A 461373-nucleotide genomic window follows, 5' to 3' on the forward strand; every position below is an offset into this window, starting at 1 on the left:
GCATGCACTCGGCCTCCGACTGGTTGTGCTTCGCGGTGTGGGAGAACGGCGCGCTCGTCCGTTCGCTGAGCATCTCGCCGGTCGCCGGCATCGGGGAGAACATCGGCGAGCCCTACGACTTCGAGCTGCCGTACTGGGCGGGCGAACATCCCGTCGAGCCCGTGTTCTGCGAGGAGCCGTACCCTCTTGCCTTCCACCCGTTGGACCTGGGCGAGCAGGCCCTACGCGCGTTCTTCGGCTTCGTCCTCGAGGGCCGTCCCGACCCCGACGACATCGATCCGTTCGATGTTCCCCTGCACGGCTTCCACGTCGCCGACCCCACCGGCCGGGAACAGGCGGAACGCGACGACCTGATGGAACGAATCCTGCAGAGCATGCAACCGCCACGCCGCCACCGCATGATGCCGGACGGCACGGTGCGCCAACTCGACGACGGCGAGATCTGACCCCGAAGACCGACCTGCGAGCGCTGTCAACGCGCACGTCCCGACACCGGATCGTTCGACACCAGCCAGCCCTCCCCAGCCCACGATGATCGGACATCCGCTTCTGCCGCTGACGGGTCGGTCGAGTCATGCAGTTGCAGGCTCACCCCAGTCGGTGTCGGCGGTACTGCAGGGAGGGATCGCCCTCCTGAATTCCGTTCTCGTCCAGCGCGTTGTAGATCGTCAGCCAGCCGCTCGCGAATCGCAGGCCCAACGCCACGGTACCGTCCGTTAGGTCACCCCCGGCCCACTCCAGAAGCTCTACCGCCTCAAGCCGCTGCCCGTGCCGAGCAGCCAACAGTGCGGGAGCATCGTTGCGCCAGCGGAGCCGAAACGCGTCTGAGGTCGGCCACACCGGCTTCCGCGTCACGTCGATCGACCCATACGTGATCGACAGATCATCAAACTTCTGATGATTGACCTCAAGGCGCTCGTCGTCGAAGTCGAACACCAGCGGGCAGTCGGCGAACCAGGTGTCGTCATCGTCATCCCACACCACCCAGCTGGACGTCAGCCGCCGGCCGGCGAGGCCCCGCAGCCTTTGCGCGTGACGACCGGCGACCTCAGCAGCTCCGTTCAGCCAGGCAGGCCGGTAGCCGGTAATACCGAAGTCGAAGGTCATCACGGGACGGTAATCCCGAGCCGACCTGACTCGCACTCGGGTATCCGGATCTACCGCTGAGCGCGGACGGTCGTATCGGTGTTTCGGGTCGCTGTGATGGGCAGAACCCGTGCCGATCAGATGGTCCGCGTGCTCCACCAGCGCGGCGGATCGGTGTCGGGTGCCTCCGGGCTGATGAAATGGAACGGCACGCAGAAATGTTGGGCGACGGCCTGGCCCTTCTCGATCGCCTGCTGTGCCTCGGGCCATGGTGGCACCTGTCCGTTGATCAGGCGGATGTCGCCACTGCGTCTCAGCACCGTCAGTGGTACTTCGTCAAAGCGATCGTGGTGCCGGCTCGGTCTGCGCACAATCGCGATCAGGTAGACGTACCAACCCTGCGTGTCGCCGTCCCACAGCGCTTCGATGGCGGCGACCGGCGCAGTGACGACCTCCGCCTTTCCGATCAGTTCCTCGGTCGTCGGTGGCGGTGGCTCCAGCTCGACGAGACCCCGCCGACGCAGCTCCCCGCGTCGCTCGATCAGCAGATCCTGTGCCTGGTAGAGGCCGGGCGGGGACTGCAGTCCACCTTCCCGGCGTAGGAGCACGACAGCCGCGATCAGCCGTCCGGTACGCAGCAGTTTGTCGATCTGCTCCTGTAACTGTGGGTCTAGCGCGTTCCACCAGGCGTCGTCGGCGTACATACCGCCATTGTTGTCGGTCACGTCGGGTGATAGTCCGTGTCTACGGACGGGGCTCCGACTCGACATCCGCATCTGCCGCGATCCGCGTGGCTGCTGCTGCGGAAGCTTGTCACCGCGCGGCTCGGTCGCTGAGGGCGGGTGAGTGCCTGTGCCGATGACGTGTCGTCCAGGCCCTTTGAGTCCACTCGACGGGAGTTGGCCTCGGTAGCTCGGAGCAGGCACTTCTTGGTCGTGGACACTGGTCAGATCAGTCCATAGCCCCTTCGCGAGAGTCGTCTGGCTCGATAGCGGTCCGACGATGGCTCAGCAACACCGCGCGTTCGTCGTCCGGGATCATCATCGCTTCGGCGAGCACGGCGGCCAGCGCGGCCACCTGGGCGTTGTCGATGTCGGCGGGGAAGATCCACCGAATATTCTCGTCGCGCGTGATGAGATCGACAGCCGACCGGCCGATGCCGTCTTGGATGGTCGCCGTCCGGACATACCGCACCTGGTCGAGCGGGATTGCCTGGCGGATATCGCCCTGTTCGAGGAAGGCACCGGCCTTGGCGATGACAATGCGGCGATTGGTTACGGCGATCAGGATCCTCGCCGACCCTGCCAGTCGTTCTTTCGCGCCGCCGACGATCGCCGAAAGGGTGTCAAGGGTCTCGGGCTGGTCGGGAAGACCGAGGGCCCGTAGGGTCTCGTCATCGGTAAGGAACCACCGCAAGATCCGCAGGTACGGTTCCAGGCTCAGCGATGTGGGCGCGCAGATGATGTCGGGTTTTTCGATCTCGGCAACCGGTGGATGGAGGGCGTCCGCCAGCGGCTGGATCGCCTCGAGAAGCCGGGCTGAGGTCTCGCGACCCGCCTTTGGGTCTCGCAGCCACCCCGTCAGCGACTGTGCCAGGCCGCTGGGGCCCGGGAGTTCGGCGATGATGCGTAGCTCTCGGGTCAGCGAGTCGACGAGCTCGGTGGCCTCGGCTATGGCAGCGTCGAGCTCCTTACCCGTGTCGCGCGCGATGACCTCGACGAGACGTGCCTCGTCGGGGTCATCGCGGCCGGCGGTTCGGGCCTTTCCTGCACGGAGCGCCTGATACCCGGTCCAAGCCTTCAAAGAGGACAGAAGAGCGTTGGCGTCGAAGGCGATCGCCTCGGCGTTCGTCTGGATGTACTCCCGGCGGTGGGACGAGCCGGACCGCTCGATTTGCCCGATGTGGCCCTGGACGTTCTGGCGGTACAGATTGAGCTGCTTGCGCAGCACCGCCTCGCTGCCCGCGACGTTGTCCCACAGCGAGTTCGGGACCGCTTCGATCTCCCGGGCCTGGTCGACCGCGCTGTTGACGCTGGCGACGAGCCCCATCAGTTCGGCCCACTGCTCGTTGCGGACGGAGCGAAGCACGTGGCCAGTCAGCGCGACGTTGGTCCGGACGATGCCGCTGACCTCACTCAGCTGCAACTGCAGGGCGATCATGGCCAGCGCCGGGCCGATCGCTGCCGCCTTCTGCGCCATGCTCACCGCGTCCACGCGAATTAGGCGAGCCTGCTTGAAGCTGCCGTTGACCAGCGCCGTCCCGAGGTTCGCACCGTCCTTTGCCGCGAGCCTTCCGCCAGCGTCGAGCAAGGCCCGGGTCGATTCGCTGAGCCGGTAGAGCCCCTGCGCGGAGGCGACCGCGTTCCCGACGTTGCCGACCAGAGTCGAGGTGTTCCCGATCGAGGCGAGGAACGTGGCTATCTGCCGACGGTCGGCGGCCGGCACGATCCCGAAGTCGAGCAGATCGAACTTGAGCTCCGCTGGGTTCGCGCCGAAGACGACCGCGATGCCGGGAAGCACCTCCGCCACGACCGTCGAGGCCGCCGACGGGGCGAGGTCCGCATTGGTCATGACAGGTGAGTCCGAGGGGTCCTGCATGCGTCCTCCAACAGCGGGGCACCGATGGCTATACATCGGCGTTGACAGGCGGATTCTACGGCTCGATAACGCCTGCCATAAACCTGTCGGCCGATAGGTCGGGACCTTCGCCCGAACGACGTCCCTCTTCGGCCCGAACGCGCGGGCTGAACTAAATCGCGCCAGCCCGTTGTCTCGGAGAGACCGCTCGCATCGGTGCACTCATCTGCCGCTGCAAGCGTGTCTCTATCGTTGCGTTCAGCAGGTCGAGTGGAACAGCCCTGCGACTGCGGTGCCACTGGTGGCGAGGTCGTTGTAGATCTGGACTGCCTCGGTGGTCTCGGCCACGTGGACGGTCACCCCGCGCTCCTCCAACAGGCTGAGGGTGCGCGGGTCGACCTGCAGCTGCAGTCGCATGCCACGCGACAGTACGACGGTCGTGGCGCCGTGGGCCAGAAGCTCTAGGACATCATCGGGCTGAACACCGGGGCTGTGGCGGGTACCGGTTTCGGACCAGTCCCACGGGCGGCCACCGCTGGGGTAGAGCTTGAAGTCCTTGCCAACTCCAAGGTCCTCGACGTCCATGTGGCCCCATGAGATCGCCAGTACGAGTGGCGAACGAGTTGTTTCGCTGGACACGGCGGCCCCTCGTTGGACGGAGCCGCGTCGGCCGCGGCTGAACGTTCTGTGCAGGCTGCCAGACCTTATGCTCACGCCGCGATCCGCATGCTTTGCCGGGATCATCGTGCGTCGAGCCTGCCCGGGCGTACGGAGCTGGACAGGAGGACGAAGTTCAGCCGATGATGGCGGCGAGAGTGGGGTTCGCAGCTCGCGTCGTGGTCGACGGCTGCGGCGAGCAGTCTGGCGGTTGCTGAAGGAACTGGGACTGCGGTTTCACCTGCCAGTTCGTCGGGATCCGGGTCGCCGACCGCTACCCGCAGACCTGGAACTGCGGGGGCGGGTCGGCTGATCAGCCGGTCCGTCGACGGCGCCAGGGCTGGAGAACGACACCAAAGGCGCTGCAGGACGGGAAGACTCCGGTGGAGGCCATGGCGACGCCGCGATCTGGGCCCCGGTGACCGGCAGGGTGGGCGAGATCTGGTCGAGCAAGCGCTGCGCCAGGGTGGCGTCGATCTCGACGTCTGCGCTGATGCGAACATCGGCCGCGGTCGCCAGGTCCACGATGTCGTCGCTGGTGAACGCATCAGCTCCGAGAGTACTCAGCCGTCGCGCGAACTCCTGGACATTGATCATTTGCAGCCTCATCGTCGGATTGTTAATCATCCACCGTAACCCCCGCTTCGGTCGGCGGATCCTGCGCTCGCCGTGCGGGCTACTGGGGCCGACAGTCGGCTCCGACAACTGCGACCGCTGCGCGGACGTCCGCAACTCTTCGGTGAGCTAATCGCGCGCCTGCAGGGCGGTCACGCTCTGTGTTACCCATGCTGTACCTCCCGCGACGCCCGGAAATGCCGCTTACCGGGTGCTGTGCAGCTTCGTTCGAGCGGTTGGGCAGTGGTCAGGCGGTCGGCTTGTTGTGTTTGCGGATGAGGTCGGGTAGTTCGGTGAGTGAGTCGAGGTGGAACAGGCAGCGGTCGCTGATCGCTGTGTCGTTGAGGATGTGTCCCCAGGGGCCTCGGCGGATGAGTGCGGTGGGGATACCTGCTTCTTGTGCCGGTCGGATGTCGTTGTCGAGGCGGTCTCCGACGTAGAGCACCTGGTCGGCTGGGCAACCGGCTTCGGTGACTACGCGGTTGAAGAAGGCGGGGGAGGGTTTCTCGACGCCCCAGCCGTCCGAGGTGCCGATCACGTCCACCGGTAGGTTCAGGGCTCGCAGGATGGTTTCTGCGCGTGCTGTCTGGTTGCCGGCGAGGCCGACGTGGAGCCCTGCCGCGCGTAGCGCGGCCAGGCAGGGGCGGGCGTCCGGGTACAGGTCGTCTTCGGTGAATGATTCGGGTTGTCCTGCTGCGGTACGGCGTTGCCGTTCCTGGGTCAGGTCGAATCCTGGTCGGAAGACCTGGAAGGTTTCCCGGTAGTCGAGGCCGCGGGAGATGACTGCTCCGAAGACGGCGGAGAACGTGTGGCGTGGCACGCCGAGCCAGTCTGCCCAGGTGCCGTACTCGCGGGACTCGTCAACGATGGTCTCGCCCACATCGAAGAACACGCTGGTGATCACCTGGCGATTGTGCCGTGCGCCCTTCGGCCGATCAACGCGCGCCCCCGAGCCGGGTCGCTTGGCGCTGCGGTGGGTGAGGGTCTCGCTCTGCGGCGCTTGGGTGAGCGTCTTCGACCTTGCTGGCCGGTTGGCATGAGGTGGCGGGACCGGGGCGGGATTCTCGTCTCATAGAGTGAGACATGAGCGGGGTGTTGGTCAAGATTTTTCTGCCTGTGTCGGCCGAAATTTCGTGCTACTGGGTGCCAGTGCGGGTTAACGGGTGCCATTGCGTCCGGCTGGGTCCGGGAGCGTGGCGTTTGGCTGCTGGTGATGCTGGTTGACAGGGTGTTGCTGGCGGAGGCGTACTGGTATGCACGTGACCGCGTGGTGGTCTGTCCGTCGGGTTCGAACGGCCGGTCTGGTGACGCTTCTTTGAGAGCGCTGCCGGTCGTTCGGGGCTTGGGGTGGGCGGGCCGTCGATAGTTCTCGGTGACAGGGGGTTCGCGATGAAGGATCTTTCTCCGGCTGGTTGAGCCGACGCTCCATTGGGCCGTTGCGATGCTGCGGCCGCCAGAGCATCTGCGTCAGGCCGAGACGAGCCCGTTGTCGGTGTGGCTGCTTGCCGCCCTGCTCCGCCGCTACCTGCTACCGCTGTTCCCACTGCCGCGACCGCCCTTCTGGTGGTCGTGTCGGTGGTTGCCGTCCTCATCCGCCCCTGGGCCCGCTGGTGCGCCGGTCGGCTTGTTCGTTGACAACTCAACAGCGCGCCTTTCCGTAGCCCACCGCGCTCGCCTGTGGCTGCGTACCCCTGCGGCGTCGTGACTGTCGTCGCCCATCTTCATTGTTCTCGATCAAGGAGTTGTTGTGTTCGTCGCCCATCTTGTCGTCGCGCGCTCCGGCTTGGTGCCGGTGGCGGTGACAGATTCCGTTTCGGTGCCCGTTGCGGGGTCCGGGTTGGTGTCGGTGTTGAGGTCAGTCTTCAACCGGACCCCGGAACGGACCCCTTGTTCCGTCTCGCACTGCAGGTCAGGTCGGCTGTCGGTGCTGTCGGCTTGTCCTGCGACAGACCCTGCGTGGTCTCGGGTCTCTCCCCCTGGGGCTGGCATTCCCTACAGGAGGGGAGGTGGTGGCTGGTGGATGATCCGGTCCTTCGGGTCCAGTCCCAACTGACCGCCCGTGACCGTGTGCTGCTGGGCTGGCTCTACGACCACGGAGTGTTGACCTCGTTCCAGATCGCGCACGCCCTGTTCCCCTCCCTGGATTTCTGTCAGCGGCGGTTGCGGACGTTGTACCGGTTGCGATTGGTGGCGAGGTTCCGCCCCCAGCGCGCTGACGGTGGCTCGTACCCGTATCACTACGTCATCGACCAGCTCGGCGCGGAGGTCGTCGCCGCCGGCCGCGACGAGCGTCCGCCCCGGCGTGATCACGCCCGCGTCGAGCGGCGCCGTTGGACGTCCAGCCGCACCCTGGAGCACCGCCTCGGGGTGAACGGCTTTCTCACCGATCTCGCCGGCTACGCCCGTACCCATCCTGATGTCCGGTTGGGGGAGTGGTTGTCGGAGGCGGCGTGCCGTCGGTCGGGGGTGTTCACCCGGCCGGGGGATCCAGCTCTGGTACGCGCCTACCAGCCTCGTGTGCGTCCGGACGGCTATGGCCTGTGGGTGGTGCGGGGTGGCCGCGTGCCGTTCTTTCTGGAGTACGACACCGGTGGTGAGCCGCTGTCAGTGTTGACCGGAAAGCTGGCCGGCTACCGGGAGTGGTTCGCCGCGCTGGGGCGGGCGTGGCCGGTGTTGTTCTGGCTGCACTCCGCCGCCCGGGAACGCAACCTACGCCGAATGTGGGCCGAGACGCCACCGCTGGTGCCGGTGGCTACCGGTGCCCGCGACCACGCCACGACGGCGGGCCTGTGCCCCGCTGACGCGGTGTGGGCGGTCGCTGGCGACGGCGGGCAGCGGTCCACGCTGGCTGACCTGTCGGCCTGGGTCCTCGACGACCGTGACCCGACCGAGGAGGCGGCATGACCGACAACGCTTCACCGGACCCCTTCATCGTGCGGCCGGCGGGTAAGACGGTGACAGTCCCGGGGTCGTTCTGTCACCGGTCTGTCAGCGTCTCGCTAGAGGCTGCTGACCGACCGGTGACAGAACCGGACAGTCCTGACAGCGAGCGGGTGGAGGTATCGTCCCGGCGCCCGCGTGGCCGGTCCGCGGACCGGCCACGGACCGAGCTCTCCACGCTCCTGGTCCGCACGCCGGGACCGTCCGTCCCTTGGTCCGGTCCGCAGGCGCGGGCGGACGGGGCGTGGTGGTGGTCCGGCCGGGGGAGGTGGGCGGCCACGACCGCACCCGGTGACCCGGACGCCGGTCCGGGACGGAGCCCGGCAGAGGGTTTCGTTCAGGTCGTGATCATGTTGGCGATCGGTGGGGCGGCGGGTGCGGCCAGCTTCACCCATGTCCACAACGTCGCCGCCGCTCATGGTCAGCCGGGGTGGTTGGCGTGGGCGGACGCGATCGTGCTGGAGCTGATGTCCATCGCGTCCGGTCTGGAACTGCGCCGCCGCAAACGAGCCCAGGTCTCAACAGTGTTCCCGGGGACGGTGCTGGCCTGCGCGGTGACGCTGTCGCTCGCGGCGCAGGTCGTGGAGGCCGAGCCGTCACCGATCGGCTGGACCGCCGCGGCCGTGCCCGCGCTCGGCTTCCTGGTCATGGTCAAGATCGCCCTCGGCTACACCAACACCCCACCCCAACCCACACCAGCCGGAACGCACCCGTCCACCGCCCGACCAGCAGACCAGCCCATCGCCACCACAAGCCAGCGCGCGGCGGACCGCACCGACGCCCAGCCCACCCTGCCGACCGGGGACCGGCGTCTGCCCGCGCGGACCGTCCACGACACCAGCAACGACCACCCGCACACCGGACCGGACCACCCCCGGACCGGGGGACCGGTCCGCCGGCAACAGCCGCCCCGGCGCGGACCGTCCACCCACCCCACCGACACCGACGTCCTGCTGCTGGTCGCCAGGCGCGCCCAGGAGGACCTCGCCGCCGAGGGCCGGCCGCTCACCCGTGCCGCCCTGGCCACCGTCCTTCGCGCCACCGGTCACACCGTGTCCAACACCCGCGCATCCCAGCTACTGAAGATCCTCAAAGCCGACCAGGCCCCACCAGCCCCCACCACCGACCGGCAGACTCCCGAACTCGCCGGCCGCAGCACCCCGCCGACAGCACCAGAACCCGCCACACCTACCACCTCGCGTACCTCTGCACCGCTTCCACCGCAGTCAGGAGACCCCACCCCATGAACGCCCACACCACTCCAGACCCCCACACCCAACCGGCCGGCCACCACACGCCTACCAACATGCCGTGGACCGTCGAGCGGATCCGCGCGCTCGGTGCCGCCACCACCTTGCCCACCGCTGCGGCGGTACTCGGGATCAGCCGGTCCCAGGCCTACCGGCTCGCCGCCACCGATACCTTCCCCGCACCACTGATCCGCGCCGGGACCCGCATCATCGTCCCCGTCACCGGCCTCCTCCGACTCCTTCTCCTCGACCAGCCTGCCCCGGATCCCGACGGCGGTCGGCGACTTGATTCCGCCGTGGTGTCGAGCGTGGATGCAACGACCCCGCCACCAGCGGACTACACCCGCCACCGCTGGCGGCACCACGTCGAGCACCCCGGAGACGACCAGTGAAAGGCTCCACGTTCAAACGCTGCGGCTGCCGCGACACCACGGGCCGGCGGCTGGGACGCTCCTGCCCTGATCTGCGCCGGCCCGGCGGCGGCTGGTCCCGCAACCACGGCCAATGGCACTGGCAGATCGACCTACCCGCCCGCGCCAACGGCACCCGCCGCACACTGCGCCACGGCCCCTACCCCACCCAAACCGACGCCGACACCATCCTCGACCGTATCCGCGCCGCCCTCGCCGTACCCGACCCCACCGACCCTCACGCCACAACCAAAACCGGCGACCTCATCGAAACCGCCGTCAAGACCGGCGCACCCGTCCCCACCCCCGACCAGGTCCGCCGGACCCTGCACCTCGACATCACCCCCACCGAACTGCCCACCATGGCCGTATATCTCACCGACTGGCTCGCCGGCCGCCAGAGCATCAAGAAAGGCACCGTCCGCTCCTACGAAGGCCACATCCGCCTACACCTCATCCCGCACCTCGGGCACCTGCGCATCGACCGGCTCCGGCCCGGTCACATCGACGCCATGTACGAGGCCATCGCCGAACGCAACACCACCATCGCCACCATGCGCGCCAGCCGCGACCAAGCGAAACGCGACCAGGTCAAGAACCAGCGGGTCGTCGGACCGAGGACCATGCACCTCATCCACGCCACCCTCCGCAAGGCCCTCAACGACGCCATGCGCCGCCACCGCTACCTCGACATCAACCCCGCCCTGCTGGTCGAGCTACCCGCCGCCCGAGCACCCAAGCCCACCGTCTGGACCGACCAACGCGTCAAAACTTGGCGTGACACCGGCAAGACCCCCAGCCCGGTCATGATCTGGACCCCCGAACACACCGGCCGATTCCTCGACCACACCCACGACGCAGGCGACCGCCTCTACGCCCTCTACCACCTCATCACCTTCACCGGCCTCCGCCGAGGCGAAGCCTGCGGCCTGCACTGGGACGACCTCGACCTCGACGCCAAAACCCTCACCGTCCGCTGGCAACTCGTCCAACACGGCTGGGCCACCACCATCGACACCCCCAAAACCACCGACAGCGAAGCCACCATCGCCCTCGACACCGAAACCATCACCGTCCTACGTGCCCACCGTGCCCGGCAACACCGCGAACGCCTCGCCGCCGGAGCAGCCTGGACCAAGACCGGACTGGTCTTCACCACCCCCACCGGAGGACGGCTCCACCCCGCCGACGTCACCGACCACTTCCACCACCTCGCCACCCAAGCCGGCCTACCACCCATCCGACTCCACGACCTCCGCCACGGCGCCGCCACCATGGGCCTCGCCGCCGGCATCCAGATGAAAGTCATCTCCAACCGACTCCGCCACTCCAACCCACACTTCACCGCCACCTTCTACGGCGACGTCCTCCCCGAACTCTCACACGCCGCCGCAGAAGCAACAGCCGCCATCGTCCCCCGACGCGGAGGCACCGCAAGGCCGGCCTAGTTCGCCGGCTGACCACCTGATACTGCGTGGGGCCAGCTGACGATGTTCCCGGCTGGCTCCACGCGGTATCAGCGCCTTGACCGTGATGAGAGGAGGCCGTAGATCACCCAAACCCGTCACCGATGGCTGCGCGGACCCCCTGTGGCCGGGAGGTCGGCCGCTTTGCTTGTGCAGAGGCGGATGCTGCTTCACGTTGGCATTAGGAGCCGGCTCAGGCTGCGCGACTGGTCAAGCCACTCGGTGGCCAGTTGACGCGCTTCTGCGCGTGGCATCCGCTTCTGGCGGCGTATCACCTTGGTCAGGCGCTGGATTACGACGCCTTCCCATCGGTCCCGGAAATCGTCGTCGGGCGTCTCGATGAGGATCTTCGGTCGGTGTAGGTCGTGCTTTAGACGGTCGCCCGGCCGACCAGGCTGTAGGTAGAGGGCCCGGCTATTGAGAGCGGCGTCAACGATGATTCCCTCGTGCTCGATGCTGAACAACAGGGTCGCGCGGACCTCGATCGGCCGGATGAACTGTAGCGAGAGGGCTACCTGATCGTCGTCGCGGTCTACCTGGCCCCACCTGTATGTGAAATCACCAGGTGATAGATGGTCATGTAGCCGGACCAGTTCATCGAGGTCAGGACGGGTGGTGGTATCAATAATGACCAAGGGCACCATCCGGCCGTCAGCGACCGGGCCAGCAATCGATCCGTCCGCGGCGACGGGCACGATGTCGGCAGGATCAAGTATCCGTCTCGCCGGCCGTTTCTTGGTCGTCCGCCCTCTGATCATGAACCGCCTCTCGTAGAACAGACGCACTGACCGTCGCGGCGATACCCCGACTGTCCTGCAGAACAGCGTCATAACGATGAATCCCCGCACCCGCAGGGAACAAGTCGGCAGGTAGCCGGAACGTCAGCCAACCGGCGACCGCGCCGTTGGCCTGCAGCCGCGCAGGTAGGTCCAGAGCCTCCACCTCAGTCGGGAACGCATCGCCGGTGGTCTCGTGGCGAACCTTGACCGTCATCGCATGACCGGACTGCAGGGTGTAGGCAATGTGCAGATCAGCGCTGACGACGGCGGCATCACGGTCAGTGGGGTTGACCGCGAGGATCTTCATGCCGACCCACCGTGGCGCGTCCTGACGACGCCATGATGCGGAGTCATCAAGGGTGACGGTCAGGCGGGCCGCTCGCCGATCTTCCTGCTGCAAGGAAAGGGCCAACGCGCGCCGTGAAGTGTTGCGGTTTGACAGCGCAACCAGCAGCGCGAACACTGCGACGACGGCTGACGCCACGGGCATCCACCGGAACCAGCCAGAGTCCGAGGGCCCCGATAGCGGGGTCACAACCACGAGCATGAGCACAGAATGCCCGAACGCCGGGGCTCACGCGATACCGGAACCCTCACGGCCCGCACGTCGTAGCCCGCCAGGCACCCACCCGTCAGGCTCAGGCAAGGCACGTGGCGCAGGCGCCGAGGAGGTGTCGCCGTGGCGCTGGGCCTGGCCGAACGGCGGCACGCCTTCGTTGACGCTGGCGCGGTGGGCGTTCGGGCCTCCAGCATGACGGACTGGGTGGCTCGGTCTGCCCTGCTGATGCTGGACAGTCGCATCAGCAGCGGCGGCTGTCATAGACGCAGCGTACTCTCAGTCCCTGACGTCCTGTCGTCGTGTCTTTTTCACGCTTGGTGGAAGCTGATGGTCGCGAGCATCGACATCTTCTGGGGAGACGAGCCCCTCGAACGGTCCGAGATGCAGTTTCTGGCAGCGCTGCAGGCAGATCTTGACCGGGAAGGTGTTTCTGCGCTCGTGCTGGCGAACTTCTATACCGGGCGTGGGGCGCGGCAGGTGGACTTTCTCATCGTGACGGATGCTCGTGTCTGCCACGTTGAGTTGAAGGGCTACCGGGGGATCCTCGTTGGTGGCACGAACGGGCCATGGAGTACTCAGGACGAGGATGGCTCGCTGCGTGTGATCGAGCGGCAGAATCCCTACATGCAGGCTGCTGCTTGCACGTTTGCCATCAGTGACGATATGCATGAACTCGTGGCGGCAGGCCTTCCCGGACCAGTACGAGGCAAGTTCTACAAGCACATCGATACTGTCGTGGTTGTCTTCCCGACGCTCGACCCGAAATCGCAGGTGCCATCCGACTACAGGGTCACCACGCTGGGCTACCCGGCCTTCTTGCAGCTGCTGCTGTCCGCTGGCGACCCAGCGCCGTGGACGCGGCGACACTGGGACGAGTTCGTAAAAGCGAGGTCGTTGACGAACGCCAAATCGTCGATCGTCGACGCCGGCCTCTCATCCGAGGATCGAGCGTCGGAGGTCCAGGGCTATCTCCGCCGATACCGCGACTTCTATAGCGCCGGCCTGCCGCCGCTAGTTCCGTTGTCGCTCCTCGCTGATGGCAACGACATCCTGCACGATGAGGTTGTGAGGCTCGCTCGCGACGCGGGCATGGTGCTGCTCGTCGGGCAGTCTGGCAGCGGGAAGAGCCACCTCGCCCGGCATTCCACGTTGGCTATGTCCGACGAACTGGTACCTGTTTGGGTGGCCGTCAGAAGCTACGACGGTCGACTGTCGACCTTGCTGAACAGGAGCGTAGCCCGATTCAGCACGAAGACGTTCACGCAGCTAGAGGAGGCCATCAGACGTACTGGGCGCCGACTTCTGATCGTCTTGGATGGACTGAACGAATGCCCAGAAGCAATGCGTGAACAGTTCGCTGGAGACGTTAGGGCGTTAGACCTTCGCCTCGATCCCCTTGTGTTGGTAACCAGCCAGTCTGTGCCGTCACCTCCGCTTAGAGCTGGGGCAACCACGGTGCAAACGACAGTCTTGTCATCAGACCAGCGTGTCGCCCTGCTCACCTCATACGGCGCGCCGACCATCGAAGATAAATGTGAGCCGTTTTCAACCGCGTACGAACTGGCTATCGCCGCAGAATGTGCCCTCGAAATAGATGGCGCGCCGACTCGGGCGAAACTATTCGCCGCATTCTTGCGGCGCCGCCTGCAGGAAGGTTCCGCACCTGCCATTTGCCGCCAGGCACTTCGGCGCATCGCCAGCACGATGGGGCATCGCCTTGTGGTTTCACTGCCCGTCAACGATGCCGTACGAGTTATCGAGCGCTATTTGAATGACATTGGGGCGCCGATCGGCATCCTAGACGATGTGATGCGGTGTTCCGTTTTGGAACTCAGTGGCGGCCGCGTCGCATTTAGCCATGAACTACTTGGCCGGTACCTCGTGGCCGAGGAATTGTCAATCGCGTCCGCAGCGGCAACCGAGCTTGCCGCGCAGCTCAGCTTGCCACGGAATCACGACCTAGCGGCGCTTGCGATCGAATTGGAAGACGATCTGCCCCGACTGACCCAGCTGCTGGACGCGATGCATGACCGGCGCCTCTACGCAACTGCGCTCATAGGCACCGCAGGCGAGCTGGCATCAAGGGCTAGCGCAGCAGCGGCGCGACGCGTTACTCGGACGGTCGTCAACGACCTAGACCGAACTGAATACAGATTCTTCGGCGAGGACCTCCAACTGGAGGTAGTCAACGGCACAGAACTGTCGCCAGCTGACATTGCCGTGCTCGGAGCGCTTGGCGCACTCGCTCCGCGCGGTCTTTCGCTGGGCCTCGTCGTTGAAATCATCGACGCGACCGACCGCGCATGTCGGCGGTCTGTCGCCGTCCAGCAGCAACGTGAAGGAACTCGACCACCGCCGAGTATAGTCGTGAGCTGTACCCTGCGGGGATTCGGAAATCACACCAAAGTGCCAGCGGCAGTGGTACTCGACGCCGTCAACCAAGCTGGCATGGATAACTGGTACCGGCATAGTGGCGGCGAGGACCAAGTTGCGGTCGAGAGCCTAGCGGAGATCCTCGCCGCGACTACGAATCAGACCTACGGACGTCTACTCCTTTTGTGTCATCTCCTGCGGTCAACGAACGACCCAGCAGCCGGTGCCCTCCTGCCAGGGTTCCTCCGACTTTGCCTAACGAGTGAGGCCTACCACATTCAACTTGACGGCCTAGACACTGTCCGACGGTACTCGCAGACGGTCGAGGGTGGTCCGATACGCGATGACATCATCGGTCAGCTTTTGGAGTTCGAACCCAAGCACATCTTCATCTCCAGTCAGCTCGTGGAAACGATGTACTCCTTTGGGCTTATCGAGGACCAAAGTGATCACGGCTTCGTAAGTGACGCCATCCAGGCCATCATTCAATCGCCGAGAACGAAAGCAAGCAGCAATGCGGCTTACGGGATTTACAGCAGCCAGTTCGAGGATCCAATCGCCGCCCCGTATTGGGCGGCGATTGAGGAACTGGAAAGCTCTGCCAAAGCGCAACTGCTAACGATTGCTGCATTCGCCGACGAGACTTCGACGTTCTTCATGGACACTCTGCTGAGAGATCTAATCCAACTTGAAGACCCCTCGACGTTGCCGGCGTTCGAGCGTTGGGCGACACGCTTGATAGTAGGGCCGGGGGTGCAAGAGACCGCCGCGAACTACCGAGTTGGCATCAAAGGCTGGGCTCAGTACGTAGCGGAGCCGCCGCAACTTGCTGAACCCAAGAATGACGCCTCTCGCGCATGGGAGATCCTCGGCGAGATCCTGTTCTGGACCTACCGCGCTGAGACCCACCGAGTCGACCCGACCAAAAGCTACGCGGCGAGCTGGGCGAAGCTCCGCACGGAAGCTCTACCCGCAGCCGCAGATGCGCTCTTCTGGATCACTGGATCGGACCACTATCGCGAGCCAGAAGAGCTGCCACTCATCAAGAGGATGATCGAGACAGGCCGCACCGATGTTCGGCTCATCTGCGAGTGGAGTCTCCGTCATGAAGACCAGCTCATCTCGCTGTTCCCCCACCCCCACGCCTTCTTTGGCCGGACAGACTTCATCATTCAAGTCCTAGGCGAGGTCGGCACGGCAGCATCCGCTGAACTGCTACATCCGCTTGTCGACGACCGCCAGCACGGTCGCGCAGCCATCGCCGCTATCAGGCGGCTTGCGACATGAGCAACGACAGCCCGGTGCAGATGCTGGAGGCTCAACTCGGCCGCCGACGCATACCCTCGACATCAGCCGCGATGCGGCCTACTCGACGACATCGAGATCCGAAGCGAACGCCGCGAATTCATCATTGACGACGAGCCACCGAACCGATCCCTGACTTTCCTGGCTCCCGAAACGCCGTCGACAAGCCTGGTATATTACTAGATCAACGAAGTTCAAGTGGCATAGGTAGCTAGACACGATGGTGGTGCTACGGCAGGCTAGGAGTAGCGGCAGCTTTGCACCGGGTTGGCCTTTCGGTTCGAGATGGTGGAGATATCGCGTGGCCCTTCGAATAGTTCTGGGACTTCCGACCCACACGCCAAAGGTGCATGCACCCTTTGCTCCTGAGCAAGTCGCACTACTTCGTCGCTGGCAAGCGGTTCCATCGGTCGCACACATGCGGTGCCCACGGCATGGCGACGTACAGCGCGGGAGTTCGGAGTTGGTTCCCTGCGCTAATGGTTGGCGCTGCCACTTTCGAACGCCAGATTATCCCGACCTTGCTTGTTCGTACGCCGTTGACTGGGTTTATGCCGGGATGCTGGAAGAGGACAGCATCCGAGCCCTCGAGGAGATGTCGGTTGAAGTTGTGGAGGTGTCGTTCGACGACGGCTCGAACGAACCCTTGAACGTCTTCTCCGACTACGACCTGCTCCTATCATTCCAGGATGCGGCCGACCTTGACTGGGAAGAGGTTGCTGAACGCAGCGCACTTGATGAACGGCGAGGTCTCGTTATAACTCAGAGCACTGTCTTAGAAGATCTTCTCGGAGACGTTATCCTCCAGCTAGAAAGGCTAAGCGATCCCGAAAGGCGTCAACGTGAGATAGGCCAGTGGATGATCGGAAAACGACTAAGTCGTGTAGAGACGCTTCTGTCGAGTGGTGGCTACTTGGAAGCAAGCAGCAACTTTCCGCGCGAGGCGCTGTACGGTGCTGTGAGGCGTCGAAACGAGTTGGCACACGGAAGCATAATACGTGTCATTGGTGATGCTTATCCGCGCACTGACGGACCAGGCAAGACCCGACGAGTTGAGTGGCAACTAGTGGACCGCCGAACTCGTGAATCTCGACTAATTACCATGGCCGGATTGCGCGAGGATCTGTATGCCGCCATCGCGGCGTACACGGATCTTCTACTTTGGACCCGCAATCATCTGGTGTAACGGTTCGAAAGCGCTACTCCCCTAGCGGAGCCTTGCGCCGAACTGGCTCCCGACCGTGATGAGGCAGGATTGATTGTTCCTACCACTGAGCCCTTTTCATTCTGAGTAGCGGTCGTTCTCGACGGCATGTGGGACGAGCATGGCCTGAACGATCGCGGTGGCGCGTCGTGGGCAGCAGCGCAGCTTGGTCAGGATCTTCCAGCCCTTGAGGGTGGCGACGGCACGCTCGCCGACCGCTCGGATACGGGCGTGGCCTCGTTGACGGCCTTCTGCCGCCGCGACAAGCGGGGCCGGTGTCGGTGGCGCTTGAACGGGGTTCGGATCGTGCCGCCGGCGCCTTGGTATCCCTTGTCCGCGAACGTCATCACGTCGCTGCTGGTCAAGGCGTCGACGAGGCCGACGGTCCGCGCGGCGGTCAGGTCGTGGACCGCGCCGGGTAGAGCGGACGAGGCCCAGACCAGTCCTCCGGCGGGGTCGGTGACGACCGCCTGTCGGACATGATCCGCGTCCGCCGCGGAAGCAGATGGCGACGTCTGAACCCCGGACGGCAGGCGCTGCTGGTCCTGGCGCACCTGCGCAACGGCGACACCTACTTCCGCCTCGCCGCCGGCTTCGCCATCGGCACCACCACCGCCTGGCGGTACGTCCGCGAGGCGATCAACCTGCTCGCCGCCCTCGCCGACGACCTCAACGCCTGCGCCACAAGGCCAGCACGACTGGCCTACGCCATCCTCGACGGCACCCTCATCCCCATCGACAGAGTCGCCGACCAGCCCTACTACTCGGGAAAGCACAAACGACATGGCGTGACCGTGCAGGCGGTTGAGGGTGCGGTTGGACAGGGGAATCGCGGCAGGGTAAGACAACACAGCGAGGCTTCCGGTTGGAGCATCGGGTTTTGGTCGAATGCTGTCTTACCGGGAGCCTCGTCCTACGTGGATCCCCGCCCTGCCCCACCGTCCGTGACCAGCCCCGTCACGATGAAAAGGGCTCGAATATGGAGAGGTCAGAGCCGTCAATCGCTGCCTTTTGGTGGGCCGGGTGATGGGGCGTTCTCGGAATGGCTTACGCTCACACCGAGGGAATGTCGATCCTTACCGACGGTGTCTACGAGGGTTTCGTAAAGGTCGGGGCGGAGGATTAGGTCGGCTCCGTGGATGGCTGGTTCGAGTGGGCTATAGCTGCCATCGTGGATGAGAAAGCCGCGCCATTGCCGGCCGACAATTGCTGTGCCGTTGTCGTCGACGAGGACGTGACGTAGTGCTGGTGTTTCGGGGCGGAGCCCGAGGAGAGCGATGACTTCGATCCGGGGGACGAGTGTGAAGCGTTGGAGTCCAACTCCACGGTCATGCGCCGGGGCGCCCGGTTGTCCCTCGTAGTCGATGAGTGCTGCGAGGGGTCCTCGGGTGGAACTGAGGGCGATGCGGGCTCGTTCGGCGTCGAGATTGGGCGCGAGGTGTTTGTAGCCGACGGCCCACCGGTACGGTGTGGCGCGGGAGAGCGGCATGCTGTCGACGGGCGGCCGTCCACCGCACGCCTCGATTCCGGTTGCGATGAGTATTTGCCGGGCTGCGATGTCGGGGGAGCGGGTGGCGAGTGTTGCTTGCCGCTCGAACAAGGCAAGTTGAACCCATCCTTTGTACGGCTCCTCGCTGACGCGTATCGGCTCGCCGTCTGCACCGGCGAGTTGCCGGATACCCGCGAGAGCGATTGCGCCGGCGGGGGGCCACTCAGCGTTGTCTTCGACCCACGGAATGGGTGTCAGCGACCAGTTGAGCACGCTGGCTCGGGTTGGGGGCCGGGGGACCCTTGATGCTTCGCCGCGTAGCGCCCATCGCGCGTTCGGTGCCAGGCGTTGCGCAAGAGTCTGTTCGAATCGTCGGGGGTCTGATAGGACTCCTGCTAGCGCTCGCGCCGTCCGGATGCCGGCAGCAATAGCCTGCAGTTCGTTTTCGACGACTTCTTCGTCCGCGAGGTACGCGTCCGGCATCCGTTTAGCCCACGATGATCGTAGATGGTCGATCTGCTCGCCGAAACGCTTTCCGATGTCGTCGACCTGCCCGACAAGCCGCTCGACGATTGCTTCACGTAGTCCCGGGGGCTCGTTCGCATCCTTGAGGCGGTCATCGAGAAACAGGGTCATGAGACCGTCAGCCCGCTCCTCCGGTGTCGCCGACGTCATTCGCGCTCCCTCATTAGGTCGTGAAAGGCGGCACGCACCTTCGGGGCCGGTTCGGTCGTCGGTGGGTGCGGAACCGGACGTCCGTGTGCATCGAGGATCTGGTCCGCGAGCGCGCGCACCGATAGCCAATCCGTCCCTGCCAGTCGCGTTAACTCTGCCGCCATCTCATCAGTCAGCTCGCCAATCGGTAGGCAGGCGCGTACGACGTCCAACAGCCATGTAGTTCGGCCTGCATCCAACCCTGCCCGCAGTACGTGGACGAGTGCCGCCTGCCCGATCCTCGGCCGGCACGTCACAAGCAGGGTGGTGGCGATGAGCGTCTGTCGCAGGTCCGCGCGCAGCGGCTGCGAGATCGTCGCCAACGCAAGCGTCGCCATGGCAACTTCCAACGCCTCCTGTGAGTCAGGGGCCGCAGTCGGCCGGTACGTGTGACCGGCCCGTTCCGCGATCCCCGGAAGCCGATGCTGAATGACCGGGAACGCAGCCTCCCAACACTCGACCGCCGTACCACCAGGCGCGCCGGTCGGCGCCGAAGCGAACGCTGCGACCACAGCCTGCGTCACCCCGTACGTACGCTGCGCATCTGAATCAACCGTCTCGGCGACCGCCGTCGCCAGCGTCCTCTCCGCAGTAACCGAATCCAGTTCTTGTGCTGTGGTCCACAGGTTTGCACGTTCCCGTCCGGCGAACGAGCGCCACCCGCCTCCGCCGCGGATGCGGATGTAAGCGAGCGTGAGACAGTAGCTCGCGACCGTCCTCAACGCGTCGCTGGTGCCGTTGCAGCGGGCGGCGAGGCCCTCGCCAAGACCAGCGAACACCTCGTTATCGGAAAACCGGGACACCTCACGGGCGACGTCGTCAACTAGCCCGATACCCGCCTCTGCACCAGAGGTCAGGGTCGCTTCAATGATGCGCCATCCGATGGCGTTCGTAACCGCGTCGAGGTTCCACCTGGGAACCGCATTGTCCCGATACCGCTGGTTGTCGAATTCGCGTGCCGCGAGTATCGCACCCGCCCGGCCATCGAGGACGACGGGACGCTGGTCACTCACGAGCCGCTTCTGCAACTCCAGCGGGTCAGGCTTCGGGCTGGAGTCCCATGCGCTGTTCCGCTTCTGCTCCGGGCGCGGCGTCCGGGCCAGGAAAGCTGGGCCACCCAATCGGACGACTGCGTCGACAAGCTCCGGTGTCACCGCGGACTTGGGCTGATCGCTGGAGTACAGCATCGGCTGGTCGTCGTAGGTCGCCGCGACATTGTTCGCGACGATGGCGAGCATCACGTCCGTCTGCGGGCTCCTGCCGAGCTCATTCGCGAGCCGGGTGAGGAGCTCAAGGTCCGTGGTCGGGCGACGCCAGCCCGTCCCGACGGTGAGTCGGAGGGCCGCCAGGACGATTGGGTCCGCAGCCATGACCTGGGTTTCGAGTAGGTGCGTGTGTGCGGTGTACGCGCGTACGTCCTCGAACCCAAGCATGGCGAGGAGGGTGTCCGCGCCGTCGATGCCCACAGCAATCGGATCAATGGTTGCAGCCTCCTCCCACCATCTGGTCACGAAGCCTGAGGTGCCGCGGCCGTTGGTGTGCTGCCCCACCAGGTAGACGAGATCGGCGAGCTTCTCTAGGCATGCGCGTGCGGCGTCGATGTCGACGTCGGCGATGTCGTGGATGCTGTCGATGATTTCCAAGATGGTGGGGTCTTTATGTCCGCCGTAGCTCGCCAGGAGTAGACAGGCGCGGCGCCAGCATTCGTCGGCTTCATCCTTCGCGCCGGCGGCGACGCAGATGCGGGCGGTCGCGAGTTCGAAGCCGGCGGTGATGCTGTACTGGGTGTTGGTGTCACGGCGTCGGTCCCTGATGACCTTGATCAGGGCGTGGGTGGCGTCGACGCCGATGTGGTCGGAGACGCGAGACAGGATTTCGAGTAGGTCGTTGGTTGCGAGGGGCCCGTTCTCGGGCAGTCCGAAGTTGGTCGTGGTGGTGGTGCCGTCGCCGATGGCGACGAGGTGGGCGAGCACCGGGTCGAGATCGCTGGTTTGGACGACGATGAGGGAGCTCTCGACGATCTTGTGAACGAGCGAGTGAATGGAATACAGGTCGCACGCCCGCGGGTCACCGGTGAACGGGTGTGCTTCAGCCGCGAGGTCCGCGAGCGCGACCAGGACGGCCGTGGAGGCTGCTTCTGCCGTGGTGAGGCCGGCGGCGACGTCCTCTGCGACGCAGATGGTCGCCACCGCGTACCGCAGCCAGGCGCGATAGAACCCGACGCCCGCGAGCTGGCTGGCGTACTTGAGCGGGATGCTCCGGTCGAGGGCGTGGGCGAGCGTGAGGAGCGAAAGCCACCGCTGGATGTTGCCGTAGTTGGCGGAACAATGGCCGAGGATGGCGTCGGTGGCGGCCTGGATGTCCGCGTCAAGGTCGATGGTCCCCAGCCCTGCGAGAACGTCACCGGCTGGGATGCCGTGGTTTAGGTATCCGACGATGTCGAGTGCCGGCGCAAGCCCCCACGCCTGCCGGGCGAGGTCGGCCGGATCGGGTAGGCCGGGTGTCCCGGCTGCGGCGAGGTTGGCGAGTGCCAGGTAGACCCGAGCTGCCTTGTCGGGGTCGGTCATCGCCGCCGCAACATCCGGCATGAACCCCGCCGGGAGACCGGCGGTGAACACGTCGACCAGATCTTCAAGGGACGCGTCGTGGTCGAGTTCTAGGTTCTCGGCAACCTGTCCGGCCAGGTCCGGCGGGACGTCACCACGCTGATTGCGGAGGCGGAGCGCACCGAGCTGGATGGCCAGGTGGAGTGTGCCATCGCCGTCCGAGCTGTAGGTGGAGCGTTCGCGTTTTGATTCGGACTCCCGGGCGTCGATGTACGCCTTCCATGGGGCCGCAGCTCCGGCTCGATCAACTGACTCACAGAGGCGGAGCCCCCACCGTGACGGGAATGTGGGCCGTCCTTCGTACATGAGTCGTTCGGCTACGACGTCAGCACCGACGATGGCCACCACGACGTCCGCGTACTCGACAATCGAGTCGGTTAGCGACTCGGTCTCGTAAGTGTCGATTGACTTGCGGGTCTCGACGCAGGTGATCAGCGTCGGCCAGTCGAGCCGTGCTTCGCTTTCACGGGCAACGATCCCGACGACCCGCTGCAGCGCCTCCGGCGGTTGTAACGCGCGGATGCTTTCGGCGACGAACCCCGGCTGGATGAGCTCCTTCAGTTCGTCGTACCGGTCCAGGCGCGCGAGGAGCTCGGGAAGGTGCCGGAACGCTCGCGCGTCGGTGAAGAACCCGCGAGCCGCGAGCCACGCCGCCGCGCTCTCACGGATGGACGCGACCCACTCGTCGTCCTTGCCGCGCAGGATGTGCCGGCTAAGGCTTTCGTGATGGATGCGCAGGCCACCGAGGCCGGGTTGCGAGTTCAGCACGGGTGCGAGCGTCTTGAGAGCGGATGCCAACAACGTCTTCACCATTGGGGGAAGCAGTTCGCCGAGCTCGTCCGCGGACAGCGCGAAGTCGCACAGCGCGAGGATGCCGATGGCGAACAACTGGTCGTCGGTCATGGCGTCAAGCAGGTACTCGTAGTACGCCTCGATGTCAGTGGCCGTGTCGGGGACACGCGCCAGCCGGTGGATGATGTCTTTGACCGTGCCCGGCGCTGCACCGTCGTCGAGCGGTGACGTGCGGGTCGCGTACCGGCACAGGTAGGTGGCGTAGAGCGCGTTGCCGCCGGAACGGCCGTGGACTAGATCGACGATGGCGCGTTCGTCGTCATCATCGAGCGGCTCGGTCCCCCCGGGCTCGGTGAGCAGCCCATGCTTGGTCGCGAGAGTGCAGATCTCTTCCCACGACATGCGGGGCATCTGGACGAGGTCCCCGGCCGCGGGTGCTGCGTTCGCGAGGTGGGAACCTGGTTGACTCGCGATGAGCATACAAACGCCGGGCGGGAGGTCGATGGCGGCAAGCTGGTCAACCAGTAGGCGGGAGGGGTCCGTCTTCCGGCTGGTACGCCGGCCCAGAACCCGGTCAACGTGGTCGAGACCGTCGACGATAAGAAGCACGCTCTGCCCGGGGCGCGTCTCGCGGCATGCCTGCACTGCGACGGTGAGCGCTTCCAGGGTAGCGGCGAACCTGGGCCGCAGGTCTGAGGTGGCTTCGGGCACGATCTGTTCGAGCTGCCGCAGAAGGCTTCCGATGACAACGTCGGTGAGGACGCGTTCCTCTCGGTTGATGTCGGTGGCACCGAGCCAGCAGTGGTGCCGGGCAACAATCCAGCCTTCGTCGCGGTAGGTGTCTGCGAGTTGTTCGCACAGCCAGGATTTGCCGACACCGGGTTCTCCGGTAACGACGACGCGGCCGCCGGCGGGGGCGACGGCGTCGACATGCTTACGCACTTCGGCGGTAGCGCCGGCCCGGGGCACGACGATGGCCGGTTCGATGGGGTGTCCTTCGGCGACGGCACCGAAGTCGGTGGTGAGCCCGACTTGGGGTAAAACGTGTTCCCGCGCGACGTTCCCGTCGAGTGCGCGGGCGCCAGTGGCTGCATGAGCCAAGGCGAGCGCCGCATACTCGGGTCGAATGTTGGTGTTAGGGGTGCGGCCAGCGCCGAGCTCTTCGATAACGCGACGTAGGAGCGCGCGCTCAGCCAGACCGGGCGCGGAGAAGTCGAGCGTCGAAGCCGGGGCGCTGGTGTCGATCGTGAGGTGCTCGCACGCCGTGCGGATCCGATCCTCAGTGAGACCGGCAAGGCGCGTCTTCCAGGGTTCAAGTTCCTGGAGGGCCGTCGGGTTGAACTTGAACCTGCGGGTGGCGACGCCCGGCAGCGGGTGACCAGGGTCGCCTGCCGCGTCAACGGGCTTTAGCACGACGGCGAGGTCCTCATCCGGGTTGCCGTCGCGGACGATGACCCGGTACGTAGTGCCGGGGTGCTGGTCAAGGTCGGATAGGAGAGCGCCGAACAGCAAGTCGAGCCGGAGACTCCTCCCGTCCCCGGAAAAGCTGTCCTTCGACAGCTCGCGGTCCAGAGTCGTGTGCTTGATCTGGATACGGAGTCGCCGACCGGTCCTGTAGGCGATAGTCAGGTCGTCGAACCGGTCGCCAGTGAACCCTTTGGTGTCGACCGTGATGTGTTCGGCGGTGCCAAGCACCAGGTCGACAAGGGCGATGCCAGTGATGAGGTCCTGGTATGCGTAGCCGTAGTGCGTAGCCCTCAGGTTCATGTGCGTCCTCAAAATGGTCCCAATCCGGCGAGTGGGGCGCTGGAAGAGAGGCCCCGTCTCGCTCGGGTGAGTCAATCATGGTCTGTTCGACCATGTTGGACACGTGACCTTCCCCGTCCCAACTGCGCGCCGGACGGTCTGGATCCTGCACCGGAACTCGAGCCAGCATAGTGCCGGTGTCCGCGCCGTACGGTGGCCGAAATGAACCGCTGGTAGGGCTAGTTTGGCCTACCAGCGGTCGACGTCGTCGATGTAGCCGAGTAGGGTGGCGTAGCCGTCCTTCCATCCACCGGCCCGGGCGATTTGGCGGATCCGCTCCGGTCCGGTAGGTCTCGGTGGCGAATCCTCGCCGCAGAGAGTGCCCGGACCAGGCGGCTTTCGGGTCGAGGCCAGCGGCGGTGTCGGTGCGGGCCACGACCAGCGCGACGGCTTGGCCGGTGAGCCGGCCGTCGGCGCTGCCCGCCCGGTAGGTACCCGGCCGAGCCCCGCCGTGCCGATCGATGCACACGAACAGCGGACCCGAGGTCTGGCCGTAATCAGCGAGCGTGGCCAGCCACGCCTGCGCCGGCTCATTAGTGGGTGCTCACCGGGTGCTCCGCCGCCAGGGACAGGTTCGCAACGGATGGACTGAGCGGGACGCCGTCCTGGAAATGCAGGGCCATGAACATGAACAGGTGGACTCCAGCGACCGACATGGACCCGAGGGCTCGACCAAGATCAATCTCTTAATCCGCGGGTTCGGGGTTCGAGTCCCTGGCGGCGCACCAACGATCAAGGCTCTGACCTGGCATTTCTCTGCCGGTCAGGGCCTTTTTCGTGTTCGCCGGTGGTCATCCGTGGCTCGGTGGGTGCTCGGGAGCCGATGGACCGGTCCGGTTTCTGTTGGACGGGTGGTCGCCGGCTGGATTGTTCTTGCGCCGGTTGCCGTCACCCCGGGTTCGTCGGTTCGCTTCGGGTGGTGGGATGGTCGTTAGCCTTGCCGGTGTGGTGGGTGGTGTGCGGCTGCGGGTCGGTGGGGCCGGGTTGGCGGTCGCGCGGATGGACGCGATCTGTGATCTGTACGACGCGGTGTTTGCGGAGCCGCCGTTCTTCTGGCGTGACGACGAGTCGTGGCTGCATCGGGAGCGGTTGTCGCGGATCGTGGGGGATCCGAGTTTCGGGCTGGTGGTGGCTGAGGTCGGTGCGGAGGTCGTGGGGTTCGGATACGGGTTCACGTTGGGGGCGGACACGACGCGGTGGTCGCGGTTGCGTGGTCCGGTGTCGCCGGAGGTGGCGCGGGAGTGGCCGGGGCGCACCTTCGTGTTGTTCGACTACGCGGTCGCGCGGGCCCATCGGGGCGTGGGGGTGGGGCGGGGGATCCACGATGCGTTGCTTGCCTCCCGACGGGAGCAGCGGGCGACGTTGACGGTGCAGCCGACCGCGACGGCGACGAAGCAGATATATGAGCGGTGGCGGTGGCGGTGGGTGGGGCAGTTGGAGGGTGGTGCGGAGGCTGCCGCGCCGGTGTTCGACGTCTACCTGAGGGATTCGCTGGTGGATCTAGCTGGGGGTTAGGACTCCGTAGGCTCGCATCTGGTCCTGGAGTGTCCTGACCTCGGGGAGGTCGTGCCACTGCTCGATGTCGTTCCAGGCGCGGCGGAGTCGTTGGTGGAGTCGGGCCGAACGGTGGTGGGCTGAGAACCGTGCGGCGTCTGCGATCACGGCCGCTCCTCGGGTTACGTCCGGTTTGGCGGAGCGTAGGTGGCAGATGCCGACCCGGAGCGAGGTCATGGCGAGGTTCCGGACGAAGGCGTCGTCGATGCCGGCCAGGGCAAGCTCACCGAGCCGTGCGCCTTCTTCGGCGCGGCCAACGTGCAGGAGGCACGCGCTTTCGGTGCTGCCGAGTTGGCCCGGACCGTAGAAGTAGGTGTGGGTGGCCGATCCTGGTGCGACTTTGTCGAGCGCGTTTCTCGCGTTGTCGATCGCGTTTCGGGCGGCGGATTCTTGTTTGTCCATCGCGTAGGCGCGGGCGGCGACATCGTACGAGTACGCCTTGAGGCTGTTGTCGTCTGTCTGATTGGCCCAGCCGATGGCGGCTATAGCGTGGTCGATGCCCACGCGTGGTTGCTGCTTCCAGGTTGCCAGGTGACTCATGTTGCAGAGCACGAAGGCCCCGAGTTCGGTGTCCTGTGCCTCGTGCGCTGCGGCACGGGCCGTCTCGTAGTACTCGGTGGCGGATGCGTGGTTGTTCAGGTCGAATGCGAGCCAGCCGGCGAATCGCGACAGGTTCGCGTACAGCGACAGAAGTCGTGGTCTGAGGGGATCGGGGACCGAGGGAAGGATCGAGTGGACGAGTCGTCGTTGGGCGAGCACGGTGTCGAGGGCTGCCTGCGGACCGAGGATGTCGTCCTGGCGCATGCATCGCCACAGGACGCCGTCGATGTGGTCGATGACGGCAGCGTCCACCCGTGAGGGGTTCACGAACGCCCCGAGGGTCCGTTCCTGTTCGGACGAATCGAGGGTGTCGAGCACGGGTGCGGTGGCGGCCGATGCGGCGGCCCAACTGAGCCACTGGAGGATGTCGCGCCGCTTCATGCGGTACGCCCACTCAACGAGGCTCTCCACGAGGCGTTCGTAGTTGACCTCCTGTCCGAGCAGGATCGCGCCGGATGCCGCTATCAGCGAGTCTACGCGGGTGACGACGTCCGACGGTTCGGCCTGGAAGTCGGGCACGAGGTTGCCGCCGATGGCGAGGTCACCCGGAGTGCTCGACGGGGTCGACTGTCGTTCGGTGTGGTCCTCGCCGTCGACCAGGTCGGAGGCGGCGCATCGGTAGATCCGCGCCAGCCTGTTCAGGCTCTCAAGGGAGGGGCGTCGACCGCTGGCCGTCGGCCAGGCCTCCCAGTACGAGACGTTCTTGTGTGTGACGAGGGCTCCGCCGTCAGCGACGGGCCACAGCTCGTTCCAGCGGTCGGCGACCTGTTGCTGGGTCAGCCCGTGGGCGTATCGGTAGGCGATGCGCGAGTTCACGTTGAACCGGGCAGCGATCGCCATGGCGAGATGACGGATCCCCACACCCTGCGCGAGGCAGTCAGCGCGAAAGGCAGCCAGTTCTGCCCGTCGGGAGCGATATCGCCGGTCGACCACGACATTCCTCCTCGCATGACACGCCGTCCCTCGCGGGCGTTGCCGATCCTACGGCTGCATTCGGCTTCCCAGGCCCTGCGAATGTGGGTCGTGCACAAGTTCCCCACCATCCGGGAATTCCTGCGACGCAAGGTCGTCGTGAGCGTGGTGTGACTGTGCGCTGATTAGGTTCAGAGTGAATGGCAGGCCGAAGAGGCCGACGTACAGATTCTCACTTTCGGATCGCGTCGACACGCTTCTCCGACCGTCGAAACCGGTTCCTTTCCCCGCTGCAAAGGAGACGCCGCCATGTCCAAGATCAACCTCTACGAGCTGCCCGTCGAGGCCGCCCAGCGCACCTCCCTCTGCGGAGGCAACCTGACCAGCGACAACGAGAGCTGCGTCGGAATCACCGAGATCCCCGGCGGCGAGGGCTTCGTCCTCACCGACACCAAACCGGAGGGTGCCGATCGACCCGGCCTGCGTTTCACGGCCGACGAGCTGGACGCCTTCGCGGTCGGCTGGATGAGCCAGCGGCACCTGACCGCCTGACACTCCGCCTCCCGGCCGTCCTCCGGACCCGAACGGAGGGCGGCCGGCCCGCAGCGAGTAACGAGGGGGCATGGATGACGTGGAACGGCCACTGGCACGGCTTCGGTCCATGGGTCGGACCGAGCAGCGAGTACGCCCGGGAGGACCGGCGGCGCCCAGGTCGTGACCCGAACGACGACCAGACACGGATGTTCCTCACCAACACCATGACGCCCGTGCAGACCGGCCATGCCCTGCTCCGCCGGAGCCAAGCGTCGGCCGACCGGACCTGGACCGACGTGGAGGACGCGCTTCTCTGGATCGGCAGCGTCTGGAACGCCAATCCGCCAGGCGGCGACGTGTTACCGCTGAACCAACACCTCGCCTACGACCGGGGACACCTGAGCCGGGGCAGCGACTGCGCCCTGGGCTACTACAACTCCGCCTTCCACTTCGTGTCCTACTCCGTCATCTGCTGCCCGAACCACTTCTTCCCCCACCTGCCCTGCCCGCTACCCCCACGCTGACAAGGAGTCTCATGTCGCTCCATCTTCTGCTGCCCGAGGAGGGCGTCGACGACCTCCTGCACCACTGGCCGGACGAGCCACGCGTCTACCGACGAGCACCGACGGACCTCGACGAGATGTTCACCCCGGAACAGGTGTGGACCTGGATCGACCTGGGCTGCACCCCGGCAGACGAAGTCGCCGCGATCCGCGCTCCCGACCCCGCCGTCAATCCCCGGTCCTTTACCGGACCACACGGCCGAGCTGACGCCAGCAAGCTGCGCAAGCTCCACGACGACGGGCACACCATCCGGATCGGCAACCTGCAACGCATCATGCCGGCCATGGCTCAGATAGCCCGTGCCGTCCAACACGAGACGGGCTACTCCAACTACGTCCACGTCTTCGCCACCCCAGGACAACGGCAGGGCCTACGACACCACTGGGACCAGCAGATGGCTGTCATCGCGCAGGTGGCAGGAACCAAGCGGTGGGAACTGTGGCCGCCGGTCGTCGACGCCCCCATGCGGTCGCATCTGGAGTCCTGGCGGGTCTGGCGCGACGAGTACCTGCAGGCATGGCTCGCCACCGGTCCGCAGGTGACCGTCGACCTCACGGCAGGCGAGTCCCTGCTTCTACCCAGGGGATGGGTGCACAACCCCTACAACGCTGACGACGACACCAGCGTCCACCTCACCTTCGCCATCCGCGAGCGCACCCCCTACTGGATCGCGGAACACCTCATCGGCGACGCCATCGACGATCCCGCCTTTCGCAGGGTGATCCCTCCCGGCACTCTGCGCGGCACCGCACTGCCCGACGTCGTGGCCGGCACCAGAGACGCCCTCGTCACCTACCTTCAGTCCCTCGTTCCCGGCACCGTCGCCGACACCCTTCGTCAGGCCGCCTCCACCGAGCTGGAGTACACCACCTGACCACAGAGCCGCACGGTGTCGACTGCTGGTCGCGAGCGGCACCAACCAAACAACAGGCTGGAAGGCGATCCGGCGCACAAGCGCATGCTGTCGCCGCCCATGCCGGTCTCCATGGGGAAACTCCCCGTCCACGTACTGCCGGCAGGGCTGCGGGGACGGGTGACGGGCAGAGCGGTCACCACGCGGCCGCCGCCCGGCGCGGTGGGCCAGTCCCAGCAGTGACAGGCCCACCGCTTCCTGCGATCCGTCAGGACGGGAGGACGGGCGTGACTTTGTACATGTCCAGTAACGCAAGACCCACTCCTCCTGGACGGCCAGCCCCGTTGCCGCCGACGCCGGTGACGGCTGCGGATCCGCCCCTGTTCACCCACGCCTGGCGTCGGTTCTTCGCACAGCAGAGCCGCGACATCCCGCAGCAACAGCAAACAAATCAAAACCCCGAAACCGTCGTGGCCTACCGGCAACCACGCTCGACACTCAGCCAAGCTGGAAACCACCGGAACTCGTCAGACAGCGACCGAGCTGGGAACTGGAACAAGAAGAAGTGACCCGGGTATCCGAAGGGCCCGTGACGAGGGAAGGGACCCATGCGGACCACCACAGTCGGTGACGTCACGATCCTGCTCCCGGATCTCGATCCCGCCGACCTCGACCCGACCACCGACCTGGCCGACGATGTCAGTGACGCCCTGGTCGAGGATGCCGGTTGGCGGCGTGCCGTGTTCGACGACGTTCGGGTGCGGGGTAGTCGGATCGTCGGTGTGGACCTGAGTGAGAGCACCTGGGACACCGGCACCGTGTTCGGCTGCGAGATCATCCGTACGGACCTGTCCGGGGCGGTCCTGTCGGGCGTGACCATCGAACGGTGCACGATCAGCGGTTCCCGCCTTACCGGCGCCCGCCTGACCGACGTCCGCTTGAAGGACGTTCTGTTCGACTCGTGTCGTCTGGACTACGCGACCCTTGACCGGGTGGTCGCCGCCGGAGCGGTCGGGTTCGTCGACTGCATTCTCGCCGACGGCACCTGGGCCTCCTGCCGGCTGCCCCACACCACGGTCAGGTCGTGCCGGGTGGACCGGCTCGAACTTCGGTCCTGTCACCTGACCGGCACCGACCTGCGGGGCAACAACCTCCGCCAGGTCCGTACCTCCCTCGACAGCCTGCGTGGCGTCGTCCTCGACGAGCATCAACTGCCTGACCTCACCCACCTTGCTGTCACTGCCCTCGGTATCACCGGCGGTACGTGCTCCGCCAAGTTGGTCGGCCTTGCCGGTGCCTTGGTGTGTGTCCGGTCGCCGACGGGTTTCGGCACGACTGATCAGGAACGGATTCGAGATCGTGGTCTATCGGCGTAGGCCGAACAACCTGTTGCGTGCGGCGCGGTCGGCGCGTGTGTCCCCGTCGGGGTCCGGGCGGCCGATGTCCCGGCAGGAGTTGGCCGATGCGGTCAACGCGTACGCGTTCGCGCATGCGGGGTGTCGAGTCGCGGTGGGTGCCCGGTACGTCGGGAAGCTGGAGCGCGGCGAGCACCGGTGGCCGGTCGAGCCCTACCGCACCGCGTTGCGGCAGGTGCTGGGCAAGGCCAATGACGCCGACCTCGGCTTCTTCGTCATCCGCAGACACCCGGGAGATCCCGAGCCGCACCCGGTGCCACCGGCCGAGGCTGCTTCTGCCCCGGATTCCGCGGTAGGGCGGGCCATCAGTGAGCAGGACGGGGGAGTGGTCGTTCCTGGTGGTGCGGTGACGGTGCGGGTGACCCTGACCGCCGAGACGGCCCAGGTCAGGGTGACGCGTGATGACGGTCCGAACGGACGTGTGGTGATCGTCGCGGGGCCGGTCGAGGTGCTCGTCGCACCGTCCGCAGTCGTTGAGCCTGTACCCGTGGCGGCTACCGGTGAGCCGGTCGGGGCTCATCTTCCTCGCGCGGCGCGTTGTCCGGTTCAGGCGCGCCGTCTACCTGGGGATGTCGTCTTCGAGATTGGCGCGGGTCTATCCGATGTCAGCGGTGACTCGGTAGGCCGATCGGAGGGCGTTTTCCTGGTAGACGGCGTGACGGCTCGATGAGTTTGAGCGATCGAGACTTCCCGGGTGTGGTCGTCGATCGGTCACGCGATGGCCGAAGCCCTGCACGAGTACGAGAGGTTGTGGGCGTGTTCGCTGGAGAAACGGCAACTGTTGCGGACGCCTCAACGGAGCTGTTGCATGCCGACCTCGCACTGACGGAAAGTGACCGCGATCTTTGATAGGCTCTCAGGTCATGAAGCCCTGGCAGGTCAGCGTCATTGTCGTGATTCTCCTGCTGGTCGGGTTCCTCGGATGGCTCGTGGCTTCTTATCGCAAGGGCCGCGACGGACGGTGAAGTGGATTCGCCAGCACGGTCTTCCCGTGTAATTTGAGCCGACACCCACCTCTCGGGTACCGGCCGTGCTCGCGTCCTTGACAGCACGGTGCGTCAGGGGCGGGCCCATCGGCACGCCGCCGCAGTCTGACCGGCACGGCGCCGTCCGACCGACGTGCGGCGCAGCGTCGTACTCGCCGACATGGTCACCGCTCACGGCGGGCGAGATGCCTTGTTGGACGACCCCTCGCCGCTCTCACCGCCAGTCGGCGGCACTGCCGGGTGGTTAGCGTGCCGACTCGTTGTGTGCGCGGACGAGGTCAGGCAGGTCGGTCAGTGAGTCGAGGTGGAAGAGGCAGCGGTCGCTGACCGCCTTGTCGCCGAGTATGTGACCCCAGGGTCCGCGGCGGATCAGGGCGGTCGGGATTCCGGCCTGCTGGGCGGGGCGGATGTCGTTGTCCAACCGGTCCCCGACGTAGAGGACCTGATCGGCCGGGCATCCCGCTTCGGTGATCACCTGGTCGAAGAACGCGGCGGTGGGTTTCTCCACGCCCCAGCCGTCGGAGGTGCCGATCACGTCGACCGGTACGTCGAGGGCACGCAGGATGGTTTCCGCCCGTGCGGTCTGGTTGCCGGCCAGGCCGACGCGTAGGCCTAAGTCGCGCAGCGCGGCCAGGCATGGCCGGGCGTCCGGGTAGAGGTCCTCCTCGGTGAAGGACTCCGGCTGCCCCGCTGCTGTCCGGCGCTCCCGTTCCTCGGTGAGGTCGAAGCCGGGCCGGAAGACCTGGAACGTCTCCCGGTAGTCGAGACCCCGAGCGATGACCGCCCCGAAGACCGCGGAGAAGGTGTGGCGCGGTACGCCGAGCCAGTCCGCCCAGGTGCCGTACTCCCGGGACTCGTCGACGATCGTCTCGCCCACATCGAAGAACAGGCTCGCGATCACCCGGCGATTGTGCCTGCCGTGCTCCACGGATCAGCACGCGCCCCGAGCCGTGCCCCCGACGCGAGAGGTGGTCCGCAGCGCTGTCGACTGAACCTCGCTGTCACCCACCTCGGTATCACCGTCCGGCTGAAGTGACGTCGAAGGACGTCAGCAGCGCGGGTGGTACGTGGCTCCTCCACTGATCAGAAACGGCTTCGAGATCGTGGTCTATCGGCGTAGGCCGAACAATCTGTTGCGTGCGGCGCGGTTGGCGGTAGCCGGTGGTGAGCGGGTGTCGGGCGCACTCGCTACGTGCCGCGCATAGTGCCCGCCGTCTAACCGTTCGGGACTGGGATGCCGTCTTCGAGGTAGACGCCGCCGTGTCCGATGGCGGCGAGGGCGGCGGTGACGCGGCGGGCCATGCGGGGGATCAGCATCTGGTCGAGGTGGGCTGGGTCGACGAACTCGAAGTGGTCGAGTTCGTTCGGGTCCGGTCGGATGGTTGTGATCTGTTGCGCGGTAAGTGTTCCGCCGTCGAACAGGAACATGAGTCCACCGTCCCAGGGTGGGTTGGCCGGTACCCAGTCGACGCAGAGCAGCGCTCCGGTGGGTACGGACAGGTCGAGTTCTTCGCTGATCTCGCGGTTACACGCGCCAGCGGGAGACTCGTCGGGTTCCACTGTGCCGCCGGGGAGTTCCCAGAGGTCTTTGTAGGTCGGGCGGACCAGGAGGACCCGGCCGGTCTGGTCGCGGAGGATGGCGCCGGCGGCTGCGCGGACCCGTGTCACGTTGGCGATGTAGGACGGGTCGGGTTCGATCTCTGTCTCGGCCACGACGCCGACCCTACGGCTTCTGGGCGCCCTGTCCCGCTCTCCTGACGAAGAATCGTGGGCTGTCATCTGGCCCCTAGAAAATGCTGCCCGTCTCATCTTGTGAGATGAGTGGCAGATTTTGTCGCCGATTTTTCTAACCGTTCAGGCGGTCAATGCGTGTGAATGGAAGTCAGTGTGTGTTGACGGGTGCTTACCCGTCCGGGTAGGTCCGGGAGCCTCATGATCGACTGTCGGGTGTGGGTGGTTGACAGGGTGTTGGTGGCGGAGGCGTACTTGATGGACGCGACCGCTCGGCGGTCCGCTCACCGGGTTCGGTCGGCTCGTCTGGTGGTGCTCCCTGTGGGGGTGTTTCCGGTCGTTGTCGGTTTGGGGCGGGTGGGTTCGCCGATGGTCCTGGGTGACAGGGGGACTGCCATGGAGGGTGTCGTTCCTGCTGGTTGAGCCGGTGTGCTGCCGCAGCTGCCTGTGGGTGGCTCGCGGTCGGCGCTGTCCCCGGTCCACGAGTCGTGCCGTTCGTCGGGCGCCGGCTCGATCGCGTCCATTCGTCTTCCTTGTGGTGGCAGAGGTCCGTCTCGTGTCGTCGTCGGTCAGGCCGTTGACCATCGTTCTCGGATGGACGGCCTTCGTCGGGTCGTTCTCGTGCCGAGGGTGGCTCGTCGTTCGGTGACTCCACGATGAAGAACGTCTGCGCGTTTCGTCTGATTGTTTCTGCGATGGCCGCGCCGGTTGGCGTCGGTGACGATTTCGTTGAAGGAGTTTCGTTGTCGTATCCCGTCTTTTCGTCCGCTGCTGTCGTTGGTGGCGGTGACAGTTTCCGTGTTGGCCCTCGTTCGGGGGTCGGTGTTGGTGTCCGGGTTGGTGTCGGTCTTGGACCGGACCCTCGGACGGACGTGCGGTTCGTGCTCGTTCCGCTGGTCGGGTGGCCTGTCGGTGGTGGCGGGTTGTGCTGCGACAGACCCGTCCTGGTCTCGGGTCTCTCCCCTGGGGGAGGCCGTCTGCGTGGCGGTGGGGAGGTGATGGTGGATGGATGATCCGGTTCTTCGGGTTCAGTCGCAGTTGACCGGTCGTGACCGCCGCCTGTTGGGTTGGTTGTACGACCACGGGGTGTTGACGTCGTTCCAGATCGCGCACGCCTTGTTTCCGTCCCTGGATTTCTGTCAGCGGCGGTTGTTGACGTTGTACCGGTTGCGGTTGGTGGGGCGGTTCCGGCCGCAGCGCGCCGATGGCGGCTCGTACCCGTATCACTACGTCCTGGACCAGCTCGGCGCGGAGGTGGTGGCCGCGGGGCGGGACGAGCGTCCGCCGCGGCGTGATCACGCGCGGGTGCAGCGGCGGCGGTGGACGTCGAGTCGCACCTTGGAGCATCGGCTCGGGGTGAACGGGTTCTTCACCGATCTGGCCGGTCATGCCCGTACCCGTGCGGGGGTGCGGTTGGGGGAGTGGGTGCCGGAGGTGGATTGCCAGCGGGCGGGGGCGTTCACCAGGGCGGGAGATCCGGCTCTGCTGCGGGCGTATCAGCCTCGGGTCCGTCCGGACGGCTACGGCCTGTGGGTGGTCGGCGGGGTGCGGGTGCCGTTCTTTTTGGAGTACGACACCGGTGCGGAGCCGTTGTTGGTGTTGACCCGCAAGCTGGTCGGCTACCGGGAGTGGTTCATCGCGTTGGGGCGGGGGTGGCCGGTGCTGTTCTGGTTGCACTCGGCCGCCCGGGAACGCAACCTGCGCCGCCTGCTGGCTGACACGCCGCCGGTGGTGTCGGTGGCCACCGGAGCCCGCGACCAGGCCACCACGGCGGGCCTGTGCCCCGCCCAGGCGGTGTGGGCTGTGCCTGGCGGGGACGGCCACCGGCAGGCGCTCGTCGACCTGGCGCAGTGGGTCCTCGACGACCGCGACCCGGCCGACGGGGAGGTGGCATGACCGTCGCCGTTTTCACCTCGTGGCAGGGGTGGTCGTCTCTGTCCTGGTCTGTCACGGGCGCGGGGGAGGCTGTTGACAGAGCGGTGACAGATCGGGGCGGCCCTGACAGCGACCTGTCGGAGGTGTCGTCTCGGTCCCGCCACGGCCGGCTGCCGGTCCACCTCCGGTTCGGTCCGCTGACGGTCCGGACGTCGCTGGCCGGGGCCGTCTGTCGTCGGGGCTGGTCCGCACGGGTGGGTGGACCGGACGTGCGGGTGGTCCGGTCCGGGGAGGTGGTGTGCCGCGACCGCACCGGATGAAGCGGACGGTTCGGGACGGGGCCGGGTCGAGGGTTACGTCCAGGTGGTGATCATGCTGGCGATCGGCGGGGCGGCGGGCGCGGCCAGCTTCACCCACGTCCGAGATGTCGCCGCCGCGCACGGTCAGCCGGGGTGGTTGGCGTGGGCGGACGCGGTCGTGCTGGAGTTGATGTCGATCGCCTCCGGCCTGGAACTACGCCGCCGTAAGCGGGCGGGGGTGTCGGTGGTGTTCCCGGCTGCGGTGTTGGCGTGTGCGGTGACGTTGTCCCTTGCCGCGCAGGTCGTGGAGGCCGAGCCGTCCCCGATCGGCTGGATCGCCGCCGCCGTGCCCGCGCTCGGGTTCCTCGTCATGGTCAAGATCGCCCTCGGCTACACCGACACCACACCCACCGGGCCGTACCTCGGCCAGCCTGTGGCGGACCGGTCCACCGCCGCCGCGTCCACCCGGTCCGGGCCGGACCACGACGACCAGAACCTGCCGGTAGCCGACAGTCATCTCTTCGAGCGGACCGTCCACGACTCAAGTGGCCCTCGACATGAGGGCGAGCCGGACCGTCGCCGCGCCGGTGGACCGGTCCGCCGACACCGGACCCCTGCACAGCCCGGGCCGTCCGCCCCGCCGGTGGACGGTGACGAGTTGCTGGCCGTTGCCAGAGGAGCCCAGGACCAACTCGCCGCCCAAGGACAACCCCTGACCCGCGCCACCCTTGCCTCGGCGCTGCGTACCGCCGGACACACCGTGTCCAACACCCGGGCGTCACAGCTACTGAAGACCCTCAAAGCCGACCCGCCCCCGACGGACCCACCCGCCCGCCACCAGCCACCCGCTGACCGCGTGCCGACCGTGACCTCGAACCGTTCGGCCGCGACACCTCCCGGCTCGCCCCTCTCGTCGCCGTCTCGATCGTCGTCAGGAGACCCACCAGCATGAACGCCCACACCGCCCCGGACAGCGACCCCCGACCGACCACCTCGCATGCGCCGGCCGAGGTGCCGTGGACCGCCGAGCGGATCCGCGCGCTCGGCGCCGCCACGACCCTGCCCACCGCCGCCGCCGTACTCGGGATCAGCCGCTCCCAGGCCTACCGGCTCGCCGCCACCGACACGTTCCCCGCACCCCTGATCCGCGCCGGGAGTCGCATCATCGTCCCGGTCGCCGGCCTCCTGCGACTCCTCCTGCTCGACCACCCCACCCCGCCCGCTGATCGGCGACTTGATGCCGGCGGCATGTCGAGCGTGGATGCAACGACCCCGCCACCAGCGGACTACACCCGCCACCGCTGGCGGCACCACGTCGAGCACCCAGGAGACGACCAGTGAAAGGCTCCATCTTCAAACGCTGCGGCTGCCGCGACACCGCGACGGGCCGCCGGCTGGGACGCTCCTGTCCTGATCTGCGTCGGCCCGGCGGTGGCTGGTCCCGCAACCACGGCCAGTGGCACTGGCAGATCGAGATCCCCGCCCGCGCCGACGGCACCCGCCGCCCCCTACGTCACGGCCCCTACGCGACCCAAACCGACGCCGACACGGTCCTGGACCGCATCCGCGCCGCCCTGGCCGTCCCCGACGCCAGCGACCCGCACGTCATGGTCAAAACCGGCGACCTCATCGAAACCGCCATCAAGACCGGCGCACCCGTACCCACCCCCGACCAGGTCCGCCGCACCCTGCACCTCGACATCACCCCCACCGAACTCCCCACCATGGCCGACTACCTCACCGGCTGGCTCGCCGGACGCATGAACATCAAGAAAGGCACCCTGCGCTCCTACGAAGGACACATCCGCCTCTACCTGATCCCGCACCTCGGGCACCTGCGCATCGACCGGCTCCGCCCCGGCCACATCGACGCCATGTACGACGCCATCGCCGAACGCAACACCACCATCGCCACCCTGCGCGCCAGCCGGGACCCCGCCAAACGCGACCAGGTCAAGAACCAGCGGGTCGTCGGACCGAGGACGATGCACGTCATCCACGCCACCCTGCGCAAGGCCCTCAACGACGCGATGCGCCGCCACCGCTACCTCGACATCAACCCCGCCCTGCTGATCGAGCTACCCCGCGCCCGAGCGCCCAAGCCCACAGTCTGGACCGAGCAACGCGTCAAGACGTGGCGTGACACCGGTAAGACCCCGAGCGCGGTCATGATCTGGACCCCCGAACACACCGGCCGGTTCCTCGACCACACCCACGACGCGAACGACCGCCTCTACGCCCTCTACCATCTCATCACCTTCACCGGCCTACGCCGAGGCGAAGCCTGCGGCCTGCACTGGGACGACCTCGACCTCGACGCCAAAACTCTCACCGTCCGCTGGCAACTCGTCCAACAAGGCTGGGCCACCGCAATCGACACCCCTAAAACCACCGACAGCGAAGCCACCATCGCCCTCGACACCGAAACCGTCACCGTCCTGCGCTCCCACCGCGCCCGCCACCACCGCGAACGCCTCGCCGCCGGCACCACCTGGACCAGGACCGGACTGGTGTTCACCACCCCGACCGGTAGCCGGCTGCACCCCGCCGACGTCACCGACCACTTCCACCACCTCGCCACCCAAGCCGGACTGCCGCCCATCCGCCTCCACGACCTCCGCCACGGTGCCGCCACCATGGGCCTCGCCGCCGGCGTCCAGATGAAAGTCATCTCCAACCGGCTCCGCCACTCCAGCCCACACTTCACCGCCACCTTCTACGGCGCCGTCCTCCCCGAACTCTCACACGCCGCCGCCGAAGCCACCGCCGCCGTCGTCCCACGACGCGGAGGCACCGCAAGGCCGGCATAAGACGCAGGTTCATCGTCTATCAGATGGCCAGGGCCAGCCGACCTTTTCGGCTGGCCCTGCACCCAGCAACATATTGCGCTCTATGGTCAGGGCTTCCAGCCAGCCTGCTCCGTCATCGACCGACCGGAATGAACGTCCAGCCATCAAGTTGGATCTCCCCGCTCATGACCTGGTGCAACCACCTCGGCGCACCGCTCGCTCGGATGCGGCACCATCGTGAGCCGGCTCAGGTCTATGCCGTACTCCGACGTGGGCAGCGCGCATAGCTGCGGCACGCCGACGACCACGGCCCAGGTGCCCTGCGCCATCGGCGCGGCCAGCAGCGTGGGGAGCAGGTTGGTCGCGCCGGTCGCAGATAACGTGGCGCTGCGGCGGATGCCGCCCGGCCACGGCAGCAGCCGGGCGAGCTCCGGCACCACGGCCAGTACCGGGCGGCGTCGGGCGCGGTCAGCGGGATGTCGTCGGCGCGGTCGACTAACCGGTTCAGCGTCGCGGTCCGGTGGCGGCGCTGCCTGACAGCGTCCACCGCGTCGAGGGCCTGCGCGACGTCGGCGCCGCGGTGTCGATACGGCCGTGCCTGGTCCACGCCCGCGCCCAGTCCGATCGTCGTCGACCGGGCCGTCGATGCGAGCCGTCACGGACACAGTGCTCTCCCTCCTCGCTGGTGCTCGCCGCGAGGAAAGACGCAAGCTTATCGAACGTAAGTTCGATGGTTCTGAGGATGGGGTGAGGTGGCGCCCAGGCGCAAGGCCTGCGGTCCCGGGGTGGGCGTCGCGCAATATGGGAACCTCTCGAGCGAAATCCACCTCTTGAAAACCCCCTCTAGGCGACCACATAGCAGCGTTACGTAAAGGAGCTTTGTGGTCGGCAAGGGGGAGAATGATTCCAAGATCAGACCCTCCGACAGCCGCTGCGGATGCGTCACTGTGGGGTTCAGCCGAAAGACGGCGAAGGCTCGGCCACCGGGCATCCCTGACAAAAGATCCGGTGAACGAGCCTCCACTGCTGAACTCTCTGGAGCGTGACACATGTGGGGCGTCCCTGACCAGCTTTGGCTGATCCTGTCCCTGGTAGTGGCCGTGCCGCTCGCCCTGATCACCATCGCTGCGGTCGTGGTGGCGATCCTGTCGCTGGCGGCCCGCCGCCCCGCGACCCGCCGACACGCGCTGGCCGTGCTGAACGCGCTGACGGGCTTCGCCCGAGTGCTGCGGGACCCGCAGTGAGCGCCGCGACCGAGCCGGCCGCCTTGGCGACCGGTGCCCGCATCGCCCGGCTGAGGCGGCTACGCGAAGCCCTCGATGGGGAGGACCGCCGCAAGCTGCTCGCCGACGGGGTCGCCGAACGGCTGCACCACCTGTGGCGCACCGGCGGGCGAGACGGCACGACCGCGATGGGGATCCGCCCTACGCACATCAGAATCCGCGCGCCGTTCGTCTACACCCGCCGGGACGATGAGCGTGGCCCGGTGGTGCCGCTGCTGTTGCAGACCCAGGGCTTGCAATTGCGCCTGCAACTGCTGATGCTGTTCGACGCCCAGTGCCGGCACGGCCCCGAGACCCCGGTACGGAACCCGCGCAACATCGTGCGGCGCGCCGACGACCGGTACGCCGGCTGGCGCGAACTCGTGCTGTCCGACGTGCGCCCCACGAAGCCCTACGGAGGCGACAGCGCCCCACCGGGAGTCAAGGCAGCGCTACGACGCCGGCAGATCACCGAGGCGCTGGCCCGGCTCGAGCAGCAGCACCTAGTCCAGATCCCCCGGCAACCCAAGGGCGGCCGGCGATACGACGAGTTCCAACTACTGTCGGAGACCGGCAGCAGCGAGCACCCCGACTACACCGTCCCCACCCGGGGTGCGGTGACGCTGCCGCGCGAGTTCTTCACCAACATGTGGGTCTGGGTGCTCTCCGACGCTGAGATCGCCACGTACCTCATGCTGCGCTTTGTGCGGTCCCACCGGCCCCGCAAACACGAGGAGTCCGGGGTGTTCGTCACCTCCGGGTGGAGGGAGACACTCTTCCGGCTGCACCGCTCCACCTGGCGCTCCGCTGACATGCTCTACCGCCTGCGGCTCGTCGATAAGATCCCCGCTACCGGGCGCACCTTCCGCACCGGCAAGGTCGGCGACCCCAAGAAGCTGGCCAAGGATGCCCGCAAGCCGGTGGTTCGGTACAAGATCAACGACGAGGCGCTGCAGGCCAAAGCTCTGAGCACCGCCTGGCAGGTGCTCACCGAACCGACCGAGCAGGATCGGCTGCGCCGCGAGCACGGACCTGACATCGGCAACATGGACCCCCTAATAGCGTCGTCCCTCGGGCTCGACGCAAGCTGAGTTCCGCGAGTGACGCCGGCATCGGACGTTGACGCCCGGCGAAGCTGCTCGGCGAAGGCGTTGCAGGGCTGCGGCGGAGGAGCCGCGGCCCTGCCGGCAGCCGCAGCTTTCTGGCCGCCTCACCGCCGCGAAGGTCGAGGGCGGCGAAGCGAAGTCGCCGGAGGATCCGCTCAACCCGGTCGGCGTAGGTGAGCAGCCACACCGCTATCCGGGCGTGTCCGGGGCTGCTCGGACGAGCTTGGCGCCGGGGCCGCGCACGATCAGCTGGACGCCTCTGCGCCCGGCATCGCCGCCCGCTTGGTCCGAGACGAACAGGCCGACAGTGGCGTCGGCGGCCGGGACGTCGTCCACGGCCAGGCACTCCTCGTCGATGAGCAGCTCGGCTGTGGTGGCCGTACCGTCCACGGCGGCGTCCAATGAGCGGGCGGCCTCCTCTTCGACGTCGTCGGCATGGCGCCGCCATCTAATCGGCTCGCCCGCGAAATCATCGCCGCTACGACCAGTCCACAGTGAGGCGACGGCGCGGGCGAGGTCGGCACACAATGCTGGCGAAAGGACCCTTACGCCCGCAGCGTGGGGGCTTCCTGCCGTCGCGCCGACCCACCCGTGGCCGGTGACGACGCCGACGAGTTGTCCGGGCCCCTTGTCCCACAACAGCAGGCTGGCACCGCTGCCCGTGACGCGGGTCCGCAGTAACTCCCGGCCTCGGCGGGCGTCGGCACCGTAACCGATGCGGTTTGCGACGGCGGTCAGAGCGGCAGGGTCCCCATCGGTGGAGCCGACCAGCAGGTCTACGCGGACGCCCCGCGTCACGGCGTCGGCGCAGCCAGCGGCCAGGGCCTCGAACACGTCTGGCCCGTCGAGACGGGGAATGGCCAAAGCGACGCTGGTACGTGCCGACTGGAGCGCCTGGGCCAGAGCGGAGGCGTGCGCCTGCTCGCCGCGCAGTACGTCGTCGGCGGCGAGCAGCACGGTGGTGCCGCGCCGGTGTACCCGGTCTTCGTCGGTTACGGCCAGGAATCGGCGCCGCGTGGGACGGGCCGCCCCGCGCGGCGTTACAAGCGTGCGGGGGGAACCGCCGACCGCTGCGGCGGCCGTGGCCAGGGCCGGGGCTGTAAGGGCGTGGCGCCAGGGCGGCGGCAGACCGAGTACCTGCTTGGCGTCGATGTCAACGTCGAGAGGGAGCCAGTGCGCGTCGCGGCTGATTTCCTCGATTCGGCCGATTCGGCGCACCCATTCACCGGTTTCGCGGTGTAGGAGCTTCTGGACCTGCGCCTCGTCCACAGAGTCGCGCACGATCCTCGTACCGATCCTGGGGGCTGTGTCCCAGACCTCGGTCAGGTCGTCGCGGCGGTAGGACCGAGCCTCGGACTGCCGGGCGATCTGGCCGGAGTGACGCTCCATCACCACGATGCCGGGACGTGCGGTCTCGACAATCACCGACACGGGCTCGCGGTCCCCGCTGACGGCCTCGTGGCCAGCCCCGGTGAGCACGAACGACGCTTGTGGCCCTCCTTGGACGGCGACCCAGCCAGCGTTGACGAGCGTCACGACGGCCTGAACGAGAAGCCTGTCGTGCACGCGGAAGGCCTCGGCCAGCGACCGCAGGGTCGCGCCGCCGTCGGCGATGGCGTTGAGCACCATGTGCTCAAGCCGGCTGTACGGCTTGCCGCGTGCGAGGTCGTATGGAACGCGAAACCGGCTCACTGGCAATAGGACGATCATGACAGGCCACCAAGGTCGGCGCCGAGCCGAACGGCGCGGCCAGAGGCGAACCAATCGTTCAGGTCGGTGACAATCCGCTTGAGGTGCCACAGGGGGTTTGCGGTGTCGTCGAGCTCGACGGTGCGGACCTGCTCCTGGAAGAAGTCCCAGGAGCCGACGAGCACGAGCAGCCGCTCGGCACGGGACAGCAGCACATTGAGCCGGTTCGCTTCGTCCAGGAAGCCCAGGCCATGTCCCGGGTCGTGAAGGTTGTTGCGCACCAGGCTCACCGCGATGACGTCGGCCTGGTTACCTTGGAAGGAATCGACGGTGTGGACGCCGCTGGTGCCGCCGGGAGCGCCAGGGCGGGCGTTGAGGGTGGGCTTGAGTTCAATCCCCTCAGGGAGGGTGGCCTTCCTCATCCGGCGTCGCAGCAGAGATGCCTGCTGGTTGTATGGCGACAGGACGGCGAGCTCTGCGGTGCCCGGCGCCTCTCGCCGCAGCGACGCCAGGAAATTTGCCAGGGCCGTGCCCTCGGCGTCATTGGTGTAGCGCGGTCGGCCCTGGGTCGGCCCGGTCTCGGTGGTCCTGGGGTCGTCGCGGCACCACGGGACGTCGAGCCAGACGATCGCTTTCCTGCGGATATCGAGCGGCTCGGCGAAGCCGTGCAGCACGCGGGCAATGGGCCTACCTTCCTGGACAGTCCTGTTTACGAGCCGATCGCCGTAGTACGCGCGCGAGATTAGCTCGCCGATGTCGGGGTGCATGCGGTGCTGCTCGATGAGTACGCCCGCTGCGGCGCCGCCCACCGAGTCGTCGGTCAAGCGCTGCCCGGCGTCGCCTTGGCCGACGGCGACCTGGCAGTGCTCGAATGTGCGCTTGAAGGTCTTGAGCCAGTCCTTGGCGTAGCCTTGGAAGGCGATGCGTTCTTCGGTGGTCTTGTCCTTCCACGACGAGACCCACTCCCAGTCCAGGACGCCAGGCCCGGGATCGGGCAGCGCTTGCAGTGCTTCAACAACCGCATCGAGGGCGTCAACGCCGCGCAGGTAGTCCTCGTATCTGTACGGCGGGAGCTGGTTGTGGTCGCCGATCAGCAGCCACCGGTGGCCCGCCTGAAGGGGTAGCGCGAGGTCGAAGCCATGCGCCTTCCCGGCTTCCTCGACGATGGACCAGTCGAAGGACTGGTCGCCGGCAATGGCCTCAAGCTCGCCGGCGCTGGTCGTGCAGTAGGTTAGGTTCGCGCCGCGCTTGACCAGTTCGACGAAGTCGGCGGCGCCGGTCCCTCGCGACTCGTGGCTGGCGAGTTCCTCGGCCATCGCCGTGGCATGGTCGAGCCAACCCTGCTGGGCGGGTGTGCGGTCAGACAGGCCAGCGAGGGTGCTGCTGCTGTCGCGCAGGACCTGTAGGGCGACGTCCTCGACTGTGTCTTGGGCGGTGTCGTCGTCCCTGCGGGATCCGAGCCTGACCGCGAGGGGCCTGCGCTCCGATGCGACGCCTTCGAATGCCTCAGTTACCCGTGCCCGGAGGACATCGACGGCGCCATGTGCCTGGGCCGTGACCAGGACCTGCGCGACCGGGTCGTCGTGGAGGATCTCGCGCAGAAGCCAGGCGACCAGCGTGGTCTTCCCGGTACCGGGCGGGCCCTGCAGGGCGTAGATGGGCCGGACCCGCAGGATGTCCTCGATCGCGCGGCGTTTAGCTTCGTCGACGGTCTCCGGAGCGAGCCGGACAGGTAGGTCAGCCGCGCCGGTGTCGATGTACACCTGGCCGGGCGCGGCCAAGCTGCGCAGCAGGTAGCTGTGGCGATCGAGGGCGTCGATAGCCTGCTTGCGACGTCGAATGAGCTTGAGTTGACCAGGCATGCCCGCGCCGCGCAGGTATCCGCAGCCGGGCGGAGGCGGACGGTCGGGGTCAAAAGTCGAGCGCCTGAGTGTCGCCGTCCGCGCGGCGTCGTCCACGGCGTGGACGCGCCACTGGTTGTCTTTGCCACCGGCGGGTAGCGCCAGGGCGTCCCCGTGCTCGCCGGACAAGATCACGCTGCCGCTGTCAGGCTTGCCAGCCTCGAGTTCGCGCTGGAGGAAACCGGCGAGGTCGTCGTTGTGCAGGAACGCGACGACCTGCCTGTTCTCAGGGCGTAGGCGCTCACGAACGGTGATTTCCTCGAAGCCAGGGTTGTCGGCGGGGTCCGGCCCGGCGACCAGCTCGATGGGGAAGATCGTCGCGTCGAGCATGAGCAGCTCGATCTGGTGAGTAGCGCGGACGAACTGGTGGAATTGGGCGAGGTCGCGCGCCATGTCGGCGCCGCGATCGATGCGAGGCAGCACCGTCTCCCATGTCGCGGACGCCAGGGCCAGGCCGCGGTCGTTGTGGGCGGCCCTTGTCGAACGGACCGCGAGGCGGCCAGCCGGCAGTCGCACTCGGGCCGATCCTCCCTCACTCTTCGTGAGCTGGGCTGGGCCTACACAGAACGCGATCTGCCACGTTGGCGTCTCGTCGCGATCGGAGTATCTGCGGAGCCGGACCACGGTGCGTCGGCCGACCAGCAAAACGGTATCTTACTTGGGCACGGCGTATAGGGACCCGCCGTCAAGGTCGCGGCGCAGAAACACCGCCAAGCCGTCGGTATGGGCGACGTTACGCGGGTCATAGGGCTGGCCGTCGTCTAAGCCGAGGTGCTCCCGCAGCCCTCGCTCCAGCAGGTAGTCGTAGAGCCCAACCTGCTTCGGGTTGACGATGAGCGTGAAAGGCCGATCGTCCGCGCGGGCTGCCGGTGGGGCCGCAAGCAGTGCGACGATCCCACGAACGGAGAGCTGGACATCGTGCGGGCGGGTCATCCGCTCGAGCGGGTCCGGGTCGATCAGGCGGAGAAGCAGCGCCCGTTCGGGCTCGGTGAGCGTCGTCTTGGCGGCCTCAATGGCCTTGACCACACGGGCGTACCGCTCGGCCGGAGCGTTGTTCGCGTACCGCTCGAGGTTGAGCACCAGGCGTGCGCACAGCATGCCGAAGCCAAACCAGTCGTCGTCGGGGCGCCAGGCCGCGGTGTCGCCAGCGAGCCGCTCGGGCGGCGAGGACCAACTGACGGGCGGGTCGGCGTCCAGCGGGCGACCGAGCCGGACCGACCACTCAAAGCCGCCAAGCCGAATGGACTCGGTGGGCTCGTCGGGCAGGTACAGCAGGGCTGCCGCACCGACGTCACGGTGCAGGACGTCTTGGGAGTGCAGCACGGCCAGGCCGGCGGCGACGCGGCCAGCGGCTCGCCAGAGCTCCCGCCGATCCGCCGGGTCGCGGGAGGAGAGCCAGCCGTGCTCGGTCCGAGCAGCGAGGGCGTCCGCGACGCTGCCGTAGCCGGCCGCTTGCAGGACCATGACGAAGGACTTCGCGTCGCGGTCGAGACCGGCGTCCTTGAGGACGGCCAGGGTGTCGTCGGCGCCAGGGCTGCTGCCGACCTTGTAGAGAGTGCGCAACTCGGCGTCCCAGAGTGCCCGCTGAACAGGGTCGGGCTCGTCGCCGTCGTAGGCCCACGTGCGGACAAGGTACTGCAGGCCGTCCTCGTCGTAGGCGGTCCACGCCTCGGCGTACCCGGCGGCCGACCTGCGGGTTCCCAGCTCGTATCGTCCTCGCAGGAGGGTCGTACCCTCGTCCAGCGGCATGTGCCTCCCTCGTTGGCTCAGGAAGTCTAAGTAACCTAAAGAATGTCTCGCAATTCGGTGGCCGGTCCATAGTAGGTCGAGACGGGATGCAGGTGATCTCCGTAGCCCGCCCGGAGTGGATCTTCCCGTTCACTGGGTTACAGCCCGCCCAGATTCGCCGCCTGGTCAGGGTTGGTCACCGAACGTGGTGGTGACGCGATCGCCGACGGCCGGCCTGGCCGGCAGTGGTCTCTCGACCTCGCCGATCGGGTGTTGCTGGTGGCCGCGTACTGGCGCACGAACCTCACGATGCGGCAGATCGGCCCGCTGTTCGGGGTGCCGCACTCCGCCGCGCATCGGGTCATCGACACCGCCGGCTCCCTGCTCGCCCTCACCCCGGGGCGTCGGCGTCGGGTCAACCAGATCACCATCGTCGACGGCAACCTCATTCCGACCCGGAACCACCGCCTGGCCGCCCCGAGCAAGAACTACCGCTACAGCACGAACCTCCATGCCGCCATCGGCGTCCATACCCGCCTCGTCGCCGCCCTCGGCGATCCGCAACCCGGCAACCGCAACGACACCATCGTCTTCCGCACCAACGGCATCGACCAGAAGCTGGCCGGAGGGCCGGTCATGGCCGACGGCGCCTACCGCGGCAACCCCGAGGTGATCACCCCGTACCGCAAGCCCGCCGACGGCAGCGAACTGCCCGAGTGAAAGGCGGACCTGAACAAGCAACACCGCACCGTCCGCGCCCAGGTCGAACGCGCCCTGGCCCGCATGAAGTGCTTCAAGATCCTGCGCGACTACCGCCGCGCCGCCCACACACTGACCGGCACTGTATCCGGCATCGCTCACCTCCACAACGTCATCCTGGCCTGCTGATCCAGGAACCGTTGCGCGGCAACGCCTCACCGGGTTACGAGACGTCCTTTGAGAACCGGCACCCATGTGGATCATAAAGAAGTCCGGTGTGGGCCGTCAGCAGCAGGTCGAGTCACTCTCCGTAGAAGCTGATCAAACCGCTGGCGTCCCGGCAGTAAACGGATCTTTCGAGTTATGGCGAGATTCTCTGGGTCAGTCCCGAGTCGGCGGCGACTGCGGTCTTGGTGCTGCCGCCGTGTTCGGTGATCCGCGGCCGGATGTGTGCCTTGACGGCGCTGCGGCTGAAGGCTGGGTCGGTCGCCTTGCCTGACCAGATGTAGGCCTCTCCTCGTCCCAGCGCTGCCATCTTGGCCGGCGTTAGTTCGGCGAGAGCGGCGTTGGCCTTCTGCAGATGCTTTAACCAGGCTGGAGAGGTGAACCGGTGCAAGATGAGTTGGTTGGAGAGCTCGATGAGGGCTATCGGCACTGATGCTGGTTCCTGGCTCGCCACCAGGATGCTCATCCCCTTGTGTCGCATCTCTCGCACGCTCTCGATCAGCCCGGCGGCGAGATCCGGGCTGTCGATGAACTTGTGTGCCTCGTCGAAGACGACGAGTTTGTTGAACCGACGCCCGGCGGTGGTGGCTTCCGAGAACAGCTCCATGAGTACGACGAACAGGCCGAGAGCCTCGTTCTTCTCAATCAGTTCGTCTCGAAGATCCACAATGATTACCCGACCGGGGCGGACCAGGTCCTGGATGCGGGCCGTGTCGTCGATGTAGTCGGCGGCTAGGTCCAGACGCTGGTGGGCAAGCTGTTTGATGGGATCCGACAACGACGATTGGTCGACCCCGGCGCGCAGAGCGTCGATGGACAGGTTGTTGCGGTGCGCCTTCATGATCCGGCCGAGTTGGCGGATGTAGGTGGACTGGTTGCCGACAGCTCCCATGAGAAAACGCCAGTGTGCGGCCCGTAGCTCCGTCGAGCTGAACTTGAGTGCCCGCAGCTCGATGCCGGGATATTCGTTCCGGCGTTGCTCCAGTTGGTCTTCGGGGACCAGCATCAGCACATCGTCGAGCCCGGCCGGCGCTACGCCGTAGCGGTCTCGCAGACTTTGGACCTGCGTCGCGTCGGAGTTGGGGGCGACCAGGCTGGTGAACTCAGGTACGTAGCTCAGGATCGGACTGTAGTGGAAGATGATGGTGGCCAGCGGCTGCGGCAGCCGGTTGGCCGGTGGCGTGGCGAGGGAAGCAGCTTCGATGATGGTGCCCAGCGTGTAGCTCTTCCCAGCGCCCTGCACGCCGAACAGGCTGATGGTGTGGGTCTCGTTCAGGTCGAGAGCGATATGCCGCCCGCCGTACTCGCCGATGATGCCGTACTGGGGGGACGGACCGACTGCGCCGATGTAGATGTCAGGCTGAACCGATGGAGCCGGTGGGTCGGGCACCGGCTGTTCTGACCGATCTGTCGACTCCAGCAGTTCCGCTGGTTCGGTGGATTCCACCGGCTTCGGCCCAATTGGCGTTGCATCGGTGATCGCATCGTCTCGGTCGTTTGGGGTCTCGGGGTCGCGGTCGCTCGGTGGCCGACCCTGCGGCACGACATGGTCGCGGGCAGGTGCCCGGAACGCGGCCTGTGGCAGACGTGCGACGGTGGACTGACGTGTTCCGAAGGTCCCCTCGGAGTGGGTGTCGGTCGGCGAAGCCGCCGCCAGAACCGGATCGGTGGCGATGCCGCCGAGTATTTCGCTGATGACGTCGCGGCCGACGCGGTGAAACTCGACCTCGCCCTCGTCGTCTTGGTCAGTTCCGCTGCCCCGCAGGTCGAAGATGAGTCCGGTCTGGGTGAAGCTCAGCTGATATCCCCAGTCGAGGTGATCCAACATCCAGTGAGCTTCTTCCGCGATCTCACTGGCACCATCGACGATGCCGTGGCGGATCGCCCGGCCGAGATAGAAGCGCAACAACGCGGCGAGCTCTGCGTTGCGGCTCGCCCGGTCAGGACGATCGGGCTGGTAGTACGCGGGGTCGAAGCCCTCGGCGAGCACGTCTCTGCTGCGGCTGAGCTGCTCGGTGATCTCGTTTCGGACCTTCTGCAGGTCCGCGATGCTGGTCAGCGTGCTGTGACACTTCACTTCGACGAGCCGGCAGGTGATGGCGCGTCGCTGCGCGTCGAGACTGAAGAGGGCAAGGTCGGTGCGTCGAAGTCCGACGCTTTCGGCGACCTCGTCGGCTCTGCGGCGAGCGTCGCGGTATAGCTCCAAGTGGGAGTCGAGGGGGACGAGGATCTGGTTGCCCAGGACTGCCTGGTGCTCCAGGTAGAGCCGGGCGAGCGCCAAGCCCAGGACTTCGGTCCGCTGGTTCGGTGCGGTGGACGCGATCTTGAAGGCCAGCCTGCCGGACAGTAGCCGAAGCTGGTCGAAGAAGGTTCCAGCGTGTCTGCGGTCGACCTGGAATCCGTGCTGATCCAGCATTGGACGCAGCAAGGAGCGCAGCTCGTCGACAGACCTGGAGCTGACCACCAGTTGGTGGCCGAGGCCGTCTGGTCGGGTGCTGGCGAAGTCGATGATGTAGTCGGGGCGGCGGGAACTTCCCGGGCTGTCGAAGTACTCGACGCCCAAGGTCCGGTCCACGGTGATGACCCAGTCGCTGCAGCGGTGTGCCTGGTGTAGCAGGCTGGCGTCGGCGGCGGTCAGGTTCAGCGTTATCCGTGGCACCAGCCCGGTTCCTGCTTCGCCGGTGGCCACCGTCGCTGTGGCGACCGAGATCGCCTGGGGAAGTGCGGTGAGCAGGTCGGAGTATTCCTCGGACCCTGGAATGTCCCGGCCAGGGCCGTGCCGGGGCTGCTTGTGCCAGGCCACGATGCCGTCGGTGGTGTCGACGTAGTCGACGGTCAACTCCTGGACCAGCCCGTGCAGGGGTGCTGTCGAGTCGGGGCGGGCCGGACCGACACCGAGATCTTCGCCGCTGAAGGCATCGAAAAGCAGCGTGAGGTGTGCCGTGTGCCGGCTTGTCGCCGAGCGGAAGTCGTCGAGCGGCAGCACCGCGACGGCGAGCTTGGGCGCCAACCCGGCGCTTGTCGGTGTGCAGAACGTCTCCGCCTCGGCGGTGGTGCTCCACTCGCCGCTGAGCAGTTGAGCGAGCGCCACACCGGTGCCGGTCTGCTGCGGGTCTGCCGCGAACAGTCGCAGGTCGTACGAGAGATGCCGAAGGTTCTTGCGGCGTTCCAGCTCGATGAGGGTGTCCGCCAGCTGCTCCGCGCGCCCCGGGTTGACCACGCACAGGACCAGGGTGGCGACGTAGGGGTGCATCCGGACGTAGCGCTCGATCCGGTCAGCGAGTTGTCGGGCGGTGACCGTCAGGGCCGCGCTCGGACTGTCCGGCACGCCGAGCGCCGATGCCACGTCGGCCAACAGGGTCCGCGGGTCGCCCGTTTCCGCCGGCAGGTAGACCCCCCAGTGGGTGGCGAAATCGACGGTAGCGGCGCTGAGCCGGCGGTCGGTGCCGACGGCGGTCAGCGGGAAACCGGTCGGTGCCAGGGCGAACAACCGCTCGGCCGCCGCCCGTACCCGGTCCTTGTCACCCGCGTGAACGAGCGGGGCGACGGACGAGGCTTCCGCGAGCCAGTGCCGCCCAAGCCGGGCCCAGGTGACCATCCACAGCAGACGCAGTGGGTGGGTGGGGGCGACCAGGGTGAGCTGGTGCAGGTTGCCCCGGATGTCCTGGTGCTCCACCACGACGGTGTCGATCTGCAACAACGTCGTCAGTTGCCGCGTCAGCTCGGTGTCAGCGATCCGCCCGGTGCTGTGCAGCGATCCGTAGAGCAGCTCGGTGTATGCCTCCGCGTAGGCGAGTACGGCGGTGTCGATCCGGCTCAGATCACGGCCGGCAACGACCATGCCATCGTCGCCACTGATCGCGGTCAGGACGGCGGCCCGGGTGGCGAGGAACGTGTCGAGCCGTTCGGAGGCAGCCAACGGTGGGTGCTGATGCTCGACCTCGACAAGGCGCGGCGATTGCCCGGCCGCTGTGCTCAACTGACGGCCGGCGAGCCGGGTGGGCTCGGCCAGGATCTGCCGTTCCAGCTCGGCGAGGATAGGAGCGAGCGCCACCTGCGCGGTGCCATGCCCGCCGAAATCGGCCTCGACGATGGTGCGGGCCTGATCCTTCCATGACGTCTGCTGGCAGCTGACCTCCTGCCAGTCCCGCCCGTCCGCCGACGCCTCGAACGCCAGCCGGAGCAGCTCCTGGGTCACTCCGGCGGTCCGGCGGTTGTTGGGTTGGTTGGGCGGCTCGTCGAGGTCGTTTTCCGCGACCACGTAGAACCGGTCACTCTCGTTGTCAGGGTGGCTGGGCGGAAGCTCGGATTCCGGCTGGTCGCGGCGGCTTGCCGGCTGGGAGGTCTCGACCGGAAGCGGCACGCCCGTGCTGTCCATCGGCGTGACCCTGATGTAGTGCCAGCCGTGGTCGAGCCGGGCAGAGCGCAGCCGCTTCAGGACCGCCTTGTACGCCTCCCGTCGGTTGGTGCCGACCTTGACGGTGGTGTGTATCCCGGTCGGGCCGGACTCCTCGGACATCAGCTGGACGGAGAAACTGGTCAGGCCACGGACCTGTCGGGCGTCCGGGGTCACCCCGAAGACCACCGACAGCTGGTTTTGGCCGGATGCGCCGCCTGGCAGGTAAGCCTGGCCGGTGATGCTGCCCAGGACCGGGTGGTCGCGGTGCTCAGCTCGCCCGCCGGCCCGCGGCAGGGGCAGCTCGTCGATGGTGATGCGTACGGCCGATGCGACCCGGTCCTCCGGCAGCGGCCAGCGGTGGAACGACAGCCCCCAGTTGGCGCGGTCGACGACGATCCGGCGGGTCCACTCCGGGGAGGTGTCCTGGCCGACGTCGGCCAGGAATTCGGCCACCTTGGCGCGGAACGCGGCGTCGGTGAGCCGCAGGTCAACGACGCGTTGCCGGACCGAGCGGTCGGCGCGGTTCAGCGCCTGGATGGTCCGGGCGTTGCGGGTCGCCCGGGTGCGCACCTGGGCGGGGTCGGCGAACAGCTCGAAGTCGGGGATGAGCCCGAGCTCGAACAGCGCGCCCCCGACGGCCTGCCGGTCCCGGTCATTGTGTTCGACGGTGAGCAGGAACCGGGCCCGCTGTAGCGGGCCGGCGACGACCCCGTACGCCTCGGTTGCCTGCTCGTCGAGCACGCCGAATAGTTCGCTGATCGCCGTGCGCAGCCCGTCGGGTAGGGCGGTCTGCAGGCGGGTGGCGAGCTCCTGGTAAACGTCGCCGGGTTCACTTTGCTCGAAGGTGGCGACCCCGAAGGAGTCTTCGGCGCTGGCGTGTGTGCCGGGTGGAATGAACACGAGCAGCGGTGGGCGCTGGCGGTCATCGGCGTCGGGGTTGCGCAGCTCGACAAGCTTGGTGCCGCTGATCGCCACATCGTCGGGCACCTGGGGTGGCTGTCCGAGGACGTGGACCTGGGCGGCGGCACCGGCCGCGCCGCGTAGCCGGCGACACAGCTGGGCGGCCAGCGGCGCGCCGAGGTCGGTCACCCGGACACAGTGCCCCGGTCCGCGGGCGGCGAGCAGCGCGGCGAACCGGGGCACCAGGACCCGTTCGAGGGCTTCGTCGAGGTCGGTGTCGGTGACTTCGCGCAGTCCGGTGCTCATCGTGGCGCTCCGTCGGGCCCGAGGCGATAACGCGGGGTGATGGTCTGGGTGAGGTAGGCGTCGGAGAGGTCGGTGTAGAAACCGATCTCCCGCAACCGGGCGACGAACGCGGCCCGGTTCTCCCGAAGCGCCCGGTGGTCGATGATGCTGGGCTGGCCAAAGCCGTCCCCTGGCGGAAGCTCGTCGATGTATAACCCATACCGGTCGCGCAGCACCGCGAGGAATTCGTCGACTCGAATCGCAGCGGTCCGCAGCGCCCCGGCGCCGTCGGGCCGCAGCAGGGCCAACTGGAGGAGCACTTCGAGTAGTCGGCTGTCGAGCACGAAGCGGCGCTGTCCGCGACGCGGCTGGGTGAGCATCGCGCCAGGACGGTGTTTGAGCAGCAGGCTGTCGAGGCAATCGGTCAGGTAGCCACGGTGGAACTTGATCCGGTAGGCGGTGATGATCTCGATGTAGGTGGCGAACGGGTCGAGCTTCAGCTGCAGCAGGTCGGCGATCTGCGGATCGAGGCCGTTGTCCTCGCCGGATGCCGCCTCCACGACCCGGGCCAACCGGGCTTCGGCGAACCGGCCCCGGTCGGCCTTGTGCGCCGGGCCCAGCAGCGACAACAGCTGCTCGATGAGGAACATGCCATCGGCCGGCTTGCGTAGCTTGCCGATCTTCACCAGGTGCCAGCCGAAGTCGTCGAGCTTCTTCACGGTGAAGGTCGCCTGCACGAACGCCGGGATTCGGTCGTACCAGGCCTGGGCGCTCGTTTCGGCCAGCCGGGCGGCGGGTGTGCCGGGCACTCCCGCGACGTCGAGGAAGAATCCGCCGCCGAATCCGACGCGGTCGCCGGTTGTCCAGATCGGCAACGTCTTCATGATCCGGAAGTGGTACCGCGCCAGGTGGAAGGCGAACAGGATCTTCAGGTGGTCGACCAGCACCGATCGGGGTACGACTCCCCGGTGGTACAGCAGCCGGGTGACGTCTTGGGTGAGTAGCTCGGCGGCGGCGGTGTCCAGCGGTGGGTAGATCTTGCGGACCCGGCTGCGGTCCTCCCGGTCGGTGACCTTGGTCTTGGCCGCCTCGCAGAGGTTGATCAGGGTCTGGGTCTCGACGTCGACCTCGGTGGCGTCACCGACGCCACCGATCCGTTGGTCGACCCCCGCGAAGAAGAAACGTTTCAGCTGCTCCAGCACGGTGCCACGAGTTGTCGAGCCGTGATGGAGCATCCAGTAGAGCTGTTCGTCGGCACCGTATGGCCGGGATCGGCGCGCTACTCGGAAGCGGTAGGTGAAGCCGTGCAGCGGACGCAGCCCGGCGATGGCCTGGCCAGGTTTGCCCCGGTTTACCAGGTCGAGCAGGTGGGTTTCCAGCCAGCGGGCGGTGACCTCCGGGTCGAATCCGACGAAGTGATCAGGATGCTTGGTGATCTCTTCGACGAAGACGTCGACGCTCAGATCCGCCCCCGAGCCGACCAGCACGCTCGGCGAGCCCTTCCACCGCAGCCGGGGCAGCAAGGCGGTGAGCACCCGGTCCATGTCGAGCTGTTTGTAGTCGAGGTAGCTGACCGCCGGGTGGCGGAACTCCTTGTCGTCCTTGTGTAGCCCCACTACGACTCCTCCCGTGGGGCCACCGGCTCCATCCGGATCTGCCCAGTTGGCTCCCGCAGCACCCGCCACAGCTCCCGCCCGGTCGCGGTGAGCAGCAGTTCCTGGTACGGGGCGGCGGACAGCTCGTGCTTGAAGATGGTCAGGCCGAGATGCAGCCCTTGGCGTTCGGCGATGCCGGGCAGGTAGCCGTCCCGCAGCCGGTTGAGTAGCTCGAACAGGTCGAGCCGGATCCGCAGCGCGGCGTGCTGGTCGGCTGCGCTCCGGTAGCCCAGCACCAGCTCCTGGGCACCACCCTCCAGGTAGGGCGACTGCGGCGCACCGTCCGCGCGCAACGACAGCTGCCCGGCGGGGAACAGCCGGTAGCTGCGGATCCTGCCGTCGGGCACCGATCGGACCTGCAACGCCAACGCGTCGGCGATCCGGGCGGCGTCGCCGAGTCCTTCGCTGCGGTTCAGCGCGCCGATGAGCTCTGGCAGCCGAGACGGCAGGTCGTCCGGGCGGGCCAGCAGGTTCAGGAAGTCCGATGCCGAGCGGTACGGCAGCATCCGTCGTGACCGTTCGTCGTCGACGCACTCGAAGTAGAACCGGCGACGGGCGGCGGCGAGGTAGCGGCGGTGCGCCTGGCCGGTGGCTGAGCTCATTGCCGTGCCACGTGGCAGATCGCCTACCAGGCGTTGCAGCAGCTGCAGGTCGTATTCACCGCGCTGGTCGACCGTCATCAGGGCGCGGCCGGCGTCCGGGCCGACGTAGTCGAGCCGGCGGTCCAGGCCCGGATCGGCGACCGCAGCGATATCGACTTGGGTCAACAGGTTCAGTAGTCGGTCGGCGCCGTCGACCGGCCCGGCCCAACTGTTGAAGTAGAAGCCGTCGAGCACCTCGGTGAGCTGGTCGCTGGCGTACAACTCGTGGATGTCCGCGCAGTCGAGACCGGAGGTGAGCATGAAGGCCAGCGCCGACTGGACGTCGCGGACGGTGATGTGCGCGATGCCGCGCAGCTCGGTCAGGCGGTAGAGCATCCGCAGCCGTGCCGTGATCTTCGGCCCGATCGCCGGGTGCGCGAAGGTTTGGGCGTTGTGCCGGGCGTAGCACTTGTCGACGAGCACACACCCGTCGCACCCCTCCCACCGTTGGGGGTGGGTCATCCGGCTTAGCATCCGGTCGAAGACGGCACCGTTGAGCTCGTCGGAGTCGTCCAGCAGGCTGCGGCGGTTGAGGTTGATGACCACGACGCCTGACTCAGCGGCACCTGGACCAGCGGCACTCGTGTCAGCGCCGGCGGTCGGCGCTTCGGACCGGCCGTGCAGACCGGTCAGCACCTGGTCGGCCAGGGTCGGGAACGTCGACCGGTGGGTGTCGAGGAAGTCGACCAGCCGACCTTCGTTGATCGCGATCAGCCGGGTTTCTCCGGCGACCCCGGCCAGGTCGGCACCGGCGAACGGCGCGAAGAAGTCCAGCAGGACATCGTCGTTGTGCTTGTCCGACTCGTCCTGGCTGCCGTCATGGTTGGTCCGCAGGACCAGGCCGGTGGGGGTCTCGAAGTCCGCTCCGTTGGCACGCCGCACGGGGATGCGCGGCCCGTCCTTGGTGGCGACCGTCAACAGCCGTTCCAGGAACGCGGTCTTGCCGTCGCCAGCGTTGCCAGTGATGATCACCAGCCGGTAGGCGCCGGCCAACACGTCGGGGGTGAGCTTGTCGTCCAGCGCGGTGGTCACGTAGAGATCGAACGCCGGGTTGCCGCCGGCGCGGGTGCCGGCGTTGCTCCAGACGCTTTGGCTGTAGAGCGTCTGCAGGTGCCCGACGAACGGGTTGCTGCCGGCCGACGACGGCGTGGGCGGCTGGAGCACCGGGTCGGCGGGCTCCGGTCGCACCGGCTCGAACACCTGGTCGCCGAGGTCGCGCAGCGCGTCGCGCAACTGCTGGGCGCTGGTGTACCGCTCGCTGCGCAGTGGGGCGATGGCGGTCAACAGGGTGTGGACGAGTCGTTCGGAGAGGTTGCCGAGCCCTGGCACCTGGCGTGGGTCATCGGGCCGCCGACCGATGGTGGCGGCGCGATCCGAGAACGGCCACTGACCGGTCAGCACCTCGTAGAGGGTCAGCCCGAGCGCGTAGACGTCCCGGTCGATGAGGTCGGCGCGGGTGACCGGCCCGCCGACGGCGAAGTCCGGCGGGGCGTAGCGGGCGGTGCCACCGGTGCGCGACAGGCTGGAATCGTCGGATACCGCCACGTTGAAGTCGATGATCTTGCAGCCGTTGTCGGTCCTCAGCAGGTTCGCGGGCTTGATGTCACAGTGGTAGATGCCGTTGTCGTGCAGGTAGGTAAGCCCGTCGGCGACGTCGATGCCGAGCCGCACGGTGTCCGCCGGCCCCAGCGCCCGCTGACTGACCAGGTCGGCGACCTGCTGACCGTCGACGTATTCGAAGACCAGGTACGGGATCTCGCCGCCGTCGAGGAAGTCGGCGCTCTCTACCTTGACCACACTGGGATGTGCCGGCAGCCGCAGCAGCAGTTGATACTCGACCCGCAGCCGTTCGATCACTGAATCTCGGTCGCGGTGCACGATCTTCACCGCCCGGTCGAGGCCGGCAAGACGGTCGTACGCCTGGTAGGCGGTGCCGTAGGAGCCCGGCTTGCCGAGCCGGCGGCGGATGGTGAACTTGTGCGTCAGCTGGTGACCTGGCGGCAGGTCCCGGAATTCGGGCTGCGGCGGCGTCGGCGTGGAGGCAGCCTTGGCCCGCTTGGTGTTGCCCGGTCGGATCAGCCACCCCAGGTCACGCAGGGCCTCGGCGGTGGTGGGCCGCGCCGATGGCGCCAACGCGCACATCCGGCGCAGCAGCTCGGCCAGCGCCGGACTGAGTCCGGCAGCGGTCATCACCTCCGGCGGCAGTACGCTGCCCCGGCGGATCTGGTCGTCGGTGGTGGCGAATGGCAGCTCGCCGGTGAGTAGCCGGTACGCGATCACCCCGGCGGCGTACACGTCGGACGCTGGGCTCATCGCCTGGGCCCGCCGCTGGCATTCGGGGGCGACGTAGGCCGGGTCGAGCGCGTCGGCCAGCCGGTCGATCACCGAGTGGTCTCGTGGCCCCTGTGGCCGGGCGTAGTCGAACCCGGTGAGCACGCCGCGGTTGTCCCGGGTGACCAGCACCGACGCCGGGGTCAACGCCCGGTGCAGCACCCGGTGGGTGTGCGCGTGGGTGAGCCCACGCAGCAGGTCCGCGACGATCCGCAGCCGCACGTCGGCGCTGAGCGCCTGCCGTGGGTCGGTCAGGTGCACGGTCAGCGGTTGGCCGTCGACGTCGTCGAGGACGAGGACGAACTGTCCTTCGTCGTCGGTGGGGAAGAAGTCGCGTCGGCCCACGATGTGCGGGCTCGGCGGCATCTTCGTCAGGACCTCGTACGCGTTGCCGATCGCATGGCGCTGCATCGCCCGCTGATCGGCGGGCAGGAACGGGTCGGCCCGGTAGACCCGCAGCAGCACGGTCTCCGAGGCGACGATGGTGGCGTTGCGGGCCCGGTACTCGGTGACCTCCTCGTCCCCGCCGAGCCGTTCGCAGACCTGCCAGTTGCCGAAGTGTCGGGGCCCGGTGCGACGGCGGACACCGCTGCCCAGGGCGTTGAGGACGGTCGCCTGCTGGGCTCGGATGTCGCGGATCATGCCGGCCCGGATCCGGGCCGGGTCATCGAGGGCCGGTATCAGGCTGGGCAAATCGACGACGTCGATGGCGTCGGCGTCGGGGCGGTCGCTGGGGTCGACCAGCCGGGCGTCGCGACCGACCAGGACCACCAGGTGGCCCACGTAGACCTGGGAAAGCTCGGGTCGGGCCCGCTCCAATATGCCTTTCAAGGCCCTGGCGTGCCCCCGGAGTTTGCGCACCGGCGAGGCGAACGAGTCGCGGCCCTGTGGATACCACCGGACGCCAGCGACGTCGATCCGACCGGCGGTGCCCTTTACGTCGATCAGGTGTACGGCCCGGGTGGTCACCACTACCAGATCCACTTCGTACGCGGTGTCGCGCACCGGGATCTCGATGTTGTGCAGCACGAACCAGTCGCCGGGAGCGTTGTCCCGCAGGTGCGCGATGACCCGGCGTTCCCCGTCGTTGGCCGGGGTGGACCCACCAACGATCTCAGCCACGATCAGCGAGCCGCCTCTCGCACCGCCTTGTCGAGCAGAGCAAACGCCTCGTCCTCCTTGCGGTCCGCGTCGTCGCGGTCACGATACGCCTGCCGGACAACCCCAGCGATCCGCTCCCGGTCCGCCGCCGCCGCCATCGGCACTGGTAGGTCACGAAGCAAGGACGGGTGATACTCCTGTTGCTTGCCGCCAACGCTCATCGACCGAAGTATGCGGAAAGCCGCATCTGTGCGGAAGAATGCGAACAAGTAAGCACCAGGCGCATCCTCCTGGCCTGAGACGACGCGGACGAAATCCTGACTGTATGCGTTACTCAGGGCGCGTCCTGTTGCCAGGAGAGAGCGGCCGAACACCTCACGTTCGCCAAGTGTGCCGTGTGCGGCGATCAGGACAGTCTCATCAGTCATGTGAATATCGTCCGGAGCTAGCTTGGGATTGATCCAGCGCCCCGACGGGCGCAGCCAGAATGCCTGCCGTTGCCCAACGAGCCTTACCCCGTGAAGCGAATCGGAGTCGTATCGTTTGAACCGTGCTCCGGTTCGAAGCGATCCGCCGGTGCAGATGTCGCCGAGGGGGCGGTGGGGGACCGAGCGGAGGGCGTCGATGATGCGGCGGGCGCGGGGGGAGTAGTTAAGGGCCCGCAGGGACAGAGCGGTGGGCCGCTCGATGGTGAAGCCTAGGTCACGCTCCCGGTCGTGCCAGCGCAGGTCGAGCAACTCGGGGATACCGGCGCTGACGAAGAGATAGCGGGTCGCCTCCCGTACCCCGTCTTCGTAGTGCTGCCGCAGCTGCATCGCCTCGGTGATCAGGGCGTCGATCCGCTCCTCGACGCCGCCGCCGAAGCGGGGCACCGGCAGTTCGGTGACGTGGCTCGGCTCGATGTGCCTGACGCTGGTGCCGTAGATGCCGCCCTTGATCACCGGGATGCCGAATGGGCTGGCCAGGAAGGTGTAGAGATAGCCGGCTGGAATCCGGGCGAGGTCCGGCACCACCCGCATGACGTGTTCGCTACACGCCGCGCCGGCCATGCTGAGCCGGGCGTAGGTGACGCGGCCGGCGGTCATCCCGGAGCGGGTGACCAGGGTCCAGCCTGGCTCCAGCGGCAACTTCGGGTTTTCCTTGAACGACCTCTTGGTGATCATCGGCAGGTTGGATAGGTCGGCCTCGAAGATGTCGGCGCTGCCGAGGAACGGCACCCCGTGTGCCGGGTCGGTGGTCCACTCGCGCGTCACTCGGCCGGCGTGGAAGATTCGCGCGGTAATTGCGTGCAGCAAATCACTGTGCGGCATCCGGTCCAGGTACTTGCGGGCGGCGTAGGCATCGGAGACGTACGGCCCCGGGTCGAGGCGGAACCCCTGCTCGGCCAGCCAGCTTGCCTGGACGGGATTGTCTGGGCTGGCCAGCTTCACAGCTCCTCCTCGGGGAACCAGTCACGTAGCGTGTCGCGCAGTTTCAGGAACGCCGGATCGACGCAGCCCCTGACGGAGATCCCGGCCGCCAGTCGCTTGAACAGCGCCGGTGAGCGGTCCACCTTGTACCCGTCGCGGCGCAGGTCGCGGTAGCGATCGCGCAGATGTTCGAGGGCTTCCTTCGGTCGCGCCGGTTTGGCCCGGTCGTGCGGCCAGTGGCCGCTGTCGGCCAGGATCTGCCGGAAGTTGGCGGGGCAGTTGAGTGCCTGGGCGACTCGGGGGTTGTCCTGCCAGACCCACGCCTCCAGCTCGGGCTCGATCACGATCACCGCGAACTCGGCCCAGGTGTCGCGCATCCGTTGGTTGAGATCGTTGTAGATCTTTTCCGGCCCGGGGGTGCCCTGCCAGTCGTTGTCCAGCATGATCACCGCACGGTGGTGGCTGCGCCGGAATCTGCGCAGCAGCTCCGGCCCTTGCCGGTAGACCCCGGGATCCTTGGTGGGGGAGACAAACACATCGTCGCGCGGGTCGAAGGCGAACCGTTGGCAGCCCACGCTTCGGTGGAACTCGGGTCGCCCGAGGAATCCGTGCAGCAGCTGCTGCATCGAGCCGTCGGCGACCAGGAAGATCACGTCACGCATGGGTGGGGGCATCCGGGGGTGGGAGGGTCACGAGAGCACTCCTGAGGCGAAGAGGGTGCCGATGTCGACGCTGCCGCGCCAGTCCTGCATCCGAGGGTGCGCGGTGCCGGGGATGACCTCGACCGCGCCGTCGCCGTCGAGCCGGGCGAGCACGATGTTGGCGAGGTCGGTGTTGGCCAGCACGATCGGCGACTGGGTGGAGATCCACACCTGGTCGTCGGTGAGGGCGGCCAGTGACTGCACCACGGTCTCGATGGCCCGTGGGTGGATGCCGTTCTCCGGTTCCTCGGTAACCAGCAGGCGGGGCCGCGCGGAGCTGGGCAGGTAGGGCAGCAGCGACAGCGACAGGATCCGCAGGGTCCCCTCGGACAGCCCGGATGATGTGACCCGGTAGCCGCCGACGTACTCCACCGAGAGGTAGGCGTAGTGGTCGTCGGCACGCTCGATCGCCGTGACCCCGGTGATCTGCGGCAGCGCCGTCTGCAGGTGATCGATCCAGTAGGCGAACCCTTGTGGATCTTCCTGTTGCAGGTGCAGCACCAGCCAGGGCAGGTTGCGTCCGGAGGGCAGCACCCGCAGCGGGTCACCGGGCGCGGCGGCCTGGCGCAGCTGGGCCCAGTCCGGATCGAAGAAGACGGCACCTTCACGCAGCAGGTTGGCGAACCAGAGCGCTGCCGGGAACAGCTCCGGGTCCGCCGGCACGGCGGCGAGCGCAACCTGACTGGCCGGCACTCGGAAGTCCGGCACCTTTGGGCCTCGGGTGGTCGTCTCGGCGGTGAACGCGGTCGGCTCGCCTGGCCCGCGTTGGATGACCGGCTGGGCGGCTTGGCGGGCGGACCGGCCGCGCCTGGGCAGGTTGGCTCCCTGCATCGCGATGCCCGCCGCCGGGCGCCGCCGGTCGACGGCGGAGAAGAGGTAGAGGTATTCCTCGTCGACCTGCAACTCGTCGTTGAAGATCCGCAGCCGCAGCTCGTACCGCAGACGATCCGGGATCCGGTGCATCATCGCCGCGGTGCTGCGGCTGGCCATGGTGTTGACGATGTCGGCGGGCAACGCGGCCTCGATGGTGAAGGCCACGCTGTCGCCGCGCCCCTGGTGCACCAGCTCGGTGAGGGTGTGCGCCCGGGGCACGCCGCGCCACTCCGGTGCGCGGAGGAAGGCGTCGGCCACCCGCTGCTGGGCGAGCAGGTCACCGAGCAGCACCGGGATGTCCAGCAGGGTGCTCTTGCCGGCACCATTGGCACCGGCGAGCACGTGGAACTCGCCCAGGTCGATGCTGAGCTGTGCGAAGCAGCGGTAGTGGTAGGCCTCGATCCGGGTAATCATGTGCGCTCCCCTGGCTCGGGGTGCTCCGCGCGAAATCGCCGGTAGGCTTGGACGATCTCCGGCAGGTCGTTGTCGACGACCTCTTTCTTGCGGGTGACGTCTCGATAGCTGCTGCCGCCGTTGCGATAGACCGGGATCCGCTCCACAGTGTCCTGCAGGATCGGCACGCCGTCCGGCCGGCACTTGTAGATCTTGTTGCCGCGCCGGTCTACTCCGACCTTCTCCGCCACCGCCATGAAGACCGGATAGTCGGGCTGCTCGCCCAGCTCGGCTGCCAGCTTCTCCCGGTCGGTCTTCTTCTTGAGCAGCAGCACCGAGGTGAGGATGTTGACGTGGGCGTCGACGATGAAGGTCTCCACCGGCAGCTCGACGCTGGCCAGGATCCAGCAGTTGTCCAGCACCCAGCGGCGGATCCCTTCGTCCACCGGGCCGGGGTTGGACAGGATGCCATTGGGCAGCACGATGCCGATCCGCCCGCCGGGCCGGACCCATTCGACCGCCCGTTGGATGAACAACTGCTCCGGCGACATCGCCGACACCCGGCCAGGCCCGGCCTCGACCTGGCCGGTCTGCCGGTTGCGGACCCAGGACTGGGCCACCCCGTCGCGGTACGCGTCGAGAATGTCCGCGTCTTCGATCTTGATGTCCGAGCCGAACGGGGGGTTGGTCATCAGGACGTCGATGCTGCCCAGCGGGATCTTCTCGGCTGCGGCGTGCCGTTCGGTCAGGTGGCCGCCGGGAAAGGCGAGGGAGTCCAAGTGGAAGACGTTGCCCTCTTCGCCGGTGGAGAGCATGACGCTCATCTGCGAGGCACGCACCAGGAATGGGTCGAAGTCGGCCCCGAACAGATGCGTCCGCGAGTACTGGGCCAGCCGCTCCTGGTGCTCGATCAACTGTGCCTCGGTGTCGGGCAGACCCTTGGTGCCCGCCGCTGCACGCCACTGGTCGAGCAGATAGCGCAAGGGCTCCCGGAGGAAACCACCGGTGCCACAGGCCGGGTCGAGGATGGTTTCGTGCTCCTTGGGGTCGAGCATCTGCACCATCAACTCCACGGCGCCCTTCGGGGTGAAGTACTGCCCCCGGTCGCCGCGCAGGTTGATGCCGACCAACTCCTGATACGCCATGCCCTTGACGTCGATGTCGGTGCCGGCCAGGTCGTAGGAGGCGAGCTCGCCGACGATGAAGGCGAGCGCACGCGGCGAAAGGCTGATCTGGTCGCGGTCGGTGAACAGCGGGTAGTTCTTCTTCACCTCGTCGAAGAGCTCATGAATGCGTCCGGCGATGTCGGCTCGGCCTTCGTTGGTGAAAGGTTCGGCCGGTAGGGCGTAGAACCGGGGTGCGTGGTGCTGTCGGCGGCTGATCCGCTCGTCGTGCACCTTGGCGAAGATCAGGTAGAGGAACTGCCAGAAAGCGGCATCCTTGGGCAACCCTTCGTTGCCGTGCACGTAGTTGTGGCAGCGCCGGAAGGCGGTCTTGAGCATGGCTGCCTCGCCTCGGCGGAGCCGGGCTGCAGAGCCGCTCGCGGCGCCGAAGCTGCTGGCGGCGTCGATCGGCCAGTCGGCCCGCGCCGGGAATTTGACGCCGAATCGGGTATTTTCCCGCTGCAGGAAGAAGAAGTCCAGGCCGTTGGTCCACAGGCCGTACTGCGCGTTGGGGGTGGCCGGCGTGCCGAGTAGATCCTCAAGCTCCTCCAGATCCTGCCGGGCCTGCTCATGGGTCCTGATCTTGGTGACGGCCCGGCTGACCTTCGGCTCCGGTTTGCAGATCACCACCCGTTGCAGGTTCTCCAGGGTCTGCTGCGCGCCAGGGGTGAAGACCGCGATATCGGCCTTGCGGATGCGCCGGCGTCGCCCCTCGATGTCGACCGGGATCGGGAAGTCGCGCGCCATGTCGTCGACCGAGATGCCGTACTCCACGGCCAGGGCTCGGGCGATGCGCTGGCGGACCTCTTCGTTGCCGCGCAGTCGGACCGGCTTGTTGGTGATGAAGTCGATGGTCTCGTCTGTTGCCAGGGACTTCGGCCCAGCTCCGGCGACCGCTGCCGTGCTGGATTCGTCGCCCGACGCGACGTCATGGCCCCTGTCGTCAACCATCCGCTGTGCCAACCCCTCTGAGCCGATCAAGTCTCGATCATTGTCGCCTGTGCGACCGACACTCCCGCGCGCCACCCCCGACCTACCCGGGGTGGCGAGGGTAGATCCGAGGGCGCGCTGGTGTTCAGAGCAGGAGGTGGCCAGCGCAAAAGGTGGTCAGCAGTGGGTGCTGACCTGGGTAACGAGGGCCGACCAGGCGGTCGGGCCGAAGGTGAGGGTACCGCGGGTGCGGTCCTTGCTGTCGCGGACCAGCACCCGGCCCGGCAGGTTGTCGGCGACCTCGACGCAGTCGCCGACATTGCTGCCGCTACGGGTGCTCTTGTGCCAGTTTGCTGCGTCGCTCGAGTTCATGGATCACCCGAAGGATCAAGTCACGGGACAAATAACAGGGTGGGTCTGCTGCACCGATAGGTGACAGTTTCAGTCACGCGGCCTGACTGGCCGGTGGGGTCATGATCGTCTCGTACTCGATAGGGGTCAACCGGGACAGGGATCGTTGGCGTCGGCGGCGGTGGTAGGTGCGTTCGATCCAGGTCACGATCGCGGTCCTCAGTTGCTGGCGGGTGGTCCAGGTTCGGCGGTCGAGGACGTTGTTCTGGAGCAGGCCGAAGAAGGATTCCATGGCGGCGTTGTCACCGGCGGCGCCGACTCTGCCCATCGACCCGATCATGTGGTGTTGGTGGAGGGCGTGGACGAATTTCCGGCTGCGGAATTGCGACCCGCGGTCGGTGGCAGCACGCAGCCGGCCACGTCACCACGGTGGGCTACGGCGTTGTGCAGGGCGTTGACGGCCAGCCTCGACTTCATCCGTGAGTCGATGGAGTAGCCGACGATCCGGTGGGACCACACGTCCTTGATCGCGCACAGGTAGAGCTTGCCTTCGGCGGTGCGGTGCTCGGTGATGTCGGCCAGCCACAACCGGTTCGGGCCGTGGGCGGTGAAGTCGCGGCGCACCAGATCGTCGTGCACTGGCGGACCGACCTTGCCGCCCTTGCCCCGACGCTTGCGCTTGCTGAACGCGCTCCACCAGCCCATGGCGGAGCGATCTTCCAGGCGGTGCGCTCGACCATCGGGCGGCCGGCAGCGCGGGCCTCATCGGCCAGGAACCGGTAGCCGAACTCGGGATCGTCGCGGTGCGCGTCGAACAACGCGTCCGCCCGATACGCCGCCACTAGGTCAGCGTCGGTGACACGGCGGGCACGCCACCGGTAGTAGGGCTGACGAGCGATCTTCAGTACCCGGCACGTCACCGCCACGCCGATCCCGTCAGCGGCCAGCTCGCTCACGAGCGGGTAGAGCCTTTCCCGACAGATGCCCTGCGACAGGTAGGCGGCGGCACGCCGCAGGACCTCGTTCTCCTGTTCGAGGAGCCTGATCCGCTTACGGGCCTCCCGCAGCTCGGCCGACTCGCCACGGGTCACGCCCGGCTTGACACCGACCTCGACGTCGGCCTGGCGAAGCCACTTGAACAACGTCATCGGGTGGACACCGAAGTCCTTCGCGACCTGCTCGACCGTCACACCCGGGTCACGGTCACGAGCCACCCGCACGACGTCATCGCGGAACTCACGAGGGTAGGGCTTGGGCACAGCGACATCCTTCCAGCTCACCACCAGGGCAAGCCATCTCAGATGTCACCTATCGGTGCAGCAGACCCGACGGTCGTGGGCGGATCGTCGGTTGTCGCGAGTAGGCGGGGCGCCCGGTTGCCGAGAGCCGAAACCCAGGTCCGGGTTGCAGGACGTTCAGTTGCGTGCGGCCGGCCGATCGCGGTGAGCTGGAGCGGACTCCGTCTATGTGATGGCGCTGCGTCACAATGGCTCGGGGCGACCGATGGCTAGGATCATGGGGTGCGGCGTCTCGCGGGGTGCTCTGTGGGTGCTCTGGCGCGATGGGCGGGGCGAGCACGCGATGGACTGGGTCGGACGCCGTCCCGCTGAAGCTGGGGCCTGACCGCGAACAGATGGACTCACGCGACCCGTTGGACCAGATGACTCGATCAAGATCAACCTCTTAATCCGCGGGTTCGGGGTTCGAGTCCCTGGCGGCGCACTAACGAGCAAGGCCCTGACCTGGTATTTCTCTGCCGGTCAGGGCCTTTTTCGTGTTCGCCGGTGGCCGTCCGTGGCTCGGTGGGTGCTCGGGAGTCGATGGACCGGACCGGGCGTGGGTGGACGCATGTTCCTCTTCATCGCCCCGGTTGGCGAGGGCACCGAGGAGGCCGCGAAGTAGGCAGGCCCGCCGCTTGGCCTCGTGCGGGGCATCGTGAGGGCCCACGGTGGGGGTTCCGGTTGTGGCTGCCTGCGCCGACTCTGGATCGGATGCCGTCGACACGACCGCCTTGACTTGATGTGACGGCATGAATGCGCTGTGCTGACGGGGGTCGTCGTTGATCGAGGGTGATCATGGCTGTGCAGGTGGATCCGGAGTGGTGGAACTCGGGACGGTGGAACGGCCGACCGATCGGTGAGTTCCTGCGGCGGCGTGATGTCACAGCAGTCTTCCGCTTCCTCCATGCCCGGGGCGTGTCGTACGGCAGGATCGCGGCTCTTGTCGGTGTCTCGTCGAACCGTGCCGCGGAGATTGCCAAGGGCGTCCGGCAGGTCACTGCCTACGAGGTGTTGGAACGGATCGCGGCTGGCCTGGATATTCCTCGTCCGGCCATGGGACTCGGTCGCGACGATGATGCTGTCGTGCCTCGCGACCCCGGCCTGGCGGCGGTGGAGGGTGGAGTGGACCGGTCGCCGGCCGGTGTGGAGTTCGGCCATCTGGTGCGGCTCCGGCTGGGGCTGGACGAGGCGTTGGCGGCGGCGAGTGTCGCTTCTGGGCAGCTTGAGTTGATCGAGCAGGCGGTGGGCGAGCACATGCGGGTCTACCCCTCGGCGGCACCGCAGGTCATGCTGTCGTTGGTGGCCGCCGACTGTCGGGAGGTCCAGGTGTTGTCGCTGCGGCGGCAGCCGGCGGCGGTCCAGTCCCGGCTGTCCGGGGCGGCGGCGCTGTTGGCGACGATGTGCGCCGATGCGTTGATGAGGCTCGGGGAGGTGGCCGAGGCCCGACGGTGGTACGGCACGGCGGTCCACGCGGCGGACGACAGCGGTGAGGCGCGTTTCCGGGTGCTGGTGCGGGCCCAGGCGGCGATGTTGCCGTACTACTTCGGAGATCCGGCCCAGACCGTCGCGTTGGCTGATGCGGCTCTGGCGGTCACGCCGGTCGCATCGTCACCGGGTGCCCTGGCCGCTGCGGGCCGGGCGCGTGCCCTGGCGCGGATCGGTGCTGTGGAGCAGGCACGGTCGGCCATCGACCAGGCGCGTCGGTTGTTCGATCAGGCGGGCGACGAGGACACCGACGTGGCGTTCAGGTTTCCGGCGAAGCGGCTGCTGTTCTATCTCTCCGGCGCGTACACCTGGCTTGGTGCCACCGGTGAGGCTTACCGGGTCCAGGACGAGGCATTGCGGCTCTACGGAGCGGCTCCGGCCGTGCCGATCGACGCGGCGCTGATCGCCCTGGACCGGTCGATGTGCCTCGCGCGGGACCGGCGGGCGACCGAAGCGGTGGCGACCGCCCGGGACGTCGTCACGGATCTGCCCGAGACGCAGCGCACGGAGATCATCCTGACCAGGGTCACCGACGTGGCTTCGGCGATCCCCGACGGCCACTCTCGCGGTGAGGCCGTCGCCTTGACCGACTACGTGCGGGCGTGCCGCGAGCGCGCCCGTAGTCTGGGGGCCACTGCGGCACTCGGTCCCTAGGAGCTTCATGTTCGTCGAGGCGCGCACCCGGCCGGTGCTCGCCGAGGTCTGTCGTCTCCTCGGCTTCTCCGCCTCGAACGCGATCCTGTTGCGCCACCACACGAACGCCGTCTACGCCGTCGGTGACGTCGTCGTCAAGATCGCCCCCGGCCACCATGATCCGGAACGGGTGCGTTCGATGGTGGCTGTGGTCGACTGGCTGGTCGGCCAGGGGTTCCGCACGGTGGGCCTGCACCCGGGCCTGTCCCAGCCGCTGCGGGTGGGCGGGTACGCCGTCACGGTCTGGCAGCGTCTGGACCCGGCGTACGAGGACCCGATCACCGTTGCCGAGCTGGGGACGCTGCTGCGGGATCTGCACGCCCTGCCGGCTCCGCCGGTGCCGCTGCCGGTGCTGCGACCGATCCACAGCGTCGAGCGTTGCGTGAGCCGTTCGGAGATCCTGACCGACAAGGAACAGGATCTGCTGATGGGCCGACTCGAAACGCTGGCTGCCAGCTGGAAGGCGATGCGGTTTCCCCTGGGCACGAGCTTGATCCAGTCCGATCCGCAGATCCGCAACGCGCTGCGGCGCTTCGACGGCACGCCCGTGCTGGCCGACTGGGACGGGGCTGCCCGCGGGCCCCGGGAGTGGGACATCGCCACGGTCGCCGTCCACTGCCGCCGTTTCGACCCACCCGGCCCCTCGGCGTTCGTCGACTTCACCACCACCTATGGCTGGGACGCCGGTTCCTGGTCGGGGTTCGAGGAGCTGTGCCAGCTCCGTGAGTTGCAGATGATCGCCACCAACGCGGGCAAGTCCCGGCCCGGCACCGAGGCCGCCGACGAGGTTCACCACCGGATCGCGGGCCTGGTCGACGACGGGGCGGACCTCCGCCGCTGGCACATCCTCTGAGCCGAGCCGCACAGGGCTGTTTCTTCGCATCGTCCCAGGCGGGACACGGTGAGGCCCACCGTGGCCCACCACGCTGGGTCTGTCTCCGGCCGGTGCCGGCAGCGATCGTGGATGTCAGGAACACGTCGGCGAAACGGTCCAGGCGCATCGGGCCGTCACCTGTGCGTCGACGGGCCAGCGGCAATGTCACGCCAGGGAGAACCAGATGGACGTGCCAGACGGCGACAGGTCGGAACGCGACCCGACGCACCGGCAAGTGCTCGCGCCCGGCACTTCCTCGGCCGTCCGGGTGACTCCCCGCTCGCGTACCGCCGTCAGGGGCTGCGCGGGCGGGTGGCCGGCGGTCTGCTCCCAGCCGCTGGCCGACAGCGGTGGGCTTGCCGGCATGTCGGCAAGCCCACCGCACCCACCCAGCGAAGCCCGGCGGAGGCCGACCACGACGGTGTACGTCTCGCGCAACGCGACGACGGGCGATCCTCCGCGAGGCCACCCGACCTCGGTTCCGCCGACCGGGCCGGAACCGACCGATCCGCCGCTGCTGACGTACGCCTGGCAGGTCGTGTTCGAGCGGCAGGCGCGGGAGCGCGGAACCCGATGAGCAGTGACGGGAGTCGGCCTCCGGGCGTTGACCAGCCCGAGTCGGTGGAGCACTTGCCGTTGCGTCCGCTGGAGCGACCGGCCCGCGCCGAGACGTCCCGACCGCATCTGCCGATACGACCCCTCTGGCTGTGCCGGCGATGCGGCCAGCCATGGCCATGCGGCGCGGCGAAGCTCGCTCTTCTGGCGGAGTACCAGGACAGCCCGCTGAGCCTGTTTCTCTATCTGGCCGGCTGCCTGCACAACGCGATCGACGACCTGCACCAGCTCCACCCCAGCGACACCGGCAGCACCGCTGATGTCTTCGACCGCTTCCTCGGTTGGACTCGCGGCGGGCCACCAGCTTCCCGAAAGTGAGACAGAGCTGTTCGTATGTGCTTTACAGTGCCTTTCACGCTCATGCCGCGCCCCTGGGCGGGCGTCGGTGTTGGTCGGCGATCGCCGTACCGCGTCCTGCGGTATCCCTACAACTACCGCATCCGTCTGATTGCTTCGGCCAGTGCCGCCGCAACGTCAGGTCGGGAGAAATCCCAGACCATCAGCAGTCCGTCTGGGCTGGTGACGGTAAGCCTTCCATACAGCATGATCGGCAGTTGTCTGTTGTTCTTGAAACGGCGATCTGGGCCGCCGGACTTGTTGGTGTACTGCCAGGTTGTCCCCACACACTCGGCGTCGGTTGGCGGCGTATCCGACTCGATGAACCGTTGGGCCTGCGCATGGGCGTTCACTGCGGCGTACGGGAGGCCGGCGTAACGGTGACCGTGGCGGACGATCACCCGGTCCGGCAGGAAGTACATGGAGCGGTCTTTTCCATGCAGGCTCGGTACGGCGATGTTCGTCACGAGCATGGGCGGACCAGCCAGATCCATCGAGGCTGGGCTGCGGCGGTTCAGGGCTGCGGCTCCTGCGTTGACCTTCCGCTGATAGGGAGTGTTGAGAGCACCTTCGGCTTCGACGTGCCAGACGCGCTGCACACGGCTGACGAAGCTGCTGCTCGTGGTGAAGCGCTCGTAGTTGACCGCCGGTACGTCGTCAACCTGGTAGAAGACGATGACTGATCGCCGCGCAATGTCGCGCTGCCACAGCCACCACACTGCGGGTAGACCGGGCACGAGCAGGAGGAGCCCGAACGGTGCAGAGCATAGGGCCAGGACTGCGATGGCGGCAGCGGCCCATGGCCACAGCAGGTGCCGTTGGGCTGCGGTCTGGATCTGACCGATCAGGTCGGAGGGATGTGCTGCAACCAGTTGCTGTACCGGCGTACCGGACAACTCCTGCATGACGATCCCGTCGTTGTGGGTCGCTGGCAGCATCGACGGCGGCGATCCGGGTGAGGTTGGGGTGGGTGCCCGGCCGCCGAAGTACGTCGTGCCGAGACCGGCAACGCGGACGTAGTTGCCGCGAGGCCCAGTTCCGGCACGGAACCCTGGGACACCGGCGGAGACGCCGACGCCAGATGGTGACAGGTTGAATCTAAAAGGGCCCGCTTTGAGGCTGGTCCGCAGGTAAAAACCCATGAGTGCCCTCGCGTCGTCGCTGACAATGCGGGCAACGATAGGTCTGCGTACGCGGCAAGATAACCGGACTATCGGATATCAGGGAGCTCTGAACGGGCAGGCCTGTGTGGAAGACGGCACGATCACTTCAACCATCATGCCGCCGACGGGCATGGCGGGGAAGGCTTGCTGTAACGGGCGACGTGGTTCTCGTGCCGTGCAGCCTTCACCGCTCATCCGGCTGGCTCATGTGCGGTGGTCCGGGGTGAGCCACCTCGGACCACCATCAGGGGCCAAGGTCGAGGCGAGACAGGCGGACCGAAGCGCCTCACCAAGCCGGAGGCCTTTCTGTCGGTAATCAGACTGAAGTCCTCGCTCGGGTATCCGTGGTCGGCTGGATGGCTGCTCTGCTGATCTGAGTCGTCGATGTTCGGTCGGCGGCTACGGAGCTACTTTCGTCGGGCAGTCATGATGCCTGGGGAGAGCAATGGGATATCGCTTCAATGCGCCACCGAACTGGCCGACGCCGCCTGCCGGGTGGGTGCCGCCTACGGGTTGGACACCGGATCCTGCCTGGGGCCCTCCTCCGTCGGGGTGGCAGTTGTGGATTCCGGACCTGCCCGCTTCGGCACCGGCGGCACCCGTCGTTCCAGCCGCCGCGCAGGTTGCCAGCGCTCCCGCCGTCGTCCCGCCGCAGCGCAATGGAAGTCCGGACATTCCTCTGTTTGGTGCTCGGGGCAAGGCGCGTGAACTGACCGTGGAGAACGCGCAGCTCCGCAGCGAGCTGGACCAGTCGCGCGTCGAGTTGACGGGCTTGCGGGCGGAGATGGCACGGCTCGGTGTGCTGTCAGCGACGGAGTTGGAGCAGCACCGGGACCGGCTCAGCCGTGAGGTAGCCGACCTGACCGCGAAGGGCAAAGCGCGGAAGGCCGAGCTCGATCGGCATCTGCGCGAGCTCCGGCAGCAGATTGTGGTCACTGAGGAGACGGCGCTGCTGCAGGAAGCTGGGGTCTATCAGTATCGGCATCCCCTGTCGGATGCGGTGGCCTATCAGAGCCAGCTCAGCCAGCTTCAGGACCAGATCAAGGCGATGACCAAGAAGGACGGGGGTGCAGTCAAGGCCGCCACCGGATGGACGGTCAACGGCTCGGCCGCCGAGGGGCGGGTCATGATCCGGGACTTCTCCAAGCTGATGCTCCGTGCCTACAACGCTGAGGCGGACAACCTGGTACGCGGGTTGAAGCCGTACAAGCTCGACTCGGCTGTGGACCGGCTGGGGAAGGTGACGGTCACCATTGCCAAGCTTGGTAAGACGATGCAGATCCGGATTGCCGGGGAGTACCACCGGCTGCGGATCAAGGAGTTGGAACTGACCGCCGATTACCAGGAGAAGTTGGCCGAGGAGAAGGAACGGGACCGGGAGGAGAAGGCTCGGCTGCGCGAGGAGCGACGCGCGCAGCAGGAGATCGAGCGCGAACGCGCCCGGCTCGACAAGGAACGCCAGCACTACGCCAACGCTCTGGTCGCTTTGCAGGCCAAGGGTGATGCCGGCGGTGTCGCCCAGATGCAGGACCGGTTGGCCCAGATCGACACCGCGATCCAGGACGTGGACCATCGGGCTGCCAACGTCCGGGCGGGCTACGTGTACGTGATCTCCAACCTTGGCGCGTTCGGCGAGAAGATGGTCAAGGTCGGCATGACTCGTCGCTTGGACCCGCTGGACCGGGTGCGTGAACTCAGTGACGCCTCGGTGCCCTTCAACTTCGATGTGCACGCCCTGTTTTTCTCCGACGACGCTGTCGGTATCGAGGCGCAGATGCACGCACGGCTGGCTGACCGGCGGGTCAACCTGGTCAACCACCGTCGCGAGTTCTTCTATGCCACCCCGGAGGAGGCCAAGGAGCACCTGCTGGCGTTGACTGGCAGCCTGCTGCAGTACGAGGAGGTCCCAGAAGCCCTGGAGTATCGGCAGAGCCTCACCCAGATCCAGGAACAGCCGGTCATGACCACATGACATGTCTGACCCGCGTGACGACCGGCTTGGGCGCCTTGAGTGTGATCTGTCGGCTCGGATCCCGGGTGGTGCTTGCTGCCGCCGGACCGGTGGACGTGTCCCGACAGGGGCCTGCCGCACTCGGCCGATGGCTTCGGGTCAGGTCCGCCTGCGGCGCGCGATCTCGTCAGAGAGCTGCTGCACACGGGCCGGGTCCGCGTCCCGGGCAAGGGCGACGTAGTGGTCCATGACGGCGGGCCGGTAGCGCACGGGCAACCTCTGTCCTGGGGCGAGTCGGGTGAGCTCGGTGATCGTGAGGTCTTCGTCTGCGATACCGCGGAACGAGATGCCGTCGGCGGTCTCCACATCAAACATCAGGACCACGCGAGGGTTGCTGTTCACCTCCCGCCAGTCGACGAGAACACCGAGCGCAAGCGCCCCCGTACGCAGTTCCGTATTGCGCTTCCGTGCGTCACTGCTCAGGAGCGGGTTCGGGGCGACGCCCGGGAAGTCGGGCCCGACGCCGAGCGACTCCCGACTCAGGTCGGGTCTGAGCTGCGCCATCAGATCGTTGATCTTCTTCTTCGAACCGAACACCCTGTCCCCTCCCTCACGCCGGTGCCGGAATCTCGGCCTGGCGTTTCGCCCTCACCGCGACTGTACGTCGCCGGCCCTTCCCTTCCGGCTCGGCGTCCGGGCCGGGCCGACGTGGCCAGCGTCGGGGCGCGAATCATCGAGGCCAAGGCATCGATCAGCGCGGACCGGTGATCGCCGCACCCGCCACTACCCCGGCCGCCTACCCGCCCATGCTGCATGCCACCAGGGAACTCGTCTTCGCCTCTCTCGACCACGGCGGGAGCATCCGTAGAGCGGGGCCCATCCGGCTGGCGACCGGAAGCGTTGAACCGGACCGACGCCTGCGCCGTTGGGGCTTGATCGGGAGCGACCGTGCCCGGCACCGGCTGGACGGTCGCGCCTCGCAGCACAGCGGAAGGAAGATCATGCCCACAGACCCGACGGACGACTCCGGCTTCCTGGATCTTCTCGACGACCCCTCCGTCAAGTGGCACGCATCCGATGCGTTGGATCTGGGGTTTCTGGACAAAGCCCTCCGTGACGGGCTGCCGGCCTCCTACCGGCGCCCGGGGTCGCAGTGGTGGAGCCGGTGTCTCTCGGGTTCGCCGAGCACGAGTGTCAAGGACGGGCACCCGTTCACCTCCTTCCTCGGCTACACGATGGAGAACTCACGTCTGTCGGTGGCGATCCGGACCGACGAAACCCGTCGCCCAGAACCGGGCCGGCTGTGGTTCCCCGACGAATATCTCACCAACAGTCCTATCCGTCCGGACCAGATCGTGGCGGTTTCCATAAACGACCAGACACTCCACTCACCCCTGTCCACGGTGCGGCCGAGTTCGATGGCACTGGATCTCGACCGGCAACACGACTACCTGCAGGGCAGCATCGACTGGGCGGGACGCATCTGCGGAGGATCCACGGCGGCCAGGCTGCAGCAGGAGTTGCTGCCCCCGCTGGCACCGGGTGACCGCCGATTCAAGATGACGGGCGAGCAGACGGTTGCCCGGCAGATGACTGTTCTCCGCGAGGTCGCGGCCCATCTTCGGAAGGAACTCGGTCGGGAACCGACGGTGGCCGACGCCATCAGGCGCACCATCGACCTGGCCGGAAGCTCGGCCGCTGTCCGGTTCTGGAACGACCGGACCAAGCAGACCCTGGATGACATCAGCTTCCAGGTCCGGCACCCTCAGCCGAACCTGGTGTCCTTGAAGGGGCTGGTCCGGGATCGGCAACGACAGTCAGCCACAGCGACGGCGACAGCCACGGCGTCAGCAACGGCGACGGCTGCGGCCTCACGCCTGCCCACCTTCGGTAGCACCAGCCGTGCCGCTGTCCGGTCGGGTGCCGAACGGCCGGACTTCTTCTCCCGGAGCCGACTCCAGACACTTTTCAACCGAGGCCGAGGAAGCAAGGCACCGACCCCGTAAGGCCCCGCCGCGCTGACCCCGTGAGCCCCCGCCGCGCGTCCACGGCGACCAGGTCGTGTCCTCAGCGGCTGACCGAGTGCGCTGGGCAGGGGCAGCCGGTCAGCTTGGTGGCCTCCGGCCCCCCGCCACCTGACTCGTCGGCCCCGGACAGCCGTCGGAAGGCCAGCCGGAAGAGCACCGGGATGCCCGAGCGGAGCTTGAAGAGGCTGTTGTGCCGTAGCTCGCCGGTGAGCAGCGTCGGCATGATCCGCACCAGCGCCCAGGCGGCGCGTACGTAGTGTCGGCGCTTGAACCTGATCGTGAACAGGAAGCCCAGGCAGAGCAGTTCGCCCCGGCGGAACCGGATCGTCCGGCAGTGCCGCAGCGACGCGAGCCCCTGGCGTTCGGCCTCGGCGAGACAACCTGTTTGGCCGTCAGGGTGGCGTGGCCGAGTTCGACCTGGACGGCCGCCGAGCCCCGGTTCGCGCCCGTCGTCGCCAGCTTCTCGGCCCGGCGTAGGTGGTCGTACGCCAGCTCGAACAGGTGGGCGTTGGCAAGCGGTTCGGAGAGTCGTAGCTGAAGGAACGCGTTGGCCTCGATCTCCTCCGGGCAGAGCTGCTGGTACTCCTGGCCGCGCAGGTAGTGGTGCAGGCAGTCGACGTCCCGGCCGCGCGCCTCGGCGATCCGGCCGAGGTAGTGGAAGGCGGTCGCGAGCCACCGGGCGACCCGTACGTCGGTGTCGGCGGCCGGTGCGAAGGTCACGGCGCGCCGCAGGAGCCGTTCGGCCTCCGCGAGGTCCTGGAAGGAGGTGAACAGGGCCGTTCCCTCGTGGGTGAGCGCACCGCACTCGAAGCGGGGGTCGACCGCGCCGCGCTCCACCCATTCGCGCAGCTGGCGGGAGGTGCGGACCGCGGCGGCGTACCGGCTGATGTTCACCTCGTACGCGCATTTCGCGATCATCGCCGTGCCCCACTCGTCGGTGCCCGGCACGGCGTGGCTGACGGCGGCGGCGATGGCGTCGCCCCGGGCGCGGCTCTGGCGTAACCCCACAGCCGCTTCACGCGTCCATCATGCCCGTCGATGACAAGTCCATTGTCGCCGCTCGCGGAGGGCGGTTCGTTCTGCGATCATGGCTCGATGCGGGGAGTGGCATGAGCATCACGTCCGTGATCAACTACAAGGGCGGCGTCGGCAAGACCACGATCACCGCGAACCTCGGCGCCGAACTCGCCGCCCGTGGCCGCCGGGTGCTGCTGATCGACCTTGACCCGCAGGCCAGCCTCACCTTCTCGTTCTATCCGGCCGCCCAGTGGGAGGCCGAACTCGCGTACGAGAGGACCGTCCTGCAGTGGTTCGGCTCGGTACTGGCCGACGAGCCCACCGCCGCGCTGCACCCGTACGTGCTTACCCCGGAACCGGCCAACGCGCTGCTGCCCGGCGCTGGCCGGCTCGACCTGATCGCCTCCCACCTGCAGCTCGTCGACGTCGACCTGGACCTCGCCGCGGCGCTCGGCGGGTCCCGGTTCCAGCACGGCAGCCCGCACTTCCTGCCGCTGCACCGGGCGCTCGCCGACGCGCTCGCCACCGAGGCGTTCGCCGGGTACGACGACATCCTGATCGACTGCGCGCCCAACTTCACCATGGTCACCCGGACGGCCATCGTGGCCAGCGAGCACATTCTGACCCCGGCGAAGCCGGACTATCTCTCCACGCTCGGCATCGACTACCTGCGCAGCAAGGTCTCCGAGCTGGTCAGCGACTTCAACCGGGTGGCCACCCCCGGTCCGACCATCGACCCGCAGTACCTGGGCGTGGTGTTCACTATGATCCAGTACGCCGGCAGCGCGCCGATCTCCGCGTCCCGCAACTACCTGCGGCTCACCGACAACCTGGAGGTCCCGGTGTTCCGGCAGACCATCCGGGAGAACAAGACCCTGTTCGGTACGGCCGGCGAACGGCACCTGCCCGCCGTGCTCGTGCCGAACGCCAACGACAAGGTGCAGTACGAACTCCAGCAACTGGCAAGCGAGTTCCTGGCCCGTACCCGCGCCTGAGAAGGAGAGCCACCGGTGTCCGACCCCGCCGACCTCGCCCACGCCGTACTCCTGCGGGTGGCGGAGTTCGTCCGCGCGCTCCCCGCCGACCAGCTCGCCGCACTGGCCGACGGCACGGCGAAACTGGCCGTCATCGACAAGGCCCGGCCCGCCGCCCGCCCGGCCGCGGCGGCGTCGCCCGGCGTGGACACCGACCGGGTACGCGCCGACCTCGCGGCGATCGGCGACCGGGCGGCCGGCGCACGCTACCTCGCGGACCTGAAACTCACCGTGGCGAAGCTGCGGGCCCTGGCCAGGGAGCTGGGCATCACGGTGCCCAGCAAGGCCAAGAAGGCCGAGATCGAGCAGGACATCCTGCAGTGGACGGTGGGCCGCCGGCTCGACTCCGCCGCGATCAGTCGTCCGCCGGCTGCCCGGGGCTGACCGCGGCCTGCGGCTGCCCGGGGCTGACCGCGTCCGCCGGCCCGGAGCTGACCGGGTCCGTCGGCCGGAGGGTGGCCCGTACCTGGGTCAGGATGTCGTCCCAGAACGCCGGCGGCGCGGCGCCGCGCAGCTGACCGGCCAGGTGTTCGGCCAGCCGGTGCGCCTCCCGCCTGGTGAACGCCGCGTCCGGCTCGTCGTCCACCGGCGGCCGGGGGCGGGCCGGCGCGTCCAACGGCACCGGGTCGCCGGTGCAGACGATGTCGAGGTACCCGGTGGTACGGGTGAGCGCGACGTAGAGCAGCCGGTGGCCGCGTTCGTCACTGGCCACGATCTCCTCCGGCTCGACCACCACCACCGCGTCGAACTCCAGGCCCTTGGCCTCCTGTGGGCTGATCAGGTTGACCGCGCCGCCCAACTCGCCCCGGTCGGCGCTGCTCCAGGTCATCCCGTTGGCGGCCAGCGCCGCCTCGACCGGCCGCCGCTGCCGGGGCGGACAGACGACGCCGACGAACCGGCCGGCCTCGGCGTGCTCCCGCGCCACCGTGACCGCCCGGCCGGCCAGCTCGGCCAGGCCGACCCGGTGCACGCCGGTCTCCGCCGGCCCGTCCCGGACCACCTCCACCGGCGCCGTACCCGGCGCGGCCACCGACAACAGCGGCACCGCCGTCGCGTACGCCTGCCGGGGTACGCGGTAGCCGTACCGCAGCGGGGTGATCCGGGCCGGGTGCCCGGTCGGCAGGTGGGCGAGCACCTCGTCCCACGAGTCGCGGGCCCAGCTGCCGGTGGACTGGGCGAGGTCACCGACCACGGTCAGGGAGCCGGTGGCGCTGCGCCGGGCCACCGCGCGCAACTGCATCGGGGAGAGGTCCTGCGCCTCGTCCACCACCACGTGGGCGTACCGCCGGCCCGGCCCGTCGATCAGGTACGCCAACTCGTCCAGCAGCGACAGATCCGCCGCCGACCAGGTCTCCCGGGACAGCCGGTCCGCGCCCCGCCGGTGCAGCGCCGCCACCTCCGCCGAGGTGAACTCGTCAGCGGCGGCGGCACGCAGCCGGGCGGTGGAGCCCAGCAGGTCACGCAGGAAACCGGTCGGGTTCTGCTGGGGCCAGAGCCGCTCGACGAGGTTACCGACCGCGTCGGCGCCGGCCGGATCGACGCCGGTCCGGGCGGCCACCAGGGCGGCGAGCCGGTCCCGCAGCAGCTGCCGCCGACCCGCGTACGGCAGGGCGGCGGCCCGCGCCGCGGCGAGCGCCTCGGCCACCTCGACGCCGGGCAGGGTGACGAACCGGCCGCCGACCAGCAACCGCTCCGCCGGGTCCGGCGCGCCGATCCGGGCGTCCAACGCGCGGGCCAGCAGCCCGGCCATCCGGGCCGCACCCTTGATCCGGGCGACCGCATCCCGCTCGGTACGCCCCCGCGGCACGTCCGGGGCGAGCCGGCCCACGTCGCGCAGCTCCACCCCCTCGTCGCCGAGGGCCGGCAGCACCTGGCCGATGTAACGTACGAAGGTCGGGTGCGGCCCGACCACCAGCACGTCGGCGGCGGCCATGTCCGCCCGGTGCTGGAACAACAGCCACGACACCCGGTGCAGCGCCACCGCGCTCTTGCCGGTGCCGGGGCCGCCCTCGATCACCAGCACCTGGTCCCGCGGGGCACGGATCAACGCGAACTGCGCGGCCTGGATGGTGGCCACGATGTCCCGCATACTGCCGGTACGACCACGGGTCAGCTCGGCCAGCAGCTGCGCGTCCACCGCCTCGGCGATCTCGGCCATGATGGTGTCGGTGATGTCCTCGATGGTGTTGCCGGTGCAGGTGAAGGCCCGCTTGCGGCGTACTCCGGCGGGGTTGTCGGGCGTGGCCTCGAACCAGCCGGCGGCGGCCGGCGCGTGCCAGTTGACCACCAGCACCCCGCCGTCGGCGTCCCGGATCAGGTGCCGCCCGACGTACCGGGTCTCGCCCGTCTCGGCGTCGACCCGGCCGAACGCCACCGCCTCGCCCGCCGAACCCAACGCCCGCCGGGCGGTCTCGGCGTAGCGGCGCAGGTGGGCGGCGGCACCGGTGTGGGCGGCGGCGGACGGCAGCTGCCGCAGGTCGTCGCGCCGCCGGTCCCGGTGCTTCGCCGCCGCGTCGAAGTACGCCTGCTCGCTGGCGATGTCGGCTTCCCTGGACACGCAACGCCCCCCTCGTGCCGGTCCGACCGACGGGACTCGGCCGGCCCACCGTACCGGCCGGATCCGACCGCGGACGAGTCGCCGACCGGGCCGGTGAGCGGGCCTCTGCGGCAGATGTCAGGCCCCGACACGGTCCTTCCTTGGCGAACCGCGCCGCGAGGTCGGGGAGGTGCAGGGCGGTGGCCGCCGCAGTGGCGGTGAGCAAGGCGTCGATCGCGAGTTGCGTCATCGGCATGCCCAGGCTCAGGACCTTCGGATTCACGCCGCCCTGGATCTCGTCGACGAACGGTCGAAGCCCGGTGTCGTAGTTGGCCAGCGCGGCCGGCAGATTGTCGGGGTGACGGTTGACCTGACCAGCCAGCACGTAGGCGCCGACGAGTCCACCGGAGACGCCCATGTCGATGTAGGGGGAGGCACAGTGGGCGGCGTCGCCGATGACAACGACCCCCAGGTGTCGATGCGGACCTGGTGACCTCCGTCCCGGATACGACCGTCGGAGGCGATCCGGGGCACGAACCAGTACGCCATGTGGATCCCGGTGCGCCAGTACGGATCCTGACCGCACGGAAGCAGGGCGCGGCGGATGCGGGAGCCCTGCTAGCTCCGCTTGCCGAGTACGGCATCCGCATCTGCCGTTTCCGTCCGTGGCTCGGCGGGTGCTCGCTGGTGCCAGGGTGGTTGGCCGCTGTTCTTCACCTGCCTCAGATTCCACCGACCCCACCCGCACCGCTGCCCGCGCTGCCATCGCTCGGGTTCCGGTGCTCGTCGAGTCGTCTGCGGGCTTCGGTGGAGGCCTGCAAGTTACGAATCTGGCCCTCGTCGAGGGCTGCCTTGCGCTGCGAACGACGCCACAGCGAGACCGCTGCAACGACCACGACCCCGATGATCAGAACTACGAGCCAACGCATGTCGACCTCCGCCGGGTGAGCGACCGTAAGCCCGATTGACCGTCCGTGCGCCAATCGCTGCTTTCAGTATGCGCGGCTCCGGTCAGGTGGACGGCATGCCGGCCCGGTGAGCGGGGTTGGACAGGGCGGGGATCTGGTCGAGCTGGTCGGGGCGGAGGTGGGGCGCGACGATCCCGGAGAGGGCTTTGCGTCGTGGCGGGAAGCTCAGGACCTCGTGTGGGGTGACGGCGAGGTCGACCGGAAAGTCGTGGCCTGCGTGGGGTAGCGCCTCGTCGAGGAGTTGCCCCTGGTGGATGGTGGTGGCGATGACGGTGTCGGCAGTGGCGAGGCCCGCGTCGGCGAGCAGGGCGGCTTCCAGGTCCGCGTAACCTGCCCCTTTGCCGATCCGGACACCGTCGCGTCGGCTGATGGCGACGCTACCGCAGACGATCAGGTCGATGGGCTGCATCTCGTCCGGGCCCACGGTGGGAGCGACCTCCGGTGCTCCGGCGCTGGTCGCGGCGATGTCGAACGGCGCGTCCAAGGTGGCGGGGTCGAGAAGGTAGAAGGGCTTGGGCGCGGCGAGGCGTGGTACCGCCAGGTAGAGCAGTTTGCCGTCCTGGAGCGCCCGCACTCGGACGGGAAGTTGGGCGCGGTCGGGGTTGCACTTGATCACCCGTGCCGCCTTCCAGGCATCCAGGGCGGCGAGCCGGTCGGCTGCGGCGTCCTTGCCGACGAAGTCGGGGATGTGTCCGTGTACCCCGGCGGGGGCGGCGTTCTCACGTTCGAGGAGGTCCCAGACATGCTGTCGGACGGCCTGCTTGGCATGGTCGATCTCGGCGAGGCTGCTCACGCGGTGGCTCCTACGGGGTGATCAGGGTGAGGAGTCGGTCGTTGACGTCCTGGACGGCGGGTTGGTCCCGCCAGGAATGTAGTTGGCGTGCCGCGCCGCAGGCGAGATCGATGCCCCCTCCGGCCCGGATTCCTTCGATCGCCGATCGTCGATCATCGGCGGAGGCAGGCTGCGGCTTCGACCTGGCGTGGCGCGATGGTGAACCTTGCCCAGGACGACGGCGATGAGTCGTCAGGCGTCCTCCAGCACAGCGTTCACCCCATCGGCCCTGCTCAGAAACCGCCAGCGATCCGTTGAAGTGACCCGGGCAGGTGTAGATCTTGGACACTTACCGTCCAAATAGAACGGTAAGTGTCCAAGATTCACTTCAAGGCACGGTGCCGGCGGTGGTGTGGGGCCGGTTGATCGGCCTCAAGGGTGGTGGGTCGGCGGGTGCTCAAGGCCGTTGTTCGGTCCCCGGGAGACGCCCAGGCGATCCGGAAGCTCGGCGCTTCCGTGGAACCTCCGCCGTCGGCCGGCCCTCGCCTGGTGCAGCGCTATGCGCTTTCGTCGCGAGTGTCGGTGACGAAGACGCCCACACCCTGCCGGCCCTCCAGGACGCCTGCCTCAAGCAGGATGTCGATGGCCTTGCGGACCGTGACGCCCGAGGTGTCGTACTGCTCGGCGAGTTCCCGGGTGGTCGGGAGCTTGTCGCCGGGCTTAAGGACGCCTGCGGCGATCTTGGCTTGGATCTCCCGTCGGATCCTTCGCCACAGCGGCTCGTAGGGCACCATGGCCGGAGTTCACCACAGCTCTCGTCCGGTCTTGCCGCCTATGCCTTTCTTAGCTTGAAAGACTTGTTTGGTTGTAAACTGCCATCGAGCAGCGAAACGACGAGGGGAGGTGACCGTGGAGCTGACCGGGGATGGGGCGTCGAGCGTGCCCCGTCGGGCGTTGGGGCGGGCGCTGCGGGAGTTGCGGACCGAGGCGCGGATGACCCTGGAGGGAGCGGCCGGGGCGTTGGGGTGGAGTCGGCACAAGGTGTGGCGGGCCGAGAGCGGCGTCGGCCCGGCCCGTGGGGTGGACGTCCGGGTCATGTGCGAGCTGTACGAGGCGCGTACCAGGTTGACCTCGGCTTTGGTCGCACTGGCGGGGGAGACCGGGGCGAAGGGCTGGTGGCTCGCCTACGGTGGCGCGATCCCCGACTGGTTCGACCTCTACGCCGGCCTGGAGGCCGCCGCCGGCCGACTCCGCGAGTACCAGGACGTCCTGGTCCCCGCCCTGCTCCAGACCCGCGAGTACGCGACGGTTGCCTGCCGGCATCGGCCCGACGGTGAGCGGGAAGGGGTGGTCGGGGCGCGGCTGGCGCGACAGTCCCTGCTGCGGCGGCGGTCGCCCGCGCCGCCTCGGTTGGCGGTGGTGTTGTCGGAGGCGGTGCTGATGCGGGTCGTGGGTGACCCGGCGACCATGGCGGGCCAGTTGCGGCAGCTGCTGGCGGTGGGTCGGCTGCCGCACGTTTCGGTTCGGGTGTTGCCGTTGGCCGCCGGGCCACATCGGGGTGCGGTCGCGGGGGCGTTCGTGCTGCTCGACTTCCCACCGGGCAACCGGGGCGAGCCCGAGGCTCCGGTGGTCTACCAGGAGTCGTTGAGCGGTGCGCTCTATCTCGACCGCCCGAAGGAGTTGGCCGCGTACGAACGGGTCTGGGCCAGCCTCGACACCCTCGCCCTCGACCGGGACCAGTCGGCCCAACTCATCGGCAAGGCCCTTGACGAACTGGACCTTGATGAATGTTGATCGGGCGCCGCCTGACCGACGGTCTTCGATCGGCAAGCCGACAGTCGAGACTCCGACGCGTCCTTCTTCCATAGGTTGGTCAACACCGCTCTGACAGGAGGTTGGATGTCCCACGTCCGCATTCGGATCGACTTCACTTCGCTTGTCGACGACGACGAGTTCGTGCTCGGTGAGCTGACCGACGAACTGGCGGACGACCTCCGCGACATCGGCGAGGTGGAACGCGTCGAGCTCGCCACCGGCCCGGATGCCAAGGGCGTCGCCGAGTTGGCGCTCGGTGTCGTCACCGTGCTGGCGGGCGCTGATCCCGGCTACCTGCAAGCGCTGGTCGACGTGGTCCTGGCCTTCCTGCGACGGCATTCCGGCCGTCGGGTTCACCTGCGGGTCGGTGACATCGAGTTGACCATCGACCGGCCCACCCCTGGCCAGACCGATGAACTGGTCAGCACGGTGCGGGCCGCGATCGAACGGACCCGCCCCTGATGGGACGGCACGCCCTGCTGATCGGCACGGCCACCTGCCAGGTCGACCGCGAACTTGCGCCCCTTCCATCGGTACGACAGGACGTGGCGCAACTCAAGGCGCTGCTCGACGGTGCCGGTGAGTTCGACACGGTACGCGCCGAACTGGACCTGCCAGCGGCGCGGCTGCGTCAGGTCGTCGAGGAGTTCTACGGCGCGCGGCGTACGGGTGACCTGGCCCTGCTCTACTACTCCGGCCATGGGGTGCTGCACGGTGACGGTCAGTCGTTGTTCCTGGCCGCGACCGACACGGTAAGCGGGCAGTTGCACGCGACGGCGTTCGACGCCGACGGCATGCTGCGTCATCTGCTCAACGACACCAAGGCCAGCCAGAAGGTGGTTCTCCTCGACTGTTGCTTCTCCGGCGCGTTCACCGCCCGGCACCGGTTCCGGGGCGGAGTGCGGGAAGAACCGCGCCGGCTGAAGCGTCAGCGCGGCACCTTCGTGTTGACCTCGAGTACGCACCTGAAGGCGTCGAAGGCACAGGGGCCGGACCACCCGTCGGTCTTCACCGAGGTGCTGCTCAACGGTCTGCGGGGTGAGGCCGCGGGCCCGGCCGACGACGGTTGGATCACCACCAACGACCTCTCCCGGTACGCCCCGACGGAGATGGCCCGGCGTCGCCAGCACACTCCGGTCGAGTCGAGTGAGGGCGTCACCGAGCCGATCCGACTGGTGACGGTGCCCGGTTCCGCCGCTGCGGCGAAACGGGTCACGGCCGTCACCTCGAGCCCGGCGGACGAGGCACCCTTCGACGCGGACCAGTGGCGTCGGCTGGTGACCTACTACATCAACTGCATGCGACGGTCGAGCGTGCTGCAGTCCCTCGTCGATCCGCGGGCCGCCGGGACGTTCGTCGCGGCACCGCCGGGATCCGAGGCGGTCTTCACCTCCGTCACGCCCGTCAAGCTGGGCGGTTCGGCGGCCGGGCTCGCCGCCCGGGCCCGCGCCGACGGCCGGGAGTTGCAGTACGGCTACCCGGTCGCCGTCGTCCGGCCGACCCGTCACAAGCCGCTCCGGTTCGCTCCGCTGCTGGTCTGTGACGTCACCGTCGGCGCGGACGACGTGCTGCACGCCTCCTTCCCGCCCCGCCCCAGCGCCGCACTCGTCGACCTGTTCCAGCTCTCCGAAGTGGAGGGCGACGAGCTGCTGCAGCGGGTCGAGCAGGCCTTCACACCGGGTGATCCCGCCGCCCTCGCCGCCACCGTCGACGTGCTCGTGCAGACGTTCGGGTTGAGCCCGGTGACGGAGCTGGACCCGGCCGCGCTCGTCGGCACCATCCGACCGGGACAGGTGAACGGGGTGCAGAACGCCGCGATCCTGTACACCGTCGACGCCGCCGAGTCGCCCCAGCGGCAGCTCGTCGAGGATCTCCGGGGGATGGTCAGGAACCCCGGGCTCATCGAGCGTACGGCGCTGGGCGCGCTGGCTCTGCGACCGGACGAGGTAGCCCCGACGCCGGTTGTGACGGTGGCGATGAGTGCGGCGAACGAGGCGCAGGAAGAGATCATCCAGGCGGCGATGGCACAGCCGTTGACGGTGGCCCAGGGGCCGCCGGGCACCGGTAAGAGTCAACTCGTCACGGCCCTGTTGGCCACCGCCACCGCCGCCGGTCAGAGTGTGCTGATCGGCTCCACCAGCAACCAGGCCGTCGACTCGGTGCTCGACCGGGTGACCGACCTGATCGGCCCGGGCCTGTTGGTGCGCACCGGCAACAAGGACCACCGGATGCAGGAACCGAAGCACCTCGCCGACATCCTGGCGGCGTATCCACCGGCGGAGTTGCCCGGCACACCGGAGGACCGGACACCCCTGCACGAGCTGCGGCTCCTGGCGGAGGAGGCGGCCGACCTCCGGGCGACGCTTGACGAGCGGCGGTTGCTCGAACGGGACCTGGCCGACCTGGCCGTCGAGCGTGGCGGCGAGCCAGCCACCGGTGCGGCTGCGCTGCCCGCCGACGACCCGGCGCTGGCGCGTCTCGTCCGGCTGACCGACCGGGCGCTGGCCAGCAGGTGGTTCGGCTGGTGGTACCGGTGGCGGCTGCGTTCGTACCAGGTCGTCGACCGGCACGCCGTCGAGGTACTCGCCGAACGGGCGGTTCTCGAGCTGCGCTGGCGGGAACTCCGACGGCTCCTCGCGGAGCTGCCTGACGCGGAGACCTCCTGGCGGCGGTTGGTCGACATCACCGGCACCGAGCGGCCCGCCCTCAGCATCGACCTGCTGCGGGACCGGATCGCCCGACGGGTGGCTGCCGGAGCACGGCTGCTCCAGGATCGCTCCGACGAGATGTCCAAGCCGCAGTCGGACAGCTGGGCGTACTTTCCGGAGCTGCTACGGGTGCTGCCGGGCTGGGCGGTGACTGCCCTGTCCGCTCGGCGGCTGAGGAGCAGCCCCGCGATGTTCGACCTCGTGATCATCGACGAGGCGGCACAGTGCACGGTTCCCGCGATCCTGCCCATGCTCTTTCGGGCCAAGCGGGCACTGCTCATCGGCGATCCCCGTCAGCTCGCACCCGTGGTGGACCTGCCGGAGACCGAAGACGTCACCGAACGTGCCCGAGCGGCACTCAGTACCGGGTGGCTGACCGCCCGGCGGTTGACCTACACGGCCCATTCCGCGTACGACGCGTTCGCCTCCGCTGCGGGCTCCACGCATCTCCTCGACGAGCACTACCGGTGCCACCCCGACATCGTGGAAGTGCCGAATCGGGAGGTCTACCAGGGGCGGCTCACCGTGCTGACGGACCCGGCCCGGCTGGTCGCCCCGACCGATCCGGCGGTGCGCTGGCGCGACGTGCCCGGACGGTTCAGCCTCGGGCCGTCCGGATCAGGGTTCAACCAGATCGAGATCGAGGCTGTCGTCGCCGAGGTCGCCGGCCTGCGAAGTGCGCATCCGAGGGCCTCGATCGGGGTGGTAACGCCGCTCGCCGCGCATCAACGGCAGCTGGCCGCGGCCCTCCGCGACGCCGGTCTCACCGACAACCTGCTCTGCGCGACGATCCACCGGTTCCAGGGCAGCGAACGGGACGTCATGGTCGTCTCGCCGGTCGGAGCGCACGGCGTTCCGGACCGTACCCGGGGCTGGCTGGTGCACCAGACCAACTTGTGGAACGTCGCCATCACCCGGGCGCGATCCCAGCTCGTCGTGGTCGGCGACCGGTCGTGGTGGTCGGGTCAACGTGGCCTGCTGACCGCCCTGGCCCTGTTCCGTGAGGTCGCCGACGCCCGACCCGCCGCTGCGACCGGGCCGGCGGACCGACTGCACCTTGTCCTCCGGAACGCGAATGTGCGCGTGCGACGCGACGTCTCCGTGGCCGGGTGGGCAGCCGATCTCGTGGTGAGTCAAGGGGATGCCGAGCTGGGTGTCGTCGTCGACGATCCGTTGGGCGACCCGGATGGTCGGGGGCTACGCCGGGTGTTCGCCCGGCTCGACCTCAACAGTGGTGCCACGCCTGTCCGTCGGGTGCCCGCCTGGCGCTGCCTGGCCGAACCGGAGCAGGTGGCGGCAGAGTTGACCGGCGATCTGCGTCGGTCCAGGCGGCACGAAGGGTGAGGTGACCAGCGCCCACGAGCTCGCCCCGCTCACCTCACCGGGGCGGGGCCGGTGGATCCCCGCAGCAGGCCGGCCCTGCCGTTCCCGGTCGACGCTGACGGTCGACAGGGCCGGACGCGTGCAGCGGCCGATCTCGTCGTCGTCCCAGCCGAAGACGCTGATCTGTCCCGGCACGTCGATGCTCAGGCTCCCGTCTTCCTCCGAGCTCGCCTTGCTCTCTCCGTGCCCGACCGGCGTGTAGATCTTGGACACTTACCGTTCTATTTGGACGGTAGGTGTCCAAGACTCGCTGCGGGGCCCGCTTCGGGCGTGCTGGTCAGCAGGGGCGGGTGTCCGGGTCGGCGGCGTCGGCTACCTGCCGGGTGACGTGGTAGGCGACCTCACGCAGTACCTCGATCTGGTGCGGGGTGAGGCCGTCGATGACGTAGCGGCGGACGGCGGTGACGTGGCCGGGGGCGGCGGTGACCACCAGGTCCCAGCCGGCGTCGGTGAGCGCGGCGGTGGTGTAGCGGGGGTTCTCCGGGTCGGGCTGGCGGCGCAGCAGCCCGCGTAGTTCGAGGCGTTTGACGACGTTCGACAGGCGGGACAGCGAGCTGCTGACCTCGGCGGCCAGCTCGCTCAGGCGGCGGGTCCGCCCGGGTGACATGGACAGGATGCTGAGCACGAAGTAGTCGAAGAGGGTGAGGTTGTTGTCCCGCAGGAGCTGGGCATCCAGCGCGCTGGGCAGCTTGAACACCAGCTTGGCCAGGGCGATCCAGGCCTCGGTCTCCTGCTCGGTCAGCCAAGCGGGTTCGTCCGGCATGCGGCCAGTCTACGGCCGCGCTTCAATCATGAAGTGAGCCGCGTCTCAGTGGGTTCAAGCTTGAACGTCGGGGGTCTAGGCTCTGGTTCAAGGTTGAACTTCGACGTCTGGGAGTGACAGTGACCTTGTTCCGGTTGGACGCCAGCATCCGTACACACGGCTCGGCGAGCCGCGAGATCGCCGACATCGTGGAGCAGGAGTGGCGGGACAGCCACCCTGGTGACACCGTCGAGCGGCGGCACATCGGCGTGGACACCCTGCCGGCGGAGGCCTGGGCGGCGGCGGTCACCGCCGGCGCGACGCCGGCCGAGGAGCGGACCGAAGAGCAGCGCGACGCCGTCGCCCTCGCCGCGACGCTGGTGGACGAACTCGTTGCCGCCGACGCCATCCTGTTCGCCGTGCCGCTCTACAACTACGGCGTGTCCCAGCACTTCAAGACGTACGTCGACCTGATTCTCGCCGACCCGCGGGCGAACGGGGTCCCGTTCCTCGCCGGCAAGCCGGCCGTGCTCGCCATGGTGCGCGGTGGCGCGTACGGTGCCGGCACGCCCCGGGAGGGCTGGGACCACGCCACGCCCTACCTGCGCCGCATCGTCGCCGACTGCTGGGGCGCCGACCTGACCGTCATCGAACGCGAGTTCACCCTGGTCGGGGTCAACCCCGCCCTCGACGCCTTCACCGACCAGGCCGCCGACCTGCACGCCGAAGCCGTACGGGCCGCCCGGGAGGCCGGTCGCGCCCTGGGCGCGCTGCCCGTCACCGCCTGAGCCACCGGGCGGGCCGGGCGGGGCTCCGGCGCGAGGTCAGCGGGCGGGGCTCGGTCAGTGGGTGGCCGGCGGCCCGGGTCAGCGGGTGAGGTCGCGGGCCAGGTGCGCGGGGCGCAACGTCATGGTCGCCCATCGGGCGCGGTCAGTGCCGCCCGCGCCCCTATCCGACGCGCCGGCGGGACAACCACCGGATGGTGCCGGGAGGGGTCAGCGGGGCGGCGAGACGTAGAGGCCGGTGCCGCAGCCGGTCTCGCCCGGCTCCAACCAGATCCGGTCGTACCCGGGGGAGACGATGTCGCCGTCGGGCTTCCGGACCATCAGCAGGCACTCCCGCTCGACGGGCACGCCGACCGCGGCGACGAGAGCCCCCTGGTGGACGACCGTGTCGACGGTGATGTGTTCGGCGGGAAACGCCTTGCGTACCCGCTCGGCGAGGGTGTCGGGGGTGGCCCCGCGCAATGCCGCGGTGAGCCGCTTCCGGCCGTCCTCGGGCAGGCGCGGCACCGGCGCGGCGCTGGGCACCGGCGGATCGGCGACCGCCGGACAGTCGATCTCGTCGTACGTCGCGTACGCGTTGAGCCGGAGCAGGTAGCGGTAGCAGCGGGTGGCCTGGCCGGCGGAGTTGCCCCGGTCGCTGTAGACGCTCCCCGACTCGGCCACCTCGACGACGATCCGGACGTCGATGGTGGCCTGCTCGCTGCCGGACGTGCGACCGGACCAGCTCAACGGCTGCCGGCGGGTGACGATGGTGCCGGCCGGCACCTCCTCGGCGATCTCGGTCGCGGCGATGTACTCCGCGTCGCGGATCCGGTTGCGGTAACCAAGATCGTCACCGAGCTGCTCCGCCTCGCTCGCCGCCGCCTCCCGGGCCACCGCGTCACCGTCGCGGCGGGACATCGCGCACCCGCTCACCGCCAGGCCGACCACGATCGCCACGGCGGCCAGGGCGGATCGGCGTACCCGGGTCGGTCCCGGCGGCTTCCGCGTCGGGACCGACGACTCAGACATCGACATTCGTACCCCCGTTCACCGACCCACGGTAGCGCCTGGGTAGCCACTGTGGAGTCCCGGTCAGTCCTCTCATCCGTGGCGTTGAGCGCGCCAGAGCCGGGTGGCCGGGCCGAGGGCGCGGGGCCAGTTCTCGCCCCGGCGGGTCAACGAGCGCTCGTTGATCTCGAAGTCACCGACCAGCCGGCCCAGCTCGTCCAGCACGTCGGCCTCCCGGAACGGCTTGCAGGAGAAGATGTTGACGAATACCTGGCGCAGCCCGGGGTAGGTGTGGATCGCCGCGTGCGACTCGGCGAGGATCACCACCGCCGACTTGCCGGCCTGCTGTGGTGGCCCCTCCTCGGTGGCGACCAGCGGGCCGGCGATCACCGTCATGCCGATCCGGGCGACCAGATCGAGCATGAAGGTGTGCAGGGCGTCGCCGTCGTCCAACGCGCGGGTGTCGGTCACCTCCGACAGCCGGAGGGTCAACTCGTCGCCGTAGTGGTCGTCGTGACGCAGCGCGGTGCGGTGGGCGAGGTAACGCTGACGCATCGGGATCTCCTCCTCGTGGTTGCCGGTCTCAGCGGGCCAGGACGGCCAGCCGGCTCGGGGTGGCGGTCAGTTCCTGCATGATCTCGACGACCCGCGCCGCACCGCCCGTCGCCGACCCACCCGCCGTCAGACCGGCGGCCGTCGTCAGGCTGGCACCGGCCAGGCCGGCGCCGGCCGGGGTGACAGGGGCCGGGGTGGTGCGGGCCGCGCGGGCGGCGGCGGCCTGCCGGACCAGGTGCCGCAGCCGCTCCGGCCGCCAGTCGTCGGCGGCGCAGTTGGCGGCCAGCCCCTGCCGGGCCAGCATGTCGGCGAAGTACTCGCGCTCCGGGTCACCACCGGCGAAGACGATCAGCGGTACGCCGGCACGCATCCCGCTGGCCAGGGTGCCCCGGCCGCCGTGGCAGATCAGCGCGCCGGCCCGGCCGAGCAGGTCACGCAGCGGCAGCAACGGCCAGAGCTGCACGTTGCCGGCCGGCGACACCCTCGGCCCGGCCCCGTCGGAGCGGCCGGCGGCGATCAGCACGTCCACCGTCGTGCCCTCGAAGGCCGCCAGGCAGTGCCGGTGGTACCAGTCGGCGTCCATCGGTGGTCCGCTGGAGTAGGCAAGCACCCCGGTGTGTCCCGGCCGGGGCCAGTCCGGCGGGCCGGCGGCGAGACCCCGGTCCAGGGTGGTGGCGGTCAGCGGACCGAGGTACTCGCCGGTGCTGTGCAGGCCGACCAGCGGGTCCATCCGTGGGGTGAGCGGATAGACCAACCGGGTGCTCCAGTCGAAGAGGACCTCCGACAGCGACATCGCCTCCGGGTGTCGGGTGCGGCGCAGCGCGGGGCGGAACGCCGCCAGCGCCCGGGTGTCCATCGGCTGCCAGCCGTCGCTGCCGCGACCGAAGGAGAGGTGGTCGGGCCAGGTCACCGGGGAGACCACCGGGATCCCGGCCAGCGCCCCGGCCACCACGGTGGTCAGGTCGTAGTCGTGGAAGAGCACCTGGACGTCGTACTCGCGGAACTGTCGCAGTTGGGCGGCGAGTACCGTCTCCACCAGGTCACGGTCGGCGTAGGCGGACCGGGACAACAGGTCGTCCAGGCGCAGCACCGGGTCGTCCGGGTACGCCGCCCGCGTCGGCCCGGGGATCGGCACCGCCGGCACGCCCAACCGGTCGAGGATCGGCTGGAAGTGTGGCGCGGCGAACAGCACCGGGGTGTGACCCGCGTGCCGGACCGCCTCGTGCACGGCGAGCACCGTGGAGACCGAACCCAGTCCGTACGACCACACCCCGGGTACGAGACCGACCCGCATGACGGCCTCCCTTCGTCCGAAACGGCTTCCGACTTGGTGGCGAACGACTCGGTGTTGCCTGGCGAACGTATGGCCGGCCGGACGAGCCGGACAAGGTGGCGGGTCGTAGCCGTCGGCGGGAATGCACCCCAGGTCCCATTCCGCATCAGCACAAGGTCGTAGATATTCGTCCGGGGCCCGTTTTCCACAGTCGTCGTCCCTATTCTGTGGCCGACGGATCCGCCCATCCTTGGAGGACTGATGAGGCAACGTGAGCTTTCCGGTGGCCCGGGAATCCAGATCAGCCAGCTCTGCCTCGGCGCCATGTCGTTCGGCACCGAGATCGACGAGGAGACCTCGTTCGCGATCCTGGACCGGTTCGTCGAGGCCGGCGGCACCACGATCGACACCGCGAACTGCTACGCGTTCTGGGTGCCCGGTGGCTCCGGTGGGGAGAGCGAGACGGTGCTCGGCCGCTGGCTGGCCAGCCGGGGCGGCCGGGACGACCTGGTGCTGGCGTCGAAGGTCGGCTCCGGCCTGGCGGCCGACGGCGGGGCCGAGGGGCTCGGCGCGTCGGTCATCCGCGAGCAGCTCGCCGGGTCGCTGCGCCGGCTCGGCGTCGACCACCTGGACCTGTACTACGCGCACCGCGAGGACCGGCAGACCCCGGACGAGGAGACCCTGGCCACCTTCCACGAGGCGGTGACCGAGGGCAAGGTACGGGTGCTCGGGGCCAGCAACCACGCCGCCTGGCGGCTGGCCGAGACCCGGGCGTTGGCCTCGGCCCGGGGCTGGACCCCGTACACCGCCGTGCAGCAGCGCTACTCGTACCTGCTGCCCCGGCCGGCGACCGCGCTGCCCGAGGGTGGGCACGTGCACGCCAGCGACGAACTGCTGGACCTGGTACGCAGCCGCGACCTGACCATGTTCGCGTACAGCACCCTGCTCTGGGGCACCTACACCCGGGCGGACAAGCCGCTGCCGGAGCACTACGAGCACCCGGGCACCGAGCGGCGGCTGCGGGTGCTGGGCGAGGTGGCCGCCGAGCTGGCCGCCACCCCTAACCAGGTGGTGCTGAGCTGGCTGATGGGCGGTGAGCCGTCGATCGTGCCAGTCGTCGGGGTCAGCTCGGTGGCGCAGCTGGACGAGTGCCTCGCGGCGACCGACCTGAAGCTGCCGACCGAGCTGCGCCAGCGCCTCGACGAGGCGGTCTGAGCGGAGACCCGGACCGCTACGGGCAGGGGACGCGATCGCGTCCCCTGCCCGTAGTCGTGGCCGACCGACCGCACCCCGGCACCCCGCTCCGGCGAGGAGCAGGGCCGACCGACCGCACCCCGGGACCCCGCTGGCCGGCCGACCGCATGCCGGTACCCCGCTCCGGGGCGGAGCGGGGCGACCGGTCGTACCCGGGGTCAGCCGTCCTGCCCGACCGAGACGGTCAGCAGTTGGCCGCGGTGGTCGGACATGCCGTCGGCCGGGACCATCCGGTAGTCGTGGGTGCGGGCCGGGCCGTCGGTGAAGGCCCAGTCCAGCCGCCACTTCGGGGCGTCGCCGTCCGGCCAGGAGACCGGGTACGGCGTGTCGCTGGCCCGCGCCGCGTCGGTGACCTGGGCGGCCAGCTCGCGTAGCTCGCCCATCGCGCTGGTGGCGTTGAAGTCACCGGCGATCAGCCGGCCGTGCGGGTTGGCCGCCAGGTCGGCCCGCAGCGCACGGTAGTGGGCCTGCCGGCGGTCCTGCTGGGCCCGCATGAACTCGGTGAACTCGGCCGAGGTCGGGTCCATCGAGATGTCCAGCTGCACCGGCACGTGCACGTTGTAGACCGAGAGCACCCGACCGTCGACGGTCAGGTCGGTGCGGAGCACCTTGTGCCGGTAGTAGTCGTCGAAGTCGGAGTTGGCCGGTACGCCGTGGCGTGCCGGGTCGGTCAGGTACGGCCAGCCATCGAGGAGCCGGGTCGACCGGATCGGCATCCGGGACATGGTGAGCAGCTCGCCGGTGGCCACCACCTGGTAGTCGGGGAACCGTCGGCGCAGCTCGGCGAGGTGGTCGACGCGGACCGGGCGGTGTCCGGCCAGGTCCCAGCCGACGTACTCGCTGAGCAGGTAGACGTCGGCCCGCTGGGCGGCCAGGTAGTCGTAGAACCGTTGCGGGTCGTCCCCGTCGGACCAGTACTCGGTGTTCCAGGCGAAGACCCGTACCGCCCCCGGTGGGGCCGGGGTGGCACCGCCCACCCCGGGCAGTGCGGCCGGGTTCAGCCCGGCCAGGTCCAGGCCGACGACCACCAGGCAGACCGCGACGGCGGCCAGCCGGCCGCGGACCGGGCGGGCCAGCGGGGCGAGCAGCAGCAGCAACGCCGGCACGGCGGCGAAGACCAGCGGTGGGGCCAGTTCGACCGGCCGCCACCACCAGTAGCCGCCGGTCAGCAGCAGGAAGGCGGCCAGGAACCCGGCCCAGGCGGCGGCCAGGCCGACCAGCAACCGGGTCCGGCGCGGCCACCGGTTACGCCGTGTCCCTCCGCTGCCCCGCCGGCCCGGCTGCGGGTCCTGCTCGGACGCTCGGGTCGGGTCGGTCGCTCGGGTCGGTTCGGACGGGCGGGTCGGTTCGGTCGGGCGGGCCTGGTCGGTCGGGTAGGTGAGGTCGGTGGTCGGGTGGTCGGTGGGGACCCCGGGGGTCCCCGGCGCGGTGGTGACCGCGCCGGGGACGGGGTCGAGCAGGAGGCTCATGCCGCCGCTCCGACCATGGTGGTGGCCGGCGTGCCCTCGCCCGACCAGTCGGCGTCGTACAGGTTCCGGAAGTCACGCGACAGCAGCCACTGGGCGGCGCCCACCGCGATGCCGGCGGCGATCGCCACGTTGGTCAGGAACACCACGCCGGTGAAGACGGTCAGGAACGGCACGCCCCGGTTGCGCCACACGTGCCGGTACATGTCGGTGTCGGCCGAGAGCGACACCCCGAACAGCACCGCGGTCAGCAGCAGCCACGCCGGGTGCAGCACGGCCAGCGGCAGACTGGCCAGCGCCCCGAGGGCGGCCACCGTGCCGAAGGAGCGGGCCGGGCTCTCGAAACCCTTGGCGAACCTACGCCGGCGGGCGAAGAGCGGCACCCGCAGCCGGGCCCGGCGGTACAGCTTGCGCAGCAGCGGCAGCAGTTCGTGGTCGTCGTCGTGCCAGCCGCGTACCTGGTCGGTGACCATGATCTGGTAGCGGGCGGACATCCGCTCGCCGTAGTCGACCTCCTCGGTCTGGCGCAGCCGGGGGTTGAACGGGCCGACCTCGTCGAAGACCCGGCGGGGGATCGCGGTCAGCGAGGAGAACAGGAAACTCACCTCGCCCAGCGAGGTCATCCGCCAGCAGTACGCCTGCTGCACCCGGCACTCCTCGACGATGCTGTCCCGGATCAGCGGCTCCTCCTCGTAGATGCCGCAGACCGCGCCGTACTCGGGGTGGGCGGCCAACTCGGCGACGGCCTTGGCGACCGCGTCGGGGCGCAGCGCCACGTCCGAGTCGACGAAGAAGAGGATCTCGCCGTTGGCGGCGGCCGCCCCGGTGTTGCGGGCCACCGCGACCCCGCTGTTGCGGGGTGTCTGGAGCACGGTCACGTCGCGCCGGCGGGCGCGGGCCAGCGAGTCGTCGGTGCTGTGGTCGTCGACCACGATCACCTCCAACGGCTGGTACGTCTGGGCGAGGGCGGCGTCGACGCACTTGCCGATCGAGTTGGCGTAGTTGTAGTTCGGAATGATCACCGAGACCAGCGGGTTGGTGGTCGGGGTCGTCATCGCGGAGTTCTCCTCATCAACGAGCGGGTAAGGGACCGGGGTGGGGGACCGGGCCGCCGGCGGGGCGACCCGGTCCGGGCCACCGGTCAGGGAACGAGATCGAGTACGGCCGGGTACTGGCTGACCAGCAGGGTGCCGCCGAGCAGTACGCCCCAGAGCAGCGAGTTGACGAGCATGGCCCGGTCCCGCAGCAGCACCCGGGTCGGTTCGCCGCCGTCGCCGTCGACCACGACGACCTGGAGGTAGCGGGCCATCGCGAACATCGCGAACGGCATCGAGCCGACCAGCGCCAACGCCTGGTACGGGGTGGGAACGGTGGCCTGCACGTGGCCGAGGAACCCGCTGACGGTCACCGCGGCGCAGAGCACGATCAGCAGATCGAGGTACTGCACCGAGTAGCCGGCCAGCGCGGGCCGGTGGGAGCTGCCACCGACGGCCATCTCGTGTCGCCGCTTGCCCAGGATGAGCAGCAGGCAGAGGGCGAACACGGAGATCAGCAGCCAGCTGGAGACGGCCACCTGAGCGGCCAGGTACCCCTGCGTGATGCGCAGCAGGAACCCGCCGGCGACCACCAGCACGTCCAGCAGGGGCACGTGCTTCAGGCCCCGGCTGTAGGCCACGTTGAGCGCCAGGTACACCGCCAACGGCCACCACGGGAACGCCGGCCCGAAGGACACCGCCGCGACCAGCGCGACGCCGATCAGACCACCGAAGGTGTACGCCGCCGGCACGCTCACCCGGCCGGAGGCGACCGGCCGGTGCCGTTTGGTGGGGTGGGCCCGGTCGCGGTGCCGGTCGTAGACGTCGTTCCAGACGTACACCAGGGCGCTGACCATGATGAACAGCAGCACCGCCCAGGCCACCCGGCCGAGCAGGTCGAGGCCGAGCCGGGGGCTGTCGATCAGCACCAGCGGCACCACCAGCAGGTTCTTCGCCCACTGGTGCGGCCGGATCAGGGTGACCAGGTCGCGCAGCGGCGTCCGGTCGGTGGTCGCGCCGGTGACCGCGGTGCGGGCGGCGGTGGCTCCGGTGACACCGACGGCACCGGTACGGCTGACGGGGTTGGTCAGGGTGGACCCGCCGAGGGTGGGCGGATCGACGAGGACAGTCACGGTCTACCTCCGGGTGCCGGGTCAGAAGACGGCCTTGGCCAGTCCGAGAGCGCCCTGCTTCCAGGGGTCCCGGCTGGTCCGGCCGGCCGAGGTCGGTGCGGCGGTGCGGTGGCTGCTCTGCCACCAGCGGTAGGTGCGCAGGATGGCGTCCTGATTGGACAGTCGAGGCGTCCAGCCGAGCACGTCGCGGGCCTTCTCCACGCTCACGTACGAGTCGGCCAGCAGCTTGTGGATCAGCCGCCCGTACACCGGCGAGAGCTTCAGCCGTTGCAGCAGCTCCAGGGCGGCGACGGCGGGCCGGGCCGGTACGGAGACCACCCGTTTGCCGTGGCCGGCGGCGTCCAGCACCGCCTGGAAGTCCTCCCGGATGGTGCCGAACCGGTCTGCGGCGATGTTGAACGTGTCGTTGGCGACGGTGTCCGGCGCGCGCAGCACGGTGCGTACCGCGTCCACCAGGTCGTCGATGGCCAGCATCTGGATCCGGACGTCGCCCCGGCCCAGCACCGGGAAGTTGCGGCCCTCCTCGGCCCACTCGAACAGCATCGAGAAGAGCCCCATCCGGCCGGGACCGAGGAACGTCTTCGGCCGCAGCATCGGCACCAGCAGCCCACGCTCGCGGAACCGCTCGGCCACCTCCTCCGCGCCCGCCTTGGCCCGGCTGTACGGGTCGACCGGCTCGCGCGGGTACCGCTCGGTGGTCGGGACCACCTTCGGCAGCCCGTACACCGCGGTCGAGGAGACGTGCACGACCCGTTCTGCGCCGGCGCGTTCGGCGGCGGCCAGCACCGTCTCGGTGCCGCCGACGATGATCGAGCGGATCTCGTCCTCGGGGTAGCTGGGCAGGGCCGCGGCGGTGTGCACCACCGCGTCCGCGCCGGCCACGGCGGCGCCCACCCCGGCGGTGTCCCGCACGTCGGCGACCAGGTAGTCGACGCCGGGTACCGGCTCGATCGGCTGCCGCACGTCCAGGCTGCGCACCCGCCAGCCGTCGTCGGCCAGGGCCTGGACCAGGTGCCCGCCCAGCATTCCGCTGCCGCCGGTCACCACCACCGTCTTGGCACTCACGTTGTTCACCACAGCGACGACACCTTCTCCTTGACGAAACGGGAGACCAGCCGGGGCAGGCCCTGGGCGAGGGTCTGGTCGAGCCGGTCGACGAAGCGCTCCACGTCGACCGGGTCGACGACCAGTGGGGGACCCACCACCAGCGGATTCTTTCCGTTGAGCGTGTAGTACGTGTATATGTCGTGGTCCCGGTAGAGGGCGTTGACGACCGCGCAGGTGACCAGCTTCGTCCCGAACTGGGGATCGCGGGCCAGGCCGGCCGGGGCGAGCTTGGCGACGGCGTCCAGGGCGCGCGGGGCGTTGAGGAAGACCCCCCACAGCGCACCCGCGCCGCGTACCTCGGAGACCGCGTCGGGGTGCTCCTTGGCGATCCGGGCCAGCCCCGGGGCGAGAATCCGTTCGATGTCGCGCGCCCGGGCCGGGAAGTCCTCCTCCACCGCCACGTTGATCGCCTCGATCGCGGTGGCGGTCTCCTCGCCGAAGCCGTAGTAGGTGGTGCTGGTGCTCTGCAACAGGGCGTCGTTGAAGCTCTCGTACGCCTTGTGGAAGATCGGCCGACGGGCCACGTACGCCGAGATCGAGGACTTGCCGCCGCCGAAGGACTTCGAGGTGGTCACCACGTCCGGGATCAGCCCCGGGTAGCGCATGAAGTAGAACATCGAGCCGGTCTTGCCCCACCCGGTGTAGATCTCGTCGAAGATCAGGACGATCTCCTCCCGGGTGCACAGCTCCCGCACCCCGCGCAGGAACTCCTCCGAGCACCACCGCATCGTCGAGGCGCTGAACGGCTCGATCAGCAGGGCGTACACGTCGCTTCGGCCCCGCCGGTCCCGGCTGGCGTCCACCGCCGCCCGGACCGAGGCCAGGTCGTCGTAGCCGAAGCTGACCACGCCCGGGATGCCGGGGAAGGCGAAGTGGTTCTGGGCGCTGCCGGTCAGGCTGCCCGAGCCGAGCAGCTTGCCGTGGAAGCTGATGTCGCTGCGCAGGATCGTGTTGCGCCGGCCGCCGTGGTACTTGTAGGCCAGCTTGACCGCGCCCTCGACCGCCTCCGCGCCGGAGTTCGGCAGGAACGACATGTCCAGGTCGCCGGGGAGCACCTCGGCCAGGTTGTGTGAGAGCGCGGCCAGGTACGGCGAGAAGTAGGTCTTGTGGACCTCCATCCGCTGCCGGGCCTGGAAGCGCTGGCGGGCGGCGAGGATGCGCGGGTGGTTGTGGCCGTGGCTGAGCACCCCGACCCCGCCGGTGAAGTCCAGGATGGCCCGCCCGTCGCGGGTGTGGATGTAGGCGCCCTGGGCGTGGTCGGCCAGCTCCCGGCCGAAGCCGAACGAGGTCATCAGGCTGACCTGGCTCTTGTTCACGTACTTGCGGTACAGGTTCTGCACCTGGTCGATCGAGAGCTGCTCGGCCGCGTCGACCGTGTAGAGCTTCGCCATGGTGGGTCCCTTCAGGATGGGTGAGGAGGGGGATTCAGCTGGTGGTGGGGGTGGGGGTGAGTCGGGCGGTCGCGGGCCGCGTCGCCCGCTCCCGCAGGGCGACGGCGGCCAGCGCCGTGCCGGCGGTGAGGATCTCGGCGAGGGTGGTGAGCACCCGGCTGGCGATCGCCGCGGTGACCGCCGCCGGCAGCGGCAGCACCGTGGCCAGGGCGGCGACCACGATCACCTCGCGGACCCCGGCGCCGTCCGGCACGAACAGGGCGAGCGTGCCGGCGGTGGTGGCCAGGGCGAACGCGCCGACGGCCACCGGCAGGGCGGTCCCGGCCTCCGCGCCGAGCAGGACCGCGAGGACCCACAGGTGCACGCCGGAGAGCACCCAGGACAGGCTCTGGTACCCGATCGAGCGCCGGACGTCGGCCGGCCGGGTGAGCGTGGCCGGGGGCGGCCGGCGGGTCACCCGGGCGGCCAGCGCGACCAGGGTGTCGATCACCCCGGGCCGGACGACCAGCACCGCCAGCAGCGCGACCGGGACGAGCAGCCAGGCCAGCCCGGTGCCGAGCACGGCCGGCGCGACCAGCAACCCCACCGCCCCGCCGGTCAGCATCACCACGACCAGGTTCACCAGGTACGTGCCGGCCATCCGGACCCGGCTGACGCCGGCCTGCTCGCCGAGGCGCAGCTGGGCCAGCAGCCCCCAGAGCCGGCCGGGCACGAACTTGCCGAGGAAGCCGACGAAGAACATCCGGATCCCGGCCCCGGTCGGCACCGGAGCGCCGAGGGCCGCCAGGGTCAGCGTCCAGGCACGGGTGCCGCAGAGCAGCCCCACCGCCGTGACCACCAGCGCGGCGAACAACCAGCCGGCGGTCTCCGGGCGCAGCAGCCGGCCCAGGGCCGACCACTGCTGTCCGCGCAGGGCCACCGTGACCCCGCCGACCACCGCCGCCACGAAGGCCACCGTCAGCACCGGCCGCAGCACCCGCCGCCAGCGGTGCCGGCCGCCCGGTCCGCCCGGCGCGTTCGTCGCCTCCGCCGTCGGGCCGGCGTCGCGTCCGCCCGCGTTCGTCGCCGGGGCCGTGCCGGGCCCGCCCGGCGCGTTCATCGGCGGGCCTCGGCCAGGCTCAGCGGCTGCGGCGTGGCCGTGCCGCGCAACCGGGTGAGCAGACCGACCGCCGCGCCGGCCACGATGGCCAGCTGGGCGACCAGGTGCACGCCGACGAAGTACGCCAGGAAGGCCGACCCGCGCTCGCGACGGACGAAGGGCAGCAGCCCCGGGTCGGCCAGCAGGAACAGCCCGAAGCAGACCACCGGTACCGCCCAGAGCGCCGGGTGCACCAGCCCCAACGGCAGGCTGAGCAGCACCAACGGGGCGACCAGCACACCCAGGGCGGGATTGACCGCGACACTGCCGGCGCGCATCCGGTGCGACCCGGCGAACGCCGCCAGCGGCAGCGACCGGCGGTACTGCTCCCGCAGCATCGCGCGGAACCCGGCGCAGTCGTCGTGCCGGCCGACCACCGTGTCGGTGAGCCGGATCCCGGCCACCCGCACCAGCCGGTCGCTGTACTCGACGTCCTCGGCGTCGCGCAGTCCCTCGTGGAACCGGCCGGCCGCGGCGAACACCGAGCGGCGCACCGCGGCCAGCGCGAAGACGGCGGTGCTGACCCGGCCGACGCTGCGCCGCCGCCACCAGTGCGCGTGCAGGACCTTGTAGTGCTCGATCGGCCCGTCGTCGTACAGCGGCCGGGTGTCGTAGGTGCCGTGCACGCAGCCGCACTCCGGGTCGGCCGCCAGCACCGCCAGCGCGTTGGCGATCGCGTCGGGGCGCAACGCCACGTCGGAGTCGACGAAGAAGAGGATCTCGCCGGTCGCCTCCCGGGCGCCGATGTTGCGGGCCGCCGACACGCCCTTGTTGCCGCCGCCGGCGACGATCCGGCACGGGTAGCGCGCCGCGATCTCCCTCGACCGGTCGGTGGAGCCGTCGTCGACGACGATCACCTCGTACGGCCGGTGCGTCTGGGCGAACACGGCGTCCAGGCACGCGCCGAGCGTTTTCTCGTAGTTGTAGTTCGGCACGATCACCGACACCGTCTGCTCATCAGCGGCCATTCGGCCTCTCCCTTTCACGACCGACGTCGGTTGTGACGTCCAGGAACTCCGATGTCGATGACGTTAGGCAGCCGTCGATCCCCGGCCAAGGTGGCGAATCCTTTTCCGGTGCCGATCTCCTCGAAGGTGGCAAGGGCGACTACGACCAAAAGCGCATTCCTGCGGCGTACCCGGAATGGTGCGCGTGGAGCGCGCACAGAAAGGCACCCGGTACGCCAGTCGGCGTACCGGGTGCCTTCGTTCGGTGGGTTGCTCTCAGTTGCGTTGGGTGAGGCGCAGCAGCATCGGCGGGCAGTCGTCGGCGGTGCTCAGCAGGAACCGCCGGGCCCGCCGCAGGCCCGCGCGCCACCGGGTGGGCAGCGACCGGGGTGGGGTCGGTGACGTGGCCGGCTCCGGCGGGGCGAGCCCGGTCCCCGACGCCGCCACCGAAGGCCGGGCGTCGACGGGCCGGACCGGCCCGGGTGCGGTGGTAACCGCGGGTCGCAGTTGGGTAGTGGTCACGGTTGCTCCTTCCAGTTGCGTTGTCGGCATCCGGTGGCGGTCACACCTCCGCCAGCCGGCCCCGGGCAAGGTCGTCCCAGCGCAGCGCCTGCGAGGTGAGACCGAGCCGGTGGTGGCAGTCGGTAAGCACGGCGAAGGCCACCGGGTCGTAGGGGTCGACGTCGATCGCCCGACGGTTCCAGTGGATCGCCGTCCACCAGTCGCCGGTGGTCAGGGCCAGGTCGCTGAGGTACCGCAGCGCCTGCAGGGCCCGGGTCCGGCACCACTCCCGTTCCGTCACCACCCACTGGGCGTCCTGCGTGGGCAGCAGGGGGCCCTGGTAGACCGCCACCGCGCGATGGAAGTGCTCGGCGGCCGCGGCGTGGTTGCCGGCGGCGACGGCGGCCTCGGCGTTGGCGATCCACCTGCCGAACGTGGTGACGTCGATCCGCAGCTCGTCGGCGCGCAGCAGGTAGCCACCGTCGACCGAGCAGATCTGCACCGGCGTCGGTCGGCCGGCCGGGCCGCCGAGCGCCCGCCGCGCGCCGTGCACCGCGGCCTTCACCGAGGTGGTACCCGCCGACGGCGGCAGGTGCGGCCAGAGTGCCTCACGCAGCGTGTCCCGGCTGACCGGCCGCCCGACGTGCAGCAGCAGGTACTGCACCAGTGCCCGGGACCGACCGGCCCGCCAGTTCGTCACGGGATTGCCATGAATGGTGATCTGGAAGCCGCCGAACAGTTCGGCGGTCGACGATTCTGCGTGGTACGACATGAGGACTCCGCTGTGCTCCGTGGTTGGCTGGGTGGGAGCGACAGGTCGACCATAAATTGCGTGCGTCGCGGCGGGCAGGTAGCGGGTGTTGTCCGGGGTGGGGAAGTAGCGTTTGGTAGTGCCACCCCTGCGACCTAGGTCGTAGTCCGGGTTGGTGGCTCGGATGAACCGGAAAAGGTGTGGCGGCCTCACGATGTTTCACATGACCTACTCGGTGAATGGGCTCGACCGGTACTTCCGGGTCGACGGCCCGGTCCGGCCGGCGGTGCCGGCGTTGGCAGCCATCGCCCAGGGCGGTGGCCAGGTGGTGGCGAGTTGGCGGGAGGCCCGCCCGGTCGTCCAGGTCATCTTCCAGTTGCGGTTCTTCGCCGGTGCCGCGGTGGCCGCTCCGCACGCCGTGGTGACCCGCCCCGGGGCGCTGCTGCTGGGCTCGCTCGCCTGGCTCTGCGCGACCTGGTTCGTCTATCTGCTCAACGGGCTGAACGACCAGGTCGAGGACCGGCGCAACGGTTCGCACCGGCCGTTGGCCACCGGGGCGCTGCCGACCGCCGCCGCCCGTCGGATCGCGGTCGGGCTGGCCGCCGCCGCGCTGCTGCTGGGCGCGGCGGTGTCGCTGCGGCTGGCCGGCCTGGTCGCGGTGATGCTGCTGCTCGGTTGGCTGTACTCGGCCGGTCCGCGCCCGCAGAAGGGCAACATGCTCGGCTTCGTCCTGGTCGTCGCCGCCGGTGGGGTGGTCACCTACCTGGCCGGCAGCGCGGCGGCGGGCGGCCTGTTCGAGCCGGAGCTGGTGGTGCTGATGCTGGCCATGTCGATGTGGATGGCGCTGGCCGGCACCACCAAGGACCTCTCCGACGTCGCCGGTGACCGGGCGGCCGGCCGGCGTACCCTGCCGGTGCTGCTCGGCGACCACGGGGCCCGCCGGCTGATGGCCGCGCTGGTCGCACTGGCCGGCGGGGTGCTGCTGATCGGCGCGCTGCTGGTGACCCCGACGCTGGCCGCGCCGGCGGCCGTGCTCACCGTCGGCGCGACGGCGGTGGTCGGCTGCCTGCTGGCCGGCACCGGGGCGACCGATCGGCGGCGGCAGCGCCGCCCGTACCGGATCTTCATGGTCAGCCAGTACGCCGTTCACCTGACGGTGCTGAGCCAGTTCGTCAACTGACAGCCGACTATTCGTCACACTTCCGTGCCGCCTTGGAAACACGCGTATCGTCGACTGTGGCCGCTGGACCTTGTGGTGCCAGCGGCCATGATCTAATCTGCGCGGCCCACGCGCTACCTGTGGTAATCTCGGGCGTGACAGGGGGGATCCATGGGGAAACCACATGAAATGGGACCTGTGGGTGAGGTCGAGTTGTCCTCAACGGCACGGGAAATTGTCGCCGCTTTCCAGGATTCGCTCCGTCGGCAGGGCAACGAGCTGGTCACCGGCCCCGAGGTCGTGGCGCAGCTCGCGATCCAGGTCCAGTCGGTGCTCGACGACATCGAGGCCCGCCTCTCCGGTGCCGACGCGACCTCGGTGGAGCTGGTAGGTGAGTCCCGACTCTTCAACGTCGACATCGGCGCCGACCGGGCCCGCCGGGGCATCCACCCGGTGCAGTCGCTGCGCGCGGCGACCACCCTCTTCGAGGTCATGCTGCGGATCCTCACCCGCGACCTGCCTCCCACCGACAGCGCCGCCGCGCTCCGGCTCAGCCGGGCGCTGCACGAGGCCATCATGGCCCGGGTCGCGTTGGCCTCACTGTCCTATGTGGGGTTTCTGATGGAGAAGCTCCAGGCCTCCCGGCAGGAGGAACGGACCCGGATCGCCCGGGAGCTGCACGACCGGGTGCTGCACGAGATGGGCCTGACCCTGCACCGGCTGGACCTGCACCGGCACTACGCCGACCGCGATCCGGCGCAGGCCCGGGCGAAGGTCGACGCGGCCATCGAGTCGCTGGACGAGGCGCTGCGCACGGTGCGGACCCTCTCCGCCGAGCTGCGCCGCTCGGTCGGCGAGTACGGCCTGGAGCGCACCCTGCGTGCCTACCTGGAGGCCAACGCGCCGACATCGGTGCAGTTCTCGGTGACCACCACCGGCGACGTCAAGGCGCTCCCGCCCGACGTGTCGGAGGAGCTCTATCTGATCATGCGGGAGGCGGCCCGTAACGCGTTGCGGCACGCCGACCCCGGCCGGCTGGAGCTCTCCATCGACGTGGGTGACGACGCGGTCGCCGCCGCGGTGGTCGACGACGGGGCCGGGTTCGACACCGGTGACCCCGACCGGGCCCGGGGCGGCCTGCCCTCGATGTACGAACGGGCGCTGTTGTTGCACGGCGTCCTGACCCTGACCAGTGCGCCCGGCAGCGGTACCCGCGTCGAGGTGCGAATCCCGTTCTCCGAGGCAGGGCTGTGAGCATTCCCGTACGGTCGCAGATCAGGGTGTGCCTGGCCGACGACCACAACCTGTTGCGTGACGGCATCCGCGAGATGCTCTCCACCGAGCCGGAGTTCGCGGTGGTGGGCGAGGCGTCGTCCGGCCCCGAGGCGCTGGCCATGGTGGCCCGGCTGCGCCCCGAGGTGCTGCTGCTCGACGTGGAGATGCCCGGTCCGGGTGCACGGGCCGTCATCCGCCAGGCCCGGCAGGTGGCGCCGGAGACCCGGGTGATCGTGCTGACGATGCACGACGACCCGGACATGGTGCACGAGTTGCTGGAGGCCGGCGCGGTCGCGTACCTGCTCAAGACGATCCTGCGGGACGACCTGATCGCCGCGGTCCGGTCGGTGGTCCGCCGGCCCAGCCAGAGCGTCCTGCTGGCGGTCTCTCGGGAGACCGTGGAACGGCTGGACCGGCAGAAGCCGCGCACCACGGGCACCCCGCTGACCGCCCGGGAGCTGGAGGTGCTCCGGCTCATCGCGGAGGCGATGAGCAACGCGCAGATCGCCAGCCGGTTGTTCATCACCGAGGCGACCGTCAAGCGGCACCTGACCAACATCTACGCCAAGCTGCACGCCGTGTCCCGGGTGGACGCCATCCGTAAGGCCACGGCCGCCCGGCTGATCAAGCCGATGGACGACCATCCCACCGTCTTCTGAGGGCGGCCCGGCGGGTATGACCGGGGTGTGACCGGAGCTGGCTAGCTTCGGTGGGGTCGGATGTCGACGAGGTGTCGCGGGTGTTGCCGGATCCTCGCCGACCGCCGTCGTCCATGCCGTTGTCCGGGTCCGCACTTCTGGGAGCAGCACATGTTCGGGCGAGAGGAGCTCCGCTACGTCCAACTCGTGGCCACCGAGGCCAGGGAGTTCGCGGTCTGGCCGATCGGTCGACGACCTCCCCGGGGCTGGCGGGTCGTCCCCTTCGCGGGCACCCTCGCCGCCTGTGGTCGCCACGTGGCGGAGCTGCACCACGCGGCGGCGACGCGCAGCGGTGGTGGGCAGGCACCGCAGTCGGCCGGCCACGAGCTGGTCGGGCTGTTGGCCAAGGCCGCCGGGGAGCAGCCGGATGCCGTCGCGCTCTCCGCAGGAGCACTGCGGATGACCTACCGCCAGCTCTGGGAGCACGTCGAGGAGCTGGCCGCACGCCTCGGCGAGGCCGGCGTCGGCCCGGGTGGACGGGTAGCCGTCGTCGGGCGACCGCCCGCGGACCTGGTCGTCGTCGTGGTCGCGGTACTGGTCGCCGGGGCCACCTGTGTGCTGGCCGAAGGCGGGTCGCCGGAGGCCACCGGCGAGGCGGTGCGGGCCGTCCGGCCCGACCTGGTGCTGGCCCCGGCCGGTACGCCCTGCGTGCCGCCCTGGTGGCCGGAGGCCCGCTGCCACTGGTCGGGCCCGACCGGGAGCACCTGGCACGCCTGGGGCACCACGGAGCAGGCCGCCGGGACCGGTGGGAGGGTGGCCACCCCGGCGAGCGCACCGGTGACCGGCGGGGCCCCGGCGGAGGCGGCCCTGGTCGTGTCGGCCTCGCCGGACGGCACCGGGGTGGTGTGGCGCGGCCAGCAACTCGCCTGGCTCGCCGGCGGCTGCGGGCTGCCCCGGCTGGGTTGCGGCGACCGGCTCCTGCCGTTGGCGCCGCTGGATGCGACGACGACCCTGGTGGTGGCGTTGCGCGCGTTGCTCACCGGGGCGGAGCTGGCGTTGCCCGCCGACGGCGACCGGTCGTCGGCCACCGGGCCGGTCCCGGCCCGGTGGCGGTTGCGCGTCGAACGGGCCGACGGATCGGTCGACGAGATCCAGGTGTTCGGCTTCGCCGAGACCACGATGCTGGCTGCGACCGTGGACCCGGCGACCGGTGAGCTGACGCCGTTGCCGCAGACCCGGGGGTGCGTGCTGGACGGGCACCTCGCGTCGGTCCCCCGGGGACAGGTCGGTGAGCTGTACCTCGCGGGCACCCCGCTGGCCGCCGGCTACCTGGACCGGCCCGAGCTGACCATGGGCCGGTTCCTGCCCGACCCGTCCGGCGCGGCGCCGGGCAGCCTCATGTTCCGCACCGGGTTGCTGGCCCGGCAGGTGGCGGAGCAGCGGTTCAGCCTGGTCGGACCGGCCAGCACCGGGAGCTGACCGGACGGCCCATCCGACCAGCGGCGTGTCGCGGCAACAACATCATGATCGCCGGGCGCCGGCCGGTGGGGTGGGTGTCTGTTGTGTCCGGTGGGTGGATGGTGGATGCGTCCGGGATGGATTGTTTCGTTCGTCGGTGAAGTGTATTTCCGGCCAGGTTGGGGTGGCGGGTTCCACTCGCATCTGGCCGTTGGCCTGCGCTTACGTCCGACTCGGTCGCGGCTGTCCCAGGATGCGGTACCTGGCTTTTTGGCTACTTGTGCTGCGTACCGACGACGGTCATTATGAGTTCGTTCCGGGATGCGGCATTGCACATTCATCCGACGTGGTGGTGTTTTTGCAGGTCAACTGCAGTGTCGTGGCCCGGAACGGATCGACCAGCCAATCAGTCGGAGCTATTTTACGAACGTGTTTCCGGCGCATGGCCTCGATGCGTCGGGGCTGGTCGGTGCCATGGTGGTACGGCCGCAGGCGCGGTGCCGCCATTTTTGAAGACTTCTCTGGGGCCGATTCTTGACTCGGCAGTGCCGCCGGGCGAATGTCCGACGACCGCGCGGGTACGGGAGATCAACGCATGAGTGGAATTGCCGGCTGGATCGACTTCCGCCGAGATATCGGTACGCGGTCGAGCATTCTGCGGGCCATGACCGGGACGATGCGTGATCGCGGTCCGGACAGTGCCGGTGTCTGGATGTCGGCCCACGCCGGCCTCGGCTACCGGGGGTTGGACACCGGGGCGCCCGGTGGCTCCGGGAACCTGGCCCGGGTGGAGTTCGGCGACGCGGCGGTGACGCTGGTGCACGCCGGGCCGATCTACAACCTCCGTGAGCTGCGCCGGGCGGTCGAGGCGGCCGGCACCCGACGTCGGGCCGAGTCCACTCCGGAGATCCTGCTGGAGACGTACCTGCGACACGGGGAGCGCTTCGTCGAGCAGCTCGACGGCATGTTCACCGTCGCCGTCTGGGACGGCCGGCACCGCCGGCTCCTGCTGGCCCGGGACCGGCTCGGACTCAAACCCCTCTACTACCACCGGTACGCCGACGGTGTCGTGTTCGCCTCCGAGCCCACGGCGGTCCTGACCCACCCGTTGGTCACCGCGCGACTGGAGCTGGCCGCGCTGCCCATCGTGCTCCAGCCACGGCTGACCCGGGCGGGGGAGACCCCGCTGGTGGGGCTGCGTGAGCTGGCCCCGGCCGAGCTGCTCGGCTGCACCGCCGAGGGCACCACCAGTCGGCGGTACTGGGAGCTGACCAGCGCACCGCACCACGACTCGTTCGACAAGACCGCCGCGCACGTCCGGGAACTGCTGGAGGAGAGCGTCGGCCGGCAACTGGCCACCGGGGTGCCGGGCGGCGCGATGCTCTCCGGCGGGGTCGACTCGACCTCCGTCGCGGCACTGGCGGCGCAGCTGCTCGGCGGTGGTGGGCAGCGGCTCGACACGTACTGCGTCGAGTTCGCCAGCGACCCGTCGCACTTCACCCCGACCGAGCTGCGCCCGGACGTGGACGCGCCGTACGCGGCGGCGGCGGCCGAGTTCCTCGGCACCCGCCACCACACCCTGACCGCCAGCGTCGAGGACCTGCTGGCCGCGATCCCGGCTACCCGTCGGGCCCGGGGTCTGCCCGGCTGGGGCCAGTTCGACGCCTCGATGTACCTGATCTTCCAGCAGATGCGCGAGCGCAGCGTGGTGGCGCTGACCGGGGAGGCGGCCGACGAGTTCCTCGGCGGGTACCCGTACTTCTTCAAGGCCGACCGGCTGGAGCGCGACACCTTCCCCTGGATCGGCGACGGACCCCGGCTGGTCGACTACCTCGCCCCCGAGCTGCGCGACGTGGTGCGGCCGGCGGCCGACGAGCGGGACCGGTACCACGACCTGCTCGGCCAGGTGCCGAGGCTGCCCGGGGAGGACCCGGCGGACGCCCGGATGCGGGAGGTCTTCTACCTCGGCATGGCCGGGCCGCTCGCGGTGATCCTGGACCGCAAGGAACGCATGAGCATGGCCCACGGCCTGGAGGTACGGGTGCCGTTCTGCGACCACCGGCTGGTGGAGTACCTGTGGAACGTGCCGTGGTCGATGAAGTCGGCCGGCGGGGTGAAGGGGCTGCTCAAGGCGGCCATGGCCGACCTGCTCCCGCCGGGCACCGTCAACCGGCGCAAGAGCGCCTACCCGCACGTGCAGAGCCCGCGCTACGACGAGGCGCTGATCCGGGAGGCGACCTGGATCGTCAACGACCCGGCCTCGTCGCTGCGCGCGATGTTCGACACCGCCCGGCTCAACGGCCTGATCCGGCAGATCACCGCCGGCCGGATGGACTCCGAACTGCCGGGCGGGGCGAGCCCGGCGCACCTGCTCATCCAGCTCGTGGAGCTGCGGGCCTGGATCGAGGAGAACAAGGTGGCGCTGCCGTGACGACCCCGGCCACCGGGCCGGAGGGCCACCCCGACGGTGGCCACCAAGCCGGACGGCACCCACGCCCCTGACGCACCGCCAGACGAAAGGCAGGCAGTCTGATGCTCGAACTGGTCCCCCTCGCCGAGGGCGTCGGCACCGAGGTCCGTGGCATCGATGTCACCGGCGACATCTCCGACCGCGACTTCGCCCGCATCCACCGGGCCTGGATGGACACCGCCGTCCTGCTCTTCCGTGACCAGAAGCTGACCCCGGAGCAGCACATCGCCTTCACCCGGCGCTTCGGTGAGGTCTTCGCGTACACCCGTTCGCAGTTCAACGACGTCGAGCACCCCGAGATCCTGTTGCTGTCCAACCTGACCCGCGACGGCAAGCCGATCGGCTCGGCGTACAGCGGGCGGGTCTGGCACACCGACGGCCACTACCTGACCAACCCGCCGGTCGGCTCGATGCTCTACGCCATCGAGGTGCCGCCGGTCGGCGGCGACACCTGGTACGCCAACATGTACGCCGCCTACGAGGCGCTGCCCGAGCGGGTCAAGGAACGCATCGAGGACCTGCGGGTGGTGATCAGCCGGGTCCAGTCCCGGCCGTACAACTACCCGGACCGGCCGGCGCCGACCGAGCAGGAACGGGCCGAGTGGGTGGACGTGTCGCACCCGATCGTGCGTCGGCACGAGGTGAGCGGCCGCAAGGCGCTCTACGCCGGCGGCAACGTGCCGTGGCGCATCGAGGGGCTGCCGGTGCACGAGAGCGCCCCGCTGGTCACCTTCATCCAGGAGTTCGCCGTGCAGCCCCGGTTCACCTACCGCCACCAGTGGCGGCCGGGCGACATCGTGCTCTGGGACAACCGGGGCGCCATGCACCGGGCCACCTACTACAACGACGTGGCGCACCGCCGGCTGCTGCACCGGACCACCATCGCCACCGACCGCCCGATCCCGGCCTGATCATGGCGACGTACGACTACGTGGTCGTCGGTGCCGGCGCGGCGGGCTGCGTGCTGGCCGGCCGGCTCACCGAGGACCCGACGGTGAGCGTGCTGCTGCTGGAGTCCGGCCGGCAGCGGCGCAGTCCGCTGCTGTCCATCCCGGCCGCCGAGACGATCCTGATGGGCAACCCGCGCTACGACTGGTGCTTCGACACCGAGGCGGACCCGACCATCGACGGGCGGAGCCTGCGCATCCCCCGGGGCCGGCTGCTCGGTGGATCGAACGCCATCAACGGCATGATCTTCGTACGCGGCCAGCGCCAGGACTACGACGACTGGGCGGCGCTGGGCAATCCCGGGTGGTCGTGGGAGGGGGTGCTGCCGTACTTCCGGAGCATGGAACGGGTGGCCGGGATCGGCGGGGACAGCCGGGGCCGGTCCGGGCCGATCGCGGTGGGGTTGCCCCGCGAACGCGACGAGCTCTGCGACGCGTTCCTGACCGCCGCCGGCAAGGCCGGTTACCCGGAGAACCCGGACTACAACTCCGGCGACCAGGAGGGGTTCGGCTACTACCAGGTCAACCACGACGGTGGGCGGCGGTCGTCGGCGCTGGGCGGGTACCTGCGGCCGGCCCGGCAGCGGCCCAACCTCACCGTGCTGACCGGCGCGCACGTCGGCCGGCTCCGCTTCGACGGCACCCGCTGCGTGGGGGTGACCTACCGGCACGGCGGCGCGGAGCACACCGCCGACTGCGGCCGGGAGGTGATCGTCAGCGCCGGCACGGTGCAGTCCCCGCAACTGCTGGAACTCTCCGGCGTCGGCCCGGCGGAGGTGCTGCGCAACGCCGGGGTGCCGGTGGTGCACCACCTGCCCGGGGTGGGGGAGAACTTCCGGGACCACTTCGCGGCCCGGCTGCGGTGGCGGGTCCGGCAGCCGATCACCTTCAACGAACGCTCCCGGGGCGTACGCCTGGCCGGCGAGGTGCTGCGCTACCTGGGCACCCGCCGCGGCCTGCTCAGCCTCCCGATCGCCCTCGGGCACGGCTTCGTGCGCACCAGCGACACGCTGGACCGGCCGGACGTGCAGTTCCACTTCGCCCCGGCCAGCTACGGCGCGGGCTCCACCCGGCGGCTGGACACCCGGCCCGGGATGACCGTCGGGGTGTACCCGCTGCGCCCGGAGTCGAAGGGCTCCATCCACATCCGCAGCGCCGATCCGGAGCAGCCGCCGGCGATCCGGCCCCGGTTCCTCGACACCGAGCTGGACCGGGCCACCCTGCTGGCCGGCATGCGGATCGCCCGGCGGATCGTCGAGGGCGCGCCGCTGGACGCCTACCGGGAGTTCGAGACCCAGCCCGGTCCGGACGTCCGCACCGACGACGAACTGCTGGCGTACGCCCGGGAACGGGGGGACACCTCCTACCATCCGGTGGGCACCTGCCGGATGGGCGACGACCCCGGCGCGGTGGTCGACGAGCGGCTGCGGGTGCGGGGGCTGGCCGGGTTGCGGGTGATCGACGCCTCGGTGATGCCCACCATGATCTCCGGCAACACCAACGCGGCCAGCATGATGATCGGCGAGAAGGGCGCGGCGCTGGTCCGGCAGGACCACCGGGCGGGGGCCGCCCGGTGACCGGCGCCCCGGTCACCGTCGGGCCGGGTGACCCGGAAAGCGCCGGGGTCACCGTCGGGCCGGGTGACCCGGACGACGCCGAGGTCGCCGCCCTGCTGCGGCGCTCCGAGGAGTACGCCCACTCGCTGTACCCGCCGGAGAGCGTGCACCTGCTGCCGGTGGCCGAGCTGCGCGCCCCCTCGGTGGCCTTCCTGGTCGCCCGCGACGCGGCAACCGGTGCGCTGCTGGGTTGCGGCGCGGTGGTGCTGCCCGAGCCCGCCGCCGGCACCCTCGCCGACGGTGCGGATCGTGCCGAGCGGGCCGGTGCCGGGGCGTACGCCGAGGTGAAGCGGATGTTCGTCGAGCCCGGCGTGCGTCGCCGGGGGGTCGGTGCCCGGATCCTCGCCGCGCTGGAGCAGCGGGTCCGGGCCGCCGGGGTGGGCACCGTCCGGCTGGAGACCGGGCCGGACCAACCCGAGGCGATCGCGTTGTACCGGCGACTCGGCTACGTCGAGCGGGGACGCTTCGGCGACTACCCCGACGACCCGCTGAGCATCTTCATGGAGAAGGCCCTCGATCCGCCGGGGGCCGGACAGGAACAGGGGTCAGGGATGGACACGACACCGCGCCCGGTGCTGGTGGTGGTCGACGGCTACTCCTCCGGGGCACAGCTGCCGGGGTTGCTGCGCGAACGCGGCTGGGACTGCGTACACGTGCAGAGCAGCCCCGACCTGCCGCCGTACTTCCTGGCCAGCTTCGACTCCACCGCCTGGATCGACAGGTACGGCTACCTCGGTGACCTCGGCGCGCTCACCGACGTGCTGGCCCGGTACCGGCCGGCGGCGGTGCTGCCCGGCTCGGAGAGCGGCGTCGCCCTGGCCGACCTGCTCGCCGAGGCGCTCGGCCTGCCCGGCAACTCCCCACAGAGCAGCGCCGCCCGACGCCACAAGTACGAGATGCACAACCGGTTGAAGGCGGCCGGCCTGCGCAGCATGGACCACTACCTGGCAGGTGACCTGGCCGGGCTGCTCGACTGGGCCGGCGGCGGCTCGTGGCCGGTGGTGCTCAAGCCGCCGGCCAGCGCCGGCACCGACTCGGTGACGTTCTGCGCCGACGCCGGGGAGCTGACCGGGGCCTTCCAGCGCCTGCACGGCGCGGTCGACCAGCTCGGCAACCGCAACGACACCCTGGTCGCCCAACGCTTCCTGACCGGGCAGGAGTACTTCGTCAACGGGATCAGCGGCGACGGCCGGCACGTGGTCACCGAGATCTGGCGCACCGACAAGATCCGGGTGCCCGGCGGCGGCTGGATCTACGACCGCAGCGTCCTGTTCGACCCCACCCAGCCCGAGCAGAAGGAACTCGTCGACTACGTGCACGGGGTGCTCGACGCGCTCGGGGTCAGCTACGGCGCCCACCACACCGAGCTGATGGTCGGCCCGGACGGCCCGACCCTGGTGGAGTGCGCCTCCCGGATCTCCGGCGGGCTGAACCGGCCGGCCGCCGCGCACGCCGTCGGCGCGAGCATGCTCGACCTGGTCACCGAGATCGTCGTCGAGGGGCCCGGCTTCGTGCCCCGGTACGCCGACAGCCGGCCCGGCCACGCCGCCCCGCTCTGGCAGGTGCAGTTCATCTCCACCGTCGACGGCGTGGTGGTCGAGTCGCACTACGCCGAGCTGCTGGCCAGCCTGCGCAGCCGTACCTGGTTGCAGCGGGCCCCCCGACCGGGCGACCGGGTCTACCGCACCAACGACCTCTTCTCCAGCCCCGGCATCGTCTTCATGACCCACCCGGACGTCGACGTCCTGGCCGCCGACCACGCCCTCGTGCGGCAGTGGGAGCAGGAGAACCGGCTCTTCACCGTCGCCTGAGACACCGCACCAGCGGGCCGTTCCGCGCCTTGAGAAGGGACACCAGCGTGCCTGACACCGACCGCTTCGACTACGCCGACAACCTCACCCGCGCCGGCCGGTACCGCGACCACCGGGGCGCCTTCTGGCCGCCGACGGCAAGCTACCGACCGATCGGGCTGGACCTCGCCCCGGCCACCCCGCAGCTGGACGCCGACTTCCCCACCGCGCTGGCCGGGCTGCGTACCGCGATCGAGGCCGAGTGGGCCGGGGCCAAGGAGCACGGCATCGCCGTACCCCGGCGGTTGGCCGACCCGGCGGTCACCGCGGCGGCGCTGCGCCGGGTCGCCGGGCTGCTGCCGGCCGAGGCCGACCGGCGGGCCGCGTCGCTGCGCGCCGACGCGGTCGAGCACGGCTACACCGACGAGATCCTCAAGGAGCTGACCGGCCTGGTCGAGGAGGTCACCCTGGTCGCCGGGCAGGTTTCCACCTGGTACGGCAAGGACATCCGGGGTCTGCCGACGGCGTTCGCCTGCCGTCGTGACGACCAGCGGCAGGCCGACGTGGACCGGGCGCTGGAGTTCCTGCCGGACGTCCCGCCGTACCTCGGGCGGCTCCACGCCGACCTGCGCCTGGGTGACCTGCCGGCGTTCGGCGCGGCGCAGCTGTTCTTCATGGCCGGCGAGGGTGACCTGCACCCCAAGCACATCGCGTACTTCCTGCCGGAGGACGAGGGCGTCAAGTACTCGCCGTTCAAGAAGACCTACTACTTCGCCAACGTGCACCGGGCGCTGGTGCGGGGGGTCTCCGGGCCGCTCGCCGCCGACCTGCTCACCCTGGACACCCCGGTCGACCTCGACGACGAGCGGTTCGCCACCATCGGCACGCTCGGCGTGCTCAGCCACGAGTTCGGGCACTTCGTGCAGCGACCGGCGACCTCCTTCAAGGAGCTCAACGCCGCCGACCGGTGGGCCTCGGTGGTGCTCCAGGAGGTCGCCGCCGACGTCTTCGGCATCCTGATCCTCGCCGAGGTCTGGGCCGAACGTCTCGCCCTGACCCCGGCCGACGTGATCGCCTACTACCTGGCCGAGTGCCTGCGCTACGTCAGCCGGGGGCTGGGCCACTTCCCGGACAGCGACGGCATGTACCTGCAGCTGTCGTACCTGGTGCAGGTCGGTGCGCTGGAGACCGACGGGGTCCGGCTGGTCGGCGGGCACAGCGCGGTGGTGGCCGGGCTGCGGTCGCTGGCCCGGGTGCTTGCCGACTTCCTGCTCGCCGGGGACGCCGAGCTGGCCGGTCGGCTGCACCACGACTACGGGCCGGCCAACCCGGCACCGCTGCGGGCCCTCGTCGACGCGCTGCGCCGGCGACCGGCCGGCTCGGTCGAGTACGGACAGTCGCACACCACGATCGCCACGGCCGACGGGGAGAACCAGCAGTGATCAAGGTCGAGCAGCACCTGGAGCAGGTCCGCGAGTACTACCGCACGCACCGTTCGGTCGACGGGCAGGCCGAGGGCACCATCTACGCCATCTGGGAGCGGGGCCGGGCGTTCAACGACTCGGTCACCCCCTCCACCTACGTGCCCGAGTACCGGTCGCACATGACCCTCAAGCTGCTGTCGTTGACCGCACCGGGCGCGGCCGTCTTCTCCCTCGGCTGCGGCAACGGCTTCGTCGAGGGCGACCTGGTGGCCCTGGACCGGACGGTACGGGCGATCGACTTCAACGACGAGGCGGTCGCGCTCACCCGGGGCCGGGGGGTGGACGCCTTCGTGGCCGACTACTTCGACCTGACCCCGGCCGACCTGGCCGGCACCGACCTGCTCTACGCCGACGGGTTCCTCGGCCACGTCTTCACCGCCGAGGAGACGGTCACCCCGGCGCTGGCGCAGCTGACCGGGCTGGGGTTGCGCTCCGGGGCGTACGTGGTGCTCTCCAACGACGCCCCGTACGACCCGGCGGCCGACTACGCCCCGCACGAGCGGGTCGCCGGGTTCTGGTTCGTCTCCCGGGAGTACCTGGGCCAGGAGCTGGCCCGGGCCGGCCTGGTGCCGGTGGAGAGCTACTACTTCCCGTACCTGCGGCCGATCAGCGGGCTGCGCAACCGGACCATCTGCGTCGCCCGGGTGCCCTGACATGCCGATCTCGCAGGAGTTCGCCGCCCGGCTGCTGCCGGTGCTGCCGGCGGTGGTCGAGACCTACCCGACCCCCTTCCACATCTACGACGAGCGGGGCATCGTCGACACCCACCGGGAGCTGGTGGCGGCCTTCGACGGTGCGCCGTACCGGCAGTACTTCGCGGTCAAGGCGCTGCCCAACCCGACCGTGCTGCGCACCCTGCTCGCCGAGGGCAGTGGTCTGGACTGCGCCTCCCCGGTCGAGCTGGAGCTGGCCGAACGGCTCGGGGCCCGCGCCGACGACGTGGTCTTCACCTCCAACAACACCACGGTCGCCGAGTACGAGTCGGCGCTCAAGGCCGGCGCGTTGATCACCTTCGACGACCGGTCCCTGCTGGACAAGGTGGACCGGCTGCCGGAGCTGGTCGCCTTCCGGGTCGCGCCGCACGGCACCGCCGCCGGCTCGGCCCTGATGGGCAGCGCCACCCACTCCAAGTTCGGGGTGCCGCTGGCCGAGCTGGCCGACGCCTACCGGGCCGCCCACCGCCGGGGGGTACGCCGGTTCGGCATCCACGGGATGATCTGCGCCAACGAGCTCAACCTGGAGCGGGCGGTCCGGGCCGCCGTCGAGGTGGTCGAGCTGGGTGCGCGGATCGCCGCCGAGACCGGCATCGAACTGGAGTACGTCAACATCGGCGGCGGCCTCGGCATCCCGTACCGGCCGACCGAGCGGCCGATCGACATCCGGGCGTACGCCTCGGCGATCCTGGCCGCCCGGCGGCGGGCCTTCACCACCCACCGGCCCCGGATCGTCACCGAGATCGGGCGGTACCTGACCGGGCCGCACGGCGTACTGGTCAGCCAGGTGGTCAACCGGTGCCGCAAGGGGCAGGACATCGTCGGGCTGGACGCCTCGATGTCGGCGCTGATGCGGCCCGGCTACTACGGCGCGTACCACCACATCAGCCTGCCGTACGCCGCCGGCCGACCCGAGACGCTCGTCGACGTGGTGGGCTCGCTCTGCGAGAACAACGACAAGTTCGGCGTCGACCGGCTGCTGCCCGCCCCGGCCGAGGGGGACATCGCGCTGATCCACGACACCGGCGCGCACGGGCACGCGATGGGGTTCACCTACAACGGACGGCTGCGGCCGGCCGAACTGCTGCTGACGGCGGCCGGCGAGGTGGTCGAGATCCGTCGGGCGGAGACCTTCGACGACTACCTCGCCACGGCGCGCTGGACACCCACGAAGATCATGGAGAGCACCAGGTGACTGACGAACAGAGCCGGACGTACGTCGAGCAGGCCTTCGCCCGGCGGGACCGGCTCACCCCGGACGAGGTGGCCGAACTGCGGCCGTACGTCGAGGCGGGGCTGGCCGGGCTGGACCGGGGGGAGCTGCGCGCGGCCCGGCCGGAGGGCGACACGTGGATCGTCGACGCCTATACCAAGCAGGTGATCCTGCTGTCCTTCCTGACCCATCCCAACCTCATGGCGCAGTCCGGCCCGGGTCGGCCGAGGACGTACGACAAGGTGCCGTTGAAGTTCGAGACCTGGACGGCCGACGACTTCGAGAAGTCCCGGCTGCGGGTGGTCCCGGGCGCGGTCGTCCGGTACGGCAGCCACATCGCCCCCGGCGCGGTGCTGATGCCGTCCTTCGTCAACGTCGGCGCGTACGTCGGTGCGGGCACGATGGTGGACACCTGGGCCACCATCGGCTCCTGCGCCCAGATCGGCCAGCGCTGCCACATCTCCGGCGGCGCGGGCATCGGCGGCGTGCTGGAACCCCTCGGTGAGCAGCCGGTCGTCATCGAGGACGACGTCTTCGTCGGCGCCCGCTGCGAGATCGCCGAGGGGGTCCGGGTACGCGCCGGCGCGATCCTCGGGATGGGTGTCTACCTGGGCCGTTCCACCCCGATCGTGGACCGGGCCAGCGGTGCGGTGAGCTACGGCGAGGTGCCGCCGAACGCCGTCGTGGTGCCCGGCAGCCGGGCCGTCGCCCAGCAGCCGGGGCTGTCGTTGGCCGCCGCCGTCATCGTCAAGTACGCCGACGAGCGGACCCGGGGCAAGACCGCCCTGAACGACCTGGTGCGGGACTGATCCGGGTGACGCGGAGCCCGTTCGCCCGACTGCGGGACCTCCTGCGCGACGTGCCCGCCCCGGCGGGGTGGGACCCGATCCCGCTGCACCTGGGGGAGGCCCGGCTGGTCGAACCGCCGCTGGACGTCGCCGCGTTGGACGCCGTGGACGGCTGGACCCGCTATCCGGAGCTGGGTGGTTCGGCGGAGCTGCGGACGGCGTACCTCGGTTGGTTGGCGCGGCGGTTCGGCGGGTCCTTCGGTGAACCGGCGGACGCGGGGCTGATGACGGACGCGGAGCTGGCGGCGGACGCCGGGTTGGCGGTGGAGCCGACGCCGGGGAGCAAGCAGGCGCTGGCGGTGGTGATCGCCCAGGCCGTCCGGCGGGCCCGGGCACGCGGGGTGACCGACCCGGTGGTGGTGCTACCGAACCCCGGCTACCCGACCTACCTGGCCGGCACCGAGGCCGCCGGCGCCCGACCGCTCTGCTACCCCGGCACGGTGGACGACGGGCCGGCGGACGACGGGTCGGGGCTGGCCGATCCGGTGGACGCGCTGGCCGCGGCGGTCGCCGCCGGGGCGGGACGGGTGGCGGCGGTGGTGGTCTGCCATCCCGGCAACCCGGACGGCGAGACGTTGACCGCCGGGCAGCTCGCCCGCGCCGCCGAGGTGGCCCGGCGGGCCGACGCGGTGCTGGTGGTCGACGAGTGCTACGTCGACCTGTGGCTCGGCACCGCACCGGCCGGGTTCCTCTCCGACCCGGCGGCGCTCGCCGACCCGGGGCTGTCCTTCGTGGTGCTGCACACCCTCGCCAAACGCTCCGGAGCGCCCGGCCTGCGCAGCGGCTTCGTCGTGGGCGACCGGCACACCGTGGCGGCCTACGCCGAGTACAACCGCACCTGCGGGGTGTCGCTGCCCCGCCCGGTCTGTGCCGTCTCCGCCGCGCTCTGGTCCGACGACACCCACGTCGCCCGGGCCCGCGCCGCCCTGGCCCGCAACTGGGACACCGCCGACGAGCTGCTCAAGGACCTGCCCGGCTACCGGCGACCGGGTGCCGGCTTCTTCCTCTGGCTGCCGGTACCCGACGACCCCGGGACCACCCGCCGGCTCTGGCGGGACCAGGCGCTGACCGTCATGCCCGGCCGCTACCTCGCCGTCGACACCGCCGCCGGGAGCAATCCGGCTGCCGCCGGGAAAGACCCGGGCGTCGACACCGCCGCCGGGAGCAATCCGGGCGCCGGTCACCTGCGGGTGGCGCTCGTGCACGACGAGGCCCGGACCGAGGTGGCGTTGACCCGGCTACGGGCGGGCCTGACGTGACCCGCATCGAGGAGGACGACCGATGACCGTCGGTGAACAGGTGCCCGAGGCCGTCGACACCGGTGTCGATCCGGTGGCCATCGCCCAACGGCTGGTCCGCTTCGACACCACCAACCCGCCCGGCGCGGAGGCCGCCTGCGTCACCTGGATCCGTGACCTGCTCGCCGGGGCCGGCCTGGAGACCCGGCTGGTCGGCGTCGACCCGCAGCGGCCGAACCTGGTGGCGCGGCTGCCCGGCCGGGGCCTGGAGCCACCGCTGCTGCTGCACGCCCACGTCGACGTGGTGCCGGTGACCGGCCAGCCGTGGACCCGGCCGCCCTTCGCCGGTGAGATCGTCGACGGTGAACTCTGGGGCCGGGGCGCGGTCGACATGAAGGGCCAACTGGCGATGATGCTGTCCGCGCTGCTGCGGATGCGGGCGCACGGTCAGTCACCGCCGGGTGACATCATTCTCGCCGTGGTGTCCGACGAGGAGACCGGCAGCGACGTCGGCGCGCGGCTGCTGGTCCGGGAGTACGCCCACCTCTTCGCCGGGGTGCGGTACGCCGTCGGCGAGGACGGCGGCGCGGAGCTGGGGCTCGGCGGCCACGCCCGACTGCACCCGGTGGTGGTCGCCGAGAAGCGGACCTGCTGGGTGCGGGTGACCTTCCGGGGGCCGGGCGGGCACGCCTCCCGGGTCGCCGCCACGGGCTCGGCCGTCGGGCAGCTCACCCGGTTCCTGGCGGCGGTCTCCAGCGGCGGGCTCGACGTCGAGCTGACCCCGGTGACGCACCGGATGCTCGACGAGCTGGCCCGCGCCCTGCCCGCGGCCATGGGCGACCGGATCGCCGCCTTCCACGCCGCCCCGACCGACCCGGGCACCCTGGACGGGCTGCCCGAGGAGACCGCCCGCTACCTGCGGTCGGTGGTACGGCACACGGTCGCCGTCACCGGGGTCGAGGGCGGCACCGGCCCCAACGTGCACCCCGCCGAGCTGACCGTCACCGTCGACGGGCGGGTGCTGCCCGGGGCGTACCCCACTCAGTCCTTCATGGACCAGCTGCGGGCCCGGACCGGCCCCGACGCGCGGCTGGACCTCTTCGTCGAGGGCGAGATCTCGCCCGCGCCCCGGCTGGACGGCTGCTACGACCGGCTGGTGGCCGCGCTGCGGGCGCACGACCCGGCCGGGGTGCCGCTGCCGGTGCTGACCACGGCCTCCACCGACGCCCGGCTCTTCAGCCAGCTCGGCATCGCCTGCTACGGATGGCTGCCGCTGCCGGCCGGGGCCGGCTACCGCGACCGCCTGCACCAGGCCGACGAACGGATCTCACTCGCCGCCCTGGATTTCGGGGCCGACTGCTACCACAGCTTCCTGTCCGGACGGAGCCACCCGCATGCCCGCTGACCCGTACCCCCGGCTGACCGAGGTGTCGACGATCGCCGACCTCCCACCGCAGGAGTGGGCGGCGCTCTCGGCCGGGGCCTCGCTCTACCAGACCCACGGCTGGCTGCACTGGGCCGAGGAGTACTTCGACCTGCCCACCCGCTACGTGCTGGCGTACGACGCCGACGGCACGCTGGTCGGCGCGGTGGTGACCAACCTGATGACCGAGGTGCCGACCCGCTTCACCACCTGGTACGACCCGGTCAACATGTTCCTCGCCCCGCACGTCGACCCGGCCGGCGCGGCCGAACGCTGGTTCCCGGTACTGCTGGTGGGCGGCTGCAGCGGCTACCACGGCGAACTGCTGCTCGACGCCCGGCTCGACGCCGACGCGCAGGCCGAGGTACGCCGGGCGATCCTGGACCGCTGCCGGGAACTGGCCGCCAGGTGGGGGGCCCGCAGCACGGTCTTCATGTACCTGCCGAAGGAGGCCGCCGAGGAGGTCTGCCGGAGTTGGGGCGGCACCGCACCCGTCGTGGCCACCTCGGCGGAGGCGGTGATCCCGCTCGACGGCGGGGAGACCGACTTCGCCGACTACCTGGCCCGCTTCCCCAGCGCCCGCCGCAGCAAGCTGCGCAAGGAGGTCGACGGCTTCACCGCCGCCGGATCGCGCATCGGCCAGCACCTGCTCGCCGACGTGCTCACCGAGGTGGCCCCGCTGCTCGGCGCGCACCAGCGCAAGTTCGGCGCGACGATCACCGACGAGGAGACCGGGCAGTACTTCGCCCTCCAGGACAAGTACCTCGGTGCCGGCAGCGTGGTCTTCACCGACGAACGCGACGGCCGGATCAACGGCTTCACCCTCTGCTACGCCCACGGCGACACCCTCTACTCCCGGGCCGCCGGCTTCGGCCCGGACGCGGCCCCCTTCGCCTACTTCAACCTCGCCGTCTACGCCCCGATCCGGCACGCCCTGGCCACCGGCCGACGGGCGGTGGCCCTCGGCGCCGGCAGCTACCAGGGCAAGGTGCTACGCGGCGCCCAGGTGCACGGCCTCTGGTCCACGGTGCTGCCCCCGCACCCCCTGGAACCGTCCTGGCACGACGCCCTCACCCGCCCCTTCCCCCAAGCCGTAGAAGCCGGCATCTGTAAGGAAGGGCCCCCTGTTAACGCTTTCTGATGTAGAAGGGCCCCTTCCAAACCGCCCACGACCGCCGGCTCAGTCGACGGTGATCAGCTCGCGGGGGCGGCCGTGCTGGGCGTCCAGCGAGGGGTCGGCCAGCGGCAGGTCACCCGCGCGGGCGCGGGCGACAGCCGCCGGGTCCAGCGGTACGACGGCCAGCCCCGGATCGTCGAGCCCGGCGTCGGCCAGCAGGCCCCCGTCCGGGCCCCAACCACCGCTGCCCCCGCAACCGTCGTACGGGCCGCTGCGGGCACAGTGGTTGGCCACCACCACGTACCCGGCGTTGTCGAAGGCGCGGGCCGGCCCGAGCACCGCCCGCTTGCGCACCCCGGCACCCCGGTCGAACATCGCCGAGACCAGGTACGCCTGGCAGCCGTCCAGCGCGGCGGCCAGCGCGTGCCCGGGGAAGCTGGCGTCCCAGCAGATGCCGAGCCCGAGTCGCCAGCCGTCGAGGGCCAGCGTGCACCCCGCCGCCCCGGGGGTGAAGCCGGCCGCCCGTTCCGCCGCGTCCAGGTGCTGCTTGTCGTACCGGCCCAGCCGGGCACCGTCGCGGCCCAGCACGACCACCGAGATGTGCAGGGTTCCCCGCTCGGGGTCGCGAACCGGCGCGCCGACCACGACAGCGGTACGCGCCCGCGCGCAGGCGGCGGCGAGCACGTCGAGCCGGGGGTCGTCCGGACCCAACGGGTACCGCCGCGGCTCCCCGACGATCGCCGGCAGGTCGTACCCGGTCAGGAACAGTTCCGGCAGGACGAGCAGCGCAGCCCCGGCGTCCCCCGCCCGAGCCACCAGCCGCGCGGCGGTGGCCACGTTCGCCGGTACGTCCAGCGGGGCCAGGCCGGCCTGCCCGGCGGCCACCCGGACCGGAGCCACCGGCACCGCGCGCAGGCTTGCCGGGTCGGTCTGCGCCACCAGGGTCGTCGGGGTGGAATGGGCGTCGATCCGGGCCGCCGCAGGGGTACTCACACCCGGACGTTACCCAGGATGCTCCGAGGAGACCCCCGGCTTCAGCCGGTCGGGGCGATCGCCACCGGCCGTCTCAGGTGGTGGCCGGGGCCTTCACCACGGTCGGGGCGACGGCGGTGAAGCGGTTCTGCACGCCGTACCAGAGGGCGCCGAAGGCGATCACCCCGAGCACGGCGCAGACCGCCCAGGCGGCCCGCCCGAAGAACTGGAACAGGGTGGTACCGATCAGCGGACCGAAGGCGTACCCGGCGGACTGCACCGCCGAGAGCGCCCCGATGTACCGGCCGCGTAGCTGCACCGGTGCGGCCATCGCCGGGTACGCGTTCAGCGAGGGCGCGTTGACGATCTCCCCGAAGGTCCAGATGAGCGCGCCCACGACGAAGACCCAGATGCCCCCGGCGAACCCGAACACGGCCAGGCCCAGCCCGATGCAGAGCGAGCCGACGGCGATGGCGGTGCGGATCGGCAGCCGCTGCACGGTCCGGGTGAGCGGCAGTTCCAGGGCGATGATGATGGCCCCGTTGAGGGCGATGATGGTGCCGTAGAGCGACACCGGGTGCCCCTGCTCGCCCAGGTGCAACGGCAGGATGACCTGGTACTGGATCTCGGCCAGAGCGGTGGCGAACATCGCCACCAGCACCGCGAGGTACCGACGGTCGTGCAGCATCCCCCGCCCGCCGGCTTCCGGTGCGGCGTCCGAGGTGGCCGGTAGCGCCGGGTCGCCGGCGTGCGCGGCGGCCCGGACGTCGGGCAGCAGGAAGATCGTCACCAGGCCGAAGGTGAGCGCGGTGCCCGCGTTCACCAGAAACACCGCAGTGTACGAGTGGGTCGCCAGCCAGGCCCCGATCAGCGGCCCCAGGGTCGCGCCCACGTTGAGCCCGAGCCGGCTGGCGGCGGTGGTGGTGACGAGCCGGTGCAGCGGGGTCAGCTCGGCCAGCATCGCGGCGGCGGCCGGCCGGTACGCGGCGGTCAGCACCCCGGCGGCCAGACTGGTCACCATCAGCCAGGTGTAGCGCGTCTCGAAGGCGATGGCGGCCACGGCCACACTGGACAGCAGCGTGGAGCCGATGATCACCTGCCGGGGGCCGATCCGGTCGGAGAGCAGGCCGCCGGCGAAGACCCCCCCGATGGAGCCCACCCCGTAGAGGGTGAGCACCACGCCCGCCGCGGCGGGGCTGAAACCGAGGCTGGTCAGGTACAGGATCAGGAAGATGGCGAGGAACGCGCCCATCCGGTTGACCGCGATCCCGACGAGCAGCACGACCACCGGGCGGGGGAGCGTACGCAGGGTCCGCAGGGTCCCGGGCGAGCCTGCGGGGTCCGATTCGGCCATGGCGCGCGTCCTTCCGTCCACGGTGCGCCGCCCGATCCGTGAGACCGGCCCCACCGTCACCGAGCGTATCGACCAGCGTGCATTGTAGGGTTTTCCGAGGTCTCCCGGAGCCCGTCGGATCGCCGCCACCGGGCGCGGCGTCCACGCCTGTGCCGGCACCCCTGCTCCGACCTGCTGCCTTCGCGCCGGCGGCCTGCGCAACGGTCGGATGTGTGACAACAGGGGTGAGTCCTGAATCACACCCGCCGCGCATTCCGCCAGCTCACGGCCTGTTTCAGAAGTGTTTCGAGTTTGCTGGAGCGGACCACCTCTGGGGGCCTCAGGGCAGTCGTACTCGTCGCGTTCTCTGCGGGTCCTGCGCCATGCCTCCGGCGTGACGGGCACGTCGGCGCGCCTCACCTCCCGAAGACGCCCATCGCGTTGACGATCCCCATCCGTCAGGACTGCCTCCACCCCGCCATCGGGGGCAACTTCCTTGTTGTAGTGGTCTCGGGGGTGCTCGTGGGGACTGTTTCCCGGTTGTTGTGGGGCATCCGTGACGGCAGATTCCCCTGGCTGCTACTTGGCGTCACACCCGTGACGTGTCGGATCCGGAAGCTGCGCTCGTTCCCGGCCGGCCGCGCGGCAGTACGAGGTGAGCCGGCGCAGTCGTCCCTGCGGCCCGCTCCTTCCCAAGGACGAGGGACCGATTGAGGATCGTCAGGGCGAAGCGTGTGTGCCGTCGGCTACTCGTCCCCAGTAATGTGGTGAGTTCGCGGCCGGCCTTCCGGTCTTCTGCAGCCTGTCACCACGGTTGACCTAGGAGGCGATCTTGGGCAGCAAAGTGAATGAAAACGAGGAACTTGATCTTTAGCGCCCCAGGTCAGGAAGCCTCTTCCCCGCCCACGCGGGGGTGATCCCGGCTTGACGGTCGGATGCGCCACCCCGTCGACCTCTTCCCCGCCCACGCGGGGGTGATCCCGGCTTGACGGTCGGATGCGCCACCCCGTCGACCTCTTCCCCGCCCACGCGGGGGTGATCCCTGCCCGCTCCACCCTGGCCAGAACGGCCGGGTCTCTTCCCCGCCCACGCGGGGGTGATCCGGTGGCGTCGGTGGGCACCCAGCCTGCGGCTTGCTCTTCCCCGCCCACGCGGGGGTGATCCGTTCAACTCGGCCTCGGGTCTGGTGGCGAACCACTCTTCCCCGCCCACGCGGGGGTGATCCGGCCTCGGACTGGATCCGATGGCGCTCATCCTCCTCTTCCCCGCCCACGCGGGGGTGATCCCTCCACCTGGTCGAAGCCGACCGACGTCTCCGGCTCTTCCCCGCCCACGCGGGGGTGATCCCGGTCAGCGAGGCGCGGAGTCGCCGGACCCAGTCTCTTCCCCGCCCACGCGGGGGTGATCCGGCGATTACGCGCGGGTCCTTGCTGGCACTGGCCTCTTCCCCGCCCGCGCTACCTCTTCCCCGCCCCACGCGGGGGTGATCCCGGACATAGGGGGGATACCCCGCCCCCGGGCCGCTCTTCCCCGCCCACGCGGGGGTGATCCCCCGGTGGACGTCAGCTACCGGCTCTCGCCCGCCTCTTCCCCGCCCACGCGGGGATGATCCCGCCTCTGCAGGGCCGGTCGTTATGGGGTCAGGCCGATCAGCATCGCCAGGCGGGTCACGCCGGCCACCGCCGGGCCGTCCCGGGCGATCCGGGCCAGCAGGGTACGGCCCACCGGTCGGCACCGGACCTCGGTCGGCGCGGTCCGGTCCGCCTCGACCAGCATCCGCCCTGCTCCGGCGAGGTCACCCAGATCCAGGTACGCCCGTGCCATATCGAGCAGGTACGCGGCCCGGTGCTCGGGCGGCAGCCGCTGCCAGTGAGGCTCCCTGGTTACCTGCTCGTGGCCGCGTACCGCCTCGGCGGGCTCGCCCAGCTCGACGGCCGCCGCCACTCGGGCCAGCGCCACCACGGTCGGTCCGAACGCGAGCTGATGGTGGTCGTCGCCGTCGCCGAGGCGTACCGCGATCTCGGTGGCTTGCCCGACCAGCTCCGCGACGCCGCGCGGGTCACTGCGACCGGCGGCGGCGAGGGCGGCCTGGAGCAGCAGCGACCCACCGACCGCCAGGGCTTCCGGCGGTCCCTGGCCGGGCACGGCCGGCGCGATCCGGTGCGCTGCGGCGAGCGTCGTCGCCACCGCCAGCCGACCCCGCCCCGCCGCCCGCAGCACCTCACCGAGCGACACCACCGCCGTGGCCGCCAGCACCGGATCGTCGCCCGCCATCGCCACCGCCCGGTTGGCGGCCAGCCAGGCACCCTCCACGTCACCGAGCTTGACCAACGATGACGCGGCAATCCGGTACGCCTGCACCCGCAACGCCGAACGCCGCGCCGGATCGTCGGCGGGCAGCCGCCGGGTGACGTCCAGCAGGCGCGGCAGCAGCCGCAACACCTGCGGGTAGCCGGCATGTTGGTACGTCAGCCAGGCGTGCCTCACCTGCCGCCCCACCTCTGCCACCGGAGGTGCGGGCCGGTCGACTCCGTCCGGAGCGAAGACCGCGTACCGGGTGAGAGCCGCCCGCGCGTCGTCCACGTCGGCGACCAGCGGGACGGCGGCCGACCGCGCCGGGGTGTCCCCGCCGAGCAGCACCGCCGAGTCGATGCGGAGCACCCCGGCGACCTCGTGGATCACCGACATCCGGTCCAGCGCCCGGACACCCCGCTCGACCTTGTCGACCCAACTCTTCGATTTCCCGAGCCGGTCCGCGAACACCTGCTGCGACATCCGCCGCCGTACCCGCCATCGCGCCACCCGCCGCCCGATCGGCAACTCGCCCTGCGGGTTCCCATCCGACGAAAATCGCTCGTGTCCGGTCATGGTTGCCTACCCGCAATACGTTCATAGTGGTCACGCTGTCGCAGTCCCCGTTGCCGCTCATCGCAGGGATGCGGCCGACCGCAGGTGCACAGGTCCAAACCCGTCGTACGGTGATTGGTGAGGATCGAGTCGGCGTCCTCGATCTGTTGGCGGGCGTATGCGTACATCTCTTCCCGGTTGCTGATCGCACCCATGATCATGTAGTTCCGCACTCGCGGCCTGACCACATCGGCACTCCCTCTGGACTGGATATTCAACGGCCGCCTACGTGCTCGTGGGCTCCTGCTGTCAGCGAAGCCGGCGGTTGATCGCCCGACCAGATGGCGTGCCTTGCGCACCGATGCTTCGATCCGCCTCGGGTTGCGTGGCATTGCGCGGGGTCCATCCGGAACCGAAGCAGCCCGTACGCTGATCACCGTTGGTAGTCACCCGACTTCTGGGGGTGCGGGGTATGGCGCGGCCGGTCACGAACTCGGGTCTTGAGGCACTACTGCGCGAAGCCGATTACCAGAACGCTCACGCCACCTTCGCCCGTCAGGTCAACCACGCAGGTCGCGCCTACGGCTCATGGCGGTACGACGCCGCCAGCGTCTACTGGTGGTTGCGGGGGAGACGCCCCGCCAAGGACGTGCAAGCTGTCATGGTCGAGGTACTGGCTCGCAGAATCGGCCGTCCGGTGGACCGTGATCAGTTGGGTTTCACCGAAGCCGGCCCCTGCGCTGACGCCGCCTATCCGGCATCTGTCACACAGGCGATCGAAGCGGCTCAGCGGCTCTGGGCGATGCTCGCCAAGCAGCCGGGCGGCCGCGCCGGGAAGGCTTTCCAGGCCGGTGCCGCGTTGCAGTCCGCTCTTTCGTGGCGTTACGACACTCCTGACCGGACAGTGAATCGCAGCGGTCGGGATGCCGTCACCAGGGCCGACGTGCAAGCCCTGTACGTGCTGGCAGACCGCTTCACCGACCTGGACCGACGCCACGGCGGCGGTTCCCGGAGTGCTCGGCCGCTCCTGGCCGACCTCCTCGTCCGGCAGGTCACCCCGATGCTGCACGGCACGTACTGTGACGCCGTCGGCCGTGATCTCATGCGCGCTGCCGCCGTGCTCGCCGGTCAGTTGGCCTTCATGTCCTACGACGCAGGCGACCAGGGCTTTGCTCAACACCAGATCACCCTCGCCCTTCGGCTGGCCAAGGCAGCCGACGACCGGTTGTTCGGTGCTCACCTTTTGGCCAACCTGGCGACTCAGGCCATCTATCTCGGGCACGCTGACGACGCCGTACGGATGGCCCAGGCGGCGATCGACGGGGCTGGTCGCGCACCCGCCGCAGTGAAAGTCCGGCTCTACGCCACCGTCGCCAGCGCCTACGGTCGGTCCGGCGAGAAGCGCTCCTGTCGGGCGGCACTCGCCAAAGCCGAACGGGCCGTCGATCAGGCGCCAGCCGAGGATGTTCCGTCATGGGCCGGGTACTTCAGCCCGGCCCACCTCGCCGGGGCCACCGTCAGATGTCTCAGTGACCTGGGTCTGCACCGGGAGGCGCTCCGCGATGCCCCCGGTGCGCTGGCCCTCGCCACCGCCAACATCCGAACGCGAGTGCTGCACACCGCCCTCGTCGCCACCACGCACGCCCACGCCGGGGACCTTGATACTGCCTGCGAATGGGGCAACAGGCTGGTCGATCTCGCACCGAGCGTCCACTCGGTCCGGGTGACCAGCCGCATTCGTGAACTCGCCAGCAAACTCGCTGATCACCAGAACAACAATCGGGTTCACGAGCTTCTTCAGAATCTCCCCACGCAGTCCCCGAGCGCGTAACGGCATCCGCCAGATCAGGACGTGTCCGCTACCGTCACCACGTGACCTGGACGGACCCCGCCATCTGGTACGCCAACCTGCCGGCCTTCCATGCCGCCGCAGCCGCCTGGATCACCGACCCCGCCGACAAGCTGCTACTCGTCAAGCCCACCTACCGCGATCACTGGGCCTTCCCGGGGGGATACGTCGAAGAGGGTGAGTATCCGCACCGTGCCTGCGCTCGTGAGATCCACGAGGAGCTAGGTCTGGTCATCGCCGTGGGTGCCCTGCTCATCGTGGACTGGGCGTCTCCTGCCGGTGACCGGCCACGTGCTCTCGTCAGCTTTACCTTCGATTGCGGAGTGATAAAGGATCTGGACGGCGTCAACCTACCCGGCCAAGAGCTGTCGGACGCCGGCTTCTTCACGCCACAGGCTGCCGAGGAACGCCTTCCTCGGAGTGTCGCTCCGCGAGTGCGCGCGGGCATCCAGGCAAGAGATCGCCTTTCCCCGGTGTACCTCGCTGACGGCATTCCTGACGGAGCAGAGGGCTCCTCCGGTGGGGCGGCCTGAGGCTCCTCCCCGCGCACACCGGGGTGATCCGGTGCTGGTGTTCCACCCCGCCGTAGACCCGGTGATCCGGTTGATCGTCAAGTTGTTCAGGATCATGTTGCTGATCATCAGTTCCCCCGGTGCGCTGGCCATCGCTATCGCCAACATTCGAACGGGCGTACTACACACCGCCCTCATCGCCACCACGCACGCCCACGCCATCTTTCGCAAGACGGGAACACGACGTCCCGCCAGGAGAGATTGACCGGCCCGACTCGGCTCAGCCCAGCGTGTCCATCAGGGCGGTGACATATTCATCTAGCCGCTCCTTCACGGCTCGCGTCGTCAGGTCTGTCCTGCCTGCTTCCCGCCATGGCTGCGCCACCACCTGCACTTCTTCTGAGCACGCCAGCGCGTCCCGCACCTGCCAGTACAACCGCTCGCTCGCGGCGGCGGCCAGCACCCCGCCGGCCTCCTCATACGCCTGAGCGAACCGCGGACCCCACGCTGGGCCGTGCAGCAGCGCGAGATTGGTGCAGCAGTGCGCCACATCGAGATCCGCCGGGCCCCAGGAGGCCGCTGCCCAGTCGACGACGCCGGTGAGCTGGGCACCTGCCGGCCTGGTGGGCGGCAGGTCGAACAGCACGTTGCCGGGTTGAAAGTCGCGGTGCAGGAAACGCCCTTCACAGGGCGGTGCGGGCCTGCGGATCACGTCGATCGCCGCGGCCCATGCCGCCACGTCGGCGCCGTCCGGAGTCACGACGGTGTCGGCGGTCGTCAACGTCACGTACTTTTGGGGCCGCTGGGCGGGTTGCAACGCGTGGATCGCCACGAGTTGACGGGCCAGCAGGGGAACGCGTGTCTCCAGTCCCTCGTTCTCGAGGACCGTCCGGCCGGGTAGATGTGTCATCAGCAGCGATGGATGTTCACAGTGGGTGGCGGTCGGATCAACCGCGAGTAGTCCAGGAGCCGGCACGCCGGTCCCCGCGAGCAGGGACAGGGCGTCGGCCTCCCGGTTCAGCCAGTCCTCGGCGTGTCCCACGTAGGACGGGTCGGCGAAGCTCCGTAGCACCAGGTCACGGGTGCTTCGGTCGCGCGTGCCGATGGTCAGCCTCCGCATTTCGGCAGTTATGCCGCCATGCAGCACCGTGGTCCTGACGATCCGTTCGCCGACCTCCAGGTGCCGGCTCACCCACGCCAGTGTCAACGGTCGGACAGCCGCCGCCTCGTCGTGGTTGGTCACCTTGCCACCTCATCATCCGGAGGGCGGCAGACGCGACGCCCGTCAAGCCGCCCCACTCCATCCTCACCAGCAGTACGTCCGGCGGAGGGAAACCCACAGACACCGCCGAGACCGAGAACCGGACGGTAAATCCGGACACTCTCACCCGGCGCCGTCCGGACCCCGTGGGTGTCGCTGGCCGGTACCTTGATCATCCACTGCCTTGAACCGGACGTGACAACGGCCCGAGCGTCCGGCCAAGAGTCAGACTCTTGCTTCCACTTGCTCCGAAACAGGAGGGGCAGCTACCGGCCAACGTCCGCGTACATCCCGGACACAATTTGGGTGATTCGGGACGCGACGTCGGCCGGATTGATTGCCGACGGGGGTAGGGCCTCGTTGACCTCGGCCCACAACCGGGCCTCGCTGTACCCGGTCGGGAGGCGCAGGAACCACCGGTACCCAGGAGGGCGGGCCGGGGCCCCGCAGGCTTGCAGGTACTCGTTGATGGTGGCGTCGACATCGGCCTGCTCATCCGCCGTGCGCGGCCGCACCTGCCGTTCGTCGCCGGCCGGGCCGTTCGTCGTGGTGACCGTGGAGTGCGATTCCACACGGTCTGGGACGCGGGCCATCCTGGCAGTGCCGGCGGTCCAGCCGACCAGCGCGCCCCAGGTGCTCTCGGGCAGCTCGAACCATTCGTGGCCGTCTGTGGGAGCCAGCGACGCAGGTAGCAGCGGCACGTCGTGCCAGCCTCCGGCGCTGGTCTCCGAGTCGGCCATGGTTGCCACCTCTGGTGAGGGCTGGGGCCCGACGAACCCCGGCCCTCATTGTGACCGCATCGACTACCGTTACCAGGCGTTACGTGAATACCCAGTTGCCATTGTCGGTGGGGCAGTTGAAGGACTGTGAGCGAACTTCTGCTGCGATGTAGGTCGGGTATCCGCTGCGGGTGAACGTGGTGTTGCCGGCTGCGGGTAGGTCGGTCCGGTGATTCACGGCATCACCGGAAGGAACCGTCGCGGGCAAGGTCGCCTTGCCCCCGACGAGGCGGGGCGGGGCCGCTCTTACCTGTGTACCCGGGCAGGCCCCGGTCAGCAGCGGTTGATCGTCGAGTTGTTCAGGGTGATGTTGCTGATGGTCAGGTTGGTGGTGCAGGGGCTCTCCCGGATCCGGCTGTTGACCAGGGTGAAGTTGCGCAGGACGATGTCCCGGTTGCCGGGGAACTCGGTTCGCGCCGCGAGCCGGACCTCGCCGCCGCCGCTGATCGTGCCGCCGTTCGCGGCGATGTTCACCCCGTAGCAGTTCTCGATCAGGATGGCGTTGTTGCCGGTGTTGGCGATGTCGACCCGGTCGATGCTGGCGCCACCGGACTCGGAGACGCAGAAGATGCCCCGGCCGCCGCCGCGTGCCTTGACCGTGCCGACCCGGATGTTTGTCGGGTAGTTGGAGCCGATCCGGCCGTTGCGGTTGGCCATCCGGAAGGCGGCGTACCCGGTGCCGGTGCCGGCGTTCTCCGCGTCGACGGTGTTGACCGTGGCGTTGATCGTCTGGTTCAGCAGCAGGCCGGACTCGCCGACGTTGCGGGCGGTCACCGTGCCGACGGTCAGCCCGTCGACGCCGTACGTCTCGACGGCGTGCGAGCTGGCGCCGGAGACGTACACGTTGTCGATCCGGATGTTGCGGGACCACTGGCTGGTGTCGCCCCGGTTGTCGATGCGGACGCCGAGGCCGCCGGAGAGCCGCATGTCGATCTGGCCGAGGACGACGTCGGTGACGTTGCGCAGGAAGATCCCGTACAGCGGCGCGCCGGTGACGGCGAGGTTCTGCACCTCGACCTGGGTGGTGCCGCGGGAGTAGATCGGCGCTTGGTCGCCGGAGCCGGAGCCGGTGACGTTGATGGTGCCGCAGACGTCGATCGTGGTGTAGCTGGGCAGTGAGATCCGGGAGTTGGCGCTGATCGTGCCGGAGCCCCGGACGACTACCCGCTGCTTGCTGGTCCGGCCGGCGCTGAGGCTGCCGATCGCGGCCTGCACGGCGGCCCGCATGTCGCCGCCGGTGTAGACGGTGCTGCTGCCGTTGCGGGCGGTCCAGGTGCCGCCGTTGAGCACGGCCTCGGCGTTGAACGAGCCGCTGCCGCAGGCGTTGGCGACGGGGTTGGTGTTGGGGTCGACAGTCGCGGCCGCGGCGGTGCGGTTGGGGTTGACCGTCGCGGCCGTGGCGGGGGTCGGTGCGACGAGGGTGCCGACCCCGACGAGGGTCAGCGCGGTCGCGACCGCCAGGGTGAGTCGTCGGCGGTGGGCGGGTCTGCTGCGGGTCGAGAGCGCCATGGATGCTCCTCCGGGTGCTTCGCGGCAGGGTGGGAGCGCTGGCGGTGGTGGTGGCAAGCGCATTCCCCGGACGCCCGAAATGTATCGAAGCTCATCGAAGTAATCAAACGTTTCCCGCGTACGGCGACCGCCCGCCGCGCCGGGGTGCGGCACGACGGGCGGTCGGGGCTGACGGGTTGACGCGGGGTGACGCGGGTGGGGTCAGGCCGGGGTGGGGAAGCCGTACCGGCTGGCGTGCTCCGGGTCGGTCGGGTCGACCTGCCGCAGACCGGCGTCGGCGAGGCGCTTGTTGACCTCGTCGAGCTGGTCGCGGACGATCCGGGCCTCCTCCTCGGTGACCCGGCCCCGGTGCGGCTTGCCGGCGTGCTCGACGGTGCCGTAGTCGATCTTCTCGGCGCCCTTGCGGGCCCGGGGCGGCTTGACCCGCTCGGCGGTACGCAGCAACTGGGCCATCGGCGTGTCGGTAGCCATCGCGTCGAACTCACTGGCGGTGAGCACCACCCGACGCGGCTCGTCGCCGCCGTGCCGGTCGTGGACCTCGACCACCGCGACGTCCAGCGCGGCGTCGTCGATGCTCTCGATCTCGGCCGGGGTGGCGTCCAGCTGCACAGGGCCGGCGACCAGGTCAGGGTGCTCCAGGACGACGACGCGGACCACCTCGTCGTCGGCTTGCAGGACCGTGCCAGTGAAGTCGGAGACGTGGATCGTCTTCTTGCCCATGCGCGGAGCTTCTCCTGTCGTACACCGTTTCTCGGACCAGGAGAAGTTACCCGACAGGTGTGCGAAGACCGTGGGGTGCGCCGCCCGGGAGTGTCGCCGGTTCCACTTCGGCCGGATCAGCTGGCCCGGGGCAGGCCGCCCGGGGCGGACCTGCCGGCCGGCAGCTTGTTCAGCTCGTGCCAGGAGAGCGCGGCGTTCGGGCCACGCGAGGTGCGGACGCGATGGTACGGCGGCTGCGCCGGGAGCCGCCCGGTCGACTCCGGCTCCCGCCAGAGGTGCCCGGTGTCCTGCTGGTACCGCTCGTTCGGCTGATTCGGCATGCCCTTTACCGTCCCAGAGAAAGTTGTCCATGTATGAAAATGAATATGACGCTCGGTCGATGTTTCTGGTTCCCCGAAGTCGCCTTTGTCACCAACCCGCAACGTCGACGAAGCACGGTACGGCTGCACCGTTGGTGCGCGCCGGCAATCGCCTGGACCTGCCCGATCGGCCGACCTCCCCCGCCGTCACGCCGATCCGGGGGATGATCCGGGGCACGGGTCCAGTACGCCGGCCGGCGGGCCGACATGTTTCGGTGAGGTGACTGCGGGTGTTCGATCGGCGGTTGTTCCTGCACCTGGTGACCTGGCTGGGGCAGTGGCCGGCCGGTCCCGGACGGCACGTGGTCGGCTCGCCCCGGCGGGCCCGACCGGCCTGGGACGGCCGGGCCCGGCCGGCGCTCGCCGTCGCCGCCGAGGGCGTCACGGTGCTTTCCGTGCCGCCGGACCGGGTAGTCGCGGTCCGGGCGCTGGTCGGGGTGCCGGCGCGGCGGTTCCTGCCGGGGTTGCCCGAGGCGGTCGGCTACCCGGCCTGGACGGTCCACGACGGTGCCTTCCGGTGGACCCGGTCCCCGGCGCGGCTGCCCGACGCCGGCCGGTGGACCCCGCCGACGGCTCCCGGGCTGCCCCACTGGCTGCGGCTGTTCGACCGGGACGTGCTGGTGGTGCGGGATGTCGACGGCCGGTACCTGGCCGGGGTGGGCATCAAACGGCACGACGCGTACGGGCACGAGCTGGCGGTGGGCACGGTGCCCGACGCCCGGGGCCGGGGGCTGGCCCGACGGCTGGTCGCCCAGGCCGCCCGGCGGGTGCTCGACGAGGGAGCGGTGCCTACCTACCTGCACGACGTCGGCAACCTGGCCTCGGCGCGGGTGGCCGAGGCGGCGGGTTTCCCGGACCGGGGCTGGCGGGCCTACGGCGTGTACCCGGACTGAGCCGGATCAGCGCCCCCGGTCGGTGGCCAGGCCGAGCACCTCCGCCGCCGCCCGAGCGTTGGCGTGGCTGGCCCCGTACGTGGTGACGAACGCCCGGACGCCGCTCGGCCGCCAACCGCCCGGCCAGCCCAGCTCGACAACCGTCACCGGTCCGGTGGCGGCCAACGCCTCGACCAGCGCCGACCCGCCGGGAACCCGGTGCAGGTGCCGGCCGACCAGCACGATCGGCCGGTCCCCGGCGAGCTGCCGCAGCGCGGCCGGGTCGGCGTCGGCGGCGACCACCCGGACCTGCTCGGCGTCGGCCAGGTGCGGCCCCAGCCCCCAGGGGACCCGTCCCTCGGCGACGGTCGAGGCGGCGTGCACCTGCACCACCAGCGGGTCCGCCAGCCCGGCGACGGTCCCCTCCACCCGCACCGCGCGGCGTGCCGCGGCGTACCCCAGATCGGGCTCGGGTGCTGCGGCGGTGGCCGGGACGGGCGCGGCGAGGGCGGCGGTGCGGGCGGCGGCCTGCTCGACGCGGGCCCGGTCCAACCGACCGTCGGTGAGCGCGTCGACGACCTCCCCGACCACCCGTTCGACGAGCGCGGCGTCGACCCGCGCGCCGAGGCAGAGCAGGTCCGCCCCGGCGGCCAGCGCCCGGACGGCGCCCGGCCCGATCCCACCGGCGGCCAGCGCCGCGCCCCGCATCTCCAGCGCGTCGGTGACCAGCGTGCCGGTGAAGCCGTACTCGCCGCGCAGCAGGTCGACCAGGGCCGCCCGGCTGAAGGTGGCCGGGTCGTCGCCGGTGAGCCGGGGCACCCGGATGTGCGCGGTCATCACGGCCCGGCTGCCGGCCGCCACCACCGCGGCGAACGGCGGCAGGTCGCGCTCGCGCAGCACCGCCGGCGAGACGTCCACGGTGGGCAGTTCGTGGTGCGAGTCGACGACTGTCGCGCCGTGGCCGGGGAAGTGCTTGGCGCAGGCGGCCACCCCGGCGGCCTGCAGCCCGAGCACCGCCGCGGCCGAGTGCGCGGCCACCCGGGCCGGATCGGCCCCGAACGACCGGGTACCGATCACCGGGTTGTCGTCGGCGGTGTTGACGTCGACAGTCGGGGCCAGGTTCACGCCGATGCCGAGCCGGGCCAGCTCGGACCCGATCGCCTCGTGCACCCGGCGGGTGAGCGTCGGGTCGTCGACCACGCCGAGGGCGGCGTTGCCCGGGTACGGGCTGCCGGTGGCGTGCGCCAGCCGGGTGACGTCCCCACCCTCCTCGTCGATCGCGACCAGGACGTCGGCGCGGGCGGCCCGCAGCGCGGCGGTGCTCGCCGCGACCTGCTCCGGGGTGTGCACGTTGCGGCCGAACAGGACGTGCCCGGCCAGCCCGTCGGCGACCAGCCCGACCGCCCAGTCCGGCGGTACCGGCCCGGGGTACGCGGCGAGCAGCGTGCCGAGCACCAACCGGCGCAACCCTGGATCCACCCGTACCCCCTCCCCGGTCCACCTGGCGGCCCGGCCGGTCACCGGGCGGCCGTTACGCTTTGGGCACCGCCCGCCCGGCGGCGCGCGGTCATCGGATTTTACGAAAACCAGAGGACACAGCATGAGTACGACCCGGCTGCCCGGTACGCCCCGCCTGCTGCGGGCACTCAACGACCGCGCGGCGCTGGAGTTGCTACTCGAACGCGGCCCTCTCACCCGGGCCCGGATCGGTGAGCTGACCGGGCTGTCCAAGGTGACCGCCTCGCAGCTGGTCGAGCGGCTGGAGGAGCGGGGGCTGGTCGCCCGGGTCGGCGAGCAGGCCGGTGGACGCGGGCCGAACGCCCAGCTCTACGCCGTCCGCCCGGGCAGCGCGTACGTGGTCGGGGTGGACGTCGGCCCGGACCGGGTGGTGGCCGCCTGCGCCGACATCACCGGCGCGGTGGTCGGCCATGTCGAGCAGTCCACCCGGGACACCGACGACCCGGTGGGCGTGGTGCACAACGCGGTGGTCCAGGCGGTCGCCAGCGCCGGGGCGGAACTGGCCGGCGTCCGGCGGATCGTGCTGGGCACCCCCGGCCTGGTCGACCCCGGCACCGGCGACATCACCTTCGCCTTCAACCTGCCGCGCTGGCACCGGGGCCTGCTCGCCGCGCTCCGGGACGACCTGCACACCCCGGTGGTCTTCGAGAACGACGTCAACCTCGCGGCGGTCGCCGAGGCGCAGTCCGGTGCGGCGCGCGGGGTCGGCGACTTCGCCCTGATCTGGGCCGGCGCCGGTGTCGGCCTGGCGATCATGCTCGGTGGCCGGCTGCACCACGGCAGCAACGGCGCGGCCGGCGAGATCGGGTACCTTCCGGTGCCCGGGGTGCCGATCCCCCGGGACGTGTCCCGCCGGGCCAAGCCGGCGTTCCAGCAGCTCGCCGCCGCCGACGCGGTCCGGGAGGTGGCCCGCGAACACGGCCTCGACGCGCCCAGCGCCGCCGACGCGGTACGCGCCGCCACCACGGCCGGTGCGGCCGGGGAGGCGTTCCTCGACGAGTTGGCCCGCCGGCTGGCCCTCGGCGTGGCGAGCACCTGCGTGGTGCTCGACCCGCCGTTGGTGGTCCTGGCCGGTGAGATCGGCCAGGCCGGCGGGGCGGCGCTGGCCGACCGGGTGCAGCACGAGGTGGCCGCGATCACGCTGGTCACGCCCCGGGTGGTGGCCACCGGGCTGACCGAGGAGCCGATCCTGCAGGGTGCGCTGCGGACCGCGTTGGACGCGGTCCGCGACGAGGTGTTCGGCTCCACGGTCGGCTGACCCGCCGCCCGGCTCAGGTCCCGGCTCCGCCGCGCTCAGATCAGGGCCCGGCTTCCGCCGTTCAGATCAGGTCCCGGCGGCGGAAGGCGGCGAACGCGGCCAGGCAGAGCCCACCGGTCAGCCCGAGCAGCACCACCAGCGCCGTGCGGGCCGTCAGCACGAACTCGCCGGTGCAGCCGTCCGGGCCGCAGACCATCTCGCCCCAGAACGCGTACCGGCCGGTCAACCAGGCGATGAGGTGGCTGGAGAGCATCCACCTGTCGACCTGACGGACGTCCACCAGCTCCATCACCAGCCGGGCGCCCAGCTCCCACACCACCGCGTACGCCGCCACCGTGCCCAGCGCCGCCGCGGTGTGCCGCCCCAGGGTGGCCAGCGCGAAGCCCAGGACGGTGGCCAGCAGCACCAGCACCAGCCCCCGGCCGTGCCGGGTGGCCAGCGACTGCCAGAACTCCCCGTCGAGGTTGCCCGGCAGCCCGGCGGACTGACCGATCAACCAGAACGTGCCGAGATAACCGGCCGAGGCGACCAGCGACAGCAGCAGGACCGCGCCGAGCAGGGTGCCGAGCTTGGCGGTGAGCACCGTCAACCGGCGGGGCCGCCACAGCAGCAGGTTGACCACCCCACCGGAGTTCAGGTCGGCCCCGATGTACGAGGCGCCGACCAGGAAACCGAACAGCACCAGGAAGGCGACGAGGAAGTACAGCAGTCCCCGGGCCTCGTCGGCGAAGGTGAACACACCGCTGAGATGGTCCGCGGCGACCGGCAACCGGTCCCGCTGGCCCGGGTCGAGCACCGAACACTCGGCGGGGTAGTCCTCCGGCTCCTCGCCGGGCAGGGTCGCGCCGCGTCGTACCGCGACGCAGCGCTCGTACTCCAGCTCCATGGCCCGGATCTCCTGCGCGGCCTGCGTGCGGGCCTCCTGCACCTCGGCGTCACTCGGGCGGTGCGAGCTGATCACGGTGGTCGTCGCGGTCACCCCGAAGGCGAGCACCAACAGCACGATCATGAGCTGGACGAAGCGGCGGGAGGCCAGCCGCTCCAGCTCGGCACGGACGAGGTTCACGCGTCGACCTCCGTGGCCGGGTGGGTGGGCGTACCGAGGTCGATCACGGGTTCACCGGGGTGCTGCCGGGGCAGCAGCGGATCCGTCGGGGCCCCGGTCAGCTCCAGGAAGGCGCTCTCCAGGTCGGGGCGGAGCGGGGTCAGCTCACGTACCCAGACGCCCTGCTCGCCGAGGGTCCGGGCGATCAGTTCCGGGTCCGCCACCGCGCCGACGACCAGGTGGTCCGGGTACGTCTCGACGGCCAGGCCGGCGCCGCGCAGCAGCTCGGCGGCCCGGTCCGGCTCGGCCACCCCGACCCGGATCTCGTGCCGGTCGAAGCCGGCCAGCACGTCGTCCACCCGCCCGGCCGCCACCTGACGGCCGTCGGAGATGATCGTGACGTGGTCGCAGATCAGTTGGATCTCGGCGAGGATGTGGCTGGAGATCAGCACGGTCACCCCGGTCGCGGCCAGGGACCGGGTCAGGTCCCGCATCTCCCGGATGCCCGCCGGGTCCAGCCCGTTGGCCGGCTCGTCGAGGATCAGCAGCTCCGGATCCTTGAGCAGGGCCGACGCCACGGCGAGTCGCTGCCGCATGCCGAGCGAGTAGCCCCGGACCCGTTCGTGGCCGCGTTCACGCAGGCCCACCAGGTCCAGCGCCTCGTCCACCCGGCTGGTCGGCACCCCGCCGGCCAGAGCGAGCAGCCGCAGCGTGCGGTGCGCGGTGAAGTTGCCGAAGAACTGTGGGCTCTCCACGATCGCACCGACCCGACCGGCCACCCGGGGCAGGTCGTACGGGGCCCGCGCGCCGAGCACGGACATCTGCCCGCCGTCGGCGCGGACCAGGCCGAGCAACGCCCGTAACGTGGTGGTCTTGCCGGACCCGTTCGGCCCGAGGAACCCGTGGATCTGCCCCGGCTCGACCCGCAGGTCGAAGCCGTCGACCGCGATCCGCCGACCGTGCCGCAGACTGCGGAACGTCTTGCGCAGGCCGGAGATCTCGATGACCGGGCTCATCCGGGCAGCCCGCTGCTCCGTGACGACATGGACCGTCCTCCGGTTGTGGTGATCAATGACACGGCGCTCCAGACTAGGGCCGCCGCCTTGCCCGTGGGGGGCGACCCGGCGGGCGTGATTGGATGGGCGGGTGCACACTGACCTGATCTCCGGCGCCGGTGGTGCCGCATCCGCATCGTCGTCCGTGGACGCCGACCTGGTGGTCAGCCTCGATGGTGTCGGGGTACGCCGCTCCGGCACCGCGCTGCTGCACGACGTGGACTGGCGGGTCGAGCTGGACGAGCGCTGGGTGGTGCTCGGGCCCAACGGCGCGGGCAAGACCACCCTGCTCAACCTGGCCGGCGGCCGGCTCTACCCGACCACCGGCACCGCCCACGTGCTCGGTGAGCGGATCGGCCGCACCGACCTCAACGAGCTGCGGACCCGGATCGGGCTGAGCACCGCCGCGCTGGCCGAGCGGGTGCCGGCCGAGGAGCGGGTGAGCGACGTGGTGGTCACCGCCGCCTGGTCGGTGGTCGGCCGCTGGCGGGAGGAGTACGACACCGGCGACGAGCGGCGGGCCCGGGCCCTGCTGGAGCAGCTCGGCGTGGGCTCGCTGGCCGACCGGGCGTACGGCACCCTCTCCGAGGGCGAGCGCAAGCGGGTGCAGATCGCCCGGGCGTTGATGACCGACCCGGAGCTGCTGCTGCTCGACGAGCCGGCCGCCGGGCTCGACCTGGGTGGTCGCGAGGACCTGGTGGCCCGCCTGGCCGAGCTGGCCCAGGACCCGGACGCGCCCGCGCTGGTGCTGGTCACCCACCACGTGGAGGAGATCCCGCCGGGCTTCACCCACGCGCTGCTGCTGCGCGACGGCCAGGTGGTCGCCCAGGGGCTGCTCGACCAGACGCTCACCGCTGACAACCTGTCGAAGACCTTCGGCCTGCCGCTGACCGTGGACCGGCACGGCGCCCGCTTCGCCGCCCGCGCCGCCTGACCGTGGAGCAGCCCAGGGTTGCCGTCGTGGGCAGCGCCAACATGGACCTGGTGGCCACCGCGCCCAGCCTGCCCCGGCCCGGCGAGACGGTGCTCGGCGACGACTTCGTGATGGTGCCCGGCGGCAAGGGCGCCAACCAGGCGGTGGCCGCGGTACGCGCCGGCGCGTCCTGTGCCTTCCTCGGCGCGATCGGCTCCGACGCCTTCGGGGTGACCCTGCGCGCCCGGATCGCCGCCGCCGGGGTGGACACCAGCCACCTGCGGGTGGTGTACGGGGCCTCCGGCGTAGCCCTGATCATGGTCGGCGCCGACGGGGAGAACGCGATCCTGGTCACCCCCGGCGCCAACGGCGCGTTCACCGGGCTCACCGAGGGGGAGCTGACCTGCGTACGCCAGGCCGATGTCCTGGTCGCGCAGCTGGAGATCCCGGTGGCGACGGTGACCGAGGCGGCGCTGGCCGCCCGGGAGGCCGGCACCCGGGTGGTGCTGAACGCGGCGCCGGCCCGGTCGGTGCCGCCGGAGCTGCTCGACGCGGTCGACCTGCTGGTGGTCAACGAGACCGAGGCGCAGCTGCTGACCGGCCGCGCAGGCGACCCGTACGCCCTGCTGGAGCTGGTGCCCCGCGCGGTGCTCACGCTCAGCGGCCGGGGCGCCTGGTACGGCGACCGGGACGGGCTGGCCGTGCACGTCCCGGCGGTACGCGTCGACGTGGTCGACTCCACCGCGGCCGGGGACGCCTTCACCGGTGCGCTGGCGGTGGCCTGGGGTGAGGGGCGAGAGATCGTCGACGCGGTCCGCTGGGCGGCGGCGGCCGGTGCGGCCTGCGTACGCCGGCTCGGCGCGTCGGTGGCGCTGCCCCGGCGGGCCGAGATCGACGAGCTGTACGCCTCGTCCGGTTGATCCCACCGGGCACCATTGGGGCATGCGTTTCCTGCTGAACGTCCTCTGGTTGATCTTCGGCGGCGGCCTGGTGCTGGCGATCGGATACGGTGTCGCCGCCCTGGTGTGCTTCCTCCTGGTGGTGACGATCCCGTTCGGGGTGGCCTCGCTCCGGCTGGCCGTGTACTCGCTCTGGCCCTTCGGCCGGACCCTGGTCCCGAAGCCGGGCGTCGGGCTCGGCTCGGGGCTGGGCAACGTGCTCTGGGTGGTGCTGGCCGGCTGGTGGCTGGCGCTGAGCCACGTGGTGGCCGGGGTGACGCTCTGCCTGACCATCATCGGCATCCCGTTCGGGGTGGCCAACTTCAAGCTGGTGCCGGCCGCCTTCTGGCCGCTCGGCCGGGAGGTGGTCGAGGTCGACGACCTGCGCCGCCCCGGCGTCGCCCCGGCCTGACCGCCCCGCCCCGGTGTGACCGCGCCTGACCGCCCGCCCCGGGCCGGCGGTCGGCCGGCTCAGCGGGCGTTGTCGTCGGTGAGCCGTTCGCCCCGCCGCCGCAGCATCCCCAGGCCGGGGACGCCGGCCACGGCGAGCTTGAGGTCGCGGGTCACGTCGAGCAGCTCGTGCAGGTCCGGACCGACCCGGTCGAGGGTGGCCAGGATGGGCAGGATGTCCGCCGTGAGGTGCTCCTTGAGCTTGGGCAACTCGTCGACCAGGCGGATCGCGGCGGTCACCTCCTCGTGGCTGAGCTGCTCGACGAAGCGGCCCGCCATCGGGGCGGCCCGCCGCAGCGTCGCCTCGTAGGCGGCGAGGAGTTCGGCGGCGGTCGACGCGGCGTCCCGGGCGGTGGCGACCGTGCCGGCCGCCGACCCGGCCACCGTCTGCGCCTCGGCCACCACCGTGCCGGCGGCCGAGGCCACCCCGTCGGCCCGACTCACCACGCCACCGGCGGCCGAGGCCACCTCGTCGGCGCGGTCCACCACGGTCCGGGCCCGGGTGGACACCTGCTCGGCCTGCGCCACCACCACGGCCGCGGCGGCCGAGACCCGCTCCGCCTCGCCGACCACCACCGCCGCCGCGGTGGCGACCGTGGTGGCGTTCTGGATCGCGGTGGTCGCCGCGGCGCTGATCACCGCCACCTCGCGCACCGCTGTCTCGGCGTCGTCGAGCACCCGGTCGGTGCGTTCCAGGGTCTGCTCGATCCGGTCCACCACCCCGTTGATCCGGGTCAGCAGCGCGTCCACGCCGTCGAGCACCGCGAAGGCGCGGGTCGGCACGGCGGCGAGGGACGCGGCCGAACCGAGCGCCTGGTCGACGGCGGAGCGGGTGAGGCCGACCATCGCGGCCGGCCGGGGAAGGGGGATCGCCATGACACCCAGTGTGCGCCGGGCCGGCCGGTCCGGCCCACCCGGCGGGTCACCGTTCTCCCCGCTGCTCGATGGCGCGCTGCACGGCCCGGTAGATCTGCCCGAACCGCAGCGCGTCGGGGGTGCGCAACAGCATCACCTCCCGGCCCAGGTGCTGCACCCACAGCTCCTGCACCTGGTTGCCGCGCTCGTAGGAGCGGTCGAGCCAGCTCAGCGGCAGCTCCAGGAAGGGGGTCAGGGCCAGGGCACCGACCGCGAAGGTGGCCAGGATGATCAACACCGTGGTCCAGTTGCCCCGGTCCTGTGCCGACCAGAGCAGGGAGACCACGCAGACCAGCGCGACCAGTGGTGGTAACGACAGGAGCAGGACCAGCACGCCCCGGCCGAGCACCCGGCCCCGGACGGCGAGGGTCTTGCGCCCCCGCGCGTGCCAGACGTACGTCACCTCGTCGATCGGGACGGCCAGGCCACCGGACCGGATCGACTCGGAGGTCACCTGCACCGCGTCGTCCCGGTAATAGAGGGTCATCACTAAGCCTAACCACTGCCGGGCGAATCCGCCGCCCGGCGAGCGGTCCGACCGTCGACACCTCAGGGGCGCGGGGCCGGCTGCTGCTCCACCGCCCGTTGCACGGCCCGGTAGATCTGCCCGAAGCGCAACGCGTCCGGGGTGGTCAGCAGCCGTACCGGGGTGCCCCGCCAGCGGACCCACAGCTCGCGCTCCCGGCTGCCGCGCGCGTAGGAGCGGTCCAGGTACTCGAAGAGGAAGTCGGCGAGCGGGCCGACGCCGAGGCCGACCAGGGTGGCCGCACCGACGATGGCGACGGTGACGGTCGGGGAGCGGTCCAGCCAGAGCGCCAACGCGATGCCGAGCAGCGCGGCGACCAGCGGAGCGGCCAGCGCCGCGCCGAGCGCGCCCCGGCCGGCCAGCACCCGCCAGGACCGACTGCCCTGCCGGTGCCACACCGCGCTGATCTCGGCCAACGGGAAGGTCCGCTCGTGCACCCGGATCGCGGTGGTGGTGACCCGGACGCCCCGGTCGTCGTAGTACGTGGTCATCGCATCTCCGCAGGCTGGGGCTGACACCACACTACGTCTGCAACGATCCGGGCCGTAAGGTTGGCACGACTTCGACGAGGAAGCGAGAGGTGCGGCGTGGGCGAGTTCGTGCGGCTGGAGACCAGGGACGGCATCGGCACCATCCGGTTGGACCGGCCGCCGATGAACGCGCTGAACACTCAGGTCCAGGAGGAGTTGCGGGCCGCCGCCACGGCGGCCACCGCCGATCCCGGGGTCCGCGCCGTCATCGTGTACGGCGGGGAGAAGGTCTTCGCCGCCGGCGCGGACATCAAGGAGATGGCCGACATGTCCTACGTGGACATGGCCGGTCGGGCGGCCGACCTCTCCAGCGCCCTCGGCGCGATCGCCCGGATCCCCAAGCCGGTGGTCGCGGCGATCACCGGGTACGCCCTCGGTGGCGGTTGTGAGCTGGCCCTGGCCTGCGACTGGCGGGTGGTGGCCGCCGACGCCAAGCTCGGCCAGCCGGAGATCAGGCTCGGTGTCATCCCGGGTGCCGGCGGCACCCAGCGGCTGGCCCGCCTGGTCGGCCCGGCCCGGGCCAAGGATCTGATCATGTCGGGTCGGATGGTCGACGCCGAGGAGGCGCTGCGGATCGGTCTGGCCGACCGGGTCGCCCCGGCGGCCGAGGTGTACGCGACCGCCGTCGAGCTGGTCACGCCGTACCTGAGCGGTCCGGTGCAGGCCCTGCGGGCGGCGAAGCTGGCGGTCGACGGCGGCCTGGACATGGACCTCACCTCCGGCCTGGCCTGGGAGAGCCAGCTCTTCGCCGCGCTGTTCGCCACCGACGACCGGCGGGAGGGCATGGCGGCCTTCGTCGAGAAACGCCGGCCGGACTTCACCGGCCGCTGACCCGGGCGGTTCACATTCCGCTTACCGGCCAGTAACGTGGGACTCCGGTCGGGGCTGACGGAGAGGGAGCGGCGATGGCGGAGCGGATCGAGGGGCACGGCGGGGAGTTGGCGCTCGCGGCGCTGCGCGCGTACGGCGTACGCGAGATGTTCACCCTCTCCGGCGGGCACGTCTTCCCGCTCTACGACGCCGCGCACGGGTCCGACTTCCCCATCTACGACGTCCGCCACGAGCAGACCGCGGTCTTCGCCGCCGAGGCGGTGGCCAAGCTGCAGCGCCGCCCCGGCCTGGCCGTGCTCACCGCCGGCCCGGGCGTCACCAACGGCATCTCCGGGCTGACCAGCGCCTACTTCAACGCCTCTCCGGTGCTGGTGCTCGGGGGCAGGGCACCGGCGTTCCGCTGGGGCTCGGGCAGCCTGCAGGAGATGGACCACCTGCCGCTGGTCGCCCCGGTCACCAAGCACGCCGAGACGGTGTTCGGCACCGACGACATCCCCCGGGCGGTCTCCGCCGCGCTGACCGCCGCGCTCACCCCGCACCGGGGCCCGGTCTTCCTGGACTTCCCGCTGGAGACGATCTTCTCGGTGGCCGACGCCGACGCCCCGCAGGCCGCCCCGATCGTCCCGGTCGAGGCCGACCCGGCGGAGGTCACCCGGGCGGTCGAGCTGCTCGCCGGTGCCAGCCGTCCGGTCATCGTCGCCGGCTCCGACGTCTGGGGCGGCGACGCGGTCGAGGCGCTGCGCGCCGCCGCCGAGGCGTTGCGGGTGCCCGTCTTCACCAACGGCATGGGCCGGGGGGCGCTGCCGCCCGGCCACCCGCTCGCCTTCGCCAAGGCCCGCCGGGTCGCCCTCGGCGGCGCCGACGTGGTGGCCGTGGTCGGCACCCCGCTGGACTTCCGGCTCGGCTTCGGCGACTTCGGCGACGCGCAGGTGGTGCACGTGGTCGACGCCCCCAGCCAGCGGGCCACCCACCTGCAGCCGGCCGCCAGCCCCGCCGGGGACCTGCGGCTGATCCTCACCGCCTTCGCCGACCACCGGGGCGACCGGGTCGACCACACCGACTGGATCGCCACCCTGCGCGACGCCGAGGAGGCGGCCCGGGCCCGCGACGCCGAGGCGATGGCCGCCGAGACCGACCCGATCCGGCCGGCCCGGATCTACGGGGAGCTGCGTCGGGTCCTCGACCCCGACGCGATCACCATCGGCGACGGCGGCGACTTCGTCTCGTACGCCGGCAAGTACCTGGAGCCGGCACAGCCCGGCAGCTGGCTCGACCCCGGCCCGTACGGCTGCCTCGGCACCGGCCTGGGATATGCGATGGGGGCCCGGGTCAGCCACCCCGACCGGCAGATCTGCGTGTTGATGGGCGACGGCGCGGCCGGCTTCTCGTTGATGGACGTCGAGTCGTTGGCCCGCCAACGGCTCCCGGTGGTGATCGTGGTCGGCAACAACGGCATCTGGGGTCTGGAGAAGCACCCCATGCGGGCCATGTACGGCTACGACGTCGCCGCCGACCTGCAACCCGAGCTGCGCTACGACCGGGTGGTCGAGGCGCTCGGCGGGGCCGGGGAGACGGTGGCCAAGGCGGCCGACCTGGCACCGGCCCTGGACCGGGCCTTCGCCGCCGGGGTGCCGTACCTGGTGAACGTGCTCACCGATCCGGCGGACGCGTACCCCCGCTCGTCGAACCTGGCCTGAGCCGTCCCGGTCCGGCCGCACATCGGCCGCTACCTGCGAAAATCAGCGGAATTCGCGCGTCTCCTGTCGTATTGTCGGCCGCGCGTCGTTGGTCTGTCGTACCCGTGGTGCAGGGTGTGACGACCATACGAAGGACAGGAGCTGCGATGGAGTACGCAATCCGGGCAGAGGGGCTGGTACGCCGCTTCGGCGCCACCACCGCCCTCGCCGGGGTCGATCTGGCGGTCCCCACCGGGACCGTCTTCGGGCTGCTCGGCCCGAACGGGGCGGGCAAGACCACCGCCGTACGGGTGCTCACCACCCTGCTGCGCGCCGACGAGGGCCACGCCACCGTGGGCGGCTTCGACGTGCGGCGCGACGCCCACCAGGTGCGGCAGATCATCGGCTTGACCGGGCAGTACGCCTCGGTCGACGAGACCCTCACCGGCAGCGAGAACCTGCTGCTCATCGGCCGGCTGCTCGGGATGGGCCGGGCGGATGCCAAGGCCCGCGCGCGGCAGTTGCTGGCCGACTTCCACCTCTCCGACGCCGGGGAACGGCCCGCCAAGACCTACTCCGGTGGCATGCGTCGCCGCCTCGACCTGGCCGCGAGCCTGGTCGGGCGCCCGCAGGTGCTCTTCCTCGACGAGCCGACCACCGGGCTCGACCCACGCAGCCGCACCGAGCTGTGGGACATCGTGCGTGACCTGGTCGGCTCCGGCGTCACGGTGCTGCTCACCACGCAGTACCTCGAGGAGGCTGACCAGCTGGCCAGCGAGATCGCCGTGGTCGACCACGGGCGGGTCATCGCCCAGGGCACCCCGGAGCAGCTCAAATCCAAGACCGGCGGGCAGACGCTGGCCATCCGGCCGGTCGACCCGGCGGACGTGCCGAGGGTGGTGGCCGTCGCGGGGGCGGCCGCCGGCAGCACCGCGGAGGTCGTGCAGCAGACCGTCAGCGTGCCGGTCAACGACCCCGGGGTGCTGCCCACCGTCGTGCGTCAGCTCGACGAGGCCGGGGTCCCGGTCGCCGAGCTCTCGCTGCGCGGCGCCAGCCTGGACGAGGTCTTCCTCTCCCTGACCGGCCACCCGGCCGAGCAGGCCACCCCGACCGACCTGGAAGGAGCGCCGGCATGACCGCCGTCAGTGTCCCCGCGCCGGTGGCACCCCCGCGCCGGTCGAGCCCGTTCGCCGGGGTGGGTCACACCATGACCCTGGCCTGGCGCAGCCTGGTGCAGATCAAGCACAACCCGATGGAGCTGCTCGACCTGAGCATCCAACCGGTGATGTTCGTGCTGCTCTTCACCTACGTCTTCGGCGGGGCGATCTCCGGCTCGCCGGGCGACTACCTGATGTTCGCGCTGCCCGGCATCGTCGTGCAGAACGCCCTCTTCGCCACCATGACCACCGGGTTCGGGCTCAACCACGACCTGACCAAAGGGGTCTTCGACCGGCTGCGGGCGCTGCCGATCGCCCGCTGGGCGCCGCTGGCCGGGCGGATCCTGGCCGACACCGTGAAGCAGGCCTGGGCGTTGACGCTGCTGCTGGGCGTCGGCATGGTCCTCGGGTTCCGACTGGGCAACGGGCTGCTCGGGCTGCTCGGCGCGTTCGCCCTGCTGCTGACCTTCTCGCTGGCCGCGGCGTGGATCTCGGTACTGGTCGGGGTGCTGGTCAGCGAGCCGGAGAAGGTGCAGATCTTCGGCTTCACGGTGATCTTCCCGCTCACCTTCACCAGCAACGCGTTCGTGCCGACCGAGACCATGCCGGGCTGGTTGCAGGCCTGGGTGCAGGTCAACCCGGTGACCATCCTCGCCGACGCGCTGCGCGGGCTCCTGGTCGGCGGTCCGGTCGCCGGCCCGGTCTTCCAGTCGTTGATCTGGGCCGCGGTCCTGGCCGCCGTCTTCGCCCCGCTGGCCGTACGGGCGCTGCGCCGCCGGGTGTGACCCCGGCCGTAGCCCCGACCCCGCGTCGCCGGGTTACCCCGACCCCGCGCCGCCGGGGATGAGCCCGGCCGCCGCCTCGGCCCCAGCACTGGAGCCGAGGCGGCGGTCCCGGTCACCTGGGCTCCGGGCGGTCCTCCTCGCCCTCGCGGCTGTGCAGGCCGCCCTCGGGCAGGTCGTCGTCGCGGCGCTGGCGATCCTCCGGTTCGTCGGTGGCTCCGGCCGCCGGTCGGTGGCGTTCGCCGGTCGGCCCCGCGGCGGGTCGGGACCGACCCGGCTCCGTCGCCGGCCCGGCCTGGTCGCGCAGGTCCTCCTCCAGCCGACGGAAGAGGTCGTGGTCCTGCTTGGCCGCCCGTTCGGCGATGGCGCGCAGGAACTCCGGGTCGTCGTCGGGCGCGGCCGGTCCCCGGGCCGGCCGGGTGCCGATCGGGGTGACCGGCCTCGGGCGCCCGGCGAGGAACCAGGCGATCCACCCCAACAGGGGCACGAGCAGGATGACGGCCACCCAGGCGGGTCGGGGCATCGCCCGCACCGTGCCCTTCTCCGCCGACAGGCAGCTGATCAACGCGAGGGCGGCGCAGACGACCTGGACGAAGAAGAGGAGGATGAACAGCCGGACCATGGCCCCATCATGACTCACCCTCGCCGTGACTCACCACAGCTCCCGCAGCACCAGCAGGATGCCGGCCAGGGCGATACCGACCACGCTGAGTGCGGCAAGCGGCAACGAGCGTCCGCCGGTGGCCGTCGTGCCGGTGCCGGTGCCGCGCCGCCAGCAGATCCGCAGGGCCACCGCCCAGCCGAGCAGCACGGCACCACCGAGCAGCGCGCCGGTCACGTCTCCGGTCAGGGCCAGCCGGACCGCCAGCACCGTCACCACGGTCACGGTGAGCGCGGTCCGCCGCCAGGCCAGCCGGGTCCGTTCGGGCTGCAGCCCCGGGTCCCGGTGCGGTCGGTGGTCGGTCACCGCTACCCGAGCGCCCCGGCCAGCACCGCCAGCACCAGCAGCACCGCGCCGAGCCCGACCACCAGCGCGAGGATCGCCGGGAACCGGGAGGCGGGCAGCTCCTCGCCCAACCGGATGGCCCGTTCGGTACGCGCCCAGTGGTCCACCGCCCGTACCGCCACCGCCGCGCCGATCAGCAACAGCACGATGGCGATCGTCTCGCGCAGGTGCCGCAGCGGCAGGGGCGGCAGGAACTGGGCCACGGCGAGCCCGCCGCCGACCAGCGCCAGCCCGGTCCGCAGCCAGGCCAGGAAGGTCCGTTCGTTGGCCAACGAGAAGCGGTAGTCGGGGGTGCTGCCCACCGCCCGCATGTCCTGCGGGTCGAACCACTGCCTGATCGTCTGCCACACGAGCAGTGATTATCCGCTTTGTCCGCGACATAGATTGGGTGGGTGACCGATCTTGACGCAACGACGCTGCGGACCGCGTACGACAACCAGATCCGACCGGAGATCCCCGACCCGGCGCCGGCCGGGGTGACGGTGGAGCGGGACGGTCCGCTGGTGCGGGTGCTCGGGCTGGACCAGCGGGGTTTCCTCACCTACCGGGACCTCGGTGGTCTGGCCGGCACGGAGCTGGACGAGCTGATCGCGCGGCAGGTGGAGATCTTCCGCCGGCGGGGTGAGGCGGTCGAGTGGAAGCTCAACGCGCACGACGAGCCGGCCGACCTGGCCGACCGGCTGCGGGCCGCCGGCTTCGTCCCCGAGGACGAGGAGACCGTCGTGATCAGCCCGGTCGCCCCGCTGGCGGGCGCCATGCCGGTCCTGCCCGAGGGGGTACGCCTGCGCGAGGTGACCGGCCGGGACGACCTGGAGCGGATCGCGGCGATGGAGCGGGTGGTCTGGCAGGCCGACCGGGACCACCTGGTGACCGGCCTGGCGAAGGAGATCGCCGCCGACCCGCAGTCGATCACGGTAGTGGTGGCCGAGGCGGCCGACGAGGTGGTCAGCGCGGGTTGGGTGCGGTACCCGGCCGGCACCGGTTTCGCCACCCTGTGGGGCGGCTCGACCCTGCCGCAGTGGCGTCGCCGGGGCATCTACCGGGCGCTGGTGGTGCACCGGGCCCGGCTGGCCGGGCAACGGGACCGGACGTTGTTGCAGGTGGACGCCTCCCCGCAGAGCCGGCCGATCCTGGAGCGGCTCGGCTTCGTCCCGGTCACCACCACCACGCCGTACGTCTACACTCCGTGATCATGGAGCGGTTGACGGAGGACGAGCAGCTCACCCTCAGGACCGGCGCGTTCGGCGCGGTGTTCCTGGTGTCCAACGCCGACCCTGGCGTGTTCGCCATGGTCCGGGAGAGTTTCGCCGCCTCGGGGGTGATGTCGGGGGCCAGTGGCCTGGTCAAGGAGGTGTTGGCCAACGGTCCGCTGCCCCGGTTGCCCCGGGACTCGACCCTGGAGGTCGAGTCGGTGGTGCTGCCGGCGCTGGGCCGGGCGATGGCGATCCTGCGGGACAAGGCCCCCGGCGAGGCGCAGAACTACCGGTCCGTGGTGCTGACCGCCGCCGACGAGGTGGCGCGGGCGCACAAGGGGGTGTCCCCGGCCGAGGCCGAGGCGATCGACCGGATCAGGCAGGCGCTGGCCGCCCCGGCCTGACCGCCGGCTGGGTGAGCTGTGTCACTCCGCCTCGCCCCGACCCGTGATGCTACTGGCAGGTAACCTTGCGGCGTGGGTAATCGCACTGCATCGGGCGGTTGACCGGCCGGCAACAAACGCGCGAGGCTGCGCCCGTGACCAGGCGAGCAACGCCTGACCGGGCGAGGAATCGCACCACCTACAGGAGGGTCGTCGAAGCGCGATGAACATCGTCGTACTCGTCAAGCAGGTGCCCGACTCGGGCGCGGACCGCAACCTGCGCAGTGACGACAACACCCTAGACCGCGGTTCGGCGAACAACGTCATCAACGAGATGGACGAGTACGCCATCGAGGAAGCGCTGAAGATCAAGGAAGCGCACGGTGGTGAGGTCACCATCCTGACCATGGGCCCGGACCGGGCGACCGAGTCGATCCGCAAGGCGCTCTCGATGGGCCCGGACGCCGCCGTGCACGTCGTCGACGACGCCCTGCACGGCTCCTGCGCCGTGGCCACCTCCAAGGTGCTCGCCGCGGCCCTGGGGCAGCTCAACGCCGACCTGGTGCTCTGCGGTGCAGAGTCGACCGACGGCCGGGTGCAGGTCCTGCCGCACATGCTCGCCGAGCGCCTCGGGATCGCCGCGCTGACCGGCGCGCGCAAGCTCACCGTCGACGGCGCCACGCTTACCGTCGAGCGGCAGACCGAGGAGGGCTACGAGGTGGTCACCGCCGCGACCCCGGCCGTGGTCTCCGTCTGGGACACCATCAACGAGCCGCGCTACCCGTCCTTCAAGGGCATCATGGCCGCCAAGAAGAAGCCGGTACGGACGCTCTCCCTGGGTGATCTCGGGGTGGCTCCGGACGAGGTGGGCCTGGCCGGGGCGACCAGCGCCGTTCTGGAGCACACCAGGCGTCCGGCGCGGTCCGGCGGTGCCAAGATCACCGACGAGGGCGAGGGCGGCGTCAAGCTGGTCGAGTTCCTCGCCACCGAGAAGTTCGTGTGAGGGGTCAGGACATGTCTGAGGTTCTCGTCGTCGTCGAAGCCACCCGTGAGTTCGGCGTCAAGAAGGTCACCCTGGAGATGCTCACCCTCGCCCGCGAGCTGGGCACGCCCAGCGCGGTGGTGCTCGGTGGACCCGGTGCGGCCGAGGCGCTCAGCGCCACCCTCGGCGAGTACGGCGCGGAGAAGATCTACGCCGCCGAGAGCGCGGAGATCGACGGCTACCTGGTCGCGCCGAAGGCCACCGTGCTTGCCGAACTGGTCCAGCGGGTGCAGCCGGCCGCCGTGCTGCTCGCCTCCGCCCAGGAGGGCAAGGAGATCGCCGCCCGACTGGCGGTCAAGCTGGACAACGGCATCCTGACCGACGTGGTCGGGCTGGCCGCCGACGGCACCGCCACCCAGGTCGTCTTCGCCGGTGCCACCATCGTCAAGGCCAAGGTCACCAAGGGCCTGCCGCTGGTGACCGTCCGACCGAACTCGGTGAACCCGGCTCCGGCGCCGGCCACCCCCACCGTCGAGCAGCTCACCGTCGCCGTCACCGACACCGACAAGCTGGCCCGGGTGGTCGACCGGGTCGCCGAGCAGAAGGGTTCGCGGCCGGAGCTGACCGAGGCCTCGGTGGTCGTCTCCGGTGGTCGGGGCGTCGGCAACGCCGACAACTTCAAGTTGGTCGAGGAGTTGGCCGACCTGCTGGGTGGGGCCGTCGGCGCCTCCCGGGCGGCGGTCGACTCCGGTTTCTACCCGCACCAGTTCCAGGTGGGTCAGACCGGCAAGACGGTCTCGCCGCAGCTCTACGTGGCGCTGGGCATCTCCGGTGCGATCCAGCACCGGGCCGGCATGCAGACCTCGAAGACCATCGTCGCGGTCAACAAGGACGGCGAGGCGCCGATCTTCGAGTTGGCCGACTTCGGGGTGGTCGGTGACCTGTTCAAGATCCTCCCGCAGGCCGCCGAGGAGATCCGCAAGCGCAAGTGACCTGCCCGTGCCGCGTGCCGGCGGGGATCTCCATCTCCCCGCCGGCACGCCGCACGTCGCTCTCACCGGCAAACCCCGCGGTGGACACCCGCCGTTCTGTTCGAACGGCGAGTGTCCACGTTCCACACCCCTCTCCGAGTACGCAGCGAGGGGCGTCACGGTGTTGGTCCCGCCGGTAGGGGAGGGAACGGGGCCGGGTCGGACGGGGAGCTGATCGACGGGCCGGGGAGCTGATCCGGCCCGCCGATCAGCCCGTCAGGGTGCCCCGCAACAGGCTGTCGCCGGAGTGGGCGGGGTCGTTGTCGAACTGCTCGGCCGAGACGTCGACGACGTTGTACGCCCGCAGGTCGACCTTTGCCGGCAACGGTAGCAGTACGTCCGAGCCGGCACCGAGAACGCCGACCGAGAACATCTCGCCGTTGACAGGGTTGATCAGCCAGACCTCGTAGTACCCCGGAACCTCGGGAAGATTCGCCACGTGCAGGTGGAGTCGACCGTCGTCGAGCACCCGCGCCTCGCCCCGGGCCTCCGGCGGCGTCGGGCCGTACGCGCTCAACGGCGCACTGGCCAGGACGACCTGCTCCTGCGCGGGCTCGGTGGAGCGCACCACGGCGAGGGTGCCGACCACGCCCAGCACGGCGGCGGCCGTGGCGGTCGCCGCGGTCAGCGCCCACCGGGTGAGTCGCCTACGGCGCCGGTCGACCTGGTGCCGTCGTGACGTCGGTGCCGTCTGCTGGCCGCCTCGGACCGCGGTCAGCGACGGCAGCTCCCGGGCCTCTGCCCGCGACGGCAGCTCCCGCGCCTCCGTCGGCGACGACAGTTCCTGTGCGGCCTCGATCTCGGCGCGGATGCCCTGCCAGAGGTGCTCCGGCGGGGCGGGCAGGTCCCGCAGCGGCTGCGTGGCGGTGGCCAGCCCGGCGACGTGCCGCAGGGTCTCCAGCTCACCGCGACAGTGCGCGCAGGTGTCGAGATGGGTGGCTTCACCCTGGTCCGACCCGCTCTCACCGAGCGCCAGGAAGACCAGCCGGTCGTGCTCCAGGTGCGGCACCGTCCACCTCCCATCTGCGTTTCAAGCTCGCCATGCCCCGTCGGATGTGACTCTTCACCGTGCCCAGTGGCACCCCGGTCACCGTCGCTATCTGCTGGTGGGTCAGATCGTCGAAGAAGGCCAGTTCGAGCATCCGACGCTGGTCCTCCGGGAGCCGGGCCAGCTCGTCGGCGACCACCAGCCGGTCGACCACGGTCTCCGGGTCCGGCCTGGTCGGGGCCGGATCGGGCAGCTGCCGGACGGTCTCCACCACCCGGTTCTCCCGCGCGGCGACCCGCAGCCGGTCCACCACCTTGCGCCGGCCGATGCCGAGCAGCCAGCCGATCAGCGACCCGCGCGCCGGGTCGAAGGTGTCCCGGGCCAGCCAGGCCGCGACGAAGGTCGCCTGGGTCACGTCCTCGGCGTCCGCGCGATTGGCCAGGGTGCTGGTGGCCAGATGGAACACGGCGCGGCCGTACCGGTCGTACGCCTGCCGCAGGGCGTTCTCGTCACCGGCGCGGAACCGGACCGCGAGGTCGTCCTCGGGCGGGTCGGATGCCTGCCGTACCACTGTCACCGGGCGGTTCGCCTTCCATGGGGCATGCCCGACTGTAGCGCCCACAGTCTTCGCCCCATTCTCCGACTCGGGTCCTGTCCTGCCTGCTCTTTCGTGCTGGAGGGCCGGTACGGATGCACCGGCGGAAAAGAAAAGAATTCGGATTCCATCCGCATCCGTCGCCACGGCAGCCGGCGTAACCCGTTCTGCAACCCGGGGGAGACGAACCCCCACGAAGCACTAGGAGGCAGACATGTCGTATTCGTCCGTCCGGCGGATCGCCGCGGGGAGCGCCGCCGCACTGACCTTCGCCGGGATCGCCGCGTTCACCGCCACCCCCGCCTACGCGGCCTCGGCCAAGGTCTCCGTGGTCCACGGCATCCCGGACACCCCGGTCGACGTCTACGTCAACGGCGAGAAGACGCTGGAGAACTTCAAGCCGGGCGACGTGGCCGGGCCGCTGGACCTGGCCGAGGGGGCGTACGACATCGCCCTGACCAAGCCGGGCGAGCCGATCGGCAGCGCGATCCTCAGCGTCGACGACGCCGAGGTGCCGGGCGGGGCGAACATCAGCATCGCGGCCCACCTCAACGCCGAGGGCGAGCCGAAGATCACCCCGTTCGTCAACGACACCGGCCGGGTCGACGCGGGCAAGGCGCGGCTGGTCGTCCGGCACACCGCTGCCGCCCCGGCGGTCGACGTACGGGCGGGTGGCCAGCCGGTCTTCGAGAACCTGACCAACCCGAACGAGGCCAAGGGTGACGTCGACGCCGGGACCGTCAACGCCGACGTGGTCCTCGCCGGCACCGACACCGTCGCGATCGGCCCGGCGGACCTCAACCTGGCCGAGGGCACCGCGACGATCGTCTACGCGATCGGCTCCGCCGAGGGCGAGAACCTGAGCATCGTGTCGCAGACCATCACCGGCCTGCACTCCGCCCCGTCCGGCGTGCCCAGCGGCACCGGTGGCCAGGCCGCCACCGGTCTCGGCACGGCCTGGTACGTGCTGGCCGGCGCGGGCACGCTGCTGCTGATCGGTGGGGGAGCGCGGCTGGCCACCGCCCGGCCGGCCCGGCGGTGACGGTCCGCGACCGCGGCGCGCTGGCGGCCCTCGCCGCCGGCGCTGCCGCGCTCACCGCCGCCACGGTGGTGGCCTGCGGCTCCGGTCCGACCGAGCCGGTCGGCGCGGACGAGGCCGCCCGGCTGGCCACCGCCACCCCGAGCGCCGAGACCAGCGGCAGCGGCGCCCCGTCGGTCCCGGTCACCCGGGGCGACCTGCCCACCACCGACCGGGCCGTCCCACCGGTACGGCTGCGGATCCCGGCGATCGAGGTCACCGCGACCGTCGACGCGGTCGGCATCAACCCCCGGACGAACGAGTTCGAGGTGCCGCCGAGCGTCGACGAGATCGGCTGGTACCGCTTCGGCCCGGGGCTGGAGGCCGACCAGGGCTCGATCGTGGTCGCCGGCCACGTCGACAGCGCCGACCAGGGCCGGGGTGCCTTCTTCCGGCTGCGGGAGCTGGACCGGGACGACACCGTCACCGTCACCGGCGACGACGGGCGGGAACGCCGGTACCGGGTGGTGGCCCGGGAGGAGTACGCCAAGACGAAGATCCCGCTGGACCGGTACTTCGCCCGCGACGGAGCACCCCGGCTGACCCTGATCACCTGTGGTGGCCCGTTCGACGCCGAGACCCGCCGGTACCGGGACAACATCGTGGTCACCGCCGTACCGGCCTGACCCCGGTCCGGCCCGCCGGTTCCCCCGGTCCGCCGGTTCCCCCGGCCCGCCACAGCCCCGGCGGGCCGGGGGAACCGGACGCGCGGGGCAGCCGGCCCACTCCGCTGGTTAGGCTGAACCCTGATGGCATACCTGGATCACGCGGCGACCACTCCGATGCTCGACGAGGCACTGGAGGCGTACGTCGCCACCGCCCGCGAGGTCGGCAACGCGTCGTCGCTGCACGCGGCGGGCCGCCATGCCCGTCGGCGGGTGGAGGAGTCGCGGGAACGGGTGGCCGCCGTACTGGGTGCCCGACCCTCTGAGGTGATCTTCACCGGCGGCGGTACCGAGAGCGACAACCTCGCGGTGAAGGGCATCTTCTGGGCCCGCCGGGCGGCCGCCCCGGGCCGGCACCGGGTGGTCTGCAGCGCGATCGAGCACCACGCGGTCCTCGACGCGGTCGACTGGTTGGTCGAGCACGAGGGCGCCGAGGTCAGTTGGCTGCCGGTCGACGGCGGCGGGCGGCTCGACCCGGAGCGGCTACGGGCCGAACTGGCCGGCCACGGCGAGCGGGTGGCCCTGGTGACCGCGATGTGGGCCAACAACGAGGTAGGCACGGTCCAGCGGGTGACCGAGCTGGCCGCGATCGCCGCCGAACACGCGGTGCCGGTGCACACCGACGCCGTCCAGGCGATCGGTCAGGTGCCTGTCGACTTCGCCGCCAGCGGGGTCGCCGCGTTGACCGTCACCGGGCACAAGCTCGGCGGGCCGATCGGCGTCGGTGCCCTGCTGCTGGGCCGGGACGTCGCGGCCACCCCGCTGCTGCACGGCGGCGGCCAGGAACGCGACGTACGCTCCGGCACCCTGGACACCCCCGGCATCGTGGCCTTCGCGGTGGCCGTGGAGACCGCGGTCAAGACCCAACAGGAGTACGCCGCCCGCGTCGCCGCCCTCCGCGACGACCTGGTCGCCCGGGTCCGTCAGGCGGTGCCGGACGTGATCTTCAACGGCGCGGCCACCGACCGGCTGCCCGGCAACGCGCACTTCTCCTTCCCCGGCTGCGAGGGCGACGCCCTGTTGCTGCTGCTCGATGCCCAGGGCATCGGCTGCTCGACCGGCTCGGCCTGCTCCGCCGGGGTGGCCCAGCCCTCGCACGTGCTGCTCGCAATGGGCGCCGACGACGACCGGGCCCGTTCCTCGCTGCGGTTCAGCCTCGGCCACACCTCCACCGCCGCCGACGTCGACGCCCTGGTCACCGCGCTGCCGGCGGCCGTGGAACGGGCCCGGCGGGCGGCCGCGCTGGGCTCCGCCCCGCGCTGACCGTCGGTCGGTGTGGTGGGCCGACCCGCCCGCTGACCGCCGTCCGGCGGAGCGTTTGGTCCACCCGCACCCCGCTGACCACCGTGACGGTGCGGTTGTCCCCCCGCCGGATGCCGTCCGGGCGGGGCGGTGGCTAGGGTTGGTGGGGAAGGGAGCGTGGGCTGGTGAGGGTTCTGGCGGCGATGTCGGGCGGGGTGGACTCCGCCGTGGCGGCGGCGCGGGCGGTCGAGGCCGGGCACGACGTGACCGGGGTGCACCTGGCGCTGGCCCGTAACCCGCAGACCTACCGCACCGGGGCGCGTGGTTGCTGCACCCTGGAGGACTCCCGGGACGCCCGCCGGGCGGCAGACGTGATCGGCATCCCGTTCTACGTGTGGGACATGGCCGACCGCTTCCACGCCGACGTGGTGGACGACTTCGTCGCCGAGTACGCGGCGGGGCGTACCCCGAATCCCTGCCTGCGCTGCAACGAGAAGATCAAGTTCGCCGCGGTGCTGGACCGGGCGGTGGCCCTGGGCTTCGACGCGGTGGTCACCGGCCACCACGCCCGGCTCGGCGCCGACGGCCTCCTGCGCCGCAGCGTCGACCTGGCCAAGGACCAGTCGTACGTGCTGGCGGTGCTCACCCGGGCGCAGCTGGACCGGTCGGTCTTCCCGCTCGGCGACTCGACCAAGGCGCAGGTCCGGGCGGAGGCGACCGACCGCGGCCTGGCGGTCGCCGACAAGCCGGACTCGCACGACATCTGCTTCATCGCCGACGGCGACACCAGGGGCTTCCTGGCCGACCGGCTGGGTGAGGCCCCCGGCGACGTGGTCGACGCGCTGACCGGTGCGGTCGTCGGCAGCCACCAGGGTGCCTACGCGTACACCGTCGGGCAGCGCCGGGGCCTGCACCTGGACCGGCCCGCCGTGGACGGCCGGCCCCGCTACGTGCTCTCCATCACCCCCACGACCAACACGGTGACCGTCGGCCCCGCCGAGGCGCTGGAGGTGGCCACGGTGCACGCCACCCGCGCGGTGTGGACGGGCACCGGGACACCGACCGGGCCGGTCGAGTGCGAGGTGCAGCTGCGGGCGCACGGCGACGTGGTCCCGGCCACGGTCGTGCCGAGCGGCGACGGCCTCCGGGCCGACCTGCGCCGGCCGCTGCGCGGGGTCGCCGCCGGCCAGGCGATCGTGGCGTACCGCCCGGACCCGGCCGGCGACGTGGTGCTCGGCTCGGCCACCATCTCCGGCTGACCTGTGGGCCGGTTCGCCAGCGGACCTGTTCCGTAGGTTCGGCGGCGGCCCCGGTCGGGCCGGTTCGGCGGCGGCCCTGTTCCGCCGGTGCGGGCGGCCGGCCCTGTTCCGTAGGTTCGGGCGGCGGACTCGGTTCGGGCGGCGGGCCTGCTCCGTCGGTGCGGCGGCAGCGCCGGCCGGGTGGCCGGGGTGAGCGGTTACCCTTCGGCGGTGACTGACCAGACCTGGCCCTGGCCGACCGGCGCGGCGACCGGGATCGGCTCACTTCCCGGCACCGACATCGCCGAGGCGCAGCGGATCGTCCTCGGCGAGCTGCCCGTCCTGCCGCACCTGCCCGAGCTGCCCGCCCGTGGTCCGGGCGCGGACCTGGTCGGGCGCACCGGCGGCCTGCTGGTCGAGCTGCCGGTGGAGCTGTACGCGGCCCGCTGGCGGATCGCCCCGCGCCCCGGGCGGGACCTGCGCCGCGCCCGGGACCTGATGGAACGCGACCTCGACCAGCTCGCCGAGCAGGCCGACGGCTACACCGGGCCGGTCAAGGTGCAGGTAGGTGGCCCGTTCACCATGGCGGCGGCGCTGGAGCTGCCGATCGGCGGGCGGCTGCTGCGCGACCCGGGCGCGGTACGCGACCTCACCGACTCCCTCGCCGAGGGGCTGCGCGGACACGTCGCGGCGCTCACCCGTCGGCTGCCCGGTGCCGCGGTCCTGCTGCAACTCGACGAGCCGTCGCTGCCGACGGTGCTCGCCGGCCGGGTGCCCACCGAGAGCGGGCTGGGTGCGTACCGGCCGGTGCCGGGGCCGGACGCGGCCGCTGCCCTGCGGACGGTGATCGAGGCGGCCGGGGTGCCGACCGTGGTGCACTGCTGCGCCCCCGACGTACCGCTGGAGGTGATCCGCTCGGCCGGCGCGGTAGGCGTAGCGCTCGACCTCGGCCTGCTCACCGAGCTGGACCCGCTCGGCGAGGCGATCGACGCCGGGCTCGGCCTGCTGGCCGGCGCGATCGCCACGAGCCCACCGTCGGCCGGCCCCGCACCGACCTCCGCCCAGGTCGCCGACCGGGTACGCCAGGTCTGGGACCGGCTGGGCTTCCCCCGCAGCCGGTTGGCCCGCCAGGTGGTGGTCACCCCGGCCTGCGGCCTGGCCGGCGCTACCGACGGCTACGTCCGGGCGGCCCTGGCCGCCTGCCGCGACGCCGCCCGCCGCCTAGCCGACGAGGTGTAAGGAAGGGCCCCCTGTTAACGCATACGGTCGAGAAGGGTCCCCTTCTTGCATCTAGAAGCGTGGCGGCAGCGCGCGGGGCGGGGCTGCGCGCGGGCGGGGCTGCGCGCGGGGCGGGGTGGCCGCGGGGCGGGTTTGGTGTCGTACCGGTGGGGCAGGATGAGGCGCATGGTGGGACAACTACGTACCGTCGTGATCGATTGTCCGGACCCTCGCGACCTGGCGGGTTTCTACGCCGAGTTGCTGGGCCTGCCGCTGAACGAGGAGCAGTCCGACGGCAACGACTGGGTGGTGCTCGGAGGACCGCCCGGCCAGCAGCCCCGGCTCGCCTTCCAACGGGCACCCGATCTGCGTCCGCCGGCCTGGCCCGACCCGGAGCGGCCCCAGCAGTTCCATCTCGACGTGACCGTCGAGGACATCGAGACCGCCGAGCAGGCGGCCCTGAAGCTCGGTGCCCGGCGGCTGCCCGGTGAGGGGGAGGGCTTCCGGGTCTACGCCGATCCGGCGGGCCACCCGTTCTGTCTCTGCTGGGACTGACCACCCGGGCCGGACCAGGCAGGCCGGCCGGACTGGCCCAGGCCGGTCTGGTCCAGCCCGGTCGGACCGGGTTGGGCTGGTCGGACCGGGTCGGGCTGGTCGGCCTGGGTTGGGCTGGTCGGGCTGGGCTGGGCCGGCGGGGTTGCGACGGCCCGGCATCATGGCGCTGTGATCGACTCCTCGCTCCGGCGGGCCAGCGGCTCGCTGTACGGTCTGGCCTACGGTGACGCCCTGGGGCGGCCGACCGAGTTCCTGACCGTCGCCGAGATCCACCGCCGGTACGGTCCGACCGGCCCCCGCGAGCTGGTCGGCGAGCCGGCCTTGGTCACCGACGACACCCAGATGGCGTTGGCGGTGGCCCAGGCCGTGCGCGAGGCGTCCGTGCCGACGCCCGAGGTCGTCGAGCCGTTGCTGCGGCGTCGGTTCCTGGCCTGGGCGGTCAGCCCGGAGAACAACCGTGCCCCGGGCATGACCTGCCTGCGCGCCTGCGCCGAGCTGGCCCGGGGGACCCGCTGGCAGGAGGCGACCCAGGCTGGCTCGAAGGGCTGCGGCGCGAACATGCGGGTGACCCCGATCGGTCTGCTCGACGTCGACCTGACCACCCTCGCCGGTCTGGCCCAGTTGCAGGCGGGGCTGACCCACGGCCATCCGACCGGCCTGGCGGCCAGCGAGCTGACCGCGTACGCGGTGCGGTTGGCACGCGAGGGCGCGGCCCTGGCCGACCTGCCGGAGCTGTTGCTGGAGCGGGCCGACCGGCAGCGGCACACCTACCACGGCGACTGGCTCGGTGACCTGTGGCAGCGCCCCGGAGTGGACTCCGCGCGGGAGTTCATCGCCCGGGGCTGGGACGAGTGCCGGCGGGCGTTGCAGCGGCTGGTGACCGCCCTGGGTCGGCCGGACGACGGTGGTGACCCCTGTCGGCACACCGGTGAGGGTTGGGTGGCCGAGGAGGCGTTGGCGACCGCGTTGTACTGCGCGATCCGGCATGCCGACGATCCGGTCGCCGCGCTGGCCCGGGGGGCCACCACCGCCGGTGACTCGGACTCGATCGCCGCGCTGGCCGGGGCATTCCTGGGGGCCGCCGTGGGGATGGCCGCCTGGCCCGCCGGCTGGGCCGGGCGGATCGAGTACGCCGACCAGCTGCGCACCCTCGGCGCGGCCTGGGACTGACCGCCGGCCGACCCACGGCGACCAGCGGGTCCGACCGGGCCGGGCGCCGGCCCGCTCCGGGCCAGTTCAGCGCAGGTGGGGCAGGGTACGGATCCGGCGCCACAGCTGCTGGTCGCAGGTGCCCGCCCGGTTCTCGAAGGCCACCAGGTCGACCTGGATCGGGTCGCCGAGGTCCAGGAAGCTGTCCCGCTCGGCATCGGGGTCCCAGTCGCCGGTGGGGATCGGTACGTGGTCGTCCCGGTGGCTCTTGTCCTGACTGGTGATCTTGAGCACCTCGGCGTGCCGGCGCTCCACCCGCAGCACCAGGCAGGGGCGGACCTTCGAGCCGTCCCCGTCGGCGTACGGCACGTCGGCCCACCAGATCTCCCCGCTGCGGGGCGTACCGGCCGGGGCCCGGTCACCGGTGCGGGGGCGGGGCGGGCTGCCGGGGCGGGTGCGTGGACGTTTCGGTGCGCCGGTCCGCCGGTCGGCGCCGTCCGGCCGGGTGCGGGGCCGTCCGCCCGGCCGGTTGCGCCAGCTGTCCCAGGCCCAGCCGGCCACGACGGCGAGCAGGATCAGCGCCGCCCACGGCAACCACTCGGGCATCCGTACCTCGATTCTCGCTGTCGTCGACTCCGCCGGCGCTGCCCGACGGTGGTCGGGACGGCCGTCGGTGCAGGTGACGGATATTGTCCCACCGTCCCGATACGGTGCGGGGGTAGCGGAGCACGGGAGGTCCCGTGGTGTCGAGGGGGTCGGCGGTGGCGGACGACGAAGCGGTGGCGGACGACGAAACGGTGTGGGACGACGGAACGGTGTCGGAGGGGAGCGGGGTGTCCGAGGAGGCCGGTGCCGCACAGGTGAGCGCGGAACAGGAGGCGGCGGCCGGCGCCGAGCCGCCCCCGCAGGCCCGGGAGCGGCACGCCACGTTGAGCCAGGACCTGACCGAGCACCAGTACCGCTACTACGTGCTCGACGCGCCGACCATCACCGACGCCGAGTTCGACCGTCAGTTGCGCGAGCTGGAGGCGCTGGAGGGGCAGTATCCGGCGCTGCGTACCCCGGACTCACCTACCCAGCGGGTCGGCGGCACCTTCTCCACCGACTTCACCCCGGTCACCCACGCCGAGCGGATGATGTCGCTGGACAACGCCTTCGCCGACGAGGAGTTGGCCGCGTGGGCCGAGCGGGTCGAGCGGGATGCCGGCGGGGCGGTGCCCTACCTCTGCGAGCCGAAGGTCGACGGCCTGGCGATCAACCTCACCTACCGGCGGGGTCGGCTGGTCCGGGCGGCGACCCGGGGCGACGGGCGCACCGGCGAGGACGTCACCGCCAACGTGCGCAGCATCCGGGACGTGCCGGGCCGGCTCACCCCCTCCGACGAGTACGGCCCACCGCCGGAGCTGATCGAGGTGCGCGGCGAGATCTACTTCCCGGTCGAGGCCTTCGCCGGCCTCAACGCGTCCCTGGTCGAGCAGGGCAAGGCGCCGTTCGCCAATCCGCGCAACGCCGCCGCCGGCAGCCTGCGGCAGAAGGACCCCCGGATCACCGCCTCGCGGCCGTTGCGGCTGGTCGTGCACGGCATCGGCGCCCGCGAGGGGTTCCGGCCCACTGCGCAGTCCGAGTCGTACGCGGCCCTGCGGGCCTGGGGGCTGCCGACCAGCGACCGGTGGCGGGTGGTGCCTGACCTGGCCGGGGTGGCGGAGTACATCGCCTACTACGCCGCGCACCGGCACGACGTCGAGCACGAGATCGACGGGGTGGTGGTCAAGGTCGATCCGGTCTCCATCCAGGGTCGGCTCGGCTCGACCAGCCGGGCGCCGCGCTGGGCGATCGCCTTCAAGTATCCGCCGGAGGAGGTCAACACCACGCTGCTCGACATCGACGTCGAGGTGGGGCGCACCGGGCGGGTCACCCCACGGGCCGTGCTCGCGCCGGTCAAGGTGGCCGGCTCGACCGTCGCGTACGCCACCCTGCACAACGCCCGGGAGGTCGAGCGCAAGGGGGTGCTGATCGGCGACACCGTGGTGCTGCGCAAGGCCGGCGACGTCATCCCCGAGGTGCTCGGTCCGGTGGTCGACCTACGCCCGGCAGACGCCCGGCCGTTCGTCATGCCGACCCACTGCCCGGCCTGCGGCACCCCGCTGGCCCCGGCGAAGTCCGGCGACGTCGACATCCGCTGCCCGAACAGCCGGTCCTGCCCGGCGCAGCTGCGGGAGCGGGTCTTCCACCTGGCCGGCCGGGGTGGCTTCGACATCGAGGTGCTCGGCTACAAGGGAGCGGCGGCGCTGCTCGACGCGCGGATCATCACCGACGAGGGTGACCTGTTCGGCCTGGACGCCGAGCAGTTGGCCCGGTCGGAGTTCTTCGTCAACAAGGACGGCACCCTCGGCACCAACGCGGCCAAGTTGCTGGACAACCTGGCCGAGGCGCGCCAGCGCCCGCTGTGGCGGGTGCTGGTGGCGCTCTCCATCCGGCACGTCGGTCCGACCGCCGCGCAGGCGTTGGCCCGGCACTTCCGGTCGGTCGAGGCGATCGCGGCGGCGAGCGAGGAGGAGCTCTCCTCGGTCGACGGGGTGGGCCCGACGATCGCGGTCAGCATCCGGGAGTGGTTCGCCGTGGACTGGCACCGCGAGGTGGTCCGCAAGTGGGCCGAGGCCGGGGTACGGATGGCGGAGGAGACCGTCGACGAGGGGCCGCGACCACTGGAGGGGCTGACCGTGGTGGTGACCGGCACGCTCACCGGCTTCTCCCGTGACCAGGCTGCCGAGGCCATCCAGACCCGGGGCGGCAAGATGAGCGGCTCGGTGTCCAAGAAGACCGGTTTCGTGGTGGTGGGGGACAACCCGGGGTCGAAGGCCGACAAGGCGGCCAGCCTCAAGGTGCCGGTTCTCGACGAGGCGGGTTTCCAGGTGCTGCTCGACGCTGGTCCGGAGGCGGCCCGCGAGGTGGCCCGGATCGAGGAGTGAGTGCGGCAAACGTGAATCTTTGCGCAGCTGGTGACATATCCGCCGAGGTAGGCGCAGGGCGAAGAATACCAACTTAATTACGACTACGACCGATTCGTGGCTGTCCTACCGGCAAATGCCGCACCGGGGGCGTTTCATGGGAGCGGCGGGTGCACGGCCCGCCGGGTGAACCCGCTCCCGGGAGGTGCGATGGAGGCCGTCGATCCGCGAAACTCCGTGCCTCCGGGCCGGGTGACGCCGTTCTTCGGCTTCGTGGCCGCGACCGTTGGGGCGGCTCTGCTGGTCAGCGTGGCTCCGCTGGTCACTCTCGTGGACCGGTGGGCGGTGCCGCCGGCGGCGTGTTGGGTGATGGCCGGCCTGGCGGTGCTCTGCGACGCCCGTCTCTTCGTACCGCAGGGGCGCCGGCAGACCGCGGCGGTCTTCCCGTCCACCTGCTTCACCTTCGCGATCCTGCTCGGTTGGGGGTTGGGGCCGGCGGTGGTGGTGCAGGTGGCGGCGGTGGTGGTCTCCGGCTGGCGGATGCGGCACGCGGCCTGGCGGACCGCCTTCAACGCCGCGCAGTACGTCTGCGCCCTCGCCGTCGCCTACGGCGTGCTCCGGCTCGCCGCCGGTCTGGGTGTGCTCCGATCCGGGGCGGACGGGCCGGTCGACGCCCGGTTGGGCTGGGTCGACGTGCTGGTGGTGGGGGTGGCCGCCGCGGGTTGGTTCGTGGTCAACCACGTCCTGGTCGGCACGGCGGTACGGCTGCGCTTCGGCGACCGGTGGTGGCCCGGCCTGCGGCAGGGGATCGGCTTCGAGGTGTTCACCACCGGCTCGTTGCTGCTGCTCGCACCGGTCCTGACCGCTGCCGCCCGGGTCAGCGCCGCCCTGGTCCCGCTGGTGCTGGTGCCTCTCTTCGCCGTGTACCGGATGGCCCGGCTCTCCGCCGAGCAGGAACAGCTCGGCTCCCTCGACCCGCTCACCGGGCTGCCCAACCGCAAGGCCCTGCGGGCCGAGGTCGCCGAGCAGGTGCACCTGCACGCCGAACGCGCCGCCCGGGGGGTACCCGACGCGTACCTGGCCCTGCTCCTGATCGACCTGGACCGGTTTAAGAACGTCAACGACGCGCTCGGCCATGCCGTCGGTGACCGGCTCCTGGTCGAGGTGAGCGCCCGGCTGGCCGGCGCGGTCGGTGCCGGCGAGCTGGTGGCCCGGCTCGGTGGCGACGAGTTCGCCATCGTCGCACCCCGCTTGACCGGCGTCGACGAGGCCCGGGAACTGGCCGCCGCCCTGGTGGCCACGCTCGCCGAACCGGTGTCGCTTGACGGTCTGCCGTTGGACGTGGGGGGTTCCATCGGGATCGCGCTCTACCCCGACCACGGCGAGGACTTCGCCACCCTGATGCGGCACGCGGACGTCGCCATGTACGACGCCAAGCACCGCAACGACACCGTCGCCGTCTACACCGCCGAGTCCGACCACAACTCGGCCGAGCGCCTGAGCCTCCTGGCCGACCTGCGCCGGGTCCTGGAAACCACACCGGCCCCCACGGGCCCGCCGCCCGCCGGGTCGCTGCCGGCTGGCGAAACACCAGTGGTCGACCTGGGCGGGGTCACCGCCGCGCGGCCCGCCGACGACCAGCCGGCCGAGGTACGCGGTGGCGACGGCGCTGCCCTGCCCGCCGGCACCACCGCCCTGCCCGTACTCGGGCGGGGCGGGGACGAGGAGCCGACCGGGCCGGCACCCGGCGACACACCGACCACCGCTCCGGTGCCCGACCCTCGACCGGCGTCGTCGTCGGGGTCGACGGGGTCTGCGGCAGGACCGGCCCCGGGTGCCCCGGGTGGCGCGGGCTCGGACGGTGCGGGCTCGGACGGCGCGGCCTCGGACGGTGCGGGCTCGGACGGCGCGGGCTCGGACGGTGCGGGCTCGGACGGCGCGGCCTCGGACGGTGCGGGCTCGGACGGCGCGGGCTCGGACGGTGCGGCGCGGTGGTCGGGTCACCGGCTTCGTCGCTGGTGGCGTCGCGGTCGGCCGGCCCAGCCGGTGACCGGCGTCCCCGACGAGCTGATCGCCCGGATCATCACCAACGCCGACCCGACCCGCCGCCGCGCCGGTGCCGCCACCGTCCCCCGGCCAGCCACCGGCGACCTGCCCACCGCCGATCGGCGGTCGACCGCCGATCCGCAACCGGCCGCCGACAACCCCCCGACTGCCGCGAGTCCGTCGACTGCCGCGAGTCAGCCGAGGGCCGCGAGTCAGCCGAGGGCCGGGAGTCAGCCGACGGCCGCGAGCCGGGGTGGTGACGACAGCCGGGCGGGTGGCCGGCGTACCGGGGCGGCCGAGCTGGGTGACCCGGGCGAGATCACCATGTACTACCAACCGCAGATCGCCATCGCCACCGGCGAGGTGGTCGGGGTGGAGGCGTTGCTGCGGTGGCGGCATCCCCGGCGCGGGATGGTGGACCCGGAGGAGCTGATCCGGGTGGCCGAGCAGACCGCGGTGATGCGGCTGCTCACCCGCCGGGTGGTGGACGACGTGCTCGGCCAACTCGCCGCCTGGTCGGCCGCCGGGGTCCAGCTGCGGGCGGCGCTCAACGTCAGCGTCCGGGACCTGCACAGCGGTGAGATCGCCGACCAGATCGCCGACCGGTTGACCAGGTACGGCATCCGCCCCGACCGGCTCCAGGTGGAGATCACCGAGGGCGCGCTGATGGCCGACCCCCGACGGGTGTTGGCCACCATCACCCGGCTGCACCAGATCGGGGTGGCCATCAGCCTGGACGACTTCGGCACCGGGTACTCCTCGATGCAGCACCTGCGTCGGCTGCCGCTGGCCGAGGTGAAGGTGGACCGGTCGTTCGTACTCGGCATGGCCGAGGACCCCGACGACGCGGCCATCGTCCGCTCGATGATCGACCTGGCCGGCGCGCTCGGTCTGCGGGTGGTGGCCGAGGGGGTGGAGGACGAGCGGACCTGGCGGCTGCTGCACGCGGCCGGCTGCGACGTGGCCCAGGGCTGGTTCCACGCCCGGCCGATGCCCGCCGAGGAGCTGGCCGCCTGGCTGGCCCGGTACCGGCCGTTGCGGCCGAGCGCCGGCGGCGACACCGAGATCCCGCGCCGGCACGCCCGTTGAGCGGGCCCGCCGGAGTGCCGGCCGGCGCACCCGTGGAGCCGGCGCTCCGTGCCGCCGTGACCCGTACCGGGTGGGCCGGTGGGAGCCGCCGGCAGGCCGAAAGCGCCGGACAATAGACTCGCTTGACGCAGCAGGACAGCCACGAAGGGGGCACCGATGGCCGCCATCTCCCGCGAGGAGGTCGCGCACCTGGCGCGACTGTCGCGGCTCGCCGTGACGGAGGAGGAGCTGGACACCTTCGCCGGTCAGCTCGACGTGATCCTCCAGGCGGTCGCACAGGTCGGCGAGGTCGCCGCGGCGGACATCCCGCCGACCTCCCACTCGGTGCCGCTGACCAACGTGTTGCGCGACGACGTGGTGGTGCCCGGCCTGACCCCGGCCGAGGCGCTGTCGGGCGCGCCCGACGCCGAGCAGCAGCGGTTCCGGGTGCCCCGGATCCTGGACGAGGATGTGGCATCGTGAGCGACCTGACCAGAATGACCGCGACCGAGCTGGCCGGGCTGGTCGCCGACGGGCAGACCTCCGCCGTCGAGGTCACCCAGGCCCACCTGGACCGCATCGCCGCGGTCGACGACCGGGTATGCGCCTTCCTGCACGTCGACACCGAGGGCGCGTTGTCGGCCGCGCGGGCGGTCGACGAGCGCCGGGCGGCCGGTGAGCCGCTGGGGCCGCTCGCGGGCGTACCGGTGGCGGTCAAGGACGTACTCACCACCAAGGGCGTGCCGACCACCGTCGGGTCGAAGATCCTGGAGGGCTGGCGTCCGCCGTACGACGCCACGATCGTGCAGCGGCTGCGCGAGGCCGGCACGGTGATGCTCGGCAAGACCAACATGGACGAGTTCGCGATGGGCTCCTCCACCGAGTACTCCGCCTACGGCGCGACCCGCAACCCGTGGGACACCGACCGGATCCCCGGCGGTTCCGGTGGGGGCAGCGCGGCGGCGCTGGCCGCGTACGAGGCTCCGCTGGCGATCGGCTCGGACACCGGCGGCTCGATCCGCCAGCCCGGCGCGGTCACCGGCACCGTCGGCGCGAAACCCACCTACGGCGGCACCTCCCGGTACGGCCTGGTGGCCTTCTCGTCCTCGCTGGACACCCCCGGCCCGTGTGCCCGTACGGTGCTGGACGCCGCGCTGCTGCACCAGGTGATCGGCGGCCACGACCCGCGCGACTCCACGAGCATTCCGCAGCCGGTGCCGGACGTGGTGGCGGCGGCGAAGCTCGGCGCGACCGGCGACCTGACCGGGGTGAAGCTGGGCGTGGTGACCGAGTTCTCCGGTGACGGTGCCGAGCCGGGCGTGCTGGCCGCGTTCCGGGAGTCGGTGGACGCGCTGGCCAAGCTGGGCGCGGAGATCGTCGAGGTGTCCTGCCCGCACTTCAGCTACGCGCTGCCGGCGTACTACCTGATCGCGCCGAGTGAGTGTTCCTCCAACCTGGCCCGGTTCGACGGCGTCCGGTTCGGCCTGCGGGTCGGCGACGACGGCAACCGGTCGCTGGAGGAGGTCATGCAGCTCACCCGGGAGGCCGGCTTCGGCCCCGAGGTCAAGCGGCGGATCATGCTCGGCACGTACGCGCTCTCCTCGGGCTACTACGACGCCTACTACGGGCAGGCGCAGAAGGTCCGTACGCTGATCACCCGGGACTTCACCGCGGCCTTCGAGCGGGTCGACGCGCTGATCTCGCCGACCACCCCGTCGGTGGCGTTCCCGCTCGGCGCGCGCACCGCCGACCCGTACCAGATGTACCTGGCCGACCTCTACACCATCCCGACCAACCTGTACGGCGGGCCGGGCATCTCGGTGCCGTGCGGGCTCTCCGACGGGCTCCCGGTCGGCTTCCAGATCATGGCCCCGACCCTGGCCGACGACCGGATGTACCGGGTCGCCGCCGCCCTGGAGTCGGTGGTCGGCACCCTCACCCCGCCGGCGCTGTAGAGACAGGGGGGCGGGATGTTGACGCGCATCGAGATCGACGGTTTCAAGTCGTTCCGAGACTTCGAGCTGAACGTCCCGCCCTTCCTCGTCGTGATCGGCCGTAACGCCGCAGGTAAGTCGAACCTCTTCGATGCGATCCAGTTCCTGAGCCGGCTGGCGAGTGATCCGGTCCTGGAGGCCGCCCAGCACATGCGGGGTGACGTCGTGGACCTGTTCCACCGGCCGACGGAGGGACCTCCGTTCACCACGATGGCCTTCGCGGCGGAGGTGTTGCTGGACAGATCGGTGACCGATGCGTTCGGCGACACCGCCGAGGTCCACCACTCCCGACTTCGGTACGAGCTGGAGATCGAGCTTCGATCCATCTCCCCGAGCGGTTCCCAGCGGCCGTACGTGGTCCGGGAGGTGGTCCGCCGTATCCGACGGGCGGACGACAAGTGGATGGAGCACCGGAACGCCGAGCAGCGGAAACGGTTGGGAGCCTACCGTCCGGGCGCAGACCCGTTGGAGACCGAGACAGACGACCCCGGCAGGCCGGTCTTCAGTATCAGACAGCAGGGAAACCAGGGGCGTAAGCGGAGACTTCCGGCGTCGGCCGCCACCGCGACCGTGCTGTCGAGCCTGACCACCGCGACCGATTTCCCGCTGCTCTACGCGCTCAAGCGGGAGATGCAGTCGTGGCGACTGTTGCACCTGGACCCGAGCGCGCTCCGTGCCCCGGACTCCTACGACGATCCGGACAACCTCGCCGCCAACGGTGGTCACCTCGCCAACACCCTTCGTAGGCTGGCGGACGAGACCGGGACCGACGACAGACCCGACGGAGTCCTCAACGATCTCTCCGCCGATCTGGCGGCCGTCATACCCGGCGTCACCCGGGTGCGGTTGAGTGAGGACGACGCCCGTCGGCAGCGGCAGGTCATGGTGGTGACCCGGGACGAAGCGCCGTTCTCCGCACGGGTCGCCTCGGATGGCACCCTCCGTGCCATTGCCCTGCTGGCGGCGCTCTACGATCCCCGAGGAGCAGGTCTGATCTGTTTCGAGGAGCCGGAGAACGGGATCTTCCCGCAGCGACTGGCCCAGTTCGTGCGCTACCTCCGGAATCTGGTCGACCGGGCGCTCAACAGCCCGACTGACGGTGCTGCGCTCACCCAGCTGATTCTAAGTAGTCACTCCCCGGCGATTCTTCGCGCGTTGCAACCATTGGACGATCGCGAAGTCGCTGCCGTTTTCATGGACGTGGTCAGCCGGGTGCAACGAGGACATCGGCCCAGCCGAATCTCCCGTTGGCGTGCCATCGCAGGCGCCCGGCAGCTCACCTTCGATGACGCGCTCAGGAGCGCCGTGGTAAGCCCGAGTGAGATCGCCGAGTTCGAGGTGCAGGCGGAGTTGGGCACCTGATGCGGTATCTCACCTCCGCACTGGTCTCCGAGGGGCGCACCGACGACCAGTTTCTACCGAGGTTGCTGGGACGAGCGCTCACGCAACTCTGCTACACCGCTTTTGAGGACGCCGTCGAGGTCGCCGACGTGCAGGTGCTGAGGGACCGGAAGGGCCCCTCTTCGGTCCAAGACGTGGTCAATCTCGTCGACGAGAACCGGGCCGCCTTCTCGCTGATCTTCTTTCACCGGGACCAGGGGGCGGATGCCGACCGGGTGAGACGGGAGTGGGTAACACCGCTGCGGACTCTGTGGGGTGATCGGGTCGAGCAGATGGTCGCGGTGGTGCCGGTCCGTGAAACCGAGGCGTGGCTACTGGCTGACGGTGATGCCCTTCGCGACGCGCTCGGCGTGCGGGGCTGGACGGACGAGACGATGGGCCTACCCGCGAATCCCGCACACGTCGAGCGGTTGGGCGACCCGAAGCGGGTGCTGAATGACCTGATGCAGCGCGTGAGCCGGTCCAGAGAAGACCACTACGTGCAGTTGGGTGAACTCGTGGCGCTGGACCGTCTACAACAGGTTCCGGCCTATCAGCGGTGGTGGACCGACACGCGGCAGGCGCTGACGACCCTGGGCTACCGTCCCGCTTGAGGCGGTTGCTGGTCCCGTCACCACCTCAAAGCCCGGTCAGGTAGCGGTCGGCCCGGCCGACCGCGCGTCGCCAGACCAGCAGCAACCCCAGCCAGACCACGGCAGCCACCCCGCCGACGATCCGGTTGGTCAGGCCGTCGGCGAACACCGCCAGACTGAGCTGCACCAGCACGAAGGCGCTCATCAGCCACGGCCACCAGCGGTTCATCCGCCGCAGCCGGTGTGCCTCGGCCCGGGCCAGCCGGTCGATCCGCGGATCGTCGCAGCGGCCCTCGCGCAGCGCCCGCTTCACCTGCGGCAGCGACCGGCCGTTGTCCGGCAGCCGGTGCAGCAGCTTCGGCGCGAGCAGCAGGGCGACGAGCCCGCCGACCGCGGGTGGGAGTGCCGACAGCAGCGCGATCGTCAGCAACCCCTCCGTGTCGCCGGCACCGCCGACCAGCGCCGTGGTGAGCATCGAGAACACCACGGCCACCGCGACGATCAGCCCGATCACGCCGTACGGTCGGCCCCGTCCCGCCGAGGCCGGTCCCGCCTGTTGGTCATGCCCCGTTTTCGTCATGCGTCGATGCGTACCCCGTCGGTGCCGTGGTGATGCCACTGCGGCGGGGTGGCGGTGAAACCCGGCGGTGGGGTGGGGTGGCAACCCCGATAGGCTGGACCGGTTCTGTCCGGATCGCGCCTGGAGCGTCGCAATGACCACGACACTGCCCGCGTACGACGAGGTCGTCGCCCGCTTCGAGCCGGTGATCGGCCTGGAGACCCACGTCGAGCTGGGCACGAACACCAAGATGTTCTGCGGCTGCCCGACCGACTTCGGCGGCGAGCCGAACACCCGGGTCTGCCCGGTCTGCCTCGGCCTGCCCGGCAGTCTGCCGGTGGCGAACAAGGCCGCGATCGAGGCGACCATCCGGATCGGCCTGGCGTTGAACTGCTCGATCGCCCAGTGGTGCCGGTTCGCCCGGAAGAACTACTTCTACCCGGACATGCCGAAGAACTTCCAGATCAGCCAGTACGACGAGCCGCTCTGCGTCGACGGTTACCTCGACGTCGAGGTGAACGGCGAGATCGTGCGGATCGGCATCGAGCGGGTGCACCTGGAGGAGGACACCGGCAAGACCCTGCACGTCGGCGGGGCCACCGGTCGGATCCACGGTGCCACCGAGTCGCTGGTGGACTACAACCGGGCCGGCATCCCGCTTGTCGAGATCGTCACCAAGCCGGTCCCTGGCACCGGTGCGCTCGCCCCCGAGGTGGCCAAGGCGTACGTCACCGAGCTGCGTGACGTGCTGCGCTCGCTGGGCGTCTCCGACGTACGGATGGAGGAAGGCTCGCTGCGCTGCGACGTGAACACCTCCCTCAACCTGCCCGGCCAGGAGTGGGGCACCCGGACCGAGACCAAGAACGTCAACTCGCTGCGGTCGGTGGAGCGGGCGGTCCGCTCGGAGATGCTGCGTCAGGCCTCGGTGCTCGACGCGGGCGGCCGGATCACCCAGGAGACCCGGCACTTCCACGAGGACACCGGGGACACCACGCCCGGCCGCTCCAAGGAGACCGCCACCGACTACCGGTACTTCCCGGAGCCGGACCTGGTCCCGCTCGCCCCGGACGCCGCCTGGGTGGCCGAGCTGAAGGCCGCCCTGCCGGAGCTGCCCCGGCTGCACCGCCGCCGGCTCCAGGAGCAGTGGGGGCTCTCCGACTCCGACATGCAGTCGGTGCTCAACGCCGGTGCCGTCGAGCTGATCGAGGCCACCGTCGCCGCCGGGGCCACCCCGGCCGCGGCCCGCAAGTGGTGGCTGGGCGAGCTGTCCCGCCGGGCCAACGAGACCGGTACCGAGCTTGCCGACATCGGGGCCACCCCGGCGCAGGTCGCCGAGCTGCAGGGGCTGGTCGACGCGGGCAAGCTCAACGACAAGCTGGCCCGTACCGTCCTGGAGGGCGTGGTGGCCGGCGAGGGTTCGCCGACGGAGATCATGACCAACCGGGGTCTGGAGGTGGTCTCCGACACCGGCGCGCTCACCGCCGCCGTGGACGAGGCGATCGCCGCCAACCCGGCCATCGCCGACAAGATCCGCAGCGGCAAGGTCGCCGCCGCGGGCGCGCTGGTCGGCGCGGTCATGAAGACCACCCGTGGTCAGGCCGACGCCAAGACCGTCCGCGAGCTGGTGCTGGCCCGGCTGGGCGTGAGCTGACCCCGCCGAACAGCCGTACGCACGTCGGGCCTCCCTCTCGGTAGAGGGAGGCCCGTTGCGTGGCCGGTGGCCGGTGGTCAGCCGGTCGGGCTGATGACCGGCGCGCCGGGAGCCGGAGTGCCGGGGCCGGGCGTGCCGGGGCTGCCCGGGGTGGGGGTCGGGGTCACCGGGGGAGAGGGGCTCGGGTTGGCGCCCTGCACCACCCGCCGTTCCAGGTTGACCTGCGACTGGCCGGTGCCGCCGACGGTGATGTCGTCGTAGGCCTGCAACCGCTTCTCGGTGTCGAAGTAGAGCACGCTCATGGTCAGCGGGGTGGGCTTCTCGCCCTCCAGCCCACGCAGCCCGGCACCGCCGGTGGAGCCCTGCACCATCAGCTCGGTGGGCTGCTGACCGGGCTCCTGCGGCAGCGTCGACACCTGCCGGTCGTGGGTGTGCCCGGAGAGCACCAGCGGGCAGGTGCCCGACAGCGGACCGGCCGCCGACGGGTCGTGCACCAGCGCGATATTCACCGGCCGGGGCGAGTTGCGCACCGTCGTGGCCAGCGTCTCGCCGTTGCCGATCAGCTCGTTGGCGGTGGGCGCGTTGAGCCCACCGGCGGCCGGGGCGGTGCTCTTGTCCGGGGTGAACCGGGGGTCGCCGATGCCGGCGATGGTCAGCCCGGCCACCGTGGTGGTCGAGTTGTCAAGCACGACCGCGTTGGGCTGCCGGGCCACCGCCGCCGCGGTCCGGCCCGAGTCGTGGTTGCCCCGGATGTAGACGTACGGCTTCTGCAGCAGCGCGATCGAGCCGACGTAGGAGGCCTCCGGCTCGCTGCCCCAGTCGGTGATGTCGCCGGTGTCGATCACCACGTCGATGTTGAACTGCTCGACCACGGTCCGGATCAGCTGCCAGCCGGTCGGGTTGAGGTGCATGTCGGAGACGTGCAGCACCCGGGTGGTGCCGGGCTCCGGCTCGTACACCGGCAGCGCGGAGACGGTGGTGTAGAGCTGGCTGACGTTGCCGACGATCCGCCGCAGCTGCTCGGCGTACTTGGTGTAGTCGTTGGCGATCTTGCGGGCGTCGCCGACGATCGCCGGTGCGTTCACCAGCAGGCCCTCGTAGCGCGGTTCCTCGATCGACTGCGGTCGGACGGTGCCGGCCGCGGTGCCCAGGCTGGCCGCCACGACCAGCAGCGCGAGCCCGCCGGACCAGGCCGTCCGCCGGGTGTCGCGGAACACCAGCGCGGCCAGCACCAGGGTCACCAGCACCACCACCGCCACGGTACGCAGACCGAGGCGGATCACGCCGTGCCGGACGTCCTCGACGGCGGACTGGCTGGCCCGGCTGATGCTCGCCGGATCGTCGATCAGCGCCTCGGTGCGGCGCTGGTCCAACGCGCCGAGCTGCACGTTGAGGTGCGTCGGTCCGCGGTGGCTGTCCAGCAGCAGCGAGCCGAGCGGGGGGATGTCGACGGTGGTGCCGCCGTCCAGCGCCGGAGCCAGGCTCAACTCGGCCCGGAACGGCCCGATGTCGGTGCTGACGTGCCCGCCGCCCAGCACCCCGAGCACCACTCCGGTCAGGGTGACGGCCAGCACCGCCAGGCCGACGCCCAGCCGCCGTAGCCCGCTGGGCCGGCCCGGTGTGCCCCGGCCGGTCCGGCGCCGCAGCCGTGGCGCCCACCGGCGTCCACCGTCGGTCGCCCCGGTGTCCCGGGTGCTGCCCTGGTCGTTCCCCTGGTCGTCCATAACGAGATTCTGACCTGCCCAATGAAAGATCTTGGCAAACCGGAGTTTTCCGGAGTCAGCTCCGCCCGGCGCCACCGTCGGCGAAGACCAGGCGCAGGATGCGGTCGTCCTCCGGCACCGGGTCACCCCGACCGTCGTGGTTCGAGGTGGTCACCCAGATCGAGCCGTCCGGTGCCACGGCAGCCGCCCGCAGTCGACCGTACCGACCGGTGAGCAGCTCCCGGGGCTGACCCAGGACGGTACCCGTGCTGGTCAGCTCCACCAACCAGAGCCGCTCCCCGCGCAGGCAGGCGGTGGCCAGCACCCGCTCGGCGACCGCCAGGCCGGCGCAGGAGGCCTGCCCGGGGGGCCACTGGACGAGCGGATCGGTGTACCTGTCGTCCCCGGCCCGGCCCTCGACCCTCGGCCAGCCGTAGTTGCCGCCCTTGGTGATCCGGTTGAGCTCGTCCCAGGTGCCCTGGCCGAACTCCACCGCGTACATCCGGTCCTCGGGGTCCCAGCCGAAACCCTGCACGTTGCGGTGCCCCTGCGACCAGACCGGGGAGTCGGGCTCGGGATTGCCGGGGGCCGGTTTACCGTCCCGGGTGATCCGCAGGATCTTGCCGCCGAGCTTCTTCGGGTCCTGGGCCTGGGCCCGGTCACCGGCGTCGCCGGTGGTCGCGTAGAGCTGACCGTCGGGGCCGAAGCCCAGCCCGCCGCCGTTGTGGACGCCGGCCTTCGGGATGCCGGTCAGGATCGGGGTGGGCCGGCCGCCCAGCTCCAGCCGGGCGATCCGGTTGTCCCGGGCGGTGGTGTAGTAGACGAAGACCGTCCGGTCCTGGGCGAACTCGGGGGAGACGGCGATGCCGAGCAGCCCGCCCTCGCCGCCGGCGGCCACGTCGGCGATGGTCTGCACCACGGAGACGGCCAGCCCGTCCGGCCCGGAGTCCGGGCCGACCTGCAGGATCCGGCCGCTGTCCCGCTCGGTGACCAGCGCCGCGCCGTCGGGCAGGAAGCCGACCGCCCAGGGCACCCGCAGGCCCTCGGCCAGTACGGTCGCGACCACCTGCTGCTCGGCCTCGCTCCGACCGGGCGAGGCCGACGGGGTGGGGAAGGTGGGCGGCTCGCCCGCCGGATCCGGCTCAGGCTCGCCGAAGCTGCACCCGGCCAGCACCAGCGCCGCACAGGCGACCACCGCCGCCGCCCGGACCCGGCCGGTACGCCCCGGCGGTGTCGCGTCGACCCGGCCGGCCCGCCTTGCCGGTGTCGGGTCGATCGGGCCGGTCTGCCTTGCCGGTGTCGGGTCGATCGGGCCGGCCTGTTCCGGCCGCACGTCGAGCGGGCCGGCCTGCGTCGGTGTCGCGTCGGACCGGCCGGTGCGCGTCGGGTGGGGCCGGCCGGTGCGGTGGTACGGGCTACGGACGCTCACCCGGACCAGCCTAGCCGCCCCACCTCGGCAGGACCGGGGCGCAAGGGATCACCGGGACCGGAGAATAGACCTTGGAAGATTCGCGCCCCTCCAGGGGCCGGAATCTTCCAAGATCTTTGCCTGGAGACACCCGTGGTTGTCCCTGTTCGGCGGGCTCCTGCCGGGCGGGGCGGTGGGTGGGCGCACTATCGTCGCGGTGATGAAGGCCTGGATCCCGCACCCCGCCGGTCGTACCCTCCTCGGCGAGCTGCCGCCGACCGTCACCGTCGAGGTGTGCGACGACCCGCAACGACCGCCGTCGGAGCTGGCCGGCGTCCGGTTCTGGGTGCCGCCGTTCCTCAGCGGGGACGCCGCGGCGTTGCTGGACCGCCTGCCCGACCTGCGGGCCGTGCAGCTGCTCTCCGCTGGCGCCGACGCCTGGGTGGGACGGGTGCCCGACGGGGTGACCCTCTGCGACGCCCGGGGGGTGCACGACTCGGCCACCGCCGAGTGGGTGGTCACGGCGGTCCTGTCCCAGCTGCGCGGGTTCCCCACCATGGCGCGGGCCCAGGGGCGCGGCGAGTGGAGCTACGACCAGGTGGCGCCCACCGACGAGCTGGCCGGCAAGCGGGTGCTGATCGTCGGCGCCGGTTCCATCGGTACGGCGGTACGCGACCGGCTGGCCCCGTTCGAGGTCACCTTCACCCTGGTCGCCCGGACCGCCCGCCCCGACGAGGGGGTGTACGGCGTCGACGACCTGCCCGACCTGCTGCCGGCGGCGGACGTCGTGGTGCTTCTCGTGCCGCTGACGCCACAGACCCGGGGCCTGGTCGACGAGCGGTTCCTCGCCGCGCTACCCGACGGCGCGCTCCTGGTCAACGCGGCCCGGGGCCCGGTCACCCGGACTCCGGCGCTGGTCGCGGAGCTGTCCACCGGCCGGATCTCGGCGGCGCTGGACGTCACCGACCCCGAGCCGCTGCCGGCCGGTCATCCGCTCTGGGAGCTGCCGAACGTGCTGCTGACCCCGCACGTCGCCGGCTCGGTACGCGGCCTGCTGCCCCGGGCGTACCGGCTGGTCGGCGCGCAGTTGCGCCGCTTCGCCGCCGGTGAGCCGCTGATCAACCAGGTCACCCACGGCTACTGACCCTGGCCCCCGACGCCGGTCACCCCGGTCGAGGGCTGGCTCCCGGGGCGACCCTTCCCGGTCGGCGGCTGGCTCCCGGCGTGACCCTTCCCGGTCGGCGGCTGGCTCCCGGCGTGACCCTTCCCGGTCGGCGGCTGGCTCCGGCGTGGGTTGCCCCGCCGGCTACTGATCCTGGCCCCCGGTCGGCGGCTGGCCCCGGCGTAGGCCCGTCCAAGTAGGTAGGCCGGTCTGGCGGACGGGTCAGGGCTGGTCGTCGGTGACGGACTGGCCGGTGACGGCCACCAGGCGGGGCAGGTCGCTGCCGCGTACGGCGGGCAGGGCGAACTCGGTGCCGTCGGCGAGTCGGACGACGGCCCGGCCGCGTCGGTCGACCAGCAGCTCGGCGACCCGGTCCCAGGGGATCCGGCGTTGGCCGACCAACCCGCGCAGGCGGAGCTCCCGGGCGTCGGCGTGGGTGCCGGCCCGCCAGCCCCAGACCGCCACGGCCAGGGGGACCAGGAGCAGCGGCAGGAAATACCACCGGGCGGTGGCCAGTGGTAGGGCGCCGATGGTGGCGATGACCGCCGCGACCATGAGCGCCTGGTTGTGCCGGAAATGGACGGTTGCGGCGCGACTCACCCACCGATCGTCCCACCTGCCGGACGACTGACCGCAGGCGGCCCGCCCCGGAGCCTGATCGACTCGGTTGGGCTGAACTGGCTGGGTCGGATGGGCTCCGACACCGCAACATCGGCCCAACCGAGTCGATCTTGAACGGCGGCGTGCCGCTCCGTCACCGCCGCCGGTGGCTCGGCCCGAGTGGCCGTCGGGTGGCGGGCGTCCGAGGCGTTTGAGTGATGCGGATCACTTCGTTTGCCTCTTCAAGGCCGTAACCCTCCTTCGGCAGGGTCTGTTGAGAACGACACGCACCGAGCCCCGTGCCCCCTCACGAAGGCGACTGCCGTGCCCGTCCCGTACCCCTTTCGTGGTCTGCTCCGCCGTCCGACGGGTGGCCTCGCCCTGCTGACGGTGACCGCCCTGCTCGTCGCGGCGGGTGCGGTCGGCCTGGTCCCGACGTTGGCCGTGGTGGCACTCGCCGGTGCCGTCGGCGCGGTCCCGGCGGCGCTCCGGCTGTCCCGGTTGGCCTGCGCCTGCCGCCCGCCCGCTACACCCCGGACGGCTAGTACACCCCGCCCGGCCAGTACGCCCCGCCCGCCCGGTACGCCCCGCCCGCCCGGTACGCCCCGCCCGCCCGGTACGCCCCAGGCGGCCGGTAGGCCCCGGGCAGCCGGCGTCCGGTGGCTGGCCGGCGTCGCCCGGTCCGCTGGCACCTCCTGGTCGACCGGGGTGACACCGCAGGTCCGAGCCCTGCGGGTGGTGGTGTTGCTGAACGCGGCGGTGGTGACCGCGGGGCTGACCACCGCCGTGCCCGCGTTGGTCGGTCCCCCGTGGCGGGCGGCCGGTGTGGCGGTCGGTCTGCTGCTGGTCGCGGGGTGCGCTGGCACCGCACTGTTCCTGTTGCCGGGTCGGTCCCGGCTGGCTTCCCGGGACCGGCTGCGGCAACTCGTTGATCCGGCCGTACCGGCGGTGGGGTTGGCCCTGGCCACGTCGTTGCTGTTGCCGGACGCGCCGGTGCAGGTCCAGACGGGTGCGGCGATCCTCGCCGGGGTGCTCGGCGCGGTCGCGTTGACCGCGCTGACCGGCCGGCACCGGCGACCCGCGGCGGCGGTCTGTCGGGGTGCGTCGGCGCTACTCCTGCTCGGCCTGCTCCTGCTGACCGCGGCCCTCAGCGCGCCCCTGACCCAGCCGGCCACCGTGTTGACCGGCCCGGCCACCGCCCTGACCGGCCCGGCCACTGAGCTGGCCGGGCCGGCCGTCGACCGGATGGTGCTGCTGGGCGTGCCGCCGCTGGTACTCGGGATGTGGCTGGCGGTGGCCGGGGCCCGGCGGGTGGTCGGTCCGGAGCCCGGCCCGGCTGCCGGTCGGGCCTGGACGTGGCTGCGGGCGGTGGTGCCGGCGACGGTGGTCCTGCTGGTCGGTGGCCACCAGTTTCGGGCCGTCGGGGGGTTCGACGCCACCGCCCTGCTGTTCTGCCTCGCCGTGGTCCCGCCCCTGGTGGCCCGGGAACTGCTGCGCGGCGCCGACCAGCGCCGGTACGCGGCCCGCCGGAGCGCCCGGCAGGCCCGGCTGCGTGCCCTGGTGACCGGGGCCCGGGACCTGATCCTGCTCCTCGACGACGAGTTGCGGGTGGCGTGGCAGTCACCCGCCGGCCCGCGCCTGTTCGGCCTCGCCGACGAGGTCGTGGTGGGACGTCCCTTCCGCGACCTGGTGCATCCCGACGACGCGGAACGGGTGGCCGCCCGGCTCGCGGCGGTCCGGCACGACGTCGAGGCCGGCCTGCTGGTGGCCCGGTTGACCGACGGTCAGGGTGGTTGGCGGGAGACCGAGTCCACGGTCAGTGACCAGCGTGGGGTGCCCGAGCTGGACGCCGTGGTGCTGCATGTGCGCGATGTCGGCGAGTGCCGGCGGTTGGAACGGACGGTGCACCACCTGGCGGCCACCGACCAGCTCACCGGGCTGGCCAACCGCGCCGAGCTGTACCGGGCGCTGGCGACGCGCTGTGCCGGCCGACCCGGGGGATCGGGTGCGGTGCTCGTCGTCGAGCTGCACGGGCTGGGTGCGGTCAACGACGGGCCGGGTTGGGCTGCCGGGGACGAGGTGCTGATCGAGGTGGCCCGGCGGCTGCGCGCCGCCGCCGGAGCACGCGACCTGCTCGCCCGGCTCACCGGAGACGAGTTCGCCGTGCTCAGTCCGGCCGGGGCGGTGCCGGCGTACGAGCTGGCCACCAGGCTGTTGGCCGCGCTGACCGTGCCGTACGGGGTGGCCGGTGCGGTGGTGCGGATGCGGACCAGCATCGGGTTGACGGAGATCGCCGGCAGCGGCCCCGACGACGTACTGCGGCAGGCCGACCTCGCCCGGCGGCGGGCCGTGCAGCTCGGCCGGGACCGCGTCGAGTGGTACGACGCCCAGCTGGAACAGCAGTTGCTGCGGCGGTTGGATCTGGAGCGGGAACTGCCGGGCGCGGCGGCCCGGGGCGAGCTGGACCTGGTCTACCAACCGGTGCTCGCGATGGCCGACCGGCTCCCGGTCGGCGCGGAGGCGCTGCTGCGGTGGCGCAGCCCGGTGCTGGGCACCGTGCACCCCGCCGAGCTGCTGCCGGTCGCCGAGAGCCTCGGCCTGGTCGACGAGGTGGGTCGCTGGGTGCTCGGGCGGGCGTGCCGGCAGCTCGCCGACTGGTCGGCGGGGGACGCACGCCTGTTCATGGCGGTCAACGTGACGCCCCGGGAGCTGGTCGCGACGGATTTCGTCAGGCACACCGCCGCCGTCCTCGCCGAGCACGGTCTGGCCGGGGACCGGCTGGTGGTCGAGGTCGCCGAGCCCCGGTTGGCAGCCGGGGAGACCGCGCTCGCCGCCCGCCTCGGCGAACTGCGCTCGCTCGGGGTGCGTACCGCGCTTGACGGTTTCCGGACCGAGCACGCCTCGCTGAGTCAGCTCCGTCGGCTGCCGCTCGACCTGCTGAAGATCCGCCCGGATCCGCTCGGGTCGGCGCGACCGATGGTCGACGCGGTGGTGGGGCTCGCCGCCCGGCTGGGGCTGGAGCTGGTGGCCGAGCGGCTGGAGTCCCCGGCCCAGGTGGACCGGGCGTACCGGGCTGGCTGCCGGTACGGGCAGGGCTACGCGCTGGCTCGGCCGGCCACCGCCGAGCGGGTCGAGGCGTACCTGGCGGAGGTGCCGGGGGCCGCCGGCTGAATTCGCTTAACCGGTTCAGGGCACTCCGGGGGTACGCGGCGGAGCGGTGCTGCCGCGCGGGGTGAGCCGGGCCGTCTCGTCCTGCACCCCGGTGCCGGGCCGCCCGGCGATGACGGCGAGCAACTGCCGGGCCGCGTACGCGCCGAGGGCGGGGATGTCCCGGCCGAGGGCGGTCAACGGCGGATGCACCAACTTGCACAGCGGGGAGTCGTCCCAGGCCACGATGGACACGTCGGCGGGGACCGCTAGCCCCATCTCCTGGGCCACCGACAGCCCGGCGATCGCCATCACGTCGTTGTCGTAGATCACCGCCGTCGGCCGGGTGGCCGAGCTGAGCAGCCGTCGGGTGGCCCGCGCCCCCTCCTCGCCTGTGTAGTCCGACGAGACCGTCGCCGCGTCGGTCAACCCGAGTCGCCGGCACACCTGCTCGAAGGCCTCGGTCCGGGTCCGGGTGTGCAGCAGTGACGGCAGTCCGCCGACCCGGGCGATCCGCCGGTGTCCGAGCGCGACCAGGTACTCGACCGTCTCCACCAGGGCCGCCGCGTCGTCGGACCAGACGTGCGCCAACCCGCCGGTGTACCCAGGCCCGCCGATCACCACCGCCGGCAGCTGCAACTTCCTCAGGGCGGGCACCCGGCGGTCGTCGGTGCGCAGGTCGCAGACGAGCACCCCGTCCACCCGGCGTTCGGCCCACCACCGCCGGTACACCGCGATCTCCGCGTCCGGGTCGGCCACCACCTGCAGGGTCAGCGCGTACGACCGGGCGGAGAGTTCAGCCTCCACGCCACTGATCAGCTCCATGAAGAACGGCTCGATGCCCAGCGTCCGCGCCGGCCGGCACAGCGCCATCCCGACCGCCTCGGCGGTGGCGCCGGAGAGCGCCCGGGCGGCGCTGCTGGGGCTGAACCCGATCTCCGTGGCGATGGCCAGGATGCGTTGCCGGGTGGCCTCGGAGACACCGGGCTGGCCGTTGAGGGCGTACGAGACCGCACCCTTGGACACCCCGGCACGCCGGGCGACGTCGGCGATGGTCGGCCGCTTCACCGGCGGGTCCCTTCCCTCGGCCCCCCGTGGGGCTCCTCGATGCGCGCCGTCGGGCGGCGGACCTCCACGCTACCGCGCCCGCCGGTCGGCATGATCCACCAACCCGGACCCGCCAACGTGCCCGGCGAGACGGCGTTCCATCGACCGTTGACACTCCCGGGGGTGGCCCGTACGGTGGCTTCACTTATCCGGTTCAGTCGACGTCTCTCGATGCGGGAGGCGTCCTCACGAGCGCGCGGAGGAACCCGATGACACCGTCCTGGACTCGATGGGCCCGCGCGGTCGCGGTCGGCGCGATCAGCCTGACCATGGTCGCCGCGTGCAGCGGCAGCAGCACCACCGGCGGCTCCGGTGCCGGCGACAAGGTCACCCTGCGGATCAACTTCTGGGGCGACTTCGGCCTGGACCAGCTCAAGACGAAGTACGAGGCCGCCAACACCAACGTCCGCATCGTGCTCAACTCCGGCGAGTACAACGCCCAGCACGAGGACCTGCAGAAGAAGCTGGTCGCCGGCTCGGGCGCGCCCGACATCGCGGCGATCGACGAGGGCTTCATGGTCCAGTTCCGCAGCCAGGCCGACCAGTTCGTCAACCTGCTGGACAAGGGCGCCGCCTCGTACGAGAGCAAGTATCTGCCCTGGAAGTGGAAGCAGTCGCTGTCGGCCGACGGCAAGACCCAGATCGCGCTCGGCACCGACGTCGGCGGCCTGGCCATGTGTTACCGCTCCGACCTGTTCGCCGCGGCCGGACTGCCCACCGAGCGGGACCAGGTCTCCGCCCTCTGGCCCACCTGGGACCGGTTCATCGAGGTCGGCCGGGACTACACCGCCAGGAGCGGCAAGAAGTTCATCGACTCCGGGACGAACCTGTTCAACCCGATCCTCGGTCAGCAGCCGGTCGGCTTCTACGACGAGCAGGACCAGCTCCGGATGGAGGGCGGACCCAAGGTCGCCTTCGACTACACGATGCGGGCCCAGCAGGCGGGAATCTCGGCCAACCTGACCAGCTTCCAGACCGACTGGAACCGGGGCTTCACCACCGGCGCCTTCGCCGTACTGGCCTGCCCGGCCTGGATGCTCGGGCACATCAAGGAGACCGCGCCGACCACCGACGGCAAGTGGGACATCGCGGCGGTGCCCGGCGGAGGCGGCAACTGGGGCGGCTCCTTCCTGACCATCCCCAAGCAGAGCAAGAACCCCGACGAGGCGTACCGGCTGCTGGAGTGGCTGGTCCAGCCGGAGCAGCAGATCGAGATCTTCAAGCAGGTAGGCAACCTGCCCTCCCAGCCGGGCCTCTACACCGACCCGGCGATCACCGAGTTCACCAACCCGTTCTTCGGTGGCGCTCCGGTGGGGCAGATCTTCCCGAAGATGGCGCAGGGCCTCACCCCGCAGTACCTGGGACGGCGCAACGGCCCCACCCGGGTCGCGGTGGAGCAGGTGATCGGGCGGGTGCAGAACAACAGCCTCAAGGCCGACGCCGCCTGGGCCGAGGCGGTCAAGGCAGCCGAGAAGGCCGCCACCTCCTGATGAGCTGGCGCGACCGGCTGTACCGTCTCGACACGCGGTACACGCCGTACCTGCTGATCGCTCCGTTCTTCGTACTCTTCCTGGTCTTCGGGCTCTTTCCGTTGCTCTACAACGGGGTGGTGTCGCTGCGCCACTACCGGCTCGACGACCCCGACCGCACCGGGTGGGCCGGCCTGGAGAACTTCACCCGGCTCGCCTCCGACGGGGACTTTTGGAACGCGCTCTACAACACCATGGGCATCTTCCTGCTCTCGACGGTGCCGCAGCTGCTGCTGGCGCTGGTCGTGGCCGCGCTGCTGAACCGGAAACTGCGCGCCCGTACCTGGTGGCGGGTCGGCTTCCTGGTGCCGTACGTGACCCCGATCGTCGCCTCCACCCTGGTCTTCGGGGTCTTCTTCTCCCGCGACTACGGCCTGGCCAACTGGGCGTTGCAGGCGCTCGGCCTCGGCGACCCGGCCGCCCCGATCGACTGGCGGGCCAGCAAGCCGGCCGCCTGGACGGCCATCGCCACCATGGTCAACTGGAAGTGGATCGGCTACAACGCGCTGCTCTACCTGGCCGCCATGCAGTCCATCCCGCGCGACGTCTACGAGGCCTCCGCGTTGGACGGGGCCGGGGTCTGGCGGCAGCTCTGGCGGATCACCGTGCCGATGATCCAGCCGGTGGTGATCTTCACCGTGGTGCTCTCCACCATCGGCGGGTTCCAGCTCTTCACCGAGCCGATGCTCTTCGAGCTGAACTCCCAGCAGGCCACCGGCGGCGCGAACGGCGAGTGGCAGACCATCGCCCAACTCATCTACCGGGTCGGTTGGAAGGACCTCAACCTCGGCTACGCGGCGGCGATGTCCTGGGCGTTGTTCCTGATCATCCTGGTCGTGGCCGGCGTCAACTCCTGGCTGACCAACCGACTCTCCGGAGGCCGACAGTGAGCGGTGACGGCCCGGCTCCGCGCGGGCCGGCAGTGAGCGGTGACGGCCCGGCTCCGCGCGGGCCGGCAGTGAGCGGTGACGGCCCGGCTCCGCGCGGGCCGGCAGTGAGCGGCGACCGATCGACAGCACGCCGACCGGTGGCGGGCGCGCCGCCGCCCGTCGCGGCCACCGGCCGGACCCGCCGGGCCAGGGCGGCGGCGGTCGGCCGGGCGCCACAGGACACCCCGGCCGGCCTCGGCACGTACCTGTTGCTGGCCACCTCGATGCTCTTCGCCGCGTTCCCGCTGTACTGGATGTTCGTCATCGCCACCAGCACCGACGAGGCGTTGGCGCAGATCCCGCCGACCGTGGTGCCGGGCAGTCAGTTCGTCACCAACATCCGGGAGGTCTTCGCCAACCAGGACGTGTTCTTCCTCGCCGGCCTCATCAACAGCGTGATCGTCTCGACAGTGGTGACCGCCTCGGTGCTCTTCTTCTGCTCGCTGGCCGGGTTCGCCTTCGCCAAACTGCGGTTCCGGGGCAGCCGGGTGCTGCTGCTCTTCGTGATCGTCACGCTTACCGTGCCGAACCAGCTAGGCGTGGTCGCCCTCTACATCGTGATGGGCCGGCTGGGCTGGAACGGCACCCTGCTCGCGGTGATCGTGCCCGGCCTGGTCACCGCCTTCGGGGTCTTCTACATGCGGCAGTTCATCGTCAACACCGTCCCCGACGAGCTGATCGAGTCCGCCCGGGTGGACGGGGCCAGCACCATCCGCCTGTACTGGAACATCGCCCTGCCGGCGCTGCGCCCGGCCCTGGCGGTGCTCGGCCTGCTCACCTTCGTGGCAACCTGGAACGACTACCAGTGGCCACTGATCACGTTGAGCGGCACCGACTTCCCGACCTCCATGGTGGCCGTCTCCGACCTGGCCGCCGGCAACTACGTCGTGTACCGCCGGGTACTCGCCGGTGCGTTCGTGGCGACCGTGCCGCTGTTGGTCATGCTGGTCATCGGCGGGCGGCAGATCGTCCGAGGAATCATGGAAGGCGCGGTGAAGTCGTGACCCAGCGAACCCTGCACGACGGCTGGACCCTGCACGCCGTGCCCGACACCGGCCCGGTCCCGCCGGAGAACACCGGACGGAAGATCCCGCCGGAGAACACCGAACGGAAGATCCCGACTGAGCTGCTGGGCCGGGACATCCCGGCGAGTGTCCCCGGTTGCGTGCACACCGATCTGCTCGCCGCCGGGCTGATCGACGACCCGTACCTCGACGACAACGAACTGCGGCTGGCCTGGATCGGGCGCACCGACTGGACGTACCGGACGGTCTTCGACTGGCAGCCCGGCGACGACGAGCGGGTCGACCTGGTCTGCGCCGGGCTGGACACCGTCGCCACCCTCACCCTCAACGGCACCGAGGTCGGCCGGACCGAGAACATGCACCGCGGCCACCGGTTCGCCGTCCGGTCACTGCTGCGACCGGGCCGCAACACCCTGGAGGTACGCCTCGACTCCGCCTACCGGTACGCCGAGGCGCACCGCGACCGCCTCGGCGACCGGCCGAACGCGTACCCGGAGCCGTTCAACTTCATCCGGAAGACGGCCTGCAACTTCGGCTGGGACTGGGGGCCGAACGTGGTCACCGCCGGCATCTGGCAGCCGATCGGCCTGCACGGCTGGTCGGTCGCCCGGCTGGCCACCGTCCGCCCGGTGGTGACGGTGACCGGCGACGCCGGCGGCGGTGCGGTGGGACGGGTGGAGGTGCACGCCGCCATCGAGCGGACCGCCGGGGTGCCGCTCACCGTCCGGGCCACCGTCGCCGGGGTCACCGCCGAGGTCACCGTCGCCGCCGGGCAGGACAGCGCCGTCGTGGCGCTCACCGTCACCGACGTCCGGCGCTGGTGGCCCCGGGGGTACGGCGACGCACACCGGTACCCGCTGACCGTGACCCTGCACGACGCGGCCGGCGCGGTCCTGGACGACTGGTCCCGGCGGATCGGCTTCCGCAGCGTCGCGCTGGACACCACGCCCGACGCGCACGGCACCCCGTTCACCCTGGTCGTCAACGACCAGCCGATCTTCGTCCGGGGAGTCAACTGGATCCCCGACGACGCCTTCGCCGACCGGGTCACCCGCGAGCGGCTGGCCCACCGCTTCGACCAGGCGATCGGGGCGAACGTCAACCTGCTGCGGGTCTGGGGCGGCGGCCGGTACGAGTCCGACGACTTCTACGACCTGGCCGACTCCCTCGGGCTGCTGGTGCAGCAGGACTTCCTCTTCGCCTGCGCGGCGTACCCGGAGGAGGAGCCGTTCCGTTCCGAGATCGCCGCCGAAGCCGCCGAGCAGGTGACCCGGCTGGCGGTGCACCCGTCGCTGGTGCTCTGGACCGGCAACAACGAGAACATCTGGGGCTGGCACGACTGGGGCTGGCAGGAGAAGTTGGGCGAGGCCACCTGGGGGCGCGGCTACTACCTGGAGCTGCTGCCCCGGATCGTCGCCGAGCTGGACCCGACCCGCCCGTACTGGCCGGGCAGCCCCTGGTCGGGGCGCGAGGACGTGCACCCCAACGATCCGGCGCACGGCACCACGCACATCTGGGACGTCTGGAACACCCACGACTACACCAGGTACCGCGAGTACGTTCCCCGGTTCCTGGCCGAGTTCGGCTACCAGGCACCCCCGGCGTACGCCACCCTGCGTCGGGCGATCTCCGACGACCCGCTCGCCCCGGACTCACCAGGCATGGCCCACCACCAGAAGGCGGCCGACGGTGACCGCAAACTCCAACGGGGCCTCGACGCGCACCTGCCCCCGGCCACCGACTTCGACCGGTGGCACTACCTGACCCAGCTCAACCAGGCCCGCGCGATCCAGCTCGGGGTGGAACACTTCCGCTCCCACCGGGGCATCTGCATGGGCACCATCGTCTGGCAGCTCAACGACTGCTGGCCGGTCACCTCCTGGTCGGCCGTCGACGGCGACGGCCGCCGCAAACCCCTCTGGTACGCGCTGCGCCGCGCCTACGCCGACCGGCTGCTCACCGTCCAGCCCCGCGACGGCGGACTGGCCCTGGTCGCGGTCAACGACACCGGGCAACCCTGGTCGGCCCAGGTGACGGTCACCCGCCTCACCCTGGCCGGCGAGCCCCGGGCGAAGACGACGGCGGAGGTGGCGGTGCCGGCGTACTCGGTGTCCACGGTGCCGCTGCCGGCGGAGCTGACCTCTCCGGACTCACCGCGCGCCGAGCTGCTGGTCGCCGAGGCGGGCGACACCGCCGACCGGGCCCTGTGGTTCTTCGCCGAGGACCGGGACATCAACTGGCCGACGGCGGAGTACGCCGCGACGGTCGAACCGGTCGACGGTGGCGTCCTGGTCCGGATCACCGCGTGCAGCATCCTGCGGGACCTGACCCTGCAACCGGATCGCCTGCACCCGGACGCCACCGTCGACGACGCCCTGCTCACCCTCCTGCCCGGCGAGACCGCCACCCTCACCGTCCACACCCCCGTCCCCCTGGACCCCATCCCCACCCTCCACACCATCAACTGAGGTGTAAGGAAGGGCCCCCTATTAACGGATTTGGTAGAGAAGGGTTCCCCGCTCACCAACGGCTGTTAATAAGGGGCCCTTCCTTACCTGCGGGTGGGGCGGGACAATCGATTGATGTCCACTGTGTTCGGTCGTCGGCAGTTGTTGCGGCTCGGCGGGGCCACCCTGGTCATCGCCGGTACCGCCGGGTTCCACCAGCCGACCCAGGCAAGCACCGGCCGGCCGGCCGGGTTGGCGGAGTTGGCCGCCGGCACCGTCACCGCCGACCTGGTCGTCTACGGGGCCACCTCGGCCGGCATCATGGCCGCCGTGCAGATGCGCCGGATGGGGCGTACCGCGTTGATCGTCGATCCGGGCGGGCACGTCGGCGGGCTGACCACCGGCGGGCTCGGGTACACCGACAGTGGGACCAGCGCCGCCATCGGCGGCCTCGCCGCCGAGTTCTACCGCCGGGTGCACGCCCACTACGCCGGCACCCCGGTCACCCCCACCGCACCGATGCGGCTGGTCTTCGAGCCGCACGTCGCCGCCGAGGTCTTCGCCGACCTGCTCACCGAGTACGCCGTGCCGGTCTACCTGAACGCCCGGCTGACCACGGTGCAGCGCACCGGTGACCGGATCACCGGGATCGTGACCGACAACGGGCAGCTCTTCACCGGGCCGATGTTCGTCGACGCCAGTTACGAGGGTGACCTGATGGCGGCGGCCGGCGTCACGTACACGGTCGGCCGGGAGGCCAACTCGGTGTACGGCGAGACCATCAACGGGGTGCAGCTGCGCACCGGGCACCAGTTCACCCTGCCGGTCGACCCGTACGTGGTGGCCGGCAGCCCGGCCAGCGGTCTGCTGCCCGGCATCTCCGTCGCCCCGGTCGCGCGCAACGGCAGCGGCGACGAGCTGATCCAGGCGTACAACTTCCGGATGTGCCTGACCCGCTCGGCCGACCGGATCCCGTTCCCCCGACCGGACGGCTACGACCCGGCCGACTACGAGCTGCTGCTGCGCTACGTGCAGGCCGGCTACCCCGGGCCGTTCTACACCACGCACAGCGTCGGCGGCGGCAAGACCGACTCCAACAACAACGGGGCGTTCTCCACCGACTTCATCGGCGCCAACCACGCGTACCCCACCGCGACCTGGGCCCAGCGGGAGAGCATCGTCGCCGCGCACCGGACGTACCAGCAGGGTCTGATGTGGTTCCTGGCCAACGATCCCCGGCTGCCGACGACGGTCCGGAGCGCGACGGCCGCCTGGGGCCTGGCCGCCGACGAGTTCGGCGCCACCGGCGGTTGGCCACCCCAGCTGTACGTCCGCGAGGCCCGCCGGATGATCTCCGGGTACGTGTTGACCGAGCGCGACTGCCGGGGCTCCGGCCAGGTGACCGACTCGGTGGGGCTGGCCAGCTACACCATGGACTCGCACAACTGTCAGCGGGTCGTCGTCGACGGGCAGGTCCGCAACGAGGGTGACGTGCAGGTCGGGGTGCCCGGCCCGTACCCGATCTCCTATCGCTCGATCGTGCCGACCGCCGGGCAGTGCGCCAACCTGCTGGTGCCGGTCTGCCTCTCGGCCAGCCACATCGCGTACGGCTCGATCCGGATGGAACCGGTCTTCATGATCCTCGGCCAGTCCGCCGCGACGGCCGCGTCCCTGGCCCTGGCCGCCGGTACGTCCGTGCAGCAGGTGGACGTGCCCGCCCTGCAGGCCCGGCTGCGCGCCGACGGACAGCTGCTGAGCTGGCCGCCCGGCGGTGAGGGCGCGATCGTCGTGGACAACGCCGCCCTCGGCGTCACCCGGGCCGGCACCTGGCTGGCCAGCTCGGCGATCGGCGGGTACCACGGCATCGACTACGAGCACGACGACAACACCGGCAAGGGCGTCAACCGGTTCCGCTTCACCCCGACCCTGCCGACCGCCGGGGCCTGGACGGTCCAGCTGCGCTGGACGGCGAACGCCAACCGGGCCAGCAACGTCCCGGTCGACATCACGCACGACGGCGGTACGACCACCACCGTCGTCGACCAGCGCGGCTCGGGTGGGCAGTGGGTGGCGCTGGGGACGTACGCCTTCCCGGCCGGCACCGCCGGCAGCGTTCTGATCCGCACCGACGCCACCGACGGGTACGTCGTCGCCGACGCGGCCCGTTTCGTCCCCGCCTGACCGGCGCTGGCGGGAACCGAACCCGCTTCCGGTTGAAGCAACGCCGCCCCGGCACGGGCAGCCTGGATGTTTGTACTCTGGTTGAGCTGTGTGAAGCTTGCCTTCCTGGTACTTTGGTACCTGGGTACCTTGGGCCCCAGTCACCGCAGGAGGGAGCGTCGTGGCAGCCGCCGTCACGCCGATCAAGGTTGACTCAGCGACCGACCAGTTGATCTCGCATGCCGCGCACTTCCTTGGTCGTTCGAAAAAGAGCATCGTCGACGATGCCATCCGTGAGTACATCGAGAATCACCGCGTGGAGATCCAGGAAGCAGTCGGTAGTGCGCTTCGTCAACTAGATGGATCTACCGCGAGTTCCGTCGCGCTGTTGACCGGAATGTCACGCGACGAGCTGGACGAAACTGGTGGATTTGTCGAGTAGTTGGATAACTATGGGCCCAGCTATCCGCTGCCATGGTGCGGATAGCTGGGCTTTTCCTGTGTCCAAGGGTCGGACTGCTGTGGCGGTACTCTAAGCTCGCTCCGGTGAGCGAGTCGAGTCGATCCTTTGTCAGACCAACCAAGCGATGCCTTGACGATCTTGAGCTTCGCTTCCCTCCTCTTGAGCAACCCCTGCACGATCTCAAGGACCCGGTGGTGGCAAAGTCGCAACAGGTGCCTCAGGAGGTCGCGGCGGGTGGAGCGCAACGGATCCGCGCCATCGAGGATCGAATCTGGTTCAAGGTGAAAGTCGGGCCCTGTCGCGGCGCGGTGACCGAGTTGGCTGGTTCAGAGGCTCAGCCCGCCGAGATCACTGAGGCATCAGCATGGTGGTGGCTCGGTGCCGCTGGCCGACGGCAGGAGGGTAGCGGCACCGATTTCTACCGTGCGCTGGCCGACGAAGTGAGCCGTGCTGGTAGGGGATCGGGCAGAACCCAATCCGGTCATCTTCTCCCCGCCGCAGTGGACATCAAACGGTTGAGGGCCGAGCTTGCCGTGCAGTTGACCATGGGTATCAAGCGGGTCGTCCGACAGCTTGTAGCGGGATCGATCAGAACGGGACGAACCTCGACTGTGACCCTCAGTAGACACCGGATCTCTGCTCTCGTCCGAGCGCAGGACGAGGAGGCGTACCTCGCCATCACGGCGGAGGGGTTCATCGACCCCCGATTGCTGGCGGTGATTCTGGCATCGGTGCCTCACCTGACCGAGCAGGACTGGATTCCAGAACCCAAAGGAGTTTTCGGCATTCACCCGGAGATGGGACAGATTGTCTACTCGGCGTTGATTCCACCAGTAGTGCAGGCTGAGATTCTCGACGAACTTGTCGATGATCAGTGAGTCCACGCCGACATCCTCAACCAGGAGTGACAGGCTCGGCACCCTCGCGAAGTCGTAGGTAGGTGATTGGTCCCGGTGTTGGAAGAGTGGGCAGAATGGTCGGGTGAGCAGGGCGGTCGAGCAGACGAACCGGGCGATGCTGCGGGCCCGGGACGCGATGGACCGGGCGTACGCCGACCCGCTCGACATCCCCGGCCTGGCGAGGATCGCGTACGTCTCCGAGGCCCATTTCATTCGGACCTTCCGGGCCGCCTTCGGCGAGACGCCGCACCGGTACCTGCAGCGGCGTCGGGTGGAACGGGCCATGTACCTGCTGCTGCACACCGGGCAGGACGTCACCGAGGTGTGTCACGCGGTCGGCTTCAACAGCCTCGGCACGTTCAGCCGTACCTTCCGGAAGATCGTCGGGGAGTCACCCACCGGGTACCGCAGCCGGCGGACGGCACCTTCCGCGCCTGTGCCGAGTTGCTTCACCAAGGCCTGGACGCGCCCGAGCAGTTTTGGATAAGCAGCAGGTCACAGCCCTGACCTAGCGTGTGGGGCATGACGATGAACATGATCAGCCGCTCCCAGATCTTCGTCCTCGACCAGGACGAGGCGCTCGACTTCTACGTCGGCAAGCTCGGCCTGGAGGTGACCCTGGACCTGGATCTCGGCTTCATGCGCTGGCTGACGGTCAACCTGCCCGGCGACACGCGCGAGATCCTGCTGGAGAAGCCCGGCCCGCCCAACCTCGACCCGGCCACCGCCGAGCAGGTCCGGGAACTGCTCACCAAGGGCGCCGCCGGTGGGTTCCTCTTCATGACCACCGACGACGCCCACAAGACGTACGAGGAACTGGTGGCCAAGGGCGTCGAGGTCACCGACGGGCCGACGGAACAGTCGTACGGCATCGACTTCGGCATCCGGGACCCGTTCGGCAACAAGATCCGCATCGGCCAAATGTCCACCTGAAAGGAAGGGCCCCTTGTTAACGCTTTCTGTATAGGAAGGGGCCCCTCCAAACGAGAGGGATGGGTGGGCGACCCGGCGGGATCCGGGCGGGGGAGGAGGGAGGGGGCGGCAGCGTGCTGCCTCACGCCGGCCGGAACACCTCGTCCAGGTGCCACTCCAGGAACTCGCGGTGTGGCCGGTCCCGGCGAGCCTCGGGTACGGCGATCGTGGCGCCGGCCCGGGCATAGAACTGCTCACCGTTGCCGAACTCCGCCCGCAGGCGCGGACTGACCATGAGTCGATGTTTCGGGTCGACGCCCAGGTATCCATGGTCGAACAGAGTGTGCACATCGGAGCGGAGCAGCAGTCCGTTATCCAACCGGTGCTCGCCGCCGGCTGGTAGCGGCCTGATGTGCGCGGCCTGGAGCACCGGCTGGATCCGGTCGCCGGTGATCGCGCACCGCCGTCCGTAGGCATTCAGCACCACCGCCTTGAACGACTGCTGGCCCAGCCGGTTCGGGACCAACCGAGGATCGCCGTACACCGGTCCCGGTCGGTGCCACGACCCGTCGAGGTCGACCTCGACGGTGGCGCCGAGCAGGCGTCCGATCAACACCTCGAAGTAGCCCGAAGCTGCCTGGCTCGCGACGTCATAACCTTTGCCCTGTACGACATTCGGTGCGAACTCCGGCGGTGGTGCCGCTGGCTCGTCGGGCGGAAAGAAGACGGTGTCGCGGATGAGGACGCACCCGATCAGCGGATCCTCGTCGAGCGCGAGAGGCGCCCGACGGTACCGGCCGACGAGCCGACGCATGTCGGCCAGGTTCGTCACCCCGTTGCCTTCTCCGAACAGGTCCCATGCCTCGGAGATTCGTAGCTGGGCGAAGCCACTGAAGAAGCCACCGCCCACCACGCTGTTGTGCGGGTGGTGGGTCTTGAAGAAGAAGGGTTCTGCCGGGGAGAGCGCCCGGAACGCCCGAGAGCCTGCGGGACGCCAGAAGTTCACCTCGGTGAGGTGCGGTCGGGACGCCAGGAACCGGAACCAGTCGCCGTCGGTCACCCCGACATAGGCCTTCACGCGGGCATTCTGCCCGATGGAAGTGTGCCGCGTCAGCCCTCGTCGCCCAGCTCGGCTTCTCCCCGGCGCAGCCGAGTCAGCAGCCCTTGCCCTGGCAGGGCACCGTCCTTGGCTTCGGATACCCGCCGGCTCCCTCTGCGACCACGCCCCCGGCGACGGCTCCCCGCGAGCAGCACCAGCAAAGGCTCAGCCACACCTGACCCGGTCCATCAGTCCGGCACGCGCCGCCGCCGGGTACGCCCGAAGCACCCGGCACACGCCGGAGTCGCACCGGCTCTAGCATCGTTGACATGGCGACCCGGCTGGTGCAGATCAACATGAAGGCTCGGGACGAGGCCGCGCTGGGCGGGTTCTGGGCGGCGGCGCTCGGCGGCTGGGAGGCCTCCATCGAGGAGCCCGGCGTGATCAACCTCGAACCCGGGGGCTTCACCTATCCCGACCCGTCCGCCGTCTGCGTCGACATCGTCGTCTCCACCGAACCCAAGACGGTGAAGAACCGGGTACACGTCGACCTGGCCACCGGCTCGGTGGAGCAGCAGCGGGAGTTGGTCGCCCGGCTCACCGGGCTCGGCGCGCGGCCGGTGGACGTGGGCCAGGGCGACGTGCCGTGGACGGTCATGGCCGACCCGGAGGGCAACGAGTTCTGTGTCCTGGAGCCCCGACCGGCCCACCGGGACACCGGGCCGATCGCCTCGGTGGTGGTCGACTGTGCGGATCCGCGCGCGATGGCCCGTTTCTGGGGTACGGCGACGGACTGGACCGTGCACGAGGTGACCGACGGCGGGGCGGCGCTGCGCTCGGCCGCGGGCGTCGGCCCGTACCTCTGGTTCGTTCGCAGCCCCGATGCCAAGAGCGGGTGGAACCGGGTCCATCTCGACGTCCGCCCGTACCCGGGTGACGAGCTGGCGGCCGAGGTGGCCCGGCTCCGGTCGCTCGGGGCCACCGTCGTCGACCTGGGCCGCAGCGACATCCCGTGGCAGGTCATGGCCGACCCGGAGGGCAACGAGTTCTGCGTGCTCACCCCGCGCTGACCCGCGCGATCGTCTTCGATCGGGGGAGGGTCAGGCGCTATCGCTTGGTGTGACGGGTGAAAGTCGCCCAGGCGGTGGGGGTGAAGGTGAGTGCCGGTCCTGCCGGGTCTTTGCTGTCGCGTACGGCGACGATGCCGGGCAGGTTGTCCGCTACCTCCACACACTCGCCGCCGTTGCCAGCGCTCCGGCTGCTCTTGCGCCACTGGGCGCCGGTCAGATCAGCCATGGTGTACCTCCCAGTCGTCGGGTCGTGCCAGTGGGGATGTCGTTCACTTCGATCGGCCGGTTGATCGACTCGGTTGGGCTGATATGGCGGTATCCAGCGCCTCCGGATACCGCCACATCGCTACAACCGTGTTGATCGAGGGCGCGGTCAGGCGTTATCGCTTGGTGTGACGGGTGAAAGTCGCCCAGGCGGCGGGGGTGAAGGTGAGTGCCGGTCCCGCCGGGTCTTTGCTGTCGCGTACGGCGACCACACCTGGCAGGTTGTCCGCCACCTCCACACACTCGCCGCCGTTGCTGCCGCTGCGGGTGCTCTTGCGCCACTGGGCGCCGGTCAGATCAGCCATGATGAACCTCCCCAATGATTTTCTCGATCAGTCGCCTCGATTGTTCCGGTTCGAGAGCCAGCTCATCAAGGCTCATCCAAACCTTCTCGTATCCGGCGAACTCCTGAGGGCGGTCGAGGTACAGCGCTCCTGTCCACGACTCGCTGTAGATGATCGGCGGTTCGGGTGTCGCCCGGTTGCCCGGCGGAAACTCCAGCATGACGAAGGTGCCAGCCTCCACTCCCCGATGAAGCCCCGCAGTCAGCGGAAGCACTCGGATCGAGACGTTCGGCCGCTCGCTCATGGTCTGTAGGTAGCGGAGCTGGTTCACCATGGCTGACCTGCTGCCGACGACACGCAGAAGCGCTGCCTCGGAGAGGATGAACCCGCAGCGAGGAGCAGGCGGCAAACGCCGACTCAACAGCGCCTGCCGCTGAAGCCGAATGTCGACAAGGCGTTCGCGCTCCTCGTCGCTGACCTCGGACCGGTGCTGGTACACCGCGTGTGCATAGTCCCTTGTCTGGAGCAGGCCCGGGATCATCGCGTCATAGAAGAAGCGAAGTCGGCTGGCGGACTGTTCCAGGCCCACGTACAGCTCGAACCAGTCGGGGATGGCGTCGCCGTAGGCGTGCCACCAGCCCTTCGCCTTCGTCTCGCTCGCCAGGGCGACGAGTGCACCGGTCAACTCCTGGCTGGCATCGTAGAGCTGGCACATCGCGCGGACGTCCACCCCGCGGACCGATCCGAGTCCACTCTCGATCCGCCAGACCTTCTGCCGGCTGCACTCCAGCGCGTCGGCCGCCCCGTCCAGGGTCACCCCGGCCTCGGTGCGCAACTGCCGCAGCGCCCGGCCGAGCTGCCGTCGCGGCACCGTCGAGCCCATATCCTCCACCAACGATCACGCCTCCTTCCAAATTTTTAACATCCGGAACAGCTCCTCCGGAATGCCTAACCGTTATCCAGAAATAAGTCAAGAATCGGCACCAAAAATCGTTGCGCCAATGGTGGTCGGGCCGCAGGATGGCTCTAGCGCGGCAGTCTGGGACCTCCCCGGTCCCGGCCGTCGCACCCTTCTCTCGTCGTCCTGACCAGCGGTTCAGGCATCTCCTTACTGATCCTGAAAGGGGTTGGTGGCCTCGTGCGCCCATTTCTTAGGCGGGCAGTGGAAGTTGGCTTCGGTGCAATTTCTGCTCTCTGGGAATCCCACGAGAAATCCGTCCGGCACCGCCACGAAAGTTCAGGTCAGGAAAGACCGTGCGGCACGCCGTACCGGAGTGTTGCGGGTGGGCGGTTGCGGCCCTGGCAGGTGCGGGACCGGCTGTTCACCCCGCGTGGCCGGCACGGGGTGGACGCCGCCGAGGTACGCGCCTTCCTCGACCGGGTCGCCGACGACCTGGCCGCCTGCTACGCCGAGGTGGCCGCCACCCACGAGCGGGCCGACCGGATCCGCGACGCCCTACGCGAATGGCAGAGCGAGCAGGCCCGCCGCGCGTTGGCGAGCATCCGGTGAGCGAACGGTTCGTGGCGCACCTGCCGTTCACCGCCGCCGACCTGCCGGCCGCGCGGCAGTTCGCCGGGAGCCTGGCCCGGTCGGTGAACTTCTGGTCCGAGGTGGACGCGGGGGAGACCACGGTCTCCCTGGAGGACGAGCAGTGCGTACATCATCGGGTCTTCTGTGACCTGCCGCTCGGCGGTGGCCGGCGGTGCGCGCGGCGCGTCCAGCACGGCGGGCCCTGCTCGGCGCGGCCGTCGTGGTGAGCGACCGGGCCACCGTCGTGGTCTGCGCGGAGTGCGACGGCAGCGCCGTCCGCGTCGATCCCTGCCGCTGCACCCGCTACGGCGACCGCTTCCTCGCCGCCGACGAGCCGCCGCGAGCCGCCGACGACCCGCCGCGAGCCGCCGACGAGCCGCCTCGAAACACCGACGAGCCGTCGCGAGCCGCCGATGAGCCGGCCCGCGCCAGCGCTCAAGCCGCGTACCGGGATTGTGTGGTGTGTCGGAGGATCGGGCAGGTCGCCGGGGCGTGCCAGCACTGCCGGCGGACCGGGCGGCGGCGGGCCGAGCTGGTGCTGACCGTGGCCAACCTGGACACCGGCGCGGTCGCCTCGCACCGGCTGCGGCCCGGCGGGCTGGCACCCCGACCGGACCGCGCGGCCGGGTGGGTGGTCGACCTGCCCGCCCGGGTACGCGAGCTGGCCGCCACCGTCGGGGTCGCGGTCACCGGCGACGGGCCCGCGCCGGTGGTGCTGCCCCAGCAGTGGCGGCCCGACCTGCCGGCCGAGCAGCGATACGTCCTGGAGGCGCAGGCCCTCGTCGCCCGCGACCGGGTGCCGTGGTGGGTGCTGACCGGCCGGTCGGACGCCCCGCCCCCGGTCGACCCGGCGGCCCGGCTCGCCGAGCTGTGCGCCGTCGCCAACCTGCTCCTGCTCGACCTGGTGATCGAGGTACGCCGGCAGGCTGGCTGGTCCACCTGGGACATCCGGTACGAGGTGCCCGGCTCACCGGTAGGCACCGGGCTGACCGGGCGCAGCGCCGACGGTCTGCCGGACGCCCTGGCCCGTACCGACGTGCGCCGGGCCCTGGACGGGCTCGCCGCCCGGGGGCGCACCGCGCCGGCGTACCTGCTCCGACCCGAACTGCCCGCCCAGCGTGGCCCGCTGCGCCCGGTCCCCGTCGACCTCGACGAACTGGAACGGCGCCTGCGGAACCCGGCCCTTGGCGGCTCGGCCGCGGGCGGCTCGGCCCTTGGCGGCTCGGCCATCGGCGGCTCGGCTGTCGGTGGCGAGCTGCCCGGCGCGCAGGCGATCTGGCGGGACCACCGCTGGTGGCACACGAGTCTGTGCCCGGACGCGCCGGTCGAGGAGCTGACCGAGGACCCGACCGGGCAGGTGATCCGGCGGGTCCGGGTGCCGCTACGCCGGGACACGCCGCCGCCCCCACCGGCCTGGCAGGGCGAACCGGTGCCGTGGCGGCCCTGCCCGGACTGCGTACCCGGCACCCGGCTCTGCGCCTGCCTCTGCACCCTCGGCGGACGCCCCGCCGCCCCGGACTGCGCCGCCTGCTCCGGAGCCGGCCGGGCCCCGTCGGTGCTGAGCTGCCACACCTGCGGCGGCACCCACCGGCTGTATCGGACCCTGACCGTCACCCTCACCGACCTGCGGCACCGGGTCATCCACCTGGCCTGGCACGCCGGCACCCCGGAGCCGGCCCCGCTGGTCGCCACCCAACCCGGCGGCCGGCCGGTGGTCCAGCTTCCCGAGCGGTACCGGCTCGCCGCCTGGGCCAGCATCCTCGGCGTACGCCCGGACGACCTGACCGAGGCCGACGGCGGCTTCGAACTCACCCAGGACCTGCGCGACGGGTACGTCACCCTGCCCTCGTCGGTCGCCGACCCGGTCACCGAACACCTCGACGCGGCCGGCCCGGGGCTGCCCGCCGGACGGCTGATCGTGGCCGCCGTCCACCCCACCGTCCCGCCGGTCGCCGAGCTGATCCGGCACGCCGTCGGCCTCGACCTGGCGTGCGTGATCCAGGTCTGGGACCTGCGCGCCAACGCCGGTGACCCGCTGCGGATCCGCGGGCGGCGCTGGTCGGTGGAGCTGCTGCCGACCCCGGTCCGGCCGACCGTCGACGACGTGCCGTACCACCCGAGCGTCGAGGCGGCCGTCGCCTACTGCCTGGAGTACCTCGACACCGCCTACGACCGGGCCGTACCCGTCGACCCGGAACAGCCGCTGCCGGCCCCGGCCTCGGCGGCCCGCCCGCTGCCCGCCGACCCGGTGCCCGCCCTGGAACGCCTCGCCGCCGGCCACCCCGGGCAGGTGCTCACGGTCGCCTTCACCCGCGCCGGCTGCGTCGTGCACCACCACGACGACGACCAGGTACGCCCCCTCGCCCACGCCCCCGACCTGCCCACCCTCCTCACCACCCTCCGGCTGCCCTGAGCTGGGTACGATCAGGGCCATGAACCGGGCAACGGCGGAACGGGCGGCGCTGGTCGCGCTACTGCGACAGTCCGATCTGAGCTGGTCCGACGCCGCCCACGACGTTCAGGAGGCCGGCAGCGCGCTCGGCGTGCTCGGCCGGGTCGTGGGCCGGGCGGACACGCTCTTCCCCGACACCCGGTCCGTCGACGCGTTGGTCGAAGCGGCCGCCGGTGACCTTGCGGCCTGGGAGGCCGGAGGGATCACCGTGCGGGCCTTCTTCGACGACGACTATCCCACCCAGCTTCGCGACGTCCGGGAGATGCCGCCGCTGCTCTTTACCCGAGGAGACCTGCGGCCCGATCTTCGCGCCATCGCCGTGGTCGGCAGCCGCGAGGCCAGCGACCGGGGCCTGGAGATCGCCGGATCGGTGGCGACCTCGCTGGCCCGCCGGGACGTGACGGTGGTCAGCGGCCTGGCCAAGGGCATCGACACAGCCGCCCACGAGGCCGCACTCGCCGCTGGTGGACGTACCGTCGCGGTGATCGGCACCGGTATCCGTCGGCACTACCCGGCCACCAACCGCGCCCTCCAGGAACACATCGCCGAGGTGGGACTGGTGATCAGCCAGTTCTGGCCGGACGCGGCCCCGACCCGGCAGAGCTTCCCGATGCGCAACGCTGTGATGAGCGGTTACGCAGCCGCCACCGTAGTCATCGAGGCCGGTGAACGCAGTGGAGCCCGGGTCCAGGCCCGGTTGGCCCTTCAACACGGCCGTCCGGTGGTGCTGACCGGCCAGGTGATGAGGCACGACTGGGCACGCTCCTTCGCCGACCGGCCCGGGGTCCACGTCGCACGAGGCACGGCGGAGCTGGTGGAAGCGGTCGATGCGATCCTCGACCGGGTCCCGGCCGCCGCCGAACTGGAGGGCTTCCCTGAGTTCGCCAGCCTCTGACCCGTGGTCCAGGATCCAGGCTTACGTCGAGACCCAACGAAACTTCCTGCGCAATCCGATGCCCGCTGAGCAGTGGATCTGCCCGGTCTGTCGGGGTGTGCGTACCTCCGGTTTCGACCTCTGCTATCCCTGTCAGGAGCAGCACACGGACGCCGGGGGCCTGCTGGCCGATGTAGTCCTGCCGATCTCGTACTCACCGCGGTTCGGCCAGCATCACCACCACCTGCGTTCGTACAAGTCCTCCCCGGCGCCTGCTCAGGCGAAGTGGAATCTCCTGGCGTTGCTGTTGCTCTTCCTGCGAGAACACCTCGACAGTGTGGCCGGGAGGCTCGGCGGCATTGCCCACGCACCTCGTCGCTGTGCCCAGCACGCGGGGGAGGCCCGGCCTGCATCCGCTCCAGGAACTGGTCGGAGGGCGTCTTCGACTGCCCTGGCTCGTCGCCGTGCCCAATCGCTACGGGCCCGACGCTCGGCACTTCCAGCGCGACTGGTTCACCGTGCGGCTTCCCGATCGCAGCGGGAAGGTCCGGCCGCTGGTGCTCGATGACACGTGGACCACCGGATCCCGAGCACAGTCGCTCGCACACTCGCTGAAAAGAGCTGGAGCCAGCTCGGTGGGGGTCGTTGTGCTCGGACGGCATGTCAATCCTGATCACGCGGCATCCCGGCCATTGCTGAAGGCGATCGAGGAACCGGTGTTCGACTTTTCGATCTGCGCTGTCGAGCGGTAGGAGCGGACCTGCATGAACGGTGTGCCCCATGGATTCCCGGACGGCGGGAATCCGCTCGGTCAGCTCTCCCTGGACCAGCTCCGGCCACGGACCAGCTTCAAGTGGCGGGAGTACCCCGAGGACGTACTGCCGCTCTTCGTGGCGGAGATGGACGTACCACTGGCCGAGCCGGTCGCGCGGGCGAGGCGACCTACCTCGCCTGGCTGGACTGCCGTGAGCTGGGCCTCGGCGACGACCCGGCCGCCGCCTTCCTCGACCGTGGCCGGGTGGCGCTCAACCCCGGCCCGACCTTCGGCACCGGCGGTGCCGGCCATGTGCGGCTGAACCTCGCCACCGCCCCCGAGATCCTCACCGAGGCGGTACGCCGGATGGCCGCCGCCGTCGGCTGAGCGTCGGCTCAGTCCTCGCCGGTGACGTACGGCCGGGTGGTGGGGGTGGTGGTGGCCGGGATCTCGATGATCGGCACCCACTTGCCCACCGGGTCGGCCAGCCGGTCGGCGGTGAAGCTGAGCGTGCCGCCGGCGCCCGGCACCTCACTGCCGTTGTTGAGGTTGAGCAGTTGACCGCGGACGTTGCCGGCCCGCGGCACCTCGTCCGGGGGTATCTGCCGGGCCACCAGGCGGATCGCCTTGACCGCGGTGGCCATCGCGTCGTGGTGGGTGAGCAGGTACCCGTCGGTCAGCGCGCCCGGTTCGCCGAACTGCTCGCTGCGGAAGGCGGTCAGGAACGGCGGCAGGCCGTCCGGCACCGGGCCGGGTGGCTGACCGACCGAGGTGAACCAGGACGGGTGGACGGAGGCGGAGTTGACGATGGTGATCCGAGCCTCGGTCAGGGTCGGTGCCAGGCCCGCCAGGTCGGCCAGGCCGGTCGCGCCCACCATGATCGAGATGGGGTCCCGGCAGCGGCGACCGGCCAGGGACCGGACGAAGTCGTCCAGGTCCAGCGCGCGGCCGGCGTACAGGATGAGGTTGGGTCGGGGGGTGATGCAGACGCTGTCCCGGATGGTGGCGAAGAGCTGGGTGCGGTTCCTGGTGTCGGCCGCGCCGAAGAACGACTTGGCGTCGACGGTCAGGTAGCCGTCGAGCTGCGTCTCGTAGGCCCGGCGCAGGTCCTGGACGTAGAGGTCCGGCTCGGAGTCGTCGTAGACCAGCATGCCGGCCCGCAGGTCCGGGTGTTCGTCGAGGTAGCGGCTCAGGGCGCGTACGTAGTCGGTGTCGCTCGGTGAGGCGCGGACGAAACCCTTGATGTCGCGGAACTCGTCGGTGGTGGCGATCCCGGCGACCATCGGCAGGTCGCTGTCGGAGTCGGAGAGGTGCCGGGCGGCGTCCCGGGTGGCGACGATGCTGGTGCCCATGCCGACGACGGCGACCAGCGGGGTCTCGTCGTCGGCCATCGCCTCCAGCTTCCGGACCACCGGCAGCCACTGCGCCTGCCGGCTGCCCGGGTTGGCCAGCACGAGCTGGATCAGCGGGGACCGGTCGTCGAGGTCCGGCGAGTGGTTGGCCCGCCGCTGCGCCAGGTAGGCGCCCTGGACCGCGTGCCGGACCTGGGCGGCCGTCATGAAGCTCTCCGTCGTGGCGGTCATCGGGGAGAGCAGGGCAACCCGGACGTACCGGTGCTCGTCCGGGTCGGCCCGCCACTGCTCGTGGACCCAGTCGTTCTCCCGGTCGATGGCCTGCTGGACCGAGCGTAGATCGGCGCTGAAGGTCCAGGCGGCGGCGTCGGTGAGCACCCCGACGCACTCACCGTCCACCCTGCTCAGACCGGACCGCAGGTCGCCGCAGGCGGTGACGACCCGGTGCGTCACCAGCACCCCGGCGGCGACCACCGCGACCACCGTCGCCAGCACGGCGGCCGTGCGTAGCACCGTGCATGTCCGGGGCACCCGGGGAGAAAGATAGTTCACCGGTACGTCGGCCACCGGGCTGACGCCGGATCGGCTGTTCACCGCCATAGGTCCGCCAACGCCTTGTGTCGGGTCGCCTCGGCGACCAGCAGGGATCGGTCGTCGGGGAACTGCAGGGCCACCGCCCGGAAGTCCCGCTTGATGTCGTCGTGCAGGTCGGCCCGGTGCCGGCCGGTGAACGGGTCGGCGGCCAACCACAAACCGGCCAGCAGCCGGGTCACCCGACCGAGCCGGCTGTCCGGCTCCGCCCCGGTCGCCCGCGCCAGCCGGTACGCCTCGTCGGCCGGCGGCACCGAGTGCGGCAGGTTCGTCGGGGCCTGCGCCACCGCCCGGAGCGTGGCCAACCAGTCCGCCACCTGGCCGAGCCTGCCCAGGGCCAGCGCATGGTACAGCTCACCCACCCGGTCACCCTGCTCGGCGCACTGGGTCCTGAGCCGGCCGTGTACCTTCGCCCAACCGTGCTGGGCCTGCGGACGCCGGGCGGCCAGCCGGCGCAGCAGCAGCCGGCGCAGCGGCGGTGGGCCGATGTCGGCGTACCGGGTGTCGGCGGGGTGTACGTCGGCGTGTCGGCTGTCGGCGTGCCGGGCGTTGCCGGACCGGCCGTCGGCGTGCCGGGCGTCGGCGTGCCGGACGTTGCCGGGTCGGGCGTTGGTGGGCCGAACGTTGGCGTCGCCGTCGGCGTCGTCCGGCCAGAGCTGGGCGAGCAGGGCGCTCAGCTTCCCGGTGTACCCGTCGGGGGTCAGCAGGCCACTACCAACCGCCAGCGTCATGGCCTGTTCGACGGTGCGTGCGGCGGCACAGGTGGTGAGGGTCTCCACGTCGTCGTCGGGGAACGGGTCGCCGTCGTCGAGCCCGAGCAGGTGCCGGCTGATCCGTTCCTCGATGGTGCACTGCACCCGGTCGGTGTCGTCAGGTGGCGGTGGCTCCCGGCGGGCCAGCACCACCCCCAGCTCGTTGCCGCCGGCCGGCCAGGAGGACACCTCGGCGGCACTCGCCAGCAGCAGGCTGACCGCCGCCGGATTGCCCTGGGCGAACTGCTGGACCTGCAACGGCAGCCGACGGTCCAGGCTCGGGTGCGCCGTGCTGACCTGCTGCACCACGTCGGTGTCGGTGAGCCGGGGCAGTGCGTACCGCGCCCACCGGGGCCACTGCCGGGTGCCCGGTCCCGGGCGGCGCAGCAGCAGCGGCTCGTCGGACTCCAGGATGCGCTGCTCGGCGGTGCCGAAATGCTCGCCGAAGGGTTCCCGGGCGGTGGCCACCACGGCCAGCGGGTCACTCTCCCCGGCGGCACGCAGCCGGACCAGCTCGGTCAGGAAGTGCCGGCCGAGACGGGTGTCGGCGTTGTCGAGCAGCACCACGCAGCGCGGCAACCAGGTCCGGCGCCGACGGCGACCGAGACCGGCGACCAGATCGGCGCGGAACGCCGCCCAGAGCAGCTCGTCGCGCTGGCGGGCATTGTTGCCCAGGTTGGGGCGGCGGTGCCACTGGTTCAGCTCGATCAACGTCTCGACCGCCGGGCGACGGTGACTGCCCTGCGTGCCGTACCACTTCTGGGCCCGACCCAACACGAACGGGCTGCTCCACCGCCACGAGGCGAGTCGACTGACGAGGGTGGCGAGGATCCGGGGGACCAGGCTCAGCGGGGCCTGGACGCTGGCGGGCAACCCGGCCGGCAGGTTGCCTGCGCCGTCGCGCAGCGTGGTCACCAGGTTGTCGATGCCCCGGTGGGTACGCAGCAGGGCATTGATCTGCCGGCGGGCCCGCTCCCGGTCGTGCAGGTCCAGGCTGGCGTTCTCCATCACCAGCTTGCCGACGGCCAGCCGGGGGAAGCGCAGGGTGCCGTAGAGCGGGCAGGGTCGGCCGAGGTGGAAGGCGAGCGCATACAACACCTCGGGGGTGCCGGTGCGGCCCGTGGCGGCCAGGTCGACATGCGCGTAGGGCACCCGTCCGTCGAGCAGCCCGGTCAGCGCGGTGAGCAGCGCCGACTTGCCGCCACCCCGGTCGGCCTCGAAGACCAGCACCGGCGGTGCCGGACCGTCGGCCGGACAGGACATCACCTCGCGTACCAGTCCGACGGCGTGCCGCCGGCCGAATATGGTCACGACCCCTCCCCCCGAAGGCCGCCATGGTTGGTGCCACCATGCTCGGTCCACCCGGGGCGGACGTGCAGTCACCTGACGGACACCCGAGCTGACCGTTATCGGACCCGGCCGGTGCCCGGACCCGGCTGGCCTCGGGTGGAGAACAATCATCGGGCGACGGCCTGCTTCCTGGGTGGTGGCCCGGCCCGGGGGCAGCCCTCTGGATCTCAGAAGGAAAGTGCCCCACCGAAGGCCGTTTCCCTCCAAGTCACCCTCTCTGTTGCAGACGCCTCGCAGGCGTCAATCTCGGTTCCCCCACCACCCCACCCCACCACCCGCCCCCGCCGAAGCGGACCCCGATGTGAATCTTGGACACTTACCGTTCTATTTGGACGGTAAGTGTCCAAGATCTACACCCCGGTCGGGTATGGAGAGAGCAAGGCGCCTCAGCCGCGGAGGAGGGCCGTAAAAGGTGTGAGAAGGGGCCCCTTCTCGACGCCAGGCGTTAAGAGGGGGCCCTTCCTTACACCTATTCGGGGACGTGGCGGTAGGCGCCGTCGCTGGCGGAGGTGGCCATCGAGGCGTACGCGCGCAGTGCCGCCGAGACCGGGCGGACCCGGTCGACCGGGGTGTACGGGCGGTCGCGCTTCTCCTGAGCGATGCGGCGGGCCTCCAGCACGTCGGCGGGGACGTTCAGCTCGATCGAGCGGGCCGGGATGTCGATGACGATCTCGTCGCCCGGCTCGACCAGGGCGATCAGTCCACCGGAGGCGGCCTCGGGGGAGGCGTGTCCGATGGAGAGTCCGGAGGTGCCGCCGGAGAACCGGCCGTCGGTGAGCAGCGCGCAGGAGCGGCCCAGACCCCGTCCCTTGAGGAACGAGGTGGGGTAGAGCATCTCCTGCATGCCGGGGCCGCCCTTGGGGCCCTCGTACCGGATCACCACGACGTCGCCGGCGACGATCTCCTTGGCCAGGATGGCGGTGACCGCGTCGTCCTGCGACTCGTACACCTTGGCCGGGCCGCGGAAGGTCAGGCACTCCTCGGGCACGCCAGCGGTCTTGACCACGCAGCCCTGCGGGGCGAGGTTGCCGTGCAGGATGGCCAGCCCGCCGTCGGCGCTGTACGCGTGCTCGCGGTCCCGGATGCAGCCCTCGGCGGCGTCAGTGTCCAGGGTCGACCAGCGGTTGGTGGTGGAGAACGGCTCGGTGGTGCGGACCCCGCCGGGGGCGGCGTGGAACAGCTCGACGGCGGTCTCGGTGGCCGATCCGCCGCGCACGTCCCAGTCGGCGAGCCATCCGTCGAGGGTGGGCGAGTGCACCGCGTGCACGTCCCGGTGCAGCAGGCCGGCCCGGTCCAGCTCACCGAGGATGGCCGGGATGCCGCCGGCCCGGTGCACGTCCTCCATGTGGTACTGCGGGGAGTTCGGGGCGACCTTGGCCAGGCAGGGCACCCGGCGGGAGATCTCGTCGATGTCGGCGACGGAGAAGTCCATCTCCGCCTCCCGGGCGGCGGCGAGCAGGTGCAGGATCGTGTTGGTGGAGCCGCCCATCGCCACGTCCAGGGCGACCGCGTTCTCGAACGCTGCCCGGGAGGCGACCATCCGGGGCAGCACCGAGGCGTCGTCGGAGTCGTACCACCGCTTGGCGATCTCCACGGCGGTCCGGCCGGCCTCGACGAAGAGCGCCCTGCGGGCGGCGTGGGTGGCCAGGGTCGAGCCGTTGCCGGGCAGGGCGAGGCCGATCGCCTCGGTGAGGCAGTTCATCGAGTTGGCGGTGAACATGCCGGAGCAGGAGCCGCAGGTGGGGCAGGCGGAGCGCTCGATCTCGCCGAGCTGGTCGTCGGTGACTGCCTCGTTCGAGGAGGCGATCATGGCATCGATCAGGTCGATCTTGCTGTGCACCACGCCCTCGACGGCCACCGTCTTGCCGGCCTCCATCGGGCCGCCGGAGACGAAGACGGTGGGGATGTTGAGCCGCAGCGCGGCCAGCAGCATGCCCGGGGTGATCTTGTCGCAGTTGGAGATGCAGACCAGGGCGTCGGCGCAGTGCGCGTTGACCATGTACTCCACCGCGTCGGCGATCAGCTCCCGGCTGGGCAGTGAGTAGAGCATGCCGCCGTGGCCCATCGCGATGCCGTCGTCGACGGCGATGGTGTTGAACTCCCGGCCGACCCCGCCCGCCTCGGCCACCGCGTCGGCGACCAGGCCACCCATGTCCTTGAGGTGTACGTGACCGGGGACGAACTGGGTGAAACTGTTGGCGATGGCGACGATCGGCTTGCCGAAGTCGTCGTCGGTCATCCCGGTGGCCCGCCAGAGGGCGCGGGCGCCCGCCATCGTCCGACCGTGCGTGGAGGTCCTCGACCGCAGCTCAGGCATGGCTCCAGTCTGGCACTCCCGACCGGGTACGACCCGGGCGTGTGCCCCGTGTCCCAACAGTTGCGCACCCGGGCCCCCACGAAGGCCGGACATCGGGCACAGTTGTGGTCGTGCCTTTCCCCTCCGACGCCGTCGTGGCGGCGTTGAGCGGGCTCGTCGCCGCCGCCGCGACCGTCCTGCTGACCGTCACCGCCCGACGCCGGACCGGGCGGTGCCGCGCCACCCACCGACTGCTCGCCGGGGCGGGGGCGCTCGCCCTGGTCAGCCTCCTGATCGGGCTGGCCGCCCAGCTCGGTGTGCTGGGTCACCAGAGGGCCGGGTCGGGCGGGCACTTCGGCTGGGCGACGTTGGTCTCGGTCGGCACCACGCTGAGCGGGCTGGCGGTCTGTGTCTGGCTGCTGCGGCTGCCGGGTGCCGCCAGCACCGTGGCGACCACCGTCCGGCTGGCCCTCGACGGGCTGGTGATGGCCAGCGCGCTCTGGTTCGTCGGCTGGGTGCTCTTCTCCGAGCCGACCCGGCTGCTCGGCTCCGCCACGCCGGTCGCCTGCGCGCCGATCCTGCTCGCCACGGTCAGTACGGCCTCGACCGCCGGGCTCGCCCTGATCGTCACGCTGCGGGCCACCCCCCGCCGCCGGCTGGCGGTCTTCGGCCTCGGGACTACCGCGGTGAACCTGGGCGGGCTCGGCGTCGCCGCCGGGCTCTGCCAGGGCGGCACGACGTTGGTTCTGGCCTCCGCCGCGCTGCTCGCGGTGGGGTTGCTGGTCGCCGCCCTGGTCATGTCCGGGCAGGCGCCGCCGGGGCAGGTCGAGATCGACCTGATCCAGCGCGACGGCGAGTACGCCATCGCGCCGATGCTGGCCATGGCCACCTCGGCCATGTACCACCTCAGTCAGGACGGCCGCTTCGACGCGTGGGGCATCGTCGCCGGCAGCGTGGAGGGCTTCGCGCTGGTGGCCCGCCAGCATCTCACCCTGCGTGACCTGCGCGGGTACGCCGGCCGGCTGGCCGAGCGGGAGGCGCACTTCCGTGAGCTGGCGCACACCGACCCGCTGACCGGGCTGGCCAACCGACGGGGGCTGCTGGGGCAGCTGCACGGCTGGGCGGGTCAGGGCCGCCCGCACGTGCTGCTCGGCCTCGACCTGGACGGCTTCAAGATCGTTAACGACATGCGCGGCCACGACGTGGGCGACGCCGTGCTGGCCGAGGTGGGCCGGCGGCTGCGCGACAACCTGCGGCCCGGTGACGTCGCGGCCCGCCTCGGCGGGGACGAGTTCGCCGTGTTGATCGACGGTGGCGCGGTGGAGGCCGACCGGGTGGCCCAGCGCCTGCTGGAGGTGCTCGGGCAGCCCTACGACCAGCCCGACGGGCCGGTCTTCCTCTCGGTCAGCATCGGGGTGGCCGAACCCAGCGGTCAGCCCGACGTGCAGCTGTTGCTGCGCCACGCCGACCTCGCGCTGCGCTACGCCAAGCAGCGGGGCAAGAACCGCATCGAGCAGTACGACAGCGCCTACGACCAGCTGCTGCGCCGGCGTACCACGGTCGAGCACGAGCTGCGCGGCGCGATCGAGCGCGACGAGCTGCGGCTGGCCTTCCAGCCGGTCGCCTCGCTGCCCTCGGTGCGTCCGGTCGGCGCCGAGGCGCTGCTGCGCTGGCACCACCCGGAGCTGGGCAACGTACGCCCGGACGAGTTCATCCCGCTGGCCGAGGAGTGCGGGATGATCGCCAAGCTCGGTGCCTGGGTGCTGCACCAGGCCTGCCACCAGTTGTCCCGCTGGCTGGCCGACGGCCACGACGTGTGGGTGTCGGTGAACGTCTCCCCGCGCGAGCTGCACGCCCCGGAGTACGTCGTGCAGGTCGCCGAGGCGCTGCGGGCCCACCGGGTGCCGCCGCAGCGGCTGGTGCTGGAGGTCACCGAGCACGCGGTCGCCACCGACCTCGACGAGCTGATCCGCCGGCTGACCGCGCTGCGCCGCACCGGGGTGCGGATCGCGCTCGACGACTTCGGCGCGGGTTACTCCTCGCTGGGCCAGCTGCGCCGGTTGCCGATCGACATCCTCAAGATCGACCACAGCCTGGTCGCCGAGCACGAGCCGGTACGTCCCGCCGACCGGGAGGGCCCACCCTTCGCCCCCATGGTCGACATCGTGATGCGGCTGGGCCACCAGCTCGGTCTGGAGGTCATCGCCGAAGGCGTGACCAACCCCACGGAATTGGCCGCGGTGGTCGCCGCCGGCTGCCGGTTCGGCCAGGGAGCGCTCTTCGGCTGGGGTGTGCCGGCCGAACACCTGGAGGCGATGTTGGAGGCGGCCACCTCGCCGGGGATGCGCCGCGCGCCCGCCCAGCGCGCCGTCGACACCCGTCCTGAGCAGGAAGAACACGCCGGCGGCGGCGCGTCGGAGCAAGCCACGCCGGAGTCCGTTAACCAACATGTGGGAGCAGTTGACTCAGCGCGTGAGATGCGTCAGGCTTAGCCCCATGTCGTCGAACCGGTCGCTGCGAGTACTTACCTGAGCGCACTCTCCCCCGTCGAGAGTGCGCTGGCCCCGTGCATCTGCACGAGGGCCGTTTTTATTGCCGTCGGAACCCACCCGCGGGCCCGCCCGTGTTGCACTCAAGCAGAGCCTGACCATTCCAGCCGAAGGCCAGAACCGTCATGACGAGACCCACGCCCGAGACCCTCGCCCACTCCGCCAGGCGGGCCCGCGCGGCCGCCGAGCCGGCGAGCGACGCCGACCACACTCCCACCACCCGCGCCACGGTCACCCCGGCCGCTCCCGCGGTACGGGCACCCGAGCCGGCCCAGATCTCCGGTGCCGGTTCGCTGGTGCGGTCCCTGGAGGCCCTCGGGGTCGACGTCGTCTTCGGTATCCCCGGTGGGGCGATCCTGCCGGCCTACGACCCGCTCTACGACTCCACCGTCCGGCACATCCTGGTCCGCCACGAGCAGGGCGCCGGCCACGCCGCCACCGGGTACGCCCAGGCGACCGGCCGGGTCGGCGTCTGCATCGCCACCTCCGGCCCCGGCGCGACCAACCTGGTCACCCCGATCGCCGACGCGTACATGGACTCGGTGCCGATGGTCGCGATCACCGGCCAGGTCGCCCGCCCGATGATCGGCACGGACGCCTTCCAGGAGGCGGACATCCAGGGCATCACCCTGCCGATCACCAAGCACAACTTCCTGGTGCAGACCGCCGAGGAGATCCCGCGCATCCTGGCCGAGGCGTTCCACCTGGCCTCCACCGGTCGGCCCGGCCCGGTGCTGGTCGACATCCCCAAGGACGTCCTGCAGGCCGCGACCACCTTCAGCTGGCCGCCCACCCTGGAGCTGCCCGGCTACCGGCCCACCCTGCACCCGCACGGCAAGCAGATCCGCGAGGCCGCCCGGCTGATGAGCAACGCCCGCCGCCCGGTGCTCTACGTCGGCGGCGGCGTGCTCAAGGCCGGCGCCACCGACGGGCTGCGCAAGCTCGCCGAGCTGACCGGCATCCCGGTGGTCACCACGCTGATGGCGCTTGGCGCGTTCCCCGACTCGCACCCGCAGCACCTGGGCATGCCGGGCATGCACGGCACGGTGGCCGCCGTGTACGGCCTGCAGAAGGCCGACCTGATCGTGGCCCTCGGCGCCCGCTTCGACGACCGGGTCACCGGCAAGCTCGACTCGTTCGCCCCGGACGCCACGGTGGTGCACGCCGACATCGATCCGGCGGAGATCGGCAAGAACCGGCACGCCGACGTGCCGATCGTGGGTGACGCGCGGCACGTGATCGACGAGTTGATCGCGGCGGTCACCGTGGAGCGCGCGGCCGGCCGCGAGGGTGCGCACGCCGACTGGTGGACCCAGCTCGACGACCTGCGTAACCGCTACCCGCTGGGCTACGACGAGCCGTCCGACGGCACCCTCTCCCCGCAGTACGTGATCAAGCGGCTGGGCGAGATCGCCGGCCCGGACACGATCTACGTCGCGGGGGTCGGCCAGCATCAGATGTGGGCCAGCCAGTTCATCTCCTACGAGAAGCCGCAGACCTGGCTCAACTCCGGTGGTCTCGGCACGATGGGGTACGCGGTGCCGGCCGCCATGGGCGCGAAGGTCGGCCGGCCCGACACCGTGGTCTGGGCGGTCGACGGCGACGGGTGCTTCCAGATGACCAACCAGGAGTTGGCCACCTGTGCCCTGGAGGGCATCCCGGTCAAGATCGCCGTGATCAACAACGGTAACCTCGGCATGGTCCGGCAGTGGCAGACGCTGTTCTACGGCGAGCGCTACTCCAACACCGAGCTGGGCACCCACAAGCACCGCATCCCCGACTTCGTCAAGCTCGCCGAGGCGCTCGGCTGTGTCGGTCTGCGCTGTGAGAACGCCGCCGACGTGGACAAGGTGATCGAGGCGGCGATGGCGATCGACGACGCGCCGGTGGTGGTCGACTTCGTGGTCGGCAAGGACGCCATGGTGTGGCCGATGGTCGCGGCCGGCACCAGCAACGACGAGATCATGTTCGCCCGGGGCGTCCGCCCCACCTTCGACGAGGACGATGTCTAGTCATGAACGAACGCACCGAGCGAAGCGAGGGCCGTGAGGGCATGACGAGAGAGGTGTGGTCATGAACGAACGCACCGAGCGAAGCGAGGGCCGTGAGGGCATGACGAGAGAGGCACAGCCATGACGGTGCACACGCTTTCCGTGTTGGTGGAGAACAAGCCGGGGGTGCTGGCCCGGGTCTCCGGCCTGTTCTCCCGGCGCGGGTTCAACATCGACAGCCTCGCCGTCGGGGAGACCGAGAATCCGGACGTGTCCCGGATCACCATCGTGGTCAACGCCGACCGGTCCCCGCTGGAGCAGGTCACCAAGCAGCTCAACAAGCTGGTCAACGTACTCAAGATCGTCGAACTGGATTCGCAGGTCTCGGTCGCCCGGGAGCTGCTGCTGGTCAAGGTGCGCGCCGACCGTTCGGCGCGGGCCCAGGTGCTGGAGACGGTGAACCTGTTCCGCGCCCGGGTGGTCGACGTCGCCCCGGACACCCTCACCGTCGAGGCGACCGGTACCCCGGACAAGCTGGACGCGCTCCTGCGCGACCTCGAACCCTTCGGCATCAAGGAAATGGTCCAGTCGGGCCTGGTGGCGATCGGGCGCGGCTCGCGTTCGATCACCGCCGGCCCGACGCTGCGGGCCGCCTGACCCCGCTCCAAACCGCACACCGTCCACGACGGGCCGCCCGGGCCGTCGTATCGAAAGGGAAGTCATGAGCGTTGAGGTGTTCTACGACGACGACGCCGACCTCGGCCTGATCCAGGCCAAGAAGGTCGCCGTGATCGGGTACGGCAGCCAGGGCCACGCCCACGCGCTGTCGCTGCGCGACTCCGGTGTCGACGTGGTCATCGGCCTGCCGGCGGGTTCGAAGAGCCGGCCCAAGGCCGAGGAGCAGGGGCTGCGGGTGCTCACGCCGGCCGAGGCGGCGGCCGAGGCCGACGTGATCATGATCCTGGCGCCGGACACCGCGCAGCGGTCGCTCTACACCGACGCGATCGCCCCCAACCTCGCCCCCGGCAAGGCGCTCTTCTTCGGCCACGGCTTCAACATCAGGTACGACCTGATCAAGCCGCCGGCCGACGTGGACGTGGCGATGGTCGCCCCGAAGGGCCCCGGTCACCTGGTCCGCCGGCAGTACGTCGACGGCAAGGGCGTGCCGTGTCTGGTCGCCGTCGAGCAGGACCCGAGCGGCACCGCGTTCCAGTTGGCGCTCTCCTACGCCAAGGGGATCGGTGGCACCCGGGCCGGTGCGATCAAGACCACCTTCACCGAGGAGACCGAGACCGACCTCTTCGGCGAGCAGGCGGTGCTCTGCGGTGGCGCGGCGGCGCTGGTGCAGACCGGGTTCGAGGTGCTCACCGAGGCCGGGTACGCCCCGGAGGTGGCGTACTTCGAGTGCCTGCACGAGCTGAAGCTGATCGTCGACCTGATGTACGAGGGCGGCATCGCCCGGATGCGCTACAGCGTCTCGGACACCGCCGAGTACGGCGACCTGTCCCGTGGCCCGCGGGTCATCGACGGCCGGGTCAAGGAGGAGATGCGCAAGATCCTCGGTGAGATCCAGTCCGGCGAGTTCGCCCGCGAGTGGGTTGCCGAGGACGAGGCCGGTCGGCCGAACTTCGCCAAGTGGCGGGCCGAGGGCGCGGTGCACCCGATCGAGGAGACCGGACAGAAGCTGCGCAACATGATGAGCTGGGTGGATCGGCCGATCACCGAGACCGCCTGAGCGACCGGCACGCCCCGACGGCCCGCCCCCGGGTTCTCCCCGACCCGGTGGCGGGCCGTCGCGCGGGAAAAGCACCTCCCCGATCGACGGCAGTAGATCGAATCGGCGTGACTGATCGTGCGTTAGGTCGGGTTTGTGAGGGCACTCACGCCGCTCACTGGGGCATCGCGGCCGGCCTGACCCCTACGATCGGCCCTAGGTGCGTACGCGGCACCACGGCCATGGCCCGGTCGGCGCAGGGCGCATCGCGGCGTCGGCGCAAGCCACTTCACCATGTTTTCGACATCTACGAGGACCGATGAATCCTGTCGTACTGATCGCCGAGGAACTCGCCCCCGCCGCCATCGAGGTGCTCGCCCACGACTTCGACGTCCGTCACGTCGACGGCACCGACCGTCCCGCCCTGCTCTCCGCGCTCGCCGAGGCCGACGCGGTGATCGTGCGCAGCGCCACCCAGATCGACGCCGAGGCGGTCGCCGCCGCGCCGCGCCTGAAGGTCGTCGCCCGCGCCGGCGTCGGCCTGGACAACGTCGAGGTGCCGGCCGCCACCGCCCGGGGCGTGATGGTCGTCAACGCCCCCACCTCGAACATCGTCTCCGCCGCCGAGCAGGCCGTCGCGCTGCTGCTGGCTGTGGCCCGCAACACCGCCAGCGCCAGCGCCGCGCTGAAGGCGGGGGAGTGGAAGCGGTCCAAGTACACCGGCGTCGAGCTGCAGGGCAAGACCGTCGGCGTGGTCGGCCTCGGCCGCATCGGGGTGCTCTTCGCCCAGCGGATCGCCGCCTTCGGCACCCGGCTGATCGCGTACGACCCGTACATCCAGCCGGCCCGCGCCGCCCAGCTCGGCGTGCGCCTGGTCGGCCTGGAGGAGCTGCTGCGGGAGAGCGACTTCATCTCGATCCACCTGCCGAAGACCCCGGAGACCGTCGGGCTCATCGGTGAGAAGGAACTGGCCATCGTCAAGCCCGGCGTGCGCATCGTCAACGCCGCCCGGGGTGGCCTCGTCGACGAGCAGGCGCTCGCCGACGCGATCGCCGAGGGCCGCGTCGGTGGCGCCGGCATCGACGTGTACGCCAAGGAGCCCTGCACCTCCTCGCCGCTGTTCGCCTTCGACAACGTGGTGGCCACCCCGCACCTGGGTGCCTCCACCGCCGAGGCGCAGGACAAGGCCGGTCTGGCCGTGGCCCGCAGCGTCAAGCTCGCGCTGCAGGGCGAGTTCGTGCCGGACGCGGTGAACGTGCAGGCCGGCGGGGTCGTCGCCGAGGACGTACGCCCGCTGCTGCCGCTGGCGGAGAAGCTGGGCCGGGCGTTCACCGCGGTGGCCGGCGGGGTGGCCGCCAGCGTCACCGTCGAGGTGCGTGGCGAGATCGTCAACCACGACGTCGCGGTGCTCAAGCTCGCCGCCACCAAGGGGCTGTTCAGCTCGGTGGTCGAGGAGCAGGTGACCTACGTCAACGCGCCGCACCTGGCCGCCGAGCGTGGCGTCGAGGTGACGCTGACCACCCAGGCCGAGACCACCGACCACCCGAACCTGGTCACCGTCCGGGGCGCCCTGCCCGACGGCCGTACGGTGAGCGTCTCCGGCACGGTGGCCCACACCGGCACCCGGGACCTGCTCAAGCTGACCGAGGTGGACGGCTTCGACGTGGAGATCGCCGCCGAGGGCATCCTGCTCTTCCTGCGGTACGCCGACCGGCCGGGCGTGGTCGGCACCGTCGGCACCCTGCTCGGTGAGGCCGGCATCAACATCGCCGCGATGCAGGTCGCCCGCCGGGAGGCCGGTGGCGAGACGCTGATGACCCTCACCGTCGACCAGGCGCTCGGGGCGGAGCTGCTCACCTCGGCCGCCGACTCGATCGGTGCGACCGCGGCCAGCGCCGCGGACCTGCGCGACGAGTAGGACCTGCGCGACGGGTAACACCCGTCACGGAGAAGGGGCCCCGCCGGACAAGGCGGGGCCCCTTCTCGTGGTGCCGGCGTCAACCGCTGACGTGGCTGGGTGGCGGGTAGACCGAACCGTCCTGGACGTCGAAGAGCATCAGCGCGTGCTCTCCGGCCAGCCGCTCGATGTCCAGGAGCACCTGGTCGGGACAGTTCGGGAAGAGCTTCATCTCGATGTGGTCGTTGGCGGCATGCAGCGGCACCACCTCCCACGGTGTCCCCGGGACCGGCGGGCGGTCCGGATACCTGGCGGTGATCGCCCGGTAGAACCCCACCACCCGGGGGTCGGGGTAGCGCTCGACATGTTGCCCCTGTCGGCACCGTTGCACGGCTCCCCGCACGTCCGCGGGGGTGGCCCCGTCCCACAGGGCCCACACGCTCAGATCGAAACTCACGGCGGACAGCGTGCCATCCGTCGGTCACCGCAGCGCAACGACCCCGTGTACCGGCGGAACGAGTTCCTGTGTCGACGGTCCGCTGTGGAGACCCTTGCGTAGAGTTGCGTCGATTCGCTAGCGTGGCGGTGCGGCTACCGGCCGAGCTCGTGGCGTCGACCCGTCTTCGGGTGACGCGGCCCGACGTCCCGACCGACCGGTCCGCATCCCTCGATTGCGCGAGCCACGCGCACTCGTCGCTGACCGGCCCTCATGGTCGTTGCCGAGACCATGGGGGCCGATCGCGTGCCCGGGGCGGTCAGCGTCGGCGGTGGGTGAAGAGCGCCCGGTACGGCGAGTCGCCGCGGAACCAGGCCAGCCCGGCCGGTCCGGCCGCGTACAGGGCGGTGGCGTAGGCGTCGGCGACGGCGAGGTCCGGGCCGACCACAGTGGCCGCGACGAGCTGGTCGGCCGGCTCGCCGGTGTGCGGGTCCACCACGTGTCCCTGCCGTCCGGTCACCCCGGAGGTGCCGACCGCGCCCGCCGTCATCTCCAGCACCACCGGCGCCCGGCGGTTGTCGGTCGGGTGGTGCACCGCGACCCGCCATGGGCCGCCGTGCGGCGCGTTGCCGCGTACCACCAGGTCCGCGCCGGTGAGCACCGCGTAGTCGGTGATGCCGGCGGCGCGCAACCGGGCGGCGGCCCGTTCCACCGCCCAGCCACCGAGCAGGCCGCCAGGATCGAAACCGCCGGGTACGGCCCAGGCGTCGAACCAGCCGTCGGTGGCCGCGCGCATCGCCGCGCAACGGTCCACCAGGTCGGCAAGCGGCGGGTACGACTCGGGGCTGATCTCTCCCCGGCGCAGCCGGGAGACCAGGCTGTGCTTACGGGCCGGGCCGAAGGTGAGGTCGATCGCCCGCAGCTCGGCCACCGCGTCCCGCAGCGCCTCGCCGACCGCCCGGCGGCCCAGCCGGTGCGGGGCGTTGATCCGCAGGGTGTACTCGGCGGTGGTGGTCCGCACGGTGTGGTTGGCGCAGAGCAGGCCGGCGACGGTGCCGCCCGTGGCGTCCGGACGCGGGTCGCGGGGACCGAGCCGCAGGTCGGGATGGCCCCGGTAGGTCGGCTGGTCCGGCCAGGTGGGGCGCGGTTGGTCGTCGGTCCGCATCACGGTGCTCCCTCGCAGGCGGTGCCTCTGACTCTAGGCAGCGAAGATGACCGCACCATGAATGTGGCCTGGAAAGCTGCTGAGCATCCGCCTGTCCCACATTACGGAAGACGTGTACCGGGAGGCGGGATGGCGTCGTACCGTGGCCCTGAGTCGACGACGCAGAGGAGCACAGGGTGGCGCGGATCGCGGTGGTGGCCGGAGACGGGATCGGACCCGAGGTGGTCACGGAGGCCCGCAAGGTCATCGACGCCGTGCTTCCCGGGGCCGAGGCCACCGAGTACGACCTCGGCGCGGCCCGGTGGCACCGGACCGGCGAGGTGCTGCCCGACTCGGTGCTGGCCGAGCTGGCCGGGCACGACGCCATCCTGCTCGGCGCGGTCGGCGACCCGACCGTGCCGCCGGGGGTGCTGGAGCGGGGCCTGCTGCTCAAGCTCCGGTTCGACTTCGACCAGTACGTCAACCTCCGCCCGTCGCGGCTCTGGCCCGGCACCACCGGTCCACTGGCCAACGTCAAGCCCGGTGAGGTCGACCTGGTAGTGGTCCGCGAGGGCACCGAGGGGCTCTACGCCGGCGCCGGCGGCACCCTGCACCGGGGCACCCCGGCCGAGGTGGCCACCGAGGAGAGCCTGAACACCCGGCACGGCGTCGAGCGGGTGATCCGCGACGCGTTCACCCGGGCCACCCGGCGGGAGCGGCGCAAGGTCACCCTGGTGCACAAGACCAACGTGCTTACCCACGCCGGTTCGCTCTGGGCCCGCGCCTTCGAGGCGGTCGCCGCCGAGCACCCCGACGTCACCACCGAGTACCAGCACGTCGACGCGGCGGCGATGTTCCTGGTCACCCAGCCCCAGCGGTACGACGTGGTGGTCACCGACAACCTCTTCGGCGACATCCTCACCGACATCGCCGCCGCCGTCACCGGCGGAATCGGCCTGGCCGCCAGCGGCAGCATCAACCCCGACGGGGCGTACCCGTCGATGTTCGAGCCGGTACACGGCTCGGCGCCGGACATCGCCGGCAAGGGCGTGGCCGACCCGGTGGCCGCGGTGCTCTCCGCCGCGCTCCTGCTCGACCAGCTCGGCCACCCCGACGCCGCCGCCCGGGTCACCGCCGCGGTCGCCACCGAGCTGGCCGGCCGGACCCCGGGGGTGCCGCTGCGCACCGCCGAGGTGGGCGACCGCCTCGCCGGGTACGCCGTAGCCTGAGCCGGCCGGCGGGCCCGCCAGGGACCGCCGGGGCCGGCCTTGACCGGCGTCGACCGCGACGCCCCGCCAGGCTGGTCGCCGAGTAGACCGCGGGCCGCGACAGCCGCCCCGGTTTCCGGCCGATCGGCGCAGACCACTTCTCCCCGATCGGCGCTTTCCGCTGCCCGACCGTGCGGGGTACGTTTCACATCACACAGCGTCGGCGTGCCCCTCGGCATGCCGTTCACACCAGGGAGGTCAGCGCGATGAGCGGTGGTGACCAGCTCGACTTCGAGATCCGTCCGAACCCCGCGCCGGTATCCGCCGCCGACCGGGCCGCCCTGCTGGCCAACCCCGGATTCGGCCGGGTCTTCACCGACCACATGGTCACCGTCCGCTACGCCGACGGCAAGGGCTGGTACGACGCCCGGGTCGAGGCGCGGGCACCGATCCCGATGGACCCGGCCAGCGCGGTGCTGCACTACGCGCAGGAGATCTTCGAGGGGATGAAGGCGTACCGGGCGGTCGACGGTGGGGTGACCCTGTTCCGGCCGGAGGCCAACGCGGCCCGGCTGGCCGCCTCCGCCCGCCGGATGGCCATGCCGGAGCTGCCGGCGCAGGCGTTCCTCGACTCGCTGCACCGGCTCGTCGAGATCGACCGGGAGTGGATCCCCGACGGCGAGGACGGCAGCCTCTACCTGCGGCCGTTCATGTTCGCCAGCGAGGTCTTCCTCGGGGTCCGGCCGGCCAACGAGTACCTCTACTGCGTGATCGCCTCCCCGGTGGGGGCGTACTTCTCCGGTGGGGTGAAGCCGGTGACGGTCTGGGTCTCCCCGGACTACACCCGGGCCGCCCCGGGCGGCACCGGCGCGGCCAAGTGCGGCGGCAACTACGCGGCGTCCCTGGTCGCCCAGGCCGAGGCGATCGAGGCCGGCTGCGACCAGGTGGTCTTCCTGGACGCGGTGGAGCGCCGGTTCGTCGACGAGCTGGGCGGGATGAACGTCTTCTTCGTCTACTCCGACAACACCGTGGTCACCCCGCCGCTGAACGGCTCGATCCTGCCCGGCATCACCCGGGAGTCGGTGCTGACGCTGGCCGCCGAGGCCGGGCACCGGGTCGAGGAGCGGCCGGTCAGCTTCGCCGACTGGCAGGCCGACGCGGCCAGCGGCCGGCTGCGGGAGGTCTTCGCCTGCGGCACCGCCGCGGTGATCACCCCGATCGGGGAGGTCCGCTTCCCCGACGGCCAGTTCGCCATCGGCGGCGGGGGAGCCGGCGAGGTGACCATGGCGCTGCGGCAGCAGCTGGTCGACCTGCAACGCGGCAAGGTCGCCGACCCGCACGGCTGGGTGCACCGCCTCCTCTGACCGGGTGTAAGGAAGGGCCCCCGCTTAACGCCTACAGTAGAGCGGGGCGCCCTTCTCACCGGGCCGGCACCGTGGGCCGGCACCGTTGGCCGGCATCGTGGGCCGGCATCGTGGGCCGGCATCGTGGGCCGGCATCGTGGGCCGGCATCGTGGGCGGGCGCGTGGCGGCCTACTCCAGCAGGTGCTCGCGTAGGGCGGCGAGCTGGTCGTCGGTGACGCCGGCGGAGCGCAGGTAGCCCTCTGCCGAGCCGTAACCGGCGCGCAGCTCGTCCAGGAAGAGTCGCATCGTCTCGGCCGGCGAGGCCAACCAGGCCGGCGGCAGCTCGCCCCGCTCCGGCATCGTCGCGGCCGCCCAGGCGGCGAACTTCCGGGCCGCCTCGGCGGTCAGGGCGTAGTCCTCGGCGATGTCCTCGTCGCTGACCCCGAGCACCGAGAGGGTAAGCGCGCAGACGATCCCGGTGCGGTCCTTGCCGGCGACGCAGTGCACCACCACCGGGGCCTCGGCGTTCTCGGCGATCAGCCCGACCGCCGAGGCGAGGCCGACGGTGCCGGTCTGGGCCAGGTCGGCGTACCGGTCGGCGAGGTAACGGGCCAGGTCGGTGCCGGGCTGGTACGGCCGCTGGTCCCACTCCGCGTGCTCGGGGTGGACGTGCCGCCAGGTCAGGCCGGTGAAGTCCGGTACCCGGCCGTCCCGGGTGACCTCGTACGGCCGGCGCAGGTCGATGACGGTCCGTACGCCGAGGGCGGCGAACGCCTCCCGGTCGGTGTCGTCGATGCGGTGCAGGGAGTCGGAGCGGTAGAGCCGCCCCCACCGTACGGCGCGCCCGTCGTGGCCGCGGTAGCCACCGACGTCGCGGAAGTTGAACATGGCGGAGAAGGGCAGTCGACGGTTGGCGTTGGTGTCCACTCCGAAGACGGTAACGGCCGGTGGAGCACTGCTCCACCGGCCGTCGGGGTTACCGCCCGACCGTCAGCCCGGTCGGGTCACGTCGTCAGGCCCGACCCGCGCCGTTCGGCGGCAGGGCGGAGAGCCGCTCACCGTAGTAGCCACCGAGCTGGTCCCGGTACGACGGGTCGGAGTGGCTGTTCTCGTCGTACTCGGGGGCGGCCTTGATCTGGTCCTTCTCCCGGTCGACCCAGACCTTCTTGTCGTCGTGGTCGACCCGCTCGACGGTGCCGGCCGGCAGCATCACCTTCTTGCCGAAGATCCACGGACCGGTGTCGACCACCAGGTAGCTGTCGTCGACGGTGTTGCTCGCCTTGTCGACCTTGCCGATGCTGCCGTCGGTGGCCTCGATCCTGTAGCCGGTGAGGTCGGCGTCGGCCACCCCGGAGTCGTCCCGGTAGCGCCACGGGTCGAAGGTGCCGCCGGGCGCGCCGCCGGCCACCGTGCCCTGGGCGGTGTCGCCGGCCAGGGTGCCCTCGGTCGTGCCGCCGGCCACGGTGCCGGGCGTGGTGTCGCCGGCCAGGGTGCTCGGTGCCGGGGTGCCGGCCGGGTCACTCAGGCCCGGGGTGCCGGCTGAGGTGCCCGGGGTGCCGGCTGAGGTGCCCGGGGTGCTGCCGGGAAGGGTGCTCTGGGTGGTGTCGAGCGCCGGGTCCGGCGTGGCGCTGGTGCTCTGCGGGTCGAGCCTGTCCATGGAGAACTCCTGCCCCGGCCGTGGTGGGCCGTCTCGGAGGGAACGATTCGCTGTCCCGGAAACTCCTACCCGGGGCAATCGGTGTTCACACCGCCGAAACCTGAGGAAAACACCAGGTAGGGCACGACTGGCGGCGTGACCTGCACGTCGGCGTCCCGGCATGTGGATTCTGCCTCCCAAACTCGCCCGGGAGTGGCAGAGTACCGATCGTGACCAGGTACGTCCTGATTATTCGTAGCTAGCGCGCCGGCCTTCTCCCGCCAGCGCGCAGACCTCCCGCATCCGCGGGGGGTCTTTTTGTTGGTCGACGAAAGGACCCCCCGATGACCTTCCAGGTGTACGACACGACGTTGCGCGACGGTGCCCAGCGCGAGGGCCTGACGTACTCGGTGGTCGACAAGCTCGCCGTGGCGCGCCTGCTCGACGAGTTCGGCGTGGGCTTCATCGAGGGCGGGTGGCCGGGCGCGGTGCCCAAGGACACCGAGTTCTTCCGCCGGGCGCGTACCGAACTCGACCTGCGGCACGCGGTGCTGGTCGCCTTCGGGGCCACCCGCAAGGCGGGCGTCGCGGTCGGCGACGACCCGCAGGTGCGCGGTCTACTCGACGCCGAGACCCCGGCCGTCGCGCTGGTCGCTAAGGCCGACATCCGGCACGTCGAGCGGGCGCTGCGTACCACCGGCGCGGAGAACCTGGCGATGGTCCAGGACACCGTGCGGCACCTGGTCGCCCAGGGGCGGCGGGTCTTCGTCGACGGCGAGCACTTCTTCGACGGGTACCGGCACGACCCGGCGTACACCGCCTCGGTGGTCGAGGCGGCGCTGGCCGCCGGCGCCGAACGGTTCGTGCTCTGCGACACCAACGGCGGGATGCTGCCCTCCCAGGTCACCGCGGCCATCGCCGACCTGACCGCGCGGACCGGCGTCGCCCCCGAACTGCTCGGCATGCACGCGCAGAACGACACCGCCTGCGCGGTGGCCAACACCGTCGCCGCCGTCGAGGCCGGGGTCCAGCACGTGCAGGGCACCGCCAACGGGTACGGCGAGCGACCCGGCAACGCCGACATCTTCGCCGTCGTGGCCAACCTCCAACTCAAGCTCGGGCTGCCCGTCCTACCGGAGGGCTGCCTGGAACAGATGGTGCGCGTCTCGCACGCCATCGCCGAGATCGCCAACATCGCCCCCGACACCCACCAGGCGTACGCCGGGGCCGCCGCCTTCGCCCACAAGGCGGGGCTGCACGCGAGTGCGATCAAAGTGGATCCGCTGCTCTACAACCACGTGGACCCGGCGGTCGTCGGGAACGACATGCGGATCCTGGTCACCGAGATGGCCGGCCGGGCCAGCATCGAGCTCAAGAGTCGTGAACTCGGTCTGGACCTGGCCGGCCATCCGGAGGCGTTGTCCCGGGTGACCAAGCGGGTCAAGGAGCTGGAGGCCGGCGGGTGGTCGTTCGAGGCCGCCGACGCCTCCTTCGAACTGCTGGTCCGCTCGGAGTTGCCGGACGCCGCGCCGCCCCGACCGTTCGCCCTGGAGTCGTACCGGGTGCTGGTCGAGCACCGCGAGGACGGTGCGGTGGTCTCCGAGGCCACCGTCAAGATCCGGGTACGCGGCGAGCGGCTGATCGCCACCGCCGAGGGCAACGGCCCGGTCAACGCCCTGGACGAGGCGCTGCGGGTCGGGTTGGCCCGGCACTACCCGGAGCTGCGCACGTTCGAGCTGGCCGACTACAAGGTGCGGATCCTGGAGGGCAGCAGCGGAACCGGCGCGGTGACCCGGGTACTGGTGGAGACCGCCGACGGGGCGGGCCGGGACTGGACCACCGTCGGCGTGCACCCCAACGTCGTCGAGGCGAGCTGGCACGCCCTGGTCGACGCCCTCACCTTCGGCCTCGCCCGGGTAAAGGTGTAAGGAAGGGCCCCTTTCTAACGCATTCGGTAGAGCAGGGTTCCCCTCTCACCACCCCGACGCGCGACGCAAGTGCGGCAAACGTGTGCGGCCGGTCTCAGCCGGCGGGGAGGCGGAGCTCGGCCAGGACGGCCCGGTGGTCGCTGCCGCCGACCGCGTGCACCTCGACGGAGCGGACCGCGATCCGCCGGTCGACCAGTACGTGGTCGATGACCACCGGGGGGATCAGAGCGCCGTCGTACGGGCCCCAGGTGCCGACCAGCCCCGCGCCCACGGCGTCGGCGGCGTCGGCGTACCCGGTGTCGAGCAGGGCCCGTAGCGGTGCATGGTCGAGCGTGGCGTTGAAGTCCCCGGCCAGGATCTGCAGCATCCCGTCCGGGGTGGCCGGTGGCTGGGCCGCCAGGTCCGCGCGCCACGGGCCGACCTGGTCGATCGCGTACGGGGCGGACGGGTGTGCGGACTCGACGCGTACCGGGGGAGCACCGGGCAGGGTGACCGTGCCGTAGGCCTGGCTGAAGCCCCAGCCGCCCCGGTTGTGCCGGATGCCGCCGTCGGTGACGGGCAGGCGGGCGTAGAGCGCCGAGCCGACCGTGCCCACCTGGGGGTTGCTCTGCCGGTGCGGCAGCAGCCCGGCCAGTCCACGCCGGTCGAGCTCGGCCGCCAGGTCCGGGGTGAACTCCTGCATGACGAGGATGTCGACCTCGTCGGCGCGGACCAGGTCGACCAGTCGTTGCGCGTCGCCCGCGCCGGCCAGCACGTTGGCGGTGAGGATCCGCAGTGTCGGCCCGGTGGTGGCCGGCTGCGCCGTGCCGACCGCCCGGGGCGCGACCAGCGCGGTCACCGCCAGCGCGGTCACCGCCGCGACGACCGCCGGCCCGCGCCGCCGTAGCGCGAGGGCGAGCAGCAACGGCACCACCGACCAGAGGACCAGGTACGGCGTGAAGGCGACCAGTTGTACCAGCGGCCCGCGTTCGGCCCCGAGCAGCCGTACCACTGTCCAGCCGACCCCGGGCGCGACGATCGCCCAGCAGGCCGCCGTGGCCGCGGTGAACACCACGACTGATCGACGCCGTGGCGTGCCGGCGGGGACGGCGCCGGGGGCTGTGGGGACGGCGCCGGGTTCGGATTCGGTACGGCTGGGCACGCGGCCACGTTACCGGATCTCGATCGGCTTTTGGTGAATGGTGAAGCGTTCGTGTTTCGCAATTTAGGCCAGCCCTGACAATGATGCGACATGCGGTGATCGACTATTGACTGTCCGGTTTTCGTGGTGCTAGTTTCCACCTGGTTGAGGCGCCAAAACTTCACGTCATATCCCCTGGTCAGCCTGGTTATTGATCTAGGAAATCCAGTCTGTCGTGCTCGGTTGGCCATGCTGTGGGCGGCGGTAGACGCTCGCCCTCGACGCAATTTACTGCAATTATCCGACCCGCCTAAGGTGGATCGGTCGTATCACCATCGGTCAATCAAGGGAGAAATCTGTCATGGCCAAGCTCTTCTCACGTAGGTCGGTGGCGGTGGCGGTCGGCGTCCTCGCGCTGACCCTCGCCGGTGGTGGCATCGCCGCCGCCGCCCAGCCGACCACGGCGACCAAGACCGCGATCGACTCCGCGCAACCCGGCCTGCGGGCGGCCGCCAACGGCGGTCAGCCCCAGGTGACACCCGAGGAGGTACGCCAGGCGAAGGCGGCGCTGAAGAAGTCGGTAGGCACCAACTACGTCAACGGCTCGACCTCGTTCGCCGTGGTCGGTGCCGCCGGCAACCTCATCCGGGGCAACGACGCGGTCTCGGCCACCAAGTACGGCCCGGGGCAGTACCAGGTCCTGTTCAACCGGAACCTGACCCGGGGCGCGTACGTGGCCACCATCGGCACCGACACCGACTGCTGCATCCCGCCGGCCGGGGAAATCTCGGTCGCACCGCGCCTGATCACGCCGAACGCCGTGTTCGTGCAGACCTACGACTCGTCCGGCGTGCCGTCGGACCGGCCGTTCCACCTGGCGGTCTTCACCCGCTGACCGGACCGGTTCGCGGGTTCCCGCCCATCGGTTCCACCGCAGCGGTCTCCGTCCGCTGAGATCCACCGCTCGACCCCTGCCGGCCACCCGCGAGACGGGTGGCCGGCACCGGGGCGTCGGGGGTACGTGTCCGGCTTGTCCAGGTGCGAGGGTGAGCGTGCCGGTCAGGGCCGGTAACCGACCTGTCGGCGCGGGAATCCGACGTTTGCCGGGGCTCCGCCACGGGAAGCAAGCACCGTGACGGACATCTCGGACACCCTGGTCAGCGTGCCCACCCCGGTCGATCCGCACGCGAGCGGTACCGACCTGGAACAGACCCTCTTCGAGGTCAAGCGAGTGATCGTCGGGCAGGACCGGCTCGTCGACCGGCTGCTCACCGCGCTCGTCGCCGACGGCCACTGCCTGCTGGAGGGCGTGCCCGGCGTGGCCAAGACGCTCGCCGTGCAGACCCTGGCCACCGCGGTCGGCGGCACGTTCTCCCGGATCCAGTTCACACCCGACCTGGTCCCCTCGGACATCGTCGGCACCCGCATCTACCGGTCGTCGTCGGAGACCTTCGACGTGGAACTCGGCCCGGTGATGGCCAACCTGGTACTCGCCGACGAGATCAACCGCGCCCCGGCGAAGGTGCAGTCGGCACTGCTGGAGGCGATGGCCGAACACCAGGTGTCGATCGGCGGCCGGACCTTCGAGGTGCCCGAGCCGTTCCTGGTGCTGGCCACCCAGAACCCGATCGAGTCGGAGGGCGTCTACCAGTTGCCGGAGGCGCAACGCGACCGGTTCCTGATGAAGATCGTCGTGGACTACCCCAGCGCCGCCGACGAACTGGCCATCCTCTACCGGATGAGCACCCACCGGCCGAAGGCCCGGCAGGTGCTCGACCCGTACCGGCTGCGCGAGTGGCAACGCCGGGCCGGCCAGGTCTTCGTCCACCACGCCCTGGCCGAGTACGTCGTCCGGCTCATCCTGGCCACCCGCGACCCGGCCCGGTTCGGGGCGCCCGAGGTCGCGCCGCTGCTGGCCTACGGCGCCAGCCCCCGCGCCACCCTGGGGCTGGTCTCCGCCGCCCGGGCCCAGGCGCTGCTGCGCGGACGGGAGTACGTGCTGCCCGAGGACGTCCGCGAACTGGCGGTGGACGTGCTGGCCCACCGGTTGGTCCTCACCTTCGACGCGGTGGCCGACGGGATCTCCGCCGAGAGCGTGGTCCGTCGCCTGCTGTCCGCGGTACCCCCACCCCGCATCGCTCCCGGCCGCCACGAACAACCCACCGGTTACGTCGCCGACTCCCCGGCCAGCGGCTCCGGCGACCTGGCCAGCACCACATGAGCGAGCGCACCGAGCGGAGCGAGGGCCGCGAGGGCATGCCCGGCCTGCACCACATGAGCGAGCGCGGTACGCGTACCCGCTGGTCGGTCCCGGCCGATCCCGGGTTGGCCGAACTCAGCGCCGAGCAGCGGCTGCGTCGACTGGAACTGGTGGTGACCCGTCGGCTGAACGGCCTGCTGCACGGCCAGTACCGGGGACTGCTCCCCGGTCCGGGCAGCGAGCCCACCGGCAGCCGCGAGTACCGGCCGGGGGAGGACGAGGTACGCCGGATGGACTGGGCGGTGACCGCCCGGACCGGCCTCCCGCACGTACGCGAGGTCGACGCCGACCGGGAGCTGACCACCTGGGTGGTGGTGGATGCCAGCCCCAGCATGGAGTTCGGCACCGCCGAACTGGACAAGCGGGAGCTGACGGTGGCCGCCGTCGCGGCGGTCGGGTTCCTCACCGCCGGCACCGGCAACCGGTTGGGCGCCCAGGTGCTCGGTCCGTCGACGGTGCGCCACGTGCCGGCCCGCTCCGGTCGTACCCATCTGCTCGGTCTGTTGCGCATGCTGCTGACCGCCCCGCGCGCCATGACGGCAGGTGTGAGAAGGGTTCCCCGCTATACCGAATCCGTTAAGCAGGGGCCCTTCCTTACCGGAGGGGTGGTGGGGGGTGGGGCGACGCTGGTTGAGGCGTTGGGTGCCGCCCACCGGGTCGCCCACCGGCGTGGCCTGCTGGTCGTGGTCTCGGACTTCCTCGACGGCCTGCCCGACGATCCTGGACAGCCGTCGCCCTGGGAGGTGGTGCTGCGCCGGCTCGCCGTCCGGCACCAGGTGCTTGCCGTGGAGGTGACCGACCCACGGGAGTTGGAACTGCCCGACGTCGGTGTGGTCACCCTGGTCGACCCGGAGACCGGCCGTCGCCGCGAGGTCTGCACCAGCGACCGCCGGTTGCGCGAACGGTACGCGGTGGCCGCCGCGAACCAACGCGACCAGGTACGCCAGGCGCTGCGCCGGTGCGGGGCGGCACACCTGTCGTTGCGCACCGACCGGGACTGGACGGCCGACATCGTGCGGCACGTGCACGCCCAACGTCAGTTGGCGACCGCACCCGCCGCCGCCCGGGGAGGTGTGGCGTGAGCTGGCAGTCACCCGTCCGACTCTGGTTGCTGCTCGGCGTGCTGGCGCTGGCCGTCGGCTACCTGCTCGTGCAGCGCCGGCACAGCCGGTACGCCGTCCGTTTCACCAACCTGCGGTTGCTGGACCGGGTTGCACCGGAGCGGCCCGCCTGGCGTCGACACGTACCGGCGGGGTTGTTCCTGGTGATGTTGGGGTTGCTGGTGATGGGCTTCGCCCGACCCGCGGCCGAGGTGCGGGTGCCCCGGGAACGCGCCACGGTCGTGGTGGCGGTGGACGTCTCCACCTCCATGCTGGCCACCGACGTCGGACCGGACCGGCTCAGCGCGGCCAAGTCGGCGGCCCGGGAATTCGTCGACGGCCTGCCCGACGAGTTCAACGTGGGCCTGGTCGCCTTCGCCGGCAGCGCCGCCGTGATGGTGCCGCCGGACACCGACCGGGAGGCCCTGCACGGCGGCATCGACCGGCTGGCCGAGGGGAGCACCGGGGTCCAGGGCACCGCGATCGGCGAGGCGATCAGCACCTCGCTCGGCGCGATCCGGGCGCTGGACAGTGAGGCGGCGACGAAGCCCCCACCGGCGCGGATCATCCTGCTCTCCGACGGGGCGAACACCTCCGGGATGGACCCGATGGAGGCGGCGGCCGAGGCCGTCGCGGTCGAGGTGCCGGTGCACGCCATCTCCTTCGGCACCCCGGCCGGCTTCGTCGACCGGGGCGGCCGACCGATCCAGGTCCCGGTGGACGGGCAGACCCTGCGGGCGGTGGCCCAGGAGACCGGGGGCGGCTTCCACGAGGCCGCCAGCAGCGCGGAGCTACGGGCGGTCTACGAGGACATCGGCACGTCCGTCGGGTACCGCCTGCAACAACAGGACATCTCGGCCCGGTTCATCGGGTTCGGGCTGGTGTTCGCGATGGCCGCGGCGGCCGGATCGATGCGCTGGTTCTCCCGCCTGCCCTGACCCGGCCCGACCCCCTGAGCGCCCCGGCACTCTGAGCCCCGGCAGTGAGGAGCGACAAAATGGCAGCACAGACCGGACTCGGTGAGCCCCGGGGACCGTGGTTCGTCTCGCCGGACCTGCATCCGGACCCGGCCGGTGGCTGGGCCGTGCCCGGTACGGGGTCGGCCTACCGGCGGCACCGCCGACCCGGCCGGCTGCTGGCCGGGCTGACGGTGGTGGCGCTCTCCACCCTCTCCGGCGCGCTGGCCGGTGGCTGGGTGGCCAGCCAGGACGGCGCGCCCCAACCGGCGGCCTCGGCGGCGGCGGTGCCGGCGGAGTTGGTGAGCGCCGCCGAGAAGACCGTGCCCGGGGTGGTGTCCGTGCTGGTCGGTGGTGCGGGCGGGCGGTCCGCCACCGGCAGCGGCTTCGCCATCGACGACCAGCAGCACATCATCACCAACGACCACATCCTGGCCAAGGGCGACGGCCGGCAGGTGACCGTCGAGGCCCCCAACGGCCGGCGGTTCCCGGCCGAGGTGGTCGGCCGGGAACCCGGCAGCGACCTGGCGGTCCTGCGGGTCCCCCCGGCCGCCGGTCTGGCCCCGCTGCCGCTGGCCAAACCGGGCGGTACCCGGGTGGGCGAGCCGGTGTTGGCGGTCGGCTCACCGCTCGGCCTCTCCGGCACGGTCACCGCCGGCATCGTCAGCGCGCTGGACCGGCAGGTCCGGCTGGGTACCTCCCGGCACTCGGCGGTGCAGACCGACGCCTCCATCAACCCCGGCAACTCCGGCGGCCCCCTGGTCAACGCCCGGGGCGAGGTGGTCGGGGTGAACACCGCGATCGCCACCATCGACGGCAACGGTTCGATCGGGATCGGCTTCGCCATCCCGATCGAACAGGTGCAGCAGACCGCCGACACGATCATCGGCAAGGGCGGCTGAGCGTGGGACCTGCGGGACGTCTCCGCGCACCTGTCGGTCGGGGATCCACGGGACGGCGGGCCGACGGCGGTCCCGTCCCGGATATCGAGTCGATCAAGAGCGGCCGGGGGCCTAACCTCAGGGGGTGGACGACGGACTGCGGGTGACCGACCGGCTGAGCGTTCCCGAGGCCGAGCTCCGGGAACGCTTCTCCCGCTCGTCCGGGCCGGGCGGGCAGGGCGTGAACACCACCGACTCGCGGGTCGAGCTCAGCTTCGACCTGGCCGGCTCGCCGAGCGTGCCGGAGTTCCTGCGTACCCGGGCCCTGGAGCGACTCGCCGGCAAGCTGGTCGACGGGGTGCTCACGGTGACCGCCAGCGAACACCGGGCGCAACTGGCCAACCGCGAGGCCGCCCGGGAGCGGATGGCCGCGTTGCTACGCGCGGCCGTCGCCCCACCGCCACCGCCGCGCCGCCCGACCCGCCCCTCGCGCGGCGCGAAGGAACGCCGACTGGCCGACAAGAAGCGCCAGTCCCAGCGCAAACGCGACCGCCGCGCCGACGACGACTGAGTAAGGAAGGGCCCCTGCTTAACGGATCCGGTATAGCGGGGAACCCCTCTCACCGCTGCCGCAGGTGGTGACGCCGGCGGCGCCGAGCTAACGGTCGGGGTCGAGCACGGTGTCGCAGACCTCGATCAACCGGCTACGTAGGCGGCCCGCGCGCGCGGCGAACTGGCGTTGCCGGGCGACGTACTCGGCCTTGCCCTCCGGTGTCTCGATGGCCACCGCCGGTTGGCCGTACGACGAGAAGTCGTACGGGGACGCCCGCATGTCGAGCAGCCGGATGTCGCGGGCCAACTCGAAGCAGTCCAGCGCCAGCTCCCCGGCAACCGTGGGGCCCAGCTTGGTCGCCCACTTGTGGCAGTCCATCGAGGCGTGCAGGCAGCCCGGCTGGTCCAGCTCCACCTGGCTCTCCCGGGTGGGTTGGAGCAGGTTGCGGCCGACCGCGTCGGGGGTGAAGAACCGGAACGCGTCGAAGTGCGTGCAGCGGATCTGGTGGGACTCGACCACCGTGTCGGTGCCCTCCTGCCCGAGTCGCAGCGGGAGCGGATGCCGATGTTCACGTTGGCGGTACACCATCGCCCACTCGTGCAGACCGAAGCAGCCGGTGAAGGCCGGTCGGGACGAGATGGCGGACAACAGTCGACGGATGAAGCGCACCGAATCGGCCCGGTCGGCGAGGAACGCCGCGACGTCGAGGCGCACGGTCCCGTCCGGGTCCGTGGCGTACCACCGCCACTGCCGGTGCGGGGCGGCGCCGTGCGGTCCCGGTTCCAGACCGACGCCCACGCCGGGATGCCAGCGGCGCAGCACGGCGGGCCGGGTGCCGTAGTAGTCGTACAGAAAGTCGTCGATCGCGTGGCGTTCCCCGGTGGCCCGGCGGGCCCGGTGTCCGGCGGTCAGGGCGTCGGCGCGCTCCTCGTGCGCCCGGGAGAGGGCGGCCCAGGCGGTGGGAGCGAGGGCGGCGGTCACGGTGACCAGCCTACGACCGCCGCCGGCGCCGGTGGTTCAGGGCACGTCGACCCGCACCCCGGCGGAGAAGACGCCGCTGCGCAGCTCCAGGTGGGTGGGTGGCTCCCGGCCGGCGACGCTGAACACCAGCGGCAGCACCACCCGGCTGCCGGCGGCGACCGGCGCGGCGAAGACGTCCCGTCCCTGGTTGGCAGCCTGGGTCGCCAGCAGGTCGGCGCTGGCCCAGGTCCCGCCGGGCAGGTACGCCCGCTGTAGTTGCCCGTGCCAGACCTGCTGCTCCGGCGTGAGGTTGCGCACACCGACGGTGGCCTGGCAGCGCCGGCCGGCGGCGGTGGCCGTGGCACAACTGATCCGGTACACGGTGAACTCGAAGGCCACCTCCCGCAACGGCACGCCGAGGGTGCCGGCGGCGCTCTTGCCCACCCAGGCCCCACTGGTGGGCTGCTGGTCGGTGTCGATCGAGGCGGCCTGTCGGGTGCCGGTCCACCCGGCCACGCCCACCACCCCGGCCAGGACCACCGCGGCCAGCCCCACGGTCAACCAGACCGGCGGGGTACGGCGCCGGACCGCCGCGCGGGGCTCCCCGGGCAACGGGTACACGGTCCCGCCACCGACCGGTGCCGGACGGAGCCTCGATGTGCCGTGCGGGCCCGATGCGCCATATGGGGCCGCTGTGTCAGCTGGGCCCGGTGTGCCATGCGGGGCGGGTGTGCCCGTCGGGTCCGGTTCACGGGCGGCGGGCGGTGGTGTCGAGGCGGCGGCGTAGGCCCGGAGCCGGCGGCGGCGTTGCCACCACCACAGGCCGACCCCGGCTCCGGCGAGGGCCAGCACCGCGGCCAGCGCGCCGAGCAGGACCGGGACCCGCCGCCACGGCGGCACCGCCTCGGACCCGGTGGCCCCGGCCGCGGCGCCGTTCCAGGTCGCCGTCGCGCAGTCGTACGGTTGGTTGCCGTTGAGGGCGTAGGCGCAGGTCGGCGCGGTCAGCGGCCGGTCCGGTCCGGTGGTGCGCAGCGCGGTGTGCAGGGTGGTAGTGCCGCGCGGTGGCAGGGTGAGCCGCCAGGTGACCTCGGCGGGCCGGCCGTCGGCGGGGACGGCCTGGCCGCCGCCGGTGACCGTGGTGGCCGTGGATCCCGAGGGAAGCTCCTGGCGCACCATGGTCGTCACCGGCGTGCTGCCGCCGTTGCGTACCTGGATCCGGTAGGCCGGGGCGGGGGTGCCCGCCGGGGCCATCGCCACGGTCACCGCCGTGGCCGGCGTCCGCAGCGGTGCGCGGGTCGGTGTCGGTACCGCCGGCGGCGCCGACGGCATCGCCGGAGCGGCTGTCGGTGCTGCCGCCAAGGCTGCCGGAGCGGCTGGTGGTGCCGCTACCGGTGCTGCCGCAGCGGCTGCTGGTGTCGCCGGGGGCGCCGTTGCCGGCGGCGGTGCCGCCAGCGGTAGTGCCGGTACGGCGGCGAGGATGCCGAGGCAGTGCGCGAGCACCGCGATGGCGCTGTGGTGTCGTCTCGAAGCAGGCATACCTTCGAACCTCCGACGCCGACGCTAGGGGCGCGTCGGCGTCGTGCGGGTACGAAATGGTGAACCCGACCCCGGTGACCAGCGGCTGGCGTACAGTGCGCCGCCGGTGCGGGAGGCTAGATTGGCCGGGTGCGTATCGCTCGTTTTGCTCATGCCAAGGGAATGTCGTTCGGTGCCGTCGAGGGCGAGCCGGAGGCCGGCCCGGAGGGCCTGACCGTCGCCGAGATCGAGGGCCACCCGTTCGGGAAGCTGACGTTCAGCGGGGCGCGTTGGGCCCTGTCGGACGTCCGGCTGCTCTCGCCGATCCTGCCCAGCAAGGTGGTGTGTGTCGGTCGCAACTACGCCGAACACGCCGCCGAGCTGGGCAACGAGGTGCCGAAGGAACCGTTGCTGTTCCTCAAGCCGTCCACGTCGGTGATCGGTCCCCGGGACGCCATCCGACTGCCGGTCTTCACCAGGCAGGTCGAACACGAGGCGGAGTTGGCGGTGGTGATCGGCGCGCCGGGGGCCCGCCGGGCCGACCGGGCCGCCGCCGAGCGGGCCATCTTCGGCTACACCTGCGCCAATGACGTGACCGCGCGGGATCTGCAGCGCTCCGACGGCCAGTGGACCCGGGCCAAGGGCTTCGACTCGTTCTGCCCGATCGGGCCGTGGATCAGCACCGGACTGGACGTGCGGGACCTCGAGGTCCGCTGCGAGGTGGGTCGTGATCCGGAGGAGATGGAGGTACGCCAGCTCGGTCGTACCCGGGACATGGTCTTCGACGTGCCGGCCCTGGTGTCCTACATCTCCCACGTGATGACCCTGCTGCCGGGGGACGTGGTGCTGACCGGCACGCCGGCGGGGGTTAGTCCGCTCACGGACGGGGATACGGTCACCGTGCGCATCGAGGGCATCGGAGAGCTGACCAACCCGGTGGTCCCGGTGTGACACCGCTCGGGTTGGCCGAAATCGCAGGTCAGAGGCGGTTTGGGTAACCCGATTTGGCCGGTGGGGCGCCAGGGGGTAAAGTTTCCCCCCGGTGCCGCAAGGTGCCGATGGGGTATGGGGTAATTGGCAGCCCGACTGATTCTGGTTCAGTTAGTCTAGGTTCGAGTCCTGGTACCCCAGCAACCGACGTCCCCAGTGGGCGTCGGTCGCTGGCTTGTGGTGGAGGTCCGCTCCAGTCCCCCGCGAGGGGGGCGAGAAAAGATCTCTGATAGAGTACAGCGGCACCGCCCGGAAGGGCGGTGAACGGAAGGTTCTGGCCCCGTCGTCTAGCGGCCCAGGACGCCGCCCTCTCAAGGCGGTAGCGCCGGTTCGAATCCGGTCGGGGCTACAGCACCAGCGGCCCGTCTCACCCCGGTGAGGCGGGCCGCTTCCGTTTCTCTCCGTGGCGACACCGGGGCCGTACCCCCGGGGGAGCGCGTCCGTTTCTCCGCGCCCTGTCCTGGTCACCCGTTGCTCGGTGCCCGTCGTCCGCTGCGCCGCCCCGCAGGCACGGCCCCGGGGCCGGGTGCCCCGGGGCCGTGTCCCTTTCCGGGTACGTGTGTGTCTTGAGCGCGGGCGGGAGCGTCAGAGCCCGGAGAGGCGTTGGCCGGCCCGGACCACGGCCATGGCGTGGCGTTCACCGGGGCGGCGGCCGAGGCGTTCGATCGGGCCGGAGATGCTGACCGAGGCGATCACCCGGCCGGTGCGGTCCCGGATCGGGGCTGAGACGCTCGCCACCCCGGGCTCGCGTTCGGCGATGCTCTGGGCCCAGCCCCGGCGGCGTACCTCGGCCAGGGTGCGGCCGGTGAACTTCGACCGGGGCAGCAGCGGCATCACCGCCTCGGGCGGTTCCCAGGCGAGCAGGATCTGCGCCGCCGAGCCGGCGGTCATCGGCAGCACCGAGCCGACCGGGACGGTGTCGCGCAGCCCGCTGGCCCGCTCCGCGGCGGCCACACAGATCCGTTCGTCGGCCCGGCGTAGGTAGAGTTGGGCGCTCTCGCCCGTGGCGTCCCGCAGCGCGGCCAGCAGTGGCTCCGCCGCGGTGAGCAGGACGTCGGGGGCGGCGTTGGCCAGTTCGCCGAGTCGGGGGCCGGGGCGCCACCGCCCCTGGGTGTCCCGGACGAGCATCCGGTGGATCTCCAGCGCCTGTGCCAACCGGTGCGCGGTGGCCCGGGGCAGCTTGGTGCGTTCAACGAGTTCGGCCAGGCTGGCGCCGTCGACACAGGCGGCCAGGATGACCACCGCCTTGTCGAGAACGCCGACACCGCTCATACTGTGTCCCACAAGCCGAAATTTACCTCCCAGAATTTAGGATGTCCAGATGGTGGGAGACACTCGACCGAGGACCCTGGCCGAGAAGGTCTGGGATGCACACGTCGTCCGGTCCGCCGAGGGCGAGCCGGACCTGCTCTACATCGACCTGCACCTGCTCCACGAGGTGACCAGCCCGCAGGCCTTCGACGGGCTGCGGATGGCCGGCCGCCGGGTCCGCCGGACCGACCTCACCCTCGCCACCGAGGACCACAACACCCCGACCGGGTACGACGACCCGGCGTTCCGGTCCCGTCGCGGCGACCTGCTCACGATCGCGGACCCCACCTCCCGCACCCAGATCGAGACGCTGCGCCGCAACTGTGCCGAGTTCGGTGTGAAGATCCACCCGCTGGGCGACGAGAACCAGGGCATCGTGCACGTCATCGGCCCGCAGCTGGGCCTCACCCAGCCGGGCATGACGATCGTCTGTGGCGACTCGCACACCGCCACCCACGGCGCGTTCGGCGCGCTGGCCTTCGGCATCGGCACCAGCGAGGTGGAGCACGTGCTGGCCACCCAGACCCTGCCGCAGGCCCGGCCGAAGACGATGGCGGTCAACGTCGTCGGGCAGCTCGGCCCCGGCGTCACCGCCAAGGACCTGGTGCTGGCGCTGATCACGCAGGTGGGCACCGGCGGCGGTCGCGGCCACATCGTGGAGTACCGGGGTGAGGCGATCCGGGCGCTCTCCATGGAGGGCCGGATGACCATCGCCAACATGTCCATCGAGTGGGGCGCCAAGGCCGGCATGATCGCGCCGGACGAGACCACCTTCCGGTACCTGGAGGGGCGGCCGAACGCGCCGCAGGGGGCCGACTGGGACGCGGCGCTGGCGTACTGGCGGACCCTGCCCACCGACGACGGCGCGGCCTTCGACGCGGAGGTGACCCTGGACGCGGGCCGGATCACCCCGTTCGTCACCTGGGGCACCAACCCGGGGCAGGGCGCGCCGCTGGGCAGCACCGTGCCGGCACCCGAGGCGTTCGACAACGCCGCCGAGCAGGCCGCCGCCCGCCGCGCGTTGGAGTACATGGACCTCACCCCCGGCACCCCGCTGCGGGACCTCGCCGTGGACGTCGTCTTCGTCGGCTCCTGCACCAACGGCCGGCTGGAGGACCTGCGCGCCGCCGCCGACGTGCTGCGCGGCCACCGGGTCGCCGACGGGGTACGCATGCTCGTCGTACCCGGTTCCGCCGTGGTCCGCCTGGCGGCCGAGGCGGAGGGGCTGGACAAGGTCTTCACCGACGCCGGTGCCGAGTGGCGCTTCGCCGGCTGTTCGATGTGCCTGGGGATGAACCCCGACACGCTGAAGCCGGGCGAGCGTTCCGCCTCGACCTCCAACCGAAACTTCGAGGGCCGCCAGGGCCGGGGCGGTCGTACCCACCTGGTGTCGCCGCCGGTGGCCGCCGCCACCGCCGTGGTGGGCCGGCTGGCCGCCCCCGCCGACCTGTAGAAGGGCAGTCAGCAGATGGAGAGGTTCACCACCCACACCGGCACCGCCGTGCCGCTGCGGCGCTCCAACGTGGATACCGATCAGATCATCCCCGCGGTGTACCTCAAGCGGGTGACCCGAACGGGCTTCGCGGACGGTCTGTTCAACGCGTGGCGGGAGGACCCGGCATTCGTGCTGAACGATTCGGCGTATTCCGGTGCGTCGATTCTGGTCACCGGTCCCGAGTTCGGCACCGGATCCTCTCGCGAACACGCCGTGTGGGCGTTGCGCGACTGGGGGTTCCGGGCGGTCGTCTCACCCCGCTTCGGCGACATCTTCCGGGGCAACGCCCTCAAGGAGGGACTGCTCCCGGTCGAGCTGGAATTGACCGCGATCGAGCAGATCTGGGCCCTGGTCGAGGCCGACCCGACCGCCGAGCTGACCGTCGACCTGGCCGCCCGTGAGGTCCGGGTCGCCGACGCCAGCTGGTCGTTCCCGCTTGACGACTTCAGCCGTTGGCGGCTGATGGAGGGCTTGGATGACATTGGACTCACCCTCCGCCACGAGGCGGCGATCGGTGAGTTCGAGGGCACTCGGCCGGCGTTCCTGCCCGCCGTGGCATAGCCGGACGCCCGACCGTACGGCACTTTCCGCCCCCCGCCGGGTTGCCCGGCGGGGGGAATCCGTTGCGACACAAGGGCTTTTTTCCCCCGAATGTTTGTGTCCTGCCTGCACAGGGCATACCGTGCGCGCAGAATGGCTCGCGTCGAGTCAGTTGCACAATCGGGAGGAAGTCGTGAACAAGGCCGAGCTCATCGAGGCGCTCGCCGCTCGTCTGGGGGACCGGAAAACGGCGACGGCGGCGCTCGACGCGGTCCTCGCTGAGGTCCAGGCGGCGGTCACCAAGGGCGAGAAGGTGGCGATCACCGGATTCGGAGCGTTCGAGAAGCGTGTCCGGGGGCCGCGAACAGCGCGCAACCCGCGTACCGGCGAGGCGGTGAAGGTCAAGAAGACATCCGTCCCGACCTTCCGGCCGGGTGCCGGTTTCAAGGAGATGGTGGCCAGCGGCAAGGCGCCGAAGGCCACGGCGGCGGCGAAGAAGACCACGACCGCCGCCAAGGCCACCGCCGCCAAGGCCACCACGGCCAAGGCGACCGGCACCAAGGCCACCGGCACCAAGGCCACCACGGCCAAGGCGACCGGTGCCAAGGCGACGGCGGCCGGGGCTCGCAAGACCGCCACCGCGGCGGCCAAGAAGACGACCGCGGCGAAGGCGGCCAAGAGCACCGCCACCAAGAAGGCGACCGCCACCAAGAAGGCGACGCCGGCGAAGAAGAGCGCCACGGCCAAGTCCACCGCGGCGAAGAAGACCACGGCGGCGGCCAGCAGGAGCGCGGCGGCGAAGAAGGCGCCCGCGAAGAAGTCTCCGGCGAAGAAGGCAGCGACCAAGCGCTGACCCGCTCGTCCCCGAAGGGCGTCCACCCGTCAGGTGGACGCCCTTCGGCGTCCCGGGTGGGGTGTCAGAGGCGGTCGGTGGCAACGAGGCCGCCGGCGGTGAAGGCGAGCAGCCAGCCACCGGCCTTCGGGGTGGTGAATTCGCCGGTCGAGCCGGCCGAGCCGGTCGAGCCGGTCGAGCCGGCCGAGCCGGTCAGTTGGGCCAGGGCACCCGGGATGACCTTGCCCTGACTGCAGACCGCCACCGGTTGGCCGCCGGTGGCGAACTCGGCCAGCCGGGCGGCGGCGGCCAGGGCGCGCTCCTCCGGCTGCTGACCGCCGACGGGCTCGTCGAAGTCACCGGCCACCTCGATCGGCAGATCGAGCAGGGCGGCCGCCGGGTCCAGGGTCTGCACGCAGCGGCGGACCGAGGCGGAGAGCAACCGTACCGGGCCGGTAAGGGCCACCAGGGGGGCCAGCGCGCGGGCCTGCGCCCGGCCGGTGGCGTCCAGCGGTCGGGCGGTGTCCGGCCCCGACCAGGTGGCCCGCTTGCCGGCCCGGGCATGCCGGAGCAGCAGCACCGTGCCGGTCACCGCCGGCAGCGCCGCGAAGGCACCGAGCACCTCGGCGTCGTGCGGGTAGCTGACCAGGCGTACCGCCTCGTCCACGTCGAGCCAGCGGACGTCGTCGACCTCGGTGTCCGGCTGGAAACCACCGGTGCCGACGGCCCGCATCGACCAGTAGTCGACCACCTTCGGGCGGCCCTCGCTGACATAGCGCACCGCCGGCAGGCGTACCTGCGGCACCGCCCGGACGTCGCTCTCCTCGGCCACCTCGCGGACCGCGGCCCGCAACGGGTGCTCACCCGGCTCCAGCTTGCCCTTGGGCAGGGTCCAGTCGCCGTAGCGGGGACGGTGCACCAGACAGACCTCGGTGCCGCCGTCGGTCGGCCGCCACACCACGCCGCCGGCGGCGCGTACCTCGTTCAGCGCAGCCATCGGGTCCACCGGTCCCGCTCGGCCCGCTGCCAGAGCTGCGGGAAGTCGGCGCGTACCCGGCGGACCACTACGCGTTCGCGCTCCGCCAGCCGGCCGGCGGTGAGTGCGAGATGCGGGTCGTCCGGCCGGTCCGCCACCACGGCCGTCCAGGTGTCCGCGGCCACCGCGGCGTCCTGGTGTTCACCGAGCAGCCGTTGCGCGTCGGCCAGCGCACCGGCCAGTTTGCCGGCCTTCCCGCCGACGGCCGGGGCGACTGCCTGTACCGCGTACCGGGCTCGTTTGGCCTGTTTGCGGACGGTGTGCCACTGCTCGTCGGTGCCGAGCGGGTCGAGCCCGGAGACGCCCGCGCCGCCCTTGCGGCCGGTCAGCTTCCGCCAGGGCCGCCGGACCAGACGGGGCAGCACCCGCGCGGCCGGCTCGGCGGCCCGGGGGGTCAGCCGGGGGGCGCGGGCGGCCAGCACCAGCGCGTCGGTAAGCGCCACGTAGCGGGGTGAGCGCAGCGCGGCGTCCACCGCCGCCAGGGCCGCCTCCTGCCGGTCGGCCAGGACGGCGTCGAGCCGGTCCACCGTCGCCGGGTCCAGCGGGCTCAACGGGTCGGCGGCGGCGGTACGGCGCAGCCGCCCCCGCAGCACCTCGGCGTCGCGGGCCGCGCCGAGCACCCCGGCCAACCAGCTCAGCTCCGCGCGCAGCGGATCCGCCCAATCCGGCACCAGCAGCGGGGCGAAGGTCCGCAGGTCGCTGCGCAGCCGTCGGCAGCCGACCCGCATCTGCTGCAGGGCGGTGCGGTGGCCGGGCACCGGTGCGCGCAGCCGGACCAGCGGGTCGTGTCGCAGGAGCCGGTCGACACCGCGCCGGACCGCCTCGGTGACGACGTCACCGGCGGTCGGATCGGCCGGCAGGCCGGTCGGTGCGACCAGGTCCGGCTCGCCGCCGACCGTTCCGACGTGCGTCGGCACCACCAGGTCGAGCGCCCGCCGGTGCTTCGGCACGAAATCCCCGCCGTCGGCGCCGGCCCCGGTCAGCAGCGCCCCGATCCGGTCCAGCAGTTCGCTGTCGCCGGCGGCACGTTCCACCTCCAACTCCCGGAAGGCGCCGGCCGGCTGGTCGGCCGGGTCGAGCACCGTGACCCGGTCGTCGGCGATCTCGGCCAGCAGCGTGCCGGCGGCGTCGTGCACCGCCGACCGGCGCCGCCGGGTGCGCAGCACCGCCACCGGAGCGAGGTCGGCGCCCCGGGTGAAGGCGGTGACCAGTTCGGCCAGCTCACGGGGGACGCCCGAGCCCCGCCGGCCCGGCCGGGAGACCTCGTGCCGCACGCCGGTGGCACCGGTCGGCAGCTTGACGGTCCACGGCTCGCGTTCGCCCCGGCGGTGCCGCAGCGACACTCCGGCCCGGGTCAGCCGCAGATCGGCGGTGTCGAAGTAGGTCGCGACCAACCGGACCGGTCGCTGCGCGGTGATCCGACCGTCGGCCGGCACGGCCGGGGACAGGTCCGGCACGACGAAGTCGTCAGGCACCTGGTACTTGCGTTCTTCTTCCAGCATGGTGATCTCCACCCTAAGCCCGGACCCCGGTCACCCGGGGGTCCCGCCCACCCGCCGCAGCAGCAACTCCTGCAGGTGCCGCAGTGGCGTCTCCGGTGAGCCGGTACGCCGGCTCCAGCTCGCGTCGGCGGCCAACTCGAACGCCTCCACCTCCGGGCCCATCGCGCAGGTCAGCACGTGGTCCAGCTCGGCGCGGGCCACCGGGTCGCTCACCTGCACCAGCGCCTCCACCCGGCGGTCCAGGTTGCGGTGCATCAGGTCGGCCGAGCCCAACCAGAACTCGGCGTCACCGTTGTTGCCGAACCGGAAGATCCGGGAGTGCTCCAGGAACCGGCCGAGGATCGAGCGGACCCGGATGTTCTCCGACAGCCCCGGCACCCCCGGGCGCAGCGTGCACATGCCCCGGATCAGCAGGTCGACGTGCACCCCGGCCTGGGAGGCCCGGTAGAGCGCGTCCACGATCTCCTCGTCGACAAGCGAGTTCACCTTGAACTGCACAAGCCCCGGCATGCCGAGCCGGACGTGCCCGATCTCCCGCTCGATCCGCTCGACCAGCCCACGCCGGATGCCCTGCGGGGCCACCAGCAACCGCCGGAACGCGGTCTGCCGGCTGTACCCGGTCAGCACGTTGAACAGGTCGGTCAGGTCCGCCCCGATCTCCGGGTCGGCGGTGAGCAGCCCGAAGTCCTCGTACAGTCGGGCGGTCTTGGGGTGGTAGTTGCCGGTGCCGATGTGGCAGTACCGGCGGATCTGGTTGCCCTCCTGGCGGACCACCAGCGCGGTCTTGCAGTGCGTCTTCAGCCCGACCAGGCCGTAGACCACGTGGCAGCCGGCCCGTTCCAGGGTGCGGGCCCAGCCGATGTTGGCCACCTCGTCGAAGCGCGCCTTCAGCTCCACCAGCACCACCACCTGCTTGCCGGCGGCGGCGGCGTCGACAAGCGCGTCGACGATCGGGGAGTCCCCGCTGGTGCGGTAGAGGGTCTGCTTGATGGCCAGCACGTTCGGGTCGGCGGCGGCCTGCTCGACGAAGCGCTGCACGCTGGTGGCGAAGGAGTGGTACGGGTGGTGCACCAGGATGTCGCCGTCGCGCAGGGTGGCGAAGACGCTGCGCGGCACCTCACCCTCGACGAGCCGGGGATGGGTGGCCGGCACGAACGGCGGGTCCTTCAGGTCGGGGCGGTCGGCCTCGCCGTAGACCTGCCAGAGCGCGGAGAGGTCCAGCAGACCCCGGACCCGCAGCACATCCTGCGCGTCCATGTCCAGCTCCCGGACCAGCAGCTCCAGCATGTGGTCGGAGATGGAGGCGGCCACCTCCAGGCGTACCGGTGGGCCGAAGCGGCGGCGGGCCAGTTCCCGCTCCAGGGCCTGCAGCAGATCCTCGTCGCGGTCCTCGTCCACCTCCACCTCGGCGTTGCGGGTCACCCGGAACAGGTGGCACTCCACCACCTGCATGCCGGAGAAGAGCTGACCGAGGTGGACCGAGATGACGTCCTCGACCGGCACGAACCGGACCCCGGGCCGGTCCCGGTCGACCCGGACGAACCGGGGTACGTTGTTCGGCACCTTGACCCGGGCGAACAGCTCCGAGCCGCCGTCGGGGTCGCGGACCGCCACCGCCAGGTTCAGCGACCGCCCCGAGATGTACGGGAAGGGGTGTGCCGGGTCGACGGCGAGTGGGGTGAGCACCGGGAAGATGTGCTCCCGGAACCAGGTCCGCAGCCGTTCCCGCTCGGCGTCGTCGAGGTCACCCCAGCGCAGCACCCGGATGTCCTCGGCGGCCAGCTTCGGCAGTACGTCGTCGACGAGGCAGCTGGCCTGCCGGGCCGCCAGGGCGGCGGTCTTCTCGGCGATCAGCTCCAGTTGGGTGCGCAACGGCAGCCGGTCGCCGCCACGCACCGGCAGGCCGGCGGAGAGGCGGCGCTTGAGGCCGGCGATGCGCACCATGAAGAACTCGTCCAGGTTGCTGGCGAAGATGGCCAGGAACTTCGCCCGTTCCAGCAGGGGGGTGCGCTGGTCCTCGGCGAGCGCCAGCACCCGGGCGTTGAAGTCGAGCCAGGACAGCTCCCGGTTGAGGAACCGCTCCTCGGGCAGCCGCTGGCCGGTCGGCGCCGGACCGGTCGGCGGTGGCTGCTCGCCGTAGGGCCCCTCGTCCAGCACCTCGGCCAGGCCGGCCGAGGCGGCGGCGGCGTCCAGCCCGACCCGGGCCGGCCGGTCCCGGGTGGCCACCGGTCGCGCCGGATCCGCGGGTGCCGGATCTACGGGCGCCGGATCCGCCGGTGCCGGATCCGCGGGCGCGGATTCCGCGGCAGCCGGATCCGCCGGTGCCGGCGACGGGGACGGTGGGTCGGCGTCGCCGGAGGGCGACGGTGGGCCGGCGGCGGGTGACCGGGCCGGGTCCGCCGACGGCAAGGCGGGGCGGAACCGGCCGTCGGCCCCTCGGGTGCGCCTGCCGGCACGGGCGGGGGCGGACCCACCGGGACCGGCCGGGCCGGTGGGGTCCTCGGGGTCGGTGGGGGCTTCGGGGCGGCTCAGCGGCCGGGCGGGGTGCTCGCGAGGGGTGCTCACCTGCCCATAATCACCTGATCCGGGTTAACGGAAAATGAACTCGGGCGGATCACGCCATGGTCGGCAGGGTCACCCGGACCACCTCGCCGGTGGGGTCGGTCTCCACCCGCAGCCGCTGGCCCAGCCGCAGCAGCCGCAGGCCGGAGGCGTCGAAGGCGCGGGCCGGGAAGGGCAGCTCGGTGCCGTCGTCCAGCAGCAGCACACCGCTGCGCGTCGTCGCGTCGAAGGTGGCCACCGTGCCCTGCATGGCGTCACCGTACACGCCCCGGACGATCGCCGCCGTGCTCGCGCCGAGCCCCAGCGCCACCGCGGCGGCCAGGTCGGTCGGGGTGTCCACGTCGCGGCGCAGGGTCGGCCAGTCGCCGGTGAGCGGCACCGCGCCGCTGACCGCGTGCGCGGCGGCCGAACCGCCGCCGAAGCGGGGGTCCAGGGGCACCCCGGCCGGCGCGGTGAGCAGCACGGTGCCGTCGCCGGGGGCGTCGGCGACGAACCGGCGTACGCCCGGGGGGTCGTCGTGCGCGGCGGTCAGCGCCGCCGCCAGTTCGGCCGGGCGCAGCGCCGGCAGGTCCGCGGTGATCCCGGCCACCGGCCCGACGGCGGTGGCCGCACCGTGCCGCAGGGCCGCGTTGAGCCCGGCGTCCGGACTGTCCGGTACGACTCGCACCCGGGCCGGCCGCCGGCCACCGGCTGGGCCCTCCTGGCGGGCCAGGGCCGCCGTCACCCGGGCGTCGTCGGTCACCACCACCACCTCGGTCACCGCGACGCAGCCGGCCACCGCGCGTACCGTGTCGGTCGCCAGTGCCAACGCCAGGGTGGCGTGGGGTACGGCCGGCACGGCACCCCGCAGGCGGCTCTTGGCCACGGCGAGGCGCTTCACCGGCACCACCACGGTCCAGGTCTGAGGCACGGTCCAATCCTGCCAGCCGGGCGGCGGTACCCTCACTGGCCGTACCGGGGGCGAGCAGGCATGATTTCCGCGGCGGGTGTCACCACCGGTAGCGGGCTTGGTGGCGGGTGACGAGGAGGCAGGGTGGGGCGGCGGAGGCTGGGGTTCTGGCAATGGTTCGCCGTGGGGTTGGTCAAGCCGGTCATGACGGTCTGGACCCGCCGTACCTGGCGGGGCATGGAGCACCTCCGGCACGACGGCGGGGTGATCATCGTGCCGAACCACATCTCACACGCCGACCCGTTGGTCTCGGCGCACTTCATCTACGACGCCGGGCGGTGGCCCCGGTTCCTCGGCAAGGTCAGCGTCTTCCGGGTGCCGGTGATCGGCTGGCTGCTGCACCGGTGCCGACAGATCCCGGTGGAGCGGGGCACCGCCCACGCGGGCAGGTCGCTGGAGGCGCTGGTCGCCGCCCTCGACGAGGGGGGCGCGGTGGTGATCTACCCGGAGGGCACCACCACCCGGCATCCCGACCTGTGGCCGATGCGCGGCAAGACCGGTGCCGCCCGCCTGGCGTTGGCCACCGGGGCCCCGGTGGTCCCGATGGCGATGTGGGGCCCGCAGCGGCTCTTCGACCCGCGTACCAAGCGGTTCGACCCGCGTCCCCGGATCCCGGTCACCGTGTTGGCCGGCCCCCCGGTCGACCTGGGCCGGTGGCAGGGCGCCAGCCCCGACCACCGCACCCTGGAGGAGATGACCGACGAGATCATGCTGCGCCTGCGGGACCTGCTCGCCGAGATCCGGGGCGGCACCGCACCACCGCTGTTCCCACGGCCGGCGGGTGGCCCCGCGGGCGAGCCGGGGGCGGCGGCGTGAGCGGGCACGTGGCGGTGCTGGGGGCGGGATCCTGGGGCACCGCCTTCGCCAAGATCCTGGCCGACGCCGGTCGGGAGGTGACCATCTGGGCCCGCCGGCGACCGGTCGCCGAGACGATCCGGTTGCACCGGCACAACCCCGACTACCTGCCCGCCGTACGGCTGCCCGACCGGGTGACGGCGACCGGTGAGGCTGCCGAGGCGATCTCCGGTGCCGAGCTGGTGGTGCTGGCGGTGCCCTCGCAGACCCTGCGCGGCAACCTCGCCGAGTGGTCCTCGCACCTGCATCCGGACGCCACCCTGGTCTCCCTGATGAAGGGGATCGAGCTGGGCACCACCAAGCGGATGAGTGAGGTGATCGTGGAGACCACCGGGGTCCTGCCGCACCGGGTGGTGGTGGTCTCCGGCCCCAACGTCGCGCCGGAGATCGCCGCCGAGCAGCCGGCCGCCACCGTCGTCGCCGGCACCGACAGCGCCCGGGCGGCGCTGGTGCAGTCGTCGATCCGGACGGCGTACTTCCGCCCGTACACCAACGACGACGTGATCGGCTGCGAGCTGGGCGGCGCGGTGAAGAACGTGATCGCCCTGTCGTACGGCATCGCCGTGGCGATGGGCTTCGGGGACAACACCCGGGCGATGTTGATGACCCGGGGACTGGCCGAGACCGCCCGCCTCGGCGTGGCGCTGGGCGCCGACCCGATCACCTTCGCCGGCCTGGCCGGGATGGGGGACCTGGTCGCCAGCTGCTCGTCGCCGCTGGCCCGGAACCGGACCTTCGGCGAGCACCTCGGCCGGGGTGCCACCCTGGAGGAGGCCCGGGTGGCCACCCGGCAGACCGCCGAGGGGGTCAAGAGCGCCCTGGCGGTACGGGACCTGGCCCGGGCGCACGGCGTGGAGATGCCGATCACCGAGCAGGTCGAGCGGATCTGCCACGAGGGGCTGGACCCGCGGATCGCGGTCAAGCTGCTGATGAGCCGGACCGCCAAACCCGAGTCGTACGAGTGAGGCACCGTGACTGAGCAGGAGTTCCAGGACGGCACCCGGTGCGTACGCGCCGGCCTGCCCGAGCCGGCGCCGGGCGATCCGTTCCTGCCCGGTCCGGTCCTCGCCGCGCCGTACCACCTCGACCCGTGGCAGGGCCCGGCCGGCAGCCCCAACGGGTACGGCCGGCCGGACAACCCGACCCGGCGGCTGCTGGAGGCGGCCATCGGTGAGCTGGAGGGCGGTGACTGCCGGGTCTTCGCCAGTGGTCAGGCGGCCATCACCGGGGTGCTGCTGGCCCTGCTGCGGCCCGGGGACACGGTCCTGCTCCCCGCCGACGGGTACTTCCCGGTCCGGGCGTTCGCCGCCGACACCCTGCAGACCCTCGGGGTACGGGTCCGGTACGCGCCGACCGCCGGGCCGTACCCGTCGTTCGAGGGGGTCCGGCTGGTGCTGCTGGAGTCGCCGGCGAACCCCGGCCTGGACGTGGCCGACGTGCCGGCGCTGGCCGAGCGGGCGCACGCCGCCGGTGCCCTGCTGGCGGTGGACAACACCACCGCGACCCCGCTCGGGCAGCGGCCGTTGGACCTCGGCGCGGATCTGGTGGTGGCCTCCGGCACCAAGGCCCTCACCGGCCACTCGGACCTGCTGCTGGGCTACGCGGCCAGCCGCCAGGAGCGGCTGCTCGACCCGGTCACCGCCTGGCGGACCACCAGCGGGGCCGTGCCGGGGGCCTTCGACGCCTGGCTGGCCCACCGGTCGCTGGCCACCCTGGACCTGCGCCTGGCCCGGCAGTCGGCCAACGCCGAGGCCCTGGCGGGGGCCCTGGCCGACCGGGCCGACGTGGCCGGGCTGCGTTGGCCGGGGTTGCCCACCGACCCGGCGTACCCGGTGGCCGCGCGGCTGTTGCACCGGATGCCGGGGGTGCTCTCGTTCGACCTCGGCGACGCCGACCGGGTGGCCCGGTTCATTGAGGCCGCGCGGTTGGTCGCGGCGGCCACCTCCTTCGGCGGCCTGCACACCACCGCCGACCGCCGGGCGCAGTGGGGCGACGACACGGCACCGGGCTTCGTCCGGCTCTCCTGCGGGGTCGAGGACACCGTCGACCTGGTGGCCGACGTGACGGCCGCCCTGGACCGGGTGGCCGACGTGACGGCCGCCCGGGACGCCACTTGTTGAGCGGGTCCCGCGCCGACCTGGTGCGCCGGCTGCGCGCCGCCGGCTGTGTCTACGCCGAGGACGAGGCCGACCTGCTGCTCGCCGCGGCCGACTCGCCGGCGGCGTTGGCCGTGCTGGCCGGGCGCCGGATCGCCGGGGAGCCGCTGGAACAGGTGCTCGGCTGGGCGGAGTTCGCCGGCCTGCGGGTGGCGGTGACGGCGGGGGTCTTCGTGCCCCGGGCCCGTACCGCCCTGGTGGTCGAGGCGGCCGTGGCGGCGACCGGGCCGGCACCGGCGGTGGTGGACCTCTGTTGTGGCTCCGGCGCGGCCGCCCTGGTGCTGGCGCACCGGTTGACCCCCCGGTGGCTGGCCGCCGCCGACCTGGATCCGAACGCCGTGGAGTGTGCCCGACGCAACCTGGCGCACCTGGGCGTGCCGGTCTTCCAGGGTGACCTGTTCGGGCCGTTGCCGACGCGGTGGCGGGGCCGGTTGGACCTGGTGGTGGCCAACGCCCCGTACGTGCCGACCGCGGCGGTGGCCACCATGCCCGCCGAGGCCCGCCTGCACGAGGCCCGGTTGGCGCTCGACGGTGGCCGGGACGGGCTGTCGGTGCTGCGCCGGGTCGCGGCGGAGTCGGCGCGGTGGCTGGCTCCCGGTGGCCACCTGGCGGTCGAGGTCGCCGCCGACCAGGCCGGCACGCTGGCCGCCGCGATGCGCGGGTACGGGCTGCGGCCTCGGGTGGTGCACGACGACGACCTGGACGCCACCGCGATCGTGGCCCGCCGCACCGACTGACCCGGCCGGGTGACCGCCGCCAGGTCCGGGGCGTCGTTGCCGCGACGGCCCCGGACCGGGCCACGCTCAGGGGCGGCTGGTGGGCACGGCGGTGGTGAAGGCGGTCCAGGTGGCCGGGGTGAAGTGCAGCTGCGGGCCACCCGGGTCCTTCGAGTCGCGCACCGCGACCACCCCGGGGATGCTCGCGAACTCCACACAGGCGCCCTCGTCGCCGCTGTGGCTGCTCTTGCGCCAACCGGCGCGGGCCAGCGCCGCGTTGATCGTCGGGGTCATGTCAGGTATCCCTTCAGGATCTTGCCGAGCTCGTCCCGGCTCTCTGCCGGACTCAGCGCGACGGTCCGCAGATGTTCCATGATCTTGGTGCAGGTGCGCAGGTCACCGGGGCGGTCGAGGACCATCTGACCGGCGACGGTCTCCACCGAGGCGATGATCGGGTCCGCCGGGTCGGCGAACTCCAGGATGTGCAGGGAACCCCGGGTGCCCCGGTGGTAACCCGCCTTGAGTGGGATCACCTGCACGGTGATGTTCGGTAGCTCGGCGAGCTTGATCAGGCGTTGGAGCTGCGCCTCCATCACCGTGGGTCCGCCGACCGGGCGCAGCAGGGCGCCCTCGTCGATGATGGCGTCCATGATCGGCGGGTCGGTGCCGGTGAGCCGCTCCTGCCGCTCCATCCGCAGGTGCACCCGGCGTTCGACGTCGTCGTCGCTGAGGGTGTGCGGGCCGCCGCGCATCACCGCGCGGACGTAGTCGGCGGTCTGCAACAGGCCCGGTACGACCGACGGTTCGAAGTTGGCGATCGCGGTCGCCTCGGCCTCCAGCGCGATGAAGTCGATGGTGCGTTGGTCCAGCAGGTGGGAGTAGGACACCCACCAGCCGGGCTTGCGGGCGTCCTTGGCCAGTGCGACGGCGGCGCTGACCTCGTCGGCCGCCACCCCGTAGAGCGTGAGCAGCGCACGCACGGTCGCCGGGGTGACCAGGGTCTGGGCGTTCTCGTACCGGGACAGGGTGCTGCGGGTGCTGTTGATCTCGTCCGCGGCGGCCTCCAGCGTCAGGCCGGCAGCTTCCCGGTGTTGCCGCAGGGCGATGCCCAGTCGCCGTGCTCGGGCGGTCTTCGGAGCCATGCATCGATGGTCGCACACGGGTCCGGGAAAGTGTGCATGAGAGAATAGCGATGAGAGTTGCATTCATCCCTGTAGAGATGTCAACCTGTGGTGGCGTCCTCACCGCCGGTTGTCGTGGCGACGGTGGTGGTGAGTGACCGGAGGGGATGGGGCGCGTGGCGATCGGGTTTTCTCCCCCGTACCCGATCGCCGCGTGCCGCCCGTAACGGCCACCGGAAGGAGTCCGATGACGGCAGCCGGCTGTTGGCCCCGCGTCTCGCGGTGCCGCTGGTGCGCCCGCCCGGTGCTGCGCGACAACGGCGGCGCCTGGATCCACGCCGATCTCGCCTACCTCTGCCGCGACGCCGCAGGTGGTCTCAGCTACGTCTGCCGGGACTCCGGTGGGGGGATCGCGGCGACCACCGCCGAGCCGGAGGGGATCCCTCATGGCTCCTGATCGGAGGCGGTCGTCCGGAGGTGGGCGGCGATGACCCGGTTCCTCGTGGTGCTCACCGACGTGCGTCCGTTGGACGGTGCCGTGCGCAACGAGCGGCTCGCCCCGGAACGCCGCCGCCAGGTGGTGGGGGCCAGCAACCGGGAGGCGGCCGACCGGATCGCCGGGGCCTTCATGGCCCTGGGCATGGTGCGGGCCGGCAGGCAGCGGGTCAAGGTGCTCGCCGTCGGTCGGCGCTTCGCCGGTGAGGTCACCCGGGTGCTGCGGGAGGCGCCGGCCGGCCGGGCCGGCTGACCACGACCACCATGCGGTGATTACGCTCGGTATAGGCACCGTTGACCGATTGCTCAGTCGTGCCGCGTGTCCCCGGGTATCGGCATCGGCCGTTCACCACGCACAGTAAGGTCAACCGGGTGAGCGCCGTCGGCGTCACAGCGAGTTTCGCAGTCGGGACCGAAGAGGTGACCCCAGTGACCACCCCAGGCAAGACCCGCGTGGCGATCGTCTTCGGCGGCCGTAGCCCGGAGCACGGCATTTCCTGCGTCAGCGCCGGCAGTGTGCTCGCCGCCCTGGACCCGGACGAGTTCGACGTGGTGCCGGTCGGCATCACCCGGGCCGGGCAGTGGGTGCTGACCGACGGCGACGCCGCCGCGCTGGCGATCCGGGCCCGTCAGCTGCCGGAGATCACCGCCGCCTCCGGCGCCGACCTGGTGCTGCGCGCCGACCCCACCGGCAACGGGCTGCTGGTCTTCGAGCCGGACCAGGGCCCCCGCGCCCTGGCCGACGTGGACGTGGTCTTCCCCGTGCTGCACGGCGCGTACGGCGAGGACGGCACGATCCAGGGCATGCTGGAGATGGCCGGCATCCCGTACGTGGGGGCGAACGTCTTCGCCTCCGCCGCCGCCATGGACAAGGAGTTCACCAAGAAGCTCTGCGCGGTCGAGGGCATCCCGGTCGGGCCGTACGTGGTGCTGCGCAACGGGATGGAGATCACCGAGGAGGACAAGCAACGCCTCGGGCTGCCGGTCTTCGTCAAGCCGTCCCGGGCCGGTTCCTCCTTCGGCATCAGCAAGGTCGACGACTGGGCGAAGCTGGACGAGGCCGTGGCCGCCGCCCGGCAGATCGACCCGAAGGTGCTAGTCGAGGCGGCCATCGTCGGCCGGGAGATCGAGTGCGGGGTGCTGGAGGGTGAGGCCGGCGGCGCCCCCGAGGCGTCGGTCCTGGCCGAGGTGCGGGTCGTCGGCGGGCACGACTTCTACGACTTCGAGGCCAAGTACATCGACGCCGACGAGGCCTGCGAGTACGACATCCCGGCCGGCCTGCCCGACCCGGTCACCCGCCGGGTACGGGAGTACGCCACCCGGGCCTTCACCGCGCTGGACTGCGCCGGCCTGGCCCGCGCCGACTTCTTCGTCACCCCGGACGGCGACATCTACCTCAACGAGGTCAACACGATGCCCGGGTTCACCCCGTCGTCGATGTTCCCGCGGATGTGGGCGGCCTCCGGTCTGGAGTACCCGAAGCTGGTCGACCGGCTGATCCGGACCGCCCTGCGGCGCGGCACCGGCCTGCACTGAGCCGCCCGGCGGGGCGGCACCGGCCTGCACCGAGCCGCCCGGCGGGGGTGACGTCGGCCTGCACCGAGCCTTGACCGCTGCCGCCGCCCACCGGCGGCGGCAGCGGGTCAGCGGTCGCAGCCGGCGGGCGGGGTGCCGCCGGAGGGCACCGAGGCGACGATCGTGTTGGCGATCGGGGCGACCCGCTGCAACGCCGGACCGTACGCCTCCGGCACGGTCACCCGGACCGGCACCTCCCGGTCGACGGTGGTCAGCACCGTCGCGCCGGTCCCCTCGGTCGGGTGCCAGCAGACGTTGTTGACCTTCCACACCTCGTCGGTGGGCTGGTAGTCGGCGACCGGGCCGCCGCAGACCACGGTCAGTGGCGGATCGCCGTACGCGGCGTTCTGCTCCGGGCCGGCGGTGACCGGCCGCTGGGGGAGGTCACCCACGGCCGCCGGGAGCTGGGAGAGCAGGGCCCGGCACACCGTGGCCGGGCGTTCGGCCAGCGGCGGGGCGGCCAGCTCGACCGGGGCCGTCGACTGCGGCTGGGCGGCGGTGGTCGAGGCGGTGGGGGAGTCGGGGGTGTCGCCGGGGGCGAGCCGGGCGACGGCCAGCCCCGCCACCACCAGGGTGACCGGGAGCGCGACGGCGGTGGCCAGCAGGGCGGCGTTACGGGTGGTCCGGTCCACTTACAGCCGTACCACCGAGCAGGTCAGCGTGCGGGTGATGCCGGGCACCAGCTGCACGTTGCTGACGATCAGTTTGCCCAGCTCGTCGACGGTGTTGGCCTCGGTCAGCACCACCACGTCGTACGGCCCGGTGACGGCGTCGACCCGGACCACCCCGGGAAGGTCCGCGATGAGACCGGCCACGTCCCGTGCCCGGCCGACCTCTGTCTGGATGAGGATGTACGCCTGAACCACGACTCGACCTCCGTCCTCGCCGCGCGGGGCGGCCCGAAGGGTGAAACTACCCTACGGACCAGGGGAGATCCCTATCGGTGGTCGAGGAGAAGCATTGAGCGAGCGGAGCGGGACGGCGTGAGTGTCGCGGATGTCGGCGAGTTCGGGTTGATCGACCGGGTCACCGCCCGGCTGGGACAGGGCTCGGCCTGCCTGCTCGGGCCGGGTGACGACGCGGCGGTGGTGAGCGCCCCGGACGCCCGGGTGGTGGCCTCGACCGACGTGCTGGTCGAGGGGCGGCACTTCCGGCGGGACTGGTCCAGCGCACTGGACGTCGGGCACCGGGCGGCGGCGGCGAACCTGGCCGACGTGGCGGCGATGGGTGCCGTGCCCACCGCCCTGCTGGTCGCCCTCTGTCTGCCCGCCCAGGTGTCGCCCGACTGGGCGGAGCAGCTCGCCGACGGGCTCGGCGCGGAGGCCGCCAAGGTCGGCGCGAGCGTGGTAGGTGGGGACATGTCGGCCAGTCCGACGCTGACCGTGGCGGTCACCGCCCTCGGTGACCTCGGTGGCCGGGCCCCGGTGGTGCGCTCCGGTGCCCGCCCCGGTGACGTGGTCGCCCTGGCCGGCCGGACCGGGTACGCGGCGGCCGGCTACACCGTGCTGTCCCGGGGCTTCCGGACACCGAAGCTGCTGGTCGAGGCGTACCGGCGACCCGAGGTGCCGTACTCGGCCGGTCCGCACGCCGCCCGGCTCGGGGCCACCGCCATGATCGACGTCTCGGACGGGTTGCTGGCCGATCTGGGCCACGTGGCCAAGGCCAGCGGGGTCCGCGTCGACGTGCACCGGGCCGCCTTCGAGGTGCCCCGCCAGATGCGGGACGCCGCCCAGGCGCTCGGCGTCGACCCGTACACCTGGTTGTTGGCCGGGGGAGACGACCACGCCCTGGCGGCCACCTTCCCGCCGGCGGTGGTATTGCCCGCACCCTGGCGCCCGATCGGCCGGGTCTCGGCGGGCGCCGGGGTGACCGTCGACGGCGCCCGGTACGAGGGGCCGGCCGGCTGGGACCACTTCCGGTGATGGTCGTACCCTTCAACCGTGAGTGAGATCGAACTCCGTGCGCTGCCCTTCGACGCGCCGGTCTCCCGGGCGTTGATCCGGGACGCGCTGGCCGACCTGGGGCAACGCTACGGCGGCAGCGGGGACGAGACCCCGGTGGACGCGGCCGAGTTCGTCCCGCCGCACGGGGCGTTCCTGGTCGCCTACCTCGGCGGGGAGGCGGTCGGCTGTGGCGGCTGGCGCAGTCATGGCACCGCCGGTGACACCGCCGAGCTGAAGCGGATGTACACCGCGGCGGCGGCCCGGGGGCGCGGGGTGGCCCGCGCGGTGCTCGCCGCGGTGGAGCGCTCCGCGCGTGAGCACGGCCGCAAGCGGCTCATCCTGGAGTGCGGCGACCGGCAGCCCGAGGCGATCGCCATGTACTCGTCGGCCGGGTACGAGCGGATCCCGAACTTCGGCTTCTACCGGGACGAGCCGGGCTGCGTCTCCTTCGGCCGCACCCTCTGAGGCACCCCGGCGGGCCCAATCAGGCGGGCCGGTCGGGGCCCGCCCAGACGGCTCGGCGGGCCCGCGCGGAGCGGGCCGGGAGGACACCCGCGAACCGGGACCCGACAGAACCGGGACATGACAGAGCCGGCGGACCGTCCACGGTCCGCCGGCAATGGCAGGGTCGGTGCCCGGGGGCTACCGGGTCAGGCGCGGGTGACCTTGCCGGCCTTGATGCAGGAGGTGCAGACCTTGAGCTTCTTGGTCGTGCCGCCACCGGCCGGGGTGCGCACCGACTGGATGTTCGGGTTCCAGCGGCGGTTGGTCCGCCGGTGCGAGTGGGACACGTTGTGGCCGAAGCCCGGTCCCTTGCCACAGACGTCGCACACGCTAGCCACGGGATACTCCTGAGATTGATACGTTCATGAGGTCGTGCTTGATGCTGGTCGTGCCGGATCCAGGTCGTCCCGGATCCAGATCGTGCCGGATCCAGGCCGTGCCTGAGGCGGTTCGCCGGCAGGCGTCGCCCGGACAACCTGGCCAGGTTACCCGATCTGCGCCCCGGCCGGCCAGCCACCCCTGCCAGCGCGGACACGCCCGGGGCGAATCGGCCGACCCCGGCGGCTGTCGGGGTACCCCAGTAGGCTTCTCGCCGTGCTGGAGACCCTCGACGCCGCCGCGGTGCGACGCTGGTGTGCGGGCGGGTTGGCCGCGCTCCGCCGCCACCAGGGCGAGATCGACGAGCTGAACGTCTACCCGGTCCCGGACGGCGACACCGGCACCAACCTGGTCCTCACCCTCACCTCGGCCCAGCAGGCCCTGGCGATGGACCTGGAGACCCTGCCCGCCGACGCGTCGACCCCGCACGGGCACGCGCTGCGGCTGATGGCGCGGGGCGCGTTGCTCGGGGCCCGGGGCAACTCCGGGGTGATCCTCTCGCAGCTGCTGCGCGGTCTCGCCGACGCGGTCGCCACCGTGCCCGTGGTGCGCGGCCGGGAACTGGCCACGGCGTTGCGTGACGCCAGCGCCGCGGCCCACGCCGCGGTGACCCGCCCGGTGGAGGGCACCCTGCTCAGCGTGGCGGCCGCGGCGGCCGGCGCGGCGCAGGCGGCCGACAGCGACGACCTGCCCACGGTCTGCCGGGCGGCGGCCGGCGCGGCGGTGCGGGCGCTGGCGCGTACCCCGCAGCAGTTGCCGGCCCTGGCCCGCGCCGGCGTGGTCGACGCCGGCGGCCGGGGCCTGTGCCTGCTGCTGGACGCCCTGGTCGAGGTGGTCACCGGGGAACGGCCGGACCGGCCGGCGTCCGCGCCCGGACCGGTCCGCCCGCCGGCCGAACCCGACCGGCCGACCGACTCGACGGAGTACGCCTACGAGGTGCAGTTCCTGCTCGACGCCGAGCCGGCGGCGGTCGCCGGGATGCGGGACACCCTGGCCGCCCTGGGTGACTCCCTCGTGGTGGTCGGCGGTGACCCGACCTGGCACGTCCACGTGCACGTCGACGACGTCGGCGCGGCGGTCGAGGCGGGGGTGGCCGCCGGCCGGCCGTACCAGATCTCGGTGACCCGCTTCGCCGACCAGCCGGCGACCGCGGTCGGTCCCGTCGCCGAGCACCGGGCCGCGGTGGTGGTGGCCGCCGGCGCGGGGCTGGCCGAGCTGTTCGCCGCCGAGGGTGTGACGGTGCTGGCGGGCGACCCGTCCACCGGCGAGGTGCTGGCGGCGATCCACCGCACCGGGGCGGCCCGGGTGGTGGTCCTGCCCAACGACCCGGCTGCCCGGGCGGTGGCGGGCGTGGCGGCCCGCGCGGCGCACCGGGCCGGCGTCGAGGTGAGCGTGGTGCCCACCCGGTCCCCGGTGCAGGCGCTGGCCGCGCTGGCCGTGCGTGACCCGGGGCGGCGCTTCGCCGACGACGTGATCGCGATGGCCGAGGCGGCCGGGGCCTGCCGGTACGCCGAAGTCCGCCGGGCCGACCGGGAGGCGTTGACGGTGGCCGGGCCGTGCCGCCCGGGTGACGTCCTGGCGCTGGTCGAGGGGGAGGTGCACCTGATCGGCACCGACCTGGTCGACACCTGCGCGGCCCTGGTCGACCGGATGTTGGGCGGTGGTGGCGAGCTGGTCACCCTGCTCTGGGGCGCGGACGCCCCGACCGGTCTCGCCGACGCGGTGAGCGCGCACGTCGCGCAGCGGTGGCCGTTTGTCGAGGTGCAGGCGTATCCGGGCGGGCAACCGCACTGTCCGCTCATGGTGGGGGTCGAATGACGTCGGAGGCGGCCACGGTGGACACGCCGCTGTCGAAGCTGGTCGGGGCGAAGACCGCGAAGGCCCTCGCCGGCCACCTCGACCTGCACACCGCCGGTGACCTTGTCTACCACTTCCCCCGTCGGTACGACGAGCGGGGCGAGCACACCGACATCCGGGCCCTGGACGTCGGTGAGCAGGTCACCGTGCTGGCCCAGGTGCAGCGCACCGCGGTCCGGCCGATGCGCCAGCGCCGGGGCAACCTGCTGGAGGTGACCGTCGGCGACTCGACCGGCGGCACCCTGACGCTCACCTTCTTCGGCAACCAGGCCTGGCGGGAGCGGGAGCTGCGTCCCGGCCGGTGGGGTCTGTTCGCCGGCAAGGTCACCGAGTTCCGCGGCCGACGCCAGCTCAACGGCCCGGAGTACGTGCTGCTCGGCGAGGCGACCGACGGCGAGGCGGCGGCCAACGAGGAGATCGAGGAGTTCGCCGGGGCGCTGATCCCGGTCTACCCGGCTGCGGCGGCGGTGCCGACCTGGGTGATCGCCCGCTGTGTCCGGGTGGTGCTGGACACCTTCACCCCGCCGGACGACCCGCTGCCGGCGACCTTACGGGCCAGCCGCAGCCTGGTGGGTATCGGCCCCGCGCTGCGCGAGATCCACCGTCCCTCCAGCAAGGAGGAGCTGTACCGGGCCCGCCGCCGGCTCAAGTGGGACGAGGCGTTCGCCGTACAGCTGACCCTGGTGCAGCGCAAGCACCGGGCCGCCGCCTGGCCGGCGCGGGCCCGGCCGCCGCGCGCCGGTGGCCTGCTGGACGCCTTCGACGCCCGGTTGCCGTACGAGCTGACCAGCGGGCAGCGCGACGTCGGCCGGGAGATCGGCGCGGACCTGGCCACCGCCCACCCGATGCACCGGCTGTTGCAGGGTGAGGTGGGTTCCGGCAAGACGGTGGTGGCGTTGCGGGCGATGCTGCAGGTGGTAGACGCCGGCGGTCAGGCCGCCCTGCTCGCCCCCACCGAGGTGCTCGCCGCCCAGCACCACCGGGGCATGCGCGACCTGCTCGGCCCGCTCGGTCGCGCCGGTGAGCTGGACGCCGCCGAGCAGGCCACCCGGGTCGAGCTGGTCACCGGCTCGTTGCCGGCGGCGGCCCGGCGCGCGGCGCTGGCCGAGGTGGCCAGCGGCCGGGCCGGCCTGGTGCTGGGCACCCACGCCCTGCTCTACGAGGGGGTCGACTTCGCCGACCTGGGGCTGGTGGTCGTCGACGAGCAGCACCGGTTCGGGGTGGAGCAGCGCGACGCGTTGCGGGCCAAGGCCGACCAGCCGCCGCACGTGCTGGTGATGACCGCGACGCCGATCCCGCGCACGGTCGCCATGACCGTCTACGGCGACCTGGAGACCTCCACCCTCTCCCAGTTGCCGCGCGGTCGGTCGCCGATCGCCTCGCACGTGGTGCCGGCCGCCGAGAAGCCGGCCTTCCTGGACCGGGCCTGGCGCCGGGTCCGCGAGGAGGTCGCCGCCGGCCACCAGGCGTACGTGGTCTGCCCCCGGATCGGGGACACCCCCGCCGGGTCGTCGACGGGCCCGGCGGCCGAGGAACCGCCGGCCGAGGACGACACCGGGCGCCGGGCCCCGCTGGCGGTGACCGAGGTGGCTCCGCTGCTCGCCGAGGGGCCGCTGCACGGGCTGCGGATCGGGGTGCTGCACGGCCGGCTGCCGGCCGACGAGAAGGACGCGGTGATGCGGTCCTTCGCCGCCGGTGACCTGGACGTGCTGGTGGCCACCACGGTCATCGAGGTCGGCGTGGACGTGCCCAACGCCACCGTGATGATCGTGCTGGACGCCGACCGCTTCGGGGTGTCCCAACTGCACCAGCTCCGGGGCCGGGTCGGACGGGGTTCGGCGGCCGGGCTCTGCCTGCTGGTGACCGAGGCGGCCGAGGGTTCGTCGGCCCGCGAGCGGCTGGACGCGGTCGCGTCCACCACGGACGGTTTCAAGCTCGCCGAGCTGGATCTGGAACAGCGTCGGGAGGGCGACGTGCTGGGCGCGACCCAGTCCGGCCACCGTTCCCACCTGCGCCTGCTCTCGCTGCGCCGGGACGCCGAGCTGATCCGGGACGCCCGGGCCGAGGCCATCGTGCTGGTCGAGGAGGACCCGGAACTGGCCCGGCACCCGGCGTTGGCCGCCTCGGTGGCCGCCCTGGTCGACGCCGAACGCGCCGAGTACCTGGAAAAGGGCTGACCGCGGACGGTCCGGCCGCGTCGGGTCCCCGGTGGAGCCGACGCGGCGAGGGCGCGCCGGGTTAGTGGTGGCGGGCCGACCGCACGCGGCGAGGGCGCGCCGACCGGGTGGTCGACGCGCCCTCGGTGCGTGTCAGCGCCGGTCAGCCGGCGGGTGGCACGCGGGTGTCCGCAGTGGTTCAGGCGGTGAAGCGGAGCTTGCGACGACGGGCCATCACGAACAGGCCCGCACCGGCGCCGAGCAGCAGGACGGCGCCCGTGGCGATGCCACCGGCGGCGGCACCGGTCAGCGGCAGGCCACCACCGGAGCCACCCTCCTCCTCGCAGTCCTTCGGCTGCTCCCAGACCACGACCTCGTCCTTGACGTCGCCGATGCTCGGGGTGACCTTCAGGCCCTCGTAGGCGTCGAACGACACCGAGGTCTTCTTGCCGGGCACCGCGTCGAGCGTCTTGACCTCACCCTTCTCGCTGGTGAGCGTGACGGTGAACTCGACGCCGTCGGCCGGGTTGTCGATGCCGAAGGTGAGCTGGTCGCAGGTCTGCTCCAGCTCGAACGTCGGCTCACCCGGCTCGGGCAGGACCGGCGGCTGGCTGGGGGTGGGGCTGGCCGGCGGGGTGCTCTCGCTCGGCTCGTCGGTAGGCGTGGTCTCCGACGGCGTCGGGGTCGGCTCCTCGGTGGGGGTGGTCTCCGAGGGCGTCGGCGTCGGGGTCGTCGGCTCCTCGGTAGGCGTGGTCTCCGACGGCGTGGGGGTCGGCTCCTCGGTGGGGGTCGAGGTGGGGGTCGGCTCCGGCGTCTGGCACTTGCCGGTCACCCGGACCACGCCCGTGCGGGTGCTGTAGACCTTGGACCGGCCCTTGTCCCACTCCAGCCGGACGCTGAGCTCCAGCTTCTTGTTGCGGGGGACGGTCTGCTGGCCGACCAGTTCGCCCTGACCGGACTTCGGCACGACGGCGCCGGGGACGATGCCGGTCAGCTCGGTGGCCGCCGGGCTCCACGCGCCCACCACCGTGGCGTCCCACTGTCGCTCGCTGTTGCGGACGGTCCAGGTCACCTGGACGCTGCCGTCCTTCAGCTTGCAGCCGGTGCCGTCGATGATCGGGTGGTGGGCACTGGCCGGGGCGGCGGCGATGGCGGCGGCCCCGGCGACACCGAGCAGCGCGCCGGCGGTGACCGCCACGACGCGCCGCAGCGGGGACTTGAGACGGATCAACGTCTGCTCCTGACGAGGGGTGTGATCGAGGTGCGACGGGATGGACGGGAGCCGGCACGACCGGTACGGCATGGGCTCACCTGGCGTCCCCCGACGCCGATGCGTCCGGTGAGGTCGGACGCAGGACGTGACTGTACCGATCGACGGAGAACGCGCCAGATCTTCAGGGTCCGCTAAGGATCATGTGATCAAGTCGAGATCATCCGTCAGCCGAAGGTCACGCCATGATCACCATAAGCCGATCGTGGCCCGTCTGGCCGGTGGTGGGAGGAAGTTCATCGGCGCTGGTCAACGGGTGTGGTCGGGGTCTAATCCTGACTGGACGGTCAGCGCAGTCAGCTCGGTTGGTCGGCGCGGCACGGTTCGGTCGGCTGGTGGTGCGGGGTGGCCCGCGACGCCGAAGGGCGCGTCGACCGGTTGGTCGACGCGCCCTTCGGGTCAGCTGCCGGGCTCGGCAGCCGTCAGGCCGTTCGGTTCCGCCTGGTCGGTGCCGACCCGGGTGGGCCGGCACCGATCAGGCGTTCATTGCCGGATCAGGCGGTGAAGTGCACCCGACGACGCCGCGCGACGACGAAGAGCACCGCGCCCAGGGCGAGCAGGGCCGCCGCGCCGGCGGCGATGCCACCGGCCGCCGCACCGGTCACCGGGAGGCCCTCCTCCTCGGTGTCGCCGCCGCCGGAGCCACCCTCGTCGTCCTTGTCCTTGCACTCCTTCGGCTCGGTCCACTTCAGCGGACCGCCGGAGTCCAGGTCGCCGGTGACGGTGACGGTGAAGCCCTTGCTGGCCGGGAAGGTGACCTTCTCGGTCTTGCCCGGCTCGACCGCGACGGTCTTCGCCTTGCCCTTGCTCGGGGTGAAGGTCGAGTTGACGGTGATCCCGTTCTCCGGGTTCTTGATCTCGAAGATCATCTCGTCGCAGGTGGAGGTGTAGGTGCCGTCCGGGACGCCGACCTCGGGCTGCTTGCAGTCCTCGGGCTTCTCGTAGCCGCCCTTCCAGGTCTCCATGCCCTTGGCCGAGACCTCGATCTCCTTGGCCTGCTCGGCGGTGAGCTCGTGGCTCTTGCGCTCGCCGGCCGCCACGGTGACCTGCTCGGTGTACTCGCCGCTGCCGGTGACCTGGAAGGTCGCCTTGATGTTGCCCCGGTTGACCAGGGTCAGCGTGACCTTGCCGTCGCAGTCGCTGGTGGCCTCCACGGCCGGGGCGGCGACGCAGGTGTCCTTGCCGCCGTTGTACCAGCCCTGCGGGCCCTTGGAGCGCGAACCGATGCCGGAGGGGCTACCGATCTTGCGGTCGCCGTACCGGGCGCTCTTCTCGTCCAGCGGGTCGATGATCTCGCTGCCGAAGACGAAGTCGGTCTGCGTGAAGCAGGCCGGGACCTCGACCTTGAAGTCCAGCTTGGCCTGCTGGAGCTCACCCTCGGCGGCACCGGTGAACTTCTTCACCGACTTGTCGAAGACGTACTGCGGGGTGGCGAAGCGCGCCGACGGCGCGAGGTACGACACCAGGGCCACGTCCTGCTCCTGGCCGGCGCAGAGCGGGCCGTTGACCAGGGTGATCGAAGCCTCACCCTTGGGGCCGTCGAACGTGTGGGTGTACCGGGCGTCCTCGGCGCTGACGCAGACCGGGGCGGGGGGCTGGGCCGGCTCGGTCGACGCGCTGGCCGAAGGCGTCGGCGACGGGGCGGAGGCGCTCGCCGGCGACGAGACCGCGAACGCCGTGAGGCCGAGCAACGAGGCGGCAGCCAGGGCGAGCGGTCGCCGCAGCGACAGCGGGGGACGGATCACACGTACTCCCGGGGTGAAGAGCGTTCAGGGGTACGGCACGGGGCGGCGGTGAGCGGTCGCTGCCGTCGGCTCGGGCGCGTCCCGCAGGGCCAGTGCCTCCCCGACACCGTGGGTCGGCGAACCACCGCCGACACCCGGCAGACCCTAGCGACAACGCCGGATGCGGCACAGCCCTCAGCGGACCCTAATAGTCATGTTATGAATTTGAGATCATTGATATACCTACGGTGACGCCGTCCACTACTGATCGACACCTACCGTGTCCGCGACGCCGCCAGCGTGGTCGCGTAGCGTCGGGGTGGTGAAGACGTCGGACGCGGTGCCCAGGAGGCGTCGGTGACCCGGATCGTGGCCGGCACGCTCGGCGGGCGGCGGATCGCCGCCCCACCCGGCGCCGGGACCCGTCCCACCTCGGACCGGGTCCGCGAGGCGCTGTTCAGTGCGGTGGAGGCCGCGCTCGACCTGACCGGCGCCCGTGTCGCCGACCTGTACGCCGGTTCCGGCGCGGTCGGGCTGGAGGCGCTCTCCCGGGGTGCCGGACACGTCCTGCTTGTCGAGTCCGACCCCCGGGCCGCCCGGGTGATCCGGGAGAACATCGCCGCGCTGCGCGCCGGCCCCGCCGTCCGCCTGGTCACCGCCCGCGTAGCCACCGCGCTGGCCGCCGGCTGCGACGGCGAGCCCTACGACGTGGTCTTCGCCGATCCGCCGTACGCGGTGCCGGCCGAGGAGGTGACCGCGATGCTCACCGCGTTGGTCGAGGGTGGCTGGCTGGCCGACGACGCCCTGGTCGTGATCGAGCGGGCCAGTCGCAGGGGCGAGTTCACCTGGGTGGAAGGCGTCACGTGTCACCGCAGTCGGCGGTACGGCGAGACCACCCTTTGGTACGGTCGCCGATCATGAGACGTGCGGTCTGCCCCGGCTCGTTCGATCCGGTCACCAACGGACACCTCGACATCGTCGGTCGGGCCAGTCGGCTCTTCGACGAGGTGATCGTGGTGGTGCTGATCAACCAGTCGAAGACGTCGCTGTTCACCGTCGAGGAACGCATCGACATGCTCCAGAAGGTGACCAGTTCGTACCCGAACATCCGGGTCGAGTCGTTCCGTGGGCTCCTTGTCGACTTCTGCCGGGCCCAGCAGGCGACGGTCCTGGTCAAGGGCCTGCGGGCGGTCAGCGACTTCGACTACGAGTTGCAGATGGCCCACATGAACATCGGCCTGGCCGGGGTGGAGACGCTCTTCATGCCCACCAACCCGCTCTACTCGTTCCTCTCCTCCAGCCTGGTCAAGGATGTGGCCAAGTGGGGCGGCGACGTCTCCCCGCACGTGCCCGACCTGGTGCGCGAGGCTCTGGCCGCCCGCCTGGACCCCTCCCTCCGCGACTGAGGTGCAAGGAAGGGCCCCTTGTTAACGCCTCCGGTAGAGAAGGGCACCCTTCTCACCGCAACCGCAACCGCAACCGCAACCGCAACCGCGACCGCGACCGCGACCGCGACCGCGACCGACACCGCGACCGCAACCGACACCGCCGGCGCGACCGCCAGCGCCAGCGCGGGGCCGGCGACCGTCAGCGCGGGGCCGGGGCCGGGGTCCGGGCGTCGGAGTGGGGTCGGCGCGACGCGCCGGGACGGGGTGGCCGGGTGCGGGTGGCCGGTGCGCGACATCATGTGGGGCGGGAACCCGGCCGCAGCCCGCATCATGGAGGTCGGCCGACGAACGACAGGAGTGAGGTACCGGTGGACCCGCTCGATCGCATCGACGAACTGATCGCCATGGTGGAGACGGCACGATCCGTGCCGATGTCCCGCAACAACTGCATGCTCGACCGGGGTGAGGTGATCGCCGCCCTGGACGAGTTGCGCGCCGAACTCCCCGCCGACCTGCGTCGTGCCGCGGCGCTCCTGGAGGAGCGGGACAAGATCATGGATGCCGGTAGGCGGGAGGCCGACCGGATCATCAGCGAGGGTGAGGCGGAACACGCCCGCCTGGTCTCGGTGAACGAGATCACGGTCTCGGCCGAGCACGAGGGGGCCCGGATCGTCGCCGAGTCGCGGGCCGAGGCCCAGCGGCTGCGGGCGGAGGTGGACGACTACGTCGACACGGCGCTTGCCAACTTCGAGCAGTTCCTCACCCGGGCGCTCGCCTCGATCGAACGTGGCCGGGACAAGATGCACGCGCTACGCGAGATCGGCACCTTCGCGGGTGACGAGACCGAGCGCCCGTTAACCTTCTGAGCGGTATCGCCGAACCTTCCGAGCGGTATCGCCGCAGCCGACGACGCTGCTGGGCGTCGCCCCCGGTTCGACGGGGGGTCGCTGTCCCAGGTAACCTCGTGTGTCGGCCTCTCACCGGCCGGAGTCTGACTATGCCCAAACACTCGCCATCGCCACTCAACCCCAGGTCGCCGCTGGTCCTCGACGCGAGGGAACTGCCGCGCCGACCTGGCGCGTTGCGTACGGTCAAGCGGGTCGTGCCGGCACCGGCGGACCTCGGCGTGGAGATGGTCGGCGTGCCGGAGGGCGCGGACCTCGACCTCGATCTGAGGTTGGAGTCGGTGTCCGAGGGGGTGCTCGTCTCCGGGACCGTCAGCGGTCCCGTCCGGGGCGAGTGCGGTCGCTGCCTGCGCGAGATCCACGACTCGGTGGCCGTGACGGTCCAGGAGCTGTACGCGTACGAGAACAGCACCACGGACGCCACGACCGAAGACGACGAGGTGGGTCGGATGCAGGGAGACCTGATCGACCTGGAGCCGGCGGTGCGGGACGCGGTGGTGCTCACCCTGCCGACCAATCCGCTCTGCCGCCAGGACTGCCCAGGGCTGTGCCCCGAGTGTGGGGTGCACTGGGACGAACTGCCGGCCGACCACAGCCACCAGCAGGTCGACCCGCGTTGGGCGGGCCTGTCGCAACTGACCCGTACAGAGGAGTAAGAACCGTGGCCGTCCCCAAGCGCAAGATGTCGCGCAGCAACACCCGGTCCCGCCGGGCGAACTGGAAGGCCGCGGCGGTCGCGACCGTGGCCTGCCCGCAGTGCAAGTCGGCCAAGCTGCCGCACGCTGCCTGCTCCGTCTGCGGCACGTACAACGGCCGCCAGGTTCTCGAGGTCTGACCTGGACGCCGCGTGACGCCCCCGACCCCGGGTCGGGTGGCACGTCCCACCTGGCGATCGCCCGGTGACCCGGACTCCGCCGACGCCGACCGGCCCGCTCCGGCCGGCGTAGCGGTGGAGCCGGGCACCGCGCGGATCGCCGTTGACCTCCTCGGCGGGGACGACGCTCCCGCCGTCGTGGTTGACGGCGCTCTGCGGGCCGTCCGTGCCGACCCCGACCTGCACCTGCTTCTCGTCGGCCCGGCGGAGACCGCCGCCGAGGTGGTCGACGCTCTCGACCTTGCCCAACGGGCCCGGATCGCCGTTCGGCCGGTGCGCGACGTCGTCGCCATGTCCGAGCAGTACCCCACCCGGGCCGCCCGCAGCCACAGCACCGTCCGGGCGGCGGTCGCCGCCGTCCGGACCGGCGCGGCCGACGCCCTGGTCTCCGCCGGTTCCACCGGCGCGACGGTGACCGCCGCCGTGCTCGGCCTCGGCCGTTGGCCCGGGGTACGCCAACCGGCGCTGGTCGCCACCCTGCCGGCGATCGACGGACCGGTCGTCCTGCTCGACGTCGGCGGCTCCCTGGAGGCGCACCCGGCCACCCTCTCCCGGCACGCCGTGCTCGGTGCTGCCTACGCCGCGGTGGCGCACGCCGTCGCCGCGCCCCGGGTCGGCCTGCTCTCGGTGGGTACCGAGGCCGGCAAGGGCGACCGGGCCCGCCGGGCCGCCGATCCGTTGCTCGCCGTCGGGCCGCTGCCCTGCGACGGCCGTTACATCGGCCTGGTCGAGGGGTACGACGTGGCCCTCGGTGCCCGTGCCGACGTCGTCGTCACCGACGGTTTCACCGGTAACGTGCTGCTCAAGGCGATCGAGGGCGCGTACGCGATGGCCGGTGGCGCGCCGGCCAGTGGAGGCGCCCCCCGGGCGGCCGCCCTGCTCGGCGTCTCCGGCACCGTGGTGGTCTGCCACGGCTCCGCGCGGGCCGACGACATCGCCTCCGGCATCACCCTCGCCGCCCGGTTGTGGCGTCGGGCCGCCACCGCCACGGTCGCCGCGCTGATCGCCGGCGAGCCAGTCGACCGAACCGACCGCACCACCGACACCGAGGTAACCGCATAATGACCAACGACAAGCGGCGGCGTGCTCCCGTCGGCCATCTGGAGGCCGCGTTCGGCGTCACGCTCGATCCGGAGCTGCTGGAACGCGCGCTGACCCACCGCTCGTACGCCTACGAGAACGGTGGCCTGCCCACCAACGAGCGGTTGGAGTTCCTGGGCGACTCGGTGCTCGGCGTGGTGATCACCACCGCGCTCTTCCACAACCACCCGGACCTGCCCGAGGGGCAGTTGGCCAAGCTGCGGGCCAGCGTGGTCAACATGCGTGCGTTGGCCGAGGTGGCCCGGGGCCTGGGCCCGGACGGGCTCGGCGCCTACCTGCTGCTCGGCAAGGGGGAGGAGAGCACCGGCGGCCGGGACAAGGCGAGCATCCTCGCCGACACCCTGGAGGCCCTACTCGGGGCGATCTACCTGCAGTACGGGCTGGACACCGCGGCGATCGTGATCCACCGGCTCTTCGACCCGCTGATGGCCGAGTCGGCCGGCCGGGGCGCGGCGCTGGACTGGAAGACCAGCCTGCAGGAATTGACCGCGGCGCTCGGGCTGGGCGTGCCGGAGTACCGGATCGAGGGCACCGGCCCGGACCACCTGAAGACCTTCACCGCCTGGGTGGTGGTGGCCGGCAACCGCTACGGCGGGGCCGAGGGGCGCAGCAAGAAGGAGGCCGAGCAGCGGGCCGCCGAGTCCGCCTGGCGGATCCTGGAGGAGCAGGCCCAGGCGGCCCGGCAGGCCGAGGCGGCGGCCGCTGCCGTGACGGCCGGTCCCGCCGGTGACGGGCACCACGGCGACGGCGGGCACCACGATGTGGGTGGGCACCACGATGTGGGTGGGCACCACGATGTCGGCGGGCACGACGCCGGCCGGCGCGTCGACGCTGGGCCTGCCGACGCTGGGCCTGCCGACGTCGGCAGGCCGCCCGGTGGCCCCGACGCCGACCGGGCCGGGGTGGACGTCGGCGTGGCCGGCGAGCGCCGTGCCTGAGCTACCCGAGGTCGAGACGGTCCGGCAGGGACTGGCCCGCTGGGTCGTCGGCCGCCGGATCTCCACGGTCGAGGTACGCCACCCCCGTGCCGTCCGCCGCCACCTGCCCGGTGACCGGCACTTCGCGGACGTGCTGGCCGGTCGGACGGTGCTGGACGTACGGCGTCGGGGCAAGTACCTCTGGCTGCCCCTGGACAGCACCGACGCGATCGTCGGGCATCTCGGCATGTCCGGTCAGCTGCTGCTGCAACCCCGGGGCGCCGCCGACGAGCTGCACCTGCGGGTCCGGTTCGGCTTCGCCGACGACGGTCCCGAGCTGCGTTTCGTCGACCAACGGACGTTCGGCGGGCTGGCCGTCTCGGCCGGTGGGGCGCAGCTGCCGGCGGAGATCGCGCACATCGCCCGGGACCCGCTGGACCCGGACTTCTCCGCCACCGACTTCGTCGCGGCGCTGCGCCGACGGCGGACCGAGGTGAAGCGGGCACTGCTCGACCAGACCCTGGTCTCCGGCGTGGGCAACATCTACGCCGACGAGGCGCTCTGGCGGGCGAAGCTGCACGGCAGCCGACCGACGGACGTGCTGACCCGCCCGGCCGGGACACGGCTGCTCGACCAGGTCCGGGACGTGCTCACCGAGGCCATCAGGGCCGGCGGCACCAGCTTCGACGCCCTCTACGTCAACGTCAACGGCGAGAGCGGGTACTTCGACCGGTCGCTGAACGTCTACGGCCGCGAGGGTCAGCCCTGTCCACGCTGCGCGGCGCCGATCCGTCGGGAGGCGTTCATGAACCGCTCCTCGTACAGCTGCCCTCGCTGCCAGCCCCGGCCACGTCGCTGACCGCGGGCGACCCCGCCTGGCAAGCGGCGCCGCCTGCAAGCGACCCCGCCTGGCAAGCGGCGCCGCCTGGCCGCCTACCGCGGGGCGGCGAAGTTCTGCGTCCAGTACGGTCCGTTGCTCGTCGCGATCCCCACGCCGATCTCGGTGAAGGCGCAGTTGAGGATGTTGGCCCGGTGCCCGGGGCTGTTCATCCAGGCGTCCATGACGGCAGCCGGCGACTGCTGGTTCCAGGCGACGTTCTCGCCGTAGGTCCGCCACGTGTAGCCGACCCGGTCCAGCCGGGTGCCGACGTCGCTGCCGTCGCTGCCGGTGTGCGACATGTTGCGGGTGTCGGCCTGGTCCTGGCTGTGTCGCTGGGCCGCGGTCATCAACTTGTCGTCGATCTGGACCGCCCCGCAGCCGGCCTTGCTCCGCTCGGCGTTGACCAGGTCGACGACCTGCTGTGCCTGGCCGCTGACGGCACCACTGTCGGCGGCGGCGGTGGTGGCCCTGGTGGTGGCGCCGCTGCCGGTGCCGCCACGCTCGACGTTGCGGCGCGACGGCGCGCTGGTGGTCCGGTCCGGCGTCGGCGCGGCCTTGCTGGTCCTGGCCGGTGACGGCGTCGGGCTGGCGGTCGAGGGCGAGGGGCTGGCCGACGCGCTCGGCGTCGGCGAAGCGGTGACCGGAGGGCTGGTCGGCGTGCCGGCCAGGGTGTCGGGCTGGGCCGGCAGTGCCGGGGCGCTCTGCTCGGCCAGGCCGGTGAAGTCGGGCAGTTCCTCGTCGCCCGGCAGCAGCAGGGCACCCACTCCCAGGCTCACCACGAGGGTGGCCGCGGCGGCGGCACCACCGATCACGACCGGCCGCGTGAACCGGCGGGGCGGGCGGTGCCGTCCCTGGCTCCGGACGGGCGCGCCGGCGTCGGGCTCGGCGGTCTCGTTGCTCGCGACGACGGTCACCGGCAGTAACGCGGTGACCGGCTCCCGGACCGCCTCCGGGCCGGCGTACCGGGCCGGCGGGGCGGGCCGGTCCGTCGGGACGCCGCGCGGGTCCGTCGGGTCACCTGGCCGGTCTGCCGCGACGCCTGGCCGGTCTGCCGCGACGCCGCGCGGGTCCGTCGGGGCACCGGACGGCTCGGGTGACTGGTCGGGTTCGTCCCCGAACAGGTAGCTCGACCGGGGCTCGGGACGGTCGGTCAACCAGGCCGGCTCGTCGGGGTGCGACTCGGTGCGCCGCTGGGTGCGGTCCTGCTCCGTCGGGTCGGTCCAGCCGTACACGCCGTCTGCCTCCAGGGTCCGGTGATGGGCTGTGGTGACGCTACGTGGGGGGTCGAACAGCAGCAACGTGGCTAAGAAAGAGTTAAGACGAAGACCGCTCGGGCCATGGCCCGAACCCGCGATCCGGGCGTAGAGTGAGGGCGTCCGGACAGAGTGTGTCCGCGCCTGAGGGTGGCCCCGGCAAGTTGACAGGTCGACGTGGAGATGATCTACGGCCTGCGAGAACTTGACGAACGAGGGGGTCTCGGCTCAATATGTAGGTGTCGCCAGTCGCGCCCGGTCGTGCCCGCATATCGCGGGTGATGGCAGTCGCGTACATATTGGGCGCGCGTTGGCCGGCCTTTCCGGCAGCGCATATCAAGGAGTCAGCATGGCGAAGGCCCTCTACGGCCACGTAGGTGCAGCGCCCGACCGGCGTCTGCTCGACGAGGTCACCCGTTTGCGTGCCAGGGTTCAGGCAATGGAGTTCGAGATCACGCGCCTGCGTGCCGAGAACGATCGGCTCGCGGCGGCTGTGTCGGAGGCGGACGACCTCCTCCGGCTGGCCGAGCCGGCGCTGACCTGATCTTCATGGGTTCGCACAACTGAATCGCACCACGCAAAACGCGCGCCGGACACATTCGTGCCGGCGCGCAGCCATGTCCGGGGACCCCCGGTCGACCTTCCGGGGCGGGTCGCGTACCCGAGGGCCCGCAGGGCCGGGTTAGTCTGCGGGTCAACCAGGTCCGCGCAGCCCGCGACGCCTGCGGCGGCCACCGGACGAGGATCGAGAAGGTGCATCTCAAGAGCCTGACGGTGAAGGGGTTCAAGTCCTTCGCCTCCGCCACGACGTTCAAGCTGGAGCCGGGGATCACCTGCGTGGTGGGCCCGAACGGCTCCGGCAAGTCCAACGTCGTCGACGCCATCGCCTGGGTCCTCGGTGAACAGGGCGCCAAGGCCCTGCGGGGCGGCAAGATGGAGGACGTCATCTTCGCCGGCACCGCCGGCCGGGCACCGCTGGGCCGCGCCGAGGTCACCCTCACCATCGACAACACCGACGGCGCGTTGCCGATCGAGTACACCGAGGTCTCCATCACCCGCCGGATGTTCCGCTCCGGTGAGAGCGAGTACGAGATCAACGGCGACTCCTGCCGGTTGCTGGACATCCAGGAGCTGCTCAGTGACTCCGGCATCGGTCGGGAGATGCACATCATCGTCGGCCAGGGGCGGCTCGACGGCATGCTGCACGCCAAGCCGGAGGACCGGCGTTCCTTCATCGAGGAGGCGGCCGGGGTCCTCAAGCACCGCAAGCGCAAGGAGAAGGCGCTGCGCAAGCTCGACGCGATGCAGGTCAACCTCAACCGGTTGACCGACCTCACCGCCGAGTTGCGCCGCCAGCTCAAGCCGCTGGGCCGCCAGGCCGAGGTGGCCCGTCGGGCCGCCGCCATCCAGGCCAACCTGCGCGACGCCCGGCTGCGGCTGCTCGCCGACGACCTGGCCACGCTGCGGGCCACCCTGGACAAGGAGATCGCCGACGAGACCGCGCTGCGGCACCGGCGCGAGCAGGTCGAGGCGGAGCACACCGAGGTGCAGGCCCGCCTCGGTGAGCTGGAGGAGGCGCTCGCCGCCGACGCGCCGCTGCTCGCCGCCGCCCAGGACACCTGGTACAAGCTCTCCGCTCTCGCCGAGCGGTTCCGCTCCATCGAGCAGCTCGCCCGGGAGCGGTTGCGGCACCTCAGCGCCACCGCCGACGACGAACGGCCGGGCCGCGACCCCGACCAGTTGGAGGCCGAGGCCGAGCGGGTCCAGGAGCAGGAGGAGGAGCTGCGTGCGGCGCTCACCGACGACCAGATCCGGCTGGCCGAGGCCGTCGAGTACCGGCAGGAGCTGGAACGGCAGCTCGCCGCGGCCGAACGGGAGCTGGTCGCGGCGGCCAAGGCCATCGCCGACCGGCGGGAGGGGCTGGCCAGACTGACCGGTCAGGTCAACTCGGCCCGGGCCCGGACCACCAGCGCCGGGGAGGAGATCGAGCGGCTCGCCGCCGCCCACGCCGACGCGCTGGCCCGGGCCGAGCAGGCCCAGGCCGAGGTGGACGCGGTCGCCGAGCAGAGCACCGAGGCCGACCGGGACAACGCCGACCTCGACACCCGGCACGCCGAGGCGGTCGCCGCGCAGGAACGGGCCCAGGTGACCGTCCGGTCGTTGACCGACGCCGAACGCGCCGCCGAGAAGGACGCGGCGACCTGGAAGGCCCGCGAGGAGGCCCTCGCCCTCGGCCTGCGACGCAAGGACGGCGCGGGCGCCCTGCTGGCCCGCGCCGACGAGGTTCCCGGCCTGCTCGGCAGCCTCGCCGAGCTGCTCACCGTCGCCCCCGGGCACTCCGCGGCCCTGGCCGCCGCGCTGGGTGGCCTGGCCGACGCGGTCGCGGTCAGCGGCGTGGACGAGGCCGTCGAGGCGATGCGGCTGCTCAAGATCGCCGACGCCGGGCGGGCCGGCCTGCTGGTCGGCAGCCCCGCCGGGCCGGGCATGACCGGCTCCGCCGACGCGCTGCGCCCCCGGCTGCCCGAGCACGCCCGGTGGGCGCCGGACCTCGTCGAGTGCACCGCCGAACTGCGCCCCGCGGTGCACCGGGCGCTGCGCGACGTGGTGCTGGTCGACGACCTGACCGCCGCGTCCGAGCTGGTCGCCGACAATCCGGAGCTGCGGGCGGTCACCGCCGACGGCGACGTCGTCGGGGCGTACGCGGCGGCCGGTGGGTCGGCCAAGGCGCCCAGCTTCATCGAGGTCACCGCCGCCGTCGAGGAGGCCCGGGCCAACCGGCTCGCCGCCGAGCACGGCGCCGCCGAACTCCGGGACCAGATCGTCGAGGCCCGCGCCGAGCTGGCCGGGGCCAAGGAGGCGGTGCAGCACGCCGCCGCCGCCAAGCGGGAGGCCGAGAGCCACCGCAACGCCGCCGCCCGCCGGCTCGCCGAGCTGGGCGCGGCGGCCCGGTCGGCCAGGGCCGAGACGGACCGGCTGGGCGAGTCCCGGTCCCGCGCCGAGGCGGCCCGGGAACGCGACCTGACCACCTTGGCCGAGCTGGCCGAACGGCTCCGGTTGGCCGAGGAGACCCCGGCCGACGCCGAGCCGTCGACCGAGGACCGTGACCAGCTCGCCGCTACGGTGCCGCAGGCGCGGCAGAACGAGATGGAGGTCCGGCTCGCGGTGCGTACCGCCGAGGAGCGGGTCTCCTCGATCGCCGGCCGCGCCGACTCGCTGCGCCGGCAGGCCACCGCGGAACGGGCCGCCCGGGAACGCGCGGCGGCCCGGCGGGCGGCGCGTACCCGGGGGGCGGGGATCGCCCGCGCCGTGGCCGGCGGCGCGCGGACGGCGCTGGCCCACCTGACCACCTCGATCGCGCGGGCCGAGGAGCATCGCGACGCCGTGGCGCGCGAACGGGCCACCCGCGAGGCGGAGCTCTCCGAGGTACGCGGTGCGGCGAAACGGCTCGGCGCGGAGCTGGAGCGGCTGACCGGCCAGGTGCACCGCGACGAGGTGGCCCGGGCCGAGCAGCGGCTGCGCATCGAGCAGCTGGAGGCCAAGGCGGCCGAGGACTTCGGCCTGGACGTGGCCACCCTGATCGGCGAGTACGGCCCGACCCAGCCGGTGCCACCGACCCAGGTCGACGTGGCGACCGCCGAGCGGGACGGGCTGCCGGTGCCCGAGCCGGTCGACTACGAGCGTCCGGTGCAGGAGAAGCGGGCCGCCAAGGCCGAACGCGAGCTGGCCCTGCTCGGCAAGGTCAACCCGTTGGCGCTGGAGGAGTTCGCCGCGTTGGAGGAACGCTACAAGTTCCTCTCCGAGCAGTTGGAGGACCTCAAGGCCACCCGCCGGGACCTGCTCACCGTGGTCTCCGACGTGGACGCCCGGATCCTGGAGGTCTTCGCCAGCGCCTTCGCCGACACCGCCCGCGAGTTCGAGCAGGTCTTCACCGTGCTCTTCCCCGGCGGCGAGGGGCGGCTGATCCTCACCGAACCCGACGACCTGCTGACCACCGGGGTCGAGGTGGAGGCCCGGCCGCCGGGCAAGAAGATCAAGCGGCTCTCGCTGCTCTCCGGCGGGGAGCGGTCGCTGACCGCGGTGGCGATGCTGGTGGCGATCTTCCGGGCCCGGCCCAGCCCGTTCTACATCATGGACGAGGTGGAGGCGGCGCTCGACGACGTCAACCTTGGTCGGTTGATCACGTTGCTGGCACAGTTGCGGGAGAAGAGCCAGTTGATCGTGATCACTCACCAGAAGCGGACGATGGAGGTCGCCGACGCGCTCTACGGGGTCACCATGCGCAGCGGGGTGACCCAGGTGATCAGTCAACGGATCAACCGGACCGAGGGGGAGGACTAATCTAGTGGCTCGGGAACGCGCGACAGCGCTCCTGGTGGACCTCGACGGGGTGCTGCGTCGGTTCGACCCGGCCGTGGCGGCCGGGGTGGAGCGGGAGTACGGGCTCTCCGACGGGGTGCTGGGTGAGATCGCCACCCAGTGGGGGCGGCTGCAGCCGGTGCTCACCGGCCGGGTCAGCCACGCCGAGTGGATGAGCAGCGTCGCCGACGCGCTCGCCGACTCGGTGGGTGACCCCGAGCGGGCCCGGACGGCGGTCGCCCAGTGGCAGCGCTACCGGGGCGAGGTGGACCCGGAGGTGCTCGCCTTCCTCCGCGAGGTGCGGGCCACCGGGATCCGGGTCGGGCTGGGCACCAACGCCACCGACGTGCTCGACGCCGACCTGACCGCGCTGGGGCTGGCCGACGAGTTCGACGTGGTGGTCAACTCCTCGGTGGTCGGGTTCAACAAGCCGGCGAAGGAGTACTTCCAGGCAGCCTGCGCCGCGTTGGCGACCGCACCGGCCCGGGTGCTCTTCGTCGACGACGAGGACTGGGCGATCCGGGGCGCGCGGGTGGCCGGGCTGTCGGCGTACCGGTGGAGTGGTCCGGCGGGCCTGCGTTACCTGCGGGCCGCGCTGACGCCGGCCGGCTGAGCCACCGGCTGGCGGTTCGGGCCCGGCAGTGGCCTGTCGGCGCCGACCAGGATCGGGCTGCCGGCGGCCGGTGCCGACGGCTGCCGCGCGACCTCGTCGGCGGGCGGGTCGTCGTGGTGCCGGCGCAGCGGCACCTCCCTGATCAGGCTCACCGCGACCAGGGCGATCAACCCGAACGGGGCGGCGGCCAGGAAGATGTCCCCGGCGCCGTCGCCGTACGCGCTCTCCACCACCGCGCGTACCGGCGCGGGCAGCGCGTTGACGTCGGGCAGGGTGCCGCCGGCGTCGATGGCCGGCACACCGAGCCGGGCCAGGCCGTCGCTGAGGTAGCCGGTGACCCGGGTCGACAGCAACGCGCCGAGGGCCGAGACGCCGACCGCGCCACCGAGGGTACGGAAGAAGGCGACAAGTGAGCTGGCCGCGCCGAGCTCGTGCGGGCCCACGCTGTTCTGCACCACCAGCACCAGGTTCTGCATGGTCAGGCCCAGTCCCACGCCGACCAGGACCAGGTATCCGCTGAGCAGCACCAGGTTGGTGTCGGCGCGCAGCGTGCCCAGCAGCGTGAAGCCGACGGTGAGCAGCGCGGAGCCGGCGACCAGGTACCGCTTCCACCGGCCGGTGCGGCTGATCACCTGGCCGACCACGGTGGAGGCGATCAGCAGGCCGAGGATCATCGGCAGCGTCATCAGACCTGCCACGGTCGGGCTCTGCCCCCGGCTGACCTGGAAGTACTGGCCGAGGAAGACCGAGACGCCGAACATGCCGACGCCGACCGCGACGCTGGCGACGGTGGCCAGGGTGATGGTCCGCGAGCGGAACAGGTGCGGGGGGATGACCGGTTCGGCGGCCCGGGTCTCCACCAGCACCGCGAGCGCGCCGAGGAGTACCGCGCCGGACACCATGGCCAGACTCGGCCAGGAACCCCAGGCGAACCGGTCACCGGCGAGGGTGACCCAGATCAGCAGCGTCGAGACGGCGGCGGTGATCAGCGTGGCACCCGTCCAGTCGATCTTCGCCTTCCGGCGGACCACCGGCAGGTGCAGGGTCCGCTGCAACACCACCAGGGCGGCCAGGGCGAACGGCACCCCGACGTAGAAGCACCAGCGCCAGCCGAGCCACGGGGTGTCGACGATGACGCCACCGATCAGCGGGCCGCCGATGGTCGCCACCGCCATCACCGCCCCGAGGTAGCCGCTGTAGCGGCCCCGCTCCCGGGGCGTGATCATCGTCGCCATGATCACCTGGGCCAGCGCGGTGAGGCCGCCCGCGCCGATGCCCTGCAACACCCGGCAGGCGATCAACTGGCCGGTGCTCTGGGAGAGCCCGGCCAGCACCGACCCGATCAGGTAGATCACCAGGGAGAGCTGGACCAGTGTCTTCTTGTTGGTCAGGTCGGCGAGTTTGCCCCAGATCGGGGTGGTCGCGGTGGTTGCCAGCAGGGCCGAGGTGATCACCCAGGTGTACGCCGACTGGCCGCCGTGCAGTTCGGTGATGATCCGTGGCAGCCCGTTCGTGACGACCGTGGAGGAGAGGATCGCGACGAACATCCCCAGCAACAGCCCGGAGAGTGCCTCCAGGATCTGCCGGTGGCTCATCTGGACCGGGGTCGTACGGATGGTTGCCGCCTGGGTCATCGTGCCGTGCCTCCGCCGGGTGTCGAACTGGGTGCCTGAGGCAACCGTATGACTTTGTTGCCTCAAGCAACAACTTGGGACGTCGCGGATCTGTTCCCGCCACCGGTGGTGTCGGCCCTCGTGGTGACCGCCACCGGCGGTCTCAACCCTGGCTGTGGCTGCCCCAGGCGTCGTTGAAGCGGCTCAACAGCCGGGCGAAGTCCGCCACGTCCTGTTCCGGCCAGCCGTGCACGGTGCGCCAGATCTGGCCCAGCCGGGAGTCGCGGGCGGCGTCGAACCGGTGCTGCCCCTGCTCGGTGAGGCTGAGCTGGGCGGCCCGTCGGTCGGTGGGATCCGGATCCCGCCGGACCAGCCCGAGCGCCTCCAGCCCCTGGATCTGCCGGCTCAGCGTGCCCTTGCCGATGCCCAACCGCTCGGCCAGCTCGGTCAGCCGGATCGAGCCGCACCGGCGCAGCCAGAGCAGCAGCCCGTACGCGTTGGGTTCGAGGTTGGGGTGCACCTCCCGGGCGATCTCCCAGGAGATGGCCCGACCCCGGCGCAGCAGGGCGGTCAGCTCGTGCTCCACCGCCCGCAGCGGCTCCGGCAGGTCCTCGTCCACACCGAGAAAGAGTACGGTGGCGGCCCGCCCGGCGGTTCCCCGTCCACTCCCCGTCCACTCCCCGTCCACTCCCCGTCCGCCGGCGGCAGATGTTTGCAAGGGGCCCCTGCACCACCGAAAGCGATAGGAAGGGGCCCTTCCTTACACCTCAGGTGAGGTGGTGGTGGGCTACCGGGCGTAGCTCGCCGTCGCCGGTGGTGCCCTCGATGGTCACCGCCGCCGACCGGCCCTCGTGCCGCAGGGTGCTCACCGCGTTGCCGAAGTACGGCCCGGCCAGCTTGCGCCACCGCACGGTCGGGCGACGGACCCCGGCGGCGCGGGCCAGGGCGCGGGCGGCCGACGCCGGCCCGGCCGCCCAGCCCAGCTTCATCACCGGGCGCATCCCGGCCGGCACCTGGTTGTGGATCGGCGAGCAGGTGAGCTGGTGCACCGGGGTGCGCATCTCCGGCTCGGCGAACTGCGCCCGGGCCACGTACGAGTGGTGGACGTCGCCGCCGAGCACGCTGATCGACGCCGGTGGGGCGTACGCCGGACCGGCGCCTACCCGGTCGCCGGAGGTGCCCGGCTGCCCGCTGCCGATCCGCACGAAGAGCGCGCCCAGCGCGTCGAAGGAGCGACGGAACGCCGCCCAGTGTTCCAGGTCCAGCGCGCGGCGCAGGCTCTCCCCGAACTTGGCCACCCAGGCCCGGTCGGACTCGGCCAGCCGCTCGTTCCACGACTCCACGTGGTGGATGCCCGGCGGCAGCAGCCAGGGCAGCGAGGAGCCCACCACCAGGTGGTCGTAGACGCCGTGGGCCCGGTCGACGAACCAGGACCACTCGCCGGCGGGCAGCATCGCCCGGTGACCGGGCTCCAGCACCCGGCTGCACCGGTTGTCCAGCATCACCAGCCGGGTGCGGCCCAGGTCCAGCGAGTAGCTCCACTGGTACTGCACGGCCCGCCAGCGGTCGTTGTCGTGGGCCACGTCCGACTCGGTGTCCACCCGGGCGCCGAACTCGCGCAGCACCTCGGTGGCGTCCTCGGCGGCGGTGATCTTGGCGTACAGCGGGTCGGCGGTGATCTCGTCCGGCGACAGGTTGCCCAGGTGCTGGTACACCCAGTACGAGGCCAGTCCGCTGGCGATCCGCTCGGCCCACCACGGCTGCTCCCGCATGTCCGCGCGCCAGGCCGCGGAGGTGTTCCAGTCGTCGATGACCTCGTGGTCGTCGAAGATCATCACGCTCGGCACGGTGGAGAGCAGCCAGCGGATCTCCGGGTCCCGCCACGACTCCAGGTACAGCTTGGTGTACTCGTCGAAGCTGACCACCTGGTCTGCCGGGGCGTCCTTGGGCCGCCGCCGGCGGCGCTTGAGCAGCCGCTGCATCGTCGGTGAGGTCTCGTCTGCGTACACCTGGTCGCCGAGGAGCACCAGCAGGTCGGGCCGGCCGGCCTCACCGGCCGCGGTCATCATCCGCCGGGCGTACGCGTCGAGGGCGTCCGGGGGCAGCTTGCGGGTGGTGGCGTGCTGGGTGGTCTCCCGGCACGAGCCGAAGATCATCCGTACCGGCTGGTCGCGGTCGTCGGCGGCCCGGGTGCGGATGACGCTCGGCGGGAACTCGCTCTCCGGCAGCGGCCAGGCCACCTCGTCGCCGATCGACACCTGGTAGGTCGTGGCGCTGTCAGGGGTGAGCCCCTCCACCACCACCAACGCGTAGTGGTGGTCGTACGCGGAGAAGGTGGGGGCGCTGCCGGTGGCGCCGTCGGCGGTGCGGACGGTGACCACGGCGGGCCCGCTCGTCTCCACCCAGATCGTCGCCCTGGTGTCGACGACCCGTCGCAGCAACGGGCCGATCAGCAGGCGGGACTCAGGCATGCGGGAACTCCTCGGGGTGAGACGATCTCTTATTTGTACCCGCTCGGCCGGCCCGCCACCCCCTGCCAGCGGCAGCGTACCCGCTGGTCGAGCGGTTGCCGGGTGCGGTGCCTGGGACGCCGTCGCCGCCATCTGACAGGATTTCGGCATGGATTACCTCCTCATCGCCCTCGCGCTGCTCGGTGTGCTGATCCTGGGCGGCATCGGACTGGTGGTGCCGCGGCTGCGCCGCCGGCAGGAGCCACCGCCGGCACCGGTCGAGCCGGAGCGGACGGCGCCGGAGGTCCAGGCGCCGGAGGCCGACCTCTCCACCGGGGTCGTGGTGGAGGCTCCACCGGTGGTCGAGGCGCCCGCGCCGACCCTGGAGGTCCCCGAGCCGACCGCCGGCCGGCTGATCCGGCTGCGGTCGCGGCTCTCCCGCTCGCAGAACGCCTTCGGCAAGGGGCTGCTCGGCCTGCTCAGCCGGGACCACCTGGACGAGGACGCCTGGGAGGAGATCGAGGACAGCCTGATCACCGCGGACGTCGGCATCGACGCCACCCGGGAGATCGTCGACCGGCTGCGTGAGCGTACCCGGGTCCTCGGCACCCGCTCGGCCGTCGAACTGCGGGCGCTGCTCGCCGCCGAGCTGGTGAACGCCCTCGACCCGGAGCTGGACCGGTCGCTGAACACCACAGGTAAGCCGGACGCCCCGGCGGTGTTGCTGGTGGTCGGGGTCAACGGGGCCGGCAAGACCACCACCTGCGGCAAGATCGCCCGGGTGCTGGTCGCCGACGGCCGTACCGTGCTGCTCGGCGCCGCCGACACGTTCCGGGCCGCCGCCGCCGACCAGTTGCAGACCTGGGGTGGCCGGGTGGGTGCCGAGACGGTACGCGGGCCGGAGGGTGCCGACCCGGCAAGCGTCGCCTTCGACGCGGTCCGGCGGGGCATCGACACCGGCGTGGACACCGTGCTGATCGACACCGCCGGGCGGCTGCAGAACAAGATCGGCCTGATGGACGAGCTGGGCAAGGTCAAGCGGGTGGTGACCAAGCACGGCCCGATCGACGAGACGCTGCTCATCCTGGACGCCACCACCGGGCAGAACGGTCTGGAGCAGGCCCGGGTCTTCACCGAGGTGGTCAACGTCACCGGGGTGGTGCTCACCAAGCTCGACGGCACCGCCAAGGGCGGCATCGTGATCGCCGTGCAACGCAAGCTCGGCATCCCGGTGAAGCTGGTCGGCCTGGGTGAGGGGCCGGACGATCTGGCGCCCTTCGAGCCGACCCAGTTCGTCGACGCGCTGCTCGGCACCGAGCCGCTCGCCCGGGACGCGTAACCTCGGGTGACCATCGACGATCGCACCTTCACCGGGTGGCGTGATCCGCGCCAGTCGGGGCCGCGCCTCGGGAGACCGTACGTGACTTCGCAGGAGATCCCGCTGCACGGCGGGAACGTCAGCACCGTGGTCCGGGTGGGCGACACCGTCCGGCGTAACGCCGGCCCGTGGACACCGGCCGTGCACGCCCTGTTGCGCCACCTGGAGTACGTCGGCTTCAGCGGTGCGCCCCGCGCGCTGGGCATGGACGAGCGCAACCGGGAGGTGCTGTCGTACCTGGAGGGGGAGTGCGGGGAGTACCCGCTCGCCGGGCACTGGGTGACCGACGAGGCGCTGGTGACGGTCGCCACCATGCTGCGGATGTTCCACGACGCCCAGTACGGTTTCGTGCCCCCGCCCGGGGCGGTCTGGCGCTCGTTCGGCCCGCCGCCGCCGGACACCGAGGTGATCTGCCATCACGACGCCGCCCCGCACAACGTGATCTGGCGACCGGACGGCACCCTCGGGCTGATCGACTTCGACCTCGCCTCGCCCGGCGCGCGGATCTACGACGTCGCCTACGCCGCCTGGACCTGGGTGCCGATCTTCTCCGACCGGGACTCGATAACCCTGGGCTGGAAGCGCCCGGACCGGCCGCGCCGGCTGCGGCTCTTCGCCGACGCGTACGGGCTGATCCCCCGGGACCGGCACCGGCTGATCCGGACCATCCGCAAGCGGATCGTCGACCACGTCGAGGGGATCCGGCGGATGGCCGCCGCCGGCGAGCCGGCTTTCGTCCGGATCGTGCACAAGGGTCACCTTCGTCGCCCCATGCGTGACCTGCGCCTGCTCGACTACGAGCGGCACGCCCTGGAGCACGCGCTGCGCTGACCGGGTCGGGGAGACCCCCTCCACCGACCGGTCCGCCGACCTCGGCCGTTGTGCCGATGGTGCGGTTTTCTTCACACGTTGGAAACAAGCCGTCACGCCTTGGAAATCGACGGGGCACGTTCCGTGAAACAGCCGCCGGAGAGAGTTCCGCGCAACCGGCGTACGGGCGACGCTGCCCCGGAAGCCGCGAAGGAGGGAACCCCACTTTTAGGAGGCCAGCGTGCCTGAAGCACCGACGATCGATACCGGCAACACCGCGTGGTTGCTGATATCGAGCGCGATCGTGTTGCTCATGACGCCGGGTCTGGCGCTGTTCTACGGCGGCCTGAACCGGTCCAAGGGCGTGCTCAACATGATGATGATGAGTTTCTCCGCGATGGGGCTCATCAGTATTCTCTGGCTCTTTTACGGCTTCAGCATCGCCTTCGGCGATGACCAGGGCGGAGTGATCGGCAACGTCGGTCAGTACCTCGGCACCAAGACCTTCATGGCCGAGACCGACCTCTGGGGCGAGACCGGCATCCCGCTCTACGTCTTCATGGCCTTCCAGATGATGTTCGCCGTCATCACCGTCGCGCTGATCAGCGGCGCGATCGCCGACCGGGCCAAGTTCTCCGGCTGGCTGCTCTTCGCCTTCGGCTGGGCCACCCTGGTCTACTTCCCGGTGGCGCACTGGGTGTGGGGCGGTGGCTTCATCGGCGCCGGCCTCGGCGCCCTGGACTTCGCCGGTGGCACCGCGGTGCACATCAACTCCGGTGCCGCGGCCCTGGCCCTGGCGCTGGTGCTCGGCAAGCGGCTCGGCTGGCCCCGCGAGGCCATGAAGCCGCACAACGTGCCGATGGTCGCCCTCGGCGCCGGTCTGCTCTGGTTCGGCTGGTTCGGCTTCAACGCCGGCTCCGAGCTGACCGCCGATTCGACCACCGCGATCGCCTTCCTGAACACCCAGATCTGCGCCGGCGCCGCCGTGCTCGGCTGGCTGATCGTGGAGAAGGTGCGTGACGGCAAGCCGACCCTGGTCGGTGCCTCCTCCGGCGCCGTCGCCGGTCTGGTCGCGATCACCCCGGCCTGTGCCTTCGTCGCCCCCTGGGCGGCGGTCCTGCTCGGCCTGGTCGCCGGTGCGGTCTGCGCCCTGGCGGTCAGCCTGAAGTACAAGCTCGGCTACGACGACGCCCTCGACGTGGTGGGCGTGCACTTCGTCGGTGGCTGGATCGGCTGCCTCTGGATCGGCCTCTTCGGCACCAGCTCGGTCAGTTCGCTGGTGGAGAACGAGGGCCTGTTCTACGGCGGCGGGGTCAGCCTGCTCGGCGTCCAGGCGCTGAGCGCCCTGATCGTCACGGCGTACTCCTTCGTGGTGGCCTTCGCGCTCGGCTTCGTCATCAACAAGACCATCGGGTTCCGGGTCTCCGCCGAGGACGAGGTCAACGGCATCGACCTCAGCGAGCACGCGGAGAGCGGCTACGACCTGAGCCCGGCCGGTGGCAGCTCGGGTGGGGCGTTCGCGATGGCCGGCATCGGCACCCCCGCTGCCGCGTCGAGCACCACGCCGGAGGCGGAGCCCGCCGTTCCGGCCAACGAGAAGGTCGCCGGTTAACGTTCCTGCTATGGAGGGGTTGGACATGAAGCTGGTGACCGCGGTCATCAAGCCGTACCAGCTGGACGCGGTGAAGGAGGCGCTGCACGCCCTCGGCGTGGCCGGCCTGACCGTCAGCGAGGTCCAGGGGTACGGCCGGCAGAAGGGGCACACCGAGGTCTACCGGGGTGCCGAGTACACGGTCGAGTTCCTGCCCAAGATCCGGGTGGAGGTGCTCACCGACGAGATCGACGTCGAGAAGATCGTCGACGCGATCGTGGGCGCCGCCCGGACCGGCAAGATCGGTGACGGCAAGGTGTGGGTGACCGGAGTCGAGGAGGTCGTCCGGGTCCGTACCGGTGAACGCGGCCTCGACGCACTCTGAGTCGGAGCTGCCACCATGGCCTCGTCGATCAGGAAGAACGTGTCTGCATCCGCCCCGGGCGGTGACGCGCGACGCCTGGTCGACGAGGCCGTCGGCGTGCCCGGCGGGGTGGGGGCGTCGGCCCGGGCGGCCCGGGCCGATGCGTACGACCGTTGGTTGGGTTCGCTGCTGCCGGCCCGGCCCGGGGTGGCCCTGGTCGCCGTCGGCGGGCTCGGCCGGCGCCAGTGCGCCCCCTACGGCGATCTCGACCTGGTGCTGTTGCACGCCGGCGTGCCCGGCGTCGACGAGCTGGCCGCGTCGCTGTGGTACCCGATCTGGGACGCCGGGGTCCGGCTGGACCACTCGGTGCGCACCGTCGCCGAGGCGCTGTCGGTGGCCCAGGACGACGTCAAGGTCGCCCTCGGCCTGCTCGACGCCCGGTACGTCGCCGGTGACCGCGAGCTGGCCGACTCGCTGATCCGCACCGCCGCCGACCACTGGCGGCGCACCGCCGTCCGTCAGCTCCCCGGGCTGCGGGAGATCACCCTGGCCCGCTGGCAGGCCCACGGTGAGCTGGCCTTCCTGCTCGAAGGTGACCTCAAGGAGGCCGCCGGAGGGCTGCGCGACGTGGGCATCCTGCGGGCGATCGCCACCGCCGGGGTCACCGACGCGCTCCGCCCGGCGGTGCACGCCGCGCACCGCCGGCTGCTGGACACCCGCGACGCCCTGCACCAGCAGGTCGGCCGCCGGGTGGACCGACTGCTCGCCCAGGAACGCGACGGCGTCGCCGCCCTGCTCGGCCTGCGCGCCCCCGACATCGTCACCGACCCGGGCACGGGCCGGCCCGGCGACGGTGGGCCGGACGCGGCGGTGGCCGGCGACGGTGGGCCGGGCGTGGGCCTGACCGGCGGCGGTGCGCTGACCGGCGACGGTGGTCCGGGTCTGGTCCGCGACGGTGACCTGGTGCTGCGGCGGGTCGCCGGGGACGCCCGGACGGTCGGGCACGCCCTCGACGACGCCTGGCGGGCCGCCGACCGGATGCGCTCCGGGCGACGCCGCGGGATCCCCGGGCCGCCGGTGCGTCGACCCGTGGCCCGGGACGTGGTCGAGCACGACGGCGAGCTGGTACTGGCCCGTACCGCCATCGGCGCCCGCCCCGACCCCAGCCTGTCGCTGCGGGTGGCCGCGGCGGCGGCCACCACCCGGCTGCCCATCGCCCGGGCCACCTGCGAGTGGCTGGCGGCGTACTGCCCGGCGCTGCCCGCCCCCTGGCCGCCGGAGGCCCGCGCCGCGCTGCTCACCCTGCTCGGCGCGGGGGCCGGCCTGGTGCCGGCCTGGGAGGCCTGCGACCGGTACGGCCTGGTCGACCGTTGGCTGCCGGAGTGGACCCGGCTGCGCAGCCTGCCCCAGCACAACCCGGTGCACCGGTTCACCCTCGACCGGCACCTGGTGCAGACCGCGTACGAGGCGAGCCGGCACACCCGTGACGTCGACCGTCCCGACCTGCTGCTGCTCGGCGCGTTCCTGCACGACATCGGCAAGGGCCTCGGCGGCGACCACAGCCTGGTCGGCGCACCGATCGCCGAGGCGATGGCCGCCCGGACGGGACTGCCGGCGACGGAGGCGGCGCTGATCGGCACCCTGGTCCGGCTGCACCTGCTCCTGCCGGACGTGGCCACCCGCCGGGACCTCTCCGACCCCAAGACCATCGCCGGGGTGGCCGAACGGGTAGGCGACACCACCACCCTGGACCTGCTGCACGCGCTGGTACGCGCCGACGCCGCCGCCACCGGCCCGGCCGCCTGGTCGGACTGGAAGGGACGGCTGGTCGCCGAACTCGTCTCCCGGGTGCGTACCGCCCTGGACACCGGGGTGGTGCCGGCGCCACCGGACCCGGATCCGGCGCTGGTGGCCGGGCCACTGCCGGTCGTACACCTGGCTGCCGACCGGGTGTCGGTGGCCGCGGCGGACCGACGCGGCCTGCTCGCGACGGTGGCCGGTTGCCTGGCCCTGCACCGGCTGGAGGTGCTCGCCGCGGATGCCGCCACGGTCGACGGCCGGGCCCTGGTCCAGTTCCGGGTGCAGCCCCGGTACGGGCTCGCACCCGACCCGATCGCGCTCACCGCCGACCTGCGCCGGGCCGTCAACGGCGACGTCTCGGTCACCCAACGGCTGCGCGGCCGGGCGCTGGCCGCCCGGGGCGAGGGAGCCGCCCCGCGGGTGGTCTGGCACCGGGAGGCGGCCACCGACGCGGTCCTGCTGGAACTGCGCGCGGCCGACGCCGCCGGCCTGCTCTACCGGGTCGCCTGCGCGCTGGACGAGGCCGGCGCCCAGGTCCGGGCGGCCCGGATCGCCACCCTCGGCGCCGACGTGGTGGACACCTTCTACCTGGTCGGCGGCGCCCCCACCGACCCCGAACGGGCCCGCTTGGAGGCCGCCGTCCTCACCGCGGTGTAAGGAAGGGCCCCCTGTTAACGCATTCGGTAGAGAAGGGTTCCCCTCTCACCGTCCACGCCCGGCGGGCCGGCCGACCGTGGGCCGGCGCTCAGCGGGGGATACGCGTGGCGGGATACCCTAACGGTGACCGGACCTGCCCGGTCGCGTTGTGCCCGCCGGAACGACTGACAAACGGGATGTTCGCGTGTTTGACACCTTGAGTGACCGCCTGTCCGGGATCTTCACGAAGCTTCGCGGCAAGGGCCGGCTCACCGACGCCGACATCGACGCCACCGCGCGCGAGATCCGGATGGCGTTGCTGGAGGCCGACGTCGCGCTGCCGGTGGTCAAGGGCTTCATCGCGAACGTCAAGGAGCGGGCCCGCAGCGCGGAGGTCTCCCAGGCGCTCAACCCGGCCCAGCAGATCATCAAGATCGTCAACGAGGAGCTGGTGAACGTCCTCGGCGGCGAGGGCCGGCGGTTGCAGTTCGCCAAGCAGCCACCGACGGTGATCATGCTCGCCGGCCTGCAGGGCTCCGGTAAGACCACCCTCGCCGGCAAGCTGGCCCGCTGGCTCAAGGGCCAGGGCCACCAGCCGCTGCTGGTCGCCGCCGACCTGCAGCGCCCCAACGCCGTCGGGCAGCTCCAGGTGCTCGGTGGCCGGGCCGGGGTCGAGGTGTACGCCCCGGAGCCCGGCAACGGCACCGGTGACCCGGTGCAGGTGGCGCGGGCCTCGATCGAGCACGCCCGGCGGGCCGCCCGGGACATCGTCATCGTCGACACCGCCGGCCGGCTCGGTATCGACGCCGACATGATGCGGCAGGCCGCCGACATCCGGGACGCGGTACAGCCGGACGAGGTCATCTTCGTCATCGACGCGATGGTCGGTCAGGACGCCGTGCGTACCGCCGAGGCGTTCCGCGACGGTGTCGGCATCACCGGTGTGGTGCTCTCCAAGCTCGACGGCGACGCCCGGGGTGGCGCGGCCCTGTCGGTGCGGGAGGTCACCGGGCAGCCGATCCTCTTCGCCTCCACCGGCGAGAAGCTGGAGGACTTCGACGTCTTCCACCCCGACCGGATGGCCAGCCGGATCCTCGGCATGGGCGACGTCCTCACTCTGATCGAGCAGGCCGAGCAGGCCTTCGACACCGATCAGAAGGAGAAGATGACCGCCAAGCTGATGGGCGGTGAGCAGTTCACCCTGGAGGACTTCCTCGACCAGCTGATCGCGGTCCGGCGGATGGGCCCGATCGCCAACGTGCTGGCCATGATGCCCGGCATGGGGCAGATGAAGGACCAGCTCGGTGAGCTGGACGACAAGCACTTCGACCGGGTCACCGCGATCATCCGGTCGATGACCCCGGCCGAGCGGAGCACCCCGAAGATCATCAACGGCTCCCGGCGGGCCCGGATCGCCGCCGGCTCCGGGGTCACCGTGATGGACGTCAACCAGCTGCTCAACCGCTTCGCCGACGCGCAGAAGATGATGAAGCAGATGGGCGGCATGATGGGCCTGCCCGGCGGCGGTCGACGCAAGGCGACCAAGTCGCCGAAGAACAAGCGCAAGGGCACCAAGGGCGGCAACCGGCCGCGCGCCGGGGCGCAGGGTGGGCTGCCTCCGGGCTTCCCGGGCGGCATGCCGCAGCTGCCGCCGGGGATGAACCCGGACGACCTGGCCGGCCAGGGGCTGCCGCCGGGCTTCAAGCTTCCGAAGATCGACTTCAACAAGCTCGGCAAGGGGGACAAGGGCCCGCGCTGACGCGTGTCGGTGACGGCGGGCGACCTCGTGGACGCTTAGGGTGAGGTCTCCTCTGGAAGGAGGAGTCATGACCGTGGCACCCATCCTGCCCGAGCGCTCGGAGTGGACGGTCGACGACCTCGGCGACCTGCCGAAGGACCTTCCGTACGAACTGATCAACGGAAGGTTGATCGTGCCGTCCCCCACCGCGCTCCACCAGGACCTCTGCGTCTGCCTGCTGCTGGCGCTCGGAGTCGACTGCCCGCCCGACCTCATGGTCAGCATCGACCTGTCCATGCAGGTCGACCGGCGCAACGAACCCCGTCCGGACGTGGTCGCCATCCGGCGGGAGCACGCCGACCGCAGCCCGGTACCGATCGCCGACGCGCCGCTGGTGGTCGAGGTGATCTCCCCGTCCTCGGTCTTCCGGGACATGTACGACAAGGCCCGGGTCTACGCCCGCGCCGGGGTACGGACCTACTGGGTGGTCGAGCCGCTGCACGAGCGGATGACGCTCACCGAGTTCGTGCTCGGCCCGAGGGGCGAGTACGAGGCAGCCACCCACACCGAGGACCTCTTCGTCACCGAGCGGCCCTGGAAGGTCTCGGTCGACCTGCCGGCGTTGACCGCCCGCCGGGCCGGTCTGCTGACCCGCGACGGGCAGTGATCCGGTAGGACTGTGCACATGGCTCTGCATGTGCGCGGTGTGCTCCTGCCCGACGACGAGGTCCGGGACATCTGGCTGGTCGGTGACCGGGTCACCTTCGAACCACAGCCCGGCGCGGAGACGATCGTCGACCGGGGGTTCGTCCTGCCCGGTCTGGTCGACGCGCACTGCCACCTCGGCATCGCCCGGGGCGGCACCCCGATCACCTCGCTCGACCAGGCCCGCGCGCTGGGCCGGACCGACCGGGACGCCGGGGTGCTGGCGATCCGGGACGCCGGTTCGCCGTACCCGTACCCGGAACTCGACGACGACCCGGAGTTGCCGCGCCTGGTCCGCGCGGGCCGGCACATCGCCCCGCCCCGGCGCTACCTGCGCGACATCGGCATCGAGGTGGACGCGGCGCAGGTCGCCGCGACCGTGGCCGAGCAGGCCCGGGCCGGCAACGGCTGGGTCAAGCTGGTCGGCGACTGGATCGACCGGGGCATCGGCGACCTCGCTCCGGCCTGGGACGCCGCCACGATGACCGCGGCCGTGGCGGCCGCGCACGCCGCCGGGGTACGCGCCGCGGTGCACACCTTCTCCGAGTCGGCCGTCGAGATCATGGTGCGGGCCGGGGTCGACTCGGTCGAGCACGGCACCGGGCTGAGCCTGGACGTGATCGACGAGATGGCCCGCCGGGGTACCGCGCTGATCCCCACCATGATCAACATCCGGACCTTCGGCGGGATCGCCGACACCGCCCGCCCCAAGTTCCCCGGGTACGCCGACCACATGATCGCCCTGCGGGACCGCTTCCCCGAGGTCGTCCGGGCCGCCCACGAGGCCGGGGTGCCGATCTACGTGGGCACCGACGCCGGCGGTGGCATCGACCACGGGCTGGCCGCCGAGGAGATGCTCCTGCTGCACGAGCAGGCCGGAATGCCCGTACCCGAGGTGTTGGCCGCCGCCTCCTGGCGGGCCCGGCAGTGGCTCGGCCTGCCCGGCCTGGTCGAGGGTGGCCTGGCCGACCTGGTCGTCTACCCGGACGACCCCCGACGGGACCTGCGGGTCGTCCGCGCCCCCTCCCACCTCGTCCTGCGGGGTCGCCCCCGGCGGCCCTGACCGGTCGCCGCGCCGGGTCGCCGCTGACCGGTCGCCCCTGGCCGGTCGTGGCGGCGGTTTCCCGGAGGTGGCGGGGTCGTGGCGACGGAAGGCCACGACAGCCAGGAAACCGTCGCATCGGGCTCCCGGGCGCGGGTCCGGGGTGGGTCCCGCATAGGATGTGCGGTCATGGCTCGCGTGCTCACTCCCCGTGCGGAGGACTTTCCCCGCTGGTACCAGGATCTGATCGCCAAGGCGAAGCTGGCCGACAACGGCCCGGTGCGCGGAACGATGGTGATCCGACCGGCCGGCTACGCCATCTGGGAGCGGATGCAGGCCGAGATGGACGCCCGGATCAAGGCGGCCGGCGCGGAGAACGCGTACTTCCCGCTGTTCATTCCGGAGAGCTACCTCAAGCGGGAGGCCCAGCACGTCGAGGGCTTCTCGCCGGAGCTGGCCGTGGTCACCCACGGTGGCGGCAAGCAGCTGGCTGAGCCGGTCGTGGTCCGCCCCACCAGCGAGACGGTGATCGGCGAGTTCATGGCCAAGTGGGTCGACTCGTACCGGGATCTGCCGTTGCTGCTCAACCAGTGGGCGAACGTGGTCCGCTGGGAGCTGCGGCCCCGGATCTTCCTGCGTACCAGCGAGTTCCTCTGGCAGGAGGGGCACACCGCGCACGCCACCGAGGCCGACGCCCGCGCCTACGCGCGCAAGATCCTGCATGAGGCGTACGAGGACCTGATGGCGACCGTGCTGGGCATCCCGGTGCTGGTCGGCCTCAAGACCGCCCGGGAGCGGTTCGCCGGTGCCACCGCCACGTACACCTGCGAAGGCATGATGGGCGACGGCAAGGCGTTGCAGCTCGGCACCAGCCACGAGCTGGGGCAGAACTTCGCCAAGGCCTTCGACATCAGCTACTCCTCGGCCGAGGGCGGCCGGGAGCACGCCTGGACCACCTCCTGGGGCACCTCGACCCGGATGCTCGGCGGTCTGATCATGTGCCACGGCGACGACAACGGGCTCCGGGTGCCGCCGAGGCTGGCCCCGATCCAGGCGTACGTGATGGTGGTCAAGGACGGCGAGGGGGTCGGCGAGGCCGCGACCGGGCTGCGCGACGCGCTGCGTGACGCGGGGGTCCGGGTCGCGCTCGACGACCGGACCGACACCGCCTTCGGCCGCCGGGCCGTCGACGCCGAACTGCGCGGCTACCCGGTACGCGTCGAGGTCGGCCCCCGCGACCTGGCCGCCGGCAACGCGGTCGTGGTGCGCCGTACCGACGGGTCGAAGTCCCCGACCGCGGTGGCCGACGTGGTCGGCGCGGTGCGCGCGGCGCTGGAAGCCGACCAGCAGGCGCTCTACGACCAGGCGCTGGCCCACCGGGAGTCGCGCACCGTCGAGGTGGCCACCCTCGCCGAGGCGATCGAGGCGGCGGCCACCGGGTGGGCCCGGGTGCCCTGGTCGGCGGTGGGCGTGGCGGGGGAGACCGAGGCCAACGCCCAGGGCGTCACGGTCCGCTGCCTGCTGCGCGCCGACGGCTCCGTCCCCGACTCCGAGGACGAGCCGGACCTGCAGGCCATCCTCGCCCGCGCCTACTAGAGGTGTAAGGAAGGGCCCCCTGTTAACGCTTTCTGTATAGGAAGGGCCCCCTCCTAACGCTCCAGCGCCGGTCCGGCGTGGCCGGCGTGACGACGGGGAGATCCACGCGACACCGGGAGGATCAACGTGCGCTTCGAGCCGGGGCGGCTGATCGTGCACCGGAACGTACGGCAGGGCCGGATCGGCTGGGTGCGGACGGCCCGGGTGGTCAGCGACGACGACCGGGGGCTGCTGATCTTCGTACCCCGGAACGCCCCGGTGGCCAGCGAGGTGACCGCCGACGGACGGGGCATGCGGACGATGCCCTTCGCCGAGTGGATCACGTCGTCCTACCGGCTCAAGCGGGGTCGCTGGCAGGGGCCACCCCTGCTGAAGTTCCTGCCGGTCGGGGCGGCGCACTCGGTGTGGTGGTTCCAGGACGACCAGGGCCAGTTCGCCAACTGGTACGTGAACCTGGAGGAACCGGGCGTCCGGTGGGACGACGGGACCCTGGCCGGCGTGGACATCGTCGACCAGGACCTGGACGTGGTGGTGCATCCCGACCGCAGCTGGCAGTGGAAGGACGAGGAGGAGTTCGCCGAGCGGCTCGCCCTCGCCGAGCACTACTGGGTCCCCGACGAGCAGGCGGTACGCGCCGAGGGGCGACGGGTGGCCGCGATGGCGGAGGCGGGCGAGTTCCCGTTCGACGGCACCTGGTGCGACCTCACCCCACCGACCGACCGGAGTATGCCGGACGAGCTGCCGCCCGGTTGGGACCGCCCTCCGGCACGCTGAGCGTGTTCCTCGTCACCGCCGTCGCCCGGCGAGGGCGGGTCGGGGTGGGTCCGGTGCGCGGGATCGGCGTCGGGTCTGGCAGAATGGGACGCTGGTATCCGACGGGTGTTCGGCGCCCTCTACCCCGGGCACCTGGTCAGTCCACCGAGCAGTCTCCGGCCCAACCCCACTGTGCCGGTCGGCTCTCACCCGTGCACCGCCCGTTCGGGCCGGTGAGAATCGCAACAGGAGCGAAACAACTGTGGCCGTAAAGATCCGGCTCCTGCGGATGGGCAAGATCCGCAACCCGCAGTACCGCATCGTGATCGCCGACTCGCGCACCAAGCGCGACGGCCGGGCGATCGAGTTCGTCGGGATCTACCAGCCGAAGGAAGACCCTTCGGTGATCGAGGTCAAGTCGGACCGGGTCCAGTACTGGCTCTCCGTCGGCGCGCAGCCGAGCGAGGCCGTCCAGCGTCTGCTGGAGCTGACCGGTGACTGGCAGCAGTTCAAGGGCCTGCCGGCTCCGCCGCCGCTGAAGGTCGCCGCCGAGCGCGCCGACCGCAAGGCGGCCTACGAGGCCGAGGCGAAGGCCGCGGCCGGGATCGCCGACACCCCGACCAAGCCGGCGAAGAAGGCCAAGGCCGAGACGCCCAAGGCCGAGACCCCGAAGGCCGAGACCCCGGCCGAGGCGCCGAAGGCCGAGGAGCAGTCCGGTACGACCTCCGGCGAGCAGGGCTGACGTGGCTCTGCGTCCGGCGCTTGAGCACCTGGTCAAGGGCATCGTCGACCATCCCGACGACGTACGGGTCCGGATGGTCGACTCCCGTCGGGGTAAGCGGCTCGAAGTCCGCGTACACCCGGAGGACCTGGGCACGGTGATCGGCCGCTCCGGCCGAACCGCCAAGGCGCTGCGCCAGGTGATCGGTTCCATCGGCGGGCGCGGGGTACGCGTCGACATCGTCGACTCGTACTGATGCAGCTCATCGTCGGCAGGATCGGCAAGCCGCACGGCATTCGCGGTGAGGTCACCGTGGAGGTGCGCACCGACGAACCCGAGGCACGCTTCGCTCCCGGATCGGTGCTGGTCACCGAGCCGGGAGCGGCGCCGCGGTCGGGTTCCGCCGCCACGCCGTCGGGTTCCGCCGGGGCGGAGGTCGACTCGGTGCCGCCGGTCGGGCCCGAGCCGTACCGGGTACCCGAGCGGTTGACCGTCACCGCGGCCCGCTGGCACCAGAGCCGACTGCTGGTCTGCTTCGCCGACGTGGCCGACCGCAACGTCGCCGAGGCGCTGCGCGGCACGCTGCTCGCCGTGGACAGCGCCGAGGTCGCCGCGCCGGCGGACCCGGAGGAGTTCCACGACCACCAACTCGTCGGGCTCGCCGTGGTCAGCACGACCGGTGAAAGCATCGGCGAGGTGACCCGGATCGACCACGCGCCCGCCTCCGACCTGCTGGTGGTGCGGCGACCCGAAGGGCGTACCGCGTTGGTCCCCTTCGTCCGCGCGATCGTGCCGGAGGTCGACCTCGCCGGTGGACGCGTCGTGGTCGACCCGCCGGCCGGCCTGCTCGACCTCTGACGGAGCGGGAGCCACCCCCCATGCGTGTCGACATCGTGTCGATCTTTCCGGAGTACTTCACCCCGCTGGACCTCTCGCTGATCGGCAAGGCCCAGGCCAACGGCACGCTGCGGCTGGCCGTACACGACCTGCGGACCTGGACCCACGACGTGCACCGCACGGTCGACGACACACCGTACGGCGGCGGCCCCGGCATGGTGATGCGACCGGAGCCGTGGGGTGCGGCGTTCGACTCGCTGGCCCCGGACGAGCTGACGCCGGACGGGGTCACGTTGCCCCGGCTGCTGGTTCCCGCGCCGACGGGTGTCCCGTTCGACCAGGCGCTCGCCCAGGAGCTGGCCGGTGAGTCGCACCTGCTCTTCGCCTGCGGCCGGTACGAGGGCATCGACCAGCGGGTGCTCGACCACGCGGCCACCCGGATGCGGGTCACCGAGGTCTCCCTCGGCGACTACGTGCTCTTCGGCGGCGAGGTGGCGGTGCTGGTGATCCTGGAGGCGGTCACCCGGCTGCTGCCCGGGGTGCTCGGCAACGCCGGTTCCCTGGACGAGGAGTCGCACGCCCACGGCCTGCTGGAGGGCCCGGTCTACACCAAGCCGCCGAGCTGGCGGGGCCTCGACGTGCCGGAGGTGCTCCGCTCGGGCGACCACGGCCGGATCGCCCGCTGGCGGCGGGACGAGGCGCTGCTGCGTACCGCCGGCCGTCGCCCCGACCTGCTGGCCGCCCTGGCACCGGAGAGCCTGGACCGCCTCGACCGCGCGGCCCTGCGCCGGGGTGGGTTCCCGTCGCCGGACGCGGATGTGGCAGAGTAGAAGGGTTGCCGCAGTCGACCGCGCCGCGGACGGCTGCGAGGATCACCGACCGGGGTCAGCTCCACCGGCCGCGACCCGGGGATCAGAATCACCCATTCGCGCATCGATTGACGATGCGCCGTGAGCCTCACGAGGTTGTGCGATGAACATCCTGGACGCCCTTGACGCCCAGTCGAAGCGGACCGACCTGCCCGAGTTCCGTGCCGGTGACACCGTGAAGGTGCACGCGCGGGTGGTCGAGGGCAACCGGTCCCGGGTCCAGATCTTCCAGGGCGTGGTCATCCGTCGTCAGGGTGACGGCCTGCGCGAGACCTTCTCGGTCCGCAAGGTCAGCTTCGGCGTCGGCGTCGAGCGGACCTACCCGATCAACAGCCCGGCGATCGACCGGATCGAGATCGTCACCCGGGGCGCGGTCCGCCGGGCCAAGCTCTACTACCTGCGCGAGCTGCGCGGCAAGAAGGCCAAGATCAAGGAGCGTCGCGAGAAGCTGCCGAGCTGACCACTACCGGCCGCCACGCCGCCTGAGCTGCGCGTGTGTCGCATCGACCGGAGCGCACTACCCTGGTCGGTACGGGCGCAGGCGGGCAGCGACGTCGCGACGAACGATGTCCACCACCGCCCGTGGGGCCTTGTGAGAGGCTCCCGGGCGGTGGTGACGTTTATGCGGACCGGGGAGTGGCGTGGTGCGGACGCTTGACGAGGGCGACACAGTCGATCCGTGGCGGCGCAGGTCCCGGCGTACCCGGCGGCAGATGCCGCTCTGGCAGGAGCTGCCGCTGCTGCTGATCGTGGCCTTCTGCCTGGCCGTGCTGATCCGGACGTTCCTGCTGCAGGCGTTCTTCATCCCCTCCGGGTCGATGGAGGACACCCTGCTCGTCAACGACCGGGTGCTGGTCAACAAGGTCGTCTACGACACCCGCGACCCGCAGCGCGGCGAGGTGGTGGTGTTCCGGGGCACCGACCGGTGGGTTCCGCAGGTGGAGTCGGGGCCCGCGCCGGGGCTGGCCGAAAGGTTCGGCCGTACCGTCGGCGACCTGATCGGGTACGGCCGCCCCGGTGAGAAGGACTTCATCAAGCGGGTCATCGGCCTTCCCGGTGACCGGGTGCAGTGCTGCGACGAACAGGGTCGGGTCACCGTCAACGGGGTGCCGCTGGACGAGTCGTACGTGCTGCGCGACTCCCCGCTGGACCTCCCGCCGAACCCGCAGGAGTGCCGCTCCCGCCGCTTCGACGAGGTGGTGGTCCCACCGGGGCAGATCTTCGTGCTCGGTGACCACCGGCTGGTCTCGCAGGACGCCCGCTGCCAGGGGCCGGTGCCGATCGACAACGTGGTGGGGCGGGCTTTCATGGTTGTCTGGCCGTCCGACCGGTGGGCCTCGTTGTCGATCCCGGACACCTTCGTCGGGATCTCCAGCCCGGCGGCGGTCTCCGGTGACGTGCCCGCCCCGATCCGAACCACTACCGGTGGAGGTGTCGTGCTGCTCGTCCCGATCGCGACCGTGGCATCCGTTCTTGCGCGTTCCAGAAGGTCGTTGCACGCCCGGCGACGTAGGCTCCTCCCGTGATTGACGAGCAGACCGACAAGCCCCGTAGTTCGTTCTGGAAGGAACTGCCCATCCTGCTGGGGGTGGCGGTTCTGGTCGCGGTGCTGGTACGCGCCTTCGTGCTGCAGACCTTCTTCATCCCCTCCCCGTCGATGGAGAACACTCTCAAGATCGACGACCGGGTGTTGGTGAACAAGCTGGTCTACCACTTCCGCTCGCCGCACCGGGGTGAGGTGATCGTGTTCAAGGCACCCACCGAGTGGAGCGGCAACCCCGACGGCGAGGACTTCATCAAGCGGGTGATCGCCGTCGGCGGTGACCGGTTGGTCTGCTGCGATCCGCAGGAGCGTCTGATCATCAACGGCATGGCGATCGACGAGCCGTACATCTACTCCGCCGACGGCCGGCGGGACCGCCCGGCCGACCAGGAGTTCGACATCACCGTGCCGGCCGGCCGGCTCTGGGTGATGGGTGACCACCGGGAGGCCTCCGGTGACTCGTTGGAGCACTGGCAGCAGTCGGGCCAGGACATCAACGCCGCCACGATCAGCGAGAGCGAGGTGGTGGGTCGGGCGTTCACCGTCTTCTGGCCGGTGGACCGGGCCACCCTGCTGACCGTGCCGGAGCCGTTCGAGGGCGTCCCCAACCCGTGATCCCCCTCGGCTGACCGCCGGGCGGCATGGGCCTCGTCGGTCCCGTCTGGCAGTCTGGGACGGTGACCGTCTTCCCGCTTGTCGACGAGGGCTCACCGGCGCCGGGCGGTGCCCGGTGCTGACCCCGCCCCGCACGGTGGTGCGCCGCGAGGGTGGCCTCTACGCGCTGGAATGGGCCCTGCAACGGCGCGGCTTCCGGCACGTCGCCGGTGCCGACGAGGCCGGTCGCGGTGCCTGCGCCGGGCCGCTGGTCGCCGCCGCCGCGATCCTGCCCGAGGGGCGGCGGGGCGAGATCGACGGGCTGGCCGACTCCAAGCTGCTCACCCCGGCCAGCCGGGAACGCGTCTACCGGCAGGTGGTGGACCGGGCCCTGGCGTACGCGGTGGTGGTGATCCCGGCCGAGGAGGTCGACGCGTTGGGGCTGCACGTGTGCAACCTGGCCGCCATGCGCCGGGCGCTCGCCTCGCTGACCGTCCGCCCCGAGTACGTGCTCAGCGACGGCTTCGGCGTCGACGGACTGGACGTACCCGGGTTGGCGGTCTGGAAGGGTGACCGGGTGGCCGCCTGCGTGGCCGCGGCCAGCGTGCTCGCCAAGGTCACCCGGGACCGGATCATGGTGGAGCTCGATGCCACGTTCCCCGGTTACGGCTTCGCCGAGCACAAGGGCTACAGCACGGCCGAGCACACGGCGGCGCTGCGGGAGCTGGGCCCCTGCCGGGAGCACCGGTTCTCGTACGTCAATGTCGCCGCCGTCTCCGGTCGGGCCACCCGGCCGCCGCGAGCCAGGCGACCGGCAGGGAAAAGCCCGCACGAGCCGATGGAGCGTCCGGAGGCCTCAGGGGGTACCGTCGGCGTGGCGTTGGGCGAGCAGCCTCGACCTCCCGCGCCGGTGGGGGAAGATGTCGTCATGGAAGGCGGAGTGCGATGAGCGCGGAAGATCTCGAGAAGTACGAGACCGAGATGGAGCTGCAGCTCTACCGGGAGTACCGCGACATTGTCCGCCAGTTCTCCTACGTGGTGGAGACCGAACGCCGGTTCTACCTGGCCAACCAGGTCGACCTGCACGTGCGCAACTCCGACGGCGAGGTCTACTTCGAGGTCGAGATGCACGACGCCTGGGTCTGGGACATGTACCGTCCCGCCCGGTTCGTCAAGAACGTACGGGTGATGACGTTCAAGGACGTCAACGTCGAGGAGCTGGAGAAGCCCGACATCTCGCTGCCCGCCGACTCCGGCTTCGGCAGCTGACCCCACGCTGACCACGCCGGCTGATCCTCCGCCCGCCGGCTGGTCCTGCGCCGCCGGCTGATTCGGCGTGCCACCGGCTGGTCCTCCGTCCGCCGGTTGATTCGGCGTGTCGACGTCGGCGGCTGATCCCCGCCCCGCCGAACGGATCGACCGCCGGCAGCGGCCGCGCCCCTGAACCAGGTCGTTGGCAGAGCCACCCTGGTCCACGCTGTCGCGTGGGGTCCTGACCGTCGGTGCGCCACCCCGACCGCCATAGCAGATCGACGGGGATCGCGGGCGGTTGTCCACAGCAGCGGCGTTGTCCACAACCGACGGCCGGCGGGGCTGCGTCGGAGCCGCGAAACCGGCAGGCTGCCCGACATGTCGGCACTCCGTACTGCCGTGTTCGGCCTGGTCGTCCTGCTCACCACGCCGGTACCGGTCCGCCCGTCCGCCGTCGAGCCGGCGGCCCACGACCGGTTCCCGGTGATCCGCTACCGCCACGACGTCGCCCTGCGATCCGATCCGGTCCACGCCGTCGGGACGCCGTCCGGTCCGGCCTCTGCTGTCGGGACGCCGTCCGGTCCGGCCCCCGCTGTCCCTTCGTCGTCGGGTGCGGCGCCGGAGGGCGGCACCGCGGCCGTGTTCCGGTGGCCGCTTCCCGGTCCGCCCCGGCCGGGGCGCGGATTCGAGCCCCCGCCGCGGCGTTGGCTGCCCGGTCACCGCGGTGTCGACCTGGCCGCCGAGCCGGGCACGATCGTGCGGTCAGCCGGTGCCGGTGTGGTGCACTTCGCCGGCACGGTCGCCGGCCGGCCACTGGTAAGCGTCGCGCATCCCGACGGGTTGCGCACCACCTACGAGCCGGTCCGGCCCAGCGTCCGGGCCGGCGACCGGGTCGAGGTCGGCGGCGGGCTCGGTGACCTGCTGGCCGGTCACCCCGGATGTCCGGTCGCCGCCTGCCTGCACTGGGGACTGCGGCGGGACCGGGAGTACCTCGACCCGCTGTCGCTGCTCGGCCTCGGCCCGCTGCGGCTGCTCCCGGTCGCCGGCACGACCCGGCGTCGTACCGCGCGGCTCAGCGCTGGTCGAGCAGCGCCGGCAGGCTGACCGCGAGCCGCTGGTACTCCTCGGCGTGGTTGTAGACCTGACCGCACAACCGCAGCCAGCCCCGGCCGTTCCAGGCCGTCACCGCCACCTCGGTGGCGAGCCGTTCGGCGATCCGCAGGCGCAACGCCCGAGCCGCGTCGAAGGTGCCGGCGACACCGGTGGGTAGCGGCACCACCCGCATGGCCACCGCCGGCCCGCGGTGGTCCGGCAGCGCGGTCGGTGGCACCCCGAGCGCCTCCCCGACCACCCGCTGTCCGTACGCGGCGAGCGCCGCGTTGTGCGCGCGTACCCGGTCGACGCCGAGGCTGCGCAGCGTGAACAGGCCGGCCGGAGCAGCCAGCCAGGGGGTGTAGTCCAGCGTGGCCTGCCACTCCACCCGGGCGGGAAACCCGGACTCCTGCTCCCAGGAGACCACCAGTGGCTCGATCCGTTCCCGCCACCGCTCGGCCACCACCAGCACGGCCGTCCCGCGCGGGGCGTACCCCCACTTGTGCAGGTTGCCCACCCAGAAGTCCGCGCCGACGTCGGCGACCGCGACCGGCAGCATGCCCGGTACGTGGGCCCCGTCCACCAGCACCGGCACACCCTGCCGGTGGGCCGCCTCGACGATGGCCGCAACCGGAAACAGCCGGGCGGTGGCCGACGTGAGGTGGTCGACGACCAGCAGCCGGGTCCGACCAGGACGCAGGCCCGCCCGGACGGTCTCGACGACCTCGGTGTCGGTGGCGGCCAACGGCACCGGAAGCACCCGGGAGTCCGCACCGGTACGGCGGCACTGCCGGGCGATGGACATGGCCACCGCGCCGTACCCGTGGTCGGTGCTGACCACCTCGTCACCGGGGCGCAGCCCCAGCGACGCAAGGACCACCGCCACGCCGGTGGTCGTGTTGCCGACCAGGGCGGTGCCGTCCGGATCGGCACCGAGGAACGTCGCCAGATGCCGGCGGGCGTGCGCGACGCGTTCGGTCAGCCCCTGGCTGAGGAAGCGCAGCGGGTTGGCCTCCATCTCGTCGCGTAGCCGCTGCTGGACCCGCTGCACCCCGATCGGCACCGCGCCGAACGAACCATGGTTGAGGTGACTGACCGCCGGGTCCAGGGAGAAGAGCAACCGGGCACCGGGAATCGGGTCGGGAGGCACGACGGCGGTCACCCGACGAGCGTAACCGCCCGGTCGAGTCCCGCCGCCTGGATCACCGCCACCGGCGGCCCCGGCCGGTCAGGCCCGGGGATGGGCCTGCCGGTACGCCGAGCGCAGTCGTTCCACCGAGACGTGCGTGTAGATCTGGGTGCTGGCCAGCGAGGAGTGCCCGAGCAGTTCCTGGACCGCGCGCAGGTCGGCACCGCCCTCCAACAGGTGGGTGGCGGCCGAGTGCCGCAGCCCGTGCGGGGTGGTCCGGGGCAGACCAGCGGCGTCGGCCCGCCCGCCCACGATCCGCCGGGCCATCGTCGGATGCAGGCGACCACCCCGGCTGCCGAGCAGCAGGGCGTCCCCCGAGCCCGACCGGGCCAGCGTGGGCCGGCCGAGGCGCAGCCACCGGTCGAGGGCCCGCTGCGCCGGCAGTCCATAGGGCACCGACCGTTCCCGGGCACCCTTGCCGAACACCCGGACCACCCGTCGTGCCTGGTCGACGTCGGCGACGTCGAGCCCACACACCTCGCTGATCCGCGCCCCGGTGGCGTAGAGCAGTTCGAGCAGTAACCGGTCGCGCAGCGGCACCGGCCCGTCCGCCGGAGCGGCTCCGTCACCGGTGGGCGGATCCGGCTCGTCGGGCCGGTGCCCTGCCGCGCCGTCGCGTACCCCGTCGAGCAGTGCGGCCGCCTGCTCGGCGCGGAGCACCGTGGGCAGTTCGCGGTGGGCCTTGGGGCTGGCCAGCGCCGCGGCCACGTCGGTGGGGAGCAGGCCCGACCGGTGGGCCCACACGCTGAAGGTGCGCGCTGCCGCGGCCCGCCGGGCCAACGACGTACGGGCCAGGCCCATCGTGCGTTGCTTGGCCAGCCAGCTGCGCAACACGGCCAGGTCGAGCTCGGCGGGGGACCGGCAACCCAGCCGGGTCGCGTGGTCGAGCAGCACCACCAGATCGGCGACGTAGCCCCGGACGGTGTGCTCGGAGCGGCTGCGCACCTGGGCCAGGTGCACCGCGAACTCGTCCACCGCGTCCCGCATGGCCGCCGGCAACGCCTGGTGCCGGACCCGGGTGCTGCTGCTGTCCCGGCTCATCGCCGACGCGGATCCGTCGGGTGGTGCCGCCCCGGCTGAGCCCGGCCCGGCTGAGCCCGGCCCGGCTGAGCCCGGCCCGGCTGAGCCCGCCGCGGCGTCTGGCAGACCCACTGCGGCTGGTGACTGGCCCTTCCGACGTCCACACCCGGCACGGACCCAGCTTACGGCCGAGGCGCACGACCGGCCCGTCCCGACCGGCTCGGCCGCCCCTGCCGGGTGGCTCATGTGGTGGGTGCGGGGGGCTGACGCTGCGGGGTGAGGGCGTAGCCGCCGTCGCGGTGGACCACCAGGCCGAGCTGCTCCAACAGGGCCAGTTTGCGAAGTGCGGTGCGGACCGCGACGCCGGCCCGGGCCGCGATCGAGTCGAGCCCGGTGACACCGCGCCGGGGCAGTGCCTCCAGCACCATCGTGGCGTCGTCGTCGAGGTGGTCGGTGGGGCGCACCGGACCACGGGCCGGCGGTGCCAGGTCAGTGCCGATCCGCCCCACCTCCTCCAGTACGTGGGCCAGCCCGGTCACCAGTCGGGCATCCGGGTACTCCCGGAGCAGCTCGTGCGCGCCGACCGACATCGCGGAGGTCACCGGACCGGGTACCACCATCGCCGGCCGTTTGATGGCCAGCGCCCGGCGCATGGTCTGGGTGGCGCCGCTGCGTGCCGACGCCTCCACCAGAACGCTTCCCCGAGTGGCCGCGGCGATGACCCGGTTGCGGATCAGGAAGCGGGGGCGGAAGGGTTCCGAGCCGGGAATCCACTCGCTCACCAGCAGACCCGTCTCGGCGATCCGGTCGAACAGCGCGGTGTTGCCGACCGGGTAGGGCCGGTCGACACCGCAGGCCAGCACGGCGACGGTCACCGCGCCGGCGGTCAACGCACCCCGGTGCGCGGCGGCGTCGATGCCGAACGCCCCGCCCGAGACCACGGTCCAGCCCCGCTCGCCGAGGCCGTACCCCAGCTCGGTGGCCACGTGCAGCCCGTACCCGGTGGCGGCGCGGGCACCGACCACCGCGACCGAGCGGTCCAGAACCTCCGCCAGCGGCCAGCTGCCCCGAACCCACAGGCAGAGCGGCGGAGCGGTGTCCCGGTCCACCTTGCGGTCGGCTCCGTCCAGACTCAGCTGTCGCAGGTGAGCCACCTTGCCCGGCCACTCCGCGTCGTGCGGGGTGACGAGCCGCGCGCCGAGCCGGTCGGCCCGTTCCACCGCCTCGGCGGCAACCGCCCGGGGATCGCCGGCGTTGAGCCGTGCCGCCACGGCGCGGCGCAGCGCGTCACTCGGCGCGCCCCCGTCCAGCAGCGCCGCCAGCGTGACGACCGGGCCGACCCGGTCGACCATCCGGTGCACCGTCCAGGTGCCCGGCTCGGTCAGCCAGGTCAACGCGATCCGGGCCAGCCGGTCCTCCGTGAGGTTCACGAGTCTTCTCCGGTACGTAGTCCGATGGCCTCCAGGACGTCGTCCCGCCCTGGTCGGGCCCGACCGTCCAGATCGGCGATGGTCCAGGCGAGCCGGATCACCCGGTCGAAGCCCCGCGCGGACAGCGATCCGCTGTCCAGCCGGCCACGTAGCTGCGTGGTGTCCGCCGGTGGGAGCCGCCAGGGCGGCTGGCGCAGCAGGTGGCCGGGCATCTCGGCGTTGAGGCGTCGCCCCAGCCCGGCCCACCGTTCGGCGGCTGCGGCCCGGGCCGCGGCGACCCGGGCGGCCACCACGGCTGACGACTCGTTGCCCTCGCCGGTCGCCAGCAACTGTGCCGCCCGGACCGGCAACACCGTGACCTGGACGTCGATCCGGTCCAGCAGCGGACCGGAGAGCCGTCCGAGGTAGCGTCGCCGGGCCAGCGGACTGCACTCGCAGTAGGCGTCCCCGGCGGCGCGCGCGCAGGGACACGGGTTGGCCGCCAGCACCAGCTGCACCTGGGCGGGATACTCCGTGCCGCCCCGGGCCCGCACCAGCCGGACCCGACCGCTCTCCAGCGGCTGCCGTAGCGCCTCCAGGGCACCCCTGCCGAACTCGGCGGCCTCGTCCAGGAAGAGCACGCCCCGGTGGGCCAGGGAGAGCGCACCCGGCCGGGCCAGCCCCGTTCCGCCGCCGACCAGGGCGGCAACCGTGGCGGTGTGGTGCGGGGCCTGGAACGGTGGTCGACGCAGCAGTCGACCGTCCGGTGGCAGCAGCCCGGCTACCGAGTGCAGGGCGGTGACCTCCAGGGCCGCCTCGTCGGTGAGCTCCGGCAGGACCGAGGGGAGTCGTTCGGCGAGCATGGTCTTGCCGGCCCCCGGTGGCCCGAACAGCGCCAGGTGGTGGCCGCCGGCCGCGGCGACCTCCAGGCCCCGTCGGCCCAGCCCCTGACCTGCTACGTCGGCCAGGTCCGGGCCGTCGGGCCCCGGCGGCGGCCCGGCCACCGGAGGATCGAGTAGCGGTGTGCCGTCCCGGACGAAGCTGACCAGCCGGTACAGCGTGTCGACGGCCCGCACCCGGACGCCGGGGATCATCGCCGCCTCGGCGGCGTTCTCGGTCGGGACGATGACGCGGTCCAGGCCGGCGCGGGCGGCGGCGGTGACCATCGGCAGCACCCCGCGCACCGGCCGGACCGTCCCGTCGAGCCCCAGCTCGCCGAGGAGCACCACCCGCTCCAGCGCCGTCAGGGGCAGCTCACCGGCACCGCCGAGCAGCGCCGCCGCGATCGCCAGGTCGAACGCCGAGCCGTACTTGGGCAGGTCGGCGGGGAGCAGGTTGATGGTGATCCGCCGGTTGGGCCAGCGTTGGCCGGAGTTGACCACGGCGGCGCGTACCCGGTCACGGGCCTCGTGCAGGGCGGTGTCGGGCAGCCCGGAGACCACCACCGCGGGCAACCCCGGTGCGAGATCCGCCTCCACCTGCACCACGTGCCCCGTCACCCCGACCAACCCGACGCAGTGCACCCGGGCGTAGCTCATCGGTGCGTACCCATCTCAGAACGCGCCCTTGAGGTGCTCGACCCGGGCGGGGCCGGCGGTGGCCAAATGGACCGAGAGCACGTCGAAGCGCAGCTCGTCCGCGGTGGTGCCGGTGGTGGTCAGCCAGCGCACGGCCAGACCCCGCAGGCGGCGGGCCTTGGCCGGCACGATCGCCTCGGCCGGAGTGCCGAAGTCCGTGCCGCTGCGGGTCTTCACCTCACAGAAGGCGAGCACCTCACCGTCCCAGGCCACGATGTCGATCTCACCGGCGGCGCACCGCCAGTTCCGGTCGATCGGGCGCAGCCCGGTCAGGAGAAGGTGCCGCAGGGCGCAGCGTTCGCCGTACGCGCCGACGGCCCGGTTCCGCTTCGTCATGCCCTGCACGGTGCCGGAATCCGCCGTCGGAGTCGGCGGCCCTGTGGACGACGGGGGCACCTGTGGACAACCGGACGATCATGCCCTCGGTGTGGTACGGCACGGCAGTTCCGTCCGTACGGGGGAGGGGTGTGCCCACCGACCGGCGTCGTCGCTCGGTGGGCCGGTCCGTCGACGCCAGCCGCTCGGTCCGATCACCGGTAGCTACCCAGCGTGAACGACAGGCCGTTACGTCCACCGAATGGCGCGCCGCACCTGGCGTCACATACGGTGCCGGACGTGGACGGACGACGGAGCTTTCCCGAAGATCAGGAGCCGCACTGGTATCCCGCGGAGCGCGGATACGGTGAGCCGGAGTGGCAGGCGACGGAGGAGAGCCGCTACCAGACGGACGGCTTCGTCCTGCCGGACCAGCGGACCGAGCCGGGGCAGCGGCGCTATGACGAGCGGGACGAGCCGACCGTCCGGCGCCCCGGTGACACCGGGCGGTACGGCGCCGACGACCCCCTCGGCGGGGAGGGCGCGGACACGGACAGCTACCTGCCCACCCGGAGCCGGCGGGGCGAGCCGTCGGGCGAGGTGACCGCCGGTGGCCGGGCTGCCGATTCCCAGCGGCGTCGGGCGGCCCACACGTCGATGGAGATCGCCCTGCCGGTGCCCCGCCGACCGGTCGCCGTGCCGGTCTCGACGGACCCGTACGCCCCGCCGGCTTCGGCGGACCCTTACGCCGTGCCGGTCTCGGCGGACCCCTACGCCCCGCCGGTCTCGGCGGACCCCTACGCCCCGCCGGTCTCGGCGGACCCGTACGCCGCCGAGCGGCAGCCGGTCGATCCGGTGCGGTCGTCGCCGCTGGCCGGGTACCCGATCGTCGGGCCGAGCCGGGGAGCGGAACCGGGCCGGACGAATCCGCCCACCGATCCGGCCCGCGGCACGGACCCGGTCGAGCCGCTTGCCGGCCCGGAGCCGGAGCACGCCACCGACCTGGGGCGGGCCATCGACCCGAGCCGGGGTGCTGACCTGGACCGGGGTGCCGATCCGGGGCGGAACACCGGGCCGGCCCGCTTCGTCGACACCGGCGCAGGGGGGCTGAACCGCCCGGCCGACCTGGGCCGGGACGCAGCCCAGGGCGTGGCGACCGACCAGGGTACCGAGTCCGGTCGGAGCACGGAGCACGGTCGGGGCGTGGAGCACGGCCCGGGCGCCGTCCCGGGCCAGGGCGCGCAGGCGGCGTTGGGCACCGGGGGCGGACGGCCGGCCGAGCCGCCGCATCCGCTGGAGCTGCCGACCGGGCCGATGCCGCCGATCGCGCCGCGTCCGGACCTGGCCGGGCCGGGTGCCGACCCCGGCGCGTACGGGCCCGACGGGGGGCGGCTGCCCGGTGCCCCGGTGGGGGACGGGGTGTACCGCACCCGCCGTCCCGCGCTCGCCGTACTGCTCGCGCTTTTGGTCGTCTTCTTCGAGGTGCCGGCGCTGCGGGTGTTCTACAACGGCCTGGTCGGTGACCCGTTGTCGACCGCCAACGTGGTGGTCGGCACCTTCCTGGTCGCCGGGTTGCCGATCTTCGCGATCGGGCTCTACGGGCTGCGTACCGGGGGATTGGCGATCTCCGACGGTCGGGGCTGGCTCCGGCCGCCGACGGCCTACCTGACGGTCGGTCTGGTCCTCTTCCTCGCCGCCGCGCTGGCCGCCGGCTCGTAGCGCGCCGCGCTGGCCGCCGGCTCGTAGGGCGCCGCGCGCCGCCGGCTCGTAGGGCGCCGCGCTGGCCGCCGGCTCGTAGGGCGCCGCGCGCCGCCGGCCCGTTCGGCAGGGCGGACGGCTGCCGCCGGAGTGGGGGCGTACACTGGGCGACTGGCGACCGCCTTGCGCGGTCGACCTCGCGCGCCTTCTCCACATCTCGTCGTGGGGCGGCGGCCTCCCTGGTCCCGATCTTGATCGGGCCCACCATGGCCGACGACCGGGCGCCAGGCGTCCGGCCGCCGGCCGGACGGGACAACCAGGGACAATAGGAGTACCCCACCATGGCCGTCGTGACCATGCGTCAGCTGCTGGAAAGCGGTGTCCACTTCGGGCACCAGACCCGGCGCTGGAACCCGAAGATGAAGCGGTTCATCTTCACCGAGCGCAACGGTATCTACATCATCGACCTGCGCCAGACGCTCGACTACATCGAGAAGGCGTTCGAGTTCGTGCGGGGCACGGTCGCCGAGGGCGGCAGCATCCTCTTCGTCGGCACCAAGAAGCAGGCCCAGGAGGCCATCGCCGAGCAGGCGACCCGGGTCGGCCAGCCGTACGTCAACCACCGCTGGCTCGGTGGCATGCTCACCAACTTCCAGACGGTGTACAAGCGGCTGCAGCGGATGAAGGAGCTGGAGGCCCTCGGTGACCTGAGCGGCACCACCGCCGGCTACACCAAGAAGGAGACCCTGCAGCTCTCCCGCGAGAAGATCAAGCTCACCCGTACCCTGGGTGGTCTGCGGGACATGCAGAAGCTGCCGGCCGCGATCTGGGTGGTCGACACCAAGAAGGAGCACATCGCCGTCGACGAGGCCCGCAAGCTGGGCATCCCGGTGATCGCGGTGCTCGACACCAACTGCGACCCGGACGAGGTCGACTTCCCGATCCCGGGCAACGACGACGCGATCCGCTCGGCCGAGCTGCTGACCCGGGTCGTGGCCGCCGCCGTCGCCGACGGCCTGATCGCCCGTTCGGGCCGCCGTCGCGGTAGCGACGAGAAGCCCGAGCCGGGCCAGGTCGGTGCCGACGAGCCGCTGGCCGAGTGGGAGCGCGAGCTGCTCGAGGAGCCCAAGAAGGCCGACGAGCCCAAGGCCGACGAGCCGAAGGCCGCCGACGAGCCGAAGGCCGACGAGCCGTCGGAGCCGAAGGTCGAGCAGCCGGCGGCCGCCGCCGCGGAGTGACCGCACCGCCGCTGTCCGCCGTCGGTTCCTGACGGCGGACAGCGGCCGGTACGCCGGGCACATCCGCTCCGGTTCCGGGTAAGCACCCCAGACCAACCCACCGCAGTCCCAGATACCGAAGAGAGAGTCATGTCCAACTTCACCGCCGCAGACGTCAAGCGGCTCCGCGACCTGACCGGCGCCGGCATGATGGACTCCAAGAAGGCGCTTACCGACGCCGAGGGCGACTTCGACAAGGCCATCGAGATCCTGCGCGTCAAGGGTGCCAAGGACGTGGGCAAGCGGGCCGGTCGGACCGCCGCCAACGGCCTGATCGCCCACTCCGGCAAGGCCCTGCTGGAGCTCAACTGCGAGACCGACTTCGTCGCCAAGACCGACGCCTTCATCGCCCTGGCCCAGCAGCTGGTCGAGCACGGTGAGCGTAGCGGCGCCCAGAACGCCGAGGAGCTGCTCGCCTCGACGCTGGACGGCAAGACCGTCGCCGACGTGGTGCAGGAGCAGTCGGCCAAGATCGGTGAGAAGCTGGTGCTGAACCGCTTCGCCAAGGTCGACGGCACCTTCGCCGTCTACCTGCACCGCAAGAGCCAGGACCTGCCCCCGGCCGTCGGGGTGCTGGTGGAGTACACCGGCAAGGCCGACGAGGCCGGGGACTCCGACGCCCGGGCCGTGGCCATGCAGATCGCCGCGATGCGGCCGAAGTACCTCACCCGGGACGAGGTGCCCGCCGACCTGGTCGACGCCGAGCGCCGCATCGCCGAGCAGACCGCCCGCGAGGAGAACAAGCCCGAGGCGGCGCTGCCCAAGATTGTCGAGGGTCGGGTGAACGCCTTCTTCAAGGACTACGTCCTGATCGAGCAGGCGTCGGTGGCCGACAACAAGAAGACCGTCAAGCAGGTGCTGGCCGAGGCCGGCATCGAGGTGACCCGCTTCGTCCGGTTCGAGGTCGGCCAGGCCTGAGCCGTACCACGGACACCCGGGGTGTCCGTGGGTGGGAACGTCGACGAGGAGGCCGCCGGTGTACGTGACAGGCACCGCGGCCTCCTCGTCACATAGGGTCGTCAGCGGCAGGTTCGCAGTACGCAAGCGCACCGGGGACGTGCGTGAGGAAGGGCGGGGCGGATGACGCAGGTTGTGAGAGACCGGAGCCTTGCGGCGGAGGATCCGACCGCGCCACCACCGGGCCGGGCCCGTCGGGTGGTGCTGAAACTCTCCGGCGAGGTCTTCGGTGGCGGGGCGATCGGGGTCGATCCGGACGTCGTACAGGCGATCGCCCGGCAGATCGCGACGGTGTCCCGACGCGGCGTGCAGGTCTCGGTGGTGGTCGGCGGAGGCAACTTCTTCCGCGGCGCCGAGCTGCAGAAGCGCGGCATGGACCGGGCCCGGGCCGACTACATGGGCATGCTCGGCACCGTGATGAACTGCCTGGCGTTGCAGGACTTCCTGGAGAAGGAGGGCATCGAGACCCGCGTGCAGAGCGCGATCACGATGGCCCAGGTCGCGGAGCCCTACATCCCGCTGCGCGCCATCCGGCACCTGGAGAAGGGACGGGTGGTCATCTTCGGCGCGGGTGCCGGCATGCCGTACTTCTCCACCGACACCGTCGCCGCCCAGCGGGCGCTGGAGATCCACGCCGACGTGGTGCTGATGAGCAAGAACGGGGTGGACGGCGTCTACAGCGCCGACCCCCGCATCGATCCCACCGCCAGCAAGTTCGACTCGATCACCTTCTCCGAGGTGTTGCGGCGCAACCTGCGGGTTGCCGACGCCGCGGCGTTCAGCCTCTGTATGGAGAACGGCCTGCCCATGCTGGTCTTCGGCGCACAGGGCGACGAAACGATCATCCGAGCCGTGGGTGGCGAGAAGATCGGCACCCTGATCACCGCCTGAGTGACGGCAGCGGTCCTCCGGTACGACAAGCCACGACGAGCACAAGTAAGGAGGCGAGGAGACCGGTGATCGACGACACCCTCCTCGAGGCCGAGGAGAAGATGGAGCGTGCGGTCGAGCACGCCAAGGAGGAGTTCGGCGCCATCCGTACCGGTCGCGCCAACGCCGCCATGTTCTCCAAGGTCATCATCGACTACTACGGCAGTCCGACCCCGCTGCCCCAGATGGCGTCCATCGGGATTCCCGAGCCGCGCATGGTCATCATCAAGCCGTACGACAACTCGCAGATCAATGCCATGGAGAAGGCGATCCGCGACTCCGACCTCGGTGCCAACCCCAACAACGAGGGCAACCAACTGCGCCTGCTGCTCCCGCAGATGACCGAGGAGCGCCGCCGCGAGATGATCAAGGTCGCCCGGCACAAGGGCGAGGAGGCCAAGGTGGCCATCCGCAACATCCGCCGCAAGGGCAAGGAAGAGCTGGACCGCCTGGTCAAGGACGGTGAGGTCGGCGAGGACGAGGGCCGCCGCGCCGAGAAGGACCTGGACGACCTGACCCAGCGGTACGTGGCCACCGTCGACGAGTTGGTCAAGCACAAGGAAACCGAGCTGCTCGAGGTCTGAGCGCCGTACGCCGACCCGGTCGGCTCTGAACGTCCTCGCCGACCCGGTCGGCGGTCGTGGCACCGGAACGCCCGCGCCAACAGCCGGGCGTACCCCGGTGCCACGGTCGTTCGGCACCTGGTCTGGGCCCCGCGCCGAGCGCTGGACGCGGTGATCTGGGCCCCGCGTCGAGCGGCGGGTGCGGTAGCCTCGTCCACCCGGTCCGGCAGGCGGGTGCAGTAGGCTCGGCACGGTTCCCGGCAGACACGGGCGAACCAACGGGGGTCCTCCGTCCGTCGGGACGGACAACATCAACGGAACAGTCGCGCGCCGGTAGGGGATGATTGTGCTCTTGCGTCCTGTGGTGGTACCTGTACCGCGTCCCTTCGGTACGTGATGTCCCACCTCGACCCCTACAGCAGTGCCGAGCCGCGTGGTCGGGAACGACCCGAGGGCCGGTCCACGCTGCCCTGGCCGGACCGGGACATCGAGCCGGCTCCGCTGAACTCCCGGCCGCCGGCGGTCGACCGGTACACCGGGCCACCGGACCGGCTTCGTCTGTCGGCCGGTGCGGAGCCGCCACCGGAGCGGCTCCCCCTGCCGGCTGGTGCGGATCCGCCACCTCGGCCCGACGACCGACCGACCGCCCAGTTCGCCCCGATCCGGGTCGAGCCCGGTCCCGAGGTGGAGTCCGGCCCGCCGGAGCTGCCGAACCGGCCACCGGGACGGCGTGAGCCGGGCCGTCGCCGGGCCAGCGCCGAGCGTCCCGCCACCCAGCAGCTCCCACCGAGCCGGGCCGGACGTAACCTGCCGGCGGCGATCGGTGTCGGGCTGGGGCTCGGCGCGGCCGTCCTCGTCCCGCTCTTCCTCTGGATCCCCGGCTTCATCGCCGTGTTGGCCACCGCGGTGGGCATCGGCATCTGGGAGATGACCCGGGCGGTGGGCCGCACCGACGCCCGCCCGCCACTGGTGCCCCTGCTCGCCGGCGGGGTGCTGACGGTGGGGATGGCCTGGTGGGCCGGGCCGGACGCGCTCGTGCTCGGGCTGCTGGTGACCATGCTGGGCACGACGATCTGGCGGCTCGGCGACGGCCTCGCCAATCTGCGTCGGGATCTCGTGCCGGCCCTGCTGATCGCGGTCTACGTGCCCTTCCTGGCGGGTTTCGCGGCGTTGCTGGCCGGGGCCGAGGGCGACGGGAACTGGCGGGTGCTGGTGACCGTGGTCGCGGTGGTCCTCTCCGACACCGGTGGGTACGCGGCCGGGGTCTCGTTCGGTAGGCGTCCGATGGCCCCGTCGATCAGCCCGAAGAAGTCCTGGGAGGGCTTCGCTGGTTCGGTGGCTGCCGCCGCTGCCGGCAGCGCCCTGCTGATCTGGCTGCTCTTCGACGTGGCACCGTGGTGGGGAGCTCTCTTCGGGGTGGCCGTCTCCGGTGCCGCGGTCCTCGGTGACCTGGCCGAATCCATGATCAAGAGGGATCTCGGGATCAAGGACATGAGCAACCTGCTGCCCGGCCACGGTGGCCTGATGGACCGGCTGGACTCGATTCTCTTCGCGGTGCCGACCGCGTACGTCATCCTGGCGGTCCTCGTGCCGGTGGTGGGCTGAGGGATGAATCACGTTGCCCTGCCGCCGCCGACCGGGCGACCGGGGTGGGTTCGGCACCTCCGGACAGGTGCGTCCGGTCCACGACGTGGGAGACTGGACCTGCTATGACGAGTCTGCCCTTGATCCCCGTCGCCTCCGACGCGCCCGCCCGCCGGGCGGCCATGCCGCCCCGTCACCTCGCCGACCTCGATCTGACCGGCCGGCAGGCCGTCGTCACCGAGTTGGGTGAGCCGGCGTTCCGGGCCCGGCAGGTCTCCACCCACTATTTCGGCCGACTGGTCCGGGACCCGGAGCAGATGACCGACCTGCCGGCGGCCACCCGGGAGCGCCTCGCCGAGCGGCTGCTGCCGCCGCTGCTGCACCCGGTGCGGGAGTTGGCCTGCGACGACGGCGCCACCCGCAAGGCGCTCTGGCGGCTGCACGACGGTTCGCTGGTGGAGAGCGTGCTGATGGGCTACCCCGACCGGGTGACGGTGTGCATCTCCAGCCAGGCCGGTTGCGGGATGGCCTGCCCGTTCTGTGCCACCGGCCAGGCCGGCCTGACCCGCAACCTCTCCACCGCCGAGATCGTCGACCAGGCGGTGTATCTCGCCGGGGTGGCCGCCTCCGGAGCCGTCGCCGGCTCCCCGCCACGCCTGTCGCACGTGGTCTTCATGGGCATGGGTGAGCCGTTGGCCAACTACTCCCGGGTGCTGACGGCGATCCGTCGGCTGGTCGCGCCGGCACCGGAGGGGCTCGGGTTGTCGCAGCGGCACATCACCGTCTCCACGGTGGGGCTGGTCCCGGCCATGCGTCGGCTCGCCGACGAAGACCTCTCGGTCACCCTTGCGTTGTCCCTGCACGCCCCCGATGATGAGCTGCGCGACGAACTCGTGCCGGTCAACCAGCGGTGGAAGGTGGCCGAGGTGCTGGACGCCGCGTGGGCCTACGCGGGCCGCACCGGCCGCCGGGTCTCCATCGAGTACGCGATGATCAAAAACGTGAACGACCAGCCGTGGCGGGCCGACCTGCTCGGGCGGCTGCTGGCCGGCAGGTTGGCCCACGTCAACCTCATTCCGCTGAACCCGACGCCGGGCAGCCGGTGGGATGCGAGCCCGAAGCCGGTCGAGCGGGAGTTCGTCCGCCGGCTGCGCGCGGCCGGGGTGTCGACCACCGTGCGTGACACCAGGGGACGTGAGATCGACGGAGCATGTGGGCAGCTCGCCGCCACCGAGGACAGGGACGCCGGGCCGTCGGGGGAGGCAACGGCGTGACCGGTCGTAGCGAACAGGACCAGGAGACATAGTGGCGAGTCAGGGTCAGCGGTTCCGGCGCAAGGCGCTGCGCCGCGGGTACAAGGTCGACGAGGTCGACGCCTTCCTGGACCGGGTCGAAGCGACCCTCGACGGCCGGTCCGTCGGTGCCCCGGTGGCTTCCCAGGAGGTCCACGACGTCGTCTTCCGGGTTCGCTTCAACGGCTACGACGAGTGGCAGGTCGACCTCCATCTGGATCGGGTCGAGCGACAGTTGGCCGAGCTGGAGGAGCGCGGTGGCGCCGCCACCGGCCGCGGTGAGGCGCGGACTCCCGACCGACTCGGCCCGCCGCCGGAGCGGACGGCTCCGGACCGGATGAACCCCGACCGCATGGGACCGCCGGACCGGGGCGGCGAGGACCGGATGGGTTCCCCGGACCGGATGGCCCTCGACCGGATCGGACCCCCCGACCGGATGGCCCTCGACCGGATGGGCCCGCCCGACCGCATGGGTCCGCCGGATCGGATGGGCCCCCCTGACCGGATGGGACCTCCTGATCGGATGGGTCCGCCTGACCGGATGGGACCCCCTGACCGGATGGGTCCGCCGGATCGGATGGGTCCGCCGGATCGGATGGGACCCCCTGATCGGATGGGACCCCCTGATCGGATGGGACCTCCTGATCGGATGGGTCCGCCGGATCGGATGGGCCCGCCGGATCGGATGGGACCCCCGGATCGGATGGGTCCGCCGATGCGGGATGACCGGGGCATGCCGCCCGGGCCGCAGCCGATGCCGCCCCGCGCCATGCCGGGGCAGGGCGGGCCGCCGCCGGACCGTTACGGTCGGTACGAGGAGAACACCGGCGGGTTCGCCGCCGGCTACGACGCGCCGCAACGCGGCGGGTACGACGCACCGCGTACGCCGACCGGTCCGGGGCCCGGGATGGGCGGCCCGGGCGCTCCGATGGGGCCGGGTGGTCACGGCGGCCCCGCGCCGCGCGGTCTGCCGGCCGGGCCCAGCGGGTACGGCCCGGAGGAGCCCCGCTTCGACGGCTTCGAGGCCGGTCGACACGGGCGGGCCGACATGACCGCCGAGATCAGGATGCCCGAACACGAGCTGCGTGAGCTGCGCGGGGGCCGGGGTCCGGCTGGTCCGCCACCGGTGCCGTCGCAGGCGCCAGGTGGCCCACCCATGGCCCCGCCACCGCCGATGGGCGGTCCGCCGCCCGCCGGTCCGCCGATGATCGGTCCGCCGATGGCCGGTCCCCCCGGCAGCGACCTGCACCAGGTCGACCAGATCCGCCGCAGTTTCCAGGTACGCCGGTTCGGTAGCGGCTACGACCCGGACCAGGTGGACCACTTCTTCGAGAGTCTGCTCGGCGCGATGGCGGGGCGGGGCCCCATGCCGGTCAACCCGAAGGACCTGGACACTCTCCGCTTCGGTCTGGTGCCCGGCGGGTACTTCGAGGCGGAGGTCGACTCGGCCCTCAAGGACGTCCAGGACATCCTCTTCGGCCGCTGAGCCGGCGACCGGGAGCCACGACACGCACGAGAAGGTAGGGGCCGCACCGATCGGTGCGGCCCCTACCTTCGACAGGTCGCCAGGATCACCGCCCGAGCGGCGGGCGTCGGGTCAGGAACGCAGACCGTTGCGGCGCAGCACCACGTCGCCGATCACAATGCCCAGCAGCAGTACGGCGATGCCGACCAGCCAGAGATCCTCGACCCTGCCCTCGTGGTTGCCGCAGATCATCGCCAGCATCGCCAGCGCGGTGACCACCGCGCCGATCCGGCCGGCCTTCCGGTGTCCAGGCTTGTGCTGATCGGGCGACGTTACCGGCTCACTGCCTGCCACTGTCGGTCCTTCCCTCGCTCTGCGGATCTCCGATCAGTCTGGCACGTCCGGCCGTCGCGGCTGCGCAGGGTCCACCACGGGGCCGGTGCCACCCGCCGGCAGGGGCCGTTCGGCACGGGGCGAAGGGCACTACCGGCGTCGCGGGTTGTCGACCACACTGCCTCCGGTAGCGTTCTGACGTACGCCTTGATTGCCTTGTTGAGGGAGACTGCGGTGCGAGTGACCGGTACGGGCCATGCCAGCATGCGGATCGACACGGCCGCGGGCAGCATCCTGTGCGACCCGTGGGTCAATCCGGCCTACTTCGCCTCCTGGTTCCCCTTCCCCGACAACTCCCTGCTGGACTGGGAGACCCTCGGACAGGTCGACTACCTGTACGTCTCCCACCTGCACCGGGACCACTTCGACGCGAAGCACCTGCGGGACTTCGTCAGCAAGGACGCCACCGTCCTGCTCCCCGAGTTCCCCACCTCCGAGATGGAGGACGAGTTTCGCGCGCTGGGCTTCACCAAATTTCTCAAGGCCCCGAACGAGCAGGTCGTCGAGCTCGACGGCGGCCTGAAGATCATGATCCAGGCGTTGACCAGCCCCACCGACGGTCCGATCGGTGACTCCTCGCTCTGGGTGGAGTACGACGGGGTCCGGCTGCTCAACCAGAACGACGCCCGCCCGACCGACCTGGGCCTCTTCACCGAGTTGGGGCACGTGCACGCCCACCTGCTCCAGTTCTCCGGGGCCATCTGGTACCCGATGGTCTACGAACTGCCGCAGTCGGCCAAGACCGCGTTCGGCAAGCAGAAGCGGGACCGTCAGTTCGACCGGACCTGGCGCTACATCGACGACCTGAAGGCCTCGCACGTCTTCCCGATCGCCGGCCCGCCGTGCTTCCTCGACGACGCGTTGTGGCAGTTCAACGACATCCACGGCGACGAGGGGAACATCTTCCCCGACCAGTCGGTCTTCCTGGCCGAGTACGCCAAGGTCGGCGGGACCAACGGCATCGTGCTGCTGCCCGGCAGCGTCGCCGAGGTCACCACCTCCGGCGCGACGACCACCCATCCGCAGCCGGTCGAGGAGTTCTTCGCCAACAAGGTCGCCCACCTGGAAGAGATGCGCGAGCGCAAGCGGCCGGTCATCGAGGCGGAGAAGGCGTCCTGGCGGCACCCGGAGATCGACGTCCTGAAGGAGATGAAGCGGCGGATCGAGCCGCTGCTCGACGAGTCGATCTACCTGGCCAAGGGGGTGGGTGGCCCGGTCCGCTTCGACCTCGTCAGCCCGGACGGCTCGGGTGGGGAGAGCGTCGAGTCGATCGTGGTGGACTTCCCGGGCAAGGAGGTCCGTCCGTACGCCGACGAGAAGGTGCGGTACCGGTTCCGTACCGAGCGGGCACTGATCGAGCACCTGTTGCACATCGGCGAGGTGGACTGGGTCAACTCGCTCTTCCTCTCCTGCCGGTTCTCGGCGGCCCGGATCGGCCAGTACAACGAGTTCGTGTACGCCTTCTTCAAGTGCCTCTCCACCGAGCGCCTCCAGTACGCCGAGGGCTGGTACGACGAGCACGAGCGGGCGGTCGACGCCGAGGACATCACCCTCGGTGATTGGGTCGTGCAGCGTCGCTGCCCGCACCTGAAGGCCGACCTGAGCCGGTTCGGCATCGTCGAGGGCGACCAGCTCACCTGTCAGCTGCACGGCTGGAAGTTCGACCTGCCCAGCGGTCGCTGCCTGACCAGCGTGGGGCACAAGGTCCGGGCGCACCGGGTAGGCGAGGAGGAGGCGACCCCGCAGTCGGCTCCGTAGCTGCTCCGTAGCGGCCCCGGCCATCGAGTTGATCCACTGGCTACGATGCTGGCCATGCAGCAGCCCTCCGTAAGCATCGCGCCCGGATCCGCGCTCGGCACGGCGATCTCCGCCTACCGCACCTGTGAGCTGGCAACGCTTGCCAAGGACGGTACGCCGGTCGCCTGGCCGACCTCCGGGCTGCTCCGGCAGGACGGCACGATCATGATCACCACCTCCCTGGGGTACCCGCAGAAGGCGTTCAACGTACGCCGCGATCCCCGGGTGGCGGTGCTCTTTTCCGACCCCACGGCCAGCGGGCTGACCCAGCCCGAGCAGATCCTGGTACGCGGCACGGCGGACTGCCCCGACGAGGTGCACACCGAGCCGACCGGAGACCTGGGCGCCTTCTGGGCGCAGATGTTCCAGCGCCAGCCGGTCAGCCGTACCTACCTCAACTGGCCGGCGACCATGTTCACCGACTTCTACTTCATGCGGCTGTTGATCACCGTCACCCCGACCGAGGTGACCACCCGTCCGCTGCCGACCACCACCGCCACGGCGGCCGGGGGTGCGGCGTCGACGTCGACCGAGGGCGGCTCACCGGTCGAGGGCCTGGTCGGTGCGCAGGTGCTGGCGGCGTACCCGAGTGTGGTGTTGGCGGCCCTGGACGGAAGCGGGGCGCCGCTGTTGGTGCGCACCACCGTGACTGTCGGCGCGGACGGCTACCGGGTGGTGGTGCCGGACGGGGTGGAACCCGTCGAGGGCCCGGCCAGCCTGCTGGTCCACCAGCACGACGCGCAGTTGTGGAACCTGCACAACGCCAACGTGCGCGGTGAGCTGGTCCGCGGTACGGACGGCTGGATGCTGCGCCCGCGGCGACTGATCGAGCCGGCCGCCCGGCACCGGCCCCGCCGGACGGACTCGCTGCGCACGGTGCGTACCACCCGGGCCGCCACCCGCCGCTACCTGGAACGGCGCGGCTGGAAGCGCCCCACCATCCCGTGGGCGGTCTACCGCGCCCTGCGCCCCGACGGCAGCAGTCGGTAGCCGAGCCCTTCCTGTCACCGATGGTGAGAAGGGTTCCCCGCTAGACCGGAAGCGTTAACAGGGGGCCCTTCCTTACCCCTCAGTGGTCGAGGTCGGCGAGGATGCGTCGGGCGGCGTTGTGGCCGGCGGCACCGATCACGCTGCCGGCCGGGTGACAGCCGGCGCTGCCCGCGTACACCCCGTCGACCCCGGTCGCGTACGGCATCCGGTCGGCGAACGAGACGGTGTTGTCGACGTGGTGGATGTGCCCGCCGGTGATGCCGAAGTGCGCCTCGATGCCGGGTGGGGGCAGCGGCACCGCGTCGGCGATCAGGTCGCCGGTGCCGGGCGCGTACCGTTCGCAGATCTGCACCAGCCGCTCGACGTAGCCGGGCAGCGCCGCGTCCCACGTGGTGTCGGCAAGATCGTACGGCACCGACTGGACGAAGAGCGCCGACGAGTGGTGCCCGGCCGGGTCGGCCAGCGACGGGTCGACGGTGGTGTGCAGGTACCACTCGATGGTGGGCTCGGCGGGCAGCCGGCCGGCCCGTACGTCGTCCCACATGGCGCGCAGCGCGGCCATCGGCGGCGCACCCCCACCACCGGTCAGCGACGCCGACCCGGGCAGCAGGTGGATGGTGGAGCCGAACGGGCTCGGCGCGTCCTGCGGCAGGCAGGAGAACCGGGGCAGGCCGCGCAGGGCCAGGTTGAGCTTGAGCGTGGTGCCGGTACGCCGCACCGCCGCCATCCGCGCGCTGAGCGGTTCCGGTAGCGCACCGTCGGGCAACAACCCCATCAACCGGTACGGGTCGCAGGCGCCGAGCACCACCTCGGCGCGGACCGCCCGCCCGTCGGCGAGCACCACCCCGCTGGCCGCCCCACCGTCGAGGGTGATCGCCGTGACGGGTGCGCCGGTGACGATCCGGGCTCCGGCGGCGCGGGCGGCGTCGGCGAAGGTGCCCGACACGGTGCCCATCCCACCTTCGGCGATCATCCAGGTGCCGCCGGAGCCGGGCAGCCGGCACATGTTGTGCACCAGGAAGTTGTGCCCCGTCCCGGGGTCGTCCGGCCCGGCGTTCAGCCCGGACAGCCCGTCGGTGACCGCGTACATGCTGACCAGCAGCTCGGAGCGGAACTCGAAGCGGGCCAGGTAGTCGGCGACCGAGCCGCCGACCAGGTCGGTGAAGACCTGCCGCAGCGCCGGCCGGACGTAGCGCTGCGCGGTCTCGGCGACCGGCAGCGGGTCGGCGAGCCAGGCCGGCGCGAGGTCGTCGCGCAGCGCGGCCAGCTCGGCCTGCATGGCCTCGTCGGCGGCCACGTCGGCGGGGGAGAAGAACTCCGCGAGCTGCGCCCGGGTCGCCGCCTGGTCACTGCCCATCAACAGGTACGGCGAGCCAGGGCCGCCCGGGGTGGGCAGGAAGTAGTGCGGGTCGCGGCGCAGCACCGGGATCCGCACGTCGAGCGTGGCCAGCAACTCCGGCGGCATCAACCCCAGCAGGTACGACCCGGTGGAGTGACGTAACCCGGGGACCTTCGGAAACGGCCGTTCGGTGCGGGTGGCGCCCCCGATCACCCCGGCGGCCTCCAGCACCAGCACGTCGAGCCCGGCGCGGGCCAGCAGGATCGCGGAGACCAGCCCGTTGTGCCCGGCCCCGACGATCACCACATCGGCCCGCGCCGGCAGCTGACCCTCCACACCCACGATCCTAGTGCCCACCGCCCGCCCCACCGCGCCCGTCGCCGGTGCGGCCTTGCGCGTGGTGCGGCCTTGCGCGTGGTGCGGCCTTGCGCGTGGTGCGGGCCTTGCGTGCGGTACGGCCTCCGTGCGTGATGCGGCCCTTGCGTGTGGTGTGGCCTCCATGCGTGGTGCGGCCTACGTGCGTGATGCGGCCTTGCGTGTGGTGTGGCCTTGCGTGTGGTGGGCCTCCGTGCGTGGGCGGGGTGCCGCGCAGAGCGGCTCTCCGCGCGGGCGGCTCTCCGCGCGGGCGGCTCTCCGCGCGGGCAGGCCTCCGTGAGCGGGCGGCCCTCCGCGCGGGGAGGGCTCCGCGCGTAAGAAGGGGACCCTTCTCTACCGTATGCGTTAAGAAGGGGCCCTTCCTTTCCTGGAGGCGATGGATGTTCGGGTGGTGGGGACGGACGGTGGTGCGCGCCCGCTGGGGTGTGCTGGCCGCCGCGGTGGCGTTGGTGGTGCTCGGCGCGACCTGGGGTACGGGCGTGTTCGGGCAGCTCTCCGGGGGTGGGTTCGACGATCCGGCGAGCGAGTCCAGTCGGGCGGCGGAGCGGATCACCGCCGAGTTGGGGCCGCAGGGCGCCGACCTGATCGTGCTCTGGTCGGCGCGGGACCACAGCGTCGACGACCCGGCCTTCCGGGAGCCGGTCGCGGCCACCGTCGCCGGGATCCGCGAGCATCCCGCCGTCGCCAGCGTCACCACCTGGTACGACACCCAGGCCCCGGCGTTGGTCTCCACCGACCGGCGGGCCACCTACGCGCTTGTGCAGTTGGCCGCCGGTGACGAGGACGGCAAGCTCGCCGGGTACGAGCAGGTGCGTCCGCAGCTCGACGCGTCCGGTCTGCGTACCGAGGTCGGTGGGGCGGTGGCGTTCCTGGAGACGGTCAACACGCAGACCACCCGGGACATCTTCCGCGCCGAGTTGATCTCCATGCCGGTGCTCCTGGTGCTGCTCGTGTTGATCTTCGGCGGGTTGGTCGCCGCCGCGATGCCGCTGCTGATCGGCGGGGTGGCCATCCTCGGCGCGTTCGTCGCGGTCCGGTTGGTCAACCTCTTCACCGATGTGTCGATCTTCGCGATCAACGTGATCACGCTGATCGGGCTGGGGATGGCCGTCGACTACTCGCTCTTCGTGGTCAGCCGGTTCCGGGAGGAGGTCGCCAACGGTCGGGGCACGGCCGACGCGATCGCCCGCACCATGGTCACCGCCGGCCGGACCGTACTGGTCTCCGGGTTGACCATCGCCCTGGCCATGGCCAGCCTGCTGATCTTCCCGCAGGCGTTCCTGCGGTCCATCGCCCTGGGCGGGATGGCCGCGGTGCTGGTCGCCATGCTCGGCGCGCTGACCGTGCTGCCGGCCCTGCTGGTGGTGCTCGGGCGGCGGATCGACGCGCTGCGGGTGCCGTTGCCGTGGCGGCGTCGGGGTGCCGGCCGGCCGGCCGAGCCGGGCACCGGCGCGTGGGCCCGGATCGCGCACAGCGTGATGCGCCGGCCGGTGCCGTACCTGCTCGGGGTGACGGTCCTGCTGCTGGCCCTGGCCACCCCGTTCCTGCGGGTCGAGTTCGGTGGGGTCGACGAGCGGGTCCTGCCGGCCGACGCCGCCCCGAGGCAGGTGGCCGAGCGGATCGCCGGCGACTTCCCCGGTGGCAGCATCGCCCCGATCGACGTGCTGGTCTCCGGCGCGTCGGCGCAGACCGTACAGGCCTTCTCCGACCGGATCGCCGCGCTGCCGGGGGTGACCGGGGTGACCCCGACGGCGAACCGGGGCGACTCGACCCTGCTGGCGGTCAGTTACCCGGGCGAGCCGACCGGCGAGGAGGCCCACGACACGGTCCGGGCGCTGCGGGCCCTGCCCGCGCCGGACGACGCCGAGGTGCTGGTCGGTGGGCGTCCCGCCGCCGACCGGGACCTGCTGGACAGCCTGGTCGACCGGCTGCCCTGGATGGCGGTGCTGATGGCGGTGGCCATCCTGGTCCTGCTCTTCCTGGCCTTCGGCTCGGTGCTGCTGCCGATCAAGGCGGTGTTGATGAACCTGGTGTCGATCGGGGCGTCCTTCGGTGTGGTGGTCTGGATCTTCCAGGACGGGCACCTCTCCGAGCTGCTCGGCTTCACCCCGACCGGCTTCATCGAGCCGACCAACCCGATCCTGATGCTCGCCGTGCTCTTCGGCCTGGCCACCGACTACGAGGTGTTCCTGCTCTCCCGGGTCCGTGAGGAGTGGGACCGTACCGGGGACAACACCGCCGCGGTCGCCGCCGGACTGCAGTACACCGGGCGGATCATCACCGCCGCCGCGTTGCTGCTGATCGTCGTGGTCGCCGGCTTCGCCACCGGCGGCATGACGTACCTGAAGCTGATCGGCATCGGGATGATCGTGGCGATCGTGGTCGACGCCACCCTGGTCCGGATCCTGCTGGTGCCGGCGACCATGCGGCTGATGGGTCGGTGGAACTGGTGGGCGCCGGGCCCGTTGGGCCGGGTCTACCGCCGGTGGGGGATCCGGGAGGCCACCGACGAGGAGCTGGCGGCCGACGCCACGTCGACGGCGGAGGGTCACTCGACGTTCACCCGGTAGTGGGGTTGGTCGATGCCCGGCAGCCCTAGGGTCACCTCCGGGCATCGACTCACCGGGAGGCCGGAATGGACCGTCGTACCGTGTTGCGCGCCACCGTCCTGGGCGCGGGGACCGCCACCTTCGCCGGGGCCCTCTGGCAGCAGGCGTTCGCCGCCGTCGCCCAGCCCGGCCCCAGCCCGTACGGGGCGCTGCTGGCCGCCGACGCCAACGGCATCCAGTTGCCGGCCGGTTTCACCAGTCGGGTGGTCGCCCGCTCCGGGCAGCGGGTCGGCGGCACCTCGTACGTCTGGCACCGGGCCCCCGACGGCGGGGCCTGCTTCGCCGCCGGCACCGGCTGGATCTACGTCTCCAACTCGGAGATCCCGCTGACCGGCGGCGCGTCGGCGATCCGGTTCGCCGCCGACGCCTCGATCGTCTCGGCGTACCGGATCCTCGGTGGCACCAACGTCAACTGCGCCGGTGGCGCGACCCCGTGGGGTACCTGGCTCTCCTGCGAGGAGGTGCCGCTCGGGCGGGTCTTCGAGACCTGGCCGGACGGCAGCCGGACGGCCGAGGAGCGGACCCGGATGGGCCGGTTCACCCACGAGGCCGCCGCCTGCGACCCGCACCGTCAGGTGGTGTACCTGACCGAGGACGAGCCCGACGGCTGCTTCTACCGGTTCGTCCCGGACACCTGGGGCGACCTGCGGACCGGTCGGGTGCAGGTGCTCTGCGCCCCGGCCGACCAGGTCGCCGGGCCGGTCACCTGGCGTGACGTGCCGGACCGCGACGGCGTCCCGATCCCCACCCGGCTCCAGGTAGGCGCGGCGAAGCACTTCAACGGCGGTGAGGGCTGCTGGTACGACCGGGGCACCTGCTGGTTCACCACCAAGGGCGACAACCGGGTCTGGGCGTACGACGCGGTCAACCAGCGCATCGACCTGGCGTACGACGACGACCTCGTGCCGGCCGGCACCGCGCCGCTGACCGGGGTGGACAACATCACCGGCACCGGCGGCGGGGACCTCTACGTGGCCGAGGACGGCGGCAACCTGGAGATCAACATCATCACTCCCGCCGGGGTGGTCGCCCCGATGCTACGGATCGTCGGGCAGGACGGCTCCGAGATCACCGGCCCGGCGTTCTCCCCGGACGGCCGGCGGCTCTACTTCTCGTCCCAGCGCGGCATCTCGGGGGCCAGCAGCGGCAGCGGCGGCATCACCTACGAGGTGACCGGCCCCTTCCGTTCCTGACCTGCGGTTCCGCCGGCCGACGGGCGGGGCGGTCCGGCGGTGGCCTCGTCGCCGGCCGGCCGGCGGGGCGGTTCGCCGGCCGGGGCGACCCGGGCGCGACCGGCCCGCCAGGCCGACAGGGCCAGGGTGGCGGAGTAGCCGGCGAGCACGATCACGTGGAACAGGTACAGCCAGAGCAGCACCGCCACCCCCGCGCCGATCTCGAAGAACCCGCCGAACGGCACGCCCAGGTCCAACGGCAGCGAGCAGAAGAGCACGAAGCCGTGCAGGAAGCCGGAGAGGTTCGCCGCGGTGAACGAGCCGACGCCGAGCGAGGAGAGCCAGTCCGGCGAGGCCGGCCCGACCACCCGGAACACCCAGAGCAGCACCGGGGTCAGCACCAGCCACACCCCCAGGAACGACAGCACGATGCCGCCGAAGGCGACCCAGCCGCCCTGCTCGACCAGCCGGGTGGTGGTGGGCAGGGCGATCAGGATGCTGAGCAGCAGGGCCGGGGCGGGGGCGAGCAGGGGCAGCAGCAACAACCGGCCCCGCCAGCCGACCAGCGACTCGTCGTGGTGCGGCCGGGCCACCGAGACGAACGCCCGGCGCAGCCCCTCGCCGTACAGCGAGGCGGGCAGCAGCGAGGCCAGCGCCAGCAGCGGGGTCAACTCCACCCCGGCATTGACCAGCGCGTCCACCGCCCGGGGCGCGCCGATCGCGTCCGGCAGGGTCTGCACCGCGTACGAGGTGAGCCGGCGGACCCGGTCCGCCCCGGCGACCAGCCCGGTCAACCAGATCGCCAGCAGTGCCACCGGCACCACCGCGATCGCCCCGTAGAAGGTGATCGCCGCCGCGTGCAGCGACAGGTCCCGACCCCGTACCGGCCGGAACGCGGCACTGGTGATCCGTTTCGTCCGCTGCCATGCGCTGCCCATCGCGCGGTAATTCCCCCTCGGCTGCCACGCCACTCATTAAGATCGCCCGCCATGAGCGTTGTCACCACCGAGCGACTCGTCGTGCGGGACTGGACCGACTCGCACGCCGGACCGTACGGCACCTGGGCGGTCGAGGTACGCGACACGGCGGTGGTGGTCGGCGCGGAGCTGGAGACCTTCGTTCGGCAGAACCCGGACGGGGCGTAGCCGGTCCGTCGACCGGAACCCGGCGCCGGTCTCGGTCACCGGGTTCCGTGCCGACGGTGGTGCTCAGCCGGCCCGGTCGATCACCGTGTCGTACCCGGTCATCTGGCCCGGTGCAGGACGTTGCGGTCGTGGTCCTGCTGCTGCTCGTGGTGTTCGTGGTGGTCCTGGTGGTCGAACGGCCGGCTGGGCTCGCTCCTGGGGATGTCGTGGCGTTCCCGCCACTCCTGCCACTCCCGCTCCTCCTGGTGGCGGTAGCTGGCGATCGCCGACAGGCGCAGCGCCGCGACCTGCCCGGCCGTCAACGGCCGCAGGGTACGCGCCAACGCCAGGGCCCGGCACGCCTCCCGGTACAGCGGCGAGGACTGCAGCCCGTGGTCGGTGAGGATGCCGACGACCTGGTTGATGGCCTGGATCTCGCGGACACGATCCAGTCCGGCGGGCGTCGTCCGGTCGGTGAGGTCCGGCCGGGTCGGCGCATCCAGGAGCGCGTTCGCGCCGGTGCGTTCTCGGTGCTGCATGCTGTGGTACACGGTCATGTCGGGGCCCCTCCCGGACGTTGGTCGACGTTGCTCCCCACCTACGTTCCGCGTTCAACGCCGGTTCGACGGAAACCCGTACGAAATCTGTGGCCCACCTCATCGCCACGAAACGCCGGTGACGGTGGACAAATGTTCGCGCGGTCTTTATCAGTGCTGTCGGTACGGGTGTCTTGGGTCACTCCGTCGCGCGGGTCGAATGGGCATCATGGCCCCTGTCGAGCTGAGTCGGTAACCACATCAGGCCGTTGTCGTCGGTGCCCGAGAATATAAGCACCACTTATGTTCGTCGCGAAGCCGCAGCTCAGGCGGCATCTACCGGGTCGACAATGGTGGCTCTGCCGCCACCTTCTACCCCCTTCCGCGGCACCCCGGCCACGGAGTTCAGCGGGCCGCCTGCCGGGCGCGACCCGGGCGGGTGCCCTCCTATGGTTGATCGGTGGAAGGGCGGCCCGTCGAACCGAGTGAGAGAGTTTCGTGTCCCGGCTCACTGTATCGACCGGGATGCGTAGCATTCTCGCGTTCCCATGTGGTTCGGGGCTCGCTTTTCCGCCCGGTTACCGAAACGCCTGACCAGGCCGAGGAATCAACGGCAAGGGGGCATGTGAGCAGATGACCGCTCCGGTCAGCGGCGCGCGGTTGGCCGAGATCCGCCGGCACCTCGGCATCACCCAGACCCAACTGGCCGGGGCCGCCGGGCTCTCCCAGGCCCGGATCAGCCAGATCGAAAGCGGCGCGGTGACGAACCTGGCCACACTGCTCGCCTACGTCACCGGCCTCGGCGGCCACCTCGACGTGGTGGTCCGGATCGGCGACCTTCATCTCGACGTCGCCGGAGAACGGGCGCGCGGGTGCCCGGCGACCGACCCGGGGCAGGCAACCGCACCGGGTCCGGCTCTGCCGCCGCCAACATCCTGAGTCGTCCCCGGCATCCTGGGTCGTCCCCCGACATCCTGGGTCATCCCCGACATGAGCTCGACAGCGCCGGCCGGTGCCGCGCCGGAGCACGTTCCGGCGGGCAGGCAGTCGGTGGCGAGCAACGGCTGGTCTACCCGGTCTGCTGGTCGCTCAGTTGGGCGGACCTCGTCGGCCTTGAATCGCGGGCAGGAAGCTGACCCAGGCGTCGCCCGGGGGCCGCTCCGGTCCTTGTTCGTCCGGTACGCCCGACCGGGCCGCCGCCGAAGCGCGCCTCACCGCAGTTGGCGTTGTCGGGGCTGCGGTTCGGTGTGGACCAGCCACGGTCGGTGGGGTGGACGGCTGCGGCGGTGGCGACGTCACGTCCGGTGCAAGCCCCCAGAGCCGCCGGCAGGTCGTCTGTTGTGACGCCTTGTAGCGCTGCGGGTAGTTGCCGTCACAGATGTTGCGCACCTACCAGGATGTTGTCCCCACGAACCCGCCCGACCTGGCGTCGGCCATCGGCGCTGAGGACACGCCCGTCCTCATGTCTTGACAATTAGGTCCGAGGAGCGGCGCACTGCGAGGAAAGTTGGCAAACTTCGGCAGTTTGCTACTACGCACCGACACCACCGTTTCGACTTGCCAGGAAAAGGCCGGTGTCGCAGAAACGTCGCACGTCAGAGTAGGCCACAGGCCATTCGGATATACGATTTCCATTCTCGTCCATAACAGAATGCGGTTCGACAGAAAGCCATGGCTTGTCCGGATCGAAGGCCGCACTCAGCTCCTGGAGAAAGATGATGGCGTTCTGCACGAGGACGGTATCGCCAATCCGATAGAGGGGCCAACAGTTTACAAAATTTCCTTTTTGTGGATCGACCATGGATGCAACGAGGCACGCCACAGCATTCTCGGAATCCTCCAAGAGTGCTAGCGCCCGCTTCCAACTCGCAACATACTCATCAACACTCCAATAACTCAAACCCATCGGGAACTTCTCCCGGAAACCTCCAACACTGATCAGGCCTATCGCTTCATCAGCTGAATCGAATCCGGACAACGGGGGCCACCCAATAGCCCGAATGGCGAAATTGTCATTCTTTGAGGTAGTTGAGGTCTGCATCATACGTTCCGATCCGTTGGCCTCTTCGCCTCCGCAGTTGTGAACCAACACCGGAGCCGTGCCGGCGAGTACATGGTACGTGTGGGTGTTGGCGACGGTGGAGCGTTGGGTGGTGTAGCGGGTGATGACGGTTATCTGGACGTGAGTGCCGGTGCTGTTCTGGAGCCACGGTCCGGCTTTCAGCTTGGTGGCGTCGATCCATTGGCGGAGGTCGGGTTGCCAGAAGGGGTGGTTGTCGGTGTCGGTGCCGTGGTCGCCGTCGGTGGCGATGGTGCCGCTTCTGATATATGGACCCGCCAAAACCGGCGCGACGGCGCGACAACCGGCTATCCGAGCATATTCCATCAGCTATTAAGACCGTGGTCCCCTGCACGAAATTGTTCGTCCGGCAACTACCTCCCTTCGACGCCGCCGAACCACCACCACGAGACGGATTGCCAATACAACGCGCATTCCTTTTTTCCGTACCACCCCACCATAAAGCTACCGAACAAGCTAGTTCCGATCACACGTTTAGTGCATCCAGACTAACGCGACCGCCGCTTCAACGCGGATCATCCAAGTGCAGAGATGTGTCGATCATGTCTTCGACTGCCGCTTTAAGCCATTCCCAAAAACCTGAGAAAACGGCGCCTATCTCTGAGCCGGCACTTGCAAAATCGTGAACAATCAAAACTCTTCCTGCCACACACTCTGCGCTAGAACGGAGCACGGCGCACGGACGTCATCAGCATCTTGACGCTCCGCGAAACAGAGCATTTCTTTTCCGGGGTATCTTTCGTTCTCTGCCAGGTTTCTAGCGGCAACTTGCTCATCAGCTGTGATCGAGATCCAGGGGTCTAGAGCCGCATGAGCCCCAGGGGGGTTCCATTCGTCAAACCCGGAAGGAAGTCGCGCAACTCAGCATCCCATTGATCTAGCATCTTATCTGATTGACTTCTATTTGAACAAGGAAATCTAACCGCCGCCACCCTCTATCCGGTCAGCCTGACCCTGCAGTTCATACGCATACACATCCCAATCGGGGCCGAACGACAGAAGGTCAGCCGCTGCCTCCCGCAGGATCGCCACGTCAGTGGGGAGCTGAAGGCAGGCCAGCCTAAAAGCCAGGTTCCGAGCCCACGGGGGCATCGCCATCCAGTCTTCAGTCGCAATTTCACGTAGAACGGACACAATCTCATCAGCTGAGGCAAAAGTGACTCGCTCGACAAATGTCCGCATCGCACCGACCTTGTCGTTCAGCCCGCTTTCTTGACTAGCGACGATCAGTTTCCTGGCAGCTACATCGAGGTCATGCATCGGCATCGCCGCACCTCACTCCCAGCTGTGGTTCCAGTAGGTTGGAACATTGAATGCGCCATCGGCGTATTGGTCACACCATACCCAATCTTGGCGCCACCCACGTTGACATATCTTTCGACGGGCCCTCTGAAGCCGGACGTACTTGGAACTGGAATTTGACCTCCGCTCGCTCTGAAGGCATTCACGTCACGAGCAATCGCGGTCTCGACTTGATCTGCCGTCAATGTTGTGCTTCGAAGATCATTCATTCCGCTAGGACCTTCATGAGCGCAATTAAACCCATGACCGATATTGAATCTCTAGGTCTCACCATCGATTTCTGCGGTACGCCGAAGGTCAAGCCCTGCACCCTTCGAAACAAAATTGATGCATCCACCGGTGTTGTGTACGAGGACCGGCGTCGTGCCGGCTATCACATGGTACGTGTGGGTGTTGGCGGTGGTGAGGTTGTGGACGGTGGATCGTTGGGTGGTGTAGCGGGTGATGGCGGTGATCTGGATGTGGGTGGCGGTGCCGGTTTGGAGCCATTGGCCGGGGTTGAGGTCGGTGGCGTCGACCCATTGGTTGAGGTCGGGGGCCCAGAAGGGGTGTCTGTCGGTGGCGGTGATGTCTGCGGTGTGGGTGCCGTGCTCGCCGTCGGTGTCGATGGTGATGGTGACGAGGTGTTTGGTGCCGGTGCCGGTGCCGGTGCCGGTGCCGGTGGCGGTGGCGGTGGCGGTTTAGGTGTGGCCGGTGTCGGGGTCGGTGGCGATTACTTGGTCGCCGGTGTGGACGTCTTCGATGGGTTTGGTGGTGCCGTCGGCCATGAGGACGTGGGTGCCGGGGGTGAAGCTGTTGCTGGGGTCCTGGCAGGGTCCTCCGGTGGCTTTGCCGTTCCCACCGCCGCCGCTGGTGCGCGCGCACACTGTTCGGGACGAAGCCGGGCCGCGCGCACGCGCTACGGCCTACGGTCCCGCGCGCGCCAGGATCGCCGCAGCCCACTGCCCAGCAGTGCAGACGATGAGCCGGTCGAGGCCGAGGACAGCTTTCACCAACCGTGTTGCACGAGCGGCTCCGCACCCAACGTCGCCACCGTCATCCCCCACGCGATGACTTATCGCCTGACGCCTGAAGCCGCGCCCCATTGGCAAGTCGTCGACGATGGCCGATTACCGGTGAGGCGTGTCGGCAACCGTGACGGCAACACGAGCGGACCGCTACGCACCCTGAGACTCATCGCCCACTCTCAGTGATCGGTGGGTCGCGATCATGGTTGAGCGCTCACTGTATCAAATCACTCGATCTCTATGATCAAATTCCCACCAGTAGAACCAACTAGCAATTGCCGGCCGCCCAGCACGAACCGGACTTCAAAAAGCTCCGCAGCGTCATTGTGTCGGGGGACCACCTCGCCAACTTCAAAGCTCAGGTCAGAAAGTTCGGGAATCACAATCCTAACCCTCTCTTCGGGCAGCCAGAGATATTCCGGCACAGCGATGTCAGACCTGAGTTCTACTGTGAGACTCCAGTCGGTCCAAACCGTAAGCGTTAAGGACCGGTCATCGGAGAAAACCAGCTGGACAGCTTCAAGTGAACCATCATCGCCACATATTCTGACAACCTCGAAGATCTTACAACCTTGCACGTCAAGCGCGTCCGCGCCCTCAGCTAGTAGCGCCATTCAAGTCACCCTCACCCGCTACCTACACCCGCAAGGGATTTGAGTGGCCCCATTGAACCAATCGTTACCGCTTGCGCCTGGGAACATGGTCACAAAGCTTCCATCACCGCGCGTCACAAGAAGATCCTCGCCTTTCCGGTAGAACCAGTAATCGGTCCCCCCGCCATTCTCCGGATTCCAAGAACCACGCAAGCTCAGGGTGAGTAAGTCGGCACCTCGCGTAACTCCGGTCCCGCTGGCCCAGCTGCGGCACTCGGCGGCCCCGACCAGGGACTTCATCGAGGCCTACGATCAGACGATGGGCGGCTGAACGCCCAACCGGATGTCCCGTGTCCGGGAACCCGGACGCACACCCCGACGCGACGGGACTGCGTAGATTTCCGTGTTTGACCTGGGTGTGGTCCGTTGGACAGGACGTCGATCCTGTCCAGGAAGGACCACGTCATGGCAGACAAGAAGAATCCGGTTCAGCTTCCGGGGCCGTCGGTGGCGGAGCGGGAGTTCGCCCAGCAGTTGGTCGAGCGGGCCAAGGCCGACGGAGTCTCGTTGGTCGGATCGGGTGGGCTCCTCGCCGGGATTACCCGCACCGTCCTGGAATCAGCGCTCGACGCCGAGTTGGACGCCCACCTCGACGACGCCGGTGTTGACGAGGAGACCGGTCGGCGGGTCAACATCCGTAACGGTCACGGGGTGAAGACGGTGCAGACCGAGGTCGGGCCGGTGCGGATCCAGGTCCCTCGGGACCGGGCCGGGTCGTTCACCCCGCGGATCGTGCCGAAACACGCCCGCCGCCTTGACGGCTTCAACGAGGCGATCCTGTCGTTGTACGCGAAAGGGTTGACGACCGGGGAGATCTCCGCGCATCTCGCCGATGTGTATGACGCCGAGGTGTCCCGGGAGTTGATCAGCCGGGTCACCGACAGTGTCCTGGCCGACATGGAAGCGTGGCGGCAACGCCCCCTGGACCGGATCTATCCGGTGGTGTTCATCGACGCCCTGGTGATGAAGATCCGCCAGGGGCAGGTCGCGAACCGACCCGTCTACGTCGTCGTGGGGATCAGCCTCGACGGGGAACGCGACGTGCTCGGCATGTGGGCCGGCACCGGCGGTGAGGGCGCCAAGCAGTGGGCCGCCTACCTCACCGAACTGCGTAACCGGGGCGTCGAGGACGTGTTCATGGTCTGCTCCGACGGACTCAAGGGCATGACCGACGCGATCGAACAGGTGTGGCCGCTCGCGGTGCATCAGCAGTGCGTCGTCCACCTCGTCAGAGCCAGCCTGCGCTACACCAACCGCAAGGACTGGCAGAAGATCACCCCCGCGTTGCGGGAGATCTACACCGCGCCCACGGTGGCCGCCGCCGAGACCCGGTTCGAGGCGTTCGCCGCCGAGTTCGGCGACCGCTACCCGGCCGTCATCAAGCTGTGGCGCCAGTCCTGGCCCCAGTTCGTGCCGTTCCTGGACTACAACCACGAGGTCCGCAAAGTCCTCTACACCACCAACATCATCGAGTCCCTGAACGCCCGGTTCCGGCAGGCCGCCCGCCGCCGCGGGCATTTCCCGACCGAGCAGGCCGCGATGAAGGTCCTCTACCTCGTCGTCCAGCAGAAACGCCGGGGCGGCGGGAGTATCACCGGCCGGGTCTACGGTTGGGCCAAGGCCCTCAACGCCCTGATCCTGGCCTACAGCGACCGGATCACCATCTAACAACCTCGATCACACCACAGGCCCAAACACGGAAATCGCCACACTCCCGACGCGACGGGCCCGAGCAGGAATCTGCTCGGGCCAGTTCGTTCGCCGATGGGTACGGTCAGCCGAAGGACTTCATGCCGCTCCAGTCCGAGCCCAGTACGACCTTCACTGCGGCACCCGTGCTGGTACGGGAGGGGTAGTAGAGCCGGATCTGGCCGTCGGTACCGGAGCGGGTCCAGAAGTCGGGCACTCCGTCCCCGCTGACGTCCGGGATGGTGATCAGTGCGCTGATGTTCGCCTCCGACCATCCGGTGCCGTAGGAGACGTCGCCGTCGCGGGAGGCGGCGGCCTGCTTGAGGGAGTTGAGGTCAACGCTGCCGGGGACCGGGCCCGGCCGGCCGTGGCGGACGTACATGTTGCCGTTGTCCAGGTTGCGCCAGAGGAGGTCCGGGGTGCCGTCCTGGTCGATGTCGGCGACGTTTGCGGCGTCCCGGCGGGCCCAGGCGGTGCCCTCCATCAGGGTGGCCTCCTGGAAGCTGGCGCCGGTGTAGCCGGAGAGGGCCCACAGGGCGGTGCCGGCCCGGACGAACAGGTCCGGCAGGGTGTCGCCGGTGACGTCACCGACTGCCTTGAGCTGGGTCCAGGTCGCCGGGTCCGGTGCGTTGGCAGGCAGCAGGACCCGTAGCCGGCGGTCGACGTCGAAGCTGCCGTAGCCGTCGCCGGGGTAGAGCCAGAACCGGCCGTCGGGGGTACGGGCGAACAGGTCGGTGGAGCCGTCGCCCGGGTACGCGTCGGCATGCTTGGTGATCAGGGCGGCTTTGCCGGTGGCCGGGTCGTACCAGTGGCCGGACGGGTTCAGGGTGTTGTCCTTGGTGTACGAGGCGGCGAGCCAGGAGTAGATCTCGCCGCCCTCGTCGCCGACGTAGTTGCGCAGGTTGCCCTCGGGTGTCACCACGAACAGGTCGGGGATCTGGTCGCCGGTGGTGTCGCCGGGCTGGTCGGCGGTGTCCCTCGGTGGTACGTAGAAGGTGTAGTCGGTGCGCACGCTGCGGTTGCCGGCGGCGTCGTAGGCGTACACGTGCAGGGTGTTGGGGCCGGCGTGGCGTGGGCGGAGGCCGGTGACGGTGGCCTCGCCGCCCGAGGCGGGGACCGGCTCGCTGCCGATGCTCTCGAAGGAGTACGTGAAGCTGGTCGCGCCAGCGGCGGTGAAGCGGACCGTGCCGGTTCCGCCGAACTTCACCGTCGACCAGGTGGCCCCGTCAGGGGTGGCCTCCAGGAACTGTTCGCTGGAGACGTCCGGTGCCGGGGGTGCCGAGGCGTCGATGGTGAAGCGGCAGGGTTCGGTGCCGGGTGGGTAGTACGACGAGTTGGCGTTCGAGTGGTCCTCGGCCCGGACGTCCCAGGAGTAGGTGGCCTGGTCCACCAGGGAACTGGCCTGGATCGTCAGGGACGCCTTGCCGGTGCTGCTCGTGGTGACGAGGGTGCCGGCGGGCACCGTGGTGCCGGTGCGCCAAAACCGGAACCGCAGTCCCTTGAGGTTGCCGTCCTTGTCGGAGGCGGTCGCCGACAGGGTGATGGCGGTGCGGGCGATGGTGGCTCCGGCACCGGGGCCGGGTACGCAGGCACCACCGGGCGAGGTCCGGCCGTCCTTCGGCTCGGTCGGCGGGGTGTTGTAGACGACCTCCAGCTCGGCGCTGTTGGCCCGGAACTTGCGCCAGGTGAGGGTGTCGGACTCGCTGGTGGCACGCATGCCCAGGGTGATGCTGCCCCACCCCTTGCTGGCGGCGGCCCTGGCAGCGTCGAGGACGGTGAAGCTGGCGTAGTCCTTGTCGCAGTTCGAGGCGTAGCCGTGGGCGAAGGACCTGCGCTGTTGGAGGGTCTGCCACTCGGGTTGTTTGTTCCAGGTGGTGCTGGAGGAGATGGCCCCGGTCAGCCAGAGCTGCATCTCCCGGGCGGTGCAGGACCAGGAGTGGGTGTTCTCGACCCGGAAGGTGGCCTCGCTGACCGTGGCACCCTTGATTCGGCTGTCGAAGTTCATCCGCCAGAAGGAACGAGTCAACAGCGGGGTGTCGCTCTCGTAGCCGACCCGGGCGACCGAGGTGCCGGAGTTGAAGTTGGTGCTGTAGAAGGTGTTCGTGTTGGGGTGCTGTTTCAGGATGGTGGCCCAGGACTGCAGCCCGCTCTTGAGGGTCGGGTCCAGGAAGACGGGGAAGGTCGTCTCGGCGTCGGTGAGCAGTCCGGTGGCGGCGGCGTCGAGGTGCAGGCGGGCCTCGCCGGTGCCGTCGCCGTCGAGGCGGGTGGTCATCGGTGCCTGGCGGGCACCGGGCTCGGCCCCGGTGAGCCCGGAGAGCTGTAGCACGTCGGCGGGGGTGGCCACGGAGGTTCGCGGCGGCACCTCGGGGGAGGAGGGTTCCCGGCCGGCGGAGTCCCAGGCGTAGGGGCTGGGGATCGAGCTGATCTCCTTGCCGCTGTCCGGGTCGAGGACCATGACCCCGTGGGTGGCCTGGTCACGCTGGAACACCGCGCTGGTGGAGCGCAGTCCGTAGGTCAGCGAGGCGACCGCGCCGGTGGTGGCGGGAGTGTTGTTCTTGACGATCAGCAGTTGTCCGAAGCCGCCCTCCTCGCGGGCGACGACGAGCAGGTCCACCCCGGGGTGTACCTCGGGGTAGAGGGCCCGGGGGCCGTCGAGCACCGGCGCCGGCAGGGGACCGGGCCACAGGTAGCTGACGGTGTGCTCGCCGATCTGCACCTCGGCCAGGACCGTGTCGGCGGGCTCGGCGGCGGCCTCGGGCTCGGCTTCGGTGTGGGCGACCGGGAGCAGCCGCAGGGACTGGGTGGTGCCGCCGGGCTTTTTCCGGTTCCCGCCCGGTGCGGGGGTGCCGCCGGAGAAGCGGACCGGGGTGGGCGCGTTGACCGGGCGGATGTCGAGGCCGTCGGCGGTCTGCCCGGAGCGGGTCAGGGTGGTGTCGACCGCTGCCCACCCGCCGGTGTCGGTCTTCAGCCGCCGGGGCAACGCGGAGATGGTGGTCCGCAGCTGTCCACTGGGCAGCGCCCAGGTCTGGGAGGTCTCCGTGGTCTCGGTCTCCACCACCACCTCCTGCCCGGTACGGCGGGCCTCGGCCATCGCGCTCGCATGGTCACGTTCGGCGACAGCCGGAGCTGCCGCGGTGGCCCGGTCCCGCCCGACCCGGGGGTCCTCGGGTCGCAGCCAGAACGGCAGCGCGGCGGCGAGCAGGGCGGCCAGCAGGAAGCCCATGGTGCACAGCAGCCGGGTGCGCGTACGCACGAAGGGTTCGATCAGGCGTGGCGCGGTCACGGCGGTCTACTCCCGTGGGGGCCGGCGGACAGGGATGGCAACGACGGACAGCCCATCCGGCGGGGGCCGTGGGGGCAGGACGCGGGGCACACGATCGCACGCCACCGATCGATCGCGTTAGCGTCGCCAGGTTTACCTTTTCGTGATCATCACGCAGTGGTGATCGACGGTTACGCCCGCGAGATCGAGCTTTTGCGCCATTTGTCGCAGGTCAGCTAAGGGAAGAATCTCCACAAGTCCACTGTGGGAGAAAGTTCCGGCACGCGAGGTTGAGCCGTGATTTGCCGGTGACAGAGGTCACTGCCGCGAGGTCGACATCACTGAAGGTGACCTTGAGTTGCTGCCCGTGTTGGTCGACAGTGCTCAGACGCATGCCGTGCCCGGCGTGTGCTCTCGCGGCCCTGCCGCGGGTCTCCTTTCGTCTGCACGCCTGGGTGGGAGTCGACGTATGCCTGGAACCGGTTTGCTGCTCCGACGGCGGCCCGGCCGACCCGACCCGGCGACCACGAGCCGGCTGCCCTGGTCCCGCACCCGCACGGCCATCGCCCTGGCGCTCTCGACCACCCTGCTGGTCACGCTGGTGCCGGCCGAGGCGTGGGCGGTGCCCGGCCCCGGGATGAGCCGCACCGGGATGCCTGTCGAGTTGCCGGAGATCCCGACCATGGTGCACGTCGACCGGGACGAGGAGGCCGACAGCGGGTTGGCCACCGCGGCCGAGGTGCCGGTGGTGCCGTACGAGCCGGAGGCCGTCGAACCCTGGCAGGCCGACAGCGGCGCGGTCGACCTGACCGGGGCCGCTCCCGGCGTACCCCTGCCGGTGGAGGACCTGCCGGTCGCCCTGGGGGTGCCGGCGGGCGGTGACCCGGCCGACCTCGTCGGCACCTGGACGGTCGACCTGGCCGCACCGGAGGCCTCCCAGGCCGCCGGGGTGTCCGGTCTGATCATGAAGCTGACCCCGCCGGCCACCGCCGACCCGGCCGCCGAGGTGGCGCTCACCGTCGACTACACGCCCTTCGCCGACCTGTACGGCCCGCAGGCCGCCGACCGGTTCGGCCTGATGCTGCTGCCCGACTGCGTCTTCGACGACCCCGACGGCGGTGACTGCGCCGCCGACCCGGGTGGGGCGGCCCCGCTGCGGGTGTCTCCCTTCCAGGTACCCGGCCAGGACACCGAGCCGGCCATCTCCAGCGAGGTGGAGCTGGTCCCCGCCGACGAGGCACCCACCACCGCCGGGGACGACGAGCCGACCCGGCGGATCGTCAACGGCCGCGTCTCGGTCGCCTCCCTGCTCACCGGTGCGGGTGGCCCCGCCGCCCGCGCCGCCAACCCCACCGGTTCGGGAGTGGTCGGGGTGCTGGACACCGGGGCCTCGGCCGCCGGTGACTTCACCGCCACCCCGATGCTCTCCTCCGGCTCCTGGGCCGCCGGTGCCTCCTCCGGCGCCTTCACCTACGGGTACCAGGTGCAGGTGCCCGAGGCGGCCGGCGGTCTCCAGCCGAAGATCAACCTGGGGTACTCCTCCCAGTCGGTCGACGGGCGTACCTCGGCCACCAACAACCAGGCCTCCTGGATCGGCGACGGTTGGGACTACAGCGCGGGGGCGATCACCCGCAGCTACGCCAACTGCACCCAGGACTCCAAGAAGGCCGGGGCGAACAACGCCACCCACCGCACCGGCGACTTCTGCTGGGGCTCGAACAACGCCACCCTCTCCCTCGGCGGTGCCACCACCGAGCTGGTCTGGGACGCCGACGAGGAGACCTGGCTCACCGCCAACGGTGACGGCTCCAAGGTGGAGCTGGTCAAGGACACCGGCAAGGCCAACGGGGACGCCGACGGCGAGTACTGGGTGGTCACCACCCGCGACGGCACGCGGCACCACTTCGGCCTGCACCGGCTGCCCGGCTGGACCTCCGGTGACCCGGTCACCGACTCGGTGCTCACCGTCCCGGTGTACGGCAACCACGCCGGTGAGCCCTGCTACCAGGCGGGCAACTGGAAGGACTCCGGCTGCACCCAGGCCTGGCGGTGGTCGCTGGACTACGTCGAGGACATCCACGGCAACGCCATGAGCCTGTGGTGGACCAAGGAGACCAACCACTACGCCCGCAACTTCAACTTCAAGGACCCCGTCCGGTACGACCGCGGCGGCTACCTCAACCGCATCGACTACGGCCAGCGGCGCAGCACCCTCTTCTCCGCCGCACCGCTGTCCCAGGTCACCTTCTCCGTCGACGAGCGCTGCTACGCCGAAGGGTCCCTCACCTGCACCGAGGCCAACTTCACCAGCACCCAACCCGCCAAGTACCGCATCTGGTACGACACCCCGGCCGACCTGCGCTGCGCCGCCGGCCAGAAGTGCTGGAACGCCTCGCCGTCCTTCTTCACCCGCAAGCGCCTCGACCGGATCACCACCTGGACGCAGCGGCAGCCCGGCAACACCGCCCGACAGGTCGTCGACGAGTACCAGCTCAAGCAGGCCTTCCCGATCCTGCGCACCGGCCCCAACACCGCCCTCTGGCTGGAGTCGATCACCCGTACCGGCTACGGACGCGACGGCGGCACCGACAGGATCAGCCTCAACCCGGTTCGGTTCGAGTCCAACACCGAGGACATGCCGAACCGGGTCAGGAAGGACAACCGGCCCGGCTTCTCCCGGCTGCGCATCGCCCGCGTCATCAACGAGTACGGCGGCGAGACCGTCGTCACCTATCGGCAGCCCACCGGCGGCTGCGCCACCGGCACCGGTCTGCCCGGCAAGTCCGACACGGCCGCCCTCAAGTCCAACAACCGGCTCTGCTACCCGGCATTCTGGCACCCCGACCCCTCCGCCGAAGAGATCGACTGGTTCCACAAGTACGTCGTGGAGAGCGTCGAGGAACTGCCCGTGATCGAAGGCCCGGCGGCCAACACCATCACCCGGTACGCCTACGACGACCCGGGGTGGAAACTCGCCGAACAGGAGTTCACCAAGAAGTCCACCCGCACCTACTCCCAGTTCGCCGGCTTCGCCCAGGTCACCGTCCTGACCGGGGAGGACGACGAGCGTGACGGCAGCCGGCGGACCAAGGCGGTGGCCCGCTACTTCCGGGGCATGGGCGACACCGTCTCCGTGCCGGACGTGACCGGCGCCGAGATCGCCAAGGACCGCGAGGCCTTCGCCGGCCGGATCGCCGAGGAGCTGACCTACCGCGAGGCCACCGACGCCGACACCGACTGGCTCACCCGCAGCGTCACCTACCCGGAGGCGCGGGAACTCGGCAGCCGCAACCGCGACGACGGGCTCAGCCCGCTGCGGGCCTGGCGGGTCACCGAACCCCGTACCCGGTCGTTCACCAGGTCCTCCGGTACCGGCGACGACACCCGCACGCTGCGGACCGTCGAGTCGAAGACGACCTACGAGACCACCTACGGCCTGCCCACCCTGATCGAGTCCCTGGGTGACACCGGCCGCACCGGTGACGAGTCCTGCACGTCGGTGCAGTACCTGCACCGCACCGACAAGCACCTGATCGGGCTGACCCAGCAACTGCGTACCAGCCCCACCACCTGCGCCGCCGCCGACTTCGACACCCTGAGCACCCTCGCCTCGGCCAGCCGGACCGGCTACGACGGCGCCGCGTACGGGACCGCCCTGGCCGCGAACACCCGGGGACTGGTCACCCAGACCTGGTCACTCAAGGGCGACGGGACCGGCTACCAGTCCGACGGCACCGTCGCCTTCGACGCCCTCGCCCGGGTCACCGGACGTACCGACCCCGACGGCAGGACCTCCACCACCACGTACACCCCCGCCACCGGGCAGGCCTTCCAGGTCGAGGAACGCAACTCCCTCAACCACCGCCAGCTCCAGGAGATCGACCCGGGACGGGAGGTGGTGCTGCGCAGCACCGACCTCAACGACCTGGTGAGCGAGGCCCGCTTCGACGCCCTCGGCCGCCTCGTCAAGGCCTGGGGACCCGGCCGGAGCACCACCGCCACCCCGGACTTCGAAGCCGGGTACGTCGTCGAGACCGGCAAGCCCTCGTACGTCGTCACCAAGAGCCGGGGACACGAGAACCGGATCGACACCTCGGTCACCATCTACGACGGACTCGGCCGGGAACGACAGACCCAGGAGGCAGCCATCGGCGGCGGCCGGCTGATCACCGACACCTGGCACAACAGCTCGGGCGAGGTGTGGCGTACCCGCAACGCCTTCTACGCCGACGGCGCACCGAGCGGCACCCTGTTCACCCCGGCCGCCGACACGGCAGTGCCCAACGCCACCCAGTACGCCTACGACGGCCTCGGCCGGGTCGTCGAGGAGATGCCGATCCACAACGGCGACGAGGTGCCGCTGCGGGCCACCCGGTACAGCTACGGCGCCGACCACTCCACGGTGATCAACCCGTCCGGGGCGGCCTCGTACCGGCTGTTCACCGACGCCCTGGGCCGCACCACCCGGGTGGACACCTTCACCAACTCCGCCCGTACCGAGTTCACCTCGATGCGCTACGAACACGACTCCCGGGGCCAGTTGGCCAAGGCCACCCACTCGGCCGACCCCACCCGCCCCTGGACCTGGAGCTACGACCACCGAGGCCGGCTGGCCAGCGCCACCGACCCGGACAGCGGCACCACCACCGTCGGCTACGACCACCGGGACCGGCAGACCACCTCCACCAACGCCCGGGGCGTCACCGTCTGGAACGGCTACGACGAACTGTCCCGCCCCACCCAGCAGCGCCTCGGCGGCAGCACCGGCACCCTGCTCGGCCAGTACACCTACGACACCGCCAGCCGCGGCAAGGGCCTACCGGCCACGGCGACCCGGTACACCGACGGCCTGCCGTACACCCAGTCCGTCGGCGGCTACACCGAGGACTACCAGCCGACCTCGACCACCCTGACCCTGCCCGCGTCGATCGCCTCCACCTGGGGCCTGGCCACCTCCTACCGGTACGACCACACCTACACCGACACCGGGCAGCCCGAATCGGTCACCCTTCCGCCGGTCGGGGCCCTGCCCAGCGAGAAGATCCTGGTCCGCTACACCGCCGACGGGTTGCCGCTGTCGGTCTCCGGCAAGGACTGGTACGGCGCGGAGACCGTCTACTCCCCGTACGGGCAGGTGCTGCGCTCCACCCTCGGCGCCCAGCCGCACCGGGTCTGGACGATGGCCTCGTACGACGACGCCAGCGGCGCGCTCACCGACCAGCAGGTCTACCGGGAGAAGACGGGCGACACCAGCCGGGTCGCCGGGAACCTCGTCTCGCACCGCTCCTACGGGTACGACAACGCCGGGAACGTCACCGCGATCCGGGAACGGGCCACCGGAATCCACGAGCGGCAGTGCTTCACCTACGACGCGCTCGGCCAGGTGAAGAAGGCGTGGACCTCGGCCGACCAGGTCTCCTGCGCCGCCGGCCCGGCCGGCTCGGGTGGTACCCCCAACGTGGCCGCCGGCCCGGACGGCGCCGGTTACTGGCACGAGTACTCCTACGACCTGCTCGGCAACCGGACCACGCTGGTGGAGAAGGACCTCACCGGCGACACCACCAAGGACGCCACCTCCACCTACGCGTACGGTCGTACCGACGGCAGCCAGCCACGCACCCTGACCCGGGTCACCAAGGAGTACGTGACCCCGGCCGGTGCGGAGATCACCGCCGCCGCGCAGCGCCTGTACGAGCTGACCGGCGAGACGAAGTCGGTCACCTCGGTCGACAACGGCGACGAGCAGACCCTGACCTGGACGCATGACGGGCAGGTCGAGCGGATCACCGGCCAGGGCAGCAAGGGCAGGTCCCCGTACGTGGGTGTCGCCGGGAAGTGCCTGGACCTGACCGGCGGGCAGGCGGTCGCCGGGCAGCCGGTCCAGCTGTGGTCCTGCAACAACACCGCCGCGCAGAAGTGGACCTTCACTCCCGCCCCCGGTCAGCCGGACTCCGACGTCGGGGCCCTGACCATCTACGACGACTGGTGCCTGCAACCCGCCGGCAGCACCGCCGGATCGGTGGTGCAGTTGCAGAAGTGTGTCGGCGGAGTCGGGCAGCGGTGGGAACGTTCCTCCACCGGCCAGTTGAAACACCTCGCGTCCGGCTTGTGCCTGGCGGTGCAGGGCACGGCCACGGCCGACGGCACCCCGACCGTCCTGACGGCCTGCGTGGGCGGGTCGGCCGCCCAGCGCTGGGAGGCGCAGCTCGACACCCGGCACATCTACGGCCCCGACGGCAGTCGGCTACTGACCATCAAGGGCCGGCAGGCCACCCTCGACCTCGGTGAAGCCCAGGTCACCACCCAGACCGGCGGGACGCTGGTCACCACCCACCGCTCCTACTCGGCCCCCGGCGGCAGCGTCCTGCGCTACGCCCACGGCACCAACCCCTCCGCCCTGGCCGCCATCGCCAGCGACCACCAGGGCAGCCCCTACGCCGAAGTCGTCCTCAACGGAGGCATGACCCCCCGCATCCGCAAACAGGACCCCTTCGGTAACCCCCGCGGCACCGCCTACCTGGCCACCAACACCGAAACCAACACCGGGTTCCTCGGCGCCGTCCGCGACGACGCCTCCGGCTACACCCCACTCGGCGCCCGCCTCTACGACCCCACCGTCGGCCGGTTCCTCTCCGCCGACCCCATCCTCGACCTCGCCGACCCGTTGCAGTCCAACGGCTACGCCTACGCCCACAACAACCCCGTCACCCACTCCGACCCGACGGGCCTGTCCGTCTCCCTCACCCCATCGGAAACCGCCACCGCCCTCGCCGGCATAGGCCTCTCCGCAGCGCAGGTCGCCCAGGCCAACGCCGACATGGGCAAAAGCGTCACCTCCATCATCCTCTCCGTGGCATGGGACGTCCTGAAGGACTTCCTCGGCATCAACGCCGCCCTCGGCTGCTTCGGCGGCAGCGCCTTGTCCTGCGTCGACCTCATCTCCAGTTTCAACCTGGGGTGGAAAGCCGCCAGAAGTGGGATGAAGATCCTCTTGGCGGTACGACGCACCTACAACGCCATCCAAGCCCTACACGAAGCCAAACGCCGCGCCGAGAATATCCTCCGCATCGCAAAATCCGCTGAAGCGGCAGCACTCGCCGCCAAGAAAGCAGCCATCGAACGCGCCAAGAAAGCAGCCCAGGCAGCAAAGAAGAAAGCCGCCGAAAAACTCAACACCACCAGCAACCGCGCCGTCAACCAAGCCAAAAAAACCGGCAACCCCGTACACAAACGAGCCCAAGCAAACTCCAACCCCAAAGCCTCGTCGGCCGCCTCAAACAACGGTGGCGGGACAACCGGAGGTGGCGGGAAAAGCGCCGGCGGCGCAGGTGGCAAAGCAACCTCCAAGCCAGGAGGGACCTCCGGCGGAGGCAGCCGCTCCAACGGCGGCACCAGCGGCGGCGGTGGGAACGGCAAAGCCACCGGAGGATCCTGCAAGGACCCCAGCAACAGCTTCACCCCCGGCACTCAGGTCCTCATGGCCGACGGCACCACCAAGGCCATCGAAGATGTTCAACCAGGTGACCAAGTAGCCGCCACCGACCCCGACACCGGCAACATCGAGACCGAAACCGTCACCGCCGCCATCACCGGCGAAGGAACAAAGAACCTCGTCGCCATCACCGTCGACACCGACACCGACCACGGCTCGGTCACCGCTGACATCACCGCCACCGGCGGCCATCCCTTCTGGGTGCCGGAACTTAGCCGGTGGATCGACGCCACCGACCTCACAGCCGGACAGTGGCTCCAGACCAGCGCCGGCACCCACGTCCAGATCACCGCCATCGCCCGCTACGCCACCACCTGGGCCACCGTCCACAACCTCACCACCACTAACACCCACACGTACCATGTACTCGCCGGCACCACGCCGGTCCTCGTACACAACTGCGGGGGCCGGGAAAGCCTTAGCGACAACAGCTACGAATGGGACCATGACGAGACTGGTAGTCTTCTTTATGGTGATGTTGATGCCGACGGTGGATTAACTCTACTGGCCGACATGAAGAACAGCCCGGTGAGAGGGCAAGTGATCTTTAGGCGGATGATGGATTCGCTAGGCAGCAAGGTGCAAACAATCAACGGAAACCTTGTGGATGAGAACAAGGCGTCGTTCGCCGCAGCACTTGCGGGCGGAAACACGCCGGAGCAGGCTGCATGGATGACCTGGACCGGAAAAATGGCTCAAAGGCATGGCTTCACGAAGCTGTTGCATGTAGACCAAGGAGTCTCTGGAGGGTCCCCTGTTCGGCTGAAGTTCGGTAGGCCGTGATGCCTGGCGCGGGAGAGTGGCGTCATATGTTTCGTGCGTCGATTGATTCTGGTGGTGGACTAGTTGATATTGCTCGGATGATCAGGATTCATGGACGGTCTGGTCAATATATTCAGGCAGCAGCGGCATTGCGGCAAGAATTTGGGTTCAAGATTGTTGAAGCCTTGACTGTTGTGGGTTGGGCTGAAGGGAGTGACGACAGCGAAGCATCTCTGTTGGAAATGTGCCGCAAGATACAAACGGAAGTTAAATAGTGCTTCATCTCGGGGCTGTTCAATCGTGCGATCCGTTGATTCCGAGGATTTGTCGGGCAGGGCAAGGGCGTGGCGCTACTAGCTGAGGGTGCGGACGCGCTTGACGTGCAAGGTTGTGAGATATTTGAGGTTGTCAAAATATGTGGCGATGATGGTTTACTTGAAGCTGTCCAGCTGGTTTTTCTCGATGACCGGTCCTTAACGCTTACGGTTTGGACCGACTGGAGTCTCGCAGTGGAACTCAGGTCTGACGTCGTTGTGCCGCAATATCTCTGGCCGCCCGAAGAGGGGGTTAGGGTTGTGATTCCCGGACTTTCTGACCTGAGCTTTGAAGTTGGTGAGGTGGTCCCCCGATTTAATGACGCTGCGGAGCTTTTTGAAGTCCAGTTCGTGCTGGGTGGCCGGCAATTGCTAGTTGGTTCTACTGGTGGGAATTTGATCATAGAGATCGAGTGATTCGATACAGTGAGCGCTCAACCATGATCGCGAGCCACCGATCATTGAGAGTGGGCGATGGGTTTCGGGGTGCGCAGCGGTCCGATCGGTTGCCGTCACGCCTCATCTGTAGTCGACGATCGTCGATGACTTGCCGGTGGGGTGCGACAGCTTCAGGCGTCAGGCGATAGGTCATCGCGTGGGGAATGACGGTGGCGGCGTTGGTGCGGAGCCGCTCGTGCAACACGGTTGGTGAAAGGTCTCCTCGGCCTCGACCGGATCATCCTCTGCACTGCTGGGCAGTGGGCTGCGGCGATCCTGGCACGCGCGGGGCCGTAGGCCGTAGCGCGTGCGCGCGGCCCGGCTTCGTCCCGAACAGTGGACCGCTGGATCTGACTGGGCGCATCGTCCGCTCTGGGAGGAATCAGGAATGAGGTACGTCAAGGTTCTGTGGGAGCATGAATTCCCCGATGATCCTGTGCTCTACCTCAGCGAACTCGGCGAGGATGGCTACGAGGTTCGTAAGGTTCAGCTCTATCGCGACGGAAGGTCCGAGTGGGCCGACGGGCATCATGAGACGGCGACGGCTGGCCTCTCGGAGATTCCCTTTCCGTCGGTTGAGGAAATTTCGAGCCAGTCCGCCTGTCGAGCTGAGCTGATAACCTCAGAGGAGTTCGAGCGTGCTTGGAGTGACGCGCGAGCCAAGGCCTAGCCTCTAGGTTTAGCATGACCGAGGAGGCCAATTATTAACGCGCGCTGGATTTTAGGCCAGCTTGCTCAGTTTTCGTTACGGCGTAAGTGTGAAGCGGGCATCGGAAAATACCGGTGCCCGCTTTGTTCTGCCCCTGCCTGTGGCTTGGCCTGCCATTTCTGCCCGGTGATTCGATTGTCAGAAACGTAATCAAGGTGCTTTGGAGTGCGCCTGGGGGCGTGGCTGTCCGGCTTGGTTGCGACGCTCCGCGCAGCGGTACGGCGTCGATCCCCGGAACCGCCCGCCTGGTTCGCTACGTGAGGGGATCGTTTCGGCTCCGGCTGGCGTTTGGGCTGTTGGTCGGTCAGCTCGGTGTTGCCGGCGTACGCGCGGGGCCGAAGGCTGTAGCGCGTGCGCGCGGCCCGGCTGCGGCCGGGCCGCTCTTGATCTTGTAGTGCAGTTTTGAGTCAGTCCGATCTTGGTCGAGGGCCTTGGTCCGGCTGGCTAACTACTGCTTCGGCGCGCGGTCACGGCTGCTGCGGGACGCTTGGCGGGCGGCGAGGGCTGGTCGCCTTGGTCTGTATTTTGAGCGTGAAGTATGTCCTAGCTGCTCATCGGTGCTTGATCAGTTCCGAGGGGGGTTCCCTGGGATTCAAGTAAATGTGAGTTGGGGGTAGCGATGGGGTCGATTGCGGAAGACCTGGGCGTGGCCCTTGACGGCTGCCTTGGGCTGTCTGACGACGATATTCAGCGTGTAGCAGAGGACCAATCTGTCGGCCGACTGCCTGGTCGATATGTCGAATTCCTGCAAGTGATGGGCCGAAAGGCAGGAAGGCTGCTGGCGGGAACCGACGCGTTCTATCTGGATATCCTTGGCCTGAAGCAAGAAGCGTCAGATGTTCTGGCGGAGAACAGTGTTGGGGATCTTATTCAAGACGGGTCTGTTGTATTCGCAATGCATCAGGGCTGCCAGGTCTATTGGCTTCCTGGTTCCGCACTCGATGACCCTCCGGTTTTCATGTACCAAGAAGGCGACCGGGGTGTTTCTAAAGTGTGGGGTTCCTTCACGGAGTTCTTGCGCTATGAGCGTGCGCGGCTTTCGTGAAAGGGTGTACTCGATTCGTCGGTCCGAATTGGGCGCGGGTCAGTGAAGTGATCTCAGCGTGGCCGCCCCGTCGGTCAGGGGCGTGGGGCTTCGGTCTTGAGGGTGTGGACGAAGGTGGTCCAGGTGGTGTCGTCGAAGGCGAGGGTGGGGCCGTTGCGGTCCTTGGAGTCCCGGACGCCGACCGTGTCACCGGTGAAGCGCACCTCGACGCAGTTGGCGTTGTCGGAGCTGCGGGTCGACTTGAACCAGCCCTGGTCGAGGGGGGTGGGCGGCAGGGTCACGTCATCTCCTTGGCGATCCGGCGGATCAGGTCGATCGATTCGCCTGAGCCTAGCGCCAGTTCCCGGGTCTCGGCGAAGGTGACCACGTAGTCGGTGACCCGTACCGACTGGTCGATGATGTCGATGGAGGTCAGGATCTCCTGCCAGACCAGGTCGGGCAGCCGGGGCGACGGAAACGACAGCACCTGGAACGGGCCGCCGAAGGCGGGATGGGCGCCGACGCTGAACGGCAGCACCCGGATCTCGAACTGCTCGGGGCGTTCCGTGGCGAGCTGGGCCAGGTGGTCGAGCTGGGCGCGCATCACCGCCGGGCCGCCGACCTGCTGGCGGAGGGCACCCTCGCTGAGGATGGCGTTGACCCGCAGGGGATGTTCACCGTCGAGGCGGGTCTGTCGGGCCATCCGGACGGCGACCCGCCGGTCCACTTCGGTGAGCCGGATGGTGGTGGTGCCGCCCCGGATCACCGCGCGGGCGTACTCCTCGGTTTGTAGGAGGCCGTGGATGGCCTCGGGGTGGAAGCTGCGGATCTGGTCGGCACCGGCCTCGTAGCCCAGGAAGCGCAGGAACTCGGCGGGGAAGAGCTGCGCGTACTCGTGCCACCAGCCCCGTCGGGCGGCACCGGCGCGTAGCTGCTCCAGCTCGGCGGCCTCCTCCGGCTCCACCTCGTACGCCTCGACGATCTGGGCCAGTCGGCGGGCCGGGAGTTTGACGCGGCCGGCTTCCACGCCGGAGACGTACGCCTGGATGATGCCGATCTCGCGACCGGCCGCCGCCGCGGTGAAGCCGACCTCCTCGCGGCGCTGGCGCAGCCGTAGGCCCAGCTCCCAGGCCTGCACGACGGGGGACGACTCCAGGTGGGACAGCGCGTGGCGGGGGCTGGTCATGGTTCCTCCGGGGTTCGACATCATGCGACGACGTCGAGTATTCAGCCCGACACGCTTGATATCAAGCAGGCGAGGATGCATTCTCAGGAAATCAATAAGCGTGTCGAGGAGGTAGTGATGGAGACCGTGGGCCGGTGGGTGTACCAGCAGGAGGAGGTTGCGCACGCGTTCTCGCTGTGCCGGGTGCGCGACGCCGGCACCTTCGAGGAGTCGTTCGACCTGCTCGGCGTCGTCCAGGTCACCGTGGACCGGCGGTACCCGGAGAGGTTGCCCGCCGCCCTGCGGCCGTGGGCGTTGGCCACCCTCGCCGGCGGCGGGTACGGCTTCGGCCGCTTCTACGCCTCGTACGGCACCCTCGACTCCGACGGCGAGCCGGACCGGTCCTTCGCCGACGAGTACATCGACTGGTCCGGCACCCAGGTCCTCAGCGCCACGCCGAAGTACGAACGACCCGTGGCGGTGCTGGTCGGCATCGACGAGTGGGAGGAGATCGAAGCGTTTCGGGATCGCCGGGACGCCGCTGTCATTGCCCGGTCCCGTGCCCAGGGCCAGTTCGTGCCACTCTCGGCGGCCCTGGAGTCGCTTGGAGTCGATCCTCGCGAGGCCGGAGCGCTACAGAGCGACCGGGCCCAGACCGGTTAAGCGGGAATCCGGCACTGGGAGACACCGGTCGACGCCCGCGAAACGCCGACCGGTGCCGCTCGGTGGGTCACCTGCGCCGACGTCGGCGCAGTTCCTCCTCCTCCTGGTAGTTGACCGCCGGAGGCTGGGGGCTGCTCGCCGCCGGTGCCCGGGTGTAGTCCGGGCCGTCGGGCTGGCGGATCTCGTCGTAGGTCCGGGCGCGCAGGTGGGCGGCGTTGGGCGGGGTGAGGGTGCCGGGGACCTGTCGGTACCGGAGCGCCTCGGCGTACTCCGGCGAGTCGGTGTCCCCGTGCTCCTCCAGCATCCGCTGGATCGACACCGCTGTGTGCTCGGCGGCGATCTCGGCGGCGATCTCCTCCCGCTCCCGGGCCTCTTCGATCTCCTGCTCGACCCGCTCCTCCTCCAGCCGGACCCGCTCGTCCTCCAGCCGGATTCTCTCCGCCTCCTGCGCCGGGTCGGGGTGTGCTTCCGGATAGGTCACTGTCGCGCTCCCTGGTGCTCGTCGTGGTGCTGGTGCCCGCACTACGGCGCATGACCCGGATCGGTTCGACGCGTCGGGGGACAACCGTCGGACCGGGTGTGCGACGACGTACGTCGGAGGGCTGCGGTGGCTAGGGTGGGTCGAGCAGGATGTCTTGCTGAGGGGGTGAGGGTGGATGGCCCAGGCGGCGTATGCGCCCGAGCCGGTGCCGCACGGTGCCGACGCCCGGCCCGGCAGCCTGTCCTTCGACGCGCTCCGGTGGCACGACGAGCCGTGGACGGCCCGGCTCGCCCTCGACCTGTTGCCCGAGACCAACGGCCCCAAGGTCGAGGTCCTCAGCGGAAGCGTGATCGTGACACCCCACGCCGGATACGACCACCAGGATGCCGAGCTTGACCTCGCGTACCTGTTGAAGCAGGCGGCCCGTCGGGCCAAGCTGTGGCTCTACGCGGAGGCCAACGTGGTTTCCGGCGATGATCTCTTCATTCCGGACATCGTCGTGCTCCGGGTCCCCGGTGGTGGCCGGACGGCCATGGACATCAGGCATGCCGTCCTGCTCGGCGAGGTGGTCTCGCCCGGCAACCGGCGGAAGGACATCATCGACCGACCCCGTGAGTACGCCGCAGCCGGCGTGCCCTTCTTCCTCCGGGTGGACCTGCGCAACCGGGTTCCGACCATCGTCCTGTTCGAGCTGGTCGACGGGGAGTACCGGCCGCAGTCCGCGGCGGCTGCCGGGATGAGTTTCGTGATGCGGGAGCCCTTCGAGTTCACGATCGATCCCGGTGCGCTGCTCGGCGAGGAGGCACCAGTGGGCGACGAGGACTGACGAAGGGCTCCCGACGGGGCAGCGGTGGCGGTGGGACAGAATGGGGCGGTGACCTCCCCCCGCGATCTCGTTCTGCTCGGCTCCACCGGATCGATCGGTACCCAGGCCATCGACATCGTGCGGCGCAACCCGGACCGGTTCCGGGTGGTCGGGCTCGGTGCCGGTGGCGGCAACGTCGGGTTGCTCGCCGCGCAGGCGCTGGAGCTGGGCGTGGACGTGGTCGGGGTGGCGAAGGCGTCGGCCGCGCAGGATCTCCAGCTCGCGTTCTACGCCGAGGCGAGCCGTCGGGGCTGGGCCACCGGTGACTTCCGGCTGCCCCGGATCGTGGCCGGGCCGGACGCGATGACCGAGCTGGCCGGGTGGCCGGCTGACGTCGTACTCAACGGGGTGGTCGGGTCGTTGGGGCTCGCGCCGACGTTGGCGGCGCTGCGGGCCGGGCGTACCGTCGCGCTCGCCAACAAGGAGTCGCTGGTGGCCGGGGGCCCGCTGGTGAGGGCCGCAGTGACGCGGCCGGGGCAGATCGTGCCGGTGGACTCCGAGCACTCGGCGCTGGCCCAGTGTCTGCGGTCGGGCACCCGCCCGGAGGTACGGCGGCTGATCGTGACCGCCAGCGGCGGGCCGTTCCGGGGGCGGCGGCGCGACGAGCTGACCGGGGTGACCCCGGAGCAGGCGCTGGCCCACCCGACCTGGACCATGGGGCCGGTCGTCACGATCAACTCCGCGACCATGGTCAACAAGGCGCTGGAGGTGATCGAGGCGCACGAGCTGTTCGACGTGCCGTACGCCGACATCACCGTGACGGTGCACCCCCAGTCGGTGATCCACTCGATGGTCGAGTTCGTCGACGGCTCGACGATCGCCCAGGCCAGCCCGCCGGACATGCGGCTGCCCATCGCGCTCGGCCTGGGCTGGCCGGACCGGGTGCCGGAGGCGGCCGGCGCGGTCGACTGGAGCACCGCGCACGCCTGGGAGTTCACCCCGCTTGACGACGCGGCGTTCCCGGCCGTGGCGCTGGCCAAGGCGGCCGGGCAGGCGGGGCGCTGCCGGCCGGCGATCTACAACGCGGCCAACGAGGAGTGCGTGGCCGCCTTCGTCGCCGGACGGCTACCGTTTCTCGGCATCGTCGACACCCTCCAACGGGTGCTGGACGAGGCCCCCGATTTCGCCGAACCGGGTACCGTCGAGGACGTGCTCGACGCGGAGTCGTGGGCCCGTGCGCACGCGCAGGAGATCATCGTGGCATCTGTGGAAGGAGCTTGATGGCGTACCTGCTCGGGGTGGTGCTCTTCGCCCTGGCCATTCTCGTCTCGGTCAGCCTGCACGAGGCGGGCCACATGGTCACCGCCAAGGCCTTCGGGATGAAGGTGACCCGCTACTTCGTGGGGTTCGGCCCCACCATCTGGTCCTTCCGCCGGGGTGAGACCGAGTACGGCCTCAAGGGTGTCCCGCTCGGCGGCTTCTGCAAGATCGTCGGCATGACACCGCAGGACGACGACGTCGAGCCCGGTGACGAGAAACGGGTGATGTGGCGCTACCCGGTCTGGAAGCGGACGATCGTGATGTCCGCCGGCTCGGCCACCCACTTCGCGCTCGCCCTGGTCGGCATCTGGATCATGGCGATCTCCGCCGGCCTGCCCAACCCGCAGTTCCCCAGCACCGAGGAGCAGATCCGGGCCGAGCCCGCCGTGGTGGCGCTCGCCGACTGCGTGGTTCCCGAGTTCGCCAACCGGGCCTGCGTCGCCGGTGACCCGGCCAGCCCGGCCGCCGCCGCCCAGCTGCGCGACGGCGACCGGATCACCTCCCTCAACGGTGCCCCGGTAAACGACTACGGCGACCTGCTCGCCGCGATCCGCACCGTCGCCCCGGGCAGCACCGCGCAGATCGGGTACGTCCGCGACGGGCAGGACGCCACCACCAGCACCGTGCTCGCGCAGACCCAGCGCCCGCCGCTGGACGACCCGGACGGCACCGTCGGCCCGGTCGCCGCGCTCGGCGTCGGCCTGATCCCCAGCACCCCGGCCCGGGTCGAGTACGGCCCGATCGCCGCCTTCGGGGCCACCGCCAACTTCACAGGTGACCTGGCCGTCGGCACGTACGAGGCGATGAAGCGGCTGCCGGAGAAGGTGCCGGCGCTCTGGACGGCGATCACCGGCGGCGAACGCGACATCGACACCCCGGTCAGCGTGGTCGGCGCCAGCCGGCTCGGCGGCGAGGCGGTGGCGAACAACGCCTGGATCGTCTTCTTCATGCTCTTCATCTCGCTGAACTTCTTCATCGGGGTGTTCAACCTGCTGCCGCTGCTGCCCCTGGACGGCGGACACATCGCCATCGCCTGGTTCGAGCGGGCCCGGTCCTGGGTCTACGCCCGGCTGGGCATGCCCGACCCGGGTCGGGTGGACTACCTCAAACTGATGCCCCTGACGTACGGGGTGATCCTGATCGGTGGCGCGTTCACGCTGCTGACCATCACCGCCGACGTCGTCAACCCGATCACGCTCTTCTCAAGGTGAGTGCCTGAAGTGACCGCAGTCAGTCTCGGTATGCCCGCCGTACCGCCCCCGCCGCTCGCCCCCCGCCGGGTCAGCCGCCAGATCATGGTCGGCAACGTCCCGGTGGGTGGCGGCGCGCCGGTCTCGGTGCAGTCGATGACCACCACCCTCACCTCCGACGTCAACGCCACCCTCCAGCAGATCGCCGAGCTGACCGCCTCCGGCTGCCAGATCGTCCGGGTCGCGGTGCCGTCGCAGGACGACGTGGAGGCGCTGCCGGCGATCGCCCGCAAGTCGCAGATCCCGGTGATCGCCGACATCCACTTCCAGCCGCGCTACGTCTTCGCCGCGATCGACGCCGGCTGCGCGGCGGTCCGGGTCAACCCGGGCAACATCCGCCAGTTCGACGACAAGGTCAAGGAGATCGCCGCGGCGGCCTCGGCAGCCGGTACGCCGATCCGGATCGGCGTCAACGCCGGCTCGCTGGACAAGCGACTGCTTGCCAAGTACGGCAAGGCCACCGCCGAGGCGCTTGTCGAGTCGGCGCTCTGGGAGTGCTCGCTCTTCGAGGAGCACGGCTTCCGGGACATCAAGATCTCGGTCAAGCACAACGACCCGGTGGTGATGATCCGGGCGTACCGGCAGCTCGCCGAGCAGTGCGACTACCCGCTGCACCTGGGCGTCACCGAGGCCGGTCCGGCGTTCCAGGGCACCATCAAGTCGGCGGTCGCCTTCGGCGCGCTGCTGGCCGAGGGGATCGGCGACACCATCCGGGTCTCGCTGTCCGCCCCGCCGGTCGAGGAGATCAAGGTCGGCGCGGCGATCCTGGAGTCCCTCGGGCTGCGTGAGCGCGGCCTGGAGATCGTCTCCTGCCCGTCCTGCGGGCGGGCCCAGGTCGACGTCTACAAGCTCGCCGAGGAGGTCACCGCCGGTCTGGAGGGGCTGCCGGTGCCGCTGCGGGTGGCCGTGATGGGCTGCGTCGTCAACGGCCCGGGTGAGGCCCGCGAGGCCGACCTCGGGGTGGCCTCCGGCAACGGCAAGGGCCAGATCTTCGTCAAGGGCAAGGTGGTCAAGACCGTTCCCGAGGCGCAGATCGTGGAGACGCTGATCGCCGAGGCGTTGCGGATCGCCGACGAGATGGGCGCCGAGCTGCCCGAGGAGCTGCGCGAGCTGGTCCCCGGCCCGACGGTCACCGTGCACTGACCCCCGGGTGAGGTCCGCCGAGCCGGTCGGCTGCGGGCCGCCGCCTGCGTCGGGGCCGAGCCGGCTCGGCACTCGGCCGGCGCGGCCCCGGGTCCATCTGGCACGCTGATAAGCGTGCTGACGATGCCGGTGCGACAACTCGGGGAGTCGGAGCGTCGTGCCGTCGAACGGCTGCTCGACCTCGACCCGTTCGCCGGGGCACAGGTGGCCGAGCGGGTCGCCGCCCGCGGGCTCGCCTGGTGGCGGGCCGAGGGGCGGATCCTGGGGTACGGTGCCCGCCGCAACCTGGAGGCGATCTGCTGGCTCGGCGGCAACCTCACCCCCGTGCTCGCCTCGGGTCCGGCCGTCGCCGCCTTCGCCGACCTGCTCGCCGGTGAGGAGCGGATCTGTTCGTCGATCGTCGGGCGGGCCGACGCCGTACTCGGGCTCTGGGAGCGCCTCGACGGTGCGTGGGGGCCGGCCCGGGCGGTACGCGCCAACCAGCCGTTGCTGGTCACCGACGGCCTACCCCCGGTGCCGCCCGACCCACAGGTACGGCGGGTCGGCAGCGGCGAGGTCGACCGGCTCTTCCCGGCGGCGGTGGCGATGTACACCGAGGAGGTCGGGGTGTCACCGCTTGCCGACGACGGTGGCCGCAGCTACCGGCGGCGGGTCAACGAGCTGGTCCGCGCCGGCCGGGCGTACGCCCGGTTCGTCAACGACCGGGTGATTTTCAAGGCCGAGCTGGCGGTGGTGACCCGGCGGACCGCCCAGGTCCAGGGGGTGTGGGTGGCCCCGGAGTGGCGCGGACGGGGGATCGCCGCCGCCGCCATGGCGGCCGTGGTGCGCGACGCGCTGCTGCGGGTGGCCCCGACGGTCAGCCTCTACGTCAACGACTTCAACGTGCCGGCCCGCCGGGTGTACGAACGCTGCGGCTTCCGCCCGGTCGGCACCCTCGCCACCGTGCTCTTCTGACCCGCGCCCTGCACCAGTCGGCCAGGAATGCCCCGGGTGGGCGAAAAATACGTTGAGCGACCTCCTCGCGACAGGAAGGCTGAAGTCTCCGCCACCTGCTGTCCGGAGGAACGTCGATGCGCCTGCTCCGTGATCTGTGGGTCACCTCGCCCCGCCGGATGATCGTCGTCGCCGTCCTGCTGATCCTCGGCGCCGGCGGCCAGGCCGCCGCCGCGGCCCTGGCCGGCCCGGTGCTGGTGCACCGCTCGGGCACCTTCTTCGCCCTGCTGGTGGTGGCGCTGGCCGCCGCGGTCCTCACCGACCTGGTGGTGGCGCTGATCATGGCGGGGCTGACCGCCGACTGGTCCGCCGACGTGCGGCGGCGACTGTGCCGGGTGGCCCTGGGGCAGGACCTGCCGACGCTGGAGAACACCCCGGTCGGCGAGCTGCTCGACCGGATCGACGGCGACGTCTACCAGGTCGCCGGCGAGGTACGCAACGTCGGCGTCCGGCTGACCCAGGCGCTGGCCACCGGCGTGCTGTCCGCCCTGGTGGCGTTCGCTGTCTGGTGGCCGGCCGGGGTCGGCATGCTGGTGCTCACCGCGCTGCTCGTGGTGCTGATCCGCCGACCGACCGCGCGGATCGCCCCGGCCCGGATGGCCGAGGAGGAGGCCTGGTCGGACCTGGCCGCCGTGCTGGAGGAGGCGGTGCACGGCCAGGACGACGTCCGCACCAGCCTGGCCCGCCCGTACGTGCTGCGGCTGTACGCCCGCCGGGCCGCCCGGGTGCTGGACCGGGGCATCCGGGTGTTCCGGCTGACCGGCGTGGTCACCACCATCGCCGGGGCGGTGACCCGGGGCGGTATCGCTGTGGTGGTACTCGCCGGTGGCTGGGCGCTGGTCACCGACCGGATCGACGCGGCCCGGCTGACCGCCGTCTGGCTGCTGGTGCTCGGCTACGGTGCGGTCGTCGAGCATGCCAGTCGGATGGTGCCCCAGCTGCAACAGGCCCTCGGCGCGTGGGCCCGGGTGCAGTTGCTCGCCGACGCCCGGCAGGAACCGGTCGGCGGGGCCGCCCCCGGCCAGGGCGACCTGGTCATCCAGGACCTGACCTTCCGGTACCCGGGCACCGGGGCCGGCCGGGAGCCGGTCCTGCGCCAGGTGTGCCTCACCTTCCGGCGCGGCCGCTCGTACGCGCTCGTCGGGCGGACCGGTTCCGGCAAGTCGACCCTGACCAAGGTGCTCTCCCGCGCCGTCGACGTGCCCGCCGGCACGGTCTTCCTGGCCGGCGTGGACCTGCTCGACCTCGACCTCGAACACCTGCGCCGGTACGTCGCCGTGGTGCCCCAGCGCACCGAGATCCTCGCCGGCACGCTCGCCGAGAACGTCGCGCTCTTCGACCCCGACCTGCTCGACGACGCCACCCGGGCCCTGCACGAGCTGGGCCTGGCCGGTTGGATCGCCGAACTGCCCGACGGCGTCCGGACCCGCCTCGGCGAGGGCGGGTACGTGCTGTCGGCCGGGCAGGAGCAGCTGGTGGCGTTCGCCCGGATCCTGGTCCGCGACCCGCACGTGGTGATCCTCGACGAGGCGACGGCGCGACTCGACCCGGTCACCGAGGCCCGGGTGCAGCGGGCCACCGAACGCCTGCTCGCCGACCGGATCGGCATCGTCATCGCACACCGGCTCTCCTCGGTCCGCACCTGCGACGAGGTGGTGCTGATGGCCGACGGGGTGGTCGTCGAGGCCGGGCCGCTGCACTCCGCACGCCGCTTCGCCGACCTGCTGGCCACCAGCACCGCCGCGTACGCGCACTCCGGCGTCGTACCCGGCGGGGTGGACCTGCTGACCGGCCCACCCACCGCCGGGCCTCCGGGTGGCACCGCCTCGGCCCGGTCCTCGGGTGGTGCCGCCTCGGGTGGTGCTGCCTCGGGCCGGTCCTCGGGTGCTGCCGTGGGCGGTGCTGCCTCGGGCCGGTCCTCGGAGGGTGGCGGGCCGGGCCGGTCCGCCGGGGGCGAGGCCGGGGCGGTGCGGGAGGCCGGGGCGGTGCGGGAGGTCGGTGGCCAGGTGGCGTCCGCCGGTGGCGGGAGCGGGCCGGCGGACGGCACCCGGCCGACCGCCCTGGGTCCGCGGCCCCCGGCGCCGCCCGCTCCGCCCACCCGGACCCTGCGGGAGATCTTCCGGCTCAGCCGCAACGATCCCCGGTACGGCCTGGCCTCGATCGGCGTCTTCGCCGTGCTCAGCCTGCTCGGGCTGGACGGCGTGCTGGTGCCCTGGCTCTGGGCGGAGCTGGTCGACGACACCGGTGACCCCTGGCTGCCGGCGGCGGGGATCATCGCCGCGCTGCTGGTCACCATTCCGCTGCCGTACTGGACGAACCTGTGGTTCCCGCAGTGGTGGGTACGGCAGGTGCTGCGGATCAACGCGCGGCTGGTGCACGGGCAGACCGGACCGCGCCGGGTCAGCAGCCACACCCCGGCCGAGGTGGTGGCCCAGGGCGGTGACACCGACCGGGTGGTGCAGCTGACCGACAACGTGCTCGACCAGTACGTCGCCCTGGTGCTGATGGCGGGCATGACCCTGGTCTCCGGCAGCGTCGTACCGGCGTTGTTCTTCCTCGGCACGATGCTGGCCTCGGCGGCGGCGGCGACGGTCTTCGGACCGATGCTGGAGCGCTCCGCCCAGGCCACCGTCGCCGCGCGGGCCGCCTTCGCCACCGCGCTGGTCTCCGCGCTCTCCGCCGCCCGGACGGTGAAGCTCGCCGGGGCCACCCGGCCGGTGCTGCGTCACCTCGCCGACCTGGACGCCCTCCGTAGCCAGCGGCAACGTCGGGAGATCTCCATCCAGGTGTGGTCCCGGTCGACCCCGGCGTTGATCAGCGGGCTGCTGCCGATCGGCGCCTGGGCGCTCTACCTGGCCGGTGGGCTGTCCGCCGGGGCGACCCTGGTCGCGGTCGCCACCCTCGGCGCGGCCCGGTGGTTCGCCTGGACGACCGCGTCCCTGGTGGCGCACTTCCCGTCGGCACGGGTCTGGACCCGGCGGACGGTGGCGATGACCGGCACCGACGCGTACTCGGCGCAGCTGCCCGGGGTGGACCTGGCCGCCGGGACCGCACCGGCACCGGTCGCACCACCCCGGCACCCGTTGCGCCAGCTGCGGTTGACCGGCTTCGGGGCGGTGCACACCGACGGACTGCACGCCGTACGCGACGTGGACCTGACCGTGTCCCGGGGGCAACTGGTCCTGGTCGTCGGCCCGGTCGGGGCGGGCAAGTCCTCGCTGCTGCGGGCCCTGGCCGGGATCGTGCACCACACCGGCACGCTCAGCTGGAACGGGGAACCGGTGACCGAACCGGAGCTGTTCCTGCGCCCCAACCAGGTCGGCTACGTCGGGCAACTGCCCCGGGTGCTCTCCGGCACCGTCGCCGAGAACATCGCGCTCGGCCACGAGGTCGACGCCACCGGCGCGGTCACCACCGCCCAACTGGACCACGACCTGGCCGCGGCCGGCGGCGGGCTCGGCCTGGTCATCGGGCACAAGGGCACCCGGCTCTCCGGTGGCCAGCTCCAGCGGCTGGCGCTGGCCCGGGCGTTGGCCCCCCGTACCGAACTGCTGGTCGCCGACGACGTCTCCTCGGCCCTGGACGTCACCACCGAACTGGACCTCTGGGACGCCCTACGGCGCCACGGGGTGACGGTGATCGGATCGACGTCCAAACGGGCGGCGCTGGTCCGCGCCGACCACGTGGTGGTGCTCCAGGAAGGGCGGGCCGTGGCCCAGGGCACCTGGTCCGAGCTGGAGGGCGACTGGGGTCACCTGGCCGGCTGACCCCACCGAACCGTCGGCGTGGCTGCGGCTCCTTGCCCTCTCCGTACCCGAGCGGGGTGTAGATCTTGGACACTTACCGTTCTATTTGGACGGTAGGTGTCCAAGATTCACCTCGGGCTCCGCTTCGGTGGTGAGAGGGGTGGGTGGGTGGGTCAGGCCGGGACCGGGGCGGGGTCGAGGTCGGTACGGCCGGTGCCGGGCTCGACCGGTTCGAGGAGGTCGCGCCGTCCGGCGGCCTCGTAGGCGGCCCGGTCCAGGGTGCCCTCGCGGGCGGCGACCACGGTCGGCACCAGCGCCTGACCGGCCACGTTGGTGGCGGTCCGGATCATGTCGATGATCGGGTCGATGGCGAGCAGCAGGCCGGCACCGGCCAGCGGCAGACCGAGCGTGCTGAGGGTCAGCGTGAGCATCACGATGGCCCCGGTCAGTCCGGCGGTGGCTGCCGAGCCGACCACCGAGACGAAGGCGATGAGCAGGTAGTCCAGCGGACCGAGGGTCACCCCGAAGACCTGGGCCACGAAGATCGCCGCCAGCGCCGGGTAGACCGCCGCGCAGCCGTCCATCTTGGTGGTGGCACCGAACGGTACGGCGAACGAGGCGTACTCGCGGGGCACTCCGAGCCGCTCGACCGAGCGCTGGGTCACCGGCATGGTGCCCACCGAGGAGCGGGAGACGAAGCCGAGCTGGATGGCCGGCCAGGCGCCGGCGAAGAAGCGCAGCGGGTTGAGCCGGCCGGCGGCCAGCAGCACCAGCGGGTAGACCACGAAGAGCACGATCGCGCAGCCCACGTAGACGGCGGTGGTGAAGGTGGCCAGCGGGGCCAGCAGGTCCCAGCCGTACGCGGCGACGGCGTGGCCGATCAACCCGAGGGTGCCGATCGGGGCGAGCCGGATCACCCACCACAGCGCCTTCTGGACGATCTCCAGCAGCGCCCGGTTGAGGGCGACGAACGGCTCGGCGGCCTCGCCTACCAGCAGTGCGGCGATACCGACGACCACGGCGAGGAAGACGATCTGCAGGACGTTGCCGTCGACGAACGCCCCGACCGGGTTGGTCGGCACGATGCCGGTGAGGAAGTCGGTCCACGACCCGCTGGTCTGCGGCGCGGTCGCTCCGGCGGTGTCCAGGGTCACCCCGCGGCCGGGGTTGGTGAGCAGGCCGAGGCCGATACCGACGCTCACCGCGATGAGCGCGGTCACCCCGAACCAGAGCAGCGTCTTCACCGCCAGCCGGGCGGCGTTGGCCACCCCGCGCAGGCTGACCACGCTGACCACGATGGCGGTGAAGACCAGCGGTGGGACGGCCAGCTTGAGCAGCTGGACGAAGAGCCCGCCGACGGTGTCGAGGGTGCTGGCCAGCCAGCTCAGGTCGTTGGCCCGGGCCAGGAAGCCCAACGCCACGCCGAGGACGAGGGCGAGCAGGATCTGCAGGGAAAAGGGAAATCTGCGCAGGGTGGTAGCCATCAGGTGATTCCAGGTGTCTGGTCGGGACCGGGGCGTTGTCGGGCGGGCGGCGTCAGAGGAGCGGCCGCGCCGGACAGATGCCGCTGGCCTGCCGTCGGAGATCGACGTACAGGCGCACGGTCAGGTGCCAGACATTGTTCATCGCCAGCCGACGATACGCCCGTCGCCGCGAACCCGGCAAGGACCGGTCCGGTGAGCTGGCTTACCAGAAGCTCGGCCGGTGCTACGCGCCCAGGCGGGAGGTCGGGCGGCGTAGCGCGACGGCGGTGGCGGTGGCCAGTGCCCAGCCGGCGGCCACGCCGAGCAGCACCCGCTCCAGGACGCCGACCACGGCACCCCGGCCGAGGGTGATCATCGCCAGGCCGACCGCGCCGGCCAGCGGCAGCGCCAGCACGACCGCCGCGGTGGCCAGCCGGCGCAGCGTGACCTCGGCCCGGGCGAACCAGACGACGGCTGCCATCGCGAACACCACGCAGGCGGTGGCCACCACGGCCGCCACACCGTGCACCAGGTCGGCCACGGTGGCCCGTTCGAACGGCGGCAGCGGGCAGCCCTCGCTGCAGGTCACCGCCCCGGAGAGCAGCGTGCACACGCTGCCGGCGACGAGCAGCCCGGCCGCCGGCCGCAGCCGCCGGGGCAGTGCCACCGCGAGCAGCAGCAGCGCGGCGGCCAGGGCGAAGATCCCGATCCGGAACGTCGGGGCGTACCCGCTGCCGGCGATGCCGGCCTCGCTGACGTACCCGGTGAGTCCCGGACCGGGGCCGGCGACCACGGCGACGGTCACCGCGACCACGCCGGCCACGGTGCAGCCGGCGGCGGCCGAGGCGGCGACCCGGGCCGTCAGGTCCTGCGCCGGCCGGGCCCGTGGGGCGGTCGACACCATGGCTGCCAACCTAGCCTGGCTATCCTGTCGCTCGGGCGGTGACCGGGAACCGGTCGGCCACCCACCACCCCTTCCCACCCCCGAAGGACTCGCGATGACCGTGGCATACCTGGTGGCCGGTGTCCGCACCCCGATCGGCCGGTACGCCGGCGCCCTGTCCGGGGTCCGCCCCGACGACCTGGCCGCGCACGTCATCCGGGAACTGGTCGCCCGGCACCCGACGGTGGACTGGGCCCGGGTCGACGACGTGGTCCTGGGCTGCGCCAACCAGGCCGGCGAGGACAACCGCAACGTGGCCCGGATGGCGGCCCTGCTGGCCGGGCTCCCCGGTGAGGTGCCCGGCAGCACCGTCAACCGGCTCTGCGGCTCCGGCCTGGACGCGCTGGCCGGCGCGGCCCGGCAGATCGTCGCCGGTGAGGCGGAGCTGGTGGTGGCCGGTGGGGTGGAGAGCATGAGCCGGGCCCCGTTCGTGCTGCCCAAGGCCACCTCGGCGTTCGCCAGGTCGGCCGAGATGTACGACACCACGATCGGCTGGCGGCTGGTCAACCCGCTGATGGAACGCGGCTGGGGGGTCGACTCGATGCCGGAGACCGCGGAGAACGTCGCCGCCGAGTACGGCGTGGGCCGGGCCGAGCAGGACGCCTTCGCGTACCGGTCGCAGCAGCGGGCCGCCCGGGCGCAGGCCGACGGGCGGTTCGCCGAGGAGATCGTGCCGGTGACCGTGCCGGCGGGGCGGCGGGAGACCCGGCTGGTCGACGTCGACGAGCACCCCCGCCAGACCTCGCCGGAGAAGCTCGCCGCGCTGCCCACCCCGTTCCGCGACGGCGGGACGGTGACCGCCGGCAACTCCTCCGGGGTCAACGACGGCGCGGTGGCCCTGCTGGTGGCGGGCGAGGCGGCGGTGGCCCGGTACGGCCTGACCCCGCTGGCCCGGATCAGCGGCGCCGCGGCGGCCGGGGTGCCGCCCCGGATCATGGGGGTCGGCCCGGTGCCGGCCACCCGCAAGGTGCTGGACCGGCTCGGCCTCGGCTTGGCCGACCTCGACGTGGTCGAGCTGAACGAGGCCTTCGCCGCCCAGGCGGTGGCGGTGCTGCGGGAGCTCGGCCTGCCCGAGGACGCCGAGCACGTCAACCCCAACGGCGGGGCGATCGCGCTCGGGCATCCGTTGGGTGCCAGTGGGGCCCGGTTGGCCCTGACCGCCGCGCTGGAGCTGCGCCGCCGGGACGCCCGGCGGGCGTTGGCCACCATGTGTGTCGGCGTCGGCCAGGGCATCTCGCTGGTCCTGGAGTCCGTCGGCTGAACCGGCCGGCCGCAGCGGCCCCGACGCCCGACGGAACCGGCCGGGCGGGTCCGGGGCGTCTCGCTAAGCCGCCGATCAGCAGCTTAGAGTGGTCCCCACCACACCGGCCGCGAGCCGCCGGTGGCCGTTTGGCGTGCCACCGTGGCGGCGGCGGGTGGCACAGAACTGGGGGGCTGAGCATGCGGGTTCCGGATGGACTGCCGACCGAGATCGACCTGACCAGGCCGAGCGCCGCGCGGGTCTACGACTACTTCCTCGGTGGGGCGCACAACTTCGAGATCGACCGGCAGCTCGCCGAACAGATCGCCGCGATGACCCCGAACCTCGCCGCCACCATGCGGGCCGGTCGGGAGTTCCTGCGCCGGGCGGTTCGGGTGCTGCTCGACGCCGGGATCGACCAGTTCCTCGACATCGGCTCGGGAATTCCCACCGTGGGCAACGTCCACGAGGTGGCCCAGCGGGTGAACCCGCAGGCCCGGATCGTCTACGTCGACATCGACCCGGTCGCCGTGTCGCACAGCCGGGAGCTGCTGGCCGGCAACGACCTGACCGCGGTGCTCCACGCCGACCTGCGCGACGCCGAGCGGATCATCGCCGAGGCGCGGGCCACCGGCCTGATCGACTTCGACCGGCCGGTGGGCATCCTGCTCGCCGGGGTGGTCCACTTCGTCCCGGCCGCCGACCGGCCCGGTGAACTGCTGGGCACCCTGCGGGCCGCCGCCGCCCCGGGCAGCTTCCTGGTGATCTCCCACTCCACCTTCGAGGACCAGCCGCAGGAGATGCTCGACGCGCAGCGGCTCTCCGCCCGTACCGACACCGAGATCACCCTGCGGTCGCGGGCCGAGATCACCGGCTTCTTCGGTGACTGGACGCTGCTGGCGCCCGGTGTGGTGCACATGCCGCGGTGGCGGCCGGACGCCCCCGGTGACGTCGACGACCACCCGGAGCGGTTCGGCGCGTTCGGCGGGGTCGCCACACACGCCCGGTCCGCCGGCTGACCCCGGTGGCCGCCGTGCCGGCCACCGGCGGGGACGAGATCGACCCGGCCGGAGCCCAGGAGTACGCCGCCGGCTGGGCGCGGGCGGTACGTCGGCTCGGTTTCGTGCCGCTGAGCACGGTGGAGACCGAGCGGCTGCTGCTGGAGCACACGGTACGACTGGCCCGGGCGCTGCTGGCCGAGCAGTTCTCCGCCGAGCCCGGTCAGGAGGTGGCCCGGGCGCTGGTGGAGGCGCACCTGACCGAGCCGGGGATGCTCGACTGGTCGGTACGGGCACTCGTCGAGCGGCTGCCCGCCCAGGTGCTGCCGCGCCGGGCCGACCAGCCCGAGACGGCGCGGCGGGCGGTGGAACTGCAGGGCGCGTTCGCCGCCGGCTTCGCCCGTGCCCTGCGCGACCGTACCTTCACCCAGCAGGAACGCATCGCCCGCTCCGCCTGGCAGGCCCGCGACCAGGTGGAGCAGGCGTTACGCGACAGTGAGGCCCGGTTCCGGGCGGTCTTCACCGGGGCGGCCATCGGCATCGGCATCGCCGGTGTCGACGGCGAGATCATCGACGTCAACCAGTCCTTCGCGGAGATGCTCGGTTACACCATCGCCGAACTGCGGCAGATCAACGTGGCCACGCTGGCCCACCCCGACGACGCCGCCGGGATGTGGGAGCTGTACCAGGACCTGATCGACGGCAAGCAGGACGCCGCCCGGGTGGAGAAGCGGTACTACCGCAAGGACGGCAGCGTGGTCTGGACCGACCTGGCCGTGTCGTTGATCCGGCACGACGACGGTCGGCCCCGCTTCACCGTGGCGATGATCGAGGACATCACCGAACGGTACGAGCTGCAGCAGCGACTGCGGTTCCAGGCCCTGCACGACCCGCTCACCGGGCTGCCCAACCGGACGTTGTTCTTCGAACGGCTGGGTGCCCTCTTCGACCGGGCCGCCCCCGACGAGCGGATCGGGATCTGCTTCCTGGACCTCGACGGGTTCAAGGCGGTCAACGACAGCCTCGGCCACGACCACGGCGACCGGCTGCTGATCGTGATCGCCCGTCGGCTCGCCGACTGTGTCGCCGGGCTGGGTCACCTGGTGGCCCGGATGGGCGGCGACGAGTTCGTCATCCTGGTCGACGGCGGCGCCGGCATCGACGACGTGGTGGCGGTCGCCGAGAAGGCCCTGGCCGCGGTGGCCGTCCCGGCCGACGTCGGCGACCAGCAGCTCGCCGTCACGGCCAGCATCGGCATCGTGGACTGCCCGGCGGGGGAGACCAGCGTCTCGGAGCTGATGAAGGCCGCCGACACCACCCTCTACTGGGCCAAGGGGGAGGGGCGCGGCCGGTGGGCGGTGTACGACCCGGAGCGCAGCGCCCGCGACCACGCCCGGTCGGCGTTGACCGCCGGGTTGCCGGCGGCCCTGGACCGGGGCGAGTTCGTCGTGCACTACCAGCCGATCGTGTCGCTTGTCGACGGCGGCATGCTGGCCGTCGAGGCGCTGGTCCGCTGGGCGCACCCCGAGCAGGGGCTGATCGGCCCGGACCACTTCATCGGCCTGGCCGAGGAGACCGGCCTGATCGTCCGGCTCGGCGAGTGGGTCCTGCGCCGGGCCTGCCGGGACGCCGAGGCGTGGCGGCGGCAGTTCCCCGACGCCGAGCTGGTGGTCAGCGTCAACCTGGCCGCCCGGCAGGCCGACGACCCGGCGATCGTGGACACCGTCGCCGCCGTGCTCGGCCGGACCGGCCTGCCCCCCGAGCTGTTGCAGCTGGAGCTGACCGAGAGCGCGGTCATGGGCACCGCCGGCGAGCCGTTGCGGTCGTTGCACCGGCTGGCCGCGCTCGGCGTACGGCTGGCCATCGACGACTTCGGTACCGGGTACTCGAACCTGGCGTACCTGCGGCGGTTGCCGATCCACTCGCTCAAGCTGGCCGGGCCGTTCGTGGAGGGGATAAGGTCCGACGGCTCGGCGGCCGGGCACCGCGACGAGCGGATCGTGGACGCGCTGGTCCGGCTGGCGCACGCCCTGGAACTCTCGGTCACCGCCGAGGCGGTGGAGACCGGGGACCAGGTGGAACGGCTCCGGGCACTGCGCTGCGACACCGGGCAGGGACGCTGGTTCGGCCCGCCGGTACCGGCCGAGGAGATCACCGCCCGACTGCGCGACGAGGAGACCCGATGAGTCTGACCGACACCGAGACGGTGGTCGTGCTGGTGACGGCCCTGGCCATCGTCGCCGGCCTGGCCGGTGTGGTGGTGCCGGGCCTGCCCGCGCTGCCGTTGTGCTGGGGTGGGGTGCTGTTCTGGGCGATCTTCGGCGGCGCCGGGCCGGGGCGCTGGGCGGTGCTGGCCGCGGCCACCGTGATCGCGCTGGTCGGTACCGTGGTGAAGTTCGCCTGGCCGGGCCGCAACCTGCAACGCACCGGCGTACCCACCTCGACCCTGCTGGCCGGCGCGGTGCTCGGCATCGTCGGTTTCTTCGTCATCCCGGTGATCGGTCTGGTCATCGGCTTCGTCGGCGGGGTCTTCGCGGCGGAGCGGCTGCGGCTTGGTGACTCCCGACTGGCCTGGCCGGCGACGAAGCACGCGGTGGCCGCGACCGGGTTGGCGATCATGATCGAGTTCACCGCCGGGGTGCTGATCGGCGTCGTCTGGGTCTTCGGCCTGCTCACCCTCTGAACCGGCGGCCGGCCTGTGCGGTGCGGTCGGGGTGCGGGGCGGCCCGTCGGGGTGCGGTGTGCGGCGGGCGTCCCTAGAGTTTGACGTGATCCGGTCTGGTCCGGGTCGACCGTCGCTGATGGAGGCCTGCGGATGAGCACCGTGCCGTTGACGCTGGAGGAGCTACGGGTCGCTGTCGCCAGCGGCGAGATCGACACGGTGGTGCTGGCCCTGGTCGACATGCAGGGTCGGTTGCAGGGCAAGCGGTTCCACGCCCCGTTCTTCCTCGACCAGGTGGTCGCCAACGGCAGCGAGGGCTGCAACTACCTGCTGGCCGTGGACGTCGACATGAACACCGTCGACGGGTACGCCATGTCGAGCTGGGAGCGCGGGTACGGCGACTTCGCGATGGTGCCCGACCTGACCACGTTGCGCCGTACCCCGTGGCAGCCGGGCAGCGCTCTGCTCCTGGCCGACCTGCGGTGGCTGGACGACACCGGTCCGGTGGTCGCCTCGCCCCGCCAGATCCTGCGCCGGCAGCTCGACCGGCTGGCCGGGCACGGGCTCACCGCGTACGCCGGCACCGAGCTGGAGTTCGTGCTCTTCCGCGACTCGTACGAGGACGCCTGGCGGCGGGGTTACCGCGAGCTGACCCCGGCCAACCAGTACAACGTGGACTACTCGCTGCTCGGCACCGCCCGGGTGGAGCCGTTGCTGCGCCGTATCCGTACCGAGATGGCCGCCGCCGGCCTGACCCCGGAGAGCGCCAAGGGCGAGTGCAACCTCGGCCAGCACGAGATCGCCTTCCGGTACGACGAGGCGGTGCGCTGCGCCGACCACCACGTGATCTACAAGAACGGGGCCAAGGAGATCGCCGCCCAGGAGGGCATGTCGATCACGTTCATGGCCAAGCCGAACGCCCGCGAGGGTAACTCCTGCCACATCCACTTCTCGCTGCGCGACTCCGACGGGCGGTCGGCGATGCTCGGTGACGGGCCGGCGCACCTGAGTGTGACCGGCCAACGGGTGCTCGCCGGCCTGCTCGACACGATGCGCGAGCTGAGCCTCTTCTTCGCCCCGAACATCAACTCGTACAAGCGGTACCAGCCGGACTCGTTCGCGCCGACCGCGCTGCGCTGGGGCACCGACAACCGCACCTGCGCGCTGCGGCTGGTCGGGCACGGCCAGGGCATGCGGGTGGAGAACCGGGTGCCGGGCGCGGACGTCAACCCGTACCTGGCCATCGCGGCCCTGGTCGCCGGGGCGCTGCACGGCATCGAGCGGGAGCTGGAGTTGCCGGCGGAGTGCACCGGCAACGCGTACGACGATCCGGACGCCGAACGGGTGCCCGGCACGCTGCGCGACGCGTGGGGCCTCTGGAAGTCCTCCGAGGTGGCCCGGGCGGCCTTCGGCGACGAAGTGGTCGCCCACTACGCCAACCAGGCCGCCGTCGAGCTGGCCGCCTTCGACGCCGCCGTGACCGACTGGGAGCTGATCCGTGGCTTCGAACGACTCTGAGTCCACCGGCACCGAGGTGGTGAATCCGGCGACCGGGGTGGTCGTGGCGGAGGTGGCGGCGGCGTCGGTCGAGGAGGTCGACGCGGCGATCGAACGGGCCCAGGTGGCGTACCGGTCGTGGCGGGAGGTCGCGCCGGCCGACCGGGCCCGGCTGCTGCGCCGGTTCGCCGCGCTTGTCGACGCCCACCTGGCGGAGCTGGCCGGGTTGGAGGTACGCAACAGCGGGCACACCGTCGGCAACGCCCGGGGGGAGGCGGCCAACGTCCGGGACGTGCTCGACTACTACGCGGGCGCGCCGGAGCGGCTGACCGGCCGGCAGATCCCGGTCGCCGGTGGGCTGGACGTCACCTTCCACGAGCCGCTCGGTGTGGTCGGGGTGATCGTGCCGTGGAACTTCCCGATGCCGATCGCCGCCTGGGGGTTCGCCCCGGCGCTGGCGGCCGGCAACACGGTGGTGCTGAAGCCGGCCGAGTTGACCCCGCTGACCGCCCTGCGCCTGGCCGAGCTGGGCCGCGAGGCGGGCCTGCCGGACGGGGTGTTCACCGTGGTCACCGGGCGGGGTGACGTGGTCGGGCAGCGGTTCGTCACCCACCCGGCGGTGCGCAAGGTCTGCTTCACCGGCTCCACCGAGGTCGGTACCCGGATCATGGCCGGCTGTGCCGAGCAGGTGAAACGGGTCACCCTGGAGCTGGGCGGCAAGAGCGCCAACCTGGTGTTCGCCGACGCCGACCTGGCGCGGGCGGCGGCCACCGCGCCGTACGCGGTCTTCGACAACGCCGGTCAGGACTGCTGCGCGCGGTCCCGGATCCTGGTCCAGCGCTCGGTGTACGACCGCTTCCTGGAGCTGCTCGAACCGGCGGTGCGCGCGGTGCGGGTGGCGGATCCGGCGCTGGAGAGCGCCGAGATGGGTCCGCTGATCTCCGCCGGGCACCGGGACCAGGTCGCCGGGTACGTCGCCGACGCGCGGGTGGCGTTCACCGGCTCCTGCCCGGAGGGCCCCGGTTTCTGGTACGCCCCGACGGTGCTGCTCGCCGACTCGCCGGCCGACCGGCACTGGCGGGAGGAGATCTTCGGTCCGGTGGTCTCGGTGCTGGCCTTCGACGACGAGGCCGACGCGGTCCGGCTGGCCAACGACACCGAGTACGGGCTCTCCGGCTCGATCTGGACCCGGGACGTGGGCCGGGCGATCCGGGTGGCACGCGGGGTCGAGGCGGGCAACCTCAGCGTCAACTCACACTCGTCGGTGCGGTACGCGACCCCGTTCGGCGGCATGAAGCGTTCCGGGTTGGGGCGGGAACTGGGCCCGGACGCGTTGCACGCCTTCACCGACGTGAAGAACGTCTTCATCGCAAGCGACGGGTGAGAGATCCGGGAGGACGAGTGCGGGATCGGTTGCGGGACCGGGTGACCGTGGTCACCGGGGCGGGTAGCGGCATCGGGCTGGCCACCGTGCGGCGGTTCGCCGCCGAGGGGGCCCGGGTGGTCTGCGTGGACATCGACGCCGAGGCGGGCCGGCGGGCCGCGGCGGAGGTCGACGGGGACTTCGTGGCGGCCGATGTCGCCGACGACACGGCGGTGCGGGAGCTCTTCGACACCGTCGTCGAGCGGCACGGCCGGGTGGACGTGTCGTTCCACAACGCGGGCATCTCCCCGCCGGAGGACGACTCGATCCTGACCACCGGGCTGGACGCCTGGGAACGGGTGCTGCGGGTCAACACCACGAGCGTCTACCTCTGCTGCAAGCACGTCATACCGCACATGCGCCGGCAGGGGCGGGGTTCGATCATCAACACCGCCTCGTTCGTCGCCCTGATGGGGGCGGCGACCTCGCAGATCGCGTACACCGCGAGCAAGGGCGGGGTGCTGGCGATGACCAGGGAGCTGGGCGTGCAGTTCGCCCGGGAGGGGATCCGGGTCAACGCGCTCTGCCCCGGCCCGGTCGCCACCCCGCTGCTCACCGAACTCTTCGCCGCCGACCCCGAGCGGGCCGCCCGCCGGCTGGTGCACGTGCCGATGGGCCGGTTCGGCGAGCCGGCCGAGATCGCCGCCGCGGTGGCCTTCCTGGCCAGCGACGACTCCTCGTTCATGACCGCCGCCCAGTTCGTGGTCGACGGTGGGATCACCGGGGCGTACGTCACGCCGGTGTGAGTCGGCCGGGGGCCGGGCCGCCCGGTCGGTCGACGGGTGGTCAGCGTCCGACCGACCGAATGCGTTACGTTGCTGATCCGACGGGGTACAAGGCCCGGCACGGCCGATGGAACAGGTCGCGTCGTCGTGGGTGATCGGCCGGAGCGGGGAGGGTGCATGGGCTCGGCCCTGGAGGGCGCGGACAGTCTGCCCGGTACCCCCGGGCAGGTGTCGCCGCTGCTCGCCGCCGCCTTCACCGGCGGGGGCGAGATGGGTCGCCGGCTGGGCGGGTACGACTGGACCACCAGCGGGGTCGGTGCCCCCGGCCAGTGGCCGTCGGCGCTGCGCCACACGATCGGCATGCTGCTCTCCTCGGGCGCCCAGATAGTGCTGTTCTGGGGGCCGGAGCATCTCGCCTTCTACAACGACGCCTACCTGCCCACCATCGGTGACAAGCACCCCGGGGCGATCGGGCAGCCGGCCCGCGTCTGGTGGACGGAGACCTGGGAGGTGCTCGGGTCGTTGCTCGACGGGGTCCGTCGCAGCGGCCGGTCCTACCAGGCCCGGGACCATCCCTTCCTGCTGGACCGGTACGGCTTCCTGGAGGACGTCTACTTCGACGTCTCGTACGACCCGATCCTCAGCGACGACGGCACTGTCGACGGGGTGCTCTGTCTGGTCAACGAGACCACCGGTCGGGTGCTGGGGGAGCGTCGACTGCGGGCGCTTGCCGAGTTGGGCGCCGCGCTGGCCGAGGGCGGTAGCGGCGCGGAGCTGGGCCGGGCCACCGCCGACGTGCTCGACCGGCACCGGGCGGACGTACCCTTCGGATTTGTCTGTCTGCGTGCCGAGCACGGCGCGGTGACCCTGGACGGGGTCAGCGGCCTGGACGCGGCCCACCCGGTCCGCTTCGACCCGGCCGACCTGGTGCGCCGGGTCGAATCCGGTGGTGCCACCACCGTCGCGGTGGCCGACCTGCTCGACGTGGTCCCCGCCGACGCCGCCGAGCAGGCCATGGTGCTGCCGATCACGGCCACCAACGAGCTGGTCGGCGTGCTGGTGGTGGGGGTGGCCCGCCGGTTGCCGCTCGGCGACGACTACCGGAACTTCTTCGACCTGGTGGCCGCGCAGGTCTCCGGGGCCGCCGGCCGGCAGCGGGTGTACGAGCAGGAGCGGGCCCGGGCCGCCGAGCTGGCCGCGCTGGACCGTGCCAAGACCAACTTCTTCGCCAACGTCAGCCACGAGTTCCGCACCCCGCTGACCCTGGTGCTGGGGCCGCTGGAGGAGCTGCTCGCCGACACCCACCTCGACGCGGCGCACACCGAGCGGCTCACCATGATGCACCGCAACGCGCTGCGGCTGCTCAAGCTGGTCAACACGGTGCTCGACTTCTCCCGCCTGGAGTCCGGCCGGTTGACCGCCCGCTACCAGCCCACCGACCTGGCCGACTACACCGCCCGACTGGCCAGCACGTTCCGTTCGGCGACCGACCGGGCCGGCCTGCGGCTGGTGGTGGACTGCCCACCGCTGCCCGCGCCGGTCTTCGTCGACCGGGACATGTGGGAGAAGGTCGTCCTCAACCTGGTCTCCAACGCGGTGAAGTTCACCTTCGACGGCGAGATCCGGGTCCGGATGCGGGCGGTGGACGGCACCGCCCGGCTGGAGGTCGTCGACACCGGCGTGGGGATCGCCGAGAGCGAGCTGCCGCAGGTCTTCGAGCGTTTCCACCGGGTGCCGGGGGTCCGGTCCCGGACCCACGAGGGCACCGGCATCGGGCTCGCCCTGGTGCGGGAGCTGGTCGAGATGCACGGTGGTGAGGTCGCCGTGCACAGCCGGGTCGAGCAGGGCAGCACCTTCACCGTCAGCCTTCCGTTCGGCGCCGGTCACCTGCCCGCCGAGCAGGTGGCGGCGACGACCGCGCTGCCCACCGGCGAGCCGGAGCAGGCCCGGCTCTGGGCCGCCGAGACCCTGCTCTGGACCAGCGCGGACCGGTCGGCGTCGGCGACCTCCGCCAGCGGCCCGACCGGGATGGCCGACGGATCGACCGGAGCCGGTGCCGGCGCGCCGGCCGGCCGGATCCTGGTCGTCGACGACAACGTGGACCTGCGCGAGCACGTCACCCGGCTGCTGCGACCGGACTGGGAGGTGGTGGCCGCGGCCGACGGCGTCGAGGCGCTCGCCCAGGCCACCCGTATCCCGTTCGACCTGGTGCTCACCGACGTGATGATGCCCCGCCTGGACGGCTTCGGGCTGGTCACCGCGCTGCGGGCCGATCCGCGTACCCGGCACGTGCCGATCGTGCTGCTCTCCGCCCGGGCCGGGTCGGCCGAGGCGGTCGCCGGCCTCTCCGTCGGTGCCGACGACTACCTGACCAAGCCCTTCTCCGGGCAGGAGCTGATCGCCCGGGTCCGGGCCAACGTCGAGCTGGGGCAGCTGCGTGGGCAGATCATCCGGCGGCTGCGCGCGCTGGCCGACGCGGCGGTCGCGGTCAACACCGCCCGGTCCACCGCGGACGTGCTGCGGATCGCCGCCCGACACGCGCTCGGTTTCGCCGAGGCGGCCCGGGTCGTCGTCGCCACCCCCGAGGCCCGGTTCGAGGCCGACGGCGGTGGCCGGGCGGCCGAGCCGCCCACCGTGCTGCCGCTGACCGGCACCACCGACGAGCAGCTCGGCGAGCTGCGGGTCTGGCACCGCGACAGCGCCGGCACCGACACCGACCAGGCGGCTCTGGCCGAGCTGGCCCGGCTGGTCGGGGTACGCCTGGAGAACGCCCAGCTCTACGAGGCCGAGCACCGGATCGCCACCACGTTGCAGCACAGCCTGCTGCCCCGGTCGCTGCCGCAACTGCCCGGCGCGGTGATCGCCAGCCGCTACCTGCCCGGCACCGCCGACGTCGAGGTCGGCGGCGACTGGTACGACGTGATCGGGATGGCCGACGATGAACTCGTCCTGGCCATCGGCGACGTGGTCGGCAAGGGCGTGCGCGCCGCCGCCGCCATGGGCCAGCTGCGCAACGCGCTGCGGGCGTACGTCATGGAGGGCTTCGACCCCGGTGTGGCGTTGACCCGGCTGAACCGGCTGGTCGGTTCCACCGAGAGCCGCTCGTTCGCCACCGTGTTCTGTCTCTGGTTCTCCCCACGCACCGGTCGGCTGCGGTACGCCAGCGCCGGGCACCCGTCCCCGCTGCTGATCCGAGGAGACGACGTGGCGTTCCTGCATGACCGGGCGCTCGGTCCGCCCGTCGGCGCGATACCGGGCACCGTCTACCGCACCGTCGAGGGGGAGTTGGCCACGGGCAGCCGGCTGCTGCTCTACACCGACGGTCTGATCGAGGACCGGCAGATCGGCATCGACGCCGCGCTGGACCAGCTCCGGGTCGACGCGAGCAGCCGGAGCGAGCACGTCGCCGACCTGGTCGACACGGTGGTGGAACGGGTCGGCACCCGGCGACGCCGCGACGACGTGGCGGTGCTGGCGCTGCAGGCCACCGAGTTGAACCGGTTCACCCTGCGCCTGCCGGCCGAGCCGACCCGGTTGAGCGTGCTGCGCAAGCGGCTGGAGGACTTCCTGGTCGCCCACGACGTGGGCGAGACCGACCTGTTCGACCTGACCGTGGCGGTCTCCGAGGCCGCCGCGAACGCGATCGAGCACCCGGTCGCCCCGAACGACCCGACGATCAGCGTGGAGGTGACCATCGTCGACCGCACGGTGGTGGCCACGGTGCGCGACAGCGGGCAGTGGCGGGAGTCCACCGGCGCCGGTTTCCGGGGCCGGGGCCTGTCGCTGATCAGGGCGCTCGGTGAGCTGTCGGTCCGGCGTACTCCGACCGGCACGGAGCTGACCCTGCGCCGGCAGCTCCAACCCTGACCGGCCGCCGCCGGTGGGACGGCCCGCGACCGGCGGAGCGCGGCCCGCGGCCGGCGATCAGCCCCCGCTCAGGCCGGTGGTGCGGCCAGCCAGGCCTGCCCGGAGAGGCCGGAGATCTCCAGGATCCGGCTGACCTGACGCGAGGGCAGCACGGTGAGGGTGGTGGGGAAGCGCTGGGCGAGCTGGACCACGGCGTGGATCGCCGCCGAGTCGAAGAAGGTCACCGCCCGCAGGTCCAGGGTGACCCGCTCGGCGGGCTCGCGCAGGGCGGTGTGCAGCATGTCGTCGGCGGTCATCATGTCGACCTCGCCGCTGACCACGACGCTCAGGTGGTCGCCGTCGAGCTCGGCGCTGGCCGTGAAGACGGGAGATGGCCCCGCTTGATCCACGGTCCCACCTTGGCACAGCGGGCAGCACGGGGCAACAACCCGACCCCGGCCGCCGGTGACGGTCGTCACCACGGTGGCCGGCGATAGGCTTACCGCATGACCGTCCGTGCGCCGCTCACCCCTGGCACGCTCTCCCCGTGGCGGGCGGTTCCCGCCCACATCGTCCGCCCCGAGTACGTGGGCCGCAAGAGTCCGAGCCAGTGGCGCGGCTCGCACGTGCAGACACCCGAGACGATCGAGCGGATGCGGGTCGCCGGTCGGCTCGCCGCCCAGGCCACCCAGCTCGCCGGCGAGCACTGCAAACCCGGGGTGACCACCGACGAGATCGACCGGGTGGTGCACGAGTTCCTCTGCGACCACGGCGCGTACCCGTCGACGCTGGGCTACAAGGGCTTTCCGAAGTCCTGCTGCACCAGCCTCAACGAGGTGATCTGCCACGGCATCCCGGACTCCACGGTGCTGCACGACGGCGATATCATCAACGTCGACGTGACCGCGTACCTCGACGGGGTGCACGGCGACACCGACGCCACCTTCTGCGTCGGCGAGGTCAGCGAGGAAGCCCGGCTGCTGGTGGAGCGCACCCACGAGGCGATGATGCGGGGCATCCGGGCGGTGGCCCCGGGCCGGCAGATCAACGTCATCGGCCGGGTCATCGAGTCGTACGCCAAGCGGTTCGGCTACGGCGTGGTCCGGGACTTCACCGGCCACGGCATCGGCGAGGCCTTCCACAGCGGGCTCTACGTGCCGCACTACGACAGCCCGCGCCCCACCGACATCATGGAGCCGGGGATGACCTTCACCATCGAGCCGATGATCACCCTGGGCACCTACCAGTACGACACCTGGGACGACGGCTGGACGGTGGTGACCAAGGACCGCAGGTGGACCGCGCAGTTCGAGCACACGATCGTGGTGACCGACAGCGGCCACGAGATCCTCACCCTGGTGTGACCGACACCCCCGCCGCGCTGCGTGAGGCGCACCACGCGGACGTCTCCGGCGGCTGGCTGCGGCCGGCGGTGTTCGGGGCGATGGACGGCCTGGTCACCAACATCGCCCTGATCGCGGGCGTGGGCGGTGGCGGGGTCTCGCCGCGCAGCATCGTGCTCACCGGCACCGCCGGCCTGGTCGCCGGGGCGATCTCGATGGGGCTGGGGGAGTACACCAGCGTCCGCTCGGCCAACGAGCAGGTGGCCGCCGAGGTCGCCAAGGAACGCCGCGAGCTGGAACGGCACCCCGAGACGGAGGCCCGGGAGCTGGCCGACATCTGGGTCGCCCGGGGACTGCCCCGGGAGCTGGCGACCCAGGTCGCCGACACGCTCGCGCGCAACCCCGACGAGGCGCTGCGGGTGCACGTCCGGGAGGAGTTGGGCGTCGACCCGGACGACCAGCCCAGCCCCTGGGCGGCGGCGATCTCGTCGTTCCTGTTCTTCTCGATCGGGGCGCTCGTGCCGCTGCTGAGCTACCTGCTCGGTTTCACCAGCCTCTGGTTGGCGCTCGGCATCGGTGGGGTGGGGCTCTTCGCCGCCGGGGCGATCGTGGCCCGGTTCACCAACCGACCCTGGTGGACCAGCGGCCTGCGGCAGCTCCTGCTCGGCGCGGCGGCAGCCGCCGCCACCTACCTGGTAGGCGCCCTCATCGGCATCCAAGGCCTGTAAGGAAGGGCCCCCTGTTAACGCATTCGGTAGAGAAGGGTTCCCCTCTCACCGGCCCCGCGAGCCGGGGGCGGCAGGTGGCGGCGCGGTGAGGCAGGGGCGGCAGGTGTCAGCGGCCCCGTGGCCCGGGGACGTCAGGGGGTGGTGAGTAGTTCGTCCACGGTGCCGTCGACGGGACGGCCCCGGGCGGCCAGCTCCTCGGCCTGCCGGGCCAGCACCGCGCCCACCTCGATCATGTCCGCGCCGGCCAGACCGGTACGCCGGACCGCGTCCCCGGGATCGCGGAAGTAGGTCCGGGTCAGCAGCCCGGTCACCGTCGCCGCCACCAGCCGGGCCTCGGCGAGCATCAACAGCGCCTGGTCGGTCTCGTACCACTCGGCCAACCGGGCGGCTCGGGCGTGCGCGGCACAGCCCCGGTACCACGCCTGCCGGGCGGCGGTGCTGAACTCGACGGGTCGGGCCCGGGCCAGCTGGGCGAGGTGCTCGTCGCGCAGGCGGGGCAGCCAGCCCGACGGGTCGTACAGTTCCCGGGTGGTGACGTACCGGTCGGCGGTCAACGGCCAGAGCGGGGTCAGCAGCCGGGCCTGGCGCAGGTACTCGTCGGCGCCGACGACGGTCAGGTCGACCAGGATGCCGTCCACCCGGCGGACCGCCGGCAGTGGACCGGTACCCGGGCGGTAGGTGACCACCAGCAGACCCGCCTCGGCGTCGCCACCGCCGTCGTCGTCGGTGTGCGCCAACGGCCCGTGTACGGCGACCGCGAGCACCTCGGCCGGAAACCGCCGCCGGACCTCCTCGGCGACCTGCCCGGCGACCCGCCACCGGGTATCCGTCGGGCGGGTGTCACCGGTCCGGTGGTCCGGATCTGCCTCGCCCGCCGGCAGCCGGTCGGCTCCGGTCGGGGTGGCCGTCTCCTGCCCCGTCTCCATGCCGTACCGCCCTCAGCTCGTCGCTCCGCCACACGCTAAACGACCGGAGTGGCGGGGCGAGGCGGTCAGGCGGACCCGGGTGGAATCGGGGTCAGGCGGAAGATGCGGATCTCCCGGCCGCCGGCCCGCTGCACGTACGTCTGGTACGCCGGCCACTCGGCGACCAGCAGCCGCCACAGCCGGTCACGTTCGGCGCCGGTGGCCAGGGCCGCGTGCACCGGGAACCGGCGGCCCCCGACGGCCACCTCGGCGGCCGGCTGGGCGAGCAGGTTCAACGACCAGGCGGGCTGGTGCGGCTGCCCCCAGTTCGACCCGATCACCACGTACGCGTCGCCGTCGGACACGTACAGCAGGGGGTTGCTGCGGGGCTGCCCGGAGCGGCGGCCGGTGGTGGTGATGATCAGGGACGGCAGCAGACCGAGCGCCACCACCCGACCACTGGTGAGTCGACCGATCAGGCGGTCGGCCGGGACGAGCAGACGGACGGCGGCACCGAACCAACGGTGGTGCCCCAACCGGCGGGTGAGCGTTGCCATCATGGACACCCGCCCAGTCTGCCGGCTCGCCGCCGGTCGGGACAACGCGGCGGTTCGGGTTCGCCCGCGCTCCGCGACCGTCGGGCCGGCACGGCGGTGTAACGATCACAGGCGGTTGGTGAGAGGGGGTCCCCTCTCTACCGTAAGCGTTAACAGGGGGCCCTTCCTTACCCTGCGGGGGGCGGGTGATCAGTCCAGCCGCCGTTCCACGGGCAGCCGGGAACGGGTGAACAGGGCCGCGCCGAGCATCGCCACCAGCGGCACCACGAGCAGGACACCGAGGGCCTTGCCGGGTACGACCAGCGGATAGTCGGGTTCGATCGGCCAGGTGGTGGCGTACCGCCGGTTGGTCGAGACGAGAATGATCACGGCTGCGACGAGGCCGGCGAGAATGCCGAGGGCGGTGCCGATTCCGGAGATCACCCCGGCCTGGCAGAGGGCGAGCAGCCGGCGTACCCCCGGACTGGCCCCGACCGCCGCGAGGGTGGAGAGGTCCGCGCGACCCTCTGCGGCGGCCAGCCCGGTGGCGACGCCGGCGGCCCCCACGGTGACCACCGCGGCGGCCGCCGCGAGCAGCAGCAGGATCGGCTCGCCGGCGTCGACGGGCGGGGGCCGTTCCAGTACGACCCGGGTCTGGCCGGCCCGGGTCAGGTCGGCCCTGAACCGCTGCTGCTGCGTCGCGCTCGGCGGGTTCTCCGGCACGACGACCCAGCCGACGCGGACGGCGACCACACCCAGCTTCCGGGCCGCCGCCGGGGAGAGCAGCAGCCGGCTCGCGGTGTCACCACCCACCACCGCGTACCCGGCAACGGTCACGGTCCTGGTCGGCTGCGCGCCGGTGGGGCCGGCGCCGGTCGGCTCCGCGCCGGTGGGGCCGGCGCCGGTCGGCTCCGGGCCGGTGGGGCCGGCGCCGGTCTGCTCCGCGCCGGTGGGTCCGGTGGGCCGACCGGCGGTGGATCCGGTCTGCTCGGGCGGGTAGGCCCGGATGGTCAGGTGGCCGTCGTGCAGGTACCGGGGGTCGGTGACCACCGCACCGCCGGCCCGCAGTACCGCCCGGGCGGCCGCCACCTCGGCCGGGTCACCGCCGGTGAGCACCGGCACCGACGTACCGTCGTCGAGCAGCGTCGCCGGTGGGGAGCCGTAGTGCAGCCAGGACGGCCCGAGGCAACGCGGGTCGGCGCGGGCCCGGCGCTGGTCGGCCGCGCCGAGGTTGTCCCCGGCCTGGTAGGGGCAGGCCCGGCCGGCCGGCAGCACCACCTCGACCGAGCAGAACCGCACCGGCCCGCCGGCCGGGCCGCAGTCCGGCTGGTCGAGCGGGGCCACCGTGTCGGTGTGCAGGTGGGTACGGGCCGGACCGAGGACCTGATCGCGGGTCAACCAGCCGTCGGGGCGGGCGCCGGTGGCCGGGTCGGGCCGGTGGACGAGGACCTGGCCCGGCGGGCCGGTCGGTTGCAACAGGGCCAGGTCGCGGGCGTTGCTGCTGGCCAGGTAGCTGCCGAGGGTGACACTGCCGGCCACCGCCGCCATCACCGCGGAGATGGCCGGGGCGGCGGAGGAGCGGTTCCGGCTGGCGTCGCGCAGCGCGATCCGGGGGGCCAGCGGCAGTACCCGGCCGGCGCGGGCCAGGACACCCAGCAGGGTCGGGGTACAACAGACCAGGCCCAGCTCGCCGAGAACTAGGCCGGCGAGGATCAGGGTGGTCCGGGTCGTCACGGCCCCGGCGGCGGCCGTACCGGCCCCACCCACGGTGAGTACCACGCCGATCAGCAGCCACCGTCGGCGGTGCGGCGGTGCGGTGCGCCGTCCCGCCAGGCCGGCGACCACGTCCTGGCGGGCGGCGGTCCAGGCCGGGGTCAGCGCCGCCAGCACCCCGGCCAGTACCGCCACGGCGGCGGTCAGCGCCAGCGCCGCGGGCCAGCAGCGGTACCCGCCGAACCGGGACTGGAAGAGGTACTGCTCGGTCAGGGGTCGGGCGGCGAACGCGACGGCGACGCCCAGGACGACCCCGGCCAGCGCGCCGGCGCAGCCCAGCACCACCCCGTCGGCAAGCACGATCCGACGCAGGTGCCGGGGGTCACCACCGGCGACCGCGACCAGCGCGAGGTCGCGCCGCCGGCGGCGTACCCCGACCGCGAACGCCGGCCCGACGAGCAGCACCACCTCCAGCAGACCCAACCCACCGACGAGTACGGCGTCACCGACGTCGGTGGGGCTGATCGCCGTCGGCGGTTCCTGGTGGGGCCAGCGGGTACCGGGCAACGGCTGCCGGGCGGAGACCAGGAAGCCGTGCTGGTTGAGCCGGGCCACCAGGTCGGCGTCGGGTGGTACGGGCAGGTCCACCAGCCAGAGCCGCTCCTGCTCGACCAGCTCCCCCGGTGCCGCGCCGGGGTGCAGGGCGAACAGCGGACCCAGGTCGTCGGCGAACTCGACCGTCGCGACCACGGTGAACGTCTGACCGTTGCCGGTGATCCGGTCGCCGAGGTCCACGCCCAGGGCACGTCGGGCGGCCGCACTGGCCCCGATCTCGGCGGCTCCGGTCGGGGCCCGCCCGGCGAGCAGCCGGGCCGGTCCCCGGGCGAGCGGATCGGCGAGGTCGACCGCGCGGGCCTGGAACTCGTCGATCCGCCCGTCGAACTCGACGGTGAGGTTCAGCCACCGACCCACCTGGCTGGCCCGGCTGCCCGCCGGAAGCAGGTCGGTAACCTGCGCCGTGGACGGTGGCCGGTGCGGGTCGTCGACCTCGTGGGTTTGCTGCCAGTCGTACCCCCACTCGTCCTGCTCCAGCGGGCCGCCGGTGTACCAGCGCAGTTCCAGGTCCGCGCTGCCCAGGCGGCGACCGTTGGCCTCGGCCGGGGTCAGCTCCGCCATGTCCACGCTGGCCGCGACGAAGCTCAGCACCAGGACCGGCAGTGTGATCATCGCGAACACCAGCGCGGTACGGCCCCGCGCGCGCACCGCCTCCCGGCGGGCGATCCGCAGCGCCGCCCGCCAGGAACCGACCGTCCCGGACCACCGCCGTCCACCGACGGGACTCCCACCCGGCTGCCGGTCCTCGGCCGCGGACCCACCCGGCTGCCGGTCGCCCGCCGGGATCACCTACCGCTGCCGGTCAGCAACTGCTCGACGCCGGGCAGCGGAGCCGTCGAGTCCACCATGACCCCGTCGCGGAGGAAGACCACCCGGTCGGCCCAGCCGGCGTGCCGGGCCTCGTGGGTGACCAGCACGCCGGCGGCACCGGCGTCCACCCGACGACGCAGCAGTCGCAGCACCGCCTCCCCGGTCTGCGAGTCCAGCGCCCCGGTCGGCTCGTCGGCCAGCACCAGCCGGCGTTCGCCGACCAGCGCCCGGGCGATCGCCACCCGCTGCTGCTGACCGCCGGAGAGCTGGTCCGGGAACCGGTCACCCAGCTCCGCCAGGCCCACCTCGGTCAACGCCTCGGCGGCCAGTCGGCGGGCCTGCCGGACCCGGCTGCCGTCCAGCTCCAGCGGCAGCGCCACGTTCTCCACCGCGGTCAGGCTGCCGAGCAGGTTCAGGTGCTGGAAGATGTAGCCGATCCGGCGACGGCGTACCTGGGCCAACCGCCGGCGGTCCAGCAGGTGCAGTTGGTGTCCCTCGACGCGTACCTCGCCGGCGGTGGGGCTGTCCAGGCCGCCGGCCAGCGCCAACAGGCTGGACTTGCCGGAGCCGGAGGGGCCCATCACGGCGACCAGCTCACCCGGACGCACAGCCAGGCTGACCCCGCGTAGCGCCCGGACGGCCGCCGCGCCGGCACCGTGGGTCCGGTGGACGTCCCGCAGGTCGAGTACCGGGTCGGCCGGTCCACTCACCGGAGCAGGCTCCCCGCTCGCCGCCACGCCCGACTCACGGCCGCGCCTCCTGTCCGATCCGGTGCGGCACCTCGCCGTCGGCGTCCCGGCCGGTCCGGTCCTGTTCCGCCGCCGGGCGGCCGGTCCAATCCTGGCCCGTCGGGCGGCTGATCTGGTCGTGTTCGGCCGCTGACGGTGGCCGGTCCACCGTCGGGCCCCGGTCGACCGGCCGGTACCGCAGCAGGCTGGTCTCGCAGTGGTCCAGCCAGCGGATCTCCGCCTCGGCCTGGAACACCATCGAGTCCAGCACCAGCCGCCACGGCAGGTCCTCCGGTCGGTCGCTGGCGTACTTCAACCGGGTCAGCTCCTGCAGGGTGCGCATGGTCGCGCCGCGCTGGTTCTGCACCACCGAGCGGACGTCCACCCCCGGGGTGGTCAGCGCCAGGGCCAGCTTGATCGCCAACTCGTCACGGGGCCGGTCGGTACGGCTGATCGGGGTGGCGAACCACAGCGCCAGGTCCGCCCGTCCGGCGTCGGTGATCTCGTACGGCCGCTGGCCGGCGTCGCTCTCCGGCAGCGGTCGGACCAACCCGTCCCGTTCCAGCCGGGCCAGCGTGGTGTAGACCTGCCCGATGTTGAGCGGCCAGGTCGAGCCGGTCGACTCCTCGAACGCGGCACGCAGCTGGTAGCCGTACATCTGGCCGCGTTCGAGCAGGGCGAGCAGCCCGTGACGGATGGACATGGCAACGGAGTATGCATACCTGGTATGCCGTCCGCAACAGTGGCGCCGGCCTGCTCAGGTCGGTCGCCCGGGAAACGGCACGGTGAGCGGGGTGACCCCGGCGGTGCGCCGCCACCGGGTGGCCCGCAACGCGCAGTCGGTGAGCGCCGTCAACGCCGTGGCCCGGTCGTCGCCGGTGGTCACCGGCAGGGCGGCCCGCCAGAAGGCGCCGGTCCGTTCCTCGACCTCGATCGCCAGGCGGAGCGCGCTGCCCGCGTCGGTCACCGGGAACGGCAGGGCGTACCCGGCCTGGTCGGCGGGGATCGAACCACCGGCGGAACTGAGCCGCATGACCAGGGCGTCGCGCCGGGCGCGGTGGGCCGCCTCGGCGTTACGGGCCGCGCGACGGGCGGCCTCGGGTAGGCGTACCCCGATCGGGCCGTAGGCGTAGACGGCCGCGTACTCGGCGGTGAGCGCCGCGACCAGCGCGTCGCCGGAAGCGGCGGGAGCCGGCTGCCGGATCACTTGAGCGCCTCCACGTGGGTCGCGCGGGCGGCGGCGATCGACCCGAGCAACGCCGCCCGTTCGGCCGGGGCGTCGACGCAGGCCTGCCGCGCGGCCTCCCGGCCCTGCTGCTCGGCGTCGCGCAGCGCGGCGAGCACCGCGCTGCGGTCACCGTCGCGCCCGGGGTCCGGGGAGGCGGTGGCCGGCGGCGTGACCGGTGTGGCCGGCGCACTCCGGCCGGTCAGCCGGGTCAGCTCGGCCGCGTGCGCCTGGTGGGCCTCGGCGATCGGGGTGAGCCGGGCCGCCAGCTCCGGATCGGCGGTGGCGGCGGCCCGGTGCCGGGCGGCCAGGTCGAGCGCCGTGGCGACCAGCGGCTCCAGCGGGTCGGGCGTCGGATCCGCGTCGTCGCCGCGCCCGAACAACCCGCAACCCGCTGTCGGTACGACCGCCGCGCCGAGGATCAGCAGCCCTCCGGCCTGCAACATCTGCCGCCGGGAACGCCCGGTCGGCGCGCCCCGCCGTGTCGTTTCGCCCCGCCGTGTCGTTTCGCCCGTCGCCACCGGACAAGTCAACACCATCGGCGTCGACGGGTGGGTGACCGGCGTCGGTGCGCCGCTCGGTCCGTCGCACCGCGAGCGCGTTACGCTCTGCGCAGCCACCGGCGCGGATCGCCCGGTGGCGTGCCGGCATGGCGGCCGACCGGGGCCGTCGACCTTGAAGGGGTAGGCCAGATGACGCAGCGTGGCCGGGCCACCAGAGCCTCGGGCAGGCCCAGAGGCGGCGAGGCCGCCCGGGGCGGCGGTGCCCGGGGTGAAGGTGCCGTCCGGGCGGGAAGTGCCCGCGGTGGCGACGTGGGTGCCCGTCGGGACCGCCTGCGGACCGTGATCGAGCCGGTGGTCAGCGCGGCCGGATACGACCTGGAGGACCTCTCCGTCTCCCGGGCCGGCCGCCGGCACGTGGTCCGGGTGATCGTGGACGGCGACGGCGGGGTCAACCTGGACGCCGTGGCGGAGGTCTCCCGGGCGGTCTCCGCCGCGCTGGACGACGCCGAGAACGCCGGTGGCGACATCGTCGCCGGCGAGTACCAGCTGGAGGTCTCCTCCCCGGGTGTCGACCGGCCGCTCACCCTGCCGAGGCACTGGCGGCGCAACGCCGGCCGGCTGGTCAAGGTGAGCGCCCGGGCCGGGGCGACGGCTGCCGGCCAGCCCGCCGGCGACCGGCAGGTCACCGGTCGGGTGATCGAGGCCGACGACGAGCGGGTGGTGCTGGAGACCGACGCCGGCCGGGTCGAGCTGGGCTACCCCGAGCTGGGGCCGGGCCGGGTACAGGTCGAGTTCAGCCGCCTCGACGAGATCGACGAGCCAGACGAGATCGACGAACCAGACGATGACGATATCGACGACGAAGACGATGTGGAGGACGAGGAGAGGTGAACATCGACCTCGCGGCGCTGCGCGCACTCGAGCGCGAGCGGGAGATCCCGTTCGACACCATCCTGGCGGCGATCGAGACCGCGTTGCTGACCGCCTACCGGCACACCGAAGGCGCCGAGGCGCACGCCCGGGTGGAGATCGACCGTAAGAACGGCGCGGCCCTGGTCTACGCCCAGGAGTTGGACGCCGACGGCACGGTCACCCGGGAGTGGGACGACACCCCGCACGACTTCGGGCGGATCGCCGCGATGACCGCCAAGCAGGTGATCCTCCAGCGGTTGCGGGAGGCCACCGACGAGGTGCACTTCGGTGAGTACGTGGGCCGCGACGGTGACCTGGTCACCGGGGTGGTGCAGGCGCACGAGGCGCGTACCGAGAAGGGCATCGTCAGCGTCGACCTGGGCAAGTTGGAGGGCGTGCTGCCGCAGTCCGAGCAGGTGCCCGGCGAGCGGTACGTGCACGGTGAGCGGATCCGGTGCGTGGTCGTCCACGTGGCCAAGGGCATGCGCGGACCCCAGATCACCCTCTCCCGGTCCCATCCGGCGCTGGTCAAGAAGCTCTTCGCGCTGGAGGTGCCGGAAATCGCCGACGGCACGGTGGAGATCGGCGCGATCGCACGTGAGGCAGGTCACCGTACGAAGATCGCGGTGCGCTCCACGGTGCCGGGGGTCAACCCGAAGGGCGCCTGCATCGGCCCGATGGGGCAGCGGGTCCGGGCGGTGATGAGTGAGCTGCACGGCGAGAAGATCGACATCATCGACTGGTCGGACGATCCGGCCACCTTCGTCGGCAACGCGTTGTCGCCGGCCAAGGCGTTGCGGGTCGAGGTGGTCGACCTGGCCACCCGGGCCGCCCGGGTCACCGTGCCGGACTTCCAGCTCTCGCTGGCGATCGGGCGGGAGGGGCAGAATGCCCGACTTGCTGCCCGGTTGACCGGTTGGCGGATCGACATCAAGTCGGATGCCGAACAGTCCGGCGGCCCTGCCCGCAGCGCGGCTGATCACGTCCGGGAACCGGGCGGAGCGATCTCGGGCGCCTAGGGGTAGACTTCTGCCAGTGGTGGGACGCGCGCTGCCGGAGCGCACCTGTGTGGGCTGCCGGTCTCGTGCGCCGACCAGCGAACTGCTGCGGATCGTCGCGGTTGCCGACGAGGCTGGTCACAGCCTCCGGCCCGACCGGCTCCGCAGGTTGCCGGGTCGGGGAGCGAACATGCACCCGGATCCGGCCTGTTTCGCGCTGGCGTTGCGGCGTCGCGTCTTCGGGCGTGCGCTGCGCATCACCGGGGTCATCGACCACGGTGCGTTGGCCGAGCACGTCGACGCGTCAGCCACTACACCCGGTCAACCCGACCGGGTGAGGGTCGCAAGCAAGGTAGGACGACCGACATGAGCACACGATGAAGTCGCAGAAATGACCAGGCTTCAAGTGCACGAGTGAGGTTGCTGCGGGTGCTGCCCGCACGACCTCGGAGTGAGGAGTGCAGTGGCAGGCAAGGCCCGCGTACACGAGCTGGCAAAAGAGCTCGGGGTCGAAAGTAAGACCGTTCTCGCCAAGCTGAAGGAAATGGGCGAGTTCGTGAAGTCCGCGTCCAGCACCGTCGAGGCGCCCGTCGCCCGTCGGCTGCGCAACGCGTTCGTCGCCTCGTCCGGTTCGCCGGCTCCGGCGGCTTCACCGGCGGCCAGCCAGGCCCCGACCCCGACGCCCACCCCGACCCCCGGTCTGCCCCGGGTCTCGGCCAAGCCGATGCCGCCCCGGCGGCCGGCCGCGCCGACCCCTGGTCCCAAGCCGAAGGGGCCGGTTCCCGGCCCGCCGCAGCCGGCGACTCCGGTCGCCAAGCCGGCGAGTGCCCACGACATCGAGGTGGCGGCCGCGGAGGCCCGCGCCGCCGCGCTGAAGGCTGAGCAGGAGGCCGCGGTCAAGGCCGCGCAGGCCGCCCGTCAGCAGCAGCGGGAGAACGTCCGCCGGGAGCCTCCGGCCGAGGGTGGTCCGCGCCCCGGTCCGCGCCCCGGTCCGGGCAACATGCCGCCCCGTCCGGGTTCCCCGGCGGCCGGTCGTCCCGGTGGCCCGCCCCAGGCTCCCGGTGGTCGGCCGGGTGGTCGGCCGCCGGCGCGTGGCGCCGGTAACAACCCCTTCGGCATCCAGGGCGGCCAGCAGCAGCGGCCGCCGGCTGCCGGTGGTCCCCGGCCCAGTCCGGCCGGTATGCCGCCGCGGCCCAGCCCGGCGTCCATGCCGCCGCGGCCGAGCCCGGCGTCCATGCCGAGCCAGCGTCCGGGTCGTCCCGGCGGTCCCGGTGCCGGTCGTCCCGGCGGCGGTGGCGGCGCGGGTCGTCCCGGCGGCGGTGGCGGTGGCGGCGGTTACCGCGGCGGTCCCGGTGGGGGCGCCGGCGGTGGCGGTGGCTACCGCGGTGGTCCCGGTGGCGGCGGTGGCGGTGGCTACCGTGGCGGTCCCGGTGGCGGCGGCGGTGCTCCGGGCGGCGGTTTCCGTCCGGGTGGTCCGGCCGGCGGCGGTGGTCGTCCCGGTGGCGGCGGTCGTGGCCGTGGCGGCGGTGCCGCGGGTGCCTTCGGGCGTCCGGGTGGCCGGCCGACCCGTGGCCGCAAGTCCAAGAAGCAGCGCAGACAGGAGTTCGACAACCTGTCGGCCCCGACCATGAGCTCGGGTGCTCCCCGGGGTCAGGGTCAGGTCGTCCGGCTCTCCCGTGGCGCCTCGCTGTCGGACTTCGCCGACAAGATCAACGCCAACCCGGGTTCGCTGGTCCAGGAGATGTTCAACCTGGGCGAGATGGTCACCGCGACCCAGTCCTGCTCTGACGAGACCCTGCTGTTGCTGGGTGAGCACCTCGGCTTCGACGTGCAGATCGTCAGCCCGGAGGACGAGGACCGCGAGCTGCTCGCGCAGTTCAACATCGACCTCGACGCCGAGGTGGACAGCGAGCGGCTGGTCAGCCGGGCGCCGGTGGTGACCGTCATGGGTCACGTCGACCACGGTAAGACCAAGCTGCTCGACGCGATCCGTAAGGCGAACGTGGTGGCCGGCGAGGCCGGCGGCATCACCCAGCACATCGGTGCGTACCAGGTCCACGTCCCGCACGAGGGCGAGGACCGGGCGGTGACCTTCATCGACACCCCGGGTCACGAGGCGTTCACCGCCATGCGTGCCCGTGGTGCGCAGGTCACCGACATCGTGGTGCTGGTGGTGGCGGCCGACGACGGCGTCATGCCGCAGACCATCGAGGCGTTGAACCACGCCAAGGCGGCCGACGTGCCGATCGTGGTCGCGGTCAACAAGGTCGACAAGCCGGACGCCAACCCGGACAAGGTCCGCCAGCAGCTGACCGAGTACGGGCTGGTCGCCGAGGAGTACGGCGGCGACACCATGTTCGTCAACGTGGCGGCCAAGCCGGGTATCGGCATCGAGGAGCTGCTCGAGGCGGTCCTGCTGACCGCGGACGCGTCGCTGGAGCTGACCGCTCCGATCGACGGCCCGGCGCAGGGTGTGGCGATCGAGGCGCACCTCGACAAGGGGCGCGGCGCGGTGGCCACGGTGCTGGTGCAGAAGGGCACCCTGCGGGCGGGCGACTCGATCGTCGCCGGTGGGGCGCACGGCCGGGTCCGGGCGATGCTCGACGAGAACGGCAACCAGGTCGCCGAGGCGGGTCCGGCCCGTCCGGTCCTGGTGCTCGGTCTGACCGCGCCGCCCGGCGCGGGTGACACGTTCCTCGCCGCGGCGGACGACCGTACGGTGCGCCAGATCGCCGAGCAGCGGCAGGCACGGAGGCGGGCGGCGTCCTTCGCCAACTCCCGCGGTCGGGCCACTCTCGAGACGCTCATGGAGCAGCTCAAGGAGGGCGAGAAGACCTCGCTCAACCTGGTGCTCAAGGGCGACGTCTCCGGTTCGGTGGAGGCCCTCGAGGACGCGCTGTTCAACCTGGACATCCCCGAGGAGGTCCAGCTCCGGATCATCCACCGGGGCGTCGGTGCGATCACCGAGAGCGACGTCATGCTCGCGAGCGCCTCGTCCGAGGCGGTCACGATCATCGGCTTCAACGTCCGGGCCGCGAACAAGGTCCGGGAGATCGCCGACCGCGAAGGCGTGGAGATCCGGTACTACACGGTCATCTACCAGGCCATCGAGGAGATCGAGGCGGCGCTCAAGGGGCTGCTCAAGCCGGAGTACGAGGAGGCCGAGCTGGGCAGCGCGGAGATCCGCGACGTCTTCCGCTCGTCCAAGGTCGGCAACATCTCCGGTTGCATCGTCCGGTCCGGCATCATCCGCCGCAACGCCAAGGCGCGGCTGCTGCGGGACGGGGCGGTCGTGGCGGACAACCTCACGATCAGCTCCCTGAAGCGGTTCAAGGACGACGCCACCGAGGTGCGCGAGGGCTTCGAGTGTGGTCTGACCCTGGGCGGTTACAACAACGTCCAGGTCGGCGACATCATCGAGACCTTCGAGATGCGGGAGAAGGTTCGCGCCTGATCCGGCGGTGACACAGTGATCAAGGGGTTTACGCCGATCGGCGTAAACCCCTTGATCATGTGGGCCGGTGCGGCGGTATCGTCGGAGGCGATGTTCACCGGAACCGCGGTCTTCGACCTGCTGCTGCCGAGCGACTCCCGGTCGCTCAAGGCCAAGAGATCATATGTCCGCCCGATCGTCGCGGCGCTGCGCCGGTTCGAGGTGTCGGCCGCCGAGGTCGGCTCGCTCGACCTGCACGGCCGGGCCGAGATCGGGGTGGCCGTGGTGGCTGCGGAGGCGGGTCACGTGCGCGACGTGCTCGACTCCTGCGAACGCCTGGTCGCCGGCCGTCCCGAGGCCGAGCTGCTGTCGGTCCACCGACGGCTGCACGGCCCCGACGACTGACGCACCGAGGCTCCGACCACCAACGCACCGAGGCCCCGGTGGCGCGGCCGTTCGGTGCGGCGCGGGGTGGTGGGTGCCACTGTCGGCGGTGGGCGATGGCCCGGGCGACAACGGTACTGTTCGAGTGGTGGGCGCTCCGGCGCGGACGACGCCTCGCGTCGCCGGCCGGACCGGAACGGGACAGCGTGGAGGTGGCGGAGATGACGGATCCGGCCAAGGTCCGGCGGCACGCGGAGCGGGTACGCGAACTCGTCGCGTCGGTGGTGCGTAGCCAGATCAAGGATCCCCGGCTCGGCATGATCACCATCACCGACGCCCGGATCACGGCCGACCTGCGGGACGCGACGGTCTTCTACACGGTGCTCGGTGACGCGGCCGCCCAGGCCGGCACCGCCGCGGCCCTGGACAGCGCCAACGGGATGCTGCGCAGCACCGTCGGCAAGGCGCTGGGTCTGCGCCACTCGCCGACCCTGACCTTCGTCCTAGACGACGTGCAGGATCAGGTCAAGCACATCGACGACCTGCTCGCGGCGGCCCGCAACGCCGACGCGGAGGTGCAGCGGCTGGCGGCCCAGGCGAAGTACGCCGGTGACGCCCAGCCGTACCGCGTGGAGTCCGACGAGACCGAGACCGAGACCGGCGAGTCCGAGTCCGGCGAGTCCGAGCCCGACGTGACCGGATCCGACGCGCCCGGGGCCGGCCGTGTCACCCCCGACGAGGGCACCGCCGGGGCGCCGGACGGGGAACGGCGGTGACCGATCCGGCCGGCGCGGTCCTGACCGGTCCGTCGTCGGTCGGCTCCGGCCCCACCGAAGCCGACTGGGCCGCGGCGGTGGCCGCGGTGCGTCAGCTGCCCGCCGACGGCCGGGTGCTGCTGATCTGTCACGTCAACCCCGACGGCGACGCGCTGGGCAGCATGCTCGGTTTCGGGTTGGGCCTGCGTCGGCTCGGCGTGCGCCGGCTCCAGGCGACCTTCCCCGGCCCGCCGGAGCTGCCCGAGCCCTTCCACGGGCTGCCCGGCCTCGACCTGCTGGTACCCGAGGCCCAGGCGTACCCCGATCCTGATCTGGTGATCTGCTTCGACGCGGCGAGCGCGTCGCGGCTCGGTGCGTTGGCCGACCGGTTGGCCACCGCCGGGACCGCCCTGGTGCTGGACCACCACGCCTCGAACACCCGGTTCGGCGGCATCCACCTGGTCGAGCCGACGGCGGCGGCGACCTCGGTGGTCGCCGAGGAACTGCTCGACCGGTTGGGTGTCCCGTTGGACGCGGGGATCGCCGAGTGCCTGTACGTCGCGTTGAGCACCGACACCGGTTCGTTCCGGTTCGAGGCGACCACGCCGGCGGTGCACCAGATGGCCGCCCGCCTGCTGGCCACCGGCCTGCGACCGGGGGAGATCTCCCGCCGGATCTTCGACCACCGACCGTTCGGCGCGGTCCGGCTCTTCGGCGAGGTGCTCGGCCGGGCCCGGCTGGAGCCCGCCGCCGCGGCCGGGCTGGGCCTGGTCTGGACCTACGCCACCCTGGACGACCTGGACCGGCACGAGCAGCGGCCGTACGTCCTGGAGGCCCTGATCGACTCCGTCCGGTGCACCGCGGAGGCGGACGTGGCCTGCGTGGTCAAGCAGGTCACCGCCGGGCAGTGGGCGGTGTCGATGCGGAGCAAGGGTGCGGTGGACGTCAGCCGGGTGGCGGTGGCCCTCGGTGGCGGTGGGCACCGGTTCGCCGCCGGTTTCACCGGCCTGGGCAGCGCCGAGGAGGTGGTCGGGCGGATCCGGGAGCTGCTCGACGACGCCCTGATCGTCGAGGCGGGCCAGGAGCGACCCCGAGGGGTGTCGGGCTTTTGACGCTGGGTGGCGGCGGGGAGAATCATCGGATGGAGCAGTCTCCCGAACTCGCCGTCGACGCCCCCCGGGTCTGGGACCGTCCGATCGTCACGGTGCCGGTGCTGGCCTGTCTCTCCCTGGTGGGTGGGCAGTTGCCGTCGTTCTCGACCCAGGCGAACCTGTACGTCCTGGGCACCGGGGGCGCGCTGATCTGGGTCGGCCTGAGCAACCGGATGCCGCGTCGTCCCTCGCCTCGTCGGCTGCCCCCGGGGGTGGTCTGGTGGGTGTTGCCGGCGGCGCTGTTCGGGGTGCTCGAGGCGGCGACTTTCGCGATGGCGGCGAAGGACGACTTCCCCACCTTCTCCCGGTTGGCCGATCCGCTGCTGGAGGACGAGTTGTTCCGGTCGGCGGCCTGGATGGCCTGGCTGGCCGCGTTCTGGGGGTTGGTGCGGCGATGATGCGGATGATCGCCATCTACGGTTTTCTGCTCTCGCTGGTGCTCTTCGTGGCCGTCGAGTGGGCGGCGCGTCGACCGGGTTCCCGGATCCCCTGCCTGAGTGACGTCTGTGGCTACCTGATGCGGTACGAGGTCGGCCCGGTGCCGGTGGGCCGGATCGGACTGTTCGGGTTCTGGTGGTGGATCGGCTGGCACTTCCTGGCCCGGTGACCGCGCCGACCCGATTCGGCAGCCCTGTCCAGATGGCGGGAACGCTGGGCAGCATGTGGACCTGAACGATAGCTTGGGACTTGACATTGCGGCGCCCGTCGCAGGTCGTGGGCGGTGGTGCCGCACCAGGGGCCGCCTCCCTCCAGGGTCGTAACCGACCCGGGCTCACGCTGCCCAGGCCAGCCGCTCCGGTGATCCCGGACCGCTTCCCGGGGCGCTCCCGCAGCACCGCCCGCACGGCCGCCGGTCAGTGGCTGGCCGCACCCTGGAAGGGGCCTCCTCATGCCTACCAACCCGAAGCCCGAGAAGACCAGCACCGCCAACGACGAGGCCCGTGAGCAGGCCCGCCGGGCGCTGCAGATCTCCATGGACACCCGTCAGTGAGCTGTCCCGTCCGGCGGTGACGGCGGACGAGGTGTAAGGAACACGGGCCCTTGCCGGGCTTACCGGCGCTGTGGCAGCATCAGCGCCGATGAGCACTGTCGTCGCGTCCCCACGTCGGATCGCCACCCTGGCGCTGCCGGCCCTGGTCGTCCTCGCCGCCGAGCCGGTCTACATCCTGGTCGACACGGCGGTCGTCGGGCACCTCGGTCAGGTTCCGCTCGCGGCGATCGCCGTCGGCGGCACGGTGCTGACCCTGATCGCCTGGATCGGCACCGTCGTGGCGTACGGCACCACCGGGCGGTCGGCCCGCCGGTTCGGCGCGGGTGACCGGGCCGCCGCGGTGGCCGAGGGCGTGCAGGCCTCCTGGCTGGCGCTCGCGGTGGGGCTGCTGGTGGTGGTGGCGATGCAGATCGGCGGGGCGGCGCTGGCGCGTACCCTCGCCGGAGGCCCGGGTGAGGTGGCCGACGCGGCCGCCCTGTGGCTGCGGATCGCCGCGCTCGGCGCGCCGGGTCTGCTGCTCGCCGCCGCCGGCAACGGTTGGATGCGCGGCGTCCAGGACACCCGTCGGCCGATCTGGTTCGTGCTCGGCCCCAATCTGCTCTCCGCCGCGCTCTGCCCGCTGCTGGTCTACCCGGTCGGGCTCGGCCTGGTCGGTTCGGCGGTGGCCAACGTGGTGGCCCAGAGCATCTGCGGTGGGCTCTTCGTCGCGGCCCTGATCGCCGAGCGGGTGACCCTGCGCCCGGAGCCCCGGCTGATCCGGCAGCAGCTCGTGCTCAGTCGTGACCTGCTGATCCGGGGCGTCGCCTTCCAGGCCAGCTTCCTGTCCGCGATCGCGGTGGCCTCCCGGTTCGGCCCGGCCACCGCCGGGGCGCACCAGATCACCCTGCAACTGTGGTTCCTCACCGCGCTGCTGCTCGACGCGCTGGCCATCGCCGCCCAGTCCCTGGTCGGCGCGGCCCTCGGCGCCGGGGACGCGGCGGTGGCCCGGGCGCTGGCCCGCCGGCTCGCCCTGGTCGGCGGGGCCTGCGGGTTGGCCTTCGCGGCCCTGGTCGCCGCCGGCGCCGGCGTGGTGCCCACCTGGTTCAGCAACGACCCGCAGGTGCACCAGCAGGCCCTGCTCGCCTGGCCGTGGTTCGCCGCGATGTTGCCGCTGGCCGGGGTGGTCTTCGCCCTCGACGGGGTGCTGATCGGTGCCGGGGACGTGCGGTACCTGCGTAACCTGACCGTGCTGGCGGCGCTTGGCGGTTTCCTGCCGGCGATCTGGTCGGCGTACGTGTTCGGGTGGGGGCTGGGCGGGATCTGGGCCGGCCTGGCGTTCTTCGTGGTGCTCCGCCTGGTCGCCGTGCTGCTGAGGTTGCGCTCCGGGGCCTGGGCGGTGGTCGGCGCGGTCCGGTGAACCGGGGGCCCGGGGCTTCTGGCAGGCTTGGCGGTCGTGAGCACAGACGGTCTGATCGTGGTCGACAAGCCCGCCGGCATGACCTCGCACGACGTGGTGGCGCGGATCCGCCGGTTCGCCCGGACCCGCCGGGTCGGCCACGGCGGCACCCTGGACCCGATGGCGACCGGGGTGCTGGTGATCGGGGTGGGACGGGCCACCCGGCTGCTGACCTACGTGATCGGCGCCGGCAAGAGCTACACCGCCACCATCCGACTCGGTCAGGCCACCGTCACCGACGACGCCGAGGGTGAGGTCACCGACACCGCGCCGGCCGGGGCGGTGACCGACGAGGCGGTCCGCGCGGCGTTGCCCGCGCTCACCGGCGAGATCGACCAGGTGCCGAGCGCGGTCAGCGCCATCAAGATCAACGGCCAGCGGTCGTACCACCGGGTACGCCAGGGCGAGAGCGTCGAGCTGCCCGCCCGGCGGGTCACCGTCTCCCGACTCGACCTGCTCGCGGTCCGCCGGGACACCCCGGACGTGGTGGACGTCGACGTGGCGGTCACCTGCTCCTCCGGCACGTACATCCGGGCCATCGCGCGGGACGCGGGCCGGGCGCTGGGCGTCGGTGGCCATCTCACCGCGCTGCGGCGTACCGCGGTGGGGGGTTTCACCCTCGCCGAGGCCGCCGGTCTCGACCAGCTGGAGCAACGCGCGCCCGAGGTGGTCGACCTGCCGCTGGCCGCGGCGGCCGAACGGTTCTTCACCCGCCGCGACGCCAGCGCCGAACAGGCGCGGGTGCTCTCCCACGGCGGGCCGCTGGACCCGGCGGGCATCGTCGGGCCGTACGCGGTCTTCGATCCGGCCGGGGGGCTGATCGCTATCGTCAGCGAGCGGGACGGGCGGGCCCGCGCCGAGATCGTGCTCGCGCCGGCCTGACCGCCGGTACGCAGGACAGGGGAGGGGTGGCATGCAACGGTGGCGGGGGTACGACGCGACGCCGGGCGGGTGGGGACGCTCGGTGGTCACCATCGGCGTCTTCGACGGCGTGCACCGGGGACACCAGGCGACCATCGGCCACGCGGTGAGGAGGGCCCGCGAGCTCGGGGTGACCTCGGTGGTGGTGACCTTCGACCCGCACCCGGCCGAGGTGGTCCGGCCCGGCTCCCACCCGGCGGTGCTGACCGAGCCGGCCCGCAAGGCGGAGCTGATCGAGTCCCTCGGGGTCGACGCGCTCTGTGTGGTGCCGTTCACCCCGGAGTTCTCCCGGCTGTCGGCCGAGGCGTTCGTGCACGACATCCTGGTCGAGCAGCTGCACGCCGCGCTGGTGGTGGTCGGCGACAACTTCCGCTTCGGGCACCGGGCCGCCGGCGACGTGCCGCTGCTGGACCGGCTGGGCCGGACCTTCGGCTTCGCCGTCGAGGGCGGTCCGCTGGTCACCGAGGACGGCACCGTCTTCTCCTCCACCTACATCCGGTCCTGCATCGACGCGGGGGACGTGACCGCCGCGGCGGCGGCGCTTGGCCGCCCGCACCGGGTGGAGGGGATCGTGGTCCGCGGCGACCAGCGCGGCCGGGAGCTGGGCTTCCCGACCGCCAACCTGGCCTGCCACCGGTACGCGGCGGTGCCGGCCGACGGGGTCTACGCGGCCCGGCTGGTCCGGCAGGTGGGTCCGCGTCGCCGGGGCGGGGGACAACCGGGGCAGGTGGAGGAGTTGGCCGCCGCGGTCTCGGTCGGCACCAACCCGACCTTCTCCGGCCGGGAGCGCCGGGTCGAGGCGTACGTGCTGGACTTCGCCGGTGATCTCTACGGTGAGCAGGTCGCGCTGGACTTCCGGGCGCGACTGCGCGGGCAGGTGCGGTACGACTCGATCGAGCCGTTGCTGGCCCAGATGACCGAGGACGTGGCGCAGGTCCGGGCGATGCTGACCTGAGCCGCCCCGGGCGCCACGGCGACTCGACCGGGGCCTTCACCGGGCGGTTCCCCGATGAGCTGGTACTGTGGCGTGGACGTCGGCTGACCGACGAGGGGCCTCGCGTGCCTGCACGACGCCGCGGGTGCGAGGTTCAGTCCGTCTGGCGATCCCCGCCGGGTCGGGACGACGGACTCAGGTAGCAACCCACAGAACAGGGAGAAAATGGCGCTCGACCAGGAAGCCAAGGCCACGATCCGCGCGGAGTACGCGACCGCCGAAGGGGACACCGGTTCCCCCGAGGTGCAGGTCGCGGTCCTCACCAAGCGGATCGCCGAGCTGACCGAGCACCTGAAGGTGCACAAGCACGACCACCACAGCCGCCGTGGGCTGCTGCTGCTGGTCGGCCGGCGCCGTCGGCTGCTCAACTACGTGCAGAAGAAGGACATCAACCGCTACCGGTCGCTCATCGAGCGGCTCGGCCTGCGCCGCTGACGTGCCGGGGGAGTGGCCAGCCGGCCGCTCCCCCGCAGTACGTCGGCACCAGAAAAGAACCGGGCCGCGCGACCACCCGACAGGGGAGCCGGTCAGCGTACCGGTCTCCGGTAGTGGCCTCCGGACACGCCGGCACCTCGCCGGCCCACCCGGGCGCTTCGATCGAAGACCGGCCGTCTGAGCAGCTCCGCAAGCGTCGCGTAGCCCCCGATGCGAAGGAGCAAGACCGAAACATGACCGAGACCAAACTCGGCACCGAACAGCGCACCGCCGTGATCGACAACGGGTCCTTCGGCACCCGGGAGATCACCTTCTCCACCGGTCGGCTGGCCCGTCAGGCCGCCGGCTCCGTCATCGCCCAGCTCGGCGAGACGGTCGTGCTGAGCGCCACCACCGCCGGCAAGCAGCCGAAGGAGCACTTCGACTTCTTCCCGCTGACCGTGGACGTGGAGGAGCGGATGTACGCCGCGGGCCGGATCCCCGGCTCGTTCTTCCGCCGCGAGGGCCGGCCCAGCGAGGACGCCATCCTCACCTGCCGGCTGATCGACCGCCCGCTGCGCCCCTCGTTCGTCAAGGGCCTGCGCAACGAGGTCCAGGTCGTCGAGACCATCCTCGCGCTCGACCCGCAGCACCCGTACGACGTGGTGGCGATCAACGCCGCCTCGATGTCGACCAAGCTCTCCGGGCTGCCGTTCTCCGGCCCGATCGGGGCGACCCGGGTCGCCCACATCGACGGCCAGTGGGTCGCCTTCCCGACCCTGGAGGAGCTGGGCCGGGCCACCTTCGACATGGTGGTCGCCGGCCGGGCGCTCGCCGACGGCGACGTCGCGATCATGATGGTCGAGGCCGAGGCGACGCCGAACGCGGTGACCCTGATCGCCGGTGGCGCGACCGCCCCGACCGAGGAGATCGTGGCCAGCGGCCTGGAGGCCGCCAAGCCGGCGATCCGTGAGCTGTGCCGCGCGCAGAGCGAGCTGGCCGAGGTCGCCGCCAAGCCGGTCACCGAGTTCCCGGTCTTCCTGGACTACTCCGACGACGTCTACGGCGCGGTCGCCGACACCGCCCGCACCGAGGTCGCCGAGGCGCTGCAGATCGCCGGCAAGGCCGACCGCGAGGAGGCCCTGGACCGGGTCAAGGCCCGCGTCCAGGAGGAGCTGAACCCGCGCTTCGAGGGCCGCGAGAAGGAGGTCAGCGCCGCGTTCCGGTCGCTTACCAAGTCCGAGGTCCGCAACCGGGTGCTGCGCGAGCAGGTCCGCATCGACGGGCGTGGCCCCCGCGACATCCGCCCGCTGACCGCCGAGGTCGGCGTGCTGCCCCGGGTGCACGGCTCGGCGCTGTTCGAGCGGGGCGAGACCCAGATCCTGGGCGTCACCACGCTGAACATGCTGCGCATGGAGCAGTCGCTGGACACCCTCGCGCCGGAGAAGTCCAAGCGCTACATGCACAACTACAACTTCCCGCCGTACTCCACCGGGGAGACCGGCCGGGTCGGCTCGCCGAAGCGGCGGGAGATCGGCCACGGCGCGCTCGCCGAGCGGGCGTTGATCCCGGTGCTGCCGGCGCGCGAGGAGTTCCCGTACGCCATCCGGCAGGTCTCCGAGGCGCTCGGCTCGAACGGCTCCACCTCGATGGGCTCGGTCTGCGCGTCCACCCTGGCGCTGCTGCACGCCGGTGTGCCGCTGAAGGCCCCGGTGGCCGGTATCGCGATGGGCCTGATCTCCGACGAGGTCGACGGCAAGACCGAGTACGTGACGCTCACCGACATCCTCGGTGCCGAGGACGCGTTCGGTGACATGGACTTCAAGGTCGCCGGTACGCCGGAGTTCGTCACCGCCCTGCAGCTGGACACCAAGCTCAACGGCATCCCGTCGGACGTGCTGGCCGCCGCGTTGCAGCAGGCCAACGAGGCCCGGCAGGCCATCCTCGGGGTGATGCAGGCCGCCATCGAGGCCCCGGCCGACATGTCGGACCACGCTCCCCGGGTCACCACCGTCAAGATCCCGGTCGACAAGATCGGCATGGTGATCGGCCCGAAGGGGCAGACCATCAACGCGATCCAGGACGAGACCGGCGCCGAGATCTCCATCGAGGACGACGGCACGATCTACGTCGGCGCCACCAACGGCCCGTCCGCCCAGGCGGCGGTGGACCGGATCAACGGCATCGCCAACCCGACCCTGCCCAAGGCGGGGGAGCGGTTCCTCGGCACGGTGGTCAAGACCGCCGCGTTCGGCGCGTTCATCTCGCTGCTGCCGGGCCGCGACGGCCTGCTGCACATCTCCAAGGTGGGCGACGGCAAGCGGGTCGAGCGGGTCGAGGACTTCCTCAACGTCGGCGACAAGGTCGAGGTGGAGATCGCGGACATCGACGCCCGCGGCAAGATCTACCTGGACAAGGTCCGGCCGGAGGGTGCCGAGGCACCGGCCGCCGGTGCGGAGGCCGGTGGCGAGCGTCCGGCCGGTCGCGGCGGCGACCGGGGTCCGCGCGACCGTGGTGACCGCGGTGACCGGGGCGGTCGTGGCCCGGAGCGGGGCGACCGTGGCCAGGGTGGCGGCGGCGAGGGTGGCGGCGAGGGCGGCGAGCGCCCGCGTCGTCGGACCCGGCACAGCTGAGCACCTGATTCGTACCACCTCCACCCCTCGTCGATTCAGGAGCAGCCGTGAGTCGGGCCGATCGCGTGCCGTTCCCACCGGGTCGACGGGGGGTGGCCCGTACCGGTGCCGCCCCTCGGGCGGTCACCCGCACACTCAGTGACGACCCGGTGGGTGGCACGGTCCGGCGGACCGTGCTGCCCAGCGGGCTGCGGGTGCTCACCGAGGCGATCCCGGCCACCCGCAGCGTGTCGTTCGGCGTGTGGGTGGGGGTGGGCTCCCGGGACGAGACCGGCCCGCAGGCCGGCGCCGCGCACTTCCTGGAGCACCTGCTCTTCAAGGGCACCCACAAGCGGACCGCCCTGGACATCTCGGCGCAGATCGAGGCGGTGGGCGGCGAGACCAACGCCTTCACCACCAAGGAATACACCTGTTACTACGCCCGGGTGCTCGACGACGACCTGCCGCTGGCCGTCGACGTCATGTGCGACCTGGTGGCCGACTCGCTCATCGAGCCGGCCGACGTGGAGACCGAGCGGGGCGTCATCCTCGAAGAGATCGCCATGCACGACGACGAGCCCGGCGACGAGGTGCACGACCTCTTCGCCCGGATCGTCTACGGCAACCACCCGCTGGGCCGGCTGATCTCCGGTACCGAGCAGACGGTCACCCCGATGACCCGGCGGCAGATCCAGGCCTTCTACCGGCGGCGCTACGTCGCCCCGCAGATCGTCGTCGCCGCCGCCGGCAACCTCGACCACGCCACCGTGGTCCGGCTGGTCCGCCAGGCGCTGCGCGGCACCCCGATGGACACCGACGCGGCCACGCCCGCGCCGTGCCGCCCGCACACCCCGGGGGTACGCACGCGCCGGCCGGCCACCCTGGTCGAGCCGAAGGAGACCGAACAGGCGCACGTCCTGCTGGGCTGCCCCGGCATCGACCGGCGCGACGAGCGGCGCTTCGCCCTCGGGGTGCTCAACAACGTGCTCGGTGGCGGCATGTCCAGCCGGTTGTTCCAGGAGATCCGGGAACGCCGGGGACTTGCCTACTCGGTCTACTCCTACGCCAGCCAGTACGCCGACACCGGGCTCTTCGCCGTCTACGCCGGCTGCGCGCCGGGCAAGCTCGGCGAGGTGCTGAAGCTGACCCGCGCCGAGCTGGCCCGGGTCGCCACCGACGGGATGACCGAGGCCGAGGTGGCCCGGGGCAAGGGCATGAGCAAGGGTTCGTTCGTGCTCGGCCTGGAGGACACCGGTTCCCGGATGAGCCGGTTGGGCAAGGGTGAGCTGCTCTACGGCGACGTGGTGCCGGTCGACCAGCTGCTGGCCCGGGTCGACGCGGTCACCGTCGAGGACGTCAACGCCCTCGCCGCCGAGCTGCTGGCCCGCCCGATGTCGCTGGCCGTGGTGGGCCCGTTCGACGCCGACGCGGTCACCTTCTGACCCGGCCGGTGGGCGGTGCCCGTCCGACGGTGAGCGATGGTCCGGGTTGGGATAGGTTGTGCCCCGTGACTGACGAGCAGGAGAAGAGCCCGGACGCGATCCGGGTCGGCGTGCTGGGCGCCCGGGGCCGGATGGGCATCGAGGTGTGCAAGGCGGTCGACGCGACCGGTGACCTCGAACTCGTGGCGATGATCGACCAGGGTGACGGCCTCTTCGCCGCCTCCGACGCCGGTGCCGAGGTGGTGGTCGACTTCACCACCCCGGACGTGGTCATGGACAACCTGCACTGGTGCATCGACCAGGGGATCAGCGTGGTGGTCGGCACCAGCGGCTTCACCGAGCAGCGGCTGGAGCGGGTGCGTGGCTGGCTGTCCCGGATGCCCGGGGTGGGCGTGGTGATCGCCCCCAACTTCGGCATCGGCGCGGTGCTGATGATGCAGTTCGCCGAGAAGGCCGCCCGGCACTTCGAGTCCGTCGAGATCATCGAGCAGCACCATCCGCGCAAGCTCGACGCGCCCAGCGGCACCGCCACCCACACCGCCCGGTTGATCGGTCAGGCCCGCGCCGCGGCGGGGCTCGCCGCCGCCCCGGACGCCACCACCGACGAGGTGCCCGGCGCGCGGGGGGCCGACGTCGACGGGGTACGGGTGCACGCGGTGCGCGCCCTCGGGCTCGTCGCCCACCAGGAGGTGCTCTTCGGCACCGCCGGGGAGACGCTCACCATCCGGCACGACTCGTACGACCGAGCCTCGTTCATGCCCGGCGTGCTGCTGGCCGTGCGGGCGGTCCGTAACCGCCCCGGCCTCACCATCGGCCTGGACGCCCTGCTCGACTGACGGTACGGCCGGCCTGGTCGGTCCGTGTCCCCGCCCTGCGGGGCGCGGTCCGACCACGGAGCCGCCGGTGGGGTCCCGACCACGCCCGCCGGTGGTGTTGGTGGCCGGCTCGGGCCCGCCGCGTCCCGCCAGGCCGAGCGGGCGCTCAGCTCTCGCTGGGCTCGGTGTCCTCGCTGGTCTTGGTGTCCTCGGCGGGGATCGCGACGTGCCGGCGGAGCTGGGGTACGAGCAGGTCGTCGACGTCCAGCGCGCGAGCCGCCCCGTCGGGCTCCCAGCCGGTGCTGGTGAGGAACTTCGCGCTCGCCTCGTCGGCCTCGAACGACCAGGCCACCGCCCGCTCGAACCCGTCGGCACGCCAGAGGTCGACCAGGGCGGAGAGCAGCCGGCTGCCGTGCCCCCGCCGCCCCCAACGCGGCTCCACCAGCAGGTCGGTGACGGCCACGACACCGGAACCGAGCGCCTCGGCCGGCTCACCCGGGGCGAGCGCCTCGGAGTCGGCCGGGCCGGAAGCGGCGAACCCCACCAGATAGGATTGCTCGGCCTGTTCGACGGCGACCAGCACGCGGTGGGCGTCGGACGGCGGCTGGAGCACCGCGGCGCTCCAGCGCCGGGCGAGGTACCCCTCGTCCAGGTTCTCCAGCACGTGCCGGGGCAGGATCCGCCGGTAGGCGACCCGCCAGGTCGCGAGCTGGATGCGTGCGATCTCGCCGGCGTCGTCACCACGCGCCGGGCGGACGTACCCGAGAGCCATGAACGTGAGCCTACGCAGGGCGAGGGGGACGACGGTGGCGCAGGGTCCCGGACGGACCGTCCGGCAGGTGCTGGTCGTGCTGGTGCTCGCCGTCGCGGTGGCCGCGTTCCTCTCCGTGGCGGCCGTCCGGCACGGCTTCTTCGACCTCAACGTCTACTACGGCGCGCTGCGTTTCTGGGTCCACGACGGTGGCGAGATCTACGACTTCCTCAAGTCCGGCACCCAGTACGGCTTCACCTACCCACCGTTCGCCGCCCTGGTCATGCTGCCGATGGCGTACCTGCCGTGGAACCTGGCGATCCTGGTGAGCGTGACCGCCAGCGTGGTGGTCAGCGCGGTGGTGATCTGGTGGCTGGTCGACCCGGTGGCCCGCCGCTCCGGCTGGACCCGCTGGTTCACCCTGGCCGTGGCGCTCTGCCTGGCGGCGGCCTTCGAGCCGATGCGCGAGACGGTCAACTTCGGCCAGGTAAACATGCTGCTGCTCTTCCTGGTCGCGGTGGACCTGCTGCGCCTGCTGCCGGCCGGCAGCAGGTTCGCCGGGGTGGGCATCGGGCTGGCCACCGCGATCAAGCTGACCCCCGGCATCTTCATCGTGCAGTTGCTGGTCACCCGGCAGTGGCGGGCCGCGTTCACCGCGATCGGCTCCGCCGCCGGGGCCACCGTGCTGGCCGCCGCGCTCTTTCCCGACGCGTCCCGCGAGTTCTGGACCACCGCCCTGTGGAACACCGGCCGGGTCGGCGAGCTGGCCTTCGTCTCCAACCAGTCGCTGCGCGGGGTGGTGGCCCGGCTCGACCCGGACCAGCCGAGCACGCTTGCCTGGCTGGCCCTGGTGCTGGCCACCCTCGCGGTCTGGGCCTGGCGCTGCCGGGTGGCCGCCGCGGCCGGCGACCACGCCGCCGGGCTGGCCCTGACCGGCGCGGTGATGTGCCTGGTCAGCCCGGTCACCTGGGTACACCACCTGGTCTGGCTGCTGCCCGGGTTGATCCTGCTGGTCGACCACGGCATGGCGGCGCCCGCGCGCAGCCGCCGACGCCGCGCGCTGCTGGCCGCCGCGACCGTCGGGTACGCCCTGCTGATCAGCCGGATCGTCTGGTCCTGGGAGCGGGACTTCACCGGGGTGGACGGTTTCCTGGGCAGCAACACCTACGTCTGGATCAGCCTGGCGCTGCTGCTGTTCCTGCCGATCCGGTCGGCGGCCACCGGAGCCGTGCCGGCCAGCGGGACACCCACCGGCGGACCGGCCGGCGACGGGCCTGCCGATCCTCGGCCGGTCGGCGACGGGCCCGCCGGTTCTCGGCCGGTCGGCGACGCGTCCGACGGCCGGCGGGCGGTGGTGGGCGGGCCCGCCGACCCTCGGCCGGCCGGCGCGCGTTCGACGTCCGGCGCGGGCGGGTCTGCCGATTCGCCGACGGCTGGCGACGAGTCCGCTGGTGGGCGGGCCGGTGGGCCGGGTCAGCCGTCGAGGCGGCCGGTGTAGCGCAGCTCGACCAGCCCGACCGGTTCGCTCCCGGCGGTCAGCGGCACCGGATAGGTGGACCGCTCGCCGTCGGGTGACAGCCCGGCCCGCTCGTAGAAACGGCGGGCCCGGACGTTGTCGGCCAGCACCCAGAGCCGGTACTCGTGCCAGCCGCGCCCGGCCAGCCCGTCCCGGGCCGCCGCCAGCAGCGCCGGGGCCGTCCCGTCCCCCCAGTGGTCCGGCTCGACGAAGAGCGCGAGCAGTTCGCCGTACGCCGGGTCCAGGTCGGCCCGGTTCTGGTCGACCCGGTACGGGCCGTACGAGGTGAAGCCGACGACCTGCCCGTCGGCCTCGGCGAGCAGGGTGGTGAACGGATGCTCCGGCTCGGCCGTGCCGACGTCACGCCGGCGCTGGGCCCAGGCGGCGACGTTCAGCCGGGCCAGCACCTGCGCCGGCATGATCCCGGAGTAGGCGTGCTGCCAGCAGCGCACGTGTACCCGGGCGACCGCCTCGGCGTCGGCCGGCCCCTCCCGGCGGATGGTCAGCATGGCACCGTTTGTATGCCCCGGTACGCCCCGAGTCCAGCGTCGCCGCGCGGTCGAACGGTCCGTCGTACCCGTGCGCGGGTCGTGTGCGCGGGTGCCGTGTCGCGCGGGTGCCATGTCGCGCGGGTGGGTTGTGGTGCGCGGGTGTCTGCGGGTGGGTTGCGGTTTGCGGGTGTCGTGTCGCGTCGGTGGGTCGTGGTGCGCGCGTGGGTGTCGTACCCGTGATTTAGGGTGCCTGCGATGGTCGCACCGGTCGCACTCTCCCTCGCCCAGGCCCGGCGGGTGGCGTTGGCCGCTCAGGGCTTCGCCGACCCGGCGCCCACCGGCGTGCCCACCCGCCGGCACCTACGGCGGGTGCTCGACCGGGTCGGGCTGATCCAGATGGACTCGGTGAACGTCCTGCAACGGGCGCACTACCTGCCGCTGTACAGCCGTCTCGGGCCCTACCCGACAAGCCTGCTCGACACGGCGGCCTACCGGGCCCCCCGGGAGCTCTTCGAGTACTGGGGGCACGAGGCGTCGCTGGTGCCGGTGGGGCTGCACCCGGTGCTGCGGTGGCGGATGGCCCAGGCGGCGGAGAAGGCCTGGGGCGGGATGCGGCGGATCATGGCCGAGCAGCCCCAACTGGTCGCCTGGGTTCGCGAGGAGGTGGCCGCCCGGGGCCCCCTGACCGCCGCCGAGATCGAGCACGACGCGCCCCGGGAGACCGGCAACTGGGGCTGGAACTGGTCGGCGGTCAAGCAGGCCCTGGAGTTTCTCTTCTGGGCCGGCGAGGTCACCGCAGCCGACCGCAGCACCTCCTTCGCCCGCCGGTACGACCTGCCCGAACGGGTGCTGCCGGCGGCCGTGCTGGCCGCGCCCACCCCGACCGACGCGGACGCCTGGCGGGCCCTGGTGGCGATCGCCGCCCGCAGCCTCGGGGTGGCCGCCGAGCCGGAGCTGCGCGACTACTTCCGGCTGCCGATGGCCGGCGCCCGGCAGGCCGTCGCCGAACTGGTCGAGGCGGGCGAGCTGCTGCCGGCCCAGGTGCCCGGTTGGCGGCAGCCGGCCTACCTGCACGCCCAGGCCCGGCTGCCCCGTTGGATCCGGCGGAACACCCTGGTCAGCCCCTTCGACCCGCTGATCTGGGAGCGGGCGCGCACCGAGCGCCTGTTCGGGTTCACCTACCGGATCGAGATCTACGTGCCGGCGGCCCAGCGCGTGCACGGCTACTACGTGCTGCCGTTCCTGCAGGGTGAGCGGTTCACCGCCCGGGTCGACCTCAAGGCCGACCGCCGCGCCGGCGTACTGCTGGTGCCCGCCGCCTGGCTGGAGCCCGGTGCCGACCCGGGCGAGACCGCCCTGGCCCTGGCGGCGGAGCTGCACCGGCTCGCCGGCTGGCTCGGCCTCGACACGGTCGCCCCGCCCGTCGCCGGTGACCTGGCCGGCCTGCTGACCGCCGCCCTGACGAGCCGCTCAGGTGTACCGTGAGCGACGTGACGAGCGTTGACGGAGCGACCGCCCAACCCGGCCCCACGAGCACCGACCCCGGGCCCGCCGGCCCGCCCGCCGGCCCGTCCGCCGACCCCGTAGCAGCCCCCTCGTCGGCCGGCCCTTCTTCGGTTGCCCCGTGGTCGCCCGCCTCGTCGCCGGTTGCCCCGTCGTCGCCCGCCTCGTCGCCGGTCGCCCCTTTGTCGGCTGCCCCTTCGTCGGTCGCCCCTTTGCCGACCGAGGGTGGCCCGGTGCCGGGGTACCTGGTGGCCGAGCCGGACCGGCTGACCCGGTTCGTGGGGCGGCTCTACGAGCGCTCACCGCGCTGGATGGTGCCGCTGGCGGCGGTGGGTTGTGTGGCGGCCGGCATCGGCTACACCCTGCTGAGCGACCCGACCCGCTCCGCGCCCGACGCGCTGCCGTCCTGCCTGCTCAAGCTGACCACCGGGCTGGACTGTCCAGGTTGCGGCGGCACCCGCGCCCTCTGGTACGTGCTGCACGCCGACCTGCCCGCCGCTGCCCGGCACCACTTTCTCTTCGTCTTCGCGTTGCCCTTCCTGGCGTACCTCTTCGTCGCCTGGGCGGGTCGGCAGGCGTTCGGCTGGCGCCTACCCGAGCTGCGGATCAGCCCGAAGATGATCGGTGGGTTCCTGGGCCTCTGGCTGGCCTTCTCCGTGGCCCGTAATCTGCCCTGGGCCCCTTTCACCTCGCTCTACGTCTGACCTCGACGACACCCGGTCCGGCTCGGGCTGATCGGCTCGGCGCGACCCCGGCCCGGCTCGGGCTGACCGATGCGGGCTGACCCCGATTCAAAAGATCTAGGAAGATTTCGGCCCCTATGATGGGGGCACATTTCTTCCAAGATCTTCCGTCGCGTCGCGTCGCGTCGCGTCGCGTCGCGTCGCGTCGGGGCGGGCGATCCGGGCGACCGGCCGTTCGTCCGTCGACGGCGTGGGACCGGACAGCGGTATGGCGGGTCTCCGCCTCGTCGACGCGGCTTCGGCTCCACCGATCTGCTCCGGCTCTGCTGGCCGGTGAGAGGGGTACCCCGCTCTACCGAATGCGTTAACAAGGGGCCCTTCCTTGCACCTGGGGGTGGGGGGGCTACAGTCGCAGGAATGCCGGACATGGTGCAGCCGCAGGTCAAGCTCATCGCGTGGACTCAGTTCGAGGCCCCGGACGACGTTCCGTGGTCGACCGACGCCGACGGGGGCCAGGCGTTGGCCGAGTTCGCTGGCCGGGCCTGCTACCAGAGTTGGAAGAAGCCGAACCCGGCGACCGCCACCAACGCCGGTTACCTGGCGCACATCCTGGAGGTCGGGCACCTGAGCGTGCTGGAGCACGGCTCGGTGACGTTCTACTTCACCGGGGTGTCCCGCTCCTTCACCCACGAGCTGATCCGGCACCGGCACTTCTCGTACTCCCAGCTCTCCCAGCGGTACGTGCCGGAGCGGGACGCGGCGATGGTCGAGCCGGCGGTGATCGCCGACGACCCGGAGCTGCACAAGAAGTTCGTCGAGGCGGCCGAGGCGAGCGTGCGGGCGTACACCGAGCTGCTGGAGGGCCTGGAAGCGCGGTTCGTCGACGAGCCCAACCCGACGCTGCGGCGCAAGCAGGCCCGGCAGGCCGCCCGCGCGGTGCTGCCCAACGCCACCGAGACCCGGATCGTGGTCACCGGCAACTACCGGGCCTGGCGGCACTTCATCGGCATGCGGGCCACCGAGCACGCCGACGTGGAGATCCGTGAGCTGGCCGTGGAGTGCCTGCGTCAGCTGCGGCGGGTGGCACCGAACGTGTTCGCGGACTTCGTCGTCTCGACGCTGCCCGACGGTACCGAGGTGGCCACCAGCCCGCACGCCGGGTGAGTGATGGCCCCTTCCCGAGCAGGCCTCGGGTGGCCGTCCGCTAGGTTGGTGACATGACGCACGACCACCCTGCCGCCCCCGCCCGGGGGGCGTCGCGCCCGTTCGGGCGACTGCTCACGGCCATGGTGACTCCGTTCACCCCCGACGGCTCGCTGGACCTCGACGGCGCGGCGCGGTTGGCGACGTACCTCGTCGACGAGCAGGGCGCCGACGCGCTGGTGGTGAACGGCACCACCGGCGAGTCGCCCACCACCACCAACGAGGAGAAGGAACGCCTGGTCCGGGCGGTGGTGGAGGCGGTCGGCGACTCCGCCCGGGTGCTCGCCGGGGTGGGCACCAACGACACCCGGCACACCATCGAGTTGGCCACCGCCGCGGAGAAGGCCGGCGCGCACGGCCTGCTGGTGGTGACGCCGTACTACAACAAGCCGCCGCAGGCCGGTCTGCTGCGGCACTTCACCGCGGTCGCCGACGCCACCGGGTTGCCGGTGATGGTCTACGACATCCCGCACCGTTCCGGGGTGCCGATCGAGACCGAGACCCTGGTACGCCTCGCCGAGCACGGCCGGATCGTGGCGGTCAAGGACGCCAAGGGTGACCTGACCGCCACCTCCTGGGTGACCAGCCGGACCGAGTTGGCCTACTACAGCGGCGAGGACGCGCTCACCCTGCCGGCGTTGGCGGTGGGCTGTGTCGGGCTGGTCGGCACCTCGACCCACTTCACCGGCGCGCTGACCAGGCAGTTGATCGAGGCGTACGACGATGGGGACACGGCGACCGCGCTGGCCCTGCACCGTCAGCTCCTGCCGTTGTACACCGGGATCTTCCGGACCCAGGGCACGATCCTGGTGAAGGCCGGGCTGGCGGCCCGGGGCCTGCCCGCCGGGCCGGTGCGTTCCCCGCTGGTGGACGCCACCGACGACGAGATCGACCAGCTCCGGGCCGACTGCGCCGCAGCCGGCCTGCCCCTTCCCTGATGACCCGACGAGACGGGCGCCGGTCGACGGCGCTGCAGAATGAGGTGGACGCGTGACCGAGGCGCACATCGAGACGGAACTGCCCCCGCCGCTACCCGAGGGCGGCCTGCGGATCACGCCGCTCGGCGGGCTCGGCGCCATCGGTCGCAACATGACCGTCTTCGAGTACGACGGCAAGTTGCTGATCGTCGACTGCGGGGTGCTCTTTCCTGACGTCGAGCAGCCGGGCGTGGACCTGATCCTGCCCGACTTCGGGCCGATCCTGGACCGGCTCGGCGACGTGCAGGCGATCGTGCTCACCCACGGGCACGAGGACCACATCGGCGCGGTGCCGTACCTGCTCGCCCACAAGCCGGACATCCCACTGGTCGGCTCCCAGTTCACCCTGGCCCTGGTCGAGGCGAAGCTGGCCGAGCGGCGGATCCAGCCGTACACGCTGACCGTCCGGGAGGGCGGCCGGGAGCGGCTCGGTCCCTTCGAGTGCGAGTTCTTCGCGGTGAACCACTCGATCCCGGACGCGCTCGCGGTGGCCATCCGCACCGGGGCGGGCCTGGTGCTGCACACCGGTGACTTCAAGATGGACCAGCTGCCGCTGGACGGCCGGATCACCGACCTGGCCGGGTTCGCCCGGCTCGGCGCGGAGGGGGTCGACCTGCTGCTGTCGGACTCCACCAACGCGGAGATCCCCGGCTTCGTCACACCGGAGCGGGAGATCGGGCCGGTGCTCGACTCGATCTTCGCCAAGGCCAAGGGGCGGATCATCGTCGCCTCGTTCGCCTCGCACGTGCACCGGGTGCAGCAGGTCTTCGACTCGGCCGCCGAGCACGGCCGCAAGGTGGCGTTGATCGGCCGGTCGATGGTCCGCAACATGGGCATCGCCCGCGACCTCGGCCTGCTCAACATCCCGGCCGGCCTGGTGATCGGCATCGAGGAGGCGACCACCCTCCCGCCCGAGCAGATCGTGCTGATGTCCACCGGCAGCCAGGGCGAGCCGATGAGCGCGCTGGGCCGGATGGCCAGCGGGGACCACCGGCACATCACCATCGCCCCCGGCGACACCGTGGTGCTGGCCTCGTCGCTGGTGCCGGGCAACGAGACCTCGGTCTACCGGGTGATCAACCGGCTGGCCCGTGCCGGCGCGGTGGTGGTGCACAAGGACGTCGCCAAGGTGCACGTCTCCGGCCACGCCCCCGCCGGTGAGCTGCTCTACCTGCTCAACGTGACCCGCCCGAGCAACCTGATGCCGGTGCACGGCGAGTGGCGGCACCTGCGCGCCCACGCCCGGCTGGGCATCGAGAGCGGGGTCGCCCCAGACCGGGTGGTGCTCTGCGAGGACGGCGACGTGGTGGACCTGGTCGAGGGCCGGGCCAGCCTGGTCGGCCACGTCAAGAGCCGGTACGTCTACGTCGACGGGTTGGCCGTCGGCGACGTCAGCGAGTCGCTGCTGACCGAGCGCCGGATCCTCGGCGACGGCGGTTTCATCGCCACCACCGTGGTGGTCGACTCGGTCACCGGCAAGGTGGTCGGTGGCCCCACCCTGTCGGCGAAGGGCTTCTCCGAGGACCCGGCCGCCTTCGACCCGGTGATCCCGCTGGTCACCGAGGCGCTCAACCGGGCCGCCGCGGACGGCATCACCGACCCGCACCAGCTCCAGCAGATCGTCCGGCGCACCGTGGGCCGCTGGGTGAACGACGCGTACCGTCGGCGACCGATGATCGTCCCCAACGTCGTCGAGGTCTGACCACCGGCTCGACCGCACCGGGTCCACCGCCGCCCGTTCCACGGGTACGGACGGCGGTGGACAATGGTTCAATCGACCGCTTCGCAATAGTTTGTCGTCGATTGTTTCAACCGTTCGGCGCCGTGTTCCGTACTCCGTGCCGGCAGACGTACCCGCGTCGGCCGGGAGGAGCGTGGCGGATGGACCGCAGACGGATGACAGCCATCGGCGTGGTGGTCGTGGCGCTGGGAGCGGCGACGGCGGTGACCCTGCCCTCGTTCGCCGGGGAGGGGCCGACCCCGACGGGTGGCCCGGGTGCGACCTCGGCGCAGCCCGCGCCGGAGGTGGTCGACGCGCTGCGGCGGGACCTGTCGCTGAGCCGGGAGCAGGCGCTGAGCCGGCTTGACCGGGAGCGGTGGGCGGCCGGCGTGACCACCCGGCTCGGCGCCGAACTCGGCGCCGCGTACGGCGGAGCCTGGCTCGCCACCGACGGCACCACCCTGAACGTGGCGGTCGCCGACCGGGCCGAGGCCGAGCGGGTACGCGCCGCCGGTGCGGTGCCGAAGGTGGTCACCCGGAGCCTGACCCAGCTCGACCGGCTCAAGAACACCCTGGACCGGTCCGGCCCGGCCGCCTCCGACGCCATCTCCGGCTGGTACGTCGACGTCGCCAGCAACTCGGTGGTGGTGCTCGCCGAGCCCGGCGCCACCAACGCCGGCTGGCGGTTCGTGGACCGCAGCGGGGTGCCCCGGGAGGCCGTCCGGGTCAACGCCACGGTGCAGGCCCCCCGACTGCTCTTCGACGTGCGCGGCGGCGACGCGTACCTCAACGGCAGCGGCCGCTGCTCGGTAGGCTTCTCGGTGGTCGGCGGCTTCGTCACCGCCGGGCACTGCGGCCAGGTCGGCGACCGTACCCTCGGGGCCAACCAGGTGGAGCAGGGCGTCTTCCGCGCCTCGTCCTTCCCCGAGGACGACTGGGCCGTGGTCGCGGTCAACCGGGACTGGATCCCGCAGCCGGTGGTCAACGACTTCAACGGCGGTACCGTCCCGGTCGCCGGGTCGCTGGAGGTCCCGGTCGGCTCGTCGATCTGCCGCTCCGGCTCCACCACCGGCGCCCGCTGCGGAGTGGTCCAGGCCCGCAACACCACGGTCAACTACCCGGAGGGTACGGTCACCGGCCTGACCCAGACCAACGTCTGCGCCGAACCGGGCGACTCCGGTGGCTCGTGGATCTCCGGCGACCAGGCGCAGGGCGTCACCTCCGGTGGCTCCGGTGACTGCACGGTCGGCGGCATCACCTTCTTCCAGCCGGTCAACGAGATCCTGCAGACCAACGGACTGACCCTGGTCACCACCGAGCTGACCGGCTCCGGCGGGGCAGCCCAACCGGCCCGTCGTGGCCTGCTCGGACGCATCTTCTCCTGACGCTCCACCCCGCTGCCCCCGCCCCGTTCAACCGGGCGGGGGCAGCGCCGTACGCCCATCTCGCGCACGTATCCACACTGCCCCCGTCCCCGCGTCCGCGCTGCGCCCGCCCCTGTCGCCCGCCCCTCCCCGCGTCCGCGCTGCGCCCGCTCGGTCGTGGAAATAGTGGTCACTGGTGGTGAGAGAGCTACTCGTTCCTGGATGTTGTGCCAAGGAATCCGGGTGTTGTGCACTCGTTCCTGGGAGTTGTGTGGTGGGGGGAGCTGCGGGTGGGGGAGCCTTTGGGGGTGGCGGTCGGTCGGGCGATCTCGCAGTCGAAGATGCCGGCCCAGAAGGTCGTCAACGAGGCGACGCCGGAGCAGTGGGTCACCGAGCGGTGGAGGTCGCGGACGACCTGGCCGGGGTTGGCGGGGCCGGTCTGGCTGGCGGGGGCGTGGTCGGGGTGCGGGACTCGAAGGACCGGGCGGGGGCGGTCTTGGCCTTCGCCCCGACGCGCTGGCGAGCCTTCGTCGACGCCCTCAAGTCCGGCCACCTGACCTGACCGCTCAGCCTCACAGCCTTTGGGGAGATCTGTTGTCGCTATAGCGACAACAGATCTCCCCAAAGGCACCCCGAATATGGCGGAGAGGCAGCGCGGCGAGGTCGTCAACCACCGTCCGAGAGCAAGGAAGGGCCCCTTGTTAACGCATCTGGTAGAGAGGGTTACCCCTCTCACCGCCGGCTGGGGGCGGCAACCACGGAGCCGCCGGCCGGGGGCGGCAGCCACCGAACCGTCAGCCGAGGGCAGCGACCGCCGAGCAGGTCAGCCGAGGGCGGCCACCGCGTCGGCGTACGCGGTCGCGGTGGTCACGGCGGCGTCGACCAGGACGGCCAGCTGCACCGGGGCCACCCCGTACGCCAGGTCGGTGTTGACGTCGCCGGCGAGCACCAGCTCACCGTTGCCCAGGTCGTGCACGTACGCCCGGGGCTGCAGTCGATCGTGGTTCCAGGCGTTGCAGAACCGGTACGCCTCGGCCCGGCGGGTCGCCGGCAGGCGGCGGACGGCGGCCACCCGCGCCTGCAGGATGTCCCCGCGTTCGCCGATCCGCTGGAACTGGATCACCGCCGATCCCCACCGACCGAGCACGGTGCCGGTGGCGTCGACCGCGTAACCGTCCCCGCGACTGTCCAACGTGGCGGTGATCATGGACAGGCTCAGCGGCATCGGCTCCACGTCGCTGGTCCCGCCAAGCACGTCCTGGCCGTAGTCGTCCCCGGGAGCGCGGTCACCGGGCACGTCCTGGGTCGCGCCGTGCGGTTTGCCGCCGGCTGGTCTGCTGCCGTGCGGGCCGTCACCGTCCGGTCCACCGATATCGGACCCGTCGCTGTCCGGCCCGTCGGCCGGCAGGGGGACCGCCGGGCCGGTGGGGCGTTCGGCCAGCCAGCCCGCGATCCGGCCGGACTGGTGGCCGGTGCCGTTGCGGGCGTCGAAGCTGCCGGCCAGTGCGGTGGCGACGGCGAGCAGGTCGGCACCGAGCGCCCCGACGTCGAGATCGGCCGCCGGCCGGGTGCCGTACGCGGGGCGGTGGATCCGCTGTGCGGCCAGCCCGGCCTCGGCCGCCACGGCGCAGACCAGCGCCCCGGCGGCGGCGAACTCCATCGCCCGCCGGTCGTCGGGGGCCCGGTCCAGTCGGGGCAACTGCTCGGCCAGGACCGCCAACCCCCGGGCCGGGTTGCCGCTGAGCGCGCAGAAGCGCAGGTGCGCCGCGAGGTACCCGAACGCCGACCACTCCCGCCGGTGTCGCCGGTAGGCCCGCACGTGTCCCGCCGCCGCCCGGTGCGGCTCGCCGGAGCGCAGCCACGGCAGCAGCGCCACGGCCAGGGCCGCCGCCGGCTGGTCGGTGCAGTCGACCGTACCCGCCAGGACCGGGCCGAGTTCGGCCAGCGCGCCCCGGTGGTCGCCCCAGCCGGCGAGCAGTTCGGCCCGCCGTACCGGTAGACAGCCCACGCAGCCCGAGGCCGGATCGGGCTCGGCGGTGCGCCACCGCTCGTACCAGCGTCGGGCCGCTGGTTCGTCGCCAACGTGGTCGGCGATCCGGCAGCGCAACCCGGCGACCACCTGGCCGCCGACCTCGTCCAATCCGGGTACCGGGCCAGCGTCGGTGGCCTTGTCCAGCCACGTTGCCGGGCCAGCGTTGGCGGCGGTATCCAGTCCCGGCACCGGGCCAGGGGCGCTGGCGGTGTACGGCCCGGATACCAGGCCAGCGTCGGCGGCAGTGTCCAGTCCGGGTACCGGATCGGGTTCGCCGGAAGTGTCCGGTCCGGGTAGCGGGCCAGGGGCGTTGGCCGTGTGTGGCCCGGGTGCCGGGCCAGCATCGGCGGCGGCGTCCAACTCGGCCACCGGGCCGGTCTCGGCGGCTGCCGCCGGCACCGTCCCGGCGTCCGGTCCGTCCACCGGGACCGGTGCCCGGTCACCGGCCGGCGACGACCGGCGGACCAGGTCGTCCAGCATGGCCCAGCCCTGGGCCAGGCCCACCCGGGGCGTGCCGAGCATCGCCTCGACGGCGTACCGCTGGTACCGGCGCATCGTCGCCACCAGGTCATCCGGGGACGGCGGTTCGTCGACCCGCGCCCGGTCGAGGGTGTCGAGGCAGTGGCGTACCGGATCGAACAGCCGCCACTGCTCGTCCTGCCGCAGGTACGTCTCGATCAGCTCGACGCGGGCCTGGAGCGACCGCGCGGTGTCGCCAAGCGCGTCGGCGTGGCGGGCGACCCGCTCCAGGTCGGCGGCGCGGTCCGGGCCGTCCGGCTGGTCCCGGGCGTCCGCCAGGGCCTCGACCAGCGACTGGCCCTCCCGCCCGGCGGTGCGGTCGCGCCCTACGACCCCGTCCCGGCCGGTGAGTCCGTCCCACCCGGTCACCGCGGCAACCCGTCGCGGTGGCGGCCGACGGCGGCGGCGAGATGGCGGCCGGCCGAGATGCCGGTGTCGAGGAGCCGGTCGAGTTGGTGCGTGGTCACCCCACGCTCCAGGTCGGTGACCGCCTCGCCGTGGATCCGGGCCTGGCCGGCGTCGTCGACGTGGACGAAGGCCTTCGGCCAGAGCTGCCCGTGGTTCCAGTCGTTGCAGAAGGCGTGCAGTGCCGGCACCCGCTCGATGCTGAAGGTCGGCGCGGTCACCGTGCGGACCTGCAGCACCTCTCCGGCGGCACCGAGCCGCAGGAACCAGAACACGGTGTCGCCCTGGCGGCTGTAGTGGCTGCCGTCCGGAGCGGTGTGCACGGACCGACCCCGCTGGACCAGCACGGCGGCGACGAGGTCGCCGGTGAGCGGGCGCAGCGTCGACGGGTGCCCGACGAGAGGATCGTCGGAGAAAGCCGGCGACACCATCCGAGATCCCTTCCTGGAGAGGCGAATATCACGATTGGCGGCAAAGGCCGTGTTGCGACGCGCGGACACGACCCGCAAAAGCGGCGGTCCACCGGCCTACGCCGTTACGGTGACCCTATGGCGGGCCGTACCTCTCAGGCGAGCCGGCGGCGCGGCGCGTCGCCGCGCGGAACCACGAACAACCGTGCCCGGCAACCGGCGAAGAAGGCCAAGGCGCCCGTCCGGCGCAAGGCCGCGGCCCGTCCCGGCCCCGCGAACCTGATCGGCCGGGCCATCGGTACGACCTGGATGGGCGTGGCCCACGGGGTCGGCTGGGCGGTACGCGCCGCCGGCCGGCAGGCCGCCTCCGCCCGGGACCTCGACCCGGAGCACCGTCGCGACGGTGCAGGCCTGCTGCTGTTCGGCATCGCCCTGCTCAGCGCGGTGGCGATCTGGTTCTCCGGTGCCGGCCCGGTGGGGCAACGGCTCGCCGACACCGTCCGGCTCTTCCTCGGCGCGATCTCCATCGTGGTGCCGGTGCTGCTCTCCATCGGGGCGTGGCGGGTGATGCGGGAGCCGGGCGACCCGGAGCACCGGGGGCGTGGGCTGGTCGGCTGGGGTTCCATGTTGGTCGCCTTCGCCGCCCTGCTGCACATCGGACAGAATCCGGTCGACCAGACCCAGCGTGACTACGCCGGGGGGCTGATCGGTGCCGGCGTCGGTGACCTGCTCCAGCGGGCGGTGACCGGCTGGGTGGCGGTGCCGCTGCTGATCCTGCTGCTGGTCTTCGGCCTGCTGGTGGTCACCGCCACGCCGATCAACAAGATCCCCGAACGGCTCGGTCTGCTCGCCGGCACGGTGGTCGCGCCGCCGGACGACGACGAGGAGGCCGAGGCGCCGCCGGCGAAACCGGCCCGCCGCCGGCCGGCCAAGCGCGCCGCGCCCCCGCCGTCCGACCCGGACGACCTCGACGACGAGGAGTACGAGGGCGTCGACCTGCAGCAGACGATGGTGCTGCCGCGCAAGCCACCGTCGAAGGTCCCGGCCAGCCGCAAGCCGGCCGAGCCACCGGAGCACTCGCCGGCGCCCACCCGGGCCGAGCAGCTCGCGCTGACCGGGCTGGCCGGCGACTACACCCTGCCGCCGGCGAACATGCTCTCCGGCGGGGCCGCCCCGAAGACCCGCAGCAAGGCCAACGACGAGGTGATCGCCGCGCTGCGCGGGGTCTTCGAGCAGTTCGGGGTGGACGCCGACGTCACCGGCTTCACCCGGGGCCCGACGGTCACCCGGTACGAGGTCGAGCTGGGCCACGGGGTGAAGGTCGAGCGGATCACCCAGCTGTCCCGCAACATCGCGTACGCGGTGAAGTCGCCCGACGTCCGGATCCTCAGCCCGATCCCGGGCAAGAGCGCGGTCGGGGTGGAGATCCCGAACACCGACCCGGAGAACGTGGCCCTCGGTGACGTGCTGCGCTCCCGGGCCGCCACCAGCGACCACCACCCGATGGTGGTCGCCCTCGGCAAGGACATCGAGGGCGGCTACGTGGTGGCCAACCTCGCGAAGATGCCGCACATCCTGGTGGCCGGGGCCACCGGGGCGGGCAAGTCGAGCTGCCTGAACACCCTGCTGGTGTCGATCCTGACCCGGGCCACCCCGGACGAGGTACGGCTGCTGCTGATCGACCCGAAGCGGGTCGAGATGACCAGCTACGAGGGCATTCCGCACCTGGTCACCCCGATCGTGACCAACGCCAAGAAGGCGGCCGACTCACTGGAGTGGGTCGTCCGCGAGATGGACATGCGCTACGACGACCTCGCCGCCAACGGGGTCCGGCACATCGACGACTTCAACCGCAAGGTCCGCAACGGGGAGATCACCGCCCCGCCGGGCAGTGAGCGGGAGATGCGCCCGTACCCGTACCTGCTGGTGATCGTGGACGAGCTGGCCGACCTGATGATGGTCGCCCCCCGCGACGTCGAGGACTCGGTGGTCCGGATCACCCAGCTGGCCCGCGCGGCCGGCATCCACCTGGTGCTGGCCACCCAACGACCGAGCGTGGACGTGGTCACCGGCCTGATCAAGGCCAACGTGCCGTCCCGGCTGGCCTTCGCGACCTCGTCGCTGGCGGACTCCCGGGTGATCCTGGACCAGCCCGGCGCGGAGAAGCTGCTCGGCCGGGGCGACGGCCTGTTCCTGCCGATGGGCGCGTCGAAGCCGGTCCGGATCCAGGGCGCCTGGGTGACCGAGCGCGAGATCGCCGACGTGGTGAAGTTCTGCAAGGACCAGCGGGAGCCGGAGTTCCGGTCGGACGTGCTGACCCCCGTCCAGGATCCGAAGAAGAAGATCGACGAGGAGATCGGCGACGACCTGGACCTGCTCGTGCAGGCGGTGGAGCTGGTGGTGACCTCGCAGTTCGGCTCGACCTCGATGCTGCAACGCAAGCTGCGGGTCGGCTTCGCCAAGGCCGGCCGGCTGATGGACCTGATGGAGACCCGCGGGGTGGTCGGCCCGTCCGAGGGCTCCAAGGCCCGCGACGTGCTGGTCAAGCCGGACGAGCTGGAAGAGGTCCTGGCCGGCCTGCGCGGCGACGACTAGGTCGTGTTTCGTAGGGCGGCGTTGTTGGGGCGTGGCGGTGATCGCTAATGGAAGAGGTCTCCGGTAGTTGGTTCAGCGACCAAGCTGGAACTTCACACCGGAGACCTCGTGCCGAGCGTAGCGGCAGCGAGGCGACATGACCTGACCGACGTGCAGTGGGCGGTCCTCGAGCCGTTGCTGCCTGCGGGAACGGGTCATGCTCGGCCGCGCAGATGGACCATGAGAGTGATCATCGACGGGATCCGGTGGCGGGTCCGGACCGGATCACCATGGCGGGACGTGCCCGCGTCCTACCCGCCGTGGCAGACCTTGTACCGGTGGTTCCGGCGCTGGCAGCGCGACGGCGTCTGGGCGCAGATTCTCACCTCGTTGCAGGCCCTGGCGGACGCGGCGGGGTTGATCGGCTGGACGGTGAGCGTGGACTCGACCATCAGCCGCGCCCACCAGCACGCCGCTGGGGCCCGCCGTGACGGGCAGGCGCAGAAGGAGCCACCCGGTGGTGTGCAGACCGAGCCGGCAGATCACGGCCTCGGCCGGTCAAGGGGCGGCTGGACCACCAAGACCCATCTGGCCTGCGAGCAGGGCCGCAAACTGATGGCCATGGTGGTGACCGCCGGACAACACGGCGACAGCCCGCAGTTCATCCCCGTACTGGCCAAACTACGTGTCCCACGCGCCGGTGGCGCCCGGCCCCGGACCCGCCCCGACATGGTGCTGGCCGACAAGGCGTACACGTCCAAAGCCAACCGAGCCCACCTACGATCCCGGGGCATCCGAGCGTGCATCCCGAGCAAGGCCGACCAGGACGCGCACCGCAAGGCCAAAGGGTCCAAAGGCGGACGTCCACCCGCCTTCGACCCCGAGGTCTACCGCCTGCGTCACGCCGTGGAGTGCGGCATCAACCAGCTCAAACACCACCGCGCCATGGCCACCAGATACGACAAACTCGCCGTGCGCTACGAAGCCACCCTCACCATCGCCGCCATCAACCAATGGCTCCGCGCACTACGAAACACGGCCTAGGCCCGCGGCGACGACTGGGCCCGCGGCGACGACTGGGCCGACACCGGGAGACCCGGACGCGGACGGGCCCGCCGGGAAGATCCCGGCGGGCCCGTCGCGCGCGGTGGTGCTGGTGCGGCGGCTATGTCAGGAACTCATGATCAGGGCGCCGAGGATCATGTTGAGCAGGATCGCGCCGACCCCGGCCGCGGCGGCGTACCAGCCGAGCGGCTTGTCGCCCTGCAGCGCGCCGGCGACCCCGAGACCCACCGCGATCAGGCCGAAGAGCAGCGGGAACACGAAGATGCCGATGGCGGCGAAGACGAAACCGGCGATCGTCAGGATCCGCGCGGTGCTGGTGTTGGAACGGCCCCGGGTGCCGGTGTGGATGTTCGCCATGATGTCCTCCTGGTCGACTGATCTTCGGCGTCGGTCAGGCAGTACCCACGGTGGTGCACCGTCCAAACAGCACCGGGCGAAGCACTCAGTGGAAGACCTTCAGGCCGATCACGCCGGCCACCACCAGCAGCAGGCAGAGGATCCGGGGTAGGTTGACCGACTCGCCCAGGGCCACCATGCCGACGACGGCGGTGCCGACCGCGCCGATACCCACCCAGACCGCGTAGCCGGTGCCGACCGGGATGTCGCGTAGCGCGTACGCCAGGCCGAGCATGCTGAGAACCAGGGTGACCAGGAAGACGAGTGAGGGCGCCAGCCGGGTGAACCCGGCGCTCCGGTCCAGGGCGATCGCCCACGCGGTCTCCAGCAGTCCGGAGATCACCAATACGATCCAGGCCATGAGATCCACCTCGGCGGGCCGGCCCGGCCACCGGGACCGGGACGAGTCTCCTCGCGCGCAGTGTCCTGCCGCGCGAGCTTCCACGCGGGGCGTCTTGGCCTGACCGGGTACGCCCACGACTCGTCCGGGGTGGCCACGGCGTACCGGGCCACCGTCGCGACCATAGCACCGCCGGTGTGCGGCCGGCGGTGCCGCGCCCGGTACCCTCGGATCGTGTCTGCCACCTCCCCCGCCACCCCTGACGACCACGCCACCCCCGACGGCCGCCGGGTCGCGTTGCTGACCCTGGGCTGTGCCCGTAACGAGGTCGACTCGGAGGAGCTGGCCGCCCGCCTGCACGCCGACGGTTGGCAGGTCACCACCGACGGCGAGGGCGCCGACGTGGTGGTCGTCAACACCTGCGGCTTCGTGGAGAAGGCCAAGCAGGACTCGATCCAGACCCTGCTGGCCGCCGCCGACACCGGTGCCAAGGTGGTCGCCGCCGGTTGCATGGCCGAGCGGTACGGCCGGGAGCTGGCCGCGAGTCTGCCCGAGGCGCAGGCGGTGCTCAGCTTCGACGACTATCCGCAGATCGGTGCCCGGCTCGACGCGGTGGTCGCCGGCACGGCCATCGACGCGCACACCCCGCGGGACCGGCGGGAGCTGCTGCCGCTCACCCCGGTCTCCCGCCGGGACAGCGCGGTGTCACTGCCCGGCCACGGCACCCCGACCCGCGCGACGATGGAGACCGACGAGCACACCCCGGCGCACCTGCGGCAGGTGCTGCGCCGCCGGTTGGACACCGGGCCGGTCGCCTCGCTGAAGCTGGCCAGCGGTTGTGACCGCCGCTGCACCTTCTGCGCCATTCCCGCCTTCCGGGGCGCTTTCGTCTCGCGTACCCCGGACGAGCTGCTCGCCGAGGCGGAGTGGCTGGCCAAGACCGGCGTTCGCGAGCTGGTCCTGGTCAGCGAGAACTCCACCTCCTACGGCAAGGACCTGGGCGACCCCCGGGCGCTGGAGAAGTTGTTGCCGCAGTTGGCCGCGGTCGACGGCATCGTCCGGGTCCGGGCCAGCTACCTGCAGCCGGCCGAGACCCGCCCGGGGCTGGTCGAGGCGATCGCCACCACGGCGGGGGTGGCCCCCTACTTCGACCTGTCCTTCCAGCACTCCAGTGAGCCGGTGCTGCGCCGGATGCGTCGATTCGGCTCCACCGACCGGTTCCTGGAGCTGCTGGCCGGGGCCCGGACGCTGGCCCCGCAGGCCGGCGCGCGGAGCAACTTCATCGTCGGTTTCCCGGGGGAGACCCGGGCCGACGTGGCCGAGCTGGTCCGGTTCCTGACCGAGGCGCGGCTCGACGCGATCGGCGTCTTCGACTACAGCGACGAGGACGGCACCGAGGCCGCCGGGCTGCCGGGCAAGGTCTCCGCCGCCACGATCAAGCGCCGGTACGACCGGCTCGCCGCCCTGGCCGACGAGCTCTGCTCACAGCGTGCCGAGGAACGGCTCGGCACCAGCGTCGAGGTGCTCGTCGACAGCGTCACCGACGGGGTGGTGGAGGGCCGGGCGGCCCACCAGGCTCCCGAGGTGGACGGCTCCACCACCCTGGTCGCCCCGGTCGACGGCGGCGTCGACCTCGTCGCGTTGCGCCCGGGTGACCTGGTCCGCGCCACCGTGACCGGCACCGAAGGGGTCGACCTGGTGGCCGTACCGGACGAGATGATCTCGGCGGCGCCCGGCGCGGTCCGGTGACGGCGTCGCCGAGCCCAGCGGGGGACGCGGTACCGGGGACGCCTGACCGGGTCGCCGCGGTAGCCGGGGGAGCGGTGGCCGCTCCGGTGTCGGTGTGGAACGCCGCCAACGCCCTGACCGCGTTGCGGCTGGCCCTGGTACCGGTCTTCGTGGTGCTGGTGGTCGTTTCCGGGACGACCCGGCCGGGTTGGCAGATGCTGGCCTGTCTGATCTTCGGGTTCGCCTCGCTCACCGACTTCGTGGACGGCTGGATCGCCCGTCGTTTCGGGCTGGTCACCTCCGTCGGCAAGGTCGCCGACCCGATCGCCGACAAGGCGTTGACCGGCGCGGCGTTGCTGCTGCTCTCCGTCTACGACCGGCTGCCCTGGTGGGTGACCGTGGTGATCCTGGTACGCGAGTGGGGCATCACCGCGCTGCGCTTCTGGGTGATCCGGCACGGGGTGATCGCGGCCAGCCGGGGCGGCAAGCTCAAGACGGCGTTGCAGACCCTGGCCATCGCCTGGTACCTCTGGCCGATGCCGGCCGCCCTCACCGTCGTGGGCGACTGGATCATGGGGGCGGCGGTCCTGGTCACCGTGGTCACCGGCTTCGACTACCTGGCCCGGGCGCTGCGCCTGCGCCGCCCCACGGCGGCCCGGTGAGGCGAGCCGGACGCGATGATTGGGGCGGTGCGGTGGGGGAACGGGTGAGCAATGGAGAGCGATGCGAACGGGCGGCTGCCGGTCGGTAGTCCGGCGGCGGGGGTGGTGCACCGGCTGGCGCAGCGGCACGAGACGTTGGCGACTGTCGAGTCGCTCACCGGCGGGCTGTTGGCCGCCTCGGTCGTGGAGATCGCCGGGGTCAGCGGCGTCTACCGGGGCGGCCTGGTGGTGTACGCCACCGAGATGAAGGCCGAGCTGGCCGGTGTGCCGGCGGACCTGCTGGCCGCGCGGGGACCGGTCGATCCGGATGTGGCGGTCGCCCTGGCCGAGGGCGGCCGACGGCGGTGCGGCGCGGACTGGGCGGTGGCCGCCACCGGGGTGGCCGGACCGGAGCCGCAGGACGGCAAGCCGGTCGGCCTGGTCTACCTGGCGGTGGCCGGTCCGGACGGGAGCACGGTCCGGCAACTCGATCTCGACGGTGGGCGGGGGCACATCCGCGCGGCGGCGGTGATCGAGGCCCTCCGGCTGCTCACCGAGCAGATCGACACCCTGGAGGTGGTCCGCCGGTGAGGCCGTCGACCGGACCGGGCCGGTGATCAGCGGGCGGGGTGGGATGTCAGGCGGCGCGCCAACGGGTACGGTTGCGGGAAGGCCCGGTGGTCGGCCCGTGTCGGCGTGGTGACGCCCCGTCCGGCGTGTGTCCACCGGGTGAGTGTCCCTCAGGGGGAGGTGCCATGGTCCTGCTACGCCGGGTGATCGGTGACGCGCTGCGGGCGCGCCGTCAGGGGCAGCACCGCACCCTGCGCGAGGTCTCCTCCGCCGCCAACGTCAGTCTCGGCTACCTCTCCGAGATCGAGCGCGGCCAGAAGGAGCCCTCCAGCGAGCTGCTGGCCGCCATCTGCGACGCCCTCGGTGCCCGCCTCTCCGAACTGCTGCGCGAGGTCAGTGACACCGTGGCGCTCGCCGAGCAGATGCCCGGCGTGCTGGTGCCGGTCCAGGAGGGCACACCCGCCCCGGCGGAGCCGGCCCCGGTGGGTCCCACCGCCGTGCGCAAGGCCACCGGCCGGGGCGTCCGCCAGGTCACCTCCGACGGCACCGTCTCGGTCTCGGTCCGGCACGATTCGCCGTTGAAGGCGACCCTGCGCAGCAAGCGCGTGCGGTCCACAGACCGGGACGTGGTCTGCGCCGCCTGAGCGTCCCGCACCCCTGACCGGGGCGTCCCACCCGTGGCCGGGGTGGTTTCCGCCGCGTAGGGTTGCCTGCAAAGCGTTGGCCTGGCCGGCGTCCGTTGGCGTACCCGATGCCGGGTTGGCGTGCGCCTGGGACGATGGATCCAGTGCCGCGCGTCGCCGGTCCGGCTCCGTCCGGTACGGCGTAGGCGGAGCGATGCGACTGAGGGGACACGGCGAAGATGGCTAACCCGTTCGTCAAGGGTTGGAAGTACCTGATGGCGCTCTTCGGTGCCAAGATCGACGAGCATGCCGATCCGAAGGTGCAGATCCAGCAGGCCATCGAGGAGGCGCAGCGCCAGCACCAGGGGCTCGTCCAGCAGGCCGCCGCGGTGATCGGCAACCAGCGTCAGCTGGAGATGAAGCTGTCCCGCCAGATGACCGAGGTGGAGCGGCTGCAGGCCAACGCGCGACAGGCGCTGGTGCTGGCCGACCGGGCCCGGGCCGGCGGTGACGAGACCGAGGCCGGCCGCTACGAGCAGTCCGCGCAGACCCTGGCCAGCCAGCTGGTCTCGGCCGAGCAGGCCACCGAGGACCTGAAGACCCTGCACGACCAGGCGCTGGCGGCGGCGGCCCAGGCCCGTCGGGCGGTGGAGAACAACTCGATGATCCTCCAGCAGAAGCTGGCCGAGCGCACCAAGCTGCTCAGCCAGCTGGAGCAGGCCAAGATGCAGGAGACGGTGGCCGCCTCGCTGGAGTCGATGTCGTCGTTGACCGCCCCGGCCAACACCCCCGCCCTGGACGAGGTCCGTGACCGCATCGAGCAGCGGTACGCCACCGCGATGGGCCGGGCCGAGTTGGCCGGCAACTCCGTCGAGGGCCGGATGATGGAGATCCAGAAGTCGACTGTCGACATGGCCGGCTCGGCCCGGCTGGAGCAGATCCGGTCGAGCATGGCCGGCGAGCAGCTCGGCGCCCGGCCGGCCGCGTCGGAGGCCCAGCCGGCCGCGCCGGCGGGCGACCCGGCCGCCGCCGCCCGCCTCGACGAGCTGCGGGCCAGCATGTCGAAGGACCGGGGCACCGGGGACGCCACTCCCGCCGGCTGACCAGGCCGACGGGGTCGCTCCGGTGGGCACCGCAGGGGTGCGCGGGATGAGGAGGTACGGGTGACGGACGAGCGGGAACGGTACTTCCGCCGACTGCGCCGGCTGCGCCGGTCGGCCCGACGGTGGAGCGTCACCGCCGGTGGACTCGGCGGCACCGCGGCCGTGCTCATCCCGTACGCGGGGGTGGGTCTGCCGGACGCGGCCTGGGCCGGGGCTGCCGGCACCGCCGTCGCGATGGCCGTCTGGCGCTGGATCGACCTGCGGGCGCTTGCCGCCCAGCCGGCGCCCGCCCCGGTCGACCCGGCCGAGGCCGCGGCCCGTTCCCGGGCCCGCCTGGTCGCCGCCGTCGAACGGCTGCCCGCCGGGGCGGGAGTGCTGGCCGAGGTGCGTCGGGTCCGGTCCCGGGTGGCGCTGCGGGGCACCTCGGTCGCCCCGCTCTGGGCCCGGCTGGACCAGGCCGCGTTGGCTCTCGGCGGGATGTCCGGCCGGTTGACCGGGCTGGCCGCTCCCGTGCTCGGGCAGGCCGCCGAGGCCGACCGGTCGCTGCGGGAGCTGGCCGGCCGGGTGGTGAGCGTGGAACGGGCGCTGCGGCTGGCGCCGGCCGAGCCCCGCTCGCCGCTGGCCGACGCCCACCGGGAGCTGGTAGAGCAGTTGACCAGTGGGGTCACCGCGTACGAGCAGCTGGTGGTCGCCGCCGCCGGTTACCTCGCCGAGGATTCCCGCCCCACCGGCACCGAGCACGTCGCCGCATCCCGGTTGACCGAGGCCACCGACCTGCTGCACGGCGTCTCCTCGGCCCTGGCCGAGCTGCGCGCCACCGGCCCGGCCCGGCTGCGCACCCCCACCACCTGAGCCGCCTGCTGCTGACCGGGCCCGCCCGCTGCCGATTCGCGGAAACCGGTGGCATCCCCGTCACGGGCCGGGTGCCCGGCCGGATCGGTTGCTGCGGTGCCAGGACGCGGGTTGAGCCGGTGGGGCGGAGTTGGCGCTGGCCGAGCTACCAGCGGCGGGAGTGGCCGGAGGCGACAGGTTGACGGCCGCCATGGCGGCCGTCAGCTCCGGCGGCGGCCCGGGGTAGGGCGGCGGTGGCGGGTACGCGGGCGGGCCTGGCGTCCCGTCGTAGGCCGGCACCTCCCTCGGCCGGTAGGTGAGCGGGCGGGCCGGGCCCGGGAGGTAGGTCTCCGGATTCCGCCGATTCGGCAGTGCCGGCTCGTAGCTCTGCAGCCACGCCAGCCGCCTGTGCGCCGCTGATCCGGGTCTGAGCAGCGCGGACCAGCCGTGTTCGGCGAGCGTGGTGAGGACGGTGTCGCTGACGTGGGCCTGCCGGTCGAGATCGCGCAGTCGCCGGCCGATGTCGAACGGCTGTTCTTCGGCCTTGAGCCGGGTCCACCCGGGGAGTCGGCGGGCCGTGAACACGGTGACCTCGACCGTGTCGGTCCGCGCGGGGAGTCGACCGCCCTGCTCGTGGCACCGCTGGGCGAGTTGCGCCATCGCGTTGCGGTAGCCGAGGGGGGTGAGTTCGCCCGCCATGGCCACTCTGTCCAGCCACTCCGGCAGGACACCGTCCCGGACGAGCTGCGCCCTGATCCGCTCCGGCATCGCCATCGGCCCGCCGTACTCCCAGCGGGTGATGTTCGTCCACCGGCGCAGGTTGTCGCGGACGTCCGGATGAGCGGCCCGGTCCATCACCACCTTCTCGTCGCGGACCCGGATCCTGCCGGCGCGGTGATCAGCCAGGTAGTGGCGGACGAAGTCCAACCACTCCTGGTCGGTGCTCGGGGCCATCGACCGTCCTTTCCGGAGACTGTGCGGGAACTACGGAAGGCGGAGCCCACGGTTCAGTCCGTGGCACAACTCGCCACCGAAACCCGGACCATCGGCAGTGGCGGTCAGGGCCGGTCCGGTGGGGCGGTGGTGACCGGGATCGGGCCGGTGAACGGGGAGGTGCCGACGACGTTGAACGACCGGACCCGGTAGAAGTAGGTGGTTCCCCGGGTGAGTCCGCTGTTGGTGAAGCCGCGTCCGGTGATGGTGAAGGTGACCAGCTCCCGGCTGAACCGCGGGTCGGCGGCCCGCTGCACGACGAACCCGGAGCCGGCCCCGGTGGGCGTGGCGCACGCCCAGGTGAGGATCACCGTCGCGGTCTCCGGCGCCGGTGCGCTGGCCGTCGCCGCCACCGTGTGCGGCACGCTCGGCACCGGGGGCGTGGTGGCCGTCGCCAGCGTCGACCAGGCGGAGACGGCCCCCAGGTAGGTGGTGCGTACCCGGTAGTAGTACGTGGTCTCCGGGGCGAGGACCGGGTCCAGGTGGTGTTCGGCCACCCCGATCGCGGTGGTGGTCGGACCGCTGGTGAAGGTCGGGTTGGTGGCCCGCTGCACGTCGACGCCGGTGGCGAAGGAACGGTTGCGCCAGGTCAGGGTGACCCGCAGCGGGGCGGTGGCGGGGATCGCCGTGACCAGCCCGGTCGGCGGGTTCAGCTCGACCGAGGCGGGGACGCTGTTCGACCACGCCGAGCAGCTCGCCGCGTTCTCCGCCCGGATCCGGTAGTGGTAGGTCACCCCCGGGGTGACCGTGGCGTCCACGTAGCGGGTCGCGGTGGCGGCCACGGTCAGCCCGGTGACCCCCGCGGTGAACCCCGGGTCGGTGGCGCGTTGCAGGTGGTGGCTGCTGGCCGCCGGCCGGCCACCGTTGCCGGTCCAGGCCAGCGCGATCGCCGGCAGCGCCGTCGCGGTGCCCGTGACGGCGGTCGCGGTCAGGCCCGACGGCGCCCGGGGCGAGACCCGCAGCACCAGGGGCCGGCTCATCCCCAGGTCCCGGTGGCCGGCCAGCTGGCTGTGCCAGCGGTACTCCCAGCCCAGGTTGACCTGGTGGTTGACCACCCGGGCCGGCCGTCCGTCGAGGGGGCTGACGTCGGCCTCGCCGACGGGTGCGCCGGCCGGGCGCAGCGGGTCGAGCAGCCGGACGCTGTCGCCGAGCTTGAACGGCAGCAGCGGTGCGAACGGGCGTACCGCGACGATCACGTCCTCGCGGGGGTGGACCCGGACGATCTGCTTCCACCCCCGCTCGTTGTCGTCCGGTGGCCGGATCGCGCCGTCCCAGCCGACCCGGTTGACCAGCTGCACGTCGCAGCCGTCGAGGTGCAGCGGCTGGGTCACCCGGTCGGCGCCGACGATCCGCCAGAGCTGCGTGCCGTCGCCGACCGCGCCGACCGGGATGGCCGGGTCGCCGACGTCGAGCACCTCGGTGGCCGGGTCGTTCGGGCCCAGCGGCAGGACGGCCGGGTTCCCCGGGCCGCCGACCGGATGCCCGACACCGAGCCGGCCGGTGCGGCGTCCGTGGTCGCGGTCGAAGATCGGCCGTACCCCCTTGACGGCCAGGGGCAGGGTGACCGGCCCGGCGGCACCGACCGGGGTGATCTCGACCGTGTCGGCGTGCGCCGACACCACGGTCTGGAGGGCGGTGCGGGTGCCGAAGGCCCGGTCGTACGCCGGCTGCGGCACGATCGGCGGGCGCTGGCTGGCCGCGTACGCGCCGGGCAGCCGCTCGGCCAGCCGGTCCCGGTCGTACGGTGGGTCCGCCGCGCCGTGCACCCGGATCTGCAGCAGGGTACGGGTGTTCGGCCCGTACCCGGGGCGGGTCCGGGGTGGCCCGCCGACGTCGGTGCGGTCGGGTGCGGCGCTGTGCTGGTCGTAGCGGGGATCGAAGCAGGGCAGCGGCGCCGGGCAGTCGTTGTAGAGGATCAGGACGCTGCCCGGGGCGACGGTGGAGAAGTCGACCACCACGTCGGCCCGTTCGCCGGGGGAGAGCAGCAGGGCGTGGCCGGCCACGTTGAGCACGGTCGGGTCCTGCCGGTCGTAGCGGTAGCCGACCGGTCGGGCGGCGAGCACCGCCGGGGCGGGCAGCAGCCCGCACTCGTTGCCGATCTGGATCAGGTCCGGGCCGGCGGCCTGCGGGTCGGGTACCCCGCCGTCGCGTCCGTCGACCGGCCAGTGCGGCGGCCGCCCCGGGGCCCGGACCGCCTCCACCATCGGCACCTCGCCGGCGTCGGCGTCGGCGAGGCTGCCGTCGGGACGCCACATCGGCTGGTCCGAGGCGGCCCGGTACAGCCCCAGGTTGAGGCTGCGGTCCGCGCACGCGTTCAGGATCCGGAACCGGTACGCCTTCGGCCGGACCACCAGGTACGGGTACGCGCAGCCGTTGATCACCGGGGTGTCGCCGTACGCCTCGGGCACCGCGCTCGGGTGCGGCACCCCCGGGGTCAGCGGCGGCTCGTCAGGTGCGGTGACCGGGTCGTGGTGCGGGTTGGACACCGGCGCCGGTGCGTCCGGTCGCTGACCGCCGGACGGGTCGCGGGGCGGGCCCGGGCGGTCGTCGGGTCGGGACCAGGGGCCGTAGTCCCAGCGGCCGGTCCGGTTGCCTCCCGACGGGTGGTACGGGTTCTGCCGGGGCTGGTAGACGTGCGGATGCCAGAGGTCACCCCGGGCCCCCCAGCGGTCCCGGTCCCAGGTCGGATCCTCCGCGGCCAGCTGCGCGTCGTCGGGTACGAAGGTCTTGTCCTGAATGATCAACGGAAGCTGTTCGGTGGGCAGCACCCCGTCGGCGACCAGCTGATCCTCGGCCGGATCGGTAAGCAGGTACGGCGCGAGCTGCCCGCTGTAGACGGTGAGCCGGGCCAGCCCCAGCGTGTTGTCGTGCAGCCACATCAGCCGGCCACTCTGGTCGTTCGGGTAGTACAACGTGGTGGCGCCGGCACCCGGCGGCGGCATGTCGGGCACGTGGGTCAACCCCACCCCGGTCGGGTACGGGGTGATCTCGCCGGCCGGGGTCACCCAGTGCAGCGGGTTGCCGGCGCTGGTCCAGCCGGTGAGCGCGCCCTGCAGGCGCGGCACCGCCCGGTTCTGCGGGTACGGCGCGGGTCCGCCCAGCGGGCCGGTCCCGGCCCCGGCCACCGACGGGTCGACCGGCAGGAACAGGTCGCCGGCCCGGCCGGTGGGCAGCTGGTTGATGAACTTGACCCGCACCGGCCGGCCGCGTCGCGCGGCGATCAGCGGACCGTGCAGGTACGGCCGGTCCGGTGGGGTGAGCGTGTTGTGCCCGGTCGGGTCGGTGCCCAGGTTGAGCTGGCGGTAGCCGCGCAGCCGGGTGGTGGGCAGGTCCCGGTGCAGGCGTTGGCGGTACTCCTGCAACCCGATCTCGTAGTAGTCGCAGCCCGGGTAGGTGATGGTGTCGGGCATCGCCACCGGCAGGTGTCCGCCGAGGGCGTTGCGGCCGTGCGGGCCGGGCAGCGGCAGCGCGTCGACGAACTTGCGCAGGCCGGTGCCGCGGACCACCTGGCCGGCGGCGGTCGGCACCGGCCGTCCGCTGGTGGCGAAGTTCGGCACCGGCCCGAAACAGCGGGGTACGGCGGCCGGGTCGAGGCTGGTCGGGGTGGTCGCCGCCGGTGCGGCCGACTCGCCGGTACGGGCCGCCGGCACCCTCGTGGTGCCCCGGGTGAGCCGGTCGAGCCAGGTGTGCCGGAGTCTGCGGAACATGGCCATGACGCTCCCGGGTCGCGGCACGGGCGGGCCGGCCCGCCGGTCGGCGGCCCGCCCCCACGTGGTGGTCTGCTGACGAGAGGTGGTCGTTCGACAACAGAATGCGACCGCCGGAGGGCTGCGAGGAATTACCCAATCGTCCGAAAATCGGCGTCGGTCCGGCCCGGTGTCAGGGTTGTTCCGGTTGGCAGCGCGGGCACCAGTAGGTGACCCGGTCGGCCTGCTCCCGTTTGTCGATCGCGGTGCCGCAACGGCGACAGGGCTGGGCCCGCCGGCCGTAGACGTAGCTGGTCGCGCCCCGGTGCAGCGACCCGGTGGTGCTCTGGGTCCACCGGCCCCGGTTGGCCGCGAGCAGCCGCTGCGCCAGCGTCACCAGGCCGGCCAGGTCTGGCACCGACCCGACCGGGGTCCACGGCCAGATGCCGCGCAGGAACAACACCTCGCACTTGTAGAGGTTGCCCACCCCGGCCAGGTTGCGCTGGTCCAACAGCGCCTCGGCGACGGTGACCTCGGGCCGGGCGGCCAACCGCCGGACCGCCTCCTGCGGATCCCAGTCCGGCCCGAGCAGGTCCGGCCCGAGCCGGCCGACCAGGGTCGCCTCCTCGGTGGTCGGCACCAGGGCCAGCTCGTGCAGGTGGTAGCCGACCGCCACCGCACCCGGGCTACGCAGCACCACCCGGATCAGGTGCGCCGGTCGGGCCGTCCACCGTTCCCCCGGCGCGTACGCCCGCCACGCGCCGTCCATCCGCAGGTGCGAGTGCAGGGTACGACGCTCGGCGCCGGCCGGGTCGGCCAGTCGCAACAGCAGGTGCTTGCCCCGGCTGGCCGACTCGAGCACGGTCCAGCCGGCCAGCTCGACCCCGGCCAGCTGCGGCACCCGGAAGTCGGTGCCGGTCAGCCGGCTACCCGCCAGCGCCCGGTGCAGGACGCGAGCGGTGTTCCAGACGGTGTCACCCTCGGGCACCTGACCATCCTGCCTGGTCGGCGTGGGTCAGGACGCTCCTGGCGGCGTTTCCCGGGCGCGTTGCCGGCCGGCCGGTCAGGGCCGGCCGGCCGGTCAGGGCCGTTCGTCCGGGCGGCCGGTCAGGGCCGTTCGCCCGGCTGGCCGGTCATGGCCGCTGTTTTGGGGCGGGCCGGTCAGGGCCGCTCCTCCGGGCGGGGCGGCCGGACCATGTCCTGGTAGCGGGGGTGGCTGGCGCCGTACACGGCGTAGTTGAGTCGGGCGTGCGAGAGGCTCAGGTCACCGTTGGGGCCGCCCCGTACCACCTCGGCGTCGGCGTCACCCTGACCGTCGTCGGTCCAGAAGCAGACCGGACAGGTCCCCCCGCCGGTCCGACAGGCGCAACAGGGACAGGCGGCCGGAACCCATTGATCACCCACCGGGGAAGCATTCCACACCGCCGGAGCGGACTGGAGCACGGGAGCGTACCGATTGTTGCGCTCACCGCGATCGGGCGCTCACGGTCAGCAGATCGCCGGGCGTCACCGCCAGCAGGTCCACCGCCCGTCCACCGTTCACCGCGATCGCCACCCGATCGGCCGAGTCGCCGTACACCACCAACTCGCCGTGGCCCGCGTCGGCGAAGGTCTCCCCGCGTACCGCCGGTTGACCGGCCCGTGCGGGTGCTGCCGGTTGACCGGCCCGTGCGGGTGCCGCCGGTTGACCGGCGCGTGCGGGTGCCGCCGGAAACCCGGCGCGTGCGGGTGCTGCCGGGTGGCCGGTGACCGTGAGGGTCGGTGGTAGGGCGTCGAGCAGGGCCGCCGGGGCGGCCAACTGGACGTTGCCGAAGTGGTCCACGGTGGACACCTCGGCGGTCAGCCCGTCGGTGTCGGCCCGTACCGTCGGTGTGGGCAGCCGGACCAGGGTGTCCGGGTCGACCGCCGGGCCGGCGGCGGCCAGCGGGTCGCCGCCGGCCAGTCGGGCCGCCACCGGCGCGAAGACGTCCCGGCCGTGGAAGGTCCGCGACACCCGCGACGCCAGCCAGCGCGGGTCGGTCAACTCCACCGCCGCCCCGATCCCGCCGAGGGCGAGCGCGGCGTCGACCAGCAGACCGTTGTCCGGCCCGACCAGGAACCCGCCCGGGGTGGCCAGGCCGACGCCGCGCCGGTCCGTGCCGACCCCCGGGTCGACCACCGCCACGTGCACCCCCCACGGCAGGTACGGCACGGTCTGGGCGAGCACCGCCGCGCCGCGCCGTACGTCGGCCGCCGGGATCAGGTGGGTCACGTCGATGATCCGTGCCTGCGGGGCGAGTCGGGCGAGCACCCCGTGGCAGGCGGCCACGAAACCGTCGGTCAGGCCGTAGTCGGTGGTCAACGAGATCCAGCTCTGCGCCATCGTCGAAGGCTAACCAGCCCCGCCGGGCAGCGACAGCTTCCCTGTCGTGGCGGTCACCCCCGGGCGGCCGGTGCCGGTACGTCGTCGAGGTACGCCACCCCGGTCGCGGCCGTGGAGACCTGCCAGAGGCGCTCGGCGAGGACGGGATCGTCGGCGGGCGCGACGATCCGGCGGGCGTGTACCCGGCTGTCCCACTTGCGCAGCGACGGGCCGTGCAGGACGCCGGTCTCGGCGGTGGGGCTGGTCGCGGCGTAGAGCAGCGAGATGGTGGCGCGCAGCGGACTGCGGGCCGTCAGGAGGCCGATGCCGTTGGTCACCACCCGTTCCAGCGCGCCGTCGGGCCGGGTGTTGAGCGGGGTCCGGGACATGCCGGGGTGGGCCAGGAAGCTGCGCACCGGGCTGCCGGCCCGGCGTAGCCGGCGGTCGAGTTCGGCGCCGAACAGGACGTTTGCCTGCTTCGAGCGGACGTAGCGCACGCCCGGCGAGACGGCCGGGTCGCCGGCCAGGTTGTCCAGGTCGGGGCCGCTGCGCAGCAGCCGGTACATGCCGGAGGTCACCGTGACCACCCGGGGGAGCCGGTCCGGGGCGAAGAGGTCCAGCAGCAGGCCGGTCAGGGCGAAGTGGCCCAGGTGATTGGTGGCGAAGACCGGCTCGTACCCCTGGGCGGTCGCCCCGGAGCCGCCGACGTTGGTCCCGGCGTTGTTGAGCAGCAGGTCGAGGTGGCGGCCCTCGGCGCGCAGTCCGGCGGCGAACGCGCGTACCGAGTCGAGGTCGGCCAGGTCCAGCCGCCGTACCGTCAGGTCGCCGGTGAGCCCGGAGCGGACCCGTTCGCCCTTGGCCGGGTCCCGGACCGCCATGATCACGCGGGCGCCGCGGGCGGCGAGCCGTTCGGCGGCGATCAGGCCGAGGCCGCTGCTGGCGCCGGTGACCACCGCCGTGCGGCCGGTCTGGTCGGGCATCTCGTCGAGGGTCCAGGAAACGGGCACGCCGCACCTCCGGTGGCAGTGGAGCGGATGAGTTATCCGCTCAGCTGGGTCGACGGTAGCACGGCAGCGGATGACTAATCCGATCTCATCGGATGGATTATCCGCGTACTCTGGTCCGGGTGTCGACGACCAACGCCGAGTCCCTGCGGGCCGACTCCGCCCGGGTGCGCGCCCGGATGCTGCAGGCCGCCCGCGACCGGATCGCCGCCGGTGAGCTGGAGCTGCCGCTGAACGCCGTGGCCAAGGCGGCCGGGGTCGGCGTGGGCACCGTCTACCGACACTTCCCCAGCCGCCAGGTGCTGCTGGAGGCGCTGGCAGCCGAAGGGCTCGCCCAGGTGGTCGCCGCCGCCGTGCGGGCTGCCGCCGAGCCCGACGTGGCCAACGGTCTCGCCGGGTTGCTCCGGGTCGTGCTGGAGGGCCAGCGCACCGACCCGGCGCTCGCCGCCGTCCTGGCCACCCCGGAACCGGCCGGCCCGCAGACCCGGGACCTGGTGGGCGCGTTGACGGCCGCCGTGGACCGGCTGCTGCGGCGGGCCCGCGCCGACGGGGTGATCCGTTCCGACGTCACCGCCGGGGACCTCCAGGCACTGCTCTGTGGCCTGCAGCACGCCGTCCAGGTAAGTGGTGCCCCCACCGGCGAGCGCTACCTCGACGTCCTGCTGCGTGGCCTGCGCGCCCACCCCTGACGGCGGCGGGTGACTCCGGTCGGGGCGTACTGACGGCTGTGCGACACCCGCCCTGACCGACCGGACGGTGCCACCCGGGACGCGAGGACGGCACACTTCCTGACGTGAACAGTCGCATCTGGAGGGTCCCCGCCGTCGCCCTGCTCGTGGCGCTCGCCGCCGCGAGCACCGCCTGCGGCACCGAACGGACCCGCCCCGAGGCTGCCCCGACCACCGGCGCCGCGCCGTCGAGCGCGGCGCCGACCGCCGCCGTCCCCGACCCGTCGACCGTCCCGCCGGCGTCGACCGCCCCCGGGGCCTCGGCCACCGGTACGCCCGCCGACGGCCCGTCCGCCACCGCCCCGGCACCCGGCCCGACCGCCGGCAGGACCGACACCCCGTCGGCGCGCCGCAACAGCCCGCCACCGGTCGTGCTGCCGAAAAGGCCCGCCGGCGCGCCCAGTGCGCGCACGGTAGTCGACGCGTTCCGGGCCGCCAAGCTGCCGGTGCCCAACCCCCGGGACCGATCCGTCGACTGTGGACCGGACGGGCAGGGGCTGGGCTGCTCGGAGCTGATCGCCACCGACGCCGTCACGGTCTACGTCTTCCCCGACGAGACGGCCGCCAGCGACATCGCCGACACCTGGAGCGGGATGTCGTACCGGCACGGCACCGTGGTGTTGAACTACCTGGAGGCGAGGACCCCCTCGGCCGACCGGCCGCGCTACGAACGCGTCCTGGCCGGGCTCGGCTGAGGCGTGCCGGGTCAGCCGCGCAGTCGGAGCCCGCGTGGGGTGGCCCGGAAACCGGCGGCGGTCAGCGCGGCGTGCAGCGGTGACGAGTGCACGGACGCGCCGTCGGCCCGCTCGACCGACATCGCCCCCAACGCCCCGGAGTGCACCGCCTCGGCGAGCGCCCGGCCCGCCCCGGTCACCACCTCGGTGTCGGAGCTGAACGAGAGCAGGGTGCGTCCGCCCCGCTCCACGTAGAGCACCAGCTCACCGCCGACCAGCACCACCACCGCGCCCGCCTTGCGGCCGGCCCGGTGCCCGGTGGGCGCGCCGGCGGCGTCGCCCGCGTCCACCGCCCGGTCGGGCCACGGCAGCGCCGCGCCGTACGGGTTCGCCGGGTCGGTCGCCGCCAACACCAGCGCCGCCCCGGAGCGGTCCCGCCCGGACTCGGCGGTCTCGGCCACCGCGCGGATCCGGTCCACCGCCCCCGGCACGGCGAACTGGGCCGCCCCGAGCCCTTCCACGAAGTACCCGCGCCGGGCCGCGCCGCGCTCCTCCAACGCGGACAGCACCGGGTAGACCGCCGCGAATCCGCCCACCACCTGCTCGGCCAGGACCGCGCCCCGGGTGACGATGCCGTGCCGCTCCAGCAGCACGTCGGCCAGGGCGGTGGCCCGTCGGGTCGGGTCGGTGTCCCGGTCGGGCAGCCGGGACCAACGTCCGGCCACCGTCGGCGGCCCGCCCCGGCTGGGCAGCGCGACCCGCCCGGGACGGCGGTACCGGGTGCGCCCCGCACCCGGGCGGGCCCGGTGCGCCCCGCCGCCGCCGAGCACCGCCCGCAGCGGCGCGAGGGTGTCGTTGGTGAGGTACCCGGCCCAGACCAGGTCCCAGACGGCGGCGACCAGGGCGGCGTCGTCGCCGGAGCCGACCCGGTCCGACAGCGACCGGAAGAAGAGCGCCTGCCCGTCGGCGAGCGCCGCCAGCACCGCCTCGTGCAGCGGGGTACGGGCCAGCGCCTCGTCCGGCGGGGGCAGCAGCAACGGCGCGGTGTCCGGGTAGGCCAGGGTGAGCCAGCCGTCGCCGCCGGCGATCGCCCCGGAACCGGCCCAGAGCACCTCACCGCTGGCGCAGAGCTCGTCGAGCTGCGCGGGGGAGTAGTCGGCGACCCGGTTGGGCAGGACCAGCCGTTCCCAGGCGGAGGCGGGCACCGCGACGCCCTGCAACTGGTCGACGGCGGCGAGGACCGCCTCCACCCCCCGGGCCGCCGAGCCGACCTGTTGCCAGCGGGGCAGGAACGTGGCCAGCGCCGCCGGCGGCACCGGCTCGATCTCCCGGCGCAGCGCGGCCAGCGACCGCCGGCGTAACAACCGCAGCACCTCCGCGTCGCACCACTGGGTGCCCACGCTGTCCGGGGTGAACTCGCCGGAGAGCACCCGGCCGGTGGCGGCCAGCCGGCGCAACGTCTGCTCCACCACGAAGACCCCGAGCCCGAAGCGGGCCGCGCAGGTCGCCGCGGCGAACGGGCCGTGGGTGCGGGCGTACCGGGCGACCAGGTCGCCGAGCGGGTCGGCCACCGGTTCGAGGTACGCCCCGGCGACCCCCACCGGCAGCGCGACCCCGAGCGCGTCGCGCAGCCGGGCGGCGTCCTCCACCCCCACCCAGCGCTCCTCGCCGGCGATCCGGACCCGCAGCACCCGCCGGGCCGCCGCCAGCTCGGTGAGCCACTCCGGCGGGACCTCCCGGGCGGCCAGCTCGGTCTCGGAGAGGTCGCCGAGCACCCGGAGCAGCTCCACCACGTCCTCGCCGTCGCGGGGCCGGCGTTGCGCGGTCAGCCAGCGCAGCTGCCGCTCGGTCTCGGCCAGCACCGCCGGGTCGAGCAGCTCCCGCAGGTCCACCCGGCCGAGCAGCTCACCCAGCAGCGCCGAGTCCAGCGTCAGCGCGGCGGCCCGACGCTCGGCCAGTGGGGCGTCGCCCTCGTAGAGGAAGGCCCCGACGTAGCCGAAGAGCAGCGAGCGGGCGAACGGTGAGGGACGGTCGGTGGCCACCTCGACCAGGCGGATCCGGCGGGCGGTCAGGTCCCGCATCAGCTGGGCCAGGGCCGGCTGGTCGAAGACGTCCTGCAGGCACTCCCGGGCGGCCTCCAGGGTGACCGGGAAGTCGGCGTACTCCCGGGCCACGTCGAGCAGTTGGGCGGCCCGCTGCCGCTGCTGCCACAGCGGTTGCCGGCGGCGGGGGTCGCGCCGGGGCAGCAGCAACGCCCGGGCGGCGCACTCGCGGAACCGGGACGCGAAGAGGGCCGACGTGCCTACCGACTCCTCGACCAGCTGGGCGATCTCGTCGGGGTCGAAGACGACCACGTCCGCGCCGGGTGGCTCGTCGGCGGTGTCCGGCAGGCGTACCACGATGCCGTCGTCGGCGGGCATCACCTGGGCGTCCACGCCGTACCGCTCGGCCAGCCGGCGGCCGATGGCCAGCGCCCAGGCCGCGTTGACCCGGGCACCGAGCAGACAGTGCACGGCCAGTCGCCAGTCGCCCAACTCGTCGCGGAACCGCTCCACCAGGACCGTCCGGTCGTCCGGCAGGGACCGGGTGGCGGCCTGTTGCTCCCGCAGGTACGCCAGCAGGTTGCCGGCGGCCCAGTCGTCGAGCCCACCGGCCCGCAGCCCGGCCACGGCCGTCTCGTCGTCCTGCCGGAGCAGGGCCCGCACCCGGGCCCCGATCGCCCGGCCCAGCTCCACCGGACGGCCCGGCTGGTCGCCCTTCCAGAACGGCATCCGGGCGGCCTGGCCGGGGGCGGGTGAGACCAGCACCCGGTCGGGGGTGATCTCCTCGATCCGCCAGGAGGAGGAGCCGAGCAGGAAGACGTCGCCGACCCGGGACTCGTAGACCATCTCCTCGTCCAGCTCGCCGACCCGGGCCGCGGTGGCCGCGCCGGCCAGGAAGACCCCGAACAATCCCCGGTCGGGGATGGTGCCGCCGCTGGTCACCGCGAGCCGTTGCGCGCCGGGACGGCCGGTCAGGGTGTCGGTGCCCCGGTCCCAGAGCAGTCGCGGGCGCAGCTCGGCGAAGGCGGTCGAGGGGTACCGCCCGGCGAGCATGTCCAGGACGGCACGCAGGGCCGAGTCGGGCAGGTCGGCGAAGGCCGCCGCCCGGCGGACCAGCCCGGCGAGGTCGGCGACGGCCCAGGGCTCCAGCGCCACCATGGCGACGATCTGCTGGGCCAGCACGTCGAGCGGGTTGCGCGGGGGGTGCAGCTCCTCGATGGCCCCGTCGGCCATCCGTTCGGCCACCACCGTGCAGGAGAGCAGGTCCCCCCGGTGCTTGGGAAAGACCACCCCCCGGGAGACCGCACCTACCTGGTGCCCGGCCCGGCCGACCCGTTGCAGCCCGGCGGCCACGCTGGGCGGGGCCTCGATCTGCACCACCAGGTCCACCGCGCCCATGTCGATGCCGAGCTCCAGACTGGAGGTGGCCACCACGGCGGGCAACTGGCCGGCCTTGAGCGCCTCCTCGATCTGGCGGCGCTCCTCGCGGGACACACTGCCGTGGTGGGCGCGGGCGATCACCGGCTCCGCCCCGACCGCCGCCCCGGACTGCGCCATCACCTCGGCCGGCGCCCGCCCGGTCCCCCCGGACCCGGCAACGGCCCGGCCCCCGGGGTACGCCGGCCTGGTGTCGGGGCTGCCGGCTTCGCCGGCGCCGGACTGCTGCTCGGCGTTGGTCTGCTCGGCGGCCAGCTCGTTGAGGCGGGCGCAGAGCCGCTCGGCACCACGCCGGGAGTTGGTGAAGACGATCGTCGACCGGTGGGCGCGGATCAGTGCGAGGACGCGCTCCTCCACCGCCGGCCAGATCGAGGCCCGGCGCGGCCCGGGCCCGCCGAGGGCGTCCTCGGCGGGCGCGTCCTGCTCGTCGAGGCGGGTCATGTCCTCGACCGGCACCTGGACGTTCACCTCGATGGTCTTGGGCGTGGCGGGCTGCACCACGTCCACCGGTCGGGGGCCGCCGAGGAAACGGGCGCAGCCGTCGACCGGGCGGACGGTCGCGGAGAGACCGATCCGTTGGGCGGGGCGGGGCAGCAGCTCGTCCAGACGCTCCAGGGACAGGGCGAGGTGCGCGCCGCGTTTGGTGCCGGCGACCGCGTGCACCTCGTCGACGATGACCGTGTCGACGCCGCGCAGGGACTCCCGGGCGGCCGAGGTGAGCAGCAGGAACAGCGACTCCGGCGTGGTGATGAGCACATCCGGCGGGGTGCGGGCGAAGGCCCTCCGCTCGTCGGCCGGGGTGTCGCCGGTGCGCATGCCGACCGTGATGTCCGGTGCGGTCAGGCCGAGCCGGGTCGCGGCCTGACGGATGCCGGCCAGCGGGGCGCGCAGGTTGCGGTCGACGTCGACCGCGAGGGCCTTGAGCGGGCTGACGTAGAGCACCCGGCACCGGTGGCGTGGATCGGGTGGCGCGGGGTCACGGGCGAGGCGGTCCAGCGACCAGAGGAACGCGGCGAGCGTCTTGCCGGAGCCGGTCGGGGCGACCACCAGCGCGTTGCGCCCCGCGGTCACCGACCGCCATGCCCCGTCCTGCGCGGCGGTCGGCGCGGCGAAGGCGGCGGCGAACCACTCCCGGGTGGCCGCGCCGAAGCCGGCCAGCACCGTCGTGGCGTCCTGCCCCGCGTCGCCTACCTCCGTCACGCCCCCATCGTGCCCGCACCCGCCGACATTTCCGCGGCCTGCACCGCCGTTGCGCCCGGTAGCAGGCCCAGAACGTCATATTGGCGATTGGTCCTTAAAGTCTTACTTAACTGCTTGCATGTGAGAGACAACATAACGTAGCTTCTCTCGCAACGTAGCGTCGAGGTGGAGGCGATCGATGGCCGTCGAGGAGCGTGGCTTCGAGCCCGGCACCGACGTGCTCATCCGCAAGGTCGACAGCCATCTTGCCGTCGTCCGGGCCGGTCTGCACGGGCCCGAGCTGGAGCTGGCCGAGCGGCTCGCCGGCTGTCTGCGGGAGCTGGTCGCCTCCACCGCGCAGGCCAGCGCCGCCGACCGGGGTCAGGTGCGGGCGGCGGTGCACTTCTTCGTGCTGCGCCGGGAGAGTCGGGGCCGGTTGCTGGCGGTGCGCTCGCTGGCCGCCGCCCAGCGGGTGGTCAACCGGGTGGTGCTCCACCTCGGCCGCCCCGACCTGCTGGTCTGATCACACCATTTGCCGGAAATGCCCCCATTGTCGGGTGAACTGGCGTCTGATCGCTGCTAAGGCCTGTCGAGCCGTGCCGTCGACCTGGAGCACCCGTGCTGTTACTGCTGATCCTCCACCTGGTGGCGGCGCTCGTCGCGCCGCTGCTGGTGCGCTGGTGGGGTCCGCGGGCCTTCCTGGCACTGGCGCTGGCACCGGCGGCCGCCGCCGGCTGGGCGGTGGCCCACACCCCGGCGGTACGCGCCGGCGGCACGGTGGTCGAGGCGTACCCGTGGATCGGTCAGCTCGGGCTCGACCTGGCGTTCCGGCTCACCACCCTGTCCTGGCTGATGACCCTGCTGGTCGGCGGGGTCGGAGCGCTGGTGCTGGTCTACTGCTCCCGGTACTTCCGCGTCGGCTCGGTCGGGCTGGCCCGCTTCGCCGCGGTCCTGGTCGCCTTCGCCGGAGCCATGCTCGGCCTGGTCCTCGCCGACGACCTGCTCCTGCTCTACGTCTGCTGGGAACTCACCACCGTCTTCTCGTACCTGCTCATCGGGCACAGCACCGAACGGCGGTCCAGCCGGTGGGCGGCGGCCCAGGCGCTCACCGTGACCACCCTCGGCGGGCTGGCCATGCTCGTCGGCGTGCTGATCCTCGGCCACCACGCCGGCAGCTACCGCTGGTCGGAGATCACCGACGGTCCGTTGCCCGGCGGGGCCGCGCTCACCGTCGCGGTGGTGCTGATCCTGGTCGGGGCGCTGTCGAAGTCGGCGATCCTGCCGTTCAGCTCCTGGCTGCCGGCGGCGATGGCGGCACCCACCCCGGTCAGCGCGTACCTGCACGCCGCGGCGATGGTCAAGGCGGGCGTCTACCTGATCGCCCTGCTCGCCCCGGTGCTCGCCACGGCCGTGCCGTGGCGTCCGGTGGTGGTCACCGCCGGCCTGGCCACCATGCTCGTCGGCGGTTGGGCGGCGCTGCGGCAGACCGACCTGAAGCTGCTGCTGGCCTACGGCACGGTCAGCCAGCTGGGCCTGCTGGTGGTGGTGACCGGGGCGGGCACCCCGGACGCCGCGCTGGCCGGCACCGCGATGCTGCTCGCGCACGCCCTGTTCAAGGCCGCCCTCTTTCTCGTCGTCGGCGTGGTGGACCACACCACCGGCACCCGTGAGCTGGGTGAACTCTCCGGACTGGGACGCCGGGCACCGGTGCTGTTCGGCGTCGCGCTGCTCGCCGCCGCCTCCATGGCCGGCCTGCCGCCGCTGATCGGGTTCGTCGCCAAGGAGGCGGTCTTCGCCGCCTTCACCGATCGGCCGCTGGTCCTCGCCCTGCTGGTGCTCGGCACCGTGCTCACCGTCGCCTACAGCGCCCGGTTCCTCTGGGGCGCCTTCGCGGTCAAGGACGGCGTGGCGCCCACCGGCACCGGGCCGGCCGGCGCAGCCATGCTCCTGCCCCCCGCCGTACTGGCCGGCGCCGGACTGGTCACCGGGGTGCTCGCCGGGCCGGTGGGTGGGCTGCTCGGGCCGTACGCGCAGCTGTTCGGGACGCCCGGCGAGCAGCTGGCGCTCTGGCACGGCCTCACCCCCGCGCTGGGTCTGTCGGTCCTCGCCCTGGGCGGCGGCGGGCTGCTGTTCGCGCTGCGCGGGCCGCTGGTCCCGGTGCTCGCGCGACTGCGCTTCCCGGTGAGCGGCTCCGAGGGGTACGAGTGGGTCTCCCGCCGCTTCGACCTGCTCGCCATCGAGGTCACCGGCGCCACCCAACGCGGCTCCCTGCCGCAGTTCCTGGGCACCATCCTGATCGTGCTGGTGGCGGTGCCCGGCGTGGCGTTGCTGGTGACCCGGCCCTGGCTCACCCGGATCGCCCTCTGGGACACCCCGTTGCAGGTGGTGGTGGTCCTGGTGGTCGCGGTCGCGGCGGTGCTCGCCGTCGGTGCCCGCCGCCGGCTGACCGCGATGCTGCTGGTCGGGGTGACCGGCTACGGCAGCGCGATGCTCTTCGTGCTCTACGGCGCACCGGACCTGGCGCTCACCCAGTTCCTGGTCGAGACGGCGACCATCGCGGTCTTCGTGCTGGTCCTGCGCCGCCTGCCGGAACGCTTCTCGGCCCGGCCGCTGCGGAGCAGCCGTTGGGTACGCCGGCTGGTCGGCCTGGCGGCCGGGGTGGTGTTCGTGGGCCTCACCCTGACCGCCGCCGGAGCCCGGCAGGCGCCCCCGGACTCGCTGGCCTTCCCGCAACTCGCCGTCGAGCAGGGTCACGGCCGCAACGTGGTGAACGTGACCCTGGTCGACATCCGCGCCTGGGACACCATGGGGGAACTGGCCGTCCTCGTGGTGGCCGCCACCGGGGTGGCGAGCCTGGTCTTCCAGCGTTCCCGCACCGGCCCCCGACCGCGCCGCCCCCGACCCCGACAGCCCGGCGGCCCCCGGCGTACCGACCGGGCGGTCTGGCTGCGGGGCGGATCGACCCTGCACGAGCGGCAACGCTCGATCGTCTTCGAGGTGGTCACCCGGCTGCTCTTCCACACCGTGGTGCTCTTCTCGCTCTTCCTGCTCTTCTCCGGGCACAACGCCCCAGGCGGTGGGTTCGCCGGCGGCCTGGTCGCCAGCCTGGCGCTGGTGGTCCGCTACCTGGCCGGCGGCCGGTACGAGCTGGCCGAGGCGGTACCGGTCGGGGCGGGCACCGTGCTCGGCGCCGGCCTGGCCGTCGCCGTCGGCTCCGGGGTGGTCTCCCTGCTGGCCGGCGGCGCGGTGCTGGAGAGCGCGAAGATCGACTTCTCGGTACCCGGCCTCGGCGCCTCCTACCTGGTCACCTCGCTCTTCTTCGACGTCGGCGTCTACCTGGTGGTGGTCGGGATGGCCCTGGACATCCTGCGCAGCCTCGGCGCGGAGGTCGACCGGCACATCGAGGCGGCCGGCGGCCACAGCCGAGGGCTGCTCGTCGACCCCGACGGGGAACGCGCGTGACCGCGGGCGGGGGCGGGCCGACCCTGGTCCTGGTGGTCGCCGTCGGCATCTTCGTCACCACCGGGGTCACCCTGCTGCTGGAGCGCAGCCTGACCCGCATCCTGCTCGGCGTCATCCTCTTCGGCAACGGGGTGAACCTGCTGGTGCTGGTGGGCGGCCGGGCCGGCGGGGCGCCGCTGGTAGGTGCCGGCCCCACCGACCGGATGAGCGACCCGCTGCCCCAGGCGATGGTGCTCACCGCCATCGTGATCACCTTCGGGTTCACCGGATTCCTGCTGGCCGTGGCCTACCGCAGCTGGTACCTGACCGGCAACGACGAGGTCCAGGACGACCTGGAGGACCAGCAGGTGGTCCGGCTGGCCGCCCGCAACGAGCAGCCCGCCGCCGACCTCGGCGGGGAGGGCCCGGACGGCGACCCCGAGCAGGTCGACCCCCCGCCGGAGCGTCGACCCCCACGCGGTGGTGGGCAACGATGACGACCCCGTCGGCCCTCGTGCCGCTGCCGGTGGTGCTGCCGCTGCTGGGCGCCGCGCTGACCCTGGTCCTGGCCAACCGTCCCCGCCTGCAGCGGGCCATCAGCGTGGCGGTGCTCGCCGTCACCCTGGCGGTCGCCGTGGTCCTGCTGGTCGAGGCGTACCGGCACGGGCCGGTGGTGGCCCGGATCGGCAACTGGCCCCCGCCGGTGGGCATCGTGCTGGTCGCCGACCAGTTGGCCGCGCTGCTGCTGGTGGTCTCGGCAGCGGTGACGCTCTGCGTGCTGCTCTACTCCATCGGCCAGGGCCAGAGCGACGTGGGGGAGAGCGCCCCGGTCACCATCTTTCACCCCACCTACCTGGTGCTGACCGCCGGCGTCACCAACGCCTTCCTCGCCGGTGACCTGTTCAACCTCTACGTCGGCTTCGAGGTGCTGTTGGCCGCCAGCTTCGTCCTGATCACCCTGGGCGGCACCGAGACCCGGATCCGCACCGGCTCGACGTACGTGGTGGTCAGTGTCCTGTCGTCGATGATCTTCCTGGCGTCGGTCGGGCTGGTGTACGCCGCGACCGGCACCCTGAACCTGGCCCAGATCGCCGACCGGCTGGAGGCCCTGCCGGCCGGCGTACGGCTCAGTCTGCAACTGATGCTGCTGCTGGCCTTCGGGGTCAAGGCGGCGGTCTTCCCGCTGTCGGCCTGGCTGCCGGACAGCTACCCGACGGCCCCGGCCCCGGTCACCGCCGTCTTCGCCGGCCTGCTCACCAAGGTCGGCGTGTACGCGATCATCCGGACCGAGACGCTGCTCTTCCCGGACAGCGTGGCCGACACGCTGCTGCTGGTGGTGGCGGGGCTGACCATGCTGGTCGGCATCCTCGGCGCGGTCGCCCAGTCGGACCTCAAGCGGATCTTCTCGTTCACCCTGGTCAGCCACATCGGCTACATGATCTTCGGCATCGGGTTGAGCACCGTCGCCGGGCTCTCCGGCGCGATCTTCTACGTGGTCCACCACATCACCATCCAGACCACCCTGTTCCTGGTCGCCGGCCTGGTGGAGGTCCGGGCCGGCAGCACCGACCTGCGTCGCCTCGGCGGGCTGGCCCGGGTCGCGCCCCTGCTCGGCGTGCTCTTCTTCGTCCCCGCCATGAACCTCGCCGGCATCCCGCCGTTCTCCGGCTTCCTCGGCAAGCTGGGCCTGCTCCAGGCCGGGATCAGCGACGGCACCCCGCTGGCCTGGGTGCTGGTCGCCGCCGGCACGGTGACCAGCCTGCTCACCCTCTACGCGGCGTCGCGGGTGTGGAACATCGCCTTCTGGCGGGCCCCGCGACTGGCCGTCGACGTACCACCGGTCCGGCTGCCCCACCTGATGGTCGGCGCGACGGCCGCCCTGGTCGTGCTCGGACTCCTGCTGACCGTGGTGGCCGGCCCACTCTTCGACGTCACCGCCGACGCGGCGACCGATCTGCAGGACCGCACCCCGTACCTGCGGGCCGTGCTGCCGGAGGTGACGTCGTGACCCAGGCCCTACGGGACCGGGCCGGGCGCTGGCGGGACCAGGCGATCGCGCTCGGCTGGCTGGTGCTGATCTGGATCCTGCTCTGGGGTCAGATCTCCTGGGCGAACCTGCTCGGCGGGCTGGTGGCCGGCGGCGCGGTGCTGGTGTTCTTCCCGCTGCCGCCGGTGACCTTCGCCGGCCGGCTGCGGCTGCGGGCGTTGACCGTGCTGGCCGTCCGATTCGCCGTCGACCTGGTCGGGGCCAGCGTGCACGTCGCCGTCCTGGCCGTCCGGCCCGGCCCGGCGCCGCGCAGCGCGATCATGGGCGTGCCGCTGCGGGTCCGTACCGACCTGAACCTGGCCCTCACCGCCGAGGTGGTCTCGCTGGTCCCGGGCACCCTCGTGCTCGACGTGGACCGCGACGAGGCCGTCATCTACGTGCACGTGCTCGACCTGCCCGGCACCGGCGGCCGCACCGCCAACCGGGACCGGGTGCTGACCGTGGAACGGCGCATCGTGCGGGCCGTCGGCTCCCGCGCGGAGATCCGTACCGTCTCGTCCGACCCGGAGGCCCCGTCGTGAACACCGTGCTCGCCGTCTGCGTCACCCTCCTGCTCTCGGTCACCGCCCTGCTCTCGTTGACCCGCATGTACCGGGGGCCGTCCCTGCTGGACCGGGTGATCGCCGCGGACATGCTGCTCGCCACGACGGTCGGCGCGGTCGGCGCGGAGGCGGCGCTCAACCGGCACACCGACACGCTGGCGGTGCTGGTGGTGCTCTCCCTGCTCGGCTTCATCGGCTCGGTGGCGCTGGTCCGCTTCGCCGTACGGGAGGAGGGCTGATGCTCGCCACCGTCGCCGACTGGGCCGGCGGACTCTGCCTGGTCGCCGGCGGGCTGCTTGCCCTCGCCGCCGGGATCGGTCTGCTGCGCTTCCCCGACGTGCTGGACCGGATGCACGCGGCCACCAAGCCCCAGGTGCTCGGGGTGCTGCTGGTCCTGCTCGGCCTGGCCCTGCGCCTGCGCACCCCGGAGGACCTGGGCATGATCGCCCTGGTCGGGCTCTTCCAGCTGGCCACCGCACCGGTGTCGGCGCAGATGATCGGCCGGGCCGCCTACCGGTCCCGACGCCACGATCCGGCGCTGCTGGAATCCGACGACCTCGCCGGCCGTCGACCCCCACCACCGGCGTCGGCCGGCCGAACCTGACTCGCCGGTACTCCTTCCCGCGCACCGCCAGCGAAGGCACAGCTGACGCCGATAAAATGGTGGGCATGATCGACTCTTCTGCCCAGGAGGGCAGCAGTAGCCAGCCGGGTCCTGCCCGGCGTTCCCCCGTCCCGACCGTACGTCCGGGAGCCGTGAGACTCCCGTGTTGATCGTCGTCGGACTCGCCCTGATCACCGTCCTCACCGTCGCCACCGGTTACTTCGTGGCCCAGGAGTTCGGCTACGTGGCCGTCGACCGGGGCAAGCTCAAGCAGCTCGCCGAGGGCGGCGACCAGGCCGCCGCCCGAGCCCTGGAGGTCACCGCCCGGCTCTCGTTCATGCTCTCCGGCGCCCAGCTCGGCATCACCGTCACCGCCCTGCTGGTCGGTTACGTCGCCGAGCCGTACCTGGGCGCCGGGCTGGCCGAGCTGCTCGGCGGCGTCGGGATCTCCCCGGCGCTGACCCTGCCCCTGTCCATCGCGCTCGCCCTGGTCATCGCCACCGCGGTGCAGATGGTCCTCGGCGAGCTGGCCCCGAAGAACCTCGCCATCGCCCGCCCCGAGCCGCTGGCCCGGGCCCTGAGCCGTTCCACCCTGCTCTACCTCAAGGTGGCCGGTCCGCTGATCACGCTCTTCGACCGGGCCGCCGTCCGCCTGCTGCGCCGGGTAGGCATCGAGCCCATCGAGGAGCTGCCCAGCGGCGCCACCCCGAAGGACCTGGAGCAGATCATCGCGGAGTCCCGCGAGGAGGGGCACCTCGACGCCGAGATGTCCGACCTGCTCGACCGGGGGCTCGACTTCCGGGAACTGACCGCCGGAGAGGCCATGGTGCCCCGGGTCGACGTGCACACCGTACTGGCCCAGGAACCGGTCAGCCGGGTGGTCGAGCTGCTCGACACCGGCCACTCCCGGTTCCCGGTACGCGGCGCCGACGGCGTCGACGACCTGGTAGGCGTGGTCGGCATCGCCGACGTGCTCGGCGTACCCCCGGCGGAGCGCGCCACCACCCCGGTCAGCGCGGTGGCCGGGCCGCCGCTGCTGGTGCCGGAGACCCTCCCGCTGCCGACGGTGCTGGACCGGCTGCGGGTCGGACACCGCCAACTCGCCTGCGTGGTCGACGAGTACGGCGGGTTCGCCGGCGTGATCACGCTGGAGGACCTCGCCGAGGAGCTGGTCGGCCCGATCCTCGACGAGGACGACCCACCGGAGCGCGCACCGGCCCGGCAGGAGGACGGCTCCTGGGTGGTGCCGGCCCGGTGGCGTATCGACGAGATCGCCGACAGCACCGGCATCGCCCTGCCCGAGGCCCCCGAGTACGACACCATCTCCGGTCTGGTCATGCGGGAGCTGGGCCGGGTGCCCGAGGTCGGCGACCGGCTGGAGATCAGCCTGCCGCCCGACCCCGACACCCCCGAGAGCGCCCCCACCGCGCTGGTCGAGGTCCTCGCGGTCGACCGGCACGTGGCCGACTCGGTCCGCATCCAACTCGCCGCCCCCGGTGAACGTAGCGAGGTGGCCGCATGAGCGAGCGGAGTGAGCGAATCATCGTCGTCGGGTGGCATGCGGTCGGCGAGCGTAGCGAGGTGCCGGCATGAGCGAGCGGAGTGAGCGAATCATCGTCGTCGGGTGGCATGCGGTCGGCGAGCGTAGCGAGGTGACCGCATGAGCCCCGGGATCGCGCTGATCGTGTCGGTGGTGCTGCTGGCCCTCAACGGGTTCTTCGTCGCCGCCGAGTTCGCCCTGGTGGCCAGCAAGCGGTACCGGCTGGAACAGGTAGCCGTCGGCGGCGGCCGGGCCGCCCGGGCGGCCCTGGACGGGGTACGTGAGCTGTCGCTGATGCTGGCCGGCGCGCAGCTCGGCATCACCCTCTGCACGCTGGGGCTGGGTGCGCTGGCCGAGCCGGCGATCGAGCGGCTGCTGAGCCCGTTGCTGCACGCGGCGGGGCTGCCGACCGCGGCGAGTCACATCGTCGCGTTGGTCTTCGCCCTGAGCCTGGTCACCTTCCTGCACCTGGTGGTGGGGGAGATGGCACCGAAGTCGTGGGCGATCACCGACGCGGAGCGGTCCGCGCTGCTGCTGGCGCTGCCGTTCCGGGCGTTCGCCCGGGTGGCCCGGCCGGTGCTGTCGCTGCTGAACGCCTGGGCCAACGCGATGCTGCGACTGGTCAAGGTGACCCCGCAGGACCAGTTGGCGCAGGTGCACGGGCCGAGCGAGCTGCGCATGCTGCTGGAGCAGTCCCGCGAGCACGGGCTGCTCGGCGCGGAGCAGCACCAGATGCTGACCAGCATGCTGGAGTTGCAGCGGACCACGGTCGCCGACGTGATGGAGCCGTTCGACCGGATCGTGACGGTCCGCCGGGACGAGTCGGCGGACCGCATCGAGCAGGTCAGCCGGGAAAGCGGCAGGTCCCGGCTGGCGGTGGTCGACGGCGGCGGAGACGTCGTCGGCCTGGTCCACGTCCGGGAGGCGGTACGCGCCGTGACGACCGGCCGGGCCGCCACCGCCGGCGAGTTGATGAGCAACGCCTTCACCCTGCCCGCGGTGGCCACGGTCACCGAGGCGGTGGCGGCGATGCGGGCCCGGCAGTCCCAGCTCGCCCTGGTCCGCAACGGCGGCGGCCCCACCCGGCCGATCGGTTTCGTCGCGCTGGAGGACCTGCTGGAGGAGGTCATCGGCGAGTTCGACGACGAGACCGACCCGGTGCCCCGCGGGCGGCGGATGAGGTAGGGGAGACGGCGGTGCGGTTGACGGGGGTGTCACCGGAGTCCGGCTGGACCGGACTGGCCGTGCACACCACCGTGACCAGCCCGAGCACCCGGCCCGGTCTGCGGTTGCCGGGCCGGGTCACGCTCACCGCCGGCCCCGAAGACGTACCGGTGCGGCACATCCGGCTCGGCCTGGTCGCCCAGGCCGAGCCGGACGACCCGGGTCAGCCCCACCGCCTCGTGCAGTTCCACCAGGTTTCGATCGCCGGCTCGTTCGTGGTCCCGGCCGGTCGCCGACGGGCCGTCGACTTCGCCGTGCCGCTGCCCTGGGAGACCCCGGTGACCATCTTCGGCGGGGTGCCGCTGATGTCGCTGCGCACCGGGTTGCGTACCGAGGTCACCGTCGGCGTCGACGCGACGCAGGCCGCGATGGTGCCGGTCTTCGTACACCCGCTCCCCACCCAGCAGCACGTCCTGGCCGCCCTGGACACCCTGGGTTTCGTCATGCGTCAGGCGGGCCTGCAACAGGGCCGGCTACCGGGGGTGGCCCAGACGCTCCCACTGCACCAACGGCTCGGATACTGGGTGGCACCGCTGTACGCCGGCCCGATCACCGAGCTGGAACTGATCTTCGTGACCAACTCGGCGGGGCTGGAGGTGATCCTCTGGCCCGACCGCCGGCTGGCCCTGGCCGGGGCCACCCACCAGAGCATCAGCCGGTTCCGGGTCTGGCACACCGGCGCCGAGCAGCAGGACTGGATCGCACTGGTGGACGGCTGGCTGCGGGCGACCATCAACCGGCACGCCGAGATGGCCGCGCACGCCGACTGGTCCGCCCAGCTCACCGAGTCCGCCCACGTCAGCCGCCCGCCGGACGAGCCGGTCCCGCCCGGCTACGGCCTCGGCGGTACGGGCGGCGGCACCGGTATCGGCGGCGGCGACGGCACCTGACCGGCCTCGGCTGTCGGTCTCGCCCGGCGCGGTCCCGGCCCCCGGTGCCGGGACCGCGCCGGCACGTGGCGGGGCGGGGAGCGCGGCGGGGTTCAGACGGTGGCGGTGGCGAGTTTGACGCTGAATCCGATGAAGAGCGCCGCGACGCCGGTGGTGGCCCCGGCGGCCAGCCGGCGTCGCTGGCGGAACTGCGCCGCCAGGAACGTGCCAGCGAAGATCAACACGGTCAGGTAGAGCACGCTGGTCACCTGCGCGATCAGCCCGAGCACCAGGAACGACAGCGCCGGCCAGGCGTAACCCGGGTCGACGAACTGGATGAAGAACGAGACGAAGAAGAGGATCGCCTTCGGATTGAGCAGGCTGATCACCAACGCCTTGCGGAACGGGCTGCGCAACTGCGCCGGCTCGGCGGCGTCGATCAGTCGCGGCGTATCCGGGTCGTGCCGGGTCCGCCAGCGCCGCCAGGCCCCGCGCAGCATGCCCACCCCGACATACCCGAGGTACGCCGCGCCGGCGTACTTCACCACCAGAAAGATCGGCGGGTACGCCTTGAGCAGCGACGCCACCCCGGCCGCGGAGAGCACCATCAGCACCCCGTCGCCGAGGAACACCCCACTGGCCGCCCGGTAACCGGTACCCACCCCGCGTTGGGCGGCGGTGGAGAGCACGAAGAGCGAGTTGGGGCCCGGCAGCAGGATGATCGCCACGGTGCCCAGCACGTACGTCCAGAGATCGGTGATACCCAGCACGAGGACATCATGGGGTGAGCGGCATGCTGGGGCGTACCCCTTTCCGGTCGGTTGACCTGTGCCGTCGGCCACTGCCCCTCGCGTCGGCGGACCCTGCGTTTCTCGCGCCGTCGGTCTCTGTGTCTCGCGTTATCGGTTCCGGTGTTCCGCGCGTCATCGGTTCCGGTGTTCCGCGCGTTATGGGTTCCGGTGTTCCGCGCCGTCCCTTCCGGCGGATCCTGCTGCGCGTAGCGGGCGGGAACGGGTAGAACAGTCGGCATGTCCGAGATCGACACCGCTCCCGGTGCCCAGCAGTTCATCCCGCCCCGCGCCGACACCCTCGACGCCCTGCGCGCCGCCGCCCGCGGCTGTCAGGGCTGTGAGCTGCACCGGGACGCCACCCAGACCGTCTTCGGCCGGGGCGACGCCAGCGCCCGGGTGGTCTTCGTCGGCGAGCAGCCCGGCGACCTGGAGGACCAGAAGGGCCTGCCGTTCGTCGGACCCGCCGGCCGGTTGCTGCGCCAGGCGGTCGACGACGCCACCCTGGACCCCGGCCAGATCTATCTCACCAACGCGGTCAAGCACTTCCGCTTCGAGTTGCGCGGCAAGCGGCGCATCCACCAGACGCCGGACCGGGTACACGTCACCGCCTGCCGACCCTGGCTGGTCGCCGAGTTCGCCCGGCTGCGCCCGGAGATCATCGTGGTGCTCGGCGCGACCGCCGCCAAGGCGCTGCTCGGCCCCACGTTCCGGGTCACCCGCCAACGGGGCGAACTGCTGCCCTGGCCGGCATCGGCCCAGCACCCGGCAGACTTCACCCGGGTACCGGTGGACTCGGCCGGGCAGGTCGCCGACGCCCCGCCGGCCCGCCTGCTGGCCACCATCCACCCGTCGGCGGTACTGCGCGCCGACGACCGGGACCAGGCGTACCAGGGACTCGTCGCCGATCTCACCGTCGCCGCCCGCGCCCTGTCCGGCGGCGGGTGACGCCCGACGTCGCCAGGGAACGTCCGTTGACCTGTCGGTGTCGGTGTCGGTGTCGGTGCCGGTCGCCGGCTCCCGGACCGGGCAAGCCTCGACTACCGGATCGACCTGTCCTGAGCCCGGCCGGGGACAATGCTCGATCCTTCGGAAGAAGCCCCAGTCACATATCCGTTGATGACGGCCTGGTGGCGTGCGCCTAGTGTCGGTGGCATGACGAGGGGGCTGCGCCTGGTCGGTTCGGCGGAGATCCGGGCGATGCTCGGTGGGGTGTACCGTCAGCGCGTCTACCAGATCACGAGTCACCGCAGCTTTCCCGAACCCGTCGCGCACCTTCAAATGGGCAACGTGTGGCTGACCGAGGACGTCGAGGCGTGGCTCGCTGAGCACCGCCCCGGCCTGGACGAAAGCTGACCTGTGCCGACCGGCGCAGGAGCGGGCCGCTTTCCTTCTCATCACCCGGGCTGCTGTCGACGCCTCGCGAACCCCACGGGACAGGTGGACGCAAGGTGGTCCGGCATCCAGTCACCACACCAACCCCCAACCTGCCCCGGCTCCCGACCGGTGGGTAGATCTTGGACACTTACCGTTCTATTTGGACGGTAAGTGTCCAAGATCTACCTCCGGGGACCGCCTCGGCGGTGACGGGGGGCGTGAGGTGGTGGGGGTGGATGGGAAGCATCGGGGCATTGCAGTGACTTGTCCTGTTTTCGTACCTGCGAGGCACCTGCAACAGCCGGGGTGAACTTGGAAGGAAAACTCCCCTCCGGAGGGGCCGATTCTTTCCAAGATCTTTCGGGCCGGCCGACTCCGGCCAGGGACACGGTGACCGGGGCGAGCGATCGTCTGGCACCGGGACGGGGCGGGCAGGACGCCGCGCCGGTGGTGAGAGGGGTTCCCCGCTCTACCGTAGGCGTTAACAGGGGGCCCTTCCTTGCGGGCAAGGGGGGCGGGTGAGGATGGGATGGTGCCAGTGCTGACCACCACGGGCTTGCCCCCGCGCGTACGGCCCGACGTCGCCGGCATTCAGCGGCGTACCCTGCGGTTGCTCTTCGTCACCCAGATCATCGGCGGGATCGGCGTGACCATCGGCGTCGCCGTCGGGGCGCTGCTCGCCGCCGACCTGGCCGGTACGGCGGTGGCCGGGGTCGCCCAGAGCGCCGCGGTGGTGGGGGCCGCCCTGCTCGCCGTGCCGATCACCCGGCTCATGGTCAGCCACGGTCGCCGACCCGGCCTGGCCGTGGCCTACCTGGTAGGGGCGGCCGGCGGGGTGTTGACGGTGCTCGCGGCGGTCACCCGGTGGGTACCGTTGCTCTTCGTCGGCATGCTGCTCTTCGGCGGCGGGAGCGCGGCTAACCTTCAGGCCCGCTACGCCGCGGTGGACCTGGCCGAGCCTGCCCGGCGGGGACGGCAGCTCTCCCTGATCGTCTGGGCCACCACCATCGGCGCGGTGGCGGCACCGAACTTCGCCGCACTGACCGACGAGGCCACCGCCGGCTGGGGGCTGCCCCGGCTCTCCGGCCCGTTCGCGTTCAGCGCTGTCGCCTTCGTGCTCACCGCCGGCGTACTCCTGCTGTTCCTGCGCCCCGACCCGCTGCTCACCGCCCGCCGCCTCACCACCGCGCCCACCGATCCCGCCGCGTCCACCGGGCCTACCGATCCCGTCGCGCCCGCTGATCTTGCCGCGTCCGTCGATCCCGGCACGTCCGTCGGCGGTGGGTCCGTCGCGTCCGCCGATCCGGTCGCGCCGGCGGGCGGGCCCGTGGTGGCGAAGGTCGGGGCGGTCGTCAGCCCGGCCGCGCGGACCCGGCGCGGCGCGGGGGTGCGCACGGCCTGGTCGGTGGTACGTCACCGACCCGCCGCCCGGCTCGGCATCGCCGCGGTGGCCGTCGGTCACCTGGTGATGGTGGCGGTGATGGTGATGACCCCGGTACGCCTGCACGAGTCGCACACCGACGCCGAGGTCCTGCCGGTGGTGGGCCTGGTGCTGAGCCTGCACATCGCCGGCATGTACGCCCTCGCCCCGGTGGTCGGCTGGCTCACCGACCGGCTGGGCCGGCGCGCGGTGATCCTCGGTGGGGCCGCCACGCTGCTGGCCGCCTGCGTGGTCGCCGGCACCGCCGGACACGACACCGTCCGGCTCACCCTCGGCCTGGTCCTGCTCGGGCTGGGCTGGTCGGCGACGATGGTGGCCGGCTCCACGCTGCTGTCGGAGTCGGTGCCGACAGAGGTCCGGCCGACCGTCCAGGGGCTGTCCGACCTGACCATGGGGCTGGCCGGGGCGGGGGCCGGCGCGGCCAGCGGATTCGTCATGCAGGTGGCCGGGTACCCCACCCTGGCCCTGCTCGCGGCGGTCGCGCTCGGGCCGCTGGTGGCGCTAGCGTTGCGGCCGGCACCGCCGGCCGAGCCGGCACCGAACCGGGTGCCGGACGAGGAGGAGTGATCCGTGCGGCTGACCGACTTCTGGGACCGGCTGGAGGAGGCCTTCGGCCCGGGGTACGCGCCCAGCATCGCCGCCGACCAGGTGCTGTCGCAGCTCGGTGGGCGCACCGTCGAACAGGCCCTCGCCGCGGGTGAGCAGACCCACGTCGTGTGGCGCGCGGTCTGCGCCGCGTACCCGGACCGGGTGCCTGCCCGACTACGCTGAGCAGCGCTTTTCCTCGCTCCGCGTGTCGCTTGCCGAGTCGTACACCTGTTCGGCTATTGTCCACAGCTGGGTGCTCGTCCACAGCTCGCGGCCCGTCGGCTGGTTTTCTGTCGGACCCAGCGCCTAGCGTGTCCGCGTGACGCGAAGCTCAGGAAAGACGCCGGCGAAGGCAGGGGTGGCAACCATGGCAGCAGGGCCTGACCGGGAGAAGGCACTCGACCTTGCTCTCGCTCAGATCGACAAACAGTTCGGCAAGGGCTCGGTGATGCGGCTGGGGGAGCGGCCGGTCGTCCAGACCGCGGTCATCCCGACCGGGTCCATCGCCCTTGACGTGGCGCTCGGCGTGGGCGGTCTGCCCCGGGGCCGGGTCGTCGAGGTCTACGGCCCGGAGTCCAGCGGTAAGACCACGGTGGCGCTGCACGCGGTGGCCAACGCCCAGCGGGCCGGCGGCATCGCCGCCTTCATCGACGCCGAGCACGCGCTCGACCCGGAGTACGCCAGGGCCCTCGGCGTCGACACCGACGCGATGCTGGTCTCCCAGCCGGACACCGGCGAGCAGGCGCTGGAGATCGCGGACATGCTGATCCGCTCCGGCGCGCTCGACATCATCGTGATCGACTCGGTGGCGGCCCTGGTGCCGCGCGCCGAGATCGAGGGCGAGATGGGCGACAGCCACGTCGGCCTCCAGGCCCGGCTGATGAGCCAGGCGCTGCGGAAGATCACCGGCGTGCTCAGCAACACCGGCACCACCGCGATCTTCATCAACCAGCTCCGCGAAAAGATCGGGGTCATGTTCGGCAGCCCGGAGACCACCACCGGTGGGCGGGCGTTGAAGTTCTACGCCTCGGTCCGGCTCGACGTGCGCCGGATCGAGAGCCTCAAGGACGGCACCGACGTGGTCGGCAACCGGACCCGGGTCAAGGTCGTGAAGAACAAGGTCGCCGCGCCGTTCAAGCAGGCCGAGTTCGACATCATGTACGGCAAGGGCATCTCCCGTGAGGGCTCGCTGATCGACGTCGGCGTGGAGCAGGCGATCATCCGCAAGTCCGGTGCCTGGTACACCTACGACGGCGACCAGCTCGGGCAGGGCAAGGAGAAGGCCCGGGAGTTCATGAAGGAGAACCCGGACGTGGCCGCCGAGATCGAGAAGAAGATCCTGGAGAAGCTCGGCGTCGGCGTCGGCGCGGGTGACGCCGCCGGTGGCCCGGAGCTGCCGCCGGTCGACTTCTGATCGGCGGGTGGCGGGACGACGCGCCCGTACGGGGCGGGGCTGGGATGCCAGCCCGCCCCGTACGGGTGAGGCCACCGATGAGGCCGTCGACCCTCAGCTGAGCGGGGCGGCCGGTCCCCGGCAGCGTCGGGCTCGACGGGGCCGCGCCGAGGCGGGCAGCAGCCCCGAGGCAGGCAACGGTCAGCCGGGCGATGACCGGCGCAGCGGCGGTGGGTCGGGGCCGCCACGGCCCGAGTCGGAGGTGGCCCGGGAGATCTGCCTGCGTCAGCTCGCGGTTCGGCCGCGTACCCGGGCGGAGCTGGCCGGGGCGTTGGCCCGGCGGGGGATCTCCGAGGAGGTCGCCGCCGAGGTGCTCGACCGGTACGACGAGGTGGGCATCATCGACGACGCCGCCTTCGCCCGCGCCTGGGTGTCGAGCCGGCACACCGGCCGGGGGCTGGCTCGCCGGGCGCTCGCCAACGAGCTGCGCCAGCGTGGCGTAGACGGCGACACCGCGAGCGAGGCGCTGGAGGAGCTGGACGAGGAGACCGAGGCCGAGACGGCCCGCGCGCTGGTCGACCGGAAGCTGCGGACCGCCCGGGGCGAGCCGGACGCGGTCTTCCGTCGGCTGGTCGGCATGCTGGCCCGCAAGGGCTATCCCGCCGGCGTGGCGATCCGGGCGGTGAAGGACGCCCTCGCCGAGCAGAGCGCGGAGGCGGCCGAGTTCGCCGACCGGATAGACGCCGATGCCCTGGCCGACGCCGAGGGCGAGCCGGATCGCTGAGCCGACGCCGAGGGCGAGCCGGACCGCTGAGCCGACGCCGAGGGCAGGCCGGATCGCTGAGCCGACGCGCTGGCCGCTGTGGAGGGCGAGCCGGAGCACTGTCCGGCGAGTCGGGTCAGGTGCCGCGGGTGACGGCGATGACTACGCTCGGAGCCGATCGGGCCGATGTGACCGGTGGGTAGGGTTAGTTATGTCTGCTCATGTCCGGATCGTCGATCAGCGGAGAGTCACTTTTCAACTTCTCTCCGTTCGGGGGGTTTGATCATGACTCCTTGACCGGAAGGCCCTCGGAGACCTAGCCTCGCCATACAGGCTCACATTGCCCGACCATGCAGGCTACGTGCACAACATAGAACGCATAACAGAACAGCATCATTTGGGTCAGCTCTCTCGGTGCTGGACGGCGTAGCCGACCAGGCCGGATCGGTGCTGACGTGACAACCGCATCCCGCCGTCGGCGCTGTCCCCGGACACCGTCGACCACGAGAAGCTACCCAAGGCCAGCCGCTCCGGTCGGGCGTCCAGGAGGCCGCAGGGGGCGTGCCCACCCGGCACGCCACCGGTGGCGTAGACGTGTTCAGGGGAGGCGGCGGCCATGGTGGTGCGGCACAGGCCCGCGGGGGCGGCATGAGCGCCTTCGACGTGGTGATCCTCGCGTCGGTGGTGCTCCTGACGCTGGTCGTGGTCGGCGCAGTGATCTTCGGGGCCCGGCTGTTGCGGGGCTTCACGGCGGCACCGGCTCCGGAGGATCCGGCGTTCATCGCCGAGAAGGACCGCCAGGAGCAGTCCCTGGCGGCGCTGCGCAGCGCCGCCGACGAGGCCAACAGCACCATCGACGTGGCGAAGTCGGCGGCTGCCGCGTCCCGGGCCGAGGCGGCAGCGGCCAAGGCGGAGGCGAAGGCGGCCCGGGCCGAGGCGCGGCGGGTGCTCGACGCCGCCCGGGTGGAGGCCGACACCGTCCTGGAACGGGCCCACAAGCAGGCCGAGGCCGACGCCGAGCAGTTGCGCTCGACCGCCCGGCGCAGCGGGGAGCGGGAGGTGGCGGTCCTGGCCTCCACCACCCGCGAGCAGGCCGCCGAGGTGGAGCGGCGGGCCGCCAGGATGGACGAGCGGGAGCGGATGCACACCGAGGAGGTGGAGCGGCTCGCCGAGCGGGAGCGGCAGCTCACCGCGGCCAGTGCGGCGTTGGCGGCGCGCGAGTCGGCGCTGGCGCAGCGGGAGGAGGCGCTGGCCGAGGCCGAGGAGCAGCGCCGCCGGGAGTTGGAGCGGATCGCCGGCCTCACCGCCGAGGCGGCCCGTACCGAACTGGTCGAGGTGATCGAGACCCAGGCCAAGCGGGAGGCGGCGATCCTGGTCCGGGAGATCGAGTCCGAGGCCCGGGGCACCGCCGAACACCGGGCCCGGCACATCGTGGTCGACGCGATCCAGCGGGTGGCCAGCGAGCAGACCGCGGAGAGCGTGGTCAGTGTGCTGCACCTGCCCGGTGACGAGATGAAGGGGCGGATCATCGGCCGGGAGGGGCGCAACATCCGCGCCTTCGAGTCGGTCACCGGGGTCAACCTGATCATCGACGACACCCCCGAGGCGGTGCTGCTCTCCTGCTTCGACCCGGTCCGTCGCGAGGTCGGCCGGCTCACCCTGGAGAAGCTGGTGCTGGACGGTCGGATCCATCCGCACCGGATCGAGGAGGTCCACGACCTGGCCCGGCACGAGGTGGACCAGCTCTGCCAACGGGCCGCCGAGGACGCCCTGGTCGAGGTGGGCATCACCGAGATCCATCCCGAGCTGGTCGCCCTGCTCGGTCGGCTGCGCTACCGGACGTCGTACGGGCAGAACGTGCTCAAGCATCTGGTGGAGACCGCGCACATCGCCGGGATCATGGCCGCCGAGCTGCGGTTGGACATACCGACGATCAAGCGGTGCGCGTTCCTGCACGACATCGGCAAGGCGCTTACCCACGAGGTGGAGGGCAGCCACGCCATCATCGGCGCCGATCTGGCCCGAAAGTACGGCGAGACCGAGGACGTCGTGCACGCTATCGAAGCGCATCACAACGAGGTGCAGCCGCAGACCATCGAGGCGGTGCTCACCCAGGCCTCGGACGCCTGCTCGGGTGGCCGGCCCGGAGCGCGGCGGGAGAGTCTGGAGGCGTACGTCAACCGGTTGGAGCGGATCGAGGAGATCGCGGCCGGCAAGCTCGGGGTGGAGAAGGTCTTCGCCATGCAGGCGGGCCGGGAGATCCGGGTGATGGTCAAGCCGGACGACGTCGACGACATCGGTGCGGCGGTGCTGGCCCGCGACGTGGCCAAGCAGATCGAGGAGGAGCTGACCTACCCGGGTCAGATCCGGGTGACGGTGGTCCGCGAGTCCCGGGTCACCGAGATCGCCCGCTGAGCCGCAACCCGAGCCCGAGCCGGAGCCCGAGCGGGAGGGGGAGCCCGAGTAGGAGCCCGAGCCGGAGCCCGAGCCCGAGCCCGAGCGGGAGGGGGAGGGGGAGGGGGAGCCGGAGCCCGAGCGGGAGGGGGAGCCCGAGTGGGAGCAACGCGACGGGCTGGTGAGACGACGAAGGGCTGTCCCCCTGACGGGGCAGCCCTTCCTGCCGTCCAGCTGACCGACGAACCGGCGCGGGGCGGGTACGGGTCAGCCGACCCGTTCGACCACGGCCCGCCGGATGACGAACTTGCCCGCCTCCCGGACCTGCTCGTACGCCGCGTCGTTGAGCAGCACGCAGCTGCCCGACGGGCTGGTCACGGTCACCGTGATGCTCTTGCCGTTGTCCAGGTTGGTCACCTTGAGCCGGGTGCCGACCGGGAAGGTGCCGCTGGACGCGGCCGGCCCGGCCGCCTCGTTGAACAGGGTGACGGTGGAGCCCGCGCAGACCACCTCGCCGGCCCCGGTCCCGTCGCCGGCGTCCCCGCCGCCGGTCTCGGCCGGGGGCTGCTGACCGGGGGCGGCCGCTGGCGGAGCTGCCGCGGGCGGGGTCGCCGCCGGTGGGGCCGTCGGGGCGTCCACCCGGACCTCGGCGGTGCAGCCGGCGGTGGCGCGGCGCTGTTGGAGCAGGTCCACCACTGCCTGCCGGTTGGCGATCCGGTCGGCGGAGAGGGCGTCCGGGTTGGCCCGCTGGTCGGCGATGAAGGTCAGGTTGTTGCGCAGCGCGGTGTCCAGGCCGGCGCAGTTCTCGCCGGCGTTGCCCAGCCCCGTGCCGACGACCAACGCGCCGCCGAGCAGGGTGGCCGCCGCCGCACCCAGCAGGACCTTTCGCGTCCGACCGGTCGTTCCGCCTCGCCCGTGCATGCCTCGCTCCTCTGTTCGGATACCCGACGATGGGTACGGCGGAGAGCGCGGCACGGATCGGCTCGGGACCCCACATTCTTCCGTTGAGGTCGCGCAAGGTGGTCGGTGGAGCGCTGGCGGAGGTAGCCAACAGGTACCGGCAGCCCACCCACCCACCGTGACCCGCCCGCCCACCCACCCACCGTGACCCGCCCACCCACCCACCCGCCGTGACTCACCTGTCGGACGTGCGGCCGATGGCTTTGGGGAGATCTGTGGTCGCCCTGGCGACCACAGATCTCCCCAAAGCCGCGGGGCCACTTGTCAGCGGCGCTGGCGTCACCAGCCGCTGAAGGCGACGAGGAAGGCGAGCCCGAGGCCACCGAGGACGACGAGGTAGCCGGCGCCGATGAAGATGGCCCGGCGGTGCCGGAGCGGGAACGGCAGGAAGCCGACCAGCGCCAGCAGCACCCCGAGCACGGCTCCGCCGAAGGGGGCGCCGAGCATCACGAGGTGGCCGAACGCGTTGCAGACCAGCAGCCCCTCGGTGCCCGACGCGCCGCAGCCGGCGGCAGCCATCGGGAGGAACATCGCCACCAGGGCCACGACGAGGGCGACCACCACCAGCAGCACCGTGGCCAGGATGGCGCTGACCGTGGCCGCCGTACCGCCCCGGCGGGGCTGCGCCGCCGTACCGCCCCGGCGGGGCTGCGCCGCCGTACCGCCCCGGCGGGGCTGCGCCGCCGTACCGCCCCGGCGGGGCTGCGCCGCCGTACCGCCCCGGCGGGGCTGCGCCGCCGTACCGCCCCGGCGGGGCTGCGCCGCCGTACCGCCCCGGCGGGGCTGCGCCGCCCGATTCGCGACGCCCTGCGGGCCGCCCGCGATCACCATGCTGTGCCTCCTGTCGTCGCCCCGGCTCCACCGGTCACCGCAGGCTCGACAGGTGACACACCACGGTCGGGGCGACGGACGTGACGCGGGCACCACGGCTCGCCGCCGCCCGCACCGCCCGGGGTGCGGGCCTGAGACTAACCGCCGTGGGGCTGCGGCGGGTCGGCCGAGGAGGTCGACAGTGTCCGCCGCTCGGCCGGCCGGCGACAACCGTCGACGCCGGGAGCTGGACGGCCGTACCGGGAAACAGATCAGGGGCCGTGCCCGCCGAGTAGTCGGCGGGCACGGCCCCTGTTGACGTTGAGTCCGAGCCGGCGTCGGGCCGTACACCGGCCTAGGTCTTGGAGTCCTGGCCGAGGGTGGCGGCGGCGAGGGCGGGCGGCGGTGCCGCGTCCGGAGTGTCGGCGGTCCGACGGCCCCGGGCGAGTCGGTGCTGGACGTACTGGGCCAGCTTGGACAGCGAGTAGTTGACCACGATGAACAGCACGCCGATGACGACGTAGACCTGGATCGGGTTGTCCAGCACACCGATGATCTGCTTGCCGATGTTCAGGGTCTCCTCGAAGCTGATGATGAAGCCCAGCGAGGTGTCCTTGAGCACCACCACGAGCTGGCTGATCAGCGCCGGCAGCATGATCCGGAACGCCTGTGGCAGCAGGATCAGCCGGGTGGTCTGCAGCGGCGACAGGCCGACCGCCGCGGCGGCCTCGCGCTGGCCGCCGGGCAGACCCTCCATGCCGGAGCGCAGGATCTCGGCGATGACCACCGAGTTGTAGATGGTCAGGCCGATGACCAGGTACGTCAGGGTGCTCAGCGAGATGCCGAACTCGGGGAAGCCGCGGGCGACGAAGAAGATGGTGAGCACCACCGGCAGGCCCCGGAACACCTCCACACAGATCCGGGTGATCGCCGACAGCAGTAGGCTCAGCCCGCGCAGCAGGTAGGAGACGGGCTGGGCGAAGCCGGTGAACCGTCGGGCGGCCAGGCTCTTGAGTTGGATCCGCAGGACCGCCAGGGCGGTGCCGACGACCAGGGAGGCGACGATGGCCAGTGCCGCGGCGGTCAGGGTGTTCTTGAAGCCGACCCCGATCCGGTCCCAGACCTGGGAGAAGTTCTCGTTGGAGGGGTCGATCAGCGGCCCCCACAGCTCCATCGAGAACTGGCCCTTGTCGTCCAGCGGGCGGTAGATCAGGAGGTACGCGACGGCCAGCAGCAGCACGGTGGCCACGACGCTGCCGATCAGGGTGAGCCGGCGCTGGCGGGGGCCGGGTACGTCGTACAGGACGCTCTGCTGACTCATCGGGCCACCGCCTGTCGCTTCTCGATCCGGTCGAGCAGGGCGCCGAGCGGCACGGTCATGATCAGGTATCCGATCGAGATGCCGATGGCCACCGGGATGAAGGCCTGGCCCTCGGCGGAGGTGAGCTGGTCGGCCGACTGGGACAGGTCACCGACGACACCGAAGAAGCCGGCCAGCGCCGAGTTCTTGATCATGGCGATGATGACCGAGCCGAGCGGCACGATCGAGGCCTTCCAGGACTGCGGCAGGACGACGTACCGCAGGTTCTGGCCGAAGGTGAGGCCGAGCGACCGGGCGGCCTCGGCCTGCCCGGCGGGCACGGCGTTGACGCCCGAGCGCAGCGCCTCACAGACGAACGCGGCGGTGTAGAGCACCAGCGCGACCAGCGCGAACCGGAAGTACGGCAGGTCCGTGCCGAGTCGGCTGAACAGCGAGTCCAGCAGCGGGATGCGGAGGAAGTCCGCGTTGGAACCGAGTGCCGGCAGGCCGAAGGCGGCGAAGAACCACACGACGGTCAGGGGCAGGTTCCGGAAGATGTTGACGTAGGCGGTGCCGACCGCCCGCAGTGGTGGCACCGGGGAGATCCGCAGGATCGCCAGGACGGCACCCAGAACCAGGGCACCGACCGCGGCGAGTACGCAGATCTGGAGGGTGAGCCAGAAACCACCCGCGAAGACGTCGAACCTGTCGATGAGCACATTCACGGGCCGGACTTCCTCCCCACCCTCCAGACCAACGGATCAGATCAGTAGCGGTTCACGGCCGGGGCTTCGCCCAGCTCGGCGCCGAACTTGCCGGCGGTGTCGTCCCAGGCCTTCTTCCAGCTGCCGTCGCCGTACGCCTTCTCCAGCGTGTCGTTGATGAAGGCACGGAAGTCGGTGTCCTCCTTCTTCACCCCGATGCCGTACGGCTCCTTGGTGAAGTTTTCGCCGGCGAGCTGGAAGGCGTTCTCGTCCTTGGCGATGTAGCCGAGCAGGATGACGTTGTCGGTGGTGACGGCGTCGACCTGGCCGCCGGTGAGGGCGTCGCGGCACTTGTCGTAGGTGTCGAAGAGCACCAGCTGCGAGCCGACGTCCTTGACGTACTTCTTGATCTCCTCGGCCGGCGTGGAGCCGGTGACCGAGCAGACCTTCTTGGCGCCGTCCTTGAAGGAGTCCGGGCCGGTGATCGAGGTGTCGCCCTTCTTGACCATGATGTTCTGGCCGGCCTCGTAGTACGGCCCGGCGAAGGCGATGCGCTCCTTGCGGGTGTCGTTGATCGTGTACGTCGCCGCGACCAGGTCGACGGTGCCGTTGACGATCACGTCCTCGCGGACCTTGGAGGGGGCCTCGACCCACTCGATCTTGTCCTCGGGGATGCCGAGTTCCTTGACGATGATCTTCGCAACCTCGACGTCGAAGCCCTCCGGGTCACCGGAGAGGCCCTTCTGACCGAAGCCGGGCTGGTCGAACTTGGTGCCGATCTTGATGGCCTGGGCCTTGTTCAGCCGCTCCATCGTGCTACCGGCGGCGAACGACTTGCTGCCCGCGCCGGTACCCTCCTCGGCATCGTCGCCGCCACATGCGGCCATTCCCAGCGCCAGGGTGGCTGCCGCCGCGAGCGCCGCAACGCGCTTGATACGCATACACTTCTCCTTCTCGACAGAGCCCACCGGGGGCGGCGCGCTCCACAACAGACACAACTAGTGCGTCAGGATCTTCGACAGGAAGTCCTTGGCCCGCTCGCTGCGGGGGTTGGCGAAGAACTCGTTCGGCTCGGCGTCCTCTACGAGCCGGCCGTCGGCCATGAAGATGACCCGGTTCGCCGCGTGCCGGGCGAAGCCCATCTCGTGGGTGACCACGACCATGGTCATGCCCTCCCGGGCCAGCGAGGTCATCACGTCCAGCACCTCGCCGACCATCTCCGGGTCCAGCGCGCTGGTCGGCTCGTCGAAGAGCATCGCCTTGGGCTGCATGGCCAACGCCCGGGCGATCGCCGCCCGCTGCTGCTGGCCACCGGAGAGCTGGGCGGGGAACTTGTCGGCCTGGTTGGCGATGCCTACCCGGTCGAGCAGGGCCAGACCCCGCTCGCGGGCGGCGGCCGGCTTCTCCTTGCGGACCTTGATCGGACCGAGGGTGACGTTCTCCAGGATGGTCTTGTGCGCGAAGAGGTTGAACGACTGGAAGACCATGCCGACCTCGCTGCGCAGTTTCGCCAGCGCCTTGCCCTCGGCGGGCAGCGGCTGCCCGTCGAAGGTGATGGTGCCCGAGTCGATCGGCTCCAGCCGGTTGATCGCCCGGCACAGGGTCGACTTGCCGGAGCCGGAGGGGCCGATCACGACCACCACCTCGCCCCGGCCGACCGAGAGCGCGACGTCCTGCAGCACGTGCAGCGGCCCGAAGTGCTTGTTGACCCCGTCCAGCACGATGAGCGGTTCGCCCGTCGTCACGTCGTTCACCGTCCTGTCGTCACGCCGATCCGGGGTCGGATGAACCCCCGGTGCGGCAACTGTAGGCGGGGTGACGTGGCGCAACGCAACTCAGATGGTCACGAGGGTGTAACACCGGTCCGTAACCGTGTCGGGAATCCGAATTACCGTCGCCGAAGGGCCGGTTCCGGGCCGCCGTAAGGCCTTTCGGTGGCGAGGGACACCCGGCCGGGGAGATCATGGCCGGATGACCGAACCGGTACGACTGACCCGGTACGCCCGCGGCGGCGGCTGCGCCTGCAAGATCCCTCCCGGAGAGCTGGAGGCGATGGTGGCCGGTCTCGGCCCGCCCAGCGGCACCGCCGAACTGCTGGTCGGCCTGGACCACGGCGACGACGCGGCGGTGGTCCGCCTCGACGCACGCACCGGCCTGGTCAGCACCGCCGACTTCTTCACCCCGGTGGTGGACGATCCGTACGACTGGGGACGGATCGCCGCGGCGAACGCGCTGTCGGACGTCTACGCGATGGGCGGCACCCCGCTGCTCGCGCTCAACCTGCTCTGCTGGCCGCGTGAGCTGCTGCCGGTGGAGCTGGCCGCCGAGGTGCTGCGCGGCGGGCAGGACGTGGCCCGGCTGGCCGGTTGCCACCTGGCCGGCGGGCACAGCGTCGACGACGACGGACCCAAGTACGGCCTGGCGGTGACCGGGACGGTCCGCCCCGAGGAGCTGATCACCCTGGACGCCGGGCGGGCGGGGGTGCCGCTGTCGTTGACCAAGCCGCTCGGGGTGGGGGTGCTCAACACCCGGCACAAGGCCACCGGTGAGGTCTTCCCGGAGGCGGTCGCCACGATGAGCACCCTGAACCGGGACGCGGCGCGGGCGGCGGTGGACGCCGGGATCCGCTGCGGCACCGACGTGACCGGTTTCGGGCTGTTGGGGCACGCCGCGAAGCTGGCCCGGGCCAGCCGGCTGACGGTCGCCATCGACGTGGCCCGGGTGCCGTACCTGTCCGGGGCGGCCGAGGCGCTGCGTGACGGGTACGTCAGCGGCGGCACCCGGCGCAACCTGGAGTGGGTGACCCCCTGGACCGACGTGGGGCCGACCGACGAGGCCCAGCGGCTGCTGCTGGCCGACGCCCAGACCTCGGGCGGGCTGCTGGTCGCCGGGGAACTGCCCGGCGCACCCGTGGTGGGCGAGCTGCTGCCCCGCGGCGAACACCTGCTGGTGCTGCGCTGAGCCGCACGCCACCGGAGCCGATAAACTGTCATCTTCCGGTCACTCACTGGAAGGGCTCCGATGGAAATTTTGCCCATAATGGTCACAGACCGGTAACTTGCCCCCGGTTCGGGTGAAATGCCGCGCACCATCGTCAGTAAGGCCCGATCCGGAGGCCGGTGGGGACGAGCACAGCGAGGAGGTGGCATGACCGAGCTGTGGAACTGGAGAATCGAGCGGGTCCGCCCGGTGGAGGTCTATCCGGCGTTGGCCGAGGCGCTCGGCCGGGTGGTGATGCCGTTGGCGGTGGCGGATCCGGCCCGGCTGCCCACGTACGCGGTGATCTGCGACGTCTGGGAGGCGCCGGGTGAGTTCGGCACCATCGTGGACTGCTACGGGGTGCCCGAGCAGCTCTCCGAGCAGACCTGCATCGCCGCCCTGGCCCGGCTGCTGGGCCGCAACTGCCTGCTGCGCGACGACACCCTGGACGCCGGGCGGCACCTGCTCGTCGCGCCGGACGGCACGATCCGCCCGGTGCACTTCGAGCTGACCGAGACCGACGACGGCGAGGTGCTGCGCGGCCAGCGCCTCTGCACCGAGGCCGACCCGGGCTGCCGGGGCTGGTCCCGGTGCCACCGCTCACGCTGGACCCCCGACTCGGTGCGCCCCGCTCCCGCCGCCGCCTGACCCCCGCCAGCAGGTGCCCCCCGGCCGCCTTGGTCAGGGGGCGCCGCCCCTACCGGCGGACCACCAGGTCGGCCAGGAGGGTGCGGGTGGCGGCGGCGACCGCGGCGACCGCCGCGTCGAAGGCGGCGGCGTTGTGGGCGGCGGGGGCCCGGAAACCGGAGATCTTGCGGACGTACTGCAGGGCGGCGGCGTCGACGTCCGCCGGGGTCACCTCCGGCGTGTACGGCTCACGCAGGGTCTTGATGCTGCGGCACACGGTCTCCTCCTCGCCTCGTGCCGAACCCGGCCGACACCTGCGGTGGCGCGACCCGGCACCGACAGTGAGGGTAGTCGACCCCCACCTGCGCACCCGGTGCGCCGCCGGGCGCGGGCGGCGGCCGGGCGGGCCGCTACCCTGGTAGCCCGAGGGAAAGGGGCGCTACCGAGGTGGCGAAGACCTACAACGTCGTGACGTACGGCTGCCAGATGAACGTGCACGACTCCGAACGCATCTCCGGCCTGCTGGAGCAGGCCGGCTACGTGCGGATGGGCACCGGGGACGAGCACCCGGACGTGCTGGTCTTCAACACCTGCGCGGTGCGCGAGAACGCCGACAACCGGCTCTACGGCAACCTCGGCCACCTGCGCCCGGTCAAGACCCGCAAGCCCGGGATGCAGATCGCCGTGGGTGGCTGCCTGGCCCAGAAGGACCGCGGCGAGATCGTCCGCAAGGCACCCTGGGTGGACGTGGTCTTCGGCACGCACAACATCGGGTCGCTGCCGGTGCTGCTGGAGCGGGCCCGGCACAACGCCGCCGCCGAGGTGGAGATCCTGGAGTCGCTTGACGTCTTCCCGTCGACCCTGCCGACCCGGCGCGAGTCGACCTACGCCGGCTGGGTGTCGATCTCGGTGGGCTGCAACAACACCTGCACCTTCTGCATCGTGCCGGCGCTGCGCGGCAAGGAGAAGGACCGCCGCCCCGGCGACATCCTGGCCGAGGTGCGCGCCCTGGTCGACACCGGTGTGCTGGAGGTGACCCTGCTCGGCCAGAACGTCAACTCCTACGGCGTGGAGTTCGGCGACCGGTACGCCTTCGGCAAGCTGCTGCGGGCGACCGGTGAGATCGACGGGCTGGAGCGGGTCCGGTTCACCAGCCCGCACCCGAAGGACTTCACCGACGACGTGATCGCCGCGATGGCCGAGACCCCGAACGTCTGCCACTCGTTGCACATGCCGTTGCAGTCCGGCTCCGACGCCGTGCTGCGGGCGATGCGCCGGTCGTACCGGTCGGAGCGGTACCTGGGCATCATCGACCGGGTCCGGGCGGCGATGCCGGACGCGGCGATCACCACCGACATCATCGTCGGGTTCCCCGGCGAGACCGAGGCCGACTTCCAGGCCACCCTCGACGTGGTCCGGGCGGCCCGGTTCTCCTCGGCGTTCACCTTCCAGTACTCCAAGCGCCCCGGCACCCCGGCCGCGACCATGGACGGTCAGCTGCCCAAGCAGGTCGTGCAGGAACGCTACGAGCGGCTGATCGCCTGCGTCGAGGAGATCACCTGGGCGGAGAACCGGAAGCTGGTCGGCCAGACCGTCGAGGTGCTGGTCGCCGTCGGCGAGGGCCGCAAGGACGAGCGGACCGGCCGGATGTCCGGCCGGGCCCGGGACGGCCGCCTGGTCCACTTCGACGT

Annotated in this window: 387 protein-coding genes, 2 tRNA genes, 16 pseudogenes, 1 CRISPR repeat array and 1 riboswitch (2 of these 407 only partly in view); of the genes and pseudogenes, 252 read left to right on the top strand and 153 right to left on the bottom strand. The window is 71.5% G+C overall.

What is annotated here, in order from left to right; all coding sequences use genetic code 11:
• A protein-coding gene (locus GA0070617_RS07465; protein ID WP_091435218.1) for a DUF6928 family protein crosses the window boundary here: on the top strand, positions 1–446 show its 3' portion. 307 nt of this gene lie to the left of the window's left edge; only the last 446 of its 753 coding nucleotides appear in the window; the start codon falls outside the window, past its left edge; the stop codon is at positions 444–446.
• A gap of 142 nt (positions 447–588) precedes the next feature.
• Here the strand turns inward: GA0070617_RS07465 and GA0070617_RS07470 are convergent, their stop codons facing one another.
• The 6 genes from GA0070617_RS07470 to GA0070617_RS07490 all read right to left on the bottom strand — a co-directional run bounded on the left by GA0070617_RS07470 (position 589) and on the right by GA0070617_RS07490 (position 5839).
• Positions 589–1107, bottom strand: coding sequence for a hypothetical protein (locus GA0070617_RS07470; RefSeq protein WP_091446062.1), 519 nt, complete (start codon positions 1105–1107; stop codon positions 589–591).
• A gap of 116 nt (positions 1108–1223) precedes the next feature.
• On the bottom strand, positions 1224–1811 hold the full coding sequence (locus GA0070617_RS07475) for a hypothetical protein (protein WP_139135603.1): 588 nt from the start codon (positions 1809–1811) through the stop codon (positions 1224–1226).
• A gap of 226 nt (positions 1812–2037) precedes the next feature.
• A complete protein-coding gene (locus GA0070617_RS07480) occupies positions 2038–3657 on the bottom strand; it encodes a hypothetical protein (RefSeq protein WP_139135604.1) in 1620 nt (539 codons plus the stop codon).
• A gap of 264 nt (positions 3658–3921) precedes the next feature.
• Positions 3922–4407, bottom strand: a complete 486-nt coding sequence (locus GA0070617_RS07485; protein ID WP_091435224.1) for an Mth938-like domain-containing protein — start codon at positions 4405–4407, stop codon at positions 3922–3924.
• Between the two features lie 150 nt (positions 4408–4557).
• Positions 4558–4947: a hypothetical protein gene (locus GA0070617_RS29745; RefSeq protein WP_139135605.1), complete on the bottom strand. Its 390-nt coding sequence runs from the start codon at positions 4945–4947 to the stop codon at positions 4558–4560.
• A 235-nt stretch (positions 4948–5182) separates the two neighbouring features.
• Positions 5183–5839: an HAD family hydrolase gene (locus GA0070617_RS07490; RefSeq protein ID WP_091435226.1), complete on the bottom strand. Its 657-nt coding sequence runs from the start codon at positions 5837–5839 to the stop codon at positions 5183–5185.
• Positions 5840–6951: 1112 nt separating this feature from the next.
• Here GA0070617_RS07490 and GA0070617_RS07495 point away from each other — a divergent pair.
• From GA0070617_RS07495 to GA0070617_RS07510, 4 genes are all read left to right on the top strand, one after another.
• The gene (locus tag GA0070617_RS07495; RefSeq protein WP_091435228.1) at positions 6952–7839 is read left to right on the top strand and encodes a replication-relaxation family protein; all 888 of its coding nucleotides are present in this window, start codon (positions 6952–6954) and stop codon (positions 7837–7839) included.
• Positions 7840–8225: 386 nt separating this feature from the next.
• Positions 8226–9122, top strand: a complete 897-nt coding sequence (locus GA0070617_RS07500; RefSeq protein WP_229688172.1) for a DUF2637 domain-containing protein — start codon at positions 8226–8228, stop codon at positions 9120–9122.
• Positions 9119–9517, top strand: a complete 399-nt coding sequence (locus GA0070617_RS07505) for a hypothetical protein (RefSeq protein WP_229688103.1) — start codon at positions 9119–9121, stop codon at positions 9515–9517. The genes GA0070617_RS07500 and GA0070617_RS07505 overlap by 4 nt, the downstream gene beginning before the upstream one ends.
• On the top strand, positions 9514–10983 hold the full coding sequence (locus GA0070617_RS07510) for a tyrosine-type recombinase/integrase (RefSeq protein ID WP_091435230.1): 1470 nt from the start codon (positions 9514–9516) through the stop codon (positions 10981–10983). Before GA0070617_RS07505 ends, GA0070617_RS07510 begins: the two co-directional genes overlap by 4 nt.
• 188 nt (positions 10984–11171) lie before the next feature.
• On the opposite strand, the gene GA0070617_RS07515 is transcribed toward GA0070617_RS07510, so the two are convergent.
• Both GA0070617_RS07515 and GA0070617_RS07520 read right to left on the bottom strand, forming a co-directional pair.
• Positions 11172–11696, bottom strand: coding sequence for a hypothetical protein (locus tag GA0070617_RS07515; RefSeq protein ID WP_139135606.1), 525 nt, complete (start codon positions 11694–11696; stop codon positions 11172–11174).
• A 13-nt stretch (positions 11697–11709) separates the two neighbouring features.
• Entirely contained in the window at positions 11710–12243 is a 534-nt protein-coding gene (locus GA0070617_RS07520) for a hypothetical protein (protein WP_139135607.1), read from the bottom strand.
• Positions 12244–12459: 216 nt separating this feature from the next.
• Here GA0070617_RS07520 and GA0070617_RS07525 point away from each other — a divergent pair, with 216 nt between their 5' ends.
• Positions 12460–15999 (top strand): NERD domain-containing protein, encoded by a 3540-nt coding sequence (locus GA0070617_RS07525; protein WP_091435236.1) that lies wholly within the window; start codon positions 12460–12462, stop codon positions 15997–15999.
• A 577-nt stretch (positions 16000–16576) separates the two neighbouring features.
• Positions 16577–17203, top strand: coding sequence for a hypothetical protein (locus tag GA0070617_RS29750; RefSeq protein ID WP_139135608.1), 627 nt, complete (start codon positions 16577–16579; stop codon positions 17201–17203).
• A 96-nt stretch (positions 17204–17299) separates the two neighbouring features.
• On the opposite strand, the pseudogene GA0070617_RS07530 reads toward GA0070617_RS29750, so the two are convergent.
• Positions 17300–17688 (bottom strand): annotated as a pseudogene (locus tag GA0070617_RS07530) (transposase family protein); the annotation flags it as partial.
• Between the two features lie 12 nt (positions 17689–17700).
• Here GA0070617_RS07530 and GA0070617_RS07535 point away from each other — a divergent pair.
• Positions 17701–18045: pseudogene (locus tag GA0070617_RS07535) on the top strand (helix-turn-helix domain-containing protein); the annotation flags it as partial.
• Between the two features lie 173 nt (positions 18046–18218).
• Here GA0070617_RS07535 and GA0070617_RS29755 read toward each other — a convergent pair.
• Together GA0070617_RS29755 and GA0070617_RS07540 are read right to left on the bottom strand one after the other, a co-directional pair.
• Entirely contained in the window at positions 18219–19385 is a 1167-nt protein-coding gene (locus tag GA0070617_RS29755) for a hypothetical protein (RefSeq protein ID WP_139135609.1), read from the bottom strand.
• Positions 19382–24589 (bottom strand): NACHT domain-containing protein, encoded by a 5208-nt coding sequence (locus GA0070617_RS07540; protein WP_091435238.1) that lies wholly within the window; start codon positions 24587–24589, stop codon positions 19382–19384. The genes GA0070617_RS29755 and GA0070617_RS07540 overlap by 4 nt, the downstream gene beginning before the upstream one ends.
• Positions 24590–25573: 984 nt before the next feature.
• Between GA0070617_RS07540 and GA0070617_RS07545 the strand changes: the two genes are divergently transcribed.
• Positions 25574–26143 carry a GNAT family N-acetyltransferase gene (locus GA0070617_RS07545; RefSeq protein ID WP_175440461.1) on the top strand — a complete coding sequence of 190 codons (570 nt, stop codon included), beginning with the start codon at positions 25574–25576 and terminating at the stop codon, positions 26141–26143.
• On the opposite strand, the gene GA0070617_RS07550 is transcribed toward GA0070617_RS07545, so the two are convergent.
• Entirely contained in the window at positions 26129–27715 is a 1587-nt protein-coding gene (locus GA0070617_RS07550) for a helix-turn-helix transcriptional regulator (RefSeq protein WP_139135610.1), read from the bottom strand. The genes GA0070617_RS07545 and GA0070617_RS07550 overlap by 15 nt on opposite strands.
• Before the next feature lie 288 nt (positions 27716–28003).
• Between GA0070617_RS07550 and GA0070617_RS07555 the strand changes: the two genes are divergently transcribed.
• The 6 genes and pseudogenes from GA0070617_RS07555 to GA0070617_RS07575 all read left to right on the top strand — a co-directional run bounded on the left by GA0070617_RS07555 (position 28004) and on the right by GA0070617_RS07575 (position 31730).
• A complete protein-coding gene (locus GA0070617_RS07555; protein WP_091435244.1) occupies positions 28004–28246 on the top strand; it encodes a hypothetical protein in 243 nt (80 codons plus the stop codon).
• Between the two features lie 74 nt (positions 28247–28320).
• Positions 28321–28752 carry a hypothetical protein gene (locus GA0070617_RS07560; RefSeq protein WP_091435246.1) on the top strand — a complete coding sequence of 144 codons (432 nt, stop codon included), beginning with the start codon at positions 28321–28323 and terminating at the stop codon, positions 28750–28752.
• 11 nt (positions 28753–28763) lie between these two features.
• Complete coding sequence (locus GA0070617_RS07565; RefSeq protein WP_091435248.1) at positions 28764–29666, top strand: JmjC domain-containing protein; 903 nt, start codon at positions 28764–28766, stop codon at positions 29664–29666.
• A gap of 278 nt (positions 29667–29944) precedes the next feature.
• Positions 29945–30214, top strand: a complete 270-nt coding sequence (gene amcA, locus GA0070617_RS32340; protein ID WP_373868305.1) for a multiple cyclophane-containing RiPP AmcA — start codon at positions 29945–29947, stop codon at positions 30212–30214.
• A gap of 39 nt (positions 30215–30253) precedes the next feature.
• Positions 30254–30901: pseudogene (locus tag GA0070617_RS07570) on the top strand (pentapeptide repeat-containing protein); the annotation flags it as partial.
• 184 nt (positions 30902–31085) lie between these two features.
• Positions 31086–31730: a hypothetical protein gene (locus tag GA0070617_RS07575; protein WP_091435250.1), complete on the top strand. Its 645-nt coding sequence runs from the start codon at positions 31086–31088 to the stop codon at positions 31728–31730.
• A 560-nt stretch (positions 31731–32290) separates the two neighbouring features.
• On the opposite strand, the gene GA0070617_RS07580 is transcribed toward GA0070617_RS07575, so the two are convergent.
• Positions 32291–32947: an HAD family hydrolase gene (locus GA0070617_RS07580; RefSeq protein ID WP_091435252.1), complete on the bottom strand. Its 657-nt coding sequence runs from the start codon at positions 32945–32947 to the stop codon at positions 32291–32293.
• A gap of 314 nt (positions 32948–33261) precedes the next feature.
• Positions 33262–33759, bottom strand: a complete 498-nt coding sequence (locus GA0070617_RS07585) for an NUDIX domain-containing protein (protein ID WP_229688102.1) — start codon at positions 33757–33759, stop codon at positions 33262–33264.
• Between the two features lie 1023 nt (positions 33760–34782).
• Here GA0070617_RS07585 and GA0070617_RS07595 point away from each other — a divergent pair.
• From GA0070617_RS07595 to GA0070617_RS07610, 4 genes are all read left to right on the top strand, one after another.
• Complete coding sequence (locus GA0070617_RS07595) at positions 34783–35673, top strand: replication-relaxation family protein (RefSeq protein WP_091435258.1); 891 nt, start codon at positions 34783–34785, stop codon at positions 35671–35673.
• Positions 35674–36024: 351 nt separating this feature from the next.
• On the top strand, positions 36025–36903 hold the full coding sequence (locus GA0070617_RS07600) for a DUF2637 domain-containing protein (RefSeq protein WP_091446064.1): 879 nt from the start codon (positions 36025–36027) through the stop codon (positions 36901–36903).
• Positions 36900–37292 (top strand): hypothetical protein, encoded by a 393-nt coding sequence (locus GA0070617_RS07605; protein WP_229688101.1) that lies wholly within the window; start codon positions 36900–36902, stop codon positions 37290–37292. The genes GA0070617_RS07600 and GA0070617_RS07605 overlap by 4 nt, the downstream gene beginning before the upstream one ends.
• Positions 37289–38761, top strand: a complete 1473-nt coding sequence (locus tag GA0070617_RS07610; RefSeq protein ID WP_091435260.1) for a tyrosine-type recombinase/integrase — start codon at positions 37289–37291, stop codon at positions 38759–38761. The genes GA0070617_RS07605 and GA0070617_RS07610 overlap by 4 nt, the downstream gene beginning before the upstream one ends.
• Before the next feature lie 143 nt (positions 38762–38904).
• On the opposite strand, the gene GA0070617_RS07615 is transcribed toward GA0070617_RS07610, so the two are convergent.
• Entirely contained in the window at positions 38905–39177 is a 273-nt protein-coding gene (locus GA0070617_RS07615) for a hypothetical protein (RefSeq protein ID WP_139135612.1), read from the bottom strand.
• Between the two features lie 612 nt (positions 39178–39789).
• Between GA0070617_RS07615 and GA0070617_RS29760 the strand changes: the two genes are divergently transcribed.
• A complete protein-coding gene (locus GA0070617_RS29760) occupies positions 39790–39984 on the top strand; it encodes a hypothetical protein (RefSeq protein ID WP_139135613.1) in 195 nt (64 codons plus the stop codon).
• Positions 39981–41093 (top strand): hypothetical protein, encoded by a 1113-nt coding sequence (locus GA0070617_RS07620; RefSeq protein WP_091435265.1) that lies wholly within the window; start codon positions 39981–39983, stop codon positions 41091–41093. Before GA0070617_RS29760 ends, GA0070617_RS07620 begins: the two co-directional genes overlap by 4 nt.
• Before the next feature lie 204 nt (positions 41094–41297).
• On the opposite strand, the gene GA0070617_RS07625 is transcribed toward GA0070617_RS07620, so the two are convergent.
• The 3 genes from GA0070617_RS07625 to GA0070617_RS07635 all read right to left on the bottom strand — a co-directional run bounded on the left by GA0070617_RS07625 (position 41298) and on the right by GA0070617_RS07635 (position 46447).
• Positions 41298–42818, bottom strand: a complete 1521-nt coding sequence (locus GA0070617_RS07625) for a phospholipase D-like domain-containing protein (protein WP_091435267.1) — start codon at positions 42816–42818, stop codon at positions 41298–41300.
• Positions 42815–45214, bottom strand: coding sequence for an AAA domain-containing protein (locus GA0070617_RS07630; protein ID WP_091435269.1), 2400 nt, complete (start codon positions 45212–45214; stop codon positions 42815–42817). Before GA0070617_RS07630 ends, GA0070617_RS07625 begins: the two co-directional genes overlap by 4 nt.
• A 138-nt stretch (positions 45215–45352) precedes the next feature.
• The gene (locus GA0070617_RS07635; RefSeq protein WP_091435271.1) at positions 45353–46447 is read right to left on the bottom strand and encodes a protein kinase domain-containing protein; all 1095 of its coding nucleotides are present in this window, start codon (positions 46445–46447) and stop codon (positions 45353–45355) included.
• A gap of 86 nt (positions 46448–46533) precedes the next feature.
• Between GA0070617_RS07635 and GA0070617_RS07640 the strand changes: the two are divergent.
• A pseudogene (locus GA0070617_RS07640) lies at positions 46534–47314 on the top strand (transposase family protein).
• Between the two features lie 172 nt (positions 47315–47486).
• Here the strand turns inward: GA0070617_RS07640 and mads8 are convergent.
• The 9 genes and pseudogenes from mads8 to GA0070617_RS07685 form a co-directional block, all read right to left on the bottom strand.
• The gene (gene mads8 / locus GA0070617_RS07645; RefSeq protein ID WP_091435274.1) at positions 47487–52955 is read right to left on the bottom strand and encodes a methylation-associated defense system ATP-binding protein MAD8; all 5469 of its coding nucleotides are present in this window, start codon (positions 52953–52955) and stop codon (positions 47487–47489) included.
• Complete coding sequence (gene mads7, locus GA0070617_RS07650) at positions 52952–54550, bottom strand: methylation-associated defense system protein MAD7 (protein ID WP_091435276.1); 1599 nt, start codon at positions 54548–54550, stop codon at positions 52952–52954. Before mads7 ends, mads8 begins: the two co-directional genes overlap by 4 nt.
• Entirely contained in the window at positions 54550–58683 is a 4134-nt protein-coding gene (mads6, locus tag GA0070617_RS07655) for a methylation-associated defense system protein kinase MAD6 (RefSeq protein WP_091435278.1), read from the bottom strand. The genes mads7 and mads6 overlap by 1 nt, the downstream gene beginning before the upstream one ends.
• Positions 58684–58685: 2 nt before the next feature.
• The gene (gene mads5, locus GA0070617_RS07660) at positions 58686–60092 is read right to left on the bottom strand and encodes a methylation-associated defense system restriction endonuclease subunit S MAD5 (protein ID WP_091435281.1); all 1407 of its coding nucleotides are present in this window, start codon (positions 60090–60092) and stop codon (positions 58686–58688) included.
• Positions 60089–60733, bottom strand: a complete 645-nt coding sequence (gene mads4, locus GA0070617_RS07665; RefSeq protein WP_091435283.1) for a methylation-associated defense system protein MAD4 — start codon at positions 60731–60733, stop codon at positions 60089–60091. The genes mads5 and mads4 overlap by 4 nt, the downstream gene beginning before the upstream one ends.
• 27 nt (positions 60734–60760) lie before the next feature.
• Positions 60761–62059, bottom strand: coding sequence for a methylation-associated defense system AAA family ATPase MAD3 (mads3, locus tag GA0070617_RS07670; protein ID WP_091435285.1), 1299 nt, complete (start codon positions 62057–62059; stop codon positions 60761–60763).
• Positions 62056–64164 (bottom strand): methylation-associated defense system DNA methyltransferase MAD2, encoded by a 2109-nt coding sequence (gene mads2, locus GA0070617_RS07675; RefSeq protein WP_217628777.1) that lies wholly within the window; start codon positions 64162–64164, stop codon positions 62056–62058. Before mads2 ends, mads3 begins: the two co-directional genes overlap by 4 nt.
• 144 nt (positions 64165–64308) lie before the next feature.
• Positions 64309–64503 (bottom strand): DUF397 domain-containing protein, encoded by a 195-nt coding sequence (locus GA0070617_RS07680; RefSeq protein WP_091435289.1) that lies wholly within the window; start codon positions 64501–64503, stop codon positions 64309–64311.
• Positions 64504–64576: 73 nt separating this feature from the next.
• Positions 64577–65741 (bottom strand): annotated as a pseudogene (locus tag GA0070617_RS07685) (IS3 family transposase).
• An 816-nt stretch (positions 65742–66557) separates the two neighbouring features.
• Here GA0070617_RS07685 and GA0070617_RS07690 point away from each other — a divergent pair.
• The 4 genes from GA0070617_RS07690 to GA0070617_RS07705 all read left to right on the top strand — a co-directional run bounded on the left by GA0070617_RS07690 (position 66558) and on the right by GA0070617_RS07705 (position 69747).
• Positions 66558–67901 carry an NsdA family TPR-like regulatory protein gene (locus GA0070617_RS07690; RefSeq protein WP_091446069.1) on the top strand — a complete coding sequence of 448 codons (1344 nt, stop codon included), beginning with the start codon at positions 66558–66560 and terminating at the stop codon, positions 67899–67901.
• A 7-nt stretch (positions 67902–67908) separates the two neighbouring features.
• Entirely contained in the window at positions 67909–68793 is an 885-nt protein-coding gene (locus GA0070617_RS07695) for a phosphotransferase (RefSeq protein WP_091435291.1), read from the top strand.
• A 385-nt stretch (positions 68794–69178) separates the two neighbouring features.
• The gene (gene amcA / locus GA0070617_RS32135; protein WP_091435293.1) at positions 69179–69391 is read left to right on the top strand and encodes a multiple cyclophane-containing RiPP AmcA; all 213 of its coding nucleotides are present in this window, start codon (positions 69179–69181) and stop codon (positions 69389–69391) included.
• Entirely contained in the window at positions 69388–69747 is a 360-nt protein-coding gene (locus GA0070617_RS07705; RefSeq protein ID WP_373868288.1) for a hypothetical protein, read from the top strand. Before amcA (GA0070617_RS32135) ends, GA0070617_RS07705 begins: the two co-directional genes overlap by 4 nt.
• Positions 69748–69860: 113 nt before the next feature.
• On the opposite strand, the gene GA0070617_RS07710 is transcribed toward GA0070617_RS07705, so the two are convergent.
• Entirely contained in the window at positions 69861–70703 is an 843-nt protein-coding gene (locus GA0070617_RS07710) for a hypothetical protein (RefSeq protein ID WP_229688099.1), read from the bottom strand.
• A gap of 78 nt (positions 70704–70781) precedes the next feature.
• Positions 70782–70907, bottom strand: a pseudogene (locus GA0070617_RS32345) (DUF4236 domain-containing protein); the annotation flags it as partial.
• A 580-nt stretch (positions 70908–71487) separates the two neighbouring features.
• On the opposite strand from GA0070617_RS32345, the gene GA0070617_RS07715 reads away from it, so the two are divergent.
• Positions 71488–72900 (top strand): SNIPE associated domain-containing protein, encoded by a 1413-nt coding sequence (locus GA0070617_RS07715; protein WP_229688098.1) that lies wholly within the window; start codon positions 71488–71490, stop codon positions 72898–72900.
• A 138-nt stretch (positions 72901–73038) separates the two neighbouring features.
• On the opposite strand, the gene GA0070617_RS07720 is transcribed toward GA0070617_RS07715, so the two are convergent.
• Positions 73039–73476 (bottom strand): hypothetical protein, encoded by a 438-nt coding sequence (locus GA0070617_RS07720; protein WP_091435299.1) that lies wholly within the window; start codon positions 73474–73476, stop codon positions 73039–73041.
• Between the two features lie 167 nt (positions 73477–73643).
• Here GA0070617_RS07720 and GA0070617_RS07725 point away from each other — a divergent pair, with 167 nt between their 5' ends.
• The gene (locus GA0070617_RS07725) at positions 73644–74885 is read left to right on the top strand and encodes a hypothetical protein (RefSeq protein ID WP_091435301.1); all 1242 of its coding nucleotides are present in this window, start codon (positions 73644–73646) and stop codon (positions 74883–74885) included.
• Positions 74886–74984: 99 nt separating this feature from the next.
• Here the strand turns inward: GA0070617_RS07725 and GA0070617_RS07730 are convergent, their stop codons facing one another.
• Positions 74985–75914, bottom strand: coding sequence for a hypothetical protein (locus tag GA0070617_RS07730; RefSeq protein ID WP_091435303.1), 930 nt, complete (start codon positions 75912–75914; stop codon positions 74985–74987).
• 101 nt (positions 75915–76015) lie between these two features.
• Here GA0070617_RS07730 and GA0070617_RS07735 point away from each other — a divergent pair, with 101 nt between their 5' ends.
• Positions 76016–76918 carry a ParA family protein gene (locus GA0070617_RS07735; protein ID WP_091435305.1) on the top strand — a complete coding sequence of 301 codons (903 nt, stop codon included), beginning with the start codon at positions 76016–76018 and terminating at the stop codon, positions 76916–76918.
• A gap of 15 nt (positions 76919–76933) precedes the next feature.
• Complete coding sequence (locus tag GA0070617_RS30440) at positions 76934–77341, top strand: hypothetical protein (RefSeq protein ID WP_091435307.1); 408 nt, start codon at positions 76934–76936, stop codon at positions 77339–77341.
• On the opposite strand, the gene GA0070617_RS07745 is transcribed toward GA0070617_RS30440, so the two are convergent.
• The gene (locus GA0070617_RS07745) at positions 77313–79514 is read right to left on the bottom strand and encodes a HelD family protein (protein ID WP_091435309.1); all 2202 of its coding nucleotides are present in this window, start codon (positions 79512–79514) and stop codon (positions 77313–77315) included. The genes GA0070617_RS30440 and GA0070617_RS07745 overlap by 29 nt on opposite strands.
• Positions 79515–79683: 169 nt before the next feature.
• Here GA0070617_RS07745 and GA0070617_RS30445 point away from each other — a divergent pair, with 169 nt between their 5' ends.
• The gene (locus tag GA0070617_RS30445; protein WP_175440462.1) at positions 79684–79986 is read left to right on the top strand and encodes a hypothetical protein; all 303 of its coding nucleotides are present in this window, start codon (positions 79684–79686) and stop codon (positions 79984–79986) included.
• A 229-nt stretch (positions 79987–80215) separates the two neighbouring features.
• On the opposite strand, the gene GA0070617_RS29775 is transcribed toward GA0070617_RS30445, so the two are convergent.
• From GA0070617_RS29775 to GA0070617_RS07760, 3 genes are all read right to left on the bottom strand, one after another.
• The gene (locus GA0070617_RS29775; RefSeq protein WP_139135617.1) at positions 80216–80422 is read right to left on the bottom strand and encodes a hypothetical protein; all 207 of its coding nucleotides are present in this window, start codon (positions 80420–80422) and stop codon (positions 80216–80218) included.
• An 82-nt stretch (positions 80423–80504) separates the two neighbouring features.
• Positions 80505–81254, bottom strand: coding sequence for a 5-formyltetrahydrofolate cyclo-ligase (locus GA0070617_RS07755; protein ID WP_091435311.1), 750 nt, complete (start codon positions 81252–81254; stop codon positions 80505–80507).
• A gap of 536 nt (positions 81255–81790) precedes the next feature.
• Positions 81791–82027 carry a GntR family transcriptional regulator gene (locus tag GA0070617_RS07760; RefSeq protein ID WP_175440463.1) on the bottom strand — a complete coding sequence of 79 codons (237 nt, stop codon included), beginning with the start codon at positions 82025–82027 and terminating at the stop codon, positions 81791–81793.
• A gap of 109 nt (positions 82028–82136) precedes the next feature.
• Here GA0070617_RS07760 and GA0070617_RS07765 point away from each other — a divergent pair, with 109 nt between their 5' ends.
• From GA0070617_RS07765 to GA0070617_RS07775, 3 genes are all read left to right on the top strand, one after another.
• Positions 82137–83027, top strand: coding sequence for a helix-turn-helix domain-containing protein (locus tag GA0070617_RS07765; RefSeq protein ID WP_091435313.1), 891 nt, complete (start codon positions 82137–82139; stop codon positions 83025–83027).
• A 105-nt stretch (positions 83028–83132) separates the two neighbouring features.
• Entirely contained in the window at positions 83133–83510 is a 378-nt protein-coding gene (locus tag GA0070617_RS07770) for a hypothetical protein (protein ID WP_091435315.1), read from the top strand.
• A complete protein-coding gene (locus GA0070617_RS07775; RefSeq protein WP_091435317.1) occupies positions 83510–87100 on the top strand; it encodes a caspase, EACC1-associated type in 3591 nt (1196 codons plus the stop codon). Before GA0070617_RS07770 ends, GA0070617_RS07775 begins: the two co-directional genes overlap by 1 nt.
• A gap of 72 nt (positions 87101–87172) precedes the next feature.
• Here the strand turns inward: GA0070617_RS07775 and GA0070617_RS32350 are convergent.
• Positions 87173–87352: pseudogene (locus tag GA0070617_RS32350) on the bottom strand (substrate-binding domain-containing protein); the annotation flags it as partial.
• 64 nt (positions 87353–87416) lie between these two features.
• Positions 87417–87902: a MarR family winged helix-turn-helix transcriptional regulator gene (locus GA0070617_RS07785; protein WP_091435321.1), complete on the bottom strand. Its 486-nt coding sequence runs from the start codon at positions 87900–87902 to the stop codon at positions 87417–87419.
• Positions 87903–88021: 119 nt separating this feature from the next.
• Between GA0070617_RS07785 and GA0070617_RS07790 the strand changes: the two genes are divergently transcribed.
• Positions 88022–88669 (top strand): FMN-dependent NADH-azoreductase, encoded by a 648-nt coding sequence (locus GA0070617_RS07790; protein ID WP_091435323.1) that lies wholly within the window; start codon positions 88022–88024, stop codon positions 88667–88669.
• Between the two features lie 207 nt (positions 88670–88876).
• Here GA0070617_RS07790 and GA0070617_RS07795 read toward each other — a convergent pair whose 3' ends face one another.
• The 3 genes from GA0070617_RS07795 to GA0070617_RS07805 all read right to left on the bottom strand — a co-directional run bounded on the left by GA0070617_RS07795 (position 88877) and on the right by GA0070617_RS07805 (position 91505).
• Positions 88877–89677: a hypothetical protein gene (locus tag GA0070617_RS07795; RefSeq protein WP_229688097.1), complete on the bottom strand. Its 801-nt coding sequence runs from the start codon at positions 89675–89677 to the stop codon at positions 88877–88879.
• Positions 89678–89749: 72 nt separating this feature from the next.
• Positions 89750–90211, bottom strand: coding sequence for an S-adenosylmethionine decarboxylase family protein (locus GA0070617_RS07800; RefSeq protein WP_091435326.1), 462 nt, complete (start codon positions 90209–90211; stop codon positions 89750–89752).
• Positions 90212–90239: 28 nt separating this feature from the next.
• Positions 90240–91505: a glycosyltransferase gene (locus GA0070617_RS07805; protein WP_091435329.1), complete on the bottom strand. Its 1266-nt coding sequence runs from the start codon at positions 91503–91505 to the stop codon at positions 90240–90242.
• A gap of 240 nt (positions 91506–91745) precedes the next feature.
• Between GA0070617_RS07805 and GA0070617_RS07810 the strand changes: the two genes are divergently transcribed.
• On the top strand, positions 91746–92699 hold the full coding sequence (locus GA0070617_RS07810; RefSeq protein ID WP_091435331.1) for an aldo/keto reductase: 954 nt from the start codon (positions 91746–91748) through the stop codon (positions 92697–92699).
• Positions 92700–92896: 197 nt separating this feature from the next.
• On the opposite strand, the gene GA0070617_RS07815 is transcribed toward GA0070617_RS07810, so the two are convergent.
• The 9 genes from GA0070617_RS07815 to GA0070617_RS07850 form a co-directional block, all read right to left on the bottom strand.
• Entirely contained in the window at positions 92897–94207 is a 1311-nt protein-coding gene (locus GA0070617_RS07815; RefSeq protein ID WP_091435333.1) for an endonuclease/exonuclease/phosphatase family protein, read from the bottom strand.
• Entirely contained in the window at positions 94204–95259 is a 1056-nt protein-coding gene (locus tag GA0070617_RS07820; protein WP_091435335.1) for a glycosyltransferase family 2 protein, read from the bottom strand. Before GA0070617_RS07820 ends, GA0070617_RS07815 begins: the two co-directional genes overlap by 4 nt.
• Before the next feature lie 86 nt (positions 95260–95345).
• Positions 95346–96371 carry a UbiA prenyltransferase family protein gene (locus tag GA0070617_RS07825; protein ID WP_229688096.1) on the bottom strand — a complete coding sequence of 342 codons (1026 nt, stop codon included), beginning with the start codon at positions 96369–96371 and terminating at the stop codon, positions 95346–95348.
• Positions 96372–96392: 21 nt separating this feature from the next.
• Positions 96393–97445, bottom strand: a complete 1053-nt coding sequence (locus GA0070617_RS07830) for an NAD-dependent epimerase/dehydratase family protein (protein WP_268239619.1) — start codon at positions 97443–97445, stop codon at positions 96393–96395.
• Complete coding sequence (locus GA0070617_RS07835) at positions 97442–98770, bottom strand: aspartate aminotransferase family protein (protein ID WP_217628914.1); 1329 nt, start codon at positions 98768–98770, stop codon at positions 97442–97444. Before GA0070617_RS07835 ends, GA0070617_RS07830 begins: the two co-directional genes overlap by 4 nt.
• 133 nt (positions 98771–98903) lie before the next feature.
• The gene (locus GA0070617_RS07840; RefSeq protein WP_091435339.1) at positions 98904–99968 is read right to left on the bottom strand and encodes a lysylphosphatidylglycerol synthase transmembrane domain-containing protein; all 1065 of its coding nucleotides are present in this window, start codon (positions 99966–99968) and stop codon (positions 98904–98906) included.
• On the bottom strand, positions 99965–100975 hold the full coding sequence (locus GA0070617_RS07845) for a glycosyltransferase family 2 protein (protein ID WP_091435341.1): 1011 nt from the start codon (positions 100973–100975) through the stop codon (positions 99965–99967). The genes GA0070617_RS07840 and GA0070617_RS07845 overlap by 4 nt, the downstream gene beginning before the upstream one ends.
• 255 nt (positions 100976–101230) lie before the next feature.
• Positions 101231–101476 (bottom strand): DUF1178 family protein, encoded by a 246-nt coding sequence (locus GA0070617_RS29780; RefSeq protein ID WP_139135618.1) that lies wholly within the window; start codon positions 101474–101476, stop codon positions 101231–101233.
• 40 nt (positions 101477–101516) lie between these two features.
• Positions 101517–102227, bottom strand: coding sequence for an AfsR/SARP family transcriptional regulator (locus GA0070617_RS07850; protein WP_091435343.1), 711 nt, complete (start codon positions 102225–102227; stop codon positions 101517–101519).
• 202 nt (positions 102228–102429) lie between these two features.
• Here GA0070617_RS07850 and GA0070617_RS07855 point away from each other — a divergent pair, with 202 nt between their 5' ends.
• The 15 genes from GA0070617_RS07855 to GA0070617_RS07925 all read left to right on the top strand — a co-directional run bounded on the left by GA0070617_RS07855 (position 102430) and on the right by GA0070617_RS07925 (position 121619).
• A complete protein-coding gene (locus GA0070617_RS07855; RefSeq protein WP_091435345.1) occupies positions 102430–103386 on the top strand; it encodes a UbiA family prenyltransferase in 957 nt (318 codons plus the stop codon).
• A gap of 192 nt (positions 103387–103578) precedes the next feature.
• Complete coding sequence (locus GA0070617_RS07860; protein ID WP_175440464.1) at positions 103579–104619, top strand: sensor histidine kinase; 1041 nt, start codon at positions 103579–103581, stop codon at positions 104617–104619.
• The gene (locus tag GA0070617_RS07865; RefSeq protein ID WP_229688095.1) at positions 104616–105299 is read left to right on the top strand and encodes a response regulator; all 684 of its coding nucleotides are present in this window, start codon (positions 104616–104618) and stop codon (positions 105297–105299) included. The genes GA0070617_RS07860 and GA0070617_RS07865 overlap by 4 nt, the downstream gene beginning before the upstream one ends.
• 150 nt (positions 105300–105449) lie before the next feature.
• The gene (locus GA0070617_RS32000; protein WP_175440465.1) at positions 105450–106757 is read left to right on the top strand and encodes an AMP-binding protein; all 1308 of its coding nucleotides are present in this window, start codon (positions 105450–105452) and stop codon (positions 106755–106757) included.
• 574 nt (positions 106758–107331) lie between these two features.
• The gene (asnB, locus tag GA0070617_RS07875; protein WP_091435351.1) at positions 107332–109167 is read left to right on the top strand and encodes an asparagine synthase (glutamine-hydrolyzing); all 1836 of its coding nucleotides are present in this window, start codon (positions 107332–107334) and stop codon (positions 109165–109167) included.
• A gap of 101 nt (positions 109168–109268) precedes the next feature.
• Complete coding sequence (locus GA0070617_RS07880) at positions 109269–110117, top strand: TauD/TfdA dioxygenase family protein (RefSeq protein WP_091435353.1); 849 nt, start codon at positions 109269–109271, stop codon at positions 110115–110117.
• A 2-nt stretch (positions 110118–110119) separates the two neighbouring features.
• Positions 110120–111730: a GMC family oxidoreductase gene (locus tag GA0070617_RS07885; RefSeq protein WP_091435355.1), complete on the top strand. Its 1611-nt coding sequence runs from the start codon at positions 110120–110122 to the stop codon at positions 111728–111730.
• Positions 111727–113580, top strand: coding sequence for a GNAT family N-acetyltransferase (locus GA0070617_RS07890; RefSeq protein WP_091435357.1), 1854 nt, complete (start codon positions 111727–111729; stop codon positions 113578–113580). The genes GA0070617_RS07885 and GA0070617_RS07890 overlap by 4 nt, the downstream gene beginning before the upstream one ends.
• A gap of 47 nt (positions 113581–113627) precedes the next feature.
• Positions 113628–115001 (top strand): hypothetical protein, encoded by a 1374-nt coding sequence (locus GA0070617_RS07895; RefSeq protein WP_091435359.1) that lies wholly within the window; start codon positions 113628–113630, stop codon positions 114999–115001.
• Positions 114998–115696 carry a class I SAM-dependent methyltransferase gene (locus GA0070617_RS07900; RefSeq protein WP_091435361.1) on the top strand — a complete coding sequence of 233 codons (699 nt, stop codon included), beginning with the start codon at positions 114998–115000 and terminating at the stop codon, positions 115694–115696. The genes GA0070617_RS07895 and GA0070617_RS07900 overlap by 4 nt, the downstream gene beginning before the upstream one ends.
• Position 115697: 1 nt before the next feature.
• The gene (locus GA0070617_RS07905) at positions 115698–116951 is read left to right on the top strand and encodes a diaminopimelate decarboxylase (protein WP_091435362.1); all 1254 of its coding nucleotides are present in this window, start codon (positions 115698–115700) and stop codon (positions 116949–116951) included.
• Positions 116948–117778, top strand: coding sequence for a 2,3,4,5-tetrahydropyridine-2,6-dicarboxylate N-succinyltransferase (locus tag GA0070617_RS07910; RefSeq protein WP_091435363.1), 831 nt, complete (start codon positions 116948–116950; stop codon positions 117776–117778). Before GA0070617_RS07905 ends, GA0070617_RS07910 begins: the two co-directional genes overlap by 4 nt.
• Before the next feature lie 5 nt (positions 117779–117783).
• Positions 117784–119076, top strand: coding sequence for an aminotransferase class I/II-fold pyridoxal phosphate-dependent enzyme (locus tag GA0070617_RS07915; protein WP_175440466.1), 1293 nt, complete (start codon positions 117784–117786; stop codon positions 119074–119076).
• Positions 119077–119098: 22 nt separating this feature from the next.
• Positions 119099–120460 carry a M20/M25/M40 family metallo-hydrolase gene (locus GA0070617_RS07920; RefSeq protein WP_091435365.1) on the top strand — a complete coding sequence of 454 codons (1362 nt, stop codon included), beginning with the start codon at positions 119099–119101 and terminating at the stop codon, positions 120458–120460.
• Positions 120450–121619, top strand: a complete 1170-nt coding sequence (locus tag GA0070617_RS07925; protein WP_091435366.1) for a GNAT family N-acetyltransferase — start codon at positions 120450–120452, stop codon at positions 121617–121619. The genes GA0070617_RS07920 and GA0070617_RS07925 overlap by 11 nt, the downstream gene beginning before the upstream one ends.
• 39 nt (positions 121620–121658) lie before the next feature.
• Here GA0070617_RS07925 and GA0070617_RS07930 read toward each other — a convergent pair whose 3' ends face one another.
• The 3 genes from GA0070617_RS07930 to GA0070617_RS07940 form a co-directional block, all read right to left on the bottom strand.
• On the bottom strand, positions 121659–122588 hold the full coding sequence (locus GA0070617_RS07930; RefSeq protein ID WP_091435367.1) for a carbon-nitrogen hydrolase family protein: 930 nt from the start codon (positions 122586–122588) through the stop codon (positions 121659–121661).
• Between the two features lie 73 nt (positions 122589–122661).
• On the bottom strand, positions 122662–123921 hold the full coding sequence (locus GA0070617_RS07935; RefSeq protein WP_091435368.1) for an MFS transporter: 1260 nt from the start codon (positions 123919–123921) through the stop codon (positions 122662–122664).
• A gap of 871 nt (positions 123922–124792) precedes the next feature.
• A CRISPR array of direct repeats spans positions 124793–125309; the repeat unit is 28 nt; unit sequence CTCTTCCCCGCCCACGCGGGGGTGATCC.
• Between the two features lie 223 nt (positions 125310–125532).
• Positions 125533–126768 carry a helix-turn-helix domain-containing protein gene (locus GA0070617_RS07940; RefSeq protein ID WP_091435369.1) on the bottom strand — a complete coding sequence of 412 codons (1236 nt, stop codon included), beginning with the start codon at positions 126766–126768 and terminating at the stop codon, positions 125533–125535.
• A 451-nt stretch (positions 126769–127219) separates the two neighbouring features.
• Here GA0070617_RS07940 and GA0070617_RS07950 point away from each other — a divergent pair, with 451 nt between their 5' ends.
• Genes GA0070617_RS07950 through GA0070617_RS07960 form a run of 3 tightly spaced genes read left to right on the top strand, consistent with a single transcriptional unit; the run spans position 127220 to position 129373 of the window.
• The gene (locus tag GA0070617_RS07950) at positions 127220–128578 is read left to right on the top strand and encodes an NsdA family TPR-like regulatory protein (RefSeq protein WP_091435370.1); all 1359 of its coding nucleotides are present in this window, start codon (positions 127220–127222) and stop codon (positions 128576–128578) included.
• A gap of 41 nt (positions 128579–128619) precedes the next feature.
• Positions 128620–129129 (top strand): NUDIX domain-containing protein, encoded by a 510-nt coding sequence (locus GA0070617_RS07955; protein WP_091435371.1) that lies wholly within the window; start codon positions 128620–128622, stop codon positions 129127–129129.
• 31 nt (positions 129130–129160) lie between these two features.
• Positions 129161–129373: a hypothetical protein gene (locus GA0070617_RS07960; RefSeq protein ID WP_091435372.1), complete on the top strand. Its 213-nt coding sequence runs from the start codon at positions 129161–129163 to the stop codon at positions 129371–129373.
• 15 nt (positions 129374–129388) lie between these two features.
• Here the strand turns inward: GA0070617_RS07960 and GA0070617_RS07965 are convergent, their stop codons facing one another.
• From GA0070617_RS07965 to GA0070617_RS07985, 5 genes are all read right to left on the bottom strand, one after another.
• Entirely contained in the window at positions 129389–130351 is a 963-nt protein-coding gene (locus tag GA0070617_RS07965) for a phosphotransferase family protein (RefSeq protein WP_091435373.1), read from the bottom strand.
• 284 nt (positions 130352–130635) lie between these two features.
• Positions 130636–131109, bottom strand: coding sequence for a DUF5956 family protein (locus GA0070617_RS07970; protein ID WP_091435374.1), 474 nt, complete (start codon positions 131107–131109; stop codon positions 130636–130638).
• Positions 131110–131421: 312 nt separating this feature from the next.
• Positions 131422–132657: a hypothetical protein gene (locus tag GA0070617_RS07975; RefSeq protein WP_091435375.1), complete on the bottom strand. Its 1236-nt coding sequence runs from the start codon at positions 132655–132657 to the stop codon at positions 131422–131424.
• A 201-nt stretch (positions 132658–132858) separates the two neighbouring features.
• Positions 132859–133377, bottom strand: coding sequence for a hypothetical protein (locus tag GA0070617_RS07980; protein WP_091435376.1), 519 nt, complete (start codon positions 133375–133377; stop codon positions 132859–132861).
• A 116-nt stretch (positions 133378–133493) separates the two neighbouring features.
• Positions 133494–133697, bottom strand: coding sequence for a hypothetical protein (locus GA0070617_RS07985; RefSeq protein WP_091435377.1), 204 nt, complete (start codon positions 133695–133697; stop codon positions 133494–133496).
• A 269-nt stretch (positions 133698–133966) separates the two neighbouring features.
• On the opposite strand from GA0070617_RS07985, the gene GA0070617_RS07990 reads away from it, so the two are divergent.
• Positions 133967–134629 carry a GNAT family N-acetyltransferase gene (locus GA0070617_RS07990; RefSeq protein ID WP_091435378.1) on the top strand — a complete coding sequence of 221 codons (663 nt, stop codon included), beginning with the start codon at positions 133967–133969 and terminating at the stop codon, positions 134627–134629.
• Between the two features lie 6 nt (positions 134630–134635).
• On the opposite strand, the gene GA0070617_RS07995 is transcribed toward GA0070617_RS07990, so the two are convergent.
• Positions 134636–136087, bottom strand: coding sequence for a glycoside hydrolase family 3 protein (locus GA0070617_RS07995; RefSeq protein WP_229688170.1), 1452 nt, complete (start codon positions 136085–136087; stop codon positions 134636–134638).
• Positions 136088–136208: 121 nt separating this feature from the next.
• Between GA0070617_RS07995 and GA0070617_RS08000 the strand changes: the two genes are divergently transcribed.
• Positions 136209–137384: an ROK family transcriptional regulator gene (locus GA0070617_RS08000; protein ID WP_091435380.1), complete on the top strand. Its 1176-nt coding sequence runs from the start codon at positions 136209–136211 to the stop codon at positions 137382–137384.
• A gap of 61 nt (positions 137385–137445) precedes the next feature.
• On the opposite strand, the gene GA0070617_RS08005 is transcribed toward GA0070617_RS08000, so the two are convergent.
• Together GA0070617_RS08005 and GA0070617_RS08010 are read right to left on the bottom strand one after the other, a co-directional pair.
• Positions 137446–138450 (bottom strand): ABC transporter permease subunit, encoded by a 1005-nt coding sequence (locus GA0070617_RS08005; protein ID WP_091435381.1) that lies wholly within the window; start codon positions 138448–138450, stop codon positions 137446–137448.
• Complete coding sequence (locus tag GA0070617_RS08010; protein WP_091435382.1) at positions 138447–139445, bottom strand: ATP-binding cassette domain-containing protein; 999 nt, start codon at positions 139443–139445, stop codon at positions 138447–138449. The genes GA0070617_RS08005 and GA0070617_RS08010 overlap by 4 nt, the downstream gene beginning before the upstream one ends.
• A gap of 130 nt (positions 139446–139575) precedes the next feature.
• On the opposite strand from GA0070617_RS08010, the gene GA0070617_RS08015 reads away from it, so the two are divergent.
• Genes GA0070617_RS08015 through GA0070617_RS08025 form a run of 3 tightly spaced genes read left to right on the top strand, consistent with a single transcriptional unit; the run spans position 139576 to position 141747 of the window.
• On the top strand, positions 139576–140418 hold the full coding sequence (locus GA0070617_RS08015) for an ABC transporter ATP-binding protein (RefSeq protein ID WP_091435383.1): 843 nt from the start codon (positions 139576–139578) through the stop codon (positions 140416–140418).
• Positions 140419–140420: 2 nt separating this feature from the next.
• Positions 140421–141317, top strand: a complete 897-nt coding sequence (locus GA0070617_RS08020) for a ribokinase (protein ID WP_091435384.1) — start codon at positions 140421–140423, stop codon at positions 141315–141317.
• A 22-nt stretch (positions 141318–141339) separates the two neighbouring features.
• Positions 141340–141747, top strand: coding sequence for a YccF domain-containing protein (locus tag GA0070617_RS08025; RefSeq protein ID WP_091435385.1), 408 nt, complete (start codon positions 141340–141342; stop codon positions 141745–141747).
• A 59-nt stretch (positions 141748–141806) separates the two neighbouring features.
• Here GA0070617_RS08025 and GA0070617_RS08030 read toward each other — a convergent pair whose 3' ends face one another.
• The 3 genes from GA0070617_RS08030 to GA0070617_RS08040 all read right to left on the bottom strand — a co-directional run bounded on the left by GA0070617_RS08030 (position 141807) and on the right by GA0070617_RS08040 (position 143717).
• Positions 141807–142661 (bottom strand): hypothetical protein, encoded by an 855-nt coding sequence (locus tag GA0070617_RS08030; protein ID WP_091435386.1) that lies wholly within the window; start codon positions 142659–142661, stop codon positions 141807–141809.
• Between the two features lie 46 nt (positions 142662–142707).
• The gene (locus GA0070617_RS08035; protein ID WP_091435387.1) at positions 142708–143187 is read right to left on the bottom strand and encodes a DUF6232 family protein; all 480 of its coding nucleotides are present in this window, start codon (positions 143185–143187) and stop codon (positions 142708–142710) included.
• A gap of 62 nt (positions 143188–143249) precedes the next feature.
• A complete protein-coding gene (locus GA0070617_RS08040) occupies positions 143250–143717 on the bottom strand; it encodes a DUF6232 family protein (protein ID WP_091435388.1) in 468 nt (155 codons plus the stop codon).
• A 96-nt stretch (positions 143718–143813) separates the two neighbouring features.
• Between GA0070617_RS08040 and GA0070617_RS08045 the strand changes: the two genes are divergently transcribed.
• The 4 genes from GA0070617_RS08045 (at position 143814) to GA0070617_RS08060 (ending at position 148205) form a co-directional block, all read left to right on the top strand.
• Entirely contained in the window at positions 143814–144587 is a 774-nt protein-coding gene (locus GA0070617_RS08045) for an enoyl-CoA hydratase-related protein (RefSeq protein ID WP_091435389.1), read from the top strand.
• 74 nt (positions 144588–144661) lie between these two features.
• Positions 144662–146284 (top strand): acetolactate synthase, encoded by a 1623-nt coding sequence (locus tag GA0070617_RS08050; RefSeq protein ID WP_091435390.1) that lies wholly within the window; start codon positions 144662–144664, stop codon positions 146282–146284.
• Positions 146285–146430: 146 nt separating this feature from the next.
• A complete protein-coding gene (locus tag GA0070617_RS08055) occupies positions 146431–147399 on the top strand; it encodes an ATP-binding cassette domain-containing protein (protein WP_091435391.1) in 969 nt (322 codons plus the stop codon).
• A complete protein-coding gene (locus GA0070617_RS08060; RefSeq protein ID WP_091435392.1) occupies positions 147396–148205 on the top strand; it encodes an ABC transporter permease in 810 nt (269 codons plus the stop codon). The genes GA0070617_RS08055 and GA0070617_RS08060 overlap by 4 nt, the downstream gene beginning before the upstream one ends.
• A gap of 298 nt (positions 148206–148503) precedes the next feature.
• Here the strand turns inward: GA0070617_RS08060 and GA0070617_RS31385 are convergent.
• The 3 genes and pseudogenes from GA0070617_RS31385 to GA0070617_RS08075 all read right to left on the bottom strand — a co-directional run.
• Positions 148504–148824, bottom strand: a pseudogene (locus GA0070617_RS31385) (PLD nuclease N-terminal domain-containing protein); the annotation flags it as partial.
• Positions 148825–148854: 30 nt separating this feature from the next.
• On the bottom strand, positions 148855–149169 hold the full coding sequence (locus GA0070617_RS08070) for a DUF202 domain-containing protein (protein WP_091435394.1): 315 nt from the start codon (positions 149167–149169) through the stop codon (positions 148855–148857).
• A 2-nt stretch (positions 149170–149171) separates the two neighbouring features.
• Positions 149172–149519 (bottom strand): YidH family protein, encoded by a 348-nt coding sequence (locus GA0070617_RS08075; protein ID WP_373868304.1) that lies wholly within the window; start codon positions 149517–149519, stop codon positions 149172–149174.
• An 81-nt stretch (positions 149520–149600) separates the two neighbouring features.
• Here GA0070617_RS08075 and GA0070617_RS08080 point away from each other — a divergent pair, with 81 nt between their 5' ends.
• The 4 genes from GA0070617_RS08080 (at position 149601) to GA0070617_RS08095 (ending at position 152758) form a co-directional block, all read left to right on the top strand.
• Positions 149601–150398, top strand: a complete 798-nt coding sequence (locus tag GA0070617_RS08080; RefSeq protein ID WP_091435396.1) for a GNAT family N-acetyltransferase — start codon at positions 149601–149603, stop codon at positions 150396–150398.
• Positions 150399–150400: 2 nt separating this feature from the next.
• Positions 150401–150805 (top strand): hypothetical protein, encoded by a 405-nt coding sequence (locus GA0070617_RS08085; protein ID WP_091435397.1) that lies wholly within the window; start codon positions 150401–150403, stop codon positions 150803–150805.
• Between the two features lie 202 nt (positions 150806–151007).
• On the top strand, positions 151008–151787 hold the full coding sequence (locus GA0070617_RS08090; RefSeq protein WP_091435398.1) for an electron transfer flavoprotein subunit beta/FixA family protein: 780 nt from the start codon (positions 151008–151010) through the stop codon (positions 151785–151787).
• Between the two features lie 11 nt (positions 151788–151798).
• Positions 151799–152758: an electron transfer flavoprotein subunit alpha/FixB family protein gene (locus GA0070617_RS08095; RefSeq protein ID WP_091435399.1), complete on the top strand. Its 960-nt coding sequence runs from the start codon at positions 151799–151801 to the stop codon at positions 152756–152758.
• Between the two features lie 247 nt (positions 152759–153005).
• On the opposite strand, the gene GA0070617_RS08100 is transcribed toward GA0070617_RS08095, so the two are convergent.
• Positions 153006–153806 (bottom strand): anti-sigma factor, encoded by an 801-nt coding sequence (locus GA0070617_RS08100; RefSeq protein ID WP_091435400.1) that lies wholly within the window; start codon positions 153804–153806, stop codon positions 153006–153008.
• Positions 153760–154362: an RNA polymerase sigma factor gene (locus GA0070617_RS08105; RefSeq protein ID WP_091435401.1), complete on the bottom strand. Its 603-nt coding sequence runs from the start codon at positions 154360–154362 to the stop codon at positions 153760–153762. The genes GA0070617_RS08100 and GA0070617_RS08105 overlap by 47 nt, the downstream gene beginning before the upstream one ends.
• A 232-nt stretch (positions 154363–154594) precedes the next feature.
• On the opposite strand from GA0070617_RS08105, the gene GA0070617_RS08110 reads away from it, so the two are divergent.
• From GA0070617_RS08110 to GA0070617_RS08140, 7 genes are all read left to right on the top strand, one after another.
• Positions 154595–155422, top strand: a complete 828-nt coding sequence (locus tag GA0070617_RS08110; RefSeq protein WP_091435402.1) for a DUF4397 domain-containing protein — start codon at positions 154595–154597, stop codon at positions 155420–155422.
• Positions 155419–156084, top strand: a complete 666-nt coding sequence (locus GA0070617_RS08115; protein WP_091435403.1) for a class F sortase — start codon at positions 155419–155421, stop codon at positions 156082–156084. The genes GA0070617_RS08110 and GA0070617_RS08115 overlap by 4 nt, the downstream gene beginning before the upstream one ends.
• A gap of 123 nt (positions 156085–156207) precedes the next feature.
• Positions 156208–157386, top strand: a complete 1179-nt coding sequence (locus GA0070617_RS08120; protein WP_091435404.1) for a cysteine desulfurase family protein — start codon at positions 156208–156210, stop codon at positions 157384–157386.
• Positions 157387–157550: 164 nt separating this feature from the next.
• On the top strand, positions 157551–158624 hold the full coding sequence (gene mnmA / locus GA0070617_RS08125) for a tRNA 2-thiouridine(34) synthase MnmA (protein WP_091435405.1): 1074 nt from the start codon (positions 157551–157553) through the stop codon (positions 158622–158624).
• A gap of 210 nt (positions 158625–158834) precedes the next feature.
• Positions 158835–159842, top strand: coding sequence for a uroporphyrinogen decarboxylase/cobalamine-independent methonine synthase family protein (locus GA0070617_RS08130; protein ID WP_091435406.1), 1008 nt, complete (start codon positions 158835–158837; stop codon positions 159840–159842).
• Between the two features lie 165 nt (positions 159843–160007).
• On the top strand, positions 160008–160376 hold the full coding sequence (locus GA0070617_RS08135) for a VOC family protein (RefSeq protein ID WP_175440468.1): 369 nt from the start codon (positions 160008–160010) through the stop codon (positions 160374–160376).
• Positions 160377–160544: 168 nt separating this feature from the next.
• Complete coding sequence (locus GA0070617_RS08140; protein WP_268239617.1) at positions 160545–161546, top strand: ADP-ribosylglycohydrolase family protein; 1002 nt, start codon at positions 160545–160547, stop codon at positions 161544–161546.
• 66 nt (positions 161547–161612) lie between these two features.
• On the opposite strand, the gene GA0070617_RS08145 is transcribed toward GA0070617_RS08140, so the two are convergent.
• A complete protein-coding gene (locus tag GA0070617_RS08145; protein WP_091435408.1) occupies positions 161613–162131 on the bottom strand; it encodes a type II toxin-antitoxin system PemK/MazF family toxin in 519 nt (172 codons plus the stop codon).
• Between the two features lie 227 nt (positions 162132–162358).
• Here GA0070617_RS08145 and ligA point away from each other — a divergent pair, with 227 nt between their 5' ends.
• The 6 genes from ligA to GA0070617_RS08175 all read left to right on the top strand — a co-directional run bounded on the left by ligA (position 162359) and on the right by GA0070617_RS08175 (position 171575).
• On the top strand, positions 162359–164494 hold the full coding sequence (gene ligA, locus GA0070617_RS08150) for an NAD-dependent DNA ligase LigA (protein ID WP_091446086.1): 2136 nt from the start codon (positions 162359–162361) through the stop codon (positions 164492–164494).
• A gap of 189 nt (positions 164495–164683) precedes the next feature.
• On the top strand, positions 164684–167608 hold the full coding sequence (locus GA0070617_RS08155) for a bifunctional diguanylate cyclase/phosphodiesterase (protein ID WP_091435409.1): 2925 nt from the start codon (positions 164684–164686) through the stop codon (positions 167606–167608).
• A gap of 156 nt (positions 167609–167764) precedes the next feature.
• Positions 167765–168070, top strand: coding sequence for an Asp-tRNA(Asn)/Glu-tRNA(Gln) amidotransferase subunit GatC (gene gatC, locus GA0070617_RS08160; protein WP_091435410.1), 306 nt, complete (start codon positions 167765–167767; stop codon positions 168068–168070).
• Positions 168067–169542, top strand: coding sequence for an Asp-tRNA(Asn)/Glu-tRNA(Gln) amidotransferase subunit GatA (gatA, locus tag GA0070617_RS08165; RefSeq protein WP_091435411.1), 1476 nt, complete (start codon positions 168067–168069; stop codon positions 169540–169542). Before gatC ends, gatA begins: the two co-directional genes overlap by 4 nt.
• A 15-nt stretch (positions 169543–169557) precedes the next feature.
• Positions 169558–170943: an AAA family ATPase gene (locus tag GA0070617_RS08170; RefSeq protein WP_091435412.1), complete on the top strand. Its 1386-nt coding sequence runs from the start codon at positions 169558–169560 to the stop codon at positions 170941–170943.
• Positions 170943–171575 (top strand): DUF4276 family protein, encoded by a 633-nt coding sequence (locus GA0070617_RS08175; RefSeq protein ID WP_091435413.1) that lies wholly within the window; start codon positions 170943–170945, stop codon positions 171573–171575. The genes GA0070617_RS08170 and GA0070617_RS08175 overlap by 1 nt, the downstream gene beginning before the upstream one ends.
• A gap of 25 nt (positions 171576–171600) precedes the next feature.
• Here GA0070617_RS08175 and GA0070617_RS08180 read toward each other — a convergent pair whose 3' ends face one another.
• Positions 171601–172134, bottom strand: a complete 534-nt coding sequence (locus GA0070617_RS08180) for a hypothetical protein (protein ID WP_139135619.1) — start codon at positions 172132–172134, stop codon at positions 171601–171603.
• 133 nt (positions 172135–172267) lie between these two features.
• On the opposite strand from GA0070617_RS08180, the gene gatB reads away from it, so the two are divergent.
• Positions 172268–173764, top strand: coding sequence for an Asp-tRNA(Asn)/Glu-tRNA(Gln) amidotransferase subunit GatB (gatB, locus tag GA0070617_RS08185; protein WP_091435415.1), 1497 nt, complete (start codon positions 172268–172270; stop codon positions 173762–173764).
• A gap of 77 nt (positions 173765–173841) precedes the next feature.
• On the opposite strand, the gene GA0070617_RS08190 is transcribed toward gatB, so the two are convergent.
• The gene (locus tag GA0070617_RS08190; RefSeq protein WP_091435416.1) at positions 173842–175488 is read right to left on the bottom strand and encodes a metallophosphoesterase; all 1647 of its coding nucleotides are present in this window, start codon (positions 175486–175488) and stop codon (positions 173842–173844) included.
• 55 nt (positions 175489–175543) lie between these two features.
• Positions 175544–176743: a PQQ-dependent sugar dehydrogenase gene (locus GA0070617_RS08195; RefSeq protein WP_091446088.1), complete on the bottom strand. Its 1200-nt coding sequence runs from the start codon at positions 176741–176743 to the stop codon at positions 175544–175546.
• Between the two features lie 352 nt (positions 176744–177095).
• Between GA0070617_RS08195 and GA0070617_RS08200 the strand changes: the two genes are divergently transcribed.
• Positions 177096–178019: a 2-hydroxyacid dehydrogenase gene (locus tag GA0070617_RS08200; protein WP_091435417.1), complete on the top strand. Its 924-nt coding sequence runs from the start codon at positions 177096–177098 to the stop codon at positions 178017–178019.
• A gap of 240 nt (positions 178020–178259) precedes the next feature.
• Here the strand turns inward: GA0070617_RS08200 and GA0070617_RS08205 are convergent, their stop codons facing one another.
• Complete coding sequence (locus tag GA0070617_RS08205; protein ID WP_373868303.1) at positions 178260–178592, bottom strand: PH domain-containing protein; 333 nt, start codon at positions 178590–178592, stop codon at positions 178260–178262.
• Positions 178593–178961: 369 nt separating this feature from the next.
• Here GA0070617_RS08205 and GA0070617_RS08210 point away from each other — a divergent pair, with 369 nt between their 5' ends.
• Positions 178962–181808 (top strand): putative bifunctional diguanylate cyclase/phosphodiesterase, encoded by a 2847-nt coding sequence (locus GA0070617_RS08210; RefSeq protein WP_268239616.1) that lies wholly within the window; start codon positions 178962–178964, stop codon positions 181806–181808.
• 15 nt (positions 181809–181823) lie between these two features.
• Here GA0070617_RS08210 and GA0070617_RS08215 read toward each other — a convergent pair whose 3' ends face one another.
• Positions 181824–182852: a LacI family DNA-binding transcriptional regulator gene (locus GA0070617_RS08215; RefSeq protein WP_091435419.1), complete on the bottom strand. Its 1029-nt coding sequence runs from the start codon at positions 182850–182852 to the stop codon at positions 181824–181826.
• A gap of 248 nt (positions 182853–183100) precedes the next feature.
• Between GA0070617_RS08215 and GA0070617_RS08220 the strand changes: the two genes are divergently transcribed.
• The 9 genes from GA0070617_RS08220 to GA0070617_RS08260 all read left to right on the top strand — a co-directional run bounded on the left by GA0070617_RS08220 (position 183101) and on the right by GA0070617_RS08260 (position 193276).
• Positions 183101–184381, top strand: a complete 1281-nt coding sequence (locus GA0070617_RS08220; protein WP_091435420.1) for an ABC transporter substrate-binding protein — start codon at positions 183101–183103, stop codon at positions 184379–184381.
• A complete protein-coding gene (locus GA0070617_RS08225) occupies positions 184381–185310 on the top strand; it encodes a carbohydrate ABC transporter permease (RefSeq protein WP_091435421.1) in 930 nt (309 codons plus the stop codon). Before GA0070617_RS08220 ends, GA0070617_RS08225 begins: the two co-directional genes overlap by 1 nt.
• Positions 185311–185573: 263 nt before the next feature.
• Positions 185574–186353, top strand: a complete 780-nt coding sequence (locus GA0070617_RS08230) for a carbohydrate ABC transporter permease (protein WP_091446092.1) — start codon at positions 185574–185576, stop codon at positions 186351–186353.
• A complete protein-coding gene (locus tag GA0070617_RS08235; protein ID WP_091435422.1) occupies positions 186350–188842 on the top strand; it encodes a glycoside hydrolase family 2 protein in 2493 nt (830 codons plus the stop codon). The genes GA0070617_RS08230 and GA0070617_RS08235 overlap by 4 nt, the downstream gene beginning before the upstream one ends.
• A 114-nt stretch (positions 188843–188956) precedes the next feature.
• The gene (locus tag GA0070617_RS08240) at positions 188957–191002 is read left to right on the top strand and encodes an FAD-dependent oxidoreductase (protein WP_091435423.1); all 2046 of its coding nucleotides are present in this window, start codon (positions 188957–188959) and stop codon (positions 191000–191002) included.
• Between the two features lie 160 nt (positions 191003–191162).
• A complete protein-coding gene (locus GA0070617_RS08245) occupies positions 191163–191423 on the top strand; it encodes a hypothetical protein (RefSeq protein WP_091435424.1) in 261 nt (86 codons plus the stop codon).
• A gap of 104 nt (positions 191424–191527) precedes the next feature.
• Complete coding sequence (locus tag GA0070617_RS29785; RefSeq protein ID WP_139135620.1) at positions 191528–192322, top strand: hypothetical protein; 795 nt, start codon at positions 191528–191530, stop codon at positions 192320–192322.
• A 103-nt stretch (positions 192323–192425) separates the two neighbouring features.
• Positions 192426–192830 carry a helix-turn-helix domain-containing protein gene (locus GA0070617_RS08255; protein WP_091435426.1) on the top strand — a complete coding sequence of 135 codons (405 nt, stop codon included), beginning with the start codon at positions 192426–192428 and terminating at the stop codon, positions 192828–192830.
• A gap of 35 nt (positions 192831–192865) precedes the next feature.
• Positions 192866–193276 carry a VOC family protein gene (locus GA0070617_RS08260; protein WP_091435427.1) on the top strand — a complete coding sequence of 137 codons (411 nt, stop codon included), beginning with the start codon at positions 192866–192868 and terminating at the stop codon, positions 193274–193276.
• A 121-nt stretch (positions 193277–193397) separates the two neighbouring features.
• Here the strand turns inward: GA0070617_RS08260 and GA0070617_RS08265 are convergent, their stop codons facing one another.
• A complete protein-coding gene (locus GA0070617_RS08265) occupies positions 193398–194333 on the bottom strand; it encodes an HNH endonuclease (RefSeq protein ID WP_091435428.1) in 936 nt (311 codons plus the stop codon).
• Between the two features lie 290 nt (positions 194334–194623).
• Here GA0070617_RS08265 and GA0070617_RS08270 point away from each other — a divergent pair, with 290 nt between their 5' ends.
• Positions 194624–195364: a VOC family protein gene (locus tag GA0070617_RS08270; protein WP_091435429.1), complete on the top strand. Its 741-nt coding sequence runs from the start codon at positions 194624–194626 to the stop codon at positions 195362–195364.
• A gap of 37 nt (positions 195365–195401) precedes the next feature.
• Here GA0070617_RS08270 and GA0070617_RS08275 read toward each other — a convergent pair whose 3' ends face one another.
• From GA0070617_RS08275 to GA0070617_RS08285, 3 genes are all read right to left on the bottom strand, one after another.
• On the bottom strand, positions 195402–195590 hold the full coding sequence (locus GA0070617_RS08275; protein WP_091435430.1) for a DUF397 domain-containing protein: 189 nt from the start codon (positions 195588–195590) through the stop codon (positions 195402–195404).
• A gap of 154 nt (positions 195591–195744) precedes the next feature.
• On the bottom strand, positions 195745–195933 hold the full coding sequence (locus tag GA0070617_RS08280; RefSeq protein ID WP_091435431.1) for a DUF397 domain-containing protein: 189 nt from the start codon (positions 195931–195933) through the stop codon (positions 195745–195747).
• The gene (locus tag GA0070617_RS08285; RefSeq protein ID WP_091435432.1) at positions 195926–196807 is read right to left on the bottom strand and encodes a helix-turn-helix domain-containing protein; all 882 of its coding nucleotides are present in this window, start codon (positions 196805–196807) and stop codon (positions 195926–195928) included. Before GA0070617_RS08285 ends, GA0070617_RS08280 begins: the two co-directional genes overlap by 8 nt.
• A 288-nt stretch (positions 196808–197095) precedes the next feature.
• On the opposite strand from GA0070617_RS08285, the gene GA0070617_RS08290 reads away from it, so the two are divergent.
• From GA0070617_RS08290 to GA0070617_RS08315, 6 genes and pseudogenes are all read left to right on the top strand, one after another.
• The gene (locus tag GA0070617_RS08290) at positions 197096–197422 is read left to right on the top strand and encodes a DivIVA domain-containing protein (protein ID WP_091446094.1); all 327 of its coding nucleotides are present in this window, start codon (positions 197096–197098) and stop codon (positions 197420–197422) included.
• Positions 197419–197670, top strand: a complete 252-nt coding sequence (locus GA0070617_RS08295) for a hypothetical protein (RefSeq protein ID WP_091435433.1) — start codon at positions 197419–197421, stop codon at positions 197668–197670. Before GA0070617_RS08290 ends, GA0070617_RS08295 begins: the two co-directional genes overlap by 4 nt.
• The gene (locus tag GA0070617_RS08300; protein WP_091435434.1) at positions 197616–199856 is read left to right on the top strand and encodes a hypothetical protein; all 2241 of its coding nucleotides are present in this window, start codon (positions 197616–197618) and stop codon (positions 199854–199856) included. Before GA0070617_RS08295 ends, GA0070617_RS08300 begins: the two co-directional genes overlap by 55 nt.
• 19 nt (positions 199857–199875) lie before the next feature.
• Positions 199876–200790, top strand: a complete 915-nt coding sequence (locus GA0070617_RS08305; protein WP_091435435.1) for a DNA-processing protein DprA — start codon at positions 199876–199878, stop codon at positions 200788–200790.
• A 443-nt stretch (positions 200791–201233) separates the two neighbouring features.
• On the top strand, positions 201234–201521 hold the full coding sequence (locus GA0070617_RS31390; protein WP_229688092.1) for a phosphoribosyltransferase: 288 nt from the start codon (positions 201234–201236) through the stop codon (positions 201519–201521).
• Positions 201522–201694: 173 nt separating this feature from the next.
• Positions 201695–201910 (top strand): annotated as a pseudogene (locus tag GA0070617_RS08315) (pyridoxal phosphate-dependent aminotransferase); the annotation flags it as partial.
• A gap of 8 nt (positions 201911–201918) precedes the next feature.
• Here GA0070617_RS08315 and GA0070617_RS08320 read toward each other — a convergent pair.
• The 3 genes from GA0070617_RS08320 to ilvD all read right to left on the bottom strand — a co-directional run bounded on the left by GA0070617_RS08320 (position 201919) and on the right by ilvD (position 207885).
• Complete coding sequence (locus GA0070617_RS08320) at positions 201919–203469, bottom strand: ABC transporter substrate-binding protein (RefSeq protein ID WP_139135621.1); 1551 nt, start codon at positions 203467–203469, stop codon at positions 201919–201921.
• Entirely contained in the window at positions 203466–205529 is a 2064-nt protein-coding gene (locus GA0070617_RS30455; protein WP_091435437.1) for a hypothetical protein, read from the bottom strand. Before GA0070617_RS30455 ends, GA0070617_RS08320 begins: the two co-directional genes overlap by 4 nt.
• A gap of 508 nt (positions 205530–206037) precedes the next feature.
• On the bottom strand, positions 206038–207885 hold the full coding sequence (ilvD, locus tag GA0070617_RS08330) for a dihydroxy-acid dehydratase (RefSeq protein WP_091435438.1): 1848 nt from the start codon (positions 207883–207885) through the stop codon (positions 206038–206040).
• 104 nt (positions 207886–207989) lie between these two features.
• Between ilvD and GA0070617_RS08335 the strand changes: the two genes are divergently transcribed.
• The 5 genes from GA0070617_RS08335 to serA all read left to right on the top strand — a co-directional run bounded on the left by GA0070617_RS08335 (position 207990) and on the right by serA (position 216036).
• On the top strand, positions 207990–210356 hold the full coding sequence (locus GA0070617_RS08335) for a putative bifunctional diguanylate cyclase/phosphodiesterase (RefSeq protein ID WP_425312157.1): 2367 nt from the start codon (positions 207990–207992) through the stop codon (positions 210354–210356).
• Positions 210357–210538: 182 nt separating this feature from the next.
• Complete coding sequence (locus GA0070617_RS08340) at positions 210539–212425, top strand: acetolactate synthase large subunit (RefSeq protein WP_091435439.1); 1887 nt, start codon at positions 210539–210541, stop codon at positions 212423–212425.
• A 120-nt stretch (positions 212426–212545) separates the two neighbouring features.
• Complete coding sequence (gene ilvN, locus GA0070617_RS08345; protein WP_091435440.1) at positions 212546–213061, top strand: acetolactate synthase small subunit; 516 nt, start codon at positions 212546–212548, stop codon at positions 213059–213061.
• A 64-nt stretch (positions 213062–213125) separates the two neighbouring features.
• Positions 213126–214139 carry a ketol-acid reductoisomerase gene (gene ilvC, locus GA0070617_RS08350; protein WP_091435441.1) on the top strand — a complete coding sequence of 338 codons (1014 nt, stop codon included), beginning with the start codon at positions 213126–213128 and terminating at the stop codon, positions 214137–214139.
• 298 nt (positions 214140–214437) lie between these two features.
• Positions 214438–216036: a phosphoglycerate dehydrogenase gene (gene serA / locus GA0070617_RS08355; RefSeq protein ID WP_091435442.1), complete on the top strand. Its 1599-nt coding sequence runs from the start codon at positions 214438–214440 to the stop codon at positions 216034–216036.
• Between the two features lie 79 nt (positions 216037–216115).
• On the opposite strand, the gene GA0070617_RS08360 is transcribed toward serA, so the two are convergent.
• Both GA0070617_RS08360 and GA0070617_RS08365 read right to left on the bottom strand, forming a co-directional pair.
• Positions 216116–216472, bottom strand: a complete 357-nt coding sequence (locus GA0070617_RS08360; RefSeq protein WP_175440469.1) for a hypothetical protein — start codon at positions 216470–216472, stop codon at positions 216116–216118.
• 298 nt (positions 216473–216770) lie between these two features.
• Entirely contained in the window at positions 216771–217616 is an 846-nt protein-coding gene (locus GA0070617_RS08365) for an FAD:protein FMN transferase (RefSeq protein ID WP_091435444.1), read from the bottom strand.
• 176 nt (positions 217617–217792) lie between these two features.
• On the opposite strand from GA0070617_RS08365, the gene GA0070617_RS08370 reads away from it, so the two are divergent.
• On the top strand, positions 217793–218824 hold the full coding sequence (locus tag GA0070617_RS08370) for a 3-isopropylmalate dehydrogenase (protein ID WP_091435445.1): 1032 nt from the start codon (positions 217793–217795) through the stop codon (positions 218822–218824).
• 245 nt (positions 218825–219069) lie between these two features.
• A complete protein-coding gene (locus tag GA0070617_RS08375; RefSeq protein ID WP_091435446.1) occupies positions 219070–220167 on the top strand; it encodes a branched-chain amino acid aminotransferase in 1098 nt (365 codons plus the stop codon).
• Positions 220168–220336: 169 nt separating this feature from the next.
• Here the strand turns inward: GA0070617_RS08375 and GA0070617_RS08380 are convergent, their stop codons facing one another.
• Together GA0070617_RS08380 and GA0070617_RS08385 are read right to left on the bottom strand one after the other, a co-directional pair.
• Positions 220337–221035, bottom strand: a complete 699-nt coding sequence (locus tag GA0070617_RS08380) for a tyrosine-protein phosphatase (RefSeq protein WP_091446099.1) — start codon at positions 221033–221035, stop codon at positions 220337–220339.
• A gap of 124 nt (positions 221036–221159) precedes the next feature.
• Positions 221160–221582 carry a PRC-barrel domain containing protein gene (locus GA0070617_RS08385; protein ID WP_229688166.1) on the bottom strand — a complete coding sequence of 141 codons (423 nt, stop codon included), beginning with the start codon at positions 221580–221582 and terminating at the stop codon, positions 221160–221162.
• A 545-nt stretch (positions 221583–222127) separates the two neighbouring features.
• Between GA0070617_RS08385 and cimA the strand changes: the two genes are divergently transcribed.
• Entirely contained in the window at positions 222128–223711 is a 1584-nt protein-coding gene (gene cimA / locus GA0070617_RS08390) for a citramalate synthase (RefSeq protein WP_091435447.1), read from the top strand.
• Between the two features lie 94 nt (positions 223712–223805).
• Here cimA and GA0070617_RS08395 read toward each other — a convergent pair whose 3' ends face one another.
• The gene (locus GA0070617_RS08395) at positions 223806–224765 is read right to left on the bottom strand and encodes an endonuclease/exonuclease/phosphatase family protein (RefSeq protein WP_091435448.1); all 960 of its coding nucleotides are present in this window, start codon (positions 224763–224765) and stop codon (positions 223806–223808) included.
• A gap of 427 nt (positions 224766–225192) precedes the next feature.
• Between GA0070617_RS08395 and GA0070617_RS08400 the strand changes: the two genes are divergently transcribed.
• The 6 genes from GA0070617_RS08400 (at position 225193) to arfB (ending at position 230599) form a co-directional block, all read left to right on the top strand.
• Positions 225193–225726 (top strand): hypothetical protein, encoded by a 534-nt coding sequence (locus GA0070617_RS08400; protein WP_091435449.1) that lies wholly within the window; start codon positions 225193–225195, stop codon positions 225724–225726.
• A 237-nt stretch (positions 225727–225963) separates the two neighbouring features.
• Complete coding sequence (locus tag GA0070617_RS08405) at positions 225964–227052, top strand: AAA family ATPase (RefSeq protein ID WP_091435450.1); 1089 nt, start codon at positions 225964–225966, stop codon at positions 227050–227052.
• A gap of 269 nt (positions 227053–227321) precedes the next feature.
• Positions 227322–228173 carry a DUF58 domain-containing protein gene (locus tag GA0070617_RS32535; RefSeq protein ID WP_483308352.1) on the top strand — a complete coding sequence of 284 codons (852 nt, stop codon included), beginning with the start codon at positions 227322–227324 and terminating at the stop codon, positions 228171–228173.
• Entirely contained in the window at positions 228170–229129 is a 960-nt protein-coding gene (locus tag GA0070617_RS08415) for a VWA domain-containing protein (RefSeq protein ID WP_091435451.1), read from the top strand. Before GA0070617_RS32535 ends, GA0070617_RS08415 begins: the two co-directional genes overlap by 4 nt.
• Positions 229130–229188: 59 nt before the next feature.
• Positions 229189–230049: a S1C family serine protease gene (locus GA0070617_RS08420; protein ID WP_091435452.1), complete on the top strand. Its 861-nt coding sequence runs from the start codon at positions 229189–229191 to the stop codon at positions 230047–230049.
• Positions 230050–230173: 124 nt separating this feature from the next.
• A complete protein-coding gene (gene arfB / locus GA0070617_RS08425) occupies positions 230174–230599 on the top strand; it encodes an alternative ribosome rescue aminoacyl-tRNA hydrolase ArfB (RefSeq protein WP_091435453.1) in 426 nt (141 codons plus the stop codon).
• A gap of 87 nt (positions 230600–230686) precedes the next feature.
• Here arfB and GA0070617_RS08430 read toward each other — a convergent pair whose 3' ends face one another.
• Positions 230687–231562, bottom strand: a complete 876-nt coding sequence (locus GA0070617_RS08430; protein WP_229688091.1) for a 3-methyladenine DNA glycosylase — start codon at positions 231560–231562, stop codon at positions 230687–230689.
• Between the two features lie 36 nt (positions 231563–231598).
• Positions 231599–233077: a hypothetical protein gene (locus tag GA0070617_RS08435; RefSeq protein ID WP_091435455.1), complete on the bottom strand. Its 1479-nt coding sequence runs from the start codon at positions 233075–233077 to the stop codon at positions 231599–231601.
• 129 nt (positions 233078–233206) lie between these two features.
• On the opposite strand from GA0070617_RS08435, the gene GA0070617_RS08440 reads away from it, so the two are divergent.
• The 3 genes from GA0070617_RS08440 to GA0070617_RS08450 all read left to right on the top strand — a co-directional run bounded on the left by GA0070617_RS08440 (position 233207) and on the right by GA0070617_RS08450 (position 234395).
• Positions 233207–234007, top strand: coding sequence for a fumarylacetoacetate hydrolase family protein (locus GA0070617_RS08440; RefSeq protein ID WP_091435456.1), 801 nt, complete (start codon positions 233207–233209; stop codon positions 234005–234007).
• Between the two features lie 108 nt (positions 234008–234115).
• Positions 234116–234187: transfer RNA gene (locus GA0070617_RS08445), tRNA-Gln, on the top strand.
• A 135-nt stretch (positions 234188–234322) separates the two neighbouring features.
• Positions 234323–234395 (top strand) — tRNA-Glu (locus GA0070617_RS08450).
• Positions 234396–234631: 236 nt separating this feature from the next.
• Here the strand turns inward: GA0070617_RS08450 and GA0070617_RS08455 are convergent.
• Positions 234632–235318, bottom strand: a complete 687-nt coding sequence (locus GA0070617_RS08455) for an IclR family transcriptional regulator (RefSeq protein WP_091435457.1) — start codon at positions 235316–235318, stop codon at positions 234632–234634.
• A 49-nt stretch (positions 235319–235367) separates the two neighbouring features.
• Between GA0070617_RS08455 and leuC the strand changes: the two genes are divergently transcribed.
• The 3 genes from leuC (at position 235368) to GA0070617_RS08470 (ending at position 238245) form a co-directional block, all read left to right on the top strand.
• A complete protein-coding gene (leuC, locus tag GA0070617_RS08460) occupies positions 235368–236810 on the top strand; it encodes a 3-isopropylmalate dehydratase large subunit (protein WP_091435458.1) in 1443 nt (480 codons plus the stop codon).
• 15 nt (positions 236811–236825) lie between these two features.
• Positions 236826–237413: a 3-isopropylmalate dehydratase small subunit gene (leuD, locus tag GA0070617_RS08465; protein ID WP_091435459.1), complete on the top strand. Its 588-nt coding sequence runs from the start codon at positions 236826–236828 to the stop codon at positions 237411–237413.
• Positions 237414–237585: 172 nt separating this feature from the next.
• Positions 237586–238245, top strand: a complete 660-nt coding sequence (locus GA0070617_RS08470) for an HU family DNA-binding protein (protein ID WP_175440470.1) — start codon at positions 237586–237588, stop codon at positions 238243–238245.
• 64 nt (positions 238246–238309) lie between these two features.
• Here GA0070617_RS08470 and GA0070617_RS08475 read toward each other — a convergent pair whose 3' ends face one another.
• From GA0070617_RS08475 to cofC, 4 genes and pseudogenes are all read right to left on the bottom strand, one after another.
• Complete coding sequence (locus tag GA0070617_RS08475; protein ID WP_091446106.1) at positions 238310–239221, bottom strand: NUDIX hydrolase; 912 nt, start codon at positions 239219–239221, stop codon at positions 238310–238312.
• On the bottom strand, positions 239209–240762 hold the full coding sequence (locus tag GA0070617_RS08480) for a CYTH and CHAD domain-containing protein (RefSeq protein ID WP_091446108.1): 1554 nt from the start codon (positions 240760–240762) through the stop codon (positions 239209–239211). Before GA0070617_RS08480 ends, GA0070617_RS08475 begins: the two co-directional genes overlap by 13 nt.
• A gap of 30 nt (positions 240763–240792) precedes the next feature.
• On the bottom strand, positions 240793–242988 hold the full coding sequence (locus GA0070617_RS08485; protein WP_229688090.1) for an RNA degradosome polyphosphate kinase: 2196 nt from the start codon (positions 242986–242988) through the stop codon (positions 240793–240795).
• 610 nt (positions 242989–243598) lie between these two features.
• Positions 243599–244234: pseudogene (gene cofC, locus GA0070617_RS31400) on the bottom strand (2-phospho-L-lactate guanylyltransferase); the annotation flags it as partial.
• Between the two features lie 123 nt (positions 244235–244357).
• On the opposite strand from cofC, the gene GA0070617_RS08495 reads away from it, so the two are divergent.
• The 4 genes from GA0070617_RS08495 to GA0070617_RS08510 are packed head-to-tail and all read left to right on the top strand — an operon-like array spanning position 244358 to position 248021.
• Positions 244358–245089, top strand: a complete 732-nt coding sequence (locus tag GA0070617_RS08495) for a lysophospholipid acyltransferase family protein (RefSeq protein WP_091435463.1) — start codon at positions 244358–244360, stop codon at positions 245087–245089.
• On the top strand, positions 245086–246093 hold the full coding sequence (locus tag GA0070617_RS08500) for an NAD(P)H-dependent glycerol-3-phosphate dehydrogenase (RefSeq protein WP_091435464.1): 1008 nt from the start codon (positions 245086–245088) through the stop codon (positions 246091–246093). Before GA0070617_RS08495 ends, GA0070617_RS08500 begins: the two co-directional genes overlap by 4 nt.
• A 6-nt stretch (positions 246094–246099) precedes the next feature.
• The gene (locus GA0070617_RS08505) at positions 246100–247248 is read left to right on the top strand and encodes a cystathionine gamma-lyase (protein WP_091435465.1); all 1149 of its coding nucleotides are present in this window, start codon (positions 246100–246102) and stop codon (positions 247246–247248) included.
• Complete coding sequence (locus GA0070617_RS08510) at positions 247245–248021, top strand: putative protein N(5)-glutamine methyltransferase (protein ID WP_373868285.1); 777 nt, start codon at positions 247245–247247, stop codon at positions 248019–248021. Before GA0070617_RS08505 ends, GA0070617_RS08510 begins: the two co-directional genes overlap by 4 nt.
• Positions 248022–248087: 66 nt before the next feature.
• On the opposite strand, the gene GA0070617_RS08515 is transcribed toward GA0070617_RS08510, so the two are convergent.
• Together GA0070617_RS08515 and GA0070617_RS08520 are read right to left on the bottom strand one after the other, a co-directional pair.
• Complete coding sequence (locus tag GA0070617_RS08515) at positions 248088–248294, bottom strand: DUF397 domain-containing protein (RefSeq protein WP_091435467.1); 207 nt, start codon at positions 248292–248294, stop codon at positions 248088–248090.
• On the bottom strand, positions 248291–249142 hold the full coding sequence (locus tag GA0070617_RS08520) for a helix-turn-helix domain-containing protein (protein ID WP_091435468.1): 852 nt from the start codon (positions 249140–249142) through the stop codon (positions 248291–248293). The genes GA0070617_RS08515 and GA0070617_RS08520 overlap by 4 nt, the downstream gene beginning before the upstream one ends.
• Positions 249143–249368: 226 nt before the next feature.
• On the opposite strand from GA0070617_RS08520, the gene GA0070617_RS29795 reads away from it, so the two are divergent.
• The 3 genes from GA0070617_RS29795 (at position 249369) to GA0070617_RS08530 (ending at position 251152) form a co-directional block, all read left to right on the top strand.
• On the top strand, positions 249369–249578 hold the full coding sequence (locus GA0070617_RS29795) for a hypothetical protein (protein WP_139135622.1): 210 nt from the start codon (positions 249369–249371) through the stop codon (positions 249576–249578).
• A 30-nt stretch (positions 249579–249608) separates the two neighbouring features.
• The gene (locus GA0070617_RS08525) at positions 249609–249869 is read left to right on the top strand and encodes a hypothetical protein (protein ID WP_091435469.1); all 261 of its coding nucleotides are present in this window, start codon (positions 249609–249611) and stop codon (positions 249867–249869) included.
• 176 nt (positions 249870–250045) lie between these two features.
• Positions 250046–251152 (top strand): D-alanine--D-alanine ligase family protein, encoded by a 1107-nt coding sequence (locus tag GA0070617_RS08530; protein WP_091435470.1) that lies wholly within the window; start codon positions 250046–250048, stop codon positions 251150–251152.
• Positions 251153–251259: 107 nt separating this feature from the next.
• On the opposite strand, the gene GA0070617_RS08535 is transcribed toward GA0070617_RS08530, so the two are convergent.
• Together GA0070617_RS08535 and GA0070617_RS08540 are read right to left on the bottom strand one after the other, a co-directional pair.
• Positions 251260–251823, bottom strand: a complete 564-nt coding sequence (locus tag GA0070617_RS08535; protein ID WP_091435471.1) for a DUF3515 domain-containing protein — start codon at positions 251821–251823, stop codon at positions 251260–251262.
• Positions 251824–252057, bottom strand: coding sequence for an Lrp/AsnC ligand binding domain-containing protein (locus GA0070617_RS08540; RefSeq protein WP_091435472.1), 234 nt, complete (start codon positions 252055–252057; stop codon positions 251824–251826).
• Positions 252058–252174: 117 nt separating this feature from the next.
• On the opposite strand from GA0070617_RS08540, the gene GA0070617_RS08545 reads away from it, so the two are divergent.
• Positions 252175–253113 carry a thiamine-phosphate kinase gene (locus tag GA0070617_RS08545; RefSeq protein WP_091435473.1) on the top strand — a complete coding sequence of 313 codons (939 nt, stop codon included), beginning with the start codon at positions 252175–252177 and terminating at the stop codon, positions 253111–253113.
• Positions 253114–253131: 18 nt separating this feature from the next.
• A complete protein-coding gene (locus GA0070617_RS08550; protein ID WP_091435474.1) occupies positions 253132–253599 on the top strand; it encodes a GNAT family N-acetyltransferase in 468 nt (155 codons plus the stop codon).
• Between the two features lie 185 nt (positions 253600–253784).
• Here the strand turns inward: GA0070617_RS08550 and rpmB are convergent, their stop codons facing one another.
• A complete protein-coding gene (gene rpmB, locus GA0070617_RS08555) occupies positions 253785–253976 on the bottom strand; it encodes a 50S ribosomal protein L28 (RefSeq protein WP_007075181.1) in 192 nt (63 codons plus the stop codon).
• Between the two features lie 256 nt (positions 253977–254232).
• On the opposite strand from rpmB, the gene GA0070617_RS08560 reads away from it, so the two are divergent.
• Entirely contained in the window at positions 254233–255834 is a 1602-nt protein-coding gene (locus GA0070617_RS08560) for a DAK2 domain-containing protein (RefSeq protein ID WP_091435475.1), read from the top strand.
• Positions 255831–258050, top strand: a complete 2220-nt coding sequence (gene recG, locus GA0070617_RS08565; protein ID WP_091435476.1) for an ATP-dependent DNA helicase RecG — start codon at positions 255831–255833, stop codon at positions 258048–258050. The genes GA0070617_RS08560 and recG overlap by 4 nt, the downstream gene beginning before the upstream one ends.
• A 178-nt stretch (positions 258051–258228) precedes the next feature.
• On the opposite strand, the gene GA0070617_RS29800 is transcribed toward recG, so the two are convergent.
• Together GA0070617_RS29800 and GA0070617_RS08585 are read right to left on the bottom strand one after the other, a co-directional pair.
• Positions 258229–259260 (bottom strand): cell wall anchor protein, encoded by a 1032-nt coding sequence (locus GA0070617_RS29800; RefSeq protein ID WP_139135623.1) that lies wholly within the window; start codon positions 259258–259260, stop codon positions 258229–258231.
• A gap of 533 nt (positions 259261–259793) precedes the next feature.
• Positions 259794–261044 (bottom strand): hypothetical protein, encoded by a 1251-nt coding sequence (locus GA0070617_RS08585; RefSeq protein ID WP_091435479.1) that lies wholly within the window; start codon positions 261042–261044, stop codon positions 259794–259796.
• Between the two features lie 336 nt (positions 261045–261380).
• On the opposite strand from GA0070617_RS08585, the gene rsmD reads away from it, so the two are divergent.
• The 8 genes and pseudogenes from rsmD (at position 261381) to mutM (ending at position 267067) form a co-directional block, all read left to right on the top strand.
• On the top strand, positions 261381–261944 hold the full coding sequence (gene rsmD, locus GA0070617_RS08590) for a 16S rRNA (guanine(966)-N(2))-methyltransferase RsmD (protein ID WP_091435480.1): 564 nt from the start codon (positions 261381–261383) through the stop codon (positions 261942–261944).
• Positions 261941–262429, top strand: coding sequence for a pantetheine-phosphate adenylyltransferase (coaD, locus tag GA0070617_RS08595; protein WP_091435481.1), 489 nt, complete (start codon positions 261941–261943; stop codon positions 262427–262429). The genes rsmD and coaD overlap by 4 nt, the downstream gene beginning before the upstream one ends.
• Positions 262430–262779: 350 nt before the next feature.
• A complete protein-coding gene (locus GA0070617_RS08605) occupies positions 262780–263277 on the top strand; it encodes an SPFH domain-containing protein (protein WP_091435483.1) in 498 nt (165 codons plus the stop codon).
• Between the two features lie 131 nt (positions 263278–263408).
• Positions 263409–263972 carry a YceD family protein gene (locus GA0070617_RS08610; protein WP_091435484.1) on the top strand — a complete coding sequence of 188 codons (564 nt, stop codon included), beginning with the start codon at positions 263409–263411 and terminating at the stop codon, positions 263970–263972.
• Positions 263973–263977: 5 nt separating this feature from the next.
• Positions 263978–264151, top strand: a complete 174-nt coding sequence (gene rpmF / locus GA0070617_RS08615) for a 50S ribosomal protein L32 (RefSeq protein WP_091435485.1) — start codon at positions 263978–263980, stop codon at positions 264149–264151.
• 114 nt (positions 264152–264265) lie between these two features.
• On the top strand, positions 264266–265252 hold the full coding sequence (locus tag GA0070617_RS08620; protein ID WP_091446112.1) for a phosphate acyltransferase PlsX: 987 nt from the start codon (positions 264266–264268) through the stop codon (positions 265250–265252).
• Positions 265252–266016: pseudogene (gene rnc, locus GA0070617_RS08625) on the top strand (ribonuclease III); the annotation flags it as partial. The gene GA0070617_RS08620 and the pseudogene rnc, both read left to right, overlap by 1 nt.
• Before the next feature lie 205 nt (positions 266017–266221).
• Entirely contained in the window at positions 266222–267067 is an 846-nt protein-coding gene (mutM, locus tag GA0070617_RS08630; protein WP_091446114.1) for a bifunctional DNA-formamidopyrimidine glycosylase/DNA-(apurinic or apyrimidinic site) lyase, read from the top strand.
• 74 nt (positions 267068–267141) lie between these two features.
• Here the strand turns inward: mutM and GA0070617_RS08635 are convergent, their stop codons facing one another.
• Entirely contained in the window at positions 267142–268320 is a 1179-nt protein-coding gene (locus GA0070617_RS08635) for a CAP domain-containing protein (protein ID WP_091435486.1), read from the bottom strand.
• A 370-nt stretch (positions 268321–268690) separates the two neighbouring features.
• Here GA0070617_RS08635 and GA0070617_RS08640 point away from each other — a divergent pair, with 370 nt between their 5' ends.
• The 3 genes from GA0070617_RS08640 to GA0070617_RS08650 all read left to right on the top strand — a co-directional run bounded on the left by GA0070617_RS08640 (position 268691) and on the right by GA0070617_RS08650 (position 273310).
• Positions 268691–268885 (top strand): hypothetical protein, encoded by a 195-nt coding sequence (locus tag GA0070617_RS08640; RefSeq protein ID WP_067360080.1) that lies wholly within the window; start codon positions 268691–268693, stop codon positions 268883–268885.
• Positions 268886–269094: 209 nt separating this feature from the next.
• Positions 269095–272679: a chromosome segregation protein SMC gene (smc, locus tag GA0070617_RS08645; protein WP_091435487.1), complete on the top strand. Its 3585-nt coding sequence runs from the start codon at positions 269095–269097 to the stop codon at positions 272677–272679.
• Positions 272680–272683: 4 nt separating this feature from the next.
• Positions 272684–273310, top strand: coding sequence for an HAD family hydrolase (locus GA0070617_RS08650; RefSeq protein ID WP_091435488.1), 627 nt, complete (start codon positions 272684–272686; stop codon positions 273308–273310).
• Here the strand turns inward: GA0070617_RS08650 and GA0070617_RS08655 are convergent.
• The 3 genes from GA0070617_RS08655 to GA0070617_RS08665 all read right to left on the bottom strand — a co-directional run bounded on the left by GA0070617_RS08655 (position 273277) and on the right by GA0070617_RS08665 (position 277394).
• Positions 273277–274944, bottom strand: a complete 1668-nt coding sequence (locus GA0070617_RS08655; RefSeq protein ID WP_091435489.1) for an MDR family MFS transporter — start codon at positions 274942–274944, stop codon at positions 273277–273279. The genes GA0070617_RS08650 and GA0070617_RS08655 overlap by 34 nt on opposite strands.
• Before the next feature lie 142 nt (positions 274945–275086).
• Complete coding sequence (locus GA0070617_RS08660; protein ID WP_229688089.1) at positions 275087–275542, bottom strand: MarR family winged helix-turn-helix transcriptional regulator; 456 nt, start codon at positions 275540–275542, stop codon at positions 275087–275089.
• A 148-nt stretch (positions 275543–275690) separates the two neighbouring features.
• Positions 275691–277394 carry an alkaline phosphatase D family protein gene (locus GA0070617_RS08665; protein WP_091435490.1) on the bottom strand — a complete coding sequence of 568 codons (1704 nt, stop codon included), beginning with the start codon at positions 277392–277394 and terminating at the stop codon, positions 275691–275693.
• A gap of 148 nt (positions 277395–277542) precedes the next feature.
• Between GA0070617_RS08665 and ftsY the strand changes: the two genes are divergently transcribed.
• The 20 genes and pseudogenes from ftsY to GA0070617_RS08765 all read left to right on the top strand — a co-directional run bounded on the left by ftsY (position 277543) and on the right by GA0070617_RS08765 (position 296705).
• Positions 277543–278712: a signal recognition particle-docking protein FtsY gene (ftsY, locus tag GA0070617_RS08670; protein ID WP_091435491.1), complete on the top strand. Its 1170-nt coding sequence runs from the start codon at positions 277543–277545 to the stop codon at positions 278710–278712.
• Between the two features lie 6 nt (positions 278713–278718).
• Positions 278719–279582, top strand: coding sequence for an aminoglycoside phosphotransferase family protein (locus tag GA0070617_RS08675; protein WP_175440472.1), 864 nt, complete (start codon positions 278719–278721; stop codon positions 279580–279582).
• A 220-nt stretch (positions 279583–279802) separates the two neighbouring features.
• The gene (locus GA0070617_RS08680) at positions 279803–281173 is read left to right on the top strand and encodes an ammonium transporter (RefSeq protein ID WP_091435492.1); all 1371 of its coding nucleotides are present in this window, start codon (positions 279803–279805) and stop codon (positions 281171–281173) included.
• A 25-nt stretch (positions 281174–281198) separates the two neighbouring features.
• Positions 281199–281537, top strand: a complete 339-nt coding sequence (locus GA0070617_RS08685) for a P-II family nitrogen regulator (RefSeq protein WP_007456507.1) — start codon at positions 281199–281201, stop codon at positions 281535–281537.
• A 108-nt stretch (positions 281538–281645) separates the two neighbouring features.
• Positions 281646–283973: pseudogene (locus tag GA0070617_RS08690) on the top strand ([protein-PII] uridylyltransferase); the annotation flags it as partial.
• Positions 283974–284157: 184 nt separating this feature from the next.
• Complete coding sequence (ffh, locus tag GA0070617_RS08695) at positions 284158–285711, top strand: signal recognition particle protein (protein ID WP_091435494.1); 1554 nt, start codon at positions 284158–284160, stop codon at positions 285709–285711.
• A gap of 67 nt (positions 285712–285778) precedes the next feature.
• The gene (locus GA0070617_RS08700; protein WP_091435495.1) at positions 285779–286357 is read left to right on the top strand and encodes a Uma2 family endonuclease; all 579 of its coding nucleotides are present in this window, start codon (positions 285779–285781) and stop codon (positions 286355–286357) included.
• An 18-nt stretch (positions 286358–286375) separates the two neighbouring features.
• Positions 286376–287458 (top strand): amidohydrolase family protein, encoded by a 1083-nt coding sequence (locus tag GA0070617_RS08705; protein WP_091435496.1) that lies wholly within the window; start codon positions 286376–286378, stop codon positions 287456–287458.
• 168 nt (positions 287459–287626) lie between these two features.
• On the top strand, positions 287627–289033 hold the full coding sequence (gene proS / locus GA0070617_RS08710) for a proline--tRNA ligase (protein WP_091435497.1): 1407 nt from the start codon (positions 287627–287629) through the stop codon (positions 289031–289033).
• 126 nt (positions 289034–289159) lie between these two features.
• Complete coding sequence (locus tag GA0070617_RS08715; protein WP_091435498.1) at positions 289160–289807, top strand: ribonuclease FAU-1 family protein; 648 nt, start codon at positions 289160–289162, stop codon at positions 289805–289807.
• Positions 289808–290048: 241 nt separating this feature from the next.
• Positions 290049–290528 (top strand): 30S ribosomal protein S16, encoded by a 480-nt coding sequence (rpsP, locus tag GA0070617_RS08720; RefSeq protein WP_091435499.1) that lies wholly within the window; start codon positions 290049–290051, stop codon positions 290526–290528.
• A gap of 1 nt (position 290529) precedes the next feature.
• Positions 290530–290763 carry an RNA-binding protein gene (locus tag GA0070617_RS08725; protein ID WP_013732101.1) on the top strand — a complete coding sequence of 78 codons (234 nt, stop codon included), beginning with the start codon at positions 290530–290532 and terminating at the stop codon, positions 290761–290763.
• Positions 290763–291365 (top strand): ribosome maturation factor RimM, encoded by a 603-nt coding sequence (gene rimM, locus GA0070617_RS08730; protein WP_091435500.1) that lies wholly within the window; start codon positions 290763–290765, stop codon positions 291363–291365. The genes GA0070617_RS08725 and rimM overlap by 1 nt, the downstream gene beginning before the upstream one ends.
• Positions 291366–291385: 20 nt before the next feature.
• Complete coding sequence (gene trmD, locus GA0070617_RS08735; protein ID WP_091435501.1) at positions 291386–292174, top strand: tRNA (guanosine(37)-N1)-methyltransferase TrmD; 789 nt, start codon at positions 291386–291388, stop codon at positions 292172–292174.
• A gap of 142 nt (positions 292175–292316) precedes the next feature.
• On the top strand, positions 292317–292673 hold the full coding sequence (gene rplS / locus GA0070617_RS08740; protein WP_091435502.1) for a 50S ribosomal protein L19: 357 nt from the start codon (positions 292317–292319) through the stop codon (positions 292671–292673).
• Positions 292674–292854: 181 nt separating this feature from the next.
• Positions 292855–293739, top strand: coding sequence for a signal peptidase I (lepB, locus tag GA0070617_RS08745; protein WP_091435503.1), 885 nt, complete (start codon positions 292855–292857; stop codon positions 293737–293739).
• Positions 293736–294371, top strand: a complete 636-nt coding sequence (lepB, locus tag GA0070617_RS08750) for a signal peptidase I (protein WP_091435504.1) — start codon at positions 293736–293738, stop codon at positions 294369–294371. The genes lepB (GA0070617_RS08745) and lepB (GA0070617_RS08750) overlap by 4 nt, the downstream gene beginning before the upstream one ends.
• 115 nt (positions 294372–294486) lie before the next feature.
• Entirely contained in the window at positions 294487–295299 is an 813-nt protein-coding gene (locus GA0070617_RS08755) for a ribonuclease HII (RefSeq protein ID WP_091435505.1), read from the top strand.
• Entirely contained in the window at positions 295296–295619 is a 324-nt protein-coding gene (locus GA0070617_RS08760; RefSeq protein ID WP_011905215.1) for a DUF2469 domain-containing protein, read from the top strand. Before GA0070617_RS08755 ends, GA0070617_RS08760 begins: the two co-directional genes overlap by 4 nt.
• Before the next feature lie 360 nt (positions 295620–295979).
• On the top strand, positions 295980–296705 hold the full coding sequence (locus GA0070617_RS08765; protein ID WP_091435506.1) for a M23 family metallopeptidase: 726 nt from the start codon (positions 295980–295982) through the stop codon (positions 296703–296705).
• On the opposite strand, the gene GA0070617_RS08770 is transcribed toward GA0070617_RS08765, so the two are convergent.
• From GA0070617_RS08770 to GA0070617_RS08790, 5 genes are all read right to left on the bottom strand, one after another.
• Complete coding sequence (locus GA0070617_RS08770; RefSeq protein WP_091435507.1) at positions 296674–297855, bottom strand: aminotransferase class V-fold PLP-dependent enzyme; 1182 nt, start codon at positions 297853–297855, stop codon at positions 296674–296676. The two genes, GA0070617_RS08765 and GA0070617_RS08770, sit on opposite strands and share 32 nt — an antisense overlap.
• 66 nt (positions 297856–297921) lie before the next feature.
• Complete coding sequence (locus GA0070617_RS08775) at positions 297922–298923, bottom strand: tyrosine recombinase XerC (RefSeq protein ID WP_091435508.1); 1002 nt, start codon at positions 298921–298923, stop codon at positions 297922–297924.
• A 221-nt stretch (positions 298924–299144) separates the two neighbouring features.
• A complete protein-coding gene (locus GA0070617_RS08780; protein ID WP_229688088.1) occupies positions 299145–300332 on the bottom strand; it encodes a DNA-processing protein DprA in 1188 nt (395 codons plus the stop codon).
• Positions 300329–301849 carry a YifB family Mg chelatase-like AAA ATPase gene (locus GA0070617_RS08785; RefSeq protein WP_091435509.1) on the bottom strand — a complete coding sequence of 507 codons (1521 nt, stop codon included), beginning with the start codon at positions 301847–301849 and terminating at the stop codon, positions 300329–300331. Before GA0070617_RS08785 ends, GA0070617_RS08780 begins: the two co-directional genes overlap by 4 nt.
• A gap of 15 nt (positions 301850–301864) precedes the next feature.
• Positions 301865–302224 carry a YraN family protein gene (locus GA0070617_RS08790; protein WP_091435510.1) on the bottom strand — a complete coding sequence of 120 codons (360 nt, stop codon included), beginning with the start codon at positions 302222–302224 and terminating at the stop codon, positions 301865–301867.
• 1071 nt (positions 302225–303295) lie between these two features.
• Here GA0070617_RS08790 and GA0070617_RS32140 point away from each other — a divergent pair.
• The 8 genes and pseudogenes from GA0070617_RS32140 to GA0070617_RS08830 form a co-directional block, all read left to right on the top strand.
• A pseudogene (locus GA0070617_RS32140) lies at positions 303296–303922 on the top strand (hypothetical protein); the annotation flags it as partial.
• Positions 303923–304242: 320 nt separating this feature from the next.
• On the top strand, positions 304243–305139 hold the full coding sequence (rpsB, locus tag GA0070617_RS08800) for a 30S ribosomal protein S2 (RefSeq protein WP_091435511.1): 897 nt from the start codon (positions 304243–304245) through the stop codon (positions 305137–305139).
• Positions 305140–305268: 129 nt separating this feature from the next.
• Complete coding sequence (gene tsf / locus GA0070617_RS08805; protein ID WP_091435512.1) at positions 305269–306096, top strand: translation elongation factor Ts; 828 nt, start codon at positions 305269–305271, stop codon at positions 306094–306096.
• Between the two features lie 162 nt (positions 306097–306258).
• Positions 306259–307026: a UMP kinase gene (pyrH, locus tag GA0070617_RS08810; RefSeq protein ID WP_091435513.1), complete on the top strand. Its 768-nt coding sequence runs from the start codon at positions 306259–306261 to the stop codon at positions 307024–307026.
• Between the two features lie 65 nt (positions 307027–307091).
• Positions 307092–307649: a ribosome recycling factor gene (gene frr, locus GA0070617_RS08815; protein WP_091435514.1), complete on the top strand. Its 558-nt coding sequence runs from the start codon at positions 307092–307094 to the stop codon at positions 307647–307649.
• 375 nt (positions 307650–308024) lie between these two features.
• On the top strand, positions 308025–309233 hold the full coding sequence (locus GA0070617_RS08820) for a phosphatidate cytidylyltransferase (RefSeq protein WP_091435515.1): 1209 nt from the start codon (positions 308025–308027) through the stop codon (positions 309231–309233).
• A gap of 104 nt (positions 309234–309337) precedes the next feature.
• Positions 309338–310486, top strand: a complete 1149-nt coding sequence (rlmN, locus tag GA0070617_RS08825; RefSeq protein WP_091435516.1) for a dual-specificity RNA methyltransferase RlmN — start codon at positions 309338–309340, stop codon at positions 310484–310486.
• A gap of 31 nt (positions 310487–310517) precedes the next feature.
• Complete coding sequence (locus GA0070617_RS08830) at positions 310518–311990, top strand: DivIVA domain-containing protein (protein WP_091435517.1); 1473 nt, start codon at positions 310518–310520, stop codon at positions 311988–311990.
• 111 nt (positions 311991–312101) lie between these two features.
• Here the strand turns inward: GA0070617_RS08830 and GA0070617_RS08835 are convergent, their stop codons facing one another.
• Positions 312102–312323: a DUF2631 domain-containing protein gene (locus GA0070617_RS08835; RefSeq protein WP_091435518.1), complete on the bottom strand. Its 222-nt coding sequence runs from the start codon at positions 312321–312323 to the stop codon at positions 312102–312104.
• Between the two features lie 213 nt (positions 312324–312536).
• Here GA0070617_RS08835 and GA0070617_RS08840 point away from each other — a divergent pair, with 213 nt between their 5' ends.
• Positions 312537–314120: a Rieske 2Fe-2S domain-containing protein gene (locus GA0070617_RS08840; RefSeq protein WP_091435519.1), complete on the top strand. Its 1584-nt coding sequence runs from the start codon at positions 312537–312539 to the stop codon at positions 314118–314120.
• 54 nt (positions 314121–314174) lie between these two features.
• A complete protein-coding gene (locus GA0070617_RS08845; protein WP_091446123.1) occupies positions 314175–315149 on the top strand; it encodes a pyridoxamine 5'-phosphate oxidase family protein in 975 nt (324 codons plus the stop codon).
• 79 nt (positions 315150–315228) lie between these two features.
• Here GA0070617_RS08845 and GA0070617_RS08850 read toward each other — a convergent pair whose 3' ends face one another.
• Positions 315229–316824, bottom strand: coding sequence for a phytoene desaturase family protein (locus GA0070617_RS08850; RefSeq protein WP_373868284.1), 1596 nt, complete (start codon positions 316822–316824; stop codon positions 315229–315231).
• 419 nt (positions 316825–317243) lie between these two features.
• Between GA0070617_RS08850 and GA0070617_RS08855 the strand changes: the two genes are divergently transcribed.
• Positions 317244–319433 (top strand): MMPL family transporter, encoded by a 2190-nt coding sequence (locus GA0070617_RS08855; protein WP_091435521.1) that lies wholly within the window; start codon positions 317244–317246, stop codon positions 319431–319433.
• 65 nt (positions 319434–319498) lie between these two features.
• Entirely contained in the window at positions 319499–320665 is a 1167-nt protein-coding gene (locus tag GA0070617_RS08860) for an alkaline phosphatase PhoX (protein WP_091435522.1), read from the top strand.
• Here GA0070617_RS08860 and GA0070617_RS08865 read toward each other — a convergent pair.
• Complete coding sequence (locus GA0070617_RS08865) at positions 320635–321582, bottom strand: YhjD/YihY/BrkB family envelope integrity protein (RefSeq protein ID WP_091435523.1); 948 nt, start codon at positions 321580–321582, stop codon at positions 320635–320637. The genes GA0070617_RS08860 and GA0070617_RS08865 overlap by 31 nt on opposite strands.
• A gap of 51 nt (positions 321583–321633) precedes the next feature.
• Here GA0070617_RS08865 and GA0070617_RS30460 point away from each other — a divergent pair, with 51 nt between their 5' ends.
• Positions 321634–321789, top strand: a complete 156-nt coding sequence (locus GA0070617_RS30460; protein ID WP_175440473.1) for a hypothetical protein — start codon at positions 321634–321636, stop codon at positions 321787–321789.
• A 98-nt stretch (positions 321790–321887) separates the two neighbouring features.
• On the opposite strand, the gene GA0070617_RS08870 is transcribed toward GA0070617_RS30460, so the two are convergent.
• Positions 321888–322325, bottom strand: coding sequence for a hypothetical protein (locus GA0070617_RS08870; protein ID WP_091435524.1), 438 nt, complete (start codon positions 322323–322325; stop codon positions 321888–321890).
• Between the two features lie 612 nt (positions 322326–322937).
• On the opposite strand from GA0070617_RS08870, the gene GA0070617_RS08875 reads away from it, so the two are divergent.
• Positions 322938–323243 (top strand): helix-turn-helix domain-containing protein, encoded by a 306-nt coding sequence (locus tag GA0070617_RS08875; RefSeq protein ID WP_091435525.1) that lies wholly within the window; start codon positions 322938–322940, stop codon positions 323241–323243.
• A 592-nt stretch (positions 323244–323835) separates the two neighbouring features.
• Here the strand turns inward: GA0070617_RS08875 and GA0070617_RS31025 are convergent.
• The 4 genes and pseudogenes from GA0070617_RS31025 to GA0070617_RS29815 all read right to left on the bottom strand — a co-directional run bounded on the left by GA0070617_RS31025 (position 323836) and on the right by GA0070617_RS29815 (position 327307).
• Positions 323836–324690 carry a hypothetical protein gene (locus GA0070617_RS31025; protein WP_217628778.1) on the bottom strand — a complete coding sequence of 285 codons (855 nt, stop codon included), beginning with the start codon at positions 324688–324690 and terminating at the stop codon, positions 323836–323838.
• 612 nt (positions 324691–325302) lie between these two features.
• Positions 325303–325650 carry a hypothetical protein gene (locus GA0070617_RS08885; RefSeq protein WP_091435526.1) on the bottom strand — a complete coding sequence of 116 codons (348 nt, stop codon included), beginning with the start codon at positions 325648–325650 and terminating at the stop codon, positions 325303–325305.
• 371 nt (positions 325651–326021) lie between these two features.
• Positions 326022–326537: pseudogene (locus GA0070617_RS32365) on the bottom strand (Hint domain-containing protein); the annotation flags it as partial.
• Positions 326538–326920: 383 nt separating this feature from the next.
• Positions 326921–327307 (bottom strand): hypothetical protein, encoded by a 387-nt coding sequence (locus GA0070617_RS29815; protein WP_139135624.1) that lies wholly within the window; start codon positions 327305–327307, stop codon positions 326921–326923.
• A gap of 444 nt (positions 327308–327751) precedes the next feature.
• Between GA0070617_RS29815 and GA0070617_RS08895 the strand changes: the two genes are divergently transcribed.
• Entirely contained in the window at positions 327752–329014 is a 1263-nt protein-coding gene (locus GA0070617_RS08895; protein ID WP_091435527.1) for an IS256 family transposase, read from the top strand.
• A gap of 106 nt (positions 329015–329120) precedes the next feature.
• Here the strand turns inward: GA0070617_RS08895 and GA0070617_RS08900 are convergent, their stop codons facing one another.
• Positions 329121–332318, bottom strand: coding sequence for a DNRLRE domain-containing protein (locus GA0070617_RS08900; protein ID WP_091435528.1), 3198 nt, complete (start codon positions 332316–332318; stop codon positions 329121–329123).
• A gap of 448 nt (positions 332319–332766) precedes the next feature.
• On the opposite strand from GA0070617_RS08900, the gene GA0070617_RS08905 reads away from it, so the two are divergent.
• The 5 genes from GA0070617_RS08905 to GA0070617_RS08920 all read left to right on the top strand — a co-directional run bounded on the left by GA0070617_RS08905 (position 332767) and on the right by GA0070617_RS08920 (position 343057).
• A complete protein-coding gene (locus tag GA0070617_RS08905; protein WP_091435529.1) occupies positions 332767–340572 on the top strand; it encodes a ricin-type beta-trefoil lectin domain protein in 7806 nt (2601 codons plus the stop codon).
• 323 nt (positions 340573–340895) lie between these two features.
• Positions 340896–341282, top strand: coding sequence for a hypothetical protein (locus GA0070617_RS29820; RefSeq protein WP_139135625.1), 387 nt, complete (start codon positions 340896–340898; stop codon positions 341280–341282).
• A 409-nt stretch (positions 341283–341691) separates the two neighbouring features.
• Positions 341692–341973 (top strand): DUF6881 domain-containing protein, encoded by a 282-nt coding sequence (locus tag GA0070617_RS08910; protein WP_091435530.1) that lies wholly within the window; start codon positions 341692–341694, stop codon positions 341971–341973.
• Between the two features lie 470 nt (positions 341974–342443).
• Complete coding sequence (locus tag GA0070617_RS32370) at positions 342444–342629, top strand: deaminase domain-containing protein (RefSeq protein WP_139135626.1); 186 nt, start codon at positions 342444–342446, stop codon at positions 342627–342629.
• A gap of 2 nt (positions 342630–342631) precedes the next feature.
• Positions 342632–343057 carry an SMI1/KNR4 family protein gene (locus GA0070617_RS08920; RefSeq protein ID WP_091435531.1) on the top strand — a complete coding sequence of 142 codons (426 nt, stop codon included), beginning with the start codon at positions 342632–342634 and terminating at the stop codon, positions 343055–343057.
• Between the two features lie 74 nt (positions 343058–343131).
• On the opposite strand, the gene GA0070617_RS08925 is transcribed toward GA0070617_RS08920, so the two are convergent.
• Positions 343132–343338: a DUF397 domain-containing protein gene (locus tag GA0070617_RS08925; RefSeq protein ID WP_217628779.1), complete on the bottom strand. Its 207-nt coding sequence runs from the start codon at positions 343336–343338 to the stop codon at positions 343132–343134.
• A complete protein-coding gene (locus GA0070617_RS08930; RefSeq protein ID WP_175440474.1) occupies positions 343335–344222 on the bottom strand; it encodes a helix-turn-helix domain-containing protein in 888 nt (295 codons plus the stop codon). Before GA0070617_RS08930 ends, GA0070617_RS08925 begins: the two co-directional genes overlap by 4 nt.
• 399 nt (positions 344223–344621) lie before the next feature.
• Here GA0070617_RS08930 and GA0070617_RS08935 point away from each other — a divergent pair, with 399 nt between their 5' ends.
• Positions 344622–344864 carry a prevent-host-death family protein gene (locus GA0070617_RS08935; RefSeq protein ID WP_091446132.1) on the top strand — a complete coding sequence of 81 codons (243 nt, stop codon included), beginning with the start codon at positions 344622–344624 and terminating at the stop codon, positions 344862–344864.
• Positions 344865–344931: 67 nt separating this feature from the next.
• Here the strand turns inward: GA0070617_RS08935 and GA0070617_RS08940 are convergent, their stop codons facing one another.
• Positions 344932–345345, bottom strand: coding sequence for a hypothetical protein (locus tag GA0070617_RS08940; RefSeq protein ID WP_091435533.1), 414 nt, complete (start codon positions 345343–345345; stop codon positions 344932–344934).
• 175 nt (positions 345346–345520) lie between these two features.
• Between GA0070617_RS08940 and GA0070617_RS08945 the strand changes: the two genes are divergently transcribed.
• The 6 genes from GA0070617_RS08945 to GA0070617_RS08970 all read left to right on the top strand — a co-directional run bounded on the left by GA0070617_RS08945 (position 345521) and on the right by GA0070617_RS08970 (position 354623).
• Entirely contained in the window at positions 345521–346171 is a 651-nt protein-coding gene (locus GA0070617_RS08945; protein WP_091435534.1) for a Uma2 family endonuclease, read from the top strand.
• 48 nt (positions 346172–346219) lie between these two features.
• The gene (gene dxr / locus GA0070617_RS08950; protein WP_091435535.1) at positions 346220–347431 is read left to right on the top strand and encodes a 1-deoxy-D-xylulose-5-phosphate reductoisomerase; all 1212 of its coding nucleotides are present in this window, start codon (positions 346220–346222) and stop codon (positions 347429–347431) included.
• The gene (locus GA0070617_RS08955; RefSeq protein WP_091435536.1) at positions 347431–348681 is read left to right on the top strand and encodes a M50 family metallopeptidase; all 1251 of its coding nucleotides are present in this window, start codon (positions 347431–347433) and stop codon (positions 348679–348681) included. Before dxr ends, GA0070617_RS08955 begins: the two co-directional genes overlap by 1 nt.
• A 9-nt stretch (positions 348682–348690) precedes the next feature.
• Entirely contained in the window at positions 348691–349863 is a 1173-nt protein-coding gene (ispG, locus tag GA0070617_RS08960) for a flavodoxin-dependent (E)-4-hydroxy-3-methylbut-2-enyl-diphosphate synthase (protein WP_091435537.1), read from the top strand.
• A 114-nt stretch (positions 349864–349977) separates the two neighbouring features.
• Entirely contained in the window at positions 349978–350817 is an 840-nt protein-coding gene (locus GA0070617_RS08965) for a GNAT family N-acetyltransferase (RefSeq protein ID WP_091435538.1), read from the top strand.
• Positions 350818–350933: 116 nt separating this feature from the next.
• Complete coding sequence (locus tag GA0070617_RS08970; protein ID WP_091435539.1) at positions 350934–354623, top strand: ATP-binding cassette domain-containing protein; 3690 nt, start codon at positions 350934–350936, stop codon at positions 354621–354623.
• Positions 354624–354775: 152 nt separating this feature from the next.
• Here the strand turns inward: GA0070617_RS08970 and GA0070617_RS08975 are convergent, their stop codons facing one another.
• Together GA0070617_RS08975 and GA0070617_RS08980 are read right to left on the bottom strand one after the other, a co-directional pair.
• Positions 354776–356074, bottom strand: coding sequence for a dicarboxylate/amino acid:cation symporter (locus GA0070617_RS08975; RefSeq protein WP_175440748.1), 1299 nt, complete (start codon positions 356072–356074; stop codon positions 354776–354778).
• A gap of 235 nt (positions 356075–356309) precedes the next feature.
• Positions 356310–356969: a DUF998 domain-containing protein gene (locus GA0070617_RS08980; RefSeq protein ID WP_091435541.1), complete on the bottom strand. Its 660-nt coding sequence runs from the start codon at positions 356967–356969 to the stop codon at positions 356310–356312.
• A 94-nt stretch (positions 356970–357063) separates the two neighbouring features.
• Here GA0070617_RS08980 and pcaF point away from each other — a divergent pair, with 94 nt between their 5' ends.
• From pcaF to GA0070617_RS09020, 8 genes are all read left to right on the top strand, one after another.
• Entirely contained in the window at positions 357064–358269 is a 1206-nt protein-coding gene (pcaF, locus tag GA0070617_RS08985) for a 3-oxoadipyl-CoA thiolase (RefSeq protein ID WP_091435542.1), read from the top strand.
• A gap of 179 nt (positions 358270–358448) precedes the next feature.
• Positions 358449–359267 (top strand): SAM-dependent methyltransferase, encoded by an 819-nt coding sequence (locus GA0070617_RS08990; RefSeq protein ID WP_091435543.1) that lies wholly within the window; start codon positions 358449–358451, stop codon positions 359265–359267.
• Between the two features lie 5 nt (positions 359268–359272).
• Positions 359273–361432 (top strand): putative bifunctional diguanylate cyclase/phosphodiesterase, encoded by a 2160-nt coding sequence (locus GA0070617_RS08995; protein ID WP_091435544.1) that lies wholly within the window; start codon positions 359273–359275, stop codon positions 361430–361432.
• Positions 361429–361929 carry a DUF456 domain-containing protein gene (locus GA0070617_RS09000; RefSeq protein WP_091435545.1) on the top strand — a complete coding sequence of 167 codons (501 nt, stop codon included), beginning with the start codon at positions 361429–361431 and terminating at the stop codon, positions 361927–361929. The genes GA0070617_RS08995 and GA0070617_RS09000 overlap by 4 nt, the downstream gene beginning before the upstream one ends.
• A gap of 132 nt (positions 361930–362061) precedes the next feature.
• On the top strand, positions 362062–363426 hold the full coding sequence (locus GA0070617_RS09005) for a glutamine synthetase family protein (protein WP_091435546.1): 1365 nt from the start codon (positions 362062–362064) through the stop codon (positions 363424–363426).
• A gap of 16 nt (positions 363427–363442) precedes the next feature.
• Complete coding sequence (locus tag GA0070617_RS09010) at positions 363443–364789, top strand: aldehyde dehydrogenase family protein (RefSeq protein ID WP_229688652.1); 1347 nt, start codon at positions 363443–363445, stop codon at positions 364787–364789.
• Between the two features lie 17 nt (positions 364790–364806).
• The gene (locus tag GA0070617_RS09015) at positions 364807–365574 is read left to right on the top strand and encodes a 3-oxoacyl-ACP reductase (RefSeq protein ID WP_091435548.1); all 768 of its coding nucleotides are present in this window, start codon (positions 364807–364809) and stop codon (positions 365572–365574) included.
• A gap of 156 nt (positions 365575–365730) precedes the next feature.
• Positions 365731–369420 carry a SpoIIE family protein phosphatase gene (locus GA0070617_RS09020; RefSeq protein ID WP_139135627.1) on the top strand — a complete coding sequence of 1230 codons (3690 nt, stop codon included), beginning with the start codon at positions 365731–365733 and terminating at the stop codon, positions 369418–369420.
• Between the two features lie 68 nt (positions 369421–369488).
• On the opposite strand, the gene GA0070617_RS09025 is transcribed toward GA0070617_RS09020, so the two are convergent.
• Positions 369489–369809 carry an STAS domain-containing protein gene (locus GA0070617_RS09025; RefSeq protein WP_091435549.1) on the bottom strand — a complete coding sequence of 107 codons (321 nt, stop codon included), beginning with the start codon at positions 369807–369809 and terminating at the stop codon, positions 369489–369491.
• Between the two features lie 96 nt (positions 369810–369905).
• Here GA0070617_RS09025 and map point away from each other — a divergent pair, with 96 nt between their 5' ends.
• Positions 369906–370763 carry a type I methionyl aminopeptidase gene (map, locus tag GA0070617_RS09030; RefSeq protein ID WP_091435550.1) on the top strand — a complete coding sequence of 286 codons (858 nt, stop codon included), beginning with the start codon at positions 369906–369908 and terminating at the stop codon, positions 370761–370763.
• On the top strand, positions 370760–371470 hold the full coding sequence (locus tag GA0070617_RS09035; protein ID WP_091435551.1) for a VIT1/CCC1 transporter family protein: 711 nt from the start codon (positions 370760–370762) through the stop codon (positions 371468–371470). Before map ends, GA0070617_RS09035 begins: the two co-directional genes overlap by 4 nt.
• 131 nt (positions 371471–371601) lie before the next feature.
• Here GA0070617_RS09035 and GA0070617_RS09040 read toward each other — a convergent pair whose 3' ends face one another.
• The 7 genes from GA0070617_RS09040 to GA0070617_RS09070 all read right to left on the bottom strand — a co-directional run bounded on the left by GA0070617_RS09040 (position 371602) and on the right by GA0070617_RS09070 (position 378448).
• Complete coding sequence (locus GA0070617_RS09040; protein WP_229688647.1) at positions 371602–372396, bottom strand: nucleotidyltransferase domain-containing protein; 795 nt, start codon at positions 372394–372396, stop codon at positions 371602–371604.
• Positions 372397–372461: 65 nt separating this feature from the next.
• Positions 372462–372935, bottom strand: coding sequence for a nitroreductase/quinone reductase family protein (locus tag GA0070617_RS09045; RefSeq protein ID WP_373868438.1), 474 nt, complete (start codon positions 372933–372935; stop codon positions 372462–372464).
• A gap of 186 nt (positions 372936–373121) precedes the next feature.
• Entirely contained in the window at positions 373122–376028 is a 2907-nt protein-coding gene (locus GA0070617_RS09050; RefSeq protein WP_175440475.1) for an FtsX-like permease family protein, read from the bottom strand.
• Complete coding sequence (locus tag GA0070617_RS09055) at positions 376025–376759, bottom strand: ABC transporter ATP-binding protein (RefSeq protein ID WP_091435553.1); 735 nt, start codon at positions 376757–376759, stop codon at positions 376025–376027. Before GA0070617_RS09055 ends, GA0070617_RS09050 begins: the two co-directional genes overlap by 4 nt.
• A 34-nt stretch (positions 376760–376793) precedes the next feature.
• Positions 376794–377480 (bottom strand): PadR family transcriptional regulator, encoded by a 687-nt coding sequence (locus tag GA0070617_RS09060; protein WP_091435554.1) that lies wholly within the window; start codon positions 377478–377480, stop codon positions 376794–376796.
• Between the two features lie 54 nt (positions 377481–377534).
• Positions 377535–377981, bottom strand: a complete 447-nt coding sequence (locus GA0070617_RS09065) for a ferritin-like domain-containing protein (protein ID WP_373868439.1) — start codon at positions 377979–377981, stop codon at positions 377535–377537.
• Complete coding sequence (locus GA0070617_RS09070) at positions 377981–378448, bottom strand: hypothetical protein (RefSeq protein ID WP_091435556.1); 468 nt, start codon at positions 378446–378448, stop codon at positions 377981–377983. Before GA0070617_RS09070 ends, GA0070617_RS09065 begins: the two co-directional genes overlap by 1 nt.
• Positions 378449–378694: 246 nt before the next feature.
• Here GA0070617_RS09070 and rimP point away from each other — a divergent pair, with 246 nt between their 5' ends.
• The 16 genes from rimP (at position 378695) to dapB (ending at position 395783) form a co-directional block, all read left to right on the top strand.
• Positions 378695–379396: a ribosome maturation factor RimP gene (gene rimP / locus GA0070617_RS09075; RefSeq protein ID WP_091435557.1), complete on the top strand. Its 702-nt coding sequence runs from the start codon at positions 378695–378697 to the stop codon at positions 379394–379396.
• Positions 379393–380436, top strand: coding sequence for a transcription termination factor NusA (nusA, locus tag GA0070617_RS09080; RefSeq protein WP_091435558.1), 1044 nt, complete (start codon positions 379393–379395; stop codon positions 380434–380436). Before rimP ends, nusA begins: the two co-directional genes overlap by 4 nt.
• Before the next feature lie 16 nt (positions 380437–380452).
• Entirely contained in the window at positions 380453–380785 is a 333-nt protein-coding gene (locus tag GA0070617_RS09085; protein ID WP_091435559.1) for a YlxR family protein, read from the top strand.
• A gap of 93 nt (positions 380786–380878) precedes the next feature.
• The gene (gene infB, locus GA0070617_RS09090) at positions 380879–383869 is read left to right on the top strand and encodes a translation initiation factor IF-2 (RefSeq protein WP_091435560.1); all 2991 of its coding nucleotides are present in this window, start codon (positions 380879–380881) and stop codon (positions 383867–383869) included.
• A 90-nt stretch (positions 383870–383959) separates the two neighbouring features.
• Positions 383960–384253, top strand: coding sequence for a DUF503 domain-containing protein (locus GA0070617_RS09095; protein WP_091446139.1), 294 nt, complete (start codon positions 383960–383962; stop codon positions 384251–384253).
• A gap of 200 nt (positions 384254–384453) precedes the next feature.
• A complete protein-coding gene (gene rbfA / locus GA0070617_RS09100; RefSeq protein WP_229688649.1) occupies positions 384454–385008 on the top strand; it encodes a 30S ribosome-binding factor RbfA in 555 nt (184 codons plus the stop codon).
• 20 nt (positions 385009–385028) lie between these two features.
• Positions 385029–386099: a DHH family phosphoesterase gene (locus GA0070617_RS09105; protein WP_091446141.1), complete on the top strand. Its 1071-nt coding sequence runs from the start codon at positions 385029–385031 to the stop codon at positions 386097–386099.
• A gap of 29 nt (positions 386100–386128) precedes the next feature.
• Complete coding sequence (locus tag GA0070617_RS09110) at positions 386129–386536, top strand: hypothetical protein (RefSeq protein WP_091435561.1); 408 nt, start codon at positions 386129–386131, stop codon at positions 386534–386536.
• Positions 386536–386745: a DUF6186 family protein gene (locus GA0070617_RS09115; RefSeq protein ID WP_175440749.1), complete on the top strand. Its 210-nt coding sequence runs from the start codon at positions 386536–386538 to the stop codon at positions 386743–386745. The genes GA0070617_RS09110 and GA0070617_RS09115 overlap by 1 nt, the downstream gene beginning before the upstream one ends.
• Positions 386746–387217: 472 nt before the next feature.
• A complete protein-coding gene (locus GA0070617_RS09120) occupies positions 387218–388525 on the top strand; it encodes an MATE family efflux transporter (RefSeq protein ID WP_091435563.1) in 1308 nt (435 codons plus the stop codon).
• Between the two features lie 36 nt (positions 388526–388561).
• Positions 388562–389446: a tRNA pseudouridine(55) synthase TruB gene (truB, locus tag GA0070617_RS09125; RefSeq protein ID WP_091446143.1), complete on the top strand. Its 885-nt coding sequence runs from the start codon at positions 388562–388564 to the stop codon at positions 389444–389446.
• A 31-nt stretch (positions 389447–389477) separates the two neighbouring features.
• Positions 389478–390440, top strand: a complete 963-nt coding sequence (locus tag GA0070617_RS09130; RefSeq protein WP_091435564.1) for a bifunctional riboflavin kinase/FAD synthetase — start codon at positions 389478–389480, stop codon at positions 390438–390440.
• Positions 390441–390644: 204 nt separating this feature from the next.
• Positions 390645–390914 carry a 30S ribosomal protein S15 gene (gene rpsO, locus GA0070617_RS09135; RefSeq protein WP_088963411.1) on the top strand — a complete coding sequence of 90 codons (270 nt, stop codon included), beginning with the start codon at positions 390645–390647 and terminating at the stop codon, positions 390912–390914.
• Between the two features lie 233 nt (positions 390915–391147).
• Positions 391148–393526: a polyribonucleotide nucleotidyltransferase gene (locus tag GA0070617_RS09140; RefSeq protein WP_091435565.1), complete on the top strand. Its 2379-nt coding sequence runs from the start codon at positions 391148–391150 to the stop codon at positions 393524–393526.
• A gap of 47 nt (positions 393527–393573) precedes the next feature.
• Positions 393574–394947, top strand: coding sequence for a M16 family metallopeptidase (locus tag GA0070617_RS09145; RefSeq protein WP_091435566.1), 1374 nt, complete (start codon positions 393574–393576; stop codon positions 394945–394947).
• 65 nt (positions 394948–395012) lie between these two features.
• A complete protein-coding gene (dapB, locus tag GA0070617_RS09150; protein WP_091435567.1) occupies positions 395013–395783 on the top strand; it encodes a 4-hydroxy-tetrahydrodipicolinate reductase in 771 nt (256 codons plus the stop codon).
• Positions 395784–395928: 145 nt separating this feature from the next.
• On the opposite strand, the gene GA0070617_RS09155 is transcribed toward dapB, so the two are convergent.
• On the bottom strand, positions 395929–396534 hold the full coding sequence (locus GA0070617_RS09155; protein ID WP_091435568.1) for a GNAT family N-acetyltransferase: 606 nt from the start codon (positions 396532–396534) through the stop codon (positions 395929–395931).
• A 34-nt stretch (positions 396535–396568) separates the two neighbouring features.
• On the opposite strand from GA0070617_RS09155, the pseudogene GA0070617_RS09160 reads away from it, so the two are divergent.
• A pseudogene (locus GA0070617_RS09160) lies at positions 396569–397807 on the top strand (glycosyltransferase family 87 protein); the annotation flags it as partial.
• Between the two features lie 179 nt (positions 397808–397986).
• Here the strand turns inward: GA0070617_RS09160 and GA0070617_RS09165 are convergent.
• Positions 397987–398538 carry a GNAT family N-acetyltransferase gene (locus GA0070617_RS09165; RefSeq protein WP_091435569.1) on the bottom strand — a complete coding sequence of 184 codons (552 nt, stop codon included), beginning with the start codon at positions 398536–398538 and terminating at the stop codon, positions 397987–397989.
• Positions 398539–398775: 237 nt separating this feature from the next.
• On the opposite strand from GA0070617_RS09165, the gene GA0070617_RS09170 reads away from it, so the two are divergent.
• The 7 genes from GA0070617_RS09170 (at position 398776) to GA0070617_RS09200 (ending at position 406532) form a co-directional block, all read left to right on the top strand.
• Positions 398776–400005, top strand: coding sequence for a winged helix-turn-helix domain-containing protein (locus tag GA0070617_RS09170; RefSeq protein ID WP_091435570.1), 1230 nt, complete (start codon positions 398776–398778; stop codon positions 400003–400005).
• Positions 400002–400727, top strand: coding sequence for a DUF2752 domain-containing protein (locus GA0070617_RS09175; protein WP_373868437.1), 726 nt, complete (start codon positions 400002–400004; stop codon positions 400725–400727). The genes GA0070617_RS09170 and GA0070617_RS09175 overlap by 4 nt, the downstream gene beginning before the upstream one ends.
• A gap of 405 nt (positions 400728–401132) precedes the next feature.
• Positions 401133–401870 carry an FAD-dependent thymidylate synthase gene (gene thyX / locus GA0070617_RS09180; protein WP_091435572.1) on the top strand — a complete coding sequence of 246 codons (738 nt, stop codon included), beginning with the start codon at positions 401133–401135 and terminating at the stop codon, positions 401868–401870.
• A gap of 53 nt (positions 401871–401923) precedes the next feature.
• The gene (gene dapA, locus GA0070617_RS09185) at positions 401924–402847 is read left to right on the top strand and encodes a 4-hydroxy-tetrahydrodipicolinate synthase (protein ID WP_091435573.1); all 924 of its coding nucleotides are present in this window, start codon (positions 401924–401926) and stop codon (positions 402845–402847) included.
• A 52-nt stretch (positions 402848–402899) separates the two neighbouring features.
• Positions 402900–404588, top strand: coding sequence for a ribonuclease J (locus GA0070617_RS09190; protein WP_091435574.1), 1689 nt, complete (start codon positions 402900–402902; stop codon positions 404586–404588).
• Between the two features lie 179 nt (positions 404589–404767).
• Complete coding sequence (locus GA0070617_RS09195; RefSeq protein ID WP_091435575.1) at positions 404768–405991, top strand: S1 family peptidase; 1224 nt, start codon at positions 404768–404770, stop codon at positions 405989–405991.
• A 376-nt stretch (positions 405992–406367) separates the two neighbouring features.
• The gene (locus GA0070617_RS09200; RefSeq protein ID WP_229688651.1) at positions 406368–406532 is read left to right on the top strand and encodes a DUF397 domain-containing protein; all 165 of its coding nucleotides are present in this window, start codon (positions 406368–406370) and stop codon (positions 406530–406532) included.
• Between the two features lie 261 nt (positions 406533–406793).
• On the opposite strand, the gene GA0070617_RS32150 is transcribed toward GA0070617_RS09200, so the two are convergent.
• Together GA0070617_RS32150 and GA0070617_RS09210 are read right to left on the bottom strand one after the other, a co-directional pair.
• Positions 406794–408557: a type III secretion system chaperone family protein gene (locus GA0070617_RS32150; protein WP_373868440.1), complete on the bottom strand. Its 1764-nt coding sequence runs from the start codon at positions 408555–408557 to the stop codon at positions 406794–406796.
• Between the two features lie 329 nt (positions 408558–408886).
• On the bottom strand, positions 408887–409357 hold the full coding sequence (locus GA0070617_RS09210) for a type III secretion system chaperone family protein (protein ID WP_091435577.1): 471 nt from the start codon (positions 409355–409357) through the stop codon (positions 408887–408889).
• 117 nt (positions 409358–409474) lie between these two features.
• Between GA0070617_RS09210 and GA0070617_RS09215 the strand changes: the two genes are divergently transcribed.
• Together GA0070617_RS09215 and GA0070617_RS09220 are read left to right on the top strand one after the other, a co-directional pair.
• A complete protein-coding gene (locus GA0070617_RS09215) occupies positions 409475–411931 on the top strand; it encodes an FtsK/SpoIIIE family DNA translocase (protein WP_091435578.1) in 2457 nt (818 codons plus the stop codon).
• A 108-nt stretch (positions 411932–412039) separates the two neighbouring features.
• The gene (locus GA0070617_RS09220) at positions 412040–412954 is read left to right on the top strand and encodes an IS5 family transposase (protein WP_091435579.1); all 915 of its coding nucleotides are present in this window, start codon (positions 412040–412042) and stop codon (positions 412952–412954) included.
• Positions 412955–413080: 126 nt separating this feature from the next.
• Here GA0070617_RS09220 and GA0070617_RS09225 read toward each other — a convergent pair whose 3' ends face one another.
• On the bottom strand, positions 413081–413332 hold the full coding sequence (locus GA0070617_RS09225) for a hypothetical protein (protein WP_091435580.1): 252 nt from the start codon (positions 413330–413332) through the stop codon (positions 413081–413083).
• 85 nt (positions 413333–413417) lie between these two features.
• Positions 413418–413732, bottom strand: coding sequence for a quaternary ammonium compound efflux SMR transporter SugE (gene sugE, locus GA0070617_RS09230; protein WP_091435581.1), 315 nt, complete (start codon positions 413730–413732; stop codon positions 413418–413420).
• Between the two features lie 83 nt (positions 413733–413815).
• Positions 413816–413887, bottom strand: a riboswitch (guanidine-III (ykkC-III) riboswitch).
• Positions 413888–413942: 55 nt separating this feature from the next.
• Between sugE and rimO the strand changes: the two genes are divergently transcribed.
• The 6 genes and pseudogenes from rimO to pspM all read left to right on the top strand — a co-directional run.
• Positions 413943–415460, top strand: a complete 1518-nt coding sequence (gene rimO / locus GA0070617_RS09235) for a 30S ribosomal protein S12 methylthiotransferase RimO (protein ID WP_091446147.1) — start codon at positions 413943–413945, stop codon at positions 415458–415460.
• A 74-nt stretch (positions 415461–415534) separates the two neighbouring features.
• The gene (gene pgsA / locus GA0070617_RS09240) at positions 415535–416101 is read left to right on the top strand and encodes a CDP-diacylglycerol--glycerol-3-phosphate 3-phosphatidyltransferase (RefSeq protein WP_091435582.1); all 567 of its coding nucleotides are present in this window, start codon (positions 415535–415537) and stop codon (positions 416099–416101) included.
• A gap of 51 nt (positions 416102–416152) precedes the next feature.
• A complete protein-coding gene (locus tag GA0070617_RS09245; RefSeq protein ID WP_091435583.1) occupies positions 416153–416671 on the top strand; it encodes a CinA family protein in 519 nt (172 codons plus the stop codon).
• 164 nt (positions 416672–416835) lie between these two features.
• Positions 416836–417294 carry a helix-turn-helix domain-containing protein gene (locus GA0070617_RS09250; RefSeq protein ID WP_091435584.1) on the top strand — a complete coding sequence of 153 codons (459 nt, stop codon included), beginning with the start codon at positions 416836–416838 and terminating at the stop codon, positions 417292–417294.
• A gap of 218 nt (positions 417295–417512) precedes the next feature.
• Positions 417513–418376, top strand: coding sequence for a PspA/IM30 family protein (locus GA0070617_RS09255; RefSeq protein WP_091435585.1), 864 nt, complete (start codon positions 417513–417515; stop codon positions 418374–418376).
• A 51-nt stretch (positions 418377–418427) separates the two neighbouring features.
• Positions 418428–419228: pseudogene (pspM, locus tag GA0070617_RS09260) on the top strand (phage shock envelope stress response protein PspM); the annotation flags it as partial.
• A 60-nt stretch (positions 419229–419288) separates the two neighbouring features.
• Here pspM and GA0070617_RS09265 read toward each other — a convergent pair.
• From GA0070617_RS09265 to GA0070617_RS09290, 6 genes are all read right to left on the bottom strand, one after another.
• Positions 419289–420161 carry a hypothetical protein gene (locus tag GA0070617_RS09265; protein WP_091435587.1) on the bottom strand — a complete coding sequence of 291 codons (873 nt, stop codon included), beginning with the start codon at positions 420159–420161 and terminating at the stop codon, positions 419289–419291.
• A 104-nt stretch (positions 420162–420265) separates the two neighbouring features.
• Complete coding sequence (locus GA0070617_RS09270; protein WP_091435588.1) at positions 420266–423913, bottom strand: hypothetical protein; 3648 nt, start codon at positions 423911–423913, stop codon at positions 420266–420268.
• Positions 423914–424079: 166 nt separating this feature from the next.
• Positions 424080–424874, bottom strand: a complete 795-nt coding sequence (locus GA0070617_RS09275) for a DNA-formamidopyrimidine glycosylase family protein (protein ID WP_091435589.1) — start codon at positions 424872–424874, stop codon at positions 424080–424082.
• A 173-nt stretch (positions 424875–425047) separates the two neighbouring features.
• On the bottom strand, positions 425048–425290 hold the full coding sequence (locus tag GA0070617_RS09280) for a CPCC family cysteine-rich protein (protein WP_091435590.1): 243 nt from the start codon (positions 425288–425290) through the stop codon (positions 425048–425050).
• A 61-nt stretch (positions 425291–425351) separates the two neighbouring features.
• Complete coding sequence (locus GA0070617_RS09285) at positions 425352–426248, bottom strand: SAM hydrolase/SAM-dependent halogenase family protein (RefSeq protein WP_091435591.1); 897 nt, start codon at positions 426246–426248, stop codon at positions 425352–425354.
• Between the two features lie 53 nt (positions 426249–426301).
• The gene (locus GA0070617_RS09290; RefSeq protein ID WP_229688608.1) at positions 426302–427234 is read right to left on the bottom strand and encodes an SDR family NAD(P)-dependent oxidoreductase; all 933 of its coding nucleotides are present in this window, start codon (positions 427232–427234) and stop codon (positions 426302–426304) included.
• Between the two features lie 119 nt (positions 427235–427353).
• Here GA0070617_RS09290 and GA0070617_RS09295 point away from each other — a divergent pair, with 119 nt between their 5' ends.
• Positions 427354–427920: a TetR/AcrR family transcriptional regulator gene (locus GA0070617_RS09295; protein ID WP_217628780.1), complete on the top strand. Its 567-nt coding sequence runs from the start codon at positions 427354–427356 to the stop codon at positions 427918–427920.
• A gap of 104 nt (positions 427921–428024) precedes the next feature.
• On the top strand, positions 428025–428654 hold the full coding sequence (locus tag GA0070617_RS09300) for a hypothetical protein (protein ID WP_091435593.1): 630 nt from the start codon (positions 428025–428027) through the stop codon (positions 428652–428654).
• A gap of 11 nt (positions 428655–428665) precedes the next feature.
• Here GA0070617_RS09300 and GA0070617_RS09305 read toward each other — a convergent pair whose 3' ends face one another.
• The gene (locus tag GA0070617_RS09305; RefSeq protein WP_091435594.1) at positions 428666–433312 is read right to left on the bottom strand and encodes an ATP-dependent helicase; all 4647 of its coding nucleotides are present in this window, start codon (positions 433310–433312) and stop codon (positions 428666–428668) included.
• 178 nt (positions 433313–433490) lie between these two features.
• Between GA0070617_RS09305 and GA0070617_RS09310 the strand changes: the two genes are divergently transcribed.
• The 10 genes from GA0070617_RS09310 (at position 433491) to GA0070617_RS09355 (ending at position 443579) form a co-directional block, all read left to right on the top strand.
• Entirely contained in the window at positions 433491–433814 is a 324-nt protein-coding gene (locus GA0070617_RS09310) for a hypothetical protein (RefSeq protein WP_091435595.1), read from the top strand.
• A gap of 95 nt (positions 433815–433909) precedes the next feature.
• Positions 433910–436753 carry a Na+/H+ antiporter subunit A gene (locus GA0070617_RS09315; RefSeq protein ID WP_091435596.1) on the top strand — a complete coding sequence of 948 codons (2844 nt, stop codon included), beginning with the start codon at positions 433910–433912 and terminating at the stop codon, positions 436751–436753.
• The gene (locus tag GA0070617_RS09320; RefSeq protein ID WP_091435597.1) at positions 436750–437229 is read left to right on the top strand and encodes a Na(+)/H(+) antiporter subunit C; all 480 of its coding nucleotides are present in this window, start codon (positions 436750–436752) and stop codon (positions 437227–437229) included. The genes GA0070617_RS09315 and GA0070617_RS09320 overlap by 4 nt, the downstream gene beginning before the upstream one ends.
• Complete coding sequence (locus tag GA0070617_RS09325; protein ID WP_091435598.1) at positions 437226–438740, top strand: Na+/H+ antiporter subunit D; 1515 nt, start codon at positions 437226–437228, stop codon at positions 438738–438740. The genes GA0070617_RS09320 and GA0070617_RS09325 overlap by 4 nt, the downstream gene beginning before the upstream one ends.
• Positions 438737–439300, top strand: a complete 564-nt coding sequence (locus tag GA0070617_RS09330) for a Na+/H+ antiporter subunit E (protein WP_091435599.1) — start codon at positions 438737–438739, stop codon at positions 439298–439300. The genes GA0070617_RS09325 and GA0070617_RS09330 overlap by 4 nt, the downstream gene beginning before the upstream one ends.
• The gene (locus tag GA0070617_RS09335; RefSeq protein ID WP_091435600.1) at positions 439297–439560 is read left to right on the top strand and encodes an MrpF/PhaF family protein; all 264 of its coding nucleotides are present in this window, start codon (positions 439297–439299) and stop codon (positions 439558–439560) included. Before GA0070617_RS09330 ends, GA0070617_RS09335 begins: the two co-directional genes overlap by 4 nt.
• Positions 439560–439925: a monovalent cation/H(+) antiporter subunit G gene (mnhG, locus tag GA0070617_RS09340; protein WP_091435601.1), complete on the top strand. Its 366-nt coding sequence runs from the start codon at positions 439560–439562 to the stop codon at positions 439923–439925. The genes GA0070617_RS09335 and mnhG overlap by 1 nt, the downstream gene beginning before the upstream one ends.
• A 163-nt stretch (positions 439926–440088) precedes the next feature.
• Complete coding sequence (locus GA0070617_RS09345) at positions 440089–441447, top strand: hemolysin family protein (protein WP_091435602.1); 1359 nt, start codon at positions 440089–440091, stop codon at positions 441445–441447.
• 138 nt (positions 441448–441585) lie between these two features.
• Positions 441586–442650, top strand: coding sequence for a hemolysin family protein (locus GA0070617_RS09350; protein WP_091435603.1), 1065 nt, complete (start codon positions 441586–441588; stop codon positions 442648–442650).
• Positions 442651–442661: 11 nt separating this feature from the next.
• Complete coding sequence (locus GA0070617_RS09355) at positions 442662–443579, top strand: sporulation protein (RefSeq protein WP_091435604.1); 918 nt, start codon at positions 442662–442664, stop codon at positions 443577–443579.
• 92 nt (positions 443580–443671) lie between these two features.
• Here GA0070617_RS09355 and leuE read toward each other — a convergent pair whose 3' ends face one another.
• On the bottom strand, positions 443672–444328 hold the full coding sequence (leuE, locus tag GA0070617_RS09360) for a leucine efflux protein LeuE (RefSeq protein WP_175440476.1): 657 nt from the start codon (positions 444326–444328) through the stop codon (positions 443672–443674).
• A 258-nt stretch (positions 444329–444586) separates the two neighbouring features.
• On the opposite strand from leuE, the gene GA0070617_RS09365 reads away from it, so the two are divergent.
• The 6 genes from GA0070617_RS09365 (at position 444587) to GA0070617_RS09390 (ending at position 449929) form a co-directional block, all read left to right on the top strand.
• Entirely contained in the window at positions 444587–445294 is a 708-nt protein-coding gene (locus GA0070617_RS09365; RefSeq protein WP_091435606.1) for a UdgX family uracil-DNA binding protein, read from the top strand.
• A 207-nt stretch (positions 445295–445501) separates the two neighbouring features.
• On the top strand, positions 445502–445702 hold the full coding sequence (locus GA0070617_RS09370; RefSeq protein ID WP_175440477.1) for a DNA-binding protein: 201 nt from the start codon (positions 445502–445504) through the stop codon (positions 445700–445702).
• 559 nt (positions 445703–446261) lie between these two features.
• Positions 446262–447731 (top strand): MFS transporter, encoded by a 1470-nt coding sequence (locus GA0070617_RS09375; protein ID WP_373868425.1) that lies wholly within the window; start codon positions 446262–446264, stop codon positions 447729–447731.
• Positions 447732–447734: 3 nt separating this feature from the next.
• Positions 447735–447935: a DUF3046 domain-containing protein gene (locus tag GA0070617_RS09380; RefSeq protein ID WP_091435609.1), complete on the top strand. Its 201-nt coding sequence runs from the start codon at positions 447735–447737 to the stop codon at positions 447933–447935.
• A 184-nt stretch (positions 447936–448119) separates the two neighbouring features.
• A complete protein-coding gene (gene recA / locus GA0070617_RS09385; protein ID WP_091435610.1) occupies positions 448120–449166 on the top strand; it encodes a recombinase RecA in 1047 nt (348 codons plus the stop codon).
• A gap of 7 nt (positions 449167–449173) precedes the next feature.
• Positions 449174–449929: a regulatory protein RecX gene (locus tag GA0070617_RS09390; protein WP_091435611.1), complete on the top strand. Its 756-nt coding sequence runs from the start codon at positions 449174–449176 to the stop codon at positions 449927–449929.
• Positions 449930–450310: 381 nt separating this feature from the next.
• Here the strand turns inward: GA0070617_RS09390 and GA0070617_RS09395 are convergent, their stop codons facing one another.
• Complete coding sequence (locus tag GA0070617_RS09395) at positions 450311–450526, bottom strand: hypothetical protein (RefSeq protein WP_091435612.1); 216 nt, start codon at positions 450524–450526, stop codon at positions 450311–450313.
• 30 nt (positions 450527–450556) lie between these two features.
• Here GA0070617_RS09395 and rny point away from each other — a divergent pair, with 30 nt between their 5' ends.
• Positions 450557–452323, top strand: coding sequence for a ribonuclease Y (gene rny / locus GA0070617_RS09400; protein WP_091435613.1), 1767 nt, complete (start codon positions 450557–450559; stop codon positions 452321–452323).
• Between the two features lie 246 nt (positions 452324–452569).
• Here the strand turns inward: rny and GA0070617_RS09405 are convergent, their stop codons facing one another.
• From GA0070617_RS09405 to GA0070617_RS09435, 6 genes are all read right to left on the bottom strand, one after another.
• Positions 452570–453223 (bottom strand): RlpA-like double-psi beta-barrel domain-containing protein, encoded by a 654-nt coding sequence (locus GA0070617_RS09405; RefSeq protein ID WP_091435614.1) that lies wholly within the window; start codon positions 453221–453223, stop codon positions 452570–452572.
• Between the two features lie 318 nt (positions 453224–453541).
• Positions 453542–454093, bottom strand: a complete 552-nt coding sequence (locus GA0070617_RS30465; RefSeq protein ID WP_175440478.1) for a hypothetical protein — start codon at positions 454091–454093, stop codon at positions 453542–453544.
• Positions 454094–454427: 334 nt separating this feature from the next.
• Complete coding sequence (locus GA0070617_RS09420; RefSeq protein WP_091435617.1) at positions 454428–455393, bottom strand: amino acid ABC transporter permease; 966 nt, start codon at positions 455391–455393, stop codon at positions 454428–454430.
• Positions 455390–456097 (bottom strand): amino acid ABC transporter permease, encoded by a 708-nt coding sequence (locus GA0070617_RS09425; RefSeq protein WP_091435618.1) that lies wholly within the window; start codon positions 456095–456097, stop codon positions 455390–455392. Before GA0070617_RS09425 ends, GA0070617_RS09420 begins: the two co-directional genes overlap by 4 nt.
• Before the next feature lie 41 nt (positions 456098–456138).
• Entirely contained in the window at positions 456139–457017 is an 879-nt protein-coding gene (locus GA0070617_RS09430) for a glutamate ABC transporter substrate-binding protein (protein WP_091435619.1), read from the bottom strand.
• A gap of 57 nt (positions 457018–457074) precedes the next feature.
• Entirely contained in the window at positions 457075–457830 is a 756-nt protein-coding gene (locus GA0070617_RS09435) for an amino acid ABC transporter ATP-binding protein (protein WP_091435620.1), read from the bottom strand.
• Positions 457831–458047: 217 nt separating this feature from the next.
• Between GA0070617_RS09435 and selD the strand changes: the two genes are divergently transcribed.
• Together selD and GA0070617_RS09445 are read left to right on the top strand one after the other, a co-directional pair.
• Positions 458048–459037 carry a selenide, water dikinase SelD gene (selD, locus tag GA0070617_RS09440; protein WP_091435621.1) on the top strand — a complete coding sequence of 330 codons (990 nt, stop codon included), beginning with the start codon at positions 458048–458050 and terminating at the stop codon, positions 459035–459037.
• A gap of 186 nt (positions 459038–459223) precedes the next feature.
• A complete protein-coding gene (locus tag GA0070617_RS09445; protein ID WP_091435622.1) occupies positions 459224–459703 on the top strand; it encodes a hypothetical protein in 480 nt (159 codons plus the stop codon).
• A 49-nt stretch (positions 459704–459752) separates the two neighbouring features.
• On the opposite strand, the gene GA0070617_RS09450 is transcribed toward GA0070617_RS09445, so the two are convergent.
• Complete coding sequence (locus tag GA0070617_RS09450; protein ID WP_091435623.1) at positions 459753–459959, bottom strand: DUF2277 family protein; 207 nt, start codon at positions 459957–459959, stop codon at positions 459753–459755.
• A gap of 170 nt (positions 459960–460129) precedes the next feature.
• Between GA0070617_RS09450 and miaB the strand changes: the two genes are divergently transcribed.
• Positions 460130–461373 carry the 5' portion of a tRNA (N6-isopentenyl adenosine(37)-C2)-methylthiotransferase MiaB gene (gene miaB / locus GA0070617_RS09455; RefSeq protein WP_091435624.1) on the top strand. 235 nt of this gene lie beyond the right edge of the window, so the window shows 1244 of its 1479 coding nt (coding positions 1–1244); its start codon is at positions 460130–460132; the stop codon falls past the right edge of the window.

It is taken from the genome of Micromonospora yangpuensis, assembly GCF_900091615.1.
Taxonomy (GTDB): domain Bacteria; phylum Actinomycetota; class Actinomycetes; order Mycobacteriales; family Micromonosporaceae; genus Micromonospora; species Micromonospora yangpuensis.

Excerpts from the sequence above, each read along its gene's own strand:
- GA0070617_RS08930 (WP_175440474.1), bottom strand. The coding sequence starts at position 344,222 with ATGACCAGCCCCCGCCACGCGCTGTCCCACCTGGAGTCGTCCCCCGTC.
- GA0070617_RS08075 (WP_373868304.1), bottom strand. The coding sequence starts at position 149,519 with ATGCGGGCGGTGGGCAGCACCCCCGACTACCGCTTCTCGTTGGCCAAC.
- GA0070617_RS08980 (WP_091435541.1), bottom strand. The coding sequence starts at position 356,969 with ATGGTGTCGACCGCCCCACGGGCCCGGCCGGCGCAGGACCTGACGGCC.
- GA0070617_RS09005 (WP_091435546.1), top strand. The coding sequence starts at position 362,062 with ATGAGCACCGTGCCGTTGACGCTGGAGGAGCTACGGGTCGCTGTCGCC.
- GA0070617_RS07505 (WP_229688103.1), top strand. The coding sequence starts at position 9,119 with ATGAACGCCCACACCACTCCAGACCCCCACACCCAACCGGCCGGCCAC.
- GA0070617_RS07885 (WP_091435355.1), top strand. The coding sequence starts at position 110,120 with ATGGCGACGTACGACTACGTGGTCGTCGGTGCCGGCGCGGCGGGCTGC.
- GA0070617_RS29750 (WP_139135608.1), top strand. The coding sequence starts at position 16,577 with ATGCTGGAAGAGGACAGCATCCGAGCCCTCGAGGAGATGTCGGTTGAA.
- GA0070617_RS08760 (WP_011905215.1), top strand. The coding sequence starts at position 295,296 with ATGAGCGCGGAAGATCTCGAGAAGTACGAGACCGAGATGGAGCTGCAG.
- GA0070617_RS07975 (WP_091435375.1), bottom strand. The coding sequence starts at position 132,657 with ATGGCGCTCTCGACCCGCAGCAGACCCGCCCACCGCCGACGACTCACC.
- GA0070617_RS07850 (WP_091435343.1), bottom strand. The coding sequence starts at position 102,227 with ATGTCGTACCACGCAGAATCGTCGACCGCCGAACTGTTCGGCGGCTTC.
- trmD (WP_091435501.1), top strand. The coding sequence starts at position 291,386 with ATGCGTGTCGACATCGTGTCGATCTTTCCGGAGTACTTCACCCCGCTG.
- pcaF (WP_091435542.1), top strand. The coding sequence starts at position 357,064 with ATGACCGTGGCATACCTGGTGGCCGGTGTCCGCACCCCGATCGGCCGG.
- GA0070617_RS08275 (WP_091435430.1), bottom strand. The coding sequence starts at position 195,590 with ATGGCTGATCTGACCGGCGCCCAGTGGCGCAAGAGCAGCCGGAGCGCT.
- ilvD (WP_091435438.1), bottom strand. The coding sequence starts at position 207,885 with ATGCCTGAGCTGCGGTCGAGGACCTCCACGCACGGTCGGACGATGGCG.
- mads3 (WP_091435285.1), bottom strand. The coding sequence starts at position 62,059 with ATGATTACCCGGATCGAGGCCTACCACTACCGCTGCTTCGCACAGCTC.
- GA0070617_RS09325 (WP_091435598.1), top strand. The coding sequence starts at position 437,226 with ATGACGACCCCGTCGGCCCTCGTGCCGCTGCCGGTGGTGCTGCCGCTG.
- GA0070617_RS08970 (WP_091435539.1), top strand. The coding sequence starts at position 350,934 with ATGCGCCTGCTCCGTGATCTGTGGGTCACCTCGCCCCGCCGGATGATC.
- GA0070617_RS08865 (WP_091435523.1), bottom strand. The coding sequence starts at position 321,582 with ATGGGCAGCGCATGGCAGCGGACGAAACGGATCACCAGTGCCGCGTTC.
- GA0070617_RS08955 (WP_091435536.1), top strand. The coding sequence starts at position 347,431 with ATGGCGTACCTGCTCGGGGTGGTGCTCTTCGCCCTGGCCATTCTCGTC.
- GA0070617_RS08700 (WP_091435495.1), top strand. The coding sequence starts at position 285,779 with ATGACCGTGGCACCCATCCTGCCCGAGCGCTCGGAGTGGACGGTCGAC.
- GA0070617_RS09405 (WP_091435614.1), bottom strand. The coding sequence starts at position 453,223 with ATGCACGGGCGAGGCGGAACGACCGGTCGGACGCGAAAGGTCCTGCTG.
- GA0070617_RS31025 (WP_217628778.1), bottom strand. The coding sequence starts at position 324,690 with ATGGAATATGCTCGGATAGCCGGTTGTCGCGCCGTCGCGCCGGTTTTG.
- GA0070617_RS09420 (WP_091435617.1), bottom strand. The coding sequence starts at position 455,393 with ATGAGTCAGCAGAGCGTCCTGTACGACGTACCCGGCCCCCGCCAGCGC.
- GA0070617_RS08515 (WP_091435467.1), bottom strand. The coding sequence starts at position 248,294 with ATGACCCCGACGATCAACGCGGCGCTGGCCCGCGCCGGTTGGCGCAAG.
- GA0070617_RS07940 (WP_091435369.1), bottom strand. The coding sequence starts at position 126,768 with ATGACCGGACACGAGCGATTTTCGTCGGATGGGAACCCGCAGGGCGAG.
- mnhG (WP_091435601.1), top strand. The coding sequence starts at position 439,560 with ATGCTCGCCACCGTCGCCGACTGGGCCGGCGGACTCTGCCTGGTCGCC.
- recG (WP_091435476.1), top strand. The coding sequence starts at position 255,831 with ATGACGTCGGAGGCGGCCACGGTGGACACGCCGCTGTCGAAGCTGGTC.
- GA0070617_RS07775 (WP_091435317.1), top strand. The coding sequence starts at position 83,510 with ATGGGACGGCACGCCCTGCTGATCGGCACGGCCACCTGCCAGGTCGAC.
- amcA (WP_373868305.1), top strand. The coding sequence starts at position 29,945 with ATGTCCAGTAACGCAAGACCCACTCCTCCTGGACGGCCAGCCCCGTTG.
- leuD (WP_091435459.1), top strand. The coding sequence starts at position 236,826 with ATGGAGAGGTTCACCACCCACACCGGCACCGCCGTGCCGCTGCGGCGC.
- GA0070617_RS07735 (WP_091435305.1), top strand. The coding sequence starts at position 76,016 with ATGAGCATCACGTCCGTGATCAACTACAAGGGCGGCGTCGGCAAGACC.
- GA0070617_RS08765 (WP_091435506.1), top strand. The coding sequence starts at position 295,980 with ATGTCGGCACTCCGTACTGCCGTGTTCGGCCTGGTCGTCCTGCTCACC.
- GA0070617_RS08665 (WP_091435490.1), bottom strand. The coding sequence starts at position 277,394 with ATGCCTGAGTCCCGCCTGCTGATCGGCCCGTTGCTGCGACGGGTCGTC.
- gatB (WP_091435415.1), top strand. The coding sequence starts at position 172,268 with ATGACCACGACACTGCCCGCGTACGACGAGGTCGTCGCCCGCTTCGAG.
- GA0070617_RS08905 (WP_091435529.1), top strand. The coding sequence starts at position 332,767 with ATGCCTGGAACCGGTTTGCTGCTCCGACGGCGGCCCGGCCGACCCGAC.
- GA0070617_RS08225 (WP_091435421.1), top strand. The coding sequence starts at position 184,381 with ATGAGCTGGCGCGACCGGCTGTACCGTCTCGACACGCGGTACACGCCG.
- GA0070617_RS08230 (WP_091446092.1), top strand. The coding sequence starts at position 185,574 with ATGCTCTTCGCCGCGTTCCCGCTGTACTGGATGTTCGTCATCGCCACC.
- GA0070617_RS08870 (WP_091435524.1), bottom strand. The coding sequence starts at position 322,325 with ATGACCGTGTACCACAGCATGCAGCACCGAGAACGCACCGGCGCGAAC.
- GA0070617_RS08030 (WP_091435386.1), bottom strand. The coding sequence starts at position 142,661 with ATGGCGATCCCCCTTCCCCGGCCGGCCGCGATGGTCGGCCTCACCCGC.
- GA0070617_RS09095 (WP_091446139.1), top strand. The coding sequence starts at position 383,960 with ATGTTCACCGGAACCGCGGTCTTCGACCTGCTGCTGCCGAGCGACTCC.
- GA0070617_RS07820 (WP_091435335.1), bottom strand. The coding sequence starts at position 95,259 with ATGACGACCCCGACCACCAACCCGCTGGTCTCGGTGATCATTCCGAAC.
- GA0070617_RS08280 (WP_091435431.1), bottom strand. The coding sequence starts at position 195,933 with ATGGCTGATCTGACCGGCGCCCAGTGGCGCAAGAGCACCCGCAGCGGC.
- GA0070617_RS09270 (WP_091435588.1), bottom strand. The coding sequence starts at position 423,913 with ATGGCCATGTTCCGCAGACTCCGGCACACCTGGCTCGACCGGCTCACC.
- coaD (WP_091435481.1), top strand. The coding sequence starts at position 261,941 with ATGAGACGTGCGGTCTGCCCCGGCTCGTTCGATCCGGTCACCAACGGA.
- GA0070617_RS08055 (WP_091435391.1), top strand. The coding sequence starts at position 146,431 with ATGGAGTACGCAATCCGGGCAGAGGGGCTGGTACGCCGCTTCGGCGCC.
- GA0070617_RS08655 (WP_091435489.1), bottom strand. The coding sequence starts at position 274,944 with ATGACCCAGGCGGCAACCATCCGTACGACCCCGGTCCAGATGAGCCAC.
- rpsO (WP_088963411.1), top strand. The coding sequence starts at position 390,645 with ATGGCGCTCGACCAGGAAGCCAAGGCCACGATCCGCGCGGAGTACGCG.
- GA0070617_RS08205 (WP_373868303.1), bottom strand. The coding sequence starts at position 178,592 with ATGGTCGCGGCGGTCATCGCCACCATCGGCGCCCTACCACTGGCCACC.
- GA0070617_RS07815 (WP_091435333.1), bottom strand. The coding sequence starts at position 94,207 with ATGAGCCTCCTGCTCGACCCCGTCCCCGGCGCGGTCACCACCGCGCCG.
- GA0070617_RS07500 (WP_229688172.1), top strand. The coding sequence starts at position 8,226 with ATGTTGGCGATCGGTGGGGCGGCGGGTGCGGCCAGCTTCACCCATGTC.
- GA0070617_RS07785 (WP_091435321.1), bottom strand. The coding sequence starts at position 87,902 with ATGCCGGACGAACCCGCTTGGCTGACCGAGCAGGAGACCGAGGCCTGG.
- GA0070617_RS07600 (WP_091446064.1), top strand. The coding sequence starts at position 36,025 with ATGCTGGCGATCGGCGGGGCGGCGGGCGCGGCCAGCTTCACCCACGTC.
- GA0070617_RS08110 (WP_091435402.1), top strand. The coding sequence starts at position 154,595 with ATGTCGTATTCGTCCGTCCGGCGGATCGCCGCGGGGAGCGCCGCCGCA.
- rplS (WP_091435502.1), top strand. The coding sequence starts at position 292,317 with ATGAACATCCTGGACGCCCTTGACGCCCAGTCGAAGCGGACCGACCTG.
- GA0070617_RS08525 (WP_091435469.1), top strand. The coding sequence starts at position 249,609 with ATGACCCGGTTCCTCGTGGTGCTCACCGACGTGCGTCCGTTGGACGGT.
- GA0070617_RS32000 (WP_175440465.1), top strand. The coding sequence starts at position 105,450 with ATGTTCGGGCGAGAGGAGCTCCGCTACGTCCAACTCGTGGCCACCGAG.
- GA0070617_RS29760 (WP_139135613.1), top strand. The coding sequence starts at position 39,790 with ATGTGGGGCGTCCCTGACCAGCTTTGGCTGATCCTGTCCCTGGTAGTG.
- GA0070617_RS08170 (WP_091435412.1), top strand. The coding sequence starts at position 169,558 with ATGTTGACGCGCATCGAGATCGACGGTTTCAAGTCGTTCCGAGACTTC.
- GA0070617_RS09110 (WP_091435561.1), top strand. The coding sequence starts at position 386,129 with ATGGAGCAGTCTCCCGAACTCGCCGTCGACGCCCCCCGGGTCTGGGAC.
- GA0070617_RS09225 (WP_091435580.1), bottom strand. The coding sequence starts at position 413,332 with ATGGCGAACATCCACACCGGCACCCGGGGCCGTTCCAACACCAGCACC.
- GA0070617_RS08480 (WP_091446108.1), bottom strand. The coding sequence starts at position 240,762 with ATGCTGGAAGAAGAACGCAAGTACCAGGTGCCTGACGACTTCGTCGTG.
- selD (WP_091435621.1), top strand. The coding sequence starts at position 458,048 with ATGACCGAACCGGTACGACTGACCCGGTACGCCCGCGGCGGCGGCTGC.
- leuC (WP_091435458.1), top strand. The coding sequence starts at position 235,368 with ATGGTGGGAGACACTCGACCGAGGACCCTGGCCGAGAAGGTCTGGGAT.
- GA0070617_RS07805 (WP_091435329.1), bottom strand. The coding sequence starts at position 91,505 with ATGCGGGTCGGTCTCGTACCCGGGGTGTGGTCGTACGGACTGGGTTCG.
- GA0070617_RS08180 (WP_139135619.1), bottom strand. The coding sequence starts at position 172,134 with ATGACGAAAACGGGGCATGACCAACAGGCGGGACCGGCCTCGGCGGGA.
- GA0070617_RS08380 (WP_091446099.1), bottom strand. The coding sequence starts at position 221,035 with ATGTTCAACTTCCGCGACGTCGGTGGCTACCGCGGCCACGACGGGCGC.
- GA0070617_RS09430 (WP_091435619.1), bottom strand. The coding sequence starts at position 457,017 with ATGCGTATCAAGCGCGTTGCGGCGCTCGCGGCGGCAGCCACCCTGGCG.
- GA0070617_RS30465 (WP_175440478.1), bottom strand. The coding sequence starts at position 454,093 with ATGGTGATCGCGGGCGGCCCGCAGGGCGTCGCGAATCGGGCGGCGCAG.
- GA0070617_RS07710 (WP_229688099.1), bottom strand. The coding sequence starts at position 70,703 with ATGCTGCCAGCGACCCACAACGACGGGATCGTCATGCAGGAGTTGTCC.
- proS (WP_091435497.1), top strand. The coding sequence starts at position 287,627 with ATGGCTCGCGTGCTCACTCCCCGTGCGGAGGACTTTCCCCGCTGGTAC.
- GA0070617_RS08375 (WP_091435446.1), top strand. The coding sequence starts at position 219,070 with ATGAGCGGTGGTGACCAGCTCGACTTCGAGATCCGTCCGAACCCCGCG.
- GA0070617_RS32535 (WP_483308352.1), top strand. The coding sequence starts at position 227,322 with ATGGACTGGGCGGTGACCGCCCGGACCGGCCTCCCGCACGTACGCGAG.
- GA0070617_RS09350 (WP_091435603.1), top strand. The coding sequence starts at position 441,586 with ATGAGCCCCGGGATCGCGCTGATCGTGTCGGTGGTGCTGCTGGCCCTC.
- GA0070617_RS08025 (WP_091435385.1), top strand. The coding sequence starts at position 141,340 with ATGCGTTTCCTGCTGAACGTCCTCTGGTTGATCTTCGGCGGCGGCCTG.
- GA0070617_RS07950 (WP_091435370.1), top strand. The coding sequence starts at position 127,220 with ATGGCGCGGCCGGTCACGAACTCGGGTCTTGAGGCACTACTGCGCGAA.
- rlmN (WP_091435516.1), top strand. The coding sequence starts at position 309,338 with ATGACGAGTCTGCCCTTGATCCCCGTCGCCTCCGACGCGCCCGCCCGC.
- GA0070617_RS07770 (WP_091435315.1), top strand. The coding sequence starts at position 83,133 with ATGTCCCACGTCCGCATTCGGATCGACTTCACTTCGCTTGTCGACGAC.
- GA0070617_RS08790 (WP_091435510.1), bottom strand. The coding sequence starts at position 302,224 with ATGACGAAGCGGAACCGGGCCGTCGGCGCGTACGGCGAACGCTGCGCC.
- GA0070617_RS08120 (WP_091435404.1), top strand. The coding sequence starts at position 156,208 with ATGGCATACCTGGATCACGCGGCGACCACTCCGATGCTCGACGAGGCA.
- GA0070617_RS08400 (WP_091435449.1), top strand. The coding sequence starts at position 225,193 with ATGGCCAAGCTCTTCTCACGTAGGTCGGTGGCGGTGGCGGTCGGCGTC.
- map (WP_091435550.1), top strand. The coding sequence starts at position 369,906 with ATGACCGTCCGTGCGCCGCTCACCCCTGGCACGCTCTCCCCGTGGCGG.
- dapA (WP_091435573.1), top strand. The coding sequence starts at position 401,924 with ATGACGCACGACCACCCTGCCGCCCCCGCCCGGGGGGCGTCGCGCCCG.
- GA0070617_RS07845 (WP_091435341.1), bottom strand. The coding sequence starts at position 100,975 with ATGGCCGCTGATGAGCAGACGGTGTCGGTGATCGTGCCGAACTACAAC.
- GA0070617_RS08855 (WP_091435521.1), top strand. The coding sequence starts at position 317,244 with ATGTTCGGGTGGTGGGGACGGACGGTGGTGCGCGCCCGCTGGGGTGTG.
- GA0070617_RS08240 (WP_091435423.1), top strand. The coding sequence starts at position 188,957 with ATGTCCACTGTGTTCGGTCGTCGGCAGTTGTTGCGGCTCGGCGGGGCC.
- GA0070617_RS08145 (WP_091435408.1), bottom strand. The coding sequence starts at position 162,131 with ATGCCCGAGTGGTTGCCGTGGGCGGCGCTGATCCTGCTCGCCGTCGTG.
- mads8 (WP_091435274.1), bottom strand. The coding sequence starts at position 52,955 with ATGAGCACCGGACTGCGCGAAGTCACCGACACCGACCTCGACGAAGCC.
- GA0070617_RS07795 (WP_229688097.1), bottom strand. The coding sequence starts at position 89,677 with ATGTCTGAGTCGTCGGTCCCGACGCGGAAGCCGCCGGGACCGACCCGG.
- GA0070617_RS07595 (WP_091435258.1), top strand. The coding sequence starts at position 34,783 with ATGGATGATCCGGTTCTTCGGGTTCAGTCGCAGTTGACCGGTCGTGAC.
- GA0070617_RS09130 (WP_091435564.1), top strand. The coding sequence starts at position 389,478 with ATGCAACGGTGGCGGGGGTACGACGCGACGCCGGGCGGGTGGGGACGC.
- GA0070617_RS07760 (WP_175440463.1), bottom strand. The coding sequence starts at position 82,027 with ATGGTGCCCTACGAGCCGCTGTGGCGAAGGATCCGACGGGAGATCCAA.
- GA0070617_RS08220 (WP_091435420.1), top strand. The coding sequence starts at position 183,101 with ATGACACCGTCCTGGACTCGATGGGCCCGCGCGGTCGCGGTCGGCGCG.
- GA0070617_RS08990 (WP_091435543.1), top strand. The coding sequence starts at position 358,449 with ATGCGGGTTCCGGATGGACTGCCGACCGAGATCGACCTGACCAGGCCG.
- GA0070617_RS09285 (WP_091435591.1), bottom strand. The coding sequence starts at position 426,248 with ATGGCGCAGAGCTGGATCTCGTTGACCACCGACTACGGCCTGACCGAC.
- GA0070617_RS07835 (WP_217628914.1), bottom strand. The coding sequence starts at position 98,770 with ATGACCTCGTTCGGCTTCGGCCGGGAGCTGGCCGACCACGCCCAGGGC.
- GA0070617_RS09115 (WP_175440749.1), top strand. The coding sequence starts at position 386,536 with ATGCGGATGATCGCCATCTACGGTTTTCTGCTCTCGCTGGTGCTCTTC.
- mads4 (WP_091435283.1), bottom strand. The coding sequence starts at position 60,733 with ATGCGTGACGTGATCTTCCTGGTCGCCGACGGCTCGATGCAGCAGCTG.
- GA0070617_RS08155 (WP_091435409.1), top strand. The coding sequence starts at position 164,684 with ATGGAGGCCGTCGATCCGCGAAACTCCGTGCCTCCGGGCCGGGTGACG.
- GA0070617_RS08475 (WP_091446106.1), bottom strand. The coding sequence starts at position 239,221 with ATGGCTGCGCTGAACGAGGTACGCGCCGCCGGCGGCGTGGTGTGGCGG.
- rimP (WP_091435557.1), top strand. The coding sequence starts at position 378,695 with ATGACGCAGCGTGGCCGGGCCACCAGAGCCTCGGGCAGGCCCAGAGGC.
- GA0070617_RS07560 (WP_091435246.1), top strand. The coding sequence starts at position 28,321 with ATGACGTGGAACGGCCACTGGCACGGCTTCGGTCCATGGGTCGGACCG.
- GA0070617_RS08420 (WP_091435452.1), top strand. The coding sequence starts at position 229,189 with ATGGCAGCACAGACCGGACTCGGTGAGCCCCGGGGACCGTGGTTCGTC.
- GA0070617_RS09255 (WP_091435585.1), top strand. The coding sequence starts at position 417,513 with ATGGCTAACCCGTTCGTCAAGGGTTGGAAGTACCTGATGGCGCTCTTC.
- GA0070617_RS07480 (WP_139135604.1), bottom strand. The coding sequence starts at position 3,657 with ATGACCAATGCGGACCTCGCCCCGTCGGCGGCCTCGACGGTCGTGGCG.
- GA0070617_RS08040 (WP_091435388.1), bottom strand. The coding sequence starts at position 143,717 with ATGACCACGTACTACGACGACCGGGGCGTCCGGGTCACCACCACCGCG.
- GA0070617_RS07635 (WP_091435271.1), bottom strand. The coding sequence starts at position 46,447 with ATGCCGCTGGACGAGGGTACGACCCTCCTGCGAGGACGATACGAGCTG.
- GA0070617_RS29745 (WP_139135605.1), bottom strand. The coding sequence starts at position 4,947 with ATGATTAACAATCCGACGATGAGGCTGCAAATGATCAATGTCCAGGAG.
- GA0070617_RS08895 (WP_091435527.1), top strand. The coding sequence starts at position 327,752 with ATGGCAGACAAGAAGAATCCGGTTCAGCTTCCGGGGCCGTCGGTGGCG.
- sugE (WP_091435581.1), bottom strand. The coding sequence starts at position 413,732 with ATGGCCTGGATCGTATTGGTGATCTCCGGACTGCTGGAGACCGCGTGG.
- GA0070617_RS08010 (WP_091435382.1), bottom strand. The coding sequence starts at position 139,445 with ATGAGCCCGGTCATCGAGATCTCCGGCCTGCGCAAGACGTTCCGCAGT.
- GA0070617_RS08095 (WP_091435399.1), top strand. The coding sequence starts at position 151,799 with ATGTCTGAGGTTCTCGTCGTCGTCGAAGCCACCCGTGAGTTCGGCGTC.
- GA0070617_RS07800 (WP_091435326.1), bottom strand. The coding sequence starts at position 90,211 with ATGCGTCAGCGTTACCTCGCCCACCGCACCGCGCTGCGTCACGACGAC.
- GA0070617_RS09265 (WP_091435587.1), bottom strand. The coding sequence starts at position 420,161 with ATGGCCCCGAGCACCGACCAGGAGTGGTTGGACTTCGTCCGCCACTAC.
- GA0070617_RS07705 (WP_373868288.1), top strand. The coding sequence starts at position 69,388 with ATGAGCAGTGACGGGAGTCGGCCTCCGGGCGTTGACCAGCCCGAGTCG.
- GA0070617_RS09445 (WP_091435622.1), top strand. The coding sequence starts at position 459,224 with ATGACCGAGCTGTGGAACTGGAGAATCGAGCGGGTCCGCCCGGTGGAG.
- GA0070617_RS08035 (WP_091435387.1), bottom strand. The coding sequence starts at position 143,187 with ATGACCCTCTATTACCGGGACGACGCGGTGCAGGTGACCTCCGAGTCG.
- asnB (WP_091435351.1), top strand. The coding sequence starts at position 107,332 with ATGAGTGGAATTGCCGGCTGGATCGACTTCCGCCGAGATATCGGTACG.
- GA0070617_RS07985 (WP_091435377.1), bottom strand. The coding sequence starts at position 133,697 with ATGCCGAATCAGCCGAACGAGCGGTACCAGCAGGACACCGGGCACCTC.
- GA0070617_RS08060 (WP_091435392.1), top strand. The coding sequence starts at position 147,396 with ATGACCGCCGTCAGTGTCCCCGCGCCGGTGGCACCCCCGCGCCGGTCG.
- ilvC (WP_091435441.1), top strand. The coding sequence starts at position 213,126 with ATGAGCGTTGAGGTGTTCTACGACGACGACGCCGACCTCGGCCTGATC.
- GA0070617_RS09245 (WP_091435583.1), top strand. The coding sequence starts at position 416,153 with ATGGAGAGCGATGCGAACGGGCGGCTGCCGGTCGGTAGTCCGGCGGCG.
- GA0070617_RS09170 (WP_091435570.1), top strand. The coding sequence starts at position 398,776 with ATGGTCGCACCGGTCGCACTCTCCCTCGCCCAGGCCCGGCGGGTGGCG.
- GA0070617_RS08085 (WP_091435397.1), top strand. The coding sequence starts at position 150,401 with ATGGAGCGGTTGACGGAGGACGAGCAGCTCACCCTCAGGACCGGCGCG.
- GA0070617_RS07690 (WP_091446069.1), top strand. The coding sequence starts at position 66,558 with ATGGCTGTGCAGGTGGATCCGGAGTGGTGGAACTCGGGACGGTGGAAC.
- GA0070617_RS08820 (WP_091435515.1), top strand. The coding sequence starts at position 308,025 with ATGTCCCACCTCGACCCCTACAGCAGTGCCGAGCCGCGTGGTCGGGAA.
- amcA (WP_091435293.1), top strand. The coding sequence starts at position 69,179 with ATGTCGGCAAGCCCACCGCACCCACCCAGCGAAGCCCGGCGGAGGCCG.
- GA0070617_RS09250 (WP_091435584.1), top strand. The coding sequence starts at position 416,836 with ATGGTCCTGCTACGCCGGGTGATCGGTGACGCGCTGCGGGCGCGCCGT.
- GA0070617_RS08885 (WP_091435526.1), bottom strand. The coding sequence starts at position 325,650 with ATGCCGATGCATGACCTCGATGTAGCTGCCAGGAAACTGATCGTCGCT.
- GA0070617_RS07575 (WP_091435250.1), top strand. The coding sequence starts at position 31,086 with ATGTCCCGGCAGGAGTTGGCCGATGCGGTCAACGCGTACGCGTTCGCG.
- gatC (WP_091435410.1), top strand. The coding sequence starts at position 167,765 with ATGGCCGCCATCTCCCGCGAGGAGGTCGCGCACCTGGCGCGACTGTCG.
- GA0070617_RS29775 (WP_139135617.1), bottom strand. The coding sequence starts at position 80,422 with ATGCGTTGGCTCGTAGTTCTGATCATCGGGGTCGTGGTCGTTGCAGCG.
- GA0070617_RS07970 (WP_091435374.1), bottom strand. The coding sequence starts at position 131,109 with ATGGCCGACTCGGAGACCAGCGCCGGAGGCTGGCACGACGTGCCGCTG.
- GA0070617_RS08875 (WP_091435525.1), top strand. The coding sequence starts at position 322,938 with ATGACCGCTCCGGTCAGCGGCGCGCGGTTGGCCGAGATCCGCCGGCAC.
- GA0070617_RS07470 (WP_091446062.1), bottom strand. The coding sequence starts at position 1,107 with ATGACCTTCGACTTCGGTATTACCGGCTACCGGCCTGCCTGGCTGAAC.
- GA0070617_RS07935 (WP_091435368.1), bottom strand. The coding sequence starts at position 123,921 with ATGGCCGAATCGGACCCCGCAGGCTCGCCCGGGACCCTGCGGACCCTG.
- GA0070617_RS29795 (WP_139135622.1), top strand. The coding sequence starts at position 249,369 with ATGACGGCAGCCGGCTGTTGGCCCCGCGTCTCGCGGTGCCGCTGGTGC.
- recA (WP_091435610.1), top strand. The coding sequence starts at position 448,120 with ATGGCAGCAGGGCCTGACCGGGAGAAGGCACTCGACCTTGCTCTCGCT.
- GA0070617_RS07980 (WP_091435376.1), bottom strand. The coding sequence starts at position 133,377 with ATGGGCAAGAAGACGATCCACGTCTCCGACTTCACTGGCACGGTCCTG.
- GA0070617_RS08520 (WP_091435468.1), bottom strand. The coding sequence starts at position 249,142 with ATGGCTCCGAAGACCGCCCGAGCACGGCGACTGGGCATCGCCCTGCGG.
- rimM (WP_091435500.1), top strand. The coding sequence starts at position 290,763 with ATGCAGCTCATCGTCGGCAGGATCGGCAAGCCGCACGGCATTCGCGGT.
- tsf (WP_091435512.1), top strand. The coding sequence starts at position 305,269 with ATGTCCAACTTCACCGCCGCAGACGTCAAGCGGCTCCGCGACCTGACC.
- GA0070617_RS08785 (WP_091435509.1), bottom strand. The coding sequence starts at position 301,849 with ATGAGCTACGCCCGGGTGCACTGCGTCGGGTTGGTCGGGGTGACGGGG.
- ftsY (WP_091435491.1), top strand. The coding sequence starts at position 277,543 with ATGGATTACCTCCTCATCGCCCTCGCGCTGCTCGGTGTGCTGATCCTG.
- GA0070617_RS08340 (WP_091435439.1), top strand. The coding sequence starts at position 210,539 with ATGACGAGACCCACGCCCGAGACCCTCGCCCACTCCGCCAGGCGGGCC.
- GA0070617_RS07810 (WP_091435331.1), top strand. The coding sequence starts at position 91,746 with ATGAGGCAACGTGAGCTTTCCGGTGGCCCGGGAATCCAGATCAGCCAG.
- GA0070617_RS09155 (WP_091435568.1), bottom strand. The coding sequence starts at position 396,534 with ATGGCTCTCGGGTACGTCCGCCCGGCGCGTGGTGACGACGCCGGCGAG.
- GA0070617_RS08175 (WP_091435413.1), top strand. The coding sequence starts at position 170,943 with ATGCGGTATCTCACCTCCGCACTGGTCTCCGAGGGGCGCACCGACGAC.
- GA0070617_RS09210 (WP_091435577.1), bottom strand. The coding sequence starts at position 409,357 with ATGGTGTCGCCGGCTTTCTCCGACGATCCTCTCGTCGGGCACCCGTCG.
- cimA (WP_091435447.1), top strand. The coding sequence starts at position 222,128 with ATGACCTTCCAGGTGTACGACACGACGTTGCGCGACGGTGCCCAGCGC.
- GA0070617_RS07605 (WP_229688101.1), top strand. The coding sequence starts at position 36,900 with ATGAACGCCCACACCGCCCCGGACAGCGACCCCCGACCGACCACCTCG.
- GA0070617_RS08435 (WP_091435455.1), bottom strand. The coding sequence starts at position 233,077 with ATGCCTGCTTCGAGACGACACCACAGCGCCATCGCGGTGCTCGCGCAC.
- GA0070617_RS08920 (WP_091435531.1), top strand. The coding sequence starts at position 342,632 with ATGGGGTCGATTGCGGAAGACCTGGGCGTGGCCCTTGACGGCTGCCTT.
- GA0070617_RS09365 (WP_091435606.1), top strand. The coding sequence starts at position 444,587 with ATGTCCGAGATCGACACCGCTCCCGGTGCCCAGCAGTTCATCCCGCCC.
- GA0070617_RS08640 (WP_067360080.1), top strand. The coding sequence starts at position 268,691 with ATGGCGAAGGCCCTCTACGGCCACGTAGGTGCAGCGCCCGACCGGCGT.
- ilvN (WP_091435440.1), top strand. The coding sequence starts at position 212,546 with ATGACGGTGCACACGCTTTCCGTGTTGGTGGAGAACAAGCCGGGGGTG.
- GA0070617_RS08050 (WP_091435390.1), top strand. The coding sequence starts at position 144,662 with ATGGCGGAGCGGATCGAGGGGCACGGCGGGGAGTTGGCGCTCGCGGCG.
- GA0070617_RS08135 (WP_175440468.1), top strand. The coding sequence starts at position 160,008 with ATGGTGGGACAACTACGTACCGTCGTGATCGATTGTCCGGACCCTCGC.
- GA0070617_RS30460 (WP_175440473.1), top strand. The coding sequence starts at position 321,634 with ATGAGCGTTGTCACCACCGAGCGACTCGTCGTGCGGGACTGGACCGAC.
- GA0070617_RS08260 (WP_091435427.1), top strand. The coding sequence starts at position 192,866 with ATGACGATGAACATGATCAGCCGCTCCCAGATCTTCGTCCTCGACCAG.
- GA0070617_RS08705 (WP_091435496.1), top strand. The coding sequence starts at position 286,376 with ATGGCTCTGCATGTGCGCGGTGTGCTCCTGCCCGACGACGAGGTCCGG.
- GA0070617_RS09040 (WP_229688647.1), bottom strand. The coding sequence starts at position 372,396 with ATGGAGACGGGGCAGGAGACGGCCACCCCGACCGGAGCCGACCGGCTG.
- GA0070617_RS08775 (WP_091435508.1), bottom strand. The coding sequence starts at position 298,923 with ATGAGCCGGGACAGCAGCAGCACCCGGGTCCGGCACCAGGCGTTGCCG.
- GA0070617_RS07540 (WP_091435238.1), bottom strand. The coding sequence starts at position 24,589 with ATGAACCTGAGGGCTACGCACTACGGCTACGCATACCAGGACCTCATC.
- GA0070617_RS09310 (WP_091435595.1), top strand. The coding sequence starts at position 433,491 with ATGGCCGTCGAGGAGCGTGGCTTCGAGCCCGGCACCGACGTGCTCATC.
- GA0070617_RS08860 (WP_091435522.1), top strand. The coding sequence starts at position 319,499 with ATGGACCGTCGTACCGTGTTGCGCGCCACCGTCCTGGGCGCGGGGACC.
- GA0070617_RS08305 (WP_091435435.1), top strand. The coding sequence starts at position 199,876 with ATGAACCGGGCAACGGCGGAACGGGCGGCGCTGGTCGCGCTACTGCGA.
- GA0070617_RS08200 (WP_091435417.1), top strand. The coding sequence starts at position 177,096 with ATGAAGGCCTGGATCCCGCACCCCGCCGGTCGTACCCTCCTCGGCGAG.
- GA0070617_RS07920 (WP_091435365.1), top strand. The coding sequence starts at position 119,099 with ATGACCGTCGGTGAACAGGTGCCCGAGGCCGTCGACACCGGTGTCGAT.
- GA0070617_RS07625 (WP_091435267.1), bottom strand. The coding sequence starts at position 42,818 with ATGATCGTCCTATTGCCAGTGAGCCGGTTTCGCGTTCCATACGACCTC.
- serA (WP_091435442.1), top strand. The coding sequence starts at position 214,438 with ATGAATCCTGTCGTACTGATCGCCGAGGAACTCGCCCCCGCCGCCATC.
- GA0070617_RS07905 (WP_091435362.1), top strand. The coding sequence starts at position 115,698 with ATGCCGATCTCGCAGGAGTTCGCCGCCCGGCTGCTGCCGGTGCTGCCG.
- GA0070617_RS08365 (WP_091435444.1), bottom strand. The coding sequence starts at position 217,616 with ATGCGGACCGACGACCAACCGCGCCCCACCTGGCCGGACCAGCCGACC.
- GA0070617_RS08270 (WP_091435429.1), top strand. The coding sequence starts at position 194,624 with ATGGCGACCCGGCTGGTGCAGATCAACATGAAGGCTCGGGACGAGGCC.
- GA0070617_RS08845 (WP_091446123.1), top strand. The coding sequence starts at position 314,175 with ATGCAGCAGCCCTCCGTAAGCATCGCGCCCGGATCCGCGCTCGGCACG.
- GA0070617_RS08610 (WP_091435484.1), top strand. The coding sequence starts at position 263,409 with ATGCCCAAACACTCGCCATCGCCACTCAACCCCAGGTCGCCGCTGGTC.
- GA0070617_RS32150 (WP_373868440.1), bottom strand. The coding sequence starts at position 408,557 with ATGCGCCGGTACCAGCGGTACGCCGTCGAGGCGATGCTCGGCACGCCC.
- GA0070617_RS09215 (WP_091435578.1), top strand. The coding sequence starts at position 409,475 with ATGGCGGGCCGTACCTCTCAGGCGAGCCGGCGGCGCGGCGCGTCGCCG.
- GA0070617_RS09140 (WP_091435565.1), top strand. The coding sequence starts at position 391,148 with ATGACCGAGACCAAACTCGGCACCGAACAGCGCACCGCCGTGATCGAC.
- GA0070617_RS08090 (WP_091435398.1), top strand. The coding sequence starts at position 151,008 with ATGAACATCGTCGTACTCGTCAAGCAGGTGCCCGACTCGGGCGCGGAC.
- GA0070617_RS07565 (WP_091435248.1), top strand. The coding sequence starts at position 28,764 with ATGTCGCTCCATCTTCTGCTGCCCGAGGAGGGCGTCGACGACCTCCTG.
- rpsB (WP_091435511.1), top strand. The coding sequence starts at position 304,243 with ATGGCCGTCGTGACCATGCGTCAGCTGCTGGAAAGCGGTGTCCACTTC.
- GA0070617_RS09070 (WP_091435556.1), bottom strand. The coding sequence starts at position 378,448 with ATGTTGCAGGCCGGAGGGCTGCTGATCCTCGGCGCGGCGGTCGTACCG.
- GA0070617_RS07680 (WP_091435289.1), bottom strand. The coding sequence starts at position 64,503 with ATGAACTCGAGCGACGCAGCAAACTGGCACAAGAGCACCCGTAGCGGC.
- thyX (WP_091435572.1), top strand. The coding sequence starts at position 401,133 with ATGGTGCAGCCGCAGGTCAAGCTCATCGCGTGGACTCAGTTCGAGGCC.
- GA0070617_RS08945 (WP_091435534.1), top strand. The coding sequence starts at position 345,521 with ATGGCCCAGGCGGCGTATGCGCCCGAGCCGGTGCCGCACGGTGCCGAC.
- GA0070617_RS09395 (WP_091435612.1), bottom strand. The coding sequence starts at position 450,526 with ATGGCCGCCGCCTCCCCTGAACACGTCTACGCCACCGGTGGCGTGCCG.
- GA0070617_RS07695 (WP_091435291.1), top strand. The coding sequence starts at position 67,909 with ATGTTCGTCGAGGCGCGCACCCGGCCGGTGCTCGCCGAGGTCTGTCGT.
- GA0070617_RS29755 (WP_139135609.1), bottom strand. The coding sequence starts at position 19,385 with ATGACGTCGGCGACACCGGAGGAGCGGGCTGACGGTCTCATGACCCTG.
- pyrH (WP_091435513.1), top strand. The coding sequence starts at position 306,259 with ATGACGCAGGTTGTGAGAGACCGGAGCCTTGCGGCGGAGGATCCGACC.
- GA0070617_RS08685 (WP_007456507.1), top strand. The coding sequence starts at position 281,199 with ATGAAGCTGGTGACCGCGGTCATCAAGCCGTACCAGCTGGACGCGGTG.
- GA0070617_RS07925 (WP_091435366.1), top strand. The coding sequence starts at position 120,450 with ATGCCCGCTGACCCGTACCCCCGGCTGACCGAGGTGTCGACGATCGCC.
- GA0070617_RS09120 (WP_091435563.1), top strand. The coding sequence starts at position 387,218 with ATGAGCACTGTCGTCGCGTCCCCACGTCGGATCGCCACCCTGGCGCTG.
- rny (WP_091435613.1), top strand. The coding sequence starts at position 450,557 with ATGAGCGCCTTCGACGTGGTGATCCTCGCGTCGGTGGTGCTCCTGACG.
- GA0070617_RS08455 (WP_091435457.1), bottom strand. The coding sequence starts at position 235,318 with ATGAGCGGTGTCGGCGTTCTCGACAAGGCGGTGGTCATCCTGGCCGCC.
- GA0070617_RS09195 (WP_091435575.1), top strand. The coding sequence starts at position 404,768 with ATGGACCGCAGACGGATGACAGCCATCGGCGTGGTGGTCGTGGCGCTG.
- GA0070617_RS07855 (WP_091435345.1), top strand. The coding sequence starts at position 102,430 with ATGACCTACTCGGTGAATGGGCTCGACCGGTACTTCCGGGTCGACGGC.
- GA0070617_RS07485 (WP_091435224.1), bottom strand. The coding sequence starts at position 4,407 with ATGATCCCGGCAAAGCATGCGGATCGCGGCGTGAGCATAAGGTCTGGC.
- GA0070617_RS07840 (WP_091435339.1), bottom strand. The coding sequence starts at position 99,968 with ATGAACGCGCCGGGCGGGCCCGGCACGGCCCCGGCGACGAACGCGGGC.
- GA0070617_RS09045 (WP_373868438.1), bottom strand. The coding sequence starts at position 372,935 with ATGATGGCAACGCTCACCCGCCGGTTGGGGCACCACCGTTGGTTCGGT.
- GA0070617_RS08190 (WP_091435416.1), bottom strand. The coding sequence starts at position 175,488 with ATGGACGACCAGGGGAACGACCAGGGCAGCACCCGGGACACCGGGGCG.
- GA0070617_RS08000 (WP_091435380.1), top strand. The coding sequence starts at position 136,209 with ATGAGTACGACCCGGCTGCCCGGTACGCCCCGCCTGCTGCGGGCACTC.
- GA0070617_RS09060 (WP_091435554.1), bottom strand. The coding sequence starts at position 377,480 with ATGTCCATCCGTCACGGGCTGCTCGCCCTGCTCGAACGCGGCCAGATG.
- GA0070617_RS08910 (WP_091435530.1), top strand. The coding sequence starts at position 341,692 with ATGAGGTACGTCAAGGTTCTGTGGGAGCATGAATTCCCCGATGATCCT.
- GA0070617_RS07555 (WP_091435244.1), top strand. The coding sequence starts at position 28,004 with ATGTCCAAGATCAACCTCTACGAGCTGCCCGTCGAGGCCGCCCAGCGC.
- rbfA (WP_229688649.1), top strand. The coding sequence starts at position 384,454 with ATGACGGATCCGGCCAAGGTCCGGCGGCACGCGGAGCGGGTACGCGAA.
- GA0070617_RS29815 (WP_139135624.1), bottom strand. The coding sequence starts at position 327,307 with ATGGCGCTACTAGCTGAGGGCGCGGACGCGCTTGACGTGCAAGGTTGT.
- GA0070617_RS09370 (WP_175440477.1), top strand. The coding sequence starts at position 445,502 with ATGACGAGGGGGCTGCGCCTGGTCGGTTCGGCGGAGATCCGGGCGATG.
- GA0070617_RS07880 (WP_091435353.1), top strand. The coding sequence starts at position 109,269 with ATGCTCGAACTGGTCCCCCTCGCCGAGGGCGTCGGCACCGAGGTCCGT.
- GA0070617_RS09020 (WP_139135627.1), top strand. The coding sequence starts at position 365,731 with ATGGGCTCGGCCCTGGAGGGCGCGGACAGTCTGCCCGGTACCCCCGGG.
- GA0070617_RS09165 (WP_091435569.1), bottom strand. The coding sequence starts at position 398,538 with ATGCTGACCATCCGCCGGGAGGGGCCGGCCGACGCCGAGGCGGTCGCC.
- GA0070617_RS09000 (WP_091435545.1), top strand. The coding sequence starts at position 361,429 with ATGAGTCTGACCGACACCGAGACGGTGGTCGTGCTGGTGACGGCCCTG.